Below are 461373 nucleotides of genomic sequence, written 5' to 3' on the forward strand. Positions count from 1 at the left end.
ATGCTCGCCGTAATTGACTTAACCAAATCTAACGGCAGTCACGAGATGAGAAAAAGAGCAGCTTTTCTGTAAGTGTTTAATAAAATTATAAAACGATAGATTGTAGTTCTATTATTTTTTTCTGATATCAGGTTTACTGAATAGCAGCCTCCAAATCTGGTATATGAGATAATCTTAATGGGGTGGTTTAGTAGGTGATTCTTGGTTACGGAATAGGAAAGGAATTCATATTTGAAGTGCTAAAAGACGTCTTTTAGGTGGTTTTATCATCAGAATATAAGCGCAGCTACCGTTGTTTCTTGGATAGGACGAGTCTTTCCATAACTCGTGGAGCGTCATCATAAGATATAAAGTAGGGCGGTCTCAGGATTATGGATGTCTCAATCTGTATTTTGTATTGAACATTTGTACCAGTTAAAGGCTATTCTTTGCTCCTCTTGATTTTATCTCACTGGACTAGCTTTGGAATTCTAGAGAAGCGTGATATATAGATGCTGTACTTGAATTAACTATTAAGAGTTAATAATTGCCACCTAAGGATTACAAATGACAAAGTACTTGATAGTTATAATTGCGATACTTGTTACAGGTTGCGCTACTGTAGCTACATCTCATCGACCAAGCGATTACTATAAGGCTGGGGGTAATGAAGCGAATAATGAGCCTCTATTTGGCTCCACTGGTGAATCGTTAGGGGATATAGACATAGACCGCATCCTCAACTATGAGTTAAAGCTTCCTGCACAAAATAGAATTGCAATACTCAAGTTGTCCAATGATAGCTACTGGCGCCATTACTCTAATGATTTTACGCAACTAAATGAAACTATTGCTAGGGACTTTGTAGGGCAGTTGAGAGAGTCTGAAAGGGTTTACGATGCTTCATTCTTACCAAGTATGCTCGTTCCAGAGCAACGTACAGTGCCTTATCTTCGAGAAGCTGCTGCACGCTACCAAGCTGATTTACTATTAGCCTACCGTTCAAGTTGCCGTACTTTTGAGAAGTATAAGTTTATTGATCCGAATGAAACAAAGGCATACTGTTCAGTGGAAGTAGTCTTACTTGATGTTCGGTCAGGTATAGTGCCATTTACGGTTGTGTCAAGTAACGAGTTCTCTGCCCGCAAAGAACTCGGTGATACTAATTTCAATGAAACCATAAAGAAGGCAGAGATCGCTGCCGTCGCCGAGTCATTAAAGGATTCCGCAACTCAGCTAACGTCATTTTTAAGCAGTATTGGCACACTGTAGCAAGAACTCTAACTACTATATTCAGGTGGCGCCTGCTTCGCACCTGAAATAAAGATTAGGACTTTCGTCGTATGCGAGAGCCAAAGGATAATTACTGATGGATAATACACAATCATCACTTAGCTTATATGCGAAGCACTTAGGTGCCGCATACTTAATTTATATCGTTTTAGGGATGCTCAATTCATTACTTGTCAAGAAAGGAATATATGATTTTGGGGCTTTTGCTGAGACAGAGGTGAGGTTCAGGTTCGCTCAGATTATAGATATAGTTATGTTTATCGCCGTTATTTGGGCATCTTGGGCGCAGTATTTGGTTACAAAAACAATTAACAAAAATGTTGCTTTTTTGGCATTGCTTTTCAGGTTTGGAGAAGGGCTTCTTGGCTTTGTAGCAACAATTATTACATTGACGGTTATAGTAGTTTTAAGAAACCAGGAATATTCGAATGTATTTCAAGAAGAGCAGCTACATGCGTTAGCGAGTATATTTGTGAATATGAGTGGTTCGATGTGGGATATTCTTTTAATTATAATGGGCATAGGCGCGACTATTTTCATGTACTTATTTTACGTTTCAAATTACGTGCCTAGGTGGTTAGTTCTTTGGGGGGCTTTCACGTATATGTCGATGGTGGTTTATGGTTTTTCAAATATTTTGTTACTCGAGCCGCCCCAAATATTGAAACACTTCATGCTTCCAGGCGCGTTTTTTGAAATCACATTTGGCCTATGGCTGTTAATCAAAGGAATTAACATCAAACCTAGTTCAATCGATGCTCCAGATTATACAAAAGTAATATCTGAGTAAGCATTAATGCATGACCGACAAGACTGTGCAGTTTTTGTACAGTAATCGTATCTTGTTGCCAAGCAGAGTTTAATTTCACCAGAGAGGGTTTGGCTAGGGCCTCCTCTCTTGGGGAACTTGCCTTTAACGTCCAATTGTCTAATATTTGGTCGTTTCTGATATGGACATAGATCTCTTTTCTTTGGCCGCGGAGGGGTTTGGGGATGCCAATGCCTAACGTGACTTCTTTTCATCTCTATTGTCTTGACTGAGGCATGCTCTCAAACTGTTAGACGTGCGCCGGTAGTGCTCTTTGGGATCAAGCTATTTGTTTCCTACTGAAATTTGAGCGTAGGTGAGTATTCCCGAATGGGAAAGACTGATGAGTTAAGTTTGATGGAGGAATGGGGTACGGGGCGCAGAATAGGAAAAAGTAAATACCAAGCTGCAAGAGACTTGGGATCCCTCTATTTGCTAACTTCTGGGAGCCATCGGGCTGACTAACTTTTAAGTTATGGGAAAGTGTGATATTTAGATTGTGCTATTGAACAAACTGCTATCACTTATAGTGTTTAAATACTGGGATTCAGCTTATGTTTCATTTACTGGATCAAGTCCAATGGCTGTATAAAAAACGGACTGCGAGTTGCCCTCACTGTCGAGCTGCACACGAGGAGCGTAGATTTGATTGCTATATTTGCGGTACTGATTTCAGCAGCGAAGAAATTGAAGCAATGGATGAGCAAAGGATAGAAAATTTCAGGTGTTCGGCAATTTTTGGTTTGCTATTCTTCCCTATTTTTATTGCCTGCTTGATTTTATTAATAGCGAGTTATCGATAGCTTGTGTTGCCGACTTGCTTAAATCTTTGTCGGCCCAAAAAGCTACGTTCTCGACTGAGATTGCCAGTACAGGTTCTGAGTGCTGTTTAGAAGAGAGTGGAATGTCTTTAAGAGATTTATGAATAATTTAGAAAAATTTGGAAAGATTATCTCTCAAGAGTTATGGGATAGATCATTAAATCGATATCTTGACTTAGAGGCAGGAAATCTCAAATCTCCAGAGCTAAAGGAGCTAATATCAAAGCTTAGTGAGTTCACTGAAGAACAAAAAATAGTAATAAGAAAGCTACTTACAGAATGTGTAAATTCTGGAATTCATGGTTTCCTATTTGCTATCGAAGAAGAGAAAGAAGGTATTAGCATTGCAGTAAATGGCCAAATTGCAGCCAATCAGTCAGATGGTTTGAGTGGTGAACTCTATTCTGAGGATGGCTGGCTTGAGAAGTATAGCGAGCATGGACAAAATGGAATTTAACAAGTGACTAGGCCCCTCCACGGTGTCATTTTGTGATTTTTTCAATTCAAGGGGAGTGCTCTTTTATCCCGTTGGGACTAAATTGCTTCCATCTAAAAGAAAAAGTGCTTTGGGTTTGCGATAGTATTCACCTTGAGGGTGGCGGAGGCTGGAGGCTCTTTTCATGGAGGGCATGTATCTCAAATCCCTCCATAACTGGCTTATGAAGCGTATATAGATTTTCTCACGATAGACGAGAAAGGACTATTGGGCGTGAATGCCTATCTTCACTTCTTGTGCTGTAATTGATACGTTCGTCCTGACTCTTAGGCTTTCGCCAGTTCCTAGCTTTTGGATCAAGTTGTGAACGGCGTTCCCTGGTGAGGAAGCTAGTTAAGGGAGTGGGGCAAAATGTTGCTACTAGTCCCCTAAAAACTTAGGAATCACGCCTTGGAGTTGATTATAGCTCACAAGCCGATTTTAAGTATCAATTGAGTTGACTATTTCAACTTTCCCTGTTTGGGTAGGTATCCAGGCCTTCTCTCTGACTGTTTGGGGTAACGGGCTTTGGAACTATAGAGAAACGTGATATATAGATGTTGTATTGGATTATCTTTTAATTTTATGGAAAGCATGAAGTTCGCGATTACCTTAGACAAGAATGATTTTCGTCGTTTCAATAAATTTGCTATAGCTAAAATCCATGTAGCACCAAAAATGAAATGGAAGTTAACCCTATTTAATTTCTTATATTGGTTCCTCCTTGTATTCTTTGGTATGGAGATATATTCAGTATATGAACATGATGCTTGGAATAATTATGAGCACCTTAACCGAGCGCTTGTAGCATTTGGGATCTGGTTTATTCTTGTTAACATTTGGCAGCAGATATATATGTATCTTTATATTTCGGTTGCGATAGATGAAAAAGGCAGCGTTCTTGGTGAGTGGGAGTTTGAAATATCCGATTCAGGAATTACTGAATCCAATAGCTTATGTTCATCTACCTTTACTTGGCAGTGTATACAGTCTGCTGAGAAAGATAAGTATAATCTTTATCTATTCACTGATAGGCTAAAAGCCCTGATACTGCCACTTTCTCAAATTAACGAAGAAATAGAAGCGGAAATATACAAGAATGTAGTAGGTGACTGTTAGTCACACCATTACTACATGCTTCATATAATCCCAAAGCCATGCGTTAAAATTTACAAACTATATCAAGCTATGTATGAAAATAGTCTCTCATTAAGTAAGAAAACGCTAACTCTATCTAACAATATAAGTGGTAGAGATATTTTTGTAGGTGATATTCATGGATATTTTCAATTGTTTGAAAAAGGATTAGAACAACTATCCTTTGATCCAACAAAGGATAGAGTAATCTCAGTTGGAGACCTAGTAGATAAAGGCCCAGATAGTTTGTCCTGCCTAAAATTGATCGAAAATGAATGGTTTTATGGCGCTGTAGGAAACCATGAGAGAAGCTTATATCACTATGCAAAGTTTGGGAGTATAGAGAAGTCAACTGAGAATTTGTGGTCTAGAAAGCTCAGCGAAAAAGATCTAGATCTATGTGCTTCTCTAATTGAAAAAATGTATTGGGCTATCGAAATTGATAATGGAAGTAAGGGAGTCGGAGTCGTTCATTCAGGTGTACCTACTAGTACTTCTTGGAATCAATTTAGAGCGGAGCTTGAGAAGGAGGACAGGAACTCTATTGAATATGCTACGTGGAGTCGTTCAATTTTAAAGTCATCAACTTATTATATTTCAGATATAGATTGGGTTTTCATTGGACATCAAGCTATTGAGGGGCCATCAATCTTTGGGAACCATATTTGTATTGATAGTACTGTATTCGTGCCAAGGAGATATGGAGCAAAGAATGGCCTTACCTTCTCATATATACGAGAAAAAGAACCAGTATTTATAACTATTCCAACAGATTACTAGAGTGCCATGCCAAATATTTTCTACCGACCACTTACATTCTATACCACTTCGTGATCGGAGCAGGGGTTGATAGCTACCTTCAAGCGGTGGTCTTCTCGATCGAGGATGGCACGCACGGCACCCTATGGCGACGGATGCTTCGGCTGCATCGATAATAGGGAACTCTACTCTCAGTATTCCAGGGCTGATCAGAACTTCCTGGAAGACGGTATTCAGTTGGTCGAACTACTTATAGCCATGGAGTTTTCTGATTACTCTGTCCTTGATGCTGCCTTGCACCTGCAGGCAGATGATTTATCCTACTGTGCCGCAAAGAATAGAGCAGGGAGTTCATTTTCAATAAAGCAATTAACTGGATTTTGGGATATGCATTTGTACTTTTCCTATGACAGTTTGGTGCTTCAGGAGCGTTTAGAGGAACTCGGTTAGGATAGTTTTGGCGTGGAATAAGTGATGATTGAAAGCTATATCAGTGGAGTTCAAGCCAACCTAAGAGCACGTAATGACTAAAGAATGATCAGCGGAGATCCCTTTCAGAGTCGTTTATGTTGAAAGGGGCTGGCTTATGATGAGCCATTTATCCTCTGAGGAGCTCAGTTTTACAGAGATAGAAATGGCAACCCAAGCAACATCCTTGATGGGTCTAATGCCGACTGCTTAGATCGCTTAACTCAAGGTGAAAATTTAGTTTCTAACTGAAACTATTTTTATAAGCTTTACAGAAGAATTCATAAGTACCCCTGAACATGAGGGGCGGTATTCATGAGGCAAGCTGATTCCCCTGACTGCAGCTTGTATCAGTGAAGTGTTAGAAAAGCTTAAGATGAAGAGGGATTGATGTTTAACGCTTAGATGACCTTATATGTTGCGCTTATCCCTGAGCTTATTATCTATAGACTTTTCAAGTCGGCTGATATTGCAAAGGAATAGTTAGTTACTCAAGAAACGCCAATAGATAAAGTAAAAGCTAAAACCTATCATTAGGCACAGGCAGGCATAAGTGTAAACTAAGTACCATCCCTTTAAGTGATGTTCTCTTGGTACCCATTTCCCGTTCATAACAAGAATGTTGAGTAAAGCAAAGATTGGAGCACAAACGAAAGATAGAGTAGTTACAAAGTCGATCAAGTTCTTTAGCTGGTTGGCAAATAGAGAAATAATAAACCAGCTTATGAGGCTTAGTATAATAAGAGTGGATACGTAGACTCTATTTTCGGGAATCTCAATACTATTCGATGATCTCAAGGCACTTCGCCAAACTTGAGGAAACCCATCGGAGACTGCAAAGGTAGTTGAGAAAAGCGCAATAAAGCAGATAATACTGATTGTTAAATGGCTCCAGTCACCTAGAGATTCGGTATAAATATTGATTAGCTGACCAGCAAATATGCCTGCAGATTGAGATAGTTCAATATCTTTCCCAAACATTACTAATGCGCCTAGCCATACAAATACAATAGCTAATATCAAGCTGGTGAAATAACCAACCTTAAAGTCAAATACGAGAGATTTCTTGGCAAAGCCTCTATCCGGTCTCTCCTTTATCCTTCGCTCCGACCAAATAGAGTGCCAAACAGAAACTTCAATTGAAGTTGGCATCCAGCCGACTAAGGCGACAACAAATGCGATGCTCACAGCTGGTGCTATATCAGCTGTTAAATAGGATTTAGAGGGAAGAAGCCCATATTGACTTATTGCGGCAATGAGAGTGATCAAGCTGGCAATAGCCAGAATGAGGACCATCCACTTTAAGCTTTCATTCAGCCATTTAAATTGGCCAGCAATCAATATTGCACATGTAATGACCAAAATGATGGCAGACCACTCTGAAACATTTAAGATATCGCCAAATAAATTGAGGGCTAAAGCGGCTGTGACGATCGTAACCGCAGCTTGAACAAAGAACATTGTTAGAAATGTGAGAGCCATATAACTATAAAAACCAAGTCGACTGTGTTTTTTATAGCCTTCCAATAAACTCTCACCGGTGACAGCAGTGTACTCTGGTCCGATTTTGAAAAAAGGGTATTTGACTAAATGAGCCAGGAAAATAAAACCAATCAAAGCGAAAGCGTAATCTGCACCTGCGCGAGTAGACTGCACGATATGAGATACGCCAATGCTGCTTGCAGCCCAAATAATACCAGGGCCTAAATTTGAGAAAGTGCGTTTAAATACATCCATTGAATCAGAACTGCTCGGAATGATTTTGCTCAAAATAGCTCTTAGCCACATCGATAAAGGTTTTAACCTTCAGGGAAAGTTCGCAGCGATGAGGGTAGAGCGCAAAAATAGTTAGTGGCTTTATTGTGAATCTAGGTAGAATCTCAGTGAGCTGGCCAGAGTCGACATAAGATTTGACAGAGTAATAAGGGGCTTGGATTATTCCTTGTCCTTCAGCAGCTGCCTCATTTAATAGTCTCCCATTGTTAGATTGCCAGGCCCAGGGAAGTTTGATTTTTTTTGTTTCTTTTTTGTCTTGAAATAGCCAATGATCCCCTCGAATACTGTGGTTAAAGAAGAGTAATTGATGCTTCTTTAATGACTCTATGCTTTCAGGGAGCCCATTCTTCTCTATGTAAGAGTCACTTGCCCAGAGTGCTAGCTTAGTTTTTGCGATAGATTGGACGATATAGCTAGAGTCTGGCAATTCTGGTGCGATTCTAAAAACGAGATCAATTTTATTGTCGAGTAAATCGAGTGGGTCATTGCTGAGATGAAAATCCAAGAATACCTGAGGGTATAGATTACGGTAATTGGCAATCAATCCTGAAAAATATTGACTGCCTAGCTCTATACTGGTCGATATCGATAGTCTGCCTCTAGGCTCTTGATTGTATTCTGACATTGCCTGGTCGACGGAGTGGAGTTTTTTTAGTATTGGTGAAACCTGTTTATAGTAATTTTCGCCCGCTTCGGTTATGGATACTTTGCGTGTATTGCGCATCACCAATAGGCAACCTAGCTCCTCTTCTAACTGCTTAATGTACTTACCGACCATTGCTGCTGAAATGCCGAGCTCGCGAGCAGTAGCTGCAAAGTTTTGCTTTTCGCACACTAAACAGTATGCCTCAAGGGCGTGTAACTTGTTCATTGACTCCCCTGATGGCTAATCCGCTTCTCTTCTTACGGTGGGCATTAGCTGGAGTATACAGACAAACATAATAAACAAATAGTTTATACACTATAAACCTAAATTACATTTAAAGTGTATCCTAAATGACGCAAAATTTTGCTAGTAGATTAAAAGTCCCACGGTCTCACATTAGATAAGTACATGAAAATAAAACAAATTTTTATTCTGGCGGTTCTACACATTGCTACCAGCGGCGTTGTATCAGCAGAGGATGGAAAGCTAGAGCAAGTTTTGCTCATTAACGCCAATATAGTGGACGTTAATGCGCTTAAAGTTGATGAAAACCAGTCGATTCTTATCGAAGGCGATAAGATCAAGAGAATTTCTTCAACGAAAAAGCTCTCCAAGGTGAGGGGGGCCAGTGTTGTCGATTTAAAAGGGAAGTTTGTAATCCCTGGCCTGATAGATGCGCATGTCCACTATGCGACAGATCCGGATAGCTGGGATAATTTGTCTATCACTACTGAGCGACTTCGATACCTGCTTCGTGGTGGTGTCACATCTGTGAGAGATATGGGCGGTGATGCACGAGCATTGGCCTACTTAAAACGTCAAGCAGAGGTCGACTCCATCGCTTCGCCAGACATCTACTTTTCAGTCATTATAGGTGGAGAATCCTTCTTCTCGGACCCGAGAACCATTGCCTCAGCTAAAGGGCGTACTCCAGGCCACACAACATGGATGAGAGCGGTAGATCAAAATTCTGATATGGATTCAATAATGCTCCAGGCCATAGGCGCTGGTGCAACAGGCATCAAGATATATGCTGATGTTGAGGCCGAGACGGTGCCATTACTCGCAAGTGCAGCCAAGAAACATGGTTTAAAAGTCTGGTCGCATGCATATATAGGGCCCTCCAAACCTTTGGATGTTGTCAATGCTGGTGTTGAGACTATTTCACATGCCTCAGATATGTCTGCTCAGCTAGTTGATAACTTCAAAGCGTGGCGCAGAAAAACTGCTGAGTTCGATGATCCAACCTGGGAAAAAATGCTGCAAAAGGATAGCTATTTAGACCTTTTTGATGCAATGAAAGAGAAAGGTACTATTTTAGATGCGACGCTTACAGTATTTGAAAGAAGGAATACCTTAAACGAAAAGTACAGGCAACTTGATCAGCTCAGTACACAAATGACACAATTTGCCTATCAAAACGGCATTACTATTGCTGCTGGCACGGATGCATTTAGTGACCTTGAAAATGACACTACACCGATGATTCATCATGAGCTTAAGCTGCTCGTAGATGAAATTGGTATGACACCTCTCGAGGCAATTCAAGCTGCAACTATAAATGCTGCGAAAGTGATAGGGATAGAAGGTTCTGTCGGTAGTATTGAAGAGGGAAAGAAAGCAAATATTGTTGTACTTTCAGAAAGTCCCGAAAAGAAAATCGAAAATAGCCAGTCGATAGCTCATGTGGTTAAGAATGGTCGTTTTATTTTTATTGGCGACGATCCACAGTTGCCTTTCTCTTCTTCACGTGAAGTGAATGGAACCATTTGGTTTTCTGGGCAGATCGGTAATTACCCTTCAACATTAACCTTGGCAGGTGAAAGTCTGGAAGCTCAGATGCATCAAACAATGAAGAATATTGGCCAAGTTCTTGAAAGCAAAAACCTGGATTTTGACGATGTGGTTAAGTGTACTTTGATGCTTGCTGATATTGATGACTGGCCAGCGGCGAACGAAGTCTACCTCCAGTACTTCAACGGAAAGAAACCTGCGAGGAGTGCTTTTGCAGCGAGCGGCCTGGCACTTGATGCCAAAGCTGAGGTGGAGTGTATAGCTTCACGAAGCGCTGATTAATTCTGGAGTGGGGGACTTATGAACGATATAAATAGAAGAGCACTGATTAAATCTCTAGTATCAGGTAGTGTTGGTTCATACTTGGCTATTAACTCGGGTATATTAAATGCCTTTTCTGGAGTTGATGCAGGAAAATCAACGTGGAACCAATACGGTTCATCGATTGTAATTGATGGCCTCAGCGGAGCATTCTCGCTCAGGGAGCCAATCTCTGAAGAAGTCCTGGGAATATTCAAGAACTCGGGGATTAGTGCCTTGAATATGACAGTCCCCTATCCAGGTGATGACTACACAGAGACTTTAAAGAAGGTTGAAAAAACCAAATCTATCATCGAGCAGAACTCAAACTACTTGAACTTAATTCATTCTGCATCAGATATCCTGAAAGCGAAGCAGGAGAGTAAGCTCGGTATCATAATGGGTTTCCAATCAACTGAAATGTTTGATGAGTCACTTTCAGGCATTTCAGAATTCGCCAAAATGGGCGTCAAGATAATGCAGGTATCCTACAATGGGCCCTCTATCCTTGGCAGCGGCGGTCTTGTAAAGGAAGATTCAGGGATAACTTCCTTTGGCAAGAAAGCCATAGAGATCATGGAGGCGGAGAAGGTTTTGATCGACCTCTCGCATTCTGGAAAGAAGACAGTGTCCAGTGCAATCAGTCAATCAAAAAGACCGATTGTGATCTCTCATACTGGCTGCAACGCAATTTATGATCACCCTAGGAATAATGACGATACTGAATTAAAAGCTGCAGCAGACACCGGTGGCTTGGTTGGAATCTATTTAATGCCATTTTTGGAGGGTGGGGAGCATGAAATAAAGGCCGATGTGGTGATAGAACATATACTGCATGCCTATAAAGTATGTGGTGAAGATCATATTGCAATAGGTAGTGACCAAGGCGTAGTACCGGTCAATGATGGCCCTGAGTATCGAGAAAGTATCCGTAAGGAAGTTGAGCGTCGTATTGCGGCTGGAATTTCCGCGCCCGGAGAAACACCAAATCGTCCACCGTTTATTCCTGAACTGAACTCCGAGATGCGGATGGAGCTTATTGCCTATAGGTTAAGCCAAAAAGGAATTCCTGATCGAGTGGTAGAAAAAATAATTGGTAAAAACTGGTTGCGTGTTTTTGCTTCGGTATGGAATTAAAGGAAAGTAAGATTAAATGGATAATTATCTAAGGATTGATGGTATTCTGATTCGATTGGTTGCTTGTGTTACGCTCCTCTTTTCCCCTTTGCTTTTTGCTGAAGGGCTTAGCACTTATTCCGAATTCCCAAAGAATTCAAAGACTGAAGTGATTCCTTTCCCGATCGAATTTGCTTCGGATATCACCTTGAATGGTGTTGAAGAGCTTGTGTTTTTGCCTGGCATGTATAAACAAGAAAAAGCGGACTTCTTTAGTTATGCTTTTTCATGGACTCACAAGCCAGAGAAGAACCAAGTTTTTGGGAAGGTCGAAATCCAGGATTTTATAGCCTCCTACTATAGGGGGTTGTACAAGGCCGTCACTCAAGGCAAAGAATATGAGCCGGCTATTACAATTGAGTGGGATGATGGCAAGTATACTGGTCAGATAAAGTGGATTGAGCCATTTGTAACCAAAAAAGAGCAGACCCTCTACTTTAAAGGGAATCAAGTTAACTGTGAAAAAACTGATGAGCTTCGTTGGTACTTTATTGTTTCTCCACAAAATTCCTATCACCCCGTATGGGCGGAACTCCAGTCGATAAAACCCAAAAACTGTTAGTGATAGAATCCAGTTGCTATCAACTCGGAAGCCTTACCATTCAACTTAAAATTATCACAAGTCCTAAATCAATCTGTTTGAATAAGTATCAGTCCTGTGCCTGCTACATTAGGTGAGTATCCAGAGTTTCTGTTAACTGTCAGATCAACCCTGAACCACTCCACTTAAAAAGAGGTCATATCCAATCGATATGCCTAGTTTTAGTAGGCACGCATCTTACTTGATGTGCTTTCCCTGGCATCTTCAAAACCATTAATAAGCATATAGCCAGAAAGTTTGTTAAAGAGTTAATGGATCTTGGCATTATCCAATATGTGGTAGCCTTGAGTTGGGGGGCTCCTGCTTAGTTAGAGGGTGGTATTGGTTATTTTCAAATATTTAGCTGTGGATTTGAGTTTGGTTTCGATGCTGAACCATCGGCATCCGGTACAAAAATTGACTCTGTCATTGGTGATTGGGAAGTTAAAAGGCATCGTAAGTTACAATACTTATCTTCCAAGTCCGATCAATATAAAGAACTGCTAACAAATTTAAGATGTATCGGTATTGAGCTAAGCACATAGTAAAAGCATGTATCTCTGCCCCCATCGGGTGATTCCGGCGATGTGTATCTTAATTGGTCCTGCATTTCATCTAAAATAGAAAGTGGAGAAGACCTTTAACGTTTGTGTTCAGTAACTTGAAATGAGCTATGCAGCTTATCGAAGCAATAGTTGAATACATAGGTATATATCACGATATAAATCACCATGACTATCTCAAGCATAAATGCTTCTAGGATAGTCAGATTAAAGCCCCAGGCGATTACTGGCAACGTCAGTACCAACATACCCCCTTCAAACAATAACGCATGCATGGCTCTAACGATAAATGTCTTCTCCGGGTTTTTACGTATATTCAATAAGTACCAGTCAAAGGCGTGATTGAAAACCATATTCCAGACCAGCGCAAACAGTGATAGTCCAGCCGCAAGTACTAGCGATTGGTGTACCTCCAGATCAAACACTGGCACCACCAGTAAGCCACCTGTCAGCAGCAGAAAAAACTCGTAGGAAACCGCATGGAATAAACGATTCTTCAATGATTTAGTCATCAGCCATACTCACTCTGGTTGAGAAAATATGCCTGAATGATATATAGTTATTTTAGGTGGGATAAGTTAGATACTATACCTTAAACAGATAGTTTGGGCGCGTGGCAGTTTCTATTGAGCAACTGGAAGCATTTGTAGCAACCGAGCAGGCTGGCTCGTTCTCAGCGGCTGCACGTAAATGTGGAAAGGCACAGTCGGTAATCAGCTCACTGGTATCGAATCTGGAGGTTGACTTGGGAGTCAAATTATTTGATCGAAGTCAACGATACCCGCGATTGACGGACGCTGGTGAGTCACTGCTGGAACGCGCACGGAGTCTTATCGAGCAACGCGAGCGTTTGATGGCGATCGCACAGGGGTTGTCTCTGGATGTCGAGGCCCGGTTGACGTTAGCTATTGCCCAGCATGTGCGAATTAAAAACCTGGGTGGACTCTTTCAAGAGTTTCAGACCAAATATCCAAATGTTCAAATTACGCTCAGAGCGGGAAGTGTTCAGGATGTACAGACCTGGGTCGAACGGGATGTGGCCCAACTCGGGATTATTACGCAGCAAGAAGATGTGCCCACTGGGTACGATTTCAGAGCCCTAGGCCATCTGAAGCTCACAGGCATCGCCTGCGTGGATCACCCGATTGCGAGACTCGATGAAGTTACCTGGGAAGACCTGAAACAATACCGACAAATCTTATTGCAGGAGTTTGAGATATCCAGCCAAACTCGCTGGCTGGTGTCTCCAGACGTGTGGAGTGTGTCACGGGTCGATGATGCGCTTGACCTTGTCGAGGCCAATTTGGGCTGGGCAGTATTACCTTTACACGTGGTTGCCAAGGGAATAGCGGTAAAAAGACTGATACAGCTCCCTCTGGTATTTGAGCAGGAGAAAGAGCTGTCACACGGTGTAGATATTATCTGGTCCAGTAAGCGTCCACTGGGTCCCGCAGCCACTGACTTGATGAAGCGGCTGAGCACAGAGGACGCAATACTGAACAAGGATCAGTCGCTATGAAGCGTTTGACAGATCTCGGGCAAAATCTGTGATAGTTGTATCTGGCTTACCTAACACCTGCCAAGTTTTTTGACTCACTGGTTGCTCCTTTAGCTGTTCTACGTAAGTCAGCATATGTTCCATAAATACTGCCTGCTCCTCGGGCAGTCCCATTTCAGCAATGGCCGCGATAGGGTGAACGGCAATTTCTGTTCCCGGAGAATATGCCTCTACAAACGTTCTGGCCGCCTCTGGTAAAGACATCCCCTCAGTACCCTGAACTGAAAAACTCTGGTTGTAGGCCATCTCATTCCCGATAGCATTACCGATCATCTCTGCCAGATCTGTTGTATTGGTGTAGTAGATAGGGTGGACATGATCGCCGATGATAGAAAATTGACCGTTCTCTATAAATGTGGGGAAAGAGTCCAGGAAGAACGAGCAGAAGAAGAATGTGAAATCAATGCCCGAACTTTTAATGGCCTCTATCCCTGGCTTACGGATTACATTGGTCTTGTACTCAAGCCCCTTGTCCGCAAACTCTGGGTGGAGATAATCAATACCAGCAATTTGCATGATGTGTTGCACACCATTGATCTTTGCAGCCTCCACGATATTAATCACACCTTCACGCTCACTATGAAAGGGTAAAGTCGGGTCGAGTGACGTGGTATTCAGGGTGATATAAAGTGTTTTGGTACCAACTAGTGCAGACACCAGGCTCTCTTTATCCGAGACATCTGCTTCGACAAGCTGGATACTCTCTGGAAGGATAGTGCGAGCGCTAGCCGCATCCCTTACGAGCGCAGTTACCTGGACACCTTTAGCGACCAGTTTTCGTGCTACCTGACGGCCTAAATGGCCTGTGGCGCCAATAATCGTAATAGTTTTCTGCATGGTTCAACCTTTAAAGCAATGAATGAGGTAGCCCATACTTTGCCCAAGAGATAGAAACTCTTACAGTTATGTACCATCTATCAAATAGATACTACAGCAGGGCTCTCTAGTCCTACTTTTTGTTCATGTTTGATGCGCACGTAGATGTCTCCTCGATAGATGACAAGGGGTTTGGGGTAGAAGGCATATCTTTACTTATTTTCCATTTACTTCAACACTGTGAGTGATGAATCCGTAACAATTTTTAGGTTTTTGCCGGTTCGTTACTTGTGGGTAACCTCATTGCTTTCTACTGATACTCAATCCGAGAGGGTGTTCCTTAACAGGGTACTAAGTGACTTTTTTTGGGGGGGGCGGTGGGTGCAGGGGAGGAATGACTTTTTATCTAATTCTCCCAAAATAGGCAAGTAAGATGGTTTTGCATTGTTCTGTATATCAGAATTGAAAAACAGCTTTTCTTATTTCTTGAAGATAAGCAATAACTCATTGACTCATAAAGTATTTCTAAAAAAATACAGAGCAAAGAAAGTACAAGAATATAAAAGGTTGCTCTATATCTTTATTTGACATGCTTATCAGTTAAAGGTGGTTTCTTGACTCTCTGTATTTTTTTTGTGTTGTAGGATATATGAGCTTTAGAATTAGAGAGAAGCATGATATACAGATGTAGCTTTTGAATTAATCGGTAAAGGTACCCGATCGTGTGGTTTTTAAAATTGTCAAGTAAACGCAAGGCCATACGGATCTTCAAAAGGGATTTAAGGCGTAAATTATCAAATGATTGGGGGAATAAGAGAAAGTATTTAGCCTCTGAGGTAGCTAATAGTGTTCAAAACCACTATCCCAAACTGACTAAGTATAAAATGTACGCAATATACATGTGGTCAGATAAAAAGCAGTTTGATAAATATTGTACAGAATCTGGCGTAAGTCTTAGCTCAATCGAGGCCAGGAAAGAAATTGATTCTGTTGTGATTTCTATAAATAGAAGTGATTCATCCCTAGTAGAATCCAATTGTAGCAACGAATTTTCTGACTCAGGAGGTTCGGATTGAGCTCACATTTAAAACGAAAAGGCATAGGGTGTAAAAACCGTTGCTTCGATTTGATTTTGCTGTAAGTGCTTTAGGCGTCAAAAATCCTGGGTTCGGAGAGAGAATTAGAGGAAGAAGTAATAGGCGGTGTATTTAGATTTCTCGGTCGATTTATTGTTGAGACTATATTTACAATCATTGTCGAGGTCATGTTCCATTTCCCTGGCAATCTAATTTGTAAACCTTTCACAAAGAAAGGGAGAGAGCCAAATGGGTTTCTGGTGGTGATTGTCAGTATTTCATTTTGGTTGTTAGTAGCTGGATTAGCCTCCACAGCGTACTTCCTTCTTTCTGGTGAGCCCGGTGCCTAACAAGCACAAGTAGTATGCTACGGCTCTTCGGGCCTTTTTGGAACAACTTACTTTATGTACATTTTGTACAGTTTACTCAAGAAAAGGCTGGAGCAGGGCGTGGAGATATGTATCTCGTTGCCAAATAAAGTTTAACTTCTACAGAGAGGGGTAGGGCCTTCTTCCTTGGGAAGCCTGACCTGGACAACCCCTATAGCCTAATTTTCGTTCGCTTTAGATATAGACATAGATCTCTCACCTGGGGGCTTGGATGCCTATCTTTACTTAATTTCCTATTACTTCTAGCACTATTGCTGAGACGTATGTCCCAGCTTGTAGATTTTTGTCGGTTTGGGGTTGTGGACGTGGATCAGTAAAAGACGGGAATTAGGTACTGGGAAGTTGGGGAGCCGCTACAAGCTACTGAGTTAACTAATTGGATTCGCTATGGCTCTAATGGCAAAGGGGATCGGGTTTGCGGCAGGCTGTGGCTCGTCGTTAAGTATTGAAGTAATATCGCTTACCAACATCGGATTGAAACTTATGGAGTGAGTAAACAAATCTAAACGTTTTGGGCTTTACACGGGATGATGCCTAGGGCACGCAAAATCCACAAACTTGCCAATCAAGTCTATATGAAGAGATTTGATGTGGATGTGGTGCTTAGGAAAGGAAAGCTTGATAATCCGCAGATCGATAAGGTTAGGTATCGTGAGGACCATCGGCCAATGATGGTGAAAAACAAGAGAGCGGGCGAAGAGAGGCCCAAACGAAACGATATCGTATCCTATCGGATGCCAGGCTCTTCAGAGCCGTATATTTTGGCTAAATCGGGTGGGGTATCACTTTTTGATGGTATCAGTAGCAAAGTTCCATTTAGAGAGGGAAAGGATGCTTGGTGGATAATTACCAAAGATGCGAGATTGGAATCAGGATTGTTTATTGCAAAAGATATGTTTCCCGATGCAGAAGGCAATACCCACTACTCGATTGAAGCGGAAATCGACATACCTGTTTCTGAGTATTTTGAAAAGCTTGCCGCCTTAAAAAAATATATGAGAGTTAAGTGATGTCTTATAACTACAAAGATTTGAACTACATACGAGAAGCCCTTGCTTGCTATGAAGAAAAATTGTGTGATGTTAATATTAACGAATGTGATGGTGAAGAAGCTGAAGAGCTTCAAGAAGATATTCTGTACATGGAACGTTTGAGGGCGCTGACCGAAAGAATGATTGACGAGTGGGAGAATAAGGGCCCCACTTTAACCTCAGTCTAAAGGTCAGGACATAAAGTAAAAAGGTTACAGTAGTTAAGGCCTCCCTTATGCAGGGAAGACGTATTGAGCTAATTATTTAGATAAATATAGGTACAGGTTGCATCTGCCCTCAATTACCTAACCTAGGTTTTTATTTTATGAAGAGGTTTATACTCCTGGCATGCAAACTTCTATTGATAACTGCTGTATTTATACTGCTGCTGTTGGTGTCATTTCTAACTACTACGCTATTGGTGCAAGGAGATCAACACCCAGAAAGCTGGGTAATAAATGTCTATGATATTTCTGCTATGGCGATAGTAATTGCCCTTTATATTGCCGTAATGGTATATACGTTCAGAAGATTTATTAAGGCAGAAAAGCGCCTCAGGGAGTAGAAGTATAGTGATGTGATTAGCTTTCGCTGTGTGTCCAAAGAATTTACGCTTGGGCTTAAGGTAGATTGGCCTTTATATATGATGTAGATTGTGGAGATTCGTTTGAAACTTAAAGTAGTAACCTCTAAAGCTGACCATAATAATTTTTGTGACTATGTGGTATGTAGTCGTTTGAAATCTCATACATGGATATCGATTCTTAAAATCTTAGTTGTTTGGTTGGCTATCGGTTTAATTTTTATGTCTTGTGTTCAGTTTAAGGCTGGGAAAATTGAGCTGAGTCCGTTCATATTAGTTATGGTTATATCACTTGCGTTTCTTTTTTATGTTGCTCTTAGTAGGTTGTTGGCTGTAAAAATAGGCGAGTGCTTTACACCAAATAAAGATGGAATAATATTAGGCTCTAAAGAGTATGAGATTACTCCAGAGGGTATTAAAGAAACTTGTCAACATGGCCATAGTTTCTATAGTTGGGCAGTGGTTGAGCAGGTAGAGGAAGTTAATGGGGCAGTTTATGTTTTTGTGGATCAAGCATTAGCTTTGATTTTTACAGCTGAATCATTAGGGCAAATTGATTTTAAAGATGATCTTTTAGATACATTGAAAATGCATACATAATACACCCAAGATACATTTAGGCCAGAATGTGGTATCTGGCCTTTTTAAGTAAAATACTATTTACCGTCTAACAACTGATCATGTTAAGAAGTATAGATTATAAGCCGAATAATAGTTTAGGATATCTGTACCCGCTTAAAAGTGTTAGTAATATTTTCTTCTGAATTTTCAGGTAGGGTAGAGATACTTGATCCATTTAATTCAGAGGTATGCTTGCTTCCTACTGATGCTTAAGGTGTGAGCGGGTATCCCTGTTGGGGGAGTTTGGTAAGGGTGGTTTGCGGGTGGGGAACGATCGCCGTGGGCAGAATACCGAAGTGTGGTTGCCAGTCATCCTGAGTCGGTGCTTAACTATAGCTTTTTGAAGTTACATCTTTTTATATAGTTTCTGTACCAATTTTCTAGCCTGGCTACTGTTACACTGCTAGGTACTCTATGTACTGGGTGTCCAGAGTTTTTTTCCTTGATATTGTCTCGCGAATGTCAATGTTTAACAGGAGGAAGTATGATCTCTGGACTCTTTGCCACTCTGTGAGAGTTATATATTTAATCGAGATAGATCGTGAAAAAAGTTCTTAAAGGTTTGTTAATGTCAACGGCACTGGTCACCACGGGCTTTTTCCTGGGTTGGTGGGCAAATTCTCCAAGTTATGACCTGCTCTGTTCCACCCCCTCCGTTTATGTTTTGAGTCAGGATGTCACGGCTCAAGGTATTAGCATAGCAGCCGGTACGGAGGTCGATCTTCGCTCATGTGAGTATGCAAACAGGTTTACGGTTAGTTTGTATGCGGAAAAGAGCTCTAGGGAAGAGTTGTTTCAATTTAAAAATAGCGTCCCAAATATAGGTAACCACGGTGCCAGCCAATATTCTATTGAAGAGCATTAGTAAAATGTATAACTAGGCAGAGCTTTGTATACATTTTGCACGATTGCTACGCTCCTATCTTCATACGAAAAATCCACAAAGCAAGCTCCGACTGATGGAGACGTTAGTACTATTATCAGAACTTGATATATCCCTATCTGATAGAGGGTGGTCTCGAAAAAGATAGGGGTATTGTAGGCTCCTTCCTTGAAGAATCTGCTCTCGATACCTTCCATTGCCTATTTTTCGATACGCACGTGGATCTCTTTACGATGGGCTGAAAGTGATTTTGGGGCATGGATGACTGCTTTTCACTTCCAGTACAGCTGCTAGTACATTTGTTCCATTTTAAAGGCTTTCGAGGTTCGGTGCTTTATGGTCAACCTATTTGATTCCAGCTAATACGCAAGCCGAGAATGCGCATTCCTCGGTTGGGTAGTTTAGTAATTGGTTCTTTACGAACCGGAGTGGCCGCGGTGGTACAGAATAGGGCATGGTGGGCTCTATTCTTCCCAAGTTGGTATTTCTATATAACTTATTGAATTTACATAATTTTTTTAGTTTTAATACTAATGCCCCGTCTGGTTTCTGCTGTCCAGCTCGCGATTTTATTTTATGGGTGCCAAGGATGAAGCTATTGGTTAGATTTCATTTTTACATAAGATGCATATAGAATTTATTGGCATGGCCATGGATACTAAGTGTAAGGACAGTTATGAGCAGCTATACAAAAAAACAAGTATTATTTTATATAACTTTAGCCGGAAGTTTATCTTCCATTATTACGTATTTTTCACCTGGCGTTTACGACAAGTATATATCGCAAGGAGATAATAGTCCTGTAGTTAAGTCAAAAGGTGGATCTGTAAGTATAACTTATGATCAGAAAGCAAATTTAATTGATTCTATTAGATCGTCTAAGCCGGATATTTCTCTCTCTCAATTTAAGATGTTAAGAAAAGGGATGACTTACAAAGAAGTGGAGCGTATTTTAGGTAAAAAAAGCGATGTATATTACAATGGTCAATTCTCCGAAATGCACGGTTGGGGGAGTGAGGCATTTCTTTACATAACGACAACATATGAAAATGGTAGATTGATTGCGATGTCCCAAAGTGGATTGTGACTGTTGAATACGTGATCAATTATTTTAATTTAATTTTTAGGACTTTAGCTCCCTATAAAGTTACTTCTTATTCCCCGGCTACTGTTGAATACTTGACTTCAAAAAGGTGTGAAGGATTTTGTTAGATAGCACTTTTAGATAGATGGGAGCATGAAAGTTATATGTTGAGGCTCAAGGTGAGCCTCTGTTCTTTGATAGTCCCTTCGTAGCGGCTTTCATTGACTATTTATCATCCCGATTTAGTATGTATATAAATCTCTTCACGATATATGGGAAAGAATCTGGGGTGTGGACGTCAATCTTTACTTAATTACCATTCACTTTCAGTACTGTGGTTGAAACAATGGCCCCAATTCTGGGCTTTCACTGGTTTGGTGATTCATGGTCAATCTGTATGCTTCTTGCTGATATTCAAGCAGTGGGTGGGTATTCCTTGATGGGGGAGATTGGTAAGTAATGCTTTCCAGGTCGGGAGCGACCGTGGAGGGTTAGATTGGGAGGTATGGACACTAGCCCTATAACTTGTTGAACTTACACCATATTTGTATCTTCAATGGATACCACTTACGCTTGTACTTGTTAACTGAATAATTTTCAGTAAAGCGATTCATGCACTGACTTATATTTTTTCGTTGTATTCTAATCAAGAAACTCAGCCTTCCATTGAGTAACTAATATTCCCTTTGGTGTAAATTTTCAGTTAATAGCCTCGGTAGTTTATATTTTTGTCGTAGTCATAGCTATAGGATGAAAGATCTATTTACGTTACTCTAGAGCGTGATAAGAAGAACTGGAGACAAGTATGTCAAATAGATTGCAGCTTCCCATTATAGAGATTCTTAAAGATGGAAAATATTATAGGCTAGATTGGGATGATCATAATTCAGAGGCTGATAGGGTCTTATACGAAAAAAAGGATTCATTAGAAGGTTATATTGAAGGATATTTTGATGCATTGGAAAATAATAAAGGGCGGATTGTTTGCCTTGCTAGTAATACTGGGACGATCAAAAAGCTTACAAAAGAAAATGCAGAAAAGCTGAAAAGTATGCTTGAAAACATCCTCTACCCTATTGTGACAGCTAGATATAAAAAAATTCAATATCTTAACAACCTTCCTGAAGTAAAGGTTCAGAGAAAACGGGAAGGTTCCTAATAAAAGAGTGATGCTTATACCTGTTTTTTTTAGAAGGCTGGTTGGCATACGTCTTCATACCATCAGTCTTATACTCATGATATCAAGCATGATAGGAGGCCACATGAAAAAATTACTTTTAGATAAAGATCTTTCTAAGGATTTACTTCAGAGTATTGGCTATTACATGTTATTGGCGGGAATTGTTAGGTTTTGCATTCCTTCTGTTAAAGCAGCGACTTTTTTTCCTAAGTTAGGATTTGTAATTTTTTTTATTGGATTGTCATGGTTTATCAGTGTATATATTTTTATTCATGTGGTGCATCCAATTGTGAAAATTTATCATCCAGAATTTTCATTGCCTGAAGTAGATCCAGAGAACGAGCGTAAAATAGGCTGGAGAGAAATTGTCTATACAAGGTCATTTATATTAATGATGGTTTTGTATTTAACAACACTATATCTAGGTTTCGTGATTGTTGGCTGGGCGCTCCCTAAGTAATTACTCAAAATTTAGGTAGAAGTTAATGTCATTTTTGTTTATATAGCATGATTTTGGGGGTATATGTATGATTAGTGAAGAATATTCTGTTTACTGGATAAGATTGCATAATCATAAAGATATTTGTAAGCAAGGAAATATAGGCATAACTAATAATATTGAGCGTTGTTGGAATCGACATAAAAGCCAAATTTTAGAAACTGACAAGAAAGTTAACAGGCGCCCCTATATTGTGCTTTCGTAAGCTTGGTTTGGAAAGTTTCGATTTTAGTGTGGTGGAGGGAGGGTTAGATAAGTGGACTGCGCACAACCTCGAGTTATTTTAGAGGCTCAAAGGTAAAGGCATGGGTTTTAAAAGAGGCTTCTGGTCAATGTGAATGTTGTGGATCTGATGCTCCTTTCATTACTGCTGAAGGGGAGCCGTTTCTTGAGGTCCATCATCTGCGTCGATTAGCTGACAATGGCTCAGTCACTATAACTAATGCGGTGGCACTATGCCCGAACTGTCATAGAGAGTTCCATTATGGAAAAAAATAAGAAAGTGTTAGTTGCAAAGATGTATGAAAGCGTTGGCAGGCTTCGGCGTGAATAGAAATGAAGAAATTTGGTCAAACTCTTTTTGGCACCTCCTGAGTCTCTGTTGGATTGCCCCTTAGCGATCTGAGCTTGCCGTTTAGTCAGCGTCAGTACGATAATCATGGATTAATACGTCGTTGTTTTTTCTCTAAAGAAAGTAGAGTTCAGGTTGATCTCCTTCCATGGAGAAGCTTTCCTCAACGCCTTCCATTGCCTACTGTTCGTTCCTTTTTATGCGCACATAGATCTCTTCACGATGAACGGGAAGGGATTTGGGGGCGCGGATGCCTATCTTTACTTGATTTCCCTTCACTTCCAGCACTGTGATCGAGACATTCGTTCCAATTCTTAGATTCTCGCCTGTTCGGCGCTTTAGGATCAGCATGTTTGTTTCCTAGCGATACTCAAGCTGTGGGTGGGCATTCCTTGGTGGAAAAGCTTGGTAAGTGATACTTGGTGGAAGAGTAGGGTGGGGCGCGGGGGCGGTGGGCGCAGAATAGGAAAAGGCGGGCGCTAGGCTCCCAGAGCTTGGGTAGTCGCTCCAAGCTGCTGATTGTGCTCCACTTTATTGAAGACGAGCGGGTTTCTAGCGTAGTATGCATACAGCCATCTTGATAGGTTCTTTATCAATTTGGTTAGCTGGCCCTCGGTGTTGCAGCACTTTGGGTCAGCGCCTTCTCTCTACTCTTAATTCACGTTGTGGTTCTCTTGTTGATGGTGTGGATGTTTCAGAAATTTGGGATCTTTGTTAGAGGGGGGCGACCGTAGAAATTTTCTTGATACCAACCCGCCATACTGATAGATATCTGTCAATTTTACTCAGCTGTGACACTGAATAAAACTTAATATATTCTGATAAGAAAATTTACGCGCCTATATTTCTCTGAGCTTCTGTGTTAGAAAGCTGGTTTCCTTGGTTGCTCATTGTGCTCCCCTATTTGGAGCTGGTTAACGCTTTAGCCGATAGGGTTGGCGGGTTATACTTTTTAATTGGTGTGTGTCCAGGATTGCTCGAATTAAAAATGGACGACAAGGTGTCTTGTTGGTAATACAAAAGATAAGGATAAAAATTTGAGTTCTTGGTATCAGCTTAACCATTCCAACACAGTATTTATTTTCGTTCATGGGTTGAACTCAGACTCGAAGAAGTGTTGGACCTCGCCAAGGGGAATATATTGGCCCCAACTGATTGCTGAAGATCCTCGGTTTGGCTCTCCAAGCATATTTATGGCTGATTTTTATACAACTTTAACCTCAAATGATTATGGAGTTAAAGATTGTGCCCAAGAAGTGTTTAATCAGCTTTTGCGCACGGATGCGTATAGTAATCCGCCCCCAATTCAGAAGGAAAATCTCGTTTTTGTCACCCACAGTACAGGGGGAATCTTAGCTCGATATATTCTAGAAGCTTGGAGCGATAATTTTACCGAAAAGAAAATTGGGTTATGTCTCTATGCCTCCCCTTCATTTGGTTCTAAATTATCTAGCCGACTGGGAGCAGTTTTTAGTTTTTTTAATCATAAACTAGCTCAAGAGCTGCAATGGGGCAGCTCTATTCTCGAAGATTTAGATGGTCGTTTCTTTGGATTGTTAGATGCAGGCAAATTAGCAATTGCTGGTATGGAAGCTTATGAAAACAAAGCTCCATTTAAGATACCTTTTTTAAGTGCAAGAGTTGTTCAAAAAGAATCTGCTGCCAGATACTTTGGCGCTAGAACATTAATTGCAAATTCTGATCATTCATCAATCGTTAAACCAGAGACTTTGTCGTGTCAGTCACATGAAATATTACTCGACTTTTTAACTAGAAAAGATTTCATCAAACAAGCGGGACAGTCCTCCTTTGATCGGCCATCTCTGTTTGATCGTTACTCCCCAGAATATGAAGACTTTTTCATTGTCAGAACAGTTGATAGCGAATTGGACAGCCTATTAGGCAATTACAGCATCTGGGTATGTGGAGAGTCGGGAGTTGGTAAAACAGCATCAATCACCCGCAGCTTGGACAAACGAAATATAAAGCCATTTTACATCTCCCTAGGGGCCTGCATAGGCGCATCGTTCAACGAGCTTTTAAATGAGATTTACCTTACTTTGCTGAATGATGATGAACAAGACATTCCTCAGCTTTCCGATAAGGAGTGTGTAAAAAGAATATCCAATCTCATCAAAAAGCAGTCGGAAAAACCTTTTTACCTATTTATCGAAGAAATTCCTATCAACAATGAGAAAATGTTCCTTCACTTTTCTAATTTTATCTATGCGATTATCATGAGTGTAAATGATTCTGCAAATTTCAGGATAGTTCTTTCCTCTATATATTGCCCTAATACCAAGCTCGAACCTGAAATGAAAAAGGTAAGCGAGAAGCTGAAAATCTATGTATGGCCAACATGGAATGATGATGACATGACAAAGTTGGCTCAACTAATTGAAACAGATACAGGTATAGAAATTATGCGCGCGAAACCCCTATCTGACTTTCAGGGCGTGCCGCGAAAAATGAAGATTTATTGCCGTGATCAGCTATCGAAGGCATAAAGGAGGTTAACCAATGAAAAAGCTAGTGCCGAACACAATTATTCCTGAGAGCCTATATGTTGATCGTATTGCAGATAAACAGCTTCATGAGATTATTCATGATATGGGGCGCCCAGGTTATATACTTGTCGCACGACAAATGGGTAAAACCAATCTCCTGATCAATGCAAAAAGGAAGCTGGAAACAGCTGAGGATATCTTTGCGTATATTGACTTGTCAAACCGATACGATTCGGATAGGGAGTGTTTTAGAAGTATTATTGATACCATTCTGGAAACAAACTCAGATAAACTTGATCAAGTCATTGAAGAGATTTACTCAGATCGAGAGTCGAAGAATGTTGCTGCACATAGAGAACACTCCAGAGAGATAAGAAAGATTTTGAAAATGATTAACGGTAAGTTAATCATAAACCTTGATGAAATCGATTCTCTTACCACTGCGGACTATTCTGACAAAATATTTGCCCATGTCAGAAGTATTTACTTCGAGAGGATTAATTTTAAAGAGTATGAAAGACTTAGTTATATAATCTCTGGTGTAGCTGAACCCAGTGAGATAATTAAAGATAAATCAATTTCACCATTTAATATTGGGCAAAAGATTCTCCTTGGTGATTTCAGTTACTCTGAGTTTGAAAATTTTATAAGAAAAGCCGATCTAAGTTGGCCGGAATGTATAAGGCAGCGGATCTTTCACTGGTGCAACGGAAATCCAAGGTTAACTTGGGAGATATGCTCCTTCCTCGAAGATATATCTGTCAGTGGTACAGATATCACTGAGAGTCATGTAGATCAAACAGTTAAAGATTTATATCTAACAAAATTTGACCGTCCACCTGTAGATCATATCCGTGCATTAGTAGAATCAGATAAAGAGTTACGAGAAGCAGTAATTGCAATCATTTATGAAAAATCAGATGTTTTATCTGATCGAGTTAAAAGTAGATTATATCTAGCTGGAATACTCAGTTCTGATTACGAATTCGGCAATGTTAGAATAAAAAATAGAGTCATTGAAGTAAGTTTGGATGAAGGCTGGCTGTCGGATTTAGAAAAGACAAGCAACTTATCAATAAGCAGGGCTGAAGAACTCTTTACAGCTAGAAAGTATGAGGATGCTTTAGAGATATATCAATATTTTTCTAAGCAGCAGGATCTAGATGCATCAGAAGCGATGTCCGTGAACTATAAATTAGGCCTTTGTTATTTCTATACTGGAAACTACAGAAAGGTAATTGAATTATATCGGGGCTATATTTTTGATAAGGGTGGGTTTCGTGATTTGCATATGGACCAGCTTTATACTCTAGGCATGTCTTACTACAAATTAGATGAAGATGAAGATGCTTTAGTTCTATTCAATAAAATCATAAATGATGAAAATAATCCGTTTTATTACGAAGCCTTACTTAATAAGGCTGCAATCTTGGTTCGATCTGGTGGGGGTGAGGGAAAACAAGAAGCGATAGAGTTGAATGAAATGATTATAGATATGCATGAGAAAGGGGCGCATGTAAAGAACCCTGCCCTTTCTGGAGCATACTACAACTTAGCTATTTTTAATGAAGCAAAAAACAAAGAGCTGGCGGTTGACAATTACTTAAAGTCCGCAAAATCGGCTGAACATTCCAATAAAGTAACCCCTTTGATTTCCGCAATTTCTTTGCAACCAAAGATCATTAATGACTACCTGGAAACCATTAAAGAATCGTTGGCATCAGGAAAGATATATCTAGATGCAGAAGGGTTGAAAACAGGTATTGAATTAACTCACTCAAAGATTGCTTCGTTAATAGAGGTTCTGTTTGAGCAGGGCAGAATAGGTGAAGTCGATAGCATTTTAGAGTTGATCAAAGAGTATTGCTTATATGACAAATCTTCATTCTCGAATGCTTTATTTGAAATGGCGTTATTGAATATAACAAGCTCTGAAAAAAAGGAATCGGCCTACTTACTTCAAAAAGCCGTAAATGCTCCTAAAGAGTATTCAACCCCCGAGCTAACCTTCAGTTGTAATAAATACCTTTCATTTATTGATGAGAGTAATATTAGCTCACAAGAATCATATCTAAAAGGTTTTCAAAACTACATTAATGTAAGTGATGTGGTTGATATAAGGATTTTTGAAAGAATAATTTCCGGCTGTATGTCTCAGGGTGATTATCAAAAAGCTATAGGTTATTGTGACTTAATAATTGATAATGAAGGTCTTGCTTCAAAATCAAACAAAATAAAGTTCTTTACAATTCTGTATCTGAGAATGCGGTCAACTCAGGATGAAGCTAATTTGCTTGAACAAGCAAAAATCATCAAAGAAATTGCTGAACACATAGAAGTAACAAAGACAAACCCAGTAGGTATAGACAGCAATGACGTCAAGTTTGTCAGAAAAGAAGCCGAACAAGCTTTGATTAAACAACCTATTCCTCAATTCATTCGATCAGAAAGAAAATATGGCCGAAATGAAAAGGTAAGAGTAGTATTCGAAGACGGGCGAGAGGAATACAAAAAATACAAGGCTGTTAGCGAATGCATTAAAAAGGGAAGATGTACGATCATTCACTAAAATCAAATACTTAAATATAATTGGGTGGCCGGTAGCTTCTAGTTGCTGGTCCCGACACCATGAGCGGATCTCATTTGGGAAATCCTTCTCCATATTTTTAAGATTTAGAGATGGGCTCTTTTACTGAGTCAGGCTCTTCCTAACCCAACTCCACCAACCTCTGCATCAACGGAAAATACAGCGCACACCGAATATTCCGCTCCCCCCGCGCATAAAAGAGCTTGCGGTAATTCTCCAGCTGATTCCGGTACTGCTCCAGCTGAGCCGCAATAAACTCTTCCTGGCTTTCCTCACCACTGGGCTCTGCGGTTTTGTAGTCGACAATCCAGCGGGTGCCTTCGTTATCGATAAAGGTGCGGTCCACAATGGAGCGTCTTAATTGTCGGCCGCCGCTGTGGAGTTCCAGTTCGCAGGCAGATTCCCTTAGTGAGCCATCCAATAGCCAACGGCCGGTGGGGCAGTTGAGGCTGTTGCGTACGGCGATTTCCACTTTCTCGGCGGCGCGGTCCAGGTTGGTGGCGGATAGCCCCAATTGTTTTAGGCGCAGTTCCCATAGGGGGCGTTGAGCTTCCAGTTTGCTGGGCGTCCAGTCGTTGATATTGGTCTCGGCAATGGTGGCGAGGGTTTCGTGGGCTACGGTGCCGGCGTGTTTGAGCCAGCGCAAGGCTACCTGGCCCAGTTCGGGAATATTGTCTTCTTCCTCTGTTTTGGGTTGGTAGTCTGGCATGCGGTATTGGGCCAGCCATTCCTGCCGGGGCATGGCTTGGGGTTGCCATTGGTTGGGCAGGCGTAACAGGTAGTCGTGATCTCTGCTGGCTTCTTCCTGGTTTAGCAGGGCTTCTTCTGCTTCCAGCCAGTGACACCAGTCGCTTTCCTGGTGGTGCAAAACACTGGGCCAGATACCGGCGAGTAGGGCGGCGCTGCCGGGGGCTTTTAGGTGGCCCTTTTTATCATCCCGGTTGATGCAGGCTAAAAGATGGAGCGAGCGGATGGCACGGGTGCAGCCTACATACAATAGGCGGGTGCCTTCCAGGCGTTCGCGCTCGCTGTTGTCGTGTTTCAGGTATTCAAATACCGGGTCGCGGCCGCCGCGCGCATTTTTGGGGGCGAGCAAGAAGCGGCTTTCGCCTTCCCGGTTGAGCCATTCGCTCCAGCGCAGCAGTTGGTCGCTGCCGGGTTTGCCGCCTTGGTCCAGGCCTGGGATCAATACGTGTTCGAACTCCAGCCCTTTGGATTTGTGAATGGTCATCACCTGCACTTTGGCATCCTGGGCGGGGCGGGCGTAGAGCTGTTCCAGGGCCAAGGTGAACTGTTGCCAGTCGGTAATGGCGCCACCGGTATCGAAGGCTTCTAATAATTGCAGAAAATCCTGCACATTATTTAAGTCAGATTTTTGCGCTACGGTGGCGGGGCCGCCCAGTTCCAGCCAAAGGCCTTCAATCCAGGTGCGCAGGGGTTTGCGGCCGCGCTGTTGCCAGGCGAGCAGCAGTTTGGGAGCCACTTGGGCCAGGCGTGTGCGCCCTTCATCGCTGAGCAGGGCGATATCGTCTACTTCCTGCAAGGCCATTAATAGTGGGCGTGCGCTGGTATCGGTTACGGTGATATCCCCATTGCCCCAGTTGGCCAGGGTGTAAAGGTCTGGCAGTTGCAGTCCGCACCAGGGGGCGCGGAGTACGGCCAGCCAGCTGATTCGGTCGCTGGGGTCGAGTAGGGCGCGGGTGAGACTGAGTAAATCCAACACCACCATTTTACTGGCGAGCGGCGCCAGCTCTGGGGCCTGGAAGGCGACATTGGCAGTACTTAGGGCCGGCAAAATCTTTTGTAGATGTTTTTTCTTGCGCACCAGAATAGCGATGCGGCTCTCCGGATCTTGCGCTTGTAATTGCTGCACCAGTTCAACCGCTTGAGTGGCTTCGCGGTTGCGGTCTTCGTCATCGATGCAGCCGTAAAAATTGACCGAGGGCTCGGCCCATTTGCTGCCTTTAAAAGCTTCGGATTGCAGATAGCGCACGGCGCCGCGCCCGATATTGTCTGCTTGCGGAAAGGCTCTCTGGAAAGTCTCGTTGACCCAGTTCACCACCGCACTTTCGGAGCGGAAATTTACTTGTAGGTCGAGGGCTTCCAGGGGTACTTCACCGATACCGCGTTCGCGCGCATCCAGGAAAATACCCACGTTGGCATTGCGGAAGCCGTAACAGGATTGCATGCCGTCACCGACAATAAATAAGGTGCGGCCGTCTCCCTGCTGCCAGCCGGCAGTGAGTTTTTCCAGCAGTTGTAGCTGGGTGTGGGAGGTGTCCTGGAACTCGTCCACCAGAATATGTTGGGTTTGCAGGTCCAGCTTCAGGGCCAGGTCTGTGGGGTTATCGCTATCGCCCAGGGCGATCAGTGCGGCCTGGGCCACTTCCGTATAGTCGGTGGCGCCCAGCTGCTGGAAAACCAACTTTAATTCTGCGACCAATTTGGGCAGTACCTGGGCGAGCCCTTGCAGCAGTTGCCACTGGCTCTGTTGCAGTCCGCTGGGGAGCTTGCCCACTTCCCGCAGTGCGGAGAGCAGCGGTTCGTTGCCGGCTAGTTCTGCCAGCAGGTCTTTCATGCGCTGCTTGTATTCTTCGGCGATGGGGCGCTCGGGATCTTTTTTATCCGGCAAGCCAAAACCGAGTTTTTTATTGATGCCGCCGCCTTTGCGCAGATCACCTGTGGTGGTGAGGAGCAGGCTGCCGAGGGCGAGCCAGGCGGGCAGGCCGCTGCTGTCCGTGCTGGGGAAATCGTCCAGTTCGGCGAAGAGGCAGAGGCCGTGGCTGGGGTTTTCCTTTTGTAAATTGCTGCCGGCATAACTGGCCAGCTCCAGCAGTTCCCCGGCGTAACTGCCGAGGGCTGTGGAGAGGTCTTGCAGCTTTTCTGCCACCAGTTCGTCGATAACAAAATGGAAATAGTCCTGGGCGCCGTCAAAGTTGACACTCAAAAGTGGGCCGAGCCATTGCTCGCGCTTGTCCAACAAAATTCGCAGCAGTTTATTGAGCTGGCCCAGGTCGTTGTCCAGGTGGAGCAGTAGTTGCTGTAGGTCTGAGTCTGGGGTTTCGCCATCGAGGTGTTTGAGCAGGTTCACTACGGCCAGTTCGAAGGCAATTTGGGTGCGCTCCAGGGGTTCACCCGGTGCGCCCAGGCCGCTTTCGATCGGCAGTTGGCTGGCGAGGCTGCGGCAGAGGCCGTCGATGGTTTGAATACGCAGGCGCTGGGGCGTTTGCAGCAGTTCCCATTCCAGTTCGCGATCCCGTTCCAGCAGGGCGCGGGCCAAATCCCAGGTGATGGCATCGTGGGGGTTGTCTGGCCGGGCTTGGTCGCGGGCGCTGTGCAGGGCGTCGATCAGGCGCTCGCGCATTTCACCGGCGGCTTTGCGAGTGAAGGTAATGGCCAACACTTCTTCCGGCTGCTGGCAGGCGGCGAGCAACTTTAATACGCGCTGGGTGAGCAGGCCGGTTTTACCGGAGCCCGCCGGGGCGGACACGGCAAAACTACGACTGATATCCAGGGCTTGGCTACGGGCGTCGGCATCGATGGGTCGGCGCAGGGCGGGAGTGGTCACGACTTCGTTCATTCGGTTATTTGCTCCCTTTCCGGCCAGCGGTTTAGGGGCCAGAGTTCACTGTTGTTATCGGTGGAGCGATCAAAGGCGAGGGTGGCTACACCACTGCGATATTCGGTGGCGAGGGATTCCAGGCTGTAGCGCCAGTGCTCCACCAGATTGCTCCAGGTGCCGTAAGGGGATTCTTTTTCAGTATCGCCCACGGCTTTAATGCCGGTGATGGGGTGCTCCAGATCTCCGCAGCCATTCCATTTGCAGTCGCCGTTGCGCACCTGGCCGAAGGCGATGGCGTGGGCGTCCGGTTGGAATAGGGCGTAGAGCGGCAGCTGGGGTTCGCGGATACGCTGGGTAAGCCAGTCGCGAATACTGGGGACGCCAGTTTTGTAATCGATTACCAATTGTTCGCCGCTGGCGAGTTGGTCCAATCGGTCCAGGCGCAGGTTAAAGTGCAGCCCGCCGATTTCGACGGCTTGTTCCCATTCGACTTTTTCTACGGAGAAATTGGGCCTGTCCAGTTCGACGGATAGCCATTGTTGCAGCAGGCGCTCCAGGCGCTGCTTTTCCATGGCCCAAAATCCGATCGGCAGGTGATTGTATTTTTTGCGCACACTGCCGAGGGAGCGCTCCACCGCGCGTTCGATTTGCGCTTGGCGTTGCTCGTCGTCCATAGCTTGCAGTTGTGCGAGGGTGCCGCACTGTTGCCAGAATTCCGCTAGCACCTGGTGCACCACATTGCCGCGCTCGGCGGGGCCGAGGCCGATATCCGGTTGGGTAAAATTGCTGGCGCCGAGGCGGAAGCGCAACTGCGCATTTAATGGGGAGAGGGCCTGGGCCTTGAGCACCGAGGCACCGCCGCGCACCCGTTCGCATTCGGCGGGGGTGAGTGACGGTAGCTTTTTGTCTTCGATTTTTTCCAGCTGACAGGCTTGCGCCAGTTGGCTGTAGTGATTGTGCAGGGCGCCTTCGGCAATGTGCTGGGCTTGTTGTGGGCTGTCAAACAAGCTGCTCAGTCCCTGCTGCACACCGTCTTCTTCACAGGTGTAACTCACGACGATATCGCCGCTGGCATTCTGCAGGTCGGCGGTGAGTTCGCGGGCCAGTTCCAATTCCCGCTCGGCGCTGGCGCGGGGCATCTTCCAGTGTTTTTGCCATTGTATTGGCAGCAGCGGATTGGGTGCCGGTGCCGGCGGCCATTGCTGTTGGCCGAAGCCGACCAGTCGCAGGTGATCGAAGGCAAGGCCGCCGGCTTCCAGTACCCCGAGAATTTGCAGGGGGCCATCGCGGGTTTCCGCCTGGAAGGGGGTGCGGCTGGCAATTTGACGCAGCAATTGCAGGGCCTGGGTGAGAGTAAGGTTGCCACCGCAGGCACTGAGTGCGGCGAACTCCTCCAGGATGGATTCCCACTGCATCAGCTGCTGGTATTCCTGGCTGTCCGGGTTGCGGTTGCCGGGCCAATTTAATGCTGTCAGTGTTTCGGAAAAACGCGCGGCCCAAATTTCAGCGGGCGCTCGCTGCCAGCGCCGGGCGCGTTCGGCCATTTGTTCCAGCTGGCGGGGCAGTTGCGGTGATTCCAAGTGGAGGTCTTCTGCGCTGCGCTCGGCCCAGTAGCGCAGGGTTGCGCCGTCGATGCGTCGCAGTTCCAGTTTTTGTAAGCGGCGGAACAGGGCACTGCGTAGCCAGGTTTCACTGTCGTCACCCCAGAAGGGGCTGAACAGGATATTTTGCAATTGGGGGTAATCCCATTCGTCTTGCAGTAGCGATAGCAATTGTAGGGCGGCGCTGCCGACCGGTGTCTGTGCCAGGGGCGTACCGGCGGAGAAGTTAAACGGCAGTGTGTAGCGCGGTTGCTGCGGGTCCAGGTATTGGGGTTCGAGCACGCGGGAAAATATCGCTTCCACCTGAGCGCGGCACTGGCCCAGATTATTCACCACTATGCCAACGCTGTGGCCGGGGTTTTCGGCGAGCTTTTGTCCGGCCCAAAGAGCTGCTTGGTAGAGCTCTTCATCCAAATCGGCGCAGGCGGATACGGATAGTTCACTCTGCTGGGTGAGTCCCGGCCTTTCATTTACAGCTGCGGCACCTGCGTGAATCAGGGCATTGGCGAGGGGCGAAATCTGGGCAAAGCCGGCGGTATCAATTTGCGCGACGGGTTCCAGAACGCCTTCCTGGAATGCGCGCAGGATCAATTGATCGCGCTGGTCTGGCGTGATGGCGCTGTGGGCCTGAAGCTCCGTGGCAAAGGCCTTGATCATGGCGCACAGCGGCAGTTCGTCGCTGCGCATAGAGAGTGCGAACTGTTCCAGTAGGGGAGTTAGCGCTTCATCTATTTGCGAGAGATCGGAAATCAGCTGCCATTGGAGTAGCTGCGCCAGGGCGCTATCGGCATCCCGGCACAACTGCTGGCTGTTGAGCAGTTGCCGGTCCAGGGATTCATCCAGGGCGCGCTGCCAGAGTAATTGCCGTTGCTCGCGATTCAATACCTGTTGCAAGGCGGGCTGCCAGTTGCGCTGTTGCAGTTGGAACCAGAGCTTGTCCAGCCAGCTGCGCAAGGATTCCACCGGCGGCGGCATCCAGCAGGCACCGGGCGACTGCTGCGCGGCAAACACTTGTTGGCAGCGGTTGCGCAAGCGGTTGTTGGGGGTGAGCAGCAGTCCGCCAGGGGGCAGCTGCGCAAATATTTCGAGAGCGGGAAATGCCGGCTTCAGCATGAATTCGGGTACCGGTTAGGGCTTGTTATTCGGGGAACGGTCGCGGTTTGTGACGGAGCTGTCAACCCAAGTGCGCAGTTCTCATCATTTTGGCGATCTTAGGTGTTGGGTTCGAGGGGTTCGGCAACTGGAGCAAACTCGCGGAAGGCCCGTTCTATATTGCCGGTTAAATCCACAGTGCTGGTGATCAGGCGGCCAGTGTTTGGGGCATCCGGCAGCATCAGCTCAAGTTCTTCCAGCCACCAGCGCACGCGCCGGGCGATGGCTTCACCGGAATCCAGCCATTGGATTGAGCGTGGGGCGAACTGGTCCAGTTCTTCCCGCAGCAGGGGAAAGTGAGTGCAGGCTAATACGGCAATATCCACTTGGTCGCCACCGGCGGTGTGGAATACGCGGTGTAATACCGGCTCCAAATCCTCCGCGGTGATAGCTTCGCCGCGCAGTTTGCTTTCCGCCAGATGCACCAACTCCGGTGCGGGCACATTAATTACCCGGTTGCCGTTGGCAAATTGCTCAATAAGCTCGCGGGTGTAGCGGCGATTGACGGTGCCTTCGGTGGCAATTAGGGCAATAGTGCGGGAACGGCTGGCGGCAGCGGCGGGTTTCACCGCGGGCACAACGCCGACTACGGGTTTCTTCAGGGATTCGCGAAGTTGGGGCAAGGCCAGGGTGCTGGCGGTGTTACAGCCCACCACTAAAATATCGGCCCCGCAGTGCTGCATCATGGCCTGAGCCTGCTGGACGATCCGCGGGCGTAGCTCCTCTTCGCTTTTATTGCCGTAGGGATAAAAGCCGTTGTCCACACCCAGGTGTAAGGTCAGGCCCGGCATCAGGCGGCGGATCTCCCGCGCAATGCTGACGGCGCCCACGCCGGAATCAAAGATCAGGGCGCTGGGGGCAGGGCTATCTGGGTGGGCGCTGTGTTTGTGCATGCGTTCTGGAGTACCAACATCGAAACCAATCCTCCAAGAATACCTAAAACCCCGTAAAAATTCCCGCTGGGTCTTCTCGGGCGCAAACCTATCCCTTGATACTGAGGTTATCGGCCGGGCTGGCGCGGGGTACTTTCCAGAGGCAAGCTGGTAGAATGGCGCCTTCGCCTGGGCTATTTCCCGGGCAGGCTAGTGGGCGAGGCCCCTGGCAAAATCCTGATTTATCCATCTCTTTCCAGGTCTGGGAGTACCACTCTATGCCAGCGTTCCCGCTGCAATTGAATGCCGATCACGCGGTGATGGCGGCTGTTGCCATCTTGTTTCTGTTGGGTTTGGTGTTTTGGTTGGCGCGAGCCAGTAGCCGCCGCGCTTTACTGCAGAGCGAAGCCGCTTTGCAGGTGGCTCAGGCGCGTATCGAAAGCAGCCGCGAGCGGGAGTCCCAACTTGGGGTTGAGGTGGAATCCCTGCGTACCGAGTTGGCGGACAAGTTGCAACAGCTCACGCGAAGCCAGGTGTTGGTAGAAAAAGGGGAGGCGGCTCTGGCGGAGCAGCGCAAGCTGATGGAGCAAATGCGTATTGCCATGGGTGAGCAGTTCGAGAATCTGGCCAACCGGATTTTTGAAGAGAAGCAGCAGAGCTTCGTGCGCCGCAGTGAGGACAGTTTGCGCAAAAGTCTCGATCCGTTGGAGCGTCAGCTGGGGGATTTCCGCAAGCGAGTAGAGCATGTCTACGATCGCGAAAATGCCGAGCGCAACAGTCTGCTTGGGCAGATTAAAGCGTTGCGCGAGCAAACCCAGCGCATCAGTGATGAGGCCCTGAACCTGACTTCGGCCCTGAAAGGAGATCGCAAGATCCAGGGTAACTGGGGTGAAGTAGTGCTGGAGCGCTTGCTGGAGGAGTCCGGCTTGCAGAAGGGTCGCGAGTACGAAACCCAGGTAACCCTGACGAGCGATGGCCGCAGGCGCCAGCCGGATGTGATTGTGCGCCTGCCGGAAAACAAAGACCTGATTATCGATTCCAAGGTCTCCCTGGTGGACTACGAGCGCTACAGCTCGGCGGAAACCGATGAGGAGCGCACCCAAGCCCTGAAACAGCATGTGAATTCCCTACGCGCCCATATCACCGGCCTTAACAAGAAAGCCTACGAGCAGCTGGAGGGTGTGCGCACCCTGGATTTCGTCTTTATTTTCGTGCCTATTGAGGCTGCGTATATGTTGGCGATGCAGGCGGACCCGGACCTGTTCCGTTTCGCTTATGAGAAGCAAATTGTCCTGGTGAGCCCCACCAGCCTGATGGCGACCCTGCGCACCGTCGAGAATATCTGGCGCTACGAGAAACAAAACAAGAACGCGGAAAAAATCGCTGACGAAGCCGGCAAGCTGCACGATCAGTTTGCTATGGTGCTGGAGTCACTGGACGTTCTTGGTGACCGCTTACGCCAAGCGGATGACGCCTACCAGCAGACCTACAAGCGACTGGCAACAGGGCGTGGTAATGCGGTGAAGCGTATTGATAGTCTGCGTAAGCTTGGTGCTAAAACCCGTAAACAAATATCCGCCCAGCTCCGTGACAGGGCTGAGGATTCAGGACAAATGGCGCTTCCTCAGGAAGAGGGAGTTGCTGCGGAAGACTAATTCCCTATGGAAAATATTTCCTTTGCTCTGCTAGTTACAGGCCCGATCTTTTTGATGATTATCGGTGGATACTTGCTTACCAGGCAGGGCATGTTGCATAAATCCTTTATCGACGACGCAACGGTGCTGGTTTTCAACGTGATGCTGCCTGCACTGTTGTTCGATAGTATTTATTCATCGAATGCAAAACCCTCAGAAGAGATTCCCCTTTTAACAGCGGGAATTTTGGGTACTTTCGCGATAATCCCCATATCTTGGCTGATGGCTCGGCCCATTACTGTTAAGGATCGCAGTGCGTTTATCCAGGGGGCATTTCGTGGAAACGTTGCCATTGTGGGGCTCGCCTGGGTTGAGAAGGCGTTTGGTGAGTCGGGCGTTTCTCACTCGGCAGTGCTTGTTGCAGCGTTGACGATTCAGTTCAATGTGTTCGCCGTAATACTTTTTGTTTTTTACAACGAAGAGAAGAAATTCAGCCTGGGCTTGTTGCTGAAGGAGTTGGCAAAGAACCCATTAATCATCGGGGTATTCCTGGCAATTTTGTGCCGGGTGCTGGATATCAAAGTGCCACAAATGGTGCTTGATACCGTTAAAATACTGGGCTCTGCAAGTTTACCAATGGGGCTGATTTGCATTGGTGCGAGTATGAAGCTAGGCCAGCTACTGCGTAGCTCGCCAACAGCGCTGACCTCCTCAGTGCTCAAGTTATTAGGAGTACCAATACTCTCAGTGCTGATTGGTTGGGCCCTGGGTATGAGTCCGACCTATTTGGGCTATTTAATGCTGATCACTGGCTCGCCTTGCGCTATATCGGCCTTTGTGATGGCTCATACCATGGGTGGTAATAGCCAATTGGCGGCCAATATTGTTGGTCTTAGTACAGTGCTCTCTGTTATTTCGGCCAGCATCGGGCTGGCGTTACTTAAGGTGTATATTTAATGACTGTGTTTCCTACTTGGCTGCTGATTGTTGCGGCTTTAGTTATCTTCTCCCTGGCGATTGTAGCTGGCTACTATCTGCGCAAATTATCGATTGCACAGAAGAAGCAGGCCGCGCAGCTAGCTGAGTTAGAACAGGCCGCAGAGGATCAGCGACAAAGAGTAAATGACAGTATTCAGATTATTGCTCGCACGCTATTGGATGATGGAGTCGGGCTTACCGAAGCGTCGATTCGTATTCGCGTTCTTTTGGATGCACTTCAGGTAGAAGATAAAGTGCGTGAAGAGTTTGTGGCCTTTTACACCATCGCAGAGAAAACCAGTCATATCCCAATTCTCAAAGACTGGAAAGAGTTGCCGCGTAAAGAACAGTTCAAATATGAGTTGGAGATGGCGCAAGTAGAGGCGGACTATAAGGATTTTGCGATGGATGCTGCCAAGCGGATTTTGGGGCGTTCTTTTTGAATCCGGAAACTGACTCATTAGACTTGATTATTTATGCATGTTTCAACGAGCAGAAATCTGCTCGTTGAAATTAGGTGACGCATTCCCACTTAACCACTCTTTAGTCAGCACTAGATTATTTTTTTATAAATTATCTTATTAGAAAAACTATTTCCTAGTTAATCCGCCAAACTTTAGCTGTAAGCGCCAGCTCCTGCCGCATCTCTTATTTTTATAAGTTGACATAAAGCTTGGTTTTTAGCCTAATCCTCCCAAGATGTCTAAAGTCAAAACCAGCTTCATCTGGTTGCACTGTTTTGAAATTAGCTAACTCATTGATTTTCAATGAAGTTTGCAGGTTTTCTAAGGTGGGGGAAGTGGATAGATGTCTAGACGTTGTTATCTATTTATCCTGTGACTCTATCGTCAATATCTTCTATTTATTAAAGCCTCAAATTTCTGAGGCTTTAATAGATTTGAGCTGTAGGGCGTGATGATATCTGAATGCCCATATAATTCTATCGGTGGGTGCGGTTATTGAAAAGTACGTGGTCGAAGTTTTAAGTTAAATGTCAAATGAATAAAGTTATTAAGAATATATTTCTATTCTGCCTGTGTATACCGGGGGTAGGTTTTTCTCAATCAAGTGAAGATTTGGCTCGAGAAATATTTATCGATGATGTCGCCAAAAAAGAATCTGCAGACCTCAAAGAACTCTTCGATGAACAAAGAGAGGACTTTATAAAGTTATATGAGCCTCTCTATGGGGTTAGTGAAGTGTCGCCGGAAATTGTTGCCATGGAAGAACAGTTGTACATGGATGTGGTGTCTTCCAATGTATTTAAGTTCGACCCCAAGGAGCTTGAGGAATTACTGGTTAATAATATTGTTTCAATGCTCACTTTTGAAGAGTTGCTGGAGTTAAGGGAGATTAATCAAAGGCCAGTTTTTAAAAAGCTAGATCGTATAAATGAAGTGACGATGAAAGCAACACAGCTGCATATGGATGCGTGGCAAAAAGATAATTTAAGGTTAATAGAGTACTTCGTGGAAAGGAATGAAAGGAAGTTGATGAGATTGGAGGAGTTAATAGAACTTCGCAAGAAGGATAGAGGCAAGTCCGGATTATAACAGGGTAGAGCATTTTGAGTGCTCAGGCTAATGGTGCAGCGTGAGTTTGATCGCTGGTGGTTGATTATCTTCCGCAAAAGTCAACAATTTCTCAAATGTAATTCGGCTTCCCAATTTGGGAGGGCCGTGATTGATAATGTATCGGTTGTGAGCCTTGTTGTAGGATGTCAAATATATGTTTTGCATTGTAGATTCAATGCAATTGGCACGCATAAAGTTTCCAGAATAGACCGCCGCTGCTCACGATATTAGGAGCATAAATTAATGATCTTTAAAGCTATACAATTACTTATTCCTGCGGTTATGATTTTATTTGGGTTTTTCCAGACGATTGTATATCTGAGGATGCGCAAAACATTCGGCAATTGGCCTGTGGTAGTTGGAGAGATCACTCACTCCCGATTGCTGAATCAATTGGATTCCAATGGAAAAAAGGTAACTGAAGCAATAATTGCCTTCAATTATAAATTTAGAGGAAGAGAGTATAAATCCGAAATGCCAGTTTTGCGAGGTTATGACCTGTTTCCGAGTTTGGAATATGAATCTTACCTTACCAAAAAATACCGGCCAGGAGATATTGTTGACGCTCGGGTTAACCCAAAAGTCAGTGGTCTTGCATATTTAGAGGTGGCACCGTTCAGTCGACTAAGTGCCATTTTGGTGCCTTTGTTGCCAGTTTTGGGTGTTGCTCTAATTGTTTTATTTAAGAGTAGCTATTTCGTAGATTTGTACGGATATTTATTGTTGCAGTATGATTTAGCGATGTACTAGTTGCGAATTCGCTAAGAAAAGTTACATCTTGAGTGCCTGATCTTTAAATCAATTTGGGATGCTGCGTTGAGATAGTCGGGGCGGTTGGTTTTTTGTAAGCGCCTGAGGTCGGTTTTATGTGTAGTTCGTGTGAGCATCCTGTTTTTCCTAAAGCTAGATTTATGCTTCCAGTTTTTTTCAAGGAATGTATGTGTTGTTAAGTAGGGGGCTGGAAATGCTGTAAAGAGCTATTTGGAGAGTCGATGTGCAATGTTTATGATTTAGAGGGTATCTTTCGGGTCGATTGTAATATATCCAAAACCCCGGCCACCCTCATATAGAGTGTTATGGTTGCTACCGTATTTAGTATGAGAAAAATTGAAAATTACACTATTCAAGAGTTACAAGAAGCCATTGATGGAATGGACCAGGGAAAATATCCAGAAAGGCATGGTAATCTGAAAGCTGAACTTTCTAAGAAAAAGATGGAAGTCCAAGAGCTGAATAATAGGATTGCAGGGCTGTCAGGATCAATTCCCCGGCAAGGAGCGATTGAGGAAAGCCGGAATCAATTTACGTTTAAACGTTGCTTTTTAGCATGCTGTTGCAGTATCGGGTTATTATGGTTGGTTCTCGGAGTTCTTGGTTTTTTTGGCTTTGGAACTGTCACTGCAAACGGTGAGCAGGTGCAGGGTGTTAGCGCATTAGTTACCTCAGTGCTGGGTGGCGGCATGAGCTGCTTAATGGTAGGTACCGTAGTTTGGCTGGGTGAGAAGGCCCTACGAGTTTTTGAAGATGCATAAAAGTTAGGCAGCTGAAGTGGTAATTCGTTAAGCTTTAACAGAAAAAACTGACATTGAAGTGAAAGTATTGGGTATGTTAGCGAGTTAGGTAAAAAATAGTGAAGATAGAAGTAAGGCAAATGTTTCGGTCAAATGGATTGATTGATGATCTTGTCTTAAGTGCGAAGTCAGAAGATTACTTGCTGTTCGCTGATGCTGTTGGAAAAGCCATTGGGGAAAATGAGTCAGTGCTAGTGATATCTGAGTCAGAAATATCAATCGAGATTATTTGTGATGAGACAAAAGAGGAGCTTTTCACGGCTCTTCAGAACAAAGCTAACGATTACTTTTCAATGGATGATTGGAATAGCCGGAATATTTTAAGGGTGTACGGAAGTGCTGGCATCCTTGCTAGCTTTCAGCGGTTTCTGGTCAAGCTAGCTGGGCGTGGCCCAGGTTACAGCTATATTAGTGAATACTCAGAGGATTATAGTTACTCAATTTTTTCACCTGAGTGGAGGCTTCACATAGAACCCTCTTGAAGATCAATACACTTTACATTTGTAGCCTGATAGTTTATGCCGTATTGTGCTACTTCTCTGTAAAGGGTGGTTGAGGTGTTGTGAGTGAATTAAGTGATGACTGCTATTTTTTTTGGGATGGTTTTATTTGTTCTTCTTATCTTGGGGCTGCTTGGAGTCATTTTCTTGATTCCATTGTGGGTAAAGATGTCAACCGAGTCAGAAGGAGATCCGAATCATATTTATAGTATTTTTTGGGATGAGGCTGGCTTTCAAGGAGACAAAATTATATCAGCTTCAGGGTGCCTTTTTCCGTTCCTGATTTTGGCTAGCCCCAATCTCGATGTTGAGGGGTTGGTTTTTTGTGTTGCCGTTTCTGTAATTTTTGGGCTATATCATTCATCTGTTTATAGAGGTTATGCAGTAATTACTAGGAAAATGAAATGGGCTGCGTTAGTAGCTCTATGTATGCTTGCTGCAGTCGGCTTTCTTGTAAGATTTCAAATCTTATCTGATTTTTATATGGTTTTCTGTATTGCTTCAACAGGTGCTGCTTGGGGTGGTTATGCGGTCTATAGGCGGGCTTATCTAATACGTACTGAAAGATTGGCTAGCAGATAAATTACATAAAGTTAAATGGTTTTATATGCTAAATGGCAATACTTGCTATTGATTATGCCATTAGTAATGGATTGGGAAGTTTAGAGTTGGCGCTTAGAGATCATGAGGAGGCAAATTTCATTCGTTACATATAGGCCCTAGACTACTTTATGTTTCTGAGGGGCAGGCTGTTATCGTGCTAGGTTGGTCGCACAAGTTAGCCTTTGGATGTTAAAGCATCCGATTGATATGTCTTACTCATAAAGCAAGCCTGCGGCTGAATACCTTTCCTGCAAAACTATGTCTGCACACGAAAATTTCAATGATTTTGGGATGGGCCAGAGTTATGAGTATACCACCAAAGCCCCTCTATTTATTGTGTTCGTAGTAGCATGATCGAAGCATTTTGATTGCTTTGCAAGCCGGCTCCACGAGTTCTCAGTTGATCAGTTGGTCTATCAGGCGTACGATTGATTTCGACGGACATCAGAAGAGTTTTAATTTTTATGTTTCTTGCACTCTTGCTTATTTTGTTAAGGAATGATCAATAGAGCGGGTGTGGGGGCGATGAATGATGCCTAGATATGTTAAGCTGCTTAGCTTAGAGGAACTTGAGCAGCTTTCAACTGAGAGACTTCTTGCCTACCTTCGTAAGCTCCATCAATGTGAAGACTCAGTTGACGCTTCCGATTTTTGCGAGAGTGAGGCTCATATGCCGGGAGTGGTATTTTTTAAAGAATCAGATCAGTGGCGGAGCCAATACAAGTTAGTAAAAGAAATTTTATCGGCAAGGCCCCATATTGATAAGGTGATAAGAGTAAATGGCTAATGGATTTAGGTGCCGAACTGCAGGGTTGAGTCAACTACCGCTGTAAACTTAATCTCTCAAGGGGGGAGTGGAGCTAAAGGCCCTTAGCTGTATTTGCTTGATAAAGAGTTGTGTAGAAATGGAGTGCTATACGTGACAGATGAAGAGTTAATAACATTTATAGGCAAGAGTGTTGTTAATAACTGGGAATATATTGTAAGTATTTATTTTGCGTTACTAAGTGGCGGGGTTGCGTTATCCTGGATGATTTCCAATCTGATCCACAAAAAGGAAATTAAAGTCCTACAGTTAGAGATTACCCATCAAAAAGAAAGGTTTTCTCAATTTGAGTCAATTATGGAGCAGCGGATAGCATCCATCCAGTCAGAGGCTGAAATGCTGCAAAGGAAGATCAGCTTTGCTAGCCCGGCAGTTCCTGCGGCAATGCCACTGAGTGATCCCTTTGCTGATATTGAGCAGAGCGTTAGTCCTGATGTTGATTGTTTAGAATCTATGCAAAGACGGGATATTGAATATCTGGATATCCCTGCGCCTTTGAAGCGGTCAGCTCCACTTGAAGTTCGAGAGAAGGGCTTGGAGAAAGGGGATGTATCTGATTATAAGATGTTGTCCTTATTGGATAAAACTGATGCTGTTAATAGGACCCTCCGGGAAATAGAAGTTCCCTCTTAAGCCCTTACTTTGCTGGTTGGCAGCTTCATTCGTTCTGTTGGTATTTTTTGGGGGTGGCTGCCACTACTGATACCGGTTTTGGGCATGTATAATTGGTGGATGCCTTTAGTAAGTAACGGAATGATTTGAGAGGGATGTATGGAAAAAATTTATAGAAATGGACTCAGTTCACGTGAGTCTGCCAAAAAAATCTTAACTGTCAATCTTGGTGTTATAGGTATTGCATTACTAGTTGCTCTTATCTTTACGCGCATGTTTGGCTCTTCAGCCGAGAGCGGTGAGTCAGATCTTACCTTTTGGACTTTTGTGATTTTAGGTTCTTTAGGTGTTATCGTTTATATATACCTTTCTTTGATACGATTACTTCCACTTGCAGAAATTAATGGGAATACACTAACGGTTTATACCGGAGTCTTTATAAAGAAGACTATAGACCTTGATAAGGTAGAGAAAATAACGTTTCAATATAGTTCAGAAAAAGATCAAAGGATGAAGGTTAAGTATCCGCGAAAAATTGCAGAAGAGTTTACGATCAAGCAGTCAAATTGTTCAGTTAAGCAACTTTCCGAGTTTATTACCAATCGCTTTGATGTGAATGTTGCCTATACATAGTGGTACGAGCTTCTATGGTCTCTCTATTGCTGTATAAGCCTACAAGGCGGAACACCTTTTGGTGAGGTGTTCTGTCCAGTGTAGGAGCAACTCAATGCTTAATTATCACAGCTCTTAGTTTCTCAGAATTTATTGTTGAATTTCTTGGCTGGTATAAGAATGCCGGCCAAGTCAACGCTGTATAATGCGATTGTCCTTTTGGTATTTATGGCTCCCTTTTGTTTGGTACGGATGTGCTGTAAATAGAGTAATCAGTTTTAGTGGTGCGTTGTCCTGGGAAAAAGTTTGATCTCAAGGCCTTCCATGAGGAGTTTCTAAGTTTTGGTAATGCGCCAGTGCCAATTGTCCGAGAGTTAATGCTGGTAAGATTACAGGAAGAAGATCAAGATCAAAGGCAGAACCTAGTGCGTAATAAGGTACAAGTAATCTACAAACTATCAGTCGCGAAAGTCGTCAAAGGAATCCTGCGGCTCCCAATAGAAAGTGCCTAATAAAAGGTCGAATAGCGGAAAAGTTAAATTGAAATTATAAACTTTCATTAGTTTACGGTGATGATGAATTCTGTGTAAATGGGCTAACTCACGAAACACAGGCACTTTATGAAACCAGTGACTCTTGGGTTGGTGATAGCCGATATGCATTAGCTCATAAGCCAGGTGATTTAATATCATGGTTGCCGCTGTGATATATCCCATATTACCTGAAGCCACCCAGGATAGAAAAAAAACACAAAGTGGTGCCAGAAAAAAAGTGATAACAGCTGTTAGATAGATTGGAAACAGTACTATACGCCAATCACGAGTTGATTCAAAAGACAGCAAAGGTGCAGAAAAGAAACTGTGGTGATCGCCAGTATGCCTCTTGTAAAACAGTTTGGTAAATCTCAACTTATTATGCCCAGACCAGCGATGGGCGGCATACTCTACAGCGTTGTAAGCAAGAATTCCCAGTGGAATTATTAGCAGTTCATGCGCCCTCAGCTCACTTATCTGAAAAATACAGTAAGTAGCACCGATTAGGCTGATCAGTAGAATACTCCCTAAATGGAACCAGCCGCTATAGTGGCTATGGGCATAGGCTCTATATTGCTCTCTGAAAGCCGCCGTATCATGCATGTTCGACATATTTCACCTGACTTTTTATAGTATTTACGGTTTTTCATGCTGTTGACGATAAATATAATTAGGGACATTATGTATCGTCTAATAAATAATTATTAAATGCATTATTCATCAGGTTGATAATGTCTACGCATCTTAGATCACTGGATTTAAATCTGCTTCCCGTTTTTGAAGCACTTATGATTGAACGAAACCTGACCAGAGCCGCAGTGAAACTGCATATGAGCCAACCGGCCGTCAGTGCTGCCCTCAAGCGGTTGAGAGCTACTTATGAAGATGAGCTTTTTATACGGACCGCTAAGGGATTGCGCCCCACTGAACGCGCACTGGTACTGCACCCCTCTATTCACCAGGCACTCAACACCGTCCGTTCAGGCTTCCAGCAAATGTCTTTTGATTACCGGAAAGCAGAGCAGGAATTCTCCATCGTTATGCCCGATGTGGTGGAAACTCTGATGATCCCCGGCTTCTGCAAATGGCTTCGAGAATTTGCACCCGGCATAAGGCTTACTGTACTCCCCGATGAGTCAGAAATGACAGCCAGAATGGTGAGTAATGGGGAAGTAGACCTAATTATTGACTACCTACCTGTCAATTCCCCCAGCTATGTTAACCAGCCTATCGCAGAAGAAGAGCTTGTGATTATTGTCAGCAAACATAATAAAAATGTGGGTGAGACAATCAGTGAAAAAAAATTCCAATCGCTGCCACAAGTATCCCTATTAAGAGGAAACCCTATGGGCTCTCCAATGGAAAGGCTAGCCAGGCCCAGAAAGTTACAGCGTAATATTTGTTTACGAGTCCCGCACCTCTCGTCTTTCCCCTATGTGGTTTGCACAACCGATTTAATTGGCGTTGTACCAGCAAGAATGATGATTTCAAGCTATTATAAAGAGCTTCCCATACGTATGCTCAAACTGCCAATGGCATTTCCAAAGGTAGTACTTCAGCTCACCTGGCATAAGTCGCAGACAACAAACCCAGCTCATCGATGGCTAAGGGAAAAAATTTTGGAGCTTTATCCGAGTTTATAAACGCTGTGTAATACGAGTACCCTTTGATATTTATGGCTCCCTTTTTTAGTACGGATGTGCTGCAAATAGGGTAATCCTTTTCGAACGTTCTGATAAGGATAATGTCCCACCTAATGAAAGCTAAAGGCTGATTTTTTAGTTTTCAGAGGTTCTGTTATTTCTGAGTGATCAGTTTTAAGTGGTGCGTTGCCCTGGGAAAGGAGTTTAGGGAATGAGCAGGTTTAGTTTTAAGGGTGCGGTAAGAAACAACCGCGGTGCAATATTGTTTCTATTTCTTATGTACTTTTTCAAGTCAGCGTATGCCGATTGGTCTCCAGTACCAAGTGGGTCTATGGAGCCTACTATTCATCCTGGTGACTTTTTGTGGGTAGATAAGACGAGCTATGGGCCAACTTTATTTTTCTTTAATAAGCAGGTTGCACAATGGGGGAACCCTTCTAGGGGAGATGTTATTACCTTTTTGCCACCTCACACTGATCAACTATATGTGAAGCGTGTAATAGGCGTCCCTGGTGATAGCTTACGTATTGAAGGGGTGAATGTGTTTGTTAATGGGGCTCAGCTTGAGTATCGCCTGGAAAGTGGGGTGGGTTCGGACATCCTGGGTAGGGAAGTCATTGATGGCAGGGAACATCAGTTCAAGCTTAGTGGTAATAAGAAATTGCCATACATTGGGAAGACTATTGAGATCCCAGAAGGTAAGTACTTTGTCATGGGAGATCATCGCAACGATAGCTTGGATTCGAGATATTGGGGTTTGGTTGATCGTGATAGGGTTATGGGCAAAGTTACATCTTTAGCGTTTTCCTTCTCTAAGGAGAGAGATTTCTTTAGTAGTGTGGCGATGCCTCTCAAGTAGGTAGTCAATAACATTTCTTTAAAAGGGTGTAGCTGTTCACTGGCAATACTTGTGTTACCAGAGAATAGAGGGGGGATAAGTACTTCTCCTTCCCGGTTAAGGATTTCAATAGCAGGGAGTTGCTAGCATGAAAGTGATTGATGTTTGGGCCCAGCATCCTACAGAACGTTTTCTTGCTGAACCTTTCTTTGACACTTTGAAGCGCTGGATGGGGCAGGATTTTAAAGAAGTGCCCCTTGAGTGGACCCTGTCAGCTATGGATATGGCAGATGTGTCCAAGGCATTGATTTCTGCTTGGCATGGGCCGAGCGGAGCCTTGATAAGCAATGATGAAGTACTGGATCTTACTTTAACTCATCCTGACAGGTTTTGCGGTCTGGCATCAGTGGACTTGCGAAAGCCAGTAGAGGCTGTGCAAACCCTGCGCAAGTACGTTTTGGAACATGACTTTAAAGGGCTGCGTATTGTGCAGTGGCTCTGGGAGTTGCCTTGTACTCACCCTTTGTATTATCCGCTATATGCGGCTTGTGTTGAGCTGGATGTGCCAGTTTGTTTGCAAGTGGGTCTTACCGGGCCGTTGCGCAGCTCTGATTCTGGCCGTCCTGCTCATATTGAGCGGATTGCTCTCGATTTTCCGGATCTAAAGATTGTCTGCGGCCATATTGGGTACCCTTGGCACAATGAAATGATCGCTTTTGCGACCAAGTTTCCCAATGTCTACATAGATACTTCTGCTTATAAGCCAAAAAGATACCCCCGCGAGTTGGTTTCATTTATCAAGTCTCACGGTAAGAATAAGGTGATGTTCGGGACTAATTATCCCATGCTGACACCGGAGATGTGTTTAAAGGAAATGCACCTTCTGGAGTTGGGGAGTGAGGTTGCCGAGCTCTTCTTATATAAGAATGCTGAAAGGGTGTTTCAGCTTTAATAAGCTGTCACCATTGTTAGTCGATTGCAGTGGTCTGCTAAATCCTGCTACAGGAAGAGACTAAGAGGTTTAGTCTCTTCGCAACTCATCCTTGATTGCAATGGGATTGGGAAAGTTCATCACCACAATGTAAGACGACACCAGGAATGTAAGGATCGCGGTTGCCTGGATTAAATGTGATGCTGCGCTGCCAATCAGGTTTTGCGTATAAGCGAGCAGGGCGATTAATAGGGAAAATTCACTAATTTGCCCAAGTCGAAATCCAATATCCCACGAGAGCACTTTGTGCTCACTGCGATTTCCAAGTAGGAAGTGAAATACAACGGGTTTTATTACCAGAACTGCGGCGGCTGTGACCAGGGCAGGAAGTAGAATTTCGGGCAGCATGGCCAGCTTGAATTGCGCTCCGAGGCTGAAAAAGAACAGGATCAGGAAGAAGTCTCGCAGAGGTTTAAGGCTGAGGGCGATGTACTGTGAAATTCGGCTGGCAGCCAGCGTGATACCACCAATAAATGCGCCGATCTCTCTTGAAAGGCCCACAACTTCTGCCAGCTCTGCCATGCCCATGCACCATCCAAGTGCCATTAAGAATACGTATTCGTGGAAGCGGTCAAAGCGGGTAAAAAGTGGCAATAAAATATATTTTACTATTAGCCAGGCAAAAAGGATCAGCAGTGGCAGAGATCCAAAGGAGAGAGCCAATTGCCAGATCTGTTCGTCGCCGGTGTTATCACTCAGCAGTACCATTAGGCAGACTATTGCCACAAAGTCCTGAAAAAGAAGAAGTCCCACCATAAGTTCACCCAAGTGCTTGTGGTGAAGTACGGTCGTGGGAAGCAGTTTGATACCGATAATGGTGCTAGAGAACATCAGCGCCATGCCGATTACCCAGGATTCAACGGTAGTAAATCCAAACAGCAAGCCTATGCCAAAACCAAGGCCGAGGAAGATCGCACAGCTTACAACTCCCACAAATGTAGCTTTGCGTAATACAGCTACCAGCGCTTGAGGTTGCATATCCAACCCCAACAGGAAGAGCAGGAAGATAATCCCAACGCTGGACATATCGGATAGAAGTCGCAGGTTATCGATTACTGCAAAGCCGGATGGGCCGAGTAAAACACCGAGAGCGATGTAGGCGACCAGAAGCGGTTGTCGGCCAAAAAGAGCCAGTGAGGCAACAATTGCTGCGCCACTAAAGATCAAGAAGAATGATTGGAAAAGGGAGCTGTCCGCCACAGGCCATCCTTGTGTGTGAGCGAGATTTAACCATTATCCATAGATGTGCGAACAGCTGAAAGGTCTATGTGCCTACCAAGTGGTTACGCTGAGACTTTACTCACCGGATGGAATCGGTAACTCGGTAGTGCTTTTGATCTGTTCCAAGGCAAAGTTGGAGACAATATCGCTAATGCCGACATGCCGGATTAACTCCTTGTAAAAGCGGTCGTAGGCCGTGATATCGCTAACTACCACTCGCAACAGGTAATCGTAGTCGCCTGCCATACGGTAGCAAGCCACTACCTCTGGCAACTGTGCCATATGTTCGGCAAAGTTGTCGGCCCACTCCGGTGTGTGCTGGTCAGTTTTAACCTGGGCAAACACTGAGACCGGAAGTCCTAAAATCTCGGCATTAAGCAAGGCGACTTTGCGTCGAATGATGCCGCTCTTTTCCAGTTTCTGCACCCTGCGCCAGCATGGGGTTTTTGTCAGGCCCACACGCTCCGCCAGCTCCTCGATCGAAAGGCTGACGTCAGATTGCAGAATCGCAAGAAGTTTTCTATCAATCGCGTCAAGTGAGGACATAGTGCTATGCGCTCCCTATAAGGTAGGGGTTTTGTGTCCTTGCGCTGATTGCATTGCCTCCCTGGCTACCCCTAACGGTATTTGGGCGAGTGGGTGTGGGGGCTATTGGATGAAAGTCATCGAACTACCATCACACCTACTGCAGATACGATAGGCTCAGGGGGAGAGTGCTGGTAGTGGAATTTCCCTAGATGTGCAACGCTTCTGGGGGAGCTTTTTAGCAGAGGTGAGATTGGGCGGAAGTTGGCCGCCCAATCTTGAATGCAGATCAGGCTGCGTCTTTGGGTGGGAAGCGGGGTTCGAATAGTCCCAGCTCAATGGCCTCGCGGACCTTGGCCATCAGGTCAATTTCTGTCAGTTCCTGCAGCTGTTGCAAGCTGTTGAGGACATAGTAAATGGGTTGAACAATATCGATGCGATATGGAGTGCGCAGTGCGGTAACCGCGTCTAAATCGTAGCGCTCTGGTTGGTGACTCAGTGCGTAGAGTGTCTCTTTCGGGGAAGACAGAATGCCGCCACCGTAAATGCGCAAACCATCGTCGGTGTTCAGCAGACCGAACTCCACTGTAAACCAATAGAGGCGGGCTAAATAGGCGCGCTCTTTGGGCGAGGCTTTAAGGCCCAGTTGTCCGTATTTTTGCGTGAAGTTTGCAAATGCTGGGTTGGTGAGCATGGCGCAGTGGCCAAAAATCTCGTGGAAGATGTCCGGTTCTTGCAGATAATCAAACTCTTCGGGAGTGCGTATAAAGGTAGCAACTGGGAATTTGCGATCCGCTAGAAGACCGAAAAAGGTTTCGAAGCCGATAAGGGCGGGAACCCGGGCGACTTCCCAGCCAGTTTCCTTGCGCAGCACGCTGGAGATTTCCTCGAGCTGGGGGATGCGGTCTTTCGGTAGGTCCAACAGCTCCAGGCCGTGCATATATTCATCGCAGGCGCGGCCAGGTAAGACATCCAGTTGGCGTTCAATCAGACGCTGCCAAGTTTGGTGTTCAAGGTCGGTATACTCGATAAAGCCGTCTTCATTGGGCTCACGGGCAACGTACTTGCTTGCCTTCTTTGCTTCTTTCTTCATGAATGTCTCTCCTGCGGCTCGGTAGCTCTCGCTGATTCCCAGTGCCCAGCACCTGCCGCTGAACCTGTTGTTGTTATGTTTCGACCTCTATTTTTAGCCAGGCGTGCCCATGGTGGGGAGAGGTAGAGGCGAGCTATTGCGCCTTCTGGGGAGTTCAAATTACACTTTCTGTAAACATTTCTTTACAGGTGACGCTGTGCGGGTAGAGATTACTTGTGCAAATCGTGTCGGCATTTTGCACGAAATAATGCAAATTTTCGGTAAATATCGGATAAATGTGACCTCTGGTGAGCTCGGGGGTGACAGTGGAGATAAGGTCTATCTGATAGCGCCCGGGATGCTTGCCACTCAATACCAGACAATCGAGAAGTCCCTGCACCAGGTTCCTGGAGTTAAGCGAGTGCGGAGGATCTCTCTACTGCCCCTGGAGCGACGTCATTTCGAGTTGGACACTTTGCTGAGTCATGTGACTGATCCGGTTCTTAGTGTGGATCGCGAGGGCAGGGTGGTCGCTGCCAATCTGGCAGCGGCAAGGGCCTTCGGTGTGAGCTTGGACAAGGTGCCTGGTCTACAGCTGCAGAGATTCCTGCCGCTTATGCAGGTCGCAGAATTACTGCGGGATTTTGCAGTGCCTCGCTACGGACTGCCTCTGGTGGTTAGGGGGCAGAGTTTTCGTGTGGACTGGTCCCCAATCACTCTGGAGGGAAATCCCGGAGCGGTTGACTCACTGGCTGGGGCGGTACTGCGTTTACAGCCTTGGGATAGCAGCGAGTTTGTCACTGAGCTGCCAAGACCGATGGTGTTGTGGGATTTTGATTTGCGTCGAAGGAGTTGCCTCCAGTTGCAGGACTTATCTGAACTCAGCGCACCTCTGTTGATACTGGGCGAGCAGGGCACAGGAAAGACAACGTTTGCCTGTGCAGTGCATTACCTCTCCCCATCGGCCTCAAGGGCTGATTGCTATCGAATTATCCCCAGTGATGGGACTATGCAGCTGCCTTCACATCTTCGTCGAACGGGTACTTTGATTCTTGAGGATATACATACCCTCAAAACAGAAGCTCAAGTTGATTTATTGAGAAAACTTCGCAAGTTGCCGGCATCGCTGCGATTGGTGGCCACCGCTATTGATGGGGAATCTATTGCGCCGCCACTTGCGCAGCTGTTTTCGTCGTTAGCGATGTCCTTGCCCCCCTTGCGAAATATGCGACCGGCTCTGCCGCGCTATGCCAGTACTTTAATGCGCCAGGAGTCTCCAGAGGCTGGTGAGCTTAATTTTAATAGCGAGGTGATGGAGTTGATCAAACTCCACGACTGGCCGGATAACTTCAACGGCCTCAGGGACTATTTAATGGCCGCATCCAGTCAATGCTTGATTAGAGGGGCGGCGTCGATCAGTTGTGCAGATGTGCCGGATTTAATGGTTAAGGCGGAACTTCCCTGGCGGGACTGGGGCCGTGGACTTACCTATAAGGAGATGATGGAGCAGCTGGAGAGGGCGTTGTTGACGGATATTATCAAAGGTCACTCCTCAACCAGGGAGCTGGCTAAGGAGCTGGGTATTTCTCATACCACTGTGGCCAACAAATTGCGGAAATACGGCTTGTCGGCCAATAAAAAATAGTTTGTTTAGCGTTCGATTCGTCCGATCAGCATATCTTTAAACATAACAAAGTCACCGATAAAGCTGTAGAACGGATACTTAAAGGTTGCCGGGCGATTGTTTTCAAAGAAAAAGTGCCCGATCCATGCAAACCCGTAGCCTGCGACAGGAGTAACTGCCAGCCACAACATATTGGAAGTTACTACAGCCGCAATTATTGTCGCGAACACCAGGCTGGTACCAAAGAAGTGCAGCCGACGACAGGTGAGGTTGCTGTGTTCCTGTAAGTAGAATGGATAAAACTCGCGAAAAGATTCAAATTTTTGCGCTTCTATTGCGGCCATGCTGTGCCTCCTTATTTTTATTGCACAATCAGGGGAGCCGCTGAACAAATCCGTAATATCTCTGCATTGCGAATTCTTGCAAGGTCCAGGCATTGCTGCGAGGTCGCGCCTTAACTATGAATCGCTCCGTAAGCTAGCCGTATCGCGGGTTTATTCAGAGGCCCCTAAGTTTAAGACGAATATCTACAGACGCCAATCAGGGCGCGGGCACAAATTATCTGTTAGGCTGCCGCAAAAATATGCGGTTAACCCGCAAGTAAGCGATATGAGGAAGTTATGGCAGGTCCACTCGCACACTTAAAGGTACTCGATTTAAGTCGTATTCTCGCCGGACCCTGGGCTGGGCAGGTATTTGCTGATTTTGGGGCTGAGGTTATTAAAGTAGAGCGCCCGGAGCGAGGGGATGACACTCGCCACTGGGGTCCTCCCTACCTAAAGGATGAGAAGGGAAATGACACTGCTGATGCCGCTTACTACCTAAGTGCCAATCGCGGAAAAAAATCAGTTACCGTAGATATCACTACTGAAGATGGCCAGGCCTTGATCAAGGAGATGGCAGCCCGATGCGATATTCTTCTTGAAAACTACAAAGTAGATGGGTTGAAAAAGTACGGCCTGGATTATGAATCCATCGAGGCGATCAATCCTGGTGTTATCTACTGCTCGATCACAGGTTTTGGGCAAACTGGCCCGTACAAAAAACGAGCAGGCTATGATGCGATGATCCAGGGGATGGGTGGTCTGATGAGCATTACCGGTGTGCCGGAAGGGCAACCGGGTGCGGGCCCGCAAAAGGTGGGGGTGGCAGTAGCGGATCTGATGACGGGGATGTACGCGGTATCTTCTGTATTGGCAGCCGTTGTTCACCGGCAGCATACGGGCGTTGGTCAGCATATCGACCTCGCCTTATTGGATACCCAGGTTTCATGGTTGGCAAACCAAGCCCAAAATTACCTTACTTCTGGTAAAAGCCCTGAGCGACAGGGTACCGGCCATCCCAATATAGTCCCCTATCAGGCAGTCCCTTCAAAAGATGGCTATTTTATGTTGGCAGTGGGTAATGATGATCAGTTTAAACGCTTCTGCGGAATCGCGGGTGTAGAAGAACTGGCAGAAAATCCTGCCTACGGGACTAATTCAGCGCGGGTTATGGCCCGTGAAGAATTGGTGCCTCAGATTGAAGCTGCGACTCGTAAGCACGAATCCGCTTGGTGGCTCCAGCATCTTAGTGATGCTCATGTTCCCTGTGGGCCTATCAATACATTGGAAGAGGTTTTTGCTGATCCTCAAGTACAGGCCCGGGGTATGGTGGTTGAGCAGGATCATCCGGAAGCTGGAAAGGTGAAGACCGTGCGTAACCCTGTAATCTTCTCCGAGTCCGCACTCGACTACACCCAGGCGCCGCCAGTATTGGGTGAGCACACTGAGGAAGTATTGCGAGATTTGCTTGGCAAAAGTGACGAGCAGGTGGAAGAGTTGCGGAACAAGAGTATTGTGTAAGTTATTGATAGATAACTTGCTGATAATCAGGCACAAGGATGTGCCTTGTAAATTAGGGAAAACAGATGGAACTCGACCACGTCAATATTACTGCTCCTATGGAAACCCTAAAGCGGGTACGGGACTTCTATGCCCAGGTTCTCGGTCTGACCGAGGGTGAGAGGCCAAATTTCAAGCGTAATGGATTTTGGCTCTATGGCAGTGGTAGGGCTATTTTGCATTTAATAGACGGTGAGGTGAGTGGTGACCAGCCTGAGAAACCCTACTTGGATCACATAGCTTTCCGTACAGATGCGCTTGAGCCGGTTAAGCAGCGTCTGGATGCGTTGGGAGTCGCCAATCACCTAATGGATGTGCCTGGGCGCAATGTACGGCAATTAGTATTTTTTGATCCAGTAGGGAATAAGGTGGAAGTTAACGCGGTGGTGTAGCAACTTCTTGAAAGGTCTAGACATTCCTGCGAAGCCGCGCCTTGATTGTGAACCGCTCTGCATGCCAGAGGTATCACGTAGTTGTTCAGTGGCTCCTTAAGCTGTTTTATTCCTTTGAGTTTCTTAGGTATAGAAGATTCTTTGTAGAGCATGTTCTTTATAGCCCCTGGATTTAACTTGGTCCCCTGCCAGAGAAGCTATGGTAATCACTTCCGATTGGTTGTTTTCTCTGATTGAAAAGTTGATATGCTTCATGTTTTATTGCAAATGACTAGGTCCCTGATAAAGATAATAATTTATGCCAGATAGTGAAGAATCAGTTGTATTTAAAATACAAGGGAAAATGGTAATTGGTCAGCGTAAATTCAGGGCACCGTTAAGTTATCAAGACCGTTTGGTTGATGAGGCAAGGTTGGTTTACGTTATCAGTGGCTGTTCAACCTTGGTTTGTGGTGATGAAACCCTCACCTTGAGTCCAGGTGCCACTGTGCTAATGAAGACAGATAATTTTATTAATCAGTGGCATGATGACGGAATAAACAATGAAATTAATTTCATCGGTTTTCGGCTAACGTCAGAGCTATTACAGCGACTCTACCCAAGTGGTATGCCTGATGTCTTTGGTAATAATGGCGAAAGTAGGGCTGCTGTTAAGGAGGATAATAAGTCCAATAATCAGCCCCCCTCGGCTGAGCGCCTGCAGGAATCTGTACTGCTCTCCAATTATATGCGTAGCATAATTGACTATATCCAGCAGCCAGAAGTATTCAGTGAGCCACTGGTGGTATTAAAGGTTCGAGAATTAGTAGAGCTTATCCCCAGACTTGATCGTAGTGGAAGAGTTGCGAAGATGTTGGGGCAGTTGTTCATCAGGCAACAACCTAAACTACATGAAGTGGTGCAAGCTCACTTATACACCCCTCTGAAACTGGCGGATCTAGCTTTTCTATGCCATATGAGCGAGTCAACATTTACTCGTAAATTTAAGCAAGTCTATGGCATTAGTGCTACGAAATATATTACCGCAAAACGGATGGAGAAAGCACAACAGTTGATTCTCAATAGCGATCTTAGCCTGACTGAGGTTGCTTTGGAGTGTGGTTTTGACGAGCTCAGTTACTTCTCCCGGGTGTTCAAACAGCACTATCAAGTAGCCCCTTCCCAAATGCGTAAAAAGGCGATTTGACGGATTTGTACAAATCCTTGACTGGATGTTCCAAGTAAAGTGTTGGCTTGCTGGTTAATCTAGTCCTTGTCTTAACAGCGTACTTTTCTCACGATATGTCGTTATATTTAAACCCTCTTGTTACTGAGGGGCTAAAGAATGAATACATGCTCATTGCTGGTGCTAATGGTGATGTTGGTTTTGCGTTTAGCCCGACGAGCATTAGTTATCGTCCTGGTGGTTTGATTAGAACCCTCCTAGGGCGAACTATAGCTGATACCGCTGAAGACTATAAACCAGTCACTTTTCATTACTTGCTGATGTTTGCTGGAAGCCTGAAGGCTAATCACTCTGCCCCCTGTGCAATCAAAAATAGTGAAACTTGATACAGTCAATTAGTAGCACTGCCTTGGTCTGTTATCCGAGCTAAGGGCCTGTTGAGGTCTCGCAGAGATGATAAGGAATTTCTTAGAGATCTTTGAGTTCTCATTCTGTTTATTTAATCAACCAAATGGAATATTTAATATGATTCGTTTCGCACAATTTCTTTCCGGTATATTTGTACTTATATTGGGTTCGGCTGGCTTAGTGACCATGCTTTTCCCTGAAGTTATTAATGGTCCAGCAGGGTTTGATGCCACAACTAACTACGGTTTCACTAACCTACGTACTCTCGGTGCCCCCACGCTTAGCTTAGCGATCATTACGGCAATTGGTGCCTTTCGCAAAGAGTGGTTATTAATACTTCCTGCCTCGATGTACTTTCTATTTAATGGTTCTTCGCGGCTTATTTCTGTATTGGTTGAGGGCTACGAGCCAGTAATGCTGACTGGCTTGGTAGTGACATTTACACTATTTATTCTGTCCCAGGTGGCTGTGTACAACTTCCGTCGTGCAGCTTTGACGTAGGTTTAGAAAATGTAGGGTGTTGGCGGTGTTTACTGTAAATGTCACACCGCCTCTCTTTCAGAACGTCGCTGAAATGAGGTTGACGCTATGGTAATTGTGTACTTGATTGATGGTGAGGTAAGTGGTGTGTTGCTCCCGCAGGTTTTGTATTCTATTTCCTGAAACGAAAGCAACCAGTTTTAAATTGAAAAATGTTTCTAGTTTTTAGGGGCTTTGTCTGAAAACAGCTTTCCAAACGCATCGTAAACAGCAAGATGCAGAGTGTCACCATGGTCTAGTTGTTCAAAGTAGCCGAAGTGTATTTTTGTGTTGCTCTTCTTATTATCTAGCTTGTTGTATAGTGTTCGCGCTAGGCGCTCCATCACTTCCCCCTCTTTTCCAACTCCAATATAGATCTGTTTGTCCTCACAGCAGTCTTCAGGGATGCTTGTCAGAAGAGATTCTCCACTCCACCATAAGCTTGGGCTGATAATAATATAGTTGTCGAAAAGGTCCGTATGCTTTATCAGGATTTCTGTAGCTACAAGTCCTCCCAGAGACTGACCTATCAGTGTGGAATTTTCTTTTGTACGGAAATTGCTCGCAATAATGGGTTGAACCTCTTTGTCCAAAAAATCAATAAATTCCTTTGATCCGCCTGATGATGGAAATTCTTTTTGATCTAAAGCTATTTTGGATGGAAATGTATAGTCGCGTTTTCTATCAATATTTTCTATGCCTACAAGAATGGATTCTGGAAGCATATTAATCCATGAGAATGAGCCGAATTGGAGCACTCCCGCTATATGGATAAAGTCTTCGGATAAGGAGCCATCTAAAAGATAGATTACGGGGTAGTTTCTTTCAGGTTCACGATGGTAGCTCTCGGGTAAGTAGACATTTAAGGTGCGCTTTTCCTTTAATATCTTTGACTGAAAACTAATTGAGTCGCCAATTACCAGGGGAGAACTCTTAAGGTCTGTAGCCTTTGCGAAAGTAGCCATAAGAAAAAATGAGATGAGAGCCAAATACTTGACCATAAGTTATATGCCCTTTGAAGGTTAAATTATTCTTGAAATAGATAGGGTCTGTAGAATATTCATATTGAAACGGCCTAATACTAACATTGAGGAGGGTGTTGGTTGTAGTAATGCTTTATTTAAAGCTTAAAATTATTCATCACTCATCATTTATACAGAAAGTCTTGTTCGGATATGGAAGAGGATGAGATTGCGACGTTTTTCTTCTGCTCTAGCTGAATGGCTTTCCTGGTTTCGCATTCAGGCCGCTTTAAGTAGAAATTTGGATATTTGGCCTGAAAATGTACCAATCTAAGTGGTTGGAATTTTCCCGGTAAGTACTGCTGAATTTAGTAAAGGTGGCCACTTGCAGGAGGCCAATTTTACAACCTATTTTGCTAGCCCCGTCAAACCCTTGATCATTGGCACGTATTGCGTCCCGAGATGCTTAGCTTGTGAATCAGAAATTAACCCGGCACAACCTGACTGACTGGTCGGATTTTGGGGTTGTTGCATGGGTGTAATTCCTATTTAATTAATCAACTGATTAATTAAGGATAAATGCCTGTGACTGACAATCCATCCACTCGAGGCCGCGGGCGCCCAAAAGATCCTGAGCGTGAATCCCAGGTGCGTGAGGCACTTATGCACTCAGCCTACTCTCTACTTCGGAATAAGGCCTTCCGTGATATTTCGATTCGGGAGATTGCTCAGGGAGCAGGGGTGAATTCTGCGATGATCAGTTACCACTTTGGCGGTAAGGAGGGGCTAATTATCGAGGTGGTTCGGAGCCAAATCATGCAGTATGGCCCCGCGTTTGTTAGTGCAGGGCTGGATGGAGGGGAGCCCTCTTTAGAGTTGCTGAAAGAAGCAATGAGTCGAATGATACGCCTATACATCAAGGAGCCCTGGATTCCGCGCCTGATTGCTGATGAAGTGGCTTCCAAATCTGGTCGAATGCGCGAACTCTTTGTTGACAGGTTAGCCTCACAACTGGTGCCAAAGCTGCGCGGGTTGCTGGGAATTCTCCAATCCAGCGGCCAGTTGCGAGAGGACCTGGATATTGACCTGATGCCAGTCTCTTTTATCAGTCTGATTGCCTTTCCCTTCATCGCTGGCGACCCCTTGAAGGAGGGGTTTGGCTTTGCTCTGGGGGAGGAAAACCGGGAGAGATGGATTAACCATACCGTTCAACTCTTACTCCGTGGCGTTTCCAATAAATCTGTGACCGAAGGCGAGGATGTCGGCAATGGAAATTAAGACTCATATGAAAGCACTGATGAATCGCCGGCTGGCATTACCGGCCCTGATTGCGGCAGGGCTAGTTGTATCTATGGCCCTGGTTGCCACTAAAGGTGAGCCTAAACACGATGCTATAGAGGCTCCCATAACGATGGTAGATGCAATAAAGGTGCAGGAGTTACCGTTGCGAGCCCAAGCCATTGCATATGGGGAGGTGAAACCCAGTACTTTTCTGGAAGCCAATGCAGAAGTCAGTGGTAGGGTGGTGTATACAGCTCCGGAATTGGAGCGGGGAAATATTATCTCTGCCGGTACATTGGTGCTGAAGATCGATGATACCAGCTACCAGCTTGCCCTGGCGCAGGCTGAAAGTGACTTGGCGGCAAATCGCGCTAACTTGCAAGAGCTGGACGTGGAAGAGGCCAATAGTAAACGCTCTTTGGACATCGCCGAGCGCACCCTCAAATTGGGTGAGAAAGAACTCGCTCGCAAGCAAAAGTTAGTTGCCAAGGGAACCGTCTCCCGCTCGACCGTAGATACTGAAGAGCAAAATATGCTGCGCTTGCGCCAGGAAGTGCAGAACCAGAGCAGCCAGCTCTCCCTTTTCCCGACTCGCCGTAAAGTGATTGAAGCCCAGATAGCTCGCTCAGAAGCTCAGGTACGGGACAGTAAATACAACCTGGAGCGCACCCAGGTGATCCTGCCATTTAATGCTCGTATTGGCGAAGTTCATGTTGAAGAAAACCAATATGTTGCTGGCAATGCCCGTTTATTTGATGCAAGCGGCCTTGCCCAAGTAGAAATTGCAGCAGAGCTTCCTATGGTTCATGTGGCTCCACTTTTGCGCAATTTAAGGCCTGGCATCGATTCCAATCCGACTCCTGATGATCTACCCAAAATGTTGTTAGGGCTGGAAGCTCGGATCACCCTGGTGGGTGGCCCGGGGAATAGTGAGTGGCAGGGGAGGGTAGTGCGCTTGGGTGGAACCCTGGATAGCACCAGTCGAACACTCTCCGTTGTTGTAGCTGTGGATGACCCCTATGGCAAAGCGGTGACCGGTGAAAAACCACCGCTATTTCGCGGTATGTATGCCCGTGTAGAGTTATTGGCTCCCGCCGCACCAGCACTCGCTATACCCCGCCGCGCCCTCCATGAAGGCAAGGTTTATCTGGTACAAAATGGTCAACTAAGAGTGCGCCCTGTACAGATTGACTACCACCAAGGCGACACCACTGTGATCCGCGAGGGATTGAATCCCGGTGAGCAGGTTATTGTGACTGATGTAATTCCTGCGATTAATGGAATGGCAGTTTCCGTCGTCAGTGATGAGCAATCCGTTGCGGCGAGTGCTAGAGGTACCCAGCAGTGATACGTTATTTTGCCGGTCACCCAACGGCGGCCAATTTATTGATGGTTGCGCTGATGCTAAGCGGGCTTTTTGTTCTGCCCAGCATGAAGCGTGAAACGATGCCGGAAATCGATAAGTTTGAGGTTCAGGTTTCGGTACCTTATGCCGGCGCTGCGGCAGCCGAAGTGGAAGATAGTATTTGTCTTCCCTTGGAGGAGGCCACCGATGGAATCAGCTTTATTGATGAGCGATTGTGTGAGGCAAAAGATAATCTGGGCCTGATGACCCTCAAGATGCAAGAAGCGGGTGATATGGACCAGTTTGTTGCTGATGTGGAGTCCGCAGTAGACAGTATCGATTCGCTTCCTGCAGAAAGCGAGCGCCCGGTGATCGAAGAACTGGGCCGCACTCAGGGGGTGGTTAGTATTGCTATCAGTGCTGACCTTCCTTTGCCCCAATTAAACCAGCTGGCGGAGCACTACCGCCGCGAATTACTCCGCGATCCCGCTATTCCTATTGTGCGCATTTCCGGTTTTTCTGACCACCAGCTTCAGATTGAAGTTTCAGATTATAACTTGCGCCAGTACGGACTCAGCGTGATGGACCTGGCTAATATTATTGACCAGCAAGCGATCGACATGCCCGCCGGCAAGGTATCCACGCCGGATCGAGAATACCAGGTGCGTTTTACCGAAGAGCGCCGCACGGTTGCAGAATTGGAAAACCTGGTGGTGATTAAAGGTGGTGATGGAGCGGAAGTTCGACTTGGGGATATTGCAAAAATTTACGATGACTTTGAGCTGGCTGAAGACAAAATTACTTTTGACGGTCATCGTGCAGCGCTTCTCAATGTCGAGAAGAATAGTGTGGATGATAGCTTGCGTGTGCTTGAAGCCGTACGCGACTTTGTCGACCGTGAAAATGAAAATCTGCCTGAGGGTATGAAACTCACTCTAACCCAAGACAGCGCCTCTATCGTTGCGGATCGCTTGCAGATGATTATGGCTAACGCCTGGCAGGGCCTGATTTTGGTAGCGCTGGCTCTCTATCTGTTTTTCAGTGGCCGCTATGTCTTTTGGGTGGTCATGGGCTTGCCGGTTTCATTCCTGGGTTCGTTTGCACTGATCACGGCCATGGGCGTGTCCATTAATATGATCAGTCTGGTAGGACTGCTGATTGCCATTGGTATCCTGATGGATGACGCCATTGTGTTATCGGAGAGTATTGCCAGTGAACACCGTGAGGGAAGGTCGCCGTTGGAAGCGGTTATCAATGGCACCAAGCGAGTGGCTCGTGGAGTACTGTCTTCATTCGCAACTACGGTAATGGTGTTTGGAGGACTGGTCTTTATTAAGGGGGATATGGGGCAGGTCCTCAAGGTGCTCCCCATTGTATTGATTTCTGTATTGCTCATTAGCCTGATCGAAGCTTTCCTGATTTTGCCGGCACACTTGCGGCATGCCCTTGAGCATAAAAGTCGCCCCCCTGCCTGGAAGCAGGCTTTTGCCAAACGTTTTGATGGTTGGCGAGAAAATATGGGGCGCGCAGCAGATTGGGCTGTTAAATATCGCTATGCCTTTGTCGGGGGTGTATTTGGCTTGTTCCTGGTCACTATTAGTTTGATGACATCGGGGATCGTCAAGTTTCAGGGTTTTCCCACCTTGGAGGGCGATTTATTGCAAGCTCGGATCTTAATGCCTCAAGGCACGTCTTTGGTCGATATGGAGAAATTAGTCGATAAGCAGTTGAAGACGTTGGATCAAGTTGCCTCAGAGTTTTCTGAAAATGAAAGAGCACCTTTGGTAAACCATACGAGTGTCACTTTTGGTGTTAACGGAGATGCCTTTGAATCGGGGCCCCATGTGGCCACAATTAATGTCGATCTGCTTGCCGCTGAAGGCCGCAATACCAGCATGGATGAATTGCGCCATGCTTGGCGTGAGGCTGCCGGCGACACACCAGGGGCAATCGCTATTCTTTACAAAGAACCGGCCTTAGGCCCTGCCGGCCGTGCTATCCACTTGCGACTTGCCGGTTTGGAGTTGGATCAGCTAAAGGCAGCGTCCATTCGCTTGCAGAATTGGTTGCGTGGATACGACGGCGTAGTGAATGTGGTGGATGACTTGCGTCCTGGCAAGCCGCAACTCACTGTCAAAATGCGTGAAGGCGCTTATGCCTCTGGCCTGGACGCCAGCAATGTCGCCAATCAGTTACGAGCTGCTTACCAGGGGATGGAGATAGATGAAATTCAATATCGGGGGGAAACCTACGAGATTCAGGTTCGTATGGATGCAAATTCCCGCGGTGCACTGAGCCGTTTCGATGAATTAGTCATTATCCATCCAGCTACCAAGCAACGAGTTCCGCTGATTGCCGTTGCCGATATAGAAATGAATCGGGAGTATGCACGAATTCAACGTATTGACGGCGAGCGGGTAGTGAGTGTGTTTGCTGATGTCTTCACTGAGAAAGCGAATGCTGGACAGGTACTAGGTGACACCCAGGAGAGGTTCCTGTCTGAGCTTACCCGTGAGTTCCCAGGATTGCGCGTTGATATGCAAGGGGAAATGAAAAATAGTGAGGTTACCGGTAAGTCCATTGGTCGGGCCCTGTTAATAGGTGCCATTGGTATCTACCTTCTCCTATCCATGCAATTCCGCAGCTATGTGGAGCCGTTGATTGTATTGGTGGCTATTCCTTTGGCGCTGATTGGTGTTATCTGGGGGCACCTGATCATGGGGCAGAATATGTCTATGCCAAGCATGATGGGTTTTGTCTCTCTCGCCGGAATTGTGGTCAATGACTCAATATTGTTAGTGGAGTTTGTGAAGCGGCGAGTGCGTGAAGGAATGGATGTGCATAGCGCGGCAAGTCAAGCCAGCCGCGATCGTTTCCGAGCCATCTTCCTTACCTCACTGACCACAGTTGCAGGCCTGTTGCCACTGTTATTTGAAACCAGTCTGCAGGCACAGGTGTTGGTGCCGCTTGTTACCAGTATTGTATTTGGTATCAGCAGTTCTACTATTCTGATCCTTTTGGTGCTACCGGCACTATACGGAATACTGGAGGACTTTGGGTTTACTGAACCTCAAGAAGATAGTGATGGCGAAGACGTATTAGTACCGGCGCCTATGGCAACTGCGCCAAGTAGTTGATCGTTTTATACGAAGGGAAGCTGGTTTCCTGGGATATACCTAGCTTATTACACCTAATAATGGTGCTAATAAGTTGGGCAGTCAGTGTTTTGGGCTAATCAATCCACAGATCTACGATCTATCGTTTTGCCAATACTAGTATAGAAAAAATAATAACTCATAGCCTCCAAAATAGTTTTGGGGGCATCGTCATTTCGGCTTTGCTTCACTGAACTCTTGTAATCCCGTTTTACCGATTTCTTTAATTTCTCTCTGTGTAGAATCGACAAGCGTATTTCCACCTGGTCCCAAATAATAATGAACTATCTTCTCGACGAGATTGGAAGTGCTAAAAGCCCATACTGCTTCGGTGGGTTCCAATATTTCTCGCTTATGTCTCTTAACCGCTTAATGGACATTAGTACTTTTGAGTGTTAATTGCGCACCTTCATAAACATCTCAACCCATAGTCATTCACTATGCCATCTTGGGTGTATAAATATACAGTTTTGTATATTAAAATGGAAAACCGATAAGTAGCACTTTAGACTCCCTTAGAGCCTAAGTTGTTACTGGTAAAGCCAGACACGTACTACTTCAATCTAAATTCGCAAAGGAGCAAATATGAAAATTTCAGGAAAGTTCGAGGTTACTGTAAAGCCGATGGATCCGTATGCGAAAGGCAGTGAAGGAAACAACTTGGGGCGTATGTCAATTAATAAAGTCTTTTACGGTGATCTTTCAGGAGAAAGTCGAGGAGAAATGTTAAGTGCAATGACTCCCATAAAAGGATCTGCGGGGTATGTAGCTATAGAACAAGTTGCCGGTACTTTAGGTGGTAAGCGAGGCACGTTTGTTTTACAGCACTTTGGGACTATGAAGAAAGGAGAGGACTTCCTTATTTTAGAAGTTGTGCCTGATTCTGGCACTGGGGAACTAGTGGGACTCTCTGGGAAAATGTCTATTCAGGTGGATGGTGGAGTTCATTACTACGACTTTGAATACCAACTTGATTAATAGGAGTTTGCTGTCTGTATAGCGTCATGGAGAGGTTATTCGATCGAAATTTATACGGTCTGTACTCGTCTTGATTGAAGGTGCAACCTCGGATTGAATATTTGCTAATAGAAATTCAATCTGGGGGATCAGTGTCGTTTTCATAATATCTAAGTTTAGAAAAAGGGCTGAACAGGTGGGTAAGTCTGCGGGGATATATTGGTGAGTGTATCGTCAAAGAACTTCCTTCCTGTATAGAACAAGATGATATCGCCAGTGGAAATCCGCTGACGATAAATTGCTAGGTCGCTAAAAGTCATAGGAAAGCTGGGCGATTAGCTCTCGTGGTTGGCCGGGAAAATGTCCTTGCCGCTCATTAAAACCGCTCACTGCATACGTTTTATTCAAAAGGTTTTTCACGTTGATACTCAGCTGAATATCATCCCAGCGAGTTGCCCAGCTGGCATCGAGTACAGTATAGGCCTTTACTTTTTGATCATCGAAGCTTATTTGATCGCTCACATAGTCGGCACCAATGGCAAATGCTGAGTCCCATATACTGAGGTCATAGCGGGCCCACAAGCCTGCTTGGTGCTTGGGTGCATTTACGAACTGACCTGAGTCTGACACATTACGTGAGTCCCCCTCAGTGATATACGTATCGTTGTACGCATAATTAGCTGTTATGCTGAGTCTCTCAGTTATGTCACCGACTAAGGTGAACTCGCTTCCACCACTTTGAACCTGCCCGAGGTTGATAATTTCGGCTTCATTCGGGGTCTCATCGGCACTGATATAGGCGGGGTTACTTTGGGCCATATTTGCTTTTTTTATCTGATAGAAGGCTAGAGTGGTCAGGATACGCCCATCCAGCCATTCCTTCTTCACACCAATCTCCACTTGACTGCCAGTACTGGGTTCAAGCTCCTCGGCGCCGCCCTCAAAGTCGTCTGCGCTCACCGGATTAAAGCTCTGGGAGTAATTTGCATAGAGGGATAGTGTATCTACGGGCTTATAAGTGATGCCTGTACGGTAGCTTGCATCATTATCTTTGTAGCTATTGCCGCTTTCTTTTTCAGTTTCGTCGAACTGATCAAGGCGCGCACCTATCATCCAGAACCACTGATTGGTCAATTCCACAGTATCCTGGATATAAATGCTGGTACGGATGCTGGCCGTACCATCCTTATTCATATTGATAAGGTTGTAAGTTGACGGGTCAGTTATCCCGTAGTTGAGTTCGTAGATGTTGAGGTTTGTAACACCGTCTGCTCCAGGGCGCGCTCGCCAATAGTCATATTTTGTATCAACATCATGATAGTCACCACCAAGCAAAATCTGATGATTCATACCTGAAATGTCTGTGTCATACACAAAGTCCAAAGTAAGGCTCAGCTCTTCATTTGCCCGGTACTGATCGCGGTACTCACGGCGGATGGTTCCATCTTCAGCATTGGCCATTCCATCACCATTGATGTCTACCCAACCGCGTGATTCGTGATAAGCCTGCTCCCTTTCATTTTCCATGTAACGCAATGTTGCGTTAAAGTTCAGGCTATCTGTCACCTTATGCTTGACTTTAGTTCGAAGAACCAAGGCTTTTAGGTTTTGATAATCAGATTTTTCGTTGGTGTTGTAGGAAGGATCTACCAGGAATTTGCCGTCATCATTAACGGGTACGCCGCGCAAGCGGTTACCGCCTAGGTTTTGTTCTATGTGCTCGAAGGTGGTCGTCAGGTGAGTGTCTGCTGAGAGGTCAAATAGTAGTCCCCCGGCAAGTTCAATGTTCTCGCTGTTCGCATTATTGCGAAAGCTATCTTGAGATTCATAGAAGCCTCCTAAACGATAGGCGATATTTTCAATTACACCGCCTGTTAGCTCGATAGAAGCTCCTTTTAGCGATTCGCTTCCGGAGGTGACTGTTAATTCACGGCGCTCATCGAAGGTTGGCCTCTTGGAGGTGTAGTTAATCATCCCTCCGGGCTCACCGCCGCCATAGAGGGCGGAGGATGGCCCTTTTAGTACCTCGATGCGCGCTACATTTGATACTTGAGGAACACTAAACCCCGAATAGGGATCGCCGCGGACTCCATCGTAAAAAATATTTTTATTGTCTCGAAATCCCCGAAATGTGACACCGGAATAGCTGAATTGACTAACTCCTGCGATGGAGCGGTACAAGTCAGTGATATCGCGGGCAGCCTGGTCTTCAATAAGCTGTTCATTTAGTACCTGAGCAGACATTGCAATATTTAATAAGTCTGCGTCAGTTTTAGTTCCAGCTTGTGTATGAGAGTCCAGATAAAATTGTTGGGCTCTACCAATAACTTCAACTTCTTCTACCGTTTGAGTTACTTCCTGGGCAGACACCAACGCAGCAGGGGCTAGTGAGGCCCATACTGCCAAGTTGAGTTGTTGAGGGTACATATTGATAGAATTCCGTACAAATAGGGTCGATTATAATTGATAATGGCTGAAATTTTTGAGATGTAGTAATAATTGTGAGGCAGTCGTAGGAAGATAAAAAGCTATTATGCCGATTGGAGAGTAGGCAGGAATAGTTGATAGCTGAGAACCCTAGCTTTCAACAACGCATTGATTTTCATTGAAAGGGTGTCAGTAATAGGTTAAGGAATTGATGGTTTGTTCGAATGATTGAATTAAGAAACATTGAAAAGAATGATGAAGCACTACTGGTTGAGTACTTAAATGATGAGTCTGTGCTTAAGTATTTGTCATCGAGAATTCCTCACCCTTATACATTGGAAGATGCTGCTTGGTGGGTTGATAAAGGTTGTAAGAAGGAAGGGATTGTAAAGGCAATAGAGTACAGAGGGGCCTTTTGCGGGATTATAAGTATGCGCGAGCAGCTGTTTGAGCATTCTCACTCCGGTGAGGTTGGATATTGGGTTGCGCGAGAATTTTGGGGGAGAGGAATTGCTACTATTGCTTTGACTCAGTTTACTCGTGAGATTTTTTCTTCACAAAATATTGTCAGGCTTTATGCCTCTGTCTTTTTTGGAAATGTCGGATCAATGAAGGTTTTACAGAAGGCGGGGTATAAGCATGAAGGGACTTTAAGCTGCTCAGTAAAAAAAGGGGGTATTTATTTTGATGAGTACATTTTCGCCAAGGTGAATGCCCCATCATAAAATTTCGAGTTATATTCTTAGTTGTGGAATATTAGAATTGAACAGAGATACTGAATTCAGTAGAGAGCTGAGTAGGATATCAAAATACTTCAGCTACCTGCTCAGGCATAGGCCTGAAGCCATCGGCTTGTTTATGGATGAGAATGGATGGGTGGCAGTTGATGAGTTGATTCAGAAAACTGTAGACTTTGAGCTAAACAGGGATTTGGTTTCTGTCGTTGTGGAAACCAATGATAAGCAGCGGTTTTCTATAAGTGATGATGGTCTTTCTATCAGAGCCAATCAGGGACATTCTGTAGATATTAATTTACATTTAAGCCCCCTTGAACCACCAGGTGCGCTTCTCCATGGCACTGCAGAGCGTTTTGTTGAAGATATCCTCGCGCAAGGACTGAAGAAAATGCAAAGGCATCATGTTCACCTGTCAGAATCTGAGGCTGTTGCTCGATCTGTTGGTGCCAGGTATGGCAAGCCCGTACTGTTAAGGGTGGAGGCTAAATCCATGCATCGAGATGGTTTTGATTTTTATCGCTCTGCTAATAATGTGTGGCTGGTTGATCATGTGCCAGTCAAGTATATGAAGTTACTTTAAAGGCAGGGGTTATCAATATTGTTATATGGGTACTGTTAGTGGAGGGATACTCTAGAGTCAGCTTATTTATAAAGGAAGAGCCATTGATCAAGATACACCCCTTGAATGGATAGGCCTATTGGGGGTGAAGATAGCTTTATAAATTTCTATGCCAAAATAAGGAATAATTATAATTTTTCTGTATACCAAATTTTTGGAGTCACAAGCACGCCAGCCTTCTTCTTGGCTTCTTCAAGTTCACTACTATTGACAAATTTAATTGCATGCTCCTTCGAAGGAAATTCATGGATCACGGTCACATTATGGTGATTATCAATTTCCCGGTATACGGATGTGGCAGTAGCACCCATTTGCTCAACTATAGGCATAAACTCCTTTAGCGCTCTGTGCCATTCGTTGAAGTCCTTAACATTTGCGTGTACAAATAGATGTATCATATGGATACCAGTTGGTCAGTAGATGCTGCGTGTTATACAACCTTGTGAATAGTTATAGTCGTTAGCTGTTCAGGGTCAAGTTTTAAAAAGGTTCCCAATAGTAGCCTTTGGGTCGCAACGGAGATGTTTGGCAGGTAGTTGGGGGTTGGTTGTTATAATAGGCCTTTAAATTTATTAATTGTATGGAGTCAGGAGATTTGACTTAAATAGTGTGGTTAGTAAACCGCTATCTTGTGAGTCAACCTTTGCCCCTTATTGCTTTGCCTACTTGCTAATTAAATCTACGGGAAAAGTACAAGCTCCGTATATTACTATTTAATTCTTTGCGATGAGGTAAATCCAAATGGGTACGATTGTTTTGTTTTGGTTTTTTTATAAGGCTCCCGTCTAAAAATAGTAATTTTAACTTATTGATTAGCTTTTCTGAGTAAGTGTATCTTTCTATTTATTCCTGCCCATTAATGAAAATAGATAGCCTGGCGGTGATTTTCGCAATGTGGCGTGTATCTACTGTGTTGAAATTTTCTGGTATCGGTAGATAGTGATACCAAGATTTGATTTTTAGTGCATATTGAAATTTGATTTTTTTCTGGGGGAGCTTATGGATCTGACTATTTCTATTTTAGGGCATGCACTTACAGCTATCGCGGCTCTTTTGGCAATTCATGGGAAGACATGGGATGAAACCCAAAGTGGCCTGAAAAGGGTAACCAGGATAGGCGGTGTTGCAGCCGGGGTGGCAGTTGTTGGTCTGGCGCTTTCAATCTTTCAGACTATCGATAAGTATCAGGAAAAAGCTGCTTATAAGGAATATGCAATTTCAAAAATTGAAAAGGGGTGGAGCAATCTTTTTGTTCCCTTTGAGGCGCTCCACTACCAGGTGACAGGCTTGAAACCCAAAAAGGGGGAGCACCTGGAGTTTGCCGAGTTGGTATTGAAGGAAAATCTATTGGCCAGCTTTGATAAGGTGGACTTTAAAGAAGTTCATCGATTCCCCAAGTTTGGGACAGTTGGGAATATGGTTTGTGCACAAACACTTTCAGGTATGGGGACGGTTTCCAGATATATTGAAGAGTACTCAGATCATTTGGGTTTAGAAATCAAGGCTTCGGTAGAAGAGTTGCAGTTAATGCCTGCTTTTTCCACACTAATACGATTTGGCGGCTGTCCCGGTATTAAGGGGCGCTCAGTCAACGATCCTGATCGTTATCAGGGGAAATTTGATACTCCGGAAATGCGAGCTTACATCAGGAAGTTAATCGCATTTCAGAAATTAATAGGCTAGGGGGTAAGTACTTAGTGGAGAGATAGCAAAACGGCAGCTCAATAGCATACCGTTTTGCAGTCGGCTGTGATCATGGTCATATATCAGACGGCTCGACCTTGCTTCTTGAATATTGTGATGGCGCTGATAGTGAGTTCCTTGACTAAAGCTTCAAATTTTTGCAACGGCATATTTCTAGCCGGAGCAATATTCAATAGGTGCTCACTGACCTGAACGAGTTTCAACCCTTTTGGGGGGTGAATGTGGGCGGGAAATCTACAAACCCATCCTGTTAGTGGTAGTTTGTTGATAGCTTCTCTATCGAGAGCTTGAATTCCTTTGCCGTTAGCAATGATTACTTCGATATCATCAAGGTGGGTGGTATCAATGTTTTGGGGTTTTCTTGGTGTTGAGTTAGGTTTTCTAAAACTCTCGAGTTTTAAAAGTTCTTCGTAGGTGATATAGAGCTCTTTTCCAGACATTCTGATCTCCTTCTCACGGTCATCAACTAAAACTTGTGTCCGATGCTCCTGAGGATTTTGGGTTGAATCGGATCGTTTTTATTTTTTAGTGTTTATTAATCTAGTTGTTATTCCAAGAATCGCAATCAAATTCGATGATTGCATCATATAGACAGATTGATACTTTGGGCAATGTTTTAAGCTCTCAATAGGTGGGCTAAGAATATTCCAGCGACTGATTGTGTAGAAAATTCACGAAAACCGCCGTTGTGATCTGAGTTTGTTACTTGCCGGACTGGGTGATTTATTATTTTAAGCGTTGGCGTAATGCTTAAAATAATAAACTGCCTTGCAGTTATTCAAATTTATTTATGTTTCCTTTTTGAGGTGGTGTTTGAAGGTTTATCTGGCTGATTGAATTTTGAAGAGTGACCTTTGATTTTGGCCAGCTTAAAAACTCGTTTTCCTTTTATTTGATGCCTCACAGGTGCTTCTCTTCTGGGGTCTCCAGGTGGAATGGGAGAGGTTTATTTAATTTCATTTAAGAAGTCTTGCGTCGATATATCTTTTAGGCATGTGATACATCCTCGCGTTGGTAAGTAGGTCGAGTTTTAGATTAAAGCAATTTCTGTAAGACAGAATTGCAAAATCTGGCGTGCATAATGCTTATCTCGGATACAACGTATAAAAATGGATAAGCACTATGGAAGAGAAGGATTCGATTGACAAGAAAGTGTCGAGCAAAAAAATTAGTCGTAGAAATTTTACTAAAGGAGCGGTGCAACTGGGTATTGCTGCCAGCGCGGCTTCGACAGGATTGGTTTCCGCTCTCTCAATGTTGGATCGGAATTTCTATGATCAATATGACTACGTGATTGTTGGGTCCGGTGCGGGTGGGGGGCCATTAGCGGTAAATTTAGCAAAGGCGGGGTTTTCTGTTTTGGTGTTGGAAGCTGGTGCTGATGACCCCAGTGATGACACCCATAATATTCCAGCATGGCACCCCTTTGCGTCTGAAGACCCAAAATTGAGCTGGGACTTTTTTGTTAAGCATTATGCGGATATCAATCAGCAGAAACTGGACGAAAAATATGTTTCCGGGAAGGGAATCCTCTACCCACGGGCGAGTACTATCGGTGGTTGTACCACGCACCATGCATTGATTACAGTCTATCCACATAACAATGATTTTGACCGCATAGCTCGGGATACAGGGGATGTCTCCTGGGGTAGCGCAAATATGCGGCGATATTTTGAGCGATTAGAGCGTTGTGAATATGTGCCCCGCCCAATTTTCTCCAATCCATCCCGCCACGGTTTTGATGGTTGGCTGCCTACGAATCGCGGCAATCCCGCTTTGTTGCTGGAAGACCCGGCGATCTTGAAAGTTGCGCAGGCTGCGCTGGCCAAGTATGGGCTCGAAGGGGCTCTGGAAAAAATTATCAGCGGCAATCTTCGCCTGGATATCAATCATTGGGACGTGGCCAGTGGCCAGGAAGGGCCTTTTATCGCCCCTATGGCAGCAGATAGCCGAAACCGCCGTACCAGTGTGCGCGAATACCTCTTAGATACCCAGTCAGTTTATCCAAACTTGCTTCATATTCGTACAAATTCACTGGCAACTCGTGTGTTGTTTGAGGGGAATACTGCTGTTGGGGTGGAGTTTTTAGAGGGGGCGAGCCTGTATAAGGCAGATCCTTACCATGACGAAAGCGGTACTGCCGGAGTCTTAAGGCAAGTCCGGGCAAATCGCGAGGTTATCTTGTCTGGAGGGGCCTTCAATAGCCCGCAACTTCTCAAGTTGTCGGGAATTGGTCCCGCCCATGAGCTCCGAGATCACGGCATAGAGCCCCTGGTAGATTTGCCTGGGGTAGGAGAGAACCTCCAGGATCGCTATGAGGTCGGAATCGTTAGTGAGATGAGTGAGGATCTTGCCCTTCTTAAAGATTGCACTTGGGGGGAGGGGAATGATCCCTGCTTAAATCGCTATCGCTATGGCTGGTTCAATCAGGGGCCCTACAGTGGAAATGGTCCGGTATTGTCTCTAGTCAAGCGTTCCAAACCGGAGCTGGAAGATCCCGACTTGTTTATTTTCGGAGTGCCCTCCGATTTCCACGGATACTTTCCCGGGTACTCCCAGGCGTTGCGGGACTACAAAGACCGCTTCTCCTGGATTGTACTGAAAGGCCATACGAACAATACCGCCGGGCGTGTGACCCTGCAATCTGCTGATCCCAGGGATACGCCGGAGATCAACTTCCACTATTTTGGTGAAGGTAATGATGCTCTGGGAGAAGACCTTCAGGCAGTTGTTGAGGGGGTAAAAATTTCCAGGGATATTATGTCGGGCCCTATTGTGAGCAAGCAGGTCTCCAGGGAATTATTGCCCGGTAAAGAGGTTCAGTCAGATCAGCAAATTGGCGATTTTGTTAAGAACCAAGCTTGGGGACATCACGCTTCCTGTTCCAATAAAATGGGGCCTGCCAGTGATCCTATGGCAGTTGTCGACAGTAAATTCCGGGTTCACGGCACCAATAATTTAAGGGTGGTGGATGCTTCGGTGTTCCCCCGAATCCCAGGTTTTTTCATTGTGGTGCCGGTCTATATGATCAGTGAAAAGGCGAGCGATGATATCATTGCTACAGCAACTGGGCAGAGCGCTTGAGGATTTGTATGTGAAATAAAAAGCCCCGCAACGCGGGGCTTTTTATTTAGAACGAGATGTTCTTCGGTGTGCGCGGGAAGGGGATTACATCGCGGATGTTGCCCATGCCGGTCACGTAGGACACGATGCGATCAAAGCCCAGGCCAAAGCCCGCATGAGGCACTGTACCGTAGCGGCGCAGGTCGCGGTACCAGTTCAGGTGTTCCTTGGGTACATTCATTTCATCCATACGCTCATCGAGCTTCTCCAAACGCTCTTCACGTTGGGCGCCGCCGATAATTTCGCCGATTCCCGGTGCCAGAACGTCCATTGCGGCAACGGTTTTGCCATCGTCGTTCATGCGCATGTAGAAGGCTTTGATGTCCTTCGGATAGTTCATCACGATAACTGGCTTTTTGAAGTGCTTCTCTGCCAGGTAACGCTCATGCTCAGAGGCCAGATCAATACCCCAGGATACGGGGAACTCGAACTTCTCTTTGCAGCTTTCCAGGATTTCAATCGCTTCGGAGTAGTTGATGCGGGCGAAATCGTTGTCGACGATATTCTCCAGGCGGCTGATAGCCTCCTTGTCGATGCGCTGGGCAAAGAAGGCCATATCATCGGCGCGCTCTTCCAGTACCGCCTTGGATACATACTTCAGCATTTGCTCGGAGAGATCGGCTACATCTGCCAGGTCTGCAAAGGCAACTTCCGGCTCAACCATCCAGAACTCTGCCAGGTGGCGAGTGGTATTGGAGTTTTCTGCACGGAAGGTGGGGCCGAAGGTGTACACCTTGGACATGGCCAGGCAGTAGCTTTCAACATTCAGCTGGCCGGATACAGTGAGGAAGCTCTCTTCGCCAAAGAAGTCCTTGCTGTAGTCCACCGCACCTTTATCTGTGCGCGGCAAGTTCTCCATATCCAGGGTACTGACCCGGAACATCTCGCCAGCACCTTCACAGTCAGAAGCGGTGAGAATTGGGGTGTGCACGTAGAGGAAGCCGTTCTCGTGATAAAAACGGTGAATCGCTTGGGCGATACAGTTACGTACGCGGGCTACGGCACCACTGACATTGGTGCGCGGGCGCAGGTGAGCGTGTTCGCGCAAGTGCTCCATAGTGTGGCGCTTGGGGGACATGGGATAGGTATCCGGGTCTTCTACCCAGCCGACAACCTGGACTTCGGTGGCGAGCAGTTCGATAGACTGCCCCTTGCCTTCGGATGGTTTGATGGTACCGAGGATATCTACCGCGCAGCCGGTAGTCAGGCGCTGCACTTCTGACTGGTAATTGTGCAGGTGATTCTCAGCAACGACCTGGATCGGATCAAAGCAGCTGCCGTCGTGTACGGCCAGGAAAGAGAGGCCGGCTTTGGAGTCGCGGCGGGTTCTGATCCAGCCTTGAACGCGGACTTCTTCGCCCTCGCGACCGCTGGATTTCAATAGGCTATCTACGGATTCGACTTTTACTGTCATTTTCTATCGGTTTCTCATTAGTCCGGAAGGTGGTGTTCTGTCAGCTTGCCTAAAAGTTGACCACCCCACCAAGGTGAAGTTACGGCGGGCATATTGACTGGTTGTAGAGGGGAAATCCAGTCCCTTGGCTATCGGGCAGTTCTTCAAAATCTCCCTAAGGACTTTGAAGAGCTGTTATGGCCTCTATCTTGGTGATGTTTCACCAGCGGATTGCAATGGGGGTGCCGTTTTTTACGAGTGCCATAAACTCATCCATCTCGTCATTGGTAAGGGCAATACAACCATCAGTCCAGTTAAAACGTTGGGTGATTGGAGCGAGCCAGCCGAGTCGATTGCGCTGGCCATGGACCATAATGAAGCCACCTGGCGAGACTCCCCGAGCCTCAGCTTGAGCGCGGTCTTCGGCATTGGGATAGGAAATATGCATTGCCCGATAATAAGAGGAGTCTTCTTTTTTGTAGTCCAGCGTGTAGTGTCCCTCGGGGGTTTTTTCATCGCCTTCCTGCTGCTTGTGTCCTTGGGGTTGCCCGCCGAAGGCTACATGGTAGCTCTTTATAACCTTGTCGCCATCGAGCAAGTGCATTTTGTTTTCGGACTTAATCACTTCCACCAGGGTGACTTCAGCCTGGGCAATAGTGGTTAATGCAAAAAACAGAATGGCGATATAGCGCACGGCTTGTAACTCCGGTTGGAGGTGGTTGATTCAGGTTGCTGTGATCTTAAATTTCCGAATCAGCAAAAGGGTGGGGCTGAATTATCTTGCAGCTGCAGCTAGAGTGGGGTGCTTCACTTTGGGTGAGGCAGGCAGCTTCAGTTGAGCGCCTGCCAGGATGTGCTAGTTCAGCCGCTGGGTTTTTTCACTGTGTGTAGGACGGTGTCCTGTTCAAAGAAAACGTAGAACTCGCCGTATTCCCAGCGCGTGATAGCGGGTTCGCCAATTGGCCCCTCAATACCAAGGGGTTCCCCCAGGCGTGAGGTCACATCATGTTTTTTAAGCCCACGGACTTCTTCAATGGTGAGCTCCCCACCCTGGGTGCCTACGGGTACTTCAATGGTTGTCGCCTGGGCGCCAAAAGTAAGAAGTAGTGCCATTGAGCCAGCGAGACAATTCAATCCGCTGCGGAGTCTGCTGAACATTTTTTGTTCTCCGATGTAGATGTTCCATTAGCCGTCCCATTAAAACAGAATTTCCGCCAATGCTCCTGTTCTTCTTCACGTTTTCGCGCCAAAAATAGAAACAAATGCGCCTCTTTGGAATATTTGGTGCAATGAGTTGGCGCCTATATTCTTGCAGCGTTATTACTTCGAGTTTTGAATCGATTGAGCAGCAGAGGGTGGCTGATTGCCGAGGCGCCTATGCTAGGCTGTTAATTATGCTTGGCTTGTCGAGCGGACAAGAATGAGGCTGGTTAATACCTTTTCAATTCTCGGCCTTCTTATTGGTTCTATCTGCTTTGCGCTCTCCCTTACGCCATCCCTTATTCCTCGCAGTGATGTAATGCAGGGAATACTGGGCGGCGTCGCATTCTTTGTCGGCTATGTTTTCGGCGTCTTTCTGAGTTGGCTTTGGAAATACCTGGGTATCCCCAATCTGCCGATTTCCACATGGCAAAGACGTCTATTTGATCGAAGTGTATTAGCCGTATGTCTCCTTCTTTTTCTTGTTTCTCTCTGGCAGGGAGTGAAGTGGCAGAACTCTATCCGCGCCCTTATGGGTATGGAGCAGGTTGGTACCGTAGAGCCTATTACGATCGCTGTAATATCTCTCCTTATGTTCCTGGTGTTGTGGTGCCTGGGAAAAGGGTTTCAGCGAATAGTTCTCCTGGTGGCCTGCTATGTGGAGCAGCATGTGCCCGAGCGAGTGGCGATGCTTGTGGGTGTGTTGGCGGCTGTGCTCCTTTACTGGGCTGTTTTTAATGGGGTGCTGTTGAAAGCAGGTTTGCATGTGATTTCATCGACCTATCAGCGGCTAGATAATTCTTATGCGAAGAGTATTCCCCCTCCGGCAGACCCCAATCTTCCTGGTGGCGCCAATTCGCTGATTAAGTGGGATGACATTGGCAATCAAGGGCGCCGGTTCTTAACGCTGGGGCCGACAGAGGAAGAAATAAAAGAGGTGGCTGGTTCTGCAGTACAGCCCATCAGGGTTTTCGTTGGGCTTGATAGTGCTGTGACGCCCATGAAGAGCGCTCAGTTGGCGCTGGAGGAATTAAAGCGGGTTGGTGCATTCCGGCGTGAGATCTTGTTAGTGGCAACTCCTACCGGCGCCGGCTGGGTGGATCCAGGTGCTGTAAATTCTTTAGAGTTTTTGTACCGAGGTAATACTGCCACTGTTGCGGCGCAGTATTCCTATTTATCCAGCCCGATAGCGCTGATGGCGGATGATTCTGAGGGGCTCGAGTCGGCGCGAGCACTGTTTAAGGTCATTTATGATTATTGGGCGGAGTTGCCAGAAGATGAGCGGCCCCGAGTTTACTTGTTTGGCCTCAGTCTTGGCGCTCAACTTTCCGAAGACTCCTTCGACTTTTATGACATTATCGATGACCCGATTGATGGAGCCCTTTGGGCTGGGCCGCCCCTCGGTGTAGGTATGTGGAGCCGGATTGTCAGAAATCGAGATCCGGGCACTCCCGCCTGGTTGCCAGAGTTCAAAGGGGGAGAGGTGGTGCGCTTTGGTAATCAGTACGGAGGCTATATTGGTCGTGAGCCATGGGGTGAGTTCAGGATTGCATTTTTGCAGCACGCCAGTGACCCGATAGTATTCTTTAGTGTGCGCTGGGCACTGGAAAGGCCCGACTGGTTGAACCATCCCAGAGGACCTGATGTATCGCCAGATCTCCAGTGGTACCCTCTAGTTACCGGCTTGCAGCTGCTGGCAGACTTAAATGTAGGGCTCGCTCCGTTATCTTTTGGCCATAGGTATACCCCGTGGGGATACACCTTAGCGTGGCTCGCCCTTACAGAGCCAGAGGAGTGGGATGAGGAGGCGTTGAAGCGCCTGAAGGCCCAGCTCAAGACTTACAACGTTCGGTAAACTTGCCTAAATCTTTGGATTTCCTGACGTTTTTCCGTTTAAATCGACCCTATGTTAAAACCTGTTCCCCTATTTATTGGTCTGCGCTACGTGGCTGCCCGCCGCAGGCAGCAGTTTATTTCCTTTATCAATGGCTTTTCTCTACTGGGAATGGCCCTTGGTGTTTTTGCGTTGATTGTTGTCGCTTCTGTTATGAATGGCTTCGATCGTGAGCTTAAAACCCGAATACTAAGTGTTGTACCTCACGGCTTTGTCGAGCGGGAAGGCGGTCTTGTGGACTGGGAGACACCTGCACGGCAGTTGGAAGCTCAGCCACATGTTGAAGCGACCAGCCCTTTTGTGAATGGCTACGCCCTCTTGAGTGCTCATGGCAGCAGTCACGGTGCCCAGTTCCAAGGTGTGGAACCGCAAGCGCTGCGCAAGGTGTCTACCGTCGGTGAGCATATGGTGATGGGTAACCTGGATTTGCTCGAGCCCCGCAGCTATGGGGTGGTTCTGGGGCGAATCCTTGCCCATCAGCTCAATGTGATTCCCGGAGATTCGGTAATACTGACCCTGCCAGAAGTCAGCGTGACCCCTGCTGGTATATTCCCCAGAACAAAGCGTTTCACGGTTGCGGGTGTTTTCTCTGTGGGTGCGCAGGTGGATCAGAATGTCGCGCTGATCAATATTGAAGATGCTGCGCGCCTGACCCGGATGACGGGTAAGGTCCAGGGGCTGCAGTTGCGCTTTGACGATATGGACAATGCGCTGGGGCTTGTTTCTGTTTATGCAAATGAGCTGGGCGAGGGTTTTCAGGGTGAAGATTGGGGGGATTCCCAGGGAAGTCTTTTCCAGGCAGTTAAAATGGAGAAGACCGTTGTTACGTTGATGCTGATGATTATTGTCGCCGTGGCCGCATTTAATATTGTCTCCGCATTAGTGCTGATGGTTGCGGATAAACGCTCCGATATAGCGGTGCTGCGAACATTGGGGCTCACCTCCCGCCAGATTATGGCGGTGTTTGTGATTCAGGGGAGTGCCATTGGCATTATCGGCGCTTTTGCCGGTGCTGTTTTAGGTATCGTGATAGCGATGAACCTGACTGAAATGGTGACCTGGATTGAGTCGGTGGTAGGCGCCAAGATATTTGACCCCCGTGTTTTCTTTGTTAGTTACCTGCCTTCTGAATTCCGTGTAGGCGATGCAGTGGTGGTGTTAACGGCGGCAATTTGTATGAGCCTGTTGGCAACGATATTTCCTGCCTGGCGAGCAGCACAGATTGAGCCAGCGGAAGCTTTGCGTTACGAATAATTTATATAAGTCGGCCTGTTTTGGTGTGATTTATAGATGTTGAGAGACAGCGAATAGTTTGATGAACAGTCGAGTGGAAATAGATACGGAAAAAGCGCAGCCAGCTCCGGCCCCGGATGGTGCTGTTTTGGCTTGTCGGCAATTGCACAAACATTATCGCCAGGGAGGCCGGGACCTGGAGGTTCTGAGTGGTGTTGAGCTTGAGGTAAAGCGGGGCGAGAAATTGGCCATCGTCGGCGCTTCCGGCTCTGGTAAATCGACACTGCTCAACTTGCTCGGTGGCCTCGATACCCCAAGCTCCGGTGAGGTCTGGGTTGCGGGTAAGAATCTCGCTGAACTCAATGCCAATGAGCGGGGCTGGTTGAGAAATAGCAGTCTCGGTTTTGTATACCAGTTTCACCATTTGCTTAACGAGTTTTCCGCCCTGGAAAATGTCGCCATGCCATTACTGATCGGCAAGCGTTCAGTTGCCGAAGCTCGCAAAGAGGCCGAGGCGATGCTCACGGCGGTAGGCCTGGGTGAACGCATGGGACACAAGCCATCACAGCTTTCTGGCGGTGAACGGCAACGGGTGGCCATTGCCCGGGCACTGGTGACAAGGCCTGCCTGTGTTTTGATGGATGAACCCACCGGCAATCTGGATCGGGCTACGGCGGCAGAGATCCACAAATTGATGGATCGCTTGAATCAGGAGATGGGAATTAGCTTTGTGATTGTTACCCATGACCCGGATCTAGCGGCGGCCCTGGATCGCTGTCTGCATCTGATCGATGGGCGGCTGACTGCTGACTGGCACCAGGGTGATCATGTTTAAGCCACTTCCCGCCTATATTGGGCTGCGCTATGCCGGTGCTCAACGCCGAAACGACGATTCGGCTGGTTTGGTCTCATTTATTTCCGGTTTGTCGATGATTGGCCTGATCCTCGGTGTCGCCCTGATGATTGTGGTGATGTCTGTGATGAATGGTTTTGACCGGGAATTGCGCGAGCGAATTCTGGGGATCATGCCCCATGTCACTATTTACAATGGGAGCCCTGATGTAGATTGGGCCCAGTTGCGCCAACAGTTGGTTTCCGACCCTGCGGTTCTCTCCGCGGCAGAAGTGTGGCAGGTCAATGCGCTCGCCAGGCGTGGGGCTGAAGTGACGCCGCTGTTGGTGCAGGGGGTCAACCCGGAGACAATTACCGAAGTCTCCAATATCGGGGACTTCCTTGAATCCTCATCCTTCGATGCCTTGCTTGACCCGTCTGAACCGGGTGTGGTTCTAGGTAAAGGGCTCGCTGAGAAGTTGGGGGTTGAGGCGGGTGATTACCTTTCCCTGATTGTACCAAATAACGATAGTGCCACCGGTGCACGCAAGGCAGCCCGGGTTGCTGGGTTTAAAGTGGCGCAGGTTTTCCACTCTGGCACTGTATTGGATCAATCTCTCGCCCTGGTTTCCTGGCAGCAGGCCAGGACTCTGGCTGGAGGTAGCGGTGGGGCAGGGGTCCAGTTACGGGTCAATGAAATGCTCGAGGCCAACTGGATTATGCGGCGTCTTCTGCAAGACCTGCCTCGGGGCAATTTCTACGGCACTGATTGGAGTCGAACCCACGGCAACCTCTACCAGGCTATTCAGATGTCCCGCAACCTGGTGGGGTTACTGGTTTTCCTTATTATTGCGATTGCCGCTTTTAATGTGGTTTCCACTTTGGTGATGGTGGTTATCGATAAGCATACCGATATCGCCATCCTCCGTACTATGGGTGCCAGTACCCGACAGATTTTGCTGACTTTTGTAAGTCAGGGGGCGCTGGTCGGGCTTGTGGGGGCTGTGGTTGGCGGTGCGTTGGGGGTGTTAGGCTCGCTGACAGTGACCAAATTGGTAGCGGGGCTGGAGTCAATGCTCGGCATCCAGTTCCTGAAGTCTGATGTCTATCCCGTGGATTATTTGCCGTCCCAGTTGGTGTGGGGAGACGTGGCACTGGTTGTGGCGGCGGGCTTTCTGCTTAGCTTGCTGGCAACTTTGTATCCGGCCTTTAAGGCCAGTCGGGTTCAGCCGGCAGCGGCCTTGCGTAATGAGTAGGGAATTTTGGGATGGTCAAGATCTCTCGAATCTTGCGCAAGTGTCTGCCAATTCCAGCAGCCATTACTGTCTGGTGTATATCGGCCTACCTGACTTTACTCTTTGATGAATGGTTCAAGTTCATTTTTTGCCCTAGCGATCTACATGATGGGTCAATATGTTACGCAGAAGGGTGGGATTTATGGCCTACTTGGATTGTTTCTGGAGGCGCCATACTTTCTGCGCTTATGTCTTCTGGGCGGCGGCGCTGGCAGCCGCCGAAAATCGCTCACTGGTGGCACTGTGGACTTTTTTAGTGGGGGCTCTACTAGCTCTTTTTTTAGGGTTAGTCACTAATTATGTTTTTCCTGCGCTGCTGGCAATTATCGCAGGAGGCTTTGCATACTGGGTGGTAGATAAAGTCTGCGAGAAAGCTAACCGATAGCAGACCGCCTTTGGATTCGTAATTTCCATCTTTTCACAACGTGCCAGCGCCAGAGGGCACGCATGGCAAAATAGGCCACTGTCGCAAAGAATGCCCCGGCAATCAGAGAGCCGGTAAATAGTGGCAGCCAGATCTTCCCGACTTCACTGGTCAACCATTCCCACGACAGTTCGATGCTGAAATCCACCGGTGGCGCCCCTAGAACCCAGGCGCCGAGCTTGTAAGTGCTAAAGAAAATAGCCGGCATGGTGATCGGATTACTGATCCATACAAGAATCATCGACAAAGGTAGATTGCAGCGCAGCCAAAGTGCGAGCAGGGCAGCAATAACCATTTGCCCTGGCAAAGGGAGGAAGCTGGTAAATACGCCAACCGCAAATGCGACCGAGACTGAGTGTCGGTTCAAATGAAAAAGGTTGGGGTCGTGGAGAAGAGTCCCCAGAAATTTGAGGCCGTTGTTGGCTCTAACTTCTTCGGGGCTTGGCAGCCATCGCCTGATAATACTCTTCGGCATAACTCTGTCTGTAACCTGGGTGGTGGCAGCCTAAAACAAGCGCTGTTCCGAGGCCTGGATATTCTTTCTGTGGGATTTTCCCTAAGCCCCAAATAAAGCATAGAGCGCTCGCGTTAGTCGAACAGGCTCATCTGGCGCGGGCGCTATTATGCCCACTTAAACATGGCAAGACTACTGCTCTGTTGAAAGTCACCTATTTTGCCCTATTGTCAACAATCCTTAATGTTTAATCGGGGATACCTGCAGTTGACGAGAGAATGCTGGTGATTTAATGTCATGCCCCATTAATATTGTCGACAATCCAGGTCTTGCATGACTGTAGTTGGTACTGCCGGTTCAGCTTCAGAGGAGCGCCAAAGCCTTGCTGAACGCTTATTTCTGACTTTGCGCGCTGAAATTGTGGAAGGGCAAATCGCCTCTGGCAGCAAAATTAGCGAGCCGGAACTGGCGCGCCGCTTTAATGCCAGTCGCGGGAGTTTGCGCGAAGCAGTGATGCGCCTGGAGTCTTTGGGACTGCTGGAACGTAAGGTCAATGTCGGAGCCCGGGTTGTAGAGTTAAGTGAGCGCGGCTTACTGGAACTCTATGAAGTTCGCGAAGCCCTCGAGGGTATGGCTTGCCGTCTGGCAGCGGAACAGCGCACCGAGGAAGATCTGGTCGAGCTGCGCCAAATGCTCTATCACCATGAGCAGCAGGAAGAGCTGCAGGCCGGTAAGGCGTACTTCCAGCCGGAAGGGGATTTTGATTTTCATTTCCGTATCGTGCAGGCATCAAAGAATGATCTTCTGATCGATACCCTGTGCAATCGACTTTATTACCGTGTTCGTATGTATCGCTACCAGTTGGGGATGGCCAGTCCCCGGGCCCAGCGGGCTTTCCGCGAGCACAATCATATTATTGAGGCCATTGAGGCCGGGGATGGTGAGCTGGCGGAGCTGTTAATGCGCCGGCATATCCGCGCCTCGAGAATAAACATTGAAAAGAAACTGAGGTAGAGCATGAGCCAAAAGCCTTCTGCTGGCGCGCGTTTCCGCGCCGCACTCGCCGAGAATCAACCGCTGCAAGTGGTTGGTACCATCAACGCCTATTCCGCCATTATGGCCGAACGTATTGGTCACAAGGCGATTTACCTGTCTGGCGCCGGTGTTGCCAATGCCTCCTATGGTCTGCCGGACTTGGGTATGACCAGTCTCGATAATGTACTGGAGGATGTGCGCCGTATAACTGCTGCCAGTGAGTTGCCGCTTTTAGTGGATATCGATACTGGTTGGGGCGGCGCTTTCAACATTTCCCGCACCGTTAAAGAGATGATCCGCGCTGGTGCCGCTGCGGTACACATCGAAGATCAGGTAGCGCAGAAGCGCTGTGGCCATCGCCCGAATAAAGAGATTGTTTCCAAGCAGGAGATGGTCGACCGTATCAAAGCGGCAGTAGATGCCCGTACCGATGATGATTTCTTTGTAATGGCCCGCACCGATGCCTTTGCACAGGAAGGGCTCGATGCGGCTATTGAGCGCGCCCAGGCCTGTATTGAGGCTGGCGCCGACGGCATTTTCGCGGAAGCTGTTACTGAGCTGGAGCACTATCGTGCCTTTAAAGACGCGCTAAATGTGCCGATTTTGGCGAATATTACCGAGTTTGGTAAAACCAAGCTGTATAACGCCAAAGATTTGGGCGAAGCGGGCGCAGATATCGTACTGTATCCACTGTCGGCGTTCCGTGCGATGAACCGCGCGGCGGAAAATGTCTACACCAGCATCCTGCAAAATGGCGATCAGCAAGCGGTTGTCGACACCATGCAGACCCGTGAGGAGCTGTACGATTACCTGAATTACCACGAGTTTGAGCAGAAGCTGGACGACCTTTTCACAAAGTAGGGACAAGCTGCCCGGTGCGAAAGCCGGGCGCTGCGCTTTCAATTGGATGAACACAGTAAATGTGTATACAACAGGGGAAATAAGAAGATGGTAGAGAAAGCATTGGGCGGTGCTGGTCTGCGCGGCCAGGTAGCAGGTAAAACTGCACTTTCTACAGTGGGCAAATCCGGTTCCGGCCTGACTTACCGCGGTTACGATATTAAAGATCTGGCCCAGCACTGTGAGTTTGAAGAAGTTGCCTACCTGATTTTCTATGGGGAATTACCCACTGAGGGAGAGCTGGCGGAGTACAAGGCGCTGCTGAAAGCCAAGCGTGGCCTGCCGCAGGCATTAAAAGAAGTGCTTGAGCGCATTCCGGCTGATGCCCATCCAATGGATGTAATGCGCACCGGTTGTTCCATGTTGGGTAACCTGGAAGGTGAAGAATCCTTCGCCCAGCAGTTGGATAAAGCCAATCGCCTGCTGGCTGCGTTCCCCTCAATAATCTGCTATTGGTACCGTTTCACCCACGACAATGTGCGCATCGAAACTGAAACCGATGACGACAGCATTGGCGGCCACTTCCTGCATATGCTGCGCGATGAGAAACCCAATGAACTGCACGAGCAGGTCATGAACGTTTCCCTGATTCTGTATGCAGAGCACGAATTTAACGCGTCTACTTTTACCGCTCGCGTTTGTGCTTCCACTTTGTCCGATCTGTTCAGCTGCATTACCGGTGCTATCGGCACCCTGCGTGGTCCTCTGCATGGTGGTGCCAACGAAGCGGCAATGGAACTGATCGAGCGTTTCTCCAATCCAGACGAAGCAGAGAAAGAACTGTTGGGCATGCTGGAGCGCAAAGAGAAGATTATGGGCTTCGGCCACGCCATTTACCGCGAGTCCGACCCGCGCAATGAGATTATCAAAGGCTGGTCTGAAAAGTTGGCTGAAGATGTTGGGGATACCGTGCTGTACCCGGTATCTGTTCGCTGTGAAGAAGTGATGTGGCGCGAGAAGAAATTGTTCTGTAATGCAGACTTCTTCCACGCTTCCGCGTATCACTTTATGGGTATTCCCACAAAATTGTTTACCCCGATTTTTGTAATGTCCCGGGTTACCGGCTGGGCTGCACATGTATTCGAGCAGCGCGCTGATAACCGCATTATTCGCCCGAGTGCAGAGTACGTAGGTGTTGAGCCCCGTACAGTAACTCCAATCGCTGAGCGCGGTTAATTTTCATTTCACTTTTGAAATGAGGCACACCCGGTGTGCCGGCTCCAGGTTGCCTTTGGTGAGTGGCCTGGAGCCACCCTCAGAAGAGACACGATTTTAAAAAAAGATTCGACTGATTTACCTGCTATGAATACTGATTACCGCAAATCACTGCCCGGTACAGACCTCGATTATTTCGATACCCGAGCCGCTGTTGACGCGATCCAGCCCGGAGCCTATGCCAAACTGCCGTATACCTCACGTATTCTGGCGGAAAACCTGGTGCGTCGCTGCGAGCCGGCAAAACTGACCGACTCCCTGAAACAGATTATTGAGCGCAAGCGCGAGTTGGACTTCCCTTGGTTTCCAGCCCGAGTGGTGTGCCACGACATCCTCGGCCAAACCGCGCTGGTAGACCTGGCCGGTCTGCGCGATGCCATTGCCGATAAAGGCGGTGATCCCGCCAAGGTAAATCCAGTTGTTCCCACCCAGTTGATTGTGGATCACTCCCTCGCGGTAGAGCACCCCGGATTTGAGAAGGATGCTTTTGAAAAAAATCGTGCGGTAGAGGAGCGTCGTAACGAAGACCGCTTCCACTTTATCAACTGGACCAAAACCGCATTTGAAAACGTCGATGTGATTCCACCCGGTAACGGCATCATGCACCAGATCAATCTGGAGAAAATGTCTCCGGTGGTGCAGGTGCGCGAGGGCGTGGCCTTCCCGGATACCTGTGTCGGTACCGACAGCCACACGCCGATGGTAGATGCTCTGGGTGTGATTTCTGTGGGTGTTGGCGGCCTGGAAGCTGAGAGCGTAATGCTTGGCCGCGCCTCTTATATGCGTCTGCCGCATATTGTTGGAGTGGAGCTCACTGGAAAGTTGCAGCCGGGTATTACTGGTACCGACTTGGTATTGGCTCTCACTGAATTCCTGCGCCGCGAGCGTGTGGTTGGAGCCTACCTGGAGTTTTACGGTGAGGGGGCTTCCAACCTGACCCTGGGCGATCGCGCCACTATTTCCAATATGACACCAGAGTATGGCGCTACTGCGGCCATGTTCTCTATCGATGAGCAAACCATCGACTACCTCAAACTCACCGGCCGCGATGATGAGCAGGTAGCTCTGGTAGAGAAGTTTGCCAAGGAAACGGGCCTCTGGTCCGACACCTTGAAGGATGCTGAATACGAGCGCGTACTGAAATTTGACCTGGATACAGTGGGTCGCAATCTTGCTGGCCCCTCCAACCCCCACGCGCTGCTACCGGCCTCAGAACTGGCTAATCGTGGAATCGCTAAAGCCTGGGAAGAGAAAGCCGGTGAGATGCCCGATGGTGCTGTGATTATTGCCGCGATTACCAGCTGCACCAATACCAGCAACCCGCGCAATATGATTGCCGCAGGCCTGATTGCCCGCAATGCGAACAAGCTCGGCCTGACCCGTAAGCCCTGGGTCAAGTCATCCCTGGCTCCAGGCTCCAAAACGGTAAAAATGTATCTGGAAGAGGCCGACCTGCTACCGGATCTGGAGCAGATGGGTTTCGGCGTAGTGGCTTTCGCCTGCACCACCTGTAACGGTATGAGCGGTGCCCTGGACCCGAAAATTCAGCAGGAAGTGATTGATCGCGACCTGTATGCTACTGCGGTCCTGTCCGGAAACCGCAACTTCGACGGTCGTATCCACCCCTATGCCAAGCAGGCTTTCCTGGCTTCACCGCCGCTGGTCGTTGCCTACGCTATTGCCGGCACCATCCGGTTCGATATTGAAAAAGATGCGCTGGGATACGATGCCGATGGCAACTCGATTACCCTGAAAGACATCTGGCCCAGCGATGAAGAGATCGATGCGATCGTACGTCAGAGCGTGAAGCCACAGCAGTTCCGCGATGTGTATATTCCGATGTTCGAAGAGCGGGATGCCGCAGAAGAGCAGGGCCACGCACTCTACGACTGGCGCCCGATGAGTACCTATATCCGCCGCCCACCTTATTGGGAAGGTGCCCTGGCAGGCGAGCGCAGCTTGAAGGGCATGCGCCCGCTGGCGGTGCTGGGTGACAATATCACTACCGACCACCTGTCTCCGTCCAATGCCATTCTGGCCAGCAGTGCTGCCGGTGAATACCTGGCGAAAATGGGATTGCCGGAGGAGGACTTTAACTCCTACGCGACCCACCGTGGCGACCACCTCACTGCCCAGCGTGCAACTTTCGCCAACCCGAAGCTACTCAACGAAATGGTGCGCGATGATAACGGCGAGGTCCGTCAGGGTTCCCTGGCTCGTGTCGAACCGGAAGGGCAGGTTACCCGTATGTGGGAAGCCATCGAGACCTATATGGATCGGAAGCAGCCTCTGATTATCATTGCAGGTGCTGATTACGGGCAGGGTTCTTCTCGTGATTGGGCTGCGAAAGGTGTGCGCCTTGCCGGTGTGGAAGCGATTGTTGCCGAAGGCTTCGAGCGAATTCATCGCACCAATCTAATCGGTATGGGTGTATTGCCGTTAGAGTTTAAGCCGGGCACTACTCGTGAAACCCTGAGTATCGACGGTACCGAGAGTTTCGATGTAATCGGTGAGCGCACTCCCCATGCCACGCTGACCTTGCTTATCCACCGCGCTAACGGTGAGACGATTGAGGCTCCTGTTACATGTCGTCTGGATACTGCAGAAGAGGTTTCCATTTATGAGGCTGGGGGTGTTTTGCAGCGCTTTGCCAAAGACTTCCTCGAAGCAGAAGCGACGGTCTGAGTTATGAAGTTTGCTCCTCAAGTAAAAATCCCCGCGACTTATATGCGCGGGGGAACCAGCAAGGGTGTTTTCTTCCGCTTACAAGATCTGCCCGAAGTTGCACGAGTGCCGGGGCAGGCCCGTGACAACTTGCTGCTGCGCGTGATTGGCAGCCCGGATCCATACGGTAAGCAAACCGACGGTATGGGTGGCGCTACTTCAAGCACCAGCAAAACGGTAATCTTGTCGCCCAGCGATAAAGCCGATCACGATGTGAACTACCTGTTTGGCCAGGTTTCTATCGATAAGCCGTTTGTTGATTGGAGTGGTAACTGCGGAAATCTAACCGCCGCCGTGGGTGCCTTTGCGATCAATAGCGGTTTTGTAGAGCTCGCGAGAGTGCCAGAAAATGGCATCTGCACCGTGCGCATCTGGCAGGCCAATATTGGCAAGACCATTGTTGCCCATGTACCCATGACCAATGGTGAAGTTCAGGAAACCGGAGACTTTGAGCTGGACGGAGTGACTTTTCCGGCGGCTGAAGTGGAAGTGGAATTTATGGACCCTGCCGACGGTGAGGGTGCCATGTTTCCTACTGGTAACCTGGTCGATGATCTGGAAGTGCCCGATGTAGGTGTGCTAAAGGCCACCATGATCAATGCTGGAATTCCGACGATTTTCGTCAATGCAGAAGATATTGGCTACACCGGCACTGAATTGCAGGATGCCATTAATGGTGACAGCAAAGCGCTGGCGATGTTTGAGAGCATTCGCGTTCACGGTGCGGTAAAGATGGGATTGGTTTCTACCGTAGAAGAAGCTGCAAATCGTCATCACACCCCTAAGGTTGCTTTTGTTGCTAAACCGCAGGATTACGCTGCATCCAGTGGTAAGGCAGTGGCATCTTCCGAGGTCGACCTCCTCGTGCGCGCCTTATCTATGGGCAAGTTGCACCACGCCATGATGGGCACGGCAGCAGTAGCCATTGGCACCGCTGCAGCGATCCCGGGCACATTGGTTAACCTTGCAGCTGGTGGGGGTGAGCGCAGCTCTGTTTGCTTCGGCCACCCATCGGGTACCTTGCGTGTGGGTGCTGAAGCCAAAGAGGTCGAAGGTCAGTGGACTGCTACCAAGGCTATTATGAGTCGTAGCGCTCGAATCCTAATGGAAGGTTGGGTGCGAATACCTGGCGATAGCTTTTAGGGCTTTAGTGATTTCTTTATAGGGGGCCTTTGGGCCCCTTTTTATTTTCCTTCTCTAAAAATTGATTAGGAATCGGTTTTAAATTTTTACTCCAATGAAATTTTATATTCCCTATATATTTAATTTTGTAGGCGAATATTAATATCAGTCATCCTGACATTAACTTTTCTTCCGGTTTTCCTGTGTTTTCCGGTAGGTTTTTTATCTGAAAAAAAATGCTGTGTTTTTATCATTGTGAGACAGGGCTTGCCTTAATAGTCACATCTAGGTCTGTTTAGATATAGCCTTTATTGCTCAGCGTACGTATATTTAAGGCCTGCTGTTGGGATGCGAGGCGTTGGGTGAGCAAGCAGATAGACTCTAAAAAACTCCCAACATTCGTAGAAAGCTGGTGTATGAATCCTACGGTTTCAGTACTTACTTGACTTGCTGGTCGCAGCTAGTGACAACAAATTGTGAACTAGTCCTCTTTGTCCTAGTCGCGATCCGCTCTATCGTATCTGAGTTTCTTACGTCCCTTCTTTTTGAGATTTTAGCCTAGCCGCCGTACTGCCGACGGCCCTATGGGATGGCCATTCATTAAAAAATAAATGTGGCTTTCCTTTTGCAGCAGATTGGAGAGACATCAATGAGAATTAAAAAACCACTTACCTTTGCAATTGCAATGGCAAATGTCGCGGTAGTGTCGGCTTGGGCTCAGGAAGATAGCCAACAGGATGACGATTGGGCGCTGGAAGAAGTAACGGTTACCGCAACCAAACGCGAAACCAATTTGATGGACACCCCCGTAGCGATCAGTGCATTTACGCAAGAAGAGCTCGATCGCCAGGGTATTAAGAATGTAAAAGATCTGGGCAACACTATCCCCAACGTGGATATTGGCTACGATGCTTCCCAGTCCTCCCCAGTAATTTCTATGCGCGGCGTGCGCTCTACAAATACTAGTGAACTTGGCGATCCGGCGGTAGGCTTGCACTTTGACGGTATTTACTCTGCACGTCCTCAGTCCGCAATGGCAATGATGTTTGACTCCGAAAGGGTTGAAGCCATGCGTGGGCCGCAGGGTACCCTGTATGGACGCAACTCCACAGTAGGTGCCATCAACGTTATCTCCAAAAGACCGGTAATTGACGAATTTGAAGGTTCTGTCGGTGTTGAACTTGGCCGCTGGAATCAAGAGCTGGTTAAGGGTGTTATCAATATCCCGGTTTCTGACACCTTCGCACTTCGCGCATCCTTTATGGATGAGACTCGGGATTCCTATCTGACTGGTTATTACGACGCTAACCAATATGACAACCGTTATGTTAGTGCAGATAGTCTCGGGGCAACCACGCTTTCTGATGATGCAGATCGTACTTTCACCCAAAATGGAAACTGGTGGGCATCTGAGGATGTTTCCCTGGTAAGGGCTGATGCAGATGACTTCTACGGGAATGTTGATCAGCAAGCCGTACGTATTGGTGCCCTGTGGGAACCAACTGAAGATATTTCCTGGTATGCAGTGGTTGAACATTTCCAAGACAGCAGTGCCGGCGGTATTAACACCATCGACTGTGAAAAAGCTGAGCAGCGAACAGATGGCGTAAATTGCGAAACTTATTATGGTTCTGGGGCCGATGAATACACCGTTGCTGTCAACGTCCCTGGTGAACTTGACCTCAGCATGGACTCGTTCCGCTCCAACTTTCGTTGGGACTTTAGCGATAGCATGGCTTTTGTTTATAACGCGGGCTACGCGGTACAGAATCGCAGTAACTTAATTGATATTGATGCGGGTCGAAATACTTGGGATATGAGCATGAGCATTACAGATGCAGAAAATGTCTCATACTCCCATGAGCTTCAGCTTCAATCTACTGATGACGGCCCTCTTCAGTGGATTACAGGCTTGTTCTATTTACATGAGACTACTGATTTAAATGGTTACTTCCTGGCCTCACTGGATAATTCAACTTTTTGGGATCAGCCAGAAAGGACTGTAGAAGCTAGCGCAATTTTTGCACAGGGGACTTACAGTCTCACCGATACTTTGCACCTGACGCTTGGTGGTCGCTATACCGAAGATAAAAAGAGTGATGAGGGTGGTAATAACTTAAGCTGCATCCGTGACTGGTCTATCGATACGGACACAACGGGAGAGTACGGTTGTTTTCCAGCATATAGTCAGGCCCTCTTTAACGATTTGTCTACTGATTACTTTGCAGACAGCTCGATATACAGCGTAGTAACCTACAATGACACGAGTAAGACTTGGAGCAATGTGGATTATCGTATCGGCCTGGACTACGACCTGACTGATGATGTAATGCTTTACTCTTATCTAGCAACGGGCTTTAAATCTGGCGGCTTAGGTGATGTTATTTATGAGTATGAACAAGACCCTGATACTGCTGATTATATCCTTGATGAAGATGGTAATCGTGTTGTAGCTGCCACTTATGACACTAACTATGATGAAGAAACGGTTGTAACCTGGGAGCTAGGTGCCAAAGGTACATTTCTTGATGGCCGCTTGAACCTTGCTGGTACATTCTTCTTTTCCAAGTACAAAGATATGCAATTGGCTGCACCGGATACTGCATATACATTCTTAGTACGAGAGGTGGATGACGAGGGTGTACTTACAGGGGATATTGTTTCGGAGCCTGCGGTAATATATCGAACTAAGAATGCTGCTCGTGCGGAAATCAAGGGGTTAGAGTTTGAGTTTGATTGGGCACCTTATCCGAATGGTCGAGTCAGTGGATTTGCAACCTGGATGCAAACCGAAATTACCTCCGACTTTGTGAATCGTTGGAACTTTAACAATCAGGCGCTATTCGAACTTGATGATTGGGCTGCTGCACATGACAATAGCAATGAAGAGCTCTACCGCAACTTGAAAGGTAATGAGTTGCCAGTATCTCCAGAGTTTAGCTTCACTATCAATTACGACCACACCTTTGAGCTGGCTCATGGTGGAGCAATTATTCCGTTTGTCGGTATTCACTGGGAAGATGAGTCTTATCTAACCTACTGGAATGTTGATAAGCATGACTTCCCAGCAGATGATACTTCTGCTTTTGATGACAGCCGCGATTCTTTCTGGATGGTAAATGCTTCCGTGAAGTATGTAAGTCCGGATGATCAGTGGAATGTTGAAGCCTTTGGTAACAACCTTACTGATGAAGTAGTTCCGTACTACGCAGATGGAAGTGATGGCCTCGTATCCGGTCCATTCTCTACCCCAATGAGCTACGGTGTGCGCTTTAACTACAACTTCTAAGTAGTTTTTACTAAGCGAGTATGAAAAAAGCCGGACTGTATTGTGCAGTCCGGCTTTTTTATTGCCTTATGAACCTCTCGCTTACCAATATACTAATTACATGATGTCGCAGATCTAATGATGTAATTAATTCAGCTGTTTTGAAAAAAAATAATATTGTGAGCTATCTAGAGCAATAAATAATCTGTTGCTGAAATTACCCCAAAATATGCGTTGTAAGCTATTTGGAGGCAGCTGTGAGTGTAAATACTTGCATGGGTATATTAGATTTCCAATGAAATAGGGGCTCGCGTTTTAAAGGGAGTCTAGCTTTAACCTGTTTGTCATCACCGTTTGCTTCACTTGCGCGTCAACATTTATACCGTTGCAAAGGCAAGGCTGCTTACAATGAACAAATTTGATAGACGAACGCTTTTAAAATGGGGTGGGTTGTTAACCGTTAGTGCTATGGCCCCATCACTGAGGGCCAGTAGCGATGTACCCGAGTATGAATATGATGGACTCGCCAGTACCTCCAGCCACTTTACACATGGCGTAGCCTCCGGAGACCCAACAGCCAATTCGGTTATTATTTGGACAAGGGTAACCACTGAGGAGGTTTTCCCTCTTGTCTATTGGGAAGTGGCACTAGATGAGGCATTTAGTCAGGTTGTTTCATCCGGGTATCTACAAACGGATGAGTCAAAAGATTTTACGGTTAAGCTGGATGTTACAGAGTTAAATTATGGTAGAGATTATGTCTATCGATTTAAGTACAGGGATCAGGTCTCTTCTGTAGGTCGTATAAAGCTAGCTCCAGCCTCTGGTGAGGAAGCTTCTTTTCTTAAGTTTGTGGTCACTTCCTGCTCACACTTTGAGCATGGAGAGTTTGTGGGTTACCGGGATATGGTGGAGCGGGAACATAATATAGATGCCGTTATCCACCTCGGGGATTACTCCTATGCATCCTCAAATTCTGGTGACTACCGTAAGTTTGAGCACTCTGACTTTAAGTTTGATCGGGAGAGTTACCGAGCAAGATATTCTGAAATCAGAAGGGATACATTTCTACAGCAAGCTCATCAAATGCACACCTGGATGGTGATTTGGGATGATGGCGACCTGAGAAATGGTGTCTGGAGAGAAGGCCCGGAAATCAATGGGGCAGACTTCGAGGAAGTGATGGAGGCTGCTATGGAAACTTTTTTCCTTTGGATGCCAATCCGTTACATTGCACCGCGGCGCGTATGGCGCTCTATACCTTATGGTGATATGGCCGATATCTTTTTCCTGGACATGTGCTTCTATGATCGGGATGAGCCAATCAATGATATGCCAGATAACCTTGAGAAGCGCCAACCTATATTTGCAGAGCTTGATTACATTGGCCGGAGTATTATTGGTCAGGAACAGGCTGCTTGGTTTGAGCAGACTATAAAGCAGTCTAATGCGCGTTGGCGAATTGTCTGTTCTGGAGCGCCGGTTTTTGAATGGTGGAATAATTATTCACCGAGCGCCTGGAGAGGATACCCCCAATCCCATAAATGGTTGTTGAATCTGTTTAGTGAGCTTGAAGATAATATTGTGGTTTTATCCGGGGGATTACATAAAGCAATGGCCTCAGGGCTAGCTTTAGATCCTTTTGCTGATGATTACAATGCAGGTAGAGATAATGTCGCGATTGAAATAACGGCTCCCTCCCTCACTCGTGGAGATGGTGGTGCTATATGGTACGAAATTGCAGACAACCGGAGCACTGAGACTACGCTAAAGAAAAACCCTCATATGAAGTTTCGTAAGGGGAATAAGGCGGGTTACTTAATTAGTAAATTTGAGAGTGATCAATTTACCGGCCGCTGGCGACTCTATGATACCGTGAGATCTAAAAATGGCCCGAGCGCTGATACTTACGGAGATATTATCAGTGAGTATGGGACATCAAAAATTAAAATAGTGGATTAAATATTGTCGCAGTAAATAGCCGGCAAAGTTTTGGTATTAGATGCCGCCTCAGATACCACCATATGGTGGTTCGGTAAGAAGTCTGGGGCTAAGACTGCTGCATCTGTGTCATACTTGCACACTTTCTCTATTGGGGGTGGCGGTATGTCTGAAATACAGTTGGAAGAAAGACGGAAGTTAGAGCTAATCGAAAAGGTTAGGGGTTATTTGTCTAAAGAATTTGAGCTGGAAATTGGCGGTTTTGAAGCGGAGTTCTTTATTGATTTCCTTGCAAAGGAGATGGGGGCCGGCTTTTATAATCAGGGTTTACATGATGCTCAGGTAATAGTGTCCTCTAAGTTGGAGGATATTTCTGATGCAATTTATGAGATAGAAAAGTCTGTCGACTAGAAATATTGCACTTGTTGATAGCAGTACGATTCCATCTCTTAGAAGCTGTTCAAGGATATTAATTTTTAGGTTTTTCTGCCTGGATAAATAGCATGGCTGCAAAAACCAATACTATTCCAGGTATAAAGCTGATATTAAAGTTTGCCATTTCCAATACTATGGCCACTATAAGTACAAATATCGGATTCAAGAAGCTATACGCCGCAACTTTGGTTGCCCCGATCCTTAATGTGCTGAATTGCAGCAGGAAAAAACTAATTAAAGTTGAGAATAAGGCTAAATAGAATAGCCCGCCGTAAGTCTCGGTGGGTATATTTCGCCATTCTATCTGGTTCAAGTTTGGAAAAGAGAGCAATAGTAACCAGAGCGCGCCAAATAGAATAACCCAGAACGTCATGACCTCTGTAGGCTCCCCTGAGTGAACCTTCTTGATAAGCGGGTTATATAAACTGAGTGATATAGCACCTAGGGTGAATATCCAATCCCCTTTGTTTAGGTCTAGCGCTATCGCTGTTGAGATACTCCCCTTGAATACAATCCAGGCTGCACCCAGAGTCCCAAGGGTTAGGCCGATAACTTTTCGGGTGCTGCTTCGCTCGCCATTGATGATCAAAGTAAAGATGGCAGTCATCGCCGGGACGGTTGTAAAAAGAGCGCCGGTATTCACTGCGGTGGTGTATTTGAGTGCTTCAAACATACACCAGAAAAAGACAACCAATGGGATACTGAGTAGTGCATACCCCAGTAGTTTTTTGGGCTCTGGAAGCTGAATCCCGTGCTTTAAAAATATGAAGGGTGCAAATAGTCCCGCCGCAATTAAGAATCGAATCAACATCATGGAATCCGCCGGGAGTGAATCGGCGATTAACTCCCCAATAGGAAATGATCCTGCAACCAGTAGTGTACAAAGTATCATCAGGCAGTGAACCCACCAGAGCGAGGTGTTGGGGCTTGTAGTTGATGGGGTTATGCCCCTGGTAAGCTCACTCATGCTTCTTCCCTCTATTAGCGAGAGATAAGTGTATGTCGTTTCTGGTAAACTGATAATCCAGCATTATAGACACTCACTGTTGAGGAGAAGGAAACAGTCGCTTATGGAGACAATTGCAGCGATTCCAATATTTGTGACTGTGGCAGAAACCGGTGGCTTTTCCCCGGCGGCAAAGTTACTTGGCATCTCAAAATCAGCGGTAAGCAAGCGGGTTACCCAGTTGGAGCTGCGGCTTGGGGTGAAGCTTTTGCACAGAACTACGCGAAAGTTGAGCCTGACGGAGGCTGGGGAGCATTTTTATGAGCACGCACGCATTGCTTATAAATCAGCCAAAGATGCACAAGACGCAGTTTTGCAGCTACAGGGGGAGCCTCGGGGGCGCTTGCGGATCAATGCTCCTATGTCCTTTGGTAGATTGCATCTGGCTCCCTTAATTCCCGTATTTATGAAGCGTTACCCCGAGATTAGTATCGACATGATACTGGACGATAAAGTTGTCGATTTAGTGGGGGAGGGCTTTGATATCGCTATTCGCGGAGGTGACCTTCCCGATACCAGCCTGATTGCCCGCAAACTTGCACCTCTGAAAAGTGTACTCTGTGCGTCACCTTCCTACTTGAAGGAATTCGGAGAGCCCACAGAACTGGAGCAGTTGAGCGCCCATAATTGCCTGATTTTTACTTATTCCAGGGATGTGAAAGAGTGGGGTTTTATCAAAGACAATCACTTACATACCATCGAGGTGAAGGGTAACTACCAGGTAAATAATAGTGAGGCACTGAGGGAAGCTCTTCTCCAAGGAGTAGGGATAGGCCGCTTACCCACCTTCGTGGCAGGACCAGACATTGAGGCTGGAAAGCTAATTCCTCTATTTGAGGAGTACCAGATGCCTGCCAAGTCTATCTACGCGGTTTTCCCTGAGCGGAAGTTTATGCCAGCCAAAGTCCGCGCCTTTATAGACTTTGCAATAGAGTATTTTGGCGGCGATACACCTTACTGGGATCAGTAAACTGTTAACCTTCCGTCAACAGTAAGTCTCCGCCGAGCCCCATTATCAGCGATAAGGAAACCCAATAAGCTTCTTCTCATCGACATTCAATCAACGAACGATAGTCAGAGAGAAACTTATGGAATTGTTTAAAGCTGTTGAATCCCGCCGCTCGGTTAAGCATTTCGATGTCACCGCAGAGATGCCTGCCGAGGACTTCACCCGTCTGGTCCAGGCGACTATGTTGTCGCCGACTTCTTACAATATCCAGCATTGGCGCTTTCTGCGCATCACTGACATTTCCCTCCGCAGCCAGCTTAAAGATGCAGCCTGGGGGCAGCAGCAAGTAGAAGATGCTTCTGAGTTGGTCATACTTTGTGCAGATATTAATGCCTGGAGCGATCGGCCGGAGCGGTACTGGGCCGATGCGCCGAAAGAGGCCCGGGATGTGTTAGTGCCAATGCTAACTGAGTTCTACAAGGGTAAGCAGCAACTACAGCGGGACGAGGCTATTCGAAGCTGCGGATTGGCAGCACAAACCATGATGTTAGCGGCAAAGTCGATGGGATATGACACAGGTGCAATGGTTGGGTTTGACCCAGAGAGAGTCGCTGAGCTGATCAATTTGCCCGAAGGTTATTTGATCGGGATGATGATAGTGATTGGAAAAGCGGCAAAAGTTGCGAATGGGCGTGGTGGACAGCTGTCGATAAATGACGTCCTGTTCGAGAATAGCTTTTAAGGTGATGAGAAATAGGGGTGAAACGCTATTGAGGCTCTTTTAGTAGGTCTCAAGGATTAATTGTGTAAATTGTAAAGGCAATTACAGTGTCTATTTGCTGGCGTTATCAAAGTTTCGTTATGTTTGCCTACTTCAAATAATAGATATGAGATAGAGCAACATAATGAAAGCTCCCTTAGGCTCAGAATGAGTTCTTTTCATTGATATTGGAAACGTGAAGTGTGGCTTATGCCTACAATTTTCTTATATCAATGAGAGGGACCTGCTATGAACACCTGTTACCACAAGTTAGTCACAGCTTTCGTCACAAGTGCTACTTTATTTTCATCACCACTAGTTATGGCTGTTGATTGTGGTGATGTAATAACAACAGCTGAAACCCTGTCGGAAACGCTGAATTGTGAACTGAGTCTGGCGAATCCCTATGCGGTAACAGTAACTGGACCCGGTGGAAGCCTTACGATGGCAGAGGGCGGGGAAATTATTTGTGATAACCCAAATCTAGAAGGTATCGCTGGAATTTTAGTTAATGGATTATCTGGTGCCGTTTATGGTGGGACGATAACCGACTGTCCAGATGGTTTAAACCTGGAGGGAGATGGATTTCATACCATAGATGGAATTATGATCTTAAACTCTCCACGAGAGGGGATTGTTATTGATAGTGACTCCAATAATATTGTTGGGAATCAAATTATTGATACTGGCAATGATGATGGTATAGATGTTAGAGGCGATCGAAACCAAATTATCAATAATTATATTGAATCAGCCGGCGATCAGGGGATTACAGTAAATGGTGTGTTTACACTGATTCAGCTAAATACTATTGTCGGCAGTACTGATGGTGATAACGGAATTGATATTAATGAAAGTAATACAACAGTTATTCAGAACTTTGTTACCGGCAGTGCGAGTAATGGGATTGAACTCAATGTGGATGTATCAAGTACTTCTATAATACAAAACATAGTAATGGAAAATGGGACAAATGGCTCACCTGATACAGCCGGTATCAATATCGCTGGATTCAATAATGAGAATAATGTGGTGGTAGGGAATACATCGCTTGATAATTCTGCATTTGATTTACGTGATCCTACCGATCCAACCTGTAGTGGAAGTAATACCTGGATTGGCAATACTCATGTAACAGCAGAACCTGCCTGTTTGGATTAAGATCGGGGAGGCTTTTAATCTGGGGAAAGTAGAAGCGTGTAAGTGATATTGCTGGAGAAGACGGAAAGATATACTGTGTTTAAGGTATACTGTGCATTTGCGTCTTCCCTATTTTGGGTAAGTTGCGGAGTTACTAAAATTAAACCCGAACTACGATGTTCCACGCCAGTGCTGACACTCGATTGCCGATAGGGTGACACTAAGGGATATATTCTGTGAGAGAAACGACATGGCAGTCTTCTGCTTTATGAAAATCAGTTGTCGCTTCCTACAAAAATCTCAATCCGATCGACATTCCCGCTAGCATCCAGTACAGCAATTTGGTGCTTACCACTTCCCGGAAGTAGTGCCAGGTTCTCGTTTCCGAGGGTTTCGCCCTTGGGTTCACCGTTTAGGAACCAATAGCGCTTTCCCTGTCCGCCAATCGCGCTTAGAGTTAAGCGCGGAAGTGGGGCATTTTTGCCGGTAGGTCGATACTGGTTACCATCTCCAGCTCCGATAATCTTTAGTGGAGTCCCTGTTGTTGCAGTTGGGGTGTAACACTCGGGAGCCGTCGGAGGAATTTGTTGGGCCCAGGTTTGGCTTGCAGGTAGCCAGGATTCCAGTTCTTTCGGCCAAAGGGCTAGGCTATGCCTTTCAGTAGTAGAATCCATACAACTGGGCTTTACCCGCATACCTTGCCGGTTTGCAAAGAAACTAAAGGTTTGTGCTGCCCGCAGAGGCTCACCTTGCGGCGATAGTGTTCTGGGTGTGCGCCCTTGGATTAACCAGGCGTTGTGTTGCAGATGGCAGTGGCTGGTTTGTGTGAGCGTCTTCTGGCCCCCAAGCGGCCAACAAATAGTCTCTTGAGTTACTGAGTCTGGCTTTTTCAGGTGCTGTTGTTTGTTGTCTGGTAATGCGGCGATAACTGCGTTCAACAGAGGTGTGGCACTAATGGAGCCATAGTAACCGGGTAGGGGAGTGCCATCCGGTCGGCCTACCCAAATGCCGACGGTGTAGCCCGGAGTTACGCCAATCGCCCAGGCATCCCGATAGCCGTAGCTGGTGCCTGTTTTCCAGGCGATATCTGCCTTGTTTTGTCGCACCAAATTGCGCCAACGACGGGAACCTCCGCGATTGGAAGCGAGCATTTCAAATGTAATCCAAGCCGCCTCAGAAGACATCAGATGCCTTTCACGTACCGGCTCCTCGGGTAAATAGCGGGGAGCTGCAGTTTGGCCTCCCCGTGCCAGTGCGGCATAAATGCCTGCCAGCTGGTCAAGACGAGCACCTACGCCCCCCAAAATCATGGCCAAGTTGGGTCTACCGCCACTGGGAAACTCTAGTGCTAGTCCGGCATTTTCCAGGGCTGCGGCCAATCGACCGGGGCCGTAATGTTCCAGTAGCTGAACTGCAGGAACATTGAGAGATTTCTGAAGGGCGGCAGTGGCGGTGACAGGGCCGGCGAAGCCTCGATGGAAATTTTCAGGGCGGTAATCGCCGTAGATGCGGGGCGCATCGCTGAGCAGGGAGGCGCTGTGGATCAGGTCCTCATCAATGGCAAGTCCGTACAAAAAGGGCTTGAGCGTAGAGCCCGGTGAGCGCACAGCCCTGGCCATATCCACGTAGCCATAGCGGCGTCCGTTACCAAAATGAGAAGCTCCCACGTAGGCACGCACGGATAAATCGGAATTCTCCAAAACTACAACAGCTGCAGATGTTTTGGCTGGATAGCTATCCATATGATCGCGCAGAAAATCTTCCAATCCGCGCTGTATGTTGCCGTCGATTGTGGTGCGAATAACTTCTTGATCGCTGATGGTATTTACCAGTCTGCGGGCTAGGTGAGGGGCGTTTTGTGGGAATTCCAAGCGTTCCGCATAGACTTGCTCAAGTTGAGCGCGCTCAACATCCTCTGCGCTCCAGACGGTAAATGACTGCAGCCTATCCAGAACTTTGTCCCGTGCTTTTTGTGCCTTTAGAGGATGCCGATCTGGCCGCAGGCGGCTCGGAGCCTGAGGGAGTACAGCTAGCAGTGCAGCTTCCGCATGGGTAAGGTTGGAGGCTGATTTACGCAGGTATAGGCGGCTGGCTGCTTCCACTCCTTCAATATTGCCGCCGTAAGGTGCGAGGTTCAGGTACAGATCGAGAATTTCATTCTTGCTGAAGTGCCACTCCAATTGCAATGCACGAAATATCTGCTTGGTTTTGCCCGGCAGAGTTTTGCGGTGTGGGTCCAGTAGTCGCGCTACCTGCATGGTGAGAGTGGAACCGCCGGAAACGACTCGTCCATTGCGAAGGTATTGGACTGAAGCTCGCAATAGGGCTAGCGGATTTACTCCGGGGTGCCGATAGAAGTGTCGGTCTTCGTAGGTGAGAAGAGCTTCGATAAAGCGCGGTGATACATTTTCCCGAGATATTGGGTATCTCCAAACTCCGCGACTGTCGGCAAAGAAGCGTAGTGGTTTGCCGTAACGATCTGCAACGACCCGTGCAAAATCTTGAGTTTCGGGAAGAGGTGGAGGGAAAGCAAAGTCGAGCAGTAGCAGTACCGCTGTGAGGGCGGCGGGCGCAAGCAGCAGTGCGCGAACTCTGCGACTGCTGCTTTGCCAGGCTCTCTGGATAGTGGCCAACAGCTTCACTGTTTACCGATTACCCGCATTTGCGTTAGGGGATTTTCACCGATAGCGAAGCGTTCCGGTTTGTACATATCCTCTACGTAGGGTGGGGGCACCTGATAGTTGCCGGGGGTTACTGCGCGGGCGATATAGAAGAGATTGGTGGTTTTGTATCTCAGCTGATCCAGTGCCGCTACAAAGCGGTCATCGCGATATTCAGTGTGTTGGATATTGTCCTGGGTGTCCTGCCATTGAGCGATACTTTTGCCATCGAACTCGAGTTCATCCACTTTGACACTGTCGGCCAGGTTTTGATTCTCCAGCTCAAAACCTGCGGGCAATAGGTCTACTGCAAGTAGGTCGGGCAGGCGTTGGTCCGCGTCAATTTGCAAGCGTACCAGGTAAAGCTCGCCCTCACGAACTTGATTGGGAATGACTTCCGTGCCATCCAAATTGTGGTAGCTGCGTTTAATTCTGACACCTTTATCCATCTCCGCCTCAGGTGACTTCTTGCTGTAACCATTGATGGTAATTGCTGCATAGAGTTTTTCTATCTGTGCAGTTACTTCAAGTGCGCTGGCGGCTTCGCGCCCGCGGAATAATGCGCTGTGCGGATTATCGCTATTGAGCTCGCGCAAGCCATCAATACTGGCCAAAGTCGCAGACCAGTTTGCACTGCTATTGAGTTGCAACTGTGCTCCAGCCATAAACACACTATTGCGCTCCTGGGTGCTGAGGTATTGGCGACCGTGGAGAAGATCGGCCAGCTCGAACACCAGGGATTCCGTTTTATCACCTGCGAAATTGTGCTCTAGGAGCAGGGAGATCATTTGGGCCGTATCCCGTAGGTCTGACCCATAATCGCCATAGTAGCTGCGGCGTTTGCGCTCGACTTCAAGCGCTTTTTGTAGGGCCTGCTGGGCCAGGGTGGCATCGCCCATGGTGTGCAAAGCGATTGCCATATGCAGATTTGGCAAGGGAGATTGGGTCAGGTTAGAGCCGCTTTCATAAAGGGTACGCAGTTGCCCGAGAGACACTTTCTGTACTCGTGAGAGCACATAGGCAGCGTAAGCTCTTGAGGCATAAGCATAGAAATCGGGACTATAGCTATAGCGTTGCTGATAGAAAGTACCGCGCTCACGGGCGTAATCCTGCAGGCGCTTGAGTGCGGATTCCAGGCGGTTATCGTCAAATACGATTCCCTGGTCCCGGGCCCGCAATAGAAGATCGACTACATAGGCGGTTAGCCACTGGCTTTCGGAAGACTCGGAACTCCATAGGCCAAAGCTGCCGTTCCCTTTTTGCATGCTGAAAATGCGTTCAATACCTGCGTCGATACGCTCGGCCCGCTCATTCTCATCCAGAGGTTCAAGGCCCAGTTTTTGCTGTCGCTGCGGCGTTGCCATGACTAGCGGGAAGGTCCGGCTGGAAGTTTGTTCCAGGCAGCCGTAGGGGTATTGCAGCAGGTTGGATAGGTGATCCTGTAACTGCAGTTGCGGTCGGCTGTCCAGGGATACCAGGGTTTGAACAGTTCCAGGCATTAGAGAATCCAGAAAGCTGCTATCGGCACTGAAGCTCTCGCCCTGGGACAGGAGTCTGCGCTGGTTGCGTGTGGTTGCCGGCCAAGCGGGGCGCACGCCCAGGCGCCACTGCTGTTCGATATCGATATTATTTCCATCTTTATCGACGGCACCCTGCACGACCAGTTTGAACTCCGCATCTCCGGTGGCATCTTTGGCGGTGATAGGGAAGCGTAAAGTTTTGCGTTCACCATCCGCCAGTTCCAGCATCCGCTCACCCTTTTCCAAATCTACCGCGCCCACTGATTGCATATTTACAGTGAGTTTTTGGGAGCGGCCACTTAAGTTGTTGAGGTCAAGGGCCAGTGTGCTGCTATCACCAGGGGCCATAAAGCGAGGCAAGGCGGCTTGGGTGACAACCGGTGAGGCGACTGTTACTTCTCCGTCGGTGCTACCGAATCGGTCTTTGCTGAAAGACACCGCCATCAAGCGCAGCCGTCCGTTAAACTCCGGTAGTTGCAGCGCGACCTTTGCTTGGCCCTGAGTATCAAATTCAACGGGTCCTGAGAATAAAGATACTATTTGAACATCGGAGTTGGGCTCGTCGCCACCTCGGGCCAGTTCCGCATCGCCGCCAAAACGTTGCTCCACCAGTTTGCCACTGTTGGATTCAATAATGCGATGATAAATATCCCTTACATCCACACCATAACGGCGCTGGCCAAAAAAGGCCTCGAAGGGATCCGGGGTTTTGAAGTGGGTGATATTGAGTACGCCGACATCGACGGCGGCAAGGGTGGCCCAGGCTTTGCTTCCGTTTTGTTCGATAGAATTTTCGTCAGTAGAAATGGTAACTTCAATTTCCGAGCCGGGCAGGGCATTCGTGGGCGCTTCGAGTGAAATGGGCAGGCGCCGGGGATCGCGATTCAGGGGCAAGTGGGCGAGACCAAAAGCGCGATTGGGGGCGATACGCTCATTCTTGTCCGCAGGGCGCAGAGCAGTAACAGAAATATAGGTGTCGTGGCGATCCCACTCAGGAGAGATTGGGATTTCGATATTGGTGCCCGACTTTTCTACAGGTAGTCGTTTGGACCACAATAGTTGGTCGCTCTCCACCAACACCAACGCCTCTCCGTCAGCGGGCGGTACTATGGTGAGTTGCGCCAGATCTCCAGAAGAGTACCTAGGTTTATCCAGTGATAGGGCCACGGTATCCGGACGCGCAGCCTGGCCTTTGGCTACTTGATCCTTACGCCACCAGTAATACCAGTCCCGGCCGGCGTGGAAGCGTAAGCTGCTGGTTGCTCCCGTATTGGTATCAGTGACCTCTAAGCGGTAGTGGCCATGTTCCACTGGGACTGTGAGCTTCAGTGGTTGCTCTTCGGTGAATTGGAGCTGGCGACTGAAAGTTTCAAATTCAGCACTTGAGTATTCATAGTGCCAGCCCCGATTTGAAGAGTACTCCCAAAAGTACTGGCGGTCTTCGGAAATTAACACCGCTTTGAGATCCCGTCCGATAACAGGCTCGCCCTGTGCGTCGGCAACCACTATTTCAAATTCAGGCCTGCTGTTGGCCGATGGGTTTTCCTCTCCAAAATTTGGGCGAATACCTACCACCGGGTGTGTGGGCCATACCAGGACTGGATGTTGGCGAGTTACCGGGCGGCCGCCGGATTCGAACAGGCTGGAAACCAAGTTGATTTTCAGCGGGCTCTTTGCTCGTTTCCAACGGGAGCGCAAGGTCAGATTGCTCAACCCTTCCTCATTGAGCTCAATCGTTGGGGCATGAAACTGTCGCGTGGGCAAAGATTCATTAGTGTTCCCAAATACGAACCCTTTCCACTGGGGGAAGGGCTCGCGATAGTGGCTAATTTGCACCAGAGTTTCCAGGCGGTTCTTTGCCGCTGGCGCACCATAGAGATAACTACCTTCTACTTGAAGTTCGAAAGATTCTTTATGGCCCTCTACCAGACTGCGCTCTTCACCGTCTTGCAAAACCAGCTTCATTCGCTCTGGCAAGAATTCTTCTACCTTAAATGGATATTTCACTTTGCGCCCATCGGCTAGCTCAACATCCAGGCGCCAGTCACCGGTAGGTGCATTTTGTGGAAGTGGAATAAGCTTTTCGTAGTATCCGGGCGCGCTGGCGTGCCATGTGAATGCGCGCGCGCTGGTATTGTCCGGCTTTATGAGTTCTGCCTTGATCGGCAGGTCTTTGATATAGCGACCATCATAATTGCGCAGCAGCCCGCTCACCTGGATCGATTCATTGGGGCGATACAGATCTCGCGGGCCATACATGAAAAACTCCATCGGTCTCGAAGGGCGCTGGCCCAACTGAAAATCCGAAAGGTCCAATGCAGGTTCACGCAGGTCGAGTATGGAGAAGTGACCGGTATCAGGATCTCTTGCGATGAAGAAGCGCTGTGAGTCTTCCTGTTCCTGCGTCAGAGCAAAGCGCACCTGGCCGTCTTGGTCGGTTGTGTATTGCTGGATTAGCTCCCCTTTGTTGTTGAGCAGCTCAACCTCAATGCCCTTAAGAGCCTGCCCTTCATCCAGAGATAAAACATAGAGGTCAACACTGTTTGGATAGTACCTCGCATGAAGGCCTAAGTTGGAGATGGAGAAGTGGGTGACATCATAGAGGTTAGTGTCATACACGCCTGCCGGCTGCATAACTGCGACATAGATTCCTGGTTGTTGCAGGGGCTTTATATGCCCGATAGAGAGGTCGAAATCTCGCTGGACGTATTTCTCCTTGGTGAGATCGAACTGGGCACTATAGACAAAATCGGCCACTTGATTGAGGGACTTTAAGCGATAGTAGTATTTTAGTGACTGGCTTTTGATCAGCCTGAAGAACTCGGAATAATGCTCAGGTTTCACTCTATGGAAGTGAATCTGTGCAGCCTCAACACTGACTGCAGTAACAGGTAGGCCGGGAGTTACCGTCGTGGGAAAAATACTTCCATTGCTGGCAAAGCTGATACTGGGCTCAATCCGTCGGGTGCGAATCCTCTCCTGTTTCTCTTCCTGTAACTCCAAGCCGTTTTCGCCGGGCAGACCCGGGAGCACGGTGAGTTTATAGCGAGTATCTGGTTCAATATGAGGAAAATAGAGAATTTTCTGGTTATCGGAGAGAACCCAACCACCATCTACACGCTCGCCATCGTCACGGGATAGATTCAAGTAGGAGCCAAAATGGGCATTGCCCAGCAAAGGTTCAGAAAAGATAACTGCGATGGCCCTTGCATCTTTAAATGTCCGCTCCCCAATGTGGAGGACCTTTAGGAAGTGATCCCCGGAGATTTGAGTGCTGGCATTGACTGTGACTTGTGAAGGGGTAGCATCATTCTCTGTCAGATCAGTAGAATTTCTTTCAGAAGTGCGCTGGGCTTCATCAGCTTTCGAGATTGCTTCACTAGAAGAGGCCGCTTCTTTTTTATGCACTTTCTCAGTGGGGCTGAGAGCTTGTGCCTGGTTGTTACCCTCTTCAACGCTCCCGCCTTCCGCAAGCTTGGGGGTGTCAGCGAGTTTCTTCTCTGACTTTTCTTGTGAGCAAGCCATAGCAATAAGACAAAGAAGAATGACCGCAATCCAGCGTGGTGAGCGGTGAAGGGACATGGGTATTTCCTTATAGAATCCATTTAACGGCGCACAATTTAGTCCGTCTTTAAATATGTCTCAAGTTTCCTCCATAGTTTCCGTGCTCGGTATCTATTCCTGATGCAAGTGTGTACCAATAGTGAGGTGGGGATTACTGATGGCTGGAAAATAAATTTATAGAATGATGGGATGGCAATTAGGTGGCTTAGGGAGTAAGCGACCTTCCTGTTCTATGGTGCCAGGTTGAGGCGTGTAGTTTATTCGATAATCACTAGTTCAATTGAATCTAGCCGAAGTAACGTTGTATTACTACACCTATGTTGGCTTCTTTTTACGTTTAAATAGCTTAATCCAGAAGATTCCTTCAAAGATAATGCCAAGAGCAAGGAAGATTACTCCTCCCACAGGGACTCCGAAAGCGTAGCAGGCAATCGCCGCAAATAAAAATAGCAGTGCGGTGGCAATTCTTTTCACTTTGATATTCCTTTGTTATGCCTCAGTACTAGCCTAAGCTTGTCCTACTTCAAAGACTATACTGAATACCGGACTTAAACCCAACATAAATAATGCCCAAGCATAGAACTGTAGAACAGAAAGCTAAAGGCAGATAGAGTTTGTGATGGCCGTGCCTGACCCTGTAAATCGTCACCACTATCAGCGAACTTAAGGCCAAAAGTGCCGATAAGCCTAGAGCCATTAAGATGACTTGAACTTCAGTAATGCCATCATTTCCGGCAGCTAGCGTCGGTTCTATATACTTGGGGCCGCTTTGCCTGGCAGCTGTTACAGCGGAGACACTTTTGGCTAGAAGCAGTTCGTTACCATTAAGCCCTCGCCAGTACTCCATAATGGAAATAAGAGTTGCTATTGAACTTGCTATAAGGCAAAGGCTGATTTTTGAAGCGGTAGCCATGATGCTTGAAGTTGGGGGCATACAGAATGTCTTATTTTGTCTTTCTATTGAGTTTGCTTTGCCAGAATGTGACTAGTAAGCAGGCAGCTAATGTAGGTATGAAAACGACTGAAGCTTGAAACATCAATATAGAGGCCTGGAGCTTCAGAATTTCACCTTCACCAAAATAGCTATCGTAGATGTAATGTGTAGCCAGAGTATAACTTAGGCTGACTATTATAGAAGTGATCAGTGATCTTAGAATCATTGTTTTAGGTAACTATGATAACTCAATTTGGATGGCCTTTAAGGATAAACTAAACCTGTGTTAGATTTCTAAGGAAATTATTAATTGATTCTTGTAGTTCGTAATCCTCTGCACTGACACAATAGATACGTGCTTTATGGGCAAATTCCAAGGCTTTATCTTGTTTGTTTAGCATCAAAAAACGTTCAGCCATTTCCAGGGCAATTGAAGCTGAATACAAAGGGAGATCTAATTTTATGGAGCAGTTAAGTCCCTGGGTGTATGCCTGTATTGCATCCTCACAGCTTTCTGAAAAATCACCCAGAGCCTCCCACTGTAGGGGATGGTCTAGCTCGCCTTCGGCATATTTTGCGCATAGTCTCTCTAGCGAGTTGAGGGAGTCTTGGCACCCAGCTTTATCTCCAGAGGCGGATTTATTGACTATCTCAAGTGCGAGTTCATGTACATCATCGTAAAGTGGTGTAATCACTTAGAAATTATACCTAAGAGCTGAAATATAAAAAATATCGATATAACAGTGGGTACTTATTGCCAAGACGAGTCTTTTGTAGATCGTTGCCAGATATTAGAGGTTTCGACTTCGCAAGTTTAAGTACGTTCTCACCAAGCGGTGACTGGTATTGCTGTAAAGAGATCACAGATAGCGGCCTAGGTTTTTATAGGGAGTCTCAGACCAGATAGTCACCCTTACTCTTTCATATGTACTATCTTACTGTTAGGTGGGGTTATATGAGGTAGCCTGTGAAAGTACTGATTGTTGGGGCTGGGCCCACGGGCCTTACTACAGCGGTCGAGCTTGCTCGGCGAGGGCTATTGCCAAGAATTGTGGACCGCCGGGATAGCGCTTCAACCTTTAGTCGAGCGGTGGGAGTTACTTCTCGCAGCCTTGAGTTGCTTTCACACTCTGGCGTTTCTGAAAAGTTGATTGCTGAGGGGATCGCTGTTCAGAGCGCATGCATTTACCTAAATACGCATTTGGCACTAGAGTTTCCCCTCCATTCCAATCGGACCTATTTTCCTGCCATTCTTGGACTTCCTCAAGACAGAACTGAAGCTCTCATGGCTCAGGTTTTATCTGGTATGGGAGTCGAAGTTGAATACAGGAAAGAACTCAAAACCCTTACCGAGGAAAAGAGTGGGGTAGTGGCTTTTTTTGACAATGGTGAAGAGGAGCGATTTGACATGGTCGTAGGAGCGGATGGTATTCGCAGTACTGTTCGTGAAGTTGCAGGTATCAGTTATCCTGGATTTGATTTGGAAGAAGTGTGGTCAATCGCGGATGTTGATACAGGGGATTGGCCTCCTAAAAGAAAGTTTACCTTGGTCAAAATGGAATCTGGCGTGGTCGCTGTTGCGGTGCCATTGGGAGAAGGCCGACACCGTCTGGTAGCTAGCTGTGATAATGCAATTAAAGCATTTCCGATGGCGGTGGATGTTAAGAGGGTTAGGCGGGAGGGAGCCTTTAAAATTTCAATTCGACAAGCGGAAACTTATTCAAAGGGCAGGATACATCTAGCTGGGGATGCTGCCCATTGCCACTCTCCGGTTGGGGGTCGAGGTATGAACCTTGGGATAGCTGATGCAGCCGAATTGGCAAAACGAATCACTGAGGGGCAGCTTCTAGGCTACTCTGAATTGCGCCATCAAGAAGATAAAAAGGTTATTGAAGTAACTGAGCGTGGCCGGAAAATGATTACTGGACAATCCCTGAAAGCAAGATTTGAATTTCGAGCGTTAATCGCTGCCGCCAGTTCTATTCCTGCGGTGCGGAGAAAACTGGGGCAGTTTGCGGTAGAACTTTAGGGGCATTCCAACCTATTTTTTTAGTTTTACAGCTGTACCAAAAACAAGAATTTCTGAGGAGCCATCCATAATTGCACTTGTAGTAAAACGAATTCCTACCACGGCATCAGCGCCTTTTTGCCGGGCACTGTCACTCAATCTTTGAAAAGCTTTGTTTCTCGCTTCGGTCAGCATTTCCGTATAGCCTCGTATCTCTCCACCGACAATACTCTTTATACCTGCCATTAAGTCACGGCCGATATGTTTTGATTGAACAACGTTGCCCGTAACGATATCTAGCACCTCCGATATTTCTCTTCCTGGTACTGTTTCTGTAGTTGAAAAAATCATATCATTTCCTTAATTATAATTACCTATATTTTTGGCTCTATTGGTGATCTTACCCTAACCTGGATCCGTTATGCGAATATATTTAATTGTTTGATGGTGGTCGAATGTTTGTTTTTAGCTATCGTGTCTTTTCTGGATTTTAGCTTTTATCTTACATTAAATGAGGTGGGGTTCCGGGGTGAAAAGTGTAATGATCATGTAGGCCAGTAACTTTTGATGGAATATGAGCTAAATTAAATGCAATTCAATAATTGCTGCATTCCTCTCAATGATAAGTTGTCCACTTTTATTTTGGGTATGAATGTGAGAGGGAAATCAGTGCCCTCAATAAAGTCTAGGCTACTCAATGTAATAGCCCTTGTTGCGCAAAAGCGCGCAGTTATGACCTTAGATAAGAGAAAATTTGGTAAAATTTAGGTTAAAAATCCCTAGTGGGGTTAATGTGGGTACATAAAAGTTGCTTAAAATGTACTCCCTCATGATGTGCTTATTTCATGCTTTCTCCTTTCTTAAGGGGAGTAAGCACTGCCAATAACCAACATCTATCCACTGGTTAAATTTTCGGCCGACCTCTTTGAAATGAGCAACTTTTTCCATTCCAAACTTCTCATGAAGTGCTACGCTGCCTGCATTTGGTAGAGCTATACCGCAGATTACCGCGTGGACATTGAGTTCACTTAACTGTTTAAACAGTTCATTATAGAGCTTCGAGCCCCAGCCTTTAGAGGAATAGTTCGTGTCCAAGTACACGGTAGCCTCCACCGAATACTGGTAAGCACAGCGTCCTTTCCATTTACTGGCATAACAATAGCCAATTAAACGGCCCTCATTCTCAGCAACTAACCAGGGAAGATTGTTTTTTGAGCATTCTTCGACTCGGTCGGCGATAATTTCTGCAGAAACTGGCTCTACCTCAAAAGTGATACAGGTATTCTCCACATAGTAATTGTAGATTTTAGCAATCCCTGCAGAGTCAGAAGCTTTAACTGCTCGTATCATACTGTTGTCTCTCGCTATGGTTGATAGCATTGGCCAGAGATTGGTGGTGAACTGACTAGCCAGATACCCGCTGGCTGGCTCTGTAAAGCTTTATTAATGCTTACTTTTCTTTTTACTATTTAGCGACTTTTCCATGGCCTTTGATTCTTCTAGTGTACGAACGGACCAATCTATTCGCTGCTGATCAGAAACTATATCAGAATCAATGTTATAAAGGCTCCAGTTTCCAGAGTCATCTTTAACAAACTGAGTGCCGTACCACTGTGGCCGACCAAGATTCATCATTAAGCGATCCCAAGTGGCCGCTTTTAGCCAATTAGCTTTATTCTTATCCTCTGCCAGGGTTGCTGCAATAGTGGCAAGAGCATGGGCCAGTCTTATATCTTCTGATTTATTACCATGCTGAAAGATAAGTGCCGCATTATAGTAATCCTCTGAGGTTCTGATTCGGCCTTCTGCTAGCATTTTTGAGACTTTTTTTCGTCGATCCTCGTCTTCTTTATTGAGTGAACTCCAGTCAATTTGACTGTGAGGCATATTGCGTGCATTTTGATCCTGGTTAAATAGTTCTGCTAGTTGGATATTTTCCGGCGTAGCTTTGTCGTTGTGAGAATCGTAACCCTCCTCTGTCTCAACAGCGAGGGAGGTATGAGCGACAAATCCAAGAAAAAGAGATAGATATTTAAGTGGGATATATTTCATATTGAACTCTATACGTCTGGCCATCGGAGTGATGGCAACTGGTAGTTTCTATGTGTGTGATAATTCTTTAGGGAAGCTTCCTCTTCCTCCAAAAAGGGCAGACTTGATATTCATTAATTATCACTGCTGCTTTATGCTCTTCTTTAAGAACCATATATCAATAGTGAAAAGTACATAGCAAGTCCGGATTGGTTTTACATGGTTGATTTTGCAAAGTGTAAAGCTTTTGATTGTTCCTCTGAGCTCAGAAACGCTTTCAATCTTTTAACCTCTCTCTTCGCATCCAGATAAATACTCTGATCGGATTTACTGAGATCTTTATGGTTTGGATAGAGTAAAAATATAGACTCATACCAGCCCAGTGCCTGAACAGGGTCTCTGTATTTAAAGTTGTCGTCTGAATAGGCAGCACCGAGGTGCCTTCGCGCTTCAAAACCACCTTTTTTTACGACTTGCTTCCATGTGTCGACAGCAGCGGCCCGGTCCTGCTCAACACCTAAGCCGTTATAAGTGGGAAAAGTTAATGTACTTAGCGCCATTGCCTTTATCTCTGCATCTCTTGCATATTTTATAGGTGTCTCTAAGATATATTTCCAATGCGAGGCTGCTACTGAATAAATTTCATGTCGATACGCAGCTGTTCCCATGTTGAACTGACACTCAATATCTGTATATTCCATCTCCTCTAAATATTTTTTATCACACTTTTCCGCATGCGAATAGGGCGAACAAAGGAAAACCGATGCGATTACTGTAAGGGCTATCGTTCTATTCACTAAAGTAAAATTCCGTTCAATAGTAAAATGTAAGGCGGAAATCTATAATTGCCACTAAAAAATGATTTTTATATATCTAGGTGTGATGTACCAATTTATAAGATCGGAGATAAGGTGTTTCTCATAATCGCGCTCTTTGACTCTGGGCTGCCTATAAGGAGGCAGAATGTTGACAGGATGCAACTCTTCAGAGTAGCTAAGTTGGTACATACTTAGATCCCCAGGCCACAGCTCATTGTTCAGTGTGTCCTCTTGGTGTGCGCAACTAGTAAGAGTTAGAGATACTAGAGCAGATAATGTTAATTTCGTTGTCATTTTTTCCTTGGGCTTGAACACTGCTATCTTGGATGGCTGAGTCAAATTATTACTGTAGTTAAACTGTTTCCGAGTATAAAGTCGGCGAGCTTTGACCTAGAAGCTCTCTGTGATGACTATTGATATCCAACGACTATCCAGAAATTTTGTAAGTTTGGCAACCATATGATTCTTAGACCGCCCAAACTCTGTGTCATTGATGGCAAATAGGCTTGGCTAAAATTGATAGTCATGAGCAAAATTCAACCAAGGTGTTCGTTTTTTGACAATTGGTGAGTTGACTCTACTTAGATATTTAAGAGAGGGGACCTTAATGAAACAAGGGTACGAACTCACCACACTATCGGGCACCTCCGACAGGGATCTTTCCAAACTAAGAAATATTACAGATCTGACCACCAGCCGTAAGTAGCTGCTGTAATTCCTTGTGATTCAACCACGAGACTTAATTACAGAGAAAGAATAAATATGCCATAAACACATGAAAGGTATTAAGTCGTTACAAGGGATTTGCAGTTGCAGGTATGTTCAGTTAGTAAATTATGGAGAAACAAGCAATCTACTTCCACGGAGAATATCTGCCTTTGCCCCGTCTTTCACACACTATCACTTTGCTGTTGCAGCCGAGCTAGCCAAAGTCATTGCTTGGCTTGCTTATATCAATTATGTCGGCATGCAGAGTATTACAGCTTGTTTTGAGAAAGCTCCAAATTTAGCGCGGAGTTTTACATGGTGCGCCAGTACTATTAGAGAGGTGCAGGAATAGGTGTATAAGGAAAAGGGGTAATTAAAAATTAGCCTTTACCTGTGGCTAATTGTGGCCGGATATTGATGGCTGGAGGTTGCCATGTTTTTTCTGCATGCAGCGCAAGAAAGCCTGAAAAATTATTGAACTCAATACAAGTAAAGGGTTCTATGCTTGTGAGAATATTCATCACTAACTTTTTTGTTGGAATTCACGCTGTTGATTAACAAATATATTGCTGTTCTTTCGGTGCTGTATTGTATAGGCGGAGTTAAGTCTCATGCTGTTGAAGCGACTTATAGTGCGATAGAGAAAAAGATAGTAAATCATTGTGGAGCTTGGTTTGATTCAAAGGAGTTTTCTTTTGATAATGCAAGAGACTCTAAGTTTGAGATCAAGGAAGTCTCTGGTGGAATTTGTATGGATGGACCCATACATCGCAATGAAGCCGAGCTAAAATTTAAATCTAAAACCTCCAATTTGATAGATGGCTCCGACTTAATTGTTGTTGTGAGGTCCCCTGGTGGTGAAGGTCGTCCCGCAGTGAATATTGCTGAGGAAATTTCAAGGTTAAGAAGCACAGTTGTTGGCTTTAATTTATGTGCATCTGCTTGTGCGAATTATATTATGGCCGCCGCCAAAAAGAGAATCGTGCATGATGATGCACTGCTTCTTTTTCATGGGGCGCCGTCCTATCAAGGTTTGGTAAATATTTTGGAGGTTAAAAGTAATGATTATTATGATGTCACAAACGATACTCGTGTGGATTCTATTCGGTATCAGGTAAGTTTCTTAAAAAAACAAGAAGAGCTCTTGAAGGGCGCTGGAATAAAACCTTATCTTTTCTCTTGGATGATGCTGTTTGATCAAATGGAGGCTGATGACAGGGTGAAATTTTGCCCGGTGGGGACCTCTATGATCCTTTATTCACCCAAGGTTTTGGATAGCTTTGGTTATAAAATACATATCTATAAAGGCCCTAAATCTCAAGATGAGCTAGATTTAATTTATCCAGCTAAAGGTGCTAGGCATAGGATGTGTTACTGGGATAGCGAGTCTGTAGTAATCTAAAATCAACCTTACCTATTATGATTCGTTACACAGAGATACTTGTGGTAGATAGGCGAAAGGAAAGAATGCCCCACGCTTGATTTGAATGAGGCATAGATGCCGATCACGAGCTTACAGAAAAGTATCCACAGCGTCCCCTGAATGTAGTGTATTCTTTCCTTCTTAACCAATAGTAGGTCGCACCTTGTTGTATGCCACTAAATACCTTCTGAGCCTATCAGCTTTCTGAAACTTGAGGAAGTAAAGTGTTAGCCAGGTCTAGCTAACTTGATAGTTTGATTCTATCGATAGAATTCAACATAAAATTTTACATCCCCTAACGGTCTTATGTGATGCCTTATAGTTGGCTCTACGACGCCAAACTTCTTAGGGCTCAGTTCAATAATCTCCACTTCGGGCTCTTGAATCGTATATTCCAATGATCCGGAGAGGATCACTATCTTCCCCCATACGCCTTCCTTGGTAGTATGATCTTTCAATAGCCCTGGAGGGATATTCTCCTCAGTGAATTCAGGGGTTTTCTTATATGGAGCTATATTCCTCGGAAACTCTTTCATTGATTCTGGCCTTTTATCAACTTGGGTGGGTTTTGGCAGTCCAGGCTTTGTTTATAGGCTGACTTGAGACTCTTTGTTTGAATAGGCCTCAATAAACTTTAGATAGGTCGAGACTAAAAGAGTAGGAGCTTCCCACTGCGGATAATGCCCAATTGTTCCCAGTTCGACAATATCCGCTGGCCGATCTATCAGCTGACGAAATCGATCCACCATATGCTTCCCTGAAACTGGGTCCAGTGAGCCATTGATTAGTAATAAGGGGCCGGGGTATTGCTTTAGGGCGTCGACCCAGCGCTGGCGATGTTGGCGCCTGTCGCGCATATAACTGATTAGTTTATAGAGGAGCCGGTTGCCATTCTTATATTGGAGAATTTGCCACAGGTCTCGCAATTCTCTGTCAGAGGGTTGTGTGTCGGGTCCGAAAATGGCGCTGAAGCTGCGGCAAAACTGCCGGTAATTCATCAGTTTGTTGATCAGGAAGCCTGCGGGAGAGAGCAGCAGTTTTTGTACGAAACGCGCTTGATGAGTTTCTGGAAATAGACCTCCGTTTAGCAGGCATGCTGAGGCATACCTCGTGGTACCACCGCTATTGGCTCTGGCGAGCAACTCTTGGGCAACGGTATCCCCATAGTCATGGGCCAGCAGGTGGACCTTGTTGATGTTTAAATGTTGCAGAAGAGCTTCATGTAAATCAGCTTGCTCGTGGATACTGTAGTTATGCTGCTTGGGTTTGTCTGAGTAGCCGAATCCCAGCATATCCATAACAATACAGCGGTAGTGCGCTGTCAGTTGGGCCCATACCTTTTGCCAGTCGTAACTACTGGTTGGAAAACCGTGAATCAAAAGCAGTACTGGTTTCTGTCGGCAGCTTTGGTTGCTATCGACATAGAAGAGTTGATGGTTTTGATAATCAAAAATCTTTCCGTTTGATAACCACTGCTGAGGCTGCATTGGCTGTTCCATTTCTTATTGTTGTATTTGCTGTAAAGATTGCACGATGAGCGCGCAACCTCAAGCAGCGGTTATCAGGTGGAAAGTAATTATCCTGTTCCTTGCAATGCGTATATCGCGGGCTTGTTGATTATCCTCCATACAGAAAGCAGGGAAACCGAGGCGGTTAGGCCGATAATAAGCAATGGTGGTAGCAGCCAGCCCCATAGGCTGGTTTCAATACTGAACTCGCTTTGCTCAAGCCAAAGCGCCAGAGGGACTAGGACCAAAGTCGCTACAGCGATACCGATAACGACGGGAATCAGGCTATCGATCAGGGTGTGATAGAAAATCGTCGCTGGGCGGGCGCCGATTGCCATGCGCACGCCAAGCTCAGTACGCCGCAGTTGTACACTGTAACTGAGCACTCCAAAGATACCGATGGCAGCGAGGCTAAGTGCCAGTAATGTCAGGGCGGTGGTTACCCAAACTGAGACCCGGTCATTGCTTAGGAGTAGGTCTCGCGCCTGCTCCAGGGTGAATAGCTCAGAAACTTTGTACTGCCTGTTTACTTCGGCAAACTCCCGATTAATCTCTGTGGTGCTGAGCGGTTGGTGAGGCTTATGTCTAAGTACGAGTAGGGGATAGCTCACGTTGATACCGCGCACAAATAAGCGGGCGGGTTCTTTTTTGCCGGGCAGGCTTGCGTTGCGTACTACACCGACCACTTGGTAGGGCAAGTCACCTCGCCAGTAGTAGCGATTGCCTAATACTTCTCCATCCGGCTCCAGTTGCTGGGCCAGGGTTTCGTTGACGAGCATCATGCGATTGTTATCGGAAAATTCAGCCGCATTGATATGGCGGCCAGCTATCAAAGGCATACGCAAAATGGAAAGGTAGTTTTCGTCGACCACTGTGGTCTTGGCCATCACCGGGTTTTGTCGGCTGGCATCATGACTCAGGGATGTGGTCCAGAGTGGCCGGCTGATGGAGATAGGAGTGTTTAGGCTCAGGCTGGCATTTTGTACTTTAGGGTGCTCCAGCAATCTTTGCCTGATGGCCTTCAGATAACTCTCCCGTTCGGCAGTGGGGGCACTCCTAAGATTGCCGATATTCAGAGTCATCACTTGAACGTTGTCCAAGGGGAAGCCAAAGGGCTGGTTAATCAGTCGGTTAGCTTGAAGGAAAATCTGCAAGCTGGCGACGATAAGCAAACTGGTCATCGCCACTTGGCTGCTGATGAGGACTTTGCGGATTAGAGGCGAGATCTGTACGCCGGAACCTTTGCCGCTGCTCTGCAGCATTTGATTCAGTGCGCGGTAATTAACCTGGCGACTGACTATGGCTGAGAAGAACAGGGCGAGCAGTAAGGCACACAACAGTGCAAAAACCAGTGTCTGCCAGTTTAAGGTGAGCTCTTGAATGCGAGGAATTTGTTCCGTAGCCATCACCTTTAATACTTCCGTCGATCCCAGGGCTAAAAGTAGAGAAAGTAATGCAGCCCCTAACATAAGTAGGCCGATTTCACATAGCAGGGCCAAAAAGATATGTTTTTTATGTGCGCCCAACGCGACCTGTATCGCCATATTGCGTTGTTGTTTGGCTGCGCGAGAAAGAATCAGGTTGGTAACATTGGCGCAGGCAATTAACAGAAGCACCAGTGTACCGCCCATTACCATTAAGGTTCGCGTGGCGCTGTCGCCAAGTATTTTATTGGCGAAGGGGGTGAGTCGGTATTCAACGGACCTTTCTACCGAAGAGGACCTTCCCGCTAGGGCCGCTTGATACTGGGCATCCATTAATGTGCTCAATTCATGCCCCGCACTGGCGGGGTCAATGCCCGGCCTCAGCTTTCCTGTGAGCATGCGGAAAGGCAGGAAGCCTCTCCAATTATTTCTGCGCTCTACTTGTGTATCGTTAAAGTCCCAGGGCAGCCAGACCGCCGTTTGCCGGCCCTGCTTATAGATTTGGGGTTCAATGAAGTCTTTGGCGGTGACGCCGACAATGCGAAAGTCCACCTCCCCAAATTGCAGGCTTTGCTCCAAGACATTTGGGTTGCGCCGGAACATCTGCTCCCAGGTTTGATAGCTGATAACCGCCACAGGGACTCGGCTGTCGAGCCCTTCATCGGCATTGAATTGTCTGCCGAGGGCCAGGGGTGCTCCAGCCAGCTGGAGATATTCCGGAGAGACATAGGAAACATTAACCCGTGGTGATCCGGATAAATTGCGAACCACATCTTCCCAGAAGTACACCAGGGCGCTGGACTCGAAGAAACTGTCGTTCTTATAGATTTCAACCAGGGCGGGGTATTGGCTGTTGTTTTCCAGCCGCAGCTGCTTGTTCTGGTAGAGATTACCATTCACGACATACAGCCGATCTTCGTCCGGGTAGGGTAGGGGTGCGGCTAGCAGTTGGTAGTTGAGATTAAACAGCGTTACCAGGGCGCCGAGGGTGATACCCAGGGTCAGAATAATAGTGGTGGCGTAGCTCCGCGCCCGGTTGAGGGACTGGAGGGCAATGGATAGGTCCTTTGTGGTGATCATAGGGCCATCTCATGGGGCTCTAGTATGGGCTGCGGCGTTGAGATTTTTCCATCCAGCAGATGCAATTGGCGGCTGGCCATGTCTGCATAACGAGGGTCATGGGTCACCATGCACAGGGTGGTCCCTTCATTATTGAGCTGCCGCAGCATTTCCATTACTGCATCGCCATTGTGGGAATCCAGGTTGCCGGTGGGCTCGTCCACCAGTAGTAGGGACGGATTGCCAACTAACGCCCGGGCTATGGCGATTCGCTGCTGTTGGCCACCGGATAACTGGTTAGGTTTGTGAGAGGCCCGGTGACTCATCCCCACCTTCTCCAGGCAGTGTTTCACTTTTTTGTCGGCTTCAGACTTGAGAATGGGATTGCGGCGGTATCGCAGGGGCAGGGCGATATTGTCGTAGACAGAGAGTTCATCAATCAGGTTAAAGGATTGGAAGATAAAGCCAATTTTCTCGTTGCGAATAGTCGCTGCCTCACTCAGCGATAATTGAGCGACTTCAATACCTTCAATCTGATAGCTGCCGCTGGTGGGGAGGTCCAGCAGGCCGAGAATCGAGAGAAGTGTGGATTTACCGCAACCCGAGGGGCCGCAGATAGATACAAATTCCCCCTGGTAAATACTCAGGTCAACGCCCCGCAGGGCGTGAGTTTCCATTTCTTCGGTGCTGAACACCTTAGTGATCCCGGCCATATGGAGGATTGGCTTGGACATAGCGAACTCCCTGTTCTCGCTTTAGTCAATAATCTGGATATGCTCAGCTTCATTAAAATTGGCCATATCCGAGAGGATGATGCGGTCCGCTTCATTGAGGCCTTGTGTGATCTGGATATATCGACCTGACTCCTCGCCGAAGCTGATGGGCTGGAGTGCCGCTTCCTCCCCGTTTTCATTAATCAGGAAGAGATTGGCCTCACTGTGTCTCTGCACATTGATAGGCCTCTCGATGAACAGCGTATCTTCCATCGTGGCAGTGAAGATCCGGGCATCGACGTTGAGCTGTGGCCTGGCAGACTCTGGCGCGCCCGCGCTAAAAGCAATTTCCACTTCAATATTGCCGTCCCGAACCTCAGGAGTAATACGGGTTACCATACCTTCGACTTTTTCTCTGCGGGTATCAATTTCAGCGGGTTGGCCAACCTCCAGTTGCTCTGCTTTGGATTGTGGTACTTGAACCAAAGCGAGAAGATCAGTCTCGCTGCCAATCAGTGCCAGCTCCTGCCCGGGATCGACACCTTGCCCCAGCTCTACCGGTAGTCGTTGCAGTATGCCGTCCAGGCCGGCGCGTACTGTCAGTCGGTCTGTACGTTGCTGGATACTTTGCAATTGGGTCTGGGCTTGGTTGATTTGCTCGCGCTGGATTAACTCTGATTCGACGGCGACTTTGCGCAAGTGATTGATACGCTGTTTTTGCAGGTCCACACGTTTTTTCATCTGTTCCTGGCGTAAGACGGTGGTTTGGTAGGTGAGCTGGGAAACCACTCCACTTTTTACCAGCTCGTCCTCAGCTTCGCGACGCAACTTGATTACTTGGTAATTGGAGTTCAGTTCCGCGAGTATGGCTTCCTCCGCGAGAACATCGCGCTGATTGTTCAGAACAAGCCGCCGCAGATTAGCTTCCTCTTGTTCCAGGGAGGTTTCGGCTGCATCCAGGTCGCGCATTAATTCTGGGTTGCTCAGCTGCATAATGATGCTATCACTTTGTACTTCTGCACCGGGACGCAACATGATTTTTTCAACATTCGCTGCGGTTAGAGCGGTAATTAACGTCTGCTTGTCTGAACGCAGCCTACCATAACCATCTACCACAACTTGTAGGTCTCCCCGTTGGACGGTGCCTAGCATTAGCTGTTCCCGCTCAACCTTGTAGGCGCTGTCAGGAAGTAACAAGAGGGTGCTGGTAAATGCCACAAAAGCAAGAGCAGCACCACCTAGCATTAAAGGGTGCTTAATCAGGGGGCGTTTCTTAGGTTTAATAATATCCATATTGCGGCATTTCCTTGGTTAAGCAATCGTTGCACGCTTTTCTACTGTGAAACCTTGATGCGGGGGCGAGTTAGAGGTGGAAAATCATAACTATTTAAAATGGGTGTATTCCTGTTGGAACTCCGAGGGAGGGTGGGTTTTTATCTTGTAATTAGTACTGTCGAGCATATTTTTGTGATCAAAACTCAAGGCTTTAAAAGGGTTTTAGGTGAGGCTGAAAATGCAGGAAAATTGGTACAAGAACCAGTTGCTTGCGGTGAATGGTGGGGAAATACAGGATGGTTTGAATATTATGAGGTGGGCAGTAACTTGAGAGGTTTAACGATTACCCAATGCATTTTGAGGATAGGTTCACAAGTAAAATTGTGGAGATGTAGTGGGAATAAAGGTGTCGTGGCTTAGTGAATCCGGTAGATTGTCTAAACCACTACACCTTTAACAAAATATATTTGCAAAACGAAGAGCTTGATAAGCCATAGTGCAAATTACAGGCCGAGGGTTATCCCAGAGCTTTGACCAATAGCGCCTGTTGAAGTTGATCGTCATCAACCCCCTCTGGTCGGGGTATTTGCACGATATGCCCGGATCCCGGAGCTACATCGATCGCTTTGCCTTCCGTATTCTCCATTTGCTCCAAGGGGAAGAACAAGCTACCGCTGGGAGTCATTAACTCCAATTGATCACCGCGTTCAAAGCGATTTTTTACATCAATCGTCAAATACTCAGGATTGCCGTCAATAAGCTCGCCTACGAACTGTTGGCCCGGAGTTGATATCAATCCCTTTTCATATTGCTGGTATTCTGCTGGTGGATGGCGACGGTAGAAACCTTCCGTGTAGCCCCTATTCGAGAGGGTTTCCAATTCGTCCATCATTTTCATGTCAAAGTCTTTTCCTGCTGCAGCATCGTCTATCGCGCGACGATAGATCTGAGCAGTACGAGCCACATAGTAGTGGGATTTGGTGCGACCTTCGATTTTTAAAGAGTGAACCCCCATTTCGGTGAGGCGCTTGACGTGCTGTACGGCCCGCAAATCCTTGGAGTTCATGATGTAGGTACCGTGCTCATCTTCGTAGGCAGGCATATACTCTCCAGGGCGACCCTCTTCCTGTAGTAAAAAGGCCTGGGAAGTACTTTCTCTGGCGGAGGTGGGTTGCTGGGCGGGTTGCTGGATAGGTTCCTGGGTTTGCACATGAATCAATTCGCCAACTTCATTCTCTTTGGCTTCATGAGCTTGGTATTGCCAGCGGCAGGAGTTGGTGCAGGCGCCCTGGTTGGCATCTCTATGGGTCATATAGCCGGATAGCAAGCAGCGCCCGGAATAGGCGATACAGAGTGCACCGTGGACAAAGACTTCCAACTCCATTTCAGGCACTCTCTGGCGAATTTCTTCAATCTCATCCAGGGACAGTTCCCGGGAAAGTATCACCCGAGATAACCCCTGGCGATGCCAGAACTTTACGGTTGCGTAGTTTACCGCATTGGCCTGTACGGATAGGTGGACTGGCAGATCAGGCCAGCGCTCCCTTACCATCATTATCAGACCTGGGTCGGACATAATCAGGGCGTCAGGCCCCATTTCGACAATTTCTTCCAGGTCCCGCAGGTAACTGCGAACTTTGTCGTTGTGAGCGGCGATATTAGAGGCGATATAGAACTGTTTTCCCTGCTGGTGTGCTTCTTCTATGCCTAGGCGCAGGGTTTCAGTATTTTTGAATTCATTATTGCGCACGCGCAAGCTGTAACGGGGCTGGCCGGCATAAACGGCATCGGCACCATAGGCAAACGCATGTCGCATATTTTTTAAAGTCCCTGCGGGGGACAATAACTCAGGTTTAAACACGGAAAAACTCATTGTGGAATAGTCGGACGCGGCCGCATGTTAACGGTATTCAAGATCGCGCTAATTGATATAAATCAATTAGCGCTGGGGTGGGGGTGATAAGCTGTTATGGAGGGAATCTATGCTGTTACTTTAGCCGAATAATAGACCTCTAACCTCTGATTTTTGCTGTTTACTTTTTAGTTCTGCAGGACCTGCTGATAACCCTGTGTGTATACCCAGTCATTATTCTTGGCAGGCAAATGACATCCAAAACAGTTGTTAAGCCCGGTGCCTTTCCAGGTTTCAGTTTCACTTTTGGCTATTCCTGGCTTAAATAAAGCCCATCCCCAGCCTTCGGCCCAAGCCGGGTTTTCTGGGAAGCGGTTGTTATCGTCTTTTACCATCATAAAAGTGAATTGAAGGTCTGAGGAGTAATAAGCCAACCCTGTGGTTAAGGGCTCCGATTGGGTGCTATTAACATCCTTTACCAAAACTGTCCCATCGGGAAACTTCCCCTTTTTGCGATACCCTTCTACTGCCTGGGGTTGGGTATAAACATTATGAGTATCCCATCCATTGCCACTCGAGGACTTTACCTGATAGGAGCCCAGGAAGACCCATTCCCGGCGGTAATTATCCGGCAAAGTAATATTCCCCTGGCTATCAACCATGCTTTTATAGGTTGAATTGAGGTTTTCATCGGCCTTTGCAGAAATACCCAATACGAGTGTCAGAACTAAAGAGGTAAATAAGTAGGCGCTGCGCATAATCCTTTTCCATTGCTGTTGATGTGGGAGAGCTATACCCGGGTTTCAGCTGCTGGAAAGTATATGAAGGTGGGAAGGGTAAAACTGTCAGCTGGCTGACACTGGCGCATATATTTGGTTCTCTGCCAGGTTTTTTAACGCGGTTTGATCGAGAAGGCAGATATATTGGCGCGTATAGTCGATAACACCATCAGACTTCCACTGTTTAAGCTGTTGGCTGACTGTTTGCCTGCTGCCACCGGCCATGGCGGCCAATTCGGACTGGGTCAACTTGATGTCGAGTTGATGTCCATGACCACAGGGTTGTCCCCGGTAATTAAATAGCTGTGCTAACAAATTGGCCAGCCGGACCGGTAAAGGGGCGGTGATGTGGAGGAAAAGACGTTGCTGAAGCTGAGATTCCCTTGTGGCTAGTTGTTGCAATAGCTCATCGTGGGTCTGTGATTGGCGCTCCATCATGGCGTTTAGATGTTGAATGGATGTAACTTCCAGTTCACTGCCGGATTTGGCGGTTGCTTGAATGTCCAGGTTTTTCCCAGTTAGACCTGGTCCAAACCATGATCCGGGCCCATAGAGATCGATAATGGCTAGGTTGCCGCAGTAGTCCACTTTTTGGATAAGGACGTAGCCGGCATGAATAAAATAAATCTGGGGACCAGAATCCCCTTGTCGGAATAATACCGTTTCTTTGAGGAATCGAAGTGTTTTTATTGGGTCGCTAGTTCGTTGCAAGTGGGTTGATTCCTGTTTTTAGAGATTCCTAACAATATAGAATTCTTCGGTCGTTTGTTTAACTATCTGAAGTTTAGGAAACAGCTAATCTTACTCCATCTGTTTTGCCCTCCGACAATTTTACGGGCTATTCAATCATGATTGCTGACCCCGCTCCGAATATCCGCCCCGATTACGATCAGGTGATACAGGATATCGCAGATTATGTGCTTCATTTCAAAGTGGGTTCCAGTGATGCTTGGGAAACAGCACGGTTAAGCCTGATGGATTCCTTGGGGTGTGCCTTTCTGGCGTTGAGTTTCCCTGAATGTACAAAGTTGTTAGGACCCTGGGTGGAGGGGACATGGGTGCCGAATGGGGCCCGAGTACCTGGCACCCGGTTTCGCTTGGACCCGATAAAAGCTGCATGGGATATCGGCTGTACAATTCGATGGCTCGATTACAACGACACTTGGTTGGCGGCTGAATGGGGGCATCCCTCTGACAATCTTGGGGCAATATTGGCCGTTTGTGACCACCTGTCGCAAGGGCGATTAGTTAAAGGGGGAAGCCCAATAAAAATGGGCGCGGTACTCGAAGCAATGGTCAAAGCCTACGAGATTCAAGGTGTCTTGGCATTGTCTAATAGCTTTAATCGGGTTGGGCTCGATCATGTACTACTGGTGCGGGTTGCTTCTGCCGCTGTGGCTGCCTGGCTTAAAGGTGCTGGGCGGGAGGAAGTAATGGCGGCGGTGTCTCAGGCGTGGGCGGATGGTGGAGCATTGCGGACCTATAGGCATTCCCCGAATACTGGATCACGCAAGTCCTGGGCTGCAGGTGATGCCAGTTCCCGTGGGGTTCGCTTGGCTGATTTGGCGATAAGTGGAGAAATGGGAGTGCCCGGAGTACTTACGGCAAAGCAATGGGGTTTTTATGATGTCCTGTTTAGCAAGACAAATGCTGAGCAGCAACTGAAACCACCATCAGAGCGCAATTTTCAGTTCCCCAGAAGTTTTGGCTCCTATGTCATGGAGAATATCTTATTCAAAATTTCTTATCCGGCTGAGTTTCACGGTCAAACAGCTTGTGAGGCGGCAATTATTTTACATCCACAGGTTGCAGACCGTATCGATAATATTACCAAGGTGGTAGTGACCACACATGAATCAGCCCTTCGCATCATCACTAAATCAGGTCCATTAAATAATCCGGCAGATCGGGATCATTGTTTGCAATATATTGTTGCAGTGGCGCTAATTTTTGGTGACTTACAGCCAGGTTTTTATGAAGATGATTTTCATCGCGATCACAAAGAGATCGATATCTTGCGGGACAAGATTGAAGTGATAGAAGATAAAGGTTACTCAAAAGATTATTTAGACCCAGATAAGCGTTCTATAGCCAGTGCGGTACAAGTATTTTTTAAAAGTGGTGACGCATCAGAAAAGATTGAAGTTGAATATCCGATGGGACACCGCCGTCGCCGACGGGAGGGGATTCCGTTATTGGAAGATAAGTTCCGTAGTAATTTAGCTACGCGATTCCCTCAAGGGCGGGCTAACAAAATTTTTGCAGCTATTAATGATCTTCAAGGGTTAAAGCAGTTGTCAGTTAATCGCTTTATGGATCTATTGGTTATTTAGAGGCTCCTTAGGAAATTCCCCAGAGTGAAAAAGGCGGCCAAAGGCCGCCTTTTTCACTGCTCAATCTTCCCTATGCGACAGAGTCGCACTTTCCAATTTGGACCGCCACATTTAAGGAATGATTAGAACTTGTATTCAACACCAATACCGGCGTAGCTGCGATCGTAGTCTTCGTCAGCAGTTTCGTCGGTGTAGAAGCCGAAAATTTTGGCTGCGCTGTTGAATTTGTAGTCTGCGCCCAGGCTGAAAGTCTCGCCGCCTTCTTCTTTGATATCAGACTGGCCGTACTGGGCTTTCAGAGTCCACTGGTCCAGCTTGTAAGCAACAGAGCTCATCCAGCCGTCGACAGTTTCGCCGCCGTCAGCATCTTGCTCTTCGAACAGGGCGCCTACTTGTACAGGGCCGATGTTGTACTGAGCTACAAAACGATGAACGTCAACGTCCTGACCTTCAACGTCCTGGTCCATAGCGTAGGCCAGGTAAACACCGTTGTTGTCATAGGCGACAGACATGGAAACGCCGTTGTTGCGTTCTTCGCCGGTAGTTTCGTCAATAACTTCTTCTTTGTTGCTGATGAAAGCCGCAGAAGCTTTGAAGCCACCGAAAGAAGGAGTAGTGTACTGAAGTGCGTCTTCTTCGCGGTTATCGCTGCTGGTGATCAGGCTCTTGATATCGCCTTCGAGGTCGTTGAACAGGTCAACTTTCTTCTGGGCAACTTTCAGGGGAGTATCGAACTTACCAGCGATGACCTGGCCAAAGCCGCCTTCCAGGCCTGCGTAGATGTTGCGCTGGGAGAAAGTATCGTCAGCGTCACCGTCCATATCTACTTCGTATTCCATACGGTAGATACCTTTAACGCCTTCAGTCAGGGCGATTTCGCCTTTCACGCCCAGGCGGGAAGCGTTGCTCTGAACGTCAGTGACGGAATCGTCACCTTCGTCGGCAGCCTGGAAGGTGACGTTGGCTTTGCCGTAAAAGTCGAGTACATCGCCTTCATCTTGGGCGTTGGCCAGAGCAGGTACCATGGCAACGATGGCCAGAGAGAGAGCGGTCTTATTCATAATCGTCTCGCACAGTTTATGGTTTTGGGTTGAAAGGTGCCTTCCGTGTCGTCCTAGTTGGCTGCCTTTCGATTTGGTGCGGATTCTGCGTTTTGAATATGACAAACATGTTAAAAATGGCATTTTTCTTAAAAATATGTGACTGGCCAGTGCTATGAATGGCAGGTTAGCTAGCTATATTAAGGTTTTAGGCGCCTGAAGCGGCGGTTCGCAATCATCGTTGATTTGAGTGAAGGTGTTCAATAGTTGAACAAAAAGATGGTGTAAGGGATGGCGCTGAGGATGGAATTATGGAGTTTTCGGGAGCGAATTCAGCAGCTTTCTCGCCTGCTGGCTAAGGCGAGAGGCATTCTCGGCTACACGGGGCCCAGCACATACCTTTGGATCTACTCGCTTTCTATTATCGTGGTGGGTTGTTCTGCCCGATTACCCGCTGAAAGCACTCTGTGGGCACTGTATCTCTCTGTAGCCTTGTTTGCCTGGGTGGTAATACGCCGCTGGCGCCCCCTTGCTCTGATCTTTCTCTCCTTTATTGGTGCGACCTGGGCACTCCACTCTCATGAAGCATCGCTGGATCGCCGGCTCCCCCTCGGTGCACATGGTGCGGACTTTGTACTTCAGTTGAACCTGGTCTCGCTGCCTGAATTAACTGAGGGGGGAGGGTTTGGCGCTAGTTCAGAATCACAAACGGTGCGTTTTCGCGCTCGAGTTGTGGATATTGTTTCCAGTTCTTTAGGTGAAGAGGGTGGCCAGTTAGCACCGCCAGAGCTATCTATCGGTAGCCTTCTCAACCTAACCTGGTACCGAGTTGACGGTGAGGCTCTAGCTCGTCTGCGGGGTGGCTCTCAATGGATATTGCCTGTGCGATTGAGAAGCCCTAGGGGAAGTGTGAATCCACATACATTCGACTATGAAGGCTGGCTTTTGCGAGAGGGGATTACGGCAACAGGGTATGTTCGCCCCCGCGATTATCCTCCTCAGTGGCTGGGGCAGGGGAATGGCATTATTGGGCTAAGGGATGAATTGCGCTGCCAAATTAGTCAGTTACCGATCCAACGACCGGACCTGATAGCGGCGCTATTACTAGGGGATCGCAGTCAGTTGAGCGAAGGTGATACCGACCTGCTTAAAAGGACAGGTACGGGCCACCTTATTGCCATATCCGGCTTACATGTGGGCATGGTGGCCGGTTGTATTTTGTTGATGGGCACCGTACTGGCAAAAGGGATTGGGCTTTTTACGGGCACCAGCCGTTTTGGTATTGCGATAGGACTCGCCTTGGTGGCGAGCCTTGTTTATACCTTGATCGCCGGCGTTCCTCTATCCGCGCAACGTGCGCTTGTAATGACCTGGGTGCTATTACTGGGTTGGCACTGGCGGCGCAGACTGGGAGCGGGTTTTGCTTTTTCATTGGCACTGGCAATAGTGCTTACCCTGCAGCCACTGGCTTTTTACAGTGCTGGTTTTTGGTTGTCCTTTGTGGCCGTCGGCAGTCTGCTTTTGGGGTTCAGTGGGCGAATTAGCTTAAGTCGAGAGCCGCAATGGAGGCCGAAGGCTGCGGCCCCTGGTGCTGTAACCTCATGGCAGCACCGATTTTCCCAGTTATCGTTATGGCAGCTGTTGCGAAGCCAGTGGCTGATTGCAATTGGCCTGTTTATCCCATCGATAATATATTTTTCTGGCTTTAGCCTTTCAGGTGTATTGGTCAATCTTGTAGCGATTCCCTGGATGGGCCTGTCTATTTTGCCATCACTTATGTTAGGTGCTGTATTTATTGATACTCAGCTGGGTGTTTGGCTGCTGCAGTTTGCAGGTTGGCAATTGGATCTGCTGATGACTGCGCTCGATATTGTCGATCATTCGATACCAGGGTTCCGCGGTTTTGCGATTGCCTCCACTGCATTGGTGATAGTCATCGCCGGGCTTGGCGCGGTGCTACTTTTGCAGCCTAAAGGGTTGCCAGGGCGCAAGTTGGGCTGGTTATTTTTTCTTCCAGTTGCTCAGCCCTGGCTTTCTACATTGGCACCGGCAGATGAGCGTTTGAAATTATCAGTGCTGGATGTTGGTCAGGGGTTGTCAGTAGTTATCAGCACCGGAAAAAGCCGTATTGTTTACGATGCAGGGCCTTCAATCCCCTCGGGCTGGAGCGCGGGAGGTTCGATAGTGGCTCCCTACTTGATGAGTAGCGGAGGTAGTGAACTCGATGTGCTGATCGTCAGCCATGGCGACAGGGATCATGCCGGCGGCGTGGCGGGTTTACTTAGAAACATTGAAGCAAAAAAGCTCTATGCTCCGGGGACTTTAGCTAGCAATTTACCATTATCGCCAGCCACGATTACTGAGCAGTGTCGGGCAGGAACGGAAGAGCAACTGGGAGATATATCATTTCGATGGTTATGGCCTTCCTTAACGGCACAGGGAGAGGAATTACTGGATGGTGAGGAGAACGATCACAGCTGTGTAATTTTGGCTGAGTGGCAGGGGGTGCGTTTACTGCTTACTGGGGATATCAGTCGTAAGGTTGAATATCAACTGTCTAAAATGTATCCACAATTTCCCGCTGTTGACGTACTGATTGCGCCCCATCATGGTTCCCGCTCTTCCTCATCGGTCGCTTTGCTCGAATGGGCCAAGCCTAAACGGGTTGTATTTAGTGCCGGTTTCCGCCACCACTTTGGCCACCCTCACACCGATGTTGTGAAGCGCTACCAAAACTTCGGTGCCAGCATTTTCAGTACTGCGGAGAGCGGAGCGGTAGAATTTTTCTGGCGAGCCGGAGAACAAGAGCCGCAAATTTTACAGGCTCGTTTGGCACCACGGTTTTGGTATGCGAGTCACAACAGGGAATAAGGATGCGTGGGAGGACTTAGCCGCCGGCACCAGCTGTGATAAAGTGCTGCTCTGCGTCGAGGACGCAGTAATAATTTTCCAAAAATTCCCTCTGGTTTTCTGGGGCTAAGAAAGTGTTTGAGATAATAAAATCCGGCGGCCTGCTGATGTGGCCAATCCTGTTTTGCTCTGTAGCGGTTATTGCTATTTGTGTCGAGCGTTTCTGGACTTTGCACTCGCAGCATATTGCACCACGTACTTTATTAGGTGAGGTATGGGGCTGGCTTAAAAATAACCAGGTCAATGCGGAAAAATTGAAGGAGCTGCGCGACTCCAGCCCACTGGGAAAAATTTTTGCTGCGGGCCTGTCCAATTCCCGCCACGGTCGCGAAGTAATGAAAGATAGCATCGAGGAAACTGCCAGCCAGGTTGTGCATGAACTGGAGCGATTCCTGGGTGCTTTGGGCACGATTGCTGCCGTAGCACCGCTGATTGGTTTGCTGGGTACTGTGATCGGTATGATCCAGGTCTTTACCGCGATTATGGTGGAAGGTACCGGTAATGCAGGCGTACTGGCCGGTGGTATTAGCCAGGCATTGATCACCACTGCCGCTGGCCTGACTGTCGCTATCCCTGCGTTAATGGCACACAGATACTTCCAGCGTCGCGTTGACACGATTGTTGTGGCAATGGAGCAGGAAGCTGTCAAGCTTGTGGATGCTCTGCACAGCGATCGTAAAATCGAAGATGCGGCCTGAGCGGGGTAGCAAGCGATGCAATTCCGCCGCCAAGCCACAGAGCAGGAAGGGGTTAACCTGACGCCACTTATCGATGTGGTATTCCTGCTGTTGATTTTCTTTATGGTGTCTACAACCTTCACCAAGGAAAGCCATCTTAAGCTGAACCTGCCTGAAGCAGCAGGTCCTCAGTCTGTTGACCAACCAAAATCTGTAGAGATTTTGATCAGTGCTGATGGTTCTTATTCAGTAGATGGACAAGCTTTGATCAATAAGAAGATCAACACCCTCAAATCTGCGCTGTCGGAAGTTTCCGCAGGCGAGTACAATCGCCCGCTTGTGATAACCGCCGACGCCACCGCTCATCACCAAGCCGTGGTTCGGGCAATGGATGCTGCTGGACAGCTAGGCTTTGTCAACCTAAGCATTACTACACGGCAGCCGGAAGAAAACTAGCGCGGAACCCTGTAGGGAGCTGACTTACCTTCGGTTTCTGTGCCCACTCGCCCCAGTTGGGGCGAGTCCATTCATTGGTCTGTATGAAGAAAGTAAAAGCGCCTCCCAGCAAACCGCAAAATGGGGCGGAAACTTACCGTCGATTGCTCACTTATGCCCGCCCGCACATGGCGATTTTCGGGGTTGCGGTACTGGGCTTCTTCCTGTTTTCGATCATGGGCGTCAGCCTGATTGCTGTGACCGAGCTGTTGCTCGATGCAGTGGGAGCTGGTATCCAGGAGAGTCGCGGGTTTCTCTCAAAGTTTGTAGCATCCTATTACCCCGATGGAGTAATGCCCCAGGAGACTGCTCGTTGGCTTGTACCGCTTGCAATGTTGCTGATTATTGTCCTTAGGGCTATTGGCAATTTTGTCGGCAGTTATGGTTTGGCCTATGTGGGCCGTGCAGTGATCCATGAGTTGCGAACACAGCTATTTGAGAGAATTGGCCAGCTTCCCAGCTCCTATTTTGACCGCTATACCGGCGCTTACCTGATCTCAAAGGTTTCATACAATGTTGAGCAGGTAACCAACTCCATCACCAAGGCGATGAAGGTACTCTTCCGGGAGTCGTTTACGGTAATCGGTCTCTTGACCTACCTGTTACTGGTGAACTGGAAGCTGACTTTAACCTTCTTCCTTTTTGCCCCTTTGATCGCCTTTATTGTGCGCATCGTGGGTAAGCGTTTCCGCAAATTAAGCCATCGTATCCAGAATTCCATGGGTGACGTTACCCATGTCACTCAGGAGGCGATCAATGGCTATCAAGTGGTGCGGATGTATGGGGGGCAGGATTACGAGAAATCCCGTTTCCTCTCTGCCAGCGACAATAACCGTCGGCAGTTTATGAAGCTCGTAGTAGCAAACAATGCCAGTGTTTCTGTGATTCAGATACTGGTTGGTTTGTCTACTGCAACTATTGTCTGGCTGGCGCTGGCACCGGGTATGGTTGAGTCCATGACTGCTGGGGTTTTTGCCGCCTACATTGGTGCGGCTGCATCCCTGGCCAAGCCGGTGCGCAGCCTTTCCGAAATTTTTGCCGATATCCAGAAGGGTATTGCGGCAGCGGAGAGTATCTTCGAGGTAATGGATGCTCCCAGAGAACCTCAGGATGGTGAAGCTCAGCTACCTAAGCCAGTGAATGGCACAGTAGCTTTTGAAGGACTTGAGTTTAGCTATGACCCGGCAGCACCCAAAGTACTCTCCGACATCAGTTTCGAGGTAAATCCTGGAGAAACGGTAGCCCTGGTGGGTGCATCTGGCTCCGGCAAGAGCACGCTGGTAAGTCTGCTGGCTAGATTTTACGAGCCGACAGGTGGACGTATCCTGGTCGATGGGGCTGATATTTCCAAGGTGCCACTTAAAGAGTTGCGCCGTCATATCAGTATGGTTTCCCAAAATATCGTGCTGTTTAACGACACTGTATATCGCAATATTGCCTACGGTGAATTGGAACATGCACCCAAGGAAAATGTTCTGCGTGCTATGGAGCAGGCACATGCAGCTCAATTTATTGAAGAGCTACCTGAGGGGGCGAATACGGTTCTGGGGGATAATGCGCAGATGCTCTCCGGCGGCCAGCGCCAGCGTTTGTCTATTGCCCGCGCCATGCTTAAGGATGCGCCCATACTGATCCTGGATGAGGCCACCTCAGCACTGGACAATGAATCGGAGCGCCATATTCAGGCGGCTCTGGCTGAAGTCATGAAAAACCGCACTACGTTTGTTATCGCCCACCGCCTGAGTACGATCGAGAATGCCGATCGCATCCTGGTGATGGAGAAAGGTCGAATTGTAGAGAGTGGGAATCACGCAGAGCTGCTCGCCCAGGGTGGTCGATACGCATCTCTGTTACAGCAGCAAACAATGGGGTAGGGCACCTGGATGTCACTGGAAGACTGGTTTAACAAGCGCTGGTACCCCGAAAAGGGTGAAGGTCGCTCGCTCTCCCTGCTTACCCCGTTGGAATTACTCTATGGGGGGGTGAGCAAGCGGCGCCGGGTAATGAGTTCTCGCACTCCACCGGAGCCCTTATCAGTTCCTGTCATCGTCATCGGTAACATCACCGTTGGCGGTGCGGGTAAAACGCCATTGGTGGCGGAGCTGGCTCGCTGGCTAAAGGAGCGGGGTCGCAATCCGGGGATTATCAGCCGTGGCTATGGTGGTCGCGCAGAAAAATATCCCTATCAGGTGACTGCCCAATCCCACCCCCTGGAGTCCGGGGATGAGCCGCTGATGCTGCACTTGATCACTGGTGTGCCGGTGATGGTTTCTCCCAATCGCACCGAGGCGGCGCAGGCCCTGATCGACTATCACCAGTGCGATGTTATTTTGTCTGACGATGGGCTGCAGCACTATAGTTTGTGGCGGAGCTACGAAATTTGTGTGGTTGATGGTCATCGCGGTTTGGGCAATGGTCATATGCTGCCCAGAGGGCCTTTGAGGGAACCGGTGACACGCCTGCAAAGCGTCGACATGCTGGTAAGTAATGGAGAGCCAGAAGCCAAGGTCAGGGATCAGTGCGGTGGGCTTTTAGAGTTTGAAATGACGCTCGAGCCTTCCTGCTGGCACCAGTTTAACCTCGACCAAACCTCCACATTGCGCCTGCCGTCAGGGCCTGAAGTCGGGCCTTGCCACGGGGTGGCAGCGATCGGTAACCCCAAGCGGTTTTTCCGTTCACTGCAAGCGCTGGGGTTCGAGGTGACAGAGCAACCTTTTGACGATCATCATCAATTCAGCCCCCAGGAACTGCACTTCGATGGGGAAACCCCCGTGATCATGACCATGAAAGATGCGGTGAAATGTCGCGATTTCTGGGAGAGTCACTGGTGGGCACTCGAGGTGCGGGCCAAGTTGCCAGATCTTTTTTACCAAAAGGTGCACAAGCACCTGCAACAGTTTAGTGAAAATGAAAAATAACTCTTCTTTTGATGTGATTATTCCCGCGCGTTATGGTTCCAGCCGCCTGCCAGGCAAGCCCCTGGCTGATATCGGTGGCAAGCCGATGGTGGAGCATGTTTATTTGCGTGCCCGTGAGAGCGATGCTGAGAGGGTGGTTATCGCCACCGATGATATGCGTGTAGCGGAGGTGGCCCACGACTTCGGCGCGGAGGTGTGTATGACATCTGCCGAGCATGCTTCGGGAACTGACCGACTACAGGAGGTGGCTCAGAACCTGGGCCTTGCAGAGGACCGCATTTTGGTTAATGTGCAGGGCGATGAACCCTTGATACCCGCCGAGGTAATAAATCAAGTGGCTGAAAACCTGGCAGCTACAAAGCGAGCCGGCGTTGCAACCCTGGCGGAACCCATCACCTCAGTGGAGGATTTTCGCAACCCGAATATCGTCAAGGTAGTGACAACAGAGTCCGGGTTGGCCAGGTATTTTTCACGAGCGCCAATCCCATGGCCCAGAGATGCCTTTGCGATGGATAGCAGTGAACTGCCAAGGGGCTTGGAACCTCGTCGCCATATTGGTATCTATGCTTATCGTGTTGCGCTATTGCGCCAGTTTGTCTCCTGGCCTATGGCCCCGCTAGAAAAGTTCGAGGCTCTGGAGCAGCTGCGTTTTCTTTACCACGATCAAGAGATTCACGTAGCGGATGCCTGCGCAGAAGTGCCCGGTGGCGTAGATACTGAGCAGGATCTTCAGCGTATGCGAGAAACCCTGGCCTGATGTAGAACCTAATGATTGAAGCCAATATCGATTTACAGCCCCACAATACTCTCGCAATTTCAGCAAACACCGCTTACTTTGCGCGTGTGGAAACCCTGGATGAATTGCGTGAGGCTTTGAGTTTTGCGCAGCAGAAGCGTTTGCCGATTCTGCCGTTGGGTGGGGGCAGTAATATCGTATTAACGGGAGACTTTCCCGGGCTTGCCATTCAGGTGGGGCTGCGAGGGCTAACAATTGCTCCCAATGGTTGTGGCGGTACGATCGAGGCGGCGGCCGGCGAGGGGTGGCACCAGCTGGTTATGTCTACTGTCGAGCAGGGCATGGGAGGCTTGGAAAACCTCGCGCTGATTCCAGGTAAAGTGGGTGCAGCCCCAATCCAAAATATAGGCGCCTATGGTGTAGAGTTGCGCGACTGTTTTTACAGTTTGCAGGCCATGGAAATTTCTACCGGTGCACTACATAACTTTTCCGTGTCGGACTGTGAGTTTGATTACCGGGACAGTGTGTTTAAAGGGCAGTTGCGCGATCAATTTATTATTACCCAGGTTAATCTTCGCCTTGCGCAAGATTGGCAGCCCAAGGTAGCTTACCCGGCACTGCAGCAATTTATTGACCAGCAAGGATGGGATTGTGGCTCCTTAACACCCGCGCAAATTGCCGCTGCGGTTATCGATATTCGCAACAGTAAATTGCCGCTCCCCGATCAAATTCCCAACGCGGGGAGCTTCTTCAAAAACCCTGTGGTGAATGCGGACATTTACCAAAACCTAAAATCGGAACATCCCGATTTAGTAGCTTATGCCAGCGGTGAAGGTTGGAAGCTGGCGGCGGGCTGGCTAATTGATCGCGCTGGTTGGCGGGGCAGGCGGCAAGAAGCGGTTGGTGTTCACCACCAGCAGGCATTGGTTTTGGTTAATCCCGGCCGGGGCCGAGGTGATGAAGTGACAAGATTGGCTCGCGCTATCGCTTCTGATGTGCAGGCTAAGTTTGGTGTTACCCTGGAGCCTGAGCCGCGCTATTACCCTTAACCCATTTAAGATTGTTTGCATGAGGGTGCGGGCAATCCCTTCTTTTATTCTTCACTGAATTACAGTTAGGAAGTACCCAATAGAAAGTGCAAGTTATTGGGTGAGGTTGGCAGTTTTCAGTCTGAATTTCAGTAGAGAATTGTTCTAGTTGTTGACGATTATTTTGTTATAACGAATTCAACCTCTAACATTTTCTCATATTCCGATTTCTTTCATAAATATTTTCTGCGATAAAATGAATCTTCTATCGCAAATTTTGCGGAAGTGCTCATCTTGATCGCAGAAAAATTAATTGGTACGTTTTTACGCTATAATTAAATGTTATAAAGGCAGCAAGATCCTGTGGTCAAATGTCTGTTCAGCAGCATTTGAAACGGTGCTTCTGCTTTGCAGTAGCGTTTTTGTCTGGTATGTTGCGGTTGGGTTCCGGGGGGACCTACACGGGGTAGTTTCACCGTGAGCTAAAAAGAAGAACGCAGTTTCTAGAGCTCGTGCGTTGAGGATGTATACGCGGCGTAGCCACTGCACTTATCCGTAGTTGGGGATAGCTTGATCAAAGTCTTAGTGGTGGATGATCACGATCTTGTGCGAATGGGTATTTCGCGCATGCTGGGTGATGTTGAGGATATAGAAGTCGCCGGAGAGGCAAATTGTGGCGAGGAGGCCCTGGAATTCGTTCGCCGGTCTAATGTTGATGTCATTCTGATGGATGTAAAAATGCCAGGAATGGGTGGCCTTGAAGCAACTAGAAAACTGCTGCAGCGATGCCCGGAGGCAAAGGTTGTTGCCGTTAGTGCACTCGATGATGATTTATTCCCGGGCCGCTTGATGCAAGCTGGGGCAATGGGTTACGTGACTAAGGGCGCGGACCTTGAAGAAATGGTTCGAGCGATACGGACGGTTATTTCAGGTGGTGTTTTTATCAGTAATTCCATGGCAACCAAAATGGCGATGCGCAGTGTCAGTGGCCAGGATGATCAGCAATCTCCGTTTGAAAAATTATCTAAAAGGGAATTGCAGACTGCAGACATGATCGTCAATGGCGCCAAGGTTGCGGATATTGCAAAGTCTCTCTCGGTAAGCCCCAAAACGGTGAATAGCTACCGCTACAGGATTTTTGAGAAGTTGGATATTAATAGTGATGTAGAGTTGACGATCCTCGCTGTTAAACACCAAATCCTTGACCCAGATGCTGCACTTTAATTGAAAAGTGGCTGATTTCTTAAAATATTGAGGCCGGTTGCCAGATGTTCGACAGCAAGCGTTTCCTCGCGACAGTAACTCGCAAACCCGGCGTCTACCAGATGTTCGACGCCGAAAATAAAATCCTCTACGTAGGGAAAGCCAAGAACCTTCGCAATCGGTTGTCGAGCTACTTTCGGAGCTCCGGACTAACGACAAAAACCATGGCGCTGGTGCAGCGTATTGGAAACATCGAAGTCACCGTTACGCGCAGTGAAACCGAAGCCCTGGTGCTTGAACAAAGCCTGATCAAGTCCCAGCGGCCCCCATACAATGTGATGCTGAAGGATGATAAAGGGTATCCTTATATCTTTCTTTCCAGCAATGACACTTTTCCCCGTATTGCATTCCACCGTGGTGCCAAGCGCAAGAAAGGCCGATACTTCGGACCTTTTCCAAATGCATCGTCGGTTCGCGACAGCCTGAACTTTTTGCAAAAAACTTTTCGAATCCGCTCTTGTGAAGACAGTGTTTTTCGCAACCGTTCAAGGCCCTGCCTTCAATATCAGATAGAGCGCTGCACCGCTCCCTGTGTCGATTTTATTTCTCCCGAAGACTATCGCCAGGATGTTCGCCACGCAGAGATGTTTCTCACGGGTAAAAGTGACAGCATTATCCAGGAGTTGGCCGATCAAATGGATGAGGCATCCCGGTCGCTGGAATTTGAAAAAGCCGCGAGACTGCGGGACCAAATTTCCGCGCTGCGTCGTCTACAAGCGGATCAGGTAGCTGAGGGGGCAAGTGGCGATGTGGATGTGTTGGGGATAGCCAGTGAGGGCGGTAGCTGTTGCGTACACGTTCTGTTTGTCAGGCAGGGGCGAATTCTGGGGAGTCGCAGTTATTTTCCCAGTGAGCGCCTGGGACTCACACCGCCAGAGCTACTTTCCGCATTTGTCCCGCAATTTTACCTGGGCAGTCCCCGAGAGATCCCCCGTGAGATTTTAGTGTCAGAGGCCTTACAGGATCTCGAACCACTTCAACAGGCTCTTAGCGAGCAGTGTGGTCGCGATGTCGGTATCACCCATAAGTTGCGTGGCAAGCGGGCCACTTGGGTTGAGATGGCGCAACAGGCAGCTCAACAGAATTTGACTAGTCGAACTGCAGCCCAGCAAAAACTCTACAACCGTTTCGAGAAACTGCAGGAAGTACTTGAACTTGAGCAGCTCCCGGAGAGGCTTGAGTGCTTTGACATCAGCCATTCTTCCGGTGAGGCCACGGTTGCGTCCTGTGTTGTATTTGATACCGGCGGCCCGGTGAAGTCGGATTATCGCCGATTCAATATTGAGGGTATCCAGGCGGGTGATGATTATGCGGCAATGGGGCAGGCGCTAAAGCGGCGCTATACGCGCCTTTCCGGTGGCGAGGGCAAATTCCCCAATATCCTGTTGATCGACGGAGGGAAGGGCCAGGTTACACAAGCGGTCGAAGCTCTGAATGAGCTGGGCATCGTCGGAGTGCAAATTATTGGTGTTGCCAAAGGAACTACACGAAAAGCGGGCTTTGAAACATTACATGTGGTTTCCAGTAACAAAGAGCTTGTACTCTCCGCCGACTCATCAGCGCTGCACTTAATTCAACAAGTGCGAGACGAAGCGCACCGCTTTGCTATCGCTGGCCACCGGGCAAAACGGGATAAAAAACGCAGGGAGTCTCCATTGGAAGGTATCGCTGGAGTAGGGCCCACTCGCCGCAGGGCGCTGCTGCGACATTTCGGAGGTTTGCAGGAGCTAAAGCGCGCAACAGTAACGGAGATTGCCAGCGTGGATGGTATCAGCCGGAAATTGGCTCAGGATATATACTCGGCACTACACCACGAGTAGAACAGGATTGAGCTGGCGATTAAATGGCCAGTTTTTTCCAAAGCGTTTCATTTTGCGCGATGGCTTGATAACGTACGCCCTCCGCAAGAATAGAGAAAAGTATGACAATCGCCAATCAACTGACACTGTTACGTGTTGCTTTGATCCCATTTTTTGTTTTGGTTTTCTATTTGCCGTACAAGTGGAGTTACATTGCTTCTGCTGCAATTTTTGCAGTTGCCGCAATTACCGATTGGCTTGATGGCTATCTCGCCAGAAAATTAAATCAGAGTACTGCCCTCGGTGCCTTTCTGGACCCGGTTGCCGATAAGCTAATGGTGGCTACGGCATTGGTCTTGCTGGTGGGACTGCATGACAATCCGCTGTTTGCGATTGCTGCGGCGGTGATCATCTGTCGAGAGATCGCGGTCTCTGGGTTGCGGGAGTGGATGGCTGAGCTGGGGCAGCGCAGCAGTGTTGCCGTTTCCTATGTAGGCAAAGTCAAAACCACCGCACAGATGGCAGCAATTCTTGTTCTGCTTGCCTTCGATGTTAGAGAGTTTCCGGTGATGGAAACTATTGGATACCTGCTGCTCTATATCGCTGCCGGCCTCACCTTGTGGACGATGGTGATGTACTTGCGCGCCGCATGGCCGGCCCTTATGGCCGACAGCCGGGATAAGTAGATAGAGGGGAGCTACTTCTCTCACGAAATTGGCGCCTCGATTCTGGCATTTGCTGGAAAACGAGGCGCTCTTTACCCCGCTTAAACTCGCTCTTCCTCTTCCAAGCCCCTGCGCTCCTCTAAATTGTTAGATACTTTTCTGCGATCTATAGGAAGCTCATGTCCGTCAAAAGCCACCTGATTATGATCTGGCTGCTTTGCATCACTCTCAATGTCGAGGGGCAAGTTGTACACGATGCCGAGTTTTATATTCTCAAGATGCAAAACGGCGATCGTTGGGATCAAGAGGATGCGGAACTTGAGCAACGCTTACAGCAGTTGCGGCAGAAATATGGACAGCCACCTAATATCGTATTCCTGCTGTGGGATGACACTGCATTTGGGGCTGTTGGCTTTCCTGCGTTGCAAAAGAACTTTGGCTACTCAACGCCAAACCTAAACCAGATGGCTGCAGAGGGTATCAACTTTACCCGCATGTACTCTGAGCCCTCATGCACACCGACCCGAGCCGCTGCGCTCACCGGACGGCTACCGGTGCGCTATGGCATGGGTGAAGTGGGTATGCCCCATGAGTTTTCCGGTTTGCGCGCTGAAGAAGTCACTATTGCCGAGGTACTTTCGCAAGCGGGTTATACGACAGGCTTTTTCGGCAAGGGGCACCTTGGAGATATCGAGGAGAGTTATTTACACAATCAGGGGTTTGATGAGGCGTTATTCACGCCTATGAACCAGATTACCTCCCTGTTTAACCCCCAGGCAAATGTGGCGAATGCGGTGCTGGGCATGTTCCCCGAAATCTATCCTTCTGATCCCTACCAGTTGGACAGTCCCGGTCTGATTCCCGCTGGTTGGGTAATGAATATTGAAGGGAAAAAGGGACAACCTGGGCGGGAATGGTGCGGAACATCCAACGAGTGCTTCGCTAAGTTTGATCCAGAAGCAGAACAGAGAACGCTGGCCTTTATTCGCCGCAGCGCAGAGCAGAAGAAACCGTTTTTCGTTGCCTACTGGCCCAATCTCCTTAATTTCATGGCAATGTACAACCCCAAGCGCTCGGTGGCCGGGCTGATGGTTGCCGATGCTTTCCCGGCGATGGATAACTTTGTCGGGGTGCTGATGCAAGAATTGAAAAGCTTAGGGCTCGCTGAAAATACCTTGTTCGTTGCAATGGCGGATAACGGCCCTATGGTTCACAGTCCGCCGGCGGGGTGGGGAATGCTGCCCATGTTGTATCGGGGTGGCAAAGGGGATTTTACTGAGGGTGGCGTTCGCGTACCTGCTTTTGCCTGGTGGCCAGGAACTATCGAAGCGGGACAAACGGCAGGAGATATTATTCATATCACTGACCTGTATACGACTTTCGCTCGCTTGGGTGGAGCAACTGATGCTATTCCCACGGATCGCGTCGTTGACGGCCTCGACCAGACCGCTCTGTTCCTAAACGGCGATACTCATGGCCGCCGGGATTATGTATTTATCTATACGGGTAAGGAATTGGGGGCAACAGTAAAGGGGCGATATAAGAGGCATTGGCTGGGGGCGGGGGATGTGGCAGGGTCGGGGATGCCGGAGGCTTATTACGATTTATATATGGATCCACGGGAGGAGTCCCCGCAGTTGGTGCCGTTAATTTACACCCAGGGCCAGTTCAATCATATGGTGGCCCGCCACCGTTTATTCAAACGTAAATATCCAGACGTAGCCAGCGGCAAAGGCATACCCTATACCGGGCTGGCCAATGCGCGTCCTGAGACACAGGCTATTGGTGAGCGCGTGCGCGCAGTCATCAGTGAGATGCCATTCACTGTTGAAGACTATCTCGAGTATCAGATCCCCGGTGCCGACAAGGTCGGCGACTGGGGAGATTAAAACGCTATATCCAAAGTGAGTAGGCTTGGACTAGTGGTAGAGGCCCAGATTCTGATTTAGTCGAACTTCGCCACTTCGCTGCACTGTAATGGAAGGCACAATGGACCTGCTCAGGCCAATTTTTGCCTGAAGTTCATAGGGTACCGATTGCTGCCCTCTATTCGCTAATTCAGCGGCGGCGAATAGAGACCCCATCCAGCTTGCAGTTGCGTCTACCGAGATATCATCCTGGCCATAGGGGGCAATGGGCAACAAGTTGTTTGAGGTTCCTGTCATCACTTTATGGCCGGCAAGACTGAGCTTGTAGTAGATCCCGGAGAGGGGTAGCTCTTGGTTGTTGGGGTTGAAAATGCGCAAATGGATTCTGAAGCGCAGATCGCTGCCGACGGCAGGAGGAAGCGGCTCCAGCCCAATAATCTCAACCTCGGGCTGCTGAAAATTGGGCGATAAAGCGGCGCAACCACCCATGAATAGAGCGAATAATACGAGTAAGTTCAGTTGTAAAAGTTTGATCACTGCTTGTCCTTCATTTTTCTCTCTTCTGATAAGTACGAGGTTGGTGTCCCAGCGCTTATTCCACGACCACCACAGTTTTATTTCTCTTGCTTGCTTATTGAGCAACCGCTCGAATTGCTTCATTCTGCGATCCTGATGGATCGAAGAAGGTTGTTGCCTCTGTGCAAACTTCCCCATGGATTTCTACTAATGGAGACAATAGATGAGCAAGTGGTTCATTCTTCTGACAACAATGGTGGTGATATTGTTCGCCAGCTGGAAATGGCTTTTGCTTCCGGCTATTGAAAAGTCTATGAACAAAGTAGAGCCGGGCAAAATTGCAGCGCTGTCACCTGAGGCTAAAGCGCTACACCAAAGTCTATTGGTAGGTGATCTCCACGCAGATAGTTTCCTGTGGGCCAGGGATTTGAGGAAGCGAGCCGACTATGGTCATCTGGACCTTCCCCGGGCGAGAGAAGGTAATCTGGGTATCCAGGTCTTCACATCAGTTACCAAGTCTCCCCGGGGGCAGAACTATCAGAAGAACTCCAGCAAAGCTGGCGATAACATAACCTTATTGGCCATTGCTCAGGCGTGGCCAGTAAAGGCGTGGGGCAGCCTGTATGAGCGGGCGCTCTATCATGCAGAGCGTGTTAATGCGCTACAGCAATCTGCGCCTGACCAAATACGTATCGTCAAAAGTGCGGCAGATTTACAACAGGTGCTTGTAGCAAGGAAGCAGGGCGGAGAGGTTTTGGCCGCACTCCTTGGCACTGAAGGTGCCCATCCTTTGGAAGGGAAGATCGAAAACATCGGTCACCTATACGATGCTGGTTTCCGGGTGATGGGGTTGCAACACTTTTTCGACAATGAGCTGGGTGGCTCCCTGCATGGAGAAAGCGGGCAGGGTTTGAGCGCATTTGGCCGGGAAGCAGTGCAGGAGATGGAAAGGCGCTCTATTGTGATTGACGTCGCCCACTCCTCCGAGCAGGTCGTCCGCGAAGTTTTGGATATTGCCGAGCGCCCAGTGATTGTTTCCCATACCGGGCTTCAAGGGGCGTGCAACTCACGCCGGAATATCAGTGACGAGCTAATGAAGGAGATAGCGGGCAAAGGAGGCTTGGTTGGAATCGGTTTCTGGCCTGGTGCTGTCTGTGATACAAGCCCCAAGAGCATTGTTAAATCCATTCGTTATGCCATTGATACACTGGGTGTGGATCATGTCGCATTGGGGTCGGACTATGACGGCAGTGTAAAGGTTGCATTTGACGTAAGTGAACTGGGCGTGCTTACCGCAGAAATGCTTCGGCAAGGGTTTACTGAAGAAGAGATCCGTAAAGTAATGGGTGAGAACCTGAGAGATTTCTTCCTTACTCAACTTCCCAGTTAATATCATATAGGAAGGTTGAATTTAGATTCCGCAGCCTTCTCAACAGATATATTAGCGCTGGCATTTGATAGCTCACTGTTCTGATGAGTTTGTTATTACCAGCGCAATACTTGCACTCGTATATGATTAAAAATAAATAACTTTCTGCACATATCCAAACGCAATTTAAACTGGAAGTTTGTATCATATTTTGCTCTTTATGCCCTGAAAAGCCAACTGTAACCAAGTGTAATTAAATTCCAGTTTACTTTTTAAAGTGACTTAAAGCTAAAAAAGCCGCAGGAAAATTGATAGAGATAAAACTGTAGGTAAGAAAAATAGAACATGGGCCGCGATACCGCGGATAGGCAAAAGTCCACTATCTCTAAAGAATAGGGAGACCTCCATGTTCAATCCGAAACTAACAGAAACAGAATTTCTATTGGATCAGGCAAATTACATCCAACCCGGTGTCCACAATGATGTAAGGCGCGGAGTTTGTTACGCATTATCCTACATGTGGGTGAGACTCGGCTTGCAACCCGGCGGCCATATAAATATGCACCTCCAGGCAGGATTGCAACAGCGTTACCACAATACAGGAATTGGAAACGCTCTTAACAGAGCAACTCCAGGTATGTTTTTAAGGGCTGTTGGCGGGTCGACCACCACCTTTGGGCAGCCTATCTATACAATGCAAAGGGCAATTTCCGCGCAGCAGCAGATCCAGGGAAATGTGATGGGTATATCGTCAGGGTTAAGGACGATTTGTCGGACAGATGGGTATACCGAGCACTGTATCGCCCGTGGGCATCAGTTGAATCCATTTGAGCCTTTTTCCACATTTTTGCGATGGATACGGCAGGGGATGGCCCGCCTTAATCAAGGCTTTGCATTGATAGGATTCCTGGGCCCCAACAGCGGCCATGCAATTGCAATTCAAGTACAGAATGGTAATACCTGGAGGCTTTTTGACCCCAATTTTGGCTCCTTTGTATTTAACGGATACAACCGCTTTAAGGCCGAATTACATCAGCTGGCTTTGATATACCTGGCGATGGGCACTGCTGGTGGAAGCTGGATGATTTCAACTTTTAGATAAGTTAGTAGGCTTGTTTTATTGTCTAGGTATCACAGGGTCGCTTAGGCGACCCTGTGCGTTGAGTTTAAGTGCAAGCGTATATTAGAGAATTTAGACCGCAGTAAAAGTCCTGATGAGTCAATTAGGGGGATTAGTCTGGCACTCCCAGTTTTAATATTGATTACTTGGCAGCGATGCACTCAATTTCAATTTGGGCGTCCAGCGCTAGGGACTCCACTGCAAAGGTAGTCCTTGTAGGGTAGGGGGAGGCAAAAGCTTTCTGGTAGATGTTGTTGAATTCAGGGAAATTCTTGATATCTGTTAAAATGACCGTGCATTTAACGACATCTTTCATTTCGTAGTCGTAGCGCTCTAGAGTTTGCTTTATGTTGTCTAGAGTCTGTTTGGTCTCCGCAGCGAATCCCCCTTAGGCTAACCGCTTAGTCTCCGGTGAAAGCCCTATTTGCTCGGAAAAAAATAGCTGGTTGCCAATCTTCACAGCCTCTGAAAATGGTAGCTTTGAGACTGATCATGTTGGGTTCAGAAATTCAATCTGCTCAGCGTCCTTTGCATGGCTGAAACTGGAAAGCGTAATAGTGAAAAGTGCAGAAATTAATGCATTTATTGGTGGTGTCTTTATCTTCATAGGAATATTTTCTTATAAATTTGCTGCCAAACAATCTGGGCGAGGTCTGGGGGGCTAAATAATTCCGTGATGCCTCTGGCTCACTATTAAGGCGCGGCTTGGCAAGAAGTGTCCAGATCTTTCAAAAAGTCACAACGCAGGGTGTGAATCGCTCTGAAAGCCCCATGGATGAGCCTTGAAGGCTCGCAGAGATATTACGGATTTATTTAGAGGCTCCCTAAAGCTCTCTCGCTGCGCTGATAACTTCATTCCACTCCATATCTGAGTGCCATTCTTTATACTGCTGAATCATTGGGTAATAGTGGTCAGGGATATCTGAATCGGGAGCGCCGCTATAGAGGTACGCCATTCCCTCTCTAAACCATTCAGGCTTAAGCATTGTATTCAGTGGGCCGATCTCTTTAAATTGAAACCAGTGAACTACTTTATGCTGAGTAATATAGACTTGTCAGGGTTTTGGTGCAATTACAGTGCCTAAGCAAGGGAAAGATATGGCCCTTTCTAGGGAACCTCTGAATAATTCTGAGTCAATATTGGTAATATTCACCTACCCATCAAGACTACGATGAATCATGCACCAAGTCACCTTTGCCGAAGCAGAATATAAGCTAAAGCGCCGTATAACTCGCCGAGAGAAGTTTCTTTCTCAAATGGAAACCCTCATCCCATGGCAGCGACTAGAAGCTCAGATCACTCCTTGTTACCCACAAGGCAAACGTGGCCGACAGCCATATCCATTGAATGTCATGCTTCGTATTCATTGCATGCAGCTATTTTACAATCTCAGTGATCCCGCTATGGAGGATGCACTGTATGAAATTGAATCCATGCGTAGTTTTACTGGATTGACTTTGAGCGGCCCAATTCCCGATGAAACAACGATTCTTAACTTTCGCCACTTACTGGAGCTCAATCAGCTAGGTACAGCTCTTTTTGATGAAATCAACAAGCATCTTGCTGAGAATGGCATGGTGCTGCGAGAAGGCACGATTGTAGATGCCACTATTATCTCTGCGCCAACTTCAACTAAGAATAAAAAGAAAGAACGTGATCCAGAAATGCATCAAACAAAGAAAGGCAATCAGTGGCATTTTGGGATGAAAATACATATCGGGGTTGATGATGTGCTCGGAGTAATACATAGCATAGATACAACAGCAGCGAATTCGCATGATGTCACAACCACATAGCGAGTCCTCCACAGGGAGGAGAAAAGAATCTGGGGAGGCTCTGGGTACATTGGTGCGGAGAAGCGTGAAGAGTTGGAAGAGCGGGAGGCGGATTGGTACATATTAATGAAGCCGAGCAAGCTAAAAACTCTTCCAGGGCGTGATGTATTCCGTAAAGCGGAAAAGATCAAGGCGCAGATAAGAGCGAAGGTCGAGCACCCCTTCCGCTACATCAAACAGGTATTTGGTTATGACAAGGTCCGCTATCGGGGACTGGTAAAAAATACTGAGAGGCTATGCTTACTGGCAGGCTTTACTAACTTATTAATAGGGAGAAAATACTTGGCTGCCTAGGGGTGGTTCGCCTGAAATTCGCCTATTAAGGGTTTCGGGTGAAAAATTAGGGGGCTATTAATCGTTTGTGCGTAATAAAGTGAATTTTTCAAAGAGTTCGGCTTCATTCTAGAAAAATGCTTCGTTGATCAGAGGTTCCTTAGCTTATATTCTGCTTCGGAAAAAGTGACTTGGTGCATGATTTTTTATAGTCTTTATGGGTAGATGAACATTACCAAATTGGCCCAGAGTTATTCAGATGCCCCTTGAGTGATGATGCTTGTCATGCGGCAGGCATTGACCTTAGAAAATAAATAATCGATGTAGTAGTTCAGACTTGACTGACAGTTACGAGTTTTCAATATATGCTCAGTCAAGTCGAGGCTGTAATTTATATTGTGTAACTGCTCATGCTCCATACGCTATATCGGAGCACTCATGAGCAATAAAGACCTCGAGCAACAACTCAATGTCCACATCACAACGCTGGCGAAGGGCGTTAAATCTTAAACCGACATCAACAGTTACTCCACCCTCCTGCATAATTTTTTTCCAGATTGCGAGGTGTTTAGAAATTTTAAAAGGTCTAAGCCCGGCAAAAACCTATATGGAGCATTTTGAAATTTCTAATCATTAGGTTAAGATGGGTAAGGGGCAACTTTGGCAGTGTCGATAAAAAATTATAGATAACTGAACATCTGCCAGCGGGCCCTCCCTTTATTATTTATGGACAAAACACTTCGCATGGACCCATTACTGATTGCTTTTTGGTCAGAGTGCAAGAAGTTCTCTTCACAATGCCCTTCGTTACGGATATTACCAGTCTGGTTTCTCGCTCTAGCTGTGTGTTTGGGATTATCTTCTGAAGAGCTTGATGCCGCAGAAATGACGCTCGTATCGGATTCGCCACTGTCTGCACTGGAGGGCGGGACAGAGCTTGAGATCCGCGCTTTCTCAGCACTCCCCGAAAAATTGTTCCAGCCGGGAGATAGTGCCGGGCTTAGCTGGTTAGTACTTGGAGCGACGACCGTAACCCTTATCAACAACGGTAATGGAACTCGGATTGAAGGGCTGCAGGCCCAGGGGGTTGTACGAGTAGCCCCCACCACTACTACCACCTACACCTTGTTCGCCAAGGGCCCCTCCGGAAGCAAAACTGCACAAATACAAGTTAATCTAGCATCGGGACAACCAAGCAATCTCTGGAAAAGCGGCCCACCAGTAAAGAGCCTGATCAGCCAACTATCCCTTCAGCAGGTCCAGCTACAACCCGAATCTATCGGAGCTTCACTCACCGCATTGGAAGATAACAGCGTTTATCAGGGCAACTTTGATGGAAACTACTATCACTTTTCTGCCGATGGTGAATTGACCTGGACACTGGACGATATTGGTGTGGTGATGAGCCAGGCTGCGGTTTCAAATGGCATCGCCTATGTAGGTGCCAATAAGGCTGAAGGCGGGCGAGTTTTTGCCGTAAAAGCGGATAAATCCATTCTTTGGCAGATACACACAGAGAGTGGTGTGATTGCCAGCCCCATACTGAGTGCCGATCACAGCATGATCTATGCCGTGAGCTATAGCGGCACCATTTACGCCTTGAATATCGTAGATGGCAGTGAGCAATGGCGTTATCAACTGCCTAATGGGGAAACAGTGAATACCACACCCACGCTGAGTGAAGATGGTACCGTACTCTATATTCATAGTACTAACCACCACGTTTTCGCTCTCAGGGCTGAGCCTGAACCAAAACCAGTCCCGACTCAAGATCCACCAGAGCCAGAATTAGAATTGCCAACCTTACTTTGGCAGCGTGATCTGCAATCAGAGAGTTAATTTCTGGGAAATCAAAGCTGGCTATATTGTTAAAATTAATTTGTTAACTGAAAAGTTAGCGGAATATATTGGCCTATAGTCACACTTTTTATCATAAGTGCAATAAATAAAAGAATTAAAATTATGACTAGATTTACAGCTTGTCTGCGGGGATCTATCAAAATTCTAAGGGTTTTGTTTTTGTTAAATCTCGGGCTAGGTGTGTCAAATGCATTTGCAGATTACCTTACGGTGGCGCCAACACATAGTACGGATGGCCGAATAGATGTTAAAACGGTTTGGTATGATGGATGCTCGAATGGAGGGTGCCCGGCATGGGGATCTAGGGGGCATGCAACACAAATCAGTAGCTGCGATTTAAGCTCTAGTTGTGGTTATAAATGGTCTTCAGTGGAAGTCTATCACAATGACGAGTTTCAACAAATTTTCGAAACTTCCTTCTCCGGTAGATTTAAAGATGCAAATTATACTCTAAATGTCGACAAAATTGGTTCATGGAGATTTGAGTACAGGGTTCTTTGGGTAGGGACTGAAGGTGAGAATTGCGGTGGTAACAAATGTTCAAGTACAAGAGGGTACCTTGTTAAAAGCAAAACCGTTACTGTCGGAAACCCCATAACTGCTCCGAGTTCTTTTACTATTACACCAAATGATATTGTTGAAGGTGAAGACTACACCTTGCGCTGGAAAAACCCCGGCAATGCCAAGACGATCAGCCTCTTTGAAAATTCCAGTACCTCCCCGCTAAAGCAGTGGGCGGGCACACTACCAACATCCTATACGTTCTCCGATAAACCTGTAGGTAGCTATTCCTATCAGCTCCAGGCCTGTAACAGCCTGGAGTGCAGCCCTCTTTCCACGAAGATGGCTGTCAAGGTAACTTCCAACCAATCCCCCAGTATTGGCTGGCAAGGTAGCAACAACAGTGGCCATGTCGAGTATGGTCAGGTGAAAACTTTTTATGTTACTGCGGACGATAATGATGGTTCTATTGGAGAGGTCGAATTTTTTTATCAGCCTATCGGTAGTACTACAGAGCAATCTATTGGAAATGCTACAAAAGATACCAGCCAGTGCCAAAATTGTTATCGCCTGAATTGGACTCCGAGTGAAGGTGAATTTGAGGTTTGGGCTGTTGCAACGGATAACCTTGGTGCAAGTAGTTCTCTTTATAATCAGGCAGTCACTATTGATGTAGATTCGAACAAGTCTCCAATAGGTAGCTTGGTCAATCCGCCGAAAACTATTGCGCAATACAATACAGTTACCTTAGAAGCAGAAGCAGAAGATCCTGATGGCAGCGTGGCCTCGGTGGAGTTTTTGCTGAGTGGTGCCGGGATAGGTACAGTCACTAAACCTGTCAATTCCAAGTGGCTGGTGATTTCCTCTTTAGGCCCAGTAGTAATCTTGCCTCTTGATACAAACGAAAAAGGCGAAAGAAAGCAGTATCAGTTGGTCTGGACACCGGGGGAGGGGGTTTCCGGTGACTTTACTTTATCTGTTAAGGTGACCGATAACGAAGGGCGCTCGAAAATTTCTATTCCTCAGCCTCTTAGCGTGACCGCAGCCACAATACCTTCTGCGCCGAATGGCTTAACCATTGGCGGAGAGACGCAACCTGGAATTAACCGCAGCGGTAACTACACCTTACGTTGGGTCCCGGTGGCGAGCACTACTGAGTATCAGATCTGGCAAAGCAAAGACGGCTCACCTTTTAGCTTATTTAGGGAAGACATTGAAGATGTTGGCTTTTACTTCTCGAACAAAGCATCAGGAGACTATCGCTATCAGGTCAGTGCCTGCAACCCCCTAGGGTGCGGTGCGCTCAGTGACGACATTGCCATTACCGTAGATAGCCTGGAGGCTCCCGGGGCGTTATCCGCACGCCCACACCCGGAGTCAGGAAGTTCTAATCCGCAGTTCACTGACAGTTATACCCTTACCTGGAATCCCACAAGCAACAAGGAAGTTATATACCTTCTTCAGGAAAAGCCCGGTGGTGCGGAATCTCAGACTGCCTGGAGCCTCATCCAGCAAGGGGCTGAGACCAGCGCTCTTATAGAAAATAAAAGTCCTAATGAATATGCCTACCAGGTACTGGCATGTGACAAAGAAAATCCTCAAGTCTGCAGCGAACCGAGTAATCAGGTTCTGGTTTCTGTATTGCCCCCTGTACTGACGGCGGCAAGCCTATCCTGTGGTGAGGGCTGTCTTGCACTATCCGGCTTGGGGCTGGATCCAGACCTGTCTCTGACATTAACTGGAGTAGCCGATCCAAAGGTACAGCAAACCTTTGCAGCGAGCGCTGGGGCGCTTGAGCATGTTTCCACCACCAGCCTGCGTGTCAGTATTGCGCCGGGCAGTGCGCTTTATGCCCAGCTGTTTAAACTCGGAGTGCGAGCAAGGGTCACCAACCCCAATGGGGCCATTGCTGGTATCACAGCCTATGGGAACCGTGACACCGAGCTTATTGGTGAATCCAGCTCCTCACCAGCCATCGGTCCCAACGGCGTTGTTTATATTGCTGTTGGCAAGCAGTTGCACGCCCTAAAACAACAGGATGGCACCAGTGTCAAAGAGTTGGGCTGGCCCTTTACAGCCGATGGTTTTATTCGTGCCACTCCGAGCATAGATAGCACCGATGGCACTATCTACGTGGGCGCATTGGATGAAAACTTCTATGCCATCACGCCTTATGCTCTGGAAAAGTGGCGCTTACCTACCCGAGGCAAAGTGGTCTCTCGAGCGGTGCAGGACGAAAATCGCGTACTCTACTTTGGTACCATCATCAGTGAAGCCGAGGCCAATGAAGGGGGCAGTGGGACTGGAGACGAAGAGAAAGGCATACTCTATGCCGTCAATGCATCTGCAACCAAACCCTGGGAGCGGGTTAAGTGGACCTACCCCACCAGTGGCGGCATCATTAAAGAACCGGTTTTGGCCGGGGAAAACACCCTGTATTTTTCTACAGCCGAGAATAATCAGATATATGCCCTGACCCGGGATAATGAAGGCCCCGGTAAATTGATCTGGGAAAGTGTCGGCGATCCAGCTCTCTGGGAAGAGATCGGTAATTGGGCCCCAGATCCATCCAGAGAACCGGAATATCTCAGTGTGGCGCGCCTCTATCGCAGCCTGCTACAACCCGAATTGCCCTTTAGCGGAAAGATTCTGACCTTCTGGACTTACCAGTTGGTCGGCGGCAATACTACCCACAAGGATATTGCTGAAGCCTTTTTAGTATCCACCAGTGGTCAGGCTAATTTCTCCGAGGTCTTTAAGCACTCCGATTCCCGGACGCGGGCAGAGGCTTTTGTCGATACCCTGTATCAGAGGTTGTTCCCTGAGCAAGGGCAGCCGAATCTGACCTGGGGTGGGCGCAGCTACAGCCGAGACGAGTTGATTGATACCGCAGAGGGGCTGTCGCTCGCTCATGCTGCCACCTTGTTTGCGCAGTCTGAGGAATACGTTTACGCCACTAATGCCTTGCTCCGCCGCAGCTTCAAATATTTGTATGAACAGGACTACAGCTGGGCGGTCACAAGCTGTGACGATGGCGATGCATACACCCGCGATTGCGATGGAGATGGCCTTCCAGACTGGTGGGAAATTCTCTTCCTCGGCGACACTTCCTACGGCGCTGACGATGACCCCGATAACGATGGTGTCACGAATATAGTGGCATTCAACAGCCGTACCAGCCCGTGCGCAAATGGTTGTTACAACGGTGTAGTGGAAACGCCTCCAGAGCCTGCCGCATCGATACTGCCGGATTCTACGGCGATGGCCATCTCGGCAGAGACGGGTACATTGCCAGGGCAGTTCCGGGTCAATGAAGCTGGGGCTGCTACCTATTCAATACCTTTGAGCCTGCCTGCGGGCACCGCCGGTGTCGCGCCACAACTGGCTCTCAACTACTCGAGCCAGGGCGGCAATGGCCTGCTCGGGCAGGGTTGGAATTTAAGTGGTCTCTCCAGCGTCACCCGCTGTCGCCAGACTCTGGGGCAGGATGGCCAAAACCGGCCGATTACCTGGGGAAGCGAGGACCGTTTCTGCCTGGATGGCCAGCGCCTGTTACTGGTTAATGGGGGCAGCTATGGCGCCCCAGGTAGTCAGTACCGCACCGAGATCGATAGCTTTACTCTGGTTACTGCCCACGGTGGCAGCGCCGGTAAACCGAGCTACTTTACTGCCGAACGTAAAGACGGTTCTATTAACTATTACGGACAAAACACCAACGGAAATAATGCCCAGCAGTCCCTCGCAGGTTTTGGCACTCTGAGCTGGGTGGTGAGCCGCACGGAAGATAGTGCCGGCAATCCCATAGAGTTTTTCTACGATCAAAGCGGTGGTCACCGTATCCGCGAAATCCGCTACGCCTATGGTGACAGCAGCAGTCCCGCCGCCTCAGTAACATTCGACTATGAAGCGCGCGAAGATGTCATCAGTAGCCATGTTGCCGGTGCAAAAATAACCAATAGCCAGCGGTTGCATGCCATAACCACGCATGGGGTGCAAAGCGCGCTGCTGCGACGCTATGAACTGGACTACCTCATAACCGATGTCGAAGAGGATGTGCTGAGCCGTATTGAGCGCATACGCGAGTGTGTGGGCAGTGTGTGCCACCCCGACACCGTGTTTGAATGGCGCCTGCCAGCCATCTTCTTCACTACCGATTCTGCCAGCGCAGTAAAACTGAACGATCAGGAAGACCGCACTGTTTCACCAAGACCTGCGGACATCAACGGCGATGGACGTATGGATATTGTCTGGCTTGAGGCGGACTGGGATCAGGTGAATGGCAAGCCTAAAATCCGCGATCAATACCTCAAATATGTGCTGGCCACAGAACAGGGTTTTGGTCCCGAACAGCAGGCGGGCCATTACGGTGGCAGTTCGCTCAGCCCTTATCGCTGGGAAGTATTGGACTACAACGCCGATGGTCGTGCCGATGTAGCACTTTTCCGTCGATCAGGGGCAGATGGTGGTATCTGGAAGCTGCACCAGTCGGTTTATAACAACGGAGCCTGGCGTCTGTCGACATCACCCATAGAGCTTTCCCTGGACAAAAACACCCGTTTTGTGGACATCAATGGTGACGGTTTGGCAGATGCTGTGACCTCGTCTGGCTACAAGCTGTTACAACCTTCTGGAGCATCCACAGACTCCGCCAACTTCTATCACTTTGGTGCCTTGCAATCCTGGCAAATGCCCACGCCAGCCCCCTTTAACCCACCGTCCTGGGACGACAAGACGCTAGAAACTTATCTGAACCCGGATGTGATCGGGGATTTTGATGGGGATGGTCAGGTCGATTTGATTTTGATGCAGACTCTGATGCGGTGGGACAAGGGTGATATGGAGTCCCAATGGACCCGCGCCCATGTTGTCAAAGTGCAAGGCAACCAGTTGGTTCTCGGCCAACAGGTAATGGACTCTCCGGATGGCACAGAACAAACCTGGGGCTTTAAGGGTGGCAGTGATGAAACGGGTGCAACGTCTCTGCAGCGTCATCCTTACCTGCACCGCAAGCTGCGGGCCGTCGATATCAATAGCGATGGGTTAGTGGATCTGGTTCAAGAAGATACCTCGGGCAGCAGCCCTTATTCCTACCGGCTCAACACCGGTGCCGGCTTCGCCTCCCCAATCAGCTTGGGCAGCTTCCCCGAAGGCGCCCAGCCGAGCTGGTTGGACTATGAGGGAGATGGGGATCTCGACCTGGTTTGGCGAAGAGAGCAGGGAGATCAGGAAGAACTGCGCCTGCGCCGCTGGCAGAGCGACCAGCAGAGCTATAGCGCAGAAGAGAACTTCCGCAGTGCGCGCAAAGATGGCCTGGATATGTTCCTGGATATGAACGGCGATGGCTCTACTGACTGGGTGGAGTTCGCCGACGATTATCTGCGTGTCTACCACTCACCAGACCGCAAGGTGGCCCCCAACGTGATTGAGAAAATCACCAATGGCCTGGGAGCGCAAACCCATATCACCTTCGGCTCAAGCGTTACCTCTGGCCACTATGCGCGCCTGGATATTGGCGCTGTGCTCGAGTCCCACTGTGGAAGTGGAAATATCGATGCCATTGAGGACTGGTGTACCCAGTACGGGGTCAACACCACTAGCGATTTTTACCACGCGCTCAATAGCGACTGGCAGGGTCAGCACACCCTCGGCAAAACCAGTCCGGTACTGGAAATGCCCGGTACCCAGTTTTTGGTCACTCAAGTCGATAGCAGTGCCCCCGCAACCAATGCCGCCACTGCAGGGCAGGTGGATTTGGAGGCCACCAGCACCATCAGCTATATGTACGGTGGCGCGCGCCTGCAGGCCGGTGGTCGCGGACTCTTGGGCTTTGAAAGCCTGCGCACTATCGACGAGCAAAGTGGTATCAAAACCACCACCCACTACCGCCAGGATTTCCCCTTCCGCGGCTATCCACTGCGCACAGAAACCCGCACACCCCAGGGTTACTTGTTGAGTGAATCTGACAACACCTGGGAGCTACAAGGTTGGCAATCCAGCTTCCCGGCAACAGCCCTCAACGGCACAATCAAACTGGGACCACTGAAGCCGGTTCTCACCACCAGTGTCGAAAAGTCCTACGACTTCGTTAACGATGGCCAAGCTCAGGGCGCGCAGCTGAAAACCGTCACCACCTCCACCGAGCAGGATACTGATGGCAACGTCACTCGTATTCTCGCGGTCACCGAAACGCCTGAGGGGGATCGCTTCAGCACCGAGACCGTCAATGACTATGGCAGTGGAGCAGTCAGTTTCCAGAATCCACAACACAGCTTTAATAGCTATCGCCAACTGGGACGTTTGCTCAATACCACTGTCACCCACAGCCGTAGCGAAGGGGGCCAGCTCCACGAGGCCGTGCGTAAAAGTGCCTTTACCTACTACGACAGCGGTAATGAGGCAGGGCTTCTCAAACAGGAAATCCTGGAGCCTGGCGATCCTCTGCAACTGACCACCCGTTACGAATACGATGACTTTGGTAATAAAACCCTTGCCGAACAATCTGCCACTAACGAAGAACCACGCACTCAGCGCTGGGTATATAACTCTAATGGGCGTTTTGTAGATGAAGAGGTAAACGGCTATAACCAGACACTCCGTCGGGTACTGCAACGTAATAGTGCCGGTCACCCCACTGAGGTTGAGGATATCGCCGGCGTGGTCAGCCAGATCACCTACGATGTCTTTAATCGTCAGGTGCACAGCTACAGCAGTACAGGTGCACAGAGCAGCAGCCTTCTGGCCCCAGCCGGTGCCCAGTGCCCCAGTGGTGCCAGCACCCAGCAACGCGCATACAGCGGTGGTGGCGGCGAAACCCTAACCTGTTACGACCTCATCGCCCGGGAAGTGCGCAAAGCCACCCGCGCTTTCGATGGCGGTTGGAATTATGTCGATATTGAATACGACAATGTGGGCCGGGTAAAACACCAGTCAGAACCCTACAAAGCAGGCGCTACTGCCTACTGGACAACCCACGACTATGACCGTCTTGGTCGCGTGATAGGAACCGACCTGCCGGGGATCAGTAACAGCAGAGGTACTCGCTGGGATCTCACCCTGGAATACCAAGGCACCACCACCACCGCCATCAACCCCAAGGGGCAGCGCAAGGTAGAAACCAGCAATGTGGTTGGGGAAAAAGTACGAGCTCAGGACAACGCCAATAACACCCTCGAATTTACCCACGACGCCGAGGGCCAGCTGCTGCAAGTGATCAATAAAGGCAACGGCAGCCGCAACCTGATCACCCGCATGACCTACGACCTGCTCGGCCGCAAAGACACCATGTCCGACCCAGACAAAGGGGACTGGGAGTATGTCTACAACGGCTACGGAGAACTGAAACAGCAAATCGATGCTAAGGGTCAGCGAGTCGAGAATACCTATGACATTCTCGGCCGCCTGACCGAGCGTCGAGATTTTGACACCAGTAAAGCCGTAAAAACCACGAAGTGGTTTTACAACAACGACCAGAGCACTGGAGAAAATGGCGTACCTCCGGCAGCACTGATCCGAGTGGAGGCATTCGATCCCAGCAATAGCTCAGACAGCTACGCCAAACTGTATAGCTATGATCACTATGGCCGTCCCAGTGAAACCATTACCAGCTTCTCTCTGGAAGGGGGCGACGATCACTATGAAAAAACCAACTACGACCAGTTCTCGCGGCCGTTCCAAGTCTTTGATGCCGGTGGCGACGGTAGCTGGAAAAGCAGTGCCATCCGCCACCATTACAACCAATACGGCTATCTCGCCCAGGTTGTAGACGCCGAGCTGCGCAACCTCGCCACCGCCGAACAGTTTTATACGGTCGTCAAAATGGATGCCCGTGGCAATGTGACCGAGCACCTGAGTGGCAATGGCATTACCACCGTCAAAGACTACCATCCCGCAACTGGCCTTCTGCTGGGCCAGACAGCCGGTGTGCTGGGTGTTGGCGACCTCCAGCATCTCAGTTACGACTGGGACGACGTCGGCAACCTCGAAAACCGCGTGGAACAAAGTGGGGGGAAAAACCTGCGCGAAGACTTCCTCTATGACGAATTAAACCGTCTCACCAGCGCCCAGGTGGCAGGCCGTGAAGCGCAGACTACACGCTATGACGACCTCGGTAATATCACCTTCAAATCCGATGTGGGTGAATATCGTTACGGAAGTCAGTGTGATCAAGGCTTCGGCCCCCACGCCGTCTGTGAAACTTCCGATGGTGTGCGCTACCAATACGACGCCAATGGCAATATGACCGAGGACTCCAGCGGCAGAAGGCTGAAATACACCACCTTCGACAAGCCCTACGAAATCCAAAAGGGCGGCCATAAAACCGAGTTTAAATACGGCCCGGACCGCATGCGCTATCTGCGTATCGACACCGACAAGAGCGGCAAGGTTACCGAGACTCGCAGCATCGGCAATGTCGAGAAGATAACCAAAGACGGTATTACCGAGATCAAGCGTTATCTCCCCGGCGGAGCCCTGATCAGTCTGACAGCCAGCGATGGGGATAGTGAGGGCCAATACCGTAATCGCAGCACCCAGTACCTGCACAAAGACCATCTGGGCTCGCTGGATGTGATTACTGACAGCAAAGGTGAGATTGCCAATGATGGCATGGCTGTCTACAGCTTCGATGCTTGGGGACAACGCCGCAACGCCGTGGACTGGAGCCTATTAGCAAGCACAGCTCTAACTGACTTTGATAGCCGCATTACCACCCGCGGTTACACGGGCCACGAAATGCTGGATCAGGTAGGGCTCATTCATATGAACGGGCGGATTTATGATCCGCGCCTGGCCAGGTTTATGCAGGCAGATCCGTTTGTACAGGCGCCGAGCTTCAGTCAATCCCATAACCGCTATGCGTATGTGTGGAATAATCCGCTGAATGCAACAGATCCGAGTGGGTATTTTTTATCAGGGTTGCTGGAGGCTGCACTTTTTGTTAACACAGTTAAGGCATTGGGGCCAGAAGTTGCCGCTATTGGCAACGCTATAGGGTCAATGTTTTGCGGCCCTTGGTATGCGGCGTGTTATGGAGGAGGCACGGCTCTTAATGCTAAGATTTTTGGGGCGAGTACCTCAGACGCATTGGCGGCTGGCTTTAAGGCAGGGGTTACGGCGTATCTTTCCCAGGCAGCATTTAGTGCTGTGGGTTCAAATTTTACAGAAACCGAGGGCTTTTGGGCTAAGGGTGGCTTAGGGCATATAGGAGCCCATGCATTAACTGGAGGTATTATCTCCGAACTACAAGGAGGCAAATTTGGGCATGGATTTGCCAGCGCTGGCCTTACAAAGGCGATCAATGTCAACAATATTGTTGGCATTGATGCTGACTTGAAAGGAGTGCGAGTTGTTATGGCGGCCGTTATTGGTGGAACTATTTCGCAAGCAACGGGTGGTAAGTTTGCAAATGGGGCAGTTACTGCGGCATTTGCACAGATATACAATGGAGAACAGCAGGCTGCTAATGAAAGAAATGCACAAAAGGGTGGAAAGATTAATCTTTTCTCTAAAAAAGATGTATTACTGTATGCAGCAGCAGAAACTAAATTTGATGATCCTAATACGTTAGATATCTGGGGGCACGGTACTGCAAGTTATATGAATGGATTAACCTCGGATGGAAGTAATTATGATGCAAATGGAAACCCAATTGTTTTGGATGCTAAAGCACTCTCAGAGTTAGTATTAAATAGCGGCCAGTGGTCGCCAGGCATGCCAATCCGACTTAGAGGCTGCAATACAGGGAATCTTGATGCTTTAGCCAACCCGCTTGCTATGGAGCTATCAGAAATTTTAAATACTACAGTAAGTGGTCCCAGTTGGTATTATCATACAAACCCTATTGATAGTTTTTCCGTTGGTCCAAAGTATTTTCCTATCTTTGCTTTTGGAACTTGGAATGAGTTTAGTAATGGCGTTCATGTAGGTTCTAATAATGGTTTCGATATACGAGCTTATAAAAAGAATAACCCTTGATTATATGTGGTTGTGTGAGAGAGCGACTGAAGTCACTGCATAGTGAATTATTATTTGGGAGTAGTTGAATTAATGGATAACAGCATGAGTAATAAGTTGCTTATATTACAGTGGTCTGCCAATAAATTAGTCGTTCTATTTTTGGCTTGGATTATTGCCTATACTTTTTTTGCAATTATCCCAAATATTTCTCCCCAGTTTGATTCATATTATTCAGGTAGAGGAAGTATTCTATTTTACTCGGTTATTGCATATCTAGTTATATGTTTGGTGATCCTTTCTTTGAGGTTGTGCGGAAAGATAGGGGTTAGATTGTTTTTTGCGCTTGATATAATTTTTATTCTTCTTTTTGGCTTGGTGACTTTAATTCTTTCAGGAAACTATGGCTTTGTTGGATAGGCTTGTTGCACAAGCCTATTTCTGGAAGCCTATAAAAGCCCTACAGGATTGTTTGGAGGGCTGGCAATGTTGCTAGCTCCTATAAAACCTATTAGGCCTCGAAATCGTAGTCGATAGTCTTCTTTCCTGAGAATGAAAATTATCAAAGCCTCGGCAGAGTAATTTGCCGGGGCTTTGTCGTTATAGCCTATCAAGCCTGCTTCTTCAGCTTGGCATTCTCGATAAACGTATCGATCACCTGAATTACCTGCCGCTTGGTCGCGGCGTCCAGCTTCTCAATCTGCTGCATCCGTCGCAGCAATCTGGAATCCGGCTGCTTGATCTTCTTCACCGGCTTTACGCCGAGTAGCTCGTCCGTGCTGACTTTGAGGGCCTGCGCCAGGTCCACCAGCAGGTTGGCCGGCGGGTGTTCGCTCTCGGTCTCGTAATAGGCAATGACCCGACGCGTCGAAATTAATTATTCTGGACACCCAGTGCGCCGAGATAAATCGACAAAAGATTGGAGGTGAAAGCCCTCTACCCGGTAAGGTTTAGCAAGCCGCTGGGGCCCCGAGTCATGGGCGTTGTCCGGTAACGGCCAGGGTTAAGCGTTGACAGGGGAAGGTGCAGGCTCAGTATTGAGCTCCGAAAACAAGATTTGAGATCGCCGACCTTGTTGGGTGATGGGGAAGGCAACAGAGGTAGGTACGTTTCTTGCGAGTATCTACATCGGTCTCCGGAGTCAATTGACCTGATGCATGTACTGATGTCTTTTGCGCGGAACTCGGGAGATCCTGTAGGTGATTCGTGCGTGTCCCGCACGGGTCGGGTCCGGCGAAGCCAGTTAGGCAAAGGCCGGGCATTTACGCCTTCAGGAAGTCAGATAGATTCATAGTAGTGAAGAACCCGGTGAACAAAGTGCTAACTAATAAAGTGCCGCATGGCGGAGCCGGTGGAGCGAAGGGATCTAACGATAAGAAATGGCGTTCTGTGCCGGACCTGACTGCGACTCAGAGCGCAGCAGCAGGGTCGTCGGGGCTGGAGCGTCTACACACACGTGCAAAAGCGCAGCGCAAAGAACGGTTCACTAACTTATTCCACCATCTCACCCCGCGACTATTGGCCGAAGCTTATAAAAGCATCAGCCGCAAAGAAACTCGGGGCCTTGATGGAGAAAGCTGGAGCGACTTCGGTAATAACCTACGGGAACGCATCCTGGATCTCCACACACGCCTCCATCTCCAATGCTATCGACCACAAGCGGTCTGCCGTATTTGGTTGCCTAAAGCCGACGGGAGCCAACGCCCCATCGGGATTACAGCAGTCGAAGATAAGGTAGTTCAGCAAGCGCTGGTATGGGTATTGGAGGCCATTTACGAGGCGGACTTTCTCGGTTTCAGCTATGGTTTTCGCCCGGGTCGCGACCAGCATCGCGCGCTCGACGCGATTGCTGTAGCTATCGAGCAGAAGCCCGTGAGCTGGATACTGGATGCAGATATCAGCCAGTTCTTTGACACTATCGACCACGGCTGGCTACTGCGCTTTCTAGCGCATCGTATTGCCGACCGACGCCTGCTACATTTGATCGAGCGTATCGTAAAGGCAGGGGTGGTGGACGATGGACGCTTTACCAAGACCAGGATTGGGACTCCGCAGGGTGCAGTGATATCGCCGATGCTGGCAAATATTTACCTGCACTATGTCTTGGACCTTTGGGCGCATCAATGGCGGCAACAATCCGCACGTGGAGCCTGTTACATAGTCCGTTACGCGGACGATAGCGTGATGGGTTTCCAATACCGTTCGGATGCCGAGCACTTTCAAGTGGCATTAACCCAGCGCCTGGCAAAATTCGGGTTACAACTTAACGCGGATAAAACCCGGCTACTGGAGTTCGGTCGCTTCGCGATGAGCAATGCCAAACGTCGCGGAGGTAGAAAACCTGAAAGCTTTACCTTCCTCGGGTTTACCCACCGTTGCGGCAAACGTGTTTCGGATGGTCGCTTTGCACTCTGGCGCACCACCAACCGAAAGCGGCTTAACGCTAGGTTAAAAGCCATCCGGCAGAAGCTGTTTAAAATGCGTCATAAGGACGTATTTAAGCAAGGGCAATGGCTGCAAAGAGTGATGCAAGGGCATTACAATTATTTTGCGGTTCCTCGCAATCATCAGGCACTAAACCTATTTCGCCGAGAAATATGTCGAGCCTGGTTGCATGCTTTACGTCGCCGGGGGCAGAAAAAGCCGATCATATGGGCGCGCCTACAACGTTTGTTGAAGCGTTTTATACCCAGTGTGAGAGTGTTACATCCATACCCCAACCAACGCCTGTGTGTCTGACTTATCGTAGGAGCCGTATGCGTTAGTAGCGCACGTACGGATCTGTGCCGGAGGGGCAACAAACCTGTTGGGGTGAGTTGGCCCTTTACGGCGATAAGATTGGAGAGAAGTGCGAGCCGTGTTTTTAGTACCAGCTCTAGCGACTTTTTCTTTCTGATTTAGTGTTAAGGTGCAGTGGAAGACTGAGGAAATATACTTGGGGTTGGAAAATCATGGTTTGGATACAAGCCGGGAGGAGAGGTATCGATAGGTTGGGTGGTAACTAGCAGGATACTGCAGAAAGGAGGCGCCGACAGTCGCCTATACCGTGCACCCAGCGTTTATTGAGCTGTATACAGGCTTGTTGTACTGTCTCCACTGATCCCACCAATCCTTTAAAGCGACTTTCAAAGTTTCTGTTGAGGTATAGCCAGTGTTTTGGTGAGATGCCTAGTCGTTTGAGGATGGGTGGCGTGCTTTCAGCAATAAAGCCTCGTTTTCTGGGGGCTAGATGTCGACCACTCCAGTCCACTAGTTCTAAATAGTGATCCAACTGAAAGGGAAGCCCTTTAGGTATATTCAGGCGCTCATTGCCAACAAACGGTAGTAAGTCTTTGGGCTGCTCACCTAAGATTGCTGCACGAATGCGTTGTTGGATCGAGGTATGGTTAGAGTCTTCTGGCGTTTTTGCCATATTGGCACGGATAGGGTTGAGGTCGACATAGGCCATACAGGCAGCAAGAGCTCTTTCATCTAATAAAGCCTGGGACTTGAAACGACCTTCCCAAAAGCGGCCTGTACAATTATCTTCAGCATTGGCCTGACGGGCGATAGACTCGTTTAAACAGCGCATAAACCAGCTAAGATCCATCAAGCGATCTCGCCATAGAGCGACGATTTCCTTTAGTTTTCTGATCTCACAGTGATCGAGAGTGTCCCCTTGAAGGTAGCGACGGGCCAAATTGGAAGCTTTGAATAGCTTCTGCCAACGGAGAATGACCTCGGTATCCGGCCAATTCAGCGCTTTCTCTTTGTCGATATAAAGTACGATATGGTAGTGGTTACTCATAACGGCATAGGCAGCGATATCAAGGGCAAAGATTGAAGCTAGATTATGCATTCTGGATTCAATCCACTCGCGGCGATGCTCATAGTCATTACCAGACTTCATATCTCTACCACACAGAAACGCTCTTCGTACGCAGCGGGAGACGCAATGGTAATAGGGAGTAGTGTCTAACGAGACTTGTGCGCTACGAGGTAAGGGCATTGATCTTTGGTGATGTGTATATTTATACAGTATTTGTATCCTGTAGTCCCTACCGTGCCAATAATTCTGGCACTTAAAGCAACGACTTTTGCGGGTGTCCAGAATTCTGTCTCTGAAGGCTCGCAGAGATATTACAGAATTATTTAGAGGCTCCTTAAAGCTCTCTCGCTGCGCAGATAACTTCATTCCACTCCATATCTGAGTGCCATTCTTTATACTGCTGAATCATTGGGTAATAGTGGTCAGGGATATCTGAATCGGGAGCGTCGCTATATAGGTACGCCATTCCCTCTCTAAACCATTCAGGCTTAAGCATTGTATTCAGTGGGCCTATCTCTTTAAATTGAAACCAGTGCACCATTTCATGTTGAGTAATATAGACCTGCCAGGAACTCGGCGCAATTACAGTGCCTGAGTAAGGAAAAGATATGGCCCTTTCTTGCCCGCCGCCAAATGAACGGTAACACTCGACAGTTGAACAATAAACAAAAGTAGGTTGGCTATTTACTAGAAGGCTGTTTCTGTTTAGTGAATCATTCGCTGATCGGTATAGAACGGTTGCTTCTGCGAGCCTTTTCTTATCTTCAACGCAAACAGGGCCATTACAATTAACGCCGTTAAGTTGAGGGAGGAGGAGTCGGATAGCTGGAAAAGATATCCATAATAGTATCGGGACTGATGCGAACACTAGTAGAGCCAAGGGCCTGAACATAAATTGGATTGCCTCTGTACTTTGGGTTACTTGCCATAAAGGGCGAAACAATTAAGAAAAATCTAGAATTGAATTGGTCTTGGCTCCGGTATTATCAAAACGGAGAACTCGCCCGCGTTTCCAAGTAATTAAATACGATTTTTCATTATAATAATTTACTTTGGATTTAGCGCCATTCCCTCTTCTGAACGTATTGAAATTGATAGAAGGTCGACGTTGCCAGCTCATCGAGTATCTATGTTTTTATTGGCAACTTCACCACCTATATTGGTGTCTGGGTTTAGTAGACCGCTGCATGCCAGCTGGTGGGAGGTTGATAAGTGTCCACTAGGGGGAGATGCTGACTCCAAGCGCTGTAGGGTTTGGGTTGCTGTAATGCTTAACTCCAAACTCAGTTGCTTTATGAATGAAGCTTCCTTCGTACTCTGTTGATGTGAAGTGCTACTCCAACCCAATTCTGCCTTCATCAATCTGAAGCTGCCAGCCTAGAGATCGTCAGCATTTATTTTTTTAGGCTTGTTCGTAACGCAGTGCTTGTGGGCATTTGTTAAATCTGCAACTTCCTTCAGAATCGGGTGCTTCCCCCGCCTGCTGATGACCATAAAGAGTAGTCAGCCCGTCTTGATGAGAATCTAATAACTAATGCTTTAGCTGTATTTATCGCCAGGTTTAGAAACTATCAGTGATGGGAAGTAGGGGTTCTATTTTCTTCGCTTAGAAAAAACGCTAACTAGGTTTTTATCGCTTGAGGAGAGTAGAGGTTGGCGCACAAAATTTGCACATAAAGGATATGTAAATTATTGATTTCAAAGATCTGATTGGTGCCCGGGGCCGGACTTGAACCGGCACGGCCGTGAAGCCGGGAGATTTTAAGTCTCTTATAACTCATTGATTCATAAGGGATTTCTATTTTTTCTGGGTATTCTGGCCACTTTAAGGTCATTAAGGCACGCCATTTTGGCCAAGCCTGATTCGGTACTGTACCGAAATATGTTCCGTGTACCAAAGGAATGACGCCCACAATCGCCACCAGTGGGCTTTATTTTCCCTTTCAGGTCGCATAAAGTAGACCTGATAAGAGAGACAAGGGTAGTTATGTTGCCCTTAGGCACGGACTTTCAAGAAAGGATGCAGGCCATGGATACGAGGTACATCTTGCGAATCTCGGAGCAGGTCAGAACAAGGCTTCTAATAATAAGTAAAAAACAGGGGCCGAAGCCCCTGAAGTTGTCCCCCTCATTTACGTTTGATGGTTTCAACAATAGCGGTTTTTCTCCTACGCTTAGCATCCTTGACCGGTATAAACCGACCAGTGACCGCATCACGCCCTACCTTGTAGGTTTTTTTGCTCTTTTTGCTCATAACACATACCAAAAAATTGGCAGGTTCGGCCTGCCTCCGTAGGTACTAAGTACCCCCTTCTTTAATAAGGGTACGGACAGCAAGAGCGTAAGTAGGTATGCGGGCCCGCCGAGATAATTCAAGTCAGCTGCCTTCTTAAATCTTGCCCAGCTAACTAACCCCCCAACAGATTTTAAAGCTTGGTCAATAGCGACCCGGCCACCCCTTTGCCTGGAGAACTACTATGGAAGACTTGGTGCTTGTGCAAGAGCAGCTTGAAAAGGGAATGAGAGAGTATGGTGTTCACCGCTACCTGAAAGCCATTGAGCGCCGCAAGCAGCATGGTGAGGAGGCTGACACGAGTTACGGCAAGACTCTCATCAAGCGCTCACTACTCATTTGTGAAGAGGCTCTAAAGGAAGAGATGGAGCGTGATAGTAGTGCTGTCGGTAGGCACAACAAGGCTCTGAAATATCTCAGGAAGGGTGAGCTAAGGCCCCTCATATTCATTGCAATGCGCTTCCTGTTCAATGGCATCAGCGCTGGAAGACAGCTTCAGACACTATGTAGACAAATTGGCCAAGCCGTTATGGATGAGGTTAATGGGCAGGCTTACCGTGAGCAGTTCAAGGAGACTGGCAAGAAGCTGCAAGCTCAGGCTGCAAAGCGTATTGGGTATACCTATAGACGCGAACTCTTCAGAACTTTCCAGAACAGTGCTGAGGACTTTAAGACTGACCGTTGGGATACCGACACTCAAGTGGTTGTGGGTGCGAAGATGATTAGCATCATCATTGAGAAGACTGGGCTCTTCTACATCCAGAACACTAGAGAGAGGCACAAGTCCTGCAAGTACCTGCTGCCCACTAAAGCCTGCTTGGATGCCATTGAGAACCATGTGGAAATGATGAGTGAGATTTGTGTGAGCTATCAGCCCATGGTTGTACCGCCTAATAGGTGGGAGGAGGGTAGTGCAAAGGGAGGTGGTTATATCTCTCCCTGGATTAAGCCGTTGCACATGGTCAAGACACGGAATGAAGCCTACCTCTCAGACCTCGCGCACATGGAGTTGAAGGAGATAAGAGCAGCTTTGAACGCGGCTCAGGAAACCCCTTGGAAGATTAACCTGGGTGTGTTGGAAATCATGGAGAAGGCTTATGGGCTGAACAATGGTATGGCTGAGCTGCCTTTGCGGATAGATGAAGACCCGATTCCAAGGCCCCGTGAGAATGCCACTGAAGAAGAAGTTGATGAGTACAGGCAGGACCGTCGCAATCAGTTCCAACGCATCAGGGCTAACAAAGGCCGCCGCATTCAGTTTGTGGGGACGCTCACATGTGCCCAGCGCTACAGGGAGTTTGAGAATATCTACTTTCCTTACCAACTGGACTTCAGAGGTCGCCTTTACTCAGTTACTAATGGCTCGCTGTCACCGCAAGGGGCTGACTTCAGTAAGGGGCTGTTGCACTTTGCAGAGGCTAAGCCTTTGGGTGAGCGTGGTCTGTACTGGCTTAAGGTTCACATGGCGAATCTTATGGGGGTGGATAAAGTGAGCTTTGATGAGCGGGTTGCTTACGTTAATGAGAACTGGGGTGAGTTCATAAGGTGCGGTCAAGATCCACTGGCAAACCTGCTTTGGACTGAGGCTGATAAACCTTGGCAAGCACTGGCAGTCTGCTTTGAACTGGTGGGGGTGGATAGAGAGGGAGTGGGCTTTGCCAGCCGGATACCAGTCGCTTTGGATGGATCTTGCTCAGGGCTCCAGAACCTGGGAGCTTGTTTGCGGTGTGAAGACACGGGTAGGGAGGTTAACTTACTGCCTGCTGATAAGCCCGCTGATATCTACCAGAAGGTTGCAGACAGGGTAATTGCGTCTATTGCGTCCGTCAGCCCTACTAAGTGCGACAAGGAGGCAGCGATAGAAGCTGCTAAGGAGCTGATGAAACTGATTGCAGCTGACCACGGCATCACCACCCCCAAGAGAATGAATAACGCCATAGAGAAAGCGATTAGTGATTGCCCACGAGACAAGTTGAGTGAGGCTTCCAAGGAGATGCGAAGCATTTATTACCGTGTCGTGGAAGGCTGGGCTTGGCTGAAGTTTGGTATCACTCGCAAGACTACTAAGCGAGCCGTGATGACTTTTCCCTATGGCTCCAAGAAGTTCGGTTTTAAAGAGCAGCTTATGGAGGACATTCTCATTCCGACTTACAGGGAGCTTTCCACCAAACTTCAGCAGGGTGAAATCACACAGCAGGAATATGAGGAGCAATGGCCTTTCACTGGGAGAGGGCACTTAGCAGCCAATGTTCTTGCTGATGAGATTTACTCAGCGGTAACAGCCACAGTTGTGAAAGCCGCTGAGGCTATGGATTGGATGCAGCAGACAGCTCGCTTGGTTACTAAGTCTGGTCGCACCATAAGCTGGACCACTCCTTTAGGCTTCCCGGTTCAGCAAAGATACTTTGAAATGAAAGAGAGGAGGATACGCACAACTCTTTGTGGTGAGACGTATTGGCCAAGGCTTGCAGAGGCAACTGATAAACCCGATACACGCGCTTCAGCAAACGCCATCTCACCGAACGTAGTACATAGCCTAGATGCAAGTCACCTGATGATGGTGGTAGGGCTGTCAGCTCAAGAGGGTATCAACAGCTTTGCACTCATCCACGACTCCTTTGGAACACATGCAGCAGATACCGATAAGCTCTTCGGTGTAATCCGCCGTGCTTTCGTTGAGCTTTACCGAGAGAACTACTTAGTGCGACTTAAAGAGCAGCTTACTGCCCAGGTTGCCCCTAAATACAGAGAGGATGTACCGGAACTACCAGAAGAAGGGAGTCTGGATTTAGAAGCAATCCACAAGTCCGCCTATGCTTTTGCCTAGCAGGCCTACTAAGCGATACAAGCGGGGTGTTTTGTTGCCCTTAGGCACAGAAATTTAGTGCCCCGCAGATTTGTTGCCCTTAGGCACAGAAAAATTTAGCTGAACCAACAGGTGACTCTATGAAACCACTTACGGCTATTTACACACACTTCATTGATAAGGGCCTGCCTATCCCCGCTGAAGTTTTAAAGCGCGCTATGAAGGCGGGTATCAATGTTTCTCAATTCACAATGACAGGTAATAAAAAGAGTGGCTAAGACTATCCTAACCCCGGTTACAGCGGCGAAATTTCCGCACCTTGTAACCCCTAATGACCACTTCAACAAGGAGAATCCGACTTACGAAACCAAGCAAGTCTTTGACATGGAGAATGATGAACATGTTGCTTGGCTTGAGCGTTTCCGTGAGCAGGGTGCAAAGCTTGTTGAAGACTTCCGTGCAGAGATTGTTAAGAAGGGAGGCAAGCCCGCTGCACAGGCTAAGAAAGCCGAAGTAATCCTCCCTATTGAAGAAGATTACGATGTTGAGGGAGAAGGTGAGGAGCAAACCTATACCCCTAACGGTAATTTTGTTCTGAAGATGAAGCAGTACTCCTTGTATAAGGAAAAGAAAACAGGGGAGATGAAGAAGCGTTCATTGCCTTTGATTGATACTGCTAAGAACCCTGTGAAAACAGGAGATTTCTATACAGGTTCCAAGCTGGTTGTAGCGTTCCGCCCAAATGTCTCAATGGTGCAGGGCAAGCTTTACCTCACTTGCTACATAGAAGCTGTGCAGATCCATGAGTTGGCAACCGGGCACTCCGCTCTTGATGCCTTTGGTGTATTTGAAGACGGCTTTAAAGGCGCTGCCAGTTCTGATGAGTCAACTCCTGATGATGGTGGTGCTGACGCTGGGGGTGAACCTTCAGGTTCTGATGAGGGTGCGCCTAATTTCAACTTTTAAGGGATACAAGCAAGACGCTACGCATATCGTTTCCTTTAAGTTGCCTTACCCACCTTCAGTAAATAACTACTATGGCCGCACCCGCACTGGTTCGGTCTTCATCAAAAAGCCCGGTAAGGAGTTTAGGGCTACCGTTCAAGCTGCCCTTGCTCCCTATAACCTCCAGCCCCTTCAAGGAAAGCTCCGAGTTTGGATTGAAGTTTTCCTTCCTGACCGCCGCAAGAGAGATATAGACAACATTAATAAAGCTCTTCTGGATGCTTTAACGGCTGCTGGAATTTGGGTTGACGATGATTTGGTAACGGACCTCCGCTTGGTTAAGGCGGGGATTGAAAAGGAATTGGGAGGATGTGTCGTAGTACATATCGCAGAAATATGTTCGGAAAAAGAAAAGTAACCAGAGCAATTTTGGTTGATGCCACTTTCACGCCTAACTCAGAAGATAAATCAGCGTGGGACATGGAAGGCATTGATAGAAGTAAAGGTGCGCTGGGAATTAGGTCTCACTACATCATCAGACGTAACGGTGATGTTGAGAAGGGTAGAGAGATTGATGAGGTGTGCTGCACAGGCGAGCACCAAGTAGATAAGGAATCAATTTTAATCCTGCTAGTGGGCACAGATAAATTCACAAAGGCTCAAGCGGGCGCTGTAAACGGACTGGTGGAATACCTTCAGGACAAGTTTCCAGAGGCTGGGCCTGCATTCATGGTGGATGTGGATGAGCCAGAAAGAACAAGTTATTGAGTTCGTAGAAAAGTGGGGATCAATTGATTCTCATAAAGCATTTCAACTGTTTGGAATTACACGGCTGGCAGCAGTCATCCATGAGTTGAAAGGAACAGAGCACGCAATGAAAGCTGTCTATGACGGCACAGTGAAAAGCGGCTTTGCACGGTATGAAGCTGACCCTGAAGAGAGATTCAAAGCTGTTAAGAAGCAGCTCAGCGAATCCTGTAGCAAAGGAATACAGGCAGCTTCATGCCCGAGAGATGTTGTAGCAGCACTGACTGAAGCCCTACGGAATGCGTTGACCTGGGCTAGGGAGGTCGGTGATGGGTGAGTGCGTAAGGAAGGAGCCGTGCCCTTGTGGTGACTCCAGTGACGCGCTGCAAATTTATGAAGATGAGTCTGGGTTTTGTTTCAAATGCGATAGCTACTTCAGTGAAGAAGAGCTTACAGGTCAGGCATCCCCAGCCAAGTCAAAAGGGGGCTCAGCAGCCTCCACTATCACGCCTATTCAAGGCGACTACATATTTCTTGAAGCCCGTGGAATCCAAGCAGATACATGCAGAAAGTACGGGTATAGAGTTGGATTCTATGAAGGCCAACCCGCTCAGATTTGTGATGTGAAAGATCTGAATGGAAATCTTATCGGCCAAAAAATAAGACTAAAAGGCAAAGACTTTCGGACCCTTGGTAAGGGGGTGGTTGAGTCCCTTATAGGCGCCCACCTATTCAGTGGTGGTAAGAAAATAATCATCACTGAAGGTGAAATAGACATGCTGACTCTAAGTCAGGTGCAGGGGAATAAATACCCTGTAGTGTCTCTTCCAAACGGTGTGAAGTCAGTTAAGAAAGCCATTGGCAACAACCTTCAATACCTCGCCAACTTTGAAGAAGTGGTTCTCTGTTTTGATATGGATGAACCTGGGCGAGAGGCTGTAGCTGAAGCTGCTTTGATGCTCATGGACCACAACGTCAGGGTTATGAATCTCCCTGAGAAAGACCCCAACGAAATGCTTAAGAAGGGGCTGGTACAAGAGCTGGTAAGGGCAGTATGGAATGCTGAGCCTTACAGGCCAGATGGTCTGGTCACATTAGATTCACTGGTTGAGGATGTTATTAAGCCCGTTGAAGTCGGTCTTGATTGGTTCCTCCCAACACTCACTAAACACACCTATGGACGCCGCCCAGGTGAGGTGTACTTCTTCGGCGCTGGGACAGGCATGGGTAAGACTGACCTGTTCACTCAGCAAATGGCTTTTGATGTTGAGACGCTGAATAAACCAGTCGGCGTGTTCTATCTGGAAATGGGCACAGTTGAAGCCGCCAGAAGAATTGCTGGGAAGGTTGCTAAGAAGAACTTCCATATCCCTGATGCAGGATGGACTCAAGAGGAACTGGTTGAAACGATTCAGCGTCCCTCACTTAAAAACAGGGTAACTCTTTTTGACTCATTCGGAGTGACCGAGTGGGACAGCATTAAGCAGCACATTATTTATCTCGCTAGTCAAGGCGTAAAACTATTTTACATAGACCACCTAACAGCCTTGGCGACTGGCTCTGAGAAAAGTGAAAAGGAAGAGCTAGAGCGAGTCACTGCTGATATGGCCATGCTGGCGAAACGCTACGGCCTAATCCTCCATGTTATTAGCCACCTCACCACACCAGAGCATGGTTCCCATGAGGAAGGCGCGCGCGTAACTGTTAGGCAATTTAAAGGGTCGCGTGCAATCGGTTTTTGGGCTCACTACATGTTTGGCCTGGAAAGGAATCAGCAAGCCGCTGATGAAGAAGAGCGTCAGACAACGACGTTCAGAATTTTGAAGGACCGTTATACCGGGCGCGCTGCCGGGGTAACGATAAAGCTTGGATACGATTTTGAAACCGGCCTTCTGTATGAGCAGGAAACTTTTACAGAGCCATCTACTAGCACTGAGGAAGAGGAACCGCGTTATGCGTTTTAATAAAGGTGATGAAGTCAAGGTTGTACGTTCTGGGAAGGGTTGCATTCTTTGGGGGTGTGAGAAAGAAGAGCTAGTAGGGAATGACAAGCCCTATGTAGTGGAACGAATTGATGATAATGAACCAGCTGTTCGCTTGGAGAGGGGGTGGTTCCCTAGCCATTGCTTGGAGTTAGTTGAAGAAGAACCTGAAACCGCTGAAGAAGTTGCTGTTGAAGAGGTTCCTAAGCCTGCTTTTAAAGTCGGTGATAAGGTTCGTGTAGTACGTGCTGAGCCGGAACATGACGTTTGGGTGGATGAGTTAGACTCATATGTTGGTAATGGCATTCAGTATAGTGTGGAAGATGTTGATGAATACGATTCAACTGTTCGCTTGGAGAGGGGGTGGTTCCCTGAAGGCTGCTTGGAATTGGTAACTGAAGAAGCAGTAGAAGAGGCTCCTAAGCCTGAGTTTAAAGTCGGTGACAAGGTACGTGTTACCCATAAAGTGCTTGAGTGGGATGGCGACCGCTGGGTGTCCTGCATGGATGAAACAATTGGTCGTGAGGGCACTATTAATAGGGTGAATCGGGATGGAGACTTTCACTTAACTCCCTTTGGTAAGAACTACCCGGCAGAGTGTTTGGAGCTGGTCGCTGAAGAGGTAGTGGAAGAGGTTCCTAAGCCCGAGTTCAAAGTCGGTGATAAGGTTCGTGTAGTACGTGCTGACAGGGGTTGGCGTGGATGGGTTCCCACTCTTGAGAAGTATGTGGGTAATGGAAAGGTCTATGAAATAGCTGAACAAGGGCGCGACCCAAACAATTTCTATATTGATTCTTGGTATTTCCCTTCAGAGTGTTTAGATCTTGTCTCTGATGATGAGTTAGTGACTGCCACTGAAGCCTCCCCTGAACCTACACCAGCGCCCCGCAAAACCCTTGATGACTGTTCTCCAGAGGAGTGGGACGCAGCTTCACGGATTGCCCGTGGTCTACAAGATCGGAGTAGTTGGCCGATAGCTCCGCCTAAGAGTAGCACGCCGAGTAGTACCCCAATGAGTGCCTACGCAATTCAGGAAGGCGGAAAGCATTACAAGAAATTAGCTATCCAGCCAACGGAGTACGCGATGGCTAATGAAATGGATGCGTGCCAATTTTCAATCGTTAAATATGTAACTCGCCATGAGGACAAGGCCGGTATTGAAGACCTTCGCAAGGCTCGTCACACCCTTGAAATCTTGGCTCAAGAAAAATATGGAGAAGCATTGTAGTTGAGACTGGCCTTTGATATTGAAACAAATGGCCTTCTTCATCAGCTCACCAAAATCCATTGCATTGTTGCAATCTGCATAGATACCGGAAAGGAGTACATCTACACAGGCTCAGCTATTGAGCAGGGCGTAGAGATGCTTTCAAGAGCGGAGCTTTTAGTCGCTCACAACGGTATTAACTTTGATGTTCCCGCAATCCAAAAGCTATTCCCAGACTTTAAGCCAGACCGTAAGGCGGTACTGGATACTCTTGTCTGTACTCAGCTTATCTATAACGACCCCTTAGAAGAAGACATAAAACTCGCTCAGCGTGGGTTACTGCCTAAGAAGCTACTTGGCAGGCATTCATTAGAGGCGTGGGGCTATCGTCTTGGCAACTATAAGGGTGACTTCAAACCTGAAAACTATACCAATCCAGAAACTGGTGAACCCCATACGTGGCTCACAATTCCATTCTCACAGGAGATGCTGGATTACTGTATTCAGGATGTGAAGGTAACGATAAAGCTGCTTAAGAGTATCCAGTTTAAACGCACTACTCAGAAGGCTTTAGACCTGGAGCATGAAGTAGCTTGGCGTATGGCTGAGATAGAGCAGTACGGTTTCACATTAAATGTGGCCGGTGCATCTGAGCTTTACGCTGAGCTTGTTCAGGAGAAGTATGAGCTTGAGCAGCAGCTGATAAGCACCTTTGGAAGCTTTGTTAAACGCGGCAAAGAAGTAACTCCCAAGAAGACGATTAACTATCGTAAGAACCCCTTGCAAGCAGACCGTACAGCGGGGGCGACTTACACCAAGATAGAGATAATCAAGTTCAATCCTGGGAGCCGTGACCACATCGCTAAAGGGCTTATTGAGCGGTATGGATGGGAACCTCAGGTATTTACTGACAAAGGAAATATAACTGTTGATGAGACTGTGCTGGAGGCTCTTCCTTACGAGGAGGCGCATCTAGCAGCTCAGTATCTCCGCAACAATAAGCTTCTGGGTCAGCTTGCAGAGGGCGACAATGCGTGGCTAAAGCTGGAGAGAGAAGGGCGGCTTCACTGCCACGTAAACGCCTTGGGGACTGTAAGTCACAGGGCAAGTCATAGTAAACCGAATTTAGCTCAAGTACCGAGCTTACGGGCATATAAGGGGAAGGAGTCAAGAACCCTCTTCACTGTCCCTGAAGGCTGGTATTTGATGGGCAGCGACGCATCAGGTTTGGAACTGCGTTGTCTGGCCAATCGTATTTTCCACTGGGATGGCGGGGCATACGTTCAAGAGATTTTAAAAGGCGATATACATACCGCTAACCAGCAAGCTGCTGGACTGAAGACGCGGGATGAAGCAAAGACATTTATATACGCCTTTCTATATGGGTCCGGCGACCAAGGAATAGGGGCACTTTTAGCTCCTGCTGCAAGCCCGAACCAGCAGAAGAAAATTGGAGCGGCAACTAAAGCGCGCTTCTTAAAAGCTATCCCAGCCATTACAGCCCTCCGTAAATCCGTTGCAGGGCAGCGCACTAAATTTAAACAAAAGATTAAAGGGCTTGATGGCCGCTGGCTCCACTCGCGTAGTGAGCACAGTGCGGTGAATCTATTACTCCAATCTGATGGAGCCCTGGTGTGCAAGAAATGGCTATGTGTCTTCATGGAGCTGATGGAGTCAGCTGGATACAAGCTGGGTTGGGAAGGGGACTTTGTATTGTCTGCCTGGGTACATGATGAAATTCAGGTTGCTTGCAGAACAAAAGAAATCGCCGAGAAGGCAGGTGAATTCTCTCAGAAGGCTATGAGAATCACCCAAGAATTTTTCAAATTTAACTGCCAGTTAGATACCGACTTCAATATCGGCAAGAACTGGGCGGATACGCATTAATGATGAATCATAGGGAAAATATCAAGTTAGGCGAGGGGAAGTCTTTAACACTTTATAAGTGTACTGGTGATAAGTGGACTATTGGTTTTGGCTGGAACATAGAAGATAACGGCATTCCTGAAGAGATTGCTGAGCGGTTGCTTGATATTGCAATTGAACTCGCTGAGAAAGACCTCTTCCATATCTTTGGTTGGATCTTTATTTCTGACTTAAAAGAGAATCAGTATGGCCGTTACTGTGCGCTATTGGATATGGCGTACAACCTGGGGTACGGACGCTTCAAAGGCTTCAAGAAGATGATTGCTGCTGTTAAAGCACATGATTGGGAAGAGGCTGCTGAACAGGCTAAAGACTCTCGCTGGTATAAGCAGGTTGGGGAGCGTGGTGAACGCAATGTTTACCTCTTAAGAACAGGGCGGTTCCCAGCATGAAAAAACTGCTCCTGATTGATACCGATATTGTTGCTTACAAGGCATGTGCAAAGGCTGAGTTTGAATGTGACTTTGGTGATTGGACATTCCTAGCAACAAATTTTGAGGTGGCTCTCAATAACGCTGTTGAGCGTATTGAATCTATTCGCGAGCGCTTAAAGGCTGATGAGGTGGTGCTCTGCCTGACTGATGACCACAACTGGCGAAAAGACGTTCTACCTACCTATAAGCGAAACCGTATAGGGACTCGCAAACCCATGAAGCTGCCTGAGGTGAAGGCGGCACTTTGTGAGCAGTATGAGTCCTTTCTACGTCCCGGCCTGGAGGCTGATGACGTGATGGGAATTCTCGCTACTCATGCCGGTTATAAGCCCAAGTTCAAGAAGATTATTGTCAGTGAAGATAAAGATCTTCGGACTATCCCTGCACTTGTTTTCAACCCTGATAAGGACACTAAGCCTCGTCTGATTACTGAGGATGAGGCTGACCGCTGGCATATGGCTCAGTCCATTGCTGGTGATGTTACGGATGGTTATACCGGCTGCCCTGGAATGGGTTTATCAGGTGCTGAAGAGCTGATTGCTGAGCCTTATCAGTGGGAGCAATACGAACATACCTTCAAGTCTGGGCCTAGGAAAGGAAAGACTGAAGAGCGCTGGCGAAAGATACCTTGTGAAGATCTTTGGGAAGGCGTTGTTAGCTGTTATGCGAAGCAAGGTTTAACTGAGGAATATGCACTATCACAAGCACAAGTTGCGAGGATTTTACGCGCATCTGACTACGACTTTGACAACAAAAAAGTAATCCTATGGGAGCCTATCAATGAACATTGAAGTGAAATATGTACATCACATGGGAACAGACTTAACGGTTGCTAATGCCGCTGGTTCTACGCAACTTGAACCTGAGTTCTGGAACTGTTTGGAGGATTGGGTATACGCCCCAGATAAGCCGATTCTAACTCCTGTTTTTGATGATGATGGAAGAGATCGTATAGCTGATGCCGCTGATGATAAGAAATGGGAGGTGTTTAGGCACACGATGCTGAGCGTGATTGTAACCGCACCACATGATGTGTATGTGAGCTGTTTAGAGCTTGGCATGGGCACTATGACCCGGCTCAACTTCTCGGAAGCATCACAGAGTAAGACGTGGTTATGGACAGGTGATGTTAGTGAGTTCATGGCCTATGTAAGGCATCACACATTTCCAGTGAGTGACTGTTCCAAAGAATCTCGGCAGGTTTCTAATAAGTTGGATGAGATCTGCCAAACCTTGTTCCCTTATTCCTGGGGAGCATTATCTCTAAACCTTTAAAGAGGACTTTCAAAATGTCTCAAGATAAAACTGAAGCTGTAATGTGCGAAGCCATGGTTACTGTTGTTGCTCATATGTTTAGAGGGATGTTTCTAGCTGGCGTGTCTCAGAAAGTTAGTAGTATATTAATCTCCCTTGTATGTCATGAATCAACTGATACTGAGTCTGATAGCAAGGTGCTCTTTGAAGCAGGTAAAGCGCAGGCACTGGCGACTGTTGGTTCTCCATCCTGTGAAACAAAAGAAGCTGTCTCTGAACCCATTGGTTCTGAAGATGAATCAGCGGGCTTTATCACAAAGGCTACAATGATCGCACATGTAGCATATGGCGGTCTGAGGGTGGGGCTCTCTCCAGCAATTATCTCTAGGATTGTGAATTATCTAATTAAGAGCCTCAGTCACTCAGCAGGGAATCAGGACAAGCTTCGCATTAAAGCCTTGGAAATTTCCTCCGAGATGTATGAGGAAGGAGAAAAGCAGAAATTTGAAAAACCTTCCGATGACACCCCGGAAATTGGGGTAGAACTAGAAGCAGTACAACATTTTAATCCTGCTTAACCCCCGCTCACACCTACTCATAAAATCCTCCTAAACCTTCTTGTTCACTTGAAAGTTAAATCTTTCAGGCTGCCTTCGCTCGCCTTGAATTTGGATGAGGGAGGATGCTGAGTGGGTAGTAAATACCATGGAGTAACTATGGATTTTTTAGCGGCAGTATCCGGTTTTGCATCATGCCTCTTAGGCATTATCTATTTCCTAATACTGTCAAATGAAAAAGGCTGGGTGAGTATTTCAATTGAAACGGGTGGCTGGAGATTACTGGTAGTGGGTGTTGGAGTCCTTGCAACGACCTTGGTAATACTCCTTTTCTCCCTGGTAATTGTCCCTTACCTGCTTATGTAAATTTTTACTATGAGTGCAAATATGCGGTTATTTAAATATCGGTGCCACAAGGAAGTCCATGCGACTCCTATGAAACGCGGTGAATATAACGAGTATCGCGGCTGGACAATTCCTGCTAATGAAAACCCAGATGATGATGGCTATCTGGTTGTCTATGGAGCAGGCACATCTGACCACTATGAAAGTTGGAGCCCTAAAAAGCAGTTTGATGAGGGGTACAACAAAATGCTGGAGGGGGATGAATACTGGATTATGGGTAGCTCGTAATCTGATTCCCCGCTTTTTGTAATTCCCCCTAAACAACCAACACTTCACATAAAGGTGATGACCGTGAAGAAAACCAGACTGCCTCTTTACAAGATTAAGCATATAGAACGCCTCCATAAAGAAGGTGTTTCTCAGGGCAAGATCGCGAAGGAAGTAAAGGTTTCCACCAGTACGGTGAGCAAATACATATCAACCTTTAAGGCTGCTATCGGCGAATAGCTTATAAGCCAGCTTTAAAACAACTCAAGGAATAACAGATATGCCCGATGACAAAGATCCGGTAGAGCAGGGAGAAATTGCCGATGAAAAAAAACAAGCAGAAGCCTCTGCACAAGCGCAGGGCGATGTTTCGGATGAAGCAGCGGATAAAAAGAAAAGCCGCCCACGCAAGAAGAGCAGCGAGACAAAGGACAGCTCAAAGCAGACTAAGGGATCTTCTAAAGCGTCTCCAGTCAAAGCAGCAGTCGTTTACATCCCGTGTAATGAATCGGGCGAAAAGCTTCTGGACCGTGTTTGTGTACAAGCTCCTTCAACTGGGAAGCTTCCTACGGGATTCAGTTGGAAGGCTTTTCGCTTAATGGAAGTAATTCCCGTCCGCTAATTTTGTTGCCTTAAGGCATAAGCATGGAAGATTTACTAACAGTGCTACGAAAGGAGATTGACCAGAAGATCCCCAGACGCCCTATAGACCCATTTGAGCACGGTCGTAGGATAGGGAAGATTGAACTCCTTGAGTACATAGAAAACCTTTTAGAACCAAAGCAAGAGGACCACTTACCTAGTGTGCATGAGTGACGACCCACCCGAGTCACCACCACCTCCGCCTCCTCCCGCACCCCCACCTCAGAACGCTCCCGACCTAAAGATTAAAGCAGTAGCTGAGAAGCGAAAGACTGCACGCCAGCGTCGTAAGTCTAATAAGGCAGGTCTGCGTAAGGATTTGAGTGCGTTGAATATCAATGGAGCGCAGGCTGGTGGTGCGGGTCTTAATATCCCGACAAAGAGTTAATGGAAAATAAACCAAGTAGAAGTCTTGATGCTGAATCACGATACCGAAGGCTAGAGTCCACCCGCAGTGCCTATATCAAACGTGCTGAGCAGTGTGCAGGGCTGACAATACCCTCGCTATTCCCTGTCAATGGGAATGCAGAAACACTGCAAACTCCTTATCAGGGCCTTGGTAGTCGTGGTGTAAAACATCTAACAAACAAGTTAGTAATGGCGTTATTGCCACCTAATACCCCTTTCTTTCAGCTGCTCCTATCTGAAGAAATAGATGCTGAAGGTACGAAAGGGGAGGTTGATAAAGCTCTTTCAATGATGGAATCAATCATCAAGAAAGAGATTGAATCCAGCCAGCTTAGAAGCAGGTTATACGAAGCCATAAGACAACTAATGGTGGCTGGAAATTATCTTCTGTACTTCGGTCCAGAGGGTGTGAAGGGCTATAGGCTAGACAAGTATGTACTGAAGCGTGACGGCTTGGGTCGCATTAGTGAGTGCATTATCAAAGAAGTTATCACTCCTGATGACATACCAGCTTCAGTCAGAGACGCTGTGCTAGGCCCAACTCAGATTAATCCCGACCCAGAAAAAGAGCTTAATCAATACACAGTTATTAGGCGTGCTGGAAAGCGCTTCAGGGTCTACCAAGAAATCAAAGGCGTTGTTGTACCTGAATCCCGTGGTAAGTATTCAGAAGATACTTTGCCCTGGTTGCCACTACGGATGATAAGGGTAGATGGTGAAGACTATGGACGCTCCTATGTAGAAGAGCATTTAGGGGATTTGGTATCCCTTGAAAAGCTCTCACAAGCAATCGTGGATGGTTCGCAAGCCGCTGCAAGGGTGATATTCCTGATTGAGCAGGGATCAATACTATCACCCGATGCGTTTAAGAAAGCACGCAATATGGACATTCTCAGAGGTAAGAAAGAGGATGTGACTACCATTCAGCTAGACAAATTCCACGATTTTAGAATCGCTTCCGAAACGATTAGCCAAATCAATAGGGAGCTTTCTAACGCATTCCTATTAAACACTTCTGTTCAACGTAACGCTGAGCGTGTGACCGCTGAGGAAATCCGCTTTATGGCTGCTGAGTTAGAGCAAGCCATTGGTGGGGTTTATACGTTACTAGCACTGGAGCTTCAGCTGCCTCTTGTCTCAATCATTATGGAGAGACTTAAGCGAAAAGGACGGCTGCCACAAATAAAGAAAGGTGACATTGAGCCACAGGTCTTAACTGGTATTGAGGCGCTTGGCCGGTCACAGGAACTAGAAAAGCTGCGTGTCCTACAGAGCTTTATGCAGGCCCTATCTCCTGAGCTAGTACAGAAATATACCCATGTTGATGAGTTTGTGAAGCGCATTGGAGCTGCTTTGCATCTGGATACCAATGACTTGGTTAAAACAACTGAGCAGATAAAGAAAGCCGAACAGCAGGAAGCACTAAGTCAGATGCTACAGCAAATGTCGCCAGACTTAATGAAACAGTTTCAAGGAGAAACGACTTAAATGGCCGAAGGCAATACTGGGGTTACGGTGAGTTCTGACCCCCAGAGCAATAACAATAATGGCGGTGCAAATCCCGCTCAGCAAGCCACACCAGCGGGTGACAACAACAGCAATACGCCTCAATTACCAGAGGGTTTCAGTTCTGTTGAAGAGCTTGCAACTGCTTACACCCAGCTTAAAGGGTCTCAAGAGCAGAGCCCTGAAACCACACCTAAGGGTGATGAAAAGGATGGTGATAGCGATAGTGATGACCTTAAGTCACAGGTAAGCGACCTTCAAAACCGCCTGACCACTGGTGAAATTTTCAAAGCTGTTGGTGGTGAAGATAAGTATAGCCAGTTGACTGACTGGGCCTCTGAGAACCTACCTGAAGGTGAGGTTAAAGCATTCAACGATGTGATGGCTTCAGGTAATCAGGAAGGCATGTTGTTCGCTGTACGTGCTCTGCAAGCTATCCATCAAAACACAATGGATCAAGAGCCGGTTCTGAACTTTGGAAACAATACTAAAGGCATGAGCGGCTATCGCTCTCAAGCAGAGTTGAATCAGGCTATTGCAGATCCGCGTTATTACAGCGACCCAGCTTACAGGGAAGAAGTGGAGCATCGTGTAGCTCTCTCCACATTCTAAAAACCTCCCCAATTAATTAACAAAATCTAGTAAGTCCTCTACATAAATCTAATGCACTTAGCTGTGTAGGGGATTCCTATGTCTATAAGAAGGTAATAAATTTTTTAATGGCATTTCCTACTGACCAAAATGTATCAAATCCCTTGCAGGTAAACAATGCTGGGGATGCTCGCGCACTGGGCCTGAAGCTTTTCTCAGGTGAGGTTTTGAGTGCGTGGCACGCAAATAATATTGCACTTAAGCTTACCCGTAAAAGAACTATTAAATCCGGTAAGTCCGCCCAGTTCCCTTTGTTTGGGCGCGGTAACGCTTCTTACCATACCCCTGGTAAGTTGATTGAAGCATCAAAAATCCCGACTGTAGAACGTACAGTAACTATTGATGACGTTGCTATCTCTCCAGTATTTATTGCTGATATTGATGAGAAGATTCTCCACTTTGACACTCGCTCTGAATATTCAATGGAGTGTGGCTCTCAACTAGGCGAGCTTGTTGACCGTAATGTATTCCGTATGGTGACACAAGCAGGCTTGATTACTGACCAAACTGCAATGACTGCTGCTGGCTTGACTGCGATTACAGGTCAAGAGTATACCCAGCCAATTCAAATGTCTGGTGCGAGTGACCATTTGGATGGCACCAAGATCTATGAAGCCATTGTGAAGGCTGTTACTGAGTTCCGTAAAAAGAATATTAAAGAGAAGCCAGTAGTAGTACTTCCTCCTGACCAGTATGCAGCCCTCCTGACTGTACCTTCCGTTGCCAATGCCGTGTGGTTGAACCGTGACGTAGGTGGTACCGGTAGCGTTGCTGAAGGCTATGTTCCGAAAGTTGCCGGTGCTCCAATCTATGAGTCTAACCATATTCCCAGCACTGATGAAAGCGCAGGTATTAACGACCCAGAGCCGCTGGCAGATGTCACTGTTGGTTCCGGTAATGAAGCGAAATATCGCGGTGACTACTCAAACGTAGTTGGCTTGGTTTTCTCTAGTTCAGCAGTTGCGACTACTGAGCTTTGGGGGATCAACACTAAGGTAGTGGAAGAGCCTCTGCGCCTTGGTCATACCATCCTGGCTACTCAAGCACTGGGCCACGACATTCTACGTCCTGAGTGTTCCATCCCGCTGCTGAAAGCATAATTTATTGTTAGCTCAATTGGGGGTCTCTTAGGAGACTCCCTTTTTTTTAGAGGATTAAATGACCAAATTAGATGCTGTAAATTACATGTTGGTCGGAATAGGGGAGGCCCCTGTTAACCAACTTGGAGAGGCATTTGCAGATGCCCGTATAGCCGAAACAATCCTCAGTCAGACTAATACCACAGTTCAGGCTAAGGGTTGGTATTTCAATACAGAGAATAACTACAAGCTATCGCGTAACTTCTATACAGAGTTAAAGCTTCCCAAAGGGACGCTCAGTGTGGATACAGGTTCTACCGATGTTGTTCAACGCGGGCTGTATCTATACGACAACGTGAACAAGACCAAGAAATTCCAGTCGGATTTGGTTGTTCACTTGGTGCTTGAAATTGACTTTGAAGAGCTTCCCCATGAAGCCATGATGGCTGTTCTAACCTCCGCTACACGCCGTTTCCAGCAAGCTACTGTTGGATCTAAACAGCTGGATAGCTTTCTCCAAGAAGCCGAACGTACCGCTCACATCTCTCTCTTACAGAGTGAGTCAGAAAACGCTCATCACAACCTCAAAGAGAACTCAGAGTTTATGCAGAGCCTGTTGCGTGGTGGTAGCACGACTACTAGCGGTGCTGATGCTTACCTGGCTTCTATGTACTCTTGCTGGGGGTAGTAATGTCTTTACTAAGTCAATCAATTAGAAACCTGATTGGTGGGGTAAGCCAGCAGGAAGAAAAGCTCCGTAGTGAAACTCAATGTGAGGACCAGATAAATTGTAGGAACTCACTCGTTGATGGGATGGGTAAGCGGCCTTCCACTGAGCTTATAAGCACACTAGCAAACCTTGATACGTCTGACGCGAGTGTTCATTTTATTGAGCGTGATACCAATGAGCGGTACATCATGGTTATCACAGATGGCTCAGTACGTGTTTTCAACACAGACACAGGGGTTGAGTATCCCGTTGTAGATAATGCACAAGCTAATAAAGAGTACTTGCGGCACAGGTCTAAAGAGAACGTGCAGAATCAGTTTCAGGTGCTCACAACAGCAGATACCTCAATCATCCTAAATAAGCAGGTTCCGGTTGAGCAGGCATATGTTCGGGAGACAACTTAATGGCCTCCTCAAATGTACTGACAACGATTGAAGTAACAATCCCCAGCTTTGTTTCAGCAGCACTCACCCATCATGCGTGCGGTGGTACTGATATGAATAAGATTGAGTACATCGTTGGGCTAAGTTCCCCTGAAGTAGTGACTTTGGATATTGATGAAAGTCTTACAGCTGAGAAGTGTGCGCGTTCACTAGGCGAATCATTACGCACCTATTACCCGTCATACACCGTGCATGTAAAAGGTTCTACGGTTTCAATCATACGCCCTCGCGGTAGTGATTTAGATATCACTGAGAACAGCGTTCAGAAGAGAAAGAAGCTAGGAAACACGAATTCAAATACTTGGCAAAGACCACCCGGCTTGGATGACCGTGGTGTATACGGGAAGTATTACAGGAGCAGTGCAAGGAATTCATTTATCAGGACATATATACCATGAGTGTTGATTGTTCAAAAGTACCTACGAAAAGCATTGACTCAATTGTAATTACTACAAGGGATTATGAGCCGGGTGAAATATCTACTGAGATTGCTGATGCCGGTCTTGGCTTCGGCGCTTGGGATACTACTGACAACTCTTCCATTGAAGAGGGCTACCTTGAGGATAATCGGTCGCTTTGTTATGTGAAGCAAGCTGACTACGCAACAAAATATACTTTGAAGCTGAATGGCTACTCCTGCTCATACGAAACCCCTGAAGCTGACACCGATAGGGCGCGTGCAGGGCTGGCAACTGAGGTAATCACCAGTTCAATAGTCTCAGCAATAAACTCCAAGACAGGCTCTCACGGTTGTACGGCTACTAGCTATGGAACGTATTTAACGGTCCACTCAGCAGATACTTATACCATTGAGGCTGTTGACTCCCTTGGTGGTAAGGCTTTCTTTGCCTTTAAACACAAGGCACAAAACTTTTCCGACTTACCTCCTGATGCGCCTGATGGGTTCCGTCTGAAGATACTACCGGAGCCTGATGCTGAAAGTGAGGCTTACCATGTTGTCTATAACAAGGAAGGTGGGGTAACTACGGGCACTTGGGAAGAAACGGTAGCCCCTGGTCTGATTAATCAGTTGGACCGAAATACCATGCCTCATCTACTGACTCGTAAGCAGGATGCTCAGTATGTGGATGAGGATAACCCTTACGGAATCTACTTTGAGTTTTCTCATGCTCCCTGGTCAGCGCGAGAAGTTGGAGACTACGCAACAGCTCCCTTCCCGAGCTTTACCAGTTCAATCAATTCAGATGGCCAGCTTTCAGCAATCCGCACGATTACAAGTATGTCCTATTTCAAGAATCGCCTCGTTTTTGCAACGGATGAGAACTTGGTATTTAGTGAGGCTGGCAATCACTTTAGATTCTTTCCCACCACCGTTATTCAGCCGCTTGAATCTGACTCAATAGATATTGCGATATCCAACAATAAAGTCACTCCGATTCAACACATGATCCCCTATGAAAAGGAGTTAATTCTCTTCTCAGAAAATCAGCAATACAGCTGTAGTGGGGGTGAAATATTCAGTGCGGAAACGGTTCAGGTAGTCCCAACAACGGGATACAGAATTGATGTGAATGTGGCCCCCATCAGGGTGGGAGATAAGATTTTCTTCTGTAGCAGAAAGAGGAACTTTAACGCAATTTGGGAGTACGTTTATGAAGGGGATAAATGGCGTGCTTTTGATATTACTAAGCATGTCCCTAATTATATTGAAGGGTTTGTTCATAGACTTGCTGGTAACTCTACGCAAGACACTCTGTTCGTGCTTCCTCGCTTGTCACATGAGGATACGATTGGCTTCATGTACGTCTACAACTGGGCTGAGCAGAGGGATGAGAGAGTTCAAAGTGCTTGGCAGAAATGGGAATTTTCAGCTGAGGTGCTTGATATAGTTCTGGAGGCAAATTACTTACGACTGCTGACCAGATATAACGAGGGTGGTGATATGGAAGCTCCCACCTACATTTACTACTACGAGGGAATGAATCTCTCATACGATCCCTTAGCAGAAGAACTTGGCCATCCCGTATTACTGGATAGACGCGAGGAAGTCACTGGTTTAGGGATTGGTAGCTCGGATTTAGAGGACTGGGATGGCCGGGTTGTATTTCAATTTCAGGACCGTGCCTTTGTAGGTTTCCCTTATGAGCAGCGATATGTTTTCTCTCGCCTGTCAATCAGGGATAGCTCAGGAACACCTCTAGTAGGTGGACGCACCCAGGCCCGTCGCATCATTTTGAACTATGCAGATACAAGTCACTTTGTAGTGGCTGCTGAAGTTACTGGTAGAAGCGATATACGCGCACAGGAATTCAATGCAAGGGTAATCGGCTCAGCTGACAACATCATTGGGGAGATACCTGTGGCGGTGGGTGAGCTTACTTTCCCGGTAATGGGGCAGGCAGATAGGCTGAGAATTCATATCTCTAATTGGAGCCCCTTTGATGCGGTATTCCTGTCTGCTCAATGGGAGGCGTTCTACTCATACAGAGCACGGCGATTGTAGTGATGTATGACTTGAAGCCCGTAGTAGATAGAGATGTTGAGGAAGTAGCGGCTGATGTTCACCCCCAATATAGAGTCGAGTTGGAGGTATTTGGAAGCCGCTTTGCAGGGATGTTGACTAGGTGTGTTGAGAGCAGTGGCGAAGCCTTTTCTATCTGGGATGGCGGAAGGCTTATAGGGCTTTCTGGATTCCGTCATGGCCAACATGGCGTACTGCCTTGGATGGTTCCAACATCTGAGAGGCCGTCAAATATTAGGGCCTTCATGCAGGAGTCTCGCGAAAAGCTTGCTGATTACTCCTCTGAACTACTCTACAACTACATCCATGAAGAGAATACATCAGCTCTCCGATATGTGAGGGCATTAGGCTTTTCTGAATGTGAATTGGTAGCCAACTTCAATGGCTCCAAACACAGTTTTATACAGGTGGTTAAATGGCCGGTGAATTAACTTCTGCGGCTGCTAGTACGGGCAATCCGTATGCAATTGCTGCCGCAGTTGTAGCTGACATGTTGATTGCTAATCGCAAAGACAAGAAGTTAGCTAAAGAGAATAGAAAGCGGAGAGATGCTGCCGTTGAAAGTGCATCGTTGAATATACGGGAAATGAACCGTGTATTTCAGACTGAGCAAGAAAAGTCTGTTGACGATAAGTTACAGGCAAAGCTCACCATGCTGCGTCAAGCAGATAAGGTCTCTTTAAGCGCTGCTGAGAATGGAGTGGGAGGTTTCTCAATCTTCCGTCTAAGGTCATTTGTTGAAGGGCAAGGCAACCAGAATGTCCGCAACATTGATAGAAACTTGGACGATAGCCGTGCGCGCTTGATGATTAATAAGCGGAATGAGAACCGCAGTGTGGTGGATCTTATTAACCAACTCCAGCAGCCAAAAGGATGGAAGCAGAACCTACTGGATATTGCTATTGCTGGAGCTGGTTCTTACACAAGTGACGGAGGTTCTGGTCGTGCTACCCAATGGAGTAGTACTTCTGGAGGGACTTCTACCGGAACTTCCGGGGGAGGTACGACATAGCAAGAGTTACACTAGATGCAGTAGTCGGCAAGCAGGGGACTAAGAGAAAAGTCGCTGACTACGCAACTATGACAACACCAGTGGCCCCTAAACAGAATGGGGCAGATACAGTTGACCAGCTGATTTCATTGGGCGGTGTGGCCATGGATAGCTGGGCTGATAAATACAATAAGGAGCTGGATGCGGAGAGCTACCTAGCTTCTGAAATGGCTTACAAGGACGCTGAGCAGAACTTTAGAAAAGCTGTTGAGCGCGATCCATCCCTGCTGGATTTAGAGCCAGATGAACTTTCAAAACAAGCAGCAGATTTCTTAGACACTTCCCGTATCCACAATCCTGACTATGCCACTCGCCTTAAGCGGACCTGGGGAGCGCAGTCTCGTCAGCAGGCGCTTCAGATGCGTGAGTCAAAACGGTATGAAGATAAGAAGGGGATCTACAAGGACTATGTGCTCCGCTCAATCCCTGAGTTACAGCAGACTTTCAATCACTCCCCTGAAGATGCGGACTTTGCTCTTGGTTCCCTAAAGCAGCTGGCTTTAAGTGACGGACTAAGTGAGCAGGATTTTTTGGAGCTTGTGGCTGATGTGCAAGCAATGCCAGAGATTACTGACAATGACTTCCAAGCTACCGTGTTAGCGGACTTGGTATTGGACAGGAAGGATTCGCAAGGTCGCTTGATTGGTGGTGATGAACTTCAGCAAAGGATGAAAGCAGCTCGCCAGAGAACCCTAGACCTCAATACTAAGCAGAAGCAGGAAGCTAAGCTGGCTTTTATACATGACTGGGAAACCCAAGTAATACCAGCAGTGCTTTCAGGTCAGATGGCAGAACCCGGATACGACTACTTTGGGGGTGTCATTGAGAAAGGCGTTATCACTGGCTCTGAAGCAGACTCTTTGCTGGACATGATAAACAGCGAGCGCGTTAAAGCTGGAGGGGATACTGCTAAGCACTACCTGCTAAACGCATTCCTTGAAGGCACCTTAAACAAGGAACTTCCAGTTGCGGCGCAGCAGTGGGAGAGGGGCGAAGGCACATTAAAAGGGGATACCTTAAGGCTCGCTTACAACCACTTCTTGCGGCAAGGTGATGTGGGTATGAAGACTTTCTTCAATGCCCTGAAAAAGAATGGTGAGCGCTATAAGCCACTGGATCAAGTTTTCTCAGGTGGCTTTGCAGCATTTGATGAAAAGGTAAGTGATCCGAAAGAGCTGGCTCCTATAACTAAGCAGATGCTTCAGGTTTTACCAATGGCTATGGATACAGGCTATGTGGGAATGTTGCCTGATGATACTAGGCGCAAGGTAATGGCCTTCAATGAGCATCAGCTGCTTGATGAAACACCTCTCCAAGCCCTTCAGCGAATCAATAGTACGGACCTTACACAGCCACCTCCCAAGGTTATGTGGAGCAAAGAACCCGTAGCAAGCCGTGATGAGTTCCTGAGCAAGAAGTTTGGTGAGGGTTGGTTCAGCTGGACAAAAGATCTTGATACGGACTTCAACAGTAAGCCAGTAATTGGACTGATTGAGCGCGAAGCGTCCTACCTGATGCAGATGGGGGTGTCTCAAGATCGCGCTTTAGAAATGGCTTACAACAAAGTTGAAGATGAATTCACTCAGGTCGGTGGGGTTGCCATTCGGAAAGATGAGGTGATTCGCTTCCAGCAGGAAACAGGAAGAACACCTGAAGCCGCTTTCCAATTCCTTCGCGAGAGTTATGCAGAGCAGATGCGTGGTGATGGGGAAGAGGTGGAGCCAGAGGATATCGCTCTCTTCTATAACCCAACCGATAACAACCTACTCGCGATAAACCGAAAAACCGCCATGATTGCCCGTCCGCTTATTGCGAATAACGCTCCGATAGCAAACCTCTATGACTTCGGAAGACCGGAAGTAGCTGCCTTGATGGATGAGCATGAGTACACCCAGGCACTTGCAGAACATGATGCAGGCGATACCGGCAGGCGTGCTGCTAAGGCATTTAATGAGAGCTTTGTTAAGCCTACTAAGGCCGTTGCTGGCGCTATTGGTGGTGTTGTGAAGCCGGTAATAAATACGGTTAAAGGTGGCATTAAGAAGTCAGGACTTTCACACAGTATCGCTGCTAAGCAGGCTGAGATTGAGAGTGATATAAGAATGAATGTGGACGCAGCGGTAGTTGAGCGCAAGCGACGTGAGCTGGAGCAGCTGAAACAACAACTTAAAGAGACTTAAAGTGGATTTGGTAGGAAAGGAAATAGTCTCTGATGCAATTTCAAAGCAGAGACAGAAAGATGCAGTAAGCATTGGCCAGAACCCTACCTTACTTACTCCCGAGCAAGAACAGTCATTAGAAGTGCCTGAGCCCGCTGAAGAAAACTCAGTAGGTTTTATAGAAGCTTTTGGCACGGCGGCTGAACTGGACTGGACGCACAGTAGGCTTGCTCGTTGGAGTGAGTTGGAGGGGTATGAGGAGGGTAGTGATTTCACACTCTCCCAAAGTGATTTTCATAGGCTTGGCGATGGCTTGGCAGATGAGCATAAGGCAAGTCTGGTAGAGGCCACTAGCCTAGAACATGCAGAGAATATGCGTGAGGAGTTACTGGCTACTCAAAAGCTGGAACAAGTACTCATGCAGAGCGATAGCGCATTGTCGGCAAGGATACTTGCGAACCTTGTAGATCCTACTTCACTTGTTGCCGGTACTCTCACTGGTGGCGTTGGGACCGCAGTAATGTGGGGCTCGCGGGTTAGTCGGGTGAAGAGAGCGTTTACAGCTGGTGCGATAACAGCTGGTGAAGTTGGGACTATAGAAAGCTTGGTAAATGCTATAGATCCTGTGATGGATGATGAGGATGTTCTTTTAGCTACTGCAACGGCAGGGAGCTTGGGTGGGTTGATTGGCTCATTTGGAAAGGTCTCTCCAGACCTCGCCAAAGCTTATGGAAAAGTAAGCAGGGAGGTAGAGGCCAAGCAGCTGAAGGAGGCTGGTGAGTTCACTGAAGAGGGTAAAAAGAGCTTTGAAGATGTTGAGCAGCCGCTGGACTTAGACAACCCCGGACATAGCTCAACCAGCTCAGCAACAACGCCCACTGAGATTGGAGCTACTGAAAGAGTGGATATTGCCTCTAACGGGCATGAGTTCAGTGACAAGGCATTCGGCTCTAAGGTGAACTACACGATTGGTTCGCTAATGGCTGGTTCCGATAATTCACTGCTACGCCACTGGTCTAGCAAGTTAGTTGATATCTCAACAGGCTGGTCAAAGCGAGGGACAACTTCTGCCCGGTCTGCAAGCGGCTGGAAAAGGCATCAGCAAAGCAGCTTTGAGTTACAGATAGCCAAGGCTGAGCACACCCACTTCAATGCCTGGAAGAAGGAACATGGCTTTGGTGCAATGAAGGAGACCCAAGCCCGCAATAAATTCTACCGGGAGGTTTCTGATTACATTGAAGGCGTGGGAGGTGACTATCACCCAGCGGTTAAAGCCGTGGGGGATGTTCATGCCCGGATCTATAGGGAGCTTGGTGAACTACAGAAGAATCCCTTGAAGAGGGAGGGTGGGAGAGGTGCTGCTGTTCGCGGTGCCGAGAACTTTGAAGCGAATGCAAAGTACCTTCCACATGTTTACGACGATATGCGAATTGAGCGTATGGGCAGAGGGAAGGCCCAAGAACTGTTGGCAAGAGGGATTGCAGGTGTCACAGAAGACGTTGCTCAGCGTGTCGCAAAGAATGTAGTGAAGATTATTACCTCCAGACGCTACCAAACTGCTGGGCAGGATTGGAGGAAGTGGTTTGAAATGGATGCAGAGGACTTCCGGTACCACTTGGAAGAGGCTGGCATTGATGGCAGGACCATTGATGAGTTAGCTAAAGACCTACAGCTAAGCGCAAACAGGAAGGAAGGCAAGGCAGGGAAAGAGTCAGTCTGGAAGCAGCGAATCAATTTGGATATGAATGCGCGCCTGGATGATGGCACGGCTATTACTGAGCTTTTCCAGCGTAATGCAGATGTTTTACTCCGCTCCTATATGAACCGCCAGTTGGGCAAAGTGGCACTGGCAAGGCATGGCCTTGTTGGGGACTCAGAGATTGCAGCTCTACGCAAAAGGTTGGAAGAGCAGTATCACGCAGTGGGAGCCACTGGTAAGCGCGCTGATTGGCGCATGAAAGCCGAGATGGATGCCTTTCAAAAATCCCTGAATCACATCCTAGGGATACCTAATCACGATGGTCAAAGCCTCTTAGCAACCACATCACGATTAGGGCGGAAGATGGCCTTCGGTAATGTGATGGGGATGGTTGGATTCGCTCAGATAGCTGAGATTGGTAACGTGGTAGCCACCATGGGCTTTAAAGGCTTCTTCAAGTCCATACCAGAATGGAAAAGCATTCTGCTCAGAGCCCGGAATGGCGAGCTAAGTAATGACCTTGCCGCTGAACTGGAAGAATTTACTGGTGGTTATGGTTCACAAGCCTTCCTTACTAGGGCTACTAACTACGACCCAGAGATGATGGACTCTATTGGCGATGGCTTATTTGGGAAAGTTGAGAGGGGCTTGGATAAGGCGAATCGTGGGGTAGCAACTATTTCAGGGATGAACCTGATTACCACATTCAGTCAGCGACTGGCTGTAAAGGGGCAGGTGGACAGAGTTTGGAAGGAGATTCATAGCAACATCCCCGCTCTATCTGAAAGGCAGTTGAGAGAATACGGGATAACCCCCGAGGAGTTCTCTGCGATTAAGCGCGAGATGAGTAAACATGCCAAAGGGGCTGAGAATGTTCATAAACTGAACTGGGAAAGCTGGGAACCTGAAACAGCAGAAGCGTTTGCAACCCTGCTTAGGAAGTGGGGGGAGCGTTCTGTTCAGGTGAACGACATAGGCGATTTACTCCCATTTGATTCGCCCCTTTCCAAGCTCTTACTCCAATTTCGCACGTTCGTTATTTCGGCCCATTCAAAGCAGCTGCTAAACACAGCCAACCAGCTGAGGGATGGTGATATCGGGTTTGGAGTTACAAAGATGTTGTACGGCTCCTTATTTGCTTCGTTGGGCTATATCGCGAGGACACACACAGCTGCCGTTGGTAGGCCAGATAGAGAAGAGTACCTAAAAGAAAAGCTTACCAATGAGGAAGTTATTAAGGCGGGCTTTGCAAGGGCTAGTTGGGCTGCACTGCTCCCAGCATTTGCTGACACAGGCGCAGACTTCTTTGGTGAACCACTCTTCAATCAGCGCTATACCGGGCTAGAAAACTCCTTACTAAATCCTATGCAATCACCAGCAGGTGCCTGGGCCACTAATGCGGTAAAGCTTGCAAGCTCAATTGGTGAGGCAGCTGTAAGTGATGATAAGGAATTCACAGAGAAAGACTTAATGACACTGAAGAGGTTGATGATTATGCAGAATGCTCCATTCATTGATGGGATGTTGAGGAATCTAGTTGATAACACACCTCTTCCAGAGGAATAAAAAAGGAATAAATGACCGAGTTTTATGCACGTAACGAGTACCCAAATTTCACGGGTACTGGTCCGCTCAGTATCTCTTTTGATTACATAGATCCTGAGCACATATTCTGCGAAGTAGATGGCGAGCAAGTTCCTTTCTCATGGCTCAGCAGCAATACAGTTGAGCTTGATGACTCAGTTCAGAATGCGTTTGTAATGGTGCGGCGTATCACCCCAGTGCAGAACCGCATCGTAGATTTTGAGAACGCTACGATACTCACTGAGAATGACTTAGACACATCTGCTTTACAGGTTTTTCACGTTGCCCAAGAGGCAATTGACCTTACACACGATATCGTTGCCCTCACCTCAGACCGTTCCATTGATATGGAAGGGCGCTACATATACAACCTAGCAGCCGGTGTAGATGCCGGAGATGCTGTAAATAAAGAGCAGCTAGATGCTAAGGATTTACTCTTCCAGCAGTACCTGAGTGAGATACGAGACAAATACGACACTATTAATACGTGGTACGACACCGTTGAGGATGACACTGCGTATGTTGCCAATGTTAAAGGCGCGATAGATACAATTCACGGCAATATGCAGTCCATTGAGACTGACCTGCTGGCTATTCAAAGTGATGTAACCAGTAAGAAGCAAGATACGGTTAATGCCGCTACTCAGGCCGCTGCTGATAAGCAGACCATCGCTGGTTACAAGTCTGACATAGAGCAAATTAAAGACGATGCTGATGCGCTTGGTAGTCAGGTGTCAACTGACCGCTCGGCGGTTGCATCAGACCGACAGCATATTGACCAACAGGTTGATACAGCAGAAGGCTACAAGGACGATGCTAATTCAGCGAAAACTGATGCTGAGTCCGCTAAAAGTGCTGCTGAGGCTGCTGAAAGTCGTGTAGCTACAATGGAGCAAAATGTCAGCCAGATGCAGTCAGCGCTGACAAATGACCCTATCCCGCTGGGTGAGTGGTCTTCTACAAGTACGCCTCCAACCCCTGACGATACAAGTAAGTCCTGGTTTTACCATGTGACGATTGATGGAGACATTGGCAGTGATACTTATAACGCTGGTGATGAGATCTATTGGAGCATTGATGAGCAGGCTTGGTATCGGGTTCCGCGAGGGGCTAGGGTCCGCAGTATCAACGGCCAAGATGGGGATGTAGATCTTTCATTAACGGATCTTGGTGGCCTCTCCTCCAGTGAAAATTCCATTCTGAGTGCATTGCTGACTGTTGGCGATGGGGGTGTAATCAAGCTTGGAAATACGCGGTATCTACAAGCCGAAGATAGTTCTGGTGCAGCTCATGCGATTCTTGGAATCCTACAAACCGATACTGTATTGGTTGGCAAAACATCTTTGCGCTTGGCCTTGCGAGGCAGTGCGATTGACTTACAGGACGGCACTGGAACTTATACGGTATGGCATTCAGGTAATGGTGGAGCTGGTAGTGAGCTGGATGCTGGGAAGCTAGGTGGTAAGGCAAGCACATCCTACGCACTGCTTTCAGGTGCGGCCTTTACCGGCGATGTAAGTGTTGATGGCAAGTTAAGTACAGTTGGTTCCAACAACATTGAAGGGTATGACGTTGCTGCGCGGAATAACCTGTCCACTGTAGCTGGTAGTGTCTACGCAGGTTCTGATAATAAGCATGTTCTACAAGGCAACGATACTTGGCTGCGTTTAAACCCGTCTGGGGATTTCTCTTCAGGTATCTATTGTGGTTCAAGTTTGTTGAGGACGGATGGAGCGCTTCAAGTTGGGAGTAGCGGGTCTACTTTCAACTGCGATTCCAACAGCTTCACATACAAGAATAGTGATATCTGGCACGCGGGCAACTTCACCCCCTCAAACTATTTAGGAAAGTCATCTACAGCCGCTGATTCAAGTAAGCTTGGCGGGCTCTCTCTTTGGTCTAGTGGCAACAATTATGATGTTGTCGTATGGACTAGCTCTTTTGGTGTGACTCATGTTGGACGCTACTTGGATTTCCATAGTGGTGGTGACTCTGAAACTGATGCCTATGATTGGCGGATGTATATCTCGTCTACAAACGCGAACTCCTCTATGTATTTCCTTAATGATGGAGGCTCGCGACGCTTTGAATTTTTGGATGGAGGTGAGTTTAGGGCAGATGGTAATGTCATTGGCTACTACTCAGATGAGCGGCTGAAAGATGTTATTGGAGGTGTTGAAGGGTTGTCTGCGATTCGGAAATGGAAACCCATTTCTTACTATGGCAGTAAGCTTGGAGAGCGCCTTTCAAGGGGAGCTATTAAGGCTGATAGATTAGAAGTAGGACTCAGCGCTCAAAGTGTCTTGGAAACCACCCCTGAGCTGATTCATCCGGCACCTTTTGATTGGAACTCTGAAGAACAGAAATCAATCAGCGGTAAAGGCTACATGACGCTAGATTACCAGCGGGCTGTAGCTGTTCTTGTCTCTGCGGTTCAAGAGCTTGATAAGCAAGTGCAAGAGTTGATCCGCCCCTGGTACGTGAAGGCTTGGCAGTGGGTTAAGAGGTGGGTTAAATGACTACGCCTACTGGCCAGATAGGGTTTTCAGACTTAAGTACTGAAATAGGGGAGTCATCTACATCACAGCGCTCACTAAATGACAGCAATGTACGAACCCTTGCTGGGAAGTCTTCTGGTCAGATTGGTTTAGGGGATTGCCGGGGGAAGGCGTGGTACACCTATACAACGGCAATGAACAACTACGCTTCCCGGCGCTCTGTGACGTCAACATACTCCACCACTAATAATTACCACAAGATCTACTTCAATACGGACGGGTCTATTACTACAAATGGGGCGGTGGAATCCGGTTCTACCCGTTGGGTATCTCAGACGGGAACCCCTGGTAATGATTTTGATATCCGTGTGACCGTGACCACCAACGGAACTGGTAATGAGTTATCAAATGGGATGGAAGCTAACACATGGTATAGCTTGGCTTCTGACCAGTACTTTGAGCATCACGTTTCCCGAACTACGAATGGTAGTACCTCAGGTGAAAGTAAATTCAAGGTAGAGTTGCGGTGGAAGGGCGATAGCTCCATAAAAGATACCGCTACCTTTACACTGAACACTACAGCAGTTAAATCAGTTAACACCGATCCTACCTGCTTGTGGGTTGGCCACACCATTGAAACAAGAAGTGGCTTTAAGCAGCTTGAAGACCTTGCTGTTGGGGATGAAGTGAGATCCTACATTATCCATGGGCTACCTGATGAGTCATCGCAAAGGCGCTGGGAAGACTGGCAAGCAACAGAGTTATCTGGTGAGCTGTCTTGGTCCGTTGTAAGGCATTTAGAAATCACTCAAGAAAGTATGCACATGGAGGTTAACGGAGCTAAATGCTCTCTAACCCACCCATTCTTTATTGAGCGTAACGGTCTATATGGATTCTGCCGTGCTCTGTATTTAAAGCAGGGTGATAAGGTTTTAAAAGATGATTTAACCTGGGACTCGCTCACACACCTCATACTTGTTAAAGAGCCCCTAGAAGTATTGATGTTAGATGTTGAGGAAACTGATACATATCTTGCCGGTGGTTATGTGAACCACAACGGAATCCAAAAACCCTAAAAATAAATGAAAGAATTTTTTCAAGCCTCTACCTCTGCTACGACAGTGGGGGTGGGTGGTGCTATTTTCCTGGGCATTAAAGTCGCTGATTGGGCGCTTATGCTTGGGATATTAACGGGCATTCTAAACCTATTAATTATCATCCCTACGATTTTGAAAATATATAGCCCGAAAATCAAAGGGATATTTAAACGGAATAAAAGTAATAACTATGAGTGTAGTGATAAAAGTAATTAGTGATACCTTCTGTGCCTTTATGTCAGAGAAGATTCTGAAGCGGCTGGTTATCCGCGTTTTACGTGAGCTTGCTGAGCGTTCTGAAACTGATATTGATGACAAAGTTGTTGAGGACATGGCTGAGACCCTGAATGTCAAAGGAGCGTGATTACAAAGAAGAATACGCTCGCTACCATTCAAAACCTGAGCAAGTACGTCGCAGATCGGAGCGGAATAAGTCGCGCAGACTGATGATTAAATTGAAGGGGAAGAAAGCCGTGCAGGGTAAAGATGTAGACCATAAAGACAGAAACCCTGCTAATAAGGCTTCAAGCAATCTCCGCATCCAGTCTAAGAAAGAGAATAGGGGGCGTAATAAGTGAGCGCATTACAGGAGCTGCTAGAACAGCTTCACGATGAGGCTGCTAGAACTTTGTTAGAGCGGCTTAAAGGCGGTAAGGCAACAGCTGCTGAAATTGCACAGGCAATTAACCTGTTGAAGCACAACGGCATCCAGTGTGATTCCAAACCCGGAAGTATTCTGGATGAGATTTCAAAGGACTTGGAAAACTACCAAGCCGGTAACACAATAAATTAGGAGCTAGATGGCACATGAAGTAGAGAAGCGGCTTAAGGATGATTTTTTATTCTTTCTCTACCTGATTTGGAAACATCTTAATCTACCCAATCCAACAAGATTACAGAATGATATTGCGAGGGCGCTGGGGAACTCTCCTAAGCGCCTTATCATTCAAGCTTTCCGGGGGTGTGGTAAATCATTCATTACTTCAGCTTTTGTTGTATGGATGCTCTACCGCGACCCTCAACTTAAAATCATGGTTGTGTCTGCATCTAAGGAAAGGGCAGACGCATTCTCGCAGTTTACAAAACGCCTTATAGGTGAAGTTCCTTGGCTCCAGCATCTGCGGGCAAAGAGCAATCAAAGGGACTCGCTAATTGCATTTGATGTGGGGCCTGCAAGGGTTGACCACTCACCATCCGTTAAGTCTGTTGGTATCACTGGCCAGCTGACAGGTTCCCGCGCTGACATAATCATTGCTGATGACGTTGAGGTGTTGAATAACTCCGCTACCCAGACCGCTCAGGACAAATTGAGTGAACTGGTGAAGGAGTTTGATGCGATTCTCAAGCCGTATGACCCGGCCTTGATGGAGTTTGAACCTAAGATTCTGTTCCTGGGAACGCCTCAGCATGAGATGAGCCTGTATAGCAAGCTACCTGAACGTGGCTATAAGACTATGATTTGGCCTGCTTTGTATCCAAAGAACATGGAGAGATACAAAGGGGCCTTGGCAAGGCTCATTGTAGATGACTTGGAACGCGATCCAAGCCTTGTAGACCAGCCAACAGACCCTCAGCGGTTCACCAAAATAGATCTGGATGAGCGTTTAGCATCTTATGGTAAGGCTGGTTTCGCTCTTCAATTCATGCTTGACACAACTTTGAGTGATGCTGAGAAGTACCCGCTCAAAGTGGCAGACTTAATCGTGTCTGACATTATGCCTGTCAAGGCTCCTGTTGAGTTCAGCTTGATGAGGCATGGCGACAGGATTGTTGATGTACCTAATGTCGCTTTGACAGGTGATTACTATTACCACCCAGACTGGGCTAGTGATGAGCGCCTGGATTACGAATATAAACTGCTTGTAATTGACCCTTCAGGCCGTGGTAAGGACTTGACAGGGGTTGTGGTGCTTTATTTCCTCAGGGGTTACATCTTCCTAGCCGAAGCAAGGGGATTTAAAGAGGGCTATGCAAAGCCAACACTCAGGTCCATTACTCAGATGGCAAAGCGTCATGGAGTCCATACGGTACTGGTGGAGGATAACTTCGGTGATGGTATGTTCACCGAGCTTCTGAGGCCCGTTCTGTACGACAGCTACGCATGTGGTGTTGAAGAGACCAAATCACAAGGACAGAAAGAGAGGCGAATCATTGATTGCCTTGAGCCAGTTATGATGCAGCACAGGCTTGTAGTGGCCCCTTCAGTGATTGAGAGGGACTACGAGAACAACAAGAACGAGATTCGCTACAGCCTGTTTTATCAGATGACCAGAATCACGTATGAGAAGGGAAGCCTCGTACATGATGACCTTATTGACCCTCTCGCAATGGGGGTGAAGTTCTTTACAGACCGCATGGCGGTTGACACTGCAAAGGTGAGTAGGGAACACAGAGAGCAGGCTATTGATGACCTGCTGAACAATGTAGAGAAGTTTATGAGTGCTGGCAGTACCGTTGTGTCCACCGTGGACGCCTCAGGAGCTACTGTCAGCCGTCCGACTGGATACGTCCAGTGAGCCGCTTAAGATAAGTTGAAGATGCCTGTAGAGCCTGTGAGGGGCTTTGCAGGCATTAATTTTACTAAATTTGCATTTAATGATCTTGGTAGGTTTAGTAAAATGCCTTCAAACATTGGTTTGATTAGACTCATTCCTTGAAAAATTTAGATACATTAATAGGGAAATCATGCAGAAGAGCGCAAAAAATTGGATTCTTGGGGGTACATCCTCCTTAGTCGCTGGATTAGTTGTAGCATATACTGCGACAAAGGATGGTTGGGAATCTACCCTCCGATTAATATCAGCCTTTTCTCAAAATTTGCCTGATTTTTTGGGGTTTTTTCTTCAGGACCTCAAAGTGCCAATGTGGATAATATTGTTATGGACCTTGATAACAGTAATTGGCTTAGGATATCTATTCCTTTCAATGTTAAGGAAGTATAGTTCCAATTCCTTTAAAGAGGCTGTAATAGAAGGCTTAAAGTGGAGGTGGGAGTGGTATCTTGATGATCCAGTAGGATTGAATAGTTACTGTCTTAGCTGTGATGCCGAGTTAGCTCAAGACGATGGATTTTGGAGTCATTCTAAACAAAGCTATTCCACAATATTTTACTGCCCCAATAGAGGTTGTTCTGAGGAGGAAGTCGGTGAGGTCTTGGGGAAAGAGGATGAGGTCCATGATTATATTACTAAAGAGATTAAGAGGCTTGCTAGACGGAAGGCTGCTGGGAGAATTAAATTTAAGTAAATATACAACCCAAAAATCAGTATCCAGTAAACCGTTTAATATTGATTGAGGGTGTTGATAGAGGCTTTTCAGAGACTTTTATGGATTGGCGATTTTCGTCCGTAGGTCATGTGATATATTAAGAACTGACAAAAGGTGCGTCTAAAGAGCAAGGAGTGCATGTGGCATATACGTTACCGAAATTTTTTAAGACTCAACTGGGTCCTGCTATAGAAACAAGCATTGGAACCTTGTGCCTTTTCTCAATAAGTACTGGAGAGGATATCTCCCGAGCAGAAATGCTTGAGTCCGCTGACTTGGAGGGCAATGCTACTGAGTACCTTAAAAGCCTACTTATTTTTGTATGCTTCCCTCAAGAAAGCTTATTGGAAGGGGGATATAAACCTGATAAACCTGTATTAACACAGGAAAAAATAGAAAAGCTGCCTGAAAATGAGCTTGATCATCTAGCCAAAGTGTATGTCCAGCATAATGAATATTTGTTCAAGAAGAGTGAGTATGGGAAGGAAAGGAATTCTGAAGGAGAGGTAGTTCGTCGCCATAAATTTACAGAAGTTCTACACCCCAAAGAGGATGATGAAAGCTATATTGAATATCTTTATAGGCTTCACCTTTTATGGGTCGAAAAAATCCATGAGGATTTTCAGCGCAAACTAGACTCACTGCCGACTTTTAGTGGTTTTTCAGAAGCGCTAACTAGTAGTATTACACAAAGTTTATCTCAAGGAGAGGCTTTGAGAAGAGGTCTTGAGCCACTCAACAGTATTCAAGTACCATCCACTTCTAGTTTCTCCATAGAAAAACCTTCTCTCCTCAGTAACTTACATCTTCCTGATCCGACTGAGTTTGAAAGGAAACGTCGGGAGCCATTCAATGATCTTGCTAATCGCTTAGATAAGTTAGTAAGCAAATCTGAACAAGCCATTAACTTTATGGTTAGCTCAAACGAAACTCAGACAGCTATTGGCGATGAAATAAAACAAAGTAGTGATGCAACAGATCGTCATGCGAAGAAGAACATACGGCTAACTAATCTTGTTATTGCCCTGACTAGTGTAGGGCTTTTTGTGGCAGTTGTAGGACTTATTGTGGCAGTGGCAACAAGTCTTTTTGGTGTCTCTTTTAAAGACCAATCACATAACGGATTAGAAGAATATACCCAAGAATTATCTGGCTCTTTGAGACTCTCCAGGGAGATTGCCGAGGATAATAGTAATAAATCAAATTTGATTCTCTCAAATATCCTAGAATCTCTAAAGAATATCAATTCAAACTCCACTAGCAACCATAAAGTATTGGTTGAGGCCCTTCAAGAAATTGATGAACTCAAAGCTTCAAATGATAAATACAGAAAGGAGATTGAAATTCTTAGCAAAGAGGTTGAGCGATTAAAGAGAGAGAGTGATCACGCACTCAAGAGCTAGATGCCTATTGTTCCCAACGAATTGGCCCGACACAGCATTAAAAGCGTTCCTACTTAAGCTAGAAAGTAGATACTAATAGGTCTATTCTCACGCCAATTCCACTCCTCCCACCTCCACTCCAAATGCTCTGAAACCCGCATGGTTACTGGGCTTGGAGTTTTGTTGCCCTAAGGCAATATTTTTTTCTTTTCGCCGATTCGTCGGGGTTTTGTTTTTTAAGGTTATAGGGGGCACCTTAAAGGGCTTATAAATGCTTATAAGGGCTTATAAGGGTCTTTAAGTAACCACCACTACCAACAACCTAAAGAAAGAATATTTAAAGCTCTGAAAGGGTATCCCTGGAAGGGAGGGCTTTCCTATGAACTAAAAAGGTAATTCTAATGCTAATACTGTCCCATATTGGTTGTGTGGTGCTGGGTGTTCTTCTTGAGCATGGAGCGAGTAAACTAGGTTCAAGTAAATCTATAAGCAACCAGCACGACACTGCTACTGACTTGGAGGGCTTTAACGATGGTCCCTAGTCAGGAAGAGTTGTTCCGCTCATCCTAAAACCGCTCATACCCCCACCTAATCCCCGAACCAAATCCCTACATACCGAACTGGCACTTTGTCCAAGCACCTCGCTAAGAGGCTGGTCAAATGGTCCTGCATGACTGCGATTCGACTCAGAAGATATCTCTTCAGCTGTCTGGTCCGCCTTTCACGGTGTCTGTAGATGGATTGAAGTAAGGGTAGGGGCGTACACAAACCACCCGCACATGATGCCAATTACTTTAATGGTGATATCAATGCCGAATATACAAACCGCAGCACCGCAACAAGAACCCGCTCTAAATGTTTTACAACTCCGACCACCAGTGAGCGTGGTTTCATTAATTCCTTGTGATCTTAACGAGCGTGCATTTTTTACATGCAGTCTCTCTGATGGATCGCATTGGGCTAGTAAGCCCGGCCTGAACCCTGAAGTGCTGGAGTGGACGCAACTAAAACTACCTGATTGCGTGACCGTAGGCAGACGAGAGGATGAGAAGCTGCCTGAGCCGGGAGTAGAAACCCTTAGAACACATTTGGGTATTGGCTTTCTGGATGGATACAAATGGATTGCTAAAGATGAGCCAAGCGGTTGGTATCTATGCAGGGAAAAGCCAACTTGGGGCGAAGAAAGTGAGATGTGGGTTAGAGGCCACTCCGATTTACTTGCGTATGACCTTGTTAGCAGGCTTCCTAAGGCCCTTACTAGTCTTCATGGTAAGGACAGTCTAACGCTACTTGATACTCCCTTAGCCGACTTGGCTAACTCACTTAAAAGTGAGTCTGAGCCTGTAAAGAAAACGCTCAGGGAAATTCTGAAGCCTCTTAATCTTGATGGATATTTGTGTATCACTAAAGAAGTCTCTGGCGTGTACAAGGCTCATCGCAGGAACCCAGTTTGGGACTCCATTAGCGGTGAGTGGCTTGCCTTTGATCTCGGTACATGCCTGCTAAGTGCTGAGGCCGCTTCCTTACTGCCCTTTGCACTACGCATTCAATCCGTACAAGACAGCTGCTTTCCATTGGACTCTGAATGGGAGGTTGGCGCTCCCTCAGCGCAGACTCAGAAGAAACCCTTACGAGAAATTCTTGGGGCTCATCTCTTTGAGGGTCAGAAGTACCTAGCAAGGGATGTTGGTGGGGACTGGTTTATGTACAAAGACAAGCCCGACTACCGTATGAAAGTTGGTCGGTGGCAGGGTGACTGGGATTTCCTTTGTGATGGTAGCGAGGATGCTGTTGTAGCTAAGCTCCCGCAAAGCCTTCGCGATAGGGCGCCTAAGGACAGTCTGGTTTCTCTTGATTCAGAGTGGGAGGTTTGAAGATGGACGGAGAATATAGAATTGTTCCTATAACACCCACCGCTGAAATGTTGGATGCTCTTGCTGAAGCTTGCTTTGTTGATGGAAAGCAACTGAGGCCCGCTAAGGAAGTCTGGGAGGCGGCTCTTAAGGCTGCCCCAAAGCATGATGAAACAGTGGGAGAGGACTTGCGCATTGTGTCCGCCAAGCGTCTCAAGATCCTTGAAGAGGCTGAAGAAATGCTCGACGCACTTAAGGGTGGTGGGGTAGATAATTGGTGCGGCTATGATGATGCTATGGAAAGTCTGGGGGATGATTAGAGACGGCTGGGAAGGGTTTTAAACACCCCATTAGGTCTACTAAGGCAACCCTACTAAGGAATACTTAATCACGCTGAGAGAGGCTGGTAGACGGCCTCTCGGCGGGGCGTAAGGCGTTGTCATAGGCGGTTGTATTAGTGTCGTGTTAGGCTTCTCACTTGATCAATATTTAATCTAATTTAGTTGAGCAAGGAGCGCCGACTATGAGTTCTTCCGATACCGAACTCTACTTCCTTCCAGAAGAGCTTTTTCGCATAGGTAATACAAAAGAACCCAGGCTTACTAATGTCCGAACACAGGATGTTAATTATACCGTTCTTGACCATACAAGGATGGTCGTCGCTGACGGCAACGGTATTAGTCTGTACAATGAAGAAGGTCTTAGAATGTCTCATTTGACTGGTACTGTGTGGAAGCTGCCAGAAGAAATGATCAAAGATAAGCCACTACCTGCTGGGTTGAAGATTGTTGAAGACAAAAATTCTAAAGGACATTTTATGATTGCCCCAACTCGTAATATGCCTTTAGAACAATATAAAGGGCTTCTTGAGAAGCTAGCGGTGAGATGCACTCCGTGGCTATCAAAATCAGAATTAGGGGCGTGGAGAAAGGAAGCATTATGAGAGAATTGGAACTGAAAATTAATAGAAGTACTTTTATTTTGCTTTGGAGATCATTGCACGCCCGTGAGAATGAGCTATTGAATATCGTTGAAGAATTCGGTGAAGAGTCTGATGAGGGCTGTGATGCACTCAACGATATTATCGCTCTACGTCTTTATAAAGATGGGCTGCAAGAGAAAGCTAAGGATGTGTTTGATGAGAATGCTTTCTTGCTTACTGATGAGTATCTTTAAAGCCACTTGAGAGTCTGCTTATGAGAAAGTATGCCTCCCTGTCAATTCTTCTCCTGCCGGGAGGCCAAGCTAGCGCTTTCTCTGAAAAGGAGCTTCAGCATTACGTTTGCCATGAGTATCTGAAGCTCCCTGAAAGCGCTATTGAAGTCCGCTTAGGAGACGGCACAAGAGCTGACTGCTTGGGTGATGAGTATGTGGTTGAAGTTGAGTTTGCCAGCAAGTGGAAAGACTCAATAGGGCAGGTGATGCACTACTCCAGCGAGACTCAGAAGAAGCCTCTTGTCTATCTGCTGCTGACCTCTCCAAAGGATATGCGTTACTACCACCAGATGCAGGAGACGTTGGCTGCTCAGGAGTTGAAGTTTCCTATAAGAGTTTTGCCAGGGTCTTTCTATGAGACTGATGAGGCTACTCAGAAGAAGATTCAGAAGTACGTTGAAGAGCACTTCTGAGCGCCTGGAATATTTTGTTGAAAAAATCTGAGTGGGTAGATTGATAATAAGGACCGCTCAATACCCCCCGTGGGGGCCTCCCTAGCTGCAACCTGTACCGAAAACCTGTACCAAAGAAGCTAACCCATTGATTTATAAGGGTTTTCAGAGGATATAGGATCTCTTTCCAGTGTGTTTTATGGCTGTTTTGGCCAATATGGCTATTATTATTGCGTTAAGTGGCTAGAATGCCTGTATGTATCTGATTCATCTGTCACGGGGCTTACAAGCCTTTTGCACTACCTTCCCAATCCTTCCTAGTTCTTCCTACTGCCTTTCCAATCCCTCACAAGCTCACTCTATCCGCTCCCTTCCTTACGCTTTCCTACCAATCACAAACTTTTGAATTTATTTTCATGTATCGCTTGACAGGTCTATTAAGTGCGACCTAGAGTTGTCGCATCAACAGACAACAACAGGGATTTACAACATGGCTAACATCACTTTTTACGAGTTGAGCACATACAACAACGGCCTTTTGCTTCCTTTCACAATTGACCTTGATGAACTCAGCAGCGAGGAAGAGTTTAAAGAGGCAGTCCAAGACAGCTTACAAGTCCTCAAAGAAAAGGTTATAGCAGGTGAGTTCCCACACGCGGATATTGAATACCGGGGAGGCTTCTACACCTTTGAGGAGTATGTGGTAGCTGACTCTGAGGATGTGCCGAGTAAGTATGTAGGCGAGCACTCTTTAGATTCTGAGTATTGGGAATACAAGGAAGCCGTAGAAGAGCACGGCGCGGAGGTTGTGGACGCTGCTTTGTCTATTGGCTATGAGCTTGAAAGCATGGCGGACCATTACAGGGGACACGTTGAGCCGCAGAATGATGATGATGGAACACTGGGCGAATGGGCTTATCAGAATGACCACCTGGGTGAAATACCTGACCACTTGGCTAGTTACATTGACTGGGATTCCGTAGGCCGTGACCTGAATTGCAGTGGCTGGCATGTAATGAACGGACATATTTTCAGCGTCTAGCAGGTCTACTAAGTGCGACTTTGTGACTACCTCAACAACTAAAAACCAAAAAATAGTTCTGACAGGGAGCGAGAAGATGACACAGAAGAAAACTTTGGGGTTGCCTCTTACCAATTCAAAGGCAAACAAAGTGATAGGCAGGAATAAGGCAGTAGTTGATGGAAAAGTTACTGCCTTGGCTGGTTGCAATAATACAAACTGCCAAAAGGACTGTTTGCGAAAAGATTCTGGGTTAATTTATCGGGAAACTTGGCAGTCTGAAAAGTGCCCAGTCTTTATACCAGCAATGAACTATTAAAGAGTTCCTTATGTAGCACCCAACAGGTCTATTAAGTGCGGCTTTGAATCCCCTTTTTGAGGGCTTACCCATGGTTATTCGCCGTTGTGGTCCCTTGTTCATTGTTACTTATCGCGGGCATTGGGCGCTGTCTGCTGTGCTGTCTGACGCTCTCGCTTGCATTTGGTTGGAGGTGTTGCGTGATAGTTAGTTATCTAGTGCCCGCGCTAGTCCTGCTTTTCATGGTCTGGCAAGCGGTTGTTAATTGGCAAGAAGTAGCGCCGTTGTTCTGGCTTGTTGTTGTTGCGCTTGTCGTCTTTGGTTGTTTTGTCGGGCTGGCTTCAGTCCTTACAGGGAGGCTTTGAAGATGCGCTTTCTAGGCGTTGTGCTGGCTGTTGTGAGTGCTGTTTGTACGGCTCATTGGTTGGGTTCTATCTCTGTTCCTTTTGGTGTTGTGGCTGTGTTGTTCTCTGTTGTTACCGCAATATCACTTGAAGCGGCTAAGAACCTATTAGCTGTGCGTTCTGTGAAGTACTGGCAAGAACGCAACTTTGCCCGCTTTGGTGTTGTCTTTTTGTGTGTTGGTTCCTTGGTTACGGTTTCGGTCTTTGCCACTGTTCAGTACATCCAAGGTGCCTACAGTGACCACACAAGCCCGCTACTAAGACAACATGCTCAGCAACAATTAGAACAACAGCGACAAGCATTAGCAGGTAGTGCAAGGCTGATAGAGCTGGACAACATAAGCAAGGCAAAGCGGCAGCGGGGCGAGGAGTTGCCCGACCTCAACGAAAGCATAGAAAAGACGCTGGAGAGGCTTAATACCTTGAAAGATAGGCCCGCACACCTCTCTCAGATATCAATTTTGGTTGGGGTGCTTTTGGATGTTGTAGCGCTTTTGATGTTGGTGTTAGATGCGACTGACAGGCAGTCAAAACGTGATAGTGATTCTCTAAAGGGTAGGCCTGCAAGCACCCAAGCAGTGCTTACAACACCCCCACAGCAAATCACTGATGACTACCAAAAGATACTTATTGAGCGTTTGGAAGGAGGCTGGTGCCCGACCGTCAGGGGAACCATGACACTCTTCCAATGCCAATATGAAGAAGCCAAGGACTTGCTTGATGGACTTGTTGTGGCAGGCAGGATAGGTAGCGAGGTGAAATCTGGAAGGGTGTTTTATACCAGGCTTACAACAGTTAACAACAGGCTTATGAATGAGCGCGCCTAGAGTTTTCAATGATGGCTTGAACATTAAACATCAGCCCGGTTGGACTGGCTTTTAAGATGCTTTTGTACTGCTGCTGACAGGGTGCAGAAACATACTCTAAGGACATTAGACCGGAAAGCGCTGAGCGCTCAACAATTTCAGGATTTCCCTCAGCAGCCACTCTCTGCATGGCAGCTAGGAGCTGGATAGAAGTGGTGTTAATGCGGCGTTCAGAAAACGGCTTACAAAATACATAGGAGGGAATGAAATAATCCGGGTGTACGGAGCTGAACGCAATCAGCAGCTCAAAGGAAATGTCTGTTTTTTCTCCGCCTTCAAGCTTTACATAGGTTTGGCGAGAGATTCCGATTTTCTTTGAAAGCTGTTCTTGAGTCAGTCCATAGATTTTTGTGCGTATCTCCCTAAGTATTCCTGGGAGGCGCTCATAATCGATTTGTAAACTACTACTCATACAACAAAATCATAAATTGACCATATTTCCTTTACATTCTAGCTCTTTTTTGTAAGGGAATACGCCAAAAGTAGTAGGTATAGTACGACTATCTGACGGAAACCGACTAAATAACAACAGTCTGGAGCAAAAGAAAGATGTTTCTACCAAAGGAAAAAGGAATTACTTCATTTGGTGCTTATGAGGGAACCGCTGAGCAGTCAGAGATACTTATTGCTAGTGAATGCTGGTTCTCCTTAGACCAAACCACCTCCTCAGGCCGTAAAACCGCGAAGGATTTAATAGCTAGTGGCTTTGCATACGCTGAAGGGCAGGGGGTAACGTACTTTAATGACTGTGCTGAGTTAGATGAATTACTTGGTCTGGATGAGTACGACAAGGAGGAGGCAGCGGCAATAGCCTCAAAAGTTAACCAGCACCCAGGGCGCACAAAATAGCCTTGCTTAGCGATTGTTGGGTGCGTATCATCCACGCAAAATTACAACATGCTACTTAGCGGCGTATGAGCGGGATGCTCTAACCACACAGGAAAATTAACAAATGAGTCTCCACAACCTTTCTAGGGCAATTGAGGTCGTTGTTTCAGAAACGAACCCAAGAGTGACAGCAAGGCACGTCATTATATTTTTGATGACTGCTGAAGCAGGGAATGAAGGGCTGACTCAGCAAACAATTATGGATTTCTTTGGTGATGAGATGCCGAAGGGTTCTATAAGCAAAGTCACTAAGCGTCTTCAAAGAGTTGAGGGTGCTGATGGTGATGGAAATATCCGCTATGGGTATGACCTCATTCAATGGATTGATGACAGGACTGCTATTGAAGGTGCTTACGGTTACTTCCTTCTAACGGAAAAAGGCAAGCAGATTTATAAGCAGGTTAAGAGGCTTGTAGGGTAGGCGAGTAGCGCCTTCCTTCGCTTTCAGGTCGCATTTAATAGGGCTAACAAGTACGGTATGGAGAACTACTATGGTTGAGTTAGGCAGAGGGATAAAGCGTGAGAATCTGAAGAGCGGGCAGGTGGTTTATAAGCTCAACAAAACTCACAAGGGTGAGCGCATCAAGGCAACTTGTGATAGTGAACAGGAATGTCGCGAAGTCTACTTGAAGCGAGTGAGTGATATTGATTCTGGTAAAGACCTTGGAAAGGTTAAGGAAGCTGAGAAGCAGCGTGAAAAGCTGACTATGCGCGACCTCTTCAAGCGTGCTGAGCAGCATCCAAAGGTTTGGAAACACAACTCCACCAACGTGAGTCGCAATAATACTGAGCGCTCCTTGGAGATGATGGGCTGGTGGGATAAATCACCTTTTGAGCTGACCGCTGAGGATTATCTGGACTTCATTGCTGAGTGTGAGAAGCAGGGTAATTCCCAGAACACTATTAATCACAAGCTGGCCTACCTCAACGGGCTTTTCAAAGCTGGCGTTTTACTACGTTTCTTCTCTGAGACTGAAGTTGTCTTCCCGGTAACTATGCAAGGCACAGTTAATGAGGATGCTTCCAAGACTCGCTTTGCTTGGGATGATGAAACCGTTGCACGTTTTGAAAATGTAATGAAGCACGTATCACTGGATTGGCAGGCTCTTTTCTTGGGGTTGCTACACACTGGGATGCGGCCTGCTGAGATGAATAGCTTAAAAATTAGCAGTATTGATACTAAGTCTTGGCGCGTCACCTTCCTACGGAAAAAGAAGAGAGGAAAAAAAGTAGAGACTCAGCTGCCTGTTGTCAGCCAGTTAAAGCCTGTCTGGGAAGCGTATATCAAAGAGCGCTTGGAAGAAGGTGCGACACTAAATGATAGTTTTATTACAGGGCTGCGCCATGAACGCTCAAGAGCAGATGCTTTCAACACCATCAAAAAAATGATGGGAGTGTCTGACGAAAGTGTCACCTACACACTGCGCCACACATGCTGCACACGGTTGATTAAGCGTGGAGTAAACCTTGTCACGGTTATGAACTGGATGGGACACAGCACAATTCAGACCACTATGAACTACGTGCATTTTTCACCAGAAATGTTTGATGAGGTAGATGCGAAAGTCAGTGGGAATAAAATTTTAAATGGGAATTTAGAGGGGAGGGAAGTGGTGCCCGAGGCCGGACTTGAACCGGCATGGCCGTGAGGCCGAGGGATTTTAAATCCCTTGTGTATACCAATTTCACCACTCGGGCTGAGTAGCTTTCCTTAACGACTGCCGGGTGTGATTCTGTACCGAATCCTTGTACCAAAAATCCATGTTCTTGATTTAGAACGATTTAATATGGATTTTAAGTCTCCTGTGTCTACCAATTCCACCACCCGGGCAGATCCTTTGCGAGAGAGGGCGATGTTTAAAAGCTGCCCTTCATTCTCACTTTCATTGCATTCAACAGGATACTGCAATGAAGAGGAAAATGGAGGCTAGGGTCGGAATCGAACCGGCGTACACGGAGTTGCAGTCCGCTGCATGACCACTCTGCCACCTAGCCTTTTTTATCCGCCTTTGGCGGAAAAGAACGCTGCGAATTCTATCTGATAAATCTGAAAAATCCTAGCGTTTTCTTATACTTACGTGCGTTTCGCTGTGTAAGTGGGCGCCATTTTAGGGACTCTAGAGGATTAGTCAAGCATTGTTTTCATCAATGTTGCAAACAAGTGAAAAAAAGTAGGAAAAGTTACCTTCTGATGATGGGGGAGGGCTGTAATAACTTTTAGCGCTGGTGCTCAAGAACCTATTTCCATTTGTTCTAAATTAATCTTCAGGTGTGCTGGCAATCTGTGACCTGTGTTCGATACTGTCTTTATCTGGCTAACACATCTCCCCCAACGTGTTTAGTAATGCTGGTAGGGTGGCTCACATGGCTGTCACCCGGAAGCAAGGATGAAATCCTCCAAGTTTCACTCCTAATGGTCTTGGCCCTGACGCTCTCCCCCCCCGTCGTCAGGGCTTTTTTTTGTCTGCTATTTGTTGGAGCCTTTCGCCCGGTCTGTCAGGTTTTCTGTGGCTAATGTATCCACGGGCTTACCGGCTGCTTTCTCAGACAGGGATCTAAACCTTTCCAGAGTCACTTCACCGCGTGTTCGAGCCAGTTCTTGTGCGACGTCATCAATACTTGCCTTGCCATTGCTGGCCTCGCGAATCTCTTTATCCAGTTGCTGCATTACCCCGGCCGCACGGGCGGTAATGGGGCCGGATGAGCGTTCGACTAATAGTGAAGGAGCCTTCTTACCCCATTTAATCAGTTTATCCATTGCCTCCTGATAGCGGGTTTCACTGATGCCACCAGTTCGCCTTAAAATCTCCAGGGAGTAAAACTCAGCCAGTCCCTCTACAATCCAATCGCTCTCATCGTCGCCGTGAATTCCCGTGCCCACATGAACTAACTCGTGGATCATGCTGCTGGTGCGGTTGCCGCTGATCAATGGTCGATCAGCATGCATATATAGAGAGCGTGTCCCCGATAGTCCGCCGCGCCACATGGGGTCGTCAGCGGTTACGATCAATAGATGATCAGGGAAGAGGGGGAAGATCTTCTTGAGCTCTGGCAGGTTCCAATTTAGGAAGGCCAGGATGTCTTGCCGCCGAATATTCTCATTTTTAGGGCCTGCAACACGGGTTTCGGTGCCGGCAATCATATCCTGCCGACTGCCAATTTTCCCTACAATCATCCAGCCCTTGGGTCTTACAAACTTACGCTTGGGGTCAGATAACTCGTATAGGTTATCTTCGATCTCAGGGTAGGGTAGGGCCGCATACCATTGGTCAGGAAGTTCCAGCTTAAGGCGGGCGGTAGAGCGGCCACGGCTGGTTGCCGATACGGGTGCAATCAATTTATCGCTGCGGAGAATTGCCCAGTCTTTGGTGATCCGTGAGTCGTAGCCACCGTTGCTACGCTGGTTGTCTATGACAAAGCGGTACTTGAGGGCGGGGTTCTTTCCTTCGGGGTGCCAGGTTGCTTTGTCGCCCTCGATCTTTAGGGGGGTGTCACTTTCCAGGTCCTGATAGCGGCCAGAGCGCAAGTTTAGAACGAGCTTACTTGGCATATCATCACCGCTGAGCGCCATTTCCACTTCAGCCAGCTTGGAGTTGGGTGAGATCTCTGCACTGTAAAGAATCTCATAAGCCTGAACAGCAGGAGATAGAGTGGCGAGTAATAGCGGCAGTGTTAGTAATCGTTTAAGCATCGTTTCTTCAGCGGGAAATCCAACAATTAGTCGTTTCGACAGTATCTAAGCCTACAGGTGCCCTTGTGTCACCTTCAAGCAAACTGGTCACAAGCTAGCGAGTTATGACGTGACAGTTTTGTGCCGTCAGGTTTCATTTAATTGGTTTTCAGATATGTACCATTTAAAAAGAATACACTTACAAAGTCGTTATCTTATGGCAGCGCATACTAGTAAGCATCTCCCGTATGAGTAAACAAGAAGATAGATGTGGGTGGGCCGTCACAAGCATCTTTTGAGAGGGCTGGATTAGCGGGCAGGCATGCTGCCTATGTGGGAATTGAATGCTACGAAGGACAAGACCGCAGCTATGCCGCGGTCTTGAAAGGTCTTTTGCAGTCTAACTAACGATGGCGACAGAGCTACCAATATCTGATTGCACGGGGATCAACGAACTGCATACCGTAGGCGCTCAGGGCAAATCCATCTGGAAAACTGCTTACCATTGGTTGCTGGGGGTTAACCGCGGCTATTTCGGAAGGGTAATAGCCTCCCGGCACAAACTGCCCCTGCCAACTGGGTGTAGCTTGAGGGGGGTAGCCCTGTAACGGACTCATAGTAAACCCAGAGTATGGAGTGGCTGGGGAGGGGCCTTGCGCGGTAGCGGCATGAGTAGCCGCGGCCCCTGCTTGCTCTTTGGCGGACTCAAAAGCGGAGTTGATACCGAAAAGCTTGGGAACACCTGCGCCAACTCTCTCTGCCCCGAGGGGCATTGGTGCGGCCAAGGATTGGATCAGTTGGAATAAGGCGGTCACTCTGGATACATCTTTCTGCCGGAGCGCACCTTTAAATAATGGATGGTGGGCAAGTAGTAGTGCTGCCAAACCGGTAATATGCGGCGCGGCCATTGATGTACCTGACTGAACATCGAAGCCTTTGTCAGGCACAGACGAAACGATACCCACACCAGGTGCGGCAACAGAAATTTCCTGGCCGAAAGCGCTAAACCTAGGAACAAATAGACCGTCGGCTGATGCTGTTGAGGGTATTACTGTTTGCGCTTCCCAGGAATCTTTGGGGAATTCATTGAGCATTCCAAGAGCGCCTACAGCCATAGCATTTGGGGATCTGGCTGGGTACTGGACTGCCCCGCCATTGTTGCCAGCGGCAACTATACAGGCGATACCATGTTGGACTGCTTCCTCGATTTGCTGCTCAACAGCCTCTGATGAATCAGAGCTGCCCAGACTCATATTCACCACATCAACGCCGAGCTCTATGCAATGTGAGAGCGCATCAATCAAGCTACTAAATTGCCCGCCGGGGAAAACTTTGAATACATAGATTTCGGCTTCAGGAGCAAAACCGCGTATTGCCTCGGTGCCAGAGGGTTGGCCTGTAATAATTCCCGCACAGTGGGTTCCATGGCCGACGATATCTTCTGCCCAGCTATTGGCATCGTAATTATTGGTGACATCGATACCATTCTTTAAGTGGCTCAGTATTGGGTGCTTATTGTCCGCACCGGAATCGATGATTGCGATTTTGATACCTTTGCCGGTGTATTCATCGGGTAGCTGGTCCAGGCCCATGTACTTTTGCCCCCAGCCATAGGAAGCATCATTGGGGAAGTTGGGTATGGCTTCGCTTAGGGGTTGGAGTTTCACCAGGTTCACACCGGTGAGCGACAGGGAAGGGCTGCGAATATATTTGTTCCAGAAATCTTTGGCGGGACGGATCAGAAGTGATTTCACTTGAGCGCCGCCGCTTTGCGCAAAAATACTGAGCGCAACTTCCCCTTTATTGTTAGTGACCCCCTCCTGGGGAAAGCCCGCGCTTTCAACAATTATTTGCGCGTCGCGTATGGGCTCACCTTTTGCGCCGATAACGCGGAAGTGCACCTGCTGAGCCTGGACATGGTATTCGCGCAATAGTCCGGGTTGCTGTGCAAAAACTGCGGAAAAGGTCGGTGAATAACTCGCTTGCCCGTAAGAGAGAAGTGAGTCCAGTTCAACGGCGACGTTTGGTGGAGTGGTCTGGTAAAGTGCCGCAGCAGCATCCACATCCATACGGACTTTGTAAATATTGGTGGCCTCATCGGCGGAGGACAGCGTTTTTAGTTTTCTGCCGGGGCGTATTTCACGAAGCACCTCACAACCTGCCTGCCTGGCAATAGTGGAAATCACATGGTGCATTGAGCCCGAGCTCAATGGCTGCACGCCCATGGATTTAGCCATCAGGCTGCGGCGGGGTGAAATAAGTAACTCGACTTTCTCTGCAACCTCGACCGAAGGTTCTCCTGCGGCCTTTTCTTGTCGGGATTCAGTCATGTTCATGTTCCTTCGCTTTCAGTGCGGTACTGATTTAGTACGCGTGTGAAACGTCTGAAAGTGGTGAATCGAGTGGGTTTCAGCCTCAATTGAGAGGGTGGACAGGTTGATCCGGATCAATAATTACTTTGCCTCCCAATTTCCTTCTTAGGTCGTCGACGGCATCGGGGGTAGCCACAAGGGTGACGTTGCTTTTGCGCAAAGTAACGTCCTTCACATCGGGGCAATTTGAAGCTTCCTTCACCAGCTCCTCTAGCTCCAGAGTGCTAGCTGATACCTTACGATTGGGTACGGCTACATATTGCTCAAACTTCTTCATTTTCTTCTCATTGTGACTGCGCTATCCAAAGTAGGACAGGGGCGAACCCACCCCCAGGAAAAGGGGCGTGAAGCCCCTTTTTGCTGCATTTCTAGTGCAGATAAGCCTGTTGCTGAAAGGCTGAGTTGGGTTGCGGCATTGCTTGATAGGGCAGTGGCTGCCCGATGCCGCTCAAATTCTGAAAAGGTTGCTGTGGAGGCTGCGGGAAAGCCTGTAATTGCACCGGTTGACTCAGTGGTGCAAAAGCCTGCGGGGGAACCGACCCATACTGCTCCGGAGCCACAGGTGCCAGTTGATTTACCGGTTGGCCGACATAGGTCTGAGGAATGAGGTGTGGCGCGAATTGCGGTGCGGCCTGGTAGGGTAGTAGGTGGCTAAGGCGCGCCAAGTTGTTAAGGAGTTGACCTTGTTGGGGCGCACCAATGTAGTTACCAAGAACAGGTGCGGCACGGCTAACCAGCTCACCGAGGATACCTTGCGGTGCCAGTTGCGGAGCGGTTTGGTAGGGCAGGAACTGTCCTAGCTGGGCGGCTGCATTGATAAGCTGTGCCTGAGGGCTATTGATGTAGTTGGCCAATACCGGTGCGGCTCGGCTTATCAATTCGCTGAGATAGTTCTGGGGGACAAACTGATGAGCGAACTGGGGTGGAATCTGTGGAGCAAGCTGCTGAGGAATGTGGGGCGCTAACTGTTGTGGAAGCTGCGGTGCGGCCTGGAAGGGCAATACTTGGCCCAATCCGCCGAGTGCATTGATCAATTGACCTTGTGGTCCACCGACAATACCACCAACCACCGGCGCTGCGCGGCTAATAAAGTCTCCCAGCAATCCTTGTGGTGCTAACTGTTGTAGCGGCAGGTATGGCTGGGGGGGAGTGAGTCCGACGATCGGATTAATCGGAGGTGCGGCATAGTTTTGTGGTTGTCCAAAGATCCCTTGAGCATATGCATATGGTTGGTACATGAACGTACTCCTCGAGTAGACCAATGACGATAGGGGGCTATCGCCCAGGTTATTTCATGGTTTACGGGTGAGAATTTTGGAGCTTGATAGAGCCCCGTTTTTAGGATCAGCCTGCTGATAATAAATCGGTAATGAGCTTTCGAGTTGTTGCATCTTGCGACGGACACTCAGCCGGCTGATCTGAGTATAGAGAAGCTTTTCAGAAGCACAGGGAAAGTTTCAAAAAAAATGGAGCGGGAAACAAAAAGATAATAGAGATGCAATTGTAGTCACTATTTTTCTTAAAATTTTGTAATTTTCCAAAAGGAGTATTTTTTAAAAAATAAAGTTTTACTTGGGATTTGATACTTAAATGGGTGGTAAATATTCTTGTGGCGTGCAGGGTGCTGCTCCCTTGTATTGGTGTTTGGGCTCGGGAAAAGTCCCCTCGGGTGCCCGGTGAAAACTAGCGGCACTTGTAGAAATATCCGTAAATAGCGAACTGGAATTTAAAGGTAACTGTATATATCGATGTCTTGGAAAAGTAACTTATAGAACTTATCAGTTCGCTTTTATGTAAAGGTCTACTTACTCAAAACATCAAAAAACGATATCTAGTTGCGTTTCAATGTAATTTGCTATTGCCTCGCGTTGTATACCCTTCTTGGTTTTTTCTGTACCAAACTCTTGCATTCTCCGTGGAGAGCATTGCATTTGTTTATACGTGTGCTCTCAAAACTAAAAGTACTTGATAGTCGTTGATGATATGTAAATACAAGAAAGTGGATAGAACTAATATCGGTATTTTTTTGGCGACCACAGTTTGCCGTATACGTGAAGAGGGCTTCAGAGAGTGGATAGATTGGTGGAAAGTGTTCGATCCCAGGGAGAGCAGGGGATTGGTTGTTAGGTGGCAGACTAAATGGATGTGTCGGCAGTGGGGCCAATAACCAGCAACCGTAAAGCTTGAATCTCCAGCGTAGAAAGAGGCGCTCGGAGCCGGGGAGGTCCAGCTATAATGCGGATTAGACTGCCTTTGAGGACAACTCAAAGACCAGTTGTGTCGGCAAAATAACCTATGATGACATTCGCGCCAAAAATTACTTGATCTTTGAAAAATGGATGAGTAGTATTCGCGGCCTCGGTGAGTAGCGCAGCCTGGTAGCGCACTTCGTTCGGGACGAAGGGGTCGGAGGTTCGAATCCTCTCTCACCGACCATACAAAAAGAAAAAGCCCGCTTTTAGCGGGCTTTTTTGTGTTTATGATTTCATTCCTGGCAGAGCTTTTACTCTAAAGGTTTACATGAGTAATTACACAGCTACCTTGAGGGTGTAGTCTCTTGGTTGTTTATCGGTATAAATAGTTAAGCCAGCCATACTCAAAGCCTCGTCGGTATTTCTGAAACCCATTCTTTATTTGTCCCCATCGCATCTGACTTTTGTAGTGCGCTTCCGCATTAGCCCCTGATTTAACGAAATTGAATAGCAAGTGTCTCTAAGGTGGGCTCCCAACAAGGTACAAGTAGGAGTTGCTTGCACTTTTTCCGGGTGCGATGTGCTGAGGGAAAGTAAGGGGCAATCTGAACGGTTTTTCGTCAACTTAAGCTAAAAGTTCAGAGTCAAAAAAGCCCGCTAAAAGCGGGCTTTTTCTTTTTGTATGGTCGGTGAGAGAGGATTCGAACCTCCGACCCCTTCGTCCCGAACGAAGTGCGCTACCAGGCTGCGCTACTCACCGTTTTTTGTTTCGCAACATTTGCGAAGGGGCGGCACTATAGCAGCAATTTTTCTGCTGTAAACCACTGATTTAATTTTTTATTTGTCGAATCAGTCCCTCTTGGCAGGTAGACGCTACCAGCGTTCCGTCGCGGGTGAAAATCTGGCCGCGGGTAAAGCCTCTGGCACCGGTTGCCGAAGGGCTATCCGTTACATAGAGAAGCCATTGATCCAGGCGGAAATCGCGGTGGAACCACATCGCGTGGTCAACGCTCGCCGGCATCAATTGGGGGTCGAATAAGGATATGTCGTGCGGCTGTAGGGAGGTACCCAGGAGTCCCATATCGGATGCATAGCAAAGTGCTGCTCGGTGCTCCATCGGGTCGTCCGACATCTCGCCCTCTGCCCGCAGCCAGAACATGCATTTGGCTTCGCGGGTTTCAGCGCCAAAGTAGCTTTGCGGGTCTACCGGACGAAAATCGATCATATAGCGCCGCTGATCGTACTGCGGGCTAACCAATCCAGCTTCCAGGGCCAGCTCCTGGGTGTTTTTCAGGCTCTCAGGAGAGGGAATCTCGACACAAGGCAGGTCGGCCTGGTGGTCAAATCCGGGTTCCCGAATTTGGAAGGAGGCGGACATATTGAAGATCGCGCGCCCGCGCTGCTTGGCGACTACGCGACGAGTGGTAAAGCTACCTCCATCGCGGATTGGGTCTACTTCGTAGATCACCGGCAGCTCACTAGAGCCAGGGCGGAGGAAGTAGGCGTGCAGGGAGTGGGGTAGGCGATGCTCAACGGTACGAGTTGCTGCCATCAGTGCTTGGCCCAGAACTTGCCCGCCAAAAAGCACTTTACGATAATTTTCAACGTGATGACGACTGCGGAAGAGATTTCGATCCAGCTCTTCAACATCCAATAACTTACCTAATTTTTCCAACATAAGGGATTTTGCCCGTTACCTATTCCACTTAACAGAGTTTGCAGATGGGGAGCTTTGCGCTCTTAATCAAAAGGATAATAACAGCAAATCCCTTTAACCCCATTCATATTTTGAACGTTAGGCCCATTTTGGTCACAGGTGCCACCTCGTATAGCTATCCAGCTCTTTTCCATACACTAGCTACTGATTTTTTCAGTCAAGTTGAAACTCTGTGCTATTGACTATTGCGACTTGTCGAATTCTTACTTATTTCTGTGGTATAAAGCGCCAATAGTTGTTGGGACAGTTGGACTAATTCGTTTGCAGCTATCCAACAAAGATTGAATAAGAGAAGTAGGAGATACCACAGGTGCCACACAACAATATTGATATACGTCCACCACTGAATTTCGGCAAGGTTGTCAGTCGGCACCGTACCGCAAAGGCTGTGGCTGGAGGGGTTGGCTCTGCTGCTTATTATGGGGTGTGGGGTGCACAGACGGCTACAGGTGCCACACTAACCGGCCTGGCTACCGGTGCAGCGGCTGCGACTTCTGCGACGGGTATTGGTTTGGTTGTTGCTGGAACAGCATTGTCCATTGGTTACGCTGGTTTGGCGGCCCGATCCGCATACAAGACCAATAATCACCTCAATGCTCTGAAAAAAATCTACGAAAACAGGAAGTCGTATAGCTGTCCTTGTAAAGGATCGGTCGCCCACGACTATGTTTCTGGCCAAGTGCTTCCTTATATCATCGAGCAGAAAAGCAAAAAGTTGCATCGCAAGATGGTTGAAGCGACTCCGGGAATCGCCTCAGTAGAATATGCGCGCAAGGCAGTAAAAAACCTGTACAAGCGTTCACAGGGTACGCTCGGTAAAAAACGTACCTTTGCTGCAGAGTGGTTGGCGCAGCATTTGATTTCTCATGATTGTGAATTAGCTAATGCGATTGTTGCAGAGCTCTACTCAGAGGAGGAAATGCTCTGGATACGCACGCAGGACAACGATGTAGTCGCGCCTCTGTTGGAGCTAAAGCTGAAGTCCGTTTAATAGTGGCTTCTTGTGTTCTGGTGTAGTTCTTGATTTCATTCGGAAGTATTGGGGTAATGGACTACCCCGCAATCACTCAATCGTCGAATTTTCTGTGTTATGTGCAATGCTTGGGCTCGCCAAGCGTCACCACATGCTAAAATAAAAGGTCTGCTCTCAGCTTAAAATTGGCTCATTTTGGGTAAATTTTGAGCAAAATGGCCTAATATTTTTAATATTAGGCAGTCTAATTCCCCGATTTACTTTTCCAACCGACTTGAATTGCCTATCATTCATGAATGAATAGTCAATTTCAGTCCCCATTTTTACGGGCAAAGAAGGTCGGAAGTATGGATAAGGCAAAAGAGAAGGTTCAGCGGTTCCGCGCGCGGGAGCAGCGTATCCTGGATGCGGCTCTGGAGCTTCTGTTGGAGCACGGTGAAGAGAAAGTCACGGTCGAACAGATTGCCGAGCGTGTGGATATCGGTAAGGGCACGATTTACAAGCACTTCATTTCCAAGACAGAAATCTACATGCGTTTGCTGATGGATTATGAAAAATCCCTCGCTGAACGTCTCAAGACCGCTGTAGCCTTGGCCGAGCAAGGTGATATCACCGCTCCAGCCCGCGCCTATTTTGAATCTCGTATGGCCGATCCTGGCAAAGATAGACTCTTCCAGCGCCTGGAGGAGAAGATTATCGCGTTGAACCTGGCTCCAGAAATGATTGCGGAGCTCCACAATATTCGTAATTCCAATGCCACCTCTCTCAATCGGGTCTTTGAGCGCCGTATGGAGCAGGGCATGCTGAAGAACGTTCCTGCATACTTCTATTACTCAACATACTGGGCGCTTGTGCAAGGGGCGGTAGAGCTTTATCACTCCAAGTCTTTTGCCAATGTAATAGAGGACAGGGAAGGTTTGATGGAGTTTATTATGGATGTGGGTGTGCATATCGGTGATATGTCCTCTCGCAAAACGCCAGAGGGAAGCCAGACAAGCCATCACAGCGATTCTGCGGGGTCCGCCCTTGGCTGAGCCCCTGTTCCAGCAGCTGCAAAAATTACAGGCTGAATTTCATGGGCATCCACCTGTAGAAAGGTGGAACCCAGAGCTTTGTGGGGACATGGATATGGTCATCAAATCTGATGGCCGTTGGATCCACGAGGGAACAGAGATTCGTCGTCACCCTCTTGTGAAATTGTTTGCCAGCATTTTGAAGCGTGAGGGGGATGAATACTTCCTTGTCACCCCTGTCGAAAAGCTGCGAATCATAGTGGAGGATGTTCCATTTGTAATTACTCAGGTGGCCCGCAACCCCGGAAGTACTCATCAGCAGCTACTTTTCACCACAAATGTGGGCGATGTTGTTGAGCTGTCGGAAGAGGGGCAGTGGCAACTGAGAGACTTTGGTGCTCCGCCGCAGCCAATCCCTTATCTGGAGATTCGAGGGGGGTTACAGGCTCGCGTTTCCCGTGATGTTTTTTACCAGTTGGTAGACTGGGCGCTTGAAGGGGGTCGCGATACCGATAAGCTTTTTGTGCAAAGTGACGGAAAAGATTTCCTGCTGGGTTCTTGCAATTAGATAGCTCCAGGTTCCTGCTGGCGGATTCCTCGCGCCTCAGCGCTGATTTGTAGCTGGGGCTTTAATTTATAGCCTTGCTCTTCACTGTTCGAGTTTAGAAAGTATTTGCTTGACTCTATAGCACCTGACCATACTCTCTCGACGAACTTTCCTTATTTATATCTTTGGTATCAAACTGTTTAGTGGATGCCACTATCACTTCTTTATTTTGATTAGCACTATGGGGTTTATACTTGATTGCGCCGGTGCTTGCCTGAGTCCGGAAAATAGCCCGGGAACATACATGTCCGTACTATTTATTTGTGGTGTTGCTGTATTTCATTTCTATTAAAAAAATAGTGTTTGAAATCTTATGGAAATATAAGTGTATTTGTTCTGAAAGGAATCGAATATTAATTCGATAATTTACGGGAATATCTAAATAAGTAACAAATCCGCAACAGTGCATTTCTAAACTTCCCTCCGTCCAAATCGCTACGGCGAAACAAAAAATATAGTTTTTATTTGCTTGGTTGTTGTCATTTATTTTTTTTAAAAATGGCGGAGTTGAAGCAATTAAAGTTTTGGATTGAAATTCCTATAGGGGGAAACATGAAGCGAGTACAGAATAAGCTCTTACTGGCAGCTGCGATTGCTGCGCTATTAGCGGGTTGTGACGGTGGCGGTGTGAGTATCGAGCCGGAAACAGTAGATAACTCGGTGGACAACTCGGTAGATAATTCAGTGACAAATCCTGGCGGAGGTTCCACTGATGAAAATCCATGTGCCACTATAGAAAGTTCAAGTGTACAAGGTGAATTTAGCGGTGGTAACTGCTATTACGCAACTGATTTTGTTTCTGCTGCAAACCCATTAACTGAAGATTTATATCTCACTGCGCTGGATAGCAATGGAGCTCATGTCTTTAGCGGCAGTTTGTTTGTTGGAGAAAGTTACTCCAGCGATTCTGACCTAGCAGCAGCCGGTATTTCTGAGGGTGGTGACGGCGTAAAACTGGAAATTGAGGCGGGCGCCACTATCGCTTTTAAAGATAATTCAGCATTTATGGTTGTAAACCGTGGATCGCAAGTCTTTGCTCGCGGTACAGAAACATCTCCCATCACTTTTACGTCAGAAACTGATGTTCTTGGCACTGTAGGTCCGGAGGATGTTTCACAGTGGGGTGGAATGGTTATTAATGGCTTTGGTGTAACGAACAAATGCCAATATACAGGTTCTATTGGTGGTGGTGATCTGACTCTTGATGGCGAGTGTCACGTAGCTGCTGAAGGATCCACTGATGACAATACTTCCTACTACGGCGGTGACAACAATGCCGATAACTCGGGAGAGCTTTTGTACGTTGTTGTCAAACACACTGGCGCAGAAGTTGCTAGTGGTGATGAGTTGAACGGAATTGCTTTTGATGCTGTAGGTAATGGCACAACGATCCGTAACCTTCAAACATACTCAACTTACGATGACGGTATCGAGTTCTTCGGTGGCGCTGTAGATGTCGAAAATTATGTTGCACTCTACGTTCGCGATGACTCCATTGATATTGATGAAGGTTATCGTGGAAGTATTACCAATGCTTTGGTGATTCAAAGTGAGACTGACGGCAATCACTGTATAGAGGCCGATGGCATCGGTTCATATAGTGATGGAGCTGATTATTCCACCTTGATCAGCCAGGGTCTCAACAGTCGACCAGTAATTGACGGGCTGACCTGTATTGTTTCCGCTCAAGAAGAGGGTACTCATGACCCCGGTGCAGGCTGGCGCCTGCGTGAGGGTATTTATCCAATGATCACTAATTCTATAGTTGTGGCCTCCTTCTTTGCTGATGAGACTGGCGTGGCCGGCGATAACTACTGCCTGCGTATTGAGAGCTCTCAAACTCGCGGCGAAGCATCTGCTGGGACTGAGGTGGCTCTGACTTCCAACATTTTCGCCTGTGAAGATCGCACTAAAACCGATGAAGACAGCTTCAATGTTGAGACTTGGGCTGTGGATAGCGGTAACCAATTTGCCACTATCTCCGGTGAAGTTAATCCAACCTCTAATGCCGATACTGACTTTGTTTTGCTCGGCGGTTCCCCTGCAATGTTCACAGTTGATGCATCTGCTCAAGTGATCGATGGCGTTGCACCTACGGTTTCTGCCGAACTGGGTCGTGCCTATTTGGGTGCGCTTGAGCAGGATGGTACCGATTGGACTCAGGGTTGGACTTACGGTCTTCACCAGGGTGATCGCGCTCAACCTCTCTGGTTTGAGTAATAGATCGAGGTAGCGGTTGGGGATGCTAATCCCAATCAATTAAGGCGCCGCCTTCGCTGATGGAGTCGGCGCCTTATTTGATTTAAGACCGTGATTCTTAGGAATGAAAAGAGGCCTGAGAGATGGTTAAGTGCGAAAGATTTCAAAGGGCGCCGCTTGTTTTGGCGGTAGCTGCGGGCTCCACATTTGCAGCTGGAGTGTATGCACAGGATGCTGAACTGGTTGATAGTGCCACTCCTGGGATTGAAGAGGTTGTAGTCCAGGGGCGGCTGAAGGACTCTGCTGAAGTCCTAATCAGCGAGCGCCTGGAGGAGGAGGTAGTTACGGATATCCTCGGGGCTGAGATGATCAGCAGGGTGGGGGACTCTACCGTAGCCGCAGCGCTGCGACGAGTATCCGGATTATCCCTGGTAAGTGACAAGTTCGTTTACGTAAGGGGCTTGGGTGAGCGATATTCAAGTACAACTCTCAATGGTTCGACGGTGCCATCCCCGGATCTGACCAGAAATGTCATTCCACTAGATCTATTCCCGACCTCTATCGTGGAATCGCTAGCGGTACAGAAGAGCTACTCAGTTGATAAGTCTGCCTCGTTTGGAGGTGGTAATGTCGATATCCGCACCAAAGGGATACCTGATGATCTGACTTACGCTATTGAAGTTGGTACGGGCACCAATAGTGAAGTCAATGGTGATGTGCTCAGCTACAGCGGTGGAGATGATGATATTTGGGGTGCTGATGATGGTACCAGGGCGATGCCGGGTGAGATATCTGCGGCACTGCAACGCTTCAAGGGTAATATTTCAGTTGCGGATATCCGTGATACCTTGATTGCTGAGGGGAATGAGTATTCAAGTAACCAGGAGGCGGAAAAGGCGGCTCAAGCGCTAAATAGGGAACTCGCCCTAAGCTTGAATCGTGATATTTCTATTAAAGAGGAATCTAGCGATCCTGACCAAGACTACAAGGCTAGTGTAGGGAATCGCTTCTACTACGGGGACGATTGGGAGTTCGGTTTCCTGGCTGGAGCCTCCTACAAGAGTAAGTGGAGGGAGAGTGAGCGCACTATTCGTGACTACGGTAACCCACAGGAGCAGGTTGACCGTCGAACCGAGTCTACTTACTCCGTAGATATCAGTGGAAATTTAAACCTAGGTATACGTTTTGCGGACGAGCATTCGGTTGAGAGTATCAGTTTGTATTTGAGGAATACGGACGATGAGACTTCAATCAGGGATTACTTTGACTCAAATCGTCTATTGTCTGATGGCGCTGGATCGAGAAATTATGACCTGAAGTATGAAGAGCGGGAGCTGGTGCTTCATCAAATAAAGGGAAGTCACTCTCTTGGTCCAGAAACAAAAGGCCTGCTGTCCGTCAGCTCCCTAAGTTGGGTGCCTGAGGATTTGGTGGTTGACTGGTTCTACTCCGATTCAACGGCGATGACAGATATCCCTAACCAAGTTGAGGTTATTGCGAGTACCGAAACCGATCCGGAAACAGGTGAAGTTCTAGGTTCAACAGTGGATATTGCTTCGCGGAGCGCTAGCTTCCGATTTACTGAGCTGGAGGATGAGGTTCGAAACTACGGTTGGTCTGCAACATTGCCTGTTGAATTTTCCTCGTCCACGCTGGAGTTGAGTGGAGGATTTGCTCGGATTGAGAAAGGTCGCTCCTATAAGCAAACCGAGTTCGGATTGGATATCTTCAGTGTTGCTGATAGCGCAATTCTTGATGACCCTCTGGGTGATGTGTTCAGTGATACCAATATTACCGATGATGAGAATAATTTTGTTTTTGCCAAGTCTGGTAGTAACAAGCAAAGTTATTTGGCCGCTACTTCGACAGATGCGATCTACGGTAAATTCGATTGGACTCTTGAGGAAACCTGGCGTATTTCAGCTGGGGCCCGATGGGAGGACTATAGTCAAGCTGCTTTAGAGTGGAACCCCTATAGTTTCTCGCAAAGTGAACCACAGATTACGAATGACCCCGAGGAGTTGGCTGAAGCGGTATATACGGATGATGATATTTATCCTTCATTATCCTTGACCTATATGGGGTCATTTTGGGCGGAGACATTCCAGTTGAGATTCGGTGCATCCAAGACCGCTGTTCGGCCCGACTTGCGTGAAATTACCGACGCTATTTATATAGATCCGCACACTGATGATCAGATCAGGGGGAATTCGAGTGTTCGGCCGTCGGAGATCGACAACTACGATATTCGCGCAGAGTGGTTTTTTGATAGCGGCGATAGCCTGACTATTTCGGCTTTCTATAAGGATATTGTTAATCCTATTGAGTTTTTTGAAGCTGCCTCAAGTGATGACAATGTTGCGCGAGAGATTATAAATGCTGAGTCTGGTGAGATTACCGGTATAGAAATAGAGGGTATGAAAAGCCTTGGCTTTATCTCTGACCCAATGGATAGCTTCTTCCTGCAGGGCAATATTACGCTTCAAGACTCGGAAATTGTTGCCGGTGATGAGGCTGATGCACCGACTAATGCAGTCCGCGAAATGACAGGGGCTTCTGATTATGTGGTTAATATGCTGCTCGGCTTTGATAGCCCGGACGGGAACCATTCTGCCAGCTTGGTTTACAACGTATTTGGTGAGCGCCTTTACAAAGCGGGGCGAGATCCTCATCCCGATTCATTTGAGCAGCCATTCCACTCTCTGGATTTGACTTACTTCTGGTATCCAACTGATGAGGTGACGGTGAAGGCGAAAGTGCAGAACCTTTTGGGTGAAGCCATTGAAATTGAGAGGCAGGGTGTCACCGTTTTTGAAGAGGAGGTTGGGCAGACTTTCGCATTGAGCGCGCAGTACAAATTCTAGGGAGGCCAGCTGGCTGTGCCTTGGATTAAGTGCATGAAAATATGCGTTCTCAAGCAATAAAAAATGGCGCCATCGGCGCCATTTTTTATGTGTAGACCCAATTACATATTTGGATAATTGGGGCCGCCGGCACCTTCAGGGGTTACCCAAACAATATTTTGGGTTGGGTCCTTAATGTCACAGGTCTTACAGTGTACGCAGTTTTGAGCGTTGATCTGGAAGCGCTTACCGTTGGTGTCTTCAATAACCTCATAAACACCGGCAGGGCAGTAGCGCTGCGCGGGTTCATCGTAAATCGGCAGGTTGTGACTCAGCGGAACTTCTGGGTCCTTCAGGGTCAGGTGGCAAGGCTGGTCTTCTTCGTGGTTAGTATTGGAAATAAACACGGAAGATAGCTTGTCAAAACTGAGTACGCCGTCGGGCTTCGGATAGTCAATCTTTGCGCAGTCAGCAGCAGGTTTGAGCTGGGCGTGGTCAGCCTTGGTGTCGCGCAGGGTCCAGGGAAGCTTGCCTTTAAAGATATTGATATCCACAAATGCATAGGCAGATCCCAGAATGTTGCCCCATTTGTGCTGGGCAGGGCCGAAGTTGCGCTGCATGTGCAGCTCTTTCCAGGCCCAGCTATCGCGATACTTGGTGGTGTAGTCGGTCAGCTCTTCGCTGTTGCGCTCAGCAGCGAGGGCTTCAACGACAGACTCAGCCGCGATCATGCCGGATTTCATCGCGGTGTGATTGCCCTTGATCTTGGCAAAGTTCAGGGTGCCGGCGTTATCACCGATCAACAGGCCGCCAGGGAAGGTCATTTTCGGTTGAGATTGAAGGCCACCTTTTACTATGGCGCGGGCACCGTAGGCGACGCGCTCGCCACCTTCCAGGTACTGCTTGATTACCGGATGGTGTTTATAGCGCTGGAACTCGTCAAATGGACTCACATGGGGGTTGCTATAGGCGAGGTCAGTAATCAAGCCGACAACAACCTGGTTGTCTTCGAGGTGGTAAAGGAAGCCGCCACCGTGGGTGGAGCTTTGTTCCAGCGGCCAGCCAGCAGTGTGAACAACCAGGCCTTGCTGGTGTTTGTCCGCAGGGACTTTCCAAATCTCTTTAATACCGATGCCGTAGTGTTGTGGGTCGGCATCTTCGTCTAGCTTAAAGCGTTCGATTAGCTGCTTGCCCAGGTGACCGCGACAACCTTCAGCGAAGAGAGTGTATTTGGCATGCAGCTCCATGCCCGGCATGTAAGAGTCTTTTTGCTCTCCGTTCATGCCGATGCCCATATCGCCAGTAGCGATACCTTTTACAGAGCCATCTTCGTTGTACAGAACTTCAGCAGCGGCGAAGCCAGGGAAGATTTCCACTCCCAGGCTTTCGGCTTGTTCTGCCAGCCAACGGCACAGGTTGCCGAGACTGATAATGTAGTTGCCCTCGTTGTGCATGGTGCTGGGCACAAACATGTTGGGGACTTTTATAGAGTTCTCTTCGCTGCGTAGGACGTAGATGTCGTCGCCTTTTACCTCAGTATTGAGGGGGGCTCCACGTTCTTTCCAGTCGGGGAAGAGTTCATTAAGGGCGGTGGGCTCAAATACAGCACCGGATAGGATGTGAGCTCCTACTTCTGAGCCTTTCTCCACGACACATACAGAGACGTCTTCATTGAGCTGACGAATACGACAGGCCGCGGCCAATCCAGCGGGGCCGGCACCCACGATCACTACATCGTATTCCATTGATTCGCGTTCCACGGCACTCTCCTCAGCAGTTGTATTCAACTTTTTTGCGGCCAATCCGGCCTTATCATTTATATTGCTGGCGGATTATATAGGCGTTTAATCAACCCTACCAATTGCATGACTATTCATTTGCTATGGCAAATGCGCTGTATTTCAACGGCTTACTGGGGGTGGATAGGTGGTTCTTATTCCCGGAAATAGATTTTGTGAATGGCAGGAGGGACTTCCATTTGACTATTGATTTTGCGCTATAGAACCGCCACCATACACGCCGTTCAAACACTTGTTTGACCAGAACACCGTATCCGTTCGCGACGTGAATTATCAGTCGCGGCTGTTAAAAAGCATATTTGAGACGGGATTTCCATGAAAGTTCTTGTAGCTGTGAAACGCGTTGTTGACTACAACGTCAAGGTTCGCCCCAAGGCGGACGGCTCTGACGTTGATACAGCCAACGTCAAAATGTCTATCAACCCCTTCTGCGAAATCGCAGTAGAAGAGGCGGTGCGCTTGAAGGAAAAAGGCGTTGTCAGCGAGATAGTCGCCGTTTCCATGGGCTCCAAGCAATGCCAAGAGCAAATCCGCACTGCACTGGCCCTGGGTGCCGACCGCGGTATCCTGGTTGAGACCGATGCTGAGCTGCAGCCTCTGGCAGTAGCCAAATGCCTGAAAGCGATTGTTGAGAAAGAAGAGCCTCAAATGGTAATTCTGGGCAAGCAGTCCATCGATGGCGATAACAACCAGACCGGCCAGATGCTGGGTGCTTTGACTGGCATGGGGCAGGGTACCTTCGCCTCTGAAGTTGCCGTAGAAGGCGACGCTGTTAAGGTAACTCGTGAAATTGACGGCGGCCTGCAGACTGTTGAACTGAAACTGCCTGCCATTGTTACTACTGACCTGCGCCTGAATGAGCCGCGTTACGCCTCCCTGCCTAACATTATGAAGGCAAAGCGTAAGCCTCTCAATACCACGACCCCGGATGAGCTGGGCGTTGATATTACTCCCCGCACCAAAACCCTGAAAGTTGAGCCGCCGGCTGAGCGTCAAGCAGGCATTAAGGTTGCTGACGTTGCTGAACTGGTAGAGAAACTGAAAAACGAGGCGAAGGTAATCTGATGAGCATTCTGGTTATTGCTGAACACGACAACGCCGAACTGAAGGGCGCTACGCTCAACACCATCGCTGCTGCCAAGGCTATTGGTGGTGATGTTGCTGTATTGGTTGCTGGATCTGGCTGCGGCCCTGTAGCGGAGGCTGCTGCTAAAGCTGAAGGCGTTTCCAAGGTGCTGCTGGCAGATAATGCCGCTTACGAGCACCAGTTGGCTGAGAACGTTGCCAAGCTGGTAGCGGACTTGGGTAAAGACTACGGTCATATCCTGGCTCCAGCCACTACTACCGGCAAGAACATGCTGCCACGCGCTGCTGCGCTGCTGGATGTACAGCCGATTTCCGACATCGTTGCTGTTGAAAGTGCAGATACTTTCAAACGCCCGATTTATGCGGGTAACGTCATTGCCACTGTACAGAGCTCCGATGCCATCAAGGTAATCTCTGTACGTACCACTGCCTTTGACGCCGTGGCGGCTGAAGGTGGAAGTGCAGCGGTTGAGTCTGTAGATATCGCGGATGACGCTGGTGTTTCCTCTTTTGTCGGCGAAGAGTTGGCTGTATCCGATCGTCCTGAACTGACCGCTGCGAGCGTAGTTATTTCTGGTGGCCGCGGTATGCAGAACGGCGAAAACTTCGAAATGCTGTACAAGCTGGCTGACAAGCTGGGCGCTGCTGTAGGTGCCTCCCGTGCAGCCGTGGACGCAGGTTTCGTACCCAACGATATGCAGGTTGGTCAAACTGGTAAGATTGTTGCTCCAGACCTGTACATTGCTGTTGGTATCTCCGGCGCAATCCAGCACTTGGCAGGCATGAAAGACTCCAAGGTTATCGTAGCCATCAATAAAGACGAAGAAGCTCCGATCTTCTCCGTTGCAGACTACGGCCTGGTAGCTGACCTGTTTGAAGCTGTACCAGAGCTTGAAACAAAGCTGTAATGCCCGATTGCTATACTAGCAGGCATTGAAGAAGGCGGCGTCATGCCGCCTTTTTTCGTTTTTTGGTGACAACCTGCGGAACTAGTGTGCAATTTAAGGGACGAAATGAGGGTTTGCGGCGTTTAACTTGAAAGAGCGTTGCCTTTCCTGGGCTGAGGCAAGAAAATAGGCGTCAAAAACCAATAACCTCAGAAAGTTGAACTTGTATGTGGGTATGTTCATGTCCCCTCTAGCGCGAGCCGTTGGCTCAATTGGCAATAAGTTTGCCCAGGGCGAGTCGAGCAAAGGTCTCTCCCGTGGCACTATGGCAGCGTCAGCGATTGGCCTGTTGTGGTTGTCTGGTAATTTGTTTGCCTATGGCTCCCTATTGGTCCCAAGCGATCCCCAGGAATCCCTGCTCGCGGAGCGCAAAAGCCCGAGAGGTGCTCCTCCCCCCAGCGCTGCCAGTCTTCCCAGCACCCCGTTCTTTGGACGCGCTGAACCTAAAAAGGCTACAGAAGTCCCTGAAGTCGACCTCGAAAATATTCCTCTGACTCAGTTGAATATCGTTTTATCCGGTGTTTTTGACAGCTCCAATAAAACCAAAGCCAGTGCTCTGGTGTCGGAGAAGGGTAAACCCTCCAAGCGTTTGTATGTCGGTGATCAGTTGCCTGGTGGCGCTGAACTTTATTCTGTTGAGGTTGACCATGTGGTTCTTCGTCGTAATGGCAGGATGGAAAAACTGACATACCCAGAAGTGGACGGAAGGCCAAACGTACCATTGAGAGGCGTCAGCAGTTCCAGACAGAGAACGTCAAGTTCCAGCTCCTCCAGAAGAACTGCTCAAAGAGGTGAGAACCAGCAGAACATTCGGGAGAGAATGGAGCAGCTGCGTGAATTGGCCCGCGAGCGTCGTGCTCAGCGTGAGCCTAAATAAAAACTATCTACCTAGATTGTTTTGATTTTTTGAACATTTACTAGAGCCAGATAAATAATGATGAAGATGTTTTATCGACGGCTGATTGCGGTCGGATTGAGTTTTTTTGTTTGTACTGCAACGCTGGCTCAGGGCCCGGAGCGGGTTACCCTTTCTCTCGACAATGCAGACATTCGTGATCTGATCAATTGGGCTGCTGATTTCACTGGCAAAAATATTATTGTCCACCCGAATGTTAAGGGTAAGGTCACCGTAGTTGCCGGTGACCCAATGACACACAATGAAGCCTTTGATGTATTTATGTCGGTGCTTCAAGTCAATGGCTTTAGTTTGGTGGAACAGGGCGGAACCTGGAAAGTAGTTCCCGATGCGCTGGCCAAGCAGCAGGCGATACCTGTCGCAGATGAGGCCACTCGAGCTCCCGCGGAATCCCTGGTTGTTCGCACTATAAGGGTTGAGAATATTTCCGCTTCACAGCTGATTGCTATGTTGCGCCCGCTGATTCCGCAAACTGGGCACTTGGCTGCTTATGCTGATACCAACACTCTGATAATTGCTGACCGCGCTGCGAATATTGACCAGATTATTCGCCTGGTGAAGCAACTTGACCGCGCCGGCGCTATTGATATTGAAGTGGTGCCGTTGATGTTTGCTTCTGCGAAGGAAGTAAAGCAAGTTCTTACCGATCTACTTCAATCGAGTGGAGGCAAAGCGGGTAAGGAAGTGCAGCCGCTGCGTATTTCTGTGGATGAACGCTCCAATAGTATTCTCCTGACCGGAGACCCTGTTACCCGCCAGCAGATTAAGACGGTAATAGGCCGTCTCGATGCACCGCTGGATGGCGAAGGCAACACCGCAGTTGTTTATATCCAGTATGCCAATGCAGCAGATCTGAAGCCTATCCTCGAGGGTATGAGCGGTAGCATCCAGAACACAGAGAAAGACCAACAAGCGGCGAATATCGAAGTCAGCATTCAAGTTAACGAATCGCTCAACGCACTAGTGTTAACTGCTCCTCCCGCTCTCCTTGAAACGATGAAAGGTGTTATTGCCAGGTTGGACGTGCGCAGGGCGCAGGTTTTGATTGAGGCAATTATTGTAGAGGTAGTTGAAGGTACAGGTAGCGAACTGGGTATTAGTTGGATTGCTGGTTCCGGCAGTAATGCTGTTGCCGGCTGGAATAACCAGTTAGGTACGGATTCCGATGGGGAGCCCAACCCATTTTCACTTCCTGTGACTGATTTGGTGGGAGCTGGCGCATTGCACCTGGGCTACCTCAGTGGCGGTGATATCCGTGCTGCGATTAATGCCGTAGCGTCAGAGAGCAATACCAATATCCTCTCTACACCAACGATTATGGCTTTGGATAATGAAGAAGCTGAGATTTTGGTGGGCCAGAACGTACCTTTTATTACCGGTGAACAGCTGCTGTCTGGTAGCAATGATGATCCGTTTACCACCATCCAGCGTGAGGATGTGGGTACCACTCTTAAAGTGATTCCCCGTGTGAATAACAACAACTCGGTAACTCTCGAGATCGAGCAAAAGGTTGAAAACGTTTTGTCTTCTGCTACGGCTGCAGCGGAAGGTGCATCCGACATCGTTACCAGCAAGCGTGAGATCCGCACAAAAGTATTGATCGATGATGGCGCGATCCTGGTACTGGGTGGTTTGATGGAAGATCAGGTTAATGAAACCGTGTCCAAAGTGCCTCTCCTCGGTGATATTCCCGGCATTGGTCGCTTGTTCAGAAACACTGAGAAGAGTGTTAGCAAAACTAATCTGATGGTGTTCTTGCGTCCCAGAATCCTCAGTAGTCAAGTTGCTGGCTATGAGGAGACGCGCAAGCGCTACATGGATATGCAGCAGAAGCAAATATTCCTGAAAGACCGCACCAGCCTGATCTGGGATTGGCACCGCGGTGATGTACTACCTGACCTGATGCCGCCAACAGGCACCTACAACGAGAGCCCTGCGCCAGTAGATGGTTCTATAGATGGTGCTGCCATTGAATCAGTCGAAGAAGATGTGGATGTTGAGGTTGAGGTGTTGGAGGTAGAAGAAGCTAAATGACGGCTGAAACAGGAACAGGGACTCCAACAATTCGCCGCCTTCCTTACGCTTTCGCAAAGCGTCACAAGGTTCTGTTAACCGAGCAGGAAGGCAAACCCCTCTGCCAATATGTGGCGCCGCTGAGTCCATCAGCGGTTGCCGAAGTACAGCGCATCAGTGGTGCGGCTGTATCTTTGGAGGCTGTAGAGGAAGATGTTTTCCAGGGTGCTTTGCAGCGCCTGTATGAAAACAGGGAGGGTGGCAACCTCTCCGAAGTCGAAGGCCTGGGTGAAGACCTGGATCTTGCAGCGGTCGCCGATTCGCTGCCTGAGACTGAGGACTTGTTGGAACAGGAAGACGATGCACCTATCGTCAAATTGATCAACGCAATTTTTGCCGAATCGCTCAAGCAGGGCGCCTCGGATATTCATATTGAAACCTTTGAGAAGCGCCTCGTCGTGCGCTTCCGGGTCGATGGTGTACTTCGTGAAGTACTGCAACCCCGACGCGCTCTGGCTCCATTGCTGGTATCCCGTATTAAAGTAATGGCAAAACTGGATATCGCCGAGAAACGCGTGCCTCAAGATGGCCGGATCTCCCTTTTGATGGCTGGCCGAGAGGTAGATGTACGTGTCTCTACCATGCCGTCATCGGCGGGTGAGCGGGTGGTAATGCGTTTGCTGGATAAGCAAGCGGGCAAAATGGACCTGAGTAAGCTGGGGATGGCAGATCGCGACTTGCGCGTGATGACAGACCTGTTGGGACATCCCCACGGCATTATCCTGGTGACCGGACCAACGGGCTCCGGTAAAACCACCACCTTGTATGCTGGCCTCGGTAGTATCAATAACCGTGAGAAGAATATTCTGACGGTCGAGGACCCGGTGGAATACAACCTGGAAGGGGTTGGACAGACTCAGGTTAATACCAAAGCTGATATGACTTTCGCCCGAGGGCTTCGCGCGATCCTGCGTCAGGACCCGGATGTAGTGATGGTTGGTGAGATTCGAGACCTGGAGACTATGCAGATTGCAATCCAGGCGAGTTTGACCGGACACTTGGTACTTTCAACCCTGCACACCAACACCGCTTTGGGTTCGGTAACCCGTCTGGTGGACATGGGAATTGAACCCTTTCTGCTGTCGTCCAGTGTGATTGGTGTTCTTGCCCAGCGCCTGGTGCGAGTTCTGTGTCCTGAATGCAAGCAACCTCATGTGGCTGACAGCAGCGAGCGTGAGGTTTTGGGCGTCGGGCCTGAAGAGGAAGCCATCATCTATCGACCTAATGGCTGTGAAGAGTGTAATCACAGTGGCTATGTCGGTCGTATCGGTATCTATGAATTGGTGCCGCTCAACGAAGTGATGCGCCAATTGATCCACGATCGCGCTTCAGAGAGCAAGTTGGTTGCGGAAGCACGCAAGCTTGGCCCCAGCATCCGTGATGATGGCGTAGAGAAAGTACTAGCGGGTAGGACCTCCCTTGAGGAAGTACTACGAGTTACGCAGGAGTCCTGATTGTGGCAGCTTTTGAGTATACAGCGCTGGCAGCATCCGGCCGCAAGAGTCGCGGTACGCTCGAGGCGGATAGCGCGCGCGCTGCGCGGCAGCAACTGCGCGCGAAAGGCATGGTGCCCCTGGAAGTCAGTGCAGCTACCGAAAAAGAAGAGAAGGGCGGCGCCAGCTTTCTATCTGGTAGCCCTGGGCTGAGTGTTAAAAACCTGGCCCTGCTAACTCGGCAGATGTCCACCTTGCTTCGAGCGGGAATTCCCCTGGAAGAAACCCTTGGGGCCATTGCCAACCAGACACGCAACCAAAAAATCAAACGCGTGGTATTGGCTGTTCGGGGCAAAATTCTTGAAGGGCACAGTTTCGCCTTGGCCCTGAGCAGTTTTCCACGGGCATTCCCCAAACTCTATCGCGCTACGGTTGAAGCAGGGGAGCACTCTGGTCATTTGGATGCGGTGCTGGATCGCCTTGGTGACTATACGGAAGGGCAGCAGCAATTTCGGCAGAAGGTGCAGCTGGCTCTGATCTACCCAGTTGTTTTGGTATTTATCTGTGTATTGGTTGTAACCGGTTTGATGGTGTACGTGGTACCTGATGTTATCGAGGTATTTACCGGCACCGGGCAGGTTTTGCCGCTGGCTACCCGCATCCTGGTCTCCATGAGCGATTTTATTTCTGCCTGGGGCTGGCTGGTGCCGCCGGCACTTGGGGCGCTCATTTTTGGCGCTGTGATGATGCTGCGGCGCCCGGCAATTCGGTATCGTTTCCACCACCGTTTGCTGGAGCTGCCAATTATTGGCTGGATGATGCGAGGGACACAGAGTGCTCGCTATGTAGGGACCCTGGCGATTCTTACGGGCAGCAGTGTGCCGCTGGTTCAAGCCATGGGTATCGCCGGTGGAGTAATGACCAATACCTTCCTTAAAGACCGACTCGATGCGGCTCAAAAGAGCGTGCGCGAGGGCGGGAGCCTTCGTAAAGCCCTGGAAGATGTAGGCTATTTCCCACCGATGATGATCTATATGATCGCAAGTGGTGAATCTTCGGGCACTCTCGATGAAATGCTTCAGCGTGCGGCGGATTCGCAAGAGCAGGATTTGCAGGGTGCGGTAACTGCCTTTGTGAGCATCTTTGAACCTCTGATGCTGCTGATAATGGCTGCCATCGTGTTGTTCATCGTTATGGCTATTATGATGCCAATTCTGAGCATGAACGAATTGGTTGTTTAATGCTCAAATTAGGTGTAGGTCAAAGAGAAATTGCGTAGCTGCTTCAGGAGGTTGGTATGAAATCCTTGCGCAACAGCGCCGGCTTTACACTGCTAGAGGCGTCGAAGATTCTTGTTGGGCTGGGAGCGGCAGTTTTGCTGGGCATGTTGCTGCTTTAGGCTGGGGAATCGTGTAATTTACTGATTTGGTGACTTTTAAATAATTGGGGTCACGAAGGGTATCGTGACCCTTGGGGTTCCCAGAGTTAGAGTGAACTAGGAGAGAAAAATGAAAACCCTACGTAAAAGTGGTGGCTTTACCCTGATTGAAATTATGGTGGTGATCGTAATTCTCGGGGTGCTTGGTGCACTGGTTGTACCTAATGTTCTTGGCAAGACCGGCGAAGCTCGAATGAAAGCGGCCAGGGTTGACCTGAAAGCTATCGAGACTGCACTGGACCTCTACCGCATGGATAACTTTGTCTACCCCAGCTCTGATCAGGGCCTCATGGCACTGGTATCCCGCCCATCCGGCTTCCCCGAAGCGAAGAACTGGACTGAGCCCTACCTGAAGAAAGCGCCAAAAGATCCCTGGGGCTATGAATATCAGTACATCAGTCCAGGCAGTGCCGGTGCCTACGACCTATTCACCCTCGGTGCCGATGGCAAAGCGGGCGGTGAGGGCGAAGCTGCTGATATCTACGTTACTGACCTGTAACACTTGAAATTTGCACTTGATGTATAGCATCGGTCGAAGCCGTGGCTTTACGCTGATCGAACTGTTGGTAGTGATTGTCATCATCGCCTCTCTGGCTGGCATGGCGACTCTATCGATGGGGAATTCCGGCGGGCGCGTGTGGCAAAAAGAAGCCCAGCGCTTGTCGGCCCTTTTGCAGTTGGTTGCGGATCGAGCCCTGATTGACAAAATGCATTACGGCGTTGTTTTTGAGCAGGGCACTTATAGCGTGGTGCATTTTGAGCAAGAAACAATGACCTGGATGCCGATAGATTCGGTTGCGTCGGGGAGGCGTGCTGCGCGTTTTGCCACCCATGAATTGCCGGAAATTGTTCGCCTTGAAGTGATAACTGAGGCGGAGCTGCCGTCGGTAGAATCCACGGAATTTGCAGAAGAGACCAATGAAGATCGGGTCGTTCCGCAATTTGTTGCTCTCTCCAGTGGAGAGGTACTTCCCGTGGAAGTTGCCATGTACCTTGTTGAGAATGGCGACGACGTTCGAGGTGCGACTATTTCTTACACCAGCCTGAACGGATTGCAGCTAGAGTGGCAGGCCGATGAATTTTAAGAGAGCCCAGCGCGGTTTTACATTAGTAGAAGTCTTGATAGCCCTGGTTATTTTTGGGGTTATTGCCGCCAGTGTTCTGAAGGCAATGCAGCGTAGTGTTGGCCAGCAGCGGGTGATGGAGGATCGCCTCTCGGCAAACTGGGTTGCCCAACAAGTGCTCTCCCAAGTCCGCGTGCAAACTCCTTGGCCTCCTTTAGGGGAACAAACAGATCAGGTGGTCTTGGGGCAAAGGGAGTGGGAGGTTAGTGCCCGAGTGGAGGCCACCAGTAATGAGCGCTTGCGCCATATCATTATTGAAGTAGGCCACCTGGATGCTGAGTACCCAACTCTGACCCTGGATGCCTGGGCTGCGGAGGAGTAACTGATATGTCTTTGCGCCTTCCCAGCCAGTCGGGCTTTACCCTCATTGAAGTCCTCATAGTTTTAGTTCTTGTCGCCATTATCAGTGTCGGTTCCTTTTCGCTGTTGGGACTCTTTTTTGACACCGAAGAGATGGTGGACCAGAGGGCAGAGCAGCTACGTCGCTTTTCTATGGCGATGTACCGTATAGACAATGATTTTCGCCAGGTAACTGCCCGCGCTGTAAAGAATGCCTACAGCGGTTATGAGCATGCGTTACGTGGTGATGAAGATGAGTTGGAATTTACGCGCCTTGGTGCGGCAAACCTCACCGGGGAACCTCGGGGCGAGCTATTGCGTTTGAGTTATAGCATCGGATACGCCGAGGATCTTGAGATCGACTCCCTGACCACCGGCACAGGCCGGGAGGGCGAGGACGATATAGGTGGGTTATTGCTGCGCAGTCGCTGGCAGGTCTTGGATCGGTCTCCCGATTCTGCGCCCATCGCCGAGCCCCTGCTAATGGGGGTCGAAAGTTTAAATCTTCAATATCTGGACCCAGACACTGAAGCCTGGGTTGCCCAGTGGCCTCCGATCAGCTCAGGCGGCCCCGATACAGACGCGGATACGCGACTTCCACAAGCGATTGAGTTTGTCATCGTTACCCGACAGTACGGGGAGATCCGGCGTGTCTTCCAGATACTGGCAGCGGAAGACAGTTCCTCTGCTGACGATGATGATGATGACGAGCGTTAGGCGATGAAAGGTAGAAATATGCCGAGCTCGCTGGCTCGTCAAAAAGGGGTGGCTCTGATTGTTGTACTGCTGGTGATGGTGATTGCCATCGCGGCGGTATCCCACGCTATCTTGCGCGATCAGATTGCGATTTCCCGCAGCGGTGCACTGTTGGCCAACACACAGTTGGCAGAGTTTGTTGAAGCGGCTGAGGCCTGGACACGGGTAGCGCTGTTGGAGGATTTCGAGGAAGACCAGGAAGAGGAGGAAACCGCAGACCATGCCTTGGAGGCCTGGGCATTCCCCGTTCTGCAATTCAATCCTGATAATGGCAAAATTCGCATGAATATCAAAGACTTACATTCATGCTTTAACGTGAATAATTTGTCTGATAGCAGCGATAGTGATCAATTCGAGATCTTCCAGCGCCTGGTGAATAATGTTACCGGCAAGTCTGACCTGGCCAAGTCAATTGCAGATTGGGTGGATGACGGTGATACCCCGCGAACCTCGGGGACAGAGGATGACGGCTACCTGGGTAGGGAACTTGCCCACAGAACACCGGACATGATGATCACTGATATTTCTGAATTGTCATCGGTAGTAGATATGGAGTTAGAGGACTGGGAGAAACTGGTGCCTTTCCTGTGTGCCCTCCCGGAGACAGGAACCCTGGTGAATATCAACACGGCTTCTGAGGAGTTGATCGAGGCGATTGAGCCTTCCGCAAGTGTTTCCAAGTTGGTGCAACTTCGCGAGTCGGGCGGTTATATCAGTGACACAAGTGAATATGCAGATTATGAAATCGCTAACTCGGGGCCTTTTACTTTTCAAAGCCAGCACTTTCTGGCGCGAATTGCTGTCCAACTCGGAAGCGATGGCGAATACAGGCAGTATTGGGAGTCTGCCCTGGTTCGGAATAGTACAGATGGCAAGGTTCGGGTGCGCCAGCGTCAGCGCCGGGCCTTTTCTGGTCAAATGATGCAGGAGTTGCTCGAGTACGAAAGCACTGAAGAGAGCGAATAGTTAGAAATTGTATGTTTAAAAAGAAAAGCATTAACGAGATTGAAGCCCCTACAGCGCCTCCTCGGTCGTCTCTGGTTCTGCTGCGGTTGAGCGAAACTGCTGACCTGACTCTGCGCCTGCATCAGTGGCAAGAGGGTAATTGGCAACAAGTAGCCTTGGATTCAGAATTTGCTCAGGCATTTAGTCCCGAATTTGAAGCTGTCGAAGAGCAGCCTGAATTCCCTCAGCTCAACCTCCCTGAGGGAGCCAAAGCGCTACTGATGGTGCCTGGTAACTGGGTATGGAGCGGTCTCGAAACTATACCTAAGGCAGCTCGTCGCCAGGCAAGTGCCATTGGTTACATGGTTGAGGAGCATTTGGCCCAGGATGTCGAGGACTTACACTTTGCCTGCAGACCCCGCACCGGTGATCTCTGCAGCGTATACGCCATTGATGTTGAAAAAATAGAAGCGCTTCACTCCCAGTTGGAGCGGCTCCAGTGGCCGCTGGCTGCTGTAGTGCCGGAGTATGAATTACTTAGCTTGATCGAAGGTGACATTCGCCTGTGGCTGGATGGCGGCCAAGCGCATATCTGGAAAGATGCCGGGCAGGGTCTAACTGTTAATCGCGATTTTTTACAACCTCTTCTTGGTTCGCTATTAGTTGATGAAGGTGATGAATCCGAAGGCGAAGATGATTCTGAAAGCGGCGAGCCGATCGATAACAAACAGGTAGTACTGCTGGGGGCTGGCGAGCAGGATGGGCTGCTGATTGCTGAGTTGGAATCCCAGTTTGGCGATGGCTTACAGCTGAACCAGCGCTCAGCGGAAGAAGTCTTTATTGAACGGTTCAAGCTGGGGCTGCTAACAAACTTGCTAACTGGAGATTATCAGTTATCGAGTAATAAGAGCGCTGCGGCTTGGTGGATACGCCCGGCTAAAGTTGCTGCCGCTTGTTTTGTTATCCAGCTACTGTTTTTCGTTGGTGCCGGTGCTTTTTATCAGTGGAAGGGCAACCAGTCTGAAGAGCAGGCCCGGGCGATGTTTACGGAATTGTTCCCGAATACTCGACCGTCTGCCCAGATACGCCGACAGCTTGAAGGTTTCCTGAAAGGCGCGGGTAATCAGGGTGGTGCTTTCTCTACCCAGATGCAACAGTTGAGCAAAGTCTGGATTGCTCACAAAGGGGGAGCATTAAAATTACAGTCCCTTCGTTTTGATGGCCAGCGTGGAGAAATGGTGTTGCAGCTTCAGGCAGAAAACCTGTCTGATCTCGATGCATTTGTCAGCAAGCTATCTGGCGGCGGGATCAAGGCGGACCTGTTAGGTGCGAACGAGTTGAAAAAAGGCGTTTCAGGCCGTATTCGCTTACGTTAGAGCCAGCGGTTTATATAAAGCAGCCAGGCGTAAGAAGAGATTGGTGGTAGCAATATAATGAAAGAACAGATCGAACAGTGGCGTCAGAAATGGCAGGCACTTCCGCCCAATGACCAGAGAGCCTTGGGTTTGCTGAGTATATTCGGAGCCGTAATTTTTATAGTTTATGGCCTGTATTCCCCGGCAAAGGGCTTCTTTGATGAGTCTCGCTTGCGAGCGGAAGAAAATCGTGAGCTGGTTAACTGGATGGAGGGCCAGCGCCCGACGCTGGAGCGAATAAAGCCCGCAGGCGGTGGTGCTGGTAGTGCTTCAGGAACTCTTCTGCAGCGCGTTACTGGTGCGGCAAAACAAAACCAGATTGTGATTAAGCGCTTTGAGCCTGAGGGTGAAAACCGCATCCGATTGTGGATTGAAGAAGTCCGTTATCAGGATTTGCAACCCTGGTTGAATCGCCTAATGCAGGAGAAAATGGCTGTTCGCACGATTAATCTGGATGCCCTTGCCGATGAAGGTATGGTCTCCGCTCGATTGACGATCGAAGGCTAGTAACCTACCTACTGACAGGCTCGAATATAGAACTCGGGCCTGCCTCTCCCTATCAGCTCTTAACCGCACTCTGTCATCGGCGCTCCCACCCTCACAGAAGGAGGGCGGTTTTAGGCGGAAATGCCATCTTTAGCCCTATACTGGATTAGTAATGAGGAAAAAGGTGCCACTATGCTTTTTAAAGACATATCCACCAAGCATTTGGTAGAAGTGGCTGATATCGTCACACTTTCGAATCCCTACGAGCTGACTGTGGTAGGCCGTTATTTGTGGGGTGAAGAGATTCAGGACCCAGAAGTCTTCGATAAAACTGACTTATGCTTCCTCTCTGGTGAGCCACTTCCTAGATGCTGGCATGACAGCCGCTACCGGGATAAAGAGGTTCGCAGGCTTCGTTGCGGCACTCACGCTTCAGAGGATGGCGACTACTATCAGGGTGCTTGAATTTATAGTTTTACCAAATGGTACGGTGGTCGACTAGATTTTGCCAATGACTTACCAGTTGCCCTTAAGCACTGTACAATGCGCGCCAATTTTTTAAGCGAATGCACGCATGACATTTGAGCAGTTTGAAGAGTATTCCCTGTGGTTGGGAATCGGTGCACTAATTCTATTTATGGTGTTTATTGTTTGGAACCTGGCAAAAGACTCCAAGGCTGGTAGATTTGGAACATTTATTCTGTTCCTCGCTCTGGGGCTTGGATTGCTGGGATTTCTAATAAAGACCGTTTTGGTTGAAGTACTCGGGATAGGCTAGGGAGCTTCAATGGCACCGGATACCCAGTCTCTCAGGGAAGGTCGCAATGTCTATATTTGATCGCCCTGAACTCAAGGTTCAAAAAGACAGACGTATTTGCCGCGCAACTGATATGCGTATCGCCAAATATACCCGGCGCGGCATGGTGCTCTCCCTTTTTGCATTTCTGATCGCAGCCTCTATTGGCGACATGCGCCTAGAAGCTCCGCGCCTGTTATTAACAATGGGAATCGGCCTGGTAGTACTTACCCTGATCAGGGGCTACTACGTTTTTCGCTTCGACCACCTGTATGGCTCGGGACCAAATCGTTGGCGCAATCGTTACTTTCTGTTCTCGATTATCGGCTCAGCCTGGTGGGGCATTACCTTATTTTACTTTGTCTATTTAATGGGGTTTGCGCCTGAGACCCACTTCCTGTGGATCTACTCAGTAATCTTTTGCTCCAGTGTCACCACCGTATTTTCTCCCTACCATCGTTTCCTGACTTGGTTCACCGCAACCTCACTACTGCCAGCGGCGCTGATGGCACTGTTCTCGGGCATGATCCTGGGGACCATCTACGGGACTCTCACCCTCGCTTTTATTTGGCTGACTGCCCACCAGGGCCGTCGCGAATCGGAGAACTATTGGGAGCGTCTGTCTGCGATGCAGGAGCTGCAACAGAGAGCGAGTAGCCTGGCTGCAGCCCGCAAACACTCTGAAGCTGCAGTTGAACTGACCAATGAGTTCATAGTTAATATCGGACAGGAATTCCGCAGTCAGCTGTCTGATTCCCTTGGTGCCTTAGCGCTGCTCGAAGCTGAGCCATTGAGTGACCGTCAGCGCGAATGGGTAGAGCTGGCCAAGGTTGCCAGTAGCCAGCAACTCAAACTGGTTGATAATGTGGGCTTGTTTACCCGGGTGGCTCGCAAAGATATTCGGTTGCGCCAGGGCCCGTTTAACCTAGTTAAGACTGTAGAAAAATCATTCAAGTTTGCAGCGAGAGCTGCCCACAGTCAGGAGTTAGAATTTAACTTCCAGATTGATGACAATCTCCCGGTGATGGTGACAGGGGATAATCGCAAAACGGCCCAGCTGATTCGCAATCTGGTGGACTCCGCTACTGGCATTGCCCAAAGAGGCGAGCTGTGGGGTGAGGTATCTTATAACCCGATCACCACGGTAGAAGGGCAGCTCTCGATCACTTTGATGGATGATGGGCGCGGTGAGATATTGCCGGACGAGAGCGAACTTTTCGGTGCCTTCTCCCGTATGGATACCACCCAGGTAACTACAGGTCTCGGACTCTCGATTGCTAAAGGCCTAGCCGAAGCAATGGGCGGTTACCTTCAACTGCATTCAACCCCAGATGGCAACCGCTATCAGGTGGTGATCAAGTATTCCACCGAGCAAAACCAGCGAACCTACCTCACACCGGACAGAAAGTTACAGGATATTGAAGTCCTGTTAATTCATCAGAAAGGCCTATTTATTTCAGGTTTGGTGCAGGTGCTGCGTTCTTTTGGGATGGATGTAAAGTCGATCCGCTGGTGTGAAGGTTGTGAGTGCGAAGTCCAGCAGCTGCTTCGCCAAGCGGTAGAACGCAACCAATTGGTAATGATGGCACCGGCAATGGGGGATTCGACTCTTTTCGACTCCATTACGCCTTTCTTTGAAGAGTCCCAAGAAGCTGGTGAAAAAGAGAGTCGCCTGGTATGCCTGGGCGGCTTTGGCCAGAAAAGTGAGTTTGCTCGCCTGCAGCAACTCTTACCATCGTCACAGTATCTGAGTCGACCGGTGACCCGTAAAGAACTGCACGATGCGTTAGTGGGATTACTGTTTGGCGGTGCGAAAAGAAGCTGTCGAAGAGTGGTTACCGGTGGGGCGGATCAGCCGCGTCACTACTCTTTGTTGTTGGTGGAGGAGTCTAGGCCTCATCAATGGGTGACTGAGGAAATGCTTCAGGCTCTGGGTTACCAGGTAGATATAGCGGTAGATGCGGATGATGCGTTAGTTCGCTTGTCTGAAGGCCATTATGATTTGGTGTTAGTGGATTGCCAGCAAAATACAGACCACAGTGCGCAGATTATCGAGATACTGCGTCGCTGGGAGTCCGAGCACCGCCCGGATGATCGCCTGCCTATTGTTGCTGTAACCAGTACTACTGAAGAGCAATTTGAGGGCCGTTGCCTGGCAGCAGGTATGGATGATTTTCTGACTAAGCCTCTGAGCAAGGATCTTCTTCGGGAAACCTTGGCGCGTTGGCTGGGTAGTGCTTAGCTTACAGAGCTTGCTTTGATATTCAGTATAAAAACCGCACTTCAGTGCGGTTTTTTTATTTCCCATTTACTCAAGGTGGGCGTCTTGTGGCTTTGGAAGTTGGGAAAAGTGCTATTCCAAAGACCCATTATCAGTCGCTATTCAAATGATCGGCACCGAGAAACGGTTTTTGGTTAGGGAAATAGGAATGGCCGCAGCAATTGCTGCGGCATTCGACAAAGTGTGGGTTAGAACTCGTAGCGAATCCCCATACGAGCACTCCATAGAGAGGCATCGGTCACTCGGGTTTGCCCCGCTGGATCCAGGAATTCCTCAAATACGTAGCGCCCTTGGTCATCGATACTGGCCGTTACCGCTGACTGGTAACGAGGGAATCCGCCCTCATACATAACACCCCATTCGTCATTCAGCAGGTTGCCCAGGTTTTCAATAACAAAGTATGCATTAACCCGGTCTTCCGTGCGCCACCCCGGTAGTTGTTGGTCGATACGCAAATCGAACTTGGTCCACCAATCACTGTTAAGTGAATTGCGTTCCATAGTCCCGCTATCCAGGTCTTCAGAGTCAACCCAGGCGAAGAAGGCCTCAGTATCGAAGTCATCTGCAAATACAACATTGGCATCATCGGCGCCCGTGGGTACGTAGAGCAGGCCGCGATCCCAGCCGGCATCACCAAAGATCTGATCACCAAACGTGTAGCTGTAAGGAATGCCTTCATTGGCAGAACCAAACAAGGTGAATCGTGTTTCGTAGCCTGAGAAAAACTCTTTGGTGTAATCCAGTTTCAAAGTGAAGCGATGGGGAACTACATAGTTTGATGTTGCAGTGCCTGGATTCTGTGCATCAGCGGTAGCGATTTTGGTGTAATTGGAGTAAGCCACCGAGCTGGTCATGGGGTTAACATCTTCAGCTTCGGTGAAGGCATAGCCAAGGGCAATACTCAGGCCAAAATCAAAAGACTTGCTGAGGCCTAGAGAAAGTACGCTGGAATAACCGGAGTCGCCATCCACATTGGTCAGCATGAAGTCTTCGCTGCGACCATTGGCACTGCCGTAAATTGGGCGCCCATCAGCAGTCGAGTCAACTTGCTCAAGAGAGATATCTTGAATAATTGCGGCATCTTGATAATCGCTGTACAAATAGTCTATAGATGCTAAATAACCGGATTCAAATTCGTAGCTACCGCCGATTGCATACTTCCAGATGGATGGCAGTTCAAAATCCGGATCCATCAGGTTGACCCCACCTACAGAACCATCACTATTTGCGACCATATCATAGAGGTCTTGTGGGATTTCATAGATCGGATCGCCGTTATTGGTCCAGTCCATATCAAATAGGGGGGTACCGCTTCTATCTTGGGCTTCGATTTGCAGAACACCATTATTTGAGTAGTTATTAGAAATCCATACATTGGGATTCCCACCGGAGTAAAGGCCGATACCGCCGTGTAGCTCCAGGTTATCGTCAAGGTTCCAGCTCAGGCCCAGGCGAGGTTGTAGCAGGTCCAGGCCATCCATATTGTGCTGGTTGGAAAAGCCATAAGTAGAGGTTATGTCTGCGTTAGCTACTGGCTTGTCATCACTGCTGTAGCGGTCATAGCGAAGTCCCGCAACCACTGTCAGGTCCAGATTTGCGAAGGTATATTCATCCTGGGCGTAGAGTGTATCGATGCTGTAACTGAATTCAGCGGCAGCGTCTAAAATATTGTTGCTACCAGCTGCATTCTCATAAGTTACACGGTTGGCAATCCCAGCTTCAAAATCTTCGATACTATCGAAACGGTATTCTCCTGCCGCCTCCTGAATAAACAGGTTGTAGACATCGAAGTTCTCATGCTCATAGCCGGCTGTTATGTTGTGTTCGCCCAACAGTAGTTTGCCTGCGAGCTTGAATGTCAGGTTTTCATAGCTCAGCTTGTTGGCATGGCGAGAATCATCAGCACCTAGATAGACTGTCGCACGGGAGTCATTGCCGTCGTTGTCATGATCGTTGTAAGTGGTGATTTGAACTTCACCAAAATCAGTTCCACCCAGGGAGTTTTGGCGGTTGTCCAAATCGGAGTAGCCAATCTTCACCTCTGTAGAGAATATGTCACTCCAATCGGAGAAAAGTTGTGCAACATAGGAGTTTAATTCGGCTCCGCGCTCGTAATAGTGGTTGGATAGTTCCAGCTCATCGGGGTCATTGTCGGCCTCGGCTATGGAAAAGCCGTCGTTGTAGTTGTAAGTAAACGCAGCTCGGTGATCGTCAGAGATATTCCAATCAAGTTTCACCAACAGCTTTTCGTCTTCTTCTGGCATGCTGGTGGGTAGGCCGCCCGGATTGTAGCCATAGACTTCATTGGAAATACGAATAATCTCATTGAGCTGCTCTTGGGAAACCCCTTGTACTTCGGTGGCAGAGCTGCTGCCTGCAGGTCCTCTGTCAAAAGTGGCAACGCCTTCCAGCTTTTCATAGGCAGTAAAGAAAAAGAGTTTATCTTCGATAATGGCTCCACCCAGAGTTGCGTTGTAACGCTTCTCATCAAAACTGGCCACATCGATATCGTCACCTTCCAGGGAATCACCACGGAAACCATCATCGGTGTAGTCGTAGAAAAATGAACCATGCCACTCATTGGTGCCGGACTTGGTCACTGCGTTGATATTACAAGCGCTGAAACCGCCATACTGAACATCGAACGGCGCCAGTTCGACGGCGACATGATCGATAGCATCATACGAGAACGGCATACGTTCAGTGGGGTAGCCATTGCTATTCAGACCGAAGTTGTCATTCATGCGTACGCCATCAACCGTAAGGCTATTGAAGCGAGGGTTGGCGCCGGCGCACTGGATAGCATCAACATTGGCTTCATCCACATAAACTCGCGGATCGAGACGTAGCACATCCTTGATATCGCGATTAATGGAAGGGGCACTGGCAAGGTCGTCACTGTTAAAGTGCGAAGATGGACCTACAGCTAAGCGGGAGGTACTGAGCGCTTGTCCCAATACGGTTACTTCTTCCAGATCGCTAGTGCCGAGGGTTAGGCTCAGAGGGAGGATATCACCAACGGAGAGGTAGATATCTTCAATAACTCGCTGGCCTTCCTCGGAATCGATGGTGACGGTGTAGGGGCCACCCACTCGCAGGCCACTCAGGTTAAATTGTCCCGCGTCGCTGACTTCTACTTCACGGCGGCTATTGGAGGGGGTGTGAACCACTGTTACAGTCGCATTGGTAATTGCTTGACCGTTGCTTCCGGAAATAGAGCCGCGAATGCCGGCTGCAGTTTCCTGTGCCTGAGATACCTGCGCCATACTGGCAACAGAAATAATCGCCGCAGATAGTAATACGCGCGGGAACAGAGAAGGTTTCATAGCGTTTTCCTGGTCTAAAGAATTGCCAACTCAAGTGGCCCAAGTAATTATCGAGTTTTGCTCTTGCAACTTAAGTTCCAAGTTCCAATGGAGACTGTTATGTGATTTTTATTGGGTACTGTCTAAGAGCTGAAGCGATTATGTAGTGCACATATAAATAAATTATTACAGCCGTGAACTTGTCACATACTGGCGTTAAAGTACGCAGCAAATTCACTCTGGCGGACATGCCCAATGAGCATACGATTGATAATTGCCCGTATAGCAGTTGCACTATTCGGACTCACAGCTATGACACAAGCACACGCTTGGGGAGATGATGGTCACAGGGTCGTTGGAGAAATTGCATGGCATTACCTGGACCCGGAGGTAGCCGCCGAAATAGAGTTGCTCCTTGATGAAGTTGGTGAGCCGCACCTAGCTGAATCCACAACTTGGGCTGATCGAATTAGGTCTGATGAGACTTATAACTGGGCTGCGCCGCTTCACTATATAAACTTGTCTCGAGACTGGTCTTCTTATGATGAGGCGAGGGACTGCCCACCTGCGGGTTGTATATTGAAGGCCATTCAAAGATATCGGGAAGCATTGGCTGATCGCTCACGCACTAAGATGGAGCGCGCAGAAGCATTGATGTTTGTTGCCCATTTCGTTGGAGATCTCCACCAACCACTACATACCGGATTGTATTCGGACAAGGGGGGCAATGATGTTCAGGTCCAGTTCTATGGAACTGAAACAAATTTACATGCGCTCTGGGATATCCATATGGTCGCCCGTTTGTTTTTAGACTGGCAAGATTATGCTCAGGAGCAAACGGATAAAATTAGTGCGGCTGAGAGGCAGATCTGGCAGTCTACCTCGGCCGAAGTTTGGGCCCGGGAGTCTCATCACTTAGCCCATGATCTCGCCTATACCAGCGAAACACAACTTGGGGAAAAGTACTTTCTGCGCTGTCAGGACTCCCTTGAAAAGCGTTTGCAGCAGGGGGGAGTTCGCCTGGCCTCTGTTCTAAACAGTGCACTTGGTAACCCTGCGATCGATGTGGCTAATAAGTAAATTCTTTCTTGGGGCTCGCCTGACTCTACGCCATTGATGTGGTGAGCCAAAAGTGAAGTTTCAAAATCAGTCGAATTATCCTCTTTTATCTTTGTTCTCTTGATGTCTATTGGTTAATTAATTGGAATGTCATCAATTTGTCCGATAAGCAGTCGGTAATTGCCTAGAACTGTAGATATGTAAAGTTATCTATTTCGAAATATGGCTGAAATTTGCAATTATTATCCCATTTAAATCTTTGCTCAAGTAAGTAGGGGGGGAGTGAAATCTTTAGCTCGAGTAGCTCGTGAGTAATGCGATTGAGAAGGTTGGAGAGGGAAAGTCAAAGGCGATTGTGGATGAGAGAAAGGATCTTTAGAGTAGCTTCCCCTCAGCCTTTTGAGTCTTCCTTGTACAGGTATACCTATAAAAGGAATCCTTTATGCGGGAGTTTTTAGTATGTGAGTTCTCTTATGGTTGTTGTTTTGTAATTTCCTAATAATTTTCATGATTCAACTATACTCGGTTATAAGCAAATAATATCTAATAACTGCTTTATGTCCTTTCATATCTTGAGTTTTATTATGGACCCATTGGGTTGATTGCGATTCTCTGATAAATTTTAGAGGATACATGGCTCCTATATTTACTTTGCCTCTCAGTTACCCCTTCTCTTCAGCTTGAAATATTTTCCGTGTTGACACAGTAGTACCAGATTTGGTATCAAATAATCTCGAGTCATATAGAAAGTCTGTCAATTTTCATTAGGTCCTGAGTAATAAAAATAATAATTCAGTGGCTTTAGCGATGAATTGAAAGAGTTCTTGAATTGTCAAAATATTAAATAACAATTTTGGTAAAAAAATTCATAGTCGTTATGGAGGATGTGGGCGATGAGCGGAAGAGGTTTTAATCCTAGGGCGTGTGAAGGATATTTTGCAGGTATTTGTTTTGTATCCAGTTTGAGGTCATACGGTTCTCTTTTTTCCAGGTTTTACGCGCAGTGGTGGAATAATGGTGGGGTGGAAAGTTCTTTGGGTAGAACATGGAATGGGCACACGGCATTAATATCAGGTCACAATGGTGTTATTGATACTATTGTAGGTTGGGACCCCAACAGTTCTTGGGATGCATTTAAAGGCTCAGTGGGCGGGCGTCACAATAGTATGAGGCCTATTGCTGGTCGTTGGCGTGATGACACGGGGATGAACGCAGACCCAACAGCGCAGTATTATGGTTTGCAAGTCACCCAAAATGAACACAATGAGTTCCGGAATTTTTTGAGGCGTGAACTTTTGGGAACCCAAGGCTTCGGCAATGCCTATAATGACCCTAATTGCGGAGAGCTTTCATTTCAATATGCATTTGCCCCAGGAAAGTGGATGGAACGTTTGAGTTCTCTGGAGGGAAATAATAATGGGCAGTTGCAGATTATTTCCAACTGTTCAGATGCGGCATTCCATGTATTGGCGAGCTTTCTCTACGATTGGCGCAAGGGTAACTTAGTTACCGAACTGGCATCTTTTATGAATAATGGGGATGAGAAAAATAAAAATATGTCCCAGGGACGCTTGATGCAGTGGTCAAGCCAGATGGGACCGTAGAACAAATATACTTATCTGGTTGATGGGTGGTGTAACCGAATTAAAGTTACACCCCCCAATTGTTAAGCAAGAGGTTAGTCTTAATAAATTATTTTTTGCGTAAGCCAAGTAATCAATAATTTGTTAGGCTGAAAGCTGGATCTAGGGAACTTCAATTCCCTTAGAGGCGGTCCATATTCTATACCACTGCTCTCTACTCAAGTTGAGTTTCAGGCTTTCTATCGCCGACTGAACGCGCTCAATTTTTCCCGACCCCATAATTGCTAGGGGCTTGGAGGGAAAGCGTCGTACCCACGCATAGATTACCTGGTCAATACTGGCTGCCCCGATTTCCTCCTTGATATCTTCCAGGGTGATTCGTAACCGTGTTGCCTGGGTGCTTGATCCACTAAAAATTTCCCCTCCAGCTAAGCAGGACCAAGCCATAGGATGAATTCTATATTGCTGCAGTTGATCCAGGGTTCCATCCTCCGCAGCGCTAAAATTGATAGGATTAATCTCGACCTGATTTGTCACCAGTGGTGAGCTCAGGCGGGACTGCAACAAATCAAATTGCTGGGAGGTAAAGTTGGAAACGCCGAAATGTAATACCTTACCGGACTTCTGCAGTTCGGCGAATGTGCTGGCAATTTCATCTGCATCCATCAAAACATCAGGTCGGTGAAGAAGCAGGATGTCGATGTGCTCTACACCGAGGTGGGCTAAGGAGTTATTAACCGAGTGCTGAATATGTTCAGCGCTGGAGTCATAGTACTTAACTTTCCTGTTTGGATATTTTTCAGAAAGCAATTTGATATTGCATTTGGTGACAATCTCGATGTGATTGCGAACAGATCTATCCAGCTTAAGGGCCTCGCCGAATAACTGTTCGCAGGAGTAATCTCCGTAAATATCAGCATGATCTACGGTGGTAACCCCTATATCTATATGTTGCTTTAGGAATGTCAGGCGCTCCTGAGGGCTTAAATTCCAATCACTCACACGCCAGTAGCCTTGGATCAACTCTGACAGTTCTGGTCCTTTTGGAGAAACTAGCACTCTATTAACCACTGAATACCTACCTGATCGAAAAGCATTAGGGTATTCCTGTTCCTGTTGATACTCAACGCCTAAAGTAGAAGGGTAGGCAGCCCAAAGTCGCCATCGGTGTCATAAATGTCATTGAGTCATGTTGATCGTTGAGCTAGCTGACAACTGAAATCGGAGCAACTTTAGAGTCATTTCTCAATGCCCTGATGTTCTGAGGATCACTAAAGAGGCTTGGGTTTTTACTTTCACAGGAGTACCGCATGGTTAGTACCGAGGAAAAAGTTTCCGGCTGGTTGATAATTACTTACTCAATTTTGATGTTGTTGATATCCAGCGCAATATTGTTATTCCTATACGCAGTTTTTGGTAATTCAATTTTGAGTATGCCATTCAATATATTCAGTCTTATGGGATTGATGATAATACTGTTTGCGTCTTTGAATATTTTGGGGGTCTTTGCTGGCATTGCTGTCCTTTTGGATAAAAGGTATGCCCCAGAATTAGCTTTAATATTTTCAACAGTGAGTGTACTAAATGTTCCGCTGGGCACTTTGGTCGGCGGTTTCTATTTATGGCTATATATTCGTAAATATAAATAGCTCTTTTTGATGTTTGCAAAGCCTGTCTACTGTTAACAAGAGTCATTTTATCTCTGTAATAAATGCTGATTTTAACTTCGAGGTGTACATAGGCTTTAGTTCTCTAAGTGGTACGCAAATAAATTACGATAGAAATTATTGAGAACAGGCAGCTCAAGTGGTTGTTTTAGCAGTCATCATGATTAACAATAGTGCCAGCGATATGTACACGATAGCTTTGGCAATAGCCAAAAAGAAATAAACAACAATAATGTAGTAGGTGTACGCATATGGAACTGGAAGTCTTGTGCCGGAGCTTTAAGCTCTTGTCTCTTTTTTTGGTACTAAATGTCATTCAAGGATGTTCTGAGCCTCCACAGAATAGTGAAAAAAGCCGGGCACTTTTGACCCAAAGAGCGCTGTCTCTTGCGCCCGCTGATCCGGAAATCGCTGAAATATATACTCGCACTTGCCGCAGCTGTCACAGCACTGGCGCCAGCGCCGCACCCCTTACCGGAGATTTGGCCAACTGGAAGCCCCGTATGGAGAAGGGGATGGATGTGTTGGTGGAAAATGCTATCAATGGGTTCCAGGGTATGCCGCCACTAGGCCTTTGTTTTGAGTGCTCCCCCGAGCAGTTTGAACAGTTGATTGTCTTTATGGCTACAGCGGAGTAAAGGATATGGGGTTCAATCGTCGCCAGTTTATTAACTCTATCGCGATCGGCTCCGCATCATTAGCGGCCGCGCCCATCTCATCAGTTGCACGTACCTTATTGCAAGCTGCAGCTCCACCGACAAAAAAAGCGGGTGTTCGGTGGAGGAATTGGTCTGGTTCACAAGAGTGTCTGCCGGCCCATCGTCTGGCTCCCAAAGATATTCCCGCACTGCAAACGATAATTGCGGAAGCGCAAGGTACGGTCAGGGCGGTAGGTGCGGGCCACTCCTTCACTGCACTGGTACCCACTGACGATACAATTATTTCATTGGGCCGCATTACCGGCGTTGCCGATCACGATTCCGACAAGGTCCAGGCGACAATCTACGCTGGCACCCGTGTAGCAGACATTGGCCAACCCTTAGAGGACATCGGTCAAGCGCTGATTAACCAACCAGATATCGATGAGCAGACTTTAGGTGGTTGCCTGGCAACCGCGACCCATGGAACCGGTGCAGGCTTGGGTTGTATGTCCAGCTATGCAACGGGTATGGAACTGGTGACCGCTGGGGGGGATACGCTCTGGTGTGATGGTGAGGAAAACCCCGAGGTGTTCGCGGCAGCGCAAGTATCCCTTGGCAGCCTGGGTATGGTGACCAAGGTGCGTATGCAGAACCAGCCCAGCTACCGTTTGCGTCGTGAATCTTGGGTAGCGCCCCTGGAAGAGGTGTTGGATCAGGCTCCAGAATTGGCAGAGGCCAATCGGAACTTTGAATTTTACTATATCCCATTTTCTGGGATGTGCATGGCTGATTCCCACCAGCCGACCACAGAGGAAATCTTCTCTACGGAGCGGGAAGATACTAATGAAGCGGTGATGACCCTGAAATCCGTGCGGGACTGGCTGGGTTGGTCACCGAAGTTGCGCCAGTTTGCGCTGCAAAATGCGATGGAAGATATCGAGAGGGAAGTCGTTGTCGAGTCCTCCTGGCGGAATTACGCCAGTGAGCGAAACGTACGTTTCAATGAAATGGAGTACCACTTGCCCCGCGAGGACGGTTTGAAAGCCTTCGCGGAAATACGTCGAACGATTGAGGAAAATAACCTGGATGTTTTCTTCCCTATCGAGGTGCGTTTCGTTAAAGCTGACGATATCTGGCTGAGTCCGTTTTATAAGCAAGATTCCGTGTCCATCGCCATACACCGCTACTTTGAAGAGGACCACCTACCGCTATTTCAGGCCATTGAGCCCATTATGCGCAAATATGGGGGCCGCCCGCACTGGGGCAAGTTAAACAAGCTACAAGGCTCGGACTTTGCCGAGCTCTACCCTCAGTGGCAGGATTTTCTTGAGGTTCGCCGAGAGCTGGACTCCAGTGGTAAGTTCTTAAACCCCTATCTGAAAACGCTTTTTACCTGAGCAACGCTGCTCAGCAGTGAACCCTCAAAGAGGAAAGCACAATGGATATCAAGCGACGAAAGCTAATACTAGGTGGGGTCGCATTAGGAGCGGTGGCAGGTGTCGCCGTTCTTCGCCCTAAAGCGCAAGGGCAGGGAGGGCACAGCAAATACTTCTCCAGTGTTTCTAAAGCTCTGGATAATGCTGGCTTTTCTGGTCCCACATTAGTCATAGACTTGGAAAATCTGCAAAAGAACGCCGATATATTAGCCGGCCACCTCAGAGGTCACTATGACTACCGGGTAGTGGCTAAATCTTTGCCCTCGCTAAACCTGCTGGATGCTATTACTCAGCGAACAAATACCAATCGCATCATGGTATTCCAGCTGCCATTTTTACAGAAACTGGTTAAATCTTATCCAGCGAGTGATATTTTACTGGGTAAACCTCTGCCGATTGCTGCGGCAAAGGCCTTTTATTTTGGCACTAGGGCGGAGCATTTTGATCCTACGCGGCAGTTACAGTGGCTGGTTGACAGCCCCCGCAGACTTAATCAATACGCCGATCTGGCGCGATCGCTCAAACAATCCTTGCGAATTAATATCGAGATTGATGTAGGCCTACACCGGGGTGGCATTGCCAGTGCGGAAGATCTCTCCACGATGCTTGGTATCATTCAGCGGGAACCCTATTTGGAATTTTCCGGTTTTATGGGTTACGACGCCCACGCCGCAAAAATGCCAAGTGTTCTCGGTGGACCTGAAAAGGCAATCACTCGGGGGTTGGATATTTACCAAAGCAGGGTGGAGCAAGCTAAGATCCAGCTGGGAAGTGCATTCCCGAAGGCGGCCACTTTGAACGCTGCCGGTAGCCCAACCTACCAACTGTACAAATCCCGAGCAGACCGGGCTCCCTGTAACGAGATTGCCGCTGGCTCGTGCCTGGTTAAACCGGTGGGCTTTGATATTCCCACTCTGTCTGATCATTTACCAGCGGCGTATATCGCAAGTCCGGTATTGAAGAAATTGTCACAGACACAGATACCCGGCATAGAAGGGCTCACCGGACCCTTTAGTTGGTTGAACCCAAATCGGGAGCAAAGCTTCTTTATATCTGGCGGCTATTGGAAGGCGGAGCCAGAATCACCAAAAGGTCTATCGATCAACCCCATCTATGGCCGCTCCAGCAACCAAGAAATGCTGAATGGCTCAAACAAGGTACTGCTGAATGAAGACGACTGGGTCTTTCTCCGGCCCACACAGAGTGAGTCCGTGTTCCTGCAGTTTGGTGATATTGCGGTCTATAGCAAAGGCGAGATAGTGGATCTCTGGCCGGTAATGAGTAATTCCTGAGGATTCAACCCCTGCTACGGGGTAAGTACAAATTTGTTTAATAGATGTACTGACCTTAGTGGCGGGCAAACAACAAGTCTTGGAGATATTGATGATCTATGAAGTTGTTTTGGTGTTAAACACGATTTGGTTTCTGATGGGATTTAACGTTTTCTCTTTGAGAAACTATATATTTGCGAAGTTACTGGTACCCAGGGAACAAAGGGATACCCCCGTATTTAATATCTTGGCAGAATCGGGAAAATTTCTGGGTGGTTTTAACCTGTCGTTGGCGCTACTCAATATCCTACTGCTAATCAGCCCCTCAGTATTTGCTACGGATGTACAACGCGCTACGTTGCTGCTGGTGTTTGCTGTCACTCACGGAACACAGTTTATTTACAATGTCCCGGTAGCCCTACAAAACCGAAAAGGTGAAGGGCCGTGGCAAGTTAAAGGCGTGATGCGTTTTATCTTTATCACTGACTTTATAATGATGTCACTGAATCTAATAGCCGCACTTTGGATACTCCTCTAAATTTTAAACCCTATGAAATTCGGTCACGATGCTTGTTGTGGCCGATAATGATCAGCATGCCAAATCAGTAGTGAGAATGTCATTGCTAAAGTCGATGGGCGAACTTTAATTTCTACAGAAAATGTCGGCGTATAATGTCTCTATGGCAGTTGTTGGGTCAAACTAAATAGGTACCCAATGATGTGTCGGCGGTGTTTATATTGGTTTTCGCCGGAAAAAATTTGAATCATTTCTTACGGCGCAGTACACAGGTGATTGTGTGCTCAGGATTGCTGATATTATATTCAGGGCATGGGAGGGATTGTTAGTTTTCCCCCAATTCGACTATTTGCTTATCTGATTTCAGGCGGATAATTTCCCTCGCTTTCCAAGTTTATGAGTTGACAACTAGTTGCTAACGGAATTTCCTCAATTATAGGGGCGACATAATGTACTTTAGAGTTAGTTCTGCGGGGTATAATATTTCAGGCGATATTGAATGGTTTGCGAGCTCTAAGCCATTCAATCCTCCGCAAGGGATTGTGCATAGGTCACTGCATAACCAAGCAGGAGTTATAGGTCCATTGCCAGGAGATATGGCTCGCTCTGCTATGGGGCTAATTAGCGGTGGTTTGGGAGAAATAATTGGGGATCGAGATTCTGGACTGGGGCGCAGCTGGGAGAGACTTCACCTAATTGGAGTAAGCGCGGGTATTTTACATGAACGCCGTTACTCCAATTACAATACGATCATTGGCAGTCATGGTCTCAATACTGCGATGATCCCCTTTGAAGGTATTGCGAACTGGGTCTTAAATCAAAATCGTAAATTTTTCTACATTGTCAATGTGGACAAACAAAAAGTACTTAACTTTACGGATCGAAATGGAAATGTCAGAGTAGAGTCTGTACCCACGAAACTCCGTCAGGCCATCACATATACATCGGAACTGGACCCTAATATTTGGATTACCATACGACAAGAACACCATGACTCTCGGACGGCAAGTTTAGCTGATAAACAATCTATTGATTACAGTGCAAGTATTACTGATGAGCTGAAAATGAAGAAAAGTAATTGGGAGCGTATTCGGGGTCGAATAGCCGCCATTGATCAACAGATTATAGATTGCCAAAATAATGCTCGCTGGAATCTGATAGACCTTTGACTTCTTGCTGATAATTATGTTGGAAAAAATAAGCTGACTATATAGTTTGTGACTAATTATGGTAACTTGGCGAATTAAGGTGGCCCGATTCTCTAGAGAATAACTAGATTAATGAATTAGTATAAAAGGGGTTTATATATTGCTTCACTGCGCTTATCCAAGTAACCGATAAATAGCGAACTAAATGCCGATATTTTAATGGCCACTCTTAGAGTCACCTTCCTTGACTTAAGTGTTGAGCAACATGCGACTCAGTGGCGTGATAGGATAGCTAATAAGGGCCGCTTACTGGACTTAGTAGGTATCTAAAATTAACCAACCAAGTAGTACTTAAACTGGGTATGCAAATACCTTATATATGTTAGACAGAATAGTATGACCAAATATCAACAATATGTTAATATTTTCATGAATTCCTAGAATGCTTATAGGTAGCCTACGAGCATCTGGTAGTAATTGAGATGGATAAGGGCTGGCGATGTCGTACGATCCTGTGACCTGGTTCAGGATATCGAAAAGCTCATCCATGAAGTATCATTTGGGTTTACTGAGTATGAGAATTCTAAAGATTTTGGTCATATCGGGCTCGATTCTGTTCACTGGTTGTACAGTTTTTCTTGGAGAGCCGGACACTAGAGTTAAGCGATTTGGTGATTGGGAGCTTTGCACAAAGCTGGCCGATAAAACTTTTAAATATCATTCTCAATGGCACTGGGCTATAGCCAATGAGATTAAGGCTAGGGACCTGGGGACTTCACAGCGATGTAAGTCAACGTATACCGCAAGGATGAATCGTTTTACAGCTAGGAGCGTGATTAAGTCTGTTTCATTTGAGGATGCCTTGAACCATAATTTTGAGTAATTCCAATACATGCCAGCTATCAAGCGTCCTTTATTTGTAGTTGACGATGGCTGGCAATACCTGCCACATGGACTTGTGTACCTCTTTCAAATCAAGTTACTTAAAAGCTTGATTGGATAGTATTATCAAGCCTTATACTGGAGAATAGGGCTGTATTGTTGTTTCAATAGCACCCAATAATAGCTTCTTAGGCAGTAGGAAAAACATGACCCGGATGGCATAGCTGTGCCGGGCCTTTAAGTTATCAATTGACGACGGGTCAGCTTTATCCTTTCATTTATTCAGGCCTATAGCTTGATTTCATGATGCTGTGCAGGTAGAAGCCATCTTTCTAGTGATTGACAAGCTTGCTTTGGTATTCTGCTTTACGCTAGTTTGATTAGCAATGGATAGAATGGTTGACCTATATATTCACTAGGAATGTCTTTTTTCGCTTTTACTTATTCCAGTAATGGGTTAGTTGTGTGCATTTAATCAATTATCGTTGGATGGTAATCTATTTTATGAGTAGGGTTTCAGAGGTGTTCTGGTAAGGTTGCCCTTTGATGTTATGAGGCTTGAATTTACTATTTATCTTTGAAGTAATTCAACTCGACTCTTTTTCCTATATCTTTGACATATAACTGTGAGACTCTTCACAAAAGGTAGTGTGCCACCTAATGGTACTTCAGCTCATTTGCCTAAGAATATAGTTGATATGGTGATTACATCGATGTTTAAGCATGCCCGATTGGTTCTTCTATTTGTTGCCTTGCTTTCCAATATGGCGGTTGGACAGCAAGTAAATGATATCCAGAGTATTAAAAGTAATGACACAAATTTGTATGTGGAAGTTGCAGGGCAAGATGAAGGCAAGCCTTTGTTGCTATTTTTACATGGCGGGCCTGGGGATGTGGAGTTGGGGTTGGTTCCATTTCAGGTAAAAATTGGGAAAACTCTGGAAGATGATTATTTAGTTGCCTATATGCATCAAAGAGGGGCAGGGAAATCCCCTGAAGTTAAGGAAGATACCTTAACGATTGATAATAATATTGAGGATGTGCGCAATGTAGTTAATTTTCTCCGGACCCATTATAAAAAAGACAAGTTTATTCTGATTGGCCATTCATGGGGTGGTGCTTTAGCTGCTCTTTATGCAGGAAAATATCCAGAAGAATTAGCTAGCATAGTATTTATTTCCTCATTCCAAAATGGAAAGGTTCAGTCTAAAACAAGCCTTGATGCAACCCTAAAATGGGCAATGCAGGAAAATAATGAACATGCAATGCACGAATTGAAGCAATATCAAGAGAACCCAGGAGAGAACCATCTTTTACTCGCAAAGTGGGCAAGTAGGGCGAATGATGGTATCGCAAACGGGGTGGATATTCATGGCTTTATAGCAGATCAAAAGATAAATGAGCAGTTTCCTGGGTGGCAACAGAAACGGGGAAGCTTGGCAGATAAAATGGAAAGGGAGCTTCAGGCGTTAAATGTTAATGCTGAAGTCGATAGCTTGGAGATTCCAGCATTATTCATGGTAGGTGAAAAGGATACAATAACCACTCCTTCTCAAGTTAAAGATGATTTTGCGCGATATCGTGGGCCAAAGTGCCTCACTATACTTAAAGACAGCCATCATCTTCCATTTTTTGATGCCGATGAAGAACTTGGTGAAACCTTACTGCAGTTCTTAGAGAGTGGTCGTTGCTCGAAAACAGTTATTTAGCTAACTAGATATTTATAGCGCATTTTTTATCAGAGTTAGACACCTGATATAAGAGTTATGTTAAGGAGCCTCTGAATAACTCCGTAATGCCTCTGCGGGACTTGAAGGCTGCAGATGTTAGGCGCAGCTCGCCGCGAATGGCCGTAGCCCTTTGCAAGAGCTGCAACGCAGCAGCTGTGGCCTTCAAGGCCCGCCCTTCGGGGCTTGCGGAGCGATTCACACTCCGCGTTGCGACTTCTTGAAAGGTCTAGACATTCCTGCGAAGCCGCGCCTTGATTGTGAACCGCTCTGCATGCCAGAGGTATCACGGAGTTATTCAGAGGCTCCTTAATTCTGCATTCTCTTTCAATGTATTGATCGACACCCTCATTATACTGATGAGGGTGCTCACAAGTCTAAAGGGGGAGTAGGCATTATTTGATATCTAGATCACCCATCTCAGTGTTGATGGCATTTAGGGGAATTTATTCAATAGTATAGAAATTGATAGGGGATCTACTACCAAGAGGGAGTTTCGCTAACTCATTCTAATACTGGTAATGCAGTTTCCATTATGGGGGCAATGGGGGCAGCCGCGACGATTTTTTCGTGCGGCTCTATTCGAGTAGATTTCGGGGCTGAGCTTAGATTGTTTGTTGCAAGAATTATGTGATTTCGAAAAAGCCCAGCAGCTCATCCTTACGACCGATATTTTGCGTATAAAATGCCCACTGGTCGTTTCCATCTCTCACCCCGAATACCCGTGCACAAGTATCGTAGTATGAGGTACCAAGTTTTGCTTGCTTTTTCTTGAAGCTTGCTCCTTTTCTACCCCCTTTGGGGCCACCTATTGAGAGTCTCCTCTCCTTGGTTGCATCGGGAGTTTTCACCATCTTCTCCAACTCATCTCTTTGTTCGCTCCCCTTGATGGTCCCCCCCTGGGAAACATCACCTGCAACATGGATAACCGTTACACTTTTGCTTTGGTCGTCATGGTACTTGAAGGTCATTCGACAATTGCTGAGATGGGAGGTGAAGAAGTATGGGGGGCTTTTACTATCTAGGGTTACAGGCACAGCTTGTTGTCGAGCCCAGGTGAGGTATGTTGCTTTCTTGCCAGAATCTCCGCTTTTTACCATCATGATTTTATTGGGTTTTACAAATTCAAAATCAAACTCAGTTTCGTAGGCTCCTGCTTTGTTATCGAAGGCCTCCGTATTAAAATCAAGTTCATAGGTTTTGAAGGCTGATTCAATGTCTTTTTCTAATAAGCTGATGAAGTCTTCATAACTTGGCATGGCTCAATCCTTATGTCGCCGGCTGTTCTGATATAAGCGGTTTGACTTGGTTTTATCAGTGCTAACTCCTCCATTTAGTTATTCATAGTTAAAGGTACTTTTGGCATGATTTCTACTTTTCAAACTAGCATGCCTATCAATATGCCTCCAAATAAATCTAAGGGAAGCTTGAAGCAGATCAATTTTTAGTTTTATGAGGTCTTTATATGTCCACAGGGTGCGGGATATAAGCTTGTAGCCGAATATAAATTTTTTCGAACAATAAAGAGGGTGGAGTGCTTTTTTTAACGGCAGATTTGTTCAAGCTAGTATTATTGGTCCATATAATTTAAGTAGCAATGCGAAAAATTTTGATATTCTTCTATCGTTCATTCAAATTTTCATAGATAAAATCTACGCAAAGCTTTATTTTGGGAATTTGGTATTTAGTACGCTCATACAAAAGAAATACTCCCAAATCGCCACCGGGGCTGACTGAGACTTTGCCCTCGAAAGGAACATGTACCAGTTCCCCTGTATCTAAAAAGTTGCAAATACTCCACGAAGGTACGCAGAACATACCGCGGTGATTGAGGGCGGCTGCTGTTAATGCCTTACCGTTATTACTGATAACTTTTGGGTTCAATTTGAGCGGTTCCCAGTGTTCGCCATTTAGCATGTACCACTCAATAACGCCACGCGGACCTCGGTATTGCAATGTCGCAACTGACTCAATCGCCGACTTATTTAAGGGGAGGTCATGCTCCAACTCGTCGATAAACTGTTGTGTAGCCACGAGGGTGAACTCATTATCCGATAGGCGTTTGGCAATAACATGCTCATCCGGGGCAAACCCTCCGCGAATCGCAATATCAACGGGATCTTTCCCTAACTGGGACAGGTCATCGTTATAGGTTAAGTCGAATACGATATTGGGGTAATGTTGGGCAAACTTCTCAAGAAGGGGGGTTAAATGCTGCTCTCCATAAGTTGGGAGACAGCTGATGCGTATCAGACCGTTGGGCGCTTCAAATGTCTGGCTAACCAGTTCATCAGCCTGTTCAAGCTGGCGAATTGCTTTACTTATCATCGAATAGTAGAGCTTGCCGAGCTCAGTAACCTTGACTTGGCGGGTACTGCGTTGCAGTAACTCCACTCCTAAGGACTGCTCCAGATCTTTTACGCGGCGAGAGATTGATGAAGTGGGAACCTCGAATTCCTCAGCAACTGCAGTAAAGCTATTCAGTTCTACCACCCGCTTGAAGTAACGCAATGCTCTGATTTTGTCCATAATCAACTTCTAACTGTCTGTCATCGGCTCAAAATATTCCCCATTATTGCCAAAATGACAAAAGACTTATACCTATTACCACCTGTTTTTATGCTCGCAGTATGGGCACTATCGCTTTCAATGTTTGTTGAATCGATTGTTAGGATGAGCAATGAAAGCTTTGAAAATGACTCGCTATGGGGATATTGATAGCAGCCTGGAGTTTCAGTCAGCTGAGGTTCCCACCCCCAAGTCTGGTGAAGTTTTGCTTCGGGTGCATGCGGCTAGCGTAAATCCAGTTGATAACATGATGTTGCGGGGGGAGCTTAAATCGGTACGAAAGGAAGTATTTCCGGTTGGTATTGGCCGGGATGTCAGCGGTGAAGTTGTAGCAGTGGGGAATGATGTTGCTGGATACAGTGTAGGGGACCTGGTGTTTTCCAGGGTGGGGGAGGATCATGTGGGCACTATTGCAGAATATCTCACCGTTAGTGCTTCCCACTTGGCTGCAAAGCCCGAAAACTTGTCACACAGTGAAGCGGCGGGTATTCCGCTCGTTGGGCTGACCTCCTATCAGTCTTTGATCAAAGTTGCGGGTTTGAAGTCCGGCGAGAAAGTGCTGATACATGCAGGCTCAGGTGGTGTTGGCTCTATGGCGATCCAATTGGCGAAGTCTGTAGGCGCCTATGTGGTGACTACAACAAGTAGTGCGAATGTGGAGTGGGTGAAAGCACTCGGTGCCGACCTTGTTATTGATTATAAAAAAGATGACTACCGGCAATTACTATCTGATATGGATGTCGTGTTCGATACTTTGGGTGGCCAGTATGCTTTGAATGCATTTCAGGTCCTGAAAACTGGTGGGCGTGTTGTCTCTGTTAAAGGGGCTTTAGATCCGCAGACAGCTGAAGAGCTTGGGCTAGGTTGGTTGCTTCGCAAGCTAGTGGCGCTTAAGTCTCGAAAGCTAATGAAGGTAGCGAAGGACAAATCTGCGCTCTATCGAATGGTTATTATGGAAGCTAATGGAGGACAGCTGAGTGAGTTGGGGGATCTGTACCGGCAGAAGATTCTTTCTCCAGTAATAGACAAGATCTATTCTTTAGAGCAAGGCAAAGAAGCTTTTTCATATCTCGCTTCAGGACGCGCTAAAGGCAAGGTGATTGTATCAGTTATAGCCAGTTAATAAGAGTTGAAACGATCAATAAGTGTCAGTGCCGCCTTGAGATATAATGGCGCGCTGGCTCTTGTCTGTCTCTGTGCTTTTTAAACTTTGCATCTACCTCATTATTGAGGTTGCACTAGAGAAATTGATATTATTGAGTTTTCGTAGATGACACACCTATGTTCAATTGATCTTCAGAAAGTCTGATATATTGCTATAAAGGGTTACGATCTGGGTCGGATAGAGAATGTATATGAAAGTGTGTCGACTATATTCGAAATAGAATGACTCTAGTACATGGCGAAATAGACCTATTAACTGCAATTACTAATGTCGGGCTGGCTCTGGTCGCATTTATTGGCGCCCTTTATTTGTTGGTGTTTGTAAGGAGGAAGCAGTGGAAAAGAAGTATTTGGCTTATTTTTTTCACTATCATGTTCATAGCCTCATTAGTGGCAGCTATCTATCACGGGTTTGAAATCCCTCCATATTTTCGAGTTTGTTTATGGTATGGAGTGCTTGTTTTACTTGGTTTGCTGATTTCTTCTTTTGTTCTTGCGGTTAGTGTAGATTTGGTGAATGAAGATTTTTCCAAAAGAGCCATTTTGCCAGTATTATTTATTTTTCTGATAGTTTTTGTTTTCTCGTTTTCACTTAAAGATAAAATTTTTGCCTTTGCTGTTTATCAGTTTTTAATCAGTGCAGTGGCTTTTATAGGGTATTCTATATTAGCCTTAAGGAGACAAAGCTCACCGCGTGGCAGTTGGTTTATGGCACTTGGCTCGATAGTTAGTATTGTTGCAATGGCTGTCCAGTTAGATGGAAGTTTATCAGTCAGTATCATTTGGGACCTTGATCACAATATTATCTATCATTTTGTCCAAGCGTTTGGTGTTGTACTCTTTATTTTGGGTTTACGTAGATTCTACTCGGAGAAATAGTAGGCGAATTGCCGATAGAATATAGTTTTCGGAAGTGGGAAAGAGATAGGAATGAGCCTGAGAAATCAACCTGACAGTTACGGTTCAGTAGCCAAGTGGCTACATTGGTTAACGGCCTTATTGTTTTTGGGTTCCTATATTTCAGTCTACTACCGCCAGTGGTTTACCCAAGAGGAAACACCGGCGAATTGGACTGCCTTGCAGTTACATCTATCTATTGGTGTCACCATTGGGGTGATCGTCATCCTAAGAATCGTATGGCGTCTCACTAATCCGCCACCGCCATTAGAACCAGGTAGCTCCCTGGAACATTTGGCCGCTCATACCGGTCATGCTCTTCTCTACTTGATTATGATCGTCGCTCCGCTAACAGGGTATATCGGCACAGGTGTGGATACGGATTACTTTTTCCTGTTTGAAATTCCTAAGTTTGAGAGCACCCAAGCCTTTGTGGCGATAGTTCAGGATCGGATGGGGATGACATTCGAACAGTTTGAGAAGCCGGTCGATTTTATCCATAAAGAGATCCTGGGGGAGTGGGTGGTTTGGATCTTAATCCTGGGGCATGTAATGGCCGCTCTATATCACCACTACATCAAAAAGGATCGGACTTTGCTAAGAATGACCGCGACTAGGAAGTCATAGTTCTTGTGATAGTTTTGGCAGAAAGTAGTGGCAAATAGGCATTGAGTGCCAAATCCAGACATTTTAATCTCGAGTTTTTGCAGCTCCTGTGGAGCTGTGCACTTGGACTTGAGGTGGGTGTTATATGAGGTATTTGGTCCTTGCTTTGATTCTATTTCAAATGGGGTGCATACCTGAGTCCAAACTGTATCGAATCGCGCAGGTCGAAATGGCCCCTCAGCCTACTTGCCAGCCTTCGCTGGCAAGTAGCACTCATGCTGCTATCGGATCAGCTCCTACTTAAGCTGCCAACCTCCTGAGCCCCGGTTTTGTGTCTGGGCAAACCCAGTGAAACCAGTGCGGTCAACAGCAGAAAAGCGCTGGAAATAAGTAGGCAAGCCACCAACCCCTGAGTTTGGAATACCCACCCTGACAGCAGTGTCCCTAGCAATCGCCCAGCTGCATTTGCCATATAGTAGAAACCCACATCCATAGAGACGCCATCTTCCCGAGCATAAGCAACTATCAAGTAGCTGTGTAAAGATGAATTTACGGCGAAGAGTACAGCAAACATCAAAAGTCCACCTATTACGGCGAGCTGTGGGTCCACCCCTTTGTGTAATGCGATTGCGATTAATGCGGGCACTGAAATGAGCGCTATTGCCCAGAAGAGCGCGGTTCGCCCATCCGGAGCCTGGGCTGAACGTGCCGTCGTGACCTTTGGGGCCTGGGTTTGCACTATGCCGTAACCGATCACCCAGGATGCCAGGAAGGCACCTACCTGCCAGTGGCTCCAACCGAACTGGCTGGCCAGGAAAATCGGTAGGGCAATAACAAACCAAACATCCCGGGAAGCAAACAAGAGTAAGCGCGCGGCTGACAATATGTTGACTGCGGGACTCTTGGAAAAGATATCTCTGAATCGGCTTTTTGCTTTGGCTTTCCCTAAGTCCCGCTTAAGAAATTTGAGACTCAATATCCAAACTATTCCAAGAGCTAGGGCCATCGATGCAATCGCGCCCTGAAAGCCAAGTGCGGCGAGTAGGGCACCGCCGAGAAAGAAGCCCAAGCCTTTTAGCGCATTTTTCGAACCGGTAAGAAGGGCGACCCATCGATATAAGGTGCCACTGGCCTGATCGGGCACCAGTAACTTGATTGAGCTCTTCGCACTCATTTTATTCAGGTCTTTGGCGATACCGGAAAGGGCTTGGGCGGCCATAACCAAGGGGACCGAGAGATACTGACTGGGTGCCAGCAGCATGGAAAGAGCAACAACCTGTAAGGCCAGCCCCAAATTCATGGTCCGGTTGAGTCCAATCCGGGCACCGAGCCAGCCGCCGATAAGATTAGTGACTACGCCAAAGAATTCGTAGAAAAGGAAAAGCAAGGCTATTTGCAAAGGGCTGTAGCCGAGTTCGTGAAAGTGCAGCAGCACCAGCATGCGCAGAGCGCCGTCAGTCAAAGTAAATGCCCAGTAATTGCCTGTTACCAGAAAGTATTGGCGCACTGGCGACGAAAAATTGTGAAGAAACTGCATGATCTTGTTCTGTGTACTGCTACTTACTAAAAGCAGGAGGAAAAAATATGAGCTCATGGAGAGGCGTACCCCTCAGGTGCAGTGTGTTCTTTCCTTCCGGCCCCGTTGTACTTTGGCTGCTTAGCCCATGGTGCCAATCATTCGAGCCAATTCCGCCGTGCGGTTGGCGTAACCCCATTCATTGTCATACCAGGCGTAAACTTTTACCTGGGTGCCGTTAACGACCATGGTCGATAGAGCATCGATAATGCTCGATCTGGGGTCGGTTTTGTAATCCACAGAAACGAGGGGCCTTTCCTCATAGCCGAGGATATCTTTTAGTTCACCCTCTGCAGCGTCCTTAAATAACTGGTTTACTGCCCCTGGGGTAGTGGCGGTTTCCACTTCGAAAACACAATCGGTAATGGATGCGTTGGCTAGGGGAACACGAACTGCGTGGCCGTTTAGGCGGCCGGACAACTCTGGAAAGATGGTGGCAATAGCTGTAGCTGAACCTGTTGTTGTGGGAATCAGGCTGGCACCACAAGCACGGGCTCTGCGCAAATCTCCATGGGGTGCGTCGAGGATAGTCTGGGTATTGGTGATATCGTGAATAGTGGTGATTGAACCGTGACGAATACCCAGGTTTTCGTGAATAACTTTTACTACTGGAGCAAGGCAGTTAGTCGTACAGGAAGCGGCGGTAATAATCTGGTGTTTGTCCGGCTGGTAAATATGTTGATTCACTCCAAGGACAATGTTCGGAACTCCAGCCTCTTTAACTGGTGCAGAGACCAACACCTTCTTTACCCCTTGATCCAGGTAGGGTTGAAGAAGTTCGGTAGTTTTCATTTTACCGGAGGCCTCTACAACCAGGTCACAGTTTTTCCAATTGGTATCTGCAATAGCGGTATTGCGGCTACAGGTTATTGTTTTGCCATCAACCTGAATTGTGTCATCAACGGCTTTCGCCTCTCTGTGCCAGCGCCCGTGTACAGAGTCAAAGTTGAGCAGGTGGGCGAGTGTGGTTGCATCACCGGCAGGATCGTTAATCTGGACAAACTCAACTTCAGGCCAATCCCAGGCAGCGCGCAGTACCAGCCGGCCAATTCGGCCAAATCCATTGATCCCAATTTTGATGGTCATTGTTAATTTTGCTCCGTTTCTGCCAGGCACATATGAAAAATCATATATATCTGGATAGTTTAAATCTTAGGTCGGCAGGCGGTATCAGCAGCACAGACTTGTGCGCTCTGGCCGGTCTCCCATTTGAATCAGGTTGTTGAGGTCTTCGGTAATAAAGTGCTGGTTCGCCTGTAAGGTGTCGAACAGTACAGACTTTGCCCAGGCATTTAAGTCCGGGTTGATTCGGTAAAACACCCACTGCCCCTGGCGGCGGTCTTGAAGCAGGTCTGAACTTCTCAGCAAGGCGAGGTGCCTGGAAATTTTCGGCTGGCTCAACTCGAGGGCTGCCGTTAGCTCGCATACGCAAAGCTCCTCCTCATGGGCAATAAGGAGCAATGTGCGTAGCCGCGTATCATCGGCCAGGCATTTGTAAAACTGTACTGGGTTCATGCCGCTCTTTTTCGTAAATCCGCCTCGGCTTGGGCCAAGACCAGTAGTTTGATGCGAGTGCTCAATTCACGTGCCGTGGTGTAAAAAGGGCAGAAGCAGTGTCGCTTTGTCGGTTCCTTAAAATTCCAGGCAATCATCTTGTCAACTTTTGGGGAGGGTACGTACTCTTCCCGGCTTTTGTCGCAAAGTGTGATGACCAGGTCAAAAGGTTGGTCAGCTACATCTTCTACAACTTTGGGAATGAGTCCCTCTGTTGAAACCCCCAGTCGCTCCAGTGCTTGCCGAGCGCGCGGGTCCACTGTATGGACATTGGTTCCGGCGCCAACGGCTTCGTACGAGTTGCCTCCAAAATGCCGCAACAGTGCCTCAGCCATCAGTGAGCGGGCAGAGTCCCCAGCGCAAACAAACAGAACACGCCTTTTCATTGGAGGGCTCCATTTGGCTTTTTAACAATTATATATGGAAAACCATATATTCATAGTCTTAAAAATAGCCCACTGAACCAGCGGGCTGTAACCTGTGCTTATAGCTTAAACTCGGCCCATACAGGCGCGTGGTCTGATGGGCGTTCCATAGCTCGAATATCGTAGTCCACGCCAGTCCCGACACATTTTTCCAGAAGAGGGTTGGTGGCTAGAATCAAGTCGATACGCAGGCCGCGTCTGGGCTCGCGATCGAACCCACGGCTGCGGTAGTCGAACCAGCTGAATACATCGTCTGTTTCTGGGTTTTGTGCGCGGAAGGTGTCGGTGAGCCCCCAGCCTTCAATTTTTTGAAGCCACTCGCGTTCTTCTGGAAGGAAGCTGCATTTGCCATCGCGCAGCCAGCGCTTGCGATTGGGTTCACCAATACCAATATCCTGGTCGCTGGGTGAAATATTCATATCGCCGATAACCAATACAGGCGCTTCGGGCTTACACGTGGTTTGCAGGTAGGTGTCCAGGTCGGCGTAGTACTTTTGCTTTGCTGGGAATTTAACCGGGTGCTCGCGATTTTCACCTTGCGGGAAATAGCCATTGATAACGGTGAGGGGCTCAGGACCACCGATATCAAACTTGCCGGCAACCATACGGCGCTGGGCGTCGCTGGCATCGGTTGGGAAACCGTATTCGCGATCAATAAAGGGCAGGCGTGAGAGCAGGGCAACGCCGTAGTGTGTTTTTTGGCCAAAATAAATCAGCTCATAGCCCAGGTCTTTTATCGCATCTACTGGAAAATCTTCGTCGGTGACTTTGGTTTCCTGTAGGCCGATGATATCGGGCTGATGGCTGTCTACCAGGGCCTGCATCTGGTGCAGGCGAGTGCGAATACTATTGACGTTAAAGGAAACAACCTTCATCTCTTCCCCCAAAATAAAAAAGGTCGGGCTAGCCCGACCTAAGAGTTAGTTCGCGGACCGGGCGCACGCCGCGCCCAGTGCCTATCAGTATTTAGAAGTTGGCAACTTGGGGCGGGGCCTTGCTGGCCTTATCGGCCAGGCCGATAAAGTCCGCCATTATATAGCCCGCTTCATTCAAAATTGGATCTTTTTCCAACTTGATCTCTACAGGACCACCAATGTTAGCCACCTCTTCAGATTCGCTTTCTTCGTATGCCTCAAAGTTCTCGTAGGGTTCAAGGCCTTTAGCTTTGCGGCGACGGTTTTCCATATCCAGCAATCGCTGATTAACGGACTTGCGCTCATTCTCTCTAGTTGATTCATTGAGAGAGACATACTTCTTGTCAGCCCGCTCGGCGTCGAACTTGAACTGATCGCGCAGGAAAACAAAATCTGGATCTGTTTCGGTGCGCTTGTTGTGCTTGGTAATCAAGTTCGGGATCAGCATCTTCAAGTTGAAATACTTCGCATGAGGCACAGCGTGGATACGGTCCCAGGGCAGGGCAGTATCGTAAGCACTCTCCCCCACATTTTCGGCATCAATCAACTGTGGCATATCGATGTCCGGCTTCACACCCGCATGCTGTGTGCTGTCTCCGGAAACCCGGTAGAACTTGGACTGGGTAATTTTCAACTGGCCTTCCTTCAGGGGAGCCATAGTTTGCACAGTACCCTTACCAAAGGATTGGTTGCCCACTACCAGGCCGCGGTTGTAATCCTGGATTGCACCGGCAAAAATCTCGGATGCAGAGGCGGATAAGCGATTAATCAATACCATCAGCGGCCCGCGGTACATGGCGCGGGAGCGCGAGCGGTTATGGCGGGAAATCTGCTCATTGGCATGACGGATCTGCACAACAGGGCCCTGATCAATAAACAAGTCTGTGAGCATGGTGGCTTCTTGCAGTGAACCACCGCCATTGTTGCGAAGATCCAGAATAATACCGTCAACCTTTTCCTCTTTAAGCTCACTCAGCAGACGGGCAACGTCTCGCGTGGTGCTCTTATAGTTGGGGTCGCGGCGGCGATAGGCATCGAAGTCGATATAGAAGGTCGGCAGGTTAATCACACCGATCTTGTAATTCTTACTGCCGTCAGAGAATTCAAACACTGCCTTCTTGGCCGCCTGATCTTCAAGCTTCACTTTGCTGCGCTTGATCAAGATAGTCTTATGAGTGCCGTCACCACCAGTGGGGATGGTTTCCAGGCGAACATAGGTACCGGCCTTGCCGCGAATCAAGTCGACAACATCATCCAGGCGCCAGCCCACTACATCGACCATTTCGCCTTCTTTATCCTGGCCAACACCCACGATTTTATCGTTGGGCTTGATCTTGCCAGTGCGATCGGCTGGACCACCGTGTACCAGGCGAGCAACTTTGGTGTATTCCTCGTCTGCCTGCAGCACAGCACCGATACCCTCCAAGGAGAGGGACATGCTCATATTAAAGTTTTCCAATGAGCGCGGTGACAGGTAGTTGCTGTGTGGATCGTAGAGACGAGTCAGTGAGTTCATATAGAGCTCAAATACGTCGTCGCTCTTCTGCTGCTCGAGACGCTTCTTTTGGCCTTTGTAACGGCGCACAAGAAGGTCTTGGATTTCCTCATCGGTTTTACCGGTAAGGCGCAGATTCAGGATGCTGCTCTTTAAGCGCTTACGCCAAAGCTCATCTGCAGCGCTGATCGAGTTGGGCCACTGGCTTTCCTCCCGATCCAGCTCAAGGGTCTCTTCCCGAGAAAAGTCATAGGCGGGCAGGCCTTTCTCTAGTTGGGACAGGATGTTATCTAGCCGGTCGCCCATACGCAGGCGGAAACGGTTGTAGATACTGAACCCAGCGGTGACATCACCAGCGCGAAGCTGGTCATCCATCTCTGCTTCCCACGCGCGGAACTCATCGATATCAGAGGCGAGGAAGTAACTTTTAGTGGGATCGAGTGCATCGATATACTCGTTCCACAAGTTCTCGGACATTTCGTCGCCGATTTTGATTTTGTTGTAGTGCAGCATTTCAAGCTTGCTGACTATCTCTTGTGCAGTACCACCTTGACCCTCTTCGGGGGCTATTCGCTCTGGCTCTGCCAGAACACTTGTGGAAAGAAGGCCAATGACCAAGAAGCCGGAAAAGTAAGCGGCGATCCGATTGGTAAGCATAGGGAGTCTCTTTATACGTCCTACTTCATAGGCGTCCGGCCCTTATGGCTCGGCGACCTATAGCTTAGGACAAGTATAAAGGCTGAAAGCTCCAAAGGGCATGAAATACCTCTAATCAGAGATGGATCTTTTTCTTTAACACTGTATTTAGCAAAATAGCTTTCCTATTGAGTGTAAAATTGAGGCATTTTTTCTCGTTTTGAAGGCTTGAGTATGTATGGTCATCATAACTATTGTGTAACTGCAACTGTAAAAAAGCGTTAAAAATAAGCAATTTGACTAATAGGTCAGAACCACTTTGATGACTTTGAAGGCTTTTAGGGTCATGAAGTTGCACCAGTTGCCACTTTATTAATTCGAATGAGCGCTCCTCAGCTAGAAGTGTTGCTCCAATAATCAATGTGACCGCAAAAATGGTGTTTTGATTTCGGAGCAATAGGCGAATATCGGGCGAGTGCCAGTATCTGTATCTGCGAATCGTGTTTTTACCACTTGGTCCAAACAGTGGTAACATGGCCAGTAGATTTGTTTGAGGTAAGGTGCTTATGCCTTGGGAGAAAAGTTTCGATGTCGATAGCGCAGTTGATAAAGCGACGGAAGCCTTTTGGAAAAAAGGCTTTGAAGCGACTTCTCTGGCCGACCTGCTCAAAGCTACTGGGCTGACTAAAGGGAGCTTTTATAATGCCTTTGGCAGTAAGAAGCAGCTTTTTACCCTGAGTTTACTCAAGTATGAGAGAGAGCAGCGGCGCGACGTAATGGCCCGGCTTGAGTCGTTGGAAGATCCTATCGGCGCTATCAGTCAGCTTTTCGACTCCCTAATTGAACAAAGCCTTGCAGATCCGGAAAAGAAGGGCTGCTTTTTGGTTAATACCGCACTCGATATGCCTAACCTGGATAGCGATATTGGGGATGCTGTAAAAAAGGGCTTGCGGGATACTGAGTCATTTTTTGCAAGGCAGGTTCGCCTGGGGATAGAGAAAGGTGTGATATCTGATCGAGTAGACCCGGAAGTCTGCGCCAATAGTTTACTGACTCTGTTAGTCGGCTTGCGAGTGTTGGCACGTGGAGTTTTTAATAAGGAAAGCCTCTCCAGAATTAAGGTACAGGCATTAGACTTGCTGCGTTGACCTGATCTTTCTTCTGGCGTTGAAAGCTCTTCGTAGGGCCTTGGCGCCGTCCTCTCGGTTGCCAGGGTTGCACTGTGATTTCCCTCTCCTGACCTCCATTGATCCTTCCTGTCAATTTTGCATTGGATAGGGCTTCATATTTTTTCTGTTCATTCTCAGCAGGCATTAATGCATAGCAAATAGTTATATAAATCATCTTTACCGATCGGTACAAACTCATTAGCATTGTTTGTAGCAATCGGTACATACAGTTTACAGGGGTGTCTCCCCTTATTTTTTAACCAGGTTTGGACCGATCGCTACAAACAAGTGAAACTATCTAGTTAGGAAATATGATGGCTACTTTCAAGACTCACACGATTGAATCCGCTCCTGTTGCTGCTCAGCCTCTTCTTGCAGGCGCTAAGAAATCGATGGGCTTTGTGCCCAATCTATTCGCAACTATGTCAGAGGCCCCCGCATTACTTGAGGGTTATACGACCTTGGCGGGAATTTTCGATAAAACCAATCTTTCCGAGACAGAGCGCCAAATCATCTTAATGACAAACAACCGCCTGAACGGGTGTCGTTACTGTATGGCTGCTCACACATCCATTTCCCAAATGGCCGGTGTTGAAGCGGAAATAATTGAAGCATTGCGTAGTAACACACCGATTGCAGATGAAAAGCTTGAGGCATTACGTACATTTGCTGCGGTAGTGAATGAAAGCCGTGGCTGGCCGACAGAGGAACAAGTTAGCGCTTTCCTTGCTGCTGGCTACACGGAGCAGAGCGTACTGGAAGTGGTTCTAGGTACCGCTTTAAAAGTTATGTCGAATTATACAAACCACATTGCCGAGACCGCCCTGGATAGTGCCTTTGCAGTTAATGAGTGGACTCCCGAAGGAGACACAGTGGCCTGATTTCTGGCCTGGGCTTGATTGGCCATCCAGCCCTCACTGAGGAGACATGGGGTGGCCATCAACAATTCGTAGCGGAGCCCGCAACTGTGTTGCGAATCGAAATTTGAATTTATTCGGCTGAAGTGACTGAGGTATACGAAATGACTCTTCAAGCTAGCAATATCACTGCATTAATCACAGGGGCAAATCGAGGTATCGGCAAGGCCATTACAAAGGGGCTATTGGATGCGGGCGCGGTTAAAGTGTATACCGCTGTTCGCGACCTAGCCTCGGTGAGGCAGCTCGCTCAAAAGTATGGTGAAAGGGTCGTCCCCATTGAATTTGATCTTTCACGTGAAGAAACCATTCAAAACGCTGTAAAGGTTGCCGGTGATGTCAATCTGGTTGTCTCTAATGCGGGCGTAGTGAAGCTATCGACACCCTTGGACGATGATGCTGTGGAGAGCTTCAAGTATCAAATGGAGGGCAATGTTTACCCACTGATAAACCTGGCCAAAGCGTTTGGCCCTGTTTTGAAATCTAATGGTGGGGGTGTCTTTGTCCAAATGAACTCACTGGCATCCATCAAAAATTTTCTCCCATTTACTGGTTACTCCGGCTCAAAGGCGGCTGCCTATGCAGTAACTCAGGGTTTGAGGGAGGCCTGGGTCGAGCAGGGGACTCAAGTTATCAGTGTTATTGCTGGTCCAATCAAGACGGATATGGCCGACTCCGCAGGCATGGGAGAGGGAGCCCCTCCAGCGAGCATCGTATTCGATGGCATTATGAAGGCACTAACAACGGGTGATTTTTTTGTTTATCCAGATGAGATGGCTCAAGAGGTCGCAAAAATTTACGCTCCCTTTGCCAAGAGCGTACTTGAGATCGAAAGCTAACTTAGAACCCAAGAGAGGATCGGGCAATGTTACTAGATACACCAGTATGTGATTTCGGATGGAAAGCCCCAGACTTTACCTTGAAAGACCCTGACGGCAAGAGCTTTCGAATGTCGGACCATCTGGGAAGCAAGGGGCTGTTGATTGCATTTATCTGCAATCACTGCCCCTATGTTCAGGCGATTGCAAATCGTTTAGCTGAAGATGTGCGAGAACTACAAGGGCTGGGCATTAATGTTCTGGCCGTTATGTCAAACGATTATCGCGATAACCAGATTGACAGTCCTCCTTATATGGCGAAGTTTGCCCGAGACCATGGGTTTACTTTCCCCTATTTGGTTGATGAAGATCAGTCCGCAGGGAGAGCTTACCAGGCGGTATGTACACCGGACTTTTTCGGGCTGAATAAGGATGGAGAGCTCCAATATCGAGGTCGCATCGATGATGTGGGAATGGGAAATCCGGCTGGCCGAACCAGGGAGCTGGTCAATGCAATGAAGTTGATCGCAGAGACTGGGGCAGGGCCGGAAAAGCAGCTGCCAAGTATGGGGTGCTCTATTAAATGGAGTGGTAACTATAACTGATATGGGTTGCTAGCTGACAGGAATGCTTTGGCGAACATAAAGCACACAAAGATATAAGAAAAAACATTAATATAATGAGCTAACCTATTGATTATAAAGAATTAATAAAAAGTTAATTTGGTTTGTTAAGTGGCGGGTGCCAGAAGTGTGACACCCGCTTTCTTGTTTACTCAGTAAGCTGGCGGGTCATGATGATGTGGTCAATGTTGTAACCATGCTTTGTAACTGCCAGGTCTAGTAGATAGTCTGTAATAGCTTCATCCAGCTGGGGGGTGCGGCTTAACAGGTAGAGGCTGGAGCGGTCTGGATCACCAACGAGTGACCACTGATAGCCAGGATCTAGCTCTAGTATCCAGTAGTCGCCGGCAGCTTTACCCTCAAAGAAGGTGATAGCGAGTTTACTGTTCGTCTCATCAATGGGGACTCCAGTGCCCTGAACACTGATCGGGAACCCATATTTTGGGTGTAAGATTCGACAAAAATTGAAAACGCTGATAGATCCATCATCATTGAGGCCGTAGTCCGCTGTTACCGCAGTACAAGCCGGCTGGAAAATTTGCGGTAGCCGGGCAATCTCATACCACTTGCCGAGATACTGATTCACATCGACATAGGGAACCGTTTCCAGTTCATCATCCGCCAGAACGGCCTGGGTACTGAGTGCAAACAGTACAATCCCTATACCTCTCAATAAACTCTTCATTTCCTCGCTCCTTGTGTTCGCAGTTTTTTAGGCCGCCAGCTTCATAGCTGAGCGACAATCTCTTTACGAGGATATAACTGGAACGGATTAACCAAGTTCTGTGTTTGATCTGAATTTCAAAAAAGTGTCACCTAGGTGAATGAGCTGAGGTCCTAGAAGTTGACAGAAGGCCAGCCTTTGCTAAGTGGTGATAGATAGGATTTGTTTGAGGCTGACCATGGCTAAAACGGTAGACGTAGACGTCCTGGTATTAGGGGGCGGAATTCAAGCGATTTCATTGTTGCGAGAGCTATCAACAGATTTTTCTGTGCTGGCAATAGACCAGGGGTTAGACGATGCCGAGTCGTTACACTTTCATGGCTATTTCTCCTCAGGTTGGAATGCGGCACACCCAAGTGCGGCAAAGGCTTACTTAAAGGCCGCACAGTTTTGGTGCACACAACTGGAGAGCGATGGTGTTGATAGCCACATAACAGATTTCTATGCCGCGCTTCCCCGAGAATTTTTAGATACTGTCGAGCCCAACTGGATTGCGGCGGGTATTCCAGTGGAAGAGGTGCCGATTCCAGCTCCACTGGTAACAACTAGCTTGCCGTCGCATCAGTGCTTTCGATTTGCTGATGACCTTATGTTTGACGGCGCTGAAGCCTATCGACGTTTTAGTGCTCCTGTTAGCGAGAAGCTGGTGAAAGGGAGTATCCGAAGGTTCGACAAAGATAGTGGTGGCGTGACTGAGGTCTCTGCCGATATCAATGGTAGCTCCCACCAAATACAACCCCAGTTGGTTCTCTCAGCATGCGGGGCGGGCAATGCAGCAATACTCGAAAGTCTTGGAGTGCCAGCTCAAGGAGTGCGGGATAGCCAAGTTGTTCGGCCCCTACATATGTTGCTGGCTAAGGGTGCTAATACCCCTCCAATCTCAGCCTTCCTGATGGACATGGTAGTGGCATATCACCCGCAGGAAAGTGGAGAGGGACTTTGGATACTCACCCTCAATCCAGAGCACCCCAGGTTTCGCTCTGGTGTGGTTGATATGAGGGTGGCCCCGCCCATAGAGAGGGCGTTAATCCGGGATACCCTGGATAGATTGGCAAATTGTATGACCGGGTTTGAGGATTGGGCAGCCGGCTGTCATTGGGGTGTTTACGCAGGTTGGAAAACTGACGCTCCAGGGCCGGATGGGGATGCTCTTGTGCAGTTAAACTATCCGCGTCCATACCACATCCACAGCTTTGATATAGCCAATTTCTTGGCGGTTTGGCCGAATCACTGGGGTCTCGCCGTGGAAGCTGCAAAGGAGGCCGGGAAATGGGTTCGCTCAAAAGCTAAGCCTCGGCATCCCCAGTCTGAAGTGATAGGTAGCTTGCTGTCGCAGTCAGTTGGTCATCAAGCTATTTGTAATAAATGGCAAAGCGACGAGCTGAAGTGGCACTCTTGGGCTGAGTTTGTCCAGAAAATGGGCCTGCCAATCAGGTGATTTGCTTAGTATTTCAGCGTCGATCCATCAGCCTATGAGTCCAATAAGGCGATATTAACAACGTATTTCGCTTGCAAAGACATTTTTTTTCTGTATCTTAAATTGAAATGTAACCGGTTACATTCTGTTTCAGACGGTGGGGTGCTACGAAAACCGCGTGTCCGCTTACAAAACACGGAAATAAAAATAAATAGGCTGTTTATTCAGCTGGTTCTTTGAGTGGCCCGAGGGGATAGGGTTTGGTTAAAAAAATAAGAATGGGCATGGTTGGTGGTGGAGAGGGTGCTTTTATTGGTGCAATCCATCGGATGGCTGCAGCTCTCGATGGTGAGATAGAGCTAGTCGCCGGCTGCTTTAGTAGCGATTCCGAACGCAATCGTAAAACTGGTGAAAAGCTGGGGCTTCACCCGGACCGGATTTACCAAAGCTATCAACAGATGTTCCAAGAGGAATCCCGTCGCAGTGCTGATGATCGAGTTGAGTTTGTATCTGTAGTAACTCCCAACCATCTCCATTTACCCGTTTCTATTGCTGCGTTGCGGGCGGGATTCCATGTCCTCTCCGACAAGCCAGCCGCTTCCACTTTGGAAGAAACACTTGAGCTTAAAAAGGCAGTGGAGCAAAGCGGGCATCTTTATGGTTTGACCCACACTTATGCTGCTTACCCTCTGGTTATGCAAGCGAGAGCAATCCTGGGCAGGAGAGAGTTGGGGTCTATTCGACGAGTTACTGTTGCCTATCCGCAGGGGTGGCTGGCACTAGCCGGTGATTCCACGGGAAGTAAGCAGGCGAGTTGGAGAACAGATCCTGCACGTTCGGGAGAAAGTGGCTGCTTTGCGGATATAGGCACCCATGCTCATCATCTGGTGGAGTTTTTTACTGGCCAGCATATCTCTGAAGTCTGCGCAGACGTGCAAGCGGTAGTTGATGAAAGAGCGTTGGATGATGACGGTGCAGCGCTATTTAAGTTAGATCAGGGCGCCCGAGGAACACTTACAGCCAGTCAAGTCTGTGGAGGAGAGGGGAACAACCTGAATATCAGCGTTTACTGTGAAGACGGTTCGCTGTTTTGGGAGCAGGAAGCCCCAAACCAATTGCTAATAAAGCGCAGGGGGCAGCCTGTGGCGATTTGGAAAGCCGGTGCGGATTGTGAGTATCTGGATGGAGACGTCAGGTCTTTCTGCCGGACACCTCAAGGACACCCGGAGGGCTATATAGAGGCCTTCGCCAATATCTATCGCGATTTTGCTGGTCAAGTCCGAGGCCGCCGGAAGGGGTTAGTTTCAAAGAATAGTCCTGCCGTTGGCAACATTGATGCAGGTGTTCGCGCGATGGCATTTGTGCGCGGTGTGCTGGAGAGCAGTCGCGCAAAATCCTCATGGGTTTCCCTGGCGCCTTATTGGAAGTGAGCGGCTAGGTCCAACCTCACAGAATTTAGGTATCTCTGGCAGGGTGGGCGTCCGGCAGCTAGTACGGCACAGGGAGGTGCCGGTGTCGGCCTGCGGCCAGTTACCTTTTGAAGAGTTTTCTCAAAAGGTGCAAACCAATCGCTTGGAAAGGGTTGGTTGCAGAATTAATAAGTACAGCAGTAAAAAGGATAACAATAAATGAAGGCACCCAGAATTCAGGGGCCCGGAATTTTTCTCGCCCAGTTTCTCCCATCGAGCGAACAGCCAGCTTCGCTTGAATCTATGGCTCGTTGGGCATCAGACCTGGGGTACAAAGGCATCCAGGTTCCCACTTGGGACGAGCGGATTTTCGACCTTGAGCTGGCCAGTAAAAGCCAAGCTTACTGTGATGATGTACTGGGAATCTGTGAGGAGGCTGGGGTACAGATTTCTGAGTTGTCTACGCACTTGCAAGGGCAGTTGGTCGCAGCTCACCCAGCCTATAAGGAAATGCTGGATATTTTTTCTCCAGAGGCAGTACACGGAAACTTGCAAGCCCGTGCAGAGTGGGCGAGCAATCAGTTAGCTCTTGCAGCTCGGGCCAGTGCCAACCTGAAGCTCAAATCCCATGCAACTTTCTCCGGCGCTTTACTCTGGCACACTTTTTATCCATGGCCCCAGCGCCCAGCGATGTTGGTTGAAGAAGGTTTTCGCGAACTGGCCCGTTTGTGGCGCCCGATATTGGATGCGTTTGACAGCGCGGGGGTCGATGTCTGCTATGAGTTGCACCCCGGTGAAGACCTGCATGATGGCTTGACCTTCGAGCGGTTTCTTTACGAGGTGGAAGATCACCCTAGAGCCAACATCTTGTATGACCCGAGCCATTTGCTTTTGCAGCAAATGGATTACCTGGCCTTTATCGATATCTATCACGAGCGAATCAAGGCTTTCCATGTGAAAGATGCGGAGTTTCATCCGAGTGGAAGGGCTGGAGTATACGGCGGTTACGCCCCCTGGATTGACCGCCCCGGTCGCTTTCGCTCCCTGGGGGATGGTCAGGTAGATTTTCGTGGGATTTTTAGCCGACTGACCCAGTACGGTTACGATCGCTGGGCGGTATTGGAATGGGAGTGTTGCATTAAGGATCAACAGCAGGGGGCCAGCGAGGGTGCGCCATTTATTCGAGAGCACCTGATAACCGTGGCTGATAAAGCTTTTGATGATTTTGCCGGTGCTGAAACAGATCGCGCTCGAAATCGTAGGATTTTAGGGCTCGAGTAGCTTAGCTTCCGAGTATGAATAATTGGAAGCCGATGTCAGTGAGTAATGAATAATAATAAATTATGCGGAGATTGGATTGATGAGTACCCAAATTGAACCACTGGATAAGAAAATTTTCCTGGTGGGAAATCTCTCAATTTTTATGATTGGTCTTGGTTTAGCTGTTAGGGCAGTTATAGCCACTAACTTACAAGAAGATATTTACAATCATATCGATTTAGCGAACTCCACAGCTATGCTTGGTGAAGCTATTGGTATTACTTTTGCTGGATTCGCATTCACACTTCTATTTGGCAGTGCCCTAGTAGACTTAGTTGGCATTAAGAGAATGTTACTACTGTCTTCAATTGGCTATGTATTAGGTAGCCTATTAATAATTTTTGCTTCAATGATACCCCCAAGTGCTGGTGTAGAGAATTTGGTATTAATTGGGTTGCTTCTTACTGGGTTAGGTTGGGGGGCCGTCGAAGCCGCCAGCAATCCAATGGTTGCTGCTGTCGACCCAGAGAATAAAACACACCGCTTAAATATATTGCATGCTTGGTGGCCAGCGGGAATGGTCGTTGGGGGGTTGCTTGGCCTGGCAATATCTAAATACGCGCTGCCTTGGCAACTCAACTTAGTTGTATTACTCATACCTGCCATAGTACTGGCACGACTAGTAATCACGACTAAGTTCCCAGTTACTGAGCGGGTTTCCACTGGGATCAGTTACGGAGAGATGTTTAGAGAAGTCTTTAAGCAGCCAATGTTTATTCTTCTTTGGGTTTGCATGTGGCTGACAGCTGCATCGGAACTCGCTCCCATGCAATGGGTAGACTTGACACTCTCAAGAGTAGTGGGAATGAAAGGGATCTTATTATTGGTATATGTGAGCATGGTGATGTTTGTAATGCGCCATTTCGCCGGCCATCTTGCGAAGTTACTGTCGCCTGCAGGACTACTTTGGTTAAGCAGTCTACTTGCTGCAATAGGGCTTTATAGCCTGGGAATGGCAAGAACTCCAGTTGCTGCATTCCTGGCGGCGACTGTTTGGGCTATCGGCGTCTGCTATATGTGGCCTACCATGCTCGCTACGGTATCCGAGCGTTTTGTACGCGGCGGCGCACTGTTTTTGGGGCTGCTGGGGTTTGCTGGGGGAATGTCTATTCAGTTCGTACTGCCGAAACTTGGAGAAATTTTCGACAACGCCAAGATTGAGGCTGCCGGTGGTTTGGAAGCCTTTGAAAAGTTAACGGGCGATGAACTGGATGCTGTGTTGGCAACTGCCTCTATCGAATCATTCCAGTCACTGGCCGTGGTTCCCCTTATCTTACTGCCGATTTTTGCGTTTATCTGGTTTTGGGATCGCAGGCAGGCAGCGAGCAAAGTGCAAGGTGTTACTGCAGTAGGCAACCAGTAGGCGTTTTCCATTTGTGCGAAAATAGTCGACTACTAACAACAAAGTAACGGAAAAGTATGTCAAACATTCGCGAAGTTGCACGTCGCTCCGGTGTTTCCGTCGCGACCGTGTCCAGAGCCCTGAAAGACCCGCAAATGGTTTCTCCGCGGACCAGGGAGCGGGTGCTGAAGGCGGTGGAAGAGGCCGGTTATCGGCCCAATATGTTGGCGAGAAACTTTAGTTCCGGTAAGTCATTTGCAGTGATGGTTCTGGTCCCAAATATTGCCAATCCTTTTTTTTCCAAAGTTATCCGAGGGATAGAAAAGGCAGCTCAAGACCAGGGTTACTCCGTTTTACTGGGAGATACCAAGGGCGAACCAGCTCATGAGCAGTTCTATGCGGGAATGGCACTGACGAATCAGGCAGATGGCCTTATTCAACTGGATAGCCGCTATCCATTTGCAGAGAAAGATGCAGCTTTAGCCGCGTCGATTCCAATGGTAAATGCGTGTGAGCGCATTGCTGAAGACGACCGCTATCCGGTTGTTGAACTGGATAATTCCGGCGCGGCGCAAGCCATGGCTCGCCATTTGATTGAGCTGGGTCACCGCCGGATCGGCATAGTGACCGGCCCGCTTAACAGTCCGATTGTGCGTGATCGCCTGGCCGGTTTTGAGGAGGAGATGCAACGGCACGGTCTTGAATTGAATTCTGACCTGGTTGTAAACGGAGAATTCACTATGCCGTCTGGTGCGGAGGGTGCAAAAAAACTGCTCTCTTTAGCCAGTGCGCCTACCGCCATTTTTTGTATGAATGATGAAATGGCTATTGGTGCTGTTCATCAAGCGAAGGAAATGGGTTTGCATGTGCCTGCGGATGTGTCGGTGGCGGGCTTCGATAATATTGAGTTTTCGCAATTTACGGACCCGCCCCTGACAACAATTGACCAGCCCGCAGAGAAGCTGGGCAGATATGCGATGGAAACCTTGCGCCGCATTATTGATGGAAAACCGTTAAAAGCGAGCCGAACTATTTTGCCCTTTGATTTAGTGGCAAGGGGAAGTACGGCTCGCTATCAGGATTAATAAAGTGCGGATGTAAAACCATCGCGGCAAACTGATTAGATAAACACCAATTCATGTGGAGATAACAATGATGAAAAAATTCACTGAGACAAAATTTTGCACGTCTTTACTGGCTTCTGCAGCACTGCTAGTCACATTGGGGGGTTGTGAACGGATGCCGGAAAAGTCCGGTATACAAGCGGATAAGGACTGGAGGCATTTATTCGACGGTAAAACGTTGCAGGGTTGGACCGGTGCCAATGGCTCTCATGTGGGAGAGGCCTGGCAGGTCGTTGATGGCAACCTGGTGCTCACTGCTGGTGGAGCGGGGGATATCGTCACTGCAGAGAAGTTTTCTGACTTTGAGCTGGAACTGGAATGGAAGATATCTGAAGGCGGCAACAGCGGCATTATTTATCGGGTAGCTGGTGGCAATGCACCAGTCTGGATGTCAGGTATGGAATACCAGGTACTTGATAACAGTGCTTTTCCCGAACTGGAAAAACTGAGCCACAGCGCAGGATCAGTCTTCGACTTGTATGCACCCAGCGAAGATGAGGTAAAGCCGACAGGAGAATTCAATAAAACGCGTATTCGAGTGGAGAATGGCCGGGTTGAACATTGGCTGAATGGAAGCATGATTGTCAGCTATGAACTCTGGTCTGAAGATTGGGATACACGTCTTGCCAACAGTAAGTTTTCCTCTTACCCCGATTTTGCCCGTAGTGAGAGCGGCTTTATTGCTTTACAAGACCACGGCGATAAAGTGTGGTACCGCAATATCAGAATTCGGGAGCTGTAAATCATGGGTATTTCAGGCGTGGGTATTTGGCAGGTACTTATTGTTCTTGTGTTAGCGGTTCTACTATTTGGTAGTGGCAAGATCCGCCGTCTGGGAGAAGACCTTGGAGGAGCGATTAGTGGTTTCCGCCGCTCATTGCATCAAAGCGACAAGGATGGCACTAGAGAAGATTCCCCAGGTAACTTGTCTGGCAATCTACTCCAAGCTGGGGAGCGGGAATGAAGCGTAGAACTTTGCTACAGGTTGGTGCCGGCTTGGCTGCAGCTGCTTTTACCGCACCCTTGTTTGGCAATAGTGGGCGAATCATTACCAATACCCCGGGTGGCCCCGTGAAAATTTCCCTGGCCCAATGGTCCCTGCATCGGCAATTGCGAAGTGGCGCTCTCAAGGTATTGGATTTCCCTATTAAAGCAAAAAAGGCATTTGCAATTGACGCTGTAGAGTATGTCAATCAGTTTTTTGCCGATAAGGCCAGGGATCAGAATTTTCTTTCAGCGTTGAAAGTGCGTGCAATAGATCACGGGGTTAAAAGCCTTTTGATTATGGTTGATGCAGAAGGTGATCTTGGCAACCCAAATGCTGGCGAAAGACAACAAGCGGTAGAGAATCATTTCCAGTGGGTTGAAGCTGCCAAATATTTGGGTTGCCACTCTATCAGGGTGAATGCTGGCGGACAGGGTAGTAGCAGGGAGGTTAGTTCTGCTTGTAGAGATGGGCTGCGAGCTCTCTCAGAGTTTGCCTTGGACTTCGGCATCAATATCGTGGTGGAGAACCACGGTGGCTATTCCTCAAACGGACTTTGGTTATCCCAGTTATTACAGTCAGTGGATATGCCGAACTGTGGAAGTTTGCCAGATTTTGGAAACTTTGGTGACTACGACCGCTACTTGGGAGTAGAGCAGTTGATGCCCTTTGCCCGCGGAATCAGCGCAAAGAGTTTTTCATTTGATAAGCGGGGAAATGAGACCACTACGGATTTTGCCCGGATGCTGCGGATAATTCAAAAGGCGGGTTACAAGGGGTATATCGGCATTGAGTATGAAGGCGCCGGCGATGAAGACTGGGGGATCAAAGCAACGAAAGAGCTTTTGCTGCGCTTGTCGCGGCAGGGTGAGCTATATGGTAAGTAAGTAATAATTATTTGGTTAAAAATGTAACCGGTTACTCTCGTTTTTTGATCAAAGTATTTAGGGATTTCTAATTTCGTTAAAAATATTCATAAAAATTGATCTTATTGGTTAAAAAAACATAAGTTAGACATTAGATGTAACGGATAAGTAAAAATTTTTGACAAAAAATGTAACCGGTTACAGATTTATCTTATAGATTAATTAAAATTAAACGAGTAAAACAAAAATAATTGATGAAGTAGGAGAGAGGCGATGCCGAATGATGACTTCGAGAAGAAAGAGTATGACGCACTGATTGTTGGATCTGGTGCTGGCGGCGGTATGGCTGCCTATGTACTAGCCACTGCAGGGCTAAAGGTTCTATTGCTGGAGGCGGGGAGATCCTATGACCCAGTCAAGGAAACCCCAATGTTTAACCTCCCAAAAGATGCACCTTTGCGTGGGGGGAGCACACCGGAAAAGCCGTTCGGTTTCTATGATGCAACGGTTGACGGGGGTTGGCAGGTACCCGGCGAACCCTACACTCAGGGCTCCAGAGAAAGAGGCCGCCGTTTTGACTGGTGGCGTGCTCGTATGCTGGGTGGCCGTACGAACCATTGGGGACGGATTTCCCTGCGAATGGGTGAGTATGATTTTAAACCCTACTCAAGGGATGGACTCGGTTTTGATTGGCCGATCAGTTACAACGATCTAGCTCCCTACTACGATAAAACCGAGATGCTCATTGGTGTCTATGGCACTAACGAGGGGTTAGAAAACACTCCTGACTCCTCCGAAGGAGTGCTGCTGCCACCCCCGAAGCCCCGTGCCTATGAACTTCTGGCCAAAAAAGCGTGCGATAGGCTGGGGATCCCTGTAATTCCCTCTCACCTGGCTATTCTCAGTGAGCGTCTAGATCACGAAAATATTCCGCAGAAATTATTCCCGGACAATAAATTGGCCCAGGACGTCACCCGGGAATCAATGAAATCTCGCGCAGCCTGTTTTTGGGCCACGCCCTGTGGGCGCGGTTGCTCAATTAAGGCGAATTTCCAGTCCACGACTGTACTACTGCCACCGGCATTAGCGACGGGCAACCTGGATATCATTACTGATGCCATGGTGCGTGAAGTTACCGTTGATAAAAAAGGTAAGGCAAACGGGGTTATTTATATTGATAAAGATACCCGTCAGGAAAGATTTGCTAGTGCCCGCGCTGTGGTTGTTGCAGCCAGTGCGGCTGAAACTTCGCGCATTCTCCTTAATTCTAAAAGCACTTTATTCCCCGATGGTATCGCCAATGGCAGCGGTGCGGTAGGGAAATACCTGATGGATACAGTGGGAGCTGGTATCGGCGGGCAGATTCCCGCTTTGGAAAGTATGCCTGCCCACAACGAGGACGGCGCATCGGCGATGCACATGTATATGCCCTGGTGGTTGTACAAGGAACAATTGCGTGGTGACCTGGATTTCGCCCGTGGCTACCACATTGAATTCGGCGGTGGTCGCAGTATGCCGGGCGCAGGTGCCTTCGGCGGTATGGGTGATTTTACCAGTGGTGCTTATGGCAAAGACTTGAAAGAAGCCTGCCGGCGTTACTACGGCTCCTTTGTGTGGTTTGACGGTCGCGGGGAGATGATTCCCAACGAGGACAGCTACTGTGAAATTGATAAGGACCAGGTAGACCAATGGGGCATCCCGGTGTTGAAGTTCCATTGGAAATGGAGTGACCAGGAATTGAACCAGGCCGCTCACATGCACAAAACCTTTGCTGAAATCATTGAAGGTATGGGCGGTAAGGTCACCTCTACCGTGCAAACCGACGGTGCCAAGGCAATTATCAACGGCGGTGCGATTATTCACGAAGTCGGCACCGCGCGCATGGGCTCAAATCCGAATGATTCCGTGCTCAATCCTTACTGCCAGTCCTGGGAAGTACCGAATCTCTTCCTTACTGACGGCGCACCCTTTGTTTCCAATGCTGATAAGAATCCAACCCTGACCATTATGGCGCTGGCCTGGCGCACCTGCGACTACATCGTGGACCAGTTCAAGAAGAGGAATATCTGATATGAGCGAGGAAAAAACCAATCTGGGTCGGCGCAACGCCCTGCGTTTGATTGCTACCACCGCTGCTGCAGTTCCAGTCATTGGCTGTTCTGAGAAAGTAGCGCAAAAAGTTGTAGTGAAAGAGGAGGTGCCAGCGGCTGAACCGGTAGTAAAGAACCTGGACGCCCCGAAGCAGACTCTTGCCAGGGGCACGCCGACAGACCCGGATCTCCTTAATCCCGTTGTGCCTTGGGAGATGCAGCTTGAAATGGGTGAGTTAGCGGTATTGGCAGCACTTTGCGACGTCATTATTCCCGCAGATGAAACTTCTCCGAGTGCCTCTTCAGTAGGGGCCCATCACTACATCAACGAATATGTCAGCGCCCCATATTCCAATAATAAAGCAGATCTTGTCACGATTCGGGGAGGGGTTGTTTGGCTGGAGGGTGAGTCCAAGCGCAGATTTGGAGGTTCCTTTGTCGATCTGAATGAACCTCAAAAAGTAGCCATCTGTGAGGATATCAAGTGGACTCGCACGGCGAAGCCTGAGTTCCAGGCTGGTGCTCGTTTCTTTGCCAAAGTTCGAGTTCTCGTGTCCACCGCTTTCTATACCACCGAGGAAGGTATGGCGGATATTGGTTATGTGGGTAACCGACCAATGGCGAGTTTCCCTGGAGCACCCCCTGAAGTTCTCAAGCGACTTGGCTTGGATAGCTAAAAACGCTTTTTGCTTTAGCGCTATACGCACATATAAAAATATCGAGACAGAATTGGATCGATAAAAGTAGGGCATATTCCGGTGGCCCGGCAAATGATATGTCGGGCTTTTAGGGTGAACGGAAAGCTAGAAAAAAATAATAAAAGAGAAATTTGAGCAATGAGAGAGATACCCTTAAATACAAATCGCCAGCTAGATCTATTGAGGACGTCTGTAAGTGTTCTAGTGTTGTGCAGTGTTGTAGGTATGGCAAATGCCCAGAGCACCAGTGAATCTGATACAGAGAGTCTGGTGCTAGAGGAAGTAGAGGTATTGGGTATTCGCCGGAGCATGGAGAAAAATCTCGATGTAAAGCGTTTTTCCAATGCGGTGGTAGACTCAATCACCGCTGAAGATATGGGTAAATTCCCCGATAAGAATGTTGCAGACTCTTTGCAGAGGGTCCCGGGAGTATCCATCGTTCGAAGCGGCGGAGAAGGTGCGGAGGTAAGTATCCGAGGAACTGCACCTGAGCTCACTTTTACCCAGCTAAATGGAAACTATATAGCCACTCCCGGTGATGATCCATCCCGATCATTTTCCTACGCGTTGCTACCCTCAGCGATGATATCCCGAGCGGATGTGTATAAAAGTCCAGAAGCAAAACTGGATGAAGGCGGGATAGGTGGTACTGTAATTTTACACACCCGCAAGCCACTGGACCTGGATTCCGGGGAGGGCATGTTATCCATTGAGAGTACTTATGCTGATGTTACTGAGGAGTACGAACCTCAGTACACCGGTTTTTACTCATGGAAAAATGATCAGGAAACCTTTGGTGTATTGTTTGGGTACTCAAAGCAGGATCGTCAGAACCGGGTAATTAGCACCTCGGTAGAAAACTGGGGTTGGCAGGGAGATGAGTCCCCCCAGGCTGGCGTAGAGGCCAGGGGGCCGATGGTGGATATCGATGGTAATGAATACCGGGATTTCTATGCGCCGCGAGCCGTTGTCGGTAGTGTCTTGGAAGAGGAACGGACCCGGGATGGCATGCAGCTAAGTGCCCAATGGCGTCCGGTAGAACAGCTGGAATTTGGTGTCAATTATTTCCGCTTTGAGCTGGGCGGCAACTCAGAGAATTATCGTATCGTATTCCCTGAGTGGAACTACGGGGATGCAATAGCCCCGGGCAGTCTCAAGTTTGATGAAGATGGTGATACTCTTCTCGGTATTGGTATGCTCGATCGGGGCCAGGCAGAGCTACAGTCTCCACAGGTAGCTGGTGACTACACACGAGCGGAATATGTTTCGGACACGCTGGATTTCAATATCAGTTACGAGGGAGATGGATATAGTGCTCGTCTGGTAGTCGGTAATACCAGTGCAGAGGGCGGCCCCTCTGAGAAATTGTTTGCATCAGTCAATTCCCGTTATGGCACTGCAACCGATTGGAGCTGGGATCTCAGCAGTGGTACTGCTGAAATTGATACCAGTGCAGATCTGGGAGATCCCAACACTTATCCTTTATATGACTGGTTCTCATCCCATTGGACCAGCAGCGAGGACGAGGAGAGTTACTACCAGCTGGACGTTTCCATCGATATGGATTATGCCTGGCTTACCTCCCTGGATGTTGGGGTTAAGTACCGGGACCACGAGATAAACCGCCGCATCACCAAACAATCCTGGGATGATGATAATCCCCCTTGTCCTACGATTAACTGGGGTGATGTTGATGGAGCTTGTTACCCCTGGTGGCCAAGTGATTCATTCCACACTGATCCCGATGGTGTGCCCGACACAATCGATATCCTTTCAAACGGCCCTCTCGATAATATTATCGGCGGTGTGAATGTGCCAAATTTCGCTTATCTGGAGTTTGATAAGTTAAAAGAGTTTCTATACGCAACCTATGGTGACCCTACGGTAATCGTCGAGAAAAATCAGGTTTACCGGGTTGGTGAGGAAATTACGGCTGCTTATGTACAGCAGAATTTTGCCTCGGCAGTCCTGCGCGGAAACTTTGGTATTCGAGCAGTCCAGACCAAGCAGTATGCGAGCACCTACGACAATATTGATGGGGTGTTACAGGACGAACCCAATATTCGTGACAGCAGCAATACTGATATTTTACCTAGTGCTAATATCGCTTGGGATATCTCCGATGAACTGGTTATGCGCGCAGCTCTCGCTAGAGTCGTAGCGAGAGTGGAATACGATAATCTCGGTGGTTCTGAAGTGATCCACGCTCCTTTGCCCGGCTCAACAGTCAGTCAAGGGTATGCAGGCAACTCTGAATTGGAGCCTTATAAAGCTGATCAGTTTGATTTGGGGCTGGAGTGGTATTTCGATGATGCCTCTGCTGCAGGACTGACCTTGTTCAGAAAAGATATTGCTTCGTTTGTAATCAACGGCAGTTCTATGGTGACAAGGGATATCGATGGTGTTACCCGGGCAGTGTCTATGTCTATGCCGGTCAATGGCACTGATGCTACCGCACAAGGTGTAGAACTGTTTGTTCAGTATGCCTTTGATAATGGCTTTGGAGTCTATGCAAACTATACCTTCACAGATACGGAGCTAGCTGAGATTGACTCTGAAGGTATCAAAACCAAAACAGAAATTGCCGGCACTTCAAAGGACCAGTACAACCTATCCCTTTACTATGAAAATATCGACTTTAGCATTCGCGCTTCTTACAATTATCGCAGTGACTATGCAGACGGATTCCACAATGGCATGAACACTTTCACTGATGAATACGATCAGTTGGATGTTAATGCATCTTATCGCTTGATGGATAACCTGACGTTGACCGCCTCAATAATCAACCTTACCGAAGAGAAGGTGGATAGATATTGGGGTGAGGAAAACAGGGTCTGGGGCTCCTCATATTCAGGCCGACGAGCTTATATGGGGCTGACATATAGTTTCTAACCTCATTGCTACCCAGTCACGCGGACACAGGGACGTGTCCGCACCTTTCTGTAAATTTTTAATTTCATATCAGCGTACTCAGTTTAGGCGCAATTGAGTATTTTATTAGCTCTCATATATCAATTCGATCTAGGAAATGTGTGCATTTTATACTAGTACTCAATTGAAGGAGTAATTTAAAGTAGTTTGAATGGAGGGATTTATCATGAAAAGGGTATATATAGAAGACGCAACACCCTATGCTCTGGGAGTTTGTGTCACAGTCTACACTACCTGTTAATAGAAGGTAGTTTTTCACAAAAAGTGAGATGGCCCTTGAAAATGAGGGACGTCTCACTCAGGGCTAATACAGACAAATCAAGAATTTAGCGATTCTGCCTTTCTAGTTTTTTTACTACTTCTAGTAAATATGATGGTTAAGCGATGATGAAAGGCGCTGCTTTATTAGATAATTTCTTTCTCTATTTCAGTGAAAATGAAGTCATCTTGTGGGATGTTGTTCATCACGATCAGTGGGCTTTGGATAAAGAAACCCTCATAAATATTCTGGATAAATTTTATTCCGATGTGCAGACAGGAGAAACTAAGGCAGCAGATTTCCTTCAAAGTAATGGAGCCTTCATCAGTGGTGATTTAGCTCGGAAACAATGGGGTTGGGATGTACTATCCTGGTTTTACCATTATGGCACCAAGCTTTCGTTACCGCCCTCGACTGAGGGCAAAGAAGGGGCTAGTGAAGATCCCAGGGTATCTTGGGTAGGACAGTATGTTGACTACTGTAAACAGGTGCCGGAAAAGGCTAAAGGCAAGTACAATTATCCAGAAGTGGATATTCCACTGAATAGCTTTCCTACCACCAATCAGTTGGAGTCTGTGTTTGGGACCCGGTTTTCTTCACGAAAATTTGTACCGGGTACCACTTTAAAACGTGAGCTTTTGGAAAAAATACTTTTTCATTGTGTAAAATTTCGTACTTCTCCGTTTGTTGAAAAGTTTTATAAGGCCCACTCAGACAAAATAAATTATTTTGGATATTTTCGCAGCAGCCCTGCTGGCGGCGCCTTACAAGCTACAGATATTTACCTGATAGTGCATTCGGTACAGGGGATTGATCCTGGTATTTACCTTTACAATCCAATTGATCATGGATTGACCAAAGTCGGAGGTCCTGTTAGCCATGATAAGATCCGCCGCTTGCTGGTCGGTCAGCCCTATGCCGAGGGTGCCGCAGTTAATATTTGCTTTGTCTGCAAATTTAATCGGTTCTGGTCCAAGTATCGTCATTCCCGTATCTATCGGATGGCTTACCTTGAAGCCGGCCATCTATCTGAGAATATATTTCTCTATGCACACTCTCTTAAGCAAGACGTATTTATAGCGGGCGCTTTTTACGATGAAGAGTTTGAGAGTCTGCTGAAGTTGGATAAAGACAGTGCCATGGTCTTCTTTATGGCTATTGGTGAGGGAGAACATGCTTGTTTTCCTGTTGAGTACTTGCCTTCTGATTCAACAAAATTGGTTTAATGGATAATAGTTAAGTGTTTTTGTTAGATAAGAGCGCTTTGACTTCGCTGTAACCAATGATTTAAGGGTCAAGATAACGAGTGGGGGCTTTCCAATAAACAGTGAAAGAGAAAAGGTATCTATGGTGAGGCGAGCACTGTAAGGGAGTATGCCCCACCGACATTGATAAGGCGCGTCAGTGCAGGGTGTGGACCAGTTGTGAACTTAAGCGCATGGTGGGGGAGAAGCGGATCATATCGATTAGAGAGTCGATATAGCGTTCACCGAGTTCGCCGATATCTTCAATTCTTGAGGATAAGAGCCAAGTTTCAATCACACCGAACAGGCCACCGTGTAACATCTGCATCGCGAGGTCTGTATCAAGATCTTCGGGCAGTTGGCGCTCGGATACTGCGAGGGCAATCAGTTGTGCCATTCGCTCAAGCCCGCGGGTGCGCCCTTGCTTCATACGCAAGTGGGCTTCATTATTCTCGGTAACCTTTTCTTCACAGGGATGGAAGATAATCTCAAGTACCTGCTGCCACTCTGGGTTACAAGCAATTTCCTGAAACAGCCACACCCAGCGGGTTCGCAGTGTACCGAGGGGATTGGCGTTGAGTTGCTCGCCGGCGTTATTACAAAGTTGTTCGCCGGGTAGTACCATGCGTTCTGTCAGAGCGAGCAGCAAACCGGTTTTGCTGTGAAAGTGGTCGGCAACAGCACCGCAACTAACTCCAGCCAGCTTTGCGACTTCGGAAAGGGAAGGGCGACACACTCCATATTCATGAAACACATTGAGCGCGGCGTTTAATATACGCTCACGGGTGGTCAAAATTTGCTCATCTCTGCGTTTGGTCATAAGGAACAGCGGCTTCTTTAATCAATTATTAGTTTCACTCTGGCTCATTTTTGCAGCGTTTAACCGCAAGTGTGCAAAGGGGTTTTATGTGCAAACCCTTGAATATACTGGGTGAAAGTGCATGTTAGATGAAAATTGCACGATTATGAACAGTTGATCCTGTTTCCTACGTACTCATAAAATGCCACGCTACTTTACTCAGATTTCCTTGTCACTTAAAAATTCCGCTAACTGCCAATATTTTGTCCGCGCAGTCATTTTTAGAGGTAACCATGTTAAAAGCCCGAGCTCTCACCAGCCTTTTGGTCGCTTCCGCATTGTTGGCGGGGTGTAACGAGGAAGCTTCGGCTCCACCGGGAATGGCCCCCCAAGTGACCGTAGTCACACTTCAGCCGGAATCCGTCACTCTTACCAGGGAGCTGCCGGGGCGGACTTCCCCCTTTAAAGTGGCTGAGGTTCGTCCGCAGGTTAATGGCATCATAAAACGCCAGTTGTTCCGTGAAGGTGGCCAAGTTAGTGCAAATCAGCCACTTTACCAGCTAGATGACGCTCTTTATCGTGCTGACGTCGATAGTGCCAGGGCAAGTTTCCAAGGCGCAAAGGCGGCTATGAACATCGCTCGCCTCAAAGCCGAGCGTACCGCGAACCTGGTGGGTAATGGTGCTGTTAGCACGCAGGAAAATGATGCTGCGGAAGCCGATCTTCAGGAGGCCCGAGCCGATGTAGCCGCAGCTCAGGCGGAGCTGCACAGGGCTGAAATCCAGTTGGAATATGCGCGGGTCACCTCTCCGATTACAGGCCGAATTGGCAAATCCACAGTTACTCAAGGCGCTCTGGTAACGGCCAATCAGGCCGGAACTTTGGCTACTGTGCAGCAACTAGATCCGATCTATGTTGAGGTTACCCAGTCGGCAGCTGAACTTGTTAGCCTCCGCCGAGCGCTTCAAGCGGGCACATTGGCCGATGCCACTCATCTACCTGTGACAATCCTATTAGAAGATGGCAGCAAATTTGAGCACCAGGGCAAGCTGGAGTTTGCCGAAGCCAGTGTTGACCCCTCAACGGGCAGCGTATTGTTGCGAGTAGTTGTCCCAAACCCGGACACCATGCTTTTGCCGGGCATGTATGTGCGCGCAATTGTCGGTAGTGGTGTCCGTGAAGACGCAATTCTGGTACCTCAGCAAGGAATTGCGCGGGACCCTAAGGGCAACACCTCAGCCATGGTTGTTAATGAGAAAAATGTGGTTGCCCAGCGATCTGTGCGGGTTAGTCGTACGATTGGCAATCGCTGGCTAGTGGAAGATGGACTCGAGGCCGGGGACCGGGTCGTAGTTGCCGGGCTGCAGAAAATTCGCCCGGGAGCCCCGGTACAGGCCAGCGAGCGCGAAAATGAGCAGCTGCCGGCGGCTGAAGGTGATCAACAGGCTAGCGAAGCGCCTGCACAGCAGGGGTCTTAAGGGTAGGGGTTATGGCAAGTTTTTTTATCAATCGGCCCATCTTTGCCTGGGTGCTGGCAATTATCACGATACTGGCAGGTGTGTTGTCTATCGGCGAGCTGGCAGTTGAGCGCTATCCAAATATCGCGCCACCGTCGATCAATATAGAGGCAAATTATCCGGGCGCTTCCGCCAAGGTGGTTGAGGATTCGGTTACTCAAATCCTCGAACGCAACATGAAGGGCCTCGATGGTCTCCTTTATATGTCCGCCACCAGTCAATCCAACGGTGGCGTTTCAATCTCTTTAACTTTCGAAAATGGAACTGACCCGGATACGGCCCAGGTCCAGGTGCAAAACAAAGTGCAACTGGCGATGCCGCTGCTGCCACAGGAGGTCCAGGTACAAGGAGTAAATGTCAGTAAGTCTCGAGGTGGCTTCCTAATGGTTGCCGGCTTTGTGTCTGAAGACGGCAGCATGAACCGCAATGATATTGCTGACTATATCAATTCGGCCATTGTTGACCCGATCAGCCGGGTGCCAGGCGTGGGCAATGTGCAGGTATTTGGTTCCAAGTACGCGATGCGGATTTGGCTCGATCCCAATAAGCTCACCACCTATGAACTTACCCCTGGTGATGTTACCGATGCAGTGCGGGCCCAAAATGCACAAGTTACGGTCGGAAGCCTCGGTGCTGCTCCCTCTATTCCAGGGCAACAGCTAAATGCGGCAATTACTTCCCAGGAACGTTTGCAAACCCCTGAGGAGTTCCGGGATATTATCGTCAGAGCCAATGACGACGGCTCGCTCTTGCGCCTGGGAGATATTGCTCGAGTCGAGCTAGGGGCGGAGAATTATGAGTTTATTTCCCGTTACAATCGCCAGCCTGCAACCGGCATCGCTATTAACTTGGCGACTGGGGCCAATGCCCTGGAAACTGCTGATGGGGTGAAAGCCAAGTTGAAGGAGCTGGAGGCTTACTTTCCCCGAGGCCTGACTTCGGTAGTACCATTCGATACGACACCGTTTGTTGAGGCATCTATTAAGGGTGTTATCTCTACCTTGATTGAAGCGATCGTCCTGGTATTTCTGGTGATGTATCTGTTTCTTCAGAACTTCCGTGCCACGTTGATTCCGACGATTGCGGTACCAGTGGTGCTAATGGGTACTTTTGCCGTACTCGCTTCGCTGGGATTCTCAGTCAATATGCTCACGATGTTTGCCATGGTGCTTGCAATTGGGCTGCTTGTGGATGACGCCATTGTGGTGGTGGAGAATGTCGAGCGGGTGATGCGGGAGGAAGGGCTCTCCCCTAAAGAAGCCACTAAGAAGTCGATGCACCAGATTACTGCGGCACTGATTGGCATTGGCGTAGTTTTGTCGGCAGTGTTTGTGCCTATGGCATTTATGGATGGCGCCACCGGCGTGATCTACCGTCAGTTCTCCGCCACGATTGTTGCCGCTATGGCGTTGTCAGTGTTGGTGGCGATTATCCTGACACCAGCGCTTTGTGCGACCTTGCTGAAGCCAATATCCAAAGGGGAGGGGCATGGGGAGAAGGGCTTTTTTGGCTGGTTCAATCGCAACTTTGATCGAGGTAGCCAGCGCTATCAAGGTGGAGTACAAGGTATTTTGAAGCGCAGCGGTCGTTTCATGCTGTTGTTTGTTGCGCTTTCCGCAGTCATGGCCTTCCTATTCCTGCGATTGCCCAGCTCGTTCCTGCCGGATGAGGATCAGGGTGTGCTGTTCTCCATGGTGCAGGCGCCGGTGGGGGCAACCCAGGAGCGCACTATGAACTCTATCCGAAAAGTAGAGGACCAGTTCCTGAACAACGAGCAGGGTATCGTGAAATCAGTATTCTCGGTACAGGGGTTCAGCTTTGCCGGTAGCGGGCAAAATACCGGTATTGCTTTTGTAAATTTGGAAGATTGGTCCCAGCGTGAAGAAGAGTCTCAGAGCGCTGGGTCTGTCGCCATGCGCGCGATGGGTGCCTTGATGCAAATTAAAGATGCGATGGCTTTCGCTTTCGCACCTCCGCCGCTCCCCGAGTTGGGTTCTTCTGGTGGTTTCAACTTTTATCTTCAGGATAATGGCAGTTTGGGTCATGAGGCTTTAACAGCAGCCAGGAACCAGTTTCTGGGAATGGCCGGGCAGAGTGAACTTTTGGCTAATGTTCGCCCCAATGGCCAAGAAGATACCCCGCAATTTCGTGTAAAAATTGATAATGCAAAAGCAGCTGCGCTTGGCTTGTCTATCGACGATATTAACAGCGCTTTGAGTACAGCATGGGGCGGTTCATATATTGATGACTTTATCGATCGCGGGCGGGTAAAACGCGTGTATATGCAGGCTGATGCTCCTTTTAGGATGGTCCCGGAAGACTTCCAATTGTGGTCAGTGCGTAACGATAAAGGCGATATGGTACCGCTATCATCCTTTGCCAGTTTTGGCTGGGAGTACGGTTCCCCCCGCTTGGAGCGCTATAACGGCGTTCCCTCAATGCAGGTTAATGGGCAGGCTGCAGCCGGGGTCAGCTCTGGTGAGGCAATGGAAGAGGTTGAGCGCCTAGTGGCGCAACTACCCGCAGGTATTGGTATGGAGTGGAGTGGTCTCTCATATCAAGAGCGCTCTGCTGGAGCACAAACCCCATTGCTGTATACCTTGTCCCTTTTGATCGTGTTCTTGTGTTTGGCTGCTCTCTATGAAAGCTGGACCGTACCGACAGCAGTACTATTGATGGCTCCTTTGGGAATCCTGGGTGCAGTACTGGCCAATAGCCTAAGGGGCATGGAGCGCGACATTTACTTTCAAGTCGCGATGCTGACAACAGTGGGGCTAACCAGTAAAAATGCCATCCTGATTGTGGAGTTTGCCAAACAGAACCTGGAAGACGGTATGGAGTTGGTAGATGCCACGATGCGAGCTGTACGGGACAGGTTACGCCCGATCTTAATGACATCTCTCGCTTTTGGTTTGGGGGTGTTGCCCTTAGCCATAGCAACCGGAGCTGGCTCAGGTGCCCAACGGGCAATCGGTACCGGTGTGTTCGGCGGCATGATTGTTGGAACTCTACTGGGAATCTTCTTTATCCCACTGTTCTTTGTTGTGGTGCAGCGATTGTTTGGCAAGAGAGTCCATAAGCAGGAAGTGGAGCTGGCTAAACAAGGTATCTCGTCGGAAAAGAACGAGAGAGCAGAAGCGGCCGAAGCGCTTTAACAGAGCTTTAACTATAAAGTAAATAAAGCCAGGCCAAGTTAAAGGGCCTGGCTTTTTGCTTTATGGCCCCCCGTTGACCACAAAATCCCTGAATAGGGTGCTGCTGCGAGTCTCAAGATACAAAGTGAACCTCTTTTAGTTCCAGCACCGCCAAGAAGTCATTGTTTTAAATTATTCGCTGAAGTAATGAAACATCAGCAATGATTTAAATCAAGAAGCCGAATAGTGTTTGGAGTCAAAATGCTAATCCCTGGCAAGGTGAGTAGCTATCCATACGTGATTGAACCTCACTTCTAAGCTAGATAGAGCGCAGTATAGAAGCCTGATATGGACGTTCATAGACTATTACGTCTATGGAGCATGCGAGGAAGCACCGATATTGCATAAATGTTATTAACAGCTAATTTAAGGTGAAGAGTCGGGATGGATTTAAAAGTTAAAGAAGGTCAAGTGTGGAAATATGATAATCGAGAGGGCGAGGAAGATTCGCGGGCTATCATATTAAAAATTGAAGAGTCTAAGGACGATTCAATGGTGGTACATGTTCAGATTTCAGGCATTAAAATTAATAACCCTAATAGTGGAGAGGTCATTGAGGAAATTACCCATATGCCGTTTTCAATTGAGGCGCTAGGGGCGAGTTTAAATGAACTGATGGAGGAGTCTGAGATACCTGATTTTGAGGAGGGCTATGATTCGTGGAAGCGAGAATATGATAACGGTAAAGCGGGCGTGTTCACTATTTCTATAGGAGAGGCAGTCAAGTATATGGATGATGCGGTGAACAGCTAAATAATAGATTTGCTACCACATTTCAGCGACAAATGGAGGGTATTCAAAACTCTGTGTCAGCCATAGCCTCAGAGGCTGATGTATTTCTCCAAACGATCGGGGAAGTGGATCGTTAGCTGTGACAGCGTCAGATTCCAGTTTTGAATTGCGTGCGTCCGGCGCTCGGAGGCTTTTAGTATACCGGCGTACAGAAGCTTCAGTAAGCTATTCTCACTGGCGAAGCCTCCCGTGGCGTCTGCAGTTCGAAGCTACCGGCGGGACTTTTCATGGTTTTTGAGGTGGTACCATTCTTGCTGTTGGGTTTGTCCCTGCTGGCGAGTTGCTCCTCCAATTCCGCCTGCATGGCCGCTTCAGTGAGTTGTTTTATCAGTGGGGTCAGGATGCCACCTTTGCCACGGAGATCCTTGCCCTCACGCAGCGCCTTAACGGCAGCGTTAATATCGAAAGTAGGCTTGGTAATGGGGCATCTCTTTTTTGCTAATAGTAAAGAAATGACATAGAAGTCTGAACATTACCACGGATTTTTCTTCAACCAATTACGGACTTTTTCATATTTGTGTGTGGTGTAACTATCTACAATCACATGTAGAGCTTTATCTTTCTCCGTTCGAGCCTCTACTATCATTCACGAATGACAGAAATTCCAGATGACGATGACGTTTCTTGCACTCCCCAATGACCTCTCCCATGAATACATTTAACGCTGCAAACGCCATGGCGTTTATATACATGAGTCAGGAAGCCAGCTCGTCCTTGTTTCAAAGGCAGCTCTGACTGGGTTCGATCCAAGGCCTGAATCGAACTCTTTTCAGCCACCGAAAAAAAACCACCGCATTTTCGGGTGGGTTTAAGTACAGTCCCATCATGTCTTTAAACTTTTCTTCGAAGTTTGGGGCATTGCTGATCTTAAATTGACGTATCAGTTGCGGTTTAAATCCATATTCCTGCCACACACGTGCCACAATCATATGGTTTGTACGGAGTTTGGCCGCCATGGTTTGAACCCCGTGGTAGATCTTTCTCATTACCTTTAAAGCCAGATTCTGCGAACCTGTTTCGCCATCTAGCAATTTTATGGGCACTAAAGGGCAAGCGTTCAGTAATTTCTCTGTTCGATAAATCTTCATCGCCAAGCAATACAATTGACAGACGCTCTTTGATTCCCGCTGGAGTCTTACCACTGCGACAGAGACGTTGAAACTCTTTACGTTCCTCGTCTGTGAGGGCTATTGTTACGGGGGCGGGTACTGTCTGTATACCAAGAGCAGCCAAATTATATTTAAATATATTGTTCGTTACCCCACTACTAGTTAAGTAGAGACCTCTGATCAAACTACCTGAGAAACATCCTCCATACCTCGAAACAAGTATGCGCTTTGGCCCTTCCAAAACTAAGGTCTTTCCAGCAAGTGCTCAGTGGAGGGTAAGGTGAAGAATGGTCTTTCTATCGTAACCTGATAGCAAAATCCATAAGATAGCTTCAAAACATACTCAGTTATCAATAGGTTTCAGACTTACTTTTCTACATTGTAGCTGGGGAAGGCAAGGCTCAATCAATTTATGAGGCAACTTACAGTTCTTAGTTAATTTGAGCGCAAGCCTGTTCTCATTCTTAATTTTTTACATTCTGTGAATACAGGAAAGAAATTAATTCCAAGTGGTGAAGTGTCGTATGTTGGTGGAGGTTTTAGCAATTCTTGATGGCGGTATGGCCACTATTTCAATGAATAACCATAAAATCCATACTTATTTTGTGAGTTTTAATAGGTATATTTGTAGAGAGAAATCTACAGCATGACTTTAGTATTGCTCCTTTTTTTCCGATTTTGAAATGTGCACGGAAAATTCCTTAATTGATAAATTTAATGCTCTAACCCATATTATGAGATGTTTATCCTAATGTGTTTGTTATGTCAGGTGTGCATGATTATGTTGTTGTTCGGAAAGCAGGTTTGCGGCTATTAATAGCGGGCGAGGTGATGCCCTTACGGATCTTGCCGTTGATCTAAATTTATTAATCTGTAAATATTGAATGCAGCTAGACCCGGATAGGGAATTTTAAATAACCTTTTAATTGATAGAGATTGTTATGGAAACTCTTGAACTCGGAAACGTAATAATACATAGGAAAGATAACTCGACTGGGGGAGAGGCCATTCTTTATGCGCATGGTTCATTTGATAAAGGCTCCAAAACTGTGGCGCTGCCAAAAGACGTATCAATGTACTTTTACTCCTTTCATGGCTCTGCTTCTACTGATCATGCAGTCAAAAGTTTGACTAAAACGGGTAAGCCTGCCGACACGGATAACGAGAATGGTTTAGTCGAATTTAGCAAAGCTAAAACATTTCTGAGAATGGGATCTGGAAAAGTGATCTCTATTGCTGGCTGCGGTGCAGAGATTCGCAACTATAATCTTTCGTATAACGAAAAAAGCCTTCCACATCTGGATAATATCAAAACCGCTTGGGAAGGTGGGCTTCATGCCCACGATCTGATTTTAGTGAAAGAGGGTGCCAACATTAAATTGGCTGATGTTTTCGAGGTTATCACTAAAAACAGCTTAAAATACACTAAGATACATTTCACTGCTTGTCGGTCACCTAGCCGAGGTAATGATTTTGACCAGCAGAAGCCGTACCCGTACTAACTTATAGAATTTCCGCTCATACCCTAATTCTATGGGGTATGAGTATTAATGGCGCTTTACCGAGGGCAGTCCCAAGCCTTTTACACTACTTTGGTGACATGGAAGATCCTAGGCTTGGTCGACGCAGGCAGCACGCCCGACCCGATATTTTACTTATCATGTTTTGCGGTGTCATCTGTGGTGCGAAAATCTGTAGAGATTTGTTGATTTCGCAGAGTCGATGACGGATTATCTAAAAAGATTCACACCGCTAAATAACGAAACATCCTCAAAAAACACTTTTAACCGGGATGTTTCGTAAGCGATTAAGCAAGCCCACCTAAAACACCCACCAACTTTTCTCTACTCTCCTGTTTTTTAACGATCAGGAATTCTTAATGAGCACCCAGAGCGCTAGCTAGATTGCCAACATAAGTGACAGACGCTTACTCACTAGAAATTCCAGCGGGCTCCAATAATTTAACATCATCCTAGGTCGGGCATTAATACGATACACTGCATCGCCAACTTGCCTGTTCGGTAACTTGCTAATCTCTATCCCTTTCGGAAAAAAACGCCTCAGCAGTCCATTGGTAATTTCGCTCAAACCACGCTCCCACGAGTGATACGGTTTGGCAAAATATATATTGCAGCCTAGTTTCTGCGCGGTCGACTGATGGCCCGCAAATTCACCTCCGTTGTTGTAAATTATGGTTTTAGACACGGCCTGATAAGACTTCAGCATCTGCTTGATTGCACGGCCCACTGTCATCTTACTCTTATTTGATATTCTGCGAGTGAGCAACTTAAAAATTGAAGAGTCTAAGGACGATTCAATGGTAGTGCATGTTCAGATTTCAGGTATAAAGATTAATAACCCTAATAGTGGAGAGGTCATTGAGGAAATTGCTCATATGCCGTTTTCAATTGAGGCGCTAGGGGCAAGCATATCTGAACTGATGGGGGAGTCTGAGATACCTGATTATGAGGAAGGCTATAATTCATGGAAACGTGAATATATTAATGGCAATGCTGGCGTGTTCACTATTTCTATAGGAGAGGCAGTGAAGTATATGGATGATGCGGTGAATAGCTAACAATAGCCTTTTTACTACATTTCAAAAACAAATATCCTTTTATGTGATAACCGTCTCAAACTTATAGCCCCTAAATAGAGTTGCAGGGGCTCAACGCATTGAATTATATCGAGAAGGCAAGTCTATTCGTTTAGTAAAAGCTCACTATTTCTGATAGTTCATTTGGCAAAATGCAGTGCCTTGGTGGATTGCTTATACTTATCTATCAACCATATATTGTGGAATCAAGTTGCAGCTAAACAGGATTGGGGTCTCTGTAAGAAATACTTAACCTGAATAGAGCTGACTTGCCAAGGCCGTCAATATGCTTTGAGTTCCCTGAGGATGAAGTGGTACACCGGTACCCTATAAATATTCGTTTTGGAAAGACATTTCTTGATACAATCGTCTCGTATTCGTGGTGAAATGGAATTGCTTATTTCAAATGGCCTTAGATTTGGAGTGAGTGAGGTAGTAGCGGGAGAATGTCGATGTTTATTGCTGACTCTGACAAAGAGTGGGAAAAGTTTGGCAAAGAAGATGCTTATTACGGTGTTCTAACCGAAGAAAAATTTAGGAAGGGAAACTTAACAGATAGCGCAAAGCAAGATTTCTTTAAAACGGGACAAAGCCATGTTCATAATATACTGACAAAAGTGAAACAACATGTAGATGATGGCTTTGTCGTCAAGAAGGCGCTTGATTTTGGCTGTGGAGTTGGAAGAGTAGCGATCCCTTTAGCGTATATTACTGAAGATGTTACAGGTGTTGACATATCTGATTCAATGCTTATGGAGGCTAAAAAAAATAGTCATGAGCAAGGCTTAAAGAATATTGAATTTGTGAAAGCTGATGAGAAGCTCTCTCTAGTTCAAGGGAAATTCAACTTCATCCACTCCTTTATAGTGTTTCAACATATCCCTGTTAAAAAAGGGCAAAGACTATTTAGTCTTCTGCTTGATAAGTTAGAATCGGGCGGGGTTTGCGTTGCCCATTTTTCATATGCCAAAACTTCAAAACTAAAAAGGTTGACTTCATTTTTGAGTAGTACTGTGCCTTTTTCAGGGAATATCCTTAACCTTCTTAAAGGCGAGCCTTTTATGGCTCCAAGAATGCAGATGAATAACTATGATTTAAATAAGTTGCTTTCCCAAATTCAAAGGGAGGCTATGTCACATTGCTATTTGGATTTTACAGATCATGGCGGTGCGCTTGGGGTAACATTCTATTTTAAGAAGCTCTAAATAAGATTTGATATATGTAAGATGGGTTAAGCAATAATCTGCCGGTTTTTTTAAATAGAGGGGGAGGATTAGTTTCCCCCTACAGGTACTCAAATAAGAGCTTGTTTATCTCCGTATCTCACACAAGTTCAGCAATACGCTTCTTCGCAGCTGCCAACGCCTTTTCTTTTGCTTCATCTCCCATTGCCAAGCCTTCAGCATAGACAAACTCCACATCAGTAATGCCAATAAACCCAAGGAACTGTCGAAGATAATTACTTTGGGGATGATCATCACCATAAACACCACCTCGTGAAATTAAAACGACGGCTTTTTTGTTCCTTAATAAGCCCTCAGGGCCGTTTTCGGTATATCGGAATGTTACCCCGGCACGTGCAATAAAGTCGAAGTAGGTGTGTAAATTAGACGGGACGTTGAAGTTATACATCGGGATACCTAGCACTAGCAGATCTGCCGATGATATCTCCTCTATCAGCTTGTCCGAAAGTTCTGCAATTTCACTTTGCTTGTTTGAACGGCTATCAGCTGGCGTATTGTGGGCTTGAAAGTGTTCCAGGTTCAGATGAGGTACAGGCTCGGATACCAAGTCACGATGGATGATTTCATCTTCCGGGTTCTTAGCCTTCCAGCTCGCTATGAAATTGTCCGTAAGTTGAGATGACTGCCCGTTCTCTTGAAAGAGGCTGGACTTAATGTTGAGTACCTTTGCCATGACTGCTTCCTCGTAACTAACTTTGTATGAAGCTATTGAAACATTCATTAAGTTGATTAAAAATTAGAATTATTTGCTTATTTCTATCTAAAAATTCGATCATGAGCCAACAATTGACACAATTATCAAACCCAAAGATCACTCTTGAGCAGTGGCGTTGCTTAATAGCGGTAGTTGAAGGGGGAGGGTATGCAAAGGCCGCCGAGCTTCTGCACAAGAGTCAGTCGTCGGTAAGCTATTCGGTGCAGAAGTTGGAATCACTACTGGCTGTAGCGGTTTTCACCATTAGTGGGCGCAAGGCGATTCTGACTCCCGCAGGTGAGATGCTCTACCGTCACGCAAAGCAATTACTGGAGGATGCTTCTGCATTGGAGCAGGCCGCCAGCCGGGCCTCGGCTGGATGGGAGTCCCAAATTGCGATTTCCGTGGAGGTGCTATTCCCAATTTGGTTGTTGTTGGACTGCCTAGCGCTTTTTGGCGAAGAGAGCCCTCAGACTCGTATTGAAGTGCATGAGATGGTGATTAGTGGAGCTTTAGAAGCCTTGAATGAGGGGAGAGTTGATTTTGCAATCAGCCCCAGAATTCCGCTGGGCTACAACGGTGAATTACTGCCATCTCCTGCACGTCTAATCCCGGTGGCCCATCCCAAGCACCCCCTGCATGAGCTGGACCGCCCGCTAACTATGAATGATCTCCGCAATCATCGTCACCTGGTGGTTCGGGATACGAACCCCCAGAGTGGTAGTAAAACGCTCACGGTTGAAGTGGCTAAGCGGTGGACTCTAAGTAGTATGTCTTCTTTGATTGGCGCCGCTTGCAAAGGCTACGGTTTTTCATGGCTGCCAGAAGACAAAATTCTGAATGAGCTCGCTGAAGGAAGCTTAAAGCCCTTACCCCTTCAGGGGGGGAGCAAAAGGGAGGTTCCTATGTACCTGATCTTTCCTAACCGGGACGATATTGGTCCCGGTGCACGGAGATTGGCGGCTATTATCAAGGACCGTTTGCAGGGTTTAACTCCCCTGAAGGCTTCTTAGTCAAGTCGTGAGGACAATTTGAACCTAATTCGCTTACTCATTGTTCAACAAGCCAATTTCGTGAGCGGTCTCGACGATTGGCTGGTACATTGAGTTGTCGGCTTTGATAAACCCTTTGCGGGGAAATGCGGCAAGTAGTTTAGGGTCCCGCATATTCAAAATCGCCTGCTGGACCTTGTCTAAGAAACTGTTGCCCCAGGTTTCATCGACATCCCCACGAATTGTCCAGTTGTAATCTGGATATCCTGGGGTTTTCCAGATTACTTGCACCTTGCTCTCATCCACTTTGCCGGCTTTCTTTTCGTTCTCCCACACTTTGTGATTCAGGGCGCCCACCTGATATTTCCCAGACTGCACTAGATCGAGGGTATTGGAGTGGTCGCCGGCAAAGCCTACACGGCTGAACACCTCGGCCGGGGGCTTGCCCAGTGCTTTTCTAATAAAATACTCCGGCATTAGCCGCCCAGAAGTGGAGTGCTCTGAACCAAAAGCAAAGGTCATACCCTCAATACCACGGGGGAACTCTTTTGAGGGAGTGAGCCCAGTACTTTTATTCGCAATAAAATAGGAGGTGAAATTTTGATCTCCTTCTCCCTGGGCAATGGCTTTGGCGCCAGGCTCCGCAACACGGGCCTGTACTCCAGTAAATCCGCCAAACCAGGCCAATTGAACTTTGTTATTTTTAAAGGCTTCAACCGTATCGCTGTAGGACTTCACCGATAAGTACTTAACTTCAACCCTAAGCGTGTCGGACAAATACTGTGCAACTTTGCCAAAGCGTTTTTGTAAGCGCTCCGGGTCCTGGTCTGGAATGGCAGTGAAAACAAAAGGTTTTGGGTTTTCTTGAGATAATACGAAGGGTACGCCGCACAGAATTACGAGGCTTAGAATAGACACGGTTAAACGCTTTAACATTCTTTTGGTCCTCTGCGGATCTGTAGTTCAAAATTTGTAGGATAAAACTAAAAGTTTAACTATAGGCGTTATATATAGATCAGAATGTTTGGAAGAAATTGTATTTCTCTATTTGGGCTAGCAAAAGTGAGATGGCTTTCTACCATTTATCCGCAATATCTGAGTTGTTGAGATAGTTGACACATATTTAGGCCTCTACAGGTGTTTATTATAGGGTTTCTTCCTCTGAAGGATGCTTTCTGTGATAAATATGCCCGCCACACAAGCCAGGGGAGTTACGGAGTTGTTTGGAGGCTCCTTAGACTCTAGAAAGAACCTTTAGTATAAAATAGGCAGTTTATGCCAGCACTTGCGGAGTCGAAACATAGAATGAGTGAGTATGATGATCAGTTTAATCTGCGTAAGCGGCACCCATTTGGTAGAGCCCATCTGCTAATCAATGGGCTACAAAGCTATTTGGCTACACAAATCCTAAGAAACTCGCTGGATATCAGCTATGGAGATAGCTCCGGTGAGAAAGTAGATATATTTCCTGCTAAATCCCCCAATGCACCGGTATTTGTATTCATCCACGGAGGGTACTTCCGGGCGCTAGATAAAAAGCAATACCGGTATATTGCCAAGCCCTTTGTAGAGGCCGGGTGTACAGTTGCTTTGGTCAACTATGATTTGGCGCCCGCCGTCAGTGTTAAAGAAATTATTGAGCAAAATATAAAGGCATTCTTATGGATATATAAAAATATCGATCGCTGGAATGGCAACCCCAGTAATATTGTGATCTGCGGCCACTCTGTTGGGGCATTCCTTGTGGCTAAAATTTTAGAATCTGAGTGGACACCTGAAGTCCGGAGCTCAATTAGTGGCGCTATTATGTTAAGCGGGCTCTATGACTTAACAAAGATGAGGCAATCTTATCTCAATGAATCTCTACGTTTATCAGAAGATGACGTTACTAATTTGAGCCCCATTTTTGGCGATATTAGATGTTTTACCAAAGCGATTGTTGCAGTAGGTGATGATGAGACTGCGGAATTTATTGATCAGTCAAAAAGATACTGTGAGAAGCTACAGCAAACGAAAAGCCCATACGAATATATACTTTTGAAAAATAAAAACCACTATACCGTATCGCGTATGTTAAGTAGTAGAAATAATGACCTAATGAATAGGATACTGGATATTTGCGGTGTGAATTGAGAGAGGGGGGATACGACTTAGCGCTCAATTTATATAGTTTTGAACATAAATTGGGATTACCAGCTTAAAATCAGGGAGCCTCTTAAGTCCTGTAGGATATTACTGAATTATGCCGAGACTCCCTGACTATCAATTAGCTTTACTTTCTCCAGTAAGAGATTGTAGGTAGGAGCAGCAATAGCCAGCGAGGATACCTAGAGCGGTCACTATTGTCAGCCCAATCACTCCAGATAGAACGTTGGCTGGATGGGCTGCAAAGAAAGTGATTAACCCTAAAAACCAGGCAATGATATTACCTACAAGTGGCAGACCTCTAAGTGATACCACCACAAATGCAACGGAAAACACTATAACCGCGAAGGCAATATTGCCCATCATTGGTAGCAATAGGGCATTAACTATAGCTGCTGTCATCCCCATCAATATTCCCAGAGCAACACAAATCCCACTGGAGATTGCGCTGAAGGCAGAGCCTGGCTGTGAAAAGAAAGCAACCCAGCCAACAAACATAGCCCAGGGTGGTAGTTCTAACATAGAGCAAGTGAATGCTGCTGCACTGGCAATAGTTGCAGCGATAAGGGTATCCCTGATGTATTTAGCCGACGGTACTTGGGCTTGATCGAGCATTGATTTTTAGTCCTCTTTCCAACTGGTATAACGATCAGTTGGAGATTGTTAAGTTGAAGCGGGCATTGGCTGTGAAGCTAGATAATTCCACCGTTGGCTCGTATAACTTGGCCGTTGATCCAGCCACCTTGCTCACTGACTAAAAAGGCAACGGTATTCGCAATATCTTCAGGCCTTCCCAATCGCTCAAGTGGCGACATTTTGGCAAGAGTTTCCACCATTTCATCAGTCTTTCCGGATAGGAAGAGCTCGGTAGCCGTAGGTCCTGGGGCGACGGCATTCACAGTGATATCTCTCCCCCGCATTTCCTTGGCGACTACCTGGGTCAGAGCTTCAACAGCTGCCTTGGTCGCCGCATATACGCTGTAATTCGGCATACACAAGTCGACGACACTCGAGGATAAGTTGATGATTCGGCCACCTTCTTGAAGCCTTGCGGTGGCTTCACGCATGACATTGAAGGTGCCCTTAAGATTTACAGCTACCTGACGATCGAAATCATCTTCTTCACATTCTGCCAGAGGGGCTAGTTTCATAATGCCCGCATTATTAATGACAGTATTGATTCCGCCAAAGGTGACTTCTGCAGAGTTGAATAGGCGTGAAACCGCCTGTTGATCACTGATATCGGCTTGGGCAGTAACCGCCTTGCCACCCTCGGTTTCAATGCGGTTTACCAACTTTTCGGCAGCTGAAATATTACTTTCAAAGTTCACCAGAATGGTAAAGCCATCCTTTGCCAGGCGAGAGGCGATCGCCGCGCCTATGCCACGGGAAGCTCCTGTTACCAGTGCCACTTTCTCCATAATGATCTCCGTAGTGATTACTGGAGCTGCCCTTGCTGCTCCCTGATTTGGCTGTATTTCCATACTATTCGTGTTATTCATGTAGATAATCCGGCTAAAATGGAATCTATTGTTCCAAATAAACAAACAATAGGGCGATATGGATAAGCTGGATGCGATGCGCTTGTACGTGCGGATTGTGGAGCGAGGCAGTTTTACAGCCGCTTCTACTGATCTTGGGATTCCGAGGTCGACATCGACTCAGGTGATCAACCGGCTAGAGAAACGGCTGGGAGTCAGGTTGTTGCAGCGATCGACTCGCAAGGTCAGGGCAACACTGGATGGAGAACTGTATTATCAGCGCTGTATTTCAATACTTGCGGACGTAGAGGAAGCTGAAGGGGCATTTACAGGTTTATTGCCAGGCGGTGAGGTGCGGGTAGACGTACAAGGGACTATTGCCCGTCATTTTGTTATGCCGCAACTCCCCCAATTTTTTGCCCAGTATCCTGACATTTCTTTGGTAATGAGTGAGGGGGATCGATGGGTGGACTTAGTCCAGGAAGGGGTCGACTGTGCTATTCGCTATGGACACTTGGCGGATAGTGAGCTGATTGCCAGGCGTTTAACCATGCTGGAACGGCTTACATGCGCATCGCCGCAATACCTGGAACACTACGGCCACCCAAGCTCTTTGGAACAACTGAATGGTCACCGTGTTGTAGCGCTGCGCTCTATAACGACTGGGAAGTCTACGCCGCTCTCTTTTTGTCTTGGCGATAGGGTAGAGACGTTGCAAGTTCCGGCGCAATTGACGGTAACTGGGACAGAGAGTTACTTGGATGGCGTTAAGCGGGGGCTCGGATTAGCTCAATTTCCAAAGTTTCATGTAGAAAAAGAATTGGATGCTGGAAATTTAGTTGAAATATTGCCCAATTTTCGCCCGCCCAGCGAGCCGGTATCGGTTGTGTTCACCCAGAATCGCTTTTTATCTCCCAGGGTTAGAGCATTTATTGAGTGGTTAAGTAAAATATTTTCAGTTCCCATTTAAAGGATTGTGATTAAGCTTTCATTTGAATTTAATTTTCCAAAAAGTTATCTGCTCTTCAGATAGTAACTTGTCAAAAATTTGCGAAGTTAAATTATTGGTAGGCGTAAGAATATTTTTTTAGTTAAGAATCATATAGAGTAGCCGCGCACTGTGGATTTCAATAAATATTTCTATTCAGTATTTTAAAGGCTGCATTAATAGATTTATTTTTATCTTTAGTGCGGATCTTTCTAAATTGATTTTCCGAGAAGCGGATACAGGGAGTATGTCTGTGAAAAGCTTTAAAATTCTTGCGCCTTTCGTGTTGCTATTTTCTACATTTGGCGCTTATTCAGAAGAAAATGTGAATGTTGTTTTTGAATCTTCCATGAGTGAAAGTAGATCAAATATAATCTCACATAAAACTAAAAAAAGTTTAAATAATAAGATTTTTAGCTTGAAGCCCGGTAGTACCCTTGAGGTTCCCAGTGAGCTCGGCAAGCAACGGTTTACCTTGCAAAATATTCGCTCAACAAAAAATAGGGCTTCACTATCTGCATTTTCTGAGGATGGAAAAGGGTTTATCACCTTAGCCGAGAACAACGGTAGAATTGTTGGCTCAATACAATCTGAAGGTAGGCTCTACAAAGTGAGACCTGCCGGAAAAGGCGCGGTTACAATCGCTGAGGTTCCAGACAATTCACTTGTCGACCATGATAGTAACTACTTCGAAGAGATGGATTTTACTTCCAAGGTTGGCGCGCTAAACACAACCTCAGGAATTGCGACTACTGACTCTGGTGGAAAAATAACCGTTATAGTTGCTTATACCGATGCCTTTGAGGCAGACGCCGGTGATGTACCCGCCTACATGGATTTATTGGAAGAGGAAACCAATGTTTCATTTGCCAATAGTGAAGTCAATACCTCGGTAGAAATTGTTCACTCTTATAGAACCAGCTATGCAGAAAGCGGTAGCTTCTATGTGGACCGCGAGTACTTTTCGAATGACGCATATCCAGAAACTAAAGAACTATACGAACTTAGAGACTTGTATAGTGCAGATGTAATGATTGTTTTAACCGGCAATGATTTGTACAGCGGATCATGTGGATTAGCTAAGACGATCTACGCATCGGAATCAACAGCCTTTGCTTTCGCAAGGGAAGGGTGCGCAACGGGGTACTTCAGCTTTGCCCATGAAATTGGCCACCTAATGGGAGCCCGACATATTATCTACAGTGATTCGAATATGGAGCCGTTTGAATATGGCCACGGCTACTGCAATACCACCCCTTCAACTTGGAGGAGTGTGATGGCCTACAATTGCCCGTCGGATCGAGGCGGCCCCAGAATTCAGCAGTGGTCCAACCCGGATATCACAATAGATGGAGACCCTACAGGCACCTCCAACCTAGAGGATAATGCGCGGGTTATCCGTGAGCGCGCCTGGGAGGTTGCGAACTTCCGGGTCGATGGGGAAAGTTAACGGCAAATTCATACAAGAGCCGCTAGTTAGGCAGAACTGCTAGCGGCTTCAATCGGCGATACCTTTTAATACGACTGCGTTAAGCTTTAGACCCCACGTCCTTGGTCTTCTCGAACCAAAAGTTATAGAAGTCTTCAGTCACCAACTGTTCGATATTGGTGGCTTCCTCTCGGGGGCAAAATACGGTTACCGTGGTTACATCGTGGCCGAGCTCATTGGTCGTGATACAGACTTTGGCATCCGGTCCCGAGAGCTCAACGCCCATGCGGTTCTCAATCAGGTTGCAGTAGCGTTCGGCAACTTCACGGAAGGACTCGCAGTGTTCTTTAAGTCGCTCAGAGATAAACTTCTTGGCTTCAAATGGATTCATTCCTTTGCTTTCTCGGGTAATCGAAAAGGTGTGCTCGATATACCGGCGCATAAAGTTCAGGTTCTTTACCGGTTGGGTAAAGAAGGCATTGTTAGGGATGTACAGAGTTGTTCCTGTATAGCCATTGCCCAAACCGTGCGGATCGATTTCTAAAAGGGTGGTGCTTAGCCAGTCACTATCGGTGACTTCACCAAATTGATTGCCGACTTTGATCCAGTCTCCCACAGTAAACGAGCGCATGTTTGCCTGGTACAAGCCACCAACGAGGCACTGCACACCCTCTCTCAATGCCAGCACAATTGCCACAGAGAAAGCGGCAATGGATAGGGCAAAGTCCCGGAGTTCGCTTACCCAAATTGCTATCAGGCCAACTACCAATAACAAGTTGCCAAGGTTATGTATGGTATTGATACGGCGGCGCTTATCCGCTTTTTGCCAACTACTTCGTGCTATTACTAGCGTGAGCAGGCCACGTAATAACATCACTACTGAGATCAGGCATATGGTGATAAATAATTTGCTATCCAGGATATGCGCTAAGAACTCTGGTTTCATTCGGGACAGGGACCTCACAGGAATTACTGGACCACCAATTCATATGGCAACGCCTAGCATCCCTTTATGGAGAAAGGAGTGCTATGCCGGGCAGGTGGGTGTTAATGGGAGCAAAGAAGGCGGGAATTTATCCCTGGTGCTACATCTTGTAAATAGGATTTTGTAAATACGGATAGACTTGGCCAAACAGCAACAACTTTAGGCTGCTTAGCTCTATAAAGTTAAAAATGCAGGATGTTTCTATCGATAATCAGGGTTAGGGAAGTCGGGCTTACAGCCGGCATCCCAGGCAGAGCGCTGATTACCGTGGGCGGGAATGCCCCCAGCATCTTTTATCATTCGCGCCATATGCATCAGGTTCCAGGTCATAAAAGTGGTGTTGCGATTGGTAAAGTCGTTTTGCGGACCACCGGAACCAGGGTCAAGATACGAGGGGCCGGGGCCCGCTTCTCCCACCCATGCCGCATCGGCCTGAGGTGGGATTACATAGCCGAGGTGCTGCAAAGAGTAGAGGATATTCATGGCGCAGTGCTTAGCACCATCTTCATTGCCAGTAATAAGACAGCCGCCCACGCGACCATAATAGGCGTACTGGCCTTTTGAGTTGAGATCTGCTGAATTCGCATAAAGCCTTTCTATGGTCTGGGTACAAATAGAGGATTTCTCCCCCAGCCAGATTGGCGTGGTTATAACCAGAATGTCCGCCTCTTCAACTCGACGGTAGATCAACGGCCACTCATCACTATCCCAGCCGTGTTGGGTCATATCCGGGTAAACGCCAAAAGCTATATCATGATCAACGGGGCGTAATACCTCAACTGAGACTTTGTTTCGCTCCATGATTTCTCTGGATATGCGAATTAGGCCGTCTGTATGAGAGAGTTCAGGTGTTGGCTTTAGTGTGCAGTTGAGAAATAGCGCCTTGAGGTCGGAGAAGTCCGACGCACTAGACTTGCAGTCTTCAATTTGCTTTTGATTTAACGTCGTCATTTTGGGCCTCCTTGCCACCACTTAGATAATAGCCTGAGTTCTAATCCCGTGATTTCAAAGAGGATCCGTTGAACTTTACCCAAATAGATCTGCGACACGGTGTTAGTCCATATAACTTACGGGTATCAGGCTTCGACTTATCCATCCAGGGTCCGCTGGGGGTCATTACTATTGGCGTGATTCGGCTTGCCCCGGGATTATCTAACCGTAAAGCTGCGCCTATATTTGACTGACTACCACCTTGGAGGTCACCATGAAAATAATCAATCAGCTATTACTCCTGTTGTCCTCAGTACTTCTGACTCTTGTTGCCACTCACGCCAATGCCCAATCGGAAGCTAAAGATTCCTTGGAAGGAGTCTGGTGTGCAATTGAAGGTGAGTCGTTTATTTTTTACGAGCACAGTCCAGACGCCTTTACCTTAGAAAAGGAGCAGATTTGCCGAACTTTTAAAGTTCTCAAGCAAACAGGGGTGGGTGGTGGTGGTCGCTATCTTGAGGTAACGAAGAAGCCGGATGTTAAACACCAACTAACTGCAGTTGAAGAGAAGGTGAATGAGACCACTATAGCTAAGGATATCGGTATCTTTGCCTATATGAAGAGTGGCAATAGAATTCAAGTGGTAGCTGTTGATGTGTCCGATGAGAGCGTTACAAATTTGACCCTCGATGGCAGTGGCACTATGCGAGGTTTTATCGAGGAGGTTACTGCTGACAGCACCGCTAAGAAGGGTCATGAAGCTCATGTTGGTGTGTTGTTCTTTCGGAGGACTTCCTCGTCAATACCCGAGACCTTTGATCAGGACTGGGAATCAATCTTCAATGAGACCCATATCAAGCAATAAGTGCTTGGGCCTAATGATACTGCCGGGGATGCGATGTCATTACCACAACTAAACAATTCAGCAAATTAGCTAAAGATCGTAATTCTATTAAGGCGGTATCGTCGATACCTTTGCGAAAGGCGACCTGGTGCGATTTTTCATGCCTACTCTAGCCAACCATTAAAGACATTTATTAGGAGTGTTAAAAATATAGCTAAAACCCAAGGGCATAATTGATTCTATATTAATCTAACCTAGTATTATCAACGGCCCATCACTCTCAGCAAGAAATGAAGATATAGATTATGCAGGTTAATTCAATGGAGTTACCAAAATATTCCGAACTTAAGGCGGTGCTAAAAGATGTCGTAAAAGAACAGAATGGCGGTTTTAGCTTAAATATGTGGGCAACGGTAGTTGATAGAGATGGAATAGTTAGAGCTGTTGTATTTTCCGGCGAAGATAGAGGCGACCAATGGCCCGGTAGCCGCGTCATTTCAGCGCAAAAAGCAAATACAGCAAATGCTTTCAGTCTGCCAGGCCTACCCTTATCGACAGCAAACCTTTTTACAGCTGTTCAGCCTGGTGGAAGTTTGTATGGTTTACAGCATAGCAATCCAGTTGATACCAATGTTGCTTATAGCGGGCTACCCAATGATATTGGTACAGAACACGACCCAATGATTGGTAAGAAAATTGGAGGCGTTAATGTTTTTGGTGGTGGTTTAGCGCTGTACAAAGACGACGGCAAGCTTCTTGGAGCAGTTGGGGTAAGTGGTGATAGTTCATGTGCGGACCATAATATTGCGTGGAAAGTTCGTCATATGCTCAAGATGGACTACATACCTGAAGGGGTGAGTCCTAGCAAGGACGATAACATCGTCAATGACATTGTGGGTGGTGTTAGCGCTGGTGGTTGGGGGCACCCTGCCTGCTCGCCTGAAGCAAGTGACATTGCCAAAAAACTACCTAAGACACATCCGACTAGATCTAAAAAATAAATTACTTTAGAGCAATTCAGGTAATGAACTGACTTGGCTCTCCATATGTACTTAAGTTGATCGGCTAGTCGCCGATATCTACTAGTGTAAACTGATGGAAAAATCTAGCTGCAAGGGTGATAAATAGGCTACCGATCCAATCAATACTAATAAACAAGAGCCTCTTATATTGCGGCTGTAAACGGGAGATAAGATGGTGGCGACGCCTATAGGCGCCGCAAACGGGTAGGGGGATCTATTTATTAGTCGTACTATTAGTGAACTCCCGAAGCTGAATATGATTGCCTTCAGGGTCAGCTACATTGCAGGCTTTGAATATTGGATTTGACCACTCTCCGCCAAGGGATTTGCCACCTAACTCTATTGCTTGGTGCCGTGCCTTTGTAAGGCTTTGTACTGCTATAAATACTTTGACTGTATTAAAATTTTCCTCGGAAAGTTCAATAGGGGGAGTATGCACAACAATATTGAAACCCTCTCCGCCCAAACTAACCAGTTCGTTTGTTTTATGAAGTACAGACAAGCTGAACATATTTATATAGAATTTTGACAATTCATTGATATCATTTGCGTATACAACGACACCAAATTTTGCGGGTCCGCTCATATTTCCTCTTTACTCATACTTAAATTCTTCGTAGCGATAACTTCTATGTTAAGTTATCAATAGTTATTTTTAGCAACAACAAATTGGGTAAGGCTTTTCAGTGTGCCTTAGCGCAGAGCAGCTTGGTGCATATTATATTGATCTAGTGTCAATTAGTTGAGAGTTGTTAATCAGTCAAGAAAGTTGAAACTGCGCTAGAGCGTTTGCCTTTCGTTCCACTGTATACGCGTTGAAGACTGCCAAGGCGTTTTGGATTTCTGGAGTTCGAGAATGAATGTAGTAGAAGGTGATTTGATCAAAATGGCACTTGAGGGCCATTTTGATGTAATTGTTCATGGGTGTAATTGCCAGTGCCAAATGGGAAAGGGGATAGCCTTAACTATCAAGAAGCTTTTCCCTGAAGCCTACGAGGCAGACTTGGGTACAGAAAAAGGCTCACGACTTAAACTGGGTACGTATTCAAGCGCTTACATATCACAGTTAGAGGCCAGCTTTACGGTCGTCAATGCTTACACTCAGTTTCACTGGAGAGGTAAGGGGGTAATGGCGGATTATGAGGCTATACGCAGTGTATTCACCAAAGTTAAGAAAGATTTTCCGGGGAAGAGGATTGGATATCCTCTAATAGGTGCAGGGCTTGCCGGTGGAGATTGGGAGGTAATTTCCAGCATCATAGAAAATGAACTTGAAGGCGAAAATCACACACTTGTTAAGTTTGTGCCGTAACAAGCCCCCAGGCTGAATACTTCCGCACATATACTGCCCGCCTGAAAGGCGGGACTTGCTAGCAGGTTAATAGCAGCTTCTTAAGATAGTAGTTCCGACATCTTCTTCATCAAGATAGCTGAGGCGTTGTCGGTAAACTGTTGCCCCTCCTCAATATACTCCCAGACAGTGGCGTCACTCTTCCAGCCACCTTGCTTCTTGATCAGCTCAAAGCCAACTTTTTCTCGTGCAGCGGAAGTAGACAGGCCTCGGCGAAAGCTGTGGCTGCTGAGTTCGGCAACAAAGTCAAAACCGCAGACCTCCCCGAGATTTTTCAGTAGATCGTTGATAGCTGTGGGGTTTAACTGTCGACTTTGCACCGTATCCCAGCGATTCACTGACCGAAATACTGGCCCAGTTCTAATGCCACTAACGTCTAGCCAGGACTTAAGTGCTCGTGCGGGGCAGATTTCAGGGGTGCCGTAGGGAAGGGCGCGCATCATTCCCTGACCACTTTGATCCGTTTTTGATTTGGGCAGGCGAATGATCAAACCTTCCTCCTCCCATATCAGGTCTTCAACCTGGATCGCCACTAACTCACTGCGCCGGAAGGCACCGAAGAATCCTACCAGCACCAATGCCAAGTCACGGGTCCTCTTCTTGGAATCAGGCTGAGAGCGCAACTGTCGGGTGAGGGTGGCAATGTGTTCGAGGCTCAGCGCCTTGGCTTTTTGCTTTGGCTTTCCGTGGGTGCGGCGAATACCGCGCATGGTTTTCTGTACCAGCGGTTCAGTAACTGGGTTGGCGATGCCTTGATAAAGGTGCCACTGGCCTATGGCGGTTAGGTGCAAATCCAGGGTGCGCGGGTTCAATTGCTCGGCCCGGCTCAATAGATAGCTAACCAGTGAATGGCTATCGGTGGGGAGTCGGCCTCCCCATTTCTCGAACTGGCGAATGGCAGACCGATAGGCTTTGCGAGTGCTGTCTGAAGTCGCTGCTCGCAGGTACTTCTGAATGTCATCCTCAGTCAGAAGTGCTCCACCCCCGGTAGATGTACTGCTGAGCGGGGATTGAGGTTGGAATTTGGTTGAGGCTAGGGGCTGTTTTCTCATGAATTCTGTGTCACCTGAAAACCACCATTTGTACTGAGAGTACGTTAAATGGGGGCTTCCTTACTGTTATAACCTTCGATAAGAATCATTATCGAAGGTTATCTGGGTTAATTCAAGAATTGGTTTATTCTTATATATTATGTATTATTACGTAATACGTAATTTGGTACAAAATAATCTGAGGGAAGGTTAATGGCGCGCACAGGGGTCACCTATCTGGACATTTTTGAGGCAGCAAAGGCGATTAAGGCCCGGGGCGAGGAGCCGACAGTTGATAGGGTGCGCGCTCATCTGGGGACAGGGAGTAAAAGTACAATTGCGCCGCTTCTAAAACGGTGGAAAAGCGAGAGTTCCAGCAGCATTGATGTCAGCGGCTTACCTAAAGATTTGGTGGAGGCACTGAAAGGACTTCATCAGCGTATCCAGGGCGATGCGGACCAGAGAGTGGAGCAGGTTCAGCAGGAATTTGAAGCTAAAGAGCTGGAGATAACAGAGAGACTAAATGAAGCTCAAGAGACCAGTAGCAAGCAAACCGCATTGATTCGCGAGCTGGAGCAGAAGCTTTCAGCTTCTGAAGGTGAGAAGCGCCGCCTCAAAGTTACCCTGGGTGAAACTCAGTCAGAACTGGAAAAAAGTGAGTTTCAATTGGAGCAGGCCTCGGTTCGAGTTGAGGAGCAGAAGGCCTCAATTGAAGAGATGAAGCAGGAGAATCGCGATGTGCGCGAGCACTTTGAGCACTTCCAGCAACGAACAGCTGTAGACCGGCAGCACGAGCGAGATCAGTTTCGATCTTCCAGTGAGCAGCTTAAGGGGCAGGTGGTCTCACTGACGGAGCAACTTGGGCTGGCGGAACAGAGGATTTCTGAGCAGGATCTCCTGAATAAACAAGGGCAGGCATTAATTACTGAACTCAATCGGGAAAAGCAGGAGTTGCGTGAAAATATAGGCGCCGCTCAAGCCGAAGCAGCAAACTACAAGCGGCAGGCTGAAGAGCAGGCGGCAAGCGCTGAGCTCCAATCTTCTGAAATTACACGATTACAGGATGAGGTTACCCGCCTCCATAGCAGCGGTGTAGGGCAAGCTAAGGAGATTCAGCTTCAGCAAGTATCTTTGGAAAGGCTGGGTGCTGAACTGGGTGCTACAAAAGACCGGATAGAGACCTTGTCAGACGAGAATCGTATCCTTCTACAGGAGAAGGCAATGCTGCAAGGGCAGTTTGCCCAACTGGAAAAATCTTTGGGTAAGCAGTAGTTCAGAACCCGGCAGGTCGGGGCCGTCGTCAGTTGATAGCCCCAGTTCAGTTGGTTGTCGCACCTAAACAGATGTGACACCTGTCAAATTGAAATACTTTGACTAGCTGGTACTATTAAAGATAAGTAAGAGCAAATTTAGTTGTAGTTGATCTACCTATCCTTATATAAGTCCTACTCACTAACACCGCATAATAAAGTTCCTTATATAAAGTCCCCCTTGCTTTTATTTGCCGCGGTTCACAAGGCATTTGGGAGGCAAGTGTTGTCCAGTCATTTCAGAGAAATCATCGATAAACCCACTTTTTTTGGTTCACTGGCGCTGCTGTTGGCAGTAACAATCCCACTGGTGCTGTTCCCCGAAGTTGGTGCCGCCTGGGTTTTAGCCGCTAAAGGTTTCGTCACTGACAAGCTGGGGGTTTTCTATCTGGCACTGGGTGTCGGGGCAATTCTCTTTATGGTCTATATCGTGTTTAGTGATATCGGCCAGATCAAGCTGGGAACACCTGAAGAAAACCCTGAGTTCTCCACCATATCCTGGGCATCAATGCTGTTTTGCGCCGGCATCGGTGCATCGATTCTCTATTGGTCTATGGTCGAGTGGATCTACTATTACCAAACCCCACCTTTCCAGGTTGAAGGGGGCACCCCCGAAGCTGCGCGCTGGGCTGTTGCCTACGGTATTTTTCACTGGGGCCCGCTGGCGTGGTCCATCTACCTGATTCCCGCTCTGCCAATTGCCTACTTCTACTACGTTAGAAATCACAGCGTGCTGAAAATTAGCGAGGCACTGATGCCCGTTTTGGGGGAGCAGCGTGCCCAAGGTGGGATTGGTAAGTTGATCGACGTGCTGTTTATCTTTGGCATGTTGGGCGGTGGCGCCACGACCCTGGGGATAGCCGCGCCGCTGATTACTCAGGGAGCTCATGAACTCTTGGGCGTGCCTACCGGGCTGGGAACCCAGGTTGTAGTGCTGATGATATGCACGGCAATCTTCGGTTATAGCGCTTTTGTTGGGCTTAAGAAGGGTATCCGCGCACTTTCCAACCTGAATATGTGGCTGTCTATTGTACTGCTTCTGTTTGTTTTCCTGGTTGGCCCCACCTTATTTATGTTGAACACCGGCTTGGATGCCCTGGGTCGTGTCTTGGATAACATCTTCCATATGGCCGCCTGGACTGAGCCATTTGCAGAGTTTGAGCAGTTCCCGGATACCCATTTCCCCCAAGACTGGACCATCTTCTATTGGGCGTGGTGGTTGGTTTTCGCTCCCAGTGTCGGCTTGTTTATTGCGCGCATCTCGCGGGGGAGAACCATCAAGACCATGGTGGTTGGCTCCATTTTTTATGGCACCTTAGGCTGTTTCCTGTTCTTTATGGTGCTGGGGAATTACGGCGTCTACTTACAGTTTTCCGGTGAGCTGGATGTGGTGGGGATGCTAAATGAGCAGGGCGCAACTGCCGCAATTTTTGCCACACTCAAGACACTTCCCGGCAGTAAACTGGTGATTCTGGTATATACGGTGCTCGCCCTCATCTTTACTGCAACTACATTCGATTCCATCTCATACATTCTTGCCGCTGTTGTGCAGAAAGAGGTCGATGAAGAGCCGGCTAGATGGAACCGCCTGTTCTGGGCATTTGCGCTTTCACTGATGCCGATAACGCTGCTGTTTTTGGGCGGCCTGGATACACTGCAAACTGCCAGCGTGATCGGTGGCGTGCCGCTTTTAGTTGTTGCTTTGCTGCTGTGCATATCGATTGTGAAAGCCGCTCACTATGACCTGCGCTACCAGCCGAGCTACGAAGAGAAGGAAATCTATATTGAAGAGTTTCCAGCGGATGATCCGTGGACAGAAGAGGGGAATTGGGAGGTTCCAGCCCAGGCAGAGCACGGCGTATCCCACGATGACAAACCCCATATAGAGGGCGATCCGGGAAGCCATCCGTCTCGACTTTAATAGTTGGGCAGCAGGAGGAGGGCGCCGTTTTCACTCCTGCTCTCCATCAAATTCTGACACCACTTTATCTACACAATGCTTTCTGAGGTGAGTAGCGCTTTTTATCGAGCTGTTCTCCTCAAAACAGCGATTCAATTGCTGGGTATATCGGTTAAATAGTTGTTTTGCACTCTCCTTTGGCAAAGTTACAAGGCGGTTAATGAACTGACGGGAACCAACCTGAAAGTGCATATAATCAATCGGGATATTCCAGTCTCCACCCCAGACAGCGAAGCCATGCCTGGCAAAGATTGTGGTTACATCTTCAGACATCCCCATACGGGTTGGCTTTCCCGGGCGAAACTTTGCCCGGTTTAAATATCCCTCTGTTGCATGCTTAGGGATTACTTTGGCCCGGGTGTGTTTATCAATATACAGGTAAGGGTTTTGTAGGGGGTTAATATCAATAGCAACACCATAAGCGTGCTCAGACCATCTGCTCCCACCTGTAATGGGACGCGAATCAAAGGCCAGCGTGTTGTTTCGATCATCTGCCATTCGCTCTTGCAGAGTAAAATATTCGACAGGAATGGCTGACTGTATTGGAAAACGAGATCGGGAGATCTCACCAAATAAAGACAGGACGTTCTCGGCAACGATATCAAGCACAACAACGGCGCCTCTGCGGTCTAGATCAGCTCCGATGCCAAAATTATCCTGAGCAGGGGTATCCAAGAGAGGCGCATAGTCGAAGACGACCCTTTTCAGCCTTTCACAGCCAATAGGGGAGTTGCTCCGAAGAACCTGCCGGAGCCTCATCAGCTCACAGTCTTCTTGGGATATGTCATAGATACCTGTCTTTGCTTCAGGTTCAAAATCATTAACATCGATATTCCTGGCCTGGTCCTTGGTGCATGCAAATAGCACCAAGCCCGCGATGGCGGCGATGGCCTTCTTATACATATCACTTCTCGGTATTCCTTTGGGAAAGCCCCATTTCAAATAGTATTTGAGTATGAACATCCTGTTCCTTGAATTGCACTCGGCCTGCTAAATCAGCAATCAGAAGGGTGCTAATCACGTCGTGCCTGCCGTTGATCAATGGCAGTGTAGTGCTTGTCTTAAAGATTGGCGCTTTTGCTTTCAACGGTTCTGTTTTTGGGGGTTATAAAACCACCAGGCCGTGATCATTTAAACAGCCAGCTTAATTCCACTTTCTTTGAGAAAATCTTTTCAAGAGGGGGCCCTATTGAATAGGGGATCAAAGGACCTCATAGACAAGCCCACCTTTTGGGGCTCTTTTACATTGCTACTAGTGGCGACAGTGCCTTTGATCCTCTTTCCCGAGGCGGGTTCGTTATGGTTATTGGCAGCTAAAGATCTGGTGACAGAGAAGTTGGGGGTCTTTTATCTCCTGCTAGGCCTAGGTGCGATGTTATTTGTGCTGTATATCGCCTTTAGTGATATCGGCAGGATAAAGTTGGGACGGGGGAAAGAGGGCCCCGAATTCTCAACTCTATCCTGGGCTGCCATGTTGTTTTCTTCCGGTATTGGCGCCTCTATTTTGTATTGGTCGATGGTTGAATGGATCTACTACTACCAACAGCCGCCGTTCCAGGTTCAAGCAAGTTCAGCTGAAGCTGCGCGCTGGGCAGTTTCCTACGGTATCTTTCACTGGGGGCCACTGGCTTGGTCTATCTATCTAATCCCCGCACTGCCAATTGCCTATTACTACTATGTGCGTAAACGCAAGGTTTTGAAGCTAAGCCTTGCGCTTGCGCCAGTATTGGGCGAGCGTAGAGTGAGTGGGCACATTGGTAAGCTTATCGATACTTCTCTGGTATTTGGCATGCTAGGAGGTGCGGCTACACGGCTTGGTATCGCAGCGCCGCTGATTACTTTGGGATTGCACAAGCTATTTGGAATTCCTACTGGGGTGGGATTTCAGGTCGGGGTGCTGATATTTTGTGCGCTATTGTTTGGTTATTGTGCTCTTGTCAGGGTAAAGCAGGGCCTTAGCGTTCTATCAAACTTTACAATTTTTCTCTCGCTTGCCTTGCTGCTCTTCGTGTTTATCGCAGGGCCGACACTATTTATGCTCAATAGTGGGTTGGATTCCCTGGGTAGAGCGCTGCAGAACTTCTTGCAAATGGCCACTTGGACTGAGTCCTTCTCTCATTTTCAACAATTCCCCAACACTCGTTTTCCTCAAGATTGGACCATCTTCTATTGGGCTTGGTGGTTGGTGTTTGCACCGAGTATTGGTTTGTTTATAGCGCGTATCTCTGGAGGTCGGACTATCAAGGAGATGATTCTTGGATCACTATTTTTTGGAACTTTTGGCTGCTTCTTGTTTTTTATGGTGCTAGGCAACTACGGCGTTTACTTGCATTTTTCGGGCGAGCTGGACTTGGTGCAAATACTAAATCAGCAGGGGGCCAATACCGTGATCTTTGCCGTTTTGGATAAGTTGCCGGCGAGCCAGTTAGTTGTGTTGCTGTATACGCTGATCGCACTGGTTTTTACGATCATTACTTTTGACTCCATATCTCATATTCTTGCCGCCGTTGTGCAGAAAGAAGTCCATGGCGAGCCGCTTCGGTGGAATCGAATTTTCTGGGCCTTCGCGCTGGCAGTAATGCCTATTGCTTTGTTGCTCATTGGGGGGCTGGAAGCGTTGCAGGCGGCAAGCATTATCGCCGGTGTCCCTTTGCTGCTGATTGCCCTCTTGCTGTGTATCTCAATGGTTAAAGTTGCACGGCATGACTTGAATTTGCACCCTGTTATCCTTGAAAGGGAAATCGTTTTGGAAGGGGTGACTGAGGAAGGTGCCTGGAGTGGGAATACTGAATCAGTGCAAGTTGTGATGAAATCTGCAGAGAAGTCTGGCCAGGACGGAAAAGAAGAAGCACCCTAAGAGCAGACTAGTAAGATATGCCGGGGCTATCTAAAGCCCCGGCTGCACTTATAGTTTAAAGGCTAAAAGTGCGGGCAACAGAGAAGACGATACGCTCGTCAGCAGTGCCTGAGTCGAGAGTGGTATTCTCGGCGGCAATATTGAAATCAAAACCCTCCAGGGAAGTCATATACTCCACTCGGTAGTGGTTGTAAGATTTTTTACCTTCCCAGGTCCAGTTGTCTTTATTGACGGTTGTAGAGCGGTCAGCACTGAAGCGAACGTTGTGTCCTTCTGCAAACTCAAAGGTATGGGCCAGCATCATAATGTAGTGGCCGCCACCCTGGCCAAAGTAATCCCAGCTGTACCAGCCATTGACTTCTGATTCGCCTAGAGCAGAGCTATAGCCAAGCTTGGCATAAGCTTCCGGGTAAGCGTACTCTTCAGAAAGGTCACTATCACCGTGATAGGTGTAATAAGCGAGTCCAGTGTCCAGGCTTACTTTATCGGTAAGCTGCATGAACTTACCTGCATAGAAATCCCACTCCAGGTTGGTATCGTCATCTTCACCGAAGTCTACGTTGGAAGCCCAGGTGCCGATATACCAGCCGTTATCGAACCCGTAGTCCAGACTGGCTTGCAGTGCTGGGTCGTTTTGAGTCTGACTGACGCCGTTAAAGGTGTAGTCAGTAGTCAGATTAACAGTAGAAGACAGCTCCGCTTGGGATTGTTGGGCAAGCACCAGCAGGGAAGCACAGGTCAGTGCAGAAAGTTTCAAAGTTGATTTCATTGTTCAAATACCACTTATTTATATTTTGTAGCCCCCGCCAAACCAGGCGGGGGATTTCAACAGTTAGCTCGCCAGTTCGATCTTGCTAAAGTCGATCTTGTTTTCTTTAGGCGAGGAGTCGATAGCTGCTACCGCCCTGAAGCGCTTCACCAGGATGTAACCCAGGCAGCAGAAGAAAATGCCAATTACCAGAGCGCCGATCCACTGGATTTGCAGGAAGTCGAGCTTGAACAACAGGGTGAGCAGGCTCATCGCTGCCAGGTTCAGTACGAAGTATTTCCACTTACCCAGACGCGCAACGGTCATACCTAGGTTGTCGGTGTACAGGCGAATCAGGGAGTCCAGTGAGTTGATCACGAAAGTAACACCCACAATGATCATGGCCAGGTTATAGAAGCCAGTAGTATCCAGGCCCTGGCTGGAATAGTAGTAAAGCACGGTGAACCACAGTGCGATGGGGATGGATGGGAAGATCAGCATCGCCGCCAGCACTTGGTAAGTACGCAGACCGCCCACAAAGCGGGAGGTAAACTGGCCAATCATAATGCTCCACGCAAACCACCAGAACAGGTAGAACTCGTGGTAGTCATTCAGCGGCAGCACGAACTGGTGGATATTACCGAAGTAACCGCCGAGCAGCGCAAAGGTGGAAGCGAAGTCGCCAACGCTACCGTTTTCACCGGTAAAGGCACCGACCCACATTACCGCGATCAGGCCAATAAACATCCAGGTAGTCGCCAGGCTGAGGAAGCGTACATAGCGCAGGCTGGTGGATGAGTAGACCGCAGCGGCGATCACGGCAAATACGATCAGGTAGAAGGTACCAACAATGGTTTCACCATCGCCAACCTGTGGCAGATACCAGGGCAGGTTGCTAAGCAGCAGGTAGGCGGTAAACGCGCAGGTACCGATAATCACCACGTTGTTGATCAGCTTTACCAGGCCGATCTCAAAGAATTTAACTTTGGGCTCGATAATGCAGAAGTAAAAACAGGTGAGGAAGTAGAAACCCCAGATCAGGAAGGCCCAAAAACCAAACTCAATCGCGAGTGCGTTGGTGAAGCCATATTCTGGGTTTGCGGCTAGGTCTGCATAGCCACCGAACTCGGTGAGGGGGAACATGATAAGGCCTACATCGAGGCCGGAGGTGAAAAGGATCGCTATAAAAGTGAAGGTTTTAACCGGGGTCACCCCGACCATCTTCACATTTCCCCATTTAATCAGCGAGAAAATTATTGCCGTGAAGGTAAATAATAATCCCGCAGAAAGCCAAGCTGTCATGCTGAGTCTCCAGCTAGTTATTGGTATGCCGGCGCCCCTCAAGGGCGTTGCTGTGCGAGATTTGAGTATCCCCGTCGCATTTGAAGGGGGCAGTCAAATCTCTGCCAGAGCGCCGACGTAAATTCAGCTCACTGAGCGCGCAGGGCGGCCAGGTCGCTGAGTGCTGGTAGCCTTGGTTGCTACCGGTGCCTCGGAGGGCGCCAATACAGGGCGCCCTAAAATCAGGTCAGCAGCCCGCTCCGCCACCATAATGGTGGGCGCATTCAGGTTGCCGTTGGGAATGGTCGGAAAGATGGAGGAATCTACAACTCTCAAGCCCTGCAAACCGTGTACACGGGTTTCCGGGTCTACCACTGCCATTGCATCAGTGCCCATCTTGCAGGAGCAGGACGGGTGGTAAGCACTCTCGACGGATCCCCGTACGAAAGCGTCAATTTGTTCATCAGTCTGGATATCGGTGCCAGGCTGGATTTCATCGCCTCGGTATTCGTCGAAAGCTGGCTGATTGATAATCTCGCGAGTCAGTCGCACACAAGCACGGAAACCCTCGATGTCCTCTTTCTCCTGCAAATAGTTGAACAGGATTGAAGGGGATTGCTTGGGATCACTGCTCACCACTTTGACCCTGCCGCGACTCTTGGGCTTGTTGTGCCCGATATGCACCTGGAAGCCGTGGCCGTCGAAAGCTTCGCGGCCGTCATAGCGCATGGCTGCTGGCAGGAAGTGATATTGCAGGTCCGGCCACTCCACATTTTCTTTGGAGCGAATAAAACCGCAGGACTCGAAATGGTTGGTGGCTCCGAGACCATCCTTCTTCAGTATCCAACGAGCGCCGATCAGGAATTTATTCCACGGATCGAGCTTGCCATTCAGGGAAATCGGTTGGTTGCAGCGGAACTGGAAATAGAACTCCAGGTGGTCCTGCAAGTTTTGGCCAACGCCGGGGAGTTCGTGTTGGAGTTCGATACCGGCTTCTGCCAGTGTGTCGGGGTCTCCGATTCCGGAGAGCTGAAGAAGGTGAGGGGAGCCGATGGGACCTGCGCTGAGGATGACCTCCTGCCGCGCCTTTAATTCCAGGATCTTTCCCTTGCGTTCAAGTTTGATTCCGACTGCCCGTTTACCTTCCAGAATCACCTTATGCACAGTGGCGTGGGTCAATACCGTCAAATTGGGGCGCTGCATGGCCGGTTTCAGGTAGGCGTTGGCGGTAGACCAACGCTTTCCATCTTTTACCGTCATATGCATGGGGCCAAAGCCCTCTTGCTGCTCACCGTTGTAATCTGCGGTGTAGTCGTAGCCAGCTTCTTTACCGGCTTCGATAAAGACTCCATAAAGGGGGTTGGCCATTTCGTTGCCGTTGTTGACCCCTAGTGGACCTTCGTCGCCACGGTAATCGTCACCGCCAAAAGCCCAGGTCTCAGAGCGTTTAAAGTAGGGCAGGCAGTGGGCGTAGTCCCAGCCTTCGGCGCCGTGCTGTGCCCACTCATCAAAGTCTTTGGCGTGCCCGCGCACGTACACCATCCCGTTAATCGAGGATGAACCCCCGAGCACCTTGCCTCTGGGGCAATGCATGCTGCGGTTGTCCAGGTACGGCTCTGGCTCGGTCATAAACTGCCAGGCGTACTTGTCGGTATTCATGGGAATAGATAGTGCGGTGGGCATCTGGATAAAGATGCTGCGATCGCTACCTCCGGTCTCTACCAGGAGGACTTTTTTATCTTCCTGGGCAGACAGGCGGTTAGCCAGAACGCAACCGGCAGAGCCGGCGCCGACAATGATGTAGTCAAACTCACTCATACAGGGTACCGCTTAAAATGGACTTTCCAGTGGTGCCAGGCCCACATACACCGCTTTTAGCTGGGTGTAGTGGTTCAGGGTCGCAAGTCCATTTTCGCGTCCGATTCCGGATAACTTGTATCCGCCCACCGGCATTTCTGCCGGGGAAGCGCCGTAGGCATTAATCCAGCAGATACCCGCTTGCATCTGGTGGATCACACGGTGGGCGCGAGTGATATCACGGGTAAATACGCCGGCGGCGAGGCCCAATCGGGTATCGTTAGCGCGGCGGATCACTTCGTCTTCATCATCAAAGACCAGTACCGACATTACCGGGCCGAAGATCTCTTCGCGGCAGATGGTCATATCGTCATGACAGTCGGTGAATACGGTGGGAGCAACGAAGTAACCGTTAGGTGAATTCTCTGGTGAAAGGGTGTGACCGCCGCAGAACAGGGTCGCGCCTTCCTCTTTACCCTTGCTGATGTAGTCCATTACCAGTTGCTGATGCTTGGCAGAAATCAGGGCGCCAAAATTGGTGTCCGGATTCATCGGATCACCGGCAATAATATTTTGCTCAACACGCTCTTTCAGACGAGCGAGGAACTGATCGTGGATGCTGCGGTGTACAAATACCCGGGTACCGTTGGTGCAGATTTCGCCCTGGGTGTAGAAGTTGCCCAGCATGGCAGCAGAAACGGCTTGCTCCAGGTCGGCATCATCAAAGATCACCAGTGGGGACTTGCCACCCAGCTCCATGGTAACTTCTTTCAGGTTGGAAGCCGCTGCGGCCATCACTTTCTTGCCGGTACCCACTTCGCCGGTAAAGGAAACCTTGGCAATATCCGGGTGGTTAGTCAGCCAGGCACCCACGGCGCCATCACCTTGGATTACGTTGAAAACACCCGGGGGCATGCCCGCTTCAATAAAGGTTTCAGCCAACTTCAAAGCACCTTTGGGGGTTTCTTCGGAAGGCTTGAAGATCATGGCGTTACCGCAGGCCAGGGCCGGGGCGGCTTTCCAGCAAGCGATTTGTAAGGGGTAGTTCCAGGCACCGATTCCGGCGCAGATGCCCAGGGGCTCGCGGCGGGTGTAGTAGAAGTCCTCACCGACTTGCTGCTGATTGCCTTCAATGCCTGCAGCCAGGCCGGCAAAGAATTCGATGGAGTCGGCCCCAGTCACTACGTCCACAACACTGGCTTCCTGCCAGGGCTTGCCGGTATCAGCCACTTCGATAGCTGCCAGTTCGTCGTTGCGCTCGCGCAACAGTGCTACTGCTTTCAGCAGGATGCGACTGCGCTCGATCGGCATCATCGCTGACCACTGGGCAAAACCGCGCTTGGCGCTCTCGATGGTCTCTGCCAGTACCTTTTCGTCGGCAACCTCAACCTGATAGCTGACTTCGTTGGTCGCCGGGTTATATACATCAAAGCACTCGCCGCTCTCATTCGACAGGTAGCGGCCGTCTACAAAATTCCGTTGTTTGTCCAGTGACATCTGTCTCTCCATACTGCTTTAACAGAGGGTCAGTCGGTTGTTCGTTGGCGATGGACTCGAAGGGCGCAATGGGCCGTTCGTGAAGGTCCAGTCATCATAAAAAAGGGCCGGTCTGACGAAGACATTTGTCCCTAATCGTCAGATTCCAGCCCGGGCTCGATAGTCGTTTATCGAGCGATATGACACAAAATGTAACATATTTTTAATTTGAACTCTAATTGTTAGCACTCAATGCAACAAAGCTGGTGGATTCGTAGGAGGATTTATTTTTCAGCGACTACAGAGTTAATCCGTATTTTCAAGGGTTAAAAGTGGGCTGGGTTGGGCCAAAAATCTCATTTGAACTCTATAAAAAGCACTGTATAAATTTTGCCCAATCCGGCTATCTCGAGGTCAAGTCAGGTACCCGAAAGGCGGGGGCTTCGGGCGGCAGGAGATAGAATTTGTCGCTTTTGGGGGGGGTAGCTGGTGAAGGTCCGCAGGTGGGGAGGTTCTACCTCCCCAGAATTACTTTGAGTGAATTTAACTGTTTGCCTCGCGTAAAGTGGAGGTTTGGCGGTTCAGGCTGGCCAGATATAGCACTGCTAACCCAGCTGCAATACCCGGCAATCCCTCATAGATCACGCCGTGATACCCCAGTAGCCGCCAGGTAATCGCTGCTGTAAAGCCGATAATCACTGCTGCGATAGCGGTTGCCTGGGATGGCTTACCCCCAAAACACAATACCAGGAGTAGGGGGCCAAATGCGCTGGCAAGTCCCGACCAAGCGAAAATAACCAGGCTGAACACACTTTGGCTGTTGGCGAGCGCCAACAGCAATGCGCCGCCGGTTATCGCAACTGTGACAAGCTTGAGAAACCAGGTTTTTTCAATCTTGTGCGGAAGAATATCGTGGGTAATGGCTGCGGAGCAGCTGAGAAGCAGGGAGTCTGCGGTGGACATGGTTGCGGCAAAGATACCAGCCAGGATCAGCCCAACAAAAACAGGGGGCAACAAATCCATAGCCATGGTGGGAAGAGCAAGCTCCGCATCAAAGCTCCCTGTGTCGGCAATAAACACTCTGGATAGCAGGCCGACCCCGGTGGCCATACAATAGAAAAGGATAAACCACAGATAGTACCAAGCCCTTGCCCGGTTCATCTTGCTGGAATCCCTTAGGGTCATAAATCGAACCATAACGTGGGGTTGTCCAATCACAGACAATCCGGCAAACCCCCAACTGATCACAAATAGTATCACCCCGCCCCAGCCCGCAAAGGCGAGCCCTTCGGGAAACCAATGGGTAAAACCTTCAATAGCCTGCATTTGTATCGCCGCACTGGTGATGCCGCCCAAGTTGGCAAGGGCGACGGCTAGAAGTGCTGCCATAGCCCCCATCATAACGATGGATTGGGCCGCATCAGTCCAAATGGACGCGCGGATGCCGCCAGCTAAACAGTAGAGGCATACAAGCACAGCTCCAACTACAGCACCGGACCACAGGGGCCAATCCAGCAGTACGTGCAGGGCTTTGCTGCCGGCAACCATTTGGGCAGAGGCATAAGTTAGTAAAAACAGCAGGGAAATGATGCCGATCAGGCGCTGCAGGGCTGAGTACTTCTGTCCGTACCAGTTACTGAGAACACCTGCGTAGCTGACTTCACCACTTGAACTGGTAGCGGTCCTTAATCGCTTGTGTACATAGAGGGAAGCCAGAAAATCACCGGCAATCCACCCCACCATCAACCAGATGGAGGCCAACCCAGTGGTGTAGGTATAGCCGATAACCCCGATAAACATATAGCCGCTATTGTTCGTTGCCACGGCAGACAACCCCACCAGCCAGGGGGAGACACCACTGCTGGCAAGGTAATAGTCGGCTTTGGTTTGACGGCTGAACATCGCAGAAGAGAGGCCGACCAGAGTGAACAAAAGTAAAAAACCAAGAAATGAATAGATCATCGGCAATCCTATTATTTTTATCCCGTATTATTTTATGGGTTGGTCTTCAGAGGTTATCCGAATACTTCTAGCACCCCTTGCCACCACTTTGCGGCGAGGGAGTATTGGCAATAACCTGGTCGAGTTCCTCAAATACTTCACTTTCCGCTAGAGGCTGTAAGGCACTATCAACCAGGATTTCATCGCGGTAGCTTTCCCGCCTTTTAATGGCTTCCGCCAGATAACGCAGCGCTTCATCAAATTGACCCATGGCAGTATGGGCGCATGCTAGTTGGTAGAAGGCATGGCTGTTATCTGGATCAATACCCAGGGCCTGGTGACAAAGATTGGCGGCCCACTGGGGTTCATTAAGCTCCAGCACTGCATCAGCTTTATAGGTAAGGGCTTCTACATCCTCGTGACGGAGGCGCAGAATCTCGTCGTAAATGGCAATTTTATTTGCCACTGAAGATTCCTGTTGGGCGCGCAGCCACAGGGACTGTACTTCCTGAGTTAGCTCGATTTCCTCGCGGTTTTCTTCAATATGCTGTGTTTTCTGTTGAAGCTGCTTCTCTATAACTTCCAAGCGCTTTTCGTATTCCTGGACCAGCTTTGAGATTTCCTCATCGGCCAGGGAGTGCACCCGCTCTTTAATATCCTGGAATGACCGCCAACCAACTAAAACCAAAATTGAAGTGGCGGCGGCTATCAAGTAGAAAAAGTAGGTAACCGTATCGGTTGCGTAGGCTACGGCTCGATCGACAGAGTTGTGTTCACGATCGACAATTTGCTGAATCAATTCCTGCTTGGCATTAGCCTGATCGATTCGCAGCTGCTTGATTTCGTCGAGCATATAGCGCTCGACGAAGGGTGTGTATAAGGGCTTCTCAAGGGTGTCGACCTCGCGTTGTGCACTGTCTTTTTTCTTTTCTTCCGCTTCCTGGGAAATAGAGGTGGCGGAAGCAAATAAAAAGAGCAGGGCACAAAGGCTCAGGATGCGAGGCATATCGCCGTCCCGTGATTGTAAATTTCTACCAGTGCCTCATGTAGTGTCCGAACGGCTGCGTCATAGTCTGGCTCGTTAACGATGAACTGCATATCCACATGACGCAGGGACTGGTGCATGGCGAGCACGCGGATATTGCTTTTGGACATCGACTGCACCGCTTTGGCCAGCACGCCGGGGATTTGCATATCGCTACCGATGGCTGAAACTATGGCGACTTTGCGCTGGTTCAGTTCGGCTTCGGGAAAATGCTCTTCCAATGCAGCCTGAATCCGCTTAATTGTTTTCAGGTTGGTGGAGAGGAAATGGGTAAGGGTATTGGCATTAGTGTCTTTGGAAATAATGTGGGCTTTGAAGCGCTTGATCACCAGTAGCACTTCGCGATCATAATCGTGGATGCTGCCCGCCATATCCTGGTCAAACAACTCCAGGGCGTAAACCCCTTTACAGCCGGCAATAATTTCTACTCGTGGAGAGTCGCTGATGTAGTCACCAGTAATCAGGGTGCCGGCGTGCTCGGGCTCGAAGGTGTTTTTCACCCTGAGAGGGATATTTTGTTGGCGCAGCCCCTTGGCGGCTTTGGGGTGAATCGCTTCCATCCCCAGGTTGGCCAACTGGTCGGCCACATCGTAGTTGGTGCGGCCAATGGGTACTGCATTTCCCTCTCCCACCAGGCGAGGGTCTGCACTGCTCAGGTGGAACTCTTTGTGAATCACCGCCTCCTTTGCCCCGGTGAGTACGGCGAGACGACTGAAGGTCATCTCGCTATAGCCCCGATCAAACGAGATCAGCAGACCCTTATCGCTATGGGCATAGCCGGTAACAATAGGCAGCTGTCTGCTTAAATCGATAGTGGCAAAGGCATCCCGGATACGCTCATCCAGGGGAATGTGCTTGTTGGTGCGCCAGCCAGTCAGGTCGACAAAGCAGGCATTTACACCATCCCGCTGCAACAGTTTCGAAGTGTTCCATGCACTGTGGGCCTCACCGAGGCTGGCTAACATCTCCCTTACCGTGCCCAAGTGGGCGTCGAGGGAGAAGTGGCCGTGCTGACAGAGGCTTTGCAGGTCTCTCAGGCATTTTTTGGCGCTCTCCAGCCTTTCATCCAAAAACAGGTTCGCTTCCGCGAGAAGATCACCATGCCCAAAAAGGCGCTCATTGATTTGCCGCAGTGCTGCTCGAAGCTCATCAAACTTAACCAGCCAGCTATCGTCCTCAATACTGCTGGAGAAGAGGGCATAGATACCTGGTTGACCACTTTTCTTGTGCTCTAGAAGCAGGTCAGTAATACCGCCGTAGGCAGAGACTACAAAAACACGATTGTAGATCCCCTTGGAGTCACCTTTGATAATATTATCCCGGACCGCTTCGTAGTCCGTCATAGAGGTGCCGCCAATCTTTTCTATCGTATGCATCGTCTCTTAATGGTCCTTCTTTCTTTTAAAAACTGGGTGAGTGGTTTGAATTGAGATTTGCTTCAGATAATAGAAATTGATTTCCTCGCACAGATGTATTCCGGCCTGGGAGGCAAGTCGCAAAACGGAGCCTCCACCTTGTTGCTCAAGGCATTAAAAACAAAAAACAAATTAGATCTCGGGTCGGGGCTGATATTGCTGCTGGAGCCGTGCATTAAATTGCAGTCAAACACAACAATGCTGCCGGGCTTGCCTGTAATAGCTGATATGCCGCCATTGGATACCAGAGCCCTCAATTGGCTATCTGAGGGAATACCAAGTTCTTGCTTTTTCAGTGAGCTGAGGTAGTTCCTTTTTGGTGTTTCCCCATCGCAAGCAATGTAATGGCGGTGGGACTTGGGAATCAGCATCAACGGACCATTAAAATAATGATTCTCTGTTAAGGTAATGGAGATGCTGAGTGCCCGCATACGGGGCATGCCGTCCTCGACATGCCATGTCTCAAAATCGGAGTGCCAATAAAAATCTTTCCCGCGAAAACCAGGTTTGTAGTTCGCGCGAGACTGATGGATATAAACCTCATCACCCAAAATACATTTCGCAATACTTGATAGCCGCTGATCCCTGGAAAGCCGGTTAAAAATTTGGCTGCTTTTGTGGATACGAAAGACTGAGCGCACTTCGTTACTTTCAGGCTCGGTGATAATTTCTTCCGACTTGTCAGTGTGACTGCGTTGTTTAATCTCAGCCAACTCTTGCGTAAAGAGATGAATCTCTGCCTGGGAAAATATATTCTCCAGTACAACAAAGCCCTGCTCTACGTAGCGCTTGAGTTGAGATGGTGTCAGTGGGGAGAGGGGTTGGCAGTCCCCATACACAATTGGATCTTTGCGTACCATGGCACCACCCAGAAGGCCCGGTTTTCGGGAGGGGTAGCAATCTTCCCTGGTAACACTTGAGCTATCTGGAAGGTACTTCATGGATACTGCCCTATGACTGACTAACTATTCATCAATCTTGTCAGCCTCAAGTTCGTAGGCTCCCTCTGCATTGTGTACTTCCTTGCCATTCAAAGGGGGGTTAAATACACAAGCCATAGTCATTTCTTCAAAGGCTCTTAAAATGTGCTGGTCATGCTTATCGAGAATATAGATAGTTCCAGGTTCGATAGGGTGCTTCTTGCCATCCTCAAGAGTTTCTACTTCACCTCTGCCGGAAATGCAGTAAACCGCTTCCAAATGGTTTTGATAGTGCATTTGGAAATCAGCATCGGCATAAATAGTGGTGATATGGAAAGAAAAACCCATTTCATCATCTTTAAGCAGGAGTCGGGTGCTCTCCCAGTTGTTATCCGGTGAAACAACCCGGCGGCCGGATTTTTTAGCTTCCTGTAAACTTCTGACAATCATTGGTATTTCGCTGTTTTGTGTGTTCGAGTCTGGCTGGTCAGCAATATTCTTAGTTTGCAGCCTGCACAGTTGGATCTTTTGCGTGAACCTTTTCAGAGGCCCTTAAAGTCTAGCAGGCTTCAAAAAAGACTCTTTCCTCAGGCATATCCTGCTCTCCGGCACAGACTTCCCGGATAGCGGATTCAATAATGTCGATCCCTTTTTTAAGGTTTTGATCGGTGATAATCAGTGGGCAAAGGAGCTTAACGATCTGGTCATCGGCTCCGCTGGTTTCAATAATCAGCCCCTGCTTGAATGCGAGTTTGGTGATCTTTCCTGCAAGTTCGCCGCTGATGCAGTCGATACCCTGAAACATACCCCGGCCTTTGGTGGTGAAGTTGCCCTCACCATATCGGCTGACAATTTCATTCAAACGCTCGGAAATGTATTTGCCCTTGCGTTTAATCTCCCGTGAGAAGTTTTCGTCAGACCAGTAATGATCGATAGCGGCTTTCGCAGTTACAAAAGCCAGATTGTTGCCACGGAAAGTGCCGTTGTGCTCACCGGGCTTCCACTGGTCCAGTTCTGGTTTCATTAGCACCAGCGCAAATGGCAGCCCATAGCCACTGAGGGATTTGGATAGCGTAATGATATCGGGTTCGATACCGGCCTCTTCAAAGCTGAAAAAGTTGCCCGTGCGGCCGCAGCCAGCCTGGATATCATCGACAATAAAAAGTAAGCCGTGTTTTTTGCAGACGGATTGAAGGTTTCTTAGCCACTCGATACTGGCCGCATTGATACCGCCTTCCCCTTGAACTGTCTCAACAATCACTGCTGCGGGAGAATTAATACCGCTGCTGGAATCTGAGAGGACTTTATCGAGGTATTCTGTGGTATCGATATTTTTGCCCAGGTAGTCGTCAAAGGGCATGCGGTGCGTACCATTGAGGCTGACACCGGCAGCATCCCTGTGATGCGAGTTGCCGGTGGCGGCCAGCGAGCCAAGGCTTACGCCATGGAAACCGTTGGTAAAGGTGACGATGTTCTGCTGCCCGGTTACATTGCGGGCAATTTTCATCGCCGCCTCTACCGCATTCGTCCCAGTCGGACCGGTAAACTGCACCACGTACTCCATATTCCGCGGCTTGAGAATTTTCTCATTCAGTGCCTGTAGGAATTCACCCTTGGCCCTGGTGTGCATGTCGAGGCCGTGAGTAATTCCATCGGCCTCGATGTAATCTTGCAGTGCCTGCTTGAACAGCGGGTTGTTGTGCCCGTAGTTGAGCGTGCCGGCACCCGCCAGGAAATCCAGATACTGATTTCCCTCCTCATCCCACATCAGCTCGCCTTTTGCGCGATTGAAGACTCGCGGAAAGGAGCGGGCATAGCTTTGCACTTCTGATTCAATCTCATCAAAGATCTTCATGATTTTCTCTTTTATGGTGTTTCTTCGAGGGCGAAAGGCCCGATGCGGACAAGGGTTTCGGAGTCGTGCAGCCCATCAAAGTGGGCTTGAGAGTCCATCCAGGGTGAGGAGTGAAGATCGACCGATAATTTATCGGCGACACTGTGGAAGAGCGCCCAAGACGGCAGGTTGTGTTCTGTAATCGTGGTCTCGATATATCTGACCGAACCACAGTGAGGGCGCTCAAGGATGTGACTTATCATCCGGGAGGCCAGTCCAAGCCCCCGGGCTTTCTCGTCGACGGCCACCTGCCAGACAAAGAGGGTATCTGTACGGTCGGGGATGATATACCCGGAAATAAAGCCCAGCAGCTCTCCATCAACCTCTGCGGCGACTGAGGTGTTGGCGAAATGGCTGCAGTGGAGGAGGTTGCAGTAGCTGGAGTTTGTATCCAGGGGAGGGCAACGTTTGATCAATCGGTAAGTGGCCATCCCATCTTCAATCAATGGACTGCGCAACAAAATATTTTCTGAGCTAGACAAAAAACCTTCCCAACCGACTAAATATTTTTTCACCTCTAAATATTTACCTGCACAAGTGTTGAGCAAATGGCGTAAATATAGCTTTCTAGAGGCATTTTTATGCCGGGTTACTAGTAAAAATGCTTTGAACGCTAAATATCGTACACAAATTAAATTCAAAGTCCAGGATGCTTGAGGCGAATCAAGTCACAATATTTGACCTAGAAATGCCTGGATATGTGGGATATACAGCCTATATGCAGGTAAAAATAATATTTTGAGGTCAATAAAATTTTCTATTGGACATGCCGGCTGAGAGATCGCCTGACCATAAAATGGACAGTTTTGTGATGGAGCCTGAGGCTCTTGTGGGGGTGATGTTTCGCAGTCGGGTTATAAGCGCTTAGTGATTGAGGGGTACGGCGATATAATTCCGGCAATCACCCTGACTCCATGATTGAGAGGTAACTTTGAACAGTATCGAACAAGTGCTAGTGGCTCTGCGGCGGGTAATAAGAGCCACGGACCTGCACTCCAAACACCTGGCTAAAACCACTGGCTTAACCGCCCCGCAGGTGTTGTTGCTACAAGCTATTCGCAATAAGGGTGAAGTGACGATCGGCGAATTGGCCAACGAGGTCAGCCTGAGCCAGGCAACCGTGACCAATATTCTTGACCGCCTGGAGAAGAGAGGCTTGGTTTATCGCCAGCGCTCCCAGGCGGATAAGCGCAAAGTGCATGCTTACCTTACTGAGGAGGCCGCGGAGACTTTGCGCGATGCCCCCATCCCGCTTCAGGACCAGTTTGCTCGTCAGTTTGGCGATCTAAAAGACTGGGAGCAAAGCATGATAATTGCTTCACTACAGCGCGTTGCCCAAATGATGGATGCTCAACATATCGATGCTTCCCCAGTACTGGATATCGGTGTTCTGGATCGCCAGGGTGCCTCAATTGATAAGCCCGCAACGGCACTGGGCTACAGTGACATCCCCGACTCCTCCGACAGAGATAAAAGTACTTAAGTAGCGACACCGGAGAAGAGGGGCTGTGCACGCATTTAGTGGCCATTACGCCCCTCTACAGCAGTAGAAATTTGTCTAAGCTTGCAGCAGCAAGCTCCCTGTAGCGATCGAGGCATTCTGTGTCGACCGGTTGAGCTTTCAGGCTACAAGTTGTATCGATGGACATCCTGGTAATTGGTGCCGGTCCGACCGGATTGACTGCTGCAGTCGCCCTCACCTCCCTGGGGCTGAAGTGCCGTATTGTTGAGCGCAAAGACAGCCCCTCTGAACTCTCCCGCGCTGTTGGCATTATGCCAGCCACCATTGATGCCCTTCGAGAGCTGGGCGCCGCAGATCCCTTTCTTGCAGAGGCGATGCCCCTGAGGAAAATGCATATATTGCGCGATGAGAGAACCCTGGTTTATATCGACAACAGCGGAAATGAGTTTCGCGATAGGGTGCCTCTCGGGCTGCCGCAAAACCGGACCGAGGGAATCCTCAGGGACACTCTTGCCGAGAGGGGCGTCGTAGTTGAGTACGGGGTCTCAGTCACTAACATCACAACCACCCCAGACAAGGCGGCCGTCAACTTCTCAGACAATACCAGCGCCTCTTTTGACTGGGTGATTGCCGCAGACGGTATACAGTCCGCCGTGCGACAGCAGCTGAAAATACAGTACCCGGGTATTGATCTGCCCAATAAGTGGTCAATTGCGGATGTGGATTTGAGAGGAAACTTCGATCCGGAAGAGATTGCCCTGGACCTGTACGGCGGGGAAGGTGAGTTCACCCTGGTACTCCCTATCGAACGGCGCCGCGCTCGCATCGCATCATCAACCGAAGATGCCCTGGCAACCCTCAGGCTGCCGATAGAAATCGCCAACATCCGGAGGACAGCGGCCTTTAAAATCTCCATCCGACAGGCAGAAACTTACCGAAAGCACCGGGTGTTGTTGGCTGGAGACGCAGCCCATTGCCACTCTCCAGTGGGAGGAAAGGGGATGAATCTGGGTATGGCTGATGCCATAGCCGCAGCATCTGCTATCGCTAACGGTGCGGTCGATAGCTACTCCACCTCCCGGCATGAGGCAGGGGAGTCCGTGGTTAAGAAAACAGAGCTGGCGAGAAAGCTGATCTCCTCGAGCAATCCTTTGGCAAAATCGGCATTGTGGCTATCGGCACACTGCATCGCCTCAGTGCCTCCGGTTCATCGCGCCTTTATGCGGCAGTGGACGGCGGTCTGAGTACCAATTTCGAGGGTAGGTTTAGGCAAAAGTGGACATAGGTGACAGGCTAGTGCTACTATTCGTCCGCCGGTTTAAAAGCCATTTTTTATTGCAGTTTACCTCGTAGTTTTAGTCATAATCCTTCGTTCGGTCTCGTTTAAAATAATACTTTTTGCCCGCACAACTCCATTCAATTGGAGCGCAATTGTTCAATCAAGGATATCTATTATGTCTAATACAGTTACTGGTACCGTTAAGTGGTTTGACGAAGGGAAAGGTTTTGGCTTCATCGCCCAGGAATCCGGTCCCGACGTTTTTGCTCACTTCAGCGCAATTTCCGGTGGCGGTTTTAAAACCTTGGCCGAAGGCCAGAAGGTAGAGTTTACCGTGACTCAGGGCGCTAAAGGCCCACAAGCAGAAAACATTGTCTGCCTGTAAACTTTAGGCTTCGCCCCCAATAAGGGGCGAGACCGTCCACTTCCCCAGCCAGTAAGTGCTGGGGAGGTATCCCCCTTGGTACAACCTCTCTCTCTTTGTAGTGACAGCCGAGCTTTTTAGGTCTATCACGCATTTTCGAATTCCTCCCAGCTTTCTTAACTCGACGAAAGATCTACCTGGATCAACTCAATCCAAATGAAGGGTGTAGTACCAATAAGGGTCGCCAGAGGGCAACTTTTTGCAAGAGCCTCTGAAGATTTGATAGGGTCATTTCTTGTCAAGCGCGATGGCTCCGACATTTTTAGATATGGCAGTAGCTATCACAGGCAAGCTTCCCATAGGTGATCAGTAAGTGGGCAATCTTACACTTATTTACTTTCCGTTTACCCAGTGGCTTTTATTATTCCAGGTCTATCAAGAACTTTTGAGTGACTAGATCAATGGGGCCTGACTACAAAACGCCAATATTGGTACTCTTAGCTGAAGACAATCACGCACTGGCGTCCAATATTATTGAGAGCCTCGAAGAGTACAATATTCGATGTGACTTCGCTGACAATGGAATAATGGCCACTGAGCTGGCCTTAAAGCATGACTTCGATGTAATCGTACTTGATGTCATGATGCCGGGTAGAAGCGGTTTCGAAGTGAGTTCTAAGTTGCGCAATGCAGGAAGCTCGACACCAATATTGATGCTGACCGCGCTGGACCAATTGGACGATAAAATCACCGGTTTCCAATCTGGAGGGGATGACTATCTGGTTAAACCCTTCGAAATGCTTGAGCTGGTCGCGCGGATTCGGTCTCTATCAATAAAACGACGCGTTACCCAAACCCGGTATAAAGTTGAGGACCTGGAAGTAAATTTAGAGACCCATGAAGTCACCAGGCAGGGAAAATCTATAAATCTGCCCCCAATCTGTTGGGAATTGCTCGTGTTTTTGATGCAACAGAGTCCAAAGCTGGTTACTAAAGAAAAAATTGAACAGCATTTATGGCAGTTTCTTTCCCCCGAATCCGACGTAATCAAAGTACATCTGTATCGGTTGCGGCAGGGAATCGATAAGGGGTTCAGTTTTCCACTTCTGCACACGATCAGAGGGAAGGGCGTTATCCTGGGGAAGCGTGATGAAAGCCTTTGATCGCTCCATTCGTAGAAAATTTTTCTTTCACTATATTTGGATTCTTGCCGCAATTGTGGCGTGCAGTGCAGTTGTCGTCGAGAGATCCAAAATCAAAATGGTTAAGCACGCTTTAGGTGCGACACTGATATCTGTAGCTGAAAAACGTATCATTGAGGCTGGAGGGGTTATTGATGACCCTTTTTTTGCCCAGTTACAAACATATGATGAGTACAGTTTACTACCAGATACGGCAAAGCGCGTGTTAGAGGAAGCTGACGGCGAAGAAAAAAGGGTGCACTTTAGCAAAGACTTAATTGATGATCGCTACTATTTAGCAATTATGCCTTATGCTGAAAGCGCCCTTAAGACAACTTACTACGTGCTGGAAATAGAAGAAGCTGCAATACCCAGCAAGTACAAAAAGGTAGAAATTGAAGTTCTTATCGGTATCTTACTAGCCCTTACTTTAGCATTGAGTGTGCCTCTTATTCTTGCAAGACAAGTGATATCGCCATTAAAAGACCTGGAGAAATTTGCGCAAAAGAGTCGGCATAAGATGACTCCGATCCCGGAATCTTTAAAGCAAAGGAAGGATGAATTTGGTCGTGTAGGACGAGTACTGCAAGAGTCGCTACAGCAGGTATGGAATCATCAAGAGCAGGAAAAGCAATTTCTACAGAATGCGAGCCATGAATTGAGAACCCCCTTGGCAACCATTGGCAGTGCCTTGCATGTGGTGAAGGTAAGGCAAAAAAAAGGTAAGCCAATCGATACTCAACTGGAGCAGATTGAGCGCTCCTATGAACAGATGACCCAGCTAACACAGGCACTTCTGCTGCTATCTCAAAGCAAGGTAAATCTGGAATCAACAGAATTTGATTTCAGTAATATGATTCAAACTCGAGTTGAGCAGCTCAAATACCTCTTGGGTCAGCGAGATGTACAGGTTCATCTCAATTCGGATAGTTTGGTCAACTTGAAGCAAGTACAAGTGCTATTGGATATCGCCATAACCAATCTGCTCAGAAATGCCTTTGAGCATACCCTTGAGGGAATTATCGATATTGATTTTGATGCAAATGGAATCCGGGTTCAGAACCCCATACTGCCGGAACAGCAGGTGCATTTTGACAGGGGGGAAGGGCAGGGTTTTGGTTTAGGCCTTCATATCCTGAAGCAAGTGGCCGATCAGCAGCAATGGGTCTTTTCTTACAACAAAAATGAACAATACTTAACCGTTAACCTGGCCTGGGCATGAGTTTATTTACCTGGCGTTTACCTTTACCGGCATAGAATCCACTCCAGAAATAACGGAACTTCAACCAGTTCAAATTGGGATTCAATATGTCTAGTTTGCGAGATCAAAATCATAAGAGTTCTCTGCCATTAACTTTGAGTATGTGCACCGCGCTGGTGGGTCCGGCATTATCCAGCCTAGCTTTTGCAGATGAAGTTACCCAGAAGCCGCCAAAGCAGGATGAGACGGCACTTTCTGTAGGTATTGGGACCTTTAGCGTTGAGTCAATCTACGTTGATGGAGAGGACCAAAACAACATATTTCCATTGATCTCAGCCCGCTACAAGCGATTTTACTTTCAGGGTTTTGAGTTGGGTGCTGATCTGTACCACGACGATAAACTTCGAGTGAAGTTTGGCATAGGCGGTGACTTGGCGGGCGATAGAGATAGAGGGGACAGTGATAAGCTCAGCGATATGGAAGAGCTTGACCTGGCGATTCTTGCCAACTTATCTATGAACTATAAAAGCCCGGTAGGCCTTTGGAAGATTGGCATCTCACAAGATGTTAGTGATACCCACAACGGATACAGTCTATCGGCTGGATATAGTCTGCCTTACAAGCACCAAAAGTGGATCATCAAACCCGACTTCACTATTAGCTGGCAAAGTGATAGTGCGTTGGATTACTACTATGGCGTGGACCTAAATGAAGTAACTCAAGATAGGGCAGCGTATGAAGCAGATGCAGATATCATTACCCGGTTAGGCGTACAAGTTGGATACAACATTAGCCCAAACCTTATTCTTATGGGGGGCGTATATCAAACCTGGTATGGCGATGAGATTAGTAATAGCCCAATCGTGGACACTGATAGCTCTAGACGCACGTCATTAATGGTGAGTTATAAATTTTAACTTTTCTTACGATATTTGATGAGTGTAGATTATTTAGACTAGCCGGCTGATCAATACCAAGCAGAAGTTACAGGCCGAGGCAAGAGCCCCAGCCTGTAACCAAAACCTGTTTGCAGTACAATGTACGCGATACCCACCGAGTCATAGCAAGAAGGCTTTTCTATTTAGTATCCCAATAGCAGGGACTACCGTATTTCTCCTTAAGGAAATCAATAACAACACGTACTTTGGGAGCCAGGTTATCCGTAGGTAAATAGAGTGCATTGATAGTCTGGTTTTCTGCCGATGAAGATGCGCGGTAGTCAGTCAAAATAGGAACCAGCTTGCCCCAAGGGCCATGAAATATACCCAGGTCTCTCCTTCAGTTGGCCCTTCAGTCATCACCGTAGGAGCACCGAGTACCTCTATATTCTGTTTCTTGAGGTATTCAACCGCAGCATCAATATCTTCAACATAGAATGCTAAATGATGCCCCCTTATTTCGATCTATGTTGTCGGCATACTCGAATATTTCTAGATTGATGCTGTTAGCATTCATAACAGCAATTTGCTTGATCTCTGCACGAGGATTTACATTAAGGTGATCCGTCATCCAGGTATCGCCTGAGGCAAATGGCCCAAACGTATAAGCCAACTCAAAGCCAAAGTGTGTACTAAAGAGCTCAACGGCCAATTCAACATCGGGGACGGTTAATCCTATATGATCTACTTTTTTAAGTCCGGGGATCCCCATTAGATATCTCCTCGATCATGGCGAAGCTTATTCAGTCCGCCCATGGTGGTAGCCCCTTTATTGAAGCCCGTATACATTGAGGCAAAAACAATCAATTCCTCAATCTCTTCATACGTTGCCCCTTGTTTGAGCGCCATTTGGTCAATAGCGATAGTGATTAGTGCTTTGGTTTTTTGATCTAGAAGTGGCTTTCCCCATACTTCACCCGCGACTCGTACAGCTAGATCTCCCCATACCGGGTTGATAGACTTAAGATCCTCGATCGATGCTTGATCATCCAAAACGGCATTTTCGTATTTGGTAGTCATAGTTAATAGTCTTGGTTATCTAGATGATATTTCGCTGTAGAAACTGGAAGTTATTATAGAGAGTCGTATCCTTCTTAAAACTTATAAGCAGGAACATCACTTTTGCAAATTATGCACAGATGATCGCTGTTTATGGGGTGGCACAGTCTGTTGTTGGGACCTATTTTAGTGCCCTAGCAGGGGCGAAAGAGGTATATGGTAGCGTTGCTAAAATGGTATTAGTCTGAAGGGAAGAGCGTTTTGATATGGCGATTACAGCATGGTAGCTAATGCCTCTAAATATATTCCAGGTGTCCTAACTAGATAAAAGCTACTAGCAACACCGATGCTGCTTATAATCTACCCTAAACTATGAATATCCATTGAAGGCTCGATATTCATATGTCCATGACTCCTATTGATATCGAACGCTGGAATAGAAAGGCCCACTTTGAATTTTTTATGAGCAGTGCAGGGTCAACTCGGATAGGCTTAACCCAGCCAGTCGATGTGACAAATCTGGTATCTTTCTGTAAAAAGAATACACTCCCTTTTTATTACAGCCTTATTTTTCTTGTCACGCAGGTGGGAAATGAAATAGCGGGTTTCAGGCATCGTATCGTCAATGGCCAGCCCATTGAGCATGACATACTGCACCCCTTATTTTCTGATTTAGGGGATAATGAGTTATTCAAACTCGTTATGGCAAGAATGGAAACGAATCTGACAGAGTTCGTCCACAAGGCAAGGGAACTTTCACAGGCACAATCTGAGTACCTCCCCGTAGAAAATTTCATCAGCCGCCATGATATCTTGAATATCAGCTGCTACCCCTGGGGTGACTTCTCTGGTCTACAGGTAAAGCCTGTACAGAAAGAAGGTTGTGATCCAGGAATACCTTTTATTTTCTGGGGTAAATACCATCGCCAGGAGGGCCGCCTTGTCACTTCGATGTATATTGAAGTTAATCACTGCTTTCTGGATGGCATCCATCTTTATCAATTTAAACAGCAGTTGGAGGATAAGATTTGTCAACTGGCTTAAAGTTTTAAGCTGGAGCTAGGGGCTCTGGGTAATTTCGTGAACCCGCTCTTAAAGTCGCATAATGTGTACCTTGAAGAGCTATAGAGATGCATATAGCTGCTCAGAGGCTCCCTAGCTAGAACTCCCTCAAATGGTGAAACTTCAGCCCCCAATAAAAAAGGCAATTACCAGTGCAATAAGCCCGAGAGAAGTAAATTGTATAGAAGTCTTCCTGAATTTTGGCACCGCAAAAGCAACCACTAATCCACTAATCAAGCTAAATAGCAGGCTCGCACCAAGCATAATGGATGAGAACCAGAAGAGGGGGCCAGCATGACCTTTATGAATCAGCAGAAATTGATGCCATAGATCATGTTCTTTTACATGAAGTATCGCTGATTGCTTATCCTGGCTAGGCTCCAAATAGACTTGGCGTTTGTAGCCATACCAGCCAATCCACTCATCCTCCAAATAGAAATCTGCCGGCAATGATACTTCTGTGGGCTGAACAAACGGAGATATAGTATCTAGGGTCTCTTGCTCATTGCTGGGTAAGCCCTTGGGTAGAGAAACTGTGTACTCAAATTGTTCGTCGACGCCCCCCTCTATATCAAATAGGTAGAGCACGCCCGTGGCGATATACAAAATGGCAATGGGTAGAAAAAAGCAGGAAAAATAGGTGTGGAGCTTGATCCACAGTAAACGGTATCTGGATTTCATAGGCAACAAAGGGCGCAATGCAAGTGCATTGCGCCCTGATAGTAAATAAACAAATAAAGGAGATTAGAAGCGGTAGTCTACTGACAGTCGAACGTCCCGGCCCGCCTCATAAACTCCAGATACAATATCCCAGCCAGGAATATTGGTATAATCGGCCACGCTGGAGTGATCCCGGTACTGCTCATTAAACAGGTTTTGAACGGCTAAATTCACATTCAGGCGATCATCTGCCAAAGGCTCCCAGTGCAAGTATAGATCGTGCACATCGTAACCAGACTTATCTACGGTTTGGGTGCTATCGATCCAACCAAGTTCTACTGCACGGTGTAAAACCTCAATATTACTCAGCTCATCAACACGAGTGTAGTTCCAGCCCAGTTCTAACTTAGGTGTAATTGCATAGTTAGCGTTCAGGTTATAGGTGTCGCCACGGGCATTCGCCAAGCCATTGTGTTCATAGGCTTCTACGGTATTCCCATTAAGCTCTGAATCATTGTGACTGAAAGCCGCGCTCAGCGTTAAATTATCCCATGCGTAAGAAGCACTGAGTTCAAAGCCGTCGGTTTCTAGCTCACCAACATTTTCGTAGTATGTACCACCTCCGAGCTGATCGAGAATAACGTCATCGATCGTACTGCGGTAGACAGCGGCTTTTAACTCAAGTCCATCCTGGCTGTATTCCAATCCCAGCTCAGTATTGTCGACGGTTTCTGCATCTAGGTCAGGTGCAAGTTCTGCCGATTCCAGCGTAAACCCATCTCCAACTTCCTTGCCGCGCATCGCTGTTGCGTGGCCCAGGGTGAGGGTGATCGCATCGGTCAAAGAGTAACTCATACCGATATTGGGGCTGAAACCTTGGCTATCAGTCTCATCGCCATGGGTTACTTGCTCCAGCTCGTATTCGTCGTAGCGGAGACCAAAACTCAGTAATAGTTCGTCTGTTGCCTGCCAATGGTCCTGAATGTAGGCACTGCGAACCTGGCCTTCTTCGCGGAAAGAGATACCGGTATAAGGCTCCGAGAGGTAGCGGCTTTCCACTTCATCCTCACGGGCTTCGATGCCGTAGGTGAGGGTGTGCTGGCCGATATTGCTGGTATTACGCAAATCAAAGCCAAGGGTTTCTACTGAGGCACCGTACTTACCCCATCTATCGAATACATTCTGCTCCACTTCTGACTTTGTGTGATATACGGTAGTCTCAAGATTGATCAACGCGCTGGGAGCAAATTGGTGATTCACGACAAAAGTCTGGCGGTCAGCATCCATTGGGTAGAGAGTATCTCCCTCAAGGGCAGGCCAGTTGGGGCGTTGGCCGTACTCTCCAGATTCATCCCGTTGTTCGAAGCTGAGGCTCAACTTTTGATTTTCAGATAAATCGCCACTTAATTTTATAAAGGCGAAATCCTGCTCGGCAGCAGTACCATAGATAGTGTCACCGTCGCCATCCTCCATCTCATCGCGATCAACGGTCACAAATGATCCGAGCAGTCCCCAGTTGTCAGTGATTTTTCCATAAACTGAAGCACTGGCTTTTTCGCCATCATTGCTAAAGAACGAGCCTTTCACTATTGCGCCAAACTGCTCGCCTTCATCGAGTAGGTCGTCCGCATCTTTGGTCTCAAAGCGGATAGCACCGCCAATAGCGCCAGCACCGCTGGTAGCTTCGCCTGCGCCAGCTTGCACTTCAACTTTCTGCAGCAACTCCGGCTCTATGGATACCCGGCCAATATGGTGGAAGAGGGTACTGGTTTGAGGAGCACCATCAACGGTAACGTTGAGAAGGGTGTCTTCCATGCCACGGATATAGACTTTCTGCGCAATACCCACCGATCCACCAACAGATACGGACGGAATCTGGCGGAAGACATCACTGAGATCATTTGCCTGCTGCTTATCGAGCTCTTCTGGGGTGATCTCGGTATCAGTCGCCACGCCGACAACTACTACAGTTTCCATCGCGGCTTCAGCGTTATCTTCTTGCTTTTGTACTTCCTGTGCCTGGCTGATGCCAGAGGCCAGGGCACTGGATACCATCAAGGGGAGTAACGCGTATTTATTGTGGGAAATATTGCGGGCCATTGGCTGTCCTTCACAGAGTTACCTATTTGCTAATGCGAATTATTCCTATTGGCAACTGTGAAGTACAGCAGTGTTGCATTTGTTACATTTAGTTGCATCAGTGTGTTGGAGAGTTACCTTATGCAGGCTCCAAAGATTGAGTGGGGAGAGTTACTCTCATACACAATCCTCCTACAGAGCGGTTGGAGGCTTCTATGGTTCCGCCCACGCTATGTAGCTGGCGTCGCGCCAACGCCAGGCCCAGCCCAAAATTTTTCGATTTTGATGTGCGAGACTGATCTGCTCGGAAGAAAGGCTTAAAGATACTGTCCAGTAGTGCTTCAGGAACTCCGGGGCCAGAGTCTTCAATATCAATAACAAATTTATTTTTCGTATTTCCCTCCAGAAGGACATGAACGGCTTGTCCCTTCGGAGTATAGCGCATGGCGTTACGCAAGATATTTTCCAAGGCTTGTCCCACTGCCTTGTGATTAGACTGTCTTATTTCAGCCGAGTCTGGCAAATGAGTGCAGATAGTGCGATCGGGAAATTCGAAACGGGCATCCTCGACAATCACATCGATAAGGTCGACCAGATCCAAGTCTTCGATACCTATAGAAGGCTGTTCGTTATCCAGCCAGGCAAGGGTGAGCGTATCATCTACCAGGCGCCTGATATGAGCAGACTCCCGCTGAATTCTCTGGATATTTTTATCATCAGCGTGACTTGCTCCAGCTCCCTCTATGGCAATATCCAGTCGGGTGAGTGGAGTTCTGAGTTCGTGAGATAGATCCGCGATTAGCTGGCGCTGGTTGACGATTTGCTCGCCTATTCGAGTTGCCATTTGATCAAAAGTTTTGGCTAATTCAGAAATCTCATCGTCACGATTTCCCAATTGGCGGTGCACTCGAACATCAAAGTTTCCCCGACTAAACTCACGTGTTGCCTGCTCTAGTTTGCGCAGCGGGTGCATAATATGGCGATAGAGCATCACGGAAACTAAAGCTAAGATTCCCATTGGTAGGAGTATTTGCAGCAAGAGTCGCGTTGTTTTCCAGTAGCTGCCAGGGCGCATCCTATCGGGAAGAAGTACTAAGAGGCTGGTTTGCTCGGTTGCAAAAGGAATTTCCATCACCGGGTTTTCTTCAAAATACAGGTGGACCTTCCAATCCACATCCCGGCCGAGGTTATAGCCGATGTAACGATGTTCATTTCCCGTCGCACCAGCTACATGGATTAACTCATACTGGGTAACTGTGGCCCAGGTGTTTTCCTTCTCCTGTAATTCTTTTAACCACTGTTCCAATTCCCCCTCGTTGCCGGAGAGAAACCGCGCTTCCGCCTCCTTTCCCCACTCTTTCAATTCCTCTCGATGAGATGCCTCCAGCATACTCATCTGCTCCTCGGTGCGAATAGTCAGGGAGTTGATCAGGTAAAAGAGAGAGACAATGCCCGCAGTAATCAGAAGGCATAGTTTCCAAAAAAGTTTGCGGTTCATTTCAAACAGTACCCTCTGCCATGCACTGTTTGTAATCGGTCTCCACGCCATCCTGCTCCAGTCAGCTTGCGCCTGATTCGACTCAAGTGCATGTCCAAACTGCGGTCATAGGCACCCAGAGTACGGTTGAGAACTTGCTGTGAGAGATAGGCTTTGCTCAATACCTCTCCCCGGTGAACCGCTAACTCCCACAACAATTTAAACTGGGTAGCGGTAAAATCAATTGCAAGATCGCCGGTGAATGCTTGCTGAGCATTCAAATCGAGTTGCAGGTTGTCGATTTCTGTATGGTGGACGGCCTCCATCATCGCTGGTTGACTGCGGCGCAATAGCGCCTCAACTCTCAGTAACAGTTCGGTCTTGTTAAATGGCTTCGCCACATAATCATCCGCTCCGTGACGAAAACCGGCGATTCTCTCCTCTTCAGCGCCCTTGGCAGTTAGGATGATGACCGGAACCTGACTGGTTTTGCGTAAAATTTTGAGTAGAGAAATACCGTCCATTTCCGGCAGCATCAAATCGAGCAAAACTAATTGAGGTTGTTGCCTGGCAGCTTCCAGCAATGCGGTATTGCCATCAAAGCAAGCGTTGACCTGGTATCCTGCGCTTTGGATCATTTCGCAAAGTTGGTCGTTGAGACCGCGATCGTCTTCAACGATAAGGATGTTGGATTGTGTGGAAGGTTTTTGGCTCATGAAGACATTGGCTGTATGCAAACTGGTTGTGGAGCAAATTACCACAATGAGCAAAGCCTAAATATAGTTAGTTGAAGAGATGAGTATTTGTTCAATCATAGCGCTGGGCTGAACTGCTGATGAGCTCCAATAACTTGGCATTGTATGCTTGAGCATAAAATTTATTGTGTTCGTGCTGCTCGCTATCCAGAGCGTAATCTTCAATATGGAAGCCGGTTCCACATAAGAAAAAAGTTTCCTGAGGTCTGAACTCAGCATACTTACCTTGCAAGTCTTCTTCTAGTATCCCGGGCGCTACATGACCAACCCCTGGAGAATAAACATCCACGAACTTAGCCCGTTTATGAATAAAATCATCTTCCGCATCAATGAATCCACGCTCCGCTGACAGCACGGGATCGCTGGCTATTGCAATCAATTCATAGCTTTTTGAAAGTTCAGCCCATCCCCAAGCGACTACACCAGCGAGAAGGCCCGTGCCCAGAAGAAAGGTATTTCTAAGAGTTGACGTCAATGTCTCCACCTGTGGAAGCCCTAAGGCTTCGTCCTAAATAGGAAAAATAGGCTGTGAAAGCCTGGTTAATTCTTTTGCGTTGCTGCCCCTGTGGATACAGTCCCAACTTTGCCTCTTGACTAGCCTTTGAGCCAGCAACCAAAAAATTATTGTTGATACTGGCATCCTGAATAAATGCTTCGAAAGCCCGAGCACTCAGCTCTACAGGCTCACTGTAATAGACAGAACCATTAGCTTTATCGGCACTGACGGAAGCAGTCACCATGTCACTGGGGTTATTACCACTCTCATCCAGCATCACAGTTTTAAAGCACGCAAAAAGTAAGTCATTGAGCGGGTGGGGTACTGGAGTTGCATTCCGCAACCAGGCCTCTGAGGCATACATGGTACTGGACGTATCACTGAACGCTTTTTGGGCCAAGTAATGATCAAATGCATGAAACCATTCATGGGCAATGGAGCCAGGCCCCGCATTCTTGGCAAGAGAAAAGCTCCGGGCAGTAGGGTCATAAAAGGCAGCCATCCCTGGGCGCCCGCCGATTCCATATTGAAAAGACAATGTACCTCGGAGGGATACCAACGCTTCCGGTCCTTGAAGAATGGTCATTAGATCAACAAGTGCATCATAAAAAAGTCCTGCGGCCCGATCGCGCTCCTCGCGAGTGACCCATCGGCCAACAGCAATCGAGCGAAAGCCGAATCGCTTCCTGACATCCACAAACGAAACGGGTTGTCGTTGCTGGGTTGCAGTGTGACCACTGCGATAAAATGCCCTGGTCAGGACCATAATCAATGCCAGTCGATTGGAGGAGGGTGGATATTAATCCTCTGGATTGAAGGCTTGCAAGAAACGGGGAGTGCTTCTATTCCTGTCAACGAATCCAACTGCTTTCTATTCCACCCAGTCAGAAAAGTAATCAACCAAATAGTCAATCGCCATTCGCGCTCGCATCGGCAAAAAGCGACGATTCTGATACACGATCCAGCTACTGGCGCCGCGCCCACAAAAAGATTCCAAGATGGGCTCCAGTAAGCCCTGTTGAATTGAACCACTGAAACTGCTTTTGGGCATATAAGCTATACCCAGGCCTTGTTCGCAAGCTTTAACGATCGCATGGGCATTATTCGTTCTCCAGCGCCCACTAACCTTTACGCTTACAGGCTCCCCATTCAGGTCAAAAACCCATTCATCATTGTTAGCTACCAAGCAACTCTGCGTTTTTAGTTGATCGGGGTGATTGGGAATACCATTTTCTTTCAGGTAACTCGGGCTTGCGACGGCCATCATTTGGCGGTCGGCCAGTTTACGAGCAACTAAGCCGGAATCCTCAAGGCGACCATAGCGTATGGCAAAATCAATCCCATCCTCGACGAAATTGACCATCCTGCTATTGAAGTCCATGTCGATTTTCAACCCCGGGTGTTTCAAGCCAAACTCCATCAGGGCAGGGGCAACATATTGCTCAGCAAAGATACCAGCACCGCTAACTCTTAGTGTTCCATTGAGCTGAAACTGTTGCTGGCTAACCTGCTCATTCGCCTGTTGCAGGCCAATCACTAATTCTTTACACCGCTGGTAATAGGCGGTCCCGGCCTGGGTCAGACTTACCTGACGTGTTGAGCGGGCCAAAAGAGATGAGCCCAAGCGCTCCTCCAGGCGGGAGACCTGCCTACTCACATGGCTAGTACTGCAGCCGAGTTGCTTGGCAGCCGCTGAGAAACCTTGGCTTTCTGCCACCGCTACAAACTCGACTATACCGTCAAAATTTTCCATGTTTCTCAATCTCGATTATTGCCACTCTGCAAAGGTATTTAACAGATTTCACGCATTATCAGCAAAAGAGGGACAATCTACAATCCCTCCCCAATGAATACTGACCAACAGAGGAAAGAAACATGAAGAAAGTACTTATTCCAGTGACAAACCACGCCACCCTTGGTGAAACTGACCAGGCAAATGGCACCTACTCACCTGAGTTGACTCACGCGATTCATGTATTTATGGAGAGTGGAGTCGACTATGACATCGCCTCCATTGAAGGGGGTAAAGCACCAATCTATGGCACCGATATCGAGGGTGACGATGTCAATCAAAAAGTACTAAATGATTCTGAATTCCAAAATCGTATCAATAACACCATTCCTGTGAGTCAATTGAATATTTCTGACTATGATGCGGTCTTTTATCCGGGCGGATTTGGTCTGCTTTCTGACTTGGTAACTAATGAAGATTTCGCAAAGTTGAGTGCCAAGCACTACGAAGAGGGCGGTATCTTAGCAGCAGTATGCCATGGCCCTGCCGGTTTCCTGCCTATCACTCTCAGTAATGGTGAGAAGCTTCTGGCCAGCAAATCCGTAACTGGTTTCACCCGTGAGGAGGAGATCGACTTCGGCACTATTAATGATATTCCGTTTTTGCTGGAAGAATCTCTGGCAAGGGGAGCTGCACGTTATAGCAAAGTACAGCCATGGCAGGAATTTGTTATTGAAGATGGGCGGGTGATTAGTGGCCAGAACCCAGCGAGTGCCCACGGTGTTGGCGTTGCCATTGTCAAGCAACTGGCTAACTAAGTGACCTTCGCAGCCGACCCTCCTGGGTCGGCTGCGATTCTGAGTAGAGGTATCCCAAGTGCAAAATGCGATTATCTACCCATCTCTAATGCTTATTGCAGGCATCGGCATACCGGTAATGGCAACACTAAATAGCGGACTGGGTATCAAGCTTGGTAGTTCAGCCCTGGCAACTACACTGCTATTTCTCGTTGGACTTGTAATCTCCGCAGCCTATCTCTTGAAAACGGAGGGGTTACCCAGTGCTGTTTTTAGCAAAGATATTGCCTGGTACTTTTACTTGGGTGGGATTCTGGTGGCTTTCTATATATTGAGTGTGACTTGGGTGTCGCCAAGGTATGGTGTGGGTAATGCAGTATCTTTCGTTCTTCTGGGGCAACTGCTCGCCATCAGCGTTATCGACCATTTTGGGTTACTGGGTGCGCAGCAAACCAGCTTGGATACCAAGCGCCTTATCGGTCTTGCCATGATGGTTGTTGGCGTACTGTTGGTAGTGAAACGCACTTCTTAATTTCAGAAAAAATGGTTATGTACTGAGAGCATATGGCAAATTTAATCGTTATGGCAAAAGTCACAGTCCGCCCACAATATACTTCTCAGGCATCAGCACTGTTAATCGAGCTGGCATGTAAGTCAGAACAAGAGTCTGGCTGTTTATCATATAAAATTTTACCCTCACTGGATGAAGACAATGTTTTCACTACACTAGAAGTTTGGGAGTCTTCTGAAGCTGAAATGCAGCATTGGAATACAGACCACTTAAAAACCATCATTGCAAAGCTGAATCCACTTCTTGCTGCGGAGGCAAGAATCGAAAAATATTCAGAGGCTCCCTAGCACAGCCGTTATTTTATGTTGCGACTTTTTGTATTCTCACTTTTATAATATCCATATCTTCTTTTTCATTGAAGTGAGTCTAATCGGACATCGGCTTAAAGAAGCGCATATACACCTATGAGATAACCTATCCACTAGTCTACTTTTTGATCTCATAATTAGGAGCGTGGCCTTTCTTATAAACCAGAACTGTTCGCTGAAAGCTCATAAAAGTATCTCCTCGCTGATTAATACCACGGGTTTCTACGCTAACAATACCCTGTGTTGGCCTAGACTTGGATTCACGCTTAGAAATGACCTCACTTTCTGCATAAACCGTGTCACCTTCAAAAACAGGTTTAAGCAGTTTAACTTTGTCCCACTCAAGATTGGCAACAACTTTCTTGCTAATAGTATTTACAGTCATACCCGTGACAATAGCCAATGTCAGAGTACTATCTACTAATGGAAGGTTCCATTCAGTGCTCTCTGCGTAATGGGCATCAAAATGGAGTTGCGCCGTATTCATAGTTAACAGGGTCATCCAGGTATTGTCTGTTCGCGTCAATGTCCTACCTGGGCGGTGCTCGATAATGATACCTTCTACAAAGTCCTCGAAGTAGAAGCCAAAATCTTCGCGATATCGATTGTTGTCAATCTGTTTATAGGGGTTAAATTCCATCAATATTGCCTCCTTGATTGAGTAGCTCTAAGTTCGCTTGGTTATGCCCACAGCACTTGTAGATTTTTGCTGGAGTAGCCTTTAGCTAAGATTATTAAAGTTTGAGATTATTTGCTGGGCCTTAGAGTAGATCGGGATATCTATCATTCGGCCTTCATATTGGCAGGCTTTACCTGAGGATTCATTGTAGATACGAACGATTTCCTTTGCTTCCTTATACTGATCTAGTGTGGGTCTAAAAGATATCTTGATAGTTTTTACTTGTTTAGGGTGAATAGCTGCCTTGCCACTAAAGCCAAGCGATTGAGCCTCATTGAGTTCATTAAGTAGTCCACCTTCATCCTTAAAGTTAAAACAAGGGGAGTCATAGCAAGCTATCTGTTTGAGTGCGGCAGCTTCGACCAATTTCATGCGCGCCCATATGAGTGCTTGTGGGGTGCATTCACAATTCAGATCGGCTGCATAATCAGCGGCCCCAAACATCAAACCTTGCAACTTTTCAGAGCTACAGTTAACGATATCATATAAATTGGATGTTCCCTGAGCGGTTTCAATTAAGGCTATAATCGAAATATCCTTATAGGCTTCGCTCAAGAGCTCACTGATAAGGTTGATATCATGTTGAGATTCTGTTTTCGGATAAAGCACCACATCTATAAATGGCTTTTTATCAATAATTTCAGCCAAATCTTTTATTCCATTGATCGTTGACAAACTATTTATCCGAATTGCACTTATAACACCATTCGAGCTTGGCCTTGAATAAAAATCGATCGCGATATCCCTGGCACTATCTTTGTCCTCCATTGGTACGCTATCTTCAAGATCAATGATTATTCCATTCGCCCCAACTTCAGACGCCTTAGCAAAGCGTTTCGGTTGGTTTCCAGGGGTGAATAACAATGCGGGGAAAAGCTTTAAATTGTTCATTTTATCGCTCAAATAAAGTTCTGCTCTTTGGCCTGCTCCAATAAGCTCTTACGGAATTTAGGGTGTGCGATTTCAATCAAGGCAAGGGTCCGTTCTGTAGTTGATTTCCCCATAAGTCTGCAAGCTCCGTACTCGGTTACCACGTAATCGATATCTAACCGAGAGTCTGTGGTTATAGAATTCAAACGTGGAACTACCCTGGAGGTTTTACCACGCTGTGCCGTTGAGCTACTGGCCAGAATAGTCTTCCCATTTTTTGAGTAGTAAACCCCCCTCACGAAATCCAGTTGCCCGCCAACACCGGAGAATTGATGTCCAATGAATTCCGCATTGACCTGTCCACTGAAATCAATCTCAATAAATGAGTTGACTGAGATCATATTATCGATCTGGGCTATTATTTGGGGTTCATTCACATATGACACGGGCAGACAGAACATAGATGGATTGCCATCTATAAAGTCAAATAGTTCTTTGTCTCCAGCTGCAAAAGTGAATACGCTCACATGAGGGTTAATTGTCTTTCGGGCATTAGTTACTGCTCCAGACTTAATAAGCTTAATCATACCCGGTGTTATTACCTCGGTATGAATGCCCAAATCTTTCTTTTTAGTTAGTTGTTCACACACTGCATTCGGAATAGCGCCAATACCCATTTGGATAGTTGCACCATCAGGTATTAACGGAACAATGTAGTCACCAATTTTTCTATCTAAATCGGTAATCTCTTTTGGAGATTCCTCCGCTAATTCCATATTGTTTTCAACAATGGCATCCACTTCACTAATGTGCAACAAGGTGGCCCCCGCTGTACGTGGCATATTTTCATTCACTTCCACAATTAATCGATTTGCGTGGCGCGACAACTCAATAGCATAATCACCATTAGTGCCAAAGTTGAAATAACCATGCTTATCCATCGGCGCCACAGTTACCAGGAAAGCATCTATTTTAACTTGCTCTCTGATTATTTGAGGATATCGACTAAAAGATATAGGGACATAGTTAATATATTTTTCCCCTTTTGAAAATCCAGCATTTGCTAATTTAACTTCGTCTTTAGTTAGCATTGAAGAGTAAGGCCTAACCCGGTCCATTAGATCTTCTTGAAAGATGGTTTCCGTTGCGACCTTTCCACAACGCATATAATAGACTTTTAAATGTGTAATAAATCCATTTCGAATATGCTTCTCTAGTGCTGAAAGTAGGGCTGGTGGGCTAGCGGTGCGCATACCGATAGAAATAACGCTATCGTCTGGGATTAAATTAACTGCTTCTTCAGGTGTTAGCTGTTTCTTTTTATACAGGGCGTTGTTATCCATAGCAGATTAACCGATTATTTGGCCACACTGTGATCCTTGAAGAGGCTGCTGTCGCTCTTACGGTCCAGTTACAAAGACGCTAATAAGTAGAAAACGTTCATAGACCTGCAATCAAGCACTAATAAGGAAGTAAGAGCTACTAAGCCCTGCGATTATAGTTTGTGAATTAAAGCTTGTTTCAAAAGGGCTAGTGACTTAACGATGAATATCATGCAGCTTGTTTGAGCAGATTCAATTCTATGCAGTCGGTATGTTCTAAAAGCTCCGCAGTTGACCTTTATGCCACGGTGGTATTCGTAAAGTACCTAAATCTCTTAATGGTGTTCCATTAGCTTTAAGTGCTATTCACCAAAGATTACAGCCTGTCAGCTGTCTATAAGAAAGAATGATGTGACTTTAGCTGATCTATCAAGCAGTGGTATGCCAAACCTCAGCAACTACACTTTTGCAAACACTCGTAGATGCCGCACTGGTACTATTCCAAATAGTTCTTTAGCGGTTCCTAAAGCAACCGTTGGAAGTCTATTCATGACAAAGTCAAAACGTCCACTGATTTCCGTCAACCCCTTGAACGGTAAAACTCTGAAGACTTATCACGAAATGTCACAAGAGGATCTCGACAAGGCGATCGGTCGCGCAGACAAAGCCTTTGTAAGCTGGAGAAACCGAAGTTTTAGTGATCGAGCAGTGATACTAAAGCGGGCAAGCAACCTATTTGAGGAGCGATCTGAAGAACTTGCCCGCCTGATGGCGTTAGAGATGGGTAAGAAGCTCAGTGATGGTCAAGGTGAATTGGCACTTTGTGCTGAAATTTTTGACTACTACGCCGAAGAGGGCGAAAAAATCCTAGCTCCACAGCAACTTTCCACCCGCGAAGGGGAGGGTACTTTAGTCTTCCAGCCCTTAGGAGTGGTCTACGGCATTCAGCCATGGAACTTTCCCTTCTACCAACCGGCTCGCTTTACCGCCGCCAACTTGATCGCCGGCAATGTTGTACTTACTAAACATGCCTCTAATGTTCCCCAGTGTGCCGAAGCCTTCGCACAGCTGTTGTTTGACGCAGGGGTACCGGAAGGGGTCTATACCAATCTACCGATCACTTCCGGTGGGGCTGCCCCCATTATTGATGACGATAGGGTCAAAGGAATCTCCTTTACTGGTAGCAATTCCGCCGGGGCAATGGTCGCAGAGCAAGCTGGCCGCAATGTAAAGAAAACTGTTATGGAGCTGGGTGGCGTTGATCCATTTATCGTGCTCGAAGATGCGGATATGGATTTAACGATACAGCGATTTGCGGAGGGAAAGCTGGGCAATTGCGGGCAGATATGTTTGGCTGCGAAGAGAATCATTCTAACGGAGCCCATTGCTGAAGAATTCCTAGACCGCGCTACCAAGCTGTTCCAAGCGCTGAAACCCGGTGACCCTCTTGTAGAAAGCACAGATTACGGTCCGCTATGTACTGAAAAGGCTGCTGAGCAACTGGAGGATCAAGTCAGCAAGTCCGTTAAGGCTGGCGCTCAATTGCTAGTGGGAGGTAAGCGCAATGGCGCATTTATTGAGCCGGGTATATTAACTGAAATACCTGCTGGTTCCCCGGCAGCAGTAGAGGAGTTATTCGGCCCCATCGCTTGTGTTTGGGTGGTTCCCGATGAGGAGGCAGCAGTTAAGCTGGCTAATGACAGCCCCTTTGGCCTGGGTGGTTCTGTCTATACCCAGGATCATGAAAGGGGGCGCCGTGTCGCGGAACAGTTGGAATGTGGTACTGCCTTCGTGAACCATGCCGCTTCAAGCTACGCCAGTATGCCTATGGGAGGAGTGAAGAAATCCGGCTATGGCCGGGAGCTGGGAGAGCTAGGTATTAAAGAGTTTGTCAATCAAAAACTGATACGGTACTTCTAAGTAGCGCAATATAGACGTGGGCACAGCAATGAAAGTACTTGTGGCGGGTGCTAACGGTGCAATCGGTCAAATCCTTGTGGGTAAACTTGTCGACAAAGGGCACGAGGTAACCGCTATGGTCCGCAAAGAGTCCCAACAAGATAATTTGCTTAGTACAGGTGCGCGCCCCATTCTTGGAGATCTGACAAAGAAGGAGTCCCTGAACAATGCGGTAAAGGGGCAAGATGCAGTCATATTTGTTGCGGGCTCCAAGGGGAAAGCATTGGAGTCTGTGGATCGGGATGGTGCTATCCATCTTTGTGATGCAACGAAAAGCGCGGGTATCTCGCGCTTTATTCTATTGAGTTCCATTTTTGCCGGGCGACCAGAGCAGGGGCCTGAAAAGCTCCAACCCTATCTAAAAGCCAAACATATAGCGGATGAATATGTAAAAGAAAGTGGCCTTGATTACACGATATTGAGACCTGGTGCCCTAACTGACACCTTGGGAACGGGGTTAATCAGCATAAGCGATTTATTTGCTGGACCAGACATAGAAATCAGCCGAGCCGATGTTGCAGAGGTAATTACCACTGCGCTAGATGCGCCTAAAACGGTCGGTGCGGTTTTTGAATTCATTGGGGGCGAAACCCCGATTCCTGACGCATTAGCACAGCTAAACTAGGTTTTATCATTCAAGTTAAGAACCTCAACGTCTGATCTATAGCTTGCTCACTATTGCAGCGCTGGACCTCCAACTTTTCAATACCAATACCGCTAAGTTTCTCCCGTATTTGGTTCAGTTCAGCATCAGTTGTAAGACTCGGATGCCTGGTAAGGCGCACTTGCAAAGGTACACTGGATTGAGCGAGAAGCTCCGCACACTGCCAGGGGGCCACGCCACTGCCATCGACACCCGTAATGGAAGGGTAGTTTTCCGGCATTGCTTTGATATCCAACCCCACCCAATCAAGACTTTGGATCAGGCGTTCCAGCCTGCGGGGGTAGATTCCCGCAGTATGAAGCCCGACCTTGAATCCCAGATCCCTGACTTGGGCAATCGCCGGTTCCAGGGCACTCTGGGCGGTGGGTTCCCCACCGGAAAATACAACGGCATCCAGCAAGCCCCGGCGACTGTCTAAAAATGTGCGGATCTGATCCCAGTCATAGGCACTGGGTGCTCGCGCAGGCAGTAGATCGCCGTTATGGCAGTAGCGGCAGCGCCAGGGACATCCCTGGCAAAAAACCACCGCTGCCAACTCGCCGGGGAAGTCGATTGCCGTAAACGACGTGAATCCACCGACACGTAACTTATTACTCATAAGTTTTTAGTGCATTCCTGCTGTTGTCCGCCACAAAGAATTGGCGCTCCCGGTGCTCTGATTGTTTTCCCGGATTCCAAAATGAAACTGGGCGGTGGTACCCCATTACCCGGCTCCATACCTCGCAGCGGGTGCGATCTTCTTCTCTCAAAAAAGTATCTTGTTGGCTCATGGTCTTTCTCCTTGAAAGTATGGTTTAGTCGCTACAACAGGAATGCTCACGGGCCAGGAGAGCTTCGTCGCAGCGTGGGCAGAATTCGTGTTCGCCACTCAGATATCCATGGACCGGGCAAATAGAAAAGCTCGGCGTCACAGTGATATAGGGCAGGCGGTAGTTTTCCAGAGCACGCCGTAGCAAGCGGCGGCAACTATCGGCATCAGGCAACTGCTCGCCCAAATAAAGATGAAGCACAGTGCCACCGGTGTAACGGGATTGGAGGGATTCCTGTCGAGCCAGGGCCTCGAAGGGATCATCGGTAAAGCCCACCGGCAGCTGGGATGAATTGGTGTAGTAGGGCGCTTCACTACTACCTGCCTGCATAATACCTGGGTAACGTTTGCGATCTTCGCGGGCAAACCGATAAGTAGTGCCCTCTGCCGGAGTTGCCTCCAGGTTGTAGAGATGTCCGGTTTGTTCCTGGAATTCAGTCATGCGCATACGGATATGATCGAGTAATTGCTCGGCCAGTTCTTTCCCATCTTCCGTAACTACACTTTCGTTATCCCCACTAAAGTTTCTCAGCATCTCATTGATGCCGTTCACCCCGATCGTGGAGAAGTGGTTGCGCAGAGTCCCCAGGTAGCGGCGAGTGTAGGGAAATAAACCTGCATCCATATGCCGTTGGATGACTTTCCGTTTCACTTCAAGGGAATCACGGGCAAGTATCAGCAGTTTGTCCAGTTGGGTGAGCAGAAGCTGCCAGTTTCCTTTATAGAGATATCCAAGGCGGGCACAGTTGATAGTTACTACGCCGAGCGAACCTGTCTGTTCGGCGGAGCCAAAGAGGCCGTTACCACGCTTTAACAATTCGCGTAGATCAAGCTGTAAGCGGCAGCACATGGAGCGAACCATGTTTGGGCTCAGGTCTGAATTTATAAAGTTTTGAAAATAGGGCAGACCGTAGCGAGCGGTCATGGCAAACAGCCGCTCAGCATTTTCGCTCTCCCAAGGAAAATCCTCACTGATGTTGTATGTGGGAATAGGGAAGGTGAATACCCTACCGCGTGCATCCCCCTCGCTCATGACTTCGATATAGGCGCGGTTGATTAGATCCATTTCTTCTTGCAGGTCGCCATAGGTGAAGGGCATTTCCTGACCGGCAATCACAGGCACCTGCTCGCGCAAATCCTGGGGGCAAACCCAATCGAAAGTGAGATTAGTAAAGGGGGTCTGGGTGCCCCAGCGGGATGGCACATTCAGGTTGAAGATCAGCTCCTGAATGCACTGGCGTACGGTCGCGTAGTCCAGCTGGTCCTTGCGCACAAAAGGCGCAAGATAGGTATCGAAAGAGCTAAATGCTTGCGCGCCCGCCCATTCGTTTTGAAGTGTTCCAAGAAAGTTAACAATCTGTCCGACCGCGCTGGTCAAGTGGGCCGGCGGTGCCGATTCGACTTTTCCCGGAACACCATTCAAGCCTTCATGTAATAGCGTGCGCAGCGACCAACCTGCACAATACCCAGCCAACATATCCAGGTCGTGGATGTGTAAATCGCCATCCCGATGTGCTGCGCCGATCTCAGGGGAATAAACATGATTTAACCAATAGTTGGCAATCATCTTACCTGCGCTGTTCAGGATCAATCCCCCAAGGGAATACCCCTGGTTCGCATTGGCTGCAACTCGCCAATCCGCTTGCTCTAAATACTCTTCAATAGAAGCACCGACATCCACCAGTGTTTGCCGATCAGTGCGCATTTGCGCATGCCGCCCCCGATAAGCGATATAGGCGCGGGCAGTATCAATGTAATCGTTATTGATCAATACCTGCTCAGCAATATTCTGAATCTCTTCAATATCAATGGGCTCACCACTATCAAAGCGGTGCTTGATCACTTTTAGGACAGATTCGGTAAGTTGTTCCGCTTCCTGTTGATCAAAAGATTCCGTTGCCTGGCCAGCACTGAGAAGAGCCAAAGTGATCCTGCGAGCATCAAAAGCCAGTGTCCTGCCATCTCGCTTACGCACCAACAGTTGATCTGAACTTACCTGCGAAATCTGTTCTGAAGCTGGTGCGGCTTCGCTGTCGGGTATAGCGGTACTGGTCATCGGACTTCCTCACAATTTGTGGGAAGAGCATATCGAAGAGACAGGAACACCAATTGATCCAGATCACTATATATGGCGCATTGATTAATAGATGAACACAATATGTTGTGCTCTTGGTGTGGACTTAGATTAGGTACATACCTACTCTCGGCAAGTCCGAAGGCGAGTTCAGTGCCAGTCGGATGTACCTAACTATAGGGAGAATCGCGAAGTGCTTCCTTCAGCCAGGTTACGAAAGCCAACACATTTCCATTTCTTGAATGGCGGCTAGGTATTAATGCGGAATAGGTAAATCCCTCAATCCCTGAAAGCTTGGAGCCTCCTCTAAAAGGAACCAGCCATTGATTGCGCAAAGGATTTTGAACAAGAAGCGAACTTACTAGCGCAATACCCTGGCCAGCCAAGGCGGCCTGGATTACATGATGCTCCTGGTCAAACTGCCGCACGCGAATGCCATCAAGTTTTCTTTTGAGGAGAGTTTGCCAGTTCAGCGGTGGAAGTGATGAGTTGACCCATTTTGTTTCCAGAAGTTGAGCTTCAGAAATATCCCTAATCTGAGTCAGGTAGCTTGGTGCAGCGTAGACACCGATTGTTTCGGTGACCAAGTGGAGAGCATTTTTTGTACTTTCATCATATTTCCCGTACCGAATAGCGACGTCGATGCGTCTATCTCGCTCGATATCACTCACTTCTTCCCCGGTCACTACTGAAACAATGATATCTGGAAATTTCTGATAAAAATTCTCCAGATGGGGCACAAGCCACATAGCAGCAAAGCTTGAAGTCGTACTAACGGTCAGTGTTTTCTTTGAACACGTTATTTCACTCACCGTTTCAGTGAGCTGCTGAAAAATTTGAGAGGTAGTTTGAGCGAGCATCTGCCCTTCAATGGTCAACTGCACGGCACGGGTTTTGCGCTCGAATAATGTTGTACCCAGGGATTCCTCCAAACCCTTTATCTGATGTGATACGGCTGTCGGCGTTATAAAGAGTTCTTCCGCAGCTCTCTTGAAACTGCCCAGTCTGGCGGCGGCATCGAATACTTTGAGGGCGTTGAGGGAGGGTAGGTTTGGGTACACCGATCAGAATCTCTTATAGATGAGCTTTCCTCATCTATAAGAAGAAATAACTCGTTTGTCAAGGGTACTCCCCAGCATCACCATAGATGAACCTTCAGGCGGTTTAGTAAAGGTTCCAGACTATGAAAACACTATTACATATTGACGCTAGTGCCCAGAAGTGGAGCGGCTTAGCAGCACCACAAGACAGTGCGAATATCCCCAGGCATACCTCAATCTCCAAAGCAGTTGCCGCGAGTTTTGTAAGCAGCTGGCTAGAAAAGAGGCCTAAAGATAAAGTTATCCATAGAGATGTCGGTTTAAACCCACCAGGCTTTATTAATCAAGATTGGATTGCCTCGGTTTTTACGCCTGAAGTGGATCGTACCAAGGAGCAGCAGTCCTTGGTCGCGCTTTCTGACACCTTGATTGATGAGCTATCCCAGGCGGATATCATTGTTATGTCCACGTCGATGTATAACTACGGCATGCCTGCCGCACTCAAGGCCTGGTTCGATCAAGTTGTTCGTATCAACAAGACGTTCACCTTTGATTTAGACCGTGGTGACTTCCCCTTAGAGCCTATTATGTCTGGCAAAAAGCTGGTGCTAATCACCTCTGCCGGGGAGTTTGGCTTTGGACAAGGAGGAATCCGTGAGCAAATGAATCACCTGGGGCCACATATCCGAACCTTAAGCCGCTATTTGGGGGTTGAGGAGTTCCATGAAATCAATGCGGAGTACCAGGAATTTGCTGATAAAAGGCACCGGGATTCGATTAAACGAGCTTTCCTCAAAACTCAGGAGTTAACCGCAACGTTGGCTAACTGCCTTTAAAGTTTGCCTGCCAAAGCTAGCTTGTCTCCCCAATGAAGTGGTCAGCGGCTTGTCAGAGTGGCCTCCCGATACTTACTATGCGGAATAGGCGCAAATAGCGTCTTTGCCAGCTCTCAATTTGTGCTCTGGTACAAAAAAGCAAATAAGTATCTGAGGATTTATGAAGCAGCGGGTATTTGGTAATTCATCGGACGACAATGCAACCTTAGCCTCTGGGAACAATTGCCAGTTGATCAGGGTTCGTAGAGACTTAATACCGAATTGCCACCTCTTGGTTTTTCCAAAATCCCAGGGAGAGCCAAGTAAGGAGGAGGTTAGTGAGATGGTTTCACTTGGCATTGAGCATGCAAAAAGCATTGCCAAATAAATAGTCGGTGACCCAGAAACCTATACTCTCCTTTACAGTGGTTATAGTGCTCGACGGGAAAAAGGATGGCATATTCATATCGTATTATTGGGGAATCGATGGAGAAAGGCATGGCTTTATTTGGTATTGGCAGGGAAAAACATTTTACAAGCTACGGGTTTTCGGAAAGATGACGCTCCGAGGGTTAGCCAATGAACCAAAATAGATGGCTCAACCTAATGGGGGCACTCAATCTTCCTGAATCACTTCAGTGCTTCGAAAAGTTAGTTTCTTCGTATGCAGAGAATCACAGGCATTATCATACAGGGCATCACATTGATGCGATGCTGAAGCACTTTGATAAAGTTGCAGAGCTTGCCGAGCACCCCCATGAAGTCGAGCTGGCCATCTGGTTCCACGATGCGATTTACAAGCCGTTTTCTTCTAAGAATGAGGAAAACAGTGCTCTTTGGGCAAAAGAGTTCCTGGTCGATTCCGGGTATAGTCCCGCAGGATCGGATAGGGTGTACCAATTGATAATGGCGACCTGCCACAATTGCACACCAGTTAGTATTGATGAAAAGCTAATTATCGACATTGACTTAACGATCCTGGGAGCCAGCACAAGCGTTTTCGAAGCTTATGAAAAACAAGTCCGTAAAGAGTATCGGCTGGTACCGATTATGATTTACAAAAAGAAACGCAGGGAACTATTAAGAGAATTTTTGTCTCAGAAAAGACTTTATCACACCGATTACTTTCACAGTCACTTTGATGCTCAAGCTCGAAGTAATATTAAAAGAAGTTTACAGGCATTTTGACGTACTCTTGCGTGGTTTAAATGATAATTCAACTTCCCCTAAGGCTCGTCTACAACTACTGGATTCTGCTAATAGTGGTATTTTTGTGCATTATTACGAGCCTATCCCTGTTTCCGCTTCCCGAAGTACCCAATATACCCGGCACCGACAAAACCAATCACTTAATTGCCTATAGTGCACTGATGTTCCCCGTCGCCCTGCGCAGGCCTAGTTACTGGTGGCTAATAGGGTTATTTTTTGTGCTGTGGAGCGGTGGCATAGAGTTACTTCAACCTTACGTGAATCGCACAGGTGAGTGGTTGGATTTCGCGGCTAATACGGCAGGGATATTGAGCGGCACACTTATCGCTTGGGTGCTGGGAAAATTTGGGCTGAGGGAGTACAAATCCTAAAAACCTGGATTAGCTCAAGCTCCAGAACTGCTCCAACTTGCCCGTTAACTGATCGGTATTGCGACAAATCACCGGTTGCCAGTGCTCGGGGAAAAGCTGCCAATAAAAAGGTTCTGAAAAGCGGCTATCTGCCAGAATGATCACACCTTTATCAGATTCGGAACGTATAACCCGACCGGCAGTTTGCAGTACGCGAGTCATCCCTGGATAGCGGTAGGCGATGTCAAATCCATGGATGCCAGTGGTTTCCGCAGCATCGCGCTGTAGCTCCCGCTCAACATTAACTTGCGGGAGCCCAGTACCGACGATAATAGTGCCAACCAGCTTCTCCCCAACATAGTCAATGCCTTCACCAAAGATGCCCCCCATAATGGCAAACCCAAGGCTCTTGTTACCTTCGTTGAATCCAGACAAAAACTCAGCGCGCTCTGTCTCTCCCTGTCCCGGCAGCTGTTGTAACAAGGACACTTCCGGGAATCTCGCCTTAAAACTCTCAGCAACTTGCTCCAGGTAACGATAAGAAGGAAAAAATACCAGGTAATTTCCTGCGCGGCTGTAAAAGGTACGGGAAATAATATCGACGAGGTTCTCTATTGAGCGGTCGCGGGCTTGGTAGCGCGTATCTATATATGGACACAGGAAAACGCCCTGTTGCTGCGGCTGAAAAGGCGAGGGCAGTCTTAGGTAGGGCGATTCATGCTCTACACCCAGCTGACTAAATATATAGCTGGCTGGGCGCAAAGTCGCAGAGAAGAGCATAGCGGCTTGGTTTTGCTGGTAGAATCGCTGTAAAAACTCTGCAGCATTTAAACAAAGCAGCTTAACTTCCTGCTCCTGCCAGGGAGCATCCTGGTCAATCACCCGAGTGACGACTTTATGCTGATCGGAAAGCTCCTGCTCAATAACGGCGTAACGATAGACAGACCTTAACCACTCCGCTATTTCTTCCGGGGGCGACTGAGAGCTTTCCATAAGTTGGCTGACCGTGGAGAGCACTTTTTGCACGGCTCGAGAAACTGATTCTGGATTCTCTGCTTCACCTGTTGCTGCAGTGACCCAAACTTCACCCCCTTCAAAAGTACTGCGGCTTTGAGCTACACCAACTTCTCGCAATCGCTTGATCCAATTTTCAATTGCCCGAACCAGAGACTGGATACTTCTCTGCAATGTCGGAGAGTGCCCTTTGCAAGCATTAGCTGCGCGGCGACTATCACGGCGGGATAACTTTGCACTGTACATTTCCTGGGCGCGGTCGATCAAATTATGAGCTTCATCGACTAACAGTGCGCGGCGATTGCGCTGGTCCTGAAAGCTGGTCAGGCGTACCAATGGGTCAAATACATAATTGAAATCACATACCACCAAGTCTACCCAAGGCAATATCTGAAGGGAGAGTTCAAAGGGGCAGATTTGCTGCTGATCTGCCACATCAGCAATCTCTTTGGGAGTTAACTGGGGCTGGCCGAGCAGGGCATCCATTGCAACTGGAAGTCGATCATAAAACCCTCTTGTTCTCGGACAGATGCCGTCATCATCACGAGTACAAAACCCCAGGTTACAGGCACAGGTTTTTTCCCTTGCTTGAATTTCAAGTAAAGATAACTGCAAACCACTCGCCTGAAGTGCCTCAATGGTTTCCCGCACCATTTGCCGACCGGAATTCTTTGCTGTCAGGTAAACCAGCTGATCCAGCTTCTCCTCGCCAATTGCCTTTATGGCTGGGAAGAGGGTGCTGATTGTCTTGCCGGTTCCCGTGGGTGCTTCAGCCACCAGCTCACCACCGTCCCGGAAACACCGGTAGGCTTCCACTGCCAGTTGGCGCTGGCCGGGGCGGTATTGTGGGAAAGGGAAAGCGAGCTGTTTCGCCGTATCAATAAGCTGTTGCCGATGTTCGTGCCAAGCCCTGTGCCAACACAAATATTTTGTGAGAGCCTCAAGAGTGAAGGCCTCTAACTCACTAAAGCGGTACTCTATGCACTCTGGATAGGCCTTGCGCTCCTTGAGGTTATACCAGACAACTTGCAGGGCAACTGTATCTGTATCACTTGTAGCGTCTTCATTTACCAAGTGGCAATAGCCGTAAATTTTTAGCTGGGCCCAATGCAATTCCTTGGTGGCTTCGGGCAACTTCGATGGGGGTAAATAAGTGGTCTTAATTTCATCCAGCTGAGCCGGTTTATGCAAATCACTTTTCGGGTGAAAAATGTCAACCCGGCCGCTCAACGTAACCCGCTGTTCCATCCAATCTATTTGGGTCTTGAGCTTGTATTCTGCCTCAGCGCCTTTGGGCCGCTGATTTTGTAGCTTCTGATGAGCCCGAATCCCTTCCTGGGCAGAGGGCCCTGAGGTTGGCTCCCGAATCAAATCTCCGCTGCGGCAGGAAAAAGCGACTAGCTCTCCCACAGAAAGATTCAAAGTCTCAGCCGACTCTAAGCTATCCAAAGCTAGTGCCACTCCACATGAATTACCCGATGAGGGATCGCCTCTTCAGCAAAAAACGCCAGCCAGCGTTGTTGGTTTTTTTGTAAGCGATCCCCAGGACCTTTAACCTCCACGAGTTCATAGTGACCGGAGGGAGTAAAGCAAATAAGGTCTGGCAGCCCATTTTTATTCTGTGTGATGTCACTGAGCATGCGAGTAAAAATTGAACGCCAATGACTTGGTGGGATTCTATCCAGCGCCTCCTCAAGTAGTTCTGTAGACAAAGCCTCCCAAGTAACCAAAGGGTTGGCAATACCTTGTTTCTCAGCAAAGGTAGCGAGGACACGGGACTTCAAAGACTCATGCTCTATTTCAGCCAATCGCTGGGTGAATAGCGCTTGACGGGAATAGTAAAAATCCGCGGTGCGAAAATCAGCTGGGGCTACCTGGAAGGGATTGAAAAAAGCACCAGGCACAGGTGCAAATAGAATGTCCCAAATATAGAGGCCCAACACACCGGTGAATAGGGTGTTCTCTACATAAAAACACTCACCACCGCTAGAACCTTTAAGGTGCTCTGCCACCAGTAGCTCAACACAGCTTTCCCCCTGCGCCAAACTTATCACTTCTGTGGGGGCTTGGATTTTATGAGGTGCCTGCCAATTGTTGAGGCCTCCACTTCTTTTGGCTGTGCGGTAACCAAAGCTAAGAGCAAACTCTCTTTCTGCCTGGTCCATAGGGAAGGCTATTATTTCCTCGCATATTTCCAATGCTAGAGTGTCGTACCCTTGCTTTACGGCAATTCGTGCGCGGCGCTCACGGGCGGGAGGGGTTTTACAAAGTTGATATAGTGCATCGGCCTGCTCAAGAGCATTGAGCCGCTCAAGCTGCCGTGCCAACTTTAGACGTATCCTGTCCAGCCGACGAGCCAGGGTTGAGTCACCATCAATACCTTCTGGCAGTTGAGCAGATAAGGCTATTATGGCTTCTGCATCTTCCAGTAATGGCTCTTCTAACAGCTCCAGGCATTGGTAGTAAAGCAGATACTGATCAATTTGTGCCCGACTTTGAAAGGGGAGATTTTGCTTATCCAGTGGATAGGATTCATACCGATAAAGCCCAAGATCCCGTAATACATAGTCGGTAAGGTCCTGGTTCAAGTTACCAAAGTAGCACAGTTTGAAAGTCTGGAAATGTTCGGCACCCTGGACGGCTAGTACCCTGTGCTGAGAAAGTAACTTCACAAACCAGTCACTCGAACTGGAGTCTTCAAGCAATAGTTGCTCGAGGGAAGGCCGGCTGAGAGACTTGGGTATACCCGAGGGTCCTGCCGCAAGCAATTCAGCTTTGGTAAATAGTGGTAGATATTCTTGCGCCGTTAACACCGGATTAAAACAAAGTAGTCCAGCGCGATCCAAAACAGCTGCAGCACTTTCAATACTTTCTATCTCGCCATAGCTAAGCTTCTCCAGGCGGAAAAGCGATCCTCTAGAGGAAGGTACTCCTTTACGGGACAGCAAACGCACATAGAGCCGCTGGCTATAAATATCCAACTCTTGGAAGGTTTTAAAAAATTTTTGCTCAGATGTGGTGATAAGCCAGGAATAATGTTGGCTAACAAATTCAATCAACGCTTTGAAGTTGTCCAGGTAGTAGCCAGTTGGCAATTCTATCGGTTGGGTCATGGCACAAGCGCTAGTTTTTCGATCTATCTATCGTCGATACCGCACACCAGTTCCTTGTGACGTGATATGCAAACAATGAGGCAGAGGTTACTCTGGGGCTGTATGGTTATACAGCAAGTTAGCCCGGTGAACAAACAACAATCCCAAGCTTTCTTCTTAGTTATTCAGCCATTTTTTCCTATGGCAACTCCCTTGATGCTCATCCAGGCTTGCAGTCGAGGCTTATAAGCGGTCGCCCCATAAGATTTAACCAATAAGGGATTACCTCTATGAAAGTGACAAATTCTGTGACTGCAGTCGCGCTATTTGCCGCCAGCGTATCTGCTCTAGCTGATAATAATGTCACCCTGGTATTCCAGGAAGGTACTGGCAATAGTGCAACTTCTGATCAGTCCGATGGTACTGTGCATAACAACTTGATTGTTCAGACCCAAATCGGAGATTTCAATGACTCGGATGCATCCCAAACTACAGGCACTTCTGAAAGCACTATTGAACTGGTGCAGACGGGAAATTTGAATCAGGCCTCAGCAGTGCAACAGAATGCAACGCAGCTTACTACATCTTCCTTGAGCCAGAATGGCAGTGATAATACAGCGACCTTGCTGCAGGACGATGCTCAATTCAGCTCCTTCACCGGCACTCAGGCTGGAGACTTAAACGACATCCAAGTCCTGCAACAGGAAGATGTTACTTCCACCACACTTGTCGCATCTCAACAAGGAATGTCTAACACATTGGTTTTAGATCAGCGTATAAGGGTGGATAGCACTAGCGCCATGTTCACCCAAGTTGGTGACTCCAACTTCGCCAATATAGATCAGGATAGAGATGTAACCTTTGCCTTTGCCATGGCTAGCCAGACTGGCTCTTCCAACTTTTTAGATATCGAACAGGATGAAGTCACGACGACGAGCACTGCAATAATAACGCAGATAGGTGATTCGAATACTGGAAGAATAGAACAGGAAACTGATGTTTCAGCTGCTACTGGGATAGTCACCCAGATTGGTGACAATAATATTGCAAATGTGGATCAGGAGAATATTACCTCAAGCAGCGGTGAGGTAATGCAAACCGGCTCTTCTAATACGGTAAATCTTGATCAAGGGAACGAAAATATTGCCGCTATTGAACTTATTTCCTGCACCACTCTAGTAATCCAAGATGGCTCAGCCAATACAGCACAAATAGATCAGGGGCAGGACGGGTCTTTGCTCACTAGTTCACTGGTGCTCAATCAGTTTGGTGATTCTAATTCTTCCCAGATTAATCAACATAGCGGTATTAGTAGCAGCATTCTTGCGACACAAAACGGCACTTCCAATACTCAAACAATCTCTCAGGTTGGCAGTGGTGAAATCGCATTAACCACGCAAACTGGCACAGGTAATGTAGGCAATACCTTCCAATAAAACACTAACTGAAAGAGGTTAAGGCTAGCGTAGATATTATTTAAAATATCTCATCACCTTTTGATATCGGTATACAACGTACCAAGTAAAAAATATCACTGAAATCCAAATCATAGTAATGATTTGGATTTCCAGTACCGACATATTGAACTCATGGATGACGGAGAAAAATTCAAATACGTCAGTGCAGATTAAAATAGGCAAATAGATACGCCAAGCATTTGAGAAGGCAATCCTTTTCGAGAAGGCCAATCCAAACAAAGCAACAAAAAATGCAATATAAACTAGCAGACTAAAAATCATCCACCAAATAGGAAGATCCCACTCATCGGCGGCGAAACCAAGATATTGGGAATAGACTTCCAGCGGGGCGAGAATAAAAAGGAGCACCTTCCAACCCGCACTGGGTTTGTAGTGTGGAATAGAGTCTGTAAGGGGGCTATCTGGTGTCTGATACATATCCTGCATCTCGAAACGTCCTTATTATTTACCACTATTCCAGATAGGCACCAATTACCAATCCGAAAGTTACTTCTCGCCATTCCCTGAGCTAAATAGAGGTGATCATTACTTACCAGTTAGGCTCTTTGACTATCAAAATTTGAACAGCGAGGATATTGTCTGCAGTTTCAAAGTCAATAGTTGGTACATATAGTTTATCGATAGTGTGAGGCAGCTCATCGCATAAATGTGACAACATAGCCTGCTTTTTCGTAGTGTTAGCAAGGTAAAGCCATGATGTCAATCTTTAAGCTCTGAATGCCAAAGACTAAACGATAATCGGCAAACTACTTCTACATTTGGGCTGCAGTAATTAATAGCCGGCAAAAATTGCTTATAAATGCACTTATCCATAGGATTGAAGTCGCCGACAGTTTTTAATTTCAAAGGCCAATAAAAGGGCAGAGCGTGCAAAATCCTTATCAAGCACCTGAGAGCGAACTCGACAATCGCCCCCCCGTCTATAGCCCTAGTGTAGGCTGGAAAATTGTCTTTTTTATCCTTCTACCACTGGAGCTGTATTCCCAATATACGGTTTTGACCGATGGCACCACAGGCATCCCCTTTTGGTGGCTGGTAATCAGCTTAATTGTTTCCTCCCTTTTCTACGTCGTACTGTTTGGATTAGCGTTTGCCAAAAGAATAGGGTTCGAACAACTTTGGATCTTTTTTATTCCAGTTATTGTGCTTATCGATATTTTTGAATTTTCTTTACTCGCCATCAACTTGAACAAACTCGGGGCAGGTGTAGCCCTTGTGATGGCAAGCACTGCGCCAATCATCTTGCTTAGATGGTATGTCGTATATAAGTATCAGAAGGTTATGAAATACTTTGCCTAAAGGATGTACCCCACCTCAATAAGTAGTCGGAGCTATAGCTTTTCTCTAAACTTTATTCTTAGCATTTTGGCACTTTTGTCTTAGTGCAATTCGCCGGTACAGACCTAAAAATCAGTAGGTCACCAACTACTGCTCTTTCGGAGCCGGCTCTCGGCTATTCGTGGAAATGCTTAAACTGGCAGCGAATGACCTGGATCGTTTGATTCAGACAATTCGCAGTGAAGATTACCAGCTCTTTGGCCCGATACTGCATAACGGGGCTATTACCTATGGTGAGATTGAAACTCCCACAGATCTACCCCAAGGATGGACGGATCAGCAAGAGGCGGGGCAATACCGGGTGGAGCGCCGCAATGACAAGGCTTATTTTGGCTACGCCGTTGGACCCCATTCCTGGAAGCAGTTTCTTCAGCTGCCCCAACGCCAGCTCTGGAGCGCTAGCCGCTATGGAGAGGATGTCCAGATTCTGGAAATTGAAGAGCCTCCGGTCAAGTTAGCTTTTCTCGGTGTTCGCAGTTGCGAGCTACACGCCATTGCTATCCAGGACCGTGTCCTCGCACAAGGGGATTACGTCAACAGCAGCTATAAGGCACGTCGAGCGCAGCTGTTTACTATTGCTGTGGAGTGCACAACAGCAGCAAATACCTGTTTCTGTACCTCAATGAACACAGGCCCGCAGGTGCGACTTCCCAGTGATCTGGTAATCACCGAAGTTCTGAACCCCGATTCACACTTCTTCCTGATACGCAGCGGCAGCCCTCAAGGCAACAGTGTGTTAAAGCAACTACCCACTGTTGGCGCCTCAGATGCGGAGAAACAAGAGGGGCAGGCTGCCGTTCAGCAAGCCGAAAATCAAGTGAGTAACGGTAGCCGCAGCTTCGACAGCTCTGACCTGAAGACGCTGCTTTATCGCAATTATGACAACCCCAACTGGGATAAAGTCGCGGAGCGTTGCCTCTCCTGCGCCAATTGCACTATGGCTTGCCCAACGTGCTTCTGCTCAACCGTTGAGGACACAACAGATTTAACCGGAAATGAAGCACAGCGCTGGGAGCGTTGGGATTCCTGCTTTACGGCTGAGTTGAGCTATTTGTCTGGCGGCCCAGTTAGGGCGGATACCCGCAGCCGCTATCGGCAGTGGATGACTCACAAACTGGCCACTTGGTATGACCAATTTGACAGCTCTGGCTGTGTCGGCTGTGGACGTTGTATTACCTGGTGTCCCGTAGGCATCGATATCACGGAAGAGATACAGAATATTCGCGTCCAGGAACAAAAATGAAGGTTGTCACCACCTTACTCAAGGAGCACCCTTTCTTTGCCGGGTTGGCAGACAGCGACCTGGCATTCCTCTCCGGGTGTACAAGCAATAGTCACTATAAAGAAGGCGAATACCTTGCCAGGGAAAACACTCCGGCTAACCATTTCTTCTTAATTCGATCTGGGCGTGTCGCCGTAGAATCCTTTGTCCCCAACTATGGGCCCCTTTGCCTTATGACACTGCATGGTGGAGATATATTCGGCTGGTCCTGGCTGTACCCTCCCTACTTGAGTGCTTTCGATGCCCGGGCCCTGACCTCAGTTCGCAGCCTTAAACTTGGCGGGCAGTGCCTCCGAGATAAGTGTGAAAAAGAACCGAGACTCGGTTTCGAGCTGATGAAACGGTTTACCAAAGTTGCTACAGAACGACTGCAGGCAGCACGAATACAGTTGTTGGACCTTTACGGGCCACATCCGTCACAGGGAATCCCTCGCTGTGATCCCTGAATTATGGCGTGTTACCCATCGACGCGAAGAATTTCCTGGCACTGTCACTATATCCCTGACACGAGAGGCTAGGGGCCCATCACCCATTCAGCCCGGGCAATTCAACATGCTTTATGCCTTTGGTGCCGGGGAGGCTGCTATCTCCTTAAGTGGCCCGAGTACGTCATCGGCTGAGCCACTTACCCATACGATTAAAGGTCAGGGACTTGCTACCCAAGCGCTTTGCAAACTGGAAGTTGGAGCGCAACTGGGCATCCGGGGACCATTCGGGCAGGGGTGGCCAACTCACTTGGCGGAAAATCGCCCCTTAGTGATCATCGCCGGCGGACTCGGGCTAGCGCCTTTACGGCCCCTGATCTACAGCTTTCTTAACGGACACTTGCCGGCCAAGAGCCTACAAGTTTTCTATGGGGCGCGTCGGCCCGAAGAATTGCTTTACCAGCCAGAGCTTGGTCACTGGCGCAGATCATTTGAACTGGTGACATCTGTGGACCACGCCAGCACAGACTGGAACGGGCATATTGGTGTGATTACCGACCCTCTGCGTGTCACTCATTTGGAGTGCAATGATGCTTTAGTGTTTGTGTGTGGACCGGAGATCATGATGCGCTTTTGCATACAGGTTCTTCTCCATAAAGGTGTGGATGAATCCAATATCTATCTATCCATGGAGCGCAACATGAAGTGTGCCATTGGAATCTGCGGCCACTGCCAGTGGGGACCTAACTTTGTTTGTAAAGATGGCCCTGTCTTTTGCTACCGGAATATTCGCTCATGGTTTCAAATCAACAGCCTATAGCGAGTAGTAATCCTCCCCCCAAACTTGCAGTCTGGAAGTTCACTTCCTGTGATGGTTGCCAACTGAGCCTATTGGATTGTGAGGATGAGCTTCTTTCTTTGGCAGCCCAGGTAGATATCGCCTATTTCCTGGAAGCTTCCAGTGAGGTGAAAGAGGGCCCTTTTGATATCTCTCTCGTCGAGGGCTCCATTACCACGCCAGCAGATGAAGAGAGAATCCTAGAGGTCAGACGTCAGTCCCGCTTTCTAATCAGTATTGGCGCCTGTGCAACAGCTGGAGGGATTCAGGCACTTCGCAACTTTGCCGATGTGCAGGAGTTCACCGATGTGGTCTATGCCCACCCGGAATATATCGCCACTCTCAAGGAATCCACACCAATATCAGGGAGGGTACCAGTGGACTTTGAATTACAGGGGTGTCCTATCAACAAGCATCAATTGCTTGAAGTAATCAGTGCATTCCTACACCGGCGAGCCCCCCAGATTGCCAATCACTCGGTGTGTATTGACTGTAAATTGCGCGGCAATGTTTGTATCTGGGTTGCCCACGGCACCCCCTGTATGGGGCCTGTTACACACGCGGGATGTGGCGCTATTTGCCCCAGTTACAACCGTGGTTGCTACGCTTGCTACGGTCCCAAGGAAAATCCCAACACCGAATCACTTTGCCATTGGTGGGATGAAAAACTAAATGTAGAAAATACTTTAATTGTTGAAAACCTTAGGAATTTCAATCCACTAGCACCTTCTTTTAAAGTACAAAGTGAGGATAGGCAAGAAGATGGGGAGCGGTAACCCCCCGAAACATTGGTGATTAATCTGCCTCCAGGTGAGCTTTATGGTGGATCGCAGCAAAACGATTAAGGTGGATTATCTCGCTCGGGTCGAAGGGGAAGGAGCCCTTCATATCGACTACGACGACAGCGGCGTACAAAATGTACAGCTCAAGATTTTTGAGCCCCCAAGATTCTTCGAAGCCCTTCTCAGAGGGCGCGATTTTTTGGAAGCCCCAGATATCACCGCACGCATATGTGGGATCTGCCCGGTGGCCTACCAGATGAGTGCTGTGCATGCCATGGAGAATGCCCTGAACCTAAAGCCCGGCGGCGCTTTGCGTATGCTTCGTCGATTGCTTTACTGCGGTGAATGGATCGAGAGCCATATGCTGCATATCAGCATGCTCCATGCACCAGATTTCCTCGGCTACCCCAATGCAGTCGCAATGGCTAAGGATCATCCAGAGATTGTTAAGAACGCGCTGGAGATTAAAAAGGCGGGCAATGCCCTGGTTCGCCTTATTGGTGGCAGGGAAGTACACCCGATTAATGTGAGGGTAGGGGGGTTCTACAAGGCTCCGGAGGCTCGTGAACTCACAGCCTTGGTAGCGCAGCTGGAAATGGCCCGGGATCTCACCGAGCAACTGGTGCGCTGGTCCGCAGCTTTGCCTTTCCCCAGCTACGAATGGCGAAGGGATAAGCACTACGAATTTGTCGCTCTAACCCACCCGTCAGAATACCCAATGAACGAGGGCAGGATCACCTCCAGTGCGGGACTCAATATTAGCGCCCAAGACTATGAGAACCACTTTGAAGAAGAGCACGTCGCTCATAGCACCGCGCTGCACTGTACTTTACGGGAGCGGGGTGCCTATCTGGTGGGCCCCATCGCACGATACAACCTTAATCGCGACAAGCTGTCACCTCGTGCATTGCAATTGGCTGAGGAGATCAACTTTACCGCCCCCTGTTTAAATCCCTTCCAAGGTATCCTGGTTAGGAGCCTGGAGGTACTACATGCCTTTGAAGAAGCCCTGCATATTATTGATAGATACCAACCCCCAGCCGAGCCTCATTTAAAGACCGAGCCGAGAACCGCAAGCGGCTGTGCAGCCACCGAAGCACCCCGTGGGCTTCTGTATCATCGCTATGACATTGATGAGAAAGGCAAGATTGCGACGGCAAAAATTGTCGCTCCCACCTCACAAAACCAGAAGACCATCGAAGATGACCTCCGCTTGATGTTGCCGAGCTTTATGCACTTTCCTGAGGATAAATTACGGGGGTTATGTGAACGAGCGATAAGGAATTACGACCCCTGCATTTCCTGCTCCACTCACTTCCTACAGCTACATTTGAATTATGGGCAAGCGCAAAGTAAGCAATCCATGGTTACTGGTAAGCCTGGGCAATCCCCTGCGCGGTGATGATGGAGTAGGGCCACATATCATCGCTCGACTTCGCCAGAAACTTGGAGGGGCGGTGGAATTCCTCGAAAGCGGTGGCGATATTTTACATTTGCTCGCGCAATGGAAAGGTCGATGGGTTTGCCTTGTAGACGCCATGGTAAGTGATCAGCACCCTATCGGGGAGGTTGTCACCATTGATGGTCTAGGCAACGCACTTGCTCCATCGATGTGCAATACATCAAGCCATGGATTTGGGCTGACCGAAGCGCTGACCATGGGAAAGCATATTGATTCGCTGCCGGCACATCTGGATGTCTTTGCGATCAACTCAGAAAGTCTGGCAAAAGGACAGGGGTTATCGCCCAAAGTGGCCAGTGCAGCCCATCGAGCAGAGCAAATGATTATCGCGCACCTAACGCTATACAGCGGAGACCACTATGCACGAACAGAATCTCATCAAAAACCTGATCGATAAAATCCAGGAACTGGCCTCTGATGAACCAGGCAGGCCGATCGGCGTTCGCTTACGCTTGGGTGCCCTGGCGCATATGTCTGCAGCGCATCTGAGAGAGCATTTTGACAGGGAGATACTCGGGACTTCTCTCGAGGGGATTAAGCTGGAAATTGATGAGCTTAAGGATATTAATCACAAGGAAGCCCAGGATGTAATCCTGGAGAGCTTAAAGTTTGAGGAGACTGATGGCCACTGAACGCCGCCGGATTGAAATCGCCGGATTGGTGCAGGGAGTAGGATTCCGGCCCTTTATCTATCGCCTGGCCGATAGCTTTCAATTGAAAGGCTGGGTGGCCAACTACAGCGGTGGCCTGAGAATTGAAGTCCAGGGCAAAAGCCGGGAAATCGAAAAGTTTATCGATAAGTTATCTTCAGAGAAGCCACCCTACAGTCGCATCACTCACATTGAATCCTACCCGGTGGCTCTTCAGGCAGAATACGGTTTTCGAATCTTACCCAGTGTCCGTGATGCCAGTAGTTCAACCATCGTTTTACCAGACCTGGCTCCCTGTGATGATTGCCTCAGGGAATTATCAGACCCCAACAATCGCCGCTACGACTATCCGTTTATCAGCTGCACTCTTTGTGGCCCCCGCTACAGCATCATTTACAAACTGCCCTACGATCGTGTCAACACCTCCATGCACCACTTCCCTTTGTGCGGAAAATGCTCGGGGGAGTATCGGGACCCCCTCAATCGACGCTTTCACGCGGAACCCAATGCCTGCCCTCAGTGCGGCCCTCAATTGCTTTTCTGTAATACTGCCGGCGTTACAATTGCGAAGAAGAGTCGGGCACTATCCAAAGCCCTTGATGCCCTTGCCCAAGGGAAAATTATCGCCCTTAAAGGGGTAGGCGGCTTTCAACTGTTAGCCGACGCCTCCAATGGTAAGGCGCTCGCCAACTTGCGCCAGCGTAAACAACGTCCGCATAAGCCGTTCGCACTTTTATATGACGAGCTGAAAAGCGTTTGCCAGGATTGCTGCGTCTCGGAGCAAGAGGCGCAACTACTATCGACCCGAGAAAGACCGATTGTTCTATTGGAAGCGAAGGATGACAATCACTCCAGGATACATCCGTTGGTCGCTCCAAATCTTGCCGACTTGGGGGTGATGTTGCCTGCATCACCCTTGCATTACTTGCTTGCGCGTAAGTATCGAGCCCCCCTTGTCGCTACTAGTGGCAACCTTGCGGAAGAGCCTATCTGTACAGAAAATGATGAGGCGTTCGAGCGCCTGGGTAAAATCGCTGACTACTTTCTGATACACAATCGCCGAATTTTGCGCCCGCTGGATGACTCTGTACTCAGGGTGGTCAATAACCGTCCGCTGATGTTGCGTCGAGCCCGGGGCTACGCGCCACTTCCCATCACCTTGCCTGTACCAGGCACAAAGGGCGAAGGTGAACGAGAGAGCTTCCTGGCCCTGGGGGCGGACCTGAAAAACACAGTTGCACTGTCTCACGCCGGGTGGGCATATCCCAGCCAACATATTGGCGACTTAGGTAGTGCCAATACCCTGAAGCACTTCAACCAAACTATTGGCGACCTCACCAAACTACAGCAGTGCCGCCCGAAAAAATTAATCCACGACCTCCATCCAGGCTATACCTCTCACCGCTGGGCTATGAAGCAAAGAGCTGTGCGTATTGGCGTTCAGCACCATATTGCCCATCTATTCTCCTGCATGGCAGAACACGCTCACTCGGGACCTGCACTGGGAATCTGCTGGGATGGAACTGGTTACGACCGCAGTGGCATTGTTCGCGGTGGAGAATTCTTTCACTGGAATGGACGGTCTCCAGTCAAACACATCGCCAGCTTTCGCACATTCCCACTGCCGGGCGGTGAAAAGGCCGTACGCGAGCCCAGGCGCTCTGCGGCCGGACTTTTGTATGAAATCTCCGGGTTTGTCGCCCTGGAGAATCGACAATTAAAGCGCTGTTTCACCCGTGGCGAGCGTCAAAACCTGGTCACCATGTTAAAAGGTGAGATTAACAGTCCACCGTGTAGCTCTGTCGGCCGCCTTTTCGATGCGGTATCCGCACTCCTGGGACTGACTACGCATACCAGCTTTGAAGGGCAGGCAGCCATGGCTCTAGAACAGTGTGCCCGTGGCGTCAGCTCTAAAGATAGCTACCCCTTTAGCATTGTTCAAAAAGGGGACCTGCTGGAATTGGACTGGACACCCTGTATTAGTGCTTTGATCTACGATGAAAACCGATCACTGCCACAAAGGGCCGCTGCATTTCATAACACACTCGCGCAGATGGCGCTGGCAGTAGCAACGCAACAAGGTGAAAAGAATATCTTTCTGTCTGGCGGTGTTTTCCAGAATAAGCGGCTTACCGAAACCGTCACTGCGCTTCTGGAAAGTCAGGGCTTTTCCGTTCACAGCCACAGCGAGGTCCCCCCAAATGATGGAGGAATATCGCTGGGCCAGATCCACTACGCACAGTGTATGGATGCTGCTGGGCAATCATTGGGAGAGGAGAGTTCCTAGTGTGCCTGGGAGTTCCCGGAAGAATCGAATTAATAGAGCAAGAATCAGCCATGGAGCGCACTGGAAAAGTTTCCTTCGGCGGTATCAGTAAAGCTGTAAATTTATCACTGGTACCCGAGGCTGAAGTAGGAGACTACGTGATCGTTCATGCTGGAGTCGCGATCAGCAAGTTGAGAGCAAAAGAAGCAAATAAGGTTTTCGAGTACCTCAAAACATTGGGTTGAGTCAGCTTGTAATGAAATACCTCAAGGAATACCGCAACGGCGAGAACATCAAACTAATTGCGGCAGAGATTCAGAAAGTCACCACTCGCCCATGGACTCTAATGGAGATCTGTGGAGGGCAAACCCATGCCATCGCAAAATACAACTTGCAGCAATTACTGCCCGAGGAGATTCAATTAGTACACGGGCCCGGTTGCCCGGTTTGTGTCACACCTCAGGAAATCATCGATAGAGCTATTGCGATTGCTGCAATGCCCAATGTTATCTTCTGCTCCTTTGGCGACATGTTGCGAGTCCCCGGTTCAGATCGAGATTTACTAGAGGTCAAAGCAGCCGGAGGCGATGTCCGTATTGTTTACTCGCCGCTGCAAGCGCTCAATGTGGCAGAGCAGAACCCCACCAAGCAGGTCGTATTCTTTGCGGTGGGTTTTGAAACGACTGCTACCGTCAATGCCCTAGCGCTGTCCCTCGCCAAGCAAAAGCAAATCGACAACTTTTACGCATTGATATCCCAGTTTTTGGTTACACCGGCGATTCAATCGATATGTGCCCGTGAAGACTGCCGGATTCAAGGTTTCCTAGCTGCCGGTCACGTCTGTGCAATAACCGGATATCGTCAGTACCGCAGCTTGGTGAAAAAACACCAGATTCCAATAGTGATTACAGGATTTGAACCCCTGGATATTCTTGAAGGCGTACTCCGGTGTGTCCGTCAATTGGAGAGTGGTCGCTGTGAAGTAGAAAACCAATATCAGCGCGCGGTTACTAAAACAGGTAATACCGTTGCCCAAGACTTGATTAAAGAGGTTTTTAAAGTAGCAACACAACAGTGGCGCGGTATAGGTGAAATTCCCGCTAGCGGTCTGGTATTGAGCGACGACTACTCAGGATTCAATGCAGAACAAACATTCAATCTTCCAGCATTGAGCATTTCTGAAAACAGGGGATGTATCAGTGGGGATATTATGCTGGGGCTAAAGAAACCCGGGGATTGCCCTCACTTCGCTAAGACCTGCCAACCCCAGCAACCGCTGGGGGCGCCAATGGTTTCCACTGAAGGCGCTTGCGCGGCCTACTATCGCTACCAGAACCAGGTGGAATCGAATGAATCTGCAGTGTCCAATTCCACCAACCGCTAACGAGGTCGTACGCCTTGGCCATGGCAGCGGTGGGGAGATGACCCAACGCTTGATCGATCAATATATTCAACCTGTCTTCTCTAATCCCTGGCTATCCCAGGCCCATGACAGTGCAACACTTCCATGGAAACCGGATCAGCTCGTATTTACCACCGACTCCTTTGTAATCTCACCGCTTTTCTTTCCCGGAGGAAACATCGGTGAGCTCGCCGTTTATGGCACCGTCAACGATTTGGCCATGGCAGGCGCGGAACCCAAGTTTCTAAGCTGCGGCTTGATTCTCGAAGAGGGATTGCCCCTGGAAACTCTCCAACGGGTTCTGATCTCGATGGCTGAGGCTGCCCGGAACTCAGGAATTACCTTAGTCACCGGCGATACCAAAGTGGTAGAGAAAGGGAAGGGGGATGGGCTCTATATCAATACCAGTGGTATCGGTACCCTGATAAGAGAACAACCCATTGATCCCAACCGCATTTGCCAGGGTGATTCTATTATTCTATCCGGCGATATTGGCCGCCACGGAATGGCGGTAATGGCTTGCCGCGAAGGACTCGAGTTTGAAAGTGATCTCCTCAGCGATTGTGCGCCACTGAATGGCGTAGTTGCACAAATGATCAATGCCGGAATTGAAGTTCATTGTCTGCGAGATCTCACACGAGGTGGGCTAGCCACCGCATTGGTGGAGCTAGCAGAAAACTGCGGACGGACCTTTGTCTTGGAGGAGAGCAAGATACCTGTTTGTGATGCTGTGCAAGGCGCTTGTGAGTTACTGGGGCTAGACCCACTCTATGTAGCGAATGAGGGGCGTTTTGTGTCTTTTGTCCCCGAAGCAGGTGTTAAGCTGGCACTTTCCACTCTTCGAAAAGCAACTGCAGATAGCAGCTTTGCAACTATTGGTACTGTTGGGGGAGGAAATAGCTCCCAGGTTATTTTAAAAAACAATTTGGGATGTGATCGGCTATTGCAGCGTTTACCTGGCGAGCAGTTGCCAAGGATTTGCTAGCCAGAAGCCTCAAAAGCACAATTTACGTACAGTTTTTGAGCATATAAAATCAATGCATAAAAGCCCTAACTATCACTGAGTGCCTCATGACAATCTCTACATCCTTAGCTTTGTTCATTTCAATGCTAGTTCTAGCACTGATACCTGGGCCGGGAGTATTAGCTGTTGTTTCCCGGTCAGTGACACTCGGCTTGCGCCAGGGATTAATTACAGTAATGGGAATTGTTGTAGGTGATTATTTCTTTATTTTGTTAGCTCTGCTTGGCTTAGCAACGCTAGCCGAAACCTTGGGGAGCTTATTCATCGTTATTAAATATGCTGGAGCAGCCTATCTTATCTGGCTGGGAATGAATATCTTTCTCTCAGCAAAGAAAAGACAAGTCGACCAAAACCAAATAGCTACAAGCCACTCCCATAGCAGCTTTTCAAGTTTTCTACTGGGCTTAGTCACCACGCTGGGTAATCCGAAAGCTATTCTTTTCTACGTAAGCTTCTTTCCAGCCTTCCTCGATCTAACTCGCGTTGCTTCTTTGGACATTGCAATTATATTTGCAATTGCAACGCTAGCCGTAGGCAGTGTGATGGCAGGTTATGCGTACCTTGCCTGCAAAGCACGGTCAACAATCAGTCAATCAGGAAAGACCCCGGCTCTAAAATACGGCTCTGGGACTTTACTTATAGGAAGTGGTGTTTTTATTGCGGCAAAAAGTTAGTGGCTCCACAAGGTGCAGAAGCAATAGACCTAAGGAGCCTCTGAGTAACTCCGTAATGCCTCTGCGGGTCTTGAAGGCTGCAGATGTTAGGCGCAGCTCGCCGCGAATGGCCGTAGCCCTTTGCAAGAGCTGCAACGCAGCAGCTGTGGCCTTCAAGGCCCGCCCTTCGGGGCTTGCAGAGCGATTCACACTCCGCGTTGCGACTTCTTGAAAGGTCTAGACATTCCTGCGAAGCCGCGCCTTGATTGTGAACCGCTCTGCATGCCAGAGGTATCACGGAGTTACTCAGAGGCTCCCTAATTACTGCTCTCTGTTAGTTAGTCTAAGGAGGACGACCTTTTTACTTAGCTCTAAAGCTACTCACTCATGTCGGCCTGCTAATGCTACTTCTAATGCCTTCCTGATTATTTTTGCATCATCCAGTGCTCGATGAACTGTGAATTTGTCAGAGTCCTCCAGCTTTTCGCGCTCATTAATGAATGCTCTTAGGTGATTTTCAGAGCCACCAATTAGCACCTGAATATCCCTGAGTTCAAACTCCTGATGAATACCAGTATCAGAAAAAAGGGCATTGCACCAAAAACTGTCCCAGTGCAGGGCATCGCAATAGACAACCTGACCTGAAAGAATCCTGTTTAGGCTATAAGCCACTGTAGTTGAATCTATACCCTCGGATTCCAGCTTTGATCGGGAAATGTTATGTATCGATTCAGCATCATCGGACCAATAAGACCAGTGTGGCACTGGTTTTATTAGCGCCTAGTATTCCACTGTTTCAGAGCAGAGGCCAACTTCTATAGGGTAACTCTGCTTGGATAAGCCGCTGGCTTCGAAGTCAATAATCCACATGGTAAGAACGATAAGATATGGAAGAAAGGTAAAAGAACTTAGCACCTCTTCCTTACAAGCTTCCAGTTTGTCTGCATTTTCAAGCCAATTGAACAAACCTGTATCTTAAGATAGACTACAACTGATAATGATTATTATTTGTGACTTAAATTTAAACCCGGTAGATCGCTAAATACAAAGCTTCCCAGTATTGAAGGCAATATTTGCAACTACGAAACTCCATTTCTGTAAAGAATAAGCGCAATGTTCAAAAAATCCGCGACCTCTAAGCAAAGAAGGCTGGAAAACTTCAATGTCTAACCTGGTGGCTTTCCTACTTACTTATTTGGCTGTACTAATTATTTTTGTAACCAGACATAAAGATCTACAGCTCAGTAGTTTTAAGCGCTTACAAAGAATTGCCTGGTGGGTGCTTCCGGTGAGTTCAATTCCTTATGGATTCCTATATGGTTGGGAGGTAGGGATACCCATCTGGCTTTGTGTCGCGATGTTCTGCGCTTTATTACAAGCACTGCTCGCCCCAATCAAACCTAATTGGCTGCTTCGCCATTTTCCGCTGTCAGTAGTGGGCTTGTTGGTATTAGAGCAGGCTCTTCTGACTATCGGATAACTCTATGGCTGCTTCAATAAAAATCAGTTGGCAACAGGTCGCCCTGACCATTGTGCTGAGCATAATCTTGATGTTTTCCAGCACGGTGATGTTGTCGATTTACTGGCCGTCCGCCGAGCCAACAGAACGGATGGCAGCGGGATCTATGTTATCGACACTTTTATGGGTCGGGTATATGAGTATGGGGTTACTCGCCGCCTCCACTTGGCGCGCAGCGGCATACCTATTGTCCCTGTTGCTGGTCATGCTCGGACTAAGCGCTCTTTCTTTTTTATAATTTTCGGTCTAGCCAACTTAAATGCAACAGCGTAGCAATATCCTTTTTTACGAAATTCACTCCTGGATTGGGGTGTTATTTTCTATTCTGCTATTCGTAATTTCCTTTTCCGGCGTGGTCGCACTATTTGGCCACGAGCTGACCCAATGGGAACGCCCCGAGCATCGTATTGCCTTCGATGCTGAAGCGCCTGTGGATGTAGATCAACTGGTCGCTCCGGTACTTGCCGAGGCAAATATCGGTGAGGACAGCTTTTTTATGATCTCAATGCCAGACTACTACCATCCTATGCTGGAAGTGCTCTGGACTGATGCTGAAAGCGAGGAAACCGAGGTACGCCATATAAACCCCAATACCGGTGAAGTGCTGCCGCCCAGCGGCTCTGATTTCGCTGAGCTATTGACGTATATGCACACTGATCTACTGTTTCCCAGGCCTTTTGGACGCTACCTGGTTGGACTGATGGGCTTGGTGATGCTGCTCTCGATATTAAGTGGCATCATCATTCACAAGAAAATCTTTAAAGAGATGTTTAAATTCCGAGTGGATCGCAGCAGGCGGCTCAAATGGACAGACCTGCACAAAGTATTAGGGGTCTGGCCGCTACCGTTCCATATAGTGATTGCTTTTACCGGCGCAATACTTGGCTTGAATGGCATTATGATCCAGGTTGCTGCATTTTCTGCTTTTGAAGGTAATGTGGAAGCAGCAGTCGCCTCGGTAGTGGGGGAACATCCTGAGATAACTGGCGAGCCTTTGCTGTCCAATAGCTATAACCAAATGCTGCTGCGCTACCAGGACCAAGTGCCTAATGCGAAACCCAAAGCCATTTATGTGGAGGCCTACGGGGATCGCAATCAGGTTGTCCAAGTCTCGGGCCAAACAAACGAGGCGCTGGTGCGCTTTGTAGATGTCAAATACCGCAGTGAAGATGGCGAAGTAGTTAATATCAATAACCCAGTGCAGGACTCAGGTCCGTTTATGCGGGTGTATTTTTCACTGACTCCACTTCACTACGCACTCTACGGTGGCTTCCTGATAAAAGCCCTGTACTTTGTGTTGGGATTGGCATTGTGTTTGATGATGGTAACGGGCACCGTTATCTGGCAGGTTCGCAAGGCACAGAGGCAAAAGCTCCCCTCTGGTGATATTAATACCCGAGGTTCCGGCTGGTTCCTCAGTTTGCTCACGGTAGGGGTTTGTGCCGGTTTGGTTGTCGCCACCACGGCCACTTTCTATGCCAATAAGCTGTTACCTCCCGGTGGTGGTGGCGATCAGCGCTTTCACTGGATTGAAATGGTGTATCTCTCTGTATGGGGAGTGGCCATAGCCTGGGCGATGTTGCGCCGCCAGATAAAACCTGCATTAGCAGATCTCTCACTTTGTGCAGGCTTGCTACTGTGCGGCATCCCGCTGCTCAATGCGCTGGTAACTGGGAATGGTCTGCTGGTCCCCTGGAAGTCCGTCACTTTGCCAGTGGTCTTCACTGACCTGGGCGCCCTGGTAATGGGTGTCATTTGCCTCTATTCGAGCAGATATATCTACAGGCAGGTATCCCAGTCAAAGCAGTCTGCAGATATCCCCCAAGCTGTTGCCGCCCAATAACGGGCTATTTCCTGCGAGATGGCGAATGCCATCTCGTAAACTCTATAGAATCTGTACGGCACTGGAATAGGGCGCTGCAACCTATCCCAACTACACACTTTACCTTCCTCTCAATTACTCTCGAAGAGAGTGGTATTTGCTTTCAAGCATTGAGAGGACGCTACTTTTCACAACTTACATATAGGATGAGTGTGGAGTTGGGCTGGAAAAACCAAAACATTCTTTCCCCCTCCCGAACCGAGATTTTCCTTAACTCCCGTCGCCAGGTATGGAAATATCAAAACCATTTAAAATGGCAGAGACCTGATGATAGCCAGCCACGAGAAAGACCAGTTCGGCGGCGCCCTCGTTACCGAAAGCACTCACGGCCATCTCCCAAGTAGCCTTTGGCAGGCGGCCTCCAGCTGCAAGTGATGCGGCGACATCATAAGCAGCGGCTTCCTCAAAAGTTAGGTCTATCGGACGCTGGCCCGCTGCAATAGTGGCAATTTTGCTCCTTGCTAACTCACTCTTCTCACCAATAACCGTATGGGAATACAGCTCATAACCCGCTTTAAAATGAGCTGCGGTGATTAGAATCGCAACCTCCCGAGCGGTCTTAGGAAGCGTGGGTTTGCCTGCAATAGCCTTGATATTGTCCCACCAGGGCTTTCCAAACCTGGGATATTGCAGTGCCGGTGCCCAGGGCCCCAGTAAAGCGCCATCCTTGCGCTTCTTGATGAAACCTGTGAAATACCCCTTCATCTCATTACTCATATCTTCGTAAAGGGGTTTCTGTTCCTCGCTGAGTTCTTCAGGTGGGATGGCAGGGATACGCAACTGACACCTCTCTTGTCCAATTGGCGATTCAGATTTATCACACACAAAGATTCTAGCCCGACAGAACGCAAGATTCGGGATGCCTGTTTGAAGAGTTGCATTCAACCGCAGATTAACTGCCGAACTTTGGCTCAGGAAGCCCCTGAATTCCAAGCCCGTGAACGGCTAAGATACAGCCCGGTTGAGGATGTCGAGCCAGTTCCTCTTTAGTGAGGAATGACTGCTGAGATGTGACAAACAGTGTCTCATAATTATTACCGCCAAAAGCGATGCAGGTAGGGCTGCGAATCGGCAGATCGATCTCTCTATCAAGCCTTCCTTTGGGATCTACTCGCAAGATTTTGCCTCCAAGATTCAACGCAAACCAGTAAAACCCCTCCGAATCTACCGTTGCACCGTCGACAATTCCTGGTTGTCGGTCTTCTATGGAAAAGAAAGGGCGCCGGTTGCTAATCCGGCCGTCACTGATATCCAGATCGAATACGTAAACCATATGTCCAAAGGTATCCCCGAAATACATTCGCGTATCTTCAGGGTCAAAAGCAATGCCGTTGGCTACAACAAAGCGAAAATCCTTATCGGCCTTTCGGTAAGTTAAATCGGGCTCCAAACAATAGAGATAGGAAGATTTGTCTTTAAAACGCACATCCATACTACCGCACCAGAAACGTCCATAGCGGTCCACTTTGCCATCATTCAAACGACTGTGGGGCCTACCGGGTTCAGGATTAACGATTGTATCGACACGCCTGTTTTCCAAGTCGATCGCAAAGAAACCGGAGCATCCACCTCCGATCATTCCGCCTCCACGGCGGAAGCCAAAGGAGCCTATTTGTTCAGGCATCTCCCAGGTCTTGCGTTCGCCTGTTTCGATATTGAAACTTCTTATGGATGGAGGCCGGGCATCAGTGGGATCAGGTTCGGGGTTAACGTGATCAGCCCAATAAATAGACTTGTCTTCCGCTGACCAAATCGGTGTCTCACCCAATCCATCATTGCACTCCCATAGGCACTGGATTTCTACCACCGTAAATCCTCCAATATGAAAAGTGCGCATTCACGCCGATGAAGGGAGCGAGTACCTATTGAGTCGTAAGGCTAATTAACAAATAGGTAAACCACCGCCTCAGGCGGTGAGACTTGATAAGGCTCTGCCGTTCCGGCGTGCAGAGTAAAAATATGGCCTCCATGAACCGGCAAGTTCTTTAAGGAGGCCATATGCGAGATTGGCAGTGCCAAGCTCACGTGAAACATTATTGCAGATACCATGTGGTATTTGTGCCCAAGTATCGAAAGAAAGCGTTATTTGGAGCATTGAGACGTGAGATTGGAGCAATATTCCGGGACTTATGTCGTCAAAAAGGCATTGAGTTGGTCGAGGGGTACGCAATGAGGGATCACATTCATATGTTGTTAATGATTCCTCCAAGGTTAAGTGTTTCCAATACGGTTGGGTTTCTGAAAGGGAAATCTGCGATCCAGATATTTCGGAAGTACAAGCATGTGCAGAGAAATTTCACAGGAAGGAATTTTTGGGCTCGGGGCTACTGCGTGAGTACAGTAGGTCTTGATGAGCAAATGATTCGAGAGTACATCAAGAATCAAGAGGTTGAAGAACGCCGGCAAGAGCAGATGCAACTGGCCGGGTTGTAAATAGCCCCCTCTGGGGGCTTTCACCATACCACCCGCTATGCGGGTGGTTGCTGATTTTTGTGATTCCAAGTTAAGAAGGCCGAATAAGAATACCCGGCCCATAAAAACCAATATGGCTTGGCTTGCCACTAAAAGACCATCAAAAACTGAAAGTCCACTCGGGAATCCAATTCAAAGCCCAGGCTTCCATTACCTTATCAAGCCCACTCAAGACCAGTACCCCGAGTAGTAATAGTATAAGACCTAGTACTGTTTTGCCTCCAATCGCGAAAGCCCCAACTGATGGTGACAGTCGAGTATAAATCTGCCTCGATAACCCCCCAGCCACTAAAAGCGCTGCACCGGTACCTAGTCCGAAAGCAAACATCACCATAAATGACTGCCCCAATTGCTGGCCCATGGAAGCCAGTGCTATAGCGGCACCCAGGGTAGGGCCAACACATGGCAGCCAGATGATTCCGGTAAGGAAGCCAATACCAAACTGCCCAGCCCAAGCTCCATCACCGGTAATGCTCGCCCCTGCGGTGATTTTTGATAAGCGCAAGGTCAGCCAATCGGAAAGTGGTTTGATCAACAAGACTAGTGCAACCGCCACTAACATTATCGCGGCCATATAGCGGAAGAGTTCTGGGTCTAATCCTAAGGAGACCAATAGAAAGCTCAGCACAGTACCTGCCAATGCAAATGACAAACTCAGCCCAGTCGCCAACGCGTACGGCCCCCAGCGCCCGGCACTATTAGAAGCGCCGACAACCATTGGCACCAACGGCCAAACGCAGGGGGAGAGAATACTGAGAGTACCCGCGATCAAAGCCAGGGGGATGGCGCTAAGCTCAAGCATTGTCAGTGCAAGCCTTAACTGAATCGAAGATATTCTGCTGAATTACATCGGCACGAGTTTCGGCAACACTGAACCACACCTGTTGCTCTCCATTAAACAGTAGTAGCGTTGATTGCCGAGGAGCGCGGAAGTGCTTAACCCACTTTTTCTGGGAGTCGAAATCCACATTCAGGATCGTAAGGCCACACTGGGCATTGTCTCTCTGAAACTGCGCCAGAATCTCGCCCTGTTTTTTACAGGTTGGGCACCAATCTGCTCTCACATCGATCAAAATGGGTCGTTTGGCGGCTTGTAACTCCTTGAATCGTTCTTCGGAAAGTGGCTCTGATGCTAGAGCGAATGGCATAGAAAAAACTAATGTAGCGGCGATCAAGGTGCTAAGAGCTAAGCGGATAAATTTCATACAATCCATATCCTTAGTGGCAGGGTATAAGCCCTAATTTGAAGACAATCTGTTTAGATACCCACCTTGGTCGTACTGGAGTGCAAATTCTTACAGTAAGGCAAAGAGGATTTGTTTGATTAGGAACCCTAGGGTTCTCTGTGTATTCAGTAGCGAAGAAGGCTAACAGGAGGAGGGCGATGGCCTCATTGCCATAAAGTAACAACCAGGTGAAGTTGGAGGCTCCAAAGAACTTATAAGATCTGTGGGAGTCCTACCTGTTATCGCACTAATCACAGAGTTTTTCGGAAAAGGATTTTGGCCAGGTCTATTGAGATATGGTCTACGAAGTAGATGGATTTTAATACGACGACACCTTCACTCTCCAACATCAAAACCACCAAAAATTGGCGCCTTGCAGTCTCAGTACTGATTGCGATTGGAACCCATATAGCGCTGATAGTTGTTCCAATATCAATAGCTCCAGGTCCAACTCCTAGGACCAACACGTCACTAGAAGTCAAATTACTGGCCCCATTTACTCCTCTGCCTTCTACGTCTCCGCCAACTGCTGAAGAACCGAGCGTAGTATCAGAGCTGGATACCGCTCCGACAGATGCAGTAACCGTTACTAGCCCGCCAATACCTGATAGTTTGAATAAGGTGAAACCAGCCAAAATAGAAGAGCCACCACCCAAATTGGAAGGAGCATTAGAGGCAAGGCCCGATTCCGAGGATTTCCCAACTGCGCCAAGGTCAGGGCGACAACCGACTGTATTCAATCCCGCTCTTGAGAGAAAAATAGCCAGGGAACGCAACAAAGTCCGTCGATATCAGCCTACAGAAAACAGATACCAGACCTCGACAGGAACCTTTGTTCAAGTTGGAGACCGTTGTTTTGATGTTAAAGAGCTACCTGCTACAAATACAGAGAGCGATCTAAACCCATGGTTTGGTGCGAAGTGTCCAGATAATTCCAGATCACAAGCAGAAATCGATCGATTGGCTGAGAAATATGGGATTCCATAAAACTGCTGGAGTTACTTTTTCTAAATGAAAAGTTACCAAGCCTTCACCAGTTGCCTTGAAACATGTAGTTATCAACTCAACTGGTGAAAGTCTTACACCTTTACTTTCTTCCCTAAACGGTTAGTGAGCCTTACCGCCTGAACGTTCAAATCCAGCGTAAGGGTGGTATAGAATTGATTGCAGGCCTGAGTGACGTTCCCGAAGATCTTGTGGCATATCTCCCAGGTGGACTAAGCGAGTCGGTTCAGCAGCCGCTATCCAACGATCGGCAAAGTTGTCCCACGAGTCAATATGCTTGTGAGCGGATTTGGAATCCTTGAAATGCTCATAGATAAGCACGTTTCCATCATCGGTTACGTAATACTGGTAATTCAGGGTTCCACCTTCTTTCTTAGTTGCTGCGACCATCTCATTCACAACAGCTTTGAACTCCGCTTCATGTCCCTTTCTTATCTTTCCCTCGATAATCCAACCTACGTTGTTAAACATGCTTGCTACCTCACTACCGAAAGTATCGTTTAACCATATACACCGGAATAGCTTAAAGTACTACCCACGGCGCTTAAGTGGTGTGTTGAATTGTAGATGGTTTTTAGGGAAGCACATTCAATCACGGGTATGAAGAAAATCTAATAAGCTAAAGCAGGCTACAGGCTTCTGGTCAGAACGTGACAGTCAACTAAGTAGCACTACAATATATCGAAAAGATCAGCTTACCTGGCAACTGTGTATTGCCCATGGCTTATTCTGGATGACCTAAAGTTAATAGTATATTTATGACCGTGAACAGGTGAGCGGGCAGGGTCTATTTCAACCTATTCAGATTAAGAAAGATAATGGATAACCCCTTTGCTAATCTCATACACAATATATTCTAATTTCTCTTGGCTCAAAATCAGTCAGCCACACTAACTAATTCGAATTAAGGCTGTAATAGAGATACTATGACAAAGCCAATAACTAAAAAACTCAGAAATTGTCTTGTCAGTCTCTTCAGAGGAATTAGCCAGGTCATCCTGCAAAGAAACGCCTTGAGTGGCTTTCTATTCATACTCGGAGTAACAGTTAACTCTATTACCATGGCTATAGGGGTCGCAATTGGGGTTATCACCGCAACTGCCTGTGCAACTATTCTTAATTACCCCGTAAAACAAATTGAAGATGGACTATTTGGGTACAATGGAGCTTTGATCGGTGTAGTCATATTCTTATTATATGCTCCATCTCTAATGACTTTTTTATTGATTGTCGGTGGAAGTGCTTTAACAGTCTTAATCATGCGCTTTATGCTGCTTCATTTTGTCCTTCCGCCTTATACTGCGCCCTACATTCTGGTGATATGGGCTATATGGATATTGGCTCCAGCACTAGATCTAGCGCCAACTACAGCATTCATTAACGAAAATACCTCAACCTGGGGGATATTCGAAGGTATTGGTCAAATCATCTTTCAGAACAATGCCATTACAGGTATTTGTTTTTTAATTGGGATTTTTATCTCGAATAAATCTCATGCGTTTTGGAGTATTATTGGTGGAATGCTGGCCACATCACTGGCCATGTTCCTGGCCTTATCACCCACATTAATTCTTGCCGGGCTCTTCGGTTACAATGCATCTTTGAGCGCTATTGCATTATCAAATGGTCGTAAGCGATGGCTAGCCCCACTTGCAGGGAGTATATTAACCGTTCCAATCGCAATGGCTTTTATGAGCGCTGATATTATTGTATTAACCGCACCATTTGTTATCGCTAGCTGGATTATATTGTTGATCCAAAGAAAACTTACATTAACTCATTAATCCAGCCCATTAGAGAAAACACTAGCTCGTGAAAGATTCGGTAAGTACAGCTTCCATTTGACGAATTGATTGAGTCCAACTGACTTTTGCCAGTTTTGCATAGTCAGTGTTGAGAAGCGTATGTGTCAGAGTAACGATGGTACCAAGCTCACTGCCCCTGAACGCAACTTCAACCAAAGATGCATTTTCTTGCGGCTCGGTGTTGTTTGGCAGATTAAGATTGCAATGCTCGTGGACTTCAAAAACTAATCGCTTTGGCCTGTCAACGCTGCGATACACACCAGACATAATGCAGGAACTGCCGTTTGGAGCAGTCATCTCAAAAGCAAAGCACCCACCAACCTTGGCAGTGAGATTGAGTACACGTGTCGTGAAATCGTCAGGCCCCCACCATTTTTCAACCATGTTGGGTATGATCCAGGTATCAAAGACCGTCTCTGGCATTGCCCGGACTGTATAAGAGATCGGTTCGATTCGAACATCCTTTTGATAAGTAAAATCGATCACTGTTGCACCTTATTCTTTTAAGTAAGGGGGTTCCAGCGGTCTGTCAACACTGAAACAGTTTATTACTGTTGTCCAAAACCATTCAATCAACCCCAACGGCTTCTATGATCAAAGTAGGGACCAGAACTAGCGCTTGGAGACCATCTGAAGCATATCTATTATCGTTGAGGTGGCAAGGCTAATCGAATGACTGAATAAGCGGTTTCCGAGTAACCTTAAGTTGCTTTTAATACGTAGCTACACCCGGCAGCCATTGCCTAACAATATTTCACCGATATACTTATTCAGATGGAAGAAAATCACGACAACCTGAATACTGTTTTCCAAGCTCTGGCTGATCCAACACGACGCGCTGTCATTCAGCATTTGATAAGCGGACCAGCGTCGGTCACCGAGCTCGCAGAACCATTTGAGATGGCACTCCCTTCGTTCATGAAGCATATTGGTGTTCTGGAGGATGCGGGCTTGATTCGCTCCAAGAAAACCGGTCGCGTGCGAACCTGTGAGATAAAACCCAAGCAACTGACAGCGGCACAAAAATGGATCAATACACAAACGGCCATGTGGGAAGGCAGGATGGCTCGGATGGCGAGCTATGTCGAAACGCTCGATGCAGAAGAGCAGGATGACTTAGTACAAAAGGGGTAGATGCCCCAACAATACGGATCCTATAGGCGTAAACCAATTTCTCCCCCTCCACCCCACCTAGCACTGAAGCTTTAACCGCGCGGAGCCTTTCGCGGGTTATCCATTGACCTAACAATTACTGTTAACTATAGTTATCCAAAAAGCTAACTATCGTTATTTTTTGCACTCGGCTGTTCACGCTTTCCAGACATCGCAGAGGGATTCGCATGAGCCAAGATTTCTCCCACGACACCATATCGATCAGTAGAAGGATCAAAGCACCGAGAGAGTGGGTATTTTCCGCATGGGAAGACCCGCAAGCCCGCTCGATATGGGGGCCTCCCTCTAAAGATGAATCAATCGAATTTCTCGAAAACGACTTTCGCGAAGGAGGCCTAGACGTACATCTATGCGGTCAAAAAAGCGATCTGCGATTCCGGGTTGAAACACACTATTACGAAATCAGAAGACCGCAGCGGCTGTTGTTCACCGAACGAGTAACTATGGATAGCTCTTCACTGAGTGTCTCTTTGGTTAGCGTGGAGATCAGAAAAATTGGAAGCGTGACAGAGCTTGAGGTAACGATACAAATCGCGTCCCTGGCTGGCTCGGGAATGATCGAGGGAACTCGCAATGGGTGGCAGCGGGCCCTTTCTAATCTGACTGCTTACTTGGAAGCAAGAAAAGTAGAAGCCGAATAGAGAAGGGCAATATTATTTCTCTTCGGGCTTCAATAGCCATTGAGTAACAGTCCAAGTACACCCGCAGCATCATTTGGACCAATAGAGCCAACAGGGAAGAACTTGTGCGAAAAATAATTGTAAACACGTTTATTAGCCTGGATGGTGTGATGCAGGCCCCTGGCGGCCCGGAAGAGGACTCTTCAGGGGGCTTTGAACTTGGTGGATGGGTAGCTTCCTATTTTGATGAAGGTGTTGGTCAATTCATGGGCAATGTGTTCGCAGCGCCATTTGAGTTACTACTTGGCCATCGGACTCACAATATTTTCGCTGCACATTGGCCAAAAGTTGCTGCTGACCCTCCGCCTGAGGGTGTTGATGAAAGTGAAATCCAGCTGGCCAAAAAAATCGACGGTACAACACGATACGTGGCTTCTCGCACGAAACCTGAGTTTACCTGGGAAGGCAGCGAGTGGCTGGGGGATGACCCAATCTCGAGGCTTCGTGCAATCAAGGCTAGCAATGGCCCAGATTTGTTGGTTCCAGGCAGTGCTGACTTTATTCAAACTCTACTCAAAGCGGACCTAATTGATCAGTTCAAATTACTGATTTTTCCTTTGGTCCTGGGTAACGGGAAACGTCTTTTCGGTTCAGGTGTGATCCCTACAGCGTTCCATGTACAGCAAGCCATGACGACAGATAGCGGTGTAATTTGTGTGACCTATGTTCGAGGCGGAAGTATCACGACTGGAGATTTCTCCCTGCAACGAGAGTAGGGCCGGCAGTCTAAGCGCAATTTGGGATAGATAAGCAGAGATAGGAACTCGAAAGTTATGGAGCCCATCACTGACTTGGTATTCAAGGGAAGCTGCGCACATTATGCCGATACGCTCGGCAGTAAGATCAGATCTGGAACGCCCACCAGATGTCCCGACATAACTATCAATGCCAGAGCCTTTCAGCAGAGTAAGTATTCGACCCGTTTAAATCCCAAGGAGATATCAAAATGACAGAACTCATTACCTGTCTTTGGTTCGACTACGGCGAAGCAAAGAAAGCGGCGGAATTCTATGCAGCAACTTTTCCTAACAGCCATGTCGACCGCGTTAATGCGGCCGCCGCCGACTACCCCGGTGGCCATGAGGGCAGTGAGCTAACCGTTGAATTAACTGTCCTCGGGCGCAAGTTTATAGGTCTGAATGGTGGCCCAAATCTAACTCCGAATGAATCGGTTAGTTTCATGGTTATCACCGAAAACCAGGAGGAAACTGACCGTTACTGGAATGCGATTGTGGATAACGGTGGACAAGAGAGCGCCTGCGGTTGGTGTAAGGATCGCTGGGGCCATTCGTGGCAAATTACGCCAAAACTGCTACTCGATCTTACAACGAACCCCGACCGTAACAAGGCAAAACGCGCTTTTACCGCGATGATGACCATGAGAAAGATCGATATTGCGACAATTCAAGCTGCTACAAATTCGGTTTGACGTAACAGAGAGATATCGCGAAAGAATATTTATACCGGGCATGAGCAAATCGCCTCGTCAACCCTGAGCTACTGGCACAACACCTCAACAAGCTAAGTGACACTGCCCTCATCAAGCTCAGTCCCAACAGACAATGCAAGAGACAAATATATGAGGATCAGATTGTGAGACGGTTAGTGGTTTGGAATGTGATGTCATTGGACGGCTGCTTTGAAGGCACCACCCCATGGTCATTGGACCATCACGCAACAGTGTGGGGCGATGAATTAGAAGCCTTCTCTCTTCAACAGGGCGATGAAATCGGCACCTTGCTATTCGGATGTCGCACCTATAAAGGGATGGCCGATTATTGGCAAAACGAAACAGGGTCGATTGCGGACATGATGAACTCGCTTGAAAAAGCCGTCATCTCTCGCACGCTAGAAACCGCCAATTGGTCAAATACTCGTCTACTGAAAGGCGAGGCGGCCGAACATGTTCGCGCGCTGAAAAAAGAGACCGGGAAGAGGGATATCTTCGTATTTGGTAGTTCGAATCTTGTAGCTACTCTGCTCAGAGAAGGTCTAGTAGACGAGTACCGGATATGCCTAGCACCTATCGTACTAGGAGCTGGCTCACCTCTCTTCAAACCTGACGGTATCCAGAAAAATCTTGAGCTGATGCGGGCAGATACCCTTGAAACGGGCGGAGTAGTCCTTCGCTACAAGTGTCTATAAAAGGGCGGAGCGTTATTGCAGCCAGCTTCTAGGCATGGTTTGTATCATTAACCTAAAAGAGTCTATGGGAAGAGGGTCATGATGAAGTTCCAACCTCTTCGATTGCCACTTGATCTGGATAGAAGGCAATACGCCCGTTGATCACCCCGGCAAAGTCAAAAGCAGCTTCATAGGCCCATGCAATAGCTTCTCCGCTATCATCGATTGAGAAGTAGCTGGCATCGCCTTTCAGTGGGCAATAGCTTGTCTTTCCCTCTATAAGGAAGAGGGGAGCAAGAACATCTTCTCTTGGGAAATAGAATACGGGGTCGAACATATCTTTTGCGAGTTCTGTAACTCTCAAAGCATTACTACTCTCGGCAATCACTTTGCCACCACGACGCACACGCACTGTCCTAGGCACAATCTTGGCGCGCATAAGGTGTCGGGGTTCTTTCGGGTTGTGGATTGTGTCACTAGACATCGTAACTTCTGGATAGGGCATTGATCTTTCCTTTCAAGGTATTAGCCTGAAGCTATAAGCGGGCCGCATTTATCCATATAGAGATACACACTTATAAGACTAAGCGAACAGCGAGCCTTCATGTCCCCTCACTTGGACTCAATAGTTAGCGCTGATACGACCTTCGATGCATAAATTGTGGACGATTGCCGCCGAATTACGAACTTTCCAGATCCCGTTGAAACAATAGGGTTGGCTGATTTTGATGGTAACAACTGCATCGCACGCGTTAGCCAACTCCCTAAAGTACCTCTCCAATTCCAGCGATAAAATCCTAGGTAGTAACAGTGTAAATTGTTACCGTGTACTCGGCGTACGGGAAGTGGTGACCAGTATCAACCAATCCTTCACCACTCACGCATTGGCCCGAGCATCTACACCCCAAATATAGAAATCCTTGGGCCCTGGGGACAGTTCTCTGATTTCGGGATAGGACCCCAAATTGCATGAAACGTAATCGTCTCTATTAATTCGACGGCCCCCTGGGTTTTCCTTTAATGATTAAGTAGGCTTGGGTGTACTTTTCGTTTACCTACCATTCCTGTTATAACTCTCCCAACTTCCTGCTCAGAGGGTAATTGTGCTACGTCATACGCAAACCATGCCACTGAGTCCGCATTTTCCACCGCTTTCACCTCAGTGAGCTCTGCCATAAGAGTTGCCGCTGCATCTTGTCCGCGTAACTGATTGAATGCCTGCTGTACAACAAGCTTGAATGCTTGTTCATGGGTTTTACCATTGTCCTGATGGAACTTCATCCATATAGCGCCACCTTCACTAATAGCTTTATCCAATTTATCCGCGATGCCTTCATCATTGAAATATTTATGATCCACGGTTTGCGCATATTTATGTGTTCCTTCATGGATCAGAGTAACAATGCAGAATACCTCACCTTTCTCCCAAATTTTACTAAAACTCAAGCAGATAGGGTTTTGATTGGGCTTCATAAAGCTCCCCCCCTTAAGTTGCCCTCCACCAGCCCATGACAACTTACAGAAGTTTGAAATTGATCTGCCCCAACTTTCCGTAAGGGGCACAAACACAAACCCGGCCGCATTTTTCGAAGGGTCCTCAATACCAAATGGATATCCTATCGTCGATATGGTAGAGCATTGAACCTTACACAAGGTGGGCATCATTTTTACATCCGCACACTCCACATCACCACTCAAGCCTATCTGGGTTTTACTGAGTTTTTGAAGTATCGCATTTACGCAATTTGAATATCTTTGTGGCGGGCAATCCATAGGAAGGCCGAAGTAGTAGGAGACTAAATTTTTAAATTTATCAGGAACCTTATCAGGGTATGTAATCGCTACAGTGCACATATCTATCGCTCGTTTTAAGATAGTCTGTGCTTCATCCAGCCAGTTTTCGAGTGATTTTTTGACCTTCGTTTGAAAAAGTATCGGCGAATTATCCTCTACCAACACGGTAAAACTCACTTCCCGGTTGATACTGCGGCTCACTATTTTTGTCATAATTATTCTCCTGCCTTTTCCTGCTACTTTCAGCGATGGAATCCACTGTTTTTGCTCTGATGCCAAACCAGAGCAAAATAGAATATATAATATTACTTAGCACGACTGTACATTAATATTCTTAAAATCATTCAGGAATAGCACTTCTTAACAATCCACCTCGGATTAAAATTCCCTAATGTGTCTTGCAATAATTCTTCTGGAAATTACTCATAGATTAATATTGCGGAGGGATTGAGGCAGTTCGCAGTATTTCGAGTCACTTTAACTGATTTTTGCTGATTTTGGACTGGGCTAGTAATTACTGAGCGCCTGCCACTACCAAACCCTGCCTAATCCAGCCACAATTAAGATGTGGTATTGATGAATCAATTTGCAGCAGTGACATGACTGATATAAAAAATCTCAATTTATCAATAAGTTAAAACTGTTTCGCCCAATATTCCCCTAGGTTGTAATTACTAAAATGGGAGAAGGAAAAATACACCGCGCTTCGGACCCTATGAAGCATGGGTGCCGATTAGGAGCTTACAAGGATGTATTAACAGCGTGTCTCGAGTGCGGTGTATTATTTTCTTCAACCCCAGTAATAATTAACCGACTATTCAAACTAGGGCAGTCGTTTATAGGAATAAGCTTTTCCACCTTGACGAAGAGTAAACGAGCGGGCAGGGCTCGTATCGCTCTCCTCAAACTCTATAGTCAACCCTGGAACCATCTTCGATGCATAGATTGTGGACGATTGCGGTCGAATTACGAATTCTCCATATTCCGCTGAAACTATAAGAGCTGTATAGCCGCGGCTGATTTCGACAATATCATCTGTTCCGTGCCCATAGCGCCCGACACCTCTCAAAAGCACCTCCTCTGGTAAAGTGATGAAATCTGGGACAGGGACAACCTTAGTAGATACCGTCTGCTCGGGGTTCAAGAAGTGATGGCCAATATCATCCAGACCTTCGCCGCTGGCAGTATCTGCCAAGGCAACAACACCCGCTCTCCGCGCTGGGTTAAAACCCATAAATGTACGCGATCCATCACTGCTACCATTGGACCAATAGTAAGTCTCTCCATTAGTGGTTGTCCTGCGCCAACCCAGGGCCATACGAGTGATATCACTGCCTCCCGGCCTATCAATTGACAGCATTAGCCGCGATGCTGCAATCAAATCCTTAGGGCCTCGACCGTTGATAAACAAGTCGAGAAGTGTGAGGAGATCTCTGGCTGTAGATCGTAAACCGCCAGCCGGCGAGAGCACCCCATCGCTTGTTGGGCCGATCGGGCTGAGATAGAAGTCATGGCCTTGAGCTCGCCGAGTAGACTTCTTGGGATCATCCTCTAAAGTGGTATCATTTAGCCCTAAAGGTCCCGTCACACGCTCTCGCAGTATCGTTGCAAAAGAGCGGCCTTCCTTCAAAACAAGTCCTTGACCTAAGAGCCCAAAAGCCAGGTTTGAATAGCTGAATTGAGTACCCGGGCTAGCTTTCAGATGATAGCTTGGCAAGCCACCATAGAGCTGCTCAAAGGAGTAACCAGCGTACTTATTGGGCGCATCGGGCGCCGATGCAGCAAGATTATTTGGTCTTAGAGGAAGAGAAGCAGCATGGGTAGCCAGGTCGGCGAGAGTGATTTGTTGCCCTTCAAAAGTTGGAGCTTTTACACCGGCTGGTACGTAATCCTGGAGAGGATCATCGAGTTTCACTCTCTTATGTACAACTTCAACAGCCAAGAGCAAGGCCGTAAATATCTTAGTTAACGACGCAATTTCAAAAATCGTATCGTCCCCTAGTTGATAAGTATCCTTGGCTTCAGGCTCTCGAACAGTAATGATTCGACGACCAGAAGAATTTAGGGTACCTGCAACTGCTGCATGTGCCGCGTGCTGCTTAAGAATACGATGGCGAATGAGACGTTGAAACTCGTCATCATCATTCACTGGATGACTTGATAAAGCATCTAAAGCGATGAGTGGTCGAGGGACAGCAAATACAGAGGTAGCTCCAAGAAATAATTTTGCGAAATCACGTCGTTCCATGGCAATCAACACCTATTCAAAAACTTTCCAGAGTTTAGTTGGTAAACTTTGACTATCAGAAAGGCATAAAAGTTCTTGTGATAGATACGCTGATCACTAACAGAGATAAACGCATTTTGGGCAAACGGAGCCTAATGGAGGATAAGCAGAACTATGGAGCTGGTGGAGCAACCAGTAAAGTTAGAACAGTTAGATTCTCAAAAAGGACTATTGCCAATAACCTGTGATGCTGAATAAAGAGGCTCAGGGGATAACCGAGCTTTTTGCACTAGTAAAGTACGTTTATAAAAACTCTGAAATGAGTTTGATAGAAAATATTAGGTTATTGGTAGAGTGAAGGCACTGACGGAAAGCGAGTTTACACTCCTGAAAACCTCGTCCTTATGAGGCTATTCTCCAGCTGGTAACTGTCATAGATGGAAGATTAGGATGGCCCGAAAAGTTAAGGGCCCGTCTTCTGCGTTATCTATAAATAAAAAAATAGTTTGGAGTGTATGGGGCCACATCAAACATCTATAGCCCTTCCTAACGGCATTATTAAATTTATACGATTATGCCAAGGATGTGGAGGATAAAACGCTGACTAAAGACATTATCCTTTTTTATTAAAAAAATTTCTATGGTTACTAACGACCGTAGAACTGCTATAGCGATTGATTTAAGAATTTATATCTCTGTGTTGTTACTCAGACAGAGCTGCTTCAGTCTCGAAGTCCTTTGAAAGTGGCATTGAAAAAATGGCCCTTAAATCAGGAAAGGGAAGTACGCGGTTTTACTGCTGGTCACGTAATAACTCGTAATCTTATTTTTCACTCCATTTTATATATTACTGCCTATCAAATTGGTACATTGGACTCACTACTCTCACTGTCAAGCACAACGAAAAAGGAAATTTTGATGTTGAATCTTAAAACTTTACCGAGTCAGAACGGTAATTCTTGCGCCGCTCACTGCACCGAGATCGCAGTGTCAGGATTTGATCTCCGTGCGCCAAGGCCACAGAGTTTTGTGGAAGACACTCTGTGGCGCGCTATCAAATGGCAGAATGGGGACCTACCTCTGATGCCAAACGGTGCCGACCATCCCTTAGTGGCGGCCAACAATAGTTCGCCGATGCGTGTGCGAAACTATGTGAATACCCAGTGCCCTGGGCGTACCGGTCGGATTTTATATGACGCGACCCAGAAAGACATGTGCCTTCAATTCGCGCAGCCGGGCAATAGAGTTGATTATAATGCGTTGTTTACAAATCTCATACAGCCAGCTAGTAATGGGGGAATGCCGAGGAACTTGCTTACCGACACCTATTACAATTGCGCTTTTATGATGTTTCGAGGCCCTTCCCCTGGGTCTGCTCATGAAATGGGTTTCCATAATATCCTGGTTGCCAAGGATGGGTCGACAATCAAATATTATAACCCGAATGAAGATCAACCAGTTTGGAGGGCTGATATTGGATGGCGAACGTTGCGTCATCAAAACGCTGGAAGGCATAGTTACGTTTGGAGTGGTATTGCAATCGAAATCACCTAGCAGTTAATGTTTGATGATGCGATCATTAGTATGGATCATGGGGTTTATCCTTGGTTTTGCTTTTAGGTTTAGGCACTTTCATCAAAACCGGTAAACCCTTCTTATTCAAGACGATCTGTCAGATCGTGGTCTGATCTTGTCTACATCTTTACACCTTCTTCCAGCTTACTCGCTCCTTTATTTGTTAAGAAATACTAAATTCCTGCTAGAACTGAGTGTAAGTTACTCATGCCAGCCACTACTAATAGATCGATAAAATAAATCCGATTGTATCCGTTTTCGCAACATTGTTTCTCTATTTGAACTAATTATTGAGTCAATGTGATGTACTAGGATAGATCGCAAGTTTTGGACATTAACCCAACGCTTCAGGAGCTTGAAATGAAAGCAAAACTTATTTTACCAATGATTCTATTAAACATGCTTGGCGGAGTAGGGTCCGGCATCATGATCTATATGTCTGGCGGCGATCCGGTTTGGGTCGGCGCACTTTTAGCGACCTTGCCTTTACCATTTTTCTTGATGGTTCTGACAAATGTGTTCAGCATTTCAAGAACATCAGAAAGGCTGCCAGTTATTCAAGCCGTTAACTTTTTAGGAGTTGCACTGGTTGCTTATTCAACTTATTCGAACCAGGCTCCAATGTCCTTGTCTCAGTACGTTCCTATTGCAGCTGCTGCCCTGGGCTTCGTATCCCTTCACTGGTATATCTGGTCATTCTCCGTTTACAACCGCAGAAAGAGCAAGGCCATATCAAAAGGCCAAAAACTGCCTGAAATGAATTTTAATCGATTAGATAAATCGGCTGTGTCTTCCACTTCTTTTGACGAATCTAAAACACTATTAGTGTTCTTTAGAGCCAACTGGTGCCCATTTTGTATGAACCAGTTAAAAGAAGTGAAGAAGTATGCTGAGACACTTAAGCAATATGATGTGAAGGTAAAGTTTATCTCTAACCAAGGCTACGACAACTCAAGGAAGTTAGCCGACAAGCTTGACCTACCTGGTCATTTTGAAATTCTTCAAGATGACAACTTAATGGGTGCTAAAGCCCTAGGCATTGAAGATATTGGCGGTTCCCCTGCAGGAATGCCTGGTTACCCTAAGGATACCGTTATGGCCACAGTGATAGCACTGAATGAAGATGGTACGGTTATATTCGGTGATGAGACCGACAATTATCGGAGACGCCCAGACCCGACAACGTTTCTGCATGTTTTTGAAGGCTCAAAGCCGCAGACTTTAGATGCTAACACAATTCTCAAAGGTACCGCCTAGCGAGGTAAAATATCAATCTCTCATAGAGCTTATCGATAGGCCCATAAAGAATGAAAGATAACTGTCTAGCTAGCAATATTGTCGCAGGCCTGAACCTGGATTAATTAAATGCCTTAGAACAACCAGTATGGATTATATAAAGCCTGAAGATTCTATCGATGCCTAAGCAAATACAGGTCTACCTTATATCAGTTGACATATAAAAGACTATCACATATTCACATACCCCTTTCTATGATAGACAGGGGTTTTTCCTTGTTGAGATTAGAGTATTCTATAAGTAATTGAAATTGGAGAACGTCATGGAGTTTAACTTCCCAAATCGTGATGGCGTAGAATTAAAGGGCAAGTTAGAGGAATCTGTTGGAACCCCAAAGGCTTATGCAATTTTTGCACATTGTTTTACCTGCTCAAAAGATATTATTGCAGCAAGCAATATTTGTAAGTCATTAACCAGTAAAGGGATATCAGTATTAAGGTTTGACTTCACTGGATTGGGTAATAGTGATGGAGATTTTTCCAATACTAATTTTTCATCCAATGTTGAGGATTTACTTAGTGCTTACAATGAAATCGAAAACCGCTTCGAGGCACCAAAATTGTTAATTGGGCATAGTTTTGGAGGTGCTGCCGTTTTGAAAGCCGCTGGTATGATAAAGACAGCTAAAGCTGTTGTTACTATAGCTGCTCCAAGTGATGTTAAACACATCCAGCATATGTTTAAAGAGGAACTCGATAGCATCAATAAAACAGGTCAGGCAAGAGTGGTTCTGGCTGGGCGAGAGTTTACGCTAAAGAAGCAGTTCATTGATGATATAAATGAAGCAGACGTCTTGGTTAACCTTAAGGAATTAAGGAAAGCGCTGCTAGTAATGCATTCACCACTAGACAGCACTGTTTCAATTGAGCATGCGGCGAAAATATTCGCTGCTGCGAACCATCCTAAAAGTTTTATTTCTTTAGACAAAGCCGATCATTTGCTTATGAAAAAATCAGATGCTGAATATGTCGGTAATGTTATTGGAGCCTGGGTTCAAAGATACATTAATTAATATCGGATGTTACAGAGAGTAATATCGAACTTTAAAGCCTTGCAACAGTAAAGAACCGTCAACTATCGAGAGCTGGGCTGTAAAGAACAATAGAAACAGCACTAGATGGAATTTAGGTTGCTCCTAGTCCACCTAATAATCCGGGGCTTAACTCAGTTCCTTTTTTAGAAACTCGATAAAGACTCTGGTCTTTGCCGGCATCGCTCGACCACTGGGAATCAGTGCGCTAACAGGCGGTCCTGGAACTGCTTTCTCTGGGAATAACTCAACAACTTCACTATTTTGAACAGAAAAGCCAAGCGCTTTATCATAAACCTGAGCTATTCCCATACCGGCTACCACTGCGTCAATCAGAGTTCGTCCATCTCTGAATATTGCTAGCGGTGAGGGGGAAAATTCAGTAATTGGGCCTCCATCTTCTTGGAACAACCAGCCTCTCAATTTTCCTGTAGGTGCACGGAAAACAAGAGAATCATGCTCCTTTAAACCTTCCAAAGTCTTTGGCATACCCTTTTGTGAAAGATATTCAGGTGAAGCGCACAGGATACGTCTGGTTTCACATATTTTTTTTGCGATAAAAGAACTATCTTCCAGTTCACCAATCCTCACGACGACATCCCATTCACCTCTAATAGCGTCCTCCAGGCTATCTGAAAGAGAGACCTCGACCGTAACCTTGGGATGCAACTGCGTGAACCCCTTTAACGCACTGACAATATTTCGGCCTATGCCTATTGGCAAATTGATACGCAATCGTCCAGCAGGCTCATCCTTCCTGGCATGCAGCAAAAGCCTGGCCTCATTGATTGTTTCTAACGCATGTTTTGCGGCATCTAGAAATATTTTGCCTTCTTCTGTCAGCCTGATACTTCGTGTGGTTCTGTTGAATAGCTTAAGACCCAATTCCTCCTCAAGCTTCTTCACTGCCTTACCAGCGCCTGATTTGGTTGAGTTCAATGATGCCGCCGCTTTTGTAAAGCTTCCATGTTCGGCAACGGCAATAAATACAACTATTTCGTTCAAATGGGCTTGTTGAAACACAGATTGTGTCCCTAATGGATACAATGAGTATCAAAATAGCATGTTTATAGCGCAAATCAAAGCAACTAATCTTCCCAATAGTGGTTTGGCGTAAGTACCTGCATAGAGACCAATTGGAGAATTAGCCAGGTCACATCGAAGGCTTACCCAAAGCTCGCGCTTCCAAACTTTAAACCATTAGAGGAATAGGTTATGTCTCTTCAAGACAAACTAGATGCTTTCAAAGAAGTATTTAAGCAACAGGCCCCGGAAGGAGCATTTGAAGCCTTTGCCAGATCATCCAAGGAGTTGGCTGCTAGTGGCCAAGTTGAACGTTCGATTAAAGTAGGGGAGAAAGTCCCATACTTTACATTGCCAGATTCAGAAGGTAACGACCTTGTCCTGGAAGAACTCCTAGCCAAAGGGCCCGTTATTCTAACGTTCTATCGAGGCGTGTGGTGCCCTTACTGCAATATTGAGCTGCAAGCGTTAGAAGAAGTTGCTGCAGAGATCAAAGCGCGTGGCGCAACCCTGGTTGCTATTTCCATGCAGGGGCCCGCTGAAAGCCGCAAATCTCAGAGGGATAACAAGCTAAGCTTCCCAATTCTGACTGATCAAAGTGGAAAGCTTGCTGAAGAGTTTGGTATCCGCTGGACATTACAACCTTATGTAATTGAGTTCCACAAGATGTTCAAAGTCGAACTCCCGACCATCCATCGTGACGGCGCGTGGAACTTACCTATGCCTGCAAGATATGTCATAGATACCGATGGAACAATCGCATATGCGGAGGTGAATCCTGACTATACACGTCGCCCCGAACCCAGCGACTTATTTCCCGTACTTGAAAAGCTGAGTCAGTCTACAACTGCATAGTATGTAAACACCTCCACCTCTTTAGCGCTGACTAGCGCCAAAGAGGTGGAAGCACTCAATGTAAATCGATATCGAGCACCGTAAAACCCAACTTATATGGTAAGACTCATGGTCAATTTTACACGTTACACAATTGAAACAGCGCCAGAAGCCTCTAAGCCCACTCTAGAAGCCGCTAAAAAGAAAATGGGATTTGTACCCAATCTAATGGCAACCATGGCCGAATCACCTGTAATGGTGGAGAGCTACCTAACACTTATGGGATTATTCGATAAATCTCGCTTGAGCGAAACAGAGCGAGAGATAATCCTGATGACAAACAGCCGCCTAAACGGTTGCACCTACTGCATGGCTGCGCATACCGCAGTTTGCAAAATGGCCGGTGTAGATGAAAATGTCATCAAGGCGCTGCGTAGTGGCAAAAAACTCGATGATCCTAAACTCGAAGCGCTCCGAGCATTCAGTGTCATTATCAATGAGAAACGTGGATGGGCTACAGAAGAGGAGGTTGAGGCGTTTCTTGCAGCAGGTTATACGAAAGAGACAGTTCTAGAGGTGATAGTTGGAACCAGTCTAAAAGTACTCTCGAATTACTCTACCCACAATCTGAATGTCAGTCTCGATGATGCGTTTTTGCCAATGGCCTGGAGTAAGGATATAGATTCGAATGGTTGAGCGTAAAAGCAAATAAAAAACATGTATCCGATTCATGCGTCCAATCAAGACTGGGCCTTGGGAAGAGGGCGCCTGTCCAAGTCATAAAAGTGACGATAAGAACGCCACTGATTCACCAAAGTAATGAGGCCCATATAGCCACTATGGGCCTCTACTACATTGTCCGAGATATATTCGTGGTATCTAAGCCCCTAAACAATACATCCTCTTGAATACAGCCTTCTTTTGGGTTATCGCAATTACTCCATTTCGCTACGAATAATGCCGGGGGTTTTGGCTTGTCCTCGCACTCGGTCAGGATGATCGCGCTCGTTAAAGCGCCTCAAGCCTTCGGATAGCTCTGCTCTGGATTCAGAGTCGCTAAATAATCGGTTAAAGCACTCAGCCTCAATTCGTAGACCTTCATCAAGATCCTTTCCATAACCACGAATGGCGGCTTCTTTATCAGAGTGAATCGCTGGCTGGGGAAGGGTGGAGATATACTGTGCTAGCTCAACGGCACGATCTAATGCGGTTCCCTTTGGCACCACTTCGTTGGCCAACCCAATGCGATAAGCTTCTTCAGCATTGATAACTTTTCCCGTGATGATTAACTCCAGCGCTCGCCCCATACCAACAATACGCGGCAAACGCTGAGTACCACCATCGGCTAGGCCGATATTCCAACGACGACAAGTCATTCCAAAGGATGCGTGCTCTTCTACAATCCGCATATCGGCAAAACATGCCCACTCAAAGCCACCCGCATAAGCAATTCCGTTCACAGCCGCAATGATAGGCTTATAAATATCGGTCCAGCGGGATGGACCTATAATACCTGGAGCTTCTCCTCGGTTATGCCGGGCAATATCAGCGGGCTCTACAGGACATAAAACAGCCACGTCAGGATCGGGGTGATTAGTGGGTTCGGTTGCAGCAAGATTGCTTTTCAAATCACCCCCTGCACAAAATGCAGAATCGCCAGCACCGGTGATTACCGCAACTTTTGCTCCGTCATCGGTACGAAAGCGATCGAATGCATCCACCAGCTCACGGTGAGCGCGAGTACCAATACAGTTCTTAACCTCTGGACGGTTAAAAGTAACGATGGCTACAGGGCCATTTTGCTCGTATTTAATATGATGATATTCCATGTCATAAGACCTTTATCATGTGGCGTTGAAGTAATATTTAAAATCCACCCTGATACATCAAATGAGAATTTAATCCCGGTGACGATTAAGAATGGATCAATATATACCGCAATAAATTAGTACGGATGAACCTTTTTCAGATAATAAAACTTTATTTGCTACCACAATAAAATCTTGTACTTTTCATCCTGTAATGATTAGATGGTTACACACCTATTCTAATATCCATTTCTTAAAACTTTAGCATCAATTTAACTTTGCTTGAGGATGCGACAGGAAAGGCGGCGACCATGCACTTTAAAACAATAATTAATACTGCAGTTTTGACTTTTTTGGCTCTATCACAAACTGCTCTTTCAGCACCTGTATCAGACTCGAAGACCTTACAAATTTCTGAGGAATGGAAATTTCAGACTAACAACGCTACTCGCAATATTATTTCAACATCAGAAGGGGCTTTGGCGCATATAGTAGCTCAAGCTGACAGCCAACTATTTATGACTCTTGATATTGACCCATCAATTTTCCATAAGGGGCCAACAGAATTAAAATTCAAAATCAAGGCGAATGAAGTCACTAAAACTGGCCACTTTATCGTTAAGGTTGAAGGCAATGGATCACCGCTTTATCTGTACGAGATGAGAAATGATCCAGTTAGTGGAACTCACGATTGGCGCACAGTTTCCGTGAGCGTACCACGCCTTAGTAAAGCGACAAATGCAATAGTCGGTTATCTTATGTTTTCATCTGGAGAAGTGTGGCTGGGAGATGTGCAATTATTACAAGATAAAACTGAAGCTGAATCGAATAAGTCTTACGACAAACTCAAAGAATATGCGCTTTCACTAATCAAAGATCACTACATTTTGCGCGACACGATCGATATTACAGAGTTCGAACAATTTGCAGATGACGTTTTTATGGGAGTTCAAAACGATGATCAAGCAGATGCGGCTCTCACTGCATTATTTTCAAAACTCAATCATAAACATCTTACAATCTATAATCGGGCAGATACCTCCGCGCATGGAAAAACAAGACAACTGAAGAGTGAGTTAAGTTTAGTTGGCAATAAAACTGCCTTAATTTCTCTCCCCAAGAAGTTTGGTTCTGAAACAGCTCGACAGGCGGAATTTACCCGCACAGGCGCACTAATCGAGAAATATAGTGAAAACGGGGTACAGAATTGGATTATTGATTTGCGTGATCAACCAGGAGGCAATCTGGTCCCGCTATTTTATCTCACCAGACAGTTTTTCTCAGATCAGCAGCTCTACTCAAGCCAATTGGTTGACGGATCGGAAGAATTTTTCTGGTTGAAAGACGGTAGTGTTGAGGCCGGTAATAGGGCGTCAATGGAAAGATCTCTATCACGGAAAGATAATTCTACTGCTCATCATCCACTCTCAAAAGCAAGAGTAATTGTACTGATAAGTGATGATACTGGTAGTGCGCCAGAGATGCTCGCCCAAACTTTTTCAGATCGAGAAAATACTATTCTGATAGGATCAGAGACAGCAGGCCTAATGTCTACAAATTATACATTTGAATTTACAAACGGTACGACAATTGCGCTGCCAATAGGGCAGTCAGCCTCGATACGCGGCGAACTAGTATATAAAATTCAACCCCACATCAATACAGAGCCTGATGAAGCATTAAGTGTTGCGCTAAAGTACCTAGAGGACAATCGACTGTAACCCCGTGTCAGCTTACTAATAACGAAATAGGGTGGGCACAACCCGCCCAAACACATGTGACTCAAGGTCAAAGTGGCTCATTTGAATTTAAGTGTGCATTACAGAGGAGCACTTATCTACCAAGAGGAACGGAAAAATGGACGCATGATTAAGTCTTTTAATTAGAAATAAAGTACTTAGCTGTCTCTCTAATTTTATCGTAAATTTCAACTAGTGATTGAATTTATTACCAACTAAAACACTTATAAGCAACCCAGTTTTGTGTTTGATGACAAGATCGTTAGTATTGATCATGGGGCTTATCGCTGGTTGTAATTTTAGATATCTTCATCAAGACCGGTAAACCCCTCTTTTCAAGGGGATGCGTCAGATTTTGTCTAAACTAATACAAATTAGGTCCAGTTATCTCAAGTGTTCACACGACACGATGATAAATCCTGCCTTCTCATTTGTGGTTTAGTTGTCAATGTTTAGGGGATTCATAAACTGTCATAATGCTTACAGGTTACATATGGACTGGATGTTTCACTCAATCTCTTCCACTGTTTTGCCAATTTAACAATGTCTTGGGGATTCAGCATATTTTCTGATAGTGGGTCGAGCTTTGTTTTATTAATTGGATCATTGAAGAATTTCTTGTGTATAATTTTGTATGCAATTTTCTTGTAAAATCTAATGGATTCACTAATTAATGCGCACACTATTCCAAATGCTTTTAGTACATTGTTTTTCTGATTATCCTGCTCCGCATAATTATAAAGATGATAAAAGTAAGATGAAAAACCATAAACATTTAATTTATCGACACTCTCAAACATTAAGGTATGATAATCTCCAGTATCAGAGAAAAACCTATGCCCCTGTTCCATATTGATATCGCAATCCTCGGTATAGTAAGGAGGATTTTGGGGGGCTTTAAATCCAACCAGGTATAAATCTCTAGGCCTCATATAGAATCTTATCCTATCTCCTCCCATTATGACTAGATCGATATAAATAACCGGAATCTTTCTTTTGGCTTTAATCTTCAGAGCATATAGCATCTTTCCCAGATCACTAAGATAGTATCTCTTCTCAAGCCTTACTGTATATAAGTTTTCCATGAAGCTCTTTCTGCTCGGTTTAACATAGGGCTGCCAATATACAGAAAAGATTTATTTTTTTTCCATAATTTTATTACACTTAATTACGAATTCGCTGTTAAATTTGTTTGCTATCAAATGTAATGTTGTCGTTTGAAGATCAAACTATTGTAGCAACACCTCAGTCCTTGCAGGTTATGTAGTTAATTCTGCAACAATAGACCTTTTTACTTGACCACAGCTGGGCCTTAAAATTTACGTTAGAAAACATATTATAATCTTCCTATTTAACTTATTTAACCAAGGGCCACTAGTTCTATTCCAAATTACCCAAAGCTTCTTCAAGAACCTCTTCAGGAGGGTATTCATAGATCAATGTTGTAGATGGGTTAACGTGCCCGACAATTTTTTGAGCTATTTTGACTAATTTTTTCTGTTTATGAATCACATTAGTGATTAGGGATCACCGACCACTGTGTGAGCTGGACTTTTCTATGTCAGCCCAATCGTGCAGCATCAAAGCCATGTACTCTTGGAGTGAATTAGGAGAGTAGGGGCCATCTTTTTGGGTGATAAAGAGGGGAAGAGGGCTTTAGTCATTCCCCTTTGTCGAGCCGTAAGTTCAAATACCGAATTAGAGCATTGCGGAGATCCAGATTAACCATGGGGAGATCCCGCGATTTCCCTTTATAGTACTTAACTGGCGGGTAAAATTTTTCAGGGTTAATGTCACCACTTTGTTAAAAATCTCGATATCAAAGCTAATTGTTTTGCATTGGTAGTGGCTTTTGGAGCGCCCCATGGCATCTGCACCCTTGGTATAGGATGCAGGTAGGCTCATCAGTTCCAACAATTTGAGTTCAGTTTCTGGGTGGCGGCGACCCTGGATCACTTGGAAGAGGTGATTTTGTTGTTCTAGTGTAGGGACGCGAGTTGAATGAAAGGCATAAGTACAACTTTGATCAATTGTACTCACGTGAAGTCGCTAGTGAATTTCACAGGTAGATTAATTTAAACCTATTAACACTGATGCTTTTACAGCTCATCTGTTCAAAAATTTTGCGGGGTTCCGTTAGTAATTTGGTTTTAGGAAAAGGCTTTGATGCGCTCGAATGTTTGTATGCGAAAGCACCTGAAACCTTGGAACACAGGAATATAGGGAGATTGCTAAGCCGGAGCTAAAGTAGATGGATGCACGAGTAAGTGTTTTAGCTGGAAATTAAGTACATTAGTTGGACGTCCACAAACTTCAAACCAAGGCCCCACCAGAGCCCTCACTATTTCCGATATTTGTGAATATCGGAATAATCAGAACATTCGTCCTAGTACCAATTTCAGACCTGTCAAGAGCCTAATTTCAAACTGAGCCTAATAACCTACATATACGCGCCAATTGAGCCATATTTCCTACAATAAGAATAAATATTAGCCAGTTTTAAGAACAAAAAAATATATAGTGTTTTTTCTCACAAAGTGCGCAAAAACCCAATTTTTAGGATAAAACGAAAAGTATCTGCGCACCGATCCGAGATGGTCAGTCGAAAACTTTACTCATTAGCCTATCAATATCGCGGCGCATAGCAGCCAAATCGGCTTTGATTCCTGCCCAGGCTGCACCAGCTCCAAACGCCGCAGAAACGAAACTCCCCAAATCAAATTCCATTATTTTTTCTTCCACTGAAACAATTTATTGATCCCAAATACCGCAAACGATATCGACATAAATCCGCCTATATACCAATCAGGCAATTCTGCAGCTGCTGTGAGTCCCTGAAGCGCGCTTTCTCGAATTCCGGGCATAAACTGTGCAATAAACGGATATGACCAAACGAGAACTAAAAACTCATCCGACCACCCAGGTATACCGTTAGCAACACGGGCAACTTTTGCCTCTTCGCGTATTTGCTCCAGCTTCTGACGACCCTGTAACCAATCCTTGAAACCACCACCCACTAAAGAAGCAATTAGCCCCCACATTTTTTTAGCCTCTCCATGCTTCATATGTGGCACCGGTATAACCAGCAATACTGGCGCCCTGTTCTGATGTGTCGATGCCGTCAGGTGTTCCGCCATCCAGGCCCCAGACTTGCCGCGCGTAATGATCTGACTCGTTAAATGGGTTGATTAAATCCCAAAACGCAAATGCTTTTTCAAAGCCCGACTGCAAACGATCTTCACCCACAATATCTTGCGCGGCCTGATTAATAACGTTATCGGGATTTGTAGGATCTACTGCGCGTGCTATTTCCTTACGCTTGAACCAAAGCCAAGCAACCAAAGCCAACGCCAAAAGCACTAACAACATAATTCCGTCAATACGAACCTTTACACCCATGCGGCCGCCACCCCGTAATAATTGCCATTAATACGCGACCAAGATGCATGACCGCTTTCCACTGGGCGCACATCACCGTGCAACATAAAGCCAGGCTGTGTATCGGTATAAACTCCAATACCTGTAAACCCCACAGCTACGGCCACTTGATATGCACGAGATAGCTGCTCAGGTGTATTAATATATCGGCCTGATGCTGTCATAGGAAAGAAGTCAACCGCCCTAACCTCTCCCCATTTGTCTATATTGTGCTGACTAGTGCCACCCTCACCATCATGCCGACCGAGAGCCCCTTCAGCACCAGAGATAACGACTGGCGCACCCCATCTTTCACGGAATGCGTCTATTCGCTCCAGTACATCAGCCGACATAAACGGATACCAAACCCCGAACTCAGCGGGCTGGAAATACTTTAATTCTGGCCGCGTCACTGTGCGCCCCCCAATGGTTATTAGCGCAGCGCCCGCGAGTGCTGCCGCAGCAATCGCGAACCCTCGCATCAATCGAAATACTCCGGCAATACCTCAATAGCAAACTCAGACTCTAAATAAGATATATACCCGTCGGTTAAACCCTGACGCAAGAAAGTATTCGTCCCGGTGTTGTATTCAACTCGGTACTTTCCATTATCGTTCTCAAGTTTTGTAACGTAATCTAGGTAATCACTAGCCGGTGTTTTACCTGTTAATGCACCCAGAATAATTTCTATAATTCCGCCATGTAGTCGCGTACCACTGGCATATGGCAAAAGGGATCGCCAAGTTGATAGGTTGTAATACTGCTTTGTTGATCCGTCGGAATCGTCAATATCGCGAATTGAAAACAGAGCATAGGACGTTACATGGTCAGCCAATACGGCAATGAATTCTGAATTTTTCAAGCCAATCCGGATATACCCATCTTCACTAAAACGCAAATCATCATATTCAGAAACGTGATTCACCGGCCAATATTCATAATCAGGGTTTTCATATTTATTTAGTCGTGAAAACTTATAGTCATTAATCTCCTTACCGCTATTCGGATCAATTACCACAAATCCCCAATCACTCGAGTCTTCAAAGTCACAGCCAATCGCTATATACCCGTCTGGTGTTACAAAAGCATTTTGTATTTGAGCATTATCAGACGATCCCAAAGTCAACTTACCTAAATTCAAATAAGATATTTCGTTATTTACCGTATTTAAGACGACCAGGGTTTTATCTGCCTCGACATCATAGCCACCGCCATCATCAAGCTCATGCATAACAGCATAGTAGTTTGCACCAATAGCCCCGGCTCCAAAATGAGGTGCAAAATTAGGAACGTAATAATTTGACCTGGTATCTATATATTGATCAGCGCAATATAAAACAGTAGATGACAAATGAGATCTGTATAACTTCCCGTTTGCCAAAAAGTAAATTTCCCCTGAGCTAGATATATAACCCCCATGAATACCGTAGCCGTCACCATGGTTAAAATCATCATGACTACCGTCATCATGATCTAACTCAATACTATTACCGCTGTCATCTACCCAAGGAATGAACTTATCATAACTCGTTGCTGGTGATGCAGGTGGCTCTATAAGCCCCTCCCCAACCTCAAATTTATATAGCCCCTTATAGGTAATATAATATGCGGCCCCCTCAAACCAAGCGCAAGCACCAGTTATGCTGCACTCATTATTATCTGGGTCATCAGGCAAAGAATAGGCAACATATTCCGCCCCCTCCATTGCCGACCATTGCTCACTTGATTCTAGGGAAACTATTTTTCTGACTTCCATCGGCAGAGTTGCACTACTGCCTGATACGGTGTTTACATATGGCGAAATATTTACTTCACCAGCAATGATTACCTTATCGTAATCACCCATACCAACAACAAATGTAACTACTTGGTCTACGTCCGCTGTATTCTCAACATCAAACTCAGTAAAGGCCGGCATTTCAGGGGCCTCAAAGTCTCGATCTAGCCGCCGCTTCTCCCCAGCTTCCATAGTGACCGGATCACTTTTAAGTATCACGCGCACAGGGTAGTCGGCAGACCGCAGAAAGATAAAATCCCCCGACGCCTGTACATTGATACTTGCACCAGCAGGCAGGTAAACCGGTTTATCACCATGAGAACCAGACATATAAAACCTATTTATTAATAATCCAGATAATTATTACGGCCGCAACAGCCATATAGAGAATAAGCTGCTGGGATATTTGCCCATCTTCACTAGTGTTAGCATTCTTATAGGCTGATTGAGTTTGCTCTAATGAGCGTTGAGTAAGTTGTGCAAACGTCTCTGCACTATCAGCCACTTGATCAATAGTTTGTGAAAGCGCAACTTCTGAAAAATACATCGCATCTGAGGCTAGGTCTCGGCCAACGCCTAGCGCCTCACTTGACAGACCTGTAGCCAATTTGAGGGCATCGCCCCCTACCCCCAGAGCCTCAACACCAAGGTTCGCCCCCGTTTCGAGGGCATCAGCCCCGAAGTCGAAAGCCCCCATTGCCATTTGTTGCGCACTGGCCAGCGCACCATAGTCTGTGGCATTTACTGTAACGTTACCGGATACATCACCAGTAACACCCACTGACCCCTCAGATAAGTCGAGTTCGCTATATCGGTTATCTGTGGTTGTAGTCGTGTAGTCGTTAGTGGTGTTTACGTTGGTTGTCTTTTTCTTACTGTCAAAGAATCCCATTACAGACTCACTTTTTCATTTTCAAAAGCAAAAAGACAACCGCGATGATGGCCAACAAAAATACAGGGGAGGTGAAAATAGTCTCAGCCGTGCGGCCAGCAACATTAGGGTTAGCTGCAATGCCGATATTCTTTACCCCTGTTCCACTGGTGGCCGCCGTCGATGATTGATCAGTAACACCAGAAGAACCAGAGAAGCCACCGCCACCAGTCAAAGACATTGGGTTCATGTAATCCGCCCCACAATCCAAACGATGATCAGCAGTACAACAGTTCCCTGCAACACCGTTTTATCCATGGTAATTCCGGCAACAGTGATAGTTCCCTCTTCAGCCGGTGGCACTGGCCCCACCGTTTGCGGTTGCGCCACTGCCGATTGGTCAGGAAGCGCAGCCGCCGTACCCGAAACACCGTTATTTGGGCCTTCTGGTACTGGAGAAACCCCTAATTTGGCCATCTCTTTTTTCTCGTAAATGTCGAGCCCTGTAGACACGACATTTCCGAAAATCTCACCCCAAGACATAAGCGCCCCCTAGCGTTGCAATACGCCGTGATACTCCTGCAGCGCAGTAATTGTCATTGCGCCGGTAACCTCCAGGCGGTAACGGAAATCAAAAAGGCCAGCCAGTGGAATATTTGCAGCACCGTAACCCTTTTCTGAAGTGTCAATGATCCAGGCTCCCGACTGCGGTACTCGCCCTGCATCACCCTCAAGCTGTATGCGTTCGTTAAGCGCAGTAGTCCGCTTAAATATACGCACGTTGTTAGACAAGATTTCCACCTCGTCAATTTGATTGGCTGAAGGCAGGAAGGTGATTCTATTCAACAGCAACGAATCAGAGCGGCCATAGTTGAAGTCTGAAACTTCATACTCCCCACTACCGGCAGGCGAACGCGTGGACTTAATCAAGTAGGGGATAACACCAGGACCACCGGCTACCGCGTTTGACTGCTCTGCGGTCAAATCAAACTGAGGTGCAGTCGCGTCACTGGCAATATCAATTTCCAGTGTAAACGCGGCTATCACGTTGCCCGCTTGGTCGCCAACACCGGTATTAATTGCAGTCAGTTCCTCCTGATCACGGTTTTTCAAGCCCGCACGATCAAACGGAATACGCAAGATTCCATTGGCAGCAGGGAGCCCCATAAACTGATTCAGCATATCGCGCTCAGTAGCACTGAACCGTTGCACGACTAAGCCATTAAGCTTTAATCGGAATTCGGTCATCTGCGCCAAGGTAACACCGCTGTATTCCAGATAGAGGTCGTGATAGCGCGCACCAATCGGGAGCTTAAAAAGTGCCTGAGTTCCAGGCGCCCCACCCTCAGCTCCGGGCATGGGTAGTGAATTTCGATTCAAGGCAATTACATTGCTCATTGCGGAGACTCTCCCGAGTAGTCCAATTTAAACAGCTGAATTATTTCAGCGGGTTTTTTGTAGCCGGAACGAATTTGTTGATCGCGGCAATTACAACCAAAGTAATTAACACGGTCATCATTCGATTTTTACTGAACATTTTCAGTTTCCTCAGTTTTGCTAGATATGAATTGATCGCGTAGCCATGCCACGATAAGAGCGGCAACAACGGCAATAACGATTTGCTTGATTACGCTGTTCATAGGTTGCGAAACAAATCATTCCACTAGCAAAAAAACAAGGCGCGGCAGCAATGAGAAAACACCACCGGCCTATAGGCCGAAAATAACCGGCCACAGAGGGACTACAATGAAACCGTTCCCGATACTGGGTTAAATTTTCCGAGTTGTGCGGGCTCAGGTCCTGGCTTTTTCAGCCAGTAATTGCACACTTTCCCGGGCTCGTTAGCCGGCGTTTGTGCCAGCTGGTCAGGTGACACAGAAAGCAGACCCGATAAGTACTTTCGCTCGGCGTCCGTTTCTAGTGTCCCGCAGAATTTATAGGGCGACATGGACAGAATTGACTTATCAATTTCTGCTGGACGCTGGCTCACACTGTGAATCACTCCGCCGTACTTGCGAGACTTCCGAGAGAGCTGCCCCCAGGTGCCCCGCGCCTTGCCGCTTCCGGTCACGTCCGCCAACTCCTCAACGATGCCGCCTGTTAAGTAGTTGCCATCAAGCGCAGCCCAGAACACAGCACAGAAGAACTCAAAGGACTCTTCATTGATTTGATCAGGTACAAATGCGATACGGTCGCGGCTGCGCTTGGCTATAGATTGCATCACCGCGTTTTTAAATTGCCCGGGGCTGCTGAAATGCTGCGCTTGGTGGTCGCGGTCCGGATCCCAAAGTAGAACCCTTTGGAATTCACTGAAGTGTCCAAGCCTTCGAAGAAATGAACTTTTGCCGGAACCAGTGCCCCCGCATAGAAACATATGGCGCGCGGGTAGCGCCGTATTGGGATTAATCGCCACTGGCTTGCCCCTCACTTTGGGCCAGCTGCGCGGCCTCCTGCTTTTTCTTTTCCTCTGCCATCTTTGCGCGCTCAGACATCAAGCGCGGAACCAGGGCAACACCCATACACAACGCGAATGCGGTACCAGGGCCGCCGCCCTGCGGCATATAGTGATCCATAAGAGCGCCGCCAGTTTTTGCCAGCTGCTCGGTCTCCGTCTCAGTCAGCCGCCAGTGCTCGCCGCGCCTATCGGCCAGCATCCCAAAGACCAGGGCCAGTAAGGCCCCTGTTAGCTGCTCGCCGGAAATTGCAGGCGTCGCTATAGGTTCGCCACTTTCGTTGTAGGTGGTGCTGCCAGGAGGCTCAGAGCCTATAGGTATTTGCGCAAACTGGCGGGCTTGCTCCGGTGGCATTTGTGGGGCTTGCTCAGTCATCATCATCCTCCGCCAATAGGCCAGCCAGCCAACCGCGTTTTTTCGGTTCTGGCTGCTGTTCACCTATAGGTCTTTGTGGAGAGTCTGACGGGGGCGCCGGCTCATTTGAGGCCGGAGTTTGGCCTATAGGTGCCGATTCTTGCCCGGTTTGACCTATAGGCCGAATATTCGATTGGATGTACTGCTGGCCGTTAGGCCCGAGACACTGAATAGTGCCACAGCGCATTGTGTTACTACCTGCACTCTCGTAGCAGCGATAATACAGCCGGCCTTTTTTTGAGCCGGTTCTTTGTTCGTGAACTGTGGCCTGATCATTTCCGCACAGAGCGCAGTTGATCATGCCGATCATTGCTGATTTAGCCATAACTGGGCGTCTCCCGACGAGCCGAAACTATGAATTAGTTAAACTGGTTTTCTAGCTGGCCGATTCGCTCCTCCAGTGCATCCAGCCGATCTAATTGAGACGCGGCCTGCTCCAGCACAGAGCGCGCACCCTTCAAATCAATCCCGCCTGGCAGTAGCATTTTTACTGCGGCTGGAATCTCTACCGACTCAATCGACTGCGCGAGCACGCGCAATTGATCACCCGGTTTATTTGTCTCCTCCATCAGTGCACCTTATTTTCGATTTTCTGACCTTCGCTTAACTGAAACTCCAAATCAGATAAGCCTTTGTAGCCGCGCATACGACCCATATACACCGCCTCCAATGGTGAAACATCAATCATCAGTTGCCCATTAGGGGCCAGGATTCGAACACGCATATTTGCTGCGGCCCGAAGATCATCTATTGACGGCCCCTCCTCTTCATCAAGGCCGTCATCTACTTCTGGTGCTGGCGGCAACTCTTCGCGCTCAGGCGAAGACACCGAGCGCACTGGTACCTCCGGTTTTTCCGGTATAGGCCTAGGATTCTTACTGCTTTCCCTCACCTGCTTTACAACATGTTGTTGTTTTTTATTCCTTCGTCTCATTGTCACTCCATGGTTACAGTTATTGACACAAGTCCAAGGCGGGCCGCTTCGCCGCCCTTGACGCGCGCCATACTGCGCGCGCAAATTCGGAACGAGACGGACCAACTACAACCACCTCACCCCGCAATTTTTCAGAGGGCATTAATTGCCCCCGGTCGGCTACCGGCATATCCCGTTCGATAACGGAATTCCCCCGTCGAATTTTCCACTCATGCAGGCGCGTCTTAATAAACCGCGCGGCGCCCCGCATAATCACACCGCGAATATGATCAGCCTCCTCGCCGTAGGCGTTGCGCTCTCGTTTTGGCAATCTCTGCGGCCTTATCGTTTGCTCTTTGCGCGGCACAGTAGGCCCACCCATCAGCTCGACAAAGGTCCGCCAATCTCCTTTATCAGCAGCTTCGCGGATATCCCCAAACAACGGCACATCCCCCAGCCCGTCGAGACCACCATCCAAAAACTCACCACGCCTGCGCAGTTCACGCCACACCGTTACCGATACGGTCCCCAACTGCTGAAATTGGCGAATCCCCCAGGTGGACGCCCAGGCTATAGCCCTGGCCGCGCCCTCATGTCCAGTTGTTTCCGCTTCATGGTCATAATCAATCGCGTCACCGGTAATATTCTTTGACAGGTACTTCGCCAAGTATCCGGTTGCAGACTCCCCCACCTCCAGGCGCTTACAATCCACCCTCACGCGCTCCTTTCCGGCCACTTCGTCTCGGTCCTCCTTGAGCGCCTTCTTGCGGAATATCTCCCAGGCAAGGTCTATTTGAGATTCAGAGAAATACAACATCATGTGCCAATGCGGCGTGCCGTCATGGTGCGGCTCCACTACACGAAACCCAAAAGTAACAATTCCCGCTTTCTTCCAATCTGCGCGGGTTCGCTGCCACACTTTGCACAAATATTCCTGCACCTCACTTGGCGTTGCGCCGCTATATTTTCCGTTTCGCGGTCCATGGTGGTGCCGTGAGTGGTATTTACTCGGCGCGGTCAATGTGAGGAACAGGCGTGGCATGCCCACATCATCTGCAATCTCTTCAAAGCCTCTCGAGCGCACATAAAACTCATTTTCCCGGTTAACCGGATTCGCCGTAGATGCGTCTACCGCGTCTGCCAGATTGACCGAAACCTCCTCGCCGTCCTCTTCTCGTACCGCCTCCATACTCGCCAGTAATTCGCGGTTTCGCTTCTGTGCAGTTTTCCAGCGATTAAAAGCCCAGTCCGACAGGTAGGGCTGGCGACGCTTTTGCACGGCGCCAGTGGTGCGCAGAACCTGCTCAACTTGACGGCCAAACAGTTTGCGCAATTGGCGACGCCACCAACGCGGGCAAGCAGTTCGAGCCATGGCCGCCAGCTTTTTATCGCGGATTGTCTCCGGAGTATCATTAAGAGTGATCTTTAACGGGAACTGAACGCCAACCATTTCCACCAATTTACTAATCAGCTCCGCTGTCTCCTCGATATCCTCCCCGGCCATATCGCCGCGCACGATATCCGCGCAGCTCTCCGCGCAAAGCTCGGCATAGGCTCTAATCTCTTCGTCATCAGCCGTAGCGGTTACCCAGGACAAGCCATCAGCCCCAAACATAGGGCGGCCCAACTCTGCCGCTATGCGACGCAAGTTTTGATTGGCGAGCACATAGCCGTGCCCGCGACAGTCGCGCGCATACTGAGCTATAAGCTCTCGCATCACTGGCCGGTGTTGATTGATAACTGAATCCCGCCACCGCCAAATCTCCGACGGCATGCGGTTGTTGAATTGTTCTAATGCTGTGATCTTTTCCACGGATTGCCTCAATCCCCGGTAGGAACACCAACAGGACAAAAATAAAACCCCAACTATTTTTACTGCCCCGCACCGTGCCCCTCCATAGGCTATTACTCTGCTACCAACAGCCCGTAATGGACGCGCTGTAAAAGTTCGGTGGCCACCCCATACTTGACTGGCCGATTTTCAATAACTGCTTGCGTCACCTCTTTGAAGCGTCGCAACTCTTCTTGAGAAAGCAGAAACTGAACATATACCGGCTTATCCTCTTCAGTCATTGGAACCCCCAGCACTACTGCGAATTTCCCCCAGGTCTTCCAGGGCATTCTTAATTTGGTTTTGCAGAAGGTTGATAGAAGCCGCCACGTATTGCGTGCGGTAGTGATCATCCATGTGAGAGCGAACACCATGATCTACAGCGGCAACATCTCGGCGAGTACGGGCAAAATCCTTTTGCAACGCCTCAGCCTTTTCGCCCATATCGCGCAGATTCGCATCAAGCGCGTTTAGTGAATTCAGCAGAAATTGCATCTTCTGCCGATCGTTTAAATGACTGCGGTTACCGTGACGAACCGAGGCCAAAACCTTTTCTATATCGCGAACGGTTTTGCGTGCAACTCGGCTTGGATCGACGCTCTTACGGGCGGTGCTCATGCGGCCACCCCCTCAGACATTGCCATAACATCGACTTGCGTACCCAGGCAACGCGGGCAATCAATTGGCAGGCTCGCGCCAATGTTTCCACCGCTGCCACGCTTTAATGGCTTTAGTAATTTATCGTCAGGAGAAAAGGCGAACAGATCGCCAGAGAGAAGAAGCCAGCCCGCGCCCTTACAAGTTGGACAGGGGTGTTTTTTGGAAAAGTCGTTGTGCTGAGTATTTTCGATTCGCTGATCAATACCATTACTCAGAGCATTAAGGTAAGCGGCAACCGGGCGCTGCCCTATTCGATTCAGCTCTGATTTAACCAACTCCAACGATAATGATTGCTTGGTTTGCATAGCGGTTCCTTGCTTGCTGTATTGTGTCGGCCCGCTGTTCGACACGCCCCGCCGGTACTCCTTGGCGGGGCTACTCAACAGCGAGCAACGACACTGTATACAAGCGAAGAAACCCTATACAAGCCGTCTGAGGCTAATTGCAGACTTGTATAAAACCTATAATGACAAAACGATCTAAGGAGAGAGCGACAATCATGCTGAGTACCGTAGACATTCTGGCCATGATGAAAGAGCGCCTAGGCAGCTATTACAAAGTGGCCCAACAGTTAGAAGTACACCCCAACCGCGTAAACCAAATGCGCCACCACGGCGGCAAGCTGACTTTTGAACAGGGACTAATTGCAGCTAAGTTTTTAGGGGTTTCAGATGAATCGATCATCTTGAGCCTAGCGGCTGAGAGATCACGCAATACCCCCTCTTTTGGCGACCTTGCTCGCCTTGCAGAAAAGCACACACCCAAATTAAGTGCAGTAGCAGGCGTTTTTGCGCTGGCCATTTTGGCCACGGGTGAAATATTGACCAACCCCACGGTTTCGAGCTTCACAGAGTCCCTCACCCAAATGGCGTAAGTTGTTGATTTTATACGTAAAATTGCCGAGAAATATCCGATATCAAATGAATATCGGATATTTTATAAATGCCCGATTTTCCGTATAATTTGCCGCATTCCAACAACAACTCCATATTCCTATGTCTGCTTCCAACCGGCCACCAGCACCAATCATCGACAACCTGAGCAATCTTGAGAATCCATTCCGCTGCACCAGCTTTTCAGCTAACCGTTATCTCAGCAAGCAGATTCCTGGCGCTGATACCGATCTGGAGTTCACGCTTAAGTTTCTTTATAGCTACAACGGTAGCCAGGCAACGTTTAATAGCTACCGCCGTGAACTTGAGCGCTTGCTGCAATGGGCTTGGCGCATTGAAGAAGTTTCAATAATGACTCTGAAGCGCGAACACATTGAGGAGTTTGTGCAGTTTTGCATTGAGCCACCAATTGCCTGGATCGGAACTAAAAATGTTGCCAGATTCAAAACACAAAATGGCGAGCGCGTTGTGAATGCCGATTGGCGGCCATTCGTAGTCAGTGTGTCCAAAGTTGAATTTCGTGCTGGTAAAACGGCTTCTCCCAAGGAGTTCCGGCCATCCCAGGCAGCGATCAAATGCATCTTTACTGCATTATCATCCTTCTTCGATTTTCTCTATCAAGAAGGCTTGGTTCCAGCCAATCCTGTGGCACTGATTCGCCAGAAAAGTAAGTTTGTTCGACGTGAGCAACAAAGCCAGGTTGTGCGCCGAATCAGCAACTTGCAGTGGGACTATGTCCTGGAGACTGCTGAGATCATGGCCGAGACATCACCAACTGATCACGAGCGAACTTTATTCATTATGAACGCCCTATTCGCTATGTATTTACGAATCTCTGAGTTGGTTGCGGATGAAAGATCGGCACCAGTTATGGGTGATTTCAAGAAAGATCGCGACGGAAACTGGTGGTTTCACGTTACGGGTAAAGGTAACAAAGGCCGGGCGATCACTGTTTGCGACCAAATGTTGAAAGCCTTGAAGCGCTACAGAAATTATTTGCAGCTCCCTGCTCTGCCCAGCATTAACGAGCAGACACCTCTGGTGCACAAGTCCCGTGGCAAGGGACCGGTTACCAGTACCCGACAGGTTCGCCTGATTGTTCAAAACTGCTTTGATGCTGCCCACCAACGGATGGTTGAAGAAGGCTTAGGGGAAGATGCTGAAGATCTTAAGGCTGCCACTGTGCACTGGCTCCGCCATACGGGTATTTCTGAAGATGTGAAGTACCGCCCCCGCGAGCATGTGCGCGATGATGCGGGACATGCAAGTATGGCTACGACCGATCGCTATATTGATTCCGACATGCGGGAGCGGCATGAAAGTGGGCGGAGTAAGCGGGTAAAGGAGGAGCGGTAATACTACCGCCCTACCCTCATGTAAATGAAATAGCTTGACCCGTAAAAGATACGATATATCATTGCACGCCATCTGATTAACCTAGTACACATGGATGAATACTCAGAGTGCGGAGAGGCTAATGGCACATACAAACAAACTCCCTGTCACCGTCCTTTCAGGTTTTCTAGGTGCCGGTAAAACTACCGTACTTAGCCACATACTGAACAATCGCGAAGGCAAAAAAGTTGCTGTAATCGTCAATGATATGAGTGAAATCAATATCGATTCGACGAAAGTACAGAACGAAGTTTCTCTTAACCGTAGTGAGGAGAAGCTTGTTGAGATGAGTAATGGCTGTATTTGCTGCACTCTGCGGGAAGACCTTCTGGAGGAAGTCACTAAGCTTGCGCATGAAGGACGGTTTGATTATCTCGTTATTGAATCAACGGGGATTTCTGAACCCTTACCCGTTGCAGAAACTTTCACTTTTGCCGACGAAAATGGTGTTTCTCTCTCTGATGCTGCCAGTTTGGACACGATGGTGACGGTGGTCGATGCAGTCAATTTTTTAAAGGACTATGACGAGGCCGTATTTTTACAGGATGCTGGTGAATCATTAGGCGAAGACGACGAACGCAGTGTAACTGATTTGCTGATCGACCAGGTCGAGTTCGCAGATGTCATTCTGATCAGTAAAACAGATTTAGCTGGCCCTTCTGATGTTGAGCGCCTAGAGGCCATTCTGCGAACTCTAAATACACAGGCAAAAATAGTTCCGGTCTCTCAAGGGCAAGTCGATATTGACGAGGTTCTAAGTACCGGCTTATTTAACTTCGAGCGCGCGCAGCAAGCACCTGGTTGGCTCAAAGAGATGCGAGGTGAACATATTCCTGAAACGGAAGAGTATGGCATTAGCAGTTTCAGCTACGAAGCACGTAGACCCTTCCATCCAGAAAAATTTCATCAATTTCTGCACAATACTGAGAGGCACGGCAAGTTAATTCGCTCCAAAGGGTATTTTTGGCTGGCGTCCCGCCCTGAGTTTGCAGGCGAGTGGAGTCAAGCGGGAGGTATTGCCCACTATGGGTTCGCTGGGATGTTCTGGAAAGCTATACCCAAAGAAAACTGGCCCACAGACGAAAATTATCGCAGCTCCATTGAAAAACAATGGGTAGAACCCTTTGGTGATATGCGGCAAGAACTAGTATTTATTGGCCAGAGTTTGAATCAAACCAGCATGACAAAAGCGCTTGATGACTGCCTGCTAAGCCAGGACGAAGTGCTACGAGGCAAAGAATACTGGGCGACATTGAATGATCCATTTCCCGCATGGGAACAAGGATGAATATTAACCTCACCCCTGTACTTGGCTAGATCCTTTAGTGGAAAAGTGTAAAAGACCGGCAAAGTGCCGGTCTTTTATCAAACTTACTCCTTTCTACAATTCAATCCTCTATAGCGGCCTCAACGGCTGCCGACGCATCAACAATGCCTGATCCACAACGCCGACATGAGCCTGTAAAACTTCGGGCTGTACTGGTGAGAATGGATTCAACCTCATCTGGTGTAACATCGGGCTTGACTGAATATATAAGTGCGGCTGTACCGGCAACATGTGGAGCGGCCATGCTGGTGCCGGCGTAGTAAGCGAAGCTATCACTACCGGGAGTTCGCGCACCGCTGTTTAATGTAGAGAGAACGCCATCGGATTCCACCGAGTTAGTTTCACCTCCGGGGGCAGCGACATCGACCACATTGCCGTAGTTGGAGTAGTAAGCAAGTCCTCCGGAGCGGTTGGTCGCGGATACTGTAATGACTCCTGAACAGTTAGCCGGCGAAAACCAGAAGGCATTCCGCCCAGAGTTACCTGCGGCAACAACAACTGTGGCGCCCAGGCTACGGGCTGTATTGATGGCACTTTGAGTTGTGCTTCCACAGAGGCCAAAGCCCCCCAGGCTCAAGTTCAACACTTGAGCCGGAGTTTCATTGGCTGGTGCACCACTAACCGAGCCGCCAGCGCTCCAGACAATGCCATCAGCAATATCAGATGTGTAACCGCCGCAGCGGCCGAGTACTCGAACGGGGAGCACTTTTGCTTTATGGGCTATCCCAGCGATACCCATATTGTTGTTGGTGACGGCAGCAATGGTGCCGGCCACATGAGTGCCATGCCAGCTGCTATCAAATTCGGGATACAGTGGGTTTCCGCAGTAACTATCGGTATACCAATCCCCGGGATCACTGGCATCACTATCACGGCCATCCCCATCTACAGCGATATCGGAATCCGAAATCATGTCGTAACCAGGCAGCAAGTTGTCCATGAGGTCTGTGTGAGCGAGATAACCGGTATCAATAACTGCTACTACCACGCCCTCCCCCTGAGTTATATCCCAGGCTGCGGGCAAATTCAGTCCACCATCCGCTTCAAAGTAGTGCCACTGGTCGTAATAGCTGGGGTCATTAGGGACCGCCATAGGGTGCATCATCAAGTCGGGCTCAGCGTACTCAATATTGGGGTCTTGTTTTAGGCGGTTGATTATCAGGTTGATCTCGGCTTGGCTTTTTCGGCTCCCCAGGTGCATGACTTGTGCACCCGTCGCCATGCGCCGCAAGTGGCGCAAGTTGTGGCCCGCACGGCGAGAGGCTTTCTCCACAGTTTCCTGAGTCATGCTCGCTGACCGTCCGATCGTGGAATCCTGCTTGTATTTCACAATGATCCGGTCAGTTGTTGGGGAACTACTTAGGTTATCCATTTGGGTGGCGAAGGAGCCTGTACATAGAAGTGAAAACACACCTGCTAGAGTGGATTTTTTCAACAGTGACTTCATTATTGTTATCTCTCCATGATGATTTAGCCGACGGGGTGTAACATCCTAACCATTAGTACCACTGTCCCTGTTGTGACAGGGCACGTTAGGCTTTACGCAAGATATATGCCTGAGCAAGTCATGGCTGGATATCGAGACAAAGTTAGTACCAGTGTTTCAATTTTGCCCACAGGGATAGTAGTGGCAACCGATGTATCCTTCTTAGGTGATTGCCGGCCTCTTTCTATTCTTGTGACAGCCTCCACCTAAACAAACTTATTTATCTGTCTTTGCACCGATATAGAGATAACTAAGGGCTTTCCAATCACTGTGCACAGAAAGGCTGCAAAATACTTTTCGAAATTTATCAACTTTAAAGAAAAGGCTGGAGCTTGAAGTTAATCCACTCTGATAAAACGAGCTTTAATCGAGCAATGGAAATGATCATCACAGAATTGGTGATATTGCCGGCAATATAACTGGGAAAGGATTCTGCGGAGATCAACGTGTTAAATGAAAATGCCAGTCAGCTTAACTGACTGGCATTATTTGAGTAGAACAGCTATCAACCCACCCCACAGGAACCTGTCGAGTGGGAGTTGGCCCATTTACTCAGTACTAGCACTCAAAGAAACTCCAGAGTAGTCAGAGTAACCGCGGATACTGATATACCAGGTACCTGCGTCTGGATTGCTGATGCTGCAGCTTTCATCATTACCCCACTCGTAAGGACGACAATCGTACGCTGTGCGGGTGGGCTCTTGGCCAAAACGAACATAGAGGTCTGCATCCCCACTGCCACCAGACATTACGGCGCTCAGTGTTGAAGCTCCGCTATCAACGTCGATAGTGAAGTGCTGCCAGCTGTTGCGGGAACCACTGAGATTTGTCTCTTCCCAACTGTCGCTACCGCCACCGCCACCACCTGCGGTGTAGCTGCCTACGAGGCTAACGTTAGAGAAGGAGCTATATCCACGTACCATGACGTGATAGGTTCCTCCCTGTACGTTATCGATATCACAAGTTTCATTATTGCCTGAAGTATAGGGGCGGCAGTCATAGGTACTGGTTGTGGGGGCGCTGCCATGGCGAACGTAGAGATCAGCATCGCCGCTTCCACCGGACATTACAAAAGACAAGTCTGTAGCGTTGTTAGGCACTTCTAGGGTGAAGTTAATTTCATCACCACTGTTACCCTCGATACCAGTCTCAGCAACACCATTTTCAAGTTCACCTCCGTGGTTACCGCCACCACCGCCGCCTCCACCATTAGCCAAGGCTACGGCCGCTGCTGCATCGACAATACCTGAACCACAGCTGCTGCAAGAAGCTGGGAAGCTCCGTGCGGTACTGGTGAGGATTGATTCAACTTCATCTGGAGTCAAGGTAGGGTCTACAGAGTAGAGCAATGCTGCAGCACCGGCCACATGAGGTGCCGCCATACTGGTGCCCTGGATGTAATAGTAACTATCACTGCCGGGGTCAGTAGCACCATTGTTATAGGTAGAGAGGACGCCGTCGGAGTCATTGGCGAAGCTCTGTGCTCCACCCGGCGCTGCAACATCTACTACATTGCCGTAGTTAGAGTAGTAAGCACGACCGCCACTGCGATTAGTCGCAGCCACTGAGATCACCCCATCACAACTGGCAGGAGTAAATTGGCTTGCATTAGCATTGCTATTGCCAGCGGCTACAACAACCGTCGCACCGAGACTGCGAGCAGTATCGATGGCATTTTGTGTAGTAGTACCACAGCTTCCGCTGCCGCCAAGGCTGAGATTGAGTACGTCGGCGGGATTCGCATTGGCAGGCAGTCCACTGACAGAACCGCCAGCCCCCCAAATGATGCCGTCAGCAATATCTGACGTATAGCCACCACAACGGCCGAGCACACGGACAGGAACAATCTTGGCCTCATAGGCAACACCAGCGATACCAAGATTATTGTTGGTAACGCCAGCGATAGTGCCGGCAACATGGGTACCGTGCCAGCTACTGTTGCTTGAGGAGCTATCTCCACAAGTACCAGAGCTATACCAATCACCCGGATCGGTGGCATCGCTATCGCGACCATCGCCATCTACGGAAACGAAGGTATCGTCGATCATGTCGTAGCCCGGCAAAATGTTGGCCGCCAGGTCTGCATGGGGTCGATAACCAGTATCGAGTACCGCGACCACAGCCCCATTACCCGCAGTGGTATCCCAGGCTGATGGAAGGTTCAAACCACCGGTAGATTCATAGTAGTGCCACTGATTGAGGTAACTTGGGTCATTAGGTACAGCCACTGCTTTCAAGATCAGATCTGGTTCTGCGTACTCCACATCCGGGTCTTGCCTCAGGCGATCGATAATTGCATTTACTTCGGCTCTATTTTTTCGACCTTCCAGGCGCATTACCTGAGCGCCAGTAGCTATGCGGCGCAGATGGTGCATTTTATGGCCAGCGCGACGGGAAGCTTTTTCCACAGTTTCCTGAGCCATAGTAGCGGCCCGTCCAACTTTAGCGCTTTCTTTGTACTTAACGATAATGCGATCAGTTAGCAGCTTGTTATCCGCTTCTTCCGCATAGGCACCAAAAGGCGCAGTGCATAGCAATGAGAATGCACTTGCTAAAGCCGTCTTTTGTAAAAGAAATTTTAAAGATAAATTCATTATTGTGGTTTCTCCGAAGTTATATTTATTCCAATACCAAAAAATTATTCGATATCGGTTACTCCTAAACCGCCCCGCTTTGGCTAAATAAATTCTATAAAGGGAAAGCCCAAAAACTGCTGAATTTAGGATCATTTAGTTAGCTTGAGCGAAATTAGTACCATTGTTTCAACTTGGTACAAATGTATAACGACTTGGAAATTGTTGTCCTCAATGGAGATCTCGAAACTCATGTGGACTGCGATGACAAGTTTTAAATCTCTACAAAAAACTTTGGTAATAAATATTTTTCCGCAAAAAAGTGTGGAATGGTTCACGAGAGACATAGCCAAAGAGGATTAACAGATCACTTATGACAAAAAATACGGCCTTATCTCTTAAGTATAAGGCGATGTTATATCACATCAAAAATATTTTATTTAACTATGACTTTTGATTATTGGTAAGTTGATTCAATTAGGGATGGGCGCTCTTGCGAGCATGAAAGAAAAGAAAAAATCTACTACTTTAATCGACACTAGTTATCAGCCACTTACTTGAGCTAACCATTCACCGTTTGATAAATCAGCAGCAAATCTAATTTCTCCGAGTTGTATAGCTGCTATATCTTGGTCTTTACAGGTGTTCTTTCGCCAGTGAAATTAAACGATCACACCTGGCTATAGCTTTATAGGCATAGGCCTCTTTGCTGTCACGAGAGCTATCAAGCTCAGAGAGAACACTCTTTTTAAGAGCAGTAGCAACTTCAATCGCAAGAGCATACTTTTGGTGGTTTAAGCAGTGCCGACAAAAAATTGTTTCCAGCGTATCTTCGCTATCAATGTTTAAATACCCCAAGTCGCGCACATCCTTGTGAAGACCTTGAATAACTTCAAAAGGTAAGCCTTTATCTGAGGAGAGCAATAAGAATTTCATTTCAGCGACACGCCGCTTTGTTTCTAACACTAAATCTGGATATTCTTGAATATGCGGGGCATGTGTGCGTTCAACCTTATCAAACTCAGTAACTATCTCATCATAACCAAGGTCTTTTACCTTTAGATATGCTTCCGTCAAAAGATTACACAATCCTCTAGATAACTCGTCTTTGCGGAAGCTGCTGACCACTTAGAAATTCTCCGTAGTTGCATTACTTATCGTAAGAGCCTCAGAATAAATCAGATTGATCCGCTTTATATCTCAAACAGACTCCTCCATATACGCTTGAGATATATCAACCAGTATAAGACCGATGAAAAAATAATGTGCTGGTTCTCTCTGGCTTCCAACCTTTTATGAATGGCTAGTCGCCATATAGGTGTCTAATCTAGTGCCATGGAGACAACGACTGCCACACCTGTCCCTTTGTCATAACTTATGAGGTTTGATATGAGAAAAGCAACTGGAGAAGCGGTAGGCACACAATCCAGGCTAGCCGCCCCGTCTGATTTAAGTGAGAGTGCGAGGGCCAGCATTACTATCGCCGTTAATACCCTGCTGGCAGATACTTTCAGCCTATATATGAAGACAAAGAACTTTCACTGGCATGTTAGCGGCCCCCACTTCAGGGACTATCATTTGCTTTTCGATGATCAAGCCGATGAAGTATTTGAGATGACCGATGCACTGGCGGAGCGCGTGCGCAAACTAGGAGGCACTACACTTCGCTCCATTGGCCATATCGCTAAGCTACAGCGATCTTCAGATAATGATGCCGAGTATGTAGATCCGCAAGATATGTTGTTAGAGCTAGGCGAAGATAACCGGGAAATGATCTCAAGTATGCGTAAAGTCCACGAACTTTGTGATGAGCATAGAGATATTGCTACCGCAAGCTTGCTGGAAGAGTATATTGATCAGGCAGAAAAGCGGTCATGGTTTTTGTTTGAGGCTAGTCGCAGCTCTGGTTTGACACACCACTGAGCCCTTTGGCTCAAGCTTGATCTGGCAGACAGCGCTACTTTTTGTACCCTGTCAGATCAAACTCAACCAATACGACTTTCATTTTCCAAAGCGGCCTTTTCCTTTTCAGGTTAAGAGCTACAGCTCCAGCTTCAACCTCTCCCCGACCGAATTCTCGAGGAAACCTTCTCGGAGGTAAAAATCAATTGTTCGTTGCCAGTTTTCTCTTTCTGGAGTACTAACTTCCAACCGTGGCCAGCCCTCCTCCTTCGCAAAGCTGATCGCCTCAGCCAAAAGAGCCTTGCCAATAAACTGCGAGCGGAACTCTGGTTCAACATACAGCTCCTCGATTACCCCGTAGTTGCCTCCGGCATAAATAGCGGCAGATCTGGATAGGGTAATAACTCCTACAGGAGCTCCATCGACATGATATAGGAAAGCATGGAATCCATTATCTTGTAATAACAGCTTCTTAGCCGTTACTGCCATCACCTCTGGATCGATGTTGCGCTTATGACCGACAAGGGCTTGCAGCAATTTTGTTACCAGTCCTGCGACTTCATTACTCCGCTCCACCCCGGCCCTTACAATCGGACTCACCATAAACTATCCCTTCCCTTTAACTTATTTACATTTTTGCCCAACTGAAATGTGATCACATTTAGAATCTATCAGCAATTTTTACTGGCAGCAAGCTGGGTGCGTAGGAAAGAAAGCGGACAACTCTCTATTGAATAATGGTCACAAAGAGCCAATGGGTAGAAATCATTAGAGCCGAAGGGATTGATGAAGCCTCAACGCTCGCATAGCACCATAAGTTTGAAGAAATGGAACCTGAACAACATCAGAGGCTTTTTCAGTCTTTAGGTATGAAACCTGAAGACTGAAAAAGTACAAGAGGTATTTATGAATTTTACCTTATCCCAAGTCTAAAAAATTCAAGGTAGGACAGCTGGAGCTATTCTATAAATTTAAGCTCCAGCAGCTCCCAACCTACCTATAGAACAGCTTTCAATCGCTCTTTAAGGGAGGATATAAACACCTTATCCTTCCCCCCAAGATTGGAAACATAAAGTATAAAATCACTACCATCTTTTCTGACAACCGTTACCGTAGTGGTATCACCTAAAGAACTGGACCAGTCTACCTGTAGATCCTCAATATCCTCGTAAGATGCCATTTCCTTTTCCAAAATATCCCCATCTTTCCAATAGGAAAATACATGGCGTTGTGTAAAACCATTGCCATCTTCACTCACGAATAGAAGCGCGTCACTATAGAAATATGCTACCTCATCAGTAGCCTTTAGGATCCCCTTTCTCTGCATAAACTTGAGGTCCCTATCTGATATCTCACTTCCTTCAACAACCTTGTCGCTAGCTAAAATACCAAACTCTCCACCGACCACCAGCCCACACACCGGCAAGCTCAACACCACTAACAAAGCATGCCTAGCACGCCATTTGGAACCCTCAATTACCGCTGGTGACTTATCGCCATTCACAAACAGTAAATAGTTTGCCAATGGCAATACTGTTAGCACGGTTAGAAGCTGGAACACCAGGGGGTAGCCCGTATATCTACCCAAGACTGGTGAGATCAAAAAGGTAATGGCCAATACAACTGCAAATCCTTTGTTTGGCAAATATGATTTACCATATCGATTTTCACTATCTTCACGGAGTTTATTCCAAAGGGGGAAGTACCAGAACTTGTTAAAAATACCTCTAGCGAGCGGCATGATCGCACTACGTTCCTGCTCCCGGATATATTTGAAGTTTCTATAAAACCAATAAACACCAAAAATTCCGAATGTAAAAACCCACATCGCCGTCAGCTTACCCAGGGAGACAGGGTAAAAAATCGTATCTTCCTTTACAGGGTTCTTCCATCTATCAAAGCGCCACATAAAGACCAGGAAGACATACATTGCTGCATAGATATAGATATACGTAGCGGTCGATAACTGTGATAAGAAACCACTCTCAGTATCTCCTGAGGTATTTGCATAAGACTGATAGATACCGTAACTCAGTTGATTCTTGAGTTTGTTAATAGCTTCTACGTAGGCTTGATATTCACTCGGCTTAACATGATCAACCTTACTGCGGTATATGTATTTCAGTGAAAGTGTCTTACTGGTTTCCTGATAGGAAACCTCATTTTTGAAATAGAAAAAGCTGTTATCTTCCTCAAAATACTCACTATCAAAAAACCAATCGTCTCCTTCGAAGTGAATTTCAATAACCTGCTCTATATGCTCTGGATACGATAAAGCCAAGGGATGGTGCCTATCCTGATCATCCGGCTCAGATACCCATGGGCTAACAATGTTTGCATAAAAATCAACCTCCTGGCGCTTTCTATCTGGTTTATCTTCCCAGAAATTTTCCAGCTTATATTGCTCATGAGAGGTGAATATATTTCGCTCTGGGTTATCTTCGAGCTCAATTAGAGCAGCGACTTCAATCCCGGAATAATAATCCTCAAAGAACTCCAAGTATTCTGTCTGTATTTGATCTCGCCCATTGCTAGCTAAACGCTGTCTCTGCCTTTCAGCGTCCTTACCATAATTTACAGTAGTGGTTGTAAAGGTTGCAGGGCCGTCATCCAGTACTGTGAACTCATCTTTTACAAATACTCCATACTTTGCGACATCTGGCTCCATATTTACCAAGTCATCAATGCCCGGCCTGAGTATTAGTGCTTTTCCATAATCTGGCTGAAAAATACTGCTCAAGTCACCATGCTGATAGCTACGCGTTGGATCTACCCAATACTCTTTGTCTTCAAATTCAAAATAGCTGATAACATGGTCAAATGACCTTACGCTGGGGATTCTATCTTTAAGTCTTGTTTCGGTATTGACTAGAGCCGGGTAGCCAACAACTCCAAGTTCTTTCAATAGAGTTAGAAACAGTACGGTTTTATCTTTACAATCTCCATATCTATACCGCAAAGTCGTGCTCGCTGGTCTGGGCTTGTGTGAGTTTTCCCCCAACTCTATCCCTAAGTAACGTATCTCCCCCTGGACAAACCGAAGTGCGGCAGAGATTTGAGAACTCTTTTCTTTGTGATTTAACTTGATGTCAGCGACTAATTTGGCTATCTCCGCATCAACATTAAAAACTCCTTGATATAACCCTAATCCCCAGACACCAACATCTTCCCAGGTTGCCAGTTCACTAAAGTAAATAGCGCCCCAAGGACTAAACCAGGAAGGAGTCCCATCGTCAGATTTAACTGGATCAAGTTTATTGTCCTCGATGACATACTCTCTGGCACCACCCAGATCTTTTTGTTTGAGTTCCAAATCGCTATTTAAAATTGAACTATAGAGAGGTGTTTGCTTCTCCCACAATATACGCAAATAGAGTCTCTCAAGTGGGACAGACCAATTCAGACTGGAGCTATATGCAAATATCCCCTGATAAACAGGATTCACCCCCGAACGCGTGTAGCTATACTCTACAACATCACCCACCCTGATATCGTCTAACAAAATATTGAGTGTTAATTGACCATGGTAGACTGACTCATCCATCTCCTCTTCGCGCCGAATATGATCTATTCGCGCAGTATTGAGTTTATTTAAAACCTGTCTATCGCGGATCACATTAAGAGTATGTAATGTAACCTTTTGATACTCTGGGTCATAATCAATACTTATCTGTGAGCTTTCATCAACCCCCTCTGGGTTAATAATGTATTCAGCCATTCGAAAGAAGTATTCAAATTCTGGCTTATCCCCCGCTTTGATCTGCGAGTCCAGAAGAAGATAATGAACCCCATCCTGGATTTTATCGATCGGCCGCTCTTTTACTTCAGGAACTACTACCTTTGTTACCCAATCTGGTATGGGAGATGTAGCAACTTCTTCTCTTGCCCAAACCTTGCCTGCGGCCAAGAATGAACAAATCACTAAAACTATTGATATAGCCGCATCAATCTTTTTCTTCATTATCTACTTTTCTACAATACTTAGAGTGGCTTTCAAATACGATATGAATGCGCACCAGTGAAACTAGGCTGCGAATCCAATTAACTCAATACCTGCTTATACAAGGGGCTTAGTAAAGGCTTTTTTCACTCGAAAGTCCAATATGGAGTCACAATACGAGCTATCCCGATCTTTTTTGTACGATAGTCCATTTACTAAGAATCTAAGACAACGTAAATAGCAGAAGATATAAGATTTAGAAGAGCTGAGACTCTCTATACTAAAACTGGTATTCAGGCTTATAAAAATTTAATCACAACCAAACTTCCCCCACAAACTACAAGTAAGCTTATAAATAAGCTTTCCTATTAACTAGGAGTTAACAGGGATAAATTTTGTAACGGTCAGCTACTGTTGGTTTACCCATAGAACAATATAGGGAAACAATTTGCTTCTAGTTAATTTGCGGCCACTGTTCATGGCAGTAGCTAATGTAAATCTCCATAGAAACCTCTTAGTTGTTCCCATTTGGCAACGGCAAGAAATCTAATAGCAGCAGTGGAGCCTAATCATCCCCGAGGAAAGTAGTCGCCCGCCTATGGCATCAAATCTTATGTAGAACAGGTGTTTCTCTTATCGCCAGCAGAAGTTGAGCTTCCGGTAGAGGCGGCCTCCATAAATAATAGGATTAATACAAATAATAGCCTGAATAACACCTGTAAACGATCAATTTAAGCATTAATAGCTGCAACTCCAACTATTAACACTTTTAACCTTTGTAGACTATAATAGCTCAAAAAGCACCCTTTAGCTCGACAAAACCTAATCAAAGGGTGGAAAGGCAACTATTATGGGATTTCACGGTCAATCAGATAAGCAAATACTTGAGTCGCTGGGCAATCGTCTCAAAAACTACCGCTTACGAATGAACCTTACTCAGGATGACATGGCTGAGCGTGCAGGCCTATCCACCTCCACCATTAAAGGGCTGGAGGCTGGTCGTGGCAGGCTTGATAGCCTTGTTGCTGCGCTGAGAGTACTTCGCCAACTTGATTCATTGGATAGCTTCTTACCTGAACCGGCAGTAAGTCCGATGCAAATTGCTACTCAAGGTAAACAGCGGCAGAGAGCCAGCCGCAGCTCACAGAATCAGCGCGATACCCTGCCCTTGAACAGCAATAAGAAAAGGAGCAAGCCGGAATGGTAAACCAGACAAATGCCGCAACAGTTCACTTGTGGGGCGAGTTGGTAGGCGCTGTCCACTGGGGTGACAGTGGTTATGGTTCATTCGAGTATGCACCGGAGTTCTTGCGTCGGGGGCTGGATATAGCTCCGATAACCATGCCTATTGAAGCTTCAAATGAGCCATATACATTTCGCGGCCTCGGTCGGGAAACATTTAAAGGATTACCGGGACTCCTCGCCGATTGCCTGCCTGACAAGTTCGGCAATGCGGTGATTGATGCCTGGCTCGCACGCCAAGGGCGAACTCCAGAGAGCTTCAACCCTATTGAGCGACTCTGTTACACCGGTACTCGTGGCATGGGAGCGCTTGAATTTCAACCGGCGGTGGACGGCACCTTCAAAGATTCTGTCGACCTGAACGTTGAAGAATTAGTCAATCTAGCTGCCGCAATTACCAATAGGCAGACGGATCTCAATACGCAATTTGGACATAGTGATACTGAAAAATCAGGCTCCTTGCTGGACATTTTGCGCGTAGGAACCAGTGCGGGAGGCGCCCGTGCAAAAGCAGTTATTGCCATGAATGATAAGGGGGATATTCGCTCTGGTCAGGTCCCCGCCCCTAAAGGCTATGACTACTGGCTTTTAAAATTTGACGGCGCGGGAGATCTTGAATTCAGGGCAAGCGATGGCTATGGGCGGGTTGAATACGCCTATCATCGTATGGCTCGCGAAGCGGGTATCAATATGGCGGAGTGCGGGCTACTGGAGGAAAATGGCCGAGCGCATTTTATGACGCGGCGCTTTGATCGGGTAAACGGGCAAAAGCTTCATATGCAGTCTCTATGTGGTATTGCGCACTTGGATTTCAACATGGCAGGCGCACACTCCTATGAGCAAGTATTCAGCATAATGCGTGAACTATATCTGCCTAAAAATGAAGCCGTTCAGCAATATCGCCGTATGGTCTTCAACGTATTGGCCAGGAATCAAGATGATCATACAAAGAATATTGCATTTCTTATGGACCCAGCCGGAGAATGGTCTCTTTCACCAGCCTTTGACCTGACTTATGCCCACAATCCTGGCGGAGCTTGGACAAGTCAACACCAGATAAGTATTAACGGAAAGCGTGATCACTTCAATTTAGATGACTTAATAACATTAGGGGAATCCATCAGTATTAAGCGCCCAATGGAGATAATTGATCAGGTCGCAAGTGCGGTAGCAAATTGGGAGCAGTTCGCTGAAGCCTCCGGTGTCTCTGAAAGCTGGACTATTGAAATTGGCCAAAACCACCGCAAGCTAACTTGAATTTTATCTATATGTTATTGACCTATCCGCTACCCACTTCTTTTGTGGCCCCAAGGATGGAGCCAGGGCTCGATCCCAAATTTTACCGCTAAAACCTTCAGCCTCCCAACCATACTCCCACGGCGGCCCCAGTGTATCTTTTAACTCCAAAGATCCCTTGTCGAATAGAACAGAGGCACCGTAAACGGGCTGATAGTCCATGAGATATCGAGGGGGATGAAGTCAAGTCCAATCGAAAAAACGACACTTCAATCGTCTTCATCTGAGAAATATCAGCTTACATTCTATTTTGGCGATTAACGTATTAAAGAGCTGCTCATGATGAAACTGTCACTTCTATTCACAATAATTTTGATTTCCCTTGCTTTTATGGGAGCTAAAACGGCAGCAGAAGAGAATAGTCATAACTCAATCAAGAATAGTGAGGGCATCATTTGTAATAATGAGTATGTTCTATGCACATCTGCCCCATGCATTCCAGATCCCAGTAATCCAGATTCAAATGCAATTTGCAGATGTGACGTTAATAAGGGGTTGAACTTCGGGTTTTCTGAATGTAAAAACCGGACTCCTGAGACTGACTCAAACGACGTCAAAAAAGCCTTATCGACATTTTCTTTCGCGCAGGCTTCCACCAAGCCTGTACTTTCCTGCCCCGAAGGTAAACCGTGGACTGATTGCCTGGATCAACCCTGCATTGTCGACCCGATGAATCCACTTAAAGCCATATGCACATGCAAGATTGTACGGGATAAGTCTTTTGTAACTTTTGGAGGCGATTGTGTTTCCCTGAGTTGTGATACGGGTTACTGGTCAGGTGCAACGGCAGAGTCCTATGTGGGAGCAAGCAGAAAACTGATGAAGGCATTTAGCTTAGATGAGGTTCCCGCCAAATATTGCGTGGGGATGAAACCTGAGGTTTCAGAATAATTTCTGCCCGATCCAAGTCACACCAATCTTTTATGTTTTTTAGAAATAGATACCCGATTCGCAGTACGGGCCGTTGATCCCTACACTGTTTAGCGGCCCATACAATTTCTGAAAGAATCACCAAGTAGATTATATTACTTTCATAATTATTAAAATTTCGGCAAAAGTTAAATCACCCTTATCGTAATTTCTGGTATGGTTAAATCAACCACAAGAAATGATTAACTAACAACTGCCGCCTAAAAAATAAAAACCAAACAAACAACACTATTTTAGACAAAAGGCACTCTTATGAGAACACGCTGTAGCCACGTTTTACTCTGGGTGGAGGATATTCATCAAGCTGTACAAGATTTTCGTCAGCTCGGTTTTTCTGTGGATTACGCCACAAAAGAAAAGAACGCCCAGCACGCCCATATTTGGTTTAGTGAAGGGGCTATTATTGAGTTATTGACATCACCATCCAATGCTCAATACTTCAAATGGATTATTGATCTCTTAGCCGGCCGGGGCGCAGGACGTAGGATGATACGTTGGTCGCAAGAAGGGGAAGGTTTTTGTGATGTTGCCTTAGTCAGTGACGATTTTGATAATGATCTTTCAGCGATGAAGCGTGAGGGTGTTCAAACCGGGCGAGTGATTCCCTGGCAACGAACCAAGCCAAACGGACAAAAAACCAGCTTCCGCTTTGTTTATCCTCGCTCTGAGCGACTGCCATTTATTGTAAGTCCATATAACCCACCTCAGTACCCTCAAGAAACAAACCATAAAAATGGTGCTACTGGCCTGAGTAAAGTGCACATGGAAGTCAGTGAACAGGACTGGAAAACTGTACAACGTTTAATCGATAAAGATTCCACATTTAATATCAAACCCGGGCCTACAACCAAAGTTACGGGTATAGAGGTTAGTGGACTGAGAGAAAATTTGGACCCGACTCTATTGCATGGGAGTACAATCAACCCAGCAAGCTAAGGAGCCTCTGAGCTATTTAGTGGATCAATCTCTACAGAGATTGATCCACTCACCATCAAGATAGATAAAACAGTCGTTAACTAAACTGTCGAAATCTCATTACAGACGGTATAGAACTCCAACTCCCGCACGACGTCCTTTTGCCGGCGCCCCTATTCTGGCATCAGGGGCAAATATCGCATTGGTGTAGCCATATAACTGATACTGCTCATCAAGCAGATTGTCAGCAAACAGATAAAGCTCCATAGAGTCCGTTTGCAGTGCTACACGAAGATCCACCTTGCTGTAAGCATCCAGGTTAAAGTGGTTTTGTGCATCTGCCGGGCGCTCATCTACATGGCGTACAGTCAAGTTAGTATTGAGAGCCGGTGCGCTTAACCCCATAAAGTCTGGCAGAGGCTGGTAGTAATTCAATGCCAGGCTAGCACTCCAGCTGGGTACGTCAGGCACTTCATTACCGGCCAAAACGTCACCGCCGGAAACACCATACACATCTTTTGTAATTTCCGTATCCAGGAAGCTCAAACCACCGGCAATACTAAACTGCTCGGTTATAAACCAATCGGCCTCAAGCTCTGCACCAAATGTCTCCGTATCTGCATTTACTGCAGCAGAGGAATAGGAAGCAAAATCAAAGCCTAACAAATGATCATCTTCCACTGAGCTAAAGAATACAGCACCACTGATATTCAGACTGTCTGACTCATTTTTAATGCCTAGCTCGAAGGTGTCGACAGTTGCGGGCTTGTAAGCAACGCTATCGGCAGACTGCAAAGCAAAGTCATTGAACCCACCGGATTTATAGCCTCGTGCGGCAACTGCATAGATATTTGTGGAATTGGACAGCGAATAACCAAGAGCCAAGCGGCCAGTTGTATAACTATCGTCCAGATCTCTTTGATCTTGAGAAACGTAGAGATTGCCATCCGTACCGTAGCTGGAATACTCACCGGCGTACTTCTTACTCTCTTGGGTGTAACGTAGTCCAGCTGTAAATTTCAGGGAATCAGTTACAGGTAATGTAGTCTCACCGTAAATAGCTTGGCTATCAGTATCGTAATCCCGGTATTGATTGGCGAAGGACACCAAATCAATTGAGTCAAAACTTCTTTCACCTTCTTGTAGATTGAGTCCAATCACCCAGAATGTAGTTGCCTCAGGCAATGAGGACAAGCGTAGATCCTGGCTGATAGTCTGCTCGTCCTGGCTATCGCCACGAAGATACTCCATTGGGAAATTGAACACTGCTTGGGCAGTCTCTTGGTCAAAACCGGTTAGGTAACTAAAATCCGTGTTGACCAATGCAGTGATAGAAGTCAGTTGAGTATTAGCCCATTGGTGATTGATTTCAGTGGAAAATCGCTCAACGGTTTTTTCATTATCGTCAAAAGCTCCTGGTGTGTGTTCACTGCCAGGGTCATCACCGAAAGGTTGTAATAACTGAAGGTTCAGAAAGCCTTCCTGTTGTTGCTTCTCAGCAATAAATAAGGCTGATGTTTTCGCACCCAAATCCCATTCCAGACTACCTCTGAAAGCCAGGTCTTTGGGTTCAGTCATTGGATCGCCGTTAGTCGTATTCTCAACCCAATGGTCCTCACTGATATGTCGGATGGCTACTCGGCCACGGAGTGATTCAGAGAATGGGCCGCTGATCACAGTTTGATATAAACTCTGGTTATCCTCTCCGAGCTCTACACGTCCGTAAGCTTCAAACTCTTCGGTTGGCTTGTTAGTGGTAATATTAATAGCGCCAGCTTCACTGTTGCGCCCGAATAAGGTCCCTTGAGGCCCCTTTAATATTTCCAGTCTTTCGATATCAAGGGTCCCAAGGGACACATTTCCCGCAGGCATAGATACGCCATCAAGGTTCACTACAACGGAGCCATCATCCTTATTTACCTGAGTCAGTGAACCAACCCCGCGAATACGGATATTTGCATCCACCGCACCACTGGAAGAATAAACATCTACTCCAGGTGCACTGCGCAATGCATCTTCAAAATTGAGCAGCAATCGGTTTTTCAAATCCTCTTCGCTAACAACACTCAAGCTAAAGGGAACATCCTTGGCTTTCTCTTTTGTAAGCCGGGCAGTAACTTCAACGACTTCCATTTCTGTTTCGGAAGAACTCTCCTTTTCCGCTCCTTCCGCCGCAGAGTAGGCTCCGGAAGCGTATAGCAGACTTGCCGATATTAGCGAAATTTGTTTCGCAAGTACTTTCTTATCAAGGTTTAAGCTGAGCATAAATTGAATTTCCTTTCTATTACTTAGGCTATTAATTGATATTCGATACTTCAGAACTCTCAGCCAGTAAATTCTGTGCAGGGTCCCGCTGATAGGAAGGCCAGATATCCAGCGCTAGAACTTTCTCCGAGGGCAGACGCTCAATCAGCGTTTTTCCATTGATGACCTCGGAATCCAACTCATTGATATCGGCTAGCAAACGGTAGCTGGCCGTTTGTGCGACCGGCTGCCATCCACCCTTCTCCCAGCGCCAACGCTGTCCGTCCAGGCGTATTTGACCGGACTCCAGGTACTCGACCGTTAGAGCTGATGAAAGAGGAGCCCCGAGCATATTTTGCGTCCGTGTCTCACCGACATAAGCGCTCAGTACATTTTCAATATTCTTCTGCTGCTTGATGTCATCGAGTAACGCGGACAGGGACTCAGGAGATTGCAGAAGCGTCCAGTCCAGTGCGGCCACCGGCGCATAGTAGCGAGTCCAACCGGAAATCGGTGCGGTGCTCAAGCGCTCAACGGGTACCTCACTGCCAGCCAAGTCTCTGGTCGTCTTATCGGAGTATCGAACCAGCACATCATCAAGCACTTCGATGCCATCGATTTCCGCTACACAAAGCAGGCCAATCGCTCCGGAAACTCCATCGCTGAGCCACGCGGAGCCGGCAATACGTCGTATGTCCGAACTTTCCAGTAAATGCTGGCGGGCCAAAGCTCGGGCGATATCGACCCGCCGCAGCCAACGCCCTGTACCTTCATCGGCAATATCCCAATGAGGCCCCTCGGACAATTGCAGCAAATTACCGCTGGCCCGTGTCTCTCCAAGTCCTCTTGGCCATTGGGCAATCCGTTTAATTTCGATATCAGTACCCAGCCGCTGGCTCACGCAGGCCTGCATCTGCCCAACGTCTTTAGCAATGGCAGAAACCATATTTGAGCGATCGGAATCATGGGAAACATCAAACCCATCGAATACCGCTAGTTTCGTATTGGGTGCCCATTGAATGGAGAAATCCAAGGGGCCATGAGTGCTCCCCTGCTCACTAAAGACATTTTTATCATCCCGTTGGATTTGGATCTGCCAGCGCCAGTCCCCCGATGGGGCCGCGCCCTCAAGGGTTGTGGCCAGTTGTGAAGCCGGCAGGCTGAACTCAGGGTTCAAGCCCAGCGCTTCACGTTCCGCTGACACACGCAAGATACGCTCGGGGTCAACACCGATACGCGGAACAATATCGCTCGCTTGTAACCAGACTCCACTGGCAGTTAGCCCTGAGGGCTCTCCCTCTGCGGACCACCCCGGCGCCGTCATTTGCCACAACAGTTTGATGTTACAACCCTGTTCAGAGCAGCCTGATATTGGCAGCGACATATGGTCGTAACGCTGATCCGGTGTGACTTCACGCCCGCCCACTAAGGCCTTAACCAATACAAATCCGTGGGGTAATTCAAACTGCAAGCCCTGCCCTTCGACATGAACTTTATGGAATAACCACTCACCTTCTACTGTTTGGTTATCCGGGTTGATATTGATATTCAATTCACCACCGGACACCTCAAACCCACTCGCTTTCGGCAGCCAATAAGATTCCCAGAGGGCATCTTCTTGTTTGAGTTGCTCTGGTGATTGATATCCGCCCTGCACTACCAGCCTATCTCCCAATACAGAACCGAGACCGAGAAGAAATAAAGCAGAACAAGCCACCAGGGCGCCCTGAGGGGCCATAAGGCGTGAACGTATCAGGGCAAAACCCTGAGACATGCGGCTATCCAGTCCACGGGGAATCAAAAGAGCGGCCAGGCCGATCATCAATAGGGCAAGCGCAACTTTAAATCCATCCAAGGCCAATAAATAACCGAACCAGGGTTCCCAACCACTGAGTGCTGACAGTTGAATATGAGCAGTGATACCCACTTCATAGGGCGGGTAATGCACCAGCTCCAGCTCATGATTGAGGACCAGAATAAAGGTCACAAACATTGACATGGAATAGGCAAAGCCCGCATGGCGGAACAATGCATGCACCAAAAGCACCATCATCGACAACTCCAATAAAGGAGCTGTCACTATCAGCAATTGATAAGTGAACGCCTGTACGATATCGACAGATGCCGGAGCGGTGAGAAGCACAGCAATAATGCCCGATAGACCCGGCAACAGGGCCAACAGCACCGTCATGGCGAATACGGTAAGGGCAACGCCAAATAATCGTGTGTAGTCGGGCGCGGGGGTTGCAGACAGCATGTCGTCAAACCCGGGCACCTGATCCCTGCGGCACACCAAGCCAGTCAATGCGGCGATTACAAAAGCAATAACCAGGAAAATAACATCCTTGAGAAGCGGCAATAGCATTTCCAAGCGCGGTGCCATAGGCCCTTCAGCGTGCCAGATGATCTGGGTAAACGAGCTAGCCACCCCCATTATTACCAGGACCGCAACACCGACCCACCAAGCGCGACTACTCCATACGTGAAATAATCTCCAGCGGGCTTCCAGCATGAGTTGACGCAGGGAGCGGCCAACCGATGCGGTATCGGGCTTAGATGGAGAGAAATCTTTAACCTTGCGAGTGGCTGCCTTTTTAGCGGCCTTCGCCCGGGCAGGTTTGGCAGCCCCTTCCAGTACCAGTGTTTCCCTTCGCAAGTATTTCAGGCAAGCCGCCAAGGCAAGCAAAGGAACAAGACACCATAGAATTCGATTCAGTACCGAACCCAAAGTAAACGGCAATAGCGAGGTTGATTTTTGCAGAGGTGTCCAGGAAGTAACCTCCGTATAAACGAAAATAAATAGCGAGGGGTCCATTACCGCAGCCAGCTGCGGATTAATATTGCCACCCCGAAGAACGATCACAGCAAACATCCACAACATCATTAAAGCCGCTGCGAGTCCAAAAGGACCGGCCAGGCTGCGGGTTCGCAGCGTAGCGACAAAATACAGAGCGCCAATACCGATGCTCGCGGGAATCTGTAACCAGATCCATGCAAATCCAAGGGCTTTCCAGGGCGCTGGGCCAATCGCTGTTTCGGGAAGCAAGCCCATCCACACCAATACCGGCGAGACCAAAAACCCTACCAGCGCAGATGCACTTAATATGGCTCCTATTACCGCAGCGCCAAGAAACCGCCCCCAAAGCATCACGCTCAGGGAATTCGGTGTTGTATAGATCACTTCATGCAGACTGGCTTTGCGGTCCCGCAAAATAGGCTGCGAGAAAACCCAGGCCCAGGCAAAAAACTGAAAGAACATACATCCCGCACCCATCAGGTAAATGAGTGACGGTGAGTTCCGGGGAATATCTGTGGCCCCCATTTTCTGCATATAGTCGGCATTGACCAAATTCAGAAGCAGGTAGATTACCAGCCCCCAGAAGGCCAAAGCCACGATGCCGCTGCTAAATCCGGCTCTTATCTCCAGCTTTGCCTCATCGGCAATAAGCGCCAGCTTGTTCATGCAGCCTCCCGCTGGTCTTTTACCTGCTCAATAGCCAGATGATAAATATCTTCCAGGCGAGGCGTGTGGGCAGTAAAACGAGAGTCTGCGGGTTTTTCCCCGTGTACGATTACCTGGGTACCATCGGGTCTGGCAATATTGTGCAGGGATGCGGGAAGTGATTCGCCACGGGGAATCAGTGCTTGCCACATCTTGTCTTTATGGGGCGCAGTCACTTCCGGGGCTGTCCCCTCAACGACAATGCGCCCTGAGGCCAATATGGCCAGGCGCTGGCACAGGTTTTCGATATCTTCAACAATATGAGTAGAGAGCAATACAATGGCATCCGCTGCGACATCCGCCAAAACACAGTGAAAGCGATTGCGTTCAGCCGGGTCCAGGCCAGCGGTTGGCTCGTCAACGATGATCAGGCGCGGCTCGCCAATCAATGCAATGGCAATACCAAAACGACGCAGCATACCGCCGGAATAGGTTGATACGGCTCGATCGGCTACATCGGCCAAATTGACCTGCTCCAATAGCCTATCCACTTCACGGCGCCTTGCGCTTGTTTCGGTGAAGCCTTTGAGCCAGGCAAAACGCTCCAGCAATGACCGCGCCGCAATTCCAGGATAGGCGCCGATATGTTGCGGCAAATAGCCCAGTTTACTGCGCATAAAGTCCGGGTTTGCCAGCACATCCACACCATCCAGCATAATCCGACCACTATCTGGTGTTTGCAGAGTGGCCAAAGTACGCATCAAACTACTTTTCCCGGCACCATTAGGCCCAAGTAATCCGTACATGCCGGGGCCAACTTCCAAATCAACACCGTTTAGTGCTTTCACCCCGTTTTTATAAGTCTTAAAGAGCCCTTCGACGATCAACCCTGATTGATTTTGCATCTCTCCTCCTAACCCGTTTTATAAGTAAAAATTCCGTAATCACTTTTTTTGTACTGTTCGTGTTTTCTTAAAACTCTAGTCGCAAGCCTGACCGACAATATCCGCGAGCGCCTGCACTGATACCGGCTCCGGTTCCCCTGGCTGGATCAACGTCGGCATACCGATTCGGGCCGTTAAATCACTCCACGCCATTGAGACACTCAATGCCCATTGACCACTTTGCTTGCGCTTCTCGGGTTGTGCGATATCAGTACAAAGCGAATGCAGAGCCTCAATAACCGCCTCCGGCCAAGTGAGGGCAAAAATATCGTGGTAACTACGCATTTCCGTATCGCCCAGGGTAACCATGCTGGGAACGGCCAGCCGCTCTGTACCCTCGCCCTTTAAAATAAGCCGGCCGGTTTGGTCCCTTGGTGAATGCAACCTGGGATTCCAGAGCACGGGGCCGTGAGTATCAGTCAAAGTCAAAACCCCAGCCTCGCCACCTATAGCAAGCCGATGTAATAGCAGTGAATGATTATCAGGGTCCTGTGGATGAACCTGATTCTGAATACGCAAAGTCATGGGCACACCACCAAAGGTAGCCGACAGACTTTGAAAAGGATGGCCCTCTGGTTGCACCGGCTCGCTAAAAGACCAGGGGCGAAGCCCGCCCACTGCACGACCAATAACATCCAATAGCGGATAGGCCATCTGGCTGTTGCAAATAGCATCGATCATTTCCAGGCGCTGGTGCCGACGCAAGTATTCTGCCGCAGCCAGGAACTGCCTGGTGGGGCGCAAATTGGGGTAGAGGGTGTTAACGGCATAGGCCGAATTCCCCTGCTTTGCAGCTAGCAGGTTGGCGGTAATTTCCTTGGTGTGGACCGGATGCTCCTGCAATACATGAATGCCTCGTTTAAGAAACGATTGTGCTATTTCAGAACCCTCGCCCCCGGTTGCACCAGAACGCACAACAACACACACAATATCAATATCATCGGGGACCTGCTCTGCCTCGGTATAGAGCGGTACTCCATATTGCTCGGCACAGCTCCTGGAATAATCACTGCCACGAGCCAATAATCCAGAGAGTTCAAAATATTCTCGGCCGGGTAGTCTGGACGATGTCAGGGCTTCGAGATAAATACGACCAAAACCTGTCCCTGCAACGACAACCCGCTTGCGGTTATCAATTCCCATTTGACTCTCCTCGGTTTTCAGCCATGGACACGGCCCATTTCTCTAATTGGTCCTTATCTATCTGCCCCTCAAGAGTCAAAGGCAATTTGTCCAAAACTTCGATATAAATTTCTGACTTAAAGTGATCGAGATATTCGGCCAGGCAATCTGCTGACAGTCGCATTTGATGTTGCTTGGCTCTACAGGCAAAGAAGCGATGCCCTTGCCTGGACAAAGGGTGTTCGGAGACAGGCAAATCCATGACCAGCTGTAAGCCGGCAGCATCCAAGGCATTGTGCCATTGAGAAAGTGACAGAAAGGTTGCACCGGTATCTGTGCGCTCATCGACGGCATCCACCAACATAAACGCCTGTGATGCCATCACCCAGAACTCCTCACTGGTTGGCTCCGTCATAATGAACCAACCACCAGGGCGCAATAACTCGGCTGCCCTGCGCAATGATGCATCTGTGTCGCGGGCGGCGTTAAAAACACCACCAGCAATAATTACATCGAAGCTATTGGGGGAAAATCCCTGGCTGCGCGGTGAACGATCAATATCAAACAATCCACGGTGCAACCAGGGGCGCTGCTCCTGATCCCCATGTTTTGCGAAAAAGCTATCGAGAAAAGCCGCAGAGATATCCGTAAACTGGTATTCAAAGTTGATATGGCCACTGACACCATCCAACACTGGCAGTAGAGCCTGGGTAGTCGACCCAGTGCCAGCACCAACTTCCAATATTTTCAGAGTCTGTTGCTGCCCTTCCCAATTATTTAAGATGGACTTCAATAAAGCTCTTACTGAATGCTGCTGGTACCTGGCCGCTATACCCTCCCGGTAAAGCGCACTCGCCAACTCAGTGCTACCACGGGGGAACAGCAGGTGCACAGCCTGGACTTTGCCCCGAATTAGATCCGGTAATTGTTCCGCGTTAGCGCGGGCGTAATCGATCGTTTTACTGGCTCCAGACAGCATCCGCCATTCCTGTTCCAGCCGAGTCCATGCTAGAGCCAAGGCAGCATCACTGTAGCTGTCTGGATCTACCTCTGGCGACCAATACTCGCCATCAGTACGAAGTAACTGCTGCTCCTGTAAAACCTTGATCCAGCGCTTGATCAAAGCTCGGTGCTGCTGAGCCACCGGAGGGGCTTCAAGTATTTCCGCTAAGCTGTGTACTGAATGTCGATCGCAAAACAATCCCAGGTGGCTGAAAGCATTCAGCATGGATAGCAAAGCAGTAGCGTTAAGTTGTTCCGTTACCTTTACCGCATGTTCCAAATCAATATGGGCAAATTCCGCATCCAGCTCGGTATTAATTCGCGCGAACAACCCTGTCATATCAAGGTTACTGGCCTCTGCCTGCATTTTGGGCTGCGCAAAGACCGCCCAGCGATTCTCTCCAGCAAGGGGAATTGTCACGGAGCTGGCGACCGCAGGGTGTTTCGCCACACTTTCGACAAGAGTCGCAAGCTTTTGGGTCTGGGCTTGCTGGACCTTTGCAACGGGTTCTATACCTTTATCGGTACAGACCCAACCGGAAATATCGTTTGCCAATAAGCGTTGAATATCCCGCAACAGAGATTGTGATAGCAAGACATCGGTTTCATACAAAAGGCATTGCAGGCTTTTGAGATTGGTCAAGGCCAATGCCGGGTGTGCGGCCAAGCCTTTTAGCAAAGTTGACGTCAATACCACACCGGAAAACCCTGAACGCTCCAGAGCAACCAGCGCTTTAGCTGGGTTGATAGCGGGGTCCTGCAATCGCACAGGTAGCCCACAACTCCATGCTGCGAAAATACCAAAGCGAGCAAATTCATTGAGCGGAGAAAATACGGCGACCTTTCCCTGAATAGGCCCCAAAGCTTCTTGCTGCGCTTCGAGTAAGGTCAGGTTTGTCTCCACGGTGGTGTTTTCTGCCAGCAATACCGAAAACTCACCTCGATGGCCTTCTAACGCATTCGGGATTTGTACCTCTAAGGTCAAGCAATCCTTCTCTGGGTTCGCCTCAGGCACAAGTTCAAACCCGATGCCCAGCCTTAGTGCCACCAGGTGCATCAGCAGAGGCAACCCATTCCCAGAATTATCAGCTTGCCAGAGTAGTGTTTTGCCTCGCTGTGAGCCCTGTTCTGCAAGCTGCTCATTGAGCTTTGCAACCACGGAACCAGTCCAAGTCAGCACCTGACTGCCACTCCAGTCACAGCCTTCAAGTGATAATGCGGGATATTCACCCAACTGTTCCAAACCACTTAAAATATTTGCTGCTATTGCTTCTATTTTCATCACAGTCCCTTAAACAGCCCTTGCAACAAATAAGGTTTGGCCCGCTACTGATAGCGACGATGTCGAGGGTGCCAGGAAATACTTAATCTCAAAGCCAGCGCTAACCAGCTCTTCCTGCCAGGCTGCGCTATCAATAAATACCTGATCCGAGCCCCCTCGCCGATCTTCACTGCCCAAAAGAGTCCCGGATTCAGCAGGGGAAAGCAGAAACTGCATTGCCGTTAACATGGCGTGGTTATCCCGAGTGGATTCGCTAAACAATAGCCAGCCACCAGGGACAAGCGACCTGCGAATACGCTGTAGCGTTTGACCAATATGAGCAGCGTTGTGCAAAACATTGCCAGCCACAACGATATCGGTACTTGCCGGCGCAATTGACTGCGCAGAAAAATCGACATTGATATCGAGCAGGCTGCAACGCAAACCGATGTGATTGCGAAATTTTTTCTGTGCCGCAGTGGTAAATACTGGCGATACATCGGTAAAGCGATAATTAACCGGCCTTCCGGCTAAAGTATCTAAAATTGCCGAAGTGGTTAGGCCTGCACCTCCCCCCAATTCAAGCACTCTCAGCATAGGCCCTGGCTTGACGGCCTGTTTTACGATGTACGCTGCGGCATAATTGAGATACGTCGTAAACCAGTTGTTCTGGTAGGCGGCCAGTGCCGTTAGTATTTCTCCATTCTCGAACAGCAATTGATTAATGGAGACTTGATCCCGCACCAGTTCAGACAAATGCGTCAGGAGCTTTTGATGTGACTCGGCCATTTCAGGGGGGAATCCCAGCGCACTGTAGGCCTCCGGTAATTTATCTGCTCCGACTGCACTCTCAGGAATTTGCTCCCAGGAGTAGTTGCCATTACTGAGCCTCAAAAACTCTCGTTCAACCAAGGCCACCAGCCAGCGGCGAACCAGCCAATGGTGTCGGGAAGCGGCACCCAGCGTATTAATAATTTCCTCACTGCCGCGCCCAACACTCTCTGGAATCAGCACTCCGCTGGAGGAAAATAACTCCATAATCGTCCGCAGGCTGATAAACTCAAGCCTCTGCATTGCAGCCGGCAGTTTTGCCAAACCACTGTCTGTAGCAAGCTCAGCGGGTAAAGCTGCCAGCCCAGCCTCATGGGCGGTATCGGCGGGTGGAGGTGTTAGGTTTTTCAAATGGCTCCCTCCTCAAGGCACACCATATCTTCAATACTTGTTTCCAGGGTGGTTAAAAAACTCAATGCCCCAATCTTCGACATGCGTTCCATCGCCAATGCCGGCGGCAATACTTGGGCGCAGTAATGACAACCCGGTGGGATTTCATCGCGAAGTACAGCCATAGTGGTGACTGCGGCTACCGCTGCTGTTAGATCTGCATTGCCAGTGCCCCGCAACGCGGCTGTGCGAGTGCGCTCTTGCTCGTTGTATTTACCGGTAAGTTGCAAAAGCATCAGCACATAAGGATCGCGCCCCGCCAGATCCAGCGCACTGGCCCGACACAGTGCTGCCCGCGCTTCGTCGCGGCTAAAACCATGGGTAGTATTAAAGGCGGATAAAATATAAGAGCCGCTAACCGCGTTATACCAATCACCATCAGAGAGGGATAAATCCTGAGCTAGGCGCTCGCCCTCGCTATTTAAATACGGAAGCACAGTGGTAGATTCAGGAAAAAACGGCAGCTCGACATCGGAACGGCGTTTCAATATTCCACTCACCCGGCGTCCATTGCGCCAGGCCGCCAAGGGCTTGCTGTGCTGTTCATTGGCGCCTTGCAAATAATCATCGGCAGCGACATCGGTAAACCGATCGCGCAAGCCGAAATAGCTGATCAGGCTCTCTACCTGTGAAAACTCCTGCTCTGCCAGCCAGCGTGGTAGCAGACTACTGAGCCCCGGCTGTAAGCCGGCTGATAAAACTGCGGTCAGACCATGGCTCTGGTAATAGGATCCATCGAGTTGCTTATAGAGAGCTTCATCGCCAGCAACATCGATATAGGCTGCTCCCACTTGTGCCGCAACTTTGGCAACCCTGTCGCCAATTAAATGTGAAGGTCCTGCACAATTGATCAGAACCTCGCAGCCAGATACAAACTGATCCAGTGAGGCTGCATCCAGGTAGTCCACCGTCTGATAAGAAATTACCGAATCACTGGATAGCGGCTGTTTATGTGCGTTGCGACCACCGATACGCATAGCACCCAACTCGAGGGACTGTAAATAACCGGTAACCGCTGCACCCACATCGCCATAACCACCTAAAATCGCAATTGTCATAGGCTTACCTCCATATCGGACTCAACCAAACGCCAGCCAGTAGCTTGACTGCGCTGTTGCCAAAAATGTGCATACAGACCCTGCTGTGATAACAACTTGCGGTGATTGCCAACTTCAGCCACCGCACCTTCTTCAAGTACGATTATTTGATCCGCGTTCATAACGGTGGATAATTGATGGGCGATCACAATGACAGTGGACCCTTGTTTTAATTGCTGCAGGGAACTGTTCAGGTACTTTTCATTGCGCGGATCGAGTGCTGCTGTTGCTTCATCCAGCACAACAATAGGTGCAGCTTTTAATAGGGCACGGGCGATAGAAACCCGCTGGCGTTCGCCACCAGAAAGTGCAGCGCCCCCCTCACCTACCTGCGTCTGCCATCCCTGGGGCAAGCGCTCAATAATCTCGTCTACTCCAGCCAGTTTCGCCACACGTTCCAGGGCTTCCTGACTGGCTTCGGGGTGACTCAATCGAATATTCGCTTCCAGGGTGTCGCTGAACAGATACACATCCTGCATAACGATAGAGATCTGCCGCATCAGGTCTTCTGTGCGCAGTTGCCGCACATCCACCCCGCCCACTTTTACCTGGCCCTGGTCGGTATCAAAAAAACGCAATAACAAACGAGTGATGGTGGTTTTACCCGAGCCTGATGCACCGACTATCGCTGTAGTGGTACCCGGAGAAACCCTAAAGGAAAGATCCTTCAATACCGGTTGCCCCAACTCGTAGCTAAAATTCACATTTGAAAATTCAACCAACCCACCCTGCTCGGTAAAAGGCTGAGATCTGGATGGCTCAGGTAGCGACTGCTCAAAAAAGATAGCGGCCAGTCTGTGCAAATCATTACCGGCCATGCGCAGCAGACCACTGCGCCCGGCGAGTTCCGCCAGAGGACCGGTAAATCTGGCCGCCAAAGCTAGCAAAGCCACCAATTCAATAGGGGGAAGTTGTTGATTGAGCGTGAGCCAAACACCCACGGCAATCACTGCGGCAAAGGCGAGTTGCACCATAAATCCACCGGCAAACAAGCGGGGGAAGGTCTGCCGCAACATGGAACCCGCCGCTCCGCTTTGCCCGGCAATCGCCTCTTCCAGTGGGAGATAACCGCTGACATTTTTGCCAAAAGACCTGAGTACCGCTTGGTTGCGGGCAAACTCCACCACCCGGCTACTGGCGCGAGCACCGGCAGCATCCACTTCCGTTTCCATGGCGCCGATCCACTGGGCGGACCAGCGATGGCCAATATAAATCAAGGGCACAAACAACAAAGCGGTCAGCCCCAGTCGCCAGTCAAACCACAACATTGCCACCCCCACTGTCAGCGGAGTGACAACACCGCTGACAACAGGGGGCAACAGGTGGGCAAAAACGTTAGTCACCATCAAGGTGCCCCCGGTTGCGCTGCGGGACAAACGACCGACTTTTTCTGCACTGAACCAACCGAGGGGAAGTTGAGAGAGGTGTTCACCCAAGCGATTGTGCAGGGTTTTCAATACCAGGATGGCCAGTGCAGCCCCTTTTACGGTTTGCTGGTAACGGGCAATACAAGCAATCACAACTACCGATAACAGGGAAAGCAACCAATACCCAACCGCCTCCATCTCAGATGCCAACAGTGCGCTGAGCAGAGGTACCAGAAGCGTCACCGCGATTCCCTGCAACACGCCATAGGCGAGAAGCCATACTGTATAAGTGCCAACTTCACGGCGATGCGCGGGTCCGAGAATGGCAAGCAAACTACGAATCATGATGAGACCCCGCTAATAACCTGAGCCCCACCATTCATTGCTTCTTCGTTTTGTTCAGCACTGTTGTACAAACGCCATAGTTCCGCGTAGTGCTTGCTCTCAGCCAACAGTTGTCGGTGACTTCCGCATTCAACCAAGCGGCCGCCGTCCAGGACCGCAATCTGATCGACTTCGGTGATGGTGTGCAGCTTATGGGCAATCACCAGTACCGTGCGATTGCGCACCAGGCAGGACAATGCCTGCTGAATTTGGGCTTCGGATTCCGGATCGGCGTGAGCTGTGGCCTCATCCAAAATCAACACAGGGGCATCTGCTAAAAGCGTCCGCGCGATACTTAAACGCTGCGCTTCTCCACCAGAAAAAAAGGCATCCTTGCCAATAACCGCCTGGTAACCTTGGGGGAAACTTAAAATTTTTTCATGGATGCAGGCACTGCGCGCTGCATCTACCAACTCCTGGTCACTGGCATCCGGGCGCCCAAGGCGCAGGTTATCTGCCACAGTGCCACCCAATAGCTGGGTCTCTTGAAGTACAAAGCCAACATGTCGATATAAATTGTCCGGATCTATATCACGGACATCGACGTCTCCCAGAAGCACAGCACCTTGGGCCACGTCATAAAAACGGGGAACTAGTTTGGCCAGGGTGGATTTCCCGGCACCGGAGCTCCCCACCAAAGCTGTGATCGAGCCGGGGTGACAGCGCAAAGTAATATCGCTTAATACCGGCCGATCCTGGGTATAGACAAAGCTGACCTGCTTAAAGAGCAGCCCTGCATCTTTGGGCTCTTTGGGTTCAGAGGTAACAGCCAGAGGCTCAACCTCCAATAATTGATCGATCCTGCCTGCGGCAGCTTTGGCTTTTTGCTGGGCGGTCAGCCCCTGACTCAAGGTGAGAATCGTCTGGGGAATCATCACAGCGATCAGCGTTGTTGCGAGAACATCAATCGGCTGAATGCCTGTATTCACCACCAGCCAAGCGCCTCCGGCCAGACTCACCAACATAATGACGGGCACCGACAAGGCCAGAGACGTCACGGCCTCCAAACGGACAAGCGGTGTAACCCAGCTTGTATAACGGCGACTAAAATCTTCCACGGCCTGTTGGTAATTTCTGTGGGCGCGACCGGTTTGGGAGAAAACCTTGACCACTGCAATGCCGTGGACAAATTCAACAATCGCAGCACTGACCCGGCCAAAGTCCTTATCCAGCTGCTGCATTTTTTCCCCGAAACCACGCATCATCCAGGCGTAGGACACGAGGTAAATTGGCAGGGTAACTACCGCTAACAGGGCCAAGCGCCAGTCGAGCCAGGTTAAGTAACCCAGGCCCGCCAGTGGCAGTACAAACGCAGCGGCCAACTCCACCTGATGGTGCGCAATCATATGGTGAAGATCATCGAGGTCGTCTTGTACCGCTTTGCGCACCGCCCCGGAAGTGTGCTCGCTGTACCAACCCAGGGGCACCTGTCCCAATTTCCGCACCAGGGCCCGCCGCAGTTCCGCCTGCATACGCTGATCCGCAATATGGGTTAACCACAAACCGATTACGGTGCAAATCCAGCCCATCGCCAGCCCGGCAACTATCGCCAACACAACAGGAATAATCGCCTCGGCAATATCACTGATATCCGGCGCAAGGAGCAGGCGAGCCAACTCAACGATACCGATAAAAGGGATCAGCGAAGTGAGCGCACCACAAGCACCGAGCGCCACCCCCAGCCCCACGAGGCCACGAAATGGACGCATCAGTTCCCGCAGGTCGGACTTTGGCAAAATTTGCTCAGCCATCTATTTGTCCGCTTTACCGCGTTGTAGTGGTTTTGCCAAATGCTCGACGACGGTGGCAACCTGCGGCGGTTCCATAACGCTAAAGTGATTGCCCGGCACATCGATTAACTCAAAATCACCCAGACAAACTTCCTGCCAATAAGGCGCAGCCATATGCCCTACGCCGGCGGTGACACCGAAGGATTGCTCTTCCTGGCAGCGCAAATACGTCATATCGCCAATATAGGGAGGAAGGTCAAAACAGGCGGCGCGCATACTGTGTCGGCACACCCGGAAAAGCCCCGGTATCATCGCGGCTTCGACCGGCACACCCGCCTGGGCAGAGGCCATTTCGGTATAACTGGCCAGGCGCTGTTCCTGGGTGAGTTCAGAGCGTTGTCGCACGGCTTCGGCTACCGCTTTAAGCCCAGCATCACCATCGAGTTCTGCCATTGCACCGGCGGGAACACGACCGCTGTGTTTCTGCATTAAGGTCTCGATCGCGCGGGAAATATCTTCGCTCTCGATATGCTCACCAAATACCGCTTTTACTGGATCGAGATTTAGGTTGGGGGCAAAAATCGCTTCGAAAGCCAGCTCTTCATCGGTATCGACAAACATTGGGATACTGTCGATCAGGCTCAGGTCAATCACATCGACCCCGCACTCCAGCAATCTCCGCGAAACTTCCGTCGCCAGCAGACCACCCAGGCAGTAACCAATTAACTGGCAGCGCTGGTAGCCCTCGTCAATTATTCGCTGGGCGTAATCGTCGGCGGTGCGCTCGATTAATTCTTTTGCATCGATCGACAAATACTCTTCCGTATTCGCTACCGCAATCCCAAATACTGGACCCAGATCTTGAGCCGCAAGCGCTTTGCCCAAGTGCTGGAAATAATCCAGGGTACCCAGGGCTGCATGGAACATAATCCGTACCGGCGCCCCTTCTTTGGATGCCCCTTTACCCTCGCCTATATGACTGAAAGGAACCATCAAGGAATTGCTGCCCTCGCGGGTAGTGGCAACCAAAGTGTCGCTCTCAGTATCTTCCTGCCCCTCGGCAACAGCATCCGGCTCAACTCTCAGGGCTCTGGCCAATGCAGCAACCGTTGGTCCGTTGAGCATGTGTCGCAACAAAGCGTCGTAAGTGAAAGGTTTCGCTTCCGGAATTTCTTCCAGCAATCGCCCTGCAACCCGCGCCATAATCAGCGAATCACCACCGAGATCGAAAAAGCTATCCTGGCGGCCGACATTATCGAGACCCAACGCATTCGCCCAGAGTTTGCACAGGGCAGTTTCCAGTGGGTCCATTTGCTCTGAGTTCGCAGCCTCTTGCGTATCCCCCGTTGCTGGACGCCAACCAGCCAGCTTTTTGCGATCGATCTTGCCATTAGCGGTGAGCGGTAGCTGATCGAGAACTTGCAAATGTGCGGGCACCATATGTGCGGGCAACCGATTCGCTAAAAAGTCCCGCAGTGTCCTGGCACTCAAATCCTGTCTGTCAGTTTTCATCTGCGCGGCCAGTAGATTCATGCCGAAGGCAGACAAAGGATGGTCATCTTCAGGCAGGGAAAGAATCTGTCCGGCTCCATTGGCTTTCAACAGCGACTGCCATTTCCCGATAGAAAGGAACTTGGTCGCACCACAAGCGCGATCATCACCCGCCGGGTCCATCATAAAGCCCTGGGTGAGTAAGATATGGGCGTGATCCACCGTTGGCTCAGTCAGGATTAACCAGCCTCCGGGTGCCAGTAACTCCACAACACTGGCAATAGCCGCCCCTGGATCTCGGGTGCTGTTGAGCATACCTGCACATAAAATGACATCTGCGCTATTAGGAGCCAAACCCTGGGCGCGATAGTCGGTATTGAGATCCATTAATCCAAAGCGTACCCAAGGCCACTCTTTAAATTGGCGGCGAGCCTCAGTCAGGAAAAATGCGGTCATGTCAGTGAATAGATAATCGACGTCATATCCATCCAACATGGGAATAACAGAAGCACTGGTAGCCCCTGTGCCCGCACCCAGCTCAAGAACCCTTAACCCTCTATCGCTCTGGGCGGCAATACGGTTAATTAATGCGGCAGCGGCGGCATTGTTATAGCGGGCAATAAGATCATCCCGATAGAGAGCCAAAGCCACCTGCTGGTCGCCCTGGGGGAACAACAATTCAAATGGGTTTTGTTGATTCGATAATAACTGGGGTAATAACTCGATATGATCCCGGTGATATTGCAGGAATTCCCGATTACAAAAACCGCTTTCAATCCCCTGCTCAACTCGCTTCCACACAGCATCAACAGCGGAAGCATCAATTTCTTGGGTTCGCGTGTATTTTTCCTCAGTACTGGAGCTGGCAGTGGATAAGCTGAGCAGCTTTGCGTTAACGAGAAGGTCCAACCAACGACGCACTAACCAGTGATGCTTTTCATGTACTTTGGCTAAGGAGAGAACTTCTTCTGAACTATATCCCTGCTCACAATTTGTAAACGCCCCTAATTCCACCAGACCGTGAAGCATCGATAACAGGGATGCATTTTCAAGTGCCTGCACATAATCGCCGACACTGACAGCTTCTGGCTCACCAGCCTGATAGTGCGCAAACTGACGCACTGAATTTACCAGCTCGGGATCAATAGTCGCCGGTTCTGCATCATCTAAGCGACGGCTTTCCACAAAACCCAACAGATTTAAATCCGCTCGCGAGTCTCCCTCTTTCTTTTCAATCACCGTCGCCGCTGTTGACACTGCGGGGTGGGCCAGCAATGCAGACTCCACTTCTCCCAGCTCAATACGGTGTCCGCGAATTTTTACCTGTCCGTCTTCACGGCCCAGGAACTCGAGTTCACCACCGGGTAAATAGCGGCCCAAGTCACCAGTGCGATAAAGGCGCTGGCCATCCACCGGATGAGAAAAGAACTTCTGTTCAGAGAGCGCCGCATCACCGAGATAACCATCGGCCAATCCGAGGCCAGTAATCATCAGCTCACCCGCTACCCAAACAGGGGCATCGCGCAATTGGCTATCCAATACCCTGAAGCCCTGGTTCGTCAGCGGCACGCCATAGGGAATACTGGTCCAAGCAGAGTCGACCCGATCAATACGGTGATAATTGGACCAAATCGCAGCTTCTGTAGCCCCACCCATACCGATCAGGTCGAGTGCTGGCACATGGCGCCTGATATGTTCCGGTAAAGTAACCGGAATCCAGTCTCCTGACAGCATTGCCAATCGCCACTCAGACAATGGACGAGGTTCTGTATCCAAATAGGTAGCCAGCATTTGTAACTGCGCAGGAACAGAGTTCCACAATGTCACCCGGTGCTCATCCATGACCTCCGCCCAGTGCGAAGGGTCTGCGCCACGGGCCGGATCGGTCAATACCAAAGTCGCACCCACTGCCAAGGGGCCGAAAATATCGTAGACCGACAAATCAAAACTGAGTTGAGCCAAACCCAAGATACGATCGCTCGAGCCCACCTCGAAACGGCGATTAATATCCAGCACCGTATTCAAAGCGGCCCGATGATTAATCATCACCCCTTTGGGATCGCCGGTAGAACCGGACGTATAGATAACGTAAGCGAGCTGCTCCGGGTCGCCGTTGCTGGCCACCGGAATTTCAGTTTCAGGAGCTAGGCTATCGACACTGATCACCTGCACTTCTGACGGCCACTTAATTTGGTTGGCGAGGTCACTGAGTGTCAGGACATATTCCGCCTCTGCACTGAGCAACAATTTATTGAGGCGTATTTCCGGTTGTGCCGCGTCCAGTGGCAAATAGATACCACCAGCCAGGAGCACACCGAGGGTCGCCGCTATCTGCTCTCGCCCTTTGGGCATTGCAATGGCTACGCGACCACCCAGCTGGAAACCTTCTTTTCTCAGCGATTTGGCGATACCCGCCGCTTTTTTCGCTAGATCCCCATAACTCACACTGCCATTGCTATCAATAATGGCAGTAGCTTCCGGTGTTGCCGCTGCCTGGGCAAATACGCCCTGGTGCAATAACTCTGAAGGAACTGGTCCATCGGTTTGATTGACCTGATGCCTCTCCTGTTGCTGCCACTCGGGTAAAGAAACTGGAGATTTACTAAGCCATTGCCCGTCGCCGCCAGCGGCAAGCTCATTCAATAAGCCGGTAAAGACCGCGAACATATCCTCCACCAGGCCCGATGGAAAAACACCCTGGCGCACGTCCCAGTTAATTTCCAGACCATCGGCATCGTCCCTTACCTGGCAATCCAGGGTGACTTGCGGTGTCTGGGTAATTCCCCTGCCGGACTTTCTACCGCTAGCGGGTTTTTCGGTATCTCCCAGACCAATAGCACTGGTAAATACCACCGGCATCAATGCGGCCTCGGGTCCTCGCGCACGTGACATTTCCCGCAGTACTTCCACACCGGAGAACAAGCGGTGATCAATATCACTGAACAACTGTTCGCCAATGCCTGCCGCCCAATCGCGAAAGGTTTTTCCATTGGAATCACCAATCGCCAACACACTGACCGAAGTAAAATCACCAATCAGCTGGTTAACCTGAGGGTGTAAGGGCAATCGATTCAATAATGTAAGACTCAGGCTGAAGCGTGGCTGACGACTCCAACGCTGCAATACCGCGGCGTAGGCAGCCAGTACGGCAACTGATGCGGTCAGTCCAGCAGCACCGGCTCGCTGCTTCAGTTTCTGCCAATGGGTAATATCCAGGCGGTAGTGATGGCGATTAAAGCGCACAGATTCCGCTTCTGAGGCTGGCGGCAATACCGGTAGCTCAGGTGCTGCCGGCAGTTGATCGAGGCGGTCCAACCAATAGCGACGATCGTTTTGGTAGCCTTGGCTGTCCAGTAGACTCCGTTCGGCCAGTAGGTAATCGCGAAAATCAATTTCCAGTGCAGGTAGGGAGGCACCGGGATTCGCTAGCAGAGTATCAAGCTCGCTGAACAGTATGCCCGCACTGGCCCAGTCTGCGATCAGTGCATCCATAGAGAAATGTACGATATGTCCTTTATCCGTGCGGGTATGGCGCAGCTCGAACATCGGCCACTCACCAATGGTGTACACACGGTGGTCCAGTTCATCTCTCACCGATTTAAGGGCGAGCTCCAGGGCTTCCTCATCCATGCCGGTGAGGTCCTGACTGATCATCTGGTAGTGCGGCACTTCCTGGAGGACCCGCTGATATCCCTCCTGCTCAATAACCGCCCTCAACATAGGGTGACGCTCAATCAGCTGGTTCCAGGCTTCCTGCAAACCTTTTGGGTTTAATCCGGGATATTCCAGCTCCAGGTAACCGTGACAGGCAACGCCACCATAGCCAAATGCATTTTGCCGCCCCAACAAATAGGCAGTCTGTACATCGGTTAAAGGGAAAGGCTCATGCCGATTTTCTGTGTCGGCCTCGACCACCACCCCCAAACCAGAGTCATTGCCAGCGCCTGATTGAGCAGCGTTTAATATTTCAATAATTTGTAACTTATGCTCCCGTAACCTTTGCTTGTGCTGCTCGGTCAGCAGGCCTTTGGCTGCGCGGAAACGCAATTGTTCAGACTCGGTCCAAAGTTCAACCCCAAGCCCTTGTAGTTCGTCGATCAGTTCCATAGCCGTCATGGGGTTAAAACTCCGTCCAATCGCTGAAAAATAATTTACTTATCAAATTCATATCACGCCCTCTTCCACCATATCCGCATCAATATCCACTGGCGGTTCCATTGTGCTTAGGGCACCGGCAACATCTGCCAGTCTCGGAGAGGCAAATAAACGTCTGAGGGGAAGGAGCAAACGGTGCTGCTGTTTTAGGCGGTCAATAAAGCGTGTCGCCAATAAACTATCGCCACCGAGTTCGAAGAAACTTTGATCGCGGTTAATCTTTGGCAAGCTGAGAAGCTCCTGCCAAATCTGCGCCACCAAGCGTTCGTTGTCTGTTACCAGTTCAGGGGCTTTTTGTTTTTCCGGTTTTTCTGCTGCATTTACCTGCTTTAAAACCAAAGCGCGATCCACTTTGCCATTTGCACTCAGGGGCATTTCCGGCAAAGTCACAACGAAATCCGGGACCATATAAGAAGGCAGCTGGGAGCGAAGGTATTCCCGTAGGTCGTCAGTATTAAAATCTGTTGGGCACTGGGGCCCGAGCACAACGGCAGCAACCAACTTTTGTGCATTAACCAGCACCAGGGCCTGCTGCACAAACACTTGGCGAGTAAGTACGCTTTCGATTTCACCCAACTCAATACGATGGCCACGCACTTTGATCTGGCTATCGGCACGTCCCAAAAATTCCAGGCAGGCATTCGGCCAATAGCGCCCAAGATCCCCTGTACGATACCAGCGCTCACCATTGACAGTGACAAAGCGCGTTTCGGTTAACTCTGGTGCTGCGCGATAGCCCATGGCGACTCCGTCACCGCCAATCCACAGTTCACCTGTAACCCAGTCAGGGCAATCGCGCCCTTGGGTATCCACCACCCTAAATTGCTGGTTGGCCAGTGGGTATCCATAGGGAATCGAATGCCAGCTTGGGTCAACTTCTTTTACTTCAAAACTGTTGGACCAAATAGAAGCTTCAGTGGCACCACCCAGTGCGATAAAACGGCAATCGGGCTGTATTTGTTTTAAGCGCTGGGGTAAATCCAGGCCAATCCAATCGCCGGAATTTAATACCAAACGCAAATTGCCAGGCGGTGTACCGGCACCGACAGTGAGTAACATATCCAGTAGTGCCGGTACCGTATTCCAGATGGTGACGCCGTAGTGACATACCCATTGATGCCAGCGCTCGGCATCCCGTCGGTCCTCTTCTTCAATCAATACCAGCGCACCACCGACCGATAGCAGTCCGAAAATATCGTAAACAGAGAGGTCAAAATCCAGGGCTGAAATGGCCAGTACACGATCATTTTCATCAACAGAGAAACGTTCGTTGATATCCGCAATGGTATTCCAGGCGGCACCATGACTAATTTCGACGCCCTTGGGTTCACCTGTGGAGCCGGAAGTGAAAATGATATAAGCCAGTTGCTCAGCTTCTGTTGCAATAGGCTCATCTATAGGAGCGAACTGTTCGGCCTGTTGAATTGCACTTTGGTCGAGTACCACTTTTACATCGGCACGGCGCAACATTGACTCACGCCTCGCCTGCGGTTGATCGATACCGACAGGTAAATAAGTGGCTCCCGCTGCGAGTACGCCCAAAACAGCGGCAATCTGGTCGGGTCCTTTCGGCAGGTTAACGGCCACCACCTCGGCAGGTGAAACCTGGCTTTCCAATAACCAGGCAGCGATGCGCAAAGCACGTTCTGCCAGAACGCCATAACTCAGAGAATTATCGTCTCCCCAATATAAGGCGATATTGTCGGGATTTGCTTTTGCCCGCTGGAAAAATCGCTGCGACAAATTATCCGTTGGGTCAATTGCGGTACGCTTTTCAAGCTGGGTTCTCAGTTCCCGTTGAGCCTTGGGTAATAAATCAGGCGGTGTGGAATCCCATTCAGCGTCACCCGCCCATTGGAGTAAGCCGATATAGGCCTGGAACATTTCCGCGCACATCCCCTCAGGGAAAAGCGCTTCGACCACATCCCAATTTAAGAAAACGCCTCCCTCGACTTCGACCACCTGGTGATCCAACCAGACTTGCGGCGTTTGTGTCAGGGCCCAGATGGGTTCCCGCAGAGGCCCATCCTCCGGCGCCGCTGTGCCACCGGGAATACCCAGTGCACTGGTGAAGACCACGGGCATTGTGGCTTCCGCGTCGCTCTGTCGGCGGGCTAATTCCCGCATCAAGCTAACACTGGAAATATCGCGATGTTCCAGGGCCGCGCCAACTTCCCCTTGTATTTTTTTCGCTCTCACCAACCAGCTGTCACCGGCCTCTGGCCGGTAACCCACCAGGGTCAAGGAGGTGAAATCCCCCATCACTCGATAGATATCCGGGTGAACTTCACGGCGATCGAACAAGGTAAGATTCAGGCTCAGGTCAGGGCGACTGCTCCAACGACTAAGCACTTCGGCAAAAGCGGTTAGAAGCAGACTTGATGGCGTAATTCCCTGCTCAGCCGCGCGCGCAACCAGGTTTTGCCAGGTCCCTTTATCAATATGCTGTTGATGACGCACAAAGTGCGGGCGCTCAATGGATGCCGGCTCCCGCACAATGGGCAGCTGGGGCGCGGGAGGCAGCTCCGATAATTTATGCTGCCAAAATGTTTTTGCGGCAGCCAGGGGACCTTCGACAAGATCACTATCAAATACGGCGATAGTTTGCGGCAGTATATTGCGCACATAATCGCGGAAAGAGAGTTCGATAGAAGGTAGATGAGTTTCAGGGCTCTGATAGAGGATATTTAGCTCACGATAAAACAGCAGAATACTGAAGGCATCGAGAATCAAATTGTCCAAACCGATAGCCAATCGGGTATTGCGCTCACAGCGCACTGCACGGACATCAAACAGTGGCCAGCTGCTGGGCTCAAACACCTGCTCCGCGCACTCCTGTCGCAGTTGCGCAAAAGCAGAAGTTGGATCGCTGTCTACGTCTGTAACATCAATGGAAAATCTCGGCACATCGGCAAGGACGCGCTGTCGACCTTCGCTGTCGAATACAGCCCGCAGCATTTCATGGCGGGCAATCATCGTGTTTAGCGCAGATTCCAAGCGCTCCAGATCGAGACCAACAACGTCGTATTCGCGATAAAAATGACAACCGATGCCACCCAAAACAAATTCCGGGTCCCTTCCCAGCCAATAGGCCCGCTGAACATCGGTAGGTTCAAAAGCGGCGTACCGATTGGCCTTATCCGATTGCCAGGGTGTAGCAACAATTTCGGTAGTGCCTTTGTTTGGCTGTGGGTTCTCAGTTGGATCTTGAACTAATGTCGCAGCAAAGTCGGCCAGGCTGGGCTGGCTAAATAATTCCGACAGTGTGACACCTACGAAGCCAGACTCGCGCAGGTCTCGCACAACACGGGTTGCCAAAAGGGAGTCACCCCCAAGTGCGAAGAAATTATCATCCCGTGCTATATCATCAA

General features: G+C 47.8%; 405 protein-coding genes, 5 tRNA genes and 4 pseudogenes (2 of these 414 cut by a window edge). 252 read left to right on the forward strand and 162 right to left on the reverse strand.

The window, feature by feature from the left end:
* From ACJJI1_RS17980 to ACJJI1_RS18010, 7 genes are all read left to right on the forward strand, one after another.
* Positions 1–72 carry the final stretch of a GNAT family N-acetyltransferase gene (locus tag ACJJI1_RS17980; protein WP_444957491.1) on the forward strand. 414 nt of this gene lie to the left of the window's left edge, so 72 of the gene's 486 nt are visible here — the last part of the coding sequence; its start codon lies off the left edge, out of view; the stop codon is at positions 70–72.
* Positions 73–546: 474 nt separating this feature from the next.
* On the forward strand, positions 547–1251 hold the full coding sequence (locus ACJJI1_RS17985; protein ID WP_444913601.1) for a hypothetical protein: 705 nt from the start codon (positions 547–549) through the stop codon (positions 1249–1251).
* Between the two features lie 97 nt (positions 1252–1348).
* A complete protein-coding gene (locus tag ACJJI1_RS17990; protein ID WP_444957492.1) occupies positions 1349–2062 on the forward strand; it encodes a DUF4386 domain-containing protein in 714 nt (237 codons plus the stop codon).
* A gap of 939 nt (positions 2063–3001) precedes the next feature.
* A complete protein-coding gene (locus ACJJI1_RS17995; RefSeq protein ID WP_444905459.1) occupies positions 3002–3358 on the forward strand; it encodes a hypothetical protein in 357 nt (118 codons plus the stop codon).
* Between the two features lie 612 nt (positions 3359–3970).
* Positions 3971–4495: a YcxB family protein gene (locus ACJJI1_RS18000; protein WP_413665571.1), complete on the forward strand. Its 525-nt coding sequence runs from the start codon at positions 3971–3973 to the stop codon at positions 4493–4495.
* Between the two features lie 171 nt (positions 4496–4666).
* A complete protein-coding gene (locus tag ACJJI1_RS18005) occupies positions 4667–5293 on the forward strand; it encodes a metallophosphoesterase (protein WP_444957493.1) in 627 nt (208 codons plus the stop codon).
* 105 nt (positions 5294–5398) lie between these two features.
* Positions 5399–5722, forward strand: coding sequence for a hypothetical protein (locus ACJJI1_RS18010; RefSeq protein WP_444957494.1), 324 nt, complete (start codon positions 5399–5401; stop codon positions 5720–5722).
* Between the two features lie 501 nt (positions 5723–6223).
* On the opposite strand, the gene ACJJI1_RS18015 is transcribed toward ACJJI1_RS18010, so the two are convergent.
* Positions 6224–7510: an NRAMP family divalent metal transporter gene (locus tag ACJJI1_RS18015; RefSeq protein WP_444957495.1), complete on the reverse strand. Its 1287-nt coding sequence runs from the start codon at positions 7508–7510 to the stop codon at positions 6224–6226.
* On the reverse strand, positions 7482–8387 hold the full coding sequence (locus ACJJI1_RS18020) for a LysR family transcriptional regulator (RefSeq protein ID WP_444957496.1): 906 nt from the start codon (positions 8385–8387) through the stop codon (positions 7482–7484). Before ACJJI1_RS18020 ends, ACJJI1_RS18015 begins: the two co-directional genes overlap by 29 nt.
* A 183-nt stretch (positions 8388–8570) precedes the next feature.
* Here ACJJI1_RS18020 and ACJJI1_RS18025 point away from each other — a divergent pair, with 183 nt between their 5' ends.
* The 3 genes from ACJJI1_RS18025 to ACJJI1_RS18035 are packed head-to-tail and all read left to right on the forward strand — an operon-like array spanning position 8571 to position 11994.
* Positions 8571–10238, forward strand: coding sequence for an amidohydrolase family protein (locus ACJJI1_RS18025; RefSeq protein WP_444957497.1), 1668 nt, complete (start codon positions 8571–8573; stop codon positions 10236–10238).
* A gap of 18 nt (positions 10239–10256) precedes the next feature.
* Positions 10257–11393: a dipeptidase gene (locus ACJJI1_RS18030; RefSeq protein WP_444957498.1), complete on the forward strand. Its 1137-nt coding sequence runs from the start codon at positions 10257–10259 to the stop codon at positions 11391–11393.
* Positions 11394–11409: 16 nt separating this feature from the next.
* Complete coding sequence (locus ACJJI1_RS18035; RefSeq protein ID WP_444957499.1) at positions 11410–11994, forward strand: hypothetical protein; 585 nt, start codon at positions 11410–11412, stop codon at positions 11992–11994.
* A gap of 658 nt (positions 11995–12652) precedes the next feature.
* Here ACJJI1_RS18035 and ACJJI1_RS18040 read toward each other — a convergent pair.
* Positions 12653–13087, reverse strand: coding sequence for a PACE efflux transporter (locus tag ACJJI1_RS18040; protein WP_444957500.1), 435 nt, complete (start codon positions 13085–13087; stop codon positions 12653–12655).
* Between the two features lie 101 nt (positions 13088–13188).
* Here ACJJI1_RS18040 and ACJJI1_RS18045 point away from each other — a divergent pair, with 101 nt between their 5' ends.
* Entirely contained in the window at positions 13189–14094 is a 906-nt protein-coding gene (locus tag ACJJI1_RS18045) for a LysR family transcriptional regulator (protein WP_444957501.1), read from the forward strand.
* On the opposite strand, the gene ACJJI1_RS18050 is transcribed toward ACJJI1_RS18045, so the two are convergent.
* A complete protein-coding gene (locus ACJJI1_RS18050; RefSeq protein WP_444957502.1) occupies positions 14089–14970 on the reverse strand; it encodes an SDR family oxidoreductase in 882 nt (293 codons plus the stop codon). The two genes, ACJJI1_RS18045 and ACJJI1_RS18050, sit on opposite strands and share 6 nt — an antisense overlap.
* Before the next feature lie 701 nt (positions 14971–15671).
* Here ACJJI1_RS18050 and ACJJI1_RS23030 point away from each other — a divergent pair.
* The 9 genes from ACJJI1_RS23030 to ACJJI1_RS18090 all read left to right on the forward strand — a co-directional run bounded on the left by ACJJI1_RS23030 (position 15672) and on the right by ACJJI1_RS18090 (position 22793).
* Positions 15672–16025 (forward strand): DUF6559 family protein, encoded by a 354-nt coding sequence (locus ACJJI1_RS23030; protein WP_507019907.1) that lies wholly within the window; start codon positions 15672–15674, stop codon positions 16023–16025.
* A gap of 916 nt (positions 16026–16941) precedes the next feature.
* Positions 16942–17424 (forward strand): hypothetical protein, encoded by a 483-nt coding sequence (locus ACJJI1_RS18055; protein WP_444957503.1) that lies wholly within the window; start codon positions 16942–16944, stop codon positions 17422–17424.
* The gene (locus ACJJI1_RS18060) at positions 17424–17633 is read left to right on the forward strand and encodes a hypothetical protein (protein ID WP_444957504.1); all 210 of its coding nucleotides are present in this window, start codon (positions 17424–17426) and stop codon (positions 17631–17633) included. Before ACJJI1_RS18055 ends, ACJJI1_RS18060 begins: the two co-directional genes overlap by 1 nt.
* 479 nt (positions 17634–18112) lie before the next feature.
* Positions 18113–18628, forward strand: a complete 516-nt coding sequence (locus tag ACJJI1_RS18065) for a hypothetical protein (RefSeq protein WP_444957505.1) — start codon at positions 18113–18115, stop codon at positions 18626–18628.
* Between the two features lie 562 nt (positions 18629–19190).
* Positions 19191–19514 (forward strand): hypothetical protein, encoded by a 324-nt coding sequence (locus ACJJI1_RS18070; protein ID WP_444957506.1) that lies wholly within the window; start codon positions 19191–19193, stop codon positions 19512–19514.
* A 694-nt stretch (positions 19515–20208) separates the two neighbouring features.
* Positions 20209–20619 carry a hypothetical protein gene (locus ACJJI1_RS18075; RefSeq protein ID WP_444957507.1) on the forward strand — a complete coding sequence of 137 codons (411 nt, stop codon included), beginning with the start codon at positions 20209–20211 and terminating at the stop codon, positions 20617–20619.
* 802 nt (positions 20620–21421) lie between these two features.
* A complete protein-coding gene (locus ACJJI1_RS18080) occupies positions 21422–21775 on the forward strand; it encodes a hypothetical protein (RefSeq protein WP_444885174.1) in 354 nt (117 codons plus the stop codon).
* A 103-nt stretch (positions 21776–21878) separates the two neighbouring features.
* Complete coding sequence (locus tag ACJJI1_RS18085) at positions 21879–22256, forward strand: hypothetical protein (protein WP_444957508.1); 378 nt, start codon at positions 21879–21881, stop codon at positions 22254–22256.
* A gap of 402 nt (positions 22257–22658) precedes the next feature.
* Positions 22659–22793, forward strand: a complete 135-nt coding sequence (locus ACJJI1_RS18090; protein WP_444959398.1) for an HNH endonuclease — start codon at positions 22659–22661, stop codon at positions 22791–22793.
* Between the two features lie 253 nt (positions 22794–23046).
* On the opposite strand, the gene csrA is transcribed toward ACJJI1_RS18090, so the two are convergent.
* Entirely contained in the window at positions 23047–23217 is a 171-nt protein-coding gene (csrA, locus tag ACJJI1_RS18095; RefSeq protein WP_444957509.1) for a carbon storage regulator CsrA, read from the reverse strand.
* Positions 23218–24059: 842 nt separating this feature from the next.
* Between csrA and ACJJI1_RS18100 the strand changes: the two genes are divergently transcribed.
* Together ACJJI1_RS18100 and ACJJI1_RS18105 are read left to right on the forward strand one after the other, a co-directional pair.
* Positions 24060–25373 (forward strand): lipase family protein, encoded by a 1314-nt coding sequence (locus tag ACJJI1_RS18100; RefSeq protein ID WP_444957510.1) that lies wholly within the window; start codon positions 24060–24062, stop codon positions 25371–25373.
* Positions 25374–25386: 13 nt separating this feature from the next.
* A complete protein-coding gene (locus ACJJI1_RS18105; RefSeq protein WP_444957511.1) occupies positions 25387–27942 on the forward strand; it encodes an AAA-like domain-containing protein in 2556 nt (851 codons plus the stop codon).
* 139 nt (positions 27943–28081) lie between these two features.
* Here ACJJI1_RS18105 and ACJJI1_RS18110 read toward each other — a convergent pair whose 3' ends face one another.
* From ACJJI1_RS18110 to murI, 3 genes are all read right to left on the reverse strand, one after another.
* Entirely contained in the window at positions 28082–31540 is a 3459-nt protein-coding gene (locus ACJJI1_RS18110) for a UvrD-helicase domain-containing protein (RefSeq protein ID WP_444957512.1), read from the reverse strand.
* Positions 31537–34236 carry a PD-(D/E)XK nuclease family protein gene (locus tag ACJJI1_RS18115; RefSeq protein WP_444957513.1) on the reverse strand — a complete coding sequence of 900 codons (2700 nt, stop codon included), beginning with the start codon at positions 34234–34236 and terminating at the stop codon, positions 31537–31539. Before ACJJI1_RS18115 ends, ACJJI1_RS18110 begins: the two co-directional genes overlap by 4 nt.
* A gap of 98 nt (positions 34237–34334) precedes the next feature.
* Positions 34335–35168 (reverse strand): glutamate racemase, encoded by an 834-nt coding sequence (murI, locus tag ACJJI1_RS18120; protein WP_444957514.1) that lies wholly within the window; start codon positions 35166–35168, stop codon positions 34335–34337.
* A gap of 155 nt (positions 35169–35323) precedes the next feature.
* On the opposite strand from murI, the gene ACJJI1_RS18125 reads away from it, so the two are divergent.
* The 10 genes from ACJJI1_RS18125 (at position 35324) to ACJJI1_RS18170 (ending at position 44078) form a co-directional block, all read left to right on the forward strand.
* Positions 35324–36802 (forward strand): DNA recombination protein RmuC, encoded by a 1479-nt coding sequence (locus ACJJI1_RS18125; RefSeq protein WP_444957515.1) that lies wholly within the window; start codon positions 35324–35326, stop codon positions 36800–36802.
* A gap of 6 nt (positions 36803–36808) precedes the next feature.
* Positions 36809–37738 (forward strand): AEC family transporter, encoded by a 930-nt coding sequence (locus tag ACJJI1_RS18130; RefSeq protein WP_413665599.1) that lies wholly within the window; start codon positions 36809–36811, stop codon positions 37736–37738.
* Positions 37738–38202, forward strand: a complete 465-nt coding sequence (locus tag ACJJI1_RS18135) for a DUF2489 domain-containing protein (protein ID WP_413665600.1) — start codon at positions 37738–37740, stop codon at positions 38200–38202. The genes ACJJI1_RS18130 and ACJJI1_RS18135 overlap by 1 nt, the downstream gene beginning before the upstream one ends.
* A gap of 555 nt (positions 38203–38757) precedes the next feature.
* Entirely contained in the window at positions 38758–39312 is a 555-nt protein-coding gene (locus ACJJI1_RS18140) for a hypothetical protein (RefSeq protein ID WP_444957516.1), read from the forward strand.
* 264 nt (positions 39313–39576) lie between these two features.
* Positions 39577–40083 carry a DUF3592 domain-containing protein gene (locus tag ACJJI1_RS18145; protein ID WP_444957517.1) on the forward strand — a complete coding sequence of 169 codons (507 nt, stop codon included), beginning with the start codon at positions 39577–39579 and terminating at the stop codon, positions 40081–40083.
* A 326-nt stretch (positions 40084–40409) separates the two neighbouring features.
* A complete protein-coding gene (locus ACJJI1_RS18150; RefSeq protein WP_444897112.1) occupies positions 40410–40865 on the forward strand; it encodes a hypothetical protein in 456 nt (151 codons plus the stop codon).
* 98 nt (positions 40866–40963) lie between these two features.
* Positions 40964–41386, forward strand: coding sequence for a hypothetical protein (locus ACJJI1_RS18155; protein WP_444897113.1), 423 nt, complete (start codon positions 40964–40966; stop codon positions 41384–41386).
* 93 nt (positions 41387–41479) lie between these two features.
* On the forward strand, positions 41480–41986 hold the full coding sequence (locus tag ACJJI1_RS18160) for a hypothetical protein (protein WP_444941898.1): 507 nt from the start codon (positions 41480–41482) through the stop codon (positions 41984–41986).
* Positions 41987–42926: 940 nt separating this feature from the next.
* Complete coding sequence (locus ACJJI1_RS18165) at positions 42927–43466, forward strand: hypothetical protein (RefSeq protein WP_444957518.1); 540 nt, start codon at positions 42927–42929, stop codon at positions 43464–43466.
* A gap of 138 nt (positions 43467–43604) precedes the next feature.
* Complete coding sequence (locus tag ACJJI1_RS18170; RefSeq protein WP_444957519.1) at positions 43605–44078, forward strand: hypothetical protein; 474 nt, start codon at positions 43605–43607, stop codon at positions 44076–44078.
* Positions 44079–44515: 437 nt separating this feature from the next.
* Here ACJJI1_RS18170 and ACJJI1_RS18175 read toward each other — a convergent pair whose 3' ends face one another.
* Entirely contained in the window at positions 44516–45202 is a 687-nt protein-coding gene (locus tag ACJJI1_RS18175; protein WP_444957520.1) for a sterol desaturase family protein, read from the reverse strand.
* A gap of 176 nt (positions 45203–45378) precedes the next feature.
* On the opposite strand from ACJJI1_RS18175, the gene ACJJI1_RS18180 reads away from it, so the two are divergent.
* The 3 genes from ACJJI1_RS18180 to ACJJI1_RS18190 all read left to right on the forward strand — a co-directional run bounded on the left by ACJJI1_RS18180 (position 45379) and on the right by ACJJI1_RS18190 (position 48023).
* The gene (locus ACJJI1_RS18180; RefSeq protein ID WP_444957521.1) at positions 45379–46233 is read left to right on the forward strand and encodes a LysR family transcriptional regulator; all 855 of its coding nucleotides are present in this window, start codon (positions 45379–45381) and stop codon (positions 46231–46233) included.
* A 211-nt stretch (positions 46234–46444) separates the two neighbouring features.
* Positions 46445–47092: a signal peptidase I gene (lepB, locus tag ACJJI1_RS18185; protein ID WP_444897118.1), complete on the forward strand. Its 648-nt coding sequence runs from the start codon at positions 46445–46447 to the stop codon at positions 47090–47092.
* A gap of 127 nt (positions 47093–47219) precedes the next feature.
* Positions 47220–48023 (forward strand): amidohydrolase family protein, encoded by an 804-nt coding sequence (locus ACJJI1_RS18190; protein ID WP_444957522.1) that lies wholly within the window; start codon positions 47220–47222, stop codon positions 48021–48023.
* 69 nt (positions 48024–48092) lie between these two features.
* On the opposite strand, the gene ACJJI1_RS18195 is transcribed toward ACJJI1_RS18190, so the two are convergent.
* The 3 genes from ACJJI1_RS18195 to phhA form a co-directional block, all read right to left on the reverse strand.
* Positions 48093–49262, reverse strand: coding sequence for a cation:proton antiporter domain-containing protein (locus ACJJI1_RS18195; RefSeq protein ID WP_444897120.1), 1170 nt, complete (start codon positions 49260–49262; stop codon positions 48093–48095).
* Positions 49263–49358: 96 nt separating this feature from the next.
* Complete coding sequence (locus ACJJI1_RS18200) at positions 49359–49829, reverse strand: Lrp/AsnC family transcriptional regulator (RefSeq protein ID WP_108733441.1); 471 nt, start codon at positions 49827–49829, stop codon at positions 49359–49361.
* A gap of 268 nt (positions 49830–50097) precedes the next feature.
* A complete protein-coding gene (gene phhA, locus ACJJI1_RS18205) occupies positions 50098–50901 on the reverse strand; it encodes a phenylalanine 4-monooxygenase (protein ID WP_444957523.1) in 804 nt (267 codons plus the stop codon).
* A 196-nt stretch (positions 50902–51097) separates the two neighbouring features.
* Here phhA and ACJJI1_RS18210 point away from each other — a divergent pair, with 196 nt between their 5' ends.
* Positions 51098–52525 carry a TyrR/PhhR family helix-turn-helix DNA-binding protein gene (locus tag ACJJI1_RS18210; protein WP_444957524.1) on the forward strand — a complete coding sequence of 476 codons (1428 nt, stop codon included), beginning with the start codon at positions 51098–51100 and terminating at the stop codon, positions 52523–52525.
* Between the two features lie 5 nt (positions 52526–52530).
* On the opposite strand, the gene ACJJI1_RS18215 is transcribed toward ACJJI1_RS18210, so the two are convergent.
* Positions 52531–52848: an Mpo1-like protein gene (locus tag ACJJI1_RS18215; RefSeq protein WP_444897123.1), complete on the reverse strand. Its 318-nt coding sequence runs from the start codon at positions 52846–52848 to the stop codon at positions 52531–52533.
* Positions 52849–53124: 276 nt separating this feature from the next.
* Here ACJJI1_RS18215 and ACJJI1_RS18220 point away from each other — a divergent pair, with 276 nt between their 5' ends.
* The 4 genes from ACJJI1_RS18220 (at position 53125) to ACJJI1_RS18235 (ending at position 56853) form a co-directional block, all read left to right on the forward strand.
* Positions 53125–54348: a CaiB/BaiF CoA transferase family protein gene (locus ACJJI1_RS18220; RefSeq protein ID WP_444957525.1), complete on the forward strand. Its 1224-nt coding sequence runs from the start codon at positions 53125–53127 to the stop codon at positions 54346–54348.
* A gap of 65 nt (positions 54349–54413) precedes the next feature.
* Positions 54414–54779 (forward strand): VOC family protein, encoded by a 366-nt coding sequence (locus ACJJI1_RS18225; protein ID WP_444957526.1) that lies wholly within the window; start codon positions 54414–54416, stop codon positions 54777–54779.
* Positions 54780–55077: 298 nt separating this feature from the next.
* Entirely contained in the window at positions 55078–55965 is an 888-nt protein-coding gene (locus ACJJI1_RS18230; RefSeq protein WP_444957527.1) for a helix-turn-helix transcriptional regulator, read from the forward strand.
* Positions 55966–56469: 504 nt separating this feature from the next.
* Positions 56470–56853, forward strand: coding sequence for a hypothetical protein (locus ACJJI1_RS18235; protein WP_444933068.1), 384 nt, complete (start codon positions 56470–56472; stop codon positions 56851–56853).
* Between the two features lie 197 nt (positions 56854–57050).
* Here ACJJI1_RS18235 and ACJJI1_RS18240 read toward each other — a convergent pair whose 3' ends face one another.
* Positions 57051–57872, reverse strand: coding sequence for an alpha/beta hydrolase (locus ACJJI1_RS18240; protein ID WP_444913637.1), 822 nt, complete (start codon positions 57870–57872; stop codon positions 57051–57053).
* A gap of 546 nt (positions 57873–58418) precedes the next feature.
* Here ACJJI1_RS18240 and ACJJI1_RS18245 point away from each other — a divergent pair.
* The 4 genes from ACJJI1_RS18245 to ACJJI1_RS18260 all read left to right on the forward strand — a co-directional run bounded on the left by ACJJI1_RS18245 (position 58419) and on the right by ACJJI1_RS18260 (position 64592).
* On the forward strand, positions 58419–59111 hold the full coding sequence (locus tag ACJJI1_RS18245; protein ID WP_444957528.1) for a TetR/AcrR family transcriptional regulator: 693 nt from the start codon (positions 58419–58421) through the stop codon (positions 59109–59111).
* A complete protein-coding gene (locus ACJJI1_RS18250; RefSeq protein ID WP_444957529.1) occupies positions 59101–60462 on the forward strand; it encodes an efflux RND transporter periplasmic adaptor subunit in 1362 nt (453 codons plus the stop codon). Before ACJJI1_RS18245 ends, ACJJI1_RS18250 begins: the two co-directional genes overlap by 11 nt.
* Positions 60459–63596, forward strand: coding sequence for an efflux RND transporter permease subunit (locus ACJJI1_RS18255; protein WP_444957530.1), 3138 nt, complete (start codon positions 60459–60461; stop codon positions 63594–63596). Before ACJJI1_RS18250 ends, ACJJI1_RS18255 begins: the two co-directional genes overlap by 4 nt.
* A gap of 603 nt (positions 63597–64199) precedes the next feature.
* The gene (locus tag ACJJI1_RS18260; RefSeq protein WP_444957531.1) at positions 64200–64592 is read left to right on the forward strand and encodes a DUF3224 domain-containing protein; all 393 of its coding nucleotides are present in this window, start codon (positions 64200–64202) and stop codon (positions 64590–64592) included.
* 288 nt (positions 64593–64880) lie between these two features.
* On the opposite strand, the gene ACJJI1_RS18265 is transcribed toward ACJJI1_RS18260, so the two are convergent.
* Positions 64881–66998, reverse strand: coding sequence for a TonB-dependent siderophore receptor (locus ACJJI1_RS18265; RefSeq protein ID WP_444957532.1), 2118 nt, complete (start codon positions 66996–66998; stop codon positions 64881–64883).
* A gap of 224 nt (positions 66999–67222) precedes the next feature.
* Between ACJJI1_RS18265 and ACJJI1_RS18270 the strand changes: the two genes are divergently transcribed.
* Positions 67223–67723: a GNAT family N-acetyltransferase gene (locus tag ACJJI1_RS18270; RefSeq protein ID WP_444957533.1), complete on the forward strand. Its 501-nt coding sequence runs from the start codon at positions 67223–67225 to the stop codon at positions 67721–67723.
* Complete coding sequence (locus ACJJI1_RS18275) at positions 67710–68315, forward strand: RNA 2'-phosphotransferase (protein ID WP_444957534.1); 606 nt, start codon at positions 67710–67712, stop codon at positions 68313–68315. Before ACJJI1_RS18270 ends, ACJJI1_RS18275 begins: the two co-directional genes overlap by 14 nt.
* Before the next feature lie 167 nt (positions 68316–68482).
* Here ACJJI1_RS18275 and ACJJI1_RS18280 read toward each other — a convergent pair whose 3' ends face one another.
* Complete coding sequence (locus ACJJI1_RS18280) at positions 68483–68683, reverse strand: DUF1330 domain-containing protein (protein WP_444957535.1); 201 nt, start codon at positions 68681–68683, stop codon at positions 68483–68485.
* Positions 68684–69353: 670 nt separating this feature from the next.
* On the opposite strand from ACJJI1_RS18280, the gene ACJJI1_RS18285 reads away from it, so the two are divergent.
* A complete protein-coding gene (locus tag ACJJI1_RS18285; protein ID WP_444957536.1) occupies positions 69354–70037 on the forward strand; it encodes a hypothetical protein in 684 nt (227 codons plus the stop codon).
* 83 nt (positions 70038–70120) lie between these two features.
* On the opposite strand, the gene ACJJI1_RS18290 is transcribed toward ACJJI1_RS18285, so the two are convergent.
* Positions 70121–70498 (reverse strand): hypothetical protein, encoded by a 378-nt coding sequence (locus ACJJI1_RS18290; protein WP_413665631.1) that lies wholly within the window; start codon positions 70496–70498, stop codon positions 70121–70123.
* A 682-nt stretch (positions 70499–71180) separates the two neighbouring features.
* Here ACJJI1_RS18290 and ACJJI1_RS18295 point away from each other — a divergent pair.
* Complete coding sequence (locus ACJJI1_RS18295; RefSeq protein ID WP_444957537.1) at positions 71181–73142, forward strand: GMC family oxidoreductase; 1962 nt, start codon at positions 71181–71183, stop codon at positions 73140–73142.
* 46 nt (positions 73143–73188) lie between these two features.
* On the opposite strand, the gene asnS is transcribed toward ACJJI1_RS18295, so the two are convergent.
* The 3 genes from asnS to ACJJI1_RS18310 all read right to left on the reverse strand — a co-directional run bounded on the left by asnS (position 73189) and on the right by ACJJI1_RS18310 (position 75732).
* Entirely contained in the window at positions 73189–74595 is a 1407-nt protein-coding gene (gene asnS, locus ACJJI1_RS18300; RefSeq protein ID WP_444957538.1) for an asparagine--tRNA ligase, read from the reverse strand.
* Positions 74596–74794: 199 nt separating this feature from the next.
* Entirely contained in the window at positions 74795–75268 is a 474-nt protein-coding gene (locus tag ACJJI1_RS18305; RefSeq protein WP_444957539.1) for a L,D-transpeptidase family protein, read from the reverse strand.
* Positions 75269–75435: 167 nt separating this feature from the next.
* Entirely contained in the window at positions 75436–75732 is a 297-nt protein-coding gene (locus ACJJI1_RS18310; protein ID WP_282932628.1) for a hypothetical protein, read from the reverse strand.
* Positions 75733–75994: 262 nt separating this feature from the next.
* Between ACJJI1_RS18310 and ACJJI1_RS18315 the strand changes: the two genes are divergently transcribed.
* The 5 genes from ACJJI1_RS18315 (at position 75995) to ACJJI1_RS18335 (ending at position 81412) form a co-directional block, all read left to right on the forward strand.
* Entirely contained in the window at positions 75995–77629 is a 1635-nt protein-coding gene (locus ACJJI1_RS18315) for an alpha/beta hydrolase (protein ID WP_444916965.1), read from the forward strand.
* 51 nt (positions 77630–77680) lie between these two features.
* A complete protein-coding gene (locus tag ACJJI1_RS18320; RefSeq protein ID WP_444927674.1) occupies positions 77681–78922 on the forward strand; it encodes a lipoprotein-releasing ABC transporter permease subunit in 1242 nt (413 codons plus the stop codon).
* A gap of 61 nt (positions 78923–78983) precedes the next feature.
* Complete coding sequence (lolD, locus tag ACJJI1_RS18325) at positions 78984–79736, forward strand: lipoprotein-releasing ABC transporter ATP-binding protein LolD (RefSeq protein ID WP_444957540.1); 753 nt, start codon at positions 78984–78986, stop codon at positions 79734–79736.
* Positions 79729–80988, forward strand: a complete 1260-nt coding sequence (locus ACJJI1_RS18330; protein WP_444957541.1) for a lipoprotein-releasing ABC transporter permease subunit — start codon at positions 79729–79731, stop codon at positions 80986–80988. The genes lolD and ACJJI1_RS18330 overlap by 8 nt, the downstream gene beginning before the upstream one ends.
* Positions 80989–81169: 181 nt before the next feature.
* Entirely contained in the window at positions 81170–81412 is a 243-nt protein-coding gene (locus ACJJI1_RS18335) for a hypothetical protein (protein ID WP_444957542.1), read from the forward strand.
* On the opposite strand, the gene ACJJI1_RS18340 is transcribed toward ACJJI1_RS18335, so the two are convergent.
* Positions 81402–81926 (reverse strand): DUF2062 domain-containing protein, encoded by a 525-nt coding sequence (locus ACJJI1_RS18340; RefSeq protein ID WP_444957543.1) that lies wholly within the window; start codon positions 81924–81926, stop codon positions 81402–81404. The genes ACJJI1_RS18335 and ACJJI1_RS18340 overlap by 11 nt on opposite strands.
* A 312-nt stretch (positions 81927–82238) precedes the next feature.
* Here ACJJI1_RS18340 and ACJJI1_RS18345 point away from each other — a divergent pair, with 312 nt between their 5' ends.
* The 8 genes from ACJJI1_RS18345 to ACJJI1_RS18380 all read left to right on the forward strand — a co-directional run bounded on the left by ACJJI1_RS18345 (position 82239) and on the right by ACJJI1_RS18380 (position 94521).
* On the forward strand, positions 82239–82919 hold the full coding sequence (locus ACJJI1_RS18345; RefSeq protein WP_282932633.1) for a GntR family transcriptional regulator: 681 nt from the start codon (positions 82239–82241) through the stop codon (positions 82917–82919).
* Between the two features lie 3 nt (positions 82920–82922).
* The gene (gene prpB, locus ACJJI1_RS18350) at positions 82923–83801 is read left to right on the forward strand and encodes a methylisocitrate lyase (RefSeq protein WP_282932634.1); all 879 of its coding nucleotides are present in this window, start codon (positions 82923–82925) and stop codon (positions 83799–83801) included.
* Positions 83802–83888: 87 nt separating this feature from the next.
* Entirely contained in the window at positions 83889–85016 is a 1128-nt protein-coding gene (prpC, locus tag ACJJI1_RS18355; protein ID WP_444905390.1) for a bifunctional 2-methylcitrate synthase/citrate synthase, read from the forward strand.
* A gap of 126 nt (positions 85017–85142) precedes the next feature.
* Complete coding sequence (acnD, locus tag ACJJI1_RS18360; protein ID WP_444957544.1) at positions 85143–87740, forward strand: Fe/S-dependent 2-methylisocitrate dehydratase AcnD; 2598 nt, start codon at positions 85143–85145, stop codon at positions 87738–87740.
* A gap of 3 nt (positions 87741–87743) precedes the next feature.
* Positions 87744–88922 (forward strand): 2-methylaconitate cis-trans isomerase PrpF, encoded by a 1179-nt coding sequence (gene prpF / locus ACJJI1_RS18365; RefSeq protein ID WP_444957545.1) that lies wholly within the window; start codon positions 87744–87746, stop codon positions 88920–88922.
* A gap of 628 nt (positions 88923–89550) precedes the next feature.
* Positions 89551–92190, forward strand: coding sequence for a TonB-dependent receptor (locus ACJJI1_RS18370; RefSeq protein ID WP_444957546.1), 2640 nt, complete (start codon positions 89551–89553; stop codon positions 92188–92190).
* Positions 92191–92577: 387 nt separating this feature from the next.
* Positions 92578–94131, forward strand: a complete 1554-nt coding sequence (locus tag ACJJI1_RS18375) for an alkaline phosphatase D family protein (RefSeq protein ID WP_444957547.1) — start codon at positions 92578–92580, stop codon at positions 94129–94131.
* Between the two features lie 144 nt (positions 94132–94275).
* On the forward strand, positions 94276–94521 hold the full coding sequence (locus ACJJI1_RS18380) for a DUF2164 domain-containing protein (protein ID WP_444905385.1): 246 nt from the start codon (positions 94276–94278) through the stop codon (positions 94519–94521).
* A 58-nt stretch (positions 94522–94579) separates the two neighbouring features.
* Here the strand turns inward: ACJJI1_RS18380 and ACJJI1_RS18385 are convergent, their stop codons facing one another.
* Positions 94580–95512: a DMT family transporter gene (locus ACJJI1_RS18385; RefSeq protein ID WP_444957548.1), complete on the reverse strand. Its 933-nt coding sequence runs from the start codon at positions 95510–95512 to the stop codon at positions 94580–94582.
* A 103-nt stretch (positions 95513–95615) separates the two neighbouring features.
* Between ACJJI1_RS18385 and ACJJI1_RS18390 the strand changes: the two genes are divergently transcribed.
* The 3 genes from ACJJI1_RS18390 to ACJJI1_RS18400 all read left to right on the forward strand — a co-directional run bounded on the left by ACJJI1_RS18390 (position 95616) and on the right by ACJJI1_RS18400 (position 98421).
* The gene (locus ACJJI1_RS18390; protein WP_444957549.1) at positions 95616–96521 is read left to right on the forward strand and encodes a LysR family transcriptional regulator; all 906 of its coding nucleotides are present in this window, start codon (positions 95616–95618) and stop codon (positions 96519–96521) included.
* A 118-nt stretch (positions 96522–96639) separates the two neighbouring features.
* Positions 96640–97242, forward strand: a complete 603-nt coding sequence (locus ACJJI1_RS18395; RefSeq protein WP_413665647.1) for a nitroreductase family protein — start codon at positions 96640–96642, stop codon at positions 97240–97242.
* Positions 97243–97509: 267 nt separating this feature from the next.
* Entirely contained in the window at positions 97510–98421 is a 912-nt protein-coding gene (locus ACJJI1_RS18400; RefSeq protein WP_444957550.1) for a right-handed parallel beta-helix repeat-containing protein, read from the forward strand.
* Between the two features lie 254 nt (positions 98422–98675).
* On the opposite strand, the gene pbpC is transcribed toward ACJJI1_RS18400, so the two are convergent.
* The 4 genes from pbpC to ACJJI1_RS18420 form a co-directional block, all read right to left on the reverse strand.
* Positions 98676–101042: a penicillin-binding protein 1C gene (gene pbpC / locus ACJJI1_RS18405; protein ID WP_444957551.1), complete on the reverse strand. Its 2367-nt coding sequence runs from the start codon at positions 101040–101042 to the stop codon at positions 98676–98678.
* Positions 101039–106162: an alpha-2-macroglobulin family protein gene (locus tag ACJJI1_RS18410; protein WP_444957552.1), complete on the reverse strand. Its 5124-nt coding sequence runs from the start codon at positions 106160–106162 to the stop codon at positions 101039–101041. The genes pbpC and ACJJI1_RS18410 overlap by 4 nt, the downstream gene beginning before the upstream one ends.
* 297 nt (positions 106163–106459) lie before the next feature.
* Entirely contained in the window at positions 106460–106618 is a 159-nt protein-coding gene (locus ACJJI1_RS18415; protein WP_282932647.1) for a hypothetical protein, read from the reverse strand.
* Between the two features lie 735 nt (positions 106619–107353).
* Positions 107354–107773 (reverse strand): hypothetical protein, encoded by a 420-nt coding sequence (locus ACJJI1_RS18420; RefSeq protein WP_444957553.1) that lies wholly within the window; start codon positions 107771–107773, stop codon positions 107354–107356.
* Positions 107774–108045: 272 nt separating this feature from the next.
* Between ACJJI1_RS18420 and ACJJI1_RS18425 the strand changes: the two genes are divergently transcribed.
* On the forward strand, positions 108046–109107 hold the full coding sequence (locus ACJJI1_RS18425) for an FAD-dependent oxidoreductase (protein ID WP_444957554.1): 1062 nt from the start codon (positions 108046–108048) through the stop codon (positions 109105–109107).
* Between the two features lie 12 nt (positions 109108–109119).
* Here the strand turns inward: ACJJI1_RS18425 and ACJJI1_RS18430 are convergent, their stop codons facing one another.
* The 4 genes from ACJJI1_RS18430 to ACJJI1_RS18445 form a co-directional block, all read right to left on the reverse strand.
* Positions 109120–109437 carry a heavy metal-binding domain-containing protein gene (locus tag ACJJI1_RS18430; RefSeq protein WP_413665654.1) on the reverse strand — a complete coding sequence of 106 codons (318 nt, stop codon included), beginning with the start codon at positions 109435–109437 and terminating at the stop codon, positions 109120–109122.
* 492 nt (positions 109438–109929) lie between these two features.
* Complete coding sequence (locus ACJJI1_RS18435) at positions 109930–110436, reverse strand: arsinothricin resistance N-acetyltransferase ArsN1 family B (protein WP_444905377.1); 507 nt, start codon at positions 110434–110436, stop codon at positions 109930–109932.
* 93 nt (positions 110437–110529) lie between these two features.
* The gene (locus tag ACJJI1_RS18440; RefSeq protein WP_444957555.1) at positions 110530–111138 is read right to left on the reverse strand and encodes a hypothetical protein; all 609 of its coding nucleotides are present in this window, start codon (positions 111136–111138) and stop codon (positions 110530–110532) included.
* A 194-nt stretch (positions 111139–111332) separates the two neighbouring features.
* Positions 111333–111914, reverse strand: a complete 582-nt coding sequence (locus ACJJI1_RS18445; protein ID WP_444957556.1) for an SEL1-like repeat protein — start codon at positions 111912–111914, stop codon at positions 111333–111335.
* 1279 nt (positions 111915–113193) lie between these two features.
* On the opposite strand from ACJJI1_RS18445, the gene ACJJI1_RS18450 reads away from it, so the two are divergent.
* The gene (locus ACJJI1_RS18450) at positions 113194–114045 is read left to right on the forward strand and encodes a hypothetical protein (protein WP_444957557.1); all 852 of its coding nucleotides are present in this window, start codon (positions 113194–113196) and stop codon (positions 114043–114045) included.
* A 281-nt stretch (positions 114046–114326) separates the two neighbouring features.
* Here ACJJI1_RS18450 and ACJJI1_RS18455 read toward each other — a convergent pair whose 3' ends face one another.
* The 5 genes from ACJJI1_RS18455 to ACJJI1_RS18475 form a co-directional block, all read right to left on the reverse strand.
* On the reverse strand, positions 114327–114602 hold the full coding sequence (locus tag ACJJI1_RS18455) for a TehB family protein (RefSeq protein ID WP_413665657.1): 276 nt from the start codon (positions 114600–114602) through the stop codon (positions 114327–114329).
* 51 nt (positions 114603–114653) lie between these two features.
* A complete protein-coding gene (locus tag ACJJI1_RS18460; RefSeq protein WP_444957558.1) occupies positions 114654–115553 on the reverse strand; it encodes an alpha/beta fold hydrolase in 900 nt (299 codons plus the stop codon).
* Positions 115554–115642: 89 nt separating this feature from the next.
* Positions 115643–118078, reverse strand: coding sequence for an ABC transporter permease (locus tag ACJJI1_RS18465; RefSeq protein ID WP_444957559.1), 2436 nt, complete (start codon positions 118076–118078; stop codon positions 115643–115645).
* A complete protein-coding gene (locus tag ACJJI1_RS18470; protein ID WP_444957560.1) occupies positions 118075–118791 on the reverse strand; it encodes an ABC transporter ATP-binding protein in 717 nt (238 codons plus the stop codon). Before ACJJI1_RS18470 ends, ACJJI1_RS18465 begins: the two co-directional genes overlap by 4 nt.
* A 21-nt stretch (positions 118792–118812) precedes the next feature.
* Positions 118813–120063, reverse strand: a complete 1251-nt coding sequence (locus ACJJI1_RS18475) for an efflux RND transporter periplasmic adaptor subunit (RefSeq protein ID WP_444957561.1) — start codon at positions 120061–120063, stop codon at positions 118813–118815.
* Positions 120064–120195: 132 nt separating this feature from the next.
* Between ACJJI1_RS18475 and ACJJI1_RS18480 the strand changes: the two genes are divergently transcribed.
* Positions 120196–120465, forward strand: coding sequence for a hypothetical protein (locus ACJJI1_RS18480; protein ID WP_444957562.1), 270 nt, complete (start codon positions 120196–120198; stop codon positions 120463–120465).
* 97 nt (positions 120466–120562) lie between these two features.
* On the opposite strand, the gene trhP is transcribed toward ACJJI1_RS18480, so the two are convergent.
* From trhP to ACJJI1_RS18495, 3 genes are all read right to left on the reverse strand, one after another.
* Positions 120563–121861, reverse strand: a complete 1299-nt coding sequence (trhP, locus tag ACJJI1_RS18485; protein WP_444957563.1) for a prephenate-dependent tRNA uridine(34) hydroxylase TrhP — start codon at positions 121859–121861, stop codon at positions 120563–120565.
* A gap of 224 nt (positions 121862–122085) precedes the next feature.
* A complete protein-coding gene (locus tag ACJJI1_RS18490) occupies positions 122086–122655 on the reverse strand; it encodes a cytochrome P460 family protein (protein ID WP_444957564.1) in 570 nt (189 codons plus the stop codon).
* A gap of 87 nt (positions 122656–122742) precedes the next feature.
* Positions 122743–123387: a Crp/Fnr family transcriptional regulator gene (locus ACJJI1_RS18495; RefSeq protein ID WP_444957565.1), complete on the reverse strand. Its 645-nt coding sequence runs from the start codon at positions 123385–123387 to the stop codon at positions 122743–122745.
* A gap of 137 nt (positions 123388–123524) precedes the next feature.
* Here ACJJI1_RS18495 and ACJJI1_RS18500 point away from each other — a divergent pair, with 137 nt between their 5' ends.
* The gene (locus tag ACJJI1_RS18500) at positions 123525–125009 is read left to right on the forward strand and encodes a bifunctional 2-methylcitrate dehydratase/aconitate hydratase (protein ID WP_413665665.1); all 1485 of its coding nucleotides are present in this window, start codon (positions 123525–123527) and stop codon (positions 125007–125009) included.
* 122 nt (positions 125010–125131) lie between these two features.
* Here ACJJI1_RS18500 and ACJJI1_RS18505 read toward each other — a convergent pair whose 3' ends face one another.
* Positions 125132–126070, reverse strand: coding sequence for a porin (locus tag ACJJI1_RS18505; protein ID WP_282932674.1), 939 nt, complete (start codon positions 126068–126070; stop codon positions 125132–125134).
* A 282-nt stretch (positions 126071–126352) separates the two neighbouring features.
* On the opposite strand from ACJJI1_RS18505, the gene ACJJI1_RS18510 reads away from it, so the two are divergent.
* The 11 genes from ACJJI1_RS18510 to ACJJI1_RS18560 all read left to right on the forward strand — a co-directional run bounded on the left by ACJJI1_RS18510 (position 126353) and on the right by ACJJI1_RS18560 (position 140429).
* Positions 126353–128920, forward strand: coding sequence for a DNA internalization-related competence protein ComEC/Rec2 (locus ACJJI1_RS18510; protein ID WP_444957566.1), 2568 nt, complete (start codon positions 126353–126355; stop codon positions 128918–128920).
* Positions 128921–129033: 113 nt separating this feature from the next.
* The gene (locus ACJJI1_RS18515) at positions 129034–129657 is read left to right on the forward strand and encodes a MotA/TolQ/ExbB proton channel family protein (RefSeq protein ID WP_413665667.1); all 624 of its coding nucleotides are present in this window, start codon (positions 129034–129036) and stop codon (positions 129655–129657) included.
* 15 nt (positions 129658–129672) lie between these two features.
* Positions 129673–130092 carry an ExbD/TolR family protein gene (locus ACJJI1_RS18520; protein WP_444897173.1) on the forward strand — a complete coding sequence of 140 codons (420 nt, stop codon included), beginning with the start codon at positions 129673–129675 and terminating at the stop codon, positions 130090–130092.
* Positions 130093–130175: 83 nt separating this feature from the next.
* Entirely contained in the window at positions 130176–132005 is a 1830-nt protein-coding gene (gene msbA / locus ACJJI1_RS18525) for a lipid A export permease/ATP-binding protein MsbA (protein ID WP_444957567.1), read from the forward strand.
* A gap of 9 nt (positions 132006–132014) precedes the next feature.
* A complete protein-coding gene (gene lpxK, locus ACJJI1_RS18530) occupies positions 132015–133049 on the forward strand; it encodes a tetraacyldisaccharide 4'-kinase (RefSeq protein ID WP_444912975.1) in 1035 nt (344 codons plus the stop codon).
* A complete protein-coding gene (gene kdsB, locus ACJJI1_RS18535; protein WP_444957568.1) occupies positions 133039–133806 on the forward strand; it encodes a 3-deoxy-manno-octulosonate cytidylyltransferase in 768 nt (255 codons plus the stop codon). The genes lpxK and kdsB overlap by 11 nt, the downstream gene beginning before the upstream one ends.
* A gap of 11 nt (positions 133807–133817) precedes the next feature.
* Positions 133818–134834, forward strand: coding sequence for a UDP-N-acetylmuramate dehydrogenase (gene murB, locus ACJJI1_RS18540; protein ID WP_444957569.1), 1017 nt, complete (start codon positions 133818–133820; stop codon positions 134832–134834).
* Positions 134835–135383: 549 nt separating this feature from the next.
* The gene (locus tag ACJJI1_RS18545; protein ID WP_413665673.1) at positions 135384–136037 is read left to right on the forward strand and encodes a response regulator; all 654 of its coding nucleotides are present in this window, start codon (positions 135384–135386) and stop codon (positions 136035–136037) included.
* Positions 136038–136081: 44 nt separating this feature from the next.
* Entirely contained in the window at positions 136082–137896 is a 1815-nt protein-coding gene (gene uvrC / locus ACJJI1_RS18550; protein WP_444957570.1) for an excinuclease ABC subunit UvrC, read from the forward strand.
* Positions 137897–137997: 101 nt separating this feature from the next.
* Entirely contained in the window at positions 137998–138561 is a 564-nt protein-coding gene (gene pgsA / locus ACJJI1_RS18555) for a CDP-diacylglycerol--glycerol-3-phosphate 3-phosphatidyltransferase (protein ID WP_413665675.1), read from the forward strand.
* A 158-nt stretch (positions 138562–138719) separates the two neighbouring features.
* Entirely contained in the window at positions 138720–140429 is a 1710-nt protein-coding gene (locus ACJJI1_RS18560; RefSeq protein WP_444957571.1) for a sulfatase-like hydrolase/transferase, read from the forward strand.
* 30 nt (positions 140430–140459) lie between these two features.
* Here ACJJI1_RS18560 and ACJJI1_RS18565 read toward each other — a convergent pair whose 3' ends face one another.
* On the reverse strand, positions 140460–141068 hold the full coding sequence (locus ACJJI1_RS18565) for an LEA/WHy family protein (protein WP_413665677.1): 609 nt from the start codon (positions 141066–141068) through the stop codon (positions 140460–140462).
* A gap of 79 nt (positions 141069–141147) precedes the next feature.
* Between ACJJI1_RS18565 and ACJJI1_RS18570 the strand changes: the two genes are divergently transcribed.
* Positions 141148–142314 carry a dipeptidase gene (locus ACJJI1_RS18570; protein WP_444957572.1) on the forward strand — a complete coding sequence of 389 codons (1167 nt, stop codon included), beginning with the start codon at positions 141148–141150 and terminating at the stop codon, positions 142312–142314.
* A gap of 385 nt (positions 142315–142699) precedes the next feature.
* The gene (locus ACJJI1_RS18575) at positions 142700–143395 is read left to right on the forward strand and encodes a YopT-type cysteine protease domain-containing protein (RefSeq protein ID WP_444905356.1); all 696 of its coding nucleotides are present in this window, start codon (positions 142700–142702) and stop codon (positions 143393–143395) included.
* Between the two features lie 160 nt (positions 143396–143555).
* Here ACJJI1_RS18575 and ACJJI1_RS18580 read toward each other — a convergent pair whose 3' ends face one another.
* Together ACJJI1_RS18580 and ACJJI1_RS18585 are read right to left on the reverse strand one after the other, a co-directional pair.
* Positions 143556–143762, reverse strand: coding sequence for a RidA family protein (locus ACJJI1_RS18580; protein WP_444959399.1), 207 nt, complete (start codon positions 143760–143762; stop codon positions 143556–143558).
* Between the two features lie 475 nt (positions 143763–144237).
* Positions 144238–144369, reverse strand: a complete 132-nt coding sequence (locus ACJJI1_RS18585) for a hypothetical protein (protein ID WP_444893794.1) — start codon at positions 144367–144369, stop codon at positions 144238–144240.
* A 223-nt stretch (positions 144370–144592) separates the two neighbouring features.
* Between ACJJI1_RS18585 and ACJJI1_RS18590 the strand changes: the two are divergent.
* Positions 144593–145543 (forward strand): annotated as a pseudogene (locus ACJJI1_RS18590) (IS5 family transposase).
* A 387-nt stretch (positions 145544–145930) separates the two neighbouring features.
* On the opposite strand, the gene ACJJI1_RS18595 reads toward ACJJI1_RS18590, so the two are convergent.
* On the reverse strand, positions 145931–146065 hold the full coding sequence (locus ACJJI1_RS18595; RefSeq protein ID WP_444957573.1) for a hypothetical protein: 135 nt from the start codon (positions 146063–146065) through the stop codon (positions 145931–145933).
* Between the two features lie 306 nt (positions 146066–146371).
* Here ACJJI1_RS18595 and ACJJI1_RS18600 point away from each other — a divergent pair, with 306 nt between their 5' ends.
* The 3 genes from ACJJI1_RS18600 to ACJJI1_RS18610 all read left to right on the forward strand — a co-directional run bounded on the left by ACJJI1_RS18600 (position 146372) and on the right by ACJJI1_RS18610 (position 158254).
* Positions 146372–147361 carry a BamB-related PQQ repeat family beta-propellar protein gene (locus tag ACJJI1_RS18600; RefSeq protein WP_444957574.1) on the forward strand — a complete coding sequence of 330 codons (990 nt, stop codon included), beginning with the start codon at positions 146372–146374 and terminating at the stop codon, positions 147359–147361.
* 201 nt (positions 147362–147562) lie between these two features.
* On the forward strand, positions 147563–157855 hold the full coding sequence (locus ACJJI1_RS18605) for an RHS repeat-associated core domain-containing protein (protein ID WP_444957575.1): 10293 nt from the start codon (positions 147563–147565) through the stop codon (positions 157853–157855).
* A gap of 84 nt (positions 157856–157939) precedes the next feature.
* Complete coding sequence (locus tag ACJJI1_RS18610) at positions 157940–158254, forward strand: hypothetical protein (protein ID WP_444957576.1); 315 nt, start codon at positions 157940–157942, stop codon at positions 158252–158254.
* A 190-nt stretch (positions 158255–158444) separates the two neighbouring features.
* Here the strand turns inward: ACJJI1_RS18610 and ACJJI1_RS18615 are convergent, their stop codons facing one another.
* The gene (locus tag ACJJI1_RS18615) at positions 158445–158642 is read right to left on the reverse strand and encodes a hypothetical protein (protein WP_444957577.1); all 198 of its coding nucleotides are present in this window, start codon (positions 158640–158642) and stop codon (positions 158445–158447) included.
* Positions 158643–159142: 500 nt separating this feature from the next.
* Here ACJJI1_RS18615 and ltrA point away from each other — a divergent pair, with 500 nt between their 5' ends.
* Complete coding sequence (gene ltrA / locus ACJJI1_RS18620) at positions 159143–160573, forward strand: group II intron reverse transcriptase/maturase (RefSeq protein WP_444957578.1); 1431 nt, start codon at positions 159143–159145, stop codon at positions 160571–160573.
* 262 nt (positions 160574–160835) lie between these two features.
* Here the strand turns inward: ltrA and ACJJI1_RS18625 are convergent, their stop codons facing one another.
* From ACJJI1_RS18625 to ACJJI1_RS18635, 3 genes are all read right to left on the reverse strand, one after another.
* The gene (locus ACJJI1_RS18625) at positions 160836–161723 is read right to left on the reverse strand and encodes a transposase (RefSeq protein WP_444957579.1); all 888 of its coding nucleotides are present in this window, start codon (positions 161721–161723) and stop codon (positions 160836–160838) included.
* Positions 161724–161976: 253 nt separating this feature from the next.
* Positions 161977–162108, reverse strand: a complete 132-nt coding sequence (locus ACJJI1_RS18630) for a hypothetical protein (protein ID WP_444897190.1) — start codon at positions 162106–162108, stop codon at positions 161977–161979.
* Positions 162109–163353: 1245 nt separating this feature from the next.
* A tRNA-Leu gene (locus ACJJI1_RS18635) sits at positions 163354–163483 on the reverse strand.
* Positions 163484–164119: 636 nt separating this feature from the next.
* Here ACJJI1_RS18635 and ACJJI1_RS18640 point away from each other — a divergent pair.
* The 43 genes from ACJJI1_RS18640 to ACJJI1_RS18850 all read left to right on the forward strand — a co-directional run bounded on the left by ACJJI1_RS18640 (position 164120) and on the right by ACJJI1_RS18850 (position 205093).
* Positions 164120–166762, forward strand: coding sequence for a DNA-directed RNA polymerase (locus tag ACJJI1_RS18640; protein ID WP_444957580.1), 2643 nt, complete (start codon positions 164120–164122; stop codon positions 166760–166762).
* Positions 166763–166881: 119 nt separating this feature from the next.
* Positions 166882–167019 carry a hypothetical protein gene (locus ACJJI1_RS18645; protein ID WP_444957581.1) on the forward strand — a complete coding sequence of 46 codons (138 nt, stop codon included), beginning with the start codon at positions 166882–166884 and terminating at the stop codon, positions 167017–167019.
* Positions 167012–167707 (forward strand): hypothetical protein, encoded by a 696-nt coding sequence (locus ACJJI1_RS18650; protein ID WP_444957582.1) that lies wholly within the window; start codon positions 167012–167014, stop codon positions 167705–167707. The genes ACJJI1_RS18645 and ACJJI1_RS18650 overlap by 8 nt, the downstream gene beginning before the upstream one ends.
* Positions 167685–168104, forward strand: a complete 420-nt coding sequence (locus ACJJI1_RS18655) for a RusA family crossover junction endodeoxyribonuclease (protein WP_444957583.1) — start codon at positions 167685–167687, stop codon at positions 168102–168104. The genes ACJJI1_RS18650 and ACJJI1_RS18655 overlap by 23 nt, the downstream gene beginning before the upstream one ends.
* Positions 168105–168115: 11 nt before the next feature.
* Positions 168116–168454 (forward strand): peptidoglycan recognition protein family protein, encoded by a 339-nt coding sequence (locus tag ACJJI1_RS18660; protein WP_444957584.1) that lies wholly within the window; start codon positions 168116–168118, stop codon positions 168452–168454.
* Positions 168429–168770: a helix-turn-helix domain-containing protein gene (locus ACJJI1_RS18665; protein ID WP_444957585.1), complete on the forward strand. Its 342-nt coding sequence runs from the start codon at positions 168429–168431 to the stop codon at positions 168768–168770. The genes ACJJI1_RS18660 and ACJJI1_RS18665 overlap by 26 nt, the downstream gene beginning before the upstream one ends.
* Positions 168763–170397, forward strand: a complete 1635-nt coding sequence (locus ACJJI1_RS18670) for a DnaB-like helicase C-terminal domain-containing protein (RefSeq protein ID WP_444957586.1) — start codon at positions 168763–168765, stop codon at positions 170395–170397. The genes ACJJI1_RS18665 and ACJJI1_RS18670 overlap by 8 nt, the downstream gene beginning before the upstream one ends.
* Positions 170387–171643: a DUF3310 domain-containing protein gene (locus ACJJI1_RS18675; RefSeq protein ID WP_444957587.1), complete on the forward strand. Its 1257-nt coding sequence runs from the start codon at positions 170387–170389 to the stop codon at positions 171641–171643. The genes ACJJI1_RS18670 and ACJJI1_RS18675 overlap by 11 nt, the downstream gene beginning before the upstream one ends.
* Positions 171644–173509 carry a DNA polymerase gene (locus tag ACJJI1_RS18680; protein ID WP_444957588.1) on the forward strand — a complete coding sequence of 622 codons (1866 nt, stop codon included), beginning with the start codon at positions 171644–171646 and terminating at the stop codon, positions 173507–173509.
* A complete protein-coding gene (locus ACJJI1_RS18685) occupies positions 173509–173940 on the forward strand; it encodes a glycoside hydrolase family protein (RefSeq protein WP_444957589.1) in 432 nt (143 codons plus the stop codon). Before ACJJI1_RS18680 ends, ACJJI1_RS18685 begins: the two co-directional genes overlap by 1 nt.
* Positions 173937–174773 (forward strand): hypothetical protein, encoded by an 837-nt coding sequence (locus ACJJI1_RS18690; RefSeq protein ID WP_444957590.1) that lies wholly within the window; start codon positions 173937–173939, stop codon positions 174771–174773. Before ACJJI1_RS18685 ends, ACJJI1_RS18690 begins: the two co-directional genes overlap by 4 nt.
* Positions 174763–175257 carry a hypothetical protein gene (locus tag ACJJI1_RS18695; RefSeq protein WP_444957591.1) on the forward strand — a complete coding sequence of 165 codons (495 nt, stop codon included), beginning with the start codon at positions 174763–174765 and terminating at the stop codon, positions 175255–175257. The genes ACJJI1_RS18690 and ACJJI1_RS18695 overlap by 11 nt, the downstream gene beginning before the upstream one ends.
* A 14-nt stretch (positions 175258–175271) precedes the next feature.
* On the forward strand, positions 175272–175814 hold the full coding sequence (locus ACJJI1_RS18700) for a hypothetical protein (protein WP_444957592.1): 543 nt from the start codon (positions 175272–175274) through the stop codon (positions 175812–175814).
* Between the two features lie 138 nt (positions 175815–175952).
* On the forward strand, positions 175953–176159 hold the full coding sequence (locus ACJJI1_RS18705; RefSeq protein ID WP_444957593.1) for a hypothetical protein: 207 nt from the start codon (positions 175953–175955) through the stop codon (positions 176157–176159).
* Positions 176160–176180: 21 nt separating this feature from the next.
* Entirely contained in the window at positions 176181–176426 is a 246-nt protein-coding gene (locus ACJJI1_RS18710; protein ID WP_444957594.1) for a hypothetical protein, read from the forward strand.
* A gap of 63 nt (positions 176427–176489) precedes the next feature.
* On the forward strand, positions 176490–176645 hold the full coding sequence (locus ACJJI1_RS18715) for a helix-turn-helix domain-containing protein (protein WP_371839833.1): 156 nt from the start codon (positions 176490–176492) through the stop codon (positions 176643–176645).
* 40 nt (positions 176646–176685) lie between these two features.
* A complete protein-coding gene (locus tag ACJJI1_RS18720; protein WP_444957595.1) occupies positions 176686–177027 on the forward strand; it encodes a hypothetical protein in 342 nt (113 codons plus the stop codon).
* Between the two features lie 407 nt (positions 177028–177434).
* Entirely contained in the window at positions 177435–178943 is a 1509-nt protein-coding gene (locus ACJJI1_RS18725) for a portal protein (protein WP_444957596.1), read from the forward strand.
* The gene (locus tag ACJJI1_RS18730; protein WP_444957597.1) at positions 178944–179573 is read left to right on the forward strand and encodes a capsid assembly protein; all 630 of its coding nucleotides are present in this window, start codon (positions 178944–178946) and stop codon (positions 179571–179573) included.
* A gap of 107 nt (positions 179574–179680) precedes the next feature.
* The gene (locus ACJJI1_RS18735; RefSeq protein ID WP_444957598.1) at positions 179681–180712 is read left to right on the forward strand and encodes a major capsid protein; all 1032 of its coding nucleotides are present in this window, start codon (positions 179681–179683) and stop codon (positions 180710–180712) included.
* A 58-nt stretch (positions 180713–180770) separates the two neighbouring features.
* Positions 180771–181379 (forward strand): phage tail tubular protein A, encoded by a 609-nt coding sequence (locus ACJJI1_RS18740; protein WP_444957599.1) that lies wholly within the window; start codon positions 180771–180773, stop codon positions 181377–181379.
* A 2-nt stretch (positions 181380–181381) separates the two neighbouring features.
* A complete protein-coding gene (locus ACJJI1_RS18745; RefSeq protein ID WP_444957600.1) occupies positions 181382–181825 on the forward strand; it encodes a phage nozzle protein in 444 nt (147 codons plus the stop codon).
* A 433-nt stretch (positions 181826–182258) separates the two neighbouring features.
* Complete coding sequence (locus ACJJI1_RS18750) at positions 182259–184328, forward strand: phage nozzle protein (RefSeq protein WP_444957601.1); 2070 nt, start codon at positions 182259–182261, stop codon at positions 184326–184328.
* Positions 184329–184330: 2 nt separating this feature from the next.
* A complete protein-coding gene (locus ACJJI1_RS18755; protein WP_444957602.1) occupies positions 184331–184777 on the forward strand; it encodes a hypothetical protein in 447 nt (148 codons plus the stop codon).
* On the forward strand, positions 184762–185358 hold the full coding sequence (locus tag ACJJI1_RS18760) for a virion core protein, T7 gp14 family (RefSeq protein ID WP_444957603.1): 597 nt from the start codon (positions 184762–184764) through the stop codon (positions 185356–185358). Before ACJJI1_RS18755 ends, ACJJI1_RS18760 begins: the two co-directional genes overlap by 16 nt.
* 80 nt (positions 185359–185438) lie before the next feature.
* Entirely contained in the window at positions 185439–187577 is a 2139-nt protein-coding gene (locus tag ACJJI1_RS18765; RefSeq protein ID WP_444957604.1) for a hypothetical protein, read from the forward strand.
* A 1-nt stretch (position 187578) separates the two neighbouring features.
* The gene (locus ACJJI1_RS18770; RefSeq protein ID WP_444957605.1) at positions 187579–190821 is read left to right on the forward strand and encodes a hypothetical protein; all 3243 of its coding nucleotides are present in this window, start codon (positions 187579–187581) and stop codon (positions 190819–190821) included.
* Between the two features lie 11 nt (positions 190822–190832).
* Positions 190833–193358, forward strand: a complete 2526-nt coding sequence (locus ACJJI1_RS18775; protein ID WP_444957606.1) for a phage tail fiber domain-containing protein — start codon at positions 190833–190835, stop codon at positions 193356–193358.
* Positions 193355–194413, forward strand: a complete 1059-nt coding sequence (locus ACJJI1_RS18780) for a hypothetical protein (RefSeq protein WP_444957607.1) — start codon at positions 193355–193357, stop codon at positions 194411–194413. Before ACJJI1_RS18775 ends, ACJJI1_RS18780 begins: the two co-directional genes overlap by 4 nt.
* Positions 194414–194624: 211 nt before the next feature.
* Positions 194625–194798: a hypothetical protein gene (locus tag ACJJI1_RS18785; protein WP_444957608.1), complete on the forward strand. Its 174-nt coding sequence runs from the start codon at positions 194625–194627 to the stop codon at positions 194796–194798.
* 210 nt (positions 194799–195008) lie between these two features.
* On the forward strand, positions 195009–195227 hold the full coding sequence (locus ACJJI1_RS18790) for a DNA packaging protein (protein WP_444957609.1): 219 nt from the start codon (positions 195009–195011) through the stop codon (positions 195225–195227).
* 7 nt (positions 195228–195234) lie between these two features.
* A complete protein-coding gene (gene terL / locus ACJJI1_RS18795; RefSeq protein ID WP_444957610.1) occupies positions 195235–196950 on the forward strand; it encodes a phage terminase large subunit in 1716 nt (571 codons plus the stop codon).
* A 169-nt stretch (positions 196951–197119) separates the two neighbouring features.
* Positions 197120–197680 carry a hypothetical protein gene (locus ACJJI1_RS18800; protein WP_444957611.1) on the forward strand — a complete coding sequence of 187 codons (561 nt, stop codon included), beginning with the start codon at positions 197120–197122 and terminating at the stop codon, positions 197678–197680.
* Between the two features lie 161 nt (positions 197681–197841).
* A complete protein-coding gene (locus ACJJI1_RS18805; protein WP_444957612.1) occupies positions 197842–199104 on the forward strand; it encodes a hypothetical protein in 1263 nt (420 codons plus the stop codon).
* Between the two features lie 380 nt (positions 199105–199484).
* Complete coding sequence (locus ACJJI1_RS18810; protein ID WP_444957613.1) at positions 199485–199625, forward strand: hypothetical protein; 141 nt, start codon at positions 199485–199487, stop codon at positions 199623–199625.
* A gap of 267 nt (positions 199626–199892) precedes the next feature.
* On the forward strand, positions 199893–200957 hold the full coding sequence (locus ACJJI1_RS18815) for a hypothetical protein (protein WP_444957614.1): 1065 nt from the start codon (positions 199893–199895) through the stop codon (positions 200955–200957).
* Positions 200958–200959: 2 nt separating this feature from the next.
* Positions 200960–201256 (forward strand): hypothetical protein, encoded by a 297-nt coding sequence (locus ACJJI1_RS18820; protein ID WP_444957615.1) that lies wholly within the window; start codon positions 200960–200962, stop codon positions 201254–201256.
* A 203-nt stretch (positions 201257–201459) separates the two neighbouring features.
* Positions 201460–201879 (forward strand): Tse2 family ADP-ribosyltransferase toxin, encoded by a 420-nt coding sequence (locus ACJJI1_RS18825; protein WP_444957616.1) that lies wholly within the window; start codon positions 201460–201462, stop codon positions 201877–201879.
* Positions 201876–202112 (forward strand): hypothetical protein, encoded by a 237-nt coding sequence (locus ACJJI1_RS18830; RefSeq protein WP_444957617.1) that lies wholly within the window; start codon positions 201876–201878, stop codon positions 202110–202112. The genes ACJJI1_RS18825 and ACJJI1_RS18830 overlap by 4 nt, the downstream gene beginning before the upstream one ends.
* A 20-nt stretch (positions 202113–202132) precedes the next feature.
* Entirely contained in the window at positions 202133–202564 is a 432-nt protein-coding gene (locus ACJJI1_RS18835) for a hypothetical protein (RefSeq protein ID WP_444957618.1), read from the forward strand.
* A 469-nt stretch (positions 202565–203033) separates the two neighbouring features.
* Positions 203034–203585: an antirestriction protein ArdA gene (locus ACJJI1_RS18840; protein ID WP_444957619.1), complete on the forward strand. Its 552-nt coding sequence runs from the start codon at positions 203034–203036 to the stop codon at positions 203583–203585.
* Positions 203586–203661: 76 nt separating this feature from the next.
* A complete protein-coding gene (locus ACJJI1_RS18845; protein ID WP_444957620.1) occupies positions 203662–203883 on the forward strand; it encodes a hypothetical protein in 222 nt (73 codons plus the stop codon).
* Between the two features lie 346 nt (positions 203884–204229).
* The gene (locus ACJJI1_RS18850) at positions 204230–205093 is read left to right on the forward strand and encodes a hypothetical protein (RefSeq protein ID WP_444957621.1); all 864 of its coding nucleotides are present in this window, start codon (positions 204230–204232) and stop codon (positions 205091–205093) included.
* On the opposite strand, the gene ACJJI1_RS18855 is transcribed toward ACJJI1_RS18850, so the two are convergent.
* Positions 205074–205544, reverse strand: a complete 471-nt coding sequence (locus tag ACJJI1_RS18855) for a helix-turn-helix transcriptional regulator (RefSeq protein WP_444957622.1) — start codon at positions 205542–205544, stop codon at positions 205074–205076. The genes ACJJI1_RS18850 and ACJJI1_RS18855 overlap by 20 nt on opposite strands.
* 137 nt (positions 205545–205681) lie before the next feature.
* Here ACJJI1_RS18855 and ACJJI1_RS18860 point away from each other — a divergent pair, with 137 nt between their 5' ends.
* From ACJJI1_RS18860 to ACJJI1_RS18870, 3 genes are all read left to right on the forward strand, one after another.
* Entirely contained in the window at positions 205682–205981 is a 300-nt protein-coding gene (locus ACJJI1_RS18860; protein ID WP_444957623.1) for a hypothetical protein, read from the forward strand.
* A 103-nt stretch (positions 205982–206084) separates the two neighbouring features.
* Positions 206085–206441, forward strand: a complete 357-nt coding sequence (locus tag ACJJI1_RS18865; RefSeq protein ID WP_444957624.1) for a hypothetical protein — start codon at positions 206085–206087, stop codon at positions 206439–206441.
* A gap of 70 nt (positions 206442–206511) precedes the next feature.
* Positions 206512–207669 carry a tyrosine-type recombinase/integrase gene (locus ACJJI1_RS18870; RefSeq protein WP_444957625.1) on the forward strand — a complete coding sequence of 386 codons (1158 nt, stop codon included), beginning with the start codon at positions 206512–206514 and terminating at the stop codon, positions 207667–207669.
* On the opposite strand, the gene ACJJI1_RS18875 is transcribed toward ACJJI1_RS18870, so the two are convergent.
* From ACJJI1_RS18875 to ACJJI1_RS18900, 6 genes are all read right to left on the reverse strand, one after another.
* A tRNA-Leu gene (locus tag ACJJI1_RS18875) sits at positions 207632–207718 on the reverse strand. The genes ACJJI1_RS18870 and ACJJI1_RS18875 overlap by 38 nt on opposite strands.
* Before the next feature lie 223 nt (positions 207719–207941).
* Positions 207942–208015: transfer RNA gene (locus ACJJI1_RS18880), tRNA-Cys, on the reverse strand.
* A gap of 472 nt (positions 208016–208487) precedes the next feature.
* A complete protein-coding gene (locus tag ACJJI1_RS18885) occupies positions 208488–209711 on the reverse strand; it encodes a hypothetical protein (protein WP_444957626.1) in 1224 nt (407 codons plus the stop codon).
* Between the two features lie 401 nt (positions 209712–210112).
* Entirely contained in the window at positions 210113–212020 is a 1908-nt protein-coding gene (locus ACJJI1_RS18890) for a S8 family serine peptidase (RefSeq protein WP_444957627.1), read from the reverse strand.
* Between the two features lie 85 nt (positions 212021–212105).
* Positions 212106–212339, reverse strand: a complete 234-nt coding sequence (locus ACJJI1_RS18895) for a hypothetical protein (RefSeq protein ID WP_444935972.1) — start codon at positions 212337–212339, stop codon at positions 212106–212108.
* A gap of 91 nt (positions 212340–212430) precedes the next feature.
* Positions 212431–213300: a hypothetical protein gene (locus ACJJI1_RS18900; protein WP_444957628.1), complete on the reverse strand. Its 870-nt coding sequence runs from the start codon at positions 213298–213300 to the stop codon at positions 212431–212433.
* Between the two features lie 1121 nt (positions 213301–214421).
* On the opposite strand from ACJJI1_RS18900, the gene ACJJI1_RS18905 reads away from it, so the two are divergent.
* A tRNA-Pro gene (locus ACJJI1_RS18905) sits at positions 214422–214498 on the forward strand.
* A 439-nt stretch (positions 214499–214937) separates the two neighbouring features.
* Here the strand turns inward: ACJJI1_RS18905 and ACJJI1_RS18910 are convergent.
* Together ACJJI1_RS18910 and ACJJI1_RS18915 are read right to left on the reverse strand one after the other, a co-directional pair.
* Positions 214938–215014 (reverse strand) — tRNA-Pro (locus ACJJI1_RS18910).
* A 69-nt stretch (positions 215015–215083) separates the two neighbouring features.
* The gene (locus ACJJI1_RS18915) at positions 215084–215932 is read right to left on the reverse strand and encodes an acyl-CoA thioesterase (RefSeq protein WP_282932695.1); all 849 of its coding nucleotides are present in this window, start codon (positions 215930–215932) and stop codon (positions 215084–215086) included.
* 349 nt (positions 215933–216281) lie between these two features.
* Between ACJJI1_RS18915 and ACJJI1_RS18920 the strand changes: the two genes are divergently transcribed.
* The 5 genes from ACJJI1_RS18920 (at position 216282) to ACJJI1_RS18940 (ending at position 223627) form a co-directional block, all read left to right on the forward strand.
* Entirely contained in the window at positions 216282–216962 is a 681-nt protein-coding gene (locus ACJJI1_RS18920; protein ID WP_413665686.1) for a hypothetical protein, read from the forward strand.
* Between the two features lie 329 nt (positions 216963–217291).
* A complete protein-coding gene (locus ACJJI1_RS18925; RefSeq protein ID WP_282932697.1) occupies positions 217292–217978 on the forward strand; it encodes a TetR/AcrR family transcriptional regulator in 687 nt (228 codons plus the stop codon).
* On the forward strand, positions 217971–218525 hold the full coding sequence (locus tag ACJJI1_RS18930) for a DUF1285 domain-containing protein (RefSeq protein WP_444927720.1): 555 nt from the start codon (positions 217971–217973) through the stop codon (positions 218523–218525). The genes ACJJI1_RS18925 and ACJJI1_RS18930 overlap by 8 nt, the downstream gene beginning before the upstream one ends.
* Before the next feature lie 591 nt (positions 218526–219116).
* A complete protein-coding gene (locus ACJJI1_RS18935; RefSeq protein ID WP_444957629.1) occupies positions 219117–220784 on the forward strand; it encodes a beta-helix domain-containing protein in 1668 nt (555 codons plus the stop codon).
* A gap of 122 nt (positions 220785–220906) precedes the next feature.
* Complete coding sequence (locus tag ACJJI1_RS18940; protein WP_444957630.1) at positions 220907–223627, forward strand: TonB-dependent receptor domain-containing protein; 2721 nt, start codon at positions 220907–220909, stop codon at positions 223625–223627.
* A 101-nt stretch (positions 223628–223728) separates the two neighbouring features.
* On the opposite strand, the gene ACJJI1_RS18945 is transcribed toward ACJJI1_RS18940, so the two are convergent.
* Positions 223729–225366 (reverse strand): electron transfer flavoprotein-ubiquinone oxidoreductase, encoded by a 1638-nt coding sequence (locus tag ACJJI1_RS18945; protein ID WP_444957631.1) that lies wholly within the window; start codon positions 225364–225366, stop codon positions 223729–223731.
* Between the two features lie 354 nt (positions 225367–225720).
* Between ACJJI1_RS18945 and ACJJI1_RS18950 the strand changes: the two genes are divergently transcribed.
* The 16 genes from ACJJI1_RS18950 (at position 225721) to ACJJI1_RS19025 (ending at position 241401) form a co-directional block, all read left to right on the forward strand.
* Positions 225721–226470, forward strand: a complete 750-nt coding sequence (locus ACJJI1_RS18950) for an electron transfer flavoprotein subunit beta/FixA family protein (RefSeq protein WP_444957632.1) — start codon at positions 225721–225723, stop codon at positions 226468–226470.
* Entirely contained in the window at positions 226470–227399 is a 930-nt protein-coding gene (locus ACJJI1_RS18955) for an electron transfer flavoprotein subunit alpha/FixB family protein (RefSeq protein ID WP_413665691.1), read from the forward strand. The genes ACJJI1_RS18950 and ACJJI1_RS18955 overlap by 1 nt, the downstream gene beginning before the upstream one ends.
* A 220-nt stretch (positions 227400–227619) precedes the next feature.
* Positions 227620–228315: a type II secretion system protein N gene (locus ACJJI1_RS18960; RefSeq protein ID WP_444957633.1), complete on the forward strand. Its 696-nt coding sequence runs from the start codon at positions 227620–227622 to the stop codon at positions 228313–228315.
* A gap of 57 nt (positions 228316–228372) precedes the next feature.
* Entirely contained in the window at positions 228373–230388 is a 2016-nt protein-coding gene (gene gspD, locus ACJJI1_RS18965) for a type II secretion system secretin GspD (RefSeq protein ID WP_444957634.1), read from the forward strand.
* Positions 230385–231881, forward strand: a complete 1497-nt coding sequence (gene gspE / locus ACJJI1_RS18970; RefSeq protein ID WP_444913696.1) for a type II secretion system ATPase GspE — start codon at positions 230385–230387, stop codon at positions 231879–231881. Before gspD ends, gspE begins: the two co-directional genes overlap by 4 nt.
* A 2-nt stretch (positions 231882–231883) precedes the next feature.
* Complete coding sequence (gspF, locus tag ACJJI1_RS18975) at positions 231884–233101, forward strand: type II secretion system inner membrane protein GspF (protein ID WP_413665695.1); 1218 nt, start codon at positions 231884–231886, stop codon at positions 233099–233101.
* Positions 233102–233368: 267 nt separating this feature from the next.
* The gene (gspG, locus tag ACJJI1_RS18980) at positions 233369–233797 is read left to right on the forward strand and encodes a type II secretion system major pseudopilin GspG (protein ID WP_282932708.1); all 429 of its coding nucleotides are present in this window, start codon (positions 233369–233371) and stop codon (positions 233795–233797) included.
* 19 nt (positions 233798–233816) lie between these two features.
* Positions 233817–234383, forward strand: a complete 567-nt coding sequence (gene gspH, locus ACJJI1_RS18985; protein WP_444957635.1) for a type II secretion system minor pseudopilin GspH — start codon at positions 233817–233819, stop codon at positions 234381–234383.
* Positions 234373–234744, forward strand: a complete 372-nt coding sequence (gene gspI, locus ACJJI1_RS18990; RefSeq protein ID WP_444897205.1) for a type II secretion system minor pseudopilin GspI — start codon at positions 234373–234375, stop codon at positions 234742–234744. The genes gspH and gspI overlap by 11 nt, the downstream gene beginning before the upstream one ends.
* 5 nt (positions 234745–234749) lie before the next feature.
* Positions 234750–235478 (forward strand): type II secretion system protein GspJ, encoded by a 729-nt coding sequence (locus tag ACJJI1_RS18995; RefSeq protein ID WP_444957636.1) that lies wholly within the window; start codon positions 234750–234752, stop codon positions 235476–235478.
* A gap of 18 nt (positions 235479–235496) precedes the next feature.
* Positions 235497–236483 (forward strand): type II secretion system minor pseudopilin GspK, encoded by a 987-nt coding sequence (gene gspK / locus ACJJI1_RS19000; protein WP_444957637.1) that lies wholly within the window; start codon positions 235497–235499, stop codon positions 236481–236483.
* Between the two features lie 11 nt (positions 236484–236494).
* Positions 236495–237838 carry a type II secretion system protein GspL gene (gene gspL / locus ACJJI1_RS19005; RefSeq protein WP_444957638.1) on the forward strand — a complete coding sequence of 448 codons (1344 nt, stop codon included), beginning with the start codon at positions 236495–236497 and terminating at the stop codon, positions 237836–237838.
* A gap of 57 nt (positions 237839–237895) precedes the next feature.
* The gene (locus tag ACJJI1_RS19010) at positions 237896–238384 is read left to right on the forward strand and encodes a type II secretion system protein M (protein WP_444897209.1); all 489 of its coding nucleotides are present in this window, start codon (positions 237896–237898) and stop codon (positions 238382–238384) included.
* A gap of 171 nt (positions 238385–238555) precedes the next feature.
* Entirely contained in the window at positions 238556–238828 is a 273-nt protein-coding gene (locus ACJJI1_RS19015) for an acetyltransferase (protein ID WP_282932716.1), read from the forward strand.
* A gap of 109 nt (positions 238829–238937) precedes the next feature.
* Entirely contained in the window at positions 238938–239141 is a 204-nt protein-coding gene (locus tag ACJJI1_RS19020) for a DUF2788 domain-containing protein (RefSeq protein WP_282932717.1), read from the forward strand.
* A 46-nt stretch (positions 239142–239187) separates the two neighbouring features.
* A complete protein-coding gene (locus tag ACJJI1_RS19025) occupies positions 239188–241401 on the forward strand; it encodes a hybrid sensor histidine kinase/response regulator (RefSeq protein ID WP_444957639.1) in 2214 nt (737 codons plus the stop codon).
* A gap of 227 nt (positions 241402–241628) precedes the next feature.
* Here ACJJI1_RS19025 and ACJJI1_RS19030 read toward each other — a convergent pair whose 3' ends face one another.
* Positions 241629–244766: a TonB-dependent receptor gene (locus ACJJI1_RS19030; RefSeq protein WP_444957640.1), complete on the reverse strand. Its 3138-nt coding sequence runs from the start codon at positions 244764–244766 to the stop codon at positions 241629–241631.
* A 234-nt stretch (positions 244767–245000) separates the two neighbouring features.
* On the opposite strand from ACJJI1_RS19030, the gene ACJJI1_RS19035 reads away from it, so the two are divergent.
* Together ACJJI1_RS19035 and ACJJI1_RS19040 are read left to right on the forward strand one after the other, a co-directional pair.
* Positions 245001–245825, forward strand: a complete 825-nt coding sequence (locus ACJJI1_RS19035; protein WP_444957641.1) for a S1/P1 nuclease — start codon at positions 245001–245003, stop codon at positions 245823–245825.
* Positions 245826–246697: 872 nt separating this feature from the next.
* Positions 246698–247408 (forward strand): hypothetical protein, encoded by a 711-nt coding sequence (locus ACJJI1_RS19040; protein WP_444957642.1) that lies wholly within the window; start codon positions 246698–246700, stop codon positions 247406–247408.
* A 141-nt stretch (positions 247409–247549) separates the two neighbouring features.
* On the opposite strand, the gene ACJJI1_RS19045 is transcribed toward ACJJI1_RS19040, so the two are convergent.
* Positions 247550–248446, reverse strand: coding sequence for an aldo/keto reductase (locus ACJJI1_RS19045; RefSeq protein WP_444957643.1), 897 nt, complete (start codon positions 248444–248446; stop codon positions 247550–247552).
* A 251-nt stretch (positions 248447–248697) separates the two neighbouring features.
* On the opposite strand from ACJJI1_RS19045, the gene ACJJI1_RS19050 reads away from it, so the two are divergent.
* The 7 genes from ACJJI1_RS19050 to ACJJI1_RS19080 all read left to right on the forward strand — a co-directional run bounded on the left by ACJJI1_RS19050 (position 248698) and on the right by ACJJI1_RS19080 (position 256658).
* The gene (locus tag ACJJI1_RS19050; RefSeq protein WP_413665706.1) at positions 248698–249036 is read left to right on the forward strand and encodes a hypothetical protein; all 339 of its coding nucleotides are present in this window, start codon (positions 248698–248700) and stop codon (positions 249034–249036) included.
* A 269-nt stretch (positions 249037–249305) separates the two neighbouring features.
* Positions 249306–249692 carry a c-type cytochrome gene (locus tag ACJJI1_RS19055; protein WP_444957644.1) on the forward strand — a complete coding sequence of 129 codons (387 nt, stop codon included), beginning with the start codon at positions 249306–249308 and terminating at the stop codon, positions 249690–249692.
* A 5-nt stretch (positions 249693–249697) separates the two neighbouring features.
* Complete coding sequence (locus tag ACJJI1_RS19060) at positions 249698–251092, forward strand: FAD-linked oxidoreductase, L-gulonolactone oxidase family (RefSeq protein WP_444957645.1); 1395 nt, start codon at positions 249698–249700, stop codon at positions 251090–251092.
* A gap of 41 nt (positions 251093–251133) precedes the next feature.
* The gene (locus tag ACJJI1_RS19065; RefSeq protein ID WP_444957646.1) at positions 251134–252423 is read left to right on the forward strand and encodes a DSD1 family PLP-dependent enzyme; all 1290 of its coding nucleotides are present in this window, start codon (positions 251134–251136) and stop codon (positions 252421–252423) included.
* A 91-nt stretch (positions 252424–252514) separates the two neighbouring features.
* A complete protein-coding gene (locus ACJJI1_RS19070; RefSeq protein ID WP_444957647.1) occupies positions 252515–252940 on the forward strand; it encodes a hypothetical protein in 426 nt (141 codons plus the stop codon).
* Positions 252941–253368: 428 nt separating this feature from the next.
* Complete coding sequence (locus ACJJI1_RS19075; RefSeq protein ID WP_444917077.1) at positions 253369–254088, forward strand: hypothetical protein; 720 nt, start codon at positions 253369–253371, stop codon at positions 254086–254088.
* A gap of 1574 nt (positions 254089–255662) precedes the next feature.
* Complete coding sequence (locus ACJJI1_RS19080) at positions 255663–256658, forward strand: alpha/beta fold hydrolase (protein WP_444957648.1); 996 nt, start codon at positions 255663–255665, stop codon at positions 256656–256658.
* A 644-nt stretch (positions 256659–257302) separates the two neighbouring features.
* On the opposite strand, the gene ACJJI1_RS19085 is transcribed toward ACJJI1_RS19080, so the two are convergent.
* Both ACJJI1_RS19085 and ACJJI1_RS19090 read right to left on the reverse strand, forming a co-directional pair.
* Positions 257303–257935 (reverse strand): hypothetical protein, encoded by a 633-nt coding sequence (locus tag ACJJI1_RS19085; RefSeq protein ID WP_444941817.1) that lies wholly within the window; start codon positions 257933–257935, stop codon positions 257303–257305.
* A gap of 361 nt (positions 257936–258296) precedes the next feature.
* A complete protein-coding gene (locus tag ACJJI1_RS19090) occupies positions 258297–259205 on the reverse strand; it encodes a LysR family transcriptional regulator (RefSeq protein ID WP_444957649.1) in 909 nt (302 codons plus the stop codon).
* A 151-nt stretch (positions 259206–259356) separates the two neighbouring features.
* On the opposite strand from ACJJI1_RS19090, the gene ACJJI1_RS19095 reads away from it, so the two are divergent.
* From ACJJI1_RS19095 to ACJJI1_RS19105, 3 genes are all read left to right on the forward strand, one after another.
* Entirely contained in the window at positions 259357–260367 is a 1011-nt protein-coding gene (locus ACJJI1_RS19095; RefSeq protein ID WP_444957650.1) for an NADP-dependent oxidoreductase, read from the forward strand.
* A gap of 263 nt (positions 260368–260630) precedes the next feature.
* A complete protein-coding gene (locus tag ACJJI1_RS19100; protein WP_444957651.1) occupies positions 260631–261287 on the forward strand; it encodes a DUF6962 family protein in 657 nt (218 codons plus the stop codon).
* A 51-nt stretch (positions 261288–261338) separates the two neighbouring features.
* The gene (locus tag ACJJI1_RS19105; RefSeq protein WP_444957652.1) at positions 261339–261932 is read left to right on the forward strand and encodes a cytochrome b; all 594 of its coding nucleotides are present in this window, start codon (positions 261339–261341) and stop codon (positions 261930–261932) included.
* Between the two features lie 268 nt (positions 261933–262200).
* On the opposite strand, the gene arsJ is transcribed toward ACJJI1_RS19105, so the two are convergent.
* The 6 genes from arsJ to ACJJI1_RS19135 form a co-directional block, all read right to left on the reverse strand.
* Complete coding sequence (gene arsJ / locus ACJJI1_RS19110) at positions 262201–263448, reverse strand: organoarsenical effux MFS transporter ArsJ (protein WP_444957653.1); 1248 nt, start codon at positions 263446–263448, stop codon at positions 262201–262203.
* 120 nt (positions 263449–263568) lie between these two features.
* Complete coding sequence (locus ACJJI1_RS19115; protein WP_444957654.1) at positions 263569–264573, reverse strand: ArsJ-associated glyceraldehyde-3-phosphate dehydrogenase; 1005 nt, start codon at positions 264571–264573, stop codon at positions 263569–263571.
* Positions 264574–264657: 84 nt separating this feature from the next.
* Positions 264658–265002 carry a metalloregulator ArsR/SmtB family transcription factor gene (locus ACJJI1_RS19120; RefSeq protein WP_282932732.1) on the reverse strand — a complete coding sequence of 115 codons (345 nt, stop codon included), beginning with the start codon at positions 265000–265002 and terminating at the stop codon, positions 264658–264660.
* Positions 264999–265427: an arsenate reductase/protein-tyrosine-phosphatase family protein gene (locus ACJJI1_RS19125; RefSeq protein WP_444957655.1), complete on the reverse strand. Its 429-nt coding sequence runs from the start codon at positions 265425–265427 to the stop codon at positions 264999–265001. The genes ACJJI1_RS19120 and ACJJI1_RS19125 overlap by 4 nt, the downstream gene beginning before the upstream one ends.
* 98 nt (positions 265428–265525) lie before the next feature.
* Positions 265526–266341, reverse strand: a complete 816-nt coding sequence (gene xthA / locus ACJJI1_RS19130; RefSeq protein ID WP_444957656.1) for an exodeoxyribonuclease III — start codon at positions 266339–266341, stop codon at positions 265526–265528.
* 91 nt (positions 266342–266432) lie between these two features.
* Positions 266433–268532, reverse strand: coding sequence for a carboxy terminal-processing peptidase (locus tag ACJJI1_RS19135; RefSeq protein WP_413665723.1), 2100 nt, complete (start codon positions 268530–268532; stop codon positions 266433–266435).
* 545 nt (positions 268533–269077) lie between these two features.
* On the opposite strand from ACJJI1_RS19135, the gene ACJJI1_RS19140 reads away from it, so the two are divergent.
* From ACJJI1_RS19140 to ACJJI1_RS19155, 4 genes are all read left to right on the forward strand, one after another.
* Complete coding sequence (locus tag ACJJI1_RS19140; RefSeq protein ID WP_413665724.1) at positions 269078–269659, forward strand: TetR/AcrR family transcriptional regulator; 582 nt, start codon at positions 269078–269080, stop codon at positions 269657–269659.
* 335 nt (positions 269660–269994) lie between these two features.
* The gene (locus ACJJI1_RS19145) at positions 269995–270561 is read left to right on the forward strand and encodes a carboxymuconolactone decarboxylase family protein (RefSeq protein WP_444957657.1); all 567 of its coding nucleotides are present in this window, start codon (positions 269995–269997) and stop codon (positions 270559–270561) included.
* A gap of 140 nt (positions 270562–270701) precedes the next feature.
* A complete protein-coding gene (locus tag ACJJI1_RS19150; protein ID WP_444957658.1) occupies positions 270702–271436 on the forward strand; it encodes an SDR family oxidoreductase in 735 nt (244 codons plus the stop codon).
* Between the two features lie 26 nt (positions 271437–271462).
* Positions 271463–272020, forward strand: a complete 558-nt coding sequence (locus ACJJI1_RS19155) for a thioredoxin family protein (protein ID WP_444957659.1) — start codon at positions 271463–271465, stop codon at positions 272018–272020.
* A gap of 166 nt (positions 272021–272186) precedes the next feature.
* Here the strand turns inward: ACJJI1_RS19155 and ACJJI1_RS19160 are convergent, their stop codons facing one another.
* Positions 272187–272723, reverse strand: a complete 537-nt coding sequence (locus ACJJI1_RS19160; RefSeq protein WP_413665728.1) for a lipocalin family protein — start codon at positions 272721–272723, stop codon at positions 272187–272189.
* A 217-nt stretch (positions 272724–272940) separates the two neighbouring features.
* Between ACJJI1_RS19160 and ACJJI1_RS19165 the strand changes: the two genes are divergently transcribed.
* From ACJJI1_RS19165 to ACJJI1_RS19220, 12 genes are all read left to right on the forward strand, one after another.
* Complete coding sequence (locus ACJJI1_RS19165; protein WP_444957660.1) at positions 272941–274200, forward strand: FAD-dependent oxidoreductase; 1260 nt, start codon at positions 272941–272943, stop codon at positions 274198–274200.
* A gap of 239 nt (positions 274201–274439) precedes the next feature.
* Positions 274440–275609 (forward strand): Gfo/Idh/MocA family protein, encoded by a 1170-nt coding sequence (locus tag ACJJI1_RS19170; RefSeq protein WP_444957661.1) that lies wholly within the window; start codon positions 274440–274442, stop codon positions 275607–275609.
* Between the two features lie 198 nt (positions 275610–275807).
* On the forward strand, positions 275808–276869 hold the full coding sequence (locus ACJJI1_RS19175) for a sugar phosphate isomerase/epimerase family protein (RefSeq protein ID WP_444957662.1): 1062 nt from the start codon (positions 275808–275810) through the stop codon (positions 276867–276869).
* A 79-nt stretch (positions 276870–276948) separates the two neighbouring features.
* Positions 276949–278271 carry an MFS transporter gene (locus ACJJI1_RS19180; protein WP_444957663.1) on the forward strand — a complete coding sequence of 441 codons (1323 nt, stop codon included), beginning with the start codon at positions 276949–276951 and terminating at the stop codon, positions 278269–278271.
* A 56-nt stretch (positions 278272–278327) separates the two neighbouring features.
* A complete protein-coding gene (locus ACJJI1_RS19185; protein WP_413665733.1) occupies positions 278328–279335 on the forward strand; it encodes a LacI family DNA-binding transcriptional regulator in 1008 nt (335 codons plus the stop codon).
* Between the two features lie 67 nt (positions 279336–279402).
* Positions 279403–280116 carry a 3-keto-disaccharide hydrolase gene (locus ACJJI1_RS19190; protein WP_444957664.1) on the forward strand — a complete coding sequence of 238 codons (714 nt, stop codon included), beginning with the start codon at positions 279403–279405 and terminating at the stop codon, positions 280114–280116.
* A gap of 3 nt (positions 280117–280119) precedes the next feature.
* On the forward strand, positions 280120–280338 hold the full coding sequence (locus ACJJI1_RS19195) for a twin-arginine translocase TatA/TatE family subunit (protein WP_108733294.1): 219 nt from the start codon (positions 280120–280122) through the stop codon (positions 280336–280338).
* Positions 280335–281246, forward strand: a complete 912-nt coding sequence (locus ACJJI1_RS19200; protein WP_444957665.1) for a sugar phosphate isomerase/epimerase family protein — start codon at positions 280335–280337, stop codon at positions 281244–281246. Before ACJJI1_RS19195 ends, ACJJI1_RS19200 begins: the two co-directional genes overlap by 4 nt.
* Before the next feature lie 252 nt (positions 281247–281498).
* Entirely contained in the window at positions 281499–283295 is a 1797-nt protein-coding gene (locus ACJJI1_RS19205) for a GMC oxidoreductase (RefSeq protein WP_444957666.1), read from the forward strand.
* 1 nt (position 283296) lies between these two features.
* Positions 283297–283992, forward strand: a complete 696-nt coding sequence (locus ACJJI1_RS19210; RefSeq protein ID WP_413665737.1) for a gluconate 2-dehydrogenase subunit 3 family protein — start codon at positions 283297–283299, stop codon at positions 283990–283992.
* A 246-nt stretch (positions 283993–284238) separates the two neighbouring features.
* A complete protein-coding gene (locus tag ACJJI1_RS19215; protein ID WP_444957667.1) occupies positions 284239–286908 on the forward strand; it encodes a TonB-dependent receptor in 2670 nt (889 codons plus the stop codon).
* Between the two features lie 423 nt (positions 286909–287331).
* A complete protein-coding gene (locus ACJJI1_RS19220; protein ID WP_444913021.1) occupies positions 287332–288432 on the forward strand; it encodes a SagB/ThcOx family dehydrogenase in 1101 nt (366 codons plus the stop codon).
* Between the two features lie 175 nt (positions 288433–288607).
* Here ACJJI1_RS19220 and ACJJI1_RS19225 read toward each other — a convergent pair whose 3' ends face one another.
* The gene (locus tag ACJJI1_RS19225; protein ID WP_444917098.1) at positions 288608–289270 is read right to left on the reverse strand and encodes a TetR family transcriptional regulator; all 663 of its coding nucleotides are present in this window, start codon (positions 289268–289270) and stop codon (positions 288608–288610) included.
* A 272-nt stretch (positions 289271–289542) separates the two neighbouring features.
* Between ACJJI1_RS19225 and ACJJI1_RS19230 the strand changes: the two genes are divergently transcribed.
* From ACJJI1_RS19230 to ACJJI1_RS19240, 3 genes are all read left to right on the forward strand, one after another.
* The gene (locus ACJJI1_RS19230; RefSeq protein ID WP_444957668.1) at positions 289543–290727 is read left to right on the forward strand and encodes an efflux RND transporter periplasmic adaptor subunit; all 1185 of its coding nucleotides are present in this window, start codon (positions 289543–289545) and stop codon (positions 290725–290727) included.
* Between the two features lie 11 nt (positions 290728–290738).
* Complete coding sequence (locus ACJJI1_RS19235; protein WP_444957669.1) at positions 290739–293921, forward strand: efflux RND transporter permease subunit; 3183 nt, start codon at positions 290739–290741, stop codon at positions 293919–293921.
* A gap of 423 nt (positions 293922–294344) precedes the next feature.
* Positions 294345–294713, forward strand: coding sequence for a hypothetical protein (locus tag ACJJI1_RS19240; protein WP_444957670.1), 369 nt, complete (start codon positions 294345–294347; stop codon positions 294711–294713).
* Between the two features lie 68 nt (positions 294714–294781).
* Here the strand turns inward: ACJJI1_RS19240 and ACJJI1_RS19245 are convergent.
* The 3 genes and pseudogenes from ACJJI1_RS19245 to ACJJI1_RS19255 form a co-directional block, all read right to left on the reverse strand.
* A pseudogene (locus tag ACJJI1_RS19245) lies at positions 294782–294940 on the reverse strand (IS256 family transposase); the annotation flags it as partial.
* Positions 294937–295173 (reverse strand): annotated as a pseudogene (locus ACJJI1_RS19250) (IS256 family transposase); the annotation flags it as partial. The pseudogenes ACJJI1_RS19245 and ACJJI1_RS19250, both read right to left, overlap by 4 nt.
* A gap of 470 nt (positions 295174–295643) precedes the next feature.
* Positions 295644–296102, reverse strand: a complete 459-nt coding sequence (locus ACJJI1_RS19255; RefSeq protein ID WP_444957671.1) for a helix-turn-helix domain-containing protein — start codon at positions 296100–296102, stop codon at positions 295644–295646.
* 700 nt (positions 296103–296802) lie between these two features.
* Between ACJJI1_RS19255 and ACJJI1_RS19260 the strand changes: the two genes are divergently transcribed.
* Both ACJJI1_RS19260 and ACJJI1_RS19265 read left to right on the forward strand, forming a co-directional pair.
* Positions 296803–297363, forward strand: coding sequence for a putative adhesin (locus ACJJI1_RS19260; RefSeq protein WP_444957672.1), 561 nt, complete (start codon positions 296803–296805; stop codon positions 297361–297363).
* A 98-nt stretch (positions 297364–297461) separates the two neighbouring features.
* Positions 297462–297587 (forward strand): hypothetical protein, encoded by a 126-nt coding sequence (locus tag ACJJI1_RS19265; RefSeq protein WP_444959400.1) that lies wholly within the window; start codon positions 297462–297464, stop codon positions 297585–297587.
* Between the two features lie 173 nt (positions 297588–297760).
* Here the strand turns inward: ACJJI1_RS19265 and ACJJI1_RS19270 are convergent, their stop codons facing one another.
* Positions 297761–298114 carry an IS30 family transposase gene (locus ACJJI1_RS19270; protein WP_444957673.1) on the reverse strand — a complete coding sequence of 118 codons (354 nt, stop codon included), beginning with the start codon at positions 298112–298114 and terminating at the stop codon, positions 297761–297763.
* A 25-nt stretch (positions 298115–298139) separates the two neighbouring features.
* On the opposite strand from ACJJI1_RS19270, the gene ACJJI1_RS19275 reads away from it, so the two are divergent.
* On the forward strand, positions 298140–298439 hold the full coding sequence (locus tag ACJJI1_RS19275) for a hypothetical protein (protein ID WP_444957674.1): 300 nt from the start codon (positions 298140–298142) through the stop codon (positions 298437–298439).
* A 470-nt stretch (positions 298440–298909) separates the two neighbouring features.
* On the forward strand, positions 298910–299662 hold the full coding sequence (locus tag ACJJI1_RS19280; protein WP_444957675.1) for a class I SAM-dependent methyltransferase: 753 nt from the start codon (positions 298910–298912) through the stop codon (positions 299660–299662).
* A 118-nt stretch (positions 299663–299780) separates the two neighbouring features.
* Here ACJJI1_RS19280 and ACJJI1_RS19285 read toward each other — a convergent pair whose 3' ends face one another.
* The gene (locus tag ACJJI1_RS19285) at positions 299781–300374 is read right to left on the reverse strand and encodes an FMN-dependent NADH-azoreductase (RefSeq protein WP_444957676.1); all 594 of its coding nucleotides are present in this window, start codon (positions 300372–300374) and stop codon (positions 299781–299783) included.
* A 101-nt stretch (positions 300375–300475) separates the two neighbouring features.
* Between ACJJI1_RS19285 and ACJJI1_RS19290 the strand changes: the two genes are divergently transcribed.
* Positions 300476–301408 carry a LysR family transcriptional regulator gene (locus ACJJI1_RS19290; RefSeq protein ID WP_444957677.1) on the forward strand — a complete coding sequence of 311 codons (933 nt, stop codon included), beginning with the start codon at positions 300476–300478 and terminating at the stop codon, positions 301406–301408.
* Positions 301409–301441: 33 nt separating this feature from the next.
* Here ACJJI1_RS19290 and ACJJI1_RS19295 read toward each other — a convergent pair whose 3' ends face one another.
* Positions 301442–302323 carry a putative selenate ABC transporter substrate-binding protein gene (locus tag ACJJI1_RS19295; protein WP_444957678.1) on the reverse strand — a complete coding sequence of 294 codons (882 nt, stop codon included), beginning with the start codon at positions 302321–302323 and terminating at the stop codon, positions 301442–301444.
* Between the two features lie 369 nt (positions 302324–302692).
* Here ACJJI1_RS19295 and ACJJI1_RS19300 point away from each other — a divergent pair, with 369 nt between their 5' ends.
* On the forward strand, positions 302693–303520 hold the full coding sequence (locus ACJJI1_RS19300) for an alpha/beta hydrolase (protein WP_444957679.1): 828 nt from the start codon (positions 302693–302695) through the stop codon (positions 303518–303520).
* Between the two features lie 129 nt (positions 303521–303649).
* Here ACJJI1_RS19300 and ACJJI1_RS19305 read toward each other — a convergent pair whose 3' ends face one another.
* Together ACJJI1_RS19305 and ACJJI1_RS19310 are read right to left on the reverse strand one after the other, a co-directional pair.
* Positions 303650–304147 (reverse strand): DUF1097 domain-containing protein, encoded by a 498-nt coding sequence (locus ACJJI1_RS19305; protein ID WP_444957680.1) that lies wholly within the window; start codon positions 304145–304147, stop codon positions 303650–303652.
* A 77-nt stretch (positions 304148–304224) separates the two neighbouring features.
* Complete coding sequence (locus ACJJI1_RS19310) at positions 304225–305034, reverse strand: SDR family oxidoreductase (RefSeq protein ID WP_444957681.1); 810 nt, start codon at positions 305032–305034, stop codon at positions 304225–304227.
* 58 nt (positions 305035–305092) lie between these two features.
* Here ACJJI1_RS19310 and ACJJI1_RS19315 point away from each other — a divergent pair, with 58 nt between their 5' ends.
* Positions 305093–305983: a LysR family transcriptional regulator gene (locus tag ACJJI1_RS19315; RefSeq protein WP_444957682.1), complete on the forward strand. Its 891-nt coding sequence runs from the start codon at positions 305093–305095 to the stop codon at positions 305981–305983.
* A 271-nt stretch (positions 305984–306254) separates the two neighbouring features.
* Positions 306255–307451 carry a M12 family metallo-peptidase gene (locus ACJJI1_RS19320; protein ID WP_444913031.1) on the forward strand — a complete coding sequence of 399 codons (1197 nt, stop codon included), beginning with the start codon at positions 306255–306257 and terminating at the stop codon, positions 307449–307451.
* Positions 307452–307530: 79 nt separating this feature from the next.
* Here ACJJI1_RS19320 and ACJJI1_RS19325 read toward each other — a convergent pair whose 3' ends face one another.
* A complete protein-coding gene (locus tag ACJJI1_RS19325; RefSeq protein ID WP_444917114.1) occupies positions 307531–308376 on the reverse strand; it encodes a mechanosensitive ion channel family protein in 846 nt (281 codons plus the stop codon).
* 240 nt (positions 308377–308616) lie between these two features.
* Positions 308617–309366 (reverse strand): flavodoxin family protein, encoded by a 750-nt coding sequence (locus ACJJI1_RS19330; RefSeq protein ID WP_444957683.1) that lies wholly within the window; start codon positions 309364–309366, stop codon positions 308617–308619.
* A gap of 253 nt (positions 309367–309619) precedes the next feature.
* Between ACJJI1_RS19330 and ACJJI1_RS19335 the strand changes: the two genes are divergently transcribed.
* Both ACJJI1_RS19335 and ACJJI1_RS19340 read left to right on the forward strand, forming a co-directional pair.
* The gene (locus ACJJI1_RS19335) at positions 309620–310210 is read left to right on the forward strand and encodes a hypothetical protein (RefSeq protein ID WP_444897264.1); all 591 of its coding nucleotides are present in this window, start codon (positions 309620–309622) and stop codon (positions 310208–310210) included.
* A 299-nt stretch (positions 310211–310509) separates the two neighbouring features.
* Positions 310510–311190 carry a GlcG/HbpS family heme-binding protein gene (locus ACJJI1_RS19340; RefSeq protein WP_444917116.1) on the forward strand — a complete coding sequence of 227 codons (681 nt, stop codon included), beginning with the start codon at positions 310510–310512 and terminating at the stop codon, positions 311188–311190.
* A 235-nt stretch (positions 311191–311425) separates the two neighbouring features.
* Here the strand turns inward: ACJJI1_RS19340 and ACJJI1_RS19345 are convergent, their stop codons facing one another.
* Positions 311426–311797 (reverse strand): VOC family protein, encoded by a 372-nt coding sequence (locus ACJJI1_RS19345; protein ID WP_444917117.1) that lies wholly within the window; start codon positions 311795–311797, stop codon positions 311426–311428.
* 270 nt (positions 311798–312067) lie between these two features.
* On the opposite strand from ACJJI1_RS19345, the gene ACJJI1_RS19350 reads away from it, so the two are divergent.
* A complete protein-coding gene (locus ACJJI1_RS19350) occupies positions 312068–312523 on the forward strand; it encodes a macro domain-containing protein (RefSeq protein WP_444957684.1) in 456 nt (151 codons plus the stop codon).
* Positions 312524–312603: 80 nt separating this feature from the next.
* Here the strand turns inward: ACJJI1_RS19350 and ACJJI1_RS19355 are convergent, their stop codons facing one another.
* The gene (locus tag ACJJI1_RS19355) at positions 312604–313614 is read right to left on the reverse strand and encodes a tyrosine-type recombinase/integrase (protein WP_444957685.1); all 1011 of its coding nucleotides are present in this window, start codon (positions 313612–313614) and stop codon (positions 312604–312606) included.
* 192 nt (positions 313615–313806) lie between these two features.
* Between ACJJI1_RS19355 and ACJJI1_RS19360 the strand changes: the two genes are divergently transcribed.
* The gene (locus tag ACJJI1_RS19360) at positions 313807–314865 is read left to right on the forward strand and encodes a DNA-binding protein (protein ID WP_444957686.1); all 1059 of its coding nucleotides are present in this window, start codon (positions 313807–313809) and stop codon (positions 314863–314865) included.
* A 261-nt stretch (positions 314866–315126) separates the two neighbouring features.
* Positions 315127–316824, forward strand: a complete 1698-nt coding sequence (locus tag ACJJI1_RS19365; RefSeq protein ID WP_444957687.1) for a BCCT family transporter — start codon at positions 315127–315129, stop codon at positions 316822–316824.
* Positions 316825–316854: 30 nt separating this feature from the next.
* Here the strand turns inward: ACJJI1_RS19365 and ACJJI1_RS19370 are convergent, their stop codons facing one another.
* Complete coding sequence (locus ACJJI1_RS19370) at positions 316855–317766, reverse strand: M15 family metallopeptidase (RefSeq protein WP_444957688.1); 912 nt, start codon at positions 317764–317766, stop codon at positions 316855–316857.
* Between the two features lie 361 nt (positions 317767–318127).
* Between ACJJI1_RS19370 and ACJJI1_RS19375 the strand changes: the two genes are divergently transcribed.
* Positions 318128–319720 (forward strand): BCCT family transporter, encoded by a 1593-nt coding sequence (locus ACJJI1_RS19375; RefSeq protein ID WP_444957689.1) that lies wholly within the window; start codon positions 318128–318130, stop codon positions 319718–319720.
* 55 nt (positions 319721–319775) lie between these two features.
* Here ACJJI1_RS19375 and ACJJI1_RS19380 read toward each other — a convergent pair whose 3' ends face one another.
* From ACJJI1_RS19380 to ectA, 11 genes are all read right to left on the reverse strand, one after another.
* Complete coding sequence (locus ACJJI1_RS19380) at positions 319776–320489, reverse strand: TorF family putative porin (protein ID WP_444908330.1); 714 nt, start codon at positions 320487–320489, stop codon at positions 319776–319778.
* A gap of 63 nt (positions 320490–320552) precedes the next feature.
* Positions 320553–321770 (reverse strand): BCCT family transporter, encoded by a 1218-nt coding sequence (locus ACJJI1_RS19385; RefSeq protein ID WP_444908329.1) that lies wholly within the window; start codon positions 321768–321770, stop codon positions 320553–320555.
* A 123-nt stretch (positions 321771–321893) separates the two neighbouring features.
* A complete protein-coding gene (gene betA, locus ACJJI1_RS19390; RefSeq protein ID WP_444957690.1) occupies positions 321894–323567 on the reverse strand; it encodes a choline dehydrogenase in 1674 nt (557 codons plus the stop codon).
* Between the two features lie 12 nt (positions 323568–323579).
* On the reverse strand, positions 323580–325043 hold the full coding sequence (gene betB / locus ACJJI1_RS19395; protein ID WP_444957691.1) for a betaine-aldehyde dehydrogenase: 1464 nt from the start codon (positions 325041–325043) through the stop codon (positions 323580–323582).
* A 522-nt stretch (positions 325044–325565) separates the two neighbouring features.
* Positions 325566–326984, reverse strand: a complete 1419-nt coding sequence (locus ACJJI1_RS19400; RefSeq protein WP_444957692.1) for a sodium/proline symporter — start codon at positions 326982–326984, stop codon at positions 325566–325568.
* Between the two features lie 67 nt (positions 326985–327051).
* Positions 327052–327969 carry a TPR end-of-group domain-containing protein gene (locus ACJJI1_RS19405; RefSeq protein WP_444957693.1) on the reverse strand — a complete coding sequence of 306 codons (918 nt, stop codon included), beginning with the start codon at positions 327967–327969 and terminating at the stop codon, positions 327052–327054.
* Positions 327954–329384 carry an aspartate kinase gene (locus ACJJI1_RS19410; protein ID WP_282932784.1) on the reverse strand — a complete coding sequence of 477 codons (1431 nt, stop codon included), beginning with the start codon at positions 329382–329384 and terminating at the stop codon, positions 327954–327956. Before ACJJI1_RS19410 ends, ACJJI1_RS19405 begins: the two co-directional genes overlap by 16 nt.
* Positions 329385–329446: 62 nt before the next feature.
* The gene (thpD, locus tag ACJJI1_RS19415) at positions 329447–330364 is read right to left on the reverse strand and encodes an ectoine hydroxylase (RefSeq protein ID WP_444957694.1); all 918 of its coding nucleotides are present in this window, start codon (positions 330362–330364) and stop codon (positions 329447–329449) included.
* 24 nt (positions 330365–330388) lie between these two features.
* Positions 330389–330793 (reverse strand): ectoine synthase, encoded by a 405-nt coding sequence (locus tag ACJJI1_RS19420; protein WP_444957695.1) that lies wholly within the window; start codon positions 330791–330793, stop codon positions 330389–330391.
* 109 nt (positions 330794–330902) lie between these two features.
* Positions 330903–332198, reverse strand: coding sequence for a diaminobutyrate--2-oxoglutarate transaminase (gene ectB, locus ACJJI1_RS19425; RefSeq protein ID WP_444957696.1), 1296 nt, complete (start codon positions 332196–332198; stop codon positions 330903–330905).
* An 11-nt stretch (positions 332199–332209) separates the two neighbouring features.
* Positions 332210–332719: a diaminobutyrate acetyltransferase gene (gene ectA / locus ACJJI1_RS19430; protein WP_444941768.1), complete on the reverse strand. Its 510-nt coding sequence runs from the start codon at positions 332717–332719 to the stop codon at positions 332210–332212.
* A 449-nt stretch (positions 332720–333168) separates the two neighbouring features.
* Here ectA and ACJJI1_RS19435 point away from each other — a divergent pair, with 449 nt between their 5' ends.
* From ACJJI1_RS19435 to ACJJI1_RS19460, 6 genes are all read left to right on the forward strand, one after another.
* Complete coding sequence (locus tag ACJJI1_RS19435) at positions 333169–333720, forward strand: MarR family winged helix-turn-helix transcriptional regulator (protein ID WP_444957697.1); 552 nt, start codon at positions 333169–333171, stop codon at positions 333718–333720.
* 158 nt (positions 333721–333878) lie between these two features.
* Positions 333879–334943 (forward strand): FAD-dependent oxidoreductase, encoded by a 1065-nt coding sequence (locus ACJJI1_RS19440; RefSeq protein WP_444927791.1) that lies wholly within the window; start codon positions 333879–333881, stop codon positions 334941–334943.
* A gap of 210 nt (positions 334944–335153) precedes the next feature.
* Positions 335154–335363 carry a cold-shock protein gene (locus ACJJI1_RS19445; RefSeq protein WP_108733254.1) on the forward strand — a complete coding sequence of 70 codons (210 nt, stop codon included), beginning with the start codon at positions 335154–335156 and terminating at the stop codon, positions 335361–335363.
* 428 nt (positions 335364–335791) lie between these two features.
* Positions 335792–336505 carry a response regulator transcription factor gene (locus ACJJI1_RS19450; protein ID WP_444957698.1) on the forward strand — a complete coding sequence of 238 codons (714 nt, stop codon included), beginning with the start codon at positions 335792–335794 and terminating at the stop codon, positions 336503–336505.
* On the forward strand, positions 336492–337745 hold the full coding sequence (locus tag ACJJI1_RS19455) for a sensor histidine kinase (protein ID WP_444957699.1): 1254 nt from the start codon (positions 336492–336494) through the stop codon (positions 337743–337745). The genes ACJJI1_RS19450 and ACJJI1_RS19455 overlap by 14 nt, the downstream gene beginning before the upstream one ends.
* 86 nt (positions 337746–337831) lie before the next feature.
* Positions 337832–338641, forward strand: a complete 810-nt coding sequence (locus ACJJI1_RS19460) for a MipA/OmpV family protein (RefSeq protein ID WP_444957700.1) — start codon at positions 337832–337834, stop codon at positions 338639–338641.
* A gap of 160 nt (positions 338642–338801) precedes the next feature.
* On the opposite strand, the gene ACJJI1_RS19465 is transcribed toward ACJJI1_RS19460, so the two are convergent.
* From ACJJI1_RS19465 to ACJJI1_RS19480, 4 genes are read right to left on the reverse strand one after another with little or no spacing between them, the layout of a single operon-like run.
* Complete coding sequence (locus tag ACJJI1_RS19465) at positions 338802–338951, reverse strand: hypothetical protein (RefSeq protein ID WP_444957701.1); 150 nt, start codon at positions 338949–338951, stop codon at positions 338802–338804.
* Positions 338948–339127: a VOC family protein gene (locus ACJJI1_RS19470; RefSeq protein ID WP_444959401.1), complete on the reverse strand. Its 180-nt coding sequence runs from the start codon at positions 339125–339127 to the stop codon at positions 338948–338950. The genes ACJJI1_RS19465 and ACJJI1_RS19470 overlap by 4 nt, the downstream gene beginning before the upstream one ends.
* Entirely contained in the window at positions 339090–339374 is a 285-nt protein-coding gene (locus ACJJI1_RS19475; RefSeq protein ID WP_444957702.1) for a VOC family protein, read from the reverse strand. Before ACJJI1_RS19475 ends, ACJJI1_RS19470 begins: the two co-directional genes overlap by 38 nt.
* Positions 339374–339682, reverse strand: a complete 309-nt coding sequence (locus ACJJI1_RS19480; RefSeq protein ID WP_444957703.1) for a carboxymuconolactone decarboxylase family protein — start codon at positions 339680–339682, stop codon at positions 339374–339376. The genes ACJJI1_RS19475 and ACJJI1_RS19480 overlap by 1 nt, the downstream gene beginning before the upstream one ends.
* 381 nt (positions 339683–340063) lie before the next feature.
* Between ACJJI1_RS19480 and ACJJI1_RS19485 the strand changes: the two genes are divergently transcribed.
* On the forward strand, positions 340064–340705 hold the full coding sequence (locus ACJJI1_RS19485; protein WP_444957704.1) for a CatA-like O-acetyltransferase: 642 nt from the start codon (positions 340064–340066) through the stop codon (positions 340703–340705).
* Between the two features lie 141 nt (positions 340706–340846).
* Here ACJJI1_RS19485 and ACJJI1_RS19490 read toward each other — a convergent pair whose 3' ends face one another.
* From ACJJI1_RS19490 to ACJJI1_RS19520, 7 genes are all read right to left on the reverse strand, one after another.
* Positions 340847–341404 carry a PepSY-associated transmembrane domain-containing protein gene (locus ACJJI1_RS19490; protein ID WP_413665787.1) on the reverse strand — a complete coding sequence of 186 codons (558 nt, stop codon included), beginning with the start codon at positions 341402–341404 and terminating at the stop codon, positions 340847–340849.
* A 63-nt stretch (positions 341405–341467) separates the two neighbouring features.
* On the reverse strand, positions 341468–343483 hold the full coding sequence (locus ACJJI1_RS19495) for a TonB-dependent receptor (RefSeq protein WP_444913057.1): 2016 nt from the start codon (positions 343481–343483) through the stop codon (positions 341468–341470).
* 118 nt (positions 343484–343601) lie between these two features.
* Positions 343602–344960: a sensor histidine kinase gene (locus tag ACJJI1_RS19500; RefSeq protein ID WP_444913058.1), complete on the reverse strand. Its 1359-nt coding sequence runs from the start codon at positions 344958–344960 to the stop codon at positions 343602–343604.
* Complete coding sequence (locus ACJJI1_RS19505; protein WP_444927800.1) at positions 344957–345655, reverse strand: response regulator transcription factor; 699 nt, start codon at positions 345653–345655, stop codon at positions 344957–344959. The genes ACJJI1_RS19500 and ACJJI1_RS19505 overlap by 4 nt, the downstream gene beginning before the upstream one ends.
* A 91-nt stretch (positions 345656–345746) precedes the next feature.
* On the reverse strand, positions 345747–346169 hold the full coding sequence (locus ACJJI1_RS19510; protein WP_444927801.1) for a hypothetical protein: 423 nt from the start codon (positions 346167–346169) through the stop codon (positions 345747–345749).
* A complete protein-coding gene (locus ACJJI1_RS19515; protein WP_444957705.1) occupies positions 346153–346956 on the reverse strand; it encodes a CLCA_X family protein in 804 nt (267 codons plus the stop codon). The genes ACJJI1_RS19510 and ACJJI1_RS19515 overlap by 17 nt, the downstream gene beginning before the upstream one ends.
* Positions 346957–347061: 105 nt before the next feature.
* Positions 347062–347943, reverse strand: a complete 882-nt coding sequence (locus ACJJI1_RS19520) for a LysR family transcriptional regulator (RefSeq protein WP_108733243.1) — start codon at positions 347941–347943, stop codon at positions 347062–347064.
* Positions 347944–348065: 122 nt separating this feature from the next.
* Between ACJJI1_RS19520 and ACJJI1_RS19525 the strand changes: the two genes are divergently transcribed.
* From ACJJI1_RS19525 to ACJJI1_RS19535, 3 genes are read left to right on the forward strand one after another with little or no spacing between them, the layout of a single operon-like run.
* Positions 348066–348740: a type 1 glutamine amidotransferase domain-containing protein gene (locus ACJJI1_RS19525; protein WP_444957706.1), complete on the forward strand. Its 675-nt coding sequence runs from the start codon at positions 348066–348068 to the stop codon at positions 348738–348740.
* A gap of 58 nt (positions 348741–348798) precedes the next feature.
* On the forward strand, positions 348799–349251 hold the full coding sequence (locus ACJJI1_RS19530; protein ID WP_444917145.1) for a DMT family transporter: 453 nt from the start codon (positions 348799–348801) through the stop codon (positions 349249–349251).
* A 32-nt stretch (positions 349252–349283) separates the two neighbouring features.
* Complete coding sequence (locus ACJJI1_RS19535; protein WP_444957707.1) at positions 349284–349577, forward strand: putative quinol monooxygenase; 294 nt, start codon at positions 349284–349286, stop codon at positions 349575–349577.
* A 139-nt stretch (positions 349578–349716) separates the two neighbouring features.
* Here the strand turns inward: ACJJI1_RS19535 and ACJJI1_RS19540 are convergent, their stop codons facing one another.
* From ACJJI1_RS19540 to ACJJI1_RS19550, 3 genes are all read right to left on the reverse strand, one after another.
* Positions 349717–350238: a MaoC/PaaZ C-terminal domain-containing protein gene (locus tag ACJJI1_RS19540; protein ID WP_444913061.1), complete on the reverse strand. Its 522-nt coding sequence runs from the start codon at positions 350236–350238 to the stop codon at positions 349717–349719.
* A gap of 81 nt (positions 350239–350319) precedes the next feature.
* Entirely contained in the window at positions 350320–351168 is an 849-nt protein-coding gene (locus ACJJI1_RS19545; protein WP_444957708.1) for an HpcH/HpaI aldolase/citrate lyase family protein, read from the reverse strand.
* Between the two features lie 8 nt (positions 351169–351176).
* Positions 351177–352490 (reverse strand): acetyl-CoA hydrolase/transferase family protein, encoded by a 1314-nt coding sequence (locus ACJJI1_RS19550; protein ID WP_444957709.1) that lies wholly within the window; start codon positions 352488–352490, stop codon positions 351177–351179.
* A gap of 528 nt (positions 352491–353018) precedes the next feature.
* Here ACJJI1_RS19550 and ACJJI1_RS19555 point away from each other — a divergent pair.
* Together ACJJI1_RS19555 and ACJJI1_RS19560 are read left to right on the forward strand one after the other, a co-directional pair.
* On the forward strand, positions 353019–354389 hold the full coding sequence (locus ACJJI1_RS19555) for an NAD-dependent succinate-semialdehyde dehydrogenase (RefSeq protein ID WP_444913064.1): 1371 nt from the start codon (positions 353019–353021) through the stop codon (positions 354387–354389).
* A gap of 28 nt (positions 354390–354417) precedes the next feature.
* Entirely contained in the window at positions 354418–355053 is a 636-nt protein-coding gene (locus ACJJI1_RS19560) for an SDR family oxidoreductase (protein ID WP_444957710.1), read from the forward strand.
* A 10-nt stretch (positions 355054–355063) separates the two neighbouring features.
* Here ACJJI1_RS19560 and ACJJI1_RS19565 read toward each other — a convergent pair whose 3' ends face one another.
* The 3 genes and pseudogenes from ACJJI1_RS19565 to ACJJI1_RS19575 all read right to left on the reverse strand — a co-directional run bounded on the left by ACJJI1_RS19565 (position 355064) and on the right by ACJJI1_RS19575 (position 359035).
* Positions 355064–355690 (reverse strand): anaerobic ribonucleoside-triphosphate reductase activating protein, encoded by a 627-nt coding sequence (locus tag ACJJI1_RS19565; RefSeq protein ID WP_444957711.1) that lies wholly within the window; start codon positions 355688–355690, stop codon positions 355064–355066.
* Positions 355683–357956 (reverse strand): annotated as a pseudogene (locus ACJJI1_RS19570) (ribonucleoside triphosphate reductase). The gene ACJJI1_RS19565 and the pseudogene ACJJI1_RS19570 overlap by 8 nt, the downstream one beginning before the upstream one ends.
* A 188-nt stretch (positions 357957–358144) precedes the next feature.
* Positions 358145–359035 (reverse strand): LysR substrate-binding domain-containing protein, encoded by an 891-nt coding sequence (locus tag ACJJI1_RS19575; protein ID WP_444957712.1) that lies wholly within the window; start codon positions 359033–359035, stop codon positions 358145–358147.
* Between the two features lie 122 nt (positions 359036–359157).
* On the opposite strand from ACJJI1_RS19575, the gene ACJJI1_RS19580 reads away from it, so the two are divergent.
* From ACJJI1_RS19580 to ACJJI1_RS19590, 3 genes are all read left to right on the forward strand, one after another.
* Positions 359158–359850: an FMN-dependent NADH-azoreductase gene (locus tag ACJJI1_RS19580; RefSeq protein ID WP_444957713.1), complete on the forward strand. Its 693-nt coding sequence runs from the start codon at positions 359158–359160 to the stop codon at positions 359848–359850.
* A 558-nt stretch (positions 359851–360408) separates the two neighbouring features.
* Entirely contained in the window at positions 360409–361017 is a 609-nt protein-coding gene (locus ACJJI1_RS19585) for an HD domain-containing protein (protein WP_444957714.1), read from the forward strand.
* Between the two features lie 20 nt (positions 361018–361037).
* Complete coding sequence (locus tag ACJJI1_RS19590) at positions 361038–361409, forward strand: VanZ family protein (protein WP_444957715.1); 372 nt, start codon at positions 361038–361040, stop codon at positions 361407–361409.
* Positions 361410–361418: 9 nt separating this feature from the next.
* Here ACJJI1_RS19590 and ACJJI1_RS19595 read toward each other — a convergent pair whose 3' ends face one another.
* On the reverse strand, positions 361419–363851 hold the full coding sequence (locus ACJJI1_RS19595; RefSeq protein ID WP_444957716.1) for an ATP-dependent DNA helicase: 2433 nt from the start codon (positions 363849–363851) through the stop codon (positions 361419–361421).
* A gap of 2 nt (positions 363852–363853) precedes the next feature.
* Positions 363854–365515, reverse strand: coding sequence for a VRR-NUC domain-containing protein (locus ACJJI1_RS19600; protein WP_444957717.1), 1662 nt, complete (start codon positions 365513–365515; stop codon positions 363854–363856).
* 269 nt (positions 365516–365784) lie between these two features.
* On the opposite strand from ACJJI1_RS19600, the gene ACJJI1_RS19605 reads away from it, so the two are divergent.
* Positions 365785–366930, forward strand: coding sequence for a hypothetical protein (locus ACJJI1_RS19605; protein ID WP_444957718.1), 1146 nt, complete (start codon positions 365785–365787; stop codon positions 366928–366930).
* Positions 366931–366966: 36 nt separating this feature from the next.
* Here ACJJI1_RS19605 and ACJJI1_RS19610 read toward each other — a convergent pair whose 3' ends face one another.
* On the reverse strand, positions 366967–367398 hold the full coding sequence (locus tag ACJJI1_RS19610; RefSeq protein WP_444957719.1) for a hypothetical protein: 432 nt from the start codon (positions 367396–367398) through the stop codon (positions 366967–366969).
* A gap of 441 nt (positions 367399–367839) precedes the next feature.
* Here ACJJI1_RS19610 and ACJJI1_RS19615 point away from each other — a divergent pair, with 441 nt between their 5' ends.
* From ACJJI1_RS19615 to ACJJI1_RS19675, 13 genes are all read left to right on the forward strand, one after another.
* Positions 367840–368271 carry a hypothetical protein gene (locus ACJJI1_RS19615; protein ID WP_444957720.1) on the forward strand — a complete coding sequence of 144 codons (432 nt, stop codon included), beginning with the start codon at positions 367840–367842 and terminating at the stop codon, positions 368269–368271.
* Positions 368272–368437: 166 nt separating this feature from the next.
* On the forward strand, positions 368438–369553 hold the full coding sequence (locus ACJJI1_RS19620; protein ID WP_444957721.1) for a 4Fe-4S dicluster domain-containing protein: 1116 nt from the start codon (positions 368438–368440) through the stop codon (positions 369551–369553).
* Positions 369550–370038 (forward strand): cyclic nucleotide-binding domain-containing protein, encoded by a 489-nt coding sequence (locus ACJJI1_RS19625; protein WP_444957722.1) that lies wholly within the window; start codon positions 369550–369552, stop codon positions 370036–370038. The genes ACJJI1_RS19620 and ACJJI1_RS19625 overlap by 4 nt, the downstream gene beginning before the upstream one ends.
* Positions 370028–370837: an FAD/NAD(P)-binding protein gene (locus tag ACJJI1_RS19630; protein WP_444957723.1), complete on the forward strand. Its 810-nt coding sequence runs from the start codon at positions 370028–370030 to the stop codon at positions 370835–370837. Before ACJJI1_RS19625 ends, ACJJI1_RS19630 begins: the two co-directional genes overlap by 11 nt.
* Positions 370813–371631: an NADH-quinone oxidoreductase subunit B family protein gene (locus ACJJI1_RS19635; protein WP_413665813.1), complete on the forward strand. Its 819-nt coding sequence runs from the start codon at positions 370813–370815 to the stop codon at positions 371629–371631. Before ACJJI1_RS19630 ends, ACJJI1_RS19635 begins: the two co-directional genes overlap by 25 nt.
* A gap of 43 nt (positions 371632–371674) precedes the next feature.
* Positions 371675–373039, forward strand: a complete 1365-nt coding sequence (locus tag ACJJI1_RS19640; protein WP_413665814.1) for a Ni/Fe hydrogenase subunit alpha — start codon at positions 371675–371677, stop codon at positions 373037–373039.
* Positions 372975–373496: a hydrogenase maturation protease gene (locus tag ACJJI1_RS19645; protein ID WP_444957724.1), complete on the forward strand. Its 522-nt coding sequence runs from the start codon at positions 372975–372977 to the stop codon at positions 373494–373496. The genes ACJJI1_RS19640 and ACJJI1_RS19645 overlap by 65 nt, the downstream gene beginning before the upstream one ends.
* Positions 373459–373731, forward strand: a complete 273-nt coding sequence (locus tag ACJJI1_RS19650; RefSeq protein WP_282932830.1) for a hydrogenase/urease maturation nickel metallochaperone HypA — start codon at positions 373459–373461, stop codon at positions 373729–373731. The genes ACJJI1_RS19645 and ACJJI1_RS19650 overlap by 38 nt, the downstream gene beginning before the upstream one ends.
* Complete coding sequence (gene hypF, locus ACJJI1_RS19655; RefSeq protein WP_444941730.1) at positions 373721–376036, forward strand: carbamoyltransferase HypF; 2316 nt, start codon at positions 373721–373723, stop codon at positions 376034–376036. The genes ACJJI1_RS19650 and hypF overlap by 11 nt, the downstream gene beginning before the upstream one ends.
* A 50-nt stretch (positions 376037–376086) precedes the next feature.
* Entirely contained in the window at positions 376087–376260 is a 174-nt protein-coding gene (locus ACJJI1_RS19660) for a HypC/HybG/HupF family hydrogenase formation chaperone (protein WP_444957725.1), read from the forward strand.
* 11 nt (positions 376261–376271) lie between these two features.
* Positions 376272–377399 (forward strand): hydrogenase formation protein HypD, encoded by a 1128-nt coding sequence (hypD, locus tag ACJJI1_RS19665; protein WP_444893907.1) that lies wholly within the window; start codon positions 376272–376274, stop codon positions 377397–377399.
* Positions 377365–378402: a hydrogenase expression/formation protein HypE gene (gene hypE, locus ACJJI1_RS19670; protein ID WP_444893908.1), complete on the forward strand. Its 1038-nt coding sequence runs from the start codon at positions 377365–377367 to the stop codon at positions 378400–378402. The genes hypD and hypE overlap by 35 nt, the downstream gene beginning before the upstream one ends.
* A gap of 86 nt (positions 378403–378488) precedes the next feature.
* Complete coding sequence (locus ACJJI1_RS19675; protein ID WP_444957726.1) at positions 378489–379115, forward strand: LysE family translocator; 627 nt, start codon at positions 378489–378491, stop codon at positions 379113–379115.
* Positions 379116–379475: 360 nt separating this feature from the next.
* Here the strand turns inward: ACJJI1_RS19675 and ACJJI1_RS19680 are convergent, their stop codons facing one another.
* Entirely contained in the window at positions 379476–379859 is a 384-nt protein-coding gene (locus ACJJI1_RS19680) for a hypothetical protein (protein WP_444957727.1), read from the reverse strand.
* Between the two features lie 397 nt (positions 379860–380256).
* On the opposite strand from ACJJI1_RS19680, the gene ACJJI1_RS19685 reads away from it, so the two are divergent.
* From ACJJI1_RS19685 to ACJJI1_RS19695, 3 genes are all read left to right on the forward strand, one after another.
* Positions 380257–380574, forward strand: a complete 318-nt coding sequence (locus ACJJI1_RS19685; RefSeq protein WP_444957728.1) for a hypothetical protein — start codon at positions 380257–380259, stop codon at positions 380572–380574.
* A gap of 4 nt (positions 380575–380578) precedes the next feature.
* Positions 380579–380851 carry a hypothetical protein gene (locus tag ACJJI1_RS19690; RefSeq protein ID WP_108733205.1) on the forward strand — a complete coding sequence of 91 codons (273 nt, stop codon included), beginning with the start codon at positions 380579–380581 and terminating at the stop codon, positions 380849–380851.
* A 72-nt stretch (positions 380852–380923) separates the two neighbouring features.
* Entirely contained in the window at positions 380924–382456 is a 1533-nt protein-coding gene (locus ACJJI1_RS19695; RefSeq protein WP_444957729.1) for a PepSY-associated TM helix domain-containing protein, read from the forward strand.
* Positions 382457–382705: 249 nt separating this feature from the next.
* On the opposite strand, the gene ACJJI1_RS19700 is transcribed toward ACJJI1_RS19695, so the two are convergent.
* Together ACJJI1_RS19700 and ACJJI1_RS19705 are read right to left on the reverse strand one after the other, a co-directional pair.
* Positions 382706–383275 carry a carboxymuconolactone decarboxylase family protein gene (locus ACJJI1_RS19700; RefSeq protein WP_444913795.1) on the reverse strand — a complete coding sequence of 190 codons (570 nt, stop codon included), beginning with the start codon at positions 383273–383275 and terminating at the stop codon, positions 382706–382708.
* Between the two features lie 112 nt (positions 383276–383387).
* On the reverse strand, positions 383388–384332 hold the full coding sequence (locus tag ACJJI1_RS19705; protein ID WP_444957730.1) for an SMP-30/gluconolactonase/LRE family protein: 945 nt from the start codon (positions 384330–384332) through the stop codon (positions 383388–383390).
* A 161-nt stretch (positions 384333–384493) separates the two neighbouring features.
* Here ACJJI1_RS19705 and tnpA point away from each other — a divergent pair, with 161 nt between their 5' ends.
* Positions 384494–384928: an IS200/IS605 family transposase gene (gene tnpA / locus ACJJI1_RS19710; RefSeq protein ID WP_444957731.1), complete on the forward strand. Its 435-nt coding sequence runs from the start codon at positions 384494–384496 to the stop codon at positions 384926–384928.
* Between the two features lie 139 nt (positions 384929–385067).
* Here the strand turns inward: tnpA and ACJJI1_RS19715 are convergent, their stop codons facing one another.
* The 4 genes from ACJJI1_RS19715 to ACJJI1_RS19730 all read right to left on the reverse strand — a co-directional run bounded on the left by ACJJI1_RS19715 (position 385068) and on the right by ACJJI1_RS19730 (position 387669).
* Positions 385068–385769: a cytochrome c biogenesis CcdA family protein gene (locus ACJJI1_RS19715; protein ID WP_444957732.1), complete on the reverse strand. Its 702-nt coding sequence runs from the start codon at positions 385767–385769 to the stop codon at positions 385068–385070.
* The gene (locus tag ACJJI1_RS19720; RefSeq protein WP_444957733.1) at positions 385762–386172 is read right to left on the reverse strand and encodes a thioredoxin family protein; all 411 of its coding nucleotides are present in this window, start codon (positions 386170–386172) and stop codon (positions 385762–385764) included. Before ACJJI1_RS19720 ends, ACJJI1_RS19715 begins: the two co-directional genes overlap by 8 nt.
* 272 nt (positions 386173–386444) lie before the next feature.
* Positions 386445–386933, reverse strand: a complete 489-nt coding sequence (locus ACJJI1_RS19725; RefSeq protein ID WP_444957734.1) for a hypothetical protein — start codon at positions 386931–386933, stop codon at positions 386445–386447.
* A gap of 367 nt (positions 386934–387300) precedes the next feature.
* Positions 387301–387669 (reverse strand): putative quinol monooxygenase, encoded by a 369-nt coding sequence (locus ACJJI1_RS19730; RefSeq protein WP_444908268.1) that lies wholly within the window; start codon positions 387667–387669, stop codon positions 387301–387303.
* Positions 387670–388124: 455 nt separating this feature from the next.
* Here ACJJI1_RS19730 and ACJJI1_RS19735 point away from each other — a divergent pair, with 455 nt between their 5' ends.
* A complete protein-coding gene (locus ACJJI1_RS19735) occupies positions 388125–388982 on the forward strand; it encodes an urea transporter (protein WP_444941720.1) in 858 nt (285 codons plus the stop codon).
* 21 nt (positions 388983–389003) lie between these two features.
* Here ACJJI1_RS19735 and ACJJI1_RS19740 read toward each other — a convergent pair whose 3' ends face one another.
* The gene (locus tag ACJJI1_RS19740) at positions 389004–389489 is read right to left on the reverse strand and encodes an SRPBCC family protein (protein ID WP_444957735.1); all 486 of its coding nucleotides are present in this window, start codon (positions 389487–389489) and stop codon (positions 389004–389006) included.
* 288 nt (positions 389490–389777) lie between these two features.
* Here ACJJI1_RS19740 and ACJJI1_RS19745 point away from each other — a divergent pair, with 288 nt between their 5' ends.
* From ACJJI1_RS19745 to ACJJI1_RS19765, 5 genes are all read left to right on the forward strand, one after another.
* The gene (locus ACJJI1_RS19745) at positions 389778–390137 is read left to right on the forward strand and encodes an ArsR/SmtB family transcription factor (RefSeq protein ID WP_444941718.1); all 360 of its coding nucleotides are present in this window, start codon (positions 389778–389780) and stop codon (positions 390135–390137) included.
* A gap of 206 nt (positions 390138–390343) precedes the next feature.
* Positions 390344–390817 carry an SRPBCC domain-containing protein gene (locus ACJJI1_RS19750; RefSeq protein WP_444957736.1) on the forward strand — a complete coding sequence of 158 codons (474 nt, stop codon included), beginning with the start codon at positions 390344–390346 and terminating at the stop codon, positions 390815–390817.
* Between the two features lie 104 nt (positions 390818–390921).
* Positions 390922–391572 (forward strand): dihydrofolate reductase family protein, encoded by a 651-nt coding sequence (locus ACJJI1_RS19755; RefSeq protein WP_444957737.1) that lies wholly within the window; start codon positions 390922–390924, stop codon positions 391570–391572.
* A gap of 230 nt (positions 391573–391802) precedes the next feature.
* The gene (locus tag ACJJI1_RS19760; protein ID WP_444957738.1) at positions 391803–392285 is read left to right on the forward strand and encodes a VOC family protein; all 483 of its coding nucleotides are present in this window, start codon (positions 391803–391805) and stop codon (positions 392283–392285) included.
* A 164-nt stretch (positions 392286–392449) separates the two neighbouring features.
* Positions 392450–393001 (forward strand): dihydrofolate reductase family protein, encoded by a 552-nt coding sequence (locus ACJJI1_RS19765; protein WP_444957739.1) that lies wholly within the window; start codon positions 392450–392452, stop codon positions 392999–393001.
* Between the two features lie 76 nt (positions 393002–393077).
* Here ACJJI1_RS19765 and ACJJI1_RS19770 read toward each other — a convergent pair whose 3' ends face one another.
* From ACJJI1_RS19770 to ACJJI1_RS19780, 3 genes are all read right to left on the reverse strand, one after another.
* Positions 393078–393485 (reverse strand): DUF427 domain-containing protein, encoded by a 408-nt coding sequence (locus ACJJI1_RS19770; protein ID WP_444941711.1) that lies wholly within the window; start codon positions 393483–393485, stop codon positions 393078–393080.
* A gap of 512 nt (positions 393486–393997) precedes the next feature.
* On the reverse strand, positions 393998–394987 hold the full coding sequence (locus ACJJI1_RS19775) for a hypothetical protein (protein WP_444941710.1): 990 nt from the start codon (positions 394985–394987) through the stop codon (positions 393998–394000).
* Between the two features lie 610 nt (positions 394988–395597).
* Positions 395598–397022 carry a serine hydrolase domain-containing protein gene (locus tag ACJJI1_RS19780; protein WP_444957740.1) on the reverse strand — a complete coding sequence of 475 codons (1425 nt, stop codon included), beginning with the start codon at positions 397020–397022 and terminating at the stop codon, positions 395598–395600.
* 717 nt (positions 397023–397739) lie between these two features.
* Between ACJJI1_RS19780 and ACJJI1_RS19785 the strand changes: the two genes are divergently transcribed.
* The 3 genes from ACJJI1_RS19785 to ACJJI1_RS19795 all read left to right on the forward strand — a co-directional run bounded on the left by ACJJI1_RS19785 (position 397740) and on the right by ACJJI1_RS19795 (position 400885).
* Entirely contained in the window at positions 397740–398555 is an 816-nt protein-coding gene (locus ACJJI1_RS19785; protein ID WP_444941708.1) for a hypothetical protein, read from the forward strand.
* Between the two features lie 381 nt (positions 398556–398936).
* Positions 398937–399833: a peroxiredoxin family protein gene (locus tag ACJJI1_RS19790; RefSeq protein ID WP_444941707.1), complete on the forward strand. Its 897-nt coding sequence runs from the start codon at positions 398937–398939 to the stop codon at positions 399831–399833.
* Between the two features lie 302 nt (positions 399834–400135).
* Entirely contained in the window at positions 400136–400885 is a 750-nt protein-coding gene (locus ACJJI1_RS19795) for an alpha/beta hydrolase family protein (protein WP_282932837.1), read from the forward strand.
* Positions 400886–401032: 147 nt separating this feature from the next.
* Here the strand turns inward: ACJJI1_RS19795 and ACJJI1_RS19800 are convergent, their stop codons facing one another.
* Positions 401033–401926 (reverse strand): LysR family transcriptional regulator, encoded by an 894-nt coding sequence (locus ACJJI1_RS19800; RefSeq protein WP_444941705.1) that lies wholly within the window; start codon positions 401924–401926, stop codon positions 401033–401035.
* Between the two features lie 192 nt (positions 401927–402118).
* On the opposite strand from ACJJI1_RS19800, the gene ACJJI1_RS19805 reads away from it, so the two are divergent.
* Positions 402119–402781: a peroxiredoxin-like family protein gene (locus tag ACJJI1_RS19805; protein WP_282932839.1), complete on the forward strand. Its 663-nt coding sequence runs from the start codon at positions 402119–402121 to the stop codon at positions 402779–402781.
* Between the two features lie 108 nt (positions 402782–402889).
* Positions 402890–403456, forward strand: a complete 567-nt coding sequence (locus ACJJI1_RS19810) for a carboxymuconolactone decarboxylase family protein (protein ID WP_444957741.1) — start codon at positions 402890–402892, stop codon at positions 403454–403456.
* A gap of 239 nt (positions 403457–403695) precedes the next feature.
* Here ACJJI1_RS19810 and ACJJI1_RS19815 read toward each other — a convergent pair whose 3' ends face one another.
* On the reverse strand, positions 403696–404589 hold the full coding sequence (locus ACJJI1_RS19815) for an enoyl-CoA hydratase/isomerase family protein (protein WP_444957742.1): 894 nt from the start codon (positions 404587–404589) through the stop codon (positions 403696–403698).
* 290 nt (positions 404590–404879) lie between these two features.
* Between ACJJI1_RS19815 and ACJJI1_RS19820 the strand changes: the two genes are divergently transcribed.
* A complete protein-coding gene (locus ACJJI1_RS19820; protein ID WP_444957743.1) occupies positions 404880–406289 on the forward strand; it encodes a S41 family peptidase in 1410 nt (469 codons plus the stop codon).
* 479 nt (positions 406290–406768) lie between these two features.
* On the opposite strand, the gene ACJJI1_RS19825 is transcribed toward ACJJI1_RS19820, so the two are convergent.
* The 20 genes from ACJJI1_RS19825 to ACJJI1_RS19920 all read right to left on the reverse strand — a co-directional run bounded on the left by ACJJI1_RS19825 (position 406769) and on the right by ACJJI1_RS19920 (position 418948).
* On the reverse strand, positions 406769–407392 hold the full coding sequence (locus ACJJI1_RS19825) for a ribosome-inactivating family protein (RefSeq protein ID WP_444957744.1): 624 nt from the start codon (positions 407390–407392) through the stop codon (positions 406769–406771).
* A 613-nt stretch (positions 407393–408005) separates the two neighbouring features.
* On the reverse strand, positions 408006–408347 hold the full coding sequence (locus ACJJI1_RS19830; RefSeq protein WP_444957745.1) for a hypothetical protein: 342 nt from the start codon (positions 408345–408347) through the stop codon (positions 408006–408008).
* A gap of 558 nt (positions 408348–408905) precedes the next feature.
* Positions 408906–409034: a hypothetical protein gene (locus ACJJI1_RS19835; protein WP_444957746.1), complete on the reverse strand. Its 129-nt coding sequence runs from the start codon at positions 409032–409034 to the stop codon at positions 408906–408908.
* Entirely contained in the window at positions 409034–409372 is a 339-nt protein-coding gene (locus ACJJI1_RS19840) for a hypothetical protein (protein WP_444957747.1), read from the reverse strand. Before ACJJI1_RS19840 ends, ACJJI1_RS19835 begins: the two co-directional genes overlap by 1 nt.
* A complete protein-coding gene (locus ACJJI1_RS19845) occupies positions 409353–409706 on the reverse strand; it encodes a hypothetical protein (protein ID WP_444957748.1) in 354 nt (117 codons plus the stop codon). The genes ACJJI1_RS19840 and ACJJI1_RS19845 overlap by 20 nt, the downstream gene beginning before the upstream one ends.
* Positions 409697–410209: a hypothetical protein gene (locus tag ACJJI1_RS19850; RefSeq protein ID WP_444957749.1), complete on the reverse strand. Its 513-nt coding sequence runs from the start codon at positions 410207–410209 to the stop codon at positions 409697–409699. Before ACJJI1_RS19850 ends, ACJJI1_RS19845 begins: the two co-directional genes overlap by 10 nt.
* The gene (locus ACJJI1_RS19855) at positions 410206–411831 is read right to left on the reverse strand and encodes a hypothetical protein (RefSeq protein WP_444957750.1); all 1626 of its coding nucleotides are present in this window, start codon (positions 411829–411831) and stop codon (positions 410206–410208) included. The genes ACJJI1_RS19850 and ACJJI1_RS19855 overlap by 4 nt, the downstream gene beginning before the upstream one ends.
* Positions 411832–411838: 7 nt before the next feature.
* On the reverse strand, positions 411839–412393 hold the full coding sequence (locus ACJJI1_RS19860; RefSeq protein WP_444957751.1) for a hypothetical protein: 555 nt from the start codon (positions 412391–412393) through the stop codon (positions 411839–411841).
* Positions 412394–412400: 7 nt separating this feature from the next.
* Positions 412401–412622: a hypothetical protein gene (locus ACJJI1_RS19865; protein ID WP_444957752.1), complete on the reverse strand. Its 222-nt coding sequence runs from the start codon at positions 412620–412622 to the stop codon at positions 412401–412403.
* Positions 412619–412915, reverse strand: a complete 297-nt coding sequence (locus tag ACJJI1_RS19870; RefSeq protein WP_444957753.1) for a hypothetical protein — start codon at positions 412913–412915, stop codon at positions 412619–412621. The genes ACJJI1_RS19865 and ACJJI1_RS19870 overlap by 4 nt, the downstream gene beginning before the upstream one ends.
* Before the next feature lie 9 nt (positions 412916–412924).
* A complete protein-coding gene (locus ACJJI1_RS19875) occupies positions 412925–413770 on the reverse strand; it encodes a major capsid protein P2 (protein WP_444957754.1) in 846 nt (281 codons plus the stop codon).
* Between the two features lie 343 nt (positions 413771–414113).
* A complete protein-coding gene (locus ACJJI1_RS19880) occupies positions 414114–414785 on the reverse strand; it encodes an ATP-binding protein (protein ID WP_444957755.1) in 672 nt (223 codons plus the stop codon).
* Positions 414775–415200: a hypothetical protein gene (locus ACJJI1_RS19885; RefSeq protein ID WP_444957756.1), complete on the reverse strand. Its 426-nt coding sequence runs from the start codon at positions 415198–415200 to the stop codon at positions 414775–414777. Before ACJJI1_RS19885 ends, ACJJI1_RS19880 begins: the two co-directional genes overlap by 11 nt.
* Positions 415193–415564, reverse strand: a complete 372-nt coding sequence (locus ACJJI1_RS19890; protein WP_444957757.1) for a hypothetical protein — start codon at positions 415562–415564, stop codon at positions 415193–415195. The genes ACJJI1_RS19885 and ACJJI1_RS19890 overlap by 8 nt, the downstream gene beginning before the upstream one ends.
* Before the next feature lie 34 nt (positions 415565–415598).
* The gene (locus ACJJI1_RS19895; protein ID WP_444957758.1) at positions 415599–415808 is read right to left on the reverse strand and encodes a hypothetical protein; all 210 of its coding nucleotides are present in this window, start codon (positions 415806–415808) and stop codon (positions 415599–415601) included.
* Positions 415808–416173, reverse strand: a complete 366-nt coding sequence (locus ACJJI1_RS19900) for a hypothetical protein (protein ID WP_444957759.1) — start codon at positions 416171–416173, stop codon at positions 415808–415810. The genes ACJJI1_RS19895 and ACJJI1_RS19900 overlap by 1 nt, the downstream gene beginning before the upstream one ends.
* A 19-nt stretch (positions 416174–416192) precedes the next feature.
* Positions 416193–417965, reverse strand: a complete 1773-nt coding sequence (locus tag ACJJI1_RS19905; RefSeq protein WP_444957760.1) for a replication endonuclease — start codon at positions 417963–417965, stop codon at positions 416193–416195.
* Positions 417966–418057: 92 nt separating this feature from the next.
* Positions 418058–418225, reverse strand: a complete 168-nt coding sequence (locus ACJJI1_RS19910) for a hypothetical protein (RefSeq protein WP_444957761.1) — start codon at positions 418223–418225, stop codon at positions 418058–418060.
* The gene (locus tag ACJJI1_RS19915) at positions 418218–418601 is read right to left on the reverse strand and encodes a hypothetical protein (RefSeq protein ID WP_444957762.1); all 384 of its coding nucleotides are present in this window, start codon (positions 418599–418601) and stop codon (positions 418218–418220) included. Before ACJJI1_RS19915 ends, ACJJI1_RS19910 begins: the two co-directional genes overlap by 8 nt.
* Positions 418598–418948, reverse strand: a complete 351-nt coding sequence (locus ACJJI1_RS19920) for a hypothetical protein (protein ID WP_444957763.1) — start codon at positions 418946–418948, stop codon at positions 418598–418600. The genes ACJJI1_RS19915 and ACJJI1_RS19920 overlap by 4 nt, the downstream gene beginning before the upstream one ends.
* Positions 418949–419142: 194 nt before the next feature.
* Between ACJJI1_RS19920 and ACJJI1_RS19925 the strand changes: the two genes are divergently transcribed.
* From ACJJI1_RS19925 to zigA, 3 genes are all read left to right on the forward strand, one after another.
* Positions 419143–419517: a hypothetical protein gene (locus tag ACJJI1_RS19925; protein ID WP_444957764.1), complete on the forward strand. Its 375-nt coding sequence runs from the start codon at positions 419143–419145 to the stop codon at positions 419515–419517.
* Positions 419518–419638: 121 nt separating this feature from the next.
* The gene (locus tag ACJJI1_RS19930) at positions 419639–420892 is read left to right on the forward strand and encodes a tyrosine-type recombinase/integrase (RefSeq protein ID WP_444957765.1); all 1254 of its coding nucleotides are present in this window, start codon (positions 419639–419641) and stop codon (positions 420890–420892) included.
* Positions 420893–421013: 121 nt separating this feature from the next.
* A complete protein-coding gene (gene zigA / locus ACJJI1_RS19935) occupies positions 421014–422219 on the forward strand; it encodes a zinc metallochaperone GTPase ZigA (RefSeq protein WP_444957766.1) in 1206 nt (401 codons plus the stop codon).
* A 100-nt stretch (positions 422220–422319) separates the two neighbouring features.
* On the opposite strand, the gene ACJJI1_RS19940 is transcribed toward zigA, so the two are convergent.
* The 3 genes from ACJJI1_RS19940 to ACJJI1_RS19950 form a co-directional block, all read right to left on the reverse strand.
* A complete protein-coding gene (locus ACJJI1_RS19940; RefSeq protein ID WP_444957767.1) occupies positions 422320–423705 on the reverse strand; it encodes a S8 family peptidase in 1386 nt (461 codons plus the stop codon).
* A gap of 587 nt (positions 423706–424292) precedes the next feature.
* Positions 424293–426338 carry a S8 family peptidase gene (locus tag ACJJI1_RS19945; RefSeq protein ID WP_444957768.1) on the reverse strand — a complete coding sequence of 682 codons (2046 nt, stop codon included), beginning with the start codon at positions 426336–426338 and terminating at the stop codon, positions 424293–424295.
* Between the two features lie 615 nt (positions 426339–426953).
* Complete coding sequence (locus ACJJI1_RS19950) at positions 426954–427445, reverse strand: hypothetical protein (protein ID WP_444908244.1); 492 nt, start codon at positions 427443–427445, stop codon at positions 426954–426956.
* A 261-nt stretch (positions 427446–427706) separates the two neighbouring features.
* Here ACJJI1_RS19950 and ACJJI1_RS19955 point away from each other — a divergent pair, with 261 nt between their 5' ends.
* On the forward strand, positions 427707–428240 hold the full coding sequence (locus ACJJI1_RS19955; protein ID WP_282932852.1) for a Dps family protein: 534 nt from the start codon (positions 427707–427709) through the stop codon (positions 428238–428240).
* Between the two features lie 117 nt (positions 428241–428357).
* On the opposite strand, the gene ACJJI1_RS19960 is transcribed toward ACJJI1_RS19955, so the two are convergent.
* Together ACJJI1_RS19960 and ACJJI1_RS19965 are read right to left on the reverse strand one after the other, a co-directional pair.
* Positions 428358–428822 carry a GNAT family N-acetyltransferase gene (locus tag ACJJI1_RS19960; RefSeq protein ID WP_444908243.1) on the reverse strand — a complete coding sequence of 155 codons (465 nt, stop codon included), beginning with the start codon at positions 428820–428822 and terminating at the stop codon, positions 428358–428360.
* Between the two features lie 394 nt (positions 428823–429216).
* Complete coding sequence (locus ACJJI1_RS19965) at positions 429217–432180, reverse strand: DUF3857 domain-containing transglutaminase family protein (RefSeq protein ID WP_444957769.1); 2964 nt, start codon at positions 432178–432180, stop codon at positions 429217–429219.
* An 829-nt stretch (positions 432181–433009) separates the two neighbouring features.
* Between ACJJI1_RS19965 and ACJJI1_RS19970 the strand changes: the two genes are divergently transcribed.
* The 4 genes from ACJJI1_RS19970 (at position 433010) to ACJJI1_RS19985 (ending at position 436563) form a co-directional block, all read left to right on the forward strand.
* Complete coding sequence (locus tag ACJJI1_RS19970) at positions 433010–433366, forward strand: helix-turn-helix transcriptional regulator (protein WP_282932855.1); 357 nt, start codon at positions 433010–433012, stop codon at positions 433364–433366.
* Positions 433360–434658: a type II toxin-antitoxin system HipA family toxin gene (locus ACJJI1_RS19975; RefSeq protein WP_444941692.1), complete on the forward strand. Its 1299-nt coding sequence runs from the start codon at positions 433360–433362 to the stop codon at positions 434656–434658. The genes ACJJI1_RS19970 and ACJJI1_RS19975 overlap by 7 nt, the downstream gene beginning before the upstream one ends.
* A gap of 318 nt (positions 434659–434976) precedes the next feature.
* On the forward strand, positions 434977–435588 hold the full coding sequence (locus tag ACJJI1_RS19980; protein ID WP_444893936.1) for a hypothetical protein: 612 nt from the start codon (positions 434977–434979) through the stop codon (positions 435586–435588).
* A 291-nt stretch (positions 435589–435879) separates the two neighbouring features.
* Positions 435880–436563 (forward strand): VOC family protein, encoded by a 684-nt coding sequence (locus ACJJI1_RS19985; protein WP_444927896.1) that lies wholly within the window; start codon positions 435880–435882, stop codon positions 436561–436563.
* A gap of 99 nt (positions 436564–436662) precedes the next feature.
* Here the strand turns inward: ACJJI1_RS19985 and ACJJI1_RS19990 are convergent, their stop codons facing one another.
* The 11 genes from ACJJI1_RS19990 to ACJJI1_RS20040 form a co-directional block, all read right to left on the reverse strand.
* Positions 436663–438807, reverse strand: coding sequence for a TonB-dependent receptor (locus tag ACJJI1_RS19990; RefSeq protein WP_444957770.1), 2145 nt, complete (start codon positions 438805–438807; stop codon positions 436663–436665).
* Positions 438808–438838: 31 nt separating this feature from the next.
* Entirely contained in the window at positions 438839–442249 is a 3411-nt protein-coding gene (locus tag ACJJI1_RS19995; RefSeq protein WP_444957771.1) for an ABC transporter permease, read from the reverse strand.
* A complete protein-coding gene (locus tag ACJJI1_RS20000; RefSeq protein WP_444957772.1) occupies positions 442246–443133 on the reverse strand; it encodes an ABC transporter ATP-binding protein in 888 nt (295 codons plus the stop codon). Before ACJJI1_RS20000 ends, ACJJI1_RS19995 begins: the two co-directional genes overlap by 4 nt.
* 75 nt (positions 443134–443208) lie before the next feature.
* Positions 443209–444315 carry a Gfo/Idh/MocA family oxidoreductase gene (locus tag ACJJI1_RS20005; RefSeq protein WP_444908236.1) on the reverse strand — a complete coding sequence of 369 codons (1107 nt, stop codon included), beginning with the start codon at positions 444313–444315 and terminating at the stop codon, positions 443209–443211.
* The gene (locus ACJJI1_RS20010; RefSeq protein WP_444957773.1) at positions 444305–446578 is read right to left on the reverse strand and encodes a class I SAM-dependent methyltransferase; all 2274 of its coding nucleotides are present in this window, start codon (positions 446576–446578) and stop codon (positions 444305–444307) included. The genes ACJJI1_RS20005 and ACJJI1_RS20010 overlap by 11 nt, the downstream gene beginning before the upstream one ends.
* 9 nt (positions 446579–446587) lie before the next feature.
* The gene (locus ACJJI1_RS20015; protein WP_444957774.1) at positions 446588–447739 is read right to left on the reverse strand and encodes a class I SAM-dependent methyltransferase; all 1152 of its coding nucleotides are present in this window, start codon (positions 447737–447739) and stop codon (positions 446588–446590) included.
* Complete coding sequence (locus ACJJI1_RS20020; RefSeq protein ID WP_444957775.1) at positions 447736–448836, reverse strand: saccharopine dehydrogenase NADP-binding domain-containing protein; 1101 nt, start codon at positions 448834–448836, stop codon at positions 447736–447738. The genes ACJJI1_RS20015 and ACJJI1_RS20020 overlap by 4 nt, the downstream gene beginning before the upstream one ends.
* Positions 448833–450587: an ABC transporter ATP-binding protein gene (locus tag ACJJI1_RS20025; RefSeq protein ID WP_444957776.1), complete on the reverse strand. Its 1755-nt coding sequence runs from the start codon at positions 450585–450587 to the stop codon at positions 448833–448835. The genes ACJJI1_RS20020 and ACJJI1_RS20025 overlap by 4 nt, the downstream gene beginning before the upstream one ends.
* The gene (locus tag ACJJI1_RS20030; RefSeq protein WP_444957777.1) at positions 450584–452377 is read right to left on the reverse strand and encodes an ABC transporter ATP-binding protein; all 1794 of its coding nucleotides are present in this window, start codon (positions 452375–452377) and stop codon (positions 450584–450586) included. The genes ACJJI1_RS20025 and ACJJI1_RS20030 overlap by 4 nt, the downstream gene beginning before the upstream one ends.
* Positions 452378–457963: a non-ribosomal peptide synthetase gene (locus ACJJI1_RS20035; protein ID WP_444957778.1), complete on the reverse strand. Its 5586-nt coding sequence runs from the start codon at positions 457961–457963 to the stop codon at positions 452378–452380. It lies immediately after the preceding gene.
* A 48-nt stretch (positions 457964–458011) separates the two neighbouring features.
* Positions 458012–461373 carry the 3' portion of a non-ribosomal peptide synthetase gene (locus tag ACJJI1_RS20040; RefSeq protein ID WP_444957779.1) on the reverse strand. It continues 3262 nt past the right edge of the window, so only the last 3362 of its 6624 coding nucleotides appear in the window; its start codon lies beyond the right edge, outside the window — the gene reads right to left on this strand; it ends in the stop codon at positions 458012–458014.

This window comes from Microbulbifer maximicatervae (SeqCode), assembly GCF_052467065.1.

What these genes read in the sequence shown, in the direction of transcription:
- csrA (WP_444957509.1), bottom strand. Translation starts at nt 23,217, where the DNA reads ATGCTGATCCTAAAGCGCCGAACAGGCGAGAATCTAAGAATTGGAACG.
- ACJJI1_RS19745 (WP_444941718.1), top strand. Translation starts at nt 389,778, where the DNA reads ATGGAAGAAAATCACGACAACCTGAATACTGTTTTCCAAGCTCTGGCT.
- ACJJI1_RS18950 (WP_444957632.1), top strand. Translation starts at nt 225,721, where the DNA reads ATGAAAGTTCTTGTAGCTGTGAAACGCGTTGTTGACTACAACGTCAAG.
- ACJJI1_RS18460 (WP_444957558.1), bottom strand. Translation starts at nt 115,553, where the DNA reads ATGCAGCCTCAGCAGTGGTTATCAAACGGAAAGATTTTTGATTATCAA.
- ACJJI1_RS18285 (WP_444957536.1), top strand. Translation starts at nt 69,354, where the DNA reads ATGGATCTGACTATTTCTATTTTAGGGCATGCACTTACAGCTATCGCG.
- gspH (WP_444957635.1), top strand. Translation starts at nt 233,817, where the DNA reads ATGTATAGCATCGGTCGAAGCCGTGGCTTTACGCTGATCGAACTGTTG.
- ACJJI1_RS19550 (WP_444957709.1), bottom strand. Translation starts at nt 352,490, where the DNA reads ATGGATAACAACGCCCTGTATAAAAAGAAACAGCTAACACCTGAAGAA.
- ACJJI1_RS18280 (WP_444957535.1), bottom strand. Translation starts at nt 68,683, where the DNA reads ATGCCTATAGTTGAGCAAATGGGTGCTACTGCCACATCCGTATACCGG.
- ACJJI1_RS19145 (WP_444957657.1), top strand. Translation starts at nt 269,995, where the DNA reads ATGGCTACTTTCAAGACTCACACGATTGAATCCGCTCCTGTTGCTGCT.
- ACJJI1_RS19610 (WP_444957719.1), bottom strand. Translation starts at nt 367,398, where the DNA reads ATGCAGGATATGTATCAGACACCAGATAGCCCCCTTACAGACTCTATT.
- ACJJI1_RS18410 (WP_444957552.1), bottom strand. Translation starts at nt 106,162, where the DNA reads ATGTCCCTTCACCGCTCACCACGCTGGATTGCGGTCATTCTTCTTTGT.
- ACJJI1_RS18140 (WP_444957516.1), top strand. Translation starts at nt 38,758, where the DNA reads ATGAATAAAGTTATTAAGAATATATTTCTATTCTGCCTGTGTATACCG.
- ACJJI1_RS19675 (WP_444957726.1), top strand. Translation starts at nt 378,489, where the DNA reads ATGACAATCTCTACATCCTTAGCTTTGTTCATTTCAATGCTAGTTCTA.
- ACJJI1_RS18385 (WP_444957548.1), bottom strand. Translation starts at nt 95,512, where the DNA reads ATGAGTGAGCTTACCAGGGGCATAACCCCATCAACTACAAGCCCCAAC.
- ectB (WP_444957696.1), bottom strand. Translation starts at nt 332,198, where the DNA reads ATGAAGATCTTTGATGAGATTGAATCAGAAGTGCAAAGCTATGCCCGC.
- ACJJI1_RS19385 (WP_444908329.1), bottom strand. Translation starts at nt 321,770, where the DNA reads ATGACAGCTTGGCTTTCTGCGGGATTATTATTTACCTTCACGGCAATA.
- ACJJI1_RS18315 (WP_444916965.1), top strand. Translation starts at nt 75,995, where the DNA reads ATGAGGCTGGTTAATACCTTTTCAATTCTCGGCCTTCTTATTGGTTCT.
- ACJJI1_RS19840 (WP_444957747.1), bottom strand. Translation starts at nt 409,372, where the DNA reads ATGAAGCATGGAGAGGCTAAAAAAATGTGGGGGCTAATTGCTTCTTTA.
- ACJJI1_RS19195 (WP_108733294.1), top strand. Translation starts at nt 280,120, where the DNA reads ATGGGTATTTCAGGCGTGGGTATTTGGCAGGTACTTATTGTTCTTGTG.
- ACJJI1_RS19900 (WP_444957759.1), bottom strand. Translation starts at nt 416,173, where the DNA reads ATGAGACGAAGGAATAAAAAACAACAACATGTTGTAAAGCAGGTGAGG.
- ACJJI1_RS19445 (WP_108733254.1), top strand. Translation starts at nt 335,154, where the DNA reads ATGTCTAATACAGTTACTGGTACCGTTAAGTGGTTTGACGAAGGGAAA.
- ACJJI1_RS18075 (WP_444957507.1), top strand. Translation starts at nt 20,209, where the DNA reads ATGAGCAGCTATACAAAAAAACAAGTATTATTTTATATAACTTTAGCC.
- ACJJI1_RS18225 (WP_444957526.1), top strand. Translation starts at nt 54,414, where the DNA reads ATGGAACTCGACCACGTCAATATTACTGCTCCTATGGAAACCCTAAAG.
- ACJJI1_RS19805 (WP_282932839.1), top strand. Translation starts at nt 402,119, where the DNA reads ATGTCTCTTCAAGACAAACTAGATGCTTTCAAAGAAGTATTTAAGCAA.
- ACJJI1_RS20010 (WP_444957773.1), bottom strand. Translation starts at nt 446,578, where the DNA reads ATGAAAATAGAAGCAATAGCAGCAAATATTTTAAGTGGTTTGGAACAG.
- ACJJI1_RS18960 (WP_444957633.1), top strand. Translation starts at nt 227,620, where the DNA reads ATGTCCCCTCTAGCGCGAGCCGTTGGCTCAATTGGCAATAAGTTTGCC.
- ACJJI1_RS19370 (WP_444957688.1), bottom strand. Translation starts at nt 317,766, where the DNA reads ATGTATAAGAAGGCCATCGCCGCCATCGCGGGCTTGGTGCTATTTGCA.
- ACJJI1_RS19105 (WP_444957652.1), top strand. Translation starts at nt 261,339, where the DNA reads ATGAGCCTGAGAAATCAACCTGACAGTTACGGTTCAGTAGCCAAGTGG.
- ACJJI1_RS19380 (WP_444908330.1), bottom strand. Translation starts at nt 320,489, where the DNA reads ATGAAATCAACTTTGAAACTTTCTGCACTGACCTGTGCTTCCCTGCTG.
- pgsA (WP_413665675.1), top strand. Translation starts at nt 137,998, where the DNA reads ATGACAATCGCCAATCAACTGACACTGTTACGTGTTGCTTTGATCCCA.
- ACJJI1_RS19625 (WP_444957722.1), top strand. Translation starts at nt 369,550, where the DNA reads ATGAAGGTTGTCACCACCTTACTCAAGGAGCACCCTTTCTTTGCCGGG.
- ACJJI1_RS19085 (WP_444941817.1), bottom strand. Translation starts at nt 257,935, where the DNA reads ATGCCAAGTTATGAAGACTTCATCAGCTTATTAGAAAAAGACATTGAA.
- hypD (WP_444893907.1), top strand. Translation starts at nt 376,272, where the DNA reads ATGAAATACCTCAAGGAATACCGCAACGGCGAGAACATCAAACTAATT.
- ACJJI1_RS20000 (WP_444957772.1), bottom strand. Translation starts at nt 443,133, where the DNA reads ATGCAAAATCAATCAGGGTTGATCGTCGAAGGGCTCTTTAAGACTTAT.
- ACJJI1_RS19475 (WP_444957702.1), bottom strand. Translation starts at nt 339,374, where the DNA reads ATGGGGATCCCCGGACTTAAAAAAGTAGATCATATAGGATTAACCGTC.
- ACJJI1_RS18575 (WP_444905356.1), top strand. Translation starts at nt 142,700, where the DNA reads ATGTTCAATCCGAAACTAACAGAAACAGAATTTCTATTGGATCAGGCA.
- ACJJI1_RS18915 (WP_282932695.1), bottom strand. Translation starts at nt 215,932, where the DNA reads ATGTTGGAAAAATTAGGTAAGTTATTGGATGTTGAAGAGCTGGATCGA.
- ACJJI1_RS18825 (WP_444957616.1), top strand. Translation starts at nt 201,460, where the DNA reads ATGAGTTCTTCCGATACCGAACTCTACTTCCTTCCAGAAGAGCTTTTT.
- ACJJI1_RS18885 (WP_444957626.1), bottom strand. Translation starts at nt 209,711, where the DNA reads ATGCTTAAACGATTACTAACACTGCCGCTATTACTCGCCACTCTATCT.
- ACJJI1_RS18265 (WP_444957532.1), bottom strand. Translation starts at nt 66,998, where the DNA reads ATGTACCCTCAACAACTCAACTTGGCAGTATGGGCCTCACTAGCCCCT.
- ACJJI1_RS18395 (WP_413665647.1), top strand. Translation starts at nt 96,640, where the DNA reads ATGGAATTGTTTAAAGCTGTTGAATCCCGCCGCTCGGTTAAGCATTTC.
- ACJJI1_RS18995 (WP_444957636.1), top strand. Translation starts at nt 234,750, where the DNA reads ATGTCTTTGCGCCTTCCCAGCCAGTCGGGCTTTACCCTCATTGAAGTC.
- ACJJI1_RS19025 (WP_444957639.1), top strand. Translation starts at nt 239,188, where the DNA reads ATGTCTATATTTGATCGCCCTGAACTCAAGGTTCAAAAAGACAGACGT.
- hypE (WP_444893908.1), top strand. Translation starts at nt 377,365, where the DNA reads ATGAATCTGCAGTGTCCAATTCCACCAACCGCTAACGAGGTCGTACGC.
- ACJJI1_RS19660 (WP_444957725.1), top strand. Translation starts at nt 376,087, where the DNA reads ATGGAGCGCACTGGAAAAGTTTCCTTCGGCGGTATCAGTAAAGCTGTA.
- ACJJI1_RS18310 (WP_282932628.1), bottom strand. Translation starts at nt 75,732, where the DNA reads ATGTTCAGCAGACTCCGCAGCGGATTGAATTGTCTCGCTGGCTCAATG.
- gspE (WP_444913696.1), top strand. Translation starts at nt 230,385, where the DNA reads ATGACGGCTGAAACAGGAACAGGGACTCCAACAATTCGCCGCCTTCCT.
- ACJJI1_RS18820 (WP_444957615.1), top strand. Translation starts at nt 200,960, where the DNA reads ATGGACGGAGAATATAGAATTGTTCCTATAACACCCACCGCTGAAATG.
- ACJJI1_RS18505 (WP_282932674.1), bottom strand. Translation starts at nt 126,070, where the DNA reads ATGAATAAGACCGCTCTCTCTCTGGCCATCGTTGCCATGGTACCTGCT.
- ACJJI1_RS19685 (WP_444957728.1), top strand. Translation starts at nt 380,257, where the DNA reads ATGTCTAACCTGGTGGCTTTCCTACTTACTTATTTGGCTGTACTAATT.
- ACJJI1_RS18565 (WP_413665677.1), bottom strand. Translation starts at nt 141,068, where the DNA reads ATGAAGCAATTCGAGCGGTTGCTCAATAAGCAAGCAAGAGAAATAAAA.
- ACJJI1_RS18100 (WP_444957510.1), top strand. Translation starts at nt 24,060, where the DNA reads ATGGCTGATTTTTATACAACTTTAACCTCAAATGATTATGGAGTTAAA.
- betA (WP_444957690.1), bottom strand. Translation starts at nt 323,567, where the DNA reads ATGAGTGAGTTTGACTACATCATTGTCGGCGCCGGCTCTGCCGGTTGC.
- ACJJI1_RS19180 (WP_444957663.1), top strand. Translation starts at nt 276,949, where the DNA reads ATGAGTACCCAAATTGAACCACTGGATAAGAAAATTTTCCTGGTGGGA.
- ACJJI1_RS18290 (WP_413665631.1), bottom strand. Translation starts at nt 70,498, where the DNA reads ATGTCTGGAAAAGAGCTCTATATCACCTACGAAGAACTTTTAAAACTC.
- ACJJI1_RS18760 (WP_444957603.1), top strand. Translation starts at nt 184,762, where the DNA reads ATGGCCGGTGAATTAACTTCTGCGGCTGCTAGTACGGGCAATCCGTAT.
- ACJJI1_RS19925 (WP_444957764.1), top strand. Translation starts at nt 419,143, where the DNA reads ATGCTGAGTACCGTAGACATTCTGGCCATGATGAAAGAGCGCCTAGGC.
- ACJJI1_RS19305 (WP_444957680.1), bottom strand. Translation starts at nt 304,147, where the DNA reads ATGCTCGATCAAGCCCAAGTACCGTCGGCTAAATACATCAGGGATACC.
- ACJJI1_RS18490 (WP_444957564.1), bottom strand. Translation starts at nt 122,655, where the DNA reads ATGCGCAGCGCCTACTTATTTACCTCTTTAGTTCTGACACTCGTATTG.
- ACJJI1_RS19350 (WP_444957684.1), top strand. Translation starts at nt 312,068, where the DNA reads ATGAATGTAGTAGAAGGTGATTTGATCAAAATGGCACTTGAGGGCCAT.
- ACJJI1_RS19820 (WP_444957743.1), top strand. Translation starts at nt 404,880, where the DNA reads ATGCACTTTAAAACAATAATTAATACTGCAGTTTTGACTTTTTTGGCT.
- ACJJI1_RS19650 (WP_282932830.1), top strand. Translation starts at nt 373,459, where the DNA reads ATGCACGAACAGAATCTCATCAAAAACCTGATCGATAAAATCCAGGAA.
- ACJJI1_RS19335 (WP_444897264.1), top strand. Translation starts at nt 309,620, where the DNA reads ATGAAAATAATCAATCAGCTATTACTCCTGTTGTCCTCAGTACTTCTG.
- ACJJI1_RS19060 (WP_444957645.1), top strand. Translation starts at nt 249,698, where the DNA reads ATGGGGTTCAATCGTCGCCAGTTTATTAACTCTATCGCGATCGGCTCC.
- ACJJI1_RS19090 (WP_444957649.1), bottom strand. Translation starts at nt 259,205, where the DNA reads ATGGACAAAATCAGAGCATTGCGTTACTTCAAGCGGGTGGTAGAACTG.
- ACJJI1_RS19505 (WP_444927800.1), bottom strand. Translation starts at nt 345,655, where the DNA reads ATGAGCCAAAAACCTTCCACACAATCCAACATCCTTATCGTTGAAGAC.
- ACJJI1_RS19010 (WP_444897209.1), top strand. Translation starts at nt 237,896, where the DNA reads ATGAAAGAACAGATCGAACAGTGGCGTCAGAAATGGCAGGCACTTCCG.
- ACJJI1_RS17985 (WP_444913601.1), top strand. Translation starts at nt 547, where the DNA reads ATGACAAAGTACTTGATAGTTATAATTGCGATACTTGTTACAGGTTGC.
- ACJJI1_RS19100 (WP_444957651.1), top strand. Translation starts at nt 260,631, where the DNA reads ATGACTCTAGTACATGGCGAAATAGACCTATTAACTGCAATTACTAAT.
- ACJJI1_RS18830 (WP_444957617.1), top strand. Translation starts at nt 201,876, where the DNA reads ATGAGAGAATTGGAACTGAAAATTAATAGAAGTACTTTTATTTTGCTT.
- ACJJI1_RS19240 (WP_444957670.1), top strand. Translation starts at nt 294,345, where the DNA reads ATGGATTTAAAAGTTAAAGAAGGTCAAGTGTGGAAATATGATAATCGA.
- ACJJI1_RS18670 (WP_444957586.1), top strand. Translation starts at nt 168,763, where the DNA reads ATGGGTGAGTGCGTAAGGAAGGAGCCGTGCCCTTGTGGTGACTCCAGT.
- asnS (WP_444957538.1), bottom strand. Translation starts at nt 74,595, where the DNA reads ATGACAGTAAAAGTCGAATCCGTAGATAGCCTATTGAAATCCAGCGGT.
- ACJJI1_RS18175 (WP_444957520.1), bottom strand. Translation starts at nt 45,202, where the DNA reads ATGTCGAACATGCATGATACGGCGGCTTTCAGAGAGCAATATAGAGCC.
- ACJJI1_RS19055 (WP_444957644.1), top strand. Translation starts at nt 249,306, where the DNA reads ATGGAACTGGAAGTCTTGTGCCGGAGCTTTAAGCTCTTGTCTCTTTTT.
- ACJJI1_RS18085 (WP_444957508.1), top strand. Translation starts at nt 21,879, where the DNA reads ATGAAAAAATTACTTTTAGATAAAGATCTTTCTAAGGATTTACTTCAG.
- ACJJI1_RS18260 (WP_444957531.1), top strand. Translation starts at nt 64,200, where the DNA reads ATGAAAATTTCAGGAAAGTTCGAGGTTACTGTAAAGCCGATGGATCCG.
- ACJJI1_RS19620 (WP_444957721.1), top strand. Translation starts at nt 368,438, where the DNA reads ATGCTTAAACTGGCAGCGAATGACCTGGATCGTTTGATTCAGACAATT.
- ACJJI1_RS18400 (WP_444957550.1), top strand. Translation starts at nt 97,510, where the DNA reads ATGAACACCTGTTACCACAAGTTAGTCACAGCTTTCGTCACAAGTGCT.
- ACJJI1_RS18130 (WP_413665599.1), top strand. Translation starts at nt 36,809, where the DNA reads ATGGAAAATATTTCCTTTGCTCTGCTAGTTACAGGCCCGATCTTTTTG.
- ACJJI1_RS18190 (WP_444957522.1), top strand. Translation starts at nt 47,220, where the DNA reads ATGAAAGTGATTGATGTTTGGGCCCAGCATCCTACAGAACGTTTTCTT.
- ACJJI1_RS19095 (WP_444957650.1), top strand. Translation starts at nt 259,357, where the DNA reads ATGAAAGCTTTGAAAATGACTCGCTATGGGGATATTGATAGCAGCCTG.
- ACJJI1_RS18870 (WP_444957625.1), top strand. Translation starts at nt 206,512, where the DNA reads ATGGTTGAGTTAGGCAGAGGGATAAAGCGTGAGAATCTGAAGAGCGGG.
- ACJJI1_RS18815 (WP_444957614.1), top strand. Translation starts at nt 199,893, where the DNA reads ATGCCGAATATACAAACCGCAGCACCGCAACAAGAACCCGCTCTAAAT.
- ACJJI1_RS18000 (WP_413665571.1), top strand. Translation starts at nt 3,971, where the DNA reads ATGAAGTTCGCGATTACCTTAGACAAGAATGATTTTCGTCGTTTCAAT.
- gspG (WP_282932708.1), top strand. Translation starts at nt 233,369, where the DNA reads ATGAAAACCCTACGTAAAAGTGGTGGCTTTACCCTGATTGAAATTATG.
- ACJJI1_RS19160 (WP_413665728.1), bottom strand. Translation starts at nt 272,723, where the DNA reads ATGAAGAGTTTATTGAGAGGTATAGGGATTGTACTGTTTGCACTCAGT.
- ACJJI1_RS18220 (WP_444957525.1), top strand. Translation starts at nt 53,125, where the DNA reads ATGGCAGGTCCACTCGCACACTTAAAGGTACTCGATTTAAGTCGTATT.
- ACJJI1_RS18735 (WP_444957598.1), top strand. Translation starts at nt 179,681, where the DNA reads ATGGCATTTCCTACTGACCAAAATGTATCAAATCCCTTGCAGGTAAAC.
- zigA (WP_444957766.1), top strand. Translation starts at nt 421,014, where the DNA reads ATGGCACATACAAACAAACTCCCTGTCACCGTCCTTTCAGGTTTTCTA.
- ACJJI1_RS18295 (WP_444957537.1), top strand. Translation starts at nt 71,181, where the DNA reads ATGGAAGAGAAGGATTCGATTGACAAGAAAGTGTCGAGCAAAAAAATT.
- ACJJI1_RS18955 (WP_413665691.1), top strand. Translation starts at nt 226,470, where the DNA reads ATGAGCATTCTGGTTATTGCTGAACACGACAACGCCGAACTGAAGGGC.
- xthA (WP_444957656.1), bottom strand. Translation starts at nt 266,341, where the DNA reads ATGAAGGTTGTTTCCTTTAACGTCAATAGTATTCGCACTCGCCTGCAC.
- ACJJI1_RS18040 (WP_444957500.1), bottom strand. Translation starts at nt 13,087, where the DNA reads ATGACTAAATCATTGAAGAATCGTTTATTCCATGCGGTTTCCTACGAG.
- ACJJI1_RS19020 (WP_282932717.1), top strand. Translation starts at nt 238,938, where the DNA reads ATGACATTTGAGCAGTTTGAAGAGTATTCCCTGTGGTTGGGAATCGGT.
- ACJJI1_RS19690 (WP_108733205.1), top strand. Translation starts at nt 380,579, where the DNA reads ATGGCTGCTTCAATAAAAATCAGTTGGCAACAGGTCGCCCTGACCATT.
- ACJJI1_RS19340 (WP_444917116.1), top strand. Translation starts at nt 310,510, where the DNA reads ATGGAGTTACCAAAATATTCCGAACTTAAGGCGGTGCTAAAAGATGTC.
- ACJJI1_RS19075 (WP_444917077.1), top strand. Translation starts at nt 253,369, where the DNA reads ATGTACTTTAGAGTTAGTTCTGCGGGGTATAATATTTCAGGCGATATT.
- ACJJI1_RS19955 (WP_282932852.1), top strand. Translation starts at nt 427,707, where the DNA reads ATGAGAAAAGCAACTGGAGAAGCGGTAGGCACACAATCCAGGCTAGCC.
- thpD (WP_444957694.1), bottom strand. Translation starts at nt 330,364, where the DNA reads ATGAAGTACCTTCCAGATAGCTCAAGTGTTACCAGGGAAGATTGCTAC.
- ACJJI1_RS18640 (WP_444957580.1), top strand. Translation starts at nt 164,120, where the DNA reads ATGGAAGACTTGGTGCTTGTGCAAGAGCAGCTTGAAAAGGGAATGAGA.
- uvrC (WP_444957570.1), top strand. Translation starts at nt 136,082, where the DNA reads ATGTTCGACAGCAAGCGTTTCCTCGCGACAGTAACTCGCAAACCCGGC.
- ACJJI1_RS18740 (WP_444957599.1), top strand. Translation starts at nt 180,771, where the DNA reads ATGACCAAATTAGATGCTGTAAATTACATGTTGGTCGGAATAGGGGAG.
- ACJJI1_RS19985 (WP_444927896.1), top strand. Translation starts at nt 435,880, where the DNA reads ATGAGAACACGCTGTAGCCACGTTTTACTCTGGGTGGAGGATATTCAT.
- ACJJI1_RS18625 (WP_444957579.1), bottom strand. Translation starts at nt 161,723, where the DNA reads ATGAAGTCTGGTAATGACTATGAGCATCGCCGCGAGTGGATTGAATCC.
- ACJJI1_RS19910 (WP_444957761.1), bottom strand. Translation starts at nt 418,225, where the DNA reads ATGACTGAAGAGGATAAGCCGGTATATGTTCAGTTTCTGCTTTCTCAA.
- ACJJI1_RS18895 (WP_444935972.1), bottom strand. Translation starts at nt 212,339, where the DNA reads ATGAAGAAGTTTGAGCAATATGTAGCCGTACCCAATCGTAAGGTATCA.
- ACJJI1_RS19065 (WP_444957646.1), top strand. Translation starts at nt 251,134, where the DNA reads ATGGATATCAAGCGACGAAAGCTAATACTAGGTGGGGTCGCATTAGGA.
- msbA (WP_444957567.1), top strand. Translation starts at nt 130,176, where the DNA reads ATGAAGAAAGTAAAAGCGCCTCCCAGCAAACCGCAAAATGGGGCGGAA.
- ACJJI1_RS18230 (WP_444957527.1), top strand. Translation starts at nt 55,078, where the DNA reads ATGCCAGATAGTGAAGAATCAGTTGTATTTAAAATACAAGGGAAAATG.
- ACJJI1_RS18030 (WP_444957498.1), top strand. Translation starts at nt 10,257, where the DNA reads ATGAACGATATAAATAGAAGAGCACTGATTAAATCTCTAGTATCAGGT.
- ACJJI1_RS19560 (WP_444957710.1), top strand. Translation starts at nt 354,418, where the DNA reads ATGAAAGTACTTGTGGCGGGTGCTAACGGTGCAATCGGTCAAATCCTT.
- trhP (WP_444957563.1), bottom strand. Translation starts at nt 121,861, where the DNA reads ATGCGACATGCGTTTGCCTATGGTGCCGATGCCGTTTATGCCGGCCAG.
- ACJJI1_RS19315 (WP_444957682.1), top strand. Translation starts at nt 305,093, where the DNA reads ATGGATAAGCTGGATGCGATGCGCTTGTACGTGCGGATTGTGGAGCGA.
- ACJJI1_RS20025 (WP_444957776.1), bottom strand. Translation starts at nt 450,587, where the DNA reads ATGATTCGTAGTTTGCTTGCCATTCTCGGACCCGCGCATCGCCGTGAA.
- ACJJI1_RS19455 (WP_444957699.1), top strand. Translation starts at nt 336,492, where the DNA reads ATGAAAGCCTTTGATCGCTCCATTCGTAGAAAATTTTTCTTTCACTAT.
- ACJJI1_RS18900 (WP_444957628.1), bottom strand. Translation starts at nt 213,300, where the DNA reads ATGTACCAACCATATGCATATGCTCAAGGGATCTTTGGACAACCACAA.
- ACJJI1_RS19400 (WP_444957692.1), bottom strand. Translation starts at nt 326,984, where the DNA reads ATGATCTATTCATTTCTTGGTTTTTTACTTTTGTTCACTCTGGTCGGC.
- ACJJI1_RS18465 (WP_444957559.1), bottom strand. Translation starts at nt 118,078, where the DNA reads ATGATCACCACAAAGGACCTATCCATTGCCCTCCAGTCCCTCAACCGG.
- ACJJI1_RS19210 (WP_413665737.1), top strand. Translation starts at nt 283,297, where the DNA reads ATGAGCGAGGAAAAAACCAATCTGGGTCGGCGCAACGCCCTGCGTTTG.
- ACJJI1_RS18375 (WP_444957547.1), top strand. Translation starts at nt 92,578, where the DNA reads ATGAACAAATTTGATAGACGAACGCTTTTAAAATGGGGTGGGTTGTTA.
- ACJJI1_RS19940 (WP_444957767.1), bottom strand. Translation starts at nt 423,705, where the DNA reads ATGAAGTCACTGTTGAAAAAATCCACTCTAGCAGGTGTGTTTTCACTT.
- kdsB (WP_444957568.1), top strand. Translation starts at nt 133,039, where the DNA reads ATGAAAAATAACTCTTCTTTTGATGTGATTATTCCCGCGCGTTATGGT.
- ACJJI1_RS18150 (WP_444897112.1), top strand. Translation starts at nt 40,410, where the DNA reads ATGGTTGCTACCGTATTTAGTATGAGAAAAATTGAAAATTACACTATT.
- ACJJI1_RS19330 (WP_444957683.1), bottom strand. Translation starts at nt 309,366, where the DNA reads ATGACGACGTTAAATCAAAAGCAAATTGAAGACTGCAAGTCTAGTGCG.
- murB (WP_444957569.1), top strand. Translation starts at nt 133,818, where the DNA reads ATGATTGAAGCCAATATCGATTTACAGCCCCACAATACTCTCGCAATT.
- ACJJI1_RS19175 (WP_444957662.1), top strand. Translation starts at nt 275,808, where the DNA reads ATGAAGGCACCCAGAATTCAGGGGCCCGGAATTTTTCTCGCCCAGTTT.
- ACJJI1_RS18435 (WP_444905377.1), bottom strand. Translation starts at nt 110,436, where the DNA reads ATGATACGAGCAGTTAAAGCTTCTGACTCTGCAGGGATTGCTAAAATC.
- ACJJI1_RS19865 (WP_444957752.1), bottom strand. Translation starts at nt 412,622, where the DNA reads ATGAACCCAATGTCTTTGACTGGTGGCGGTGGCTTCTCTGGTTCTTCT.
- ACJJI1_RS19515 (WP_444957705.1), bottom strand. Translation starts at nt 346,956, where the DNA reads ATGGTCCTGACCAGGGCATTTTATCGCAGTGGTCACACTGCAACCCAG.
- ACJJI1_RS18345 (WP_282932633.1), top strand. Translation starts at nt 82,239, where the DNA reads ATGACTGTAGTTGGTACTGCCGGTTCAGCTTCAGAGGAGCGCCAAAGC.
- ACJJI1_RS19225 (WP_444917098.1), bottom strand. Translation starts at nt 289,270, where the DNA reads ATGACCAAACGCAGAGATGAGCAAATTTTGACCACCCGTGAGCGTATA.
- ACJJI1_RS20035 (WP_444957778.1), bottom strand. Translation starts at nt 457,963, where the DNA reads ATGACGGCTATGGAACTGATCGACGAACTACAAGGGCTTGGGGTTGAA.
- acnD (WP_444957544.1), top strand. Translation starts at nt 85,143, where the DNA reads ATGAATACTGATTACCGCAAATCACTGCCCGGTACAGACCTCGATTAT.
- ACJJI1_RS18250 (WP_444957529.1), top strand. Translation starts at nt 59,101, where the DNA reads ATGGAAATTAAGACTCATATGAAAGCACTGATGAATCGCCGGCTGGCA.
- ACJJI1_RS19770 (WP_444941711.1), bottom strand. Translation starts at nt 393,485, where the DNA reads ATGCCCTATCCAGAAGTTACGATGTCTAGTGACACAATCCACAACCCG.
- ACJJI1_RS19015 (WP_282932716.1), top strand. Translation starts at nt 238,556, where the DNA reads ATGCTTTTTAAAGACATATCCACCAAGCATTTGGTAGAAGTGGCTGAT.
- ACJJI1_RS18330 (WP_444957541.1), top strand. Translation starts at nt 79,729, where the DNA reads ATGTTTAAGCCACTTCCCGCCTATATTGGGCTGCGCTATGCCGGTGCT.
- ACJJI1_RS19140 (WP_413665724.1), top strand. Translation starts at nt 269,078, where the DNA reads ATGCCTTGGGAGAAAAGTTTCGATGTCGATAGCGCAGTTGATAAAGCG.
- ACJJI1_RS19520 (WP_108733243.1), bottom strand. Translation starts at nt 347,943, where the DNA reads ATGGAAAATTTTGACGGTATAGTCGAGTTTGTAGCGGTGGCAGAAAGC.
- ACJJI1_RS18595 (WP_444957573.1), bottom strand. Translation starts at nt 146,065, where the DNA reads ATGCAGGAGGGTGGAGTAACTGTTGATGTCGGTTTAAGATTTAACGCC.
- ACJJI1_RS19870 (WP_444957753.1), bottom strand. Translation starts at nt 412,915, where the DNA reads ATGTCTTGGGGTGAGATTTTCGGAAATGTCGTGTCTACAGGGCTCGAC.
- ACJJI1_RS19495 (WP_444913057.1), bottom strand. Translation starts at nt 343,483, where the DNA reads ATGGCCCGCAATATTTCCCACAATAAATACGCGTTACTCCCCTTGATG.
- ACJJI1_RS19720 (WP_444957733.1), bottom strand. Translation starts at nt 386,172, where the DNA reads ATGAAATTTATCCGCTTAGCTCTTAGCACCTTGATCGCCGCTACATTA.
- ACJJI1_RS19440 (WP_444927791.1), top strand. Translation starts at nt 333,879, where the DNA reads ATGGACATCCTGGTAATTGGTGCCGGTCCGACCGGATTGACTGCTGCA.
- ACJJI1_RS19310 (WP_444957681.1), bottom strand. Translation starts at nt 305,034, where the DNA reads ATGAATAACACGAATAGTATGGAAATACAGCCAAATCAGGGAGCAGCA.
- ACJJI1_RS18610 (WP_444957576.1), top strand. Translation starts at nt 157,940, where the DNA reads ATGAGTAATAAGTTGCTTATATTACAGTGGTCTGCCAATAAATTAGTC.
- ACJJI1_RS18755 (WP_444957602.1), top strand. Translation starts at nt 184,331, where the DNA reads ATGTATGACTTGAAGCCCGTAGTAGATAGAGATGTTGAGGAAGTAGCG.
- ACJJI1_RS20030 (WP_444957777.1), bottom strand. Translation starts at nt 452,377, where the DNA reads ATGGCTGAGCAAATTTTGCCAAAGTCCGACCTGCGGGAACTGATGCGT.
- ACJJI1_RS19490 (WP_413665787.1), bottom strand. Translation starts at nt 341,404, where the DNA reads ATGAAATCCAGATACCGTTTACTGTGGATCAAGCTCCACACCTATTTT.
- ACJJI1_RS19945 (WP_444957768.1), bottom strand. Translation starts at nt 426,338, where the DNA reads ATGAATTTATCTTTAAAATTTCTTTTACAAAAGACGGCTTTAGCAAGT.
- ACJJI1_RS19845 (WP_444957748.1), bottom strand. Translation starts at nt 409,706, where the DNA reads ATGGGTGTAAAGGTTCGTATTGACGGAATTATGTTGTTAGTGCTTTTG.
- ACJJI1_RS19585 (WP_444957714.1), top strand. Translation starts at nt 360,409, where the DNA reads ATGAACCAAAATAGATGGCTCAACCTAATGGGGGCACTCAATCTTCCT.
- ACJJI1_RS18470 (WP_444957560.1), bottom strand. Translation starts at nt 118,791, where the DNA reads ATGTCCAAGCCAATCCTCCATATGGCCGGGATCACTAAGGTGTTCAGC.
- ACJJI1_RS19860 (WP_444957751.1), bottom strand. Translation starts at nt 412,393, where the DNA reads ATGGGATTCTTTGACAGTAAGAAAAAGACAACCAACGTAAACACCACT.
- ACJJI1_RS19600 (WP_444957717.1), bottom strand. Translation starts at nt 365,515, where the DNA reads ATGACCCAACCGATAGAATTGCCAACTGGCTACTACCTGGACAACTTC.
- gspI (WP_444897205.1), top strand. Translation starts at nt 234,373, where the DNA reads ATGAATTTTAAGAGAGCCCAGCGCGGTTTTACATTAGTAGAAGTCTTG.
- ACJJI1_RS18180 (WP_444957521.1), top strand. Translation starts at nt 45,379, where the DNA reads ATGATTGAACGAAACCTGACCAGAGCCGCAGTGAAACTGCATATGAGC.
- ACJJI1_RS18775 (WP_444957606.1), top strand. Translation starts at nt 190,833, where the DNA reads ATGACCGAGTTTTATGCACGTAACGAGTACCCAAATTTCACGGGTACT.
- ACJJI1_RS18940 (WP_444957630.1), top strand. Translation starts at nt 220,907, where the DNA reads ATGGTTAAGTGCGAAAGATTTCAAAGGGCGCCGCTTGTTTTGGCGGTA.
- ACJJI1_RS19915 (WP_444957762.1), bottom strand. Translation starts at nt 418,601, where the DNA reads ATGAGCACCGCCCGTAAGAGCGTCGATCCAAGCCGAGTTGCACGCAAA.
- ACJJI1_RS18035 (WP_444957499.1), top strand. Translation starts at nt 11,410, where the DNA reads ATGGATAATTATCTAAGGATTGATGGTATTCTGATTCGATTGGTTGCT.
- ACJJI1_RS18105 (WP_444957511.1), top strand. Translation starts at nt 25,387, where the DNA reads ATGAAAAAGCTAGTGCCGAACACAATTATTCCTGAGAGCCTATATGTT.
- ACJJI1_RS19125 (WP_444957655.1), bottom strand. Translation starts at nt 265,427, where the DNA reads ATGAAAAGGCGTGTTCTGTTTGTTTGCGCTGGGGACTCTGCCCGCTCA.
- ACJJI1_RS18055 (WP_444957503.1), top strand. Translation starts at nt 16,942, where the DNA reads ATGATGCCTAGGGCACGCAAAATCCACAAACTTGCCAATCAAGTCTAT.
- ACJJI1_RS19775 (WP_444941710.1), bottom strand. Translation starts at nt 394,987, where the DNA reads ATGACAAAAATAGTGAGCCGCAGTATCAACCGGGAAGTGAGTTTTACC.
- ACJJI1_RS19070 (WP_444957647.1), top strand. Translation starts at nt 252,515, where the DNA reads ATGATCTATGAAGTTGTTTTGGTGTTAAACACGATTTGGTTTCTGATG.
- betB (WP_444957691.1), bottom strand. Translation starts at nt 325,043, where the DNA reads ATGTCACTGGACAAACAACGGAATTTTGTAGACGGCCGCTACCTGTCG.
- ACJJI1_RS18890 (WP_444957627.1), bottom strand. Translation starts at nt 212,020, where the DNA reads ATGACTGAATCCCGACAAGAAAAGGCCGCAGGAGAACCTTCGGTCGAG.
- ACJJI1_RS18695 (WP_444957591.1), top strand. Translation starts at nt 174,763, where the DNA reads ATGAACATTGAAGTGAAATATGTACATCACATGGGAACAGACTTAACG.
- ACJJI1_RS19460 (WP_444957700.1), top strand. Translation starts at nt 337,832, where the DNA reads ATGTCTAGTTTGCGAGATCAAAATCATAAGAGTTCTCTGCCATTAACT.
- ACJJI1_RS19480 (WP_444957703.1), bottom strand. Translation starts at nt 339,682, where the DNA reads ATGACTACCAAATACGAAAATGCCGTTTTGGATGATCAAGCATCGATC.
- ACJJI1_RS18125 (WP_444957515.1), top strand. Translation starts at nt 35,324, where the DNA reads ATGGCGCCTTCGCCTGGGCTATTTCCCGGGCAGGCTAGTGGGCGAGGC.
- ACJJI1_RS18685 (WP_444957589.1), top strand. Translation starts at nt 173,509, where the DNA reads ATGATGAATCATAGGGAAAATATCAAGTTAGGCGAGGGGAAGTCTTTA.
- ACJJI1_RS18115 (WP_444957513.1), bottom strand. Translation starts at nt 34,236, where the DNA reads ATGCTGAAGCCGGCATTTCCCGCTCTCGAAATATTTGCGCAGCTGCCC.
- ACJJI1_RS19165 (WP_444957660.1), top strand. Translation starts at nt 272,941, where the DNA reads ATGGCTAAAACGGTAGACGTAGACGTCCTGGTATTAGGGGGCGGAATT.
- ACJJI1_RS19790 (WP_444941707.1), top strand. Translation starts at nt 398,937, where the DNA reads ATGAAAGCAAAACTTATTTTACCAATGATTCTATTAAACATGCTTGGC.
- ACJJI1_RS19855 (WP_444957750.1), bottom strand. Translation starts at nt 411,831, where the DNA reads ATGTCTGGTTCTCATGGTGATAAACCGGTTTACCTGCCTGCTGGTGCA.
- ACJJI1_RS18800 (WP_444957611.1), top strand. Translation starts at nt 197,120, where the DNA reads ATGCAGAAGAGCGCAAAAAATTGGATTCTTGGGGGTACATCCTCCTTA.
- ACJJI1_RS19360 (WP_444957686.1), top strand. Translation starts at nt 313,807, where the DNA reads ATGGCGCGCACAGGGGTCACCTATCTGGACATTTTTGAGGCAGCAAAG.
- ACJJI1_RS18810 (WP_444957613.1), top strand. Translation starts at nt 199,485, where the DNA reads ATGCTAATACTGTCCCATATTGGTTGTGTGGTGCTGGGTGTTCTTCTT.
- ACJJI1_RS18025 (WP_444957497.1), top strand. Translation starts at nt 8,571, where the DNA reads ATGAAAATAAAACAAATTTTTATTCTGGCGGTTCTACACATTGCTACC.
- ACJJI1_RS18785 (WP_444957608.1), top strand. Translation starts at nt 194,625, where the DNA reads ATGAGTGTAGTGATAAAAGTAATTAGTGATACCTTCTGTGCCTTTATG.
- murI (WP_444957514.1), bottom strand. Translation starts at nt 35,168, where the DNA reads ATGCACAAACACAGCGCCCACCCAGATAGCCCTGCCCCCAGCGCCCTG.
- ACJJI1_RS19290 (WP_444957677.1), top strand. Translation starts at nt 300,476, where the DNA reads ATGAGCCAACAATTGACACAATTATCAAACCCAAAGATCACTCTTGAG.
- ACJJI1_RS18320 (WP_444927674.1), top strand. Translation starts at nt 77,681, where the DNA reads ATGTTAAAACCTGTTCCCCTATTTATTGGTCTGCGCTACGTGGCTGCC.
- ACJJI1_RS19590 (WP_444957715.1), top strand. Translation starts at nt 361,038, where the DNA reads ATGATAATTCAACTTCCCCTAAGGCTCGTCTACAACTACTGGATTCTG.
- ACJJI1_RS19835 (WP_444957746.1), bottom strand. Translation starts at nt 409,034, where the DNA reads ATGGAATTTGATTTGGGGAGTTTCGTTTCTGCGGCGTTTGGAGCTGGT.
- gspK (WP_444957637.1), top strand. Translation starts at nt 235,497, where the DNA reads ATGCCGAGCTCGCTGGCTCGTCAAAAAGGGGTGGCTCTGATTGTTGTA.
- ACJJI1_RS18270 (WP_444957533.1), top strand. Translation starts at nt 67,223, where the DNA reads ATGATTGAATTAAGAAACATTGAAAAGAATGATGAAGCACTACTGGTT.
- ACJJI1_RS18430 (WP_413665654.1), bottom strand. Translation starts at nt 109,437, where the DNA reads ATGATTTTTTCAACTACAGAAACAGTACCAGGAAGAGAAATATCGGAG.
- ACJJI1_RS18010 (WP_444957494.1), top strand. Translation starts at nt 5,399, where the DNA reads ATGGCACGCACGGCACCCTATGGCGACGGATGCTTCGGCTGCATCGAT.
- ACJJI1_RS19715 (WP_444957732.1), bottom strand. Translation starts at nt 385,769, where the DNA reads ATGCTTGAGCTTAGCGCCATCCCCCTGGCTTTGATCGCGGGTACTCTC.
- tnpA (WP_444957731.1), top strand. Translation starts at nt 384,494, where the DNA reads ATGCGAGATTGGCAGTGCCAAGCTCACGTGAAACATTATTGCAGATAC.
- ACJJI1_RS19890 (WP_444957757.1), bottom strand. Translation starts at nt 415,564, where the DNA reads ATGGCTAAATCAGCAATGATCGGCATGATCAACTGCGCTCTGTGCGGA.
- ACJJI1_RS19970 (WP_282932855.1), top strand. Translation starts at nt 433,010, where the DNA reads ATGGGATTTCACGGTCAATCAGATAAGCAAATACTTGAGTCGCTGGGC.
- ACJJI1_RS19300 (WP_444957679.1), top strand. Translation starts at nt 302,693, where the DNA reads ATGAGTGAGTATGATGATCAGTTTAATCTGCGTAAGCGGCACCCATTT.
- prpC (WP_444905390.1), top strand. Translation starts at nt 83,889, where the DNA reads ATGGTAGAGAAAGCATTGGGCGGTGCTGGTCTGCGCGGCCAGGTAGCA.
- ACJJI1_RS18335 (WP_444957542.1), top strand. Translation starts at nt 81,170, where the DNA reads ATGGCCTACTTGGATTGTTTCTGGAGGCGCCATACTTTCTGCGCTTAT.
- ACJJI1_RS19605 (WP_444957718.1), top strand. Translation starts at nt 365,785, where the DNA reads ATGAAAGTGACAAATTCTGTGACTGCAGTCGCGCTATTTGCCGCCAGC.
- ACJJI1_RS19220 (WP_444913021.1), top strand. Translation starts at nt 287,332, where the DNA reads ATGATGAAAGGCGCTGCTTTATTAGATAATTTCTTTCTCTATTTCAGT.
- ACJJI1_RS18570 (WP_444957572.1), top strand. Translation starts at nt 141,148, where the DNA reads ATGAGCAAGTGGTTCATTCTTCTGACAACAATGGTGGTGATATTGTTC.
- ACJJI1_RS19930 (WP_444957765.1), top strand. Translation starts at nt 419,639, where the DNA reads ATGTCTGCTTCCAACCGGCCACCAGCACCAATCATCGACAACCTGAGC.
- ACJJI1_RS19345 (WP_444917117.1), bottom strand. Translation starts at nt 311,797, where the DNA reads ATGAGCGGACCCGCAAAATTTGGTGTCGTTGTATACGCAAATGATATC.
- ACJJI1_RS18865 (WP_444957624.1), top strand. Translation starts at nt 206,085, where the DNA reads ATGAGTCTCCACAACCTTTCTAGGGCAATTGAGGTCGTTGTTTCAGAA.
- ACJJI1_RS19885 (WP_444957756.1), bottom strand. Translation starts at nt 415,200, where the DNA reads ATGACTGAGCAAGCCCCACAAATGCCACCGGAGCAAGCCCGCCAGTTT.
- ACJJI1_RS18440 (WP_444957555.1), bottom strand. Translation starts at nt 111,138, where the DNA reads ATGAAATATATCCCACTTAAATATCTATCTCTTTTTCTTGGATTTGTC.
- ACJJI1_RS18510 (WP_444957566.1), top strand. Translation starts at nt 126,353, where the DNA reads ATGGAATTATGGAGTTTTCGGGAGCGAATTCAGCAGCTTTCTCGCCTG.
- ACJJI1_RS19875 (WP_444957754.1), bottom strand. Translation starts at nt 413,770, where the DNA reads ATGAGCAATGTAATTGCCTTGAATCGAAATTCACTACCCATGCCCGGA.
- ACJJI1_RS19050 (WP_413665706.1), top strand. Translation starts at nt 248,698, where the DNA reads ATGGTTAGTACCGAGGAAAAAGTTTCCGGCTGGTTGATAATTACTTAC.
- ACJJI1_RS19635 (WP_413665813.1), top strand. Translation starts at nt 370,813, where the DNA reads ATGGTTTCAAATCAACAGCCTATAGCGAGTAGTAATCCTCCCCCCAAA.
- ACJJI1_RS19555 (WP_444913064.1), top strand. Translation starts at nt 353,019, where the DNA reads ATGACAAAGTCAAAACGTCCACTGATTTCCGTCAACCCCTTGAACGGT.
- ACJJI1_RS19645 (WP_444957724.1), top strand. Translation starts at nt 372,975, where the DNA reads ATGGGCAAGCGCAAAGTAAGCAATCCATGGTTACTGGTAAGCCTGGGC.
- ACJJI1_RS19265 (WP_444959400.1), top strand. Translation starts at nt 297,462, where the DNA reads ATGGAAGATCCTAGGCTTGGTCGACGCAGGCAGCACGCCCGACCCGAT.
- ACJJI1_RS19980 (WP_444893936.1), top strand. Translation starts at nt 434,977, where the DNA reads ATGATGAAACTGTCACTTCTATTCACAATAATTTTGATTTCCCTTGCT.
- ACJJI1_RS20005 (WP_444908236.1), bottom strand. Translation starts at nt 444,315, where the DNA reads ATGGGAATTGATAACCGCAAGCGGGTTGTCGTTGCAGGGACAGGTTTT.
- ACJJI1_RS18700 (WP_444957592.1), top strand. Translation starts at nt 175,272, where the DNA reads ATGTCTCAAGATAAAACTGAAGCTGTAATGTGCGAAGCCATGGTTACT.
- hypF (WP_444941730.1), top strand. Translation starts at nt 373,721, where the DNA reads ATGGCCACTGAACGCCGCCGGATTGAAATCGCCGGATTGGTGCAGGGA.
- ACJJI1_RS19535 (WP_444957707.1), top strand. Translation starts at nt 349,284, where the DNA reads ATGGCAAATTTAATCGTTATGGCAAAAGTCACAGTCCGCCCACAATAT.
- ACJJI1_RS18215 (WP_444897123.1), bottom strand. Translation starts at nt 52,848, where the DNA reads ATGGCCGCAATAGAAGCGCAAAAATTTGAATCTTTTCGCGAGTTTTAT.
- ACJJI1_RS18860 (WP_444957623.1), top strand. Translation starts at nt 205,682, where the DNA reads ATGTTTCTACCAAAGGAAAAAGGAATTACTTCATTTGGTGCTTATGAG.
- ACJJI1_RS17990 (WP_444957492.1), top strand. Translation starts at nt 1,349, where the DNA reads ATGGATAATACACAATCATCACTTAGCTTATATGCGAAGCACTTAGGT.
- ACJJI1_RS19920 (WP_444957763.1), bottom strand. Translation starts at nt 418,948, where the DNA reads ATGCAAACCAAGCAATCATTATCGTTGGAGTTGGTTAAATCAGAGCTG.
- ACJJI1_RS19795 (WP_282932837.1), top strand. Translation starts at nt 400,136, where the DNA reads ATGGAGTTTAACTTCCCAAATCGTGATGGCGTAGAATTAAAGGGCAAG.
- ACJJI1_RS18780 (WP_444957607.1), top strand. Translation starts at nt 193,355, where the DNA reads ATGACTACGCCTACTGGCCAGATAGGGTTTTCAGACTTAAGTACTGAA.
- ACJJI1_RS19030 (WP_444957640.1), bottom strand. Translation starts at nt 244,766, where the DNA reads ATGAAACCTTCTCTGTTCCCGCGCGTATTACTATCTGCGGCGATTATT.
- ACJJI1_RS19295 (WP_444957678.1), bottom strand. Translation starts at nt 302,323, where the DNA reads ATGTTAAAGCGTTTAACCGTGTCTATTCTAAGCCTCGTAATTCTGTGC.
- ACJJI1_RS19780 (WP_444957740.1), bottom strand. Translation starts at nt 397,022, where the DNA reads ATGGAACGACGTGATTTCGCAAAATTATTTCTTGGAGCTACCTCTGTA.
- ACJJI1_RS18240 (WP_444913637.1), bottom strand. Translation starts at nt 57,872, where the DNA reads ATGGTCAAGTATTTGGCTCTCATCTCATTTTTTCTTATGGCTACTTTC.
- ACJJI1_RS19205 (WP_444957666.1), top strand. Translation starts at nt 281,499, where the DNA reads ATGCCGAATGATGACTTCGAGAAGAAAGAGTATGACGCACTGATTGTT.
- ACJJI1_RS18855 (WP_444957622.1), bottom strand. Translation starts at nt 205,544, where the DNA reads ATGAGTAGTAGTTTACAAATCGATTATGAGCGCCTCCCAGGAATACTT.
- ACJJI1_RS19565 (WP_444957711.1), bottom strand. Translation starts at nt 355,690, where the DNA reads ATGAGTAATAAGTTACGTGTCGGTGGATTCACGTCGTTTACGGCAATC.
- ACJJI1_RS17995 (WP_444905459.1), top strand. Translation starts at nt 3,002, where the DNA reads ATGAATAATTTAGAAAAATTTGGAAAGATTATCTCTCAAGAGTTATGG.
- terL (WP_444957610.1), top strand. Translation starts at nt 195,235, where the DNA reads ATGGCACATGAAGTAGAGAAGCGGCTTAAGGATGATTTTTTATTCTTT.
- ACJJI1_RS18925 (WP_282932697.1), top strand. Translation starts at nt 217,292, where the DNA reads ATGGATAAGGCAAAAGAGAAGGTTCAGCGGTTCCGCGCGCGGGAGCAG.
- ACJJI1_RS19230 (WP_444957668.1), top strand. Translation starts at nt 289,543, where the DNA reads ATGTTAAAAGCCCGAGCTCTCACCAGCCTTTTGGTCGCTTCCGCATTG.
- ACJJI1_RS18170 (WP_444957519.1), top strand. Translation starts at nt 43,605, where the DNA reads ATGGAAAAAATTTATAGAAATGGACTCAGTTCACGTGAGTCTGCCAAA.
- ACJJI1_RS19235 (WP_444957669.1), top strand. Translation starts at nt 290,739, where the DNA reads ATGGCAAGTTTTTTTATCAATCGGCCCATCTTTGCCTGGGTGCTGGCA.
- ACJJI1_RS18080 (WP_444885174.1), top strand. Translation starts at nt 21,422, where the DNA reads ATGTCAAATAGATTGCAGCTTCCCATTATAGAGATTCTTAAAGATGGA.
- ACJJI1_RS18455 (WP_413665657.1), bottom strand. Translation starts at nt 114,602, where the DNA reads ATGAAAGAGTTTCCGAGGAATATAGCTCCATATAAGAAAACCCCTGAA.
- ACJJI1_RS18720 (WP_444957595.1), top strand. Translation starts at nt 176,686, where the DNA reads ATGCCCGATGACAAAGATCCGGTAGAGCAGGGAGAAATTGCCGATGAA.
- ACJJI1_RS18370 (WP_444957546.1), top strand. Translation starts at nt 89,551, where the DNA reads ATGAGAATTAAAAAACCACTTACCTTTGCAATTGCAATGGCAAATGTC.
- ACJJI1_RS19705 (WP_444957730.1), bottom strand. Translation starts at nt 384,332, where the DNA reads ATGCGCACTTTTCATATTGGAGGATTTACGGTGGTAGAAATCCAGTGC.
- ACJJI1_RS18145 (WP_444957517.1), top strand. Translation starts at nt 39,577, where the DNA reads ATGATCTTTAAAGCTATACAATTACTTATTCCTGCGGTTATGATTTTA.
- ACJJI1_RS18390 (WP_444957549.1), top strand. Translation starts at nt 95,616, where the DNA reads ATGGAGACAATTGCAGCGATTCCAATATTTGTGACTGTGGCAGAAACC.
- gspL (WP_444957638.1), top strand. Translation starts at nt 236,495, where the DNA reads ATGTTTAAAAAGAAAAGCATTAACGAGATTGAAGCCCCTACAGCGCCT.
- phhA (WP_444957523.1), bottom strand. Translation starts at nt 50,901, where the DNA reads ATGAAGAAAGAAGCAAAGAAGGCAAGCAAGTACGTTGCCCGTGAGCCC.
- ACJJI1_RS19280 (WP_444957675.1), top strand. Translation starts at nt 298,910, where the DNA reads ATGTTTATTGCTGACTCTGACAAAGAGTGGGAAAAGTTTGGCAAAGAA.
- ACJJI1_RS19815 (WP_444957742.1), bottom strand. Translation starts at nt 404,589, where the DNA reads ATGGAATATCATCATATTAAATACGAGCAAAATGGCCCTGTAGCCATC.
- ACJJI1_RS18845 (WP_444957620.1), top strand. Translation starts at nt 203,662, where the DNA reads ATGACACAGAAGAAAACTTTGGGGTTGCCTCTTACCAATTCAAAGGCA.
- ACJJI1_RS18500 (WP_413665665.1), top strand. Translation starts at nt 123,525, where the DNA reads ATGATTGCTGACCCCGCTCCGAATATCCGCCCCGATTACGATCAGGTG.
- ACJJI1_RS18585 (WP_444893794.1), bottom strand. Translation starts at nt 144,369, where the DNA reads ATGGCGTACCTCTATAGCGGCGCTCCCGATTCAGATATCCCTGACCAC.
- ACJJI1_RS19995 (WP_444957771.1), bottom strand. Translation starts at nt 442,249, where the DNA reads ATGAACAAGCTGGCGCTTATTGCCGATGAGGCAAAGCTGGAGATAAGA.
- ACJJI1_RS18060 (WP_444957504.1), top strand. Translation starts at nt 17,424, where the DNA reads ATGTCTTATAACTACAAAGATTTGAACTACATACGAGAAGCCCTTGCT.
- ACJJI1_RS19190 (WP_444957664.1), top strand. Translation starts at nt 279,403, where the DNA reads ATGATGAAAAAATTCACTGAGACAAAATTTTGCACGTCTTTACTGGCT.
- ACJJI1_RS19035 (WP_444957641.1), top strand. Translation starts at nt 245,001, where the DNA reads ATGAGCATACGATTGATAATTGCCCGTATAGCAGTTGCACTATTCGGA.
- ACJJI1_RS19500 (WP_444913058.1), bottom strand. Translation starts at nt 344,960, where the DNA reads ATGAACCGCAAACTTTTTTGGAAACTATGCCTTCTGATTACTGCGGGC.
- ACJJI1_RS19420 (WP_444957695.1), bottom strand. Translation starts at nt 330,793, where the DNA reads ATGATTGTCAGAAGTTTACAGGAAGCTAAAAAATCCGGCCGCCGGGTT.
- ACJJI1_RS18475 (WP_444957561.1), bottom strand. Translation starts at nt 120,063, where the DNA reads ATGGATATTATTAAACCTAAGAAACGCCCCCTGATTAAGCACCCTTTA.
- ACJJI1_RS18050 (WP_444957502.1), bottom strand. Translation starts at nt 14,970, where the DNA reads ATGCAGAAAACTATTACGATTATTGGCGCCACAGGCCATTTAGGCCGT.
- ACJJI1_RS18725 (WP_444957596.1), top strand. Translation starts at nt 177,435, where the DNA reads ATGGAAAATAAACCAAGTAGAAGTCTTGATGCTGAATCACGATACCGA.
- ACJJI1_RS19270 (WP_444957673.1), bottom strand. Translation starts at nt 298,114, where the DNA reads ATGACAGTGGGCCGTGCAATCAAGCAGATGCTGAAGTCTTATCAGGCC.
- prpB (WP_282932634.1), top strand. Translation starts at nt 82,923, where the DNA reads ATGAGCCAAAAGCCTTCTGCTGGCGCGCGTTTCCGCGCCGCACTCGCC.
- ACJJI1_RS19540 (WP_444913061.1), bottom strand. Translation starts at nt 350,238, where the DNA reads ATGGAATTTAACCCCTATAAACAGATTGACAACAATCGATATCGCGAA.
- ACJJI1_RS19485 (WP_444957704.1), top strand. Translation starts at nt 340,064, where the DNA reads ATGTCCATGACTCCTATTGATATCGAACGCTGGAATAGAAAGGCCCAC.
- ACJJI1_RS18750 (WP_444957601.1), top strand. Translation starts at nt 182,259, where the DNA reads ATGAGTGTTGATTGTTCAAAAGTACCTACGAAAAGCATTGACTCAATT.
- ACJJI1_RS19185 (WP_413665733.1), top strand. Translation starts at nt 278,328, where the DNA reads ATGTCAAACATTCGCGAAGTTGCACGTCGCTCCGGTGTTTCCGTCGCG.
- ACJJI1_RS18380 (WP_444905385.1), top strand. Translation starts at nt 94,276, where the DNA reads ATGTCTGAAATACAGTTGGAAGAAAGACGGAAGTTAGAGCTAATCGAA.
- lolD (WP_444957540.1), top strand. Translation starts at nt 78,984, where the DNA reads ATGAACAGTCGAGTGGAAATAGATACGGAAAAAGCGCAGCCAGCTCCG.
- ACJJI1_RS19260 (WP_444957672.1), top strand. Translation starts at nt 296,803, where the DNA reads ATGGAAACTCTTGAACTCGGAAACGTAATAATACATAGGAAAGATAAC.
- ACJJI1_RS19155 (WP_444957659.1), top strand. Translation starts at nt 271,463, where the DNA reads ATGTTACTAGATACACCAGTATGTGATTTCGGATGGAAAGCCCCAGAC.
- ACJJI1_RS19040 (WP_444957642.1), top strand. Translation starts at nt 246,698, where the DNA reads ATGAGCGGAAGAGGTTTTAATCCTAGGGCGTGTGAAGGATATTTTGCA.
- ACJJI1_RS18690 (WP_444957590.1), top strand. Translation starts at nt 173,937, where the DNA reads ATGAAAAAACTGCTCCTGATTGATACCGATATTGTTGCTTACAAGGCA.
- ACJJI1_RS19080 (WP_444957648.1), top strand. Translation starts at nt 255,663, where the DNA reads ATGTTTAAGCATGCCCGATTGGTTCTTCTATTTGTTGCCTTGCTTTCC.
- arsJ (WP_444957653.1), bottom strand. Translation starts at nt 263,448, where the DNA reads ATGCAGTTTCTTCACAATTTTTCGTCGCCAGTGCGCCAATACTTTCTG.
- ACJJI1_RS18275 (WP_444957534.1), top strand. Translation starts at nt 67,710, where the DNA reads ATGCCCCATCATAAAATTTCGAGTTATATTCTTAGTTGTGGAATATTA.
- ACJJI1_RS19525 (WP_444957706.1), top strand. Translation starts at nt 348,066, where the DNA reads ATGAAGAAAGTACTTATTCCAGTGACAAACCACGCCACCCTTGGTGAA.
- ACJJI1_RS19965 (WP_444957769.1), bottom strand. Translation starts at nt 432,180, where the DNA reads ATGAAGAAAAAGATTGATGCGGCTATATCAATAGTTTTAGTGATTTGT.
- lpxK (WP_444912975.1), top strand. Translation starts at nt 132,015, where the DNA reads ATGTCACTGGAAGACTGGTTTAACAAGCGCTGGTACCCCGAAAAGGGT.
- ACJJI1_RS19285 (WP_444957676.1), bottom strand. Translation starts at nt 300,374, where the DNA reads ATGGCAAAGGTACTCAACATTAAGTCCAGCCTCTTTCAAGAGAACGGG.
- ACJJI1_RS19730 (WP_444908268.1), bottom strand. Translation starts at nt 387,669, where the DNA reads ATGTTTAACAACGTAGGTTGGATTATCGAGGGAAAGATAAGAAAGGGA.
- ACJJI1_RS18340 (WP_444957543.1), bottom strand. Translation starts at nt 81,926, where the DNA reads ATGCCGAAGAGTATTATCAGGCGATGGCTGCCAAGCCCCGAAGAAGTT.
- ACJJI1_RS18110 (WP_444957512.1), bottom strand. Translation starts at nt 31,540, where the DNA reads ATGAACGAAGTCGTGACCACTCCCGCCCTGCGCCGACCCATCGATGCC.
- ACJJI1_RS18705 (WP_444957593.1), top strand. Translation starts at nt 175,953, where the DNA reads ATGGATTTTTTAGCGGCAGTATCCGGTTTTGCATCATGCCTCTTAGGC.
- ACJJI1_RS19750 (WP_444957736.1), top strand. Translation starts at nt 390,344, where the DNA reads ATGAGCCAAGATTTCTCCCACGACACCATATCGATCAGTAGAAGGATC.
- ACJJI1_RS20020 (WP_444957775.1), bottom strand. Translation starts at nt 448,836, where the DNA reads ATGACAATTGCGATTTTAGGTGGTTATGGCGATGTGGGTGCAGCGGTT.
- ACJJI1_RS19150 (WP_444957658.1), top strand. Translation starts at nt 270,702, where the DNA reads ATGACTCTTCAAGCTAGCAATATCACTGCATTAATCACAGGGGCAAAT.
- gspD (WP_444957634.1), top strand. Translation starts at nt 228,373, where the DNA reads ATGATGAAGATGTTTTATCGACGGCTGATTGCGGTCGGATTGAGTTTT.
- lepB (WP_444897118.1), top strand. Translation starts at nt 46,445, where the DNA reads ATGAGCAGGTTTAGTTTTAAGGGTGCGGTAAGAAACAACCGCGGTGCA.
- ACJJI1_RS19120 (WP_282932732.1), bottom strand. Translation starts at nt 265,002, where the DNA reads ATGAACCCAGTACAGTTTTACAAATGCCTGGCCGATGATACGCGGCTA.
- ACJJI1_RS19760 (WP_444957738.1), top strand. Translation starts at nt 391,803, where the DNA reads ATGACAGAACTCATTACCTGTCTTTGGTTCGACTACGGCGAAGCAAAG.
- ACJJI1_RS19580 (WP_444957713.1), top strand. Translation starts at nt 359,158, where the DNA reads ATGAAAACACTATTACATATTGACGCTAGTGCCCAGAAGTGGAGCGGC.
- ACJJI1_RS19975 (WP_444941692.1), top strand. Translation starts at nt 433,360, where the DNA reads ATGGTAAACCAGACAAATGCCGCAACAGTTCACTTGTGGGGCGAGTTG.
- ACJJI1_RS18935 (WP_444957629.1), top strand. Translation starts at nt 219,117, where the DNA reads ATGAAGCGAGTACAGAATAAGCTCTTACTGGCAGCTGCGATTGCTGCG.
- ACJJI1_RS18665 (WP_444957585.1), top strand. Translation starts at nt 168,429, where the DNA reads ATGAGCCAGAAAGAACAAGTTATTGAGTTCGTAGAAAAGTGGGGATCA.
- ACJJI1_RS18850 (WP_444957621.1), top strand. Translation starts at nt 204,230, where the DNA reads ATGCGCTTTCTAGGCGTTGTGCTGGCTGTTGTGAGTGCTGTTTGTACG.
- ACJJI1_RS19355 (WP_444957685.1), bottom strand. Translation starts at nt 313,614, where the DNA reads ATGAGAAAACAGCCCCTAGCCTCAACCAAATTCCAACCTCAATCCCCG.
- ACJJI1_RS19735 (WP_444941720.1), top strand. Translation starts at nt 388,125, where the DNA reads ATGACAAAGCCAATAACTAAAAAACTCAGAAATTGTCTTGTCAGTCTC.
- ACJJI1_RS19825 (WP_444957744.1), bottom strand. Translation starts at nt 407,392, where the DNA reads ATGGAAAACTTATATACAGTAAGGCTTGAGAAGAGATACTATCTTAGT.
- ACJJI1_RS19545 (WP_444957708.1), bottom strand. Translation starts at nt 351,168, where the DNA reads ATGAACAATTTAAAGCTTTTCCCCGCATTGTTATTCACCCCTGGAAAC.
- ACJJI1_RS19215 (WP_444957667.1), top strand. Translation starts at nt 284,239, where the DNA reads ATGGCAAATGCCCAGAGCACCAGTGAATCTGATACAGAGAGTCTGGTG.
- ACJJI1_RS18235 (WP_444933068.1), top strand. Translation starts at nt 56,470, where the DNA reads ATGATTCGTTTCGCACAATTTCTTTCCGGTATATTTGTACTTATATTG.
- ACJJI1_RS18560 (WP_444957571.1), top strand. Translation starts at nt 138,720, where the DNA reads ATGTCCGTCAAAAGCCACCTGATTATGATCTGGCTGCTTTGCATCACT.
- ACJJI1_RS19410 (WP_282932784.1), bottom strand. Translation starts at nt 329,384, where the DNA reads ATGCATACGATAGAAAAGATTGGCGGCACCTCTATGACGGACTACGAA.
- ACJJI1_RS18840 (WP_444957619.1), top strand. Translation starts at nt 203,034, where the DNA reads ATGGCTAACATCACTTTTTACGAGTTGAGCACATACAACAACGGCCTT.
- ACJJI1_RS18520 (WP_444897173.1), top strand. Translation starts at nt 129,673, where the DNA reads ATGCAATTCCGCCGCCAAGCCACAGAGCAGGAAGGGGTTAACCTGACG.
- ACJJI1_RS19200 (WP_444957665.1), top strand. Translation starts at nt 280,335, where the DNA reads ATGAAGCGTAGAACTTTGCTACAGGTTGGTGCCGGCTTGGCTGCAGCT.
- ACJJI1_RS18675 (WP_444957587.1), top strand. Translation starts at nt 170,387, where the DNA reads ATGCGTTTTAATAAAGGTGATGAAGTCAAGGTTGTACGTTCTGGGAAG.
- ACJJI1_RS18745 (WP_444957600.1), top strand. Translation starts at nt 181,382, where the DNA reads ATGTCTTTACTAAGTCAATCAATTAGAAACCTGATTGGTGGGGTAAGC.
- ACJJI1_RS18835 (WP_444957618.1), top strand. Translation starts at nt 202,133, where the DNA reads ATGAGAAAGTATGCCTCCCTGTCAATTCTTCTCCTGCCGGGAGGCCAA.
- ACJJI1_RS19810 (WP_444957741.1), top strand. Translation starts at nt 402,890, where the DNA reads ATGGTCAATTTTACACGTTACACAATTGAAACAGCGCCAGAAGCCTCT.
- ACJJI1_RS18020 (WP_444957496.1), bottom strand. Translation starts at nt 8,387, where the DNA reads ATGAACAAGTTACACGCCCTTGAGGCATACTGTTTAGTGTGCGAAAAG.
- ACJJI1_RS19325 (WP_444917114.1), bottom strand. Translation starts at nt 308,376, where the DNA reads ATGAAACCAGAGTTCTTAGCGCATATCCTGGATAGCAAATTATTTATC.
- ACJJI1_RS19990 (WP_444957770.1), bottom strand. Translation starts at nt 438,807, where the DNA reads ATGCTCAGCTTAAACCTTGATAAGAAAGTACTTGCGAAACAAATTTCG.
- ACJJI1_RS19405 (WP_444957693.1), bottom strand. Translation starts at nt 327,969, where the DNA reads ATGCCTCGCATCCTGAGCCTTTGTGCCCTGCTCTTTTTATTTGCTTCC.
- ACJJI1_RS18200 (WP_108733441.1), bottom strand. Translation starts at nt 49,829, where the DNA reads ATGTCCTCACTTGACGCGATTGATAGAAAACTTCTTGCGATTCTGCAA.
- prpF (WP_444957545.1), top strand. Translation starts at nt 87,744, where the DNA reads ATGAAGTTTGCTCCTCAAGTAAAAATCCCCGCGACTTATATGCGCGGG.
- ACJJI1_RS18630 (WP_444897190.1), bottom strand. Translation starts at nt 162,108, where the DNA reads ATGGCGTACCTATATAGCGACGCTCCCGATTCAGATATCCCTGACCAC.
- ACJJI1_RS19895 (WP_444957758.1), bottom strand. Translation starts at nt 415,808, where the DNA reads ATGGAGGAGACAAATAAACCGGGTGATCAATTGCGCGTGCTCGCGCAG.
- ACJJI1_RS19640 (WP_413665814.1), top strand. Translation starts at nt 371,675, where the DNA reads ATGGTGGATCGCAGCAAAACGATTAAGGTGGATTATCTCGCTCGGGTC.
- ACJJI1_RS18135 (WP_413665600.1), top strand. Translation starts at nt 37,738, where the DNA reads ATGACTGTGTTTCCTACTTGGCTGCTGATTGTTGCGGCTTTAGTTATC.
- ACJJI1_RS19115 (WP_444957654.1), bottom strand. Translation starts at nt 264,573, where the DNA reads ATGACCATCAAAATTGGGATCAATGGATTTGGCCGAATTGGCCGGCTG.
- ACJJI1_RS19960 (WP_444908243.1), bottom strand. Translation starts at nt 428,822, where the DNA reads ATGGTGAGTCCGATTGTAAGGGCCGGGGTGGAGCGGAGTAATGAAGTC.
- ACJJI1_RS18710 (WP_444957594.1), top strand. Translation starts at nt 176,181, where the DNA reads ATGCGGTTATTTAAATATCGGTGCCACAAGGAAGTCCATGCGACTCCT.
- ACJJI1_RS18730 (WP_444957597.1), top strand. Translation starts at nt 178,944, where the DNA reads ATGGCCGAAGGCAATACTGGGGTTACGGTGAGTTCTGACCCCCAGAGC.
- ACJJI1_RS18645 (WP_444957581.1), top strand. Translation starts at nt 166,882, where the DNA reads ATGAAACCACTTACGGCTATTTACACACACTTCATTGATAAGGGCCTG.
- ACJJI1_RS19135 (WP_413665723.1), bottom strand. Translation starts at nt 268,532, where the DNA reads ATGCTTACCAATCGGATCGCCGCTTACTTTTCCGGCTTCTTGGTCATT.